Origin of the sequence: Paenibacillus sp. FSL R7-0333 (genome assembly GCF_038000365.1) — a bacterium.
Classification (GTDB): Bacteria; Bacillota; Bacilli; order Paenibacillales; family Paenibacillaceae; genus Paenibacillus_AQ; species Paenibacillus_AQ silagei.
Map to the genome: position 1 here is coordinate 1,614,800 of NZ_JBBOBZ010000001.1, position 461,373 is coordinate 2,076,172.

Here is a 461,373-nt window from a genome sequence, read left to right on the forward strand (position 1 = left end):
TGATTTTGATTCTGATCTCCGCCCATGCTTCGATCTTCTTCATTCTGTTCAGCTTCATGAAGGGGATTCCCCGCGAGCTGGACGAGGCGGCGCTGATCGACGGCTGCTCCCCGGGCCGGACCTTCTGGCGGATCATTCTGCCACTGCTCGGACCCGGACTTGGCGTAGGTGCCCTGTTCACCTTCCGCGGCGCGTGGAATGAATATCTGCTGCCGCTCGTGTTCACGATGACGAAGCCGGAGCTGCAGACGCTGACTGTCGGGCTGGCGAACCTGAAATACGGGATTTCGGCCGCTTCCCAGACCCATTACATGATGGCGGGAGCCTGCTTATCCATTCTGCCGATTCTCGTCGCCTATCTGTTCGCCAACAAATCCTTCATGCAGATGACGGCCGGTTCCCTGAAGGGGTAGCTGTCCTGCACTGCACAGACTATATACAACATGAAACACTCAACATTCAACATTTAAGGAGGTACATCCCATGACACTACACATTCCGGCGATTCTGCAATCCGCCCCGTTCATCCGGCGGTATCCGGGCAATCCGGTGCTGGATGCTGCAAAGGTTCCTTACCCCACCGCACTGGTATTCAATGCCGGTGTAACGAAATTTAACGGCAAATATGTGATGATCTTCCGCAATGATTACGGCTCACTGGCCGATCAGACGCTTGCGCCGCACCATACTACGGATCTCGGCATTGCTTACAGCGATGACGGGCTGAGCTGGACCGCCGGCCCGAAGCCGGTGTTCAAAATGTATGACGAGGAAATTATCCGCGCCTATGACCCGCGCCTGACCGTGCTCGGCGGCCGCTGTTATATGTGTTTTGCTGTGGATACGCGCCATGGCATCCGCGGCGGGATTGCCGTCACCGATGATCTGGAACACTTCGAGGTGCTCAGCTTGTCCACACCGGACCTGCGCAATATGGTGCTGTTTCCCGAGTTAATCGGCGGTAAATATGTCCGGCTGGAGCGCCCCTTCACGGTGTACAGCCGCGGCGGCCGGGACCGCTTCGATGCCTGGATCTCCGAGTCGCCGGACCTTGTGCACTGGGGCAACTCCAGCCTGCTGCTCGCCGTCGAGCAGGTGCCGTTTGCCAATGACAAGGTCGGTCCAGCTGCGCCTCCCGTCCGGACGGACATGGGCTGGCTGACCACCTTCCATGCGGTGGATGTGGATCCGGCCCGGGGCAAGCACGGATGGGAAGACACCTGGAAGAAGCGCTATACTGCCGGAATTATGCTGCTGGATCTGGAGGACCCCCGCAAGGTGCTCGGCATGAGCAAGCAGCCGCTGCTGGCACCGGAGACAGATTATGAGATTGGTGGGGGCTTCCGCAATCATGTGATTTTTCCCGGCGGGATGATTCTGGAGGATGACGGCGAGGTCAAGATCTATTACGGTGCGGCTGATACGGTTGAATGTCTGGCGACTGCCCATGTGGACGATCTGCTCCGGCTCTGTCTGGAGCCATAAATAAGATTGGAAGCTAGCTGAAGGTGGGAATGGGGAGTAACAGTGGGGGGGGCTGGCTCAATAGCAGCGCTCCTGGGCAGATTGTGCACAAAATGCAACAATGTTACCTCAATAGCAGCTACCGTGGGGAGATTATGCCTAAAGTGCAACAATGTAGTTCAATAGGAGCGGTCAGCGTGGAAATCCTGCAAAAATTGCAACAATACAGCTCAAATTAGCACCGGAACGCCGAAATTCCTGCAAAAGGTGCAACAATGCCGGAACCCAGCCAAACCCGCTAACTGAAAGCGGGCATTGGTGCGGGACTGAGGTGTAAAAGTACACTTGAATTATCCGAAAGCGGGCGCAGGGCGGAAATGAGGTGTATAAATACACCAGATCCAGCCGGAAGTGGGCGCAGGGCGGAAATGAGGTGTATAAATACACCAGATTCAGCCGAAAGCGGGCGCAGGGCGGAAATGAGGTGTATAAATACACCACAGCGGGAGCGGCTGGCATCCGGTCAGCCCGTCAACTGCTGGAGCAACATGTGCAGCACCCTCAGCTCGTCAACTGGTGCAGCACCAGTGCACATGCGCCTGTTGCAACTGCACGCTCGCCCAGGCTGCTCCGGGTGAAGCGGACATTGTACTGTCCGCGGTAGTAGGTCCGCTCCAGGGCGATCCGCGTGGCGGTCTCGTAGAAATCTGCGGCGAGGAACAGCGGGCCGCCCAGGATGACCTCCTCCGGGTGGAGGATGTTAATCAGGTTCGCCAGCCCGATGCCGCAGGCCACCGCCATCTCATCGAATAACCTGACCATCACTGGATCGCGCTCCCGGAGCGCTTCCAGCAGATGGACGAATTCTAAAGCCTCCGCATGCTCTGCCAGAGCACGGAGGCTTGTGCTGCTGCCCATCCGCCAGGCCTCTCGGGCCTGCCCCTCCAGCGTCCGGACCGACACATAGCTCTCCCAGGCCCCGGCGTTGCCGCCGGGAAGCTGCGGCGGTACTCCCGCGCGGTCAATGATCATCTGCCCAACCGCTCCCTCGGTATCAATTATGCCGTAGAGCAGCCGCCCATCGTTCATAATAGCGGAGCGCAGGCCGATTCCGGCATGGAGATAGAGAAGGTGCTGCTGCATCCGGTTGCTGCCGGCCCAGTATTCGCCGAGCAGTGCCGTATTGGCTCCATTATCCAGATAGACAGGCACCCCCAGGCGCTGCTCCAGCTGTTCCTTGATATGTACTTGTGACCAGCCCTCTGCAGGAAAATGGGCCGGATTCAGGATAACTCCGGCTGTGCGGTCCAGCGGACCAACCGCGCCGATGCCCAGACCGGCGACCCGGCTAAGCTGGACAGAGGCTGCGTCAAGCATCTGTAAGCCTTGTCTGTGGAGCGACTTCATGAGAAGCTCGGGGGTAAGCCCTGCATCCATGCTCCAGGTATGCTCGCCCAGCAAGCGCAGATGAAAGTCCGTCAGCACAAGCTTGGCATGGGTCCGGGAGATCTCCAGTCCGAGCAGATAAGCGTAAGATGGATTCGTCTCATAAAGGGTAGGGCGGCGTCCTCCGGTGGATTCGCCGAAGCCGACCTCAACCAGAAGCTCCTGGGACAACAGTTCATCCAGGATGCGTGTTAACGTGCTTATGGTCAGTCCGCTTTCGTCCAGCAGGGTCTGCTTGGAGACGGTACCGTGTTTTCTGACCGTGAAATAGATCTCTTTGGCTTTGGGGTTGGCGATGACTTCATGAATAGGCAGCACAGATGGTTCTCTCCTTATGAAAAGACTATACCTGACGAATGGACTACATCTGCTTCAACAATGACATAAAAAGCAGGGTGTCGCAACTATCACAAGGAGAGCGTAAGCGCTCTTTCGAACTTGTAGCCGCTGCCGGGGAGAGACGCTGGACGGTCAGGCAGCACATGAGGATAAGTAGGCGCTAGTGGAGGGGATTGTTCATCCTAGAGCAGCGCCTTGAAGGAATGGCGGATCACATCGCCGCGGCTGATGATGCCGACCAGCACATGGTTCCGTTCAACAGGAACCTTTTTGATCTGCTTTTTGCCGAGGATGGTGGCGATGGCTTCAATATCTTCTTCGGCATGCACAGTGATGACCTTCTTCTTGGCGATAGCCATTACGTTCAGATCCAGCAGCTTCTGCGCCCGTTCCTCGAACAGATCATTATCCCCGACGAACACATTAATCTGGAAAAAAGAATCCACAATCAGATCCTCATGCCTGCCGATATAGCGCATAATATCCCCGTCGCTGAGGTAGGCGACAATCTCATTCCGGTCATTCACGACAGGCATACCGCTGATCCGGTGGGCAATACATTTCTCAATAAAAGTCCGTACGGTATCTTCCTGCTTCACCTTGTACACCTGACGGACCATGAATTCATGGGCTTTCATACCGGTTCCCCCTGAAAATTAGCTTTTGCAGAAATAAGTTGTATCATGAAAGTATATACTTGTATTATACAAGTGGAAAGAGTAAAGTCAATGAATAAAAGAGAAGAGGGGCAACCGGCATGGACAAACATTCAATTGAGACAATAGAGCTGGAAATGGCGGTTCTGTTCCGCCGTCTCACTTCAATTACCACGTTCAAAAAAATCGGCAATCTGGATCGTGCGGCCTACCTGCTGCTGCATCACATTGCCTCTCGTGAAGGAACTGCCGGGATCAAGGCAATCTCCGATGAGTTTCAGCTGGATATTTCTACGGTCAGCCGGCAGGCTGCCTCACTGGAGAGTAAGGGGTACATCACCCGGGTACCGGACCCTGTGGACGGGCGGGCTTATTCGCTGCAGATTACGGAGACGGGCCAAGCGAGTCTGGAGGAGAACCGGCAGGTCCGGCAGGAGATGATCGAACAACTGCTAAAGGGCTGGTCGGAGGAGGAGGGACAGCTGTTCGGGGAGCTGCTGCGGAAGTTCAATGCAACTTTTCTGGAAGAGGGCTGATGGGTCCCGGAAGTCTCTGGAAGCCCACTGCAGACATCACAGCAAAAGGGCCGTCCGCAGCGTTACTTCACGCTGCGGACGGCCCTTTGCATAGTATTCAGGGAAGCGGAACAGGTCTCAAGCAAAGCCTGCATTCCCGCTCATCCCCACCCACAGCGGGGATTGCTCCAGACAAGCGGCGAGCTGGAGCAGCAGGTCCTCGCGCCCTTTGGAGGCCATGACCTGGACGCCGATCGGCATTCCTTCGGCCGTAAGATGCACCGGCACGCTCATGGCGGGCTGGCCGGTCAGGTTGGCGAGCTGGGTGAAGGGCGTGTAGGTCAGGCTCGGCTCGAACATTTCATAGATCATCCGCCGCTGCGCATCCTTCGGCAGTCCGCTGATCTGCATCAGCTCCTCTGTCTCCGCCGTGGTCTGGGTCAGCTCTCCGACCTTCGGGGCGGAGTCTGCATTAGCCGGAGTAATATACAGATCGAAGCGGTCCATCAGCGCGGCCATTTGCGCAGCGGCTACATCCCATTCGTGCAGACTGTGCACGAATTCTGCCGCCGAGACCTGCTTCCCGGCTTCGGCCAGCACCCAGGTGACAATATCCACTTCCTCTGCCTTAATTGCACGGCCCATGGCGCTCTCCAGCGAGAGGAACATGGCGGATACTTCTCCGGCGTTCATCGTATAGTAGTTGTCCATCAGCCGCACCCCGTTGACCGGGCTCAGCTTCTCTTCCACCTCATAGCCCTCGGACTCCAGCCACTTGACCGTCTTCAGCACGGCCTCTACCGCCTCAGCGGATACCGGTGTTCCCACCGGCGAAGCGGTGGTGAAGGCGATCCGCAGCTTCCGCTGCGCAGGCTTCAGCAGATCGTCCAGGTAGACGCCCGGATACAGCGGCGTCTGAAAAGCCGCTTCCGGCTGCACCACCTGCAGCAGATCCAGCATCGCGGCGCTGTCCCGCACCGAGCGCGTCAGCGCAAAATCAATCGACGCGCCCTGCCACTGGCGGCCGATCCCCGGGCCGACCGGCGTACGCCCGCGCGTCGGCTTCAGCCCGAACAGGCCGGTGAACGAGGCCGGTATGCGGATGGAGCCGCCGCCGTCACTGGCTCCGGCGGCCGGGACGATCCCGGCGGCAACCGCCGCCGCCGCACCGCCACTGGAGCCGCCAGGTGAACAGGCAGGGCTCCAGGGATTGCGGGCCGGGCCGTGGAGCAGGGGCTCGGTGATATTTTTGAGTCCGAATTCCGGCGTATTCGTATGGCCCAGCGGAATGAAGCCGCCGCGCCGGATACGGGCCACATAGTTAGAGTCCCGCTTCGCGACATTGTCCTTCATCAGCAGAGCGCCCGAGGTCAGCGGTTCGCCGCCAATCGCCTGGGAGATATCCTTCAGCAGGAAGGGGACGCCGGCGAACGGACGGGGGGGATCCCCGGAATCAAGGGGCATCTCCGTAGCCTCCTTCAGCGCAGCCTCCCGGCGGGTGCGCACCACCGCATTCAGCAGCGGATTCACCTCATCCATCCGGGCATAGGCGGCTTCCACAAGCTCACGCGCCGAGACCTCACGTGCCTTAACTAGGGCGGCAAGCCCCAGCGCATCATAACCGGAATAAGCAGACAACGACATAGCTATAACCTCTTTCTGGCAGGAACAGGCAGGCTACTTAGCGGTCAGGCTATAGCTGCAGTCTCGCGCATAGTATATTGCGTTATAAGGAGGGCAGAGACTTTTCAAGTGCGCTCATCTGTAAGATATTGTTTCACTGGAGGCGGCGTGTACTCTGCGAACTGCTGCAGAATGCCCTCCGGCGTGGTAGCGTTCAGCATGATGGAATGATGCTTCTCCTGCATGAATTGTTCCCGGGCCATGTTGCTGAACAGGGCAATCAGCGGATCATAATAATGATTCACATTAAGCAGTCCGCAGGGCTTCTGATGCAGGCCGAGCTGAGCCCAGGTGAAGATCTCGAAATACTCCTCCATCGTGCCCGGGCCGCCCGGCATAGCAATGAATCCGTCCGCCAGCTCAGACATCTTAAGCTTCCGTTCGTGCATAGAGTCTACCATGATCAGCTCCGTCAGACGGGTGTGCTCGATCTCCCTTTGCTTCAGAAAATGCGGCAGCACCCCGATCACCTGACCTCCGGCCTGCATCACACTATCTGCAATAGCGCCCATCAAGCCTACAGTAGCTCCGCCATAGATCAGCGTAATGTTACGTGCGGCAAGCTCCTTGCCGAGTAGAATAGCGGATTCCTTGTATACGGGCGAAGTCCCTTCACTGGAACCGCAGAACACTGCGATACTCTTCATAAGCTGCTGACTCTCCTTTATCTTAGTATCTAAAAATGCTTGGTGTATGTGTGTCTACAACAAAGATACCATACGATGTTGTGCGTTAGAAGGATATGCTTAATGTTTAACTCTGGATTACATTCATTTTACAAAGGGGTCTATGTACAAGAGGAGCCAACAGAAGTTGTTGGCCCCTTGCAGATGCTCTTAATGGACAGGGGTTAATTCGGCGACTAATTGTAGGGCTTTGGCGGCATCGATGCGCCCATAGCCATACCGGTCATGCCAACTGCCCGACATGGGTCTTGCGGATTTGCGGAGAATCTCGTGAATTTCCTCACTGGATAAAGAAATGCCGTGGGCCAACGCCTCTGCGAGCATCAGGGCAACAATACCGGTTACAGCGGGAGCTGCCATGCTGGTGCCCATCATAGGAGTAACCTTATCTATTGATCCTGATTTAGCGGCCATAACCATGAATTGTTCACGTTCATTTTGCGTAGCATTTCCTCCAGGAGCACTAATCTCCGGCTTTTGTCTTCCGTCACGTGTCGGACCGGCGCTGGAGAAGAAGGAAAGTGGTGTGCCTGCTTCTTTGGCGCTGTATGAACCGACAACGACTGTTTTTTTGCCGCAGCAGATTGAACCAAGGGTGTAAGTGTTATCCAGCGGTTCCTCGAAATGGGATTGACCAATATCATCCCGCTCAATCCAGGCATGATATTTACCGGAACGGATATTCACTCCGCGCAGTCTAAGTGTCCATGCACCGGCCGGTAAACCTCTCTCCATGAAGATATTGATGACGTTGTCACCGTTGTTCGGATCTTGTTTACGGTGGGAGATGAAGATCAGGATTTCATTCCGGTTCCCGACTGCCTGGTGATTCGTGCCGAGCTTAACCTCACCGAGGTTATCCCCATCCGGAGTGATGAACTGGCAGGATAATTCATCTGCTGCATCGTACCAAAGCTCGATTTCGTTAGAGGTACGGTCTGATTGTTCCACGATCCAGCGGAGATCCTTCACCTCATTCTGGCGAATGATACCACTGGCGTGTATGCCGTCGGTATAAGAGTTGCTGGCGGCCAATACGATGGCCCGATTGTTAGCAGCGGTTAGGAGTGTATCGAATCCTACCTCAACCAGAGAAGTGCCGTCATGGGGGCCGCCGTTGGTACCCAGACTTATATTGGTAACACACGGCCGGTCTCCGGCGAGTTTATAGATGTATTGCAGAGCCTCCAGCAGATGCACTGAACCCCCGAAATCTCCTTTGACCGCGTCCGGTCCCGACCATGGAACATCATCGGCATTCAATTGTACAAAAATGATATCTGCCTGAGGAGCAGTACCGGGAACATTAGTTCCGTTACCGTTGCCCGCAGCAGTATCCATAACGTGTGTTCCGTGCCAGGGCTCATCTTCATGTTTGGGATCAGAAAGATGTAATGCCGCGAACGGATCATCTGTTTTCAGAGCACGGTTTAATTCGCCCTGTGAAAAGACTTTGCCGTAACCAAACTCGGTATCACTGGAATTAGGAACCGTCTGATCCCAATAGCTAAGTATCCGGCTTGTCCCGTCTGAATGGATAAAGTTCTTATGGGTAAAGTCACATCCATAATCTACAATCCCTACGACCACCCCTCTTCCGCCGTGGCTGTTGGTATTTTGATTCAGCAAGTCCGCCCGGGCCTTGGTTTCTTCAATGGTCTTAAAGAGCTGGGGCTTCAATAATTGTGATGACTTCATGCTCATTACCGCCGGTGAATTGCGGATCTGTTCAATCTGATCAGCGTCAATCCGGGCGGTAACGAGCCGTACATTCTCCTGCTCCTCAGGCACGCTGCCCAAGTCGGCAATTTGCCGGACTCCGGACAGATTTTTCCACGCCTCCATATCCTTCACCTTGGCGATAACCGCGATTTCGCGGGTATCCGCTGTCCCCGTTGATTCTGCGTTGAACAAATGCGGATGAGCATCCTTATGTTCACTTTGATTAAAGGCAATGACCCGCTGCAGTCTTGGATCAAGCTTAGTGGGGATCTCATTCGTTGTTTCTTTGAGTTTCATTTCATGTCTCCTTTAGCTGGTTAGTGTACTGGAAAATACAACGTCCATATACTTTCACTAATTTGAATTTTTATAAAAACCATTTTATTCAAACCGATACATCCTATGGGATATGAACAATGCAGCAAGAAAATTATGGTCATTCATACACGGGCATTCTTATTAAATGCATAAATGCATGTCGTCAAATAAACAATTATGTAAAAAAAAGTAAGTATCATCAAGTTAATGATTTCACATAATACCTGCGTTCTTTATTGGGAGGTACCCAAAAAAATAAATTGTAAGGGGTGAACAACGAATGTTCATATCCAACGAATCTGGAAGAAAGACGTATTCACTGGTCGGAAAACGTTATGCAGCTGCGGACAATACCCCTTTGACACCGGATGATTACCGCGATCTGGTGAAACGCCGTGCGGTTTCCATTCTGCATATTACTCCTGATGAGCAGGAGTGGCAGGGGAACGAAGAGCTCAGAAGAGAAACCGAGCAACTGATTATGGAGAAAATTCACCGTGACAGCAATCTGCTGCCCATTGATTTTTTGAGCAAGGGAGTTGAACGCGCCAAAGCGGTCTGCCGGATTGTAACACCTGCGGGACTTGGAACCGGATTCTTGATTGGCCGTGGGCTGGTGATGACTAACCATCATGTGCTGGCAAGCGTCGAGGAAGCAACTGGCAGCCAGGTTGAATTCGGATATGAAGAGAATGGGAGGATCGTCAAGCTTGCACTGAAGCCTGAGGAATTTTTCATCACTTCACCTTTTGAAGAATTGGACTTCTCGATCGTAGCCTGTGAGACTGCCGGGATTGAGGATGTGATTCCTGTGAAGCTGATGCGGAGTCCGACAACGATTACCCGTGGAGAATATGCGAATATTATCCAGCATCCCAAGGGCAGGCAGAAAGAGATTGCTCTGCAGGACAACACAGTCAGCTATGTCTATGAAAAAGTGATTCATTATACGACCGATACGGAGCCGGGCTCCTCGGGTGCAGCAGTGTTTAACAACCAGTGGCAGCTTGTTGCCTTGCATCATGCGGGCTGGTATACAGACAATGATCAGCAGCAGGCAGTGAATGAAGGCATAAGGATCTCCGCAATCGTTGCCAAACTTGTAGCTCTTGCCCAAACTGGTGATTCTGCTGCTCTGCAGCTGACACAGAAGCTTGAAGGCACTTCGCCGTATCTGGGATTCTACGATGTTGAGGGGCTGGTGGATAACCGCAGAGAGCTTGCTGAAATCGAAATCCCCTCCTTCAAAGGAGATAAACGGTTCGCGGATATCGGATTCTGGAATATTGAAAACTTCAACAATAGCGTAAGTGAACAGCGGATTAAGGATGTTGCCCATTTAGTGGCGGATATGTCGATGGATACGCTTGGCCTTGTTGAGGTAGAGCGGGGGGCGCTGGACCGGCTGAGACAAGAGCTGAAGAATCGCGGAGCTGCTATGGACTACGTGTACCTTGATGCAGATGGGGGGCAGGATCTTGCGGTGCTGTACGATACGACCACGGCTAATGTTGAGCTCAGAACTGACATTAACCTGAAGTACGGCCGGCTGCTGCGTTCAGAAATCAACGGTAAAACTGCTTTTCCGAGAGAGCCTCTATTCGCAAAATGTACAGTTAGAGAAGATGGCCAGAATGTTGAATTCCTGAAGATTGTGGTGCATCTGAAAGCCATGCGTGATGCGGTAAGCACCGAAAGACGAACGCTTGCCGCCCAGACATTGTCAGTCATCATTGAGGATCTGAAGCGTACAGAAGAGTTCAAGGAGCTGCCTATTCTACTGGGTGGAGACTTGAATGATGATGCAGGAAGTGTGTCACTGAGTCCGGTGATGAACATGCCCTCGGTGCTTACGCTAACCCTTGACGATGCACAGGCAGGTCATATCTCTTACATTGGTGATCATAAGTCGCTGATCGATCACATCATTATTACCAAGGATACCAGGGCAGGAGTTATCAGCTTCGACGGGAAGCAGGATGATGCCGGAATCGTCAGATTTGACAAAAGCATGCCTGATTATGCATCGAGAATCTCAGATCATGTTCCAGTCGTGCTGCGGATCATCTATAAAGACAGCAGCACCGAGCAGGATAACCTGAGGATTCCTTCAGTACCGAGTGTGGTTTGGGCGCAGGGAAATACGATGGAGCATGCGCTGCTCAAGCTTCAGCTGAACCGCTTCAGACTCGAAGAGGAGCGGGGATATTACGATGCCGAGAAGGATAAATTCGATATCGTGAACTACTATCGCAGTGTGGATCTCCAGTCCGGGGGAAGCCAGGTGTTCCGTCAGCTGCATCAGCTGATGCTTGAGACCCATAACAGCATTTTCTCCTACCCGGCAAGCCGGACGCAGCTGTATGCCGGAGTCGATATCCGCGAGGATGGCAGTCTGCACAGCCTGTATTCAGGAGAGAAGCTTGATGCAGAAGAACTGATCCGGGAGGATCACCGTACCGAACGGCTGCGGAAGGAGTTCATGGAGAGCCTTGCCCTTCACGGCCAGGAGGAGGAGGAAGGGTTCCAGGAGCTGATCGATGAGAAATTCGGGTTCAATGTCGAGCATGTTGTTCCCCAGTCCTGGTTCAGCAAAAGCTCGCCTATGCGGGGTGATCTGCACCACTTATTCATCTGTGAGAAGGAATGCAACAGCTATAGAAGCAACATTCCATACTATGATTTTGCTGACTATAATCCGGAAGCCTACCGGGAAACCGTCCGGAATGCCTGCGGGAAACGCGGCGGGATGATCCGCTTTGAGCCGGAGAGCGGCAAGGGGGAGGCAGCGAGAGCGGTTTTGTACTTCCTGGTACGGTATCCGGGAAAAATCGAACGGCAAAATGAGCGGATTGACATTAAGCTGCTGCTGGGCTGGCATAAGGAGCATCCGGTGAGCCTGCATGAGAAGCACCGCAATCAGCTGATCTTTGAATTGCAGGGCAATCGCAATCCCTTCATTGATCTGCCTGAAATTGCAGATCAAATAGAGTTTTAACCAAGAGAAATAAGGAGGCGGCAACGTAATGAACATGACTGGTACCGGAATTAATCAACCGCCTGCAGAAATGGTAAACCAGCTTCAGCAAGGCGGTTATGTGCTATATTTCCGCCATGCCCAGCCGGCTGAGACTTTTGGTGATCCGGGCTTAAGCTCGGAGGGGCAGGAAAAGGCGGCATTACTAGGCAACTGGATGAGGGAACAGAATATTAAGCTAAGTCTGCCTGTGTTAACCAGTCCTACGCATCGGACACAGGAGACAGGGAAGGCGGCTTTTCAGAGTATCCGTGTTGAAGAAGCTCTGGCTCATATGGATACATTGTTTATGGAGAATCCGGCCGGTGAAGCACTTGAGATGAAGACGCGCCTTGTGACTCTGTTGGAATCCATCCCCTCAGAGAGCACTAATACAGTGCTGGTGGCGCATAGTTTTTCCTTTAATAATCAGATCGAAGCCAGACCTTACCTCGGATTGATTCTGCTCAAGCCTAAGGGTGAAGCGCAAGGTTATGAGATTGCCGGTGCTTTTAATTTCTAATTAATAAGGAGACGATCATTATGCCACTGAATCCATATGGAGTGCTAAAAGGAAAAATCATCAAAGGAATACCTGCACCTCCCACAGGCGACAGCACCCCGCATTATCATGCTGTGGTCAAGGCTGCCGGCAAAGAATACAAATTAGCCATCAATGTTCAATCCACCGAGGCCCCTTCAGAGCTGCTTTATCTGGTCGGAGATAAATTTAATTCTGAACAGATTACCCACCTGCAGAGTTTAAAGGACGGGATCACTAAAATTGGTAAATCCAACCGTGATGAAATTGCCTTGGACTACATCCGCGGCGGACTGTTTGATCCCTCGAAGATGATCGCACTTCCATACAATGAAGACGGTCCCGATAATGACCTGAATGAGAAGGTTGATGCCTATTTGCAACGTGCAATTAAAGATGAAACAGCTAAAATTTATGTATACGGTGAGCCTTTCCCGGGCGGTATCCACAATATCCACATGAATCAAGGGAATGTTCAAAAATACAAAGCGGACGACGGCATTTGGCAGGATGGCGGAATTGTGATTCATTTTGAGCAGGAAGACAAATGGCTCGGCCTGTTCCTCGCCTTCCAGTCGCAATCCTGGTGCACCGATGACCAGGGTCATATGGAACGTCCGGTTAGTGAATGTAATCATCTGACTCAAAAGTCTGCACAGCTGTCTAATTAGAGCGAAAGGAGCATCATGATGAGCGGACATATTGAACATGAAGAAGGATTTATCCCCAAGTTTTTACTTGAGGAATTGGCGGAAAAAGGGAATGAGGATGCGAAACGCACACTTGCTGGTATGGCGGAGTTAGCCAAGAAAGAGAAGCAGGTAAAAAAAACGGAAGGCCAGGCGGTAAATAACGACTTCGAAGCCAGCCATAACCCGAAATGTGTAGTATATGACAGTCAGGGCACAGGAGAGCTCCGGTATAAATTAAGCCGCAAAGAAGGAGATGCTCTGCATAACGATCAGGCTGTAAACCTTACCTTCGATTACTCCAGCAAAACGCTGGAGTACTTCAAACACAAGCTTAACCGGAATTCCATCGACGATGAGGGGATGGATGTTATATGCAATGTTCACTTTAAGAAAAATTATAATAACGCCGTGTGGTTACCCAACCAGAATCAGCTTGCTATCGGTGACGGAGACGGAAAATGGTTCATCAATCTTAGCAAGAGCCTTGATGTTGTCGCTCATGAAATGGCTCATGGTGTCACCCAGTATGTCAATCATCTTGATTACATGAGACAATCCGGAGCACTTAACGAGCATTTCTCGGATGTCATCGGAACTGCTGTGCAGCAGTATGTAAAAGGGCAAACCGCACGAACGGCCGACTGGCTCATTGGCGATGAGATTGTGGGTTCAGAATTTCCCGGCAAAGCGCTCAGATCCATGAAGGAGCCGGGGACAGCCTATATTGGAGACAGGCAAGTGTCTCACTTCAGCAAGTATATGGAAATCCCCCTAGGTGATGATGGCGGAGGCGTACACTATTACAGCGGAATACCGAATAGGGCTTTCTATCTTGCGGCGATGGAACTGGGCACTGACCCGGCTGCATACTTATGGTACACTGCTTTGCAGGACCGTGAGACGATTAAGCATAATGCCAAGTTCACGGATCTGTTGCAGGCTCTTCTTATTGCAGGAGAGAAGCTGGTCCGGCAGGGCAAACTGCCGCAATCCGCAGTCGCAGTGATCACGAAAGTATTCAGTGATGTGGGGATTCTCCTGCCCGTTCATGCCTGAGGGAGGAGCGAAAAGAATTCCATGCATCAGCCGCATTGACAACCATTTTAGAAGCGGCTATACTTTCTGTAATCTTATAGTTGGTATACGTTGAACGAGCCAGTAGCAGCCTTGTCCCTGTTCCCAGAGAGCCGGGGGTCGATGGAACCCGGTACACACAAGCGGACTGCGAATTACGCCTCGGGAGTATCTTGGGTAATGCCAAGCGGAGCTAAGCGAACGATAACTCGCCTGAGAGTGGTATGGACCTGCGTGCAGCACTAGGTCTGTGCAATTTGGGTGGTAACACGGTTAATGATAATCGTCCCTGTGTCTGAATAGACAAGGGGCGATTTTTTGTTGTCTGTGCGAATTTGCTGGCTGGGTGCGTGGCGGGCTTAAGCTTCTGAGGCTGCTGCGGTAGGGCTGCTGTTTTTTTGACGGATACCAAGGGATATAGAACAATCACTTACACAAAAGGGGCTGTACATGTTGAACATTATCGACGAGCTATTGTGGCGCGATGCCATTAACCAGCAGACAGATGCGGACGGACTGCGTGAATTGACGGAGAGTAAGGCGGTGTCGCTATATTGCGGCGTTGACCCGACGGGCAACAGTATGCATATCGGCCACCTGATTCCATTCATGATGCTGCGGCGCTTCCAGCTGGCCGGTCACCGTCCGGTGATTCTGATCGGGGGAGCTACGGGAACGATCGGCGATCCGAGCGGACGCCAGAGTGAGCGCTCTTTGCAGACGATGGAGCAAGTGCAGGAGAATGTGGAGGCGCTGAGCGCCCAGATGAAGAAGCTGTTCATTACCGATGGCGACAATCAGGTGCGGATGGTGAACAACTACGACTGGACCAAGGATATGAACGTCATTGATTTCCTGCGTGATTTCGGCAAAAACTTCAGCATCAACACGATGCTCGCCAAGGATGTAGTCGCCAGCCGCCTGGACAGCGGCATCTCGTTCACGGAGTTCGCTTACCAGATTCTGCAGTCCATTGACTACCTGCATCTGTACCAGAATGAGGATGTGCAGCTCCAGATCGGCGGCTCGGACCAATGGGGGAATATTACGAGTGGCCTCGATCTGATCCGTAAAAAAGAAGGCAACGAAGCCAAAGCCTTCGGCCTGACCATTCCGCTCATGCTGAAGGCTGACGGTACGAAGTTCGGCAAAACCGCCGGTGGCGCCATTTGGCTCGATCCGAAGCAGACCACCCCTTATGAGTTCTACCAGTTCTGGGCGAACACCGATGACCGTGATGTGGTTAAATACCTGAAGTACTTCACCTTCCTGAGCAAAGAGGAGATTGAAGCGCTGGAAGAGAAGGTAGCGACCGAGCCGCATAAACGTGAGGCGCAAAAAGCGCTGGCTGAGGAAATGACCCGCTTCGTGCACAGCGAGGAGCTGCTAGAGCAGGCTAAACGCATCAGCGCGGCACTGTTCAGCGGCGATATCCGCTCCCTGACTGCGGACGAAATCGAGGAAGGCTTCAAGGAAATGCCGACCTTCACAGCGGGCACGGAGACCAAGAACATTGTAGACTGGCTCGTGGACCTGGGAGTGGAGCCGTCCAAACGCCAGGCGCGTGAGGATATTACCAAAGGCGCAATCTCGATCAACGGGGAGCGTGTGAATGAGCTGGAGACGGAGATTACAGCTGCAGATGCCATCGGCGGCAAGTTCATCATCGTCCGCAAGGGCAAGAAGAATTACAGCCTGGTGAAGCTGGTCTAAGCGCAAGCTGCCGGGTGATGGTTTGCGGAAGGCGAGTAGCGCGGGCCGGATGTTGAGCCGGATCTTGAGCGTTGTTAGGCTGGAACGAGGCTGAGGGTGAACTGGAACGAGGTTGATGGTGGCTAGGGTGAGGTAGATGAGTGAGGTTGAGCTAGGTGAGCTAGGTGAGCTAGAATGAGGCAGCTGAGTGAGAATGAGCAAGGTGAGCTAGAATGAGGTAGATGAGTGAGGTTAGGTTAGATGAGCTAGGATGAGCCAGAAGAGTTGGATTTGGCTAGATGAGGTAGAGTGAGATAGATGAGTTAGGTTGAGCTAGAGAGAGAATGGTGTGAAGTAACTGAGTGATTTGGCTATCCCGCTGTCAGCAGTGACGGGGATAGCCTTTTTTGGTGGTCGCGGAAGGTGAGACGGTCTCCCGCCTTCCTCCCCTGATCACCGTAGGCCGGAAGCGTGGCTGCGTCGTGAAATCACAGGGATAAATCCCTCTGATTTTGCTGGATGTAAGCTAAATGAGGAAATCAAGTGTATAAATCCCTCTAATCTTGCTGGAAGTAGGCTGAGTGAGGAAATCAAGTGTATAAATCCCTCTAATCTTGCTGGAAGTGGGCTGAATGAGGAAATCAAGTGTATAAATCCCTCTAATAGCTGCCGGGTGGGAAGAGGAGGCCGATGAGGAGCACAAGTGCACCTGAATTCAGCGCAAACGGTCGAAATGAGCAAATCAGGAGCATTAGTGCACTTGAATTCAGCGCAAACGGCCGAAATGAGCAAATCAGGTGCATTAGTGCCCTTGATTTCGCCGAAAGTGGGCTAGAGTAAGGGAATCAGGGGCACAAGTGCACCCGAATTCAGCCGAAGAGGCCGAAACGAGCAAATGAGGTGCATTAGTGCACCTCACCCGTCCAGCCCGCCATCAGGCGGGCGAGTCAGGCTTCAAAACAAATAGAAAACAATGCCTTTACCAGCAGCGACAGTCTGGCTGTAGAACCGCTGGATCCCGGTGAAGAACTGGAGCAGGTAGGCAAAGAACGCATCCGCGTCATCGTCAGATACCGTATCAGGGTCCAGCGGGTAGACCTCCTCCTCGGCCATGGTCCGGAAATCATACCGCAGGCGCAGCTGCGCTTCATCTAGTCCGGAGATGGCGTCAAGCGCTTCGGCCACTTGTCCGGCACGCAGGCAGAATGCCCCGTATGACCCGAACTCAATACCTTGGTCGGAATGCAGCGGGACCACATATCCGAGCGGCGCTGGCCCATCCGATATATCACCGCAGAGCAGGTAGTGAATCGCCTCCCAGGTACGGTCGATATCCAGCCCCGGGTACTTGTCTATGTTCAAGCTCGCCAGCGGGGTGCTGCCTGCGGCAATTTGCTGCACCAGTTCATCTTCCATTGCAAAGTAATATCCGCGTATCGCCATTGTATCAGCCTTCCTTCCATCGTTGGGATAGAGTAGTTGTACTTAATCCTCAAGCAGCGCAAGCTTGTCTTCGAGTTCAGCAATCTTAAGCCGGATAGCTTCTGCCCGGGGCTCGTCCTGTGCTTTCACCGCTACTGCCAATTCATCGGTAGCTATGCCGATCTGATATTCCAGATACGTGTAGTCGGATGCGGCGGCAGGGTGGGTGGAGCGTTGGGAATAGGTCATATGCCGAAGCCTCTTTTCTGTGATCTGTGATATATTCATGATACAGGGTTTGCAGGAAGGGCTCAACCTCGTTCCAGGGAAACCCGGTACAGGCTGCGACATTGTTCACAGACAATGAACCCGGTTCTGGTTTTACAGAAGTTAATCGCGAAAGCCCACTCCTTTAGGGGGGGATGAATCGTCTTTGTTTAAGGGACATCCTTATGTTGTAAAAATTGTACTAAATGAGCGCGTGTTCTTGTAGTAGTTAAATTGTTTAAATGCTACAATCGAGGTATGAGACAAGCCTTCAGAAATACCAAAACAACCGTATCCTTCATTAACTATCATTTTGTTTTTTTGCCCTAGATACAGACGTAAAGTGCTAGTCGATCAAGTGGTGATTCAGTTTAAGCAAATCGTTATAGAGATATGTGCCGAACAGGATTGGCAGCTACTCGCAATGGAAGTAAAGCCTGATCATGTGCATATTTTTCTAAACGTACTGCTCACCGATTCTCCCGCAGAACTTATGGCGAAACTGAAAAGAATCACTTCACTTCCCGGTGCCTCCGTGAACAATTTAAGCACTTGAACCACTTGCCTTCCCTCTGGACTCGTTCCTACTTGGTCAGTACCGCAGGGAACGTTTCAAGCAAAACGATCAAACAATATGGTGAAGAACAAAAAAAGAGGGGGTGAAACCCTGCAAACCGTAACGATTCAAATCCGCATTTTTCCGACCCGTCCGTCTGTACTAGTGGATATGGGCAACGAATACATTCGAACCGTCAACGAATTAACGGAGCAAGCCGAACGGTCTGGAACGTTTCCCAAACTAACTTCAAAAACCATTCATGCCAATCTACCCTCTGCCGTAAAGAATCAAGTGATTCGAGATGCCAAAAGCCTATTTCAGCGGTTCAAGAAAACGAAAAAGCGGCCTCTTCTCCAAAAGAGGGTGTACTACGTGAACAATCAAAATTATACGATTTGGGGCAACCACATTTCTTTCCCCGTGATCCTGGATGGAAAAGTACAACGGTTTGTTGTTCCTGTGCTTCTGCCGGATCGGGAGCGAGACATGCTTTCAAATGGGAAGCCTGGACTTCTGCGCGTGGTTCAAAAGTCAGCGAAATGGTTTGTTCAAATTTCAATCGAACGCCCTACTGAGCCAGCCGAGGGTCATGAAGTGATGGGGATTGATTTAGGCTTGAAAGTGCCTGCTGTTGTCGTGACTTCTAGTGGCAAGACAAAATTTTGCGGAAATGGACGTAAAAACAAATTTGTTCGCCGTAAGTACAGTACCTATCGCCGCAAATTAGGAAAGCTTAAAAAGCTATCCGCAATCCGTAAACAGAATGACAAGGAAAGTCGTTATATGAAAGATCAGAATCACAAAATCAGCCGCCAGATCGTGAATATGGCGATTCAAGAACAGGTGTCTGTCATCAAGCTGGAGAAGCTGACGGATATTCGTAAGACGACAAGAACAAGTCGTAAAAACGCTAAAAACCTGCATCATTGGTCGTTCTATCAGTTGCAAATGTTCATCGGATATAAGGCGACACTCGCTGGAATCCAAGTGGTTGAAGTGAATCCGGCATACACTTCGCAAACCTGTCCCTCTTGTGGAGAGCGGAACAAAGCAAAGGATCGAACGTATCAGTGCGACTGCGGTTATACAGCGCATCGGGATCGGGTCGGTGCCATCAACATCATGCGTCAACCTGTGGCAGATGGTAACAGTCTGCCAGCCTAGATAGCTATACGCTCTGATCTAGGATGGGCGAATGAACTCGCCCTTAACTTAGCAGTAGGGCAAAGCGGAAACGTATGCGCCCGCTAACTAGCTAAGAATCCCACCCTTTTAAGGGTGTGGAAGTTCAACATGAGTAGTATTGAAAATTATAACTTAATTTTTCAGTAACAGTATGCGGGAGAAATTTCCGCAAAGGAAGGTTTGGTATACATAATGATAGCTGTATCTTTTAACACCTTGGATGAGGCCAGGAACTATCTGGAGGAGCTGGATGTGAACCGTGGGCTGGTGCTGTTCGCTGCGGCTGCGGCTGTCCGGGAATTATCCCGTCATGCGCCTTCGCGGGCAGTATTGTGCTCAACCAAGGGGGAATATACTCCGCAGGGCTACCGCAGTGGCGTAATTACTGGTTTTGAATACGAAGCCGGTGTAGCAGATATTGTGGGCATTCTGCACCCTCCCGTGCTTAGCGCAAGTACGCTGGAGATTGCTTACCGCAAGGTCTGCGGCAATCCGAATGCTTTTCTGATGCTGCTCTGTGACGGCACAGGCGGGATGGAAGAGATGCTGCTCTCCTCGCTGTATTTTATGGACCCGCAATTCAAGGTGATTGGCGGCAGTGCGGCTGACGATGAGCGCGGCGAGACTTACCTCTATATAGGAACCCGCCGGGTGCGGAACCTGGGGATTTATTTCAATATGCCTGCCCGCACAGCCCTGGTCAAAGAGAATATATATGTCCCGGCCGGGAAGACGCTGCTGGTGACAGAAGCCGATGTGTTCGGCAGAAGGGTGTATTCCTTCAACGGGCGGCCTGCGGCCGGGGAATACGCGCGCGTCCTGGGTGTGCCGGAGAAGGAGCTGGCAGAGCATTTTCTGAGCAGCCCGCTGGGCAAAAGATACGAGGATGATCTGATCATAGCCTCCCCGAAGGCGGTTCATCCGGACGGCTCTGTCACCTTTTACAGCCAGATGATGTCTAGTACTTATGTGGAGCTGCTGAGTTCAGCCGATCCGCTGGCAGTGCTGGAGGAGACGCTGGGCGGCAGTCCGTTCAAGCCTTCGTTTGTCCTCAATATTAACTGTACGCTGCGGGACCAGCTGTTTACACGGGACGGTCTTTGGGGAGCTTTTGACGAGAGGATGCTTGGGTTCTGCGGCAACACTACAGGCTTCATCAGCTATGGAGAGCAATATTATACTAAGCATGCCAATCAGACTATGATTCTGCTGCTGGTTGAATAAGGGAGAGTTGAAATCGGATGGAGTGGTTAAGCAAACTGCGCACAGCTTGGGGGAGAACCCCCTCTGCTGAAGGCGTTCAAAGTCACAGTAATACAAGCGGGTTAGCGGAGAGAGCCATGGCAGAGCGTGTGATCGCAGCTAAGGATACGGTCGCATTAACAGAAACGGTTATAGCAGAGGGAAAAGCCGCAGTAGAGGAAGCAGGCACTAACGCACATGTACCTCACAGCGGTAACGATAGCGTAGAACCGTCTGCACATGCTTCAGGCACGGTGTCTTATGGGGAACATGCATATGCCCTGGCGGAGCAGATCCGCCTTGAGACTGGAGCTATCCTGAAGGAAGAGGCCCAACTGGTGGAGGACTTCGAGGCCTTGCGGGCAGGCGGCGGGGAGATGATCGGCCAAATCGCCGGGACTCAGCAGCTCCTGGAGCATTTGAAGACCAACAACGGACAGACTGAAGATCTGATTAATGAAATGTATGGCAGCTTGTCCTACTCATCCAACAAAATCGAATTTGCCAAGGAAGCCAATATCCAGATCTCTGCGGAAATGCAGAAGGCCTCGGAGGTATTTACTGAGTTCGTTGCTTTGAATGAGGATCTGCGGGAGCATTTCCACAGCATTGAGCAGCTGGCCAAGATCATCACGGATATTGCCGAGCAGACGAATCTGCTCTCGCTGAATGCGGCGATTGAGGCGGCGCGGGCTGGTGAGCATGGACGCGGCTTCGCCGTTGTCTCCACGGAGATCCGCAAGCTTGCTGACAGCACCCGCAGCCATGTGAAGGAGATTATGGGTTCACTCTCAGGAATGACCCGTGTCATGGAGCAGATTCACAGCAAGTCCGGGGATGGAACGCTCGCGATGAACGAGACCACGGCGAAGATCGGTGAGTCCACCGTATATATGAATGAAATCGTAGTCGCGGAGGAGCAGGTCTTCGAGCATCTGGAGGCAATCCAGGAGTCCCAGGAGAGCAGCATGGAGGATGTGGAGCAGATCAACAGCGACTTGCTGCGTATTCTGGAGAAATCGGGCCAGGACACAGACCAGTTCCGTAAGCTGGTTCTTACCGTCCAGAAGAAGGCCGACCATTACCAGCAGCTGCTGAATCATCTGCATCAGATCGGGCTGCTCCAGCAGGCGGAAGAAGCAGAGAAGACTGGCGCATAAGCAGATATGGTAAAAGGGAAAACCACCCGGCAGCGGGAGTGAAGCTGCCGGGTGGTTTTGTGTTGTGTCCGGCATGGGCACAGGTAACACTCCTCTTGCTGGTGAAACACCGCTAAGGGGGAGGGGCCCAGCCAGCGTAAGCTTCACGCGCCTTATGACTAGACAACTCGCGTATGATGCGGGAGGGAAAGAGTTGGATAAACTCCACCTGCTGACCGGCAACCGTCCTATGCCAATACAGCAATTGGATAAACAGCACTTAAATGAACCCGTTTCCCCGAAACTGGCCTAAACGACCATAATTAGTTGTTGTTTATCCACTTACTTCCGGAAATTCCTTGGAAACCAGCATAGCAAGCTGCGTTTTTCCACTTGTTTGCTGAGAGGCAGCGTTCTCCGCCATCGGCAGGAGGATATTCCACTACTACAGCGAGATCAGCCTGTATTCATAAGCGCCAATGGGCAGCGGACCGGCGGGCACAGGATTGCCAGTCAACACATCCTGCCCGCTGTGCGGCAGGGTGACGCTGCCGCCAAGCCCGTCCATGTTGACGAGCGTCCACAACTCTCCGTCAGCGCCCCTTCTTGGGCAGAGAATGGTGCCCGGGGTGACATCACTGCGCCGGGTGACCCCGGCGCGGGAGGCGTAATGCTCAATCAGCGCGCACAGCTGCTTGTCGCCCTCGCCGCCTGAGGGCAGCGAGCCAAGCATGACGATGGCTCCCCGGCCATAGGGCTGCTCGGTCAGGTAGGCCAGGCCCGGCGTCCGGCCTTCCGTGATCATGCCGATCACGATGGCTCCGCCCGGCAGCGGCTCGAAGACGGCGCTCCATAGCGACAGCGGTGCGGAGCATCCCAAGGCCTCCCCGACGCTGCCCGTCCCCTCCATCGGGTAGACGAAGGTAGTGTTCACACCTGCGAAGCGCTCCAGTTCTCCCAGCGCAGCATCCGTATGCAGCGTATGCTCGGCGGTGCGCCCTCCGCTAAGCGGGCCACAGATCCAGATGCCGCCAGCCGCGGTGAAGGCGAGCGCCCGCGCCATGTATTCCGGCGACAGATAATGGATAAAAGGCGTGAACAGCAGCTTATAGCCGCTTAAATCGCCGCCTTCCGGCAGCAGGTCACGGTGAATCCCCAGATCGAGAATCCGTCTGTAAAAGTCCCCCAGCAGGGAACGGTAGTTCAGCTGCCGGTGCGGCTCCGTGGCCAGGAACGCCTTGGCCCGGTCCGAATAAGTAATCGCCACCTCGGCCTTGAGCGGCCGGGTATTCAGCATGTGCGGCTCGATCCGCAGCCTGGCGGCGGAAGCTGCGCGCACATTGTCATACCCGAGCGCAGGCTGACCCCAGGCGCTGATAATCGAGCTGTGCGTCTGCTCGCTGCCCGTGCGCTGCTGCCGCCACAGCCAGTAGCAGAAGGCGCCTGCCCCTAGCGCGTAGGCGGCCACGGCTTCAGCGGTGAGATAGCCGTCCGGGTGCGGCTCGCCGTAGCTTGTAAGCGAAGCGGCATAGGCCGGGCCGGTCTCCATCAGCCAGAAATCCCGCCCGGGCTTGAAGCCGCGCCACAGATCACAGTTCAGCAGATAAGCGTGTCTGTTGGCCTGGGAGGCATAGGTGTCGAACGAAGCGAAATCAAGCTCCCGGAACAGCTGCTCATTGTCCAGATGAAAAGGGACATTGCTGTTGTGCGTGATCGGAGCCGCCGAATAGCGGCGGATGATCGCCGCCTGTTCCCCTGCGAATTCCGCAACCTTCTCCATCTGGAACAACCGGTACTGGGTGACGAGCGATGAATTATGCAGAAAAGGCGTAGCCACCGGCTGCGGCACCTGATCGAACCGCTGGTAGGTCTGGCTCCACACGCCGGTTCCCCAGGCATCATTGAGCTCCCCAATACTGCCGTAGCGGTGCTCCAGCCACTCCTGCCACAGAGAGCGGCAGGACCCGCACATGCATTCGGCCACATGTGCCTTCAGCTCATTGTCGAGCTGCCAGGCGGCAAGGCCCGGGAGCTGTCCCAGCACCCGGGCCAGCTCTTCCGTAATTACCGCAGCCCGCTGCCGGAAATAAGGGTTATTTGTGCAAACATGCTGTCGTGACCCGTGACTCATCACTGCGCCGTCTGCCCGGATGTGCAGCCGCTCCGGGTGCCCGTGGGTCAGCCAGACCGGCGGGGTCGCGGTCGGCGTACACATGACCGTATCGATGCCGTGATCGTGCAGCTGCCGGATATGCTCGGCGAACGGCCGGACGTCGATAGAATCCTCCTCCGGCTCCAGCAGCGACCAGATGAACTCGCCCATACGTACCAGATTAATGCCTGTCTCCTGCATGAGCCGAAGATCCTGCTGCCGCTCAGCCTCCCCCCATAGCTCGGGGTACCACGCGGCACCGTAAAATAGCTTTTGCTTCATTCTTTTAACCTCCTTGAAAAAGCTCCGCACGGGCTCTGTATGATCTTATCTTTCTATTCCCCATCCCTAAGCTACATAGTTTGAACTTGAAAACATAAATTTTGGGAAAAGTGGCGGAGGGGAATTTTGGAGCTGTAGGAGCGGTAGCGTACGCCTGAAAGCTTTCCGCAGGAAAGCTCGCATCGTAAGCATCAGCTGTCTGCGGATTTCTACCGCGAACAGCGGTCTAATCAAAGAAATCTGCAGAAGGGCAGCGGCCGAAAGCCCAAAACTTCTCTGAAGTCACGGCTATCCCATACTGAGTACTTACAAGGTTCAATTTATATAGTGTCTGCCCCCCACATGCAATAGTAAAGTTTTGCCGGTTTTGGACTTTATTGCGGAAGCGGCGCTGAAGCCATACCGGGCGCTGTCCAAAAAGTCCGATTGCCGGAAAAACACCCGCCAACCATAATAGAAAGCGCAGCCACGGCAATGTAGTGAAGTGTAGTAGCGAGGCTGCTTATCCATACGGAGGTGAATGTAAATGAAGCAAGGAGCAGCAATGGGGGCAGCAGAGATCAGCGCGGGTACAAGCTTCCGCCGCAGCAGGCGCGAGCAGCGCTTCAGACGTCTGAAGCGGGACAAATGGCTCTACATACTGCTCAGCCCCGGACTCCTGTATTTCCTGCTGTTCAAATATGTGCCGATGTGGGGCGTGCTGCTCGCCTTTAAGGATTACCAGCCATTTCTGGGCTTCTGGAAGAGCGGCTGGGTCGGCTTGGAGCATTTCCGTACCTTTTTCCAGAATCCTGATTTCTTCATGCTGCTGCGCAATACGCTGGTGCTGTCGCTGTATAATCTGGTGTTCTTTTTCCCGGCACCGATTATCCTGGCACTACTGCTGAATGAGATCCGGCTCTCCTTCTACAAAAGGACGATTCAGACGCTGATCTATGTGCCCCACTTCATCTCCATGGTCATCGTCGCCAGTATCTCCTACGTGTTCCTTACGACACAGGGCGGCGCGGTCAACGAATTCCTGTTCACGTTCACCGGGCGCAAAATTGATTTCCTCGCCAATCCCGACTGGTTCCGCCCGATGATTATTCTGCAGACCATCTGGAAGGAGTGCGGCTGGGGGACGATTATCTTTCTCGCTGCCCTGGCCGGTGTCGATGTGGAGCAATATGAAGCAGCCGTGGTGGACGGAGCCAGCCGCTGGCGCCAGACCTGGCATATTACACTGCCCGCGATCCGCAGCACGATTGTCATTCTGCTGATTCTGCGGATGGGCACGATTCTGGATAACGGCTTCGAGCAGATCTATCTGATGATGAATGCGCTGAACCGTGAGGTGGCGGAGGTCTTCGATACTTATGTGTATGCGCTGGGGATTACCCAGGGAGCGTTCAGCTACAGCACAGCAGTCGGCTTGTTCAAATCGGTCATCGGGGTCGTGCTGGTGCTCGGCACCAACTGGCTCGCCAAGAAGTCGGGCGAATCCGGATTATATTGAAAAGGAGGCATTATGTGTGGCTAAACGTTACCGCAGCGCCGGAGAGATCACCTTTGACGTCTTTAATTACGTGGTGCTGGGCATCATCGGGATCGCAGCCATCCTGCCGTTCCTGTTTGTAGTCGCCGGTTCCTTCGCCACCGAGGCGGAAATTACGAAGCGCGCTGTCTTTTTGATTCCGACGACGATCTCACTGGACGCTTACCGGTTTATTTTCTCCACAGATACCATTGTCCGCAGCATCGGGGTCTCACTGTACGTGACGGTGATCGGTACGGCAGTTAATTTGTTCTTCACGGTTACCATGGCCTACCCGATGGCGAAGCGGTACCTGATGGGCCGCAATCTGATCCTCAATCTGGTCATCTTCACCATGCTGTTCGGGGGCGGGATGATTCCCACCTATCTGGTGATCCGCGAGCTGCATCTGCTCGATACGCTGAATGCCTTGATTCTTCCGGGGGCGATCAGCGCCTTCAACCTGATTATCGTGAAGAACTTCTTCCAGGAGCTTCCCGCCGAGATGGAGGAGGCGGCCCGCATCGACGGCTGTACGGAGCTGGGGCTGCTGTGGAGGATTGTGCTCCCGCTGTCGAAGCCTGTGCTGGCGACGTTCACGCTCTTTTATGCGGTCGGACACTGGAATAACTTCTTCTCGGCGCTGCTCTACATTAATGATCCATCCAAGTGGCCGCTGCAGGTGATGCTGCGCCAGATCGTCATGCTGTCCCAGTCGGCAGCGGGGGATCTCAGCTCCATGGACCCGAATTTCGTGCAGCCGCCGGAGCAGTCAATCAAAATGGCCGTCATCGTGGTCGGCACCCTGCCGATTATGTGCGTCTATCCGTTTCTGCAGAAGCATTTTGCCAAAGGGGTGATGCTGGGTTCAGTCAAAGGGTAACCGGTTAGTCAACATATAAAGGGAGGCCAAGTGATGATGAAGATGAAGCGGAGCAGAGGTTCACGGTCTGCGAAAAAAGGGTTGTTCATGCTGCTGGCTATGATTATGATTCTAAGTGTATTGTCCGGCTGCGGCGGGAATGGGGAGAATGCGGGAGCGGGACAGAAGGAGCCTGCCGGGGATAGCGGGAAGGCGGACGGCACAGCCAAGGCTGAGGAGCCGCTTGCGCTGACATTGATGCTGCCGATTTTCAAAACCAATTATCCGAAGGACGGCAGTCCGGTCGCCGCCAAGCTGGAGGAGCTGACGAACACCAAGATTCATTTCGAATGGGTGCCTAATGCGTCATATGCCGACAAATTCAACATTACGCTGGCTTCCGGCAAGCTGCCTGATATTATGTATGTAGGTGATGTGAAGGCCTCCAGCTTCGTGAATGCAGCGAGATCCGGCGCGTTCTGGGAGGTGGGTCCGTATCTCAAGGATTATCCGAATCTCAGCGGGGCGAAGGAGGTCATTCTGAATAACTCGGCCATCGACGGCAAGAATTACGGAATCTACAGAGGGCGGGCGCTGGGACGTAACGGCGTGGTGTTCCGCAAGGACTGGATGGAGAAGCTTGGGCTCGCGGAACCGAAGACCGTTGATGATTTCTATTCGATGCTAAAAGCGTTCAAGGAGCAGGACCCGGACGGCAACGGCCAGGCGGATACGTACGGCATGGTGCTGGTCAAGTGGACCGGCCAGTGGGCCAGCGGCTTCGATACGATGAAGCTGTGGTTCGGAGCTCCGAACAAGTGGGGCGTGCAGGAGGGGAAGCTGGTGCCTGAGCATGAATACCCCGAGTATTTGGAAGCGCTTAAATTTATGAAAAAGCTGTATGACGAGCAGTTGATCAACGCCGACTTCGCGGTAATGGACAGCTCCAAATGGAATGATCCGGTCGTCAACAACAAGGCCGGCGTCATTGTCGATGTGGTCGATAACGCGGCCCGGCTGGATGACAAGATTCATGCCGCTCTCCAAAAAGAAGGCAAAGACGAGCCGGAACGCCATTATATGGATGTCATCGGCGGTGTGACTGGAGCAGACGGCGCGCTGCATACCCTCCCGACCTCGGGCTTCTCCGGCATGCTGGCCATTCCGAAGTCTTCGGTCAAAACCGAGGAGGAGCTGAAGCAGGTCCTGGCCTTCCTGGACCGGCTGAATGATGAGGATCTGCAGACGATGCTGAACTATGGTATTGAAGGCGTGCATTACAAGCTGGTGGACGGATATATCGAACGCTCCAGCGATACGGTTCTGCTGGAATCGGAAGTGGAAGGGTTGAACCAGATGCTGCCGTTCATTCCTGAGGACAAGGCGAAGCAGGTGAAGCAGACGCCGCTGCGGCTGAAGCAGACTGAGGTACAAAAGACGAATGAAGCGACGATTGTGACCAATCCCGCCGAAGCGCTGATCTCGGCAGTCTATACGCAAAAGGGTTCGCAGCTCGATAATGTAATCAACGATGCGCGCATCAAATTTATTGTCGGCCAGATCGATGAGGCCGGGTTGAAGTCCGCTTTTGAGGTATGGCGGAAGACTGGCGGAGATGAGCTGGTGAAGGAAATGAATGAATTGTACGCCTCAGGCGGCAAGTAAAGTCCGGTCCTGCTCCAGTCTCCGGCCGGTCTGTCCCCGCTGCGGCTGCATGGCGGCAACTCTAAACTAAGGATTCGGCTGGTGAAACGAATGGAGAATGAAGCGGCAGGAGCACGGAACAGGTATACCGGAGGCCGGGCGGGACGCAAGGGCCGTTATTACCGCAATAATCTCATTATTGTGCTGATCGTCTCGTCCATTCCCGGGCTGATCATTGGACTGCTGGTTTACTTTATGGCCGGGGGAAGTTTGGAAAAGGAGCTGCTCCGGATGCATAACCGGCAGATTGAGCAGCGGGCGGACAACATTAATGATCAATTGTCCAATCTGGAGCTGATGCTGGCCCATTGGGCGTTCGATCCGAAGTTCGACTACGGACTGAGCAACATGGATTTCACCCGGAATCATGAACGGGCCTGGGATATTACGAAGACGCTGGTAGTCATGCAGGGTTCCAATTCCATGGTTCGGCAGGTTGAGCTGTATTTGGCCGGTAATCAGCCGGTACGCTTCGGCACGGAGTACGGGACGTTGTCTGCGGAGGAGGAAGTGCTGTACGGGAAGCTGCTGAAGCAGGAGCGGAGCACGTACTGGACGGAATGGGCTTTTGATCCGGTGAACCCGGAGCAGAAGGAGCTGACGCTGGTGCACCATATCCCCGGCGGCAGCCGGGAGCCCTTCGGGGCGCTGCTGCTGCGCATGGATACAGAGAAGGTATCCGCGATGCTGCGGACCATGACACCGTACAACACGGGGGAGGTGTTCATGGAGCAGAAATCCGGCGGACTGTTCATCTCGGGGGGCGGAATGGATGCGCCCACGCCGCTGGTTACGGCGCTGCGGACGGCGATTACAGCCAAAGGCAGCCTGGATAGCGGATCCTTTTTGTATGACTGGAATGGGGTTACTTATGCGGTGACCTATGGTGATTTCTCGCGGATTGCCAGTGAATGGCGGTATGTGTCGGCTTCTCCGATCTCCAGCGTAACCTCTCCAGTGGTCTGGCTGTCCCGGATGATTATCCTGGTCAGCTTGTGCGCCTTGCTGCTGGCGGCGGTCCTGTCCTGGATTGCTTCCCGCAGAATCTATTCGCCGGTCCGCCGCCTGCTTCAGACGCTGCTCCCTGAACATGCGGCCTCCGGGGACCGGGTGGATGAGCTGACGCTGATCGAGCGGCACTGGCAGAACCTGCACGGACAGCAGCATGCCCTCCAGTACACGCTCTCGGAGCAGCTTCCACATGTGCAGCAGAGCTTCCTGCACCAGTTGTTCCAGGGGTATCTGTATGCCTATTCCGAACAGGATCTCCAGAGCCGGATGAAGCAGTATAAGTGGGAAGTGGAGAACTGTACGTTCGTGGTGCTGTACATCCAGCTGACCGGCATCTCCAGCCTGGAGGCCAAATTCCGCAGCGGCGACGAGAGTCTGGTGTCGTTCGCGGCCGTCAATATTACCTTGGAGCTTGCCCGTGAGCATTTCGGCCGGGCGGAGACGGTCAATCTGCATGACCTTACCTCCGGGATGCTGCTGATGGAACCGGGAAGCGGCCCCGATCCGGCCCGTGTGGGCGCCTTCGGTGAAGAGCTGGCGGCTACCTTGAGCCGGATGCTTAAGCTTCAGGCCACGGTGGCGTACAGTGCAAGGATCGGGAGCATCTCCGCGATTCCGCGGGCGTTCGAGGCGGCGAAGCAGGCGGCCAGCCACAGCAGGTACGGAGGCGGGAACCAGATCATCAGCCTGGAGCAGCTGGAGCGGGAGGGGCAGGGCGCCCCATTGCCGCAGTATTCCTTCGCGCTGGAGCGCGGGCTGATTCAGGCGCTGCGGACCGGAGAAGCAGAGGAGGCGGACCGGCTGCTGGAGGAATTCCTGGAGACGCTCTCCGCAGGCGGCGCGAAGGTGATCGACGTACAGCAGGGGATGCTGCATCTGCTCGGTGCGATTCTTCATGCGGTGCTGGAGGCCGGGATGGCCCAGAGCCAGCTACTGCGCGGCAGGAATCTGTATGCCAGCCTCTCGCAGATCCATGAGCCGGGCCTGATTCTCTCCTGGTTCCGCACGCAGGTAATTGCTCCCTTCCTGAAGGAGCTGTGCGAACGATCTGACGCCGGAATAAGACGGACGATTGATCAGGCGATGCTGTACATTCAGCAGCATTATATGGACAATATCTCGCTGGATAGCTGTGCAGATGTTACAGGTACCAGCCCTTTTCTGCTCAGCAAGTCGTTCAAGCGGGTCACCGGGCAGAATTTCATCGATTATCTGACGGAGCTTCGGCTCGCCAAGGCGAAGGAGCTGCTGCGGGACACGGATCTGAAGATGAACGATGTCGCCTTGCAGGTCGGCTATCAGCAGAGCTATTTCAACCGGATTTTCAAAAAACAGGAGGACATCACGCCGACACGTTACCGTGAGCTGAGCCGACAGGAGGGGGAGAAGGAGAACGGGACCCGGTAATCAGGGACCGGCTCCAGAATGACTGCGGCTCACTTCCTGTGATCCCGGCGTCCACAAGCCTCCTGCTCCGGGAACGGTTCATTCGTCCGGGTGATGTCCCATCTAGGAGATGACAGAAGATGACCTCTTTATCCTCAGCCCTGCCAGTCCAGCTACGGTGGCTGAACCCGCCTGCTGCGGCTGCGGGAGTGACCTGGGGTGTACCCTGGTCCAAGGGCGATCTGAAGCGCGGAGAATTGGCTGCGCTATGTCTTAAAGGGGCGGCAGAAGATTTCAGTCTGCCGCTGCAGAGCCGCCCGGCTGCGTATTGGCCGGACGGAAGCATCAAATGGTCTTTGCATTCTGCCGTATGCCCTGAAGGGAGTACGGCAGGATACACGCTGGTACGGTCTGCCGGGCAGAGCGCTGTGCCCGCAGCCTTCCAGGTATCCGTGGAAGAGACGGAGGAGGCGTATATTGTCGATACAGGCAGCATCTTGTGCACCGTGGTCAAGCATGGCCCGGGCATGATCTCGCGGATCATCCGCCGGGACACGGCGGAATCCGGGGGACCGGACGAGGATCCCGGATATTATGGAGCTGTCGAGGCGGGGTTAGGATCAGGTGCACGTGAGAGTGAAGGCATGAGTATGAGAACGGCGGCGGGTGAGAGTGCAGGCGTGAGTGTGAGAACGGTGGCGGGTGAGAGTGCAGGCGCTGATGTCAGTGCAGGGGCGAGTGCTGATGTGAGTGCAGGGGCGAGTGCTGATGTGAGTGCAGGTGCAAGTGCAAGTGCAGGTGCAAGTGCGGCTATTAGTGCAGCTTCAGATGGTGCAGCTGCTGACATAGCGCCGCAGTCCAGCCCTGTAGAGCAGCTGGTGTGCAGCGGTAGCGAATTGGTCTGTCTCCGCGAGCAGCGGGACCTCCTCAGCGGGGAGCTGACGCTGCGGCAGGAGCGGTTCACCGGAGTAACGCTGAAGTCCAGCCTGGAAGAGCGGGGACCGGTGCGTGCCGTGATCCGGCTGGACGGTAGGCACAGAAGCACAAGGGGAGCCAGGGAATGGCTTCCTTATACTTTGCGGCTCTATTTCTATGCCGGGCTTGAGTCCATCCGGCTGGTGCATACCTTCCATTATGACGGCAACCCGCAGCAGGATTTCATCAAGGGGCTGGGCCTGCTGTTCAAGGTGCCGCTCAGCGGTCCGCTGTACAACCGTCATGTCCGGCTGGCGGGCAGCGGGGGAATCTTCAGCGAATCCCCCAAGACGCTCCAGACCCGCAGAACCCGGGGCAAATATGCCGATAGGTTCGCCGGGCAGCTCGAAGGGCAGAGCCAGCACTTCGATCCCGTGGAGGATGCCTATTTCACCAGCCTGCTTCAGGATTCTGCGGTATGGGATGACTTCCGGCTGGTGCAGTCTTCCTCCGAGCATTATGCCGTCCATAAGCGGACGGGGCCGGAATGCACCTGGATTAAGGGCGCTGAAGGGCGGAGGGCCGGAGGACTGGGCTATATCGGCTGTGACGGCGGGGGGCTGGCTGCTGGAGTGAAGGATTTCTGGCGCAAGCACCCGTTCGGGCTGGAGATCAGCGGCACCTCCGGCGCGGAAGCGGCGTTAAACGTCTGGTTCTGGACGCCGGAGGCTCCGGCCATGGACCTTCGCCATTATGATACGAAGACGCATGTCGAATCCTCCTATGAAGGCGCGGAGGAGTTGCGGGCAACCCCTTATGGCATCGCCAATACGAACGAGCTGACCTTGTGGTGTACCTTGCGGACGCCGGATTCCGGGGAACTCCAGCAGATGCAGCGGCAGGCGGATGAACCGCCGCTGCTGGTCTGTGAACCCGAATATTTTCACCGCAGCCGGGCGTTTGGACTCTGGAGCCTGCCGGACCGGAGCACCCCGGCCAAGGCGTACCTGGAGGACCAGCTGGATGGGATTATCAGCTTTTACCAGAAGGAAATTGAGCAGCGGAAGTGGTACGGCCTGTGGGATTATGGCGACTTCATGCACAGCTATGATCCGGTCCGCCATGTCTGGAATTATGATCTGGGCGGCTGTGCGTGGCAGAACGCCGAGCTGGTGCCGAATATGTGGCTGTGGGTGAGCTTCCTGCGGACCGGGCGCGCGGATATTTACCGGATGGCTGAAGCGATGACCCGGCACACGAGCGAGGTGGATGTGTATCATTTCGGGGAATATGCGGGTCTTGGCTCCCGGCATAATGTCGTGCATTGGGGCTGCGGCTGCAAGGAAGCGCGGATTGCAATGGCGGGTCTGCACCGCTACTACTATTATCTGACCGGCGATGAGCGCACCGGCGACATCATGGACAGTGTAAGGGATGCGGATTATTCCACGGTGAATCTGGACCCGATGCGGGCTTATTTTGCAAAAGACGAATTCAAAACCCATGTGCGGGTGGGGCCGGACTGGGCGGCGTTCAGCTCCAATTGGATGACCCGCTGGGAGCGTTATGAGGATACCTTCTACCGCGACAAAATCCTCACAGGCATCGACTGCATCAAAGCAGCCAATCTGCGGCTGATCTCCGGGCCAACCTACGGATATGATCCCGCCACGGGAATTCTCAGTCCTATGGGCGATGACAACTGGGGACGGCATCTGGCGATCTGCATGGGTGGTCCGCAGGTGTGGTTCGAGCTGGCGATGATGCTGGAGGACCCGGAGTGGGAGGACATGCTTGCTGAGTTCGGTGTCTTCTATAACTTGTCCGAGGAAGAGCAGCTGCTTAGATCCGGTGGTGCGATTACAGGAAAGCAGCGCTTCGAGCATCCGGTGCTGAGCGTGGCTATTGCCGCCTACGGTGCATGGGTCAAGGATGACCGGGCTACGGCGGAACGCTGCTGGAGCATTCTGCTTGAGAACCCGTTCGGCATCGTCAATCTTCAAGCGGAGCAGAAGCAGGTGACTTATACGGAAGCGCTGGATGAAGTGGATTGGATGAATACGAATGAAGCCTCACAATGGTCGCTGAATACGATCATTGCGCTGGAGCTGATTGCCGAAGCCCTGCCTGCGCGGGAGGCAGGAACGGGTGGGGGAGCTGGTGATGGTGCTAGTGGAGAAGCGGGGGTTAGTGTGAGGTCTGGTGCCGGAGCTAGTGATACAACTAGTGCGGAAGCTGAGGGGATTATAGAGACTGGAGCTGGTGCTGGAACTGATTTTGAGGCTGGTGCAGAAGCTGGGATAAGCGCGAGGTCCGGTGCCGGAGTTGACAATAATGCCGGTGCCGGGAAAGGAGATGTGGTTCAATGATTACGCAGCAGGCTGATGCAGGAATTCCTGAGGGCTGGCGGGAGATCTACCGCAATACGCTGGAGGGCTCCACACAGGTGGAAGGCTTCCGTATGGAAGGCGACGGAGCAGTTACTTTTCCACAGGGACGGCTGCGGCTGGAGAGCACCCGGGGGGCTGAGGAAGGGCAGAAGGCGAATGTGGTTTTCTGGTGCCCTAAGGTTTTTCCGGCAGAGCTTGCCGTATCCTGGAGGTTCCGCCCGCTGCGGGAGCCGGGGCTGGCCATTCTGTTCTTCGCGGCTGCCGGTGCCGGTGGCAAGGATCTGTTTGATCCGTCCCTGCCGGTCCGCACGGGCGAATATGACCAGTACCATCATGGGGAGATGGATGCCTATCATATCTCGTATTTTCGCCGGATGTGGGAGGAGGAACGGGCTTTTCACACCTGTAATCTGCGCAAAAGCTACGGCTTCCACCTTGTTGCCCAAGGGGCTGATCCGCTGCCGGATACCGCCGATATGACTGAGGCCTACCGGATGCTGGTGGTGAAGCGGGAGGCTGCTGTGACTTTTGCAATCAATGAATTGCCGGTGCTGCACTGGGTGGATGATGGTTCGTCCTTCGGACCGCTGCTGGGCGGAGGCCGGATCGGCTTCCGGCAAATGGCACCGCTGATAGCGGAATATAGCGATCTGGTTGTCTATGCTCCTTGAAGCTTGGATCGCTGGATGAGCGGATGAACATACGCGTCCACTCCAAACATTCTCTGGAGTCACGGCTATCCCATAACAAAAAATATACAAGTTCAATTTATATAGGGACTGACGATTATGAAGGAGGCTTAACTGCAATGCCGGGAGTCTATTACTGCTACCCGCAAGGCCGTCATAAGGCGCTGACCATGAGCTATGATGACGGGCGGCGCGCGGATGAACGTCTGGTCAGCCTGTTCAACCAGCATGGAATCAAGGGCAGCTTTCATTTGAATTCGGGGCTGCTTGGCGAAGGGGACCGTATCAGGGCAGATGAGGTTGCGGCTCTCTATCACGGACATGAGGTCAGCGTACATACGCGGAGTCATCCGACGCTGGCGCGCTGCCCGCAGGAGCTGGTCGTGGAGGAGATTATGGAGGACCGCAGGGTGCTGGAAGGGCTGATCCGCCAGCCTGTTCGCGGCATGTCTTACCCGAACGGCTCCTATACGCAGGAGATCAAGGCGCTGCTGCCGCACCTGGGCATTGAGTATGCCCGCACAGTGCAGTCTACCGGCGGGTTCGCCCTCTCGGAGGACTGGCTGGAGTGGCAGGCGACCTGTCATCATAACCGGGAGCTGCTGGCTCACGGGGAGACTTTTGTGGGGCTGCATAAGCGGCAGTATCTGTACCTGATGTATGTGTGGGGACATAGCTACGAGTTCGACAATGACAACAACTGGGAGCTGATGGAGCGCTTCTGTACCATGGCGGGCGGGCGCGCGGACATCTGGTATGCGACTAATCTGGAGCTGGTGCATTACATGAAGGCCTGCCGGGGGCTGATATTCTCGGCGGCAAGGGACTTTGTCTATAATCCGGGAGCGGCTGCTGTCTGGCTGGAGGCTGGCGGTGCGGTAGTCGAGGTGCCCGGGGGACAGACTGTGGATCTGGGCTGATACAGAACAGGGATAGAGTGAAGGAGGATGTATGGTGAATCATATGGATCATAGTCAAAAGCTGCACCGGCTGGCCGGGCTGGATATCTCTGCCGCCGGTCCAAGATGTAAAATGCTGCTCGGCGATCTGGACGGGGACGGCCGGGCTGAACTGCTGCTGGTGCAGCCGGATAACCGCCAGGATGTCCGTTATATTCCGCATCAGGTGCAGTGCCTGACGGCTTATAATCTCGATGGCCGTCTGCTGTGGCAGACGGGAGAGCCGGATGCGAACGCAGGCAGCCAAGGCTCCGATTATCCGGCCCAGATTGCCGATATCGATGGGGACGGGGCGCTGGAGGTGCTGTGTGTGATGAAGGACCAGCTGCATATTCTGGAGGGGGCGACAGGCAAGGTCAAAGCGATTCACCGGCTGCCGGCGAAGGAGGCTCATGACTGCATCATTATTGCCAACCTGTCAGGCGGGGATTATCCTTCCGACATCATTCTCAAAGACCGCTACCAACAGCTGTGGGCGCTGGACCGGGACTTTCGGCTGCTCTGGACCCATCAGGGCAATGTGGGGCACTATCCTTGGGTGTACGATCTCGACGGCGACGGGCGCGATGAGGTCATGGCCGGATATGATCTGCTGGATGCGGACGGAAATAAGCTGTGGAGCTGCCATGATCTGGACGATCATGCCGATTGCCTGTGGGTCGGCGATGTGAACGGGGACGGGGTGCAGGAGCTGGTCATCGGCGGCAGTGTGACGGTAATGTACGATCGTAACGGGCGCGAGCTATGGCGGTACGAAGGCTCTGTCGAGTCGCAGCATTTGGCGCTCGGGCGATTCCGCCCCGATCTGCCCGGTCTGCAGATTGCAGGTCTTGACCGTATGGTCCGGGAAGATGACGGCAAGGGACTGCGGGGCAAGGACGCTATGTTCCTGCTGGACCAGTCCGGCCGGGAGCTGTGGAAGGAAGAACGTACCACTGACGGCTGGCTGACCATTGTCGAAGCCGTCAGCCGGTTCTGGCCGGATGCACCCGACTATATTCTGGCGTACCGCCGTGGGGAAGCCGTGCTTCCCGCACTGTATGACGGCTATATGAATATCGTAGCCGAGTTCGCCGAGCAGGGCTACGCCGTGCACGGCGATCTGCTGGGCAGCGGAACCGAGCAGGTCATTATTTATACGGATGAGCTGGCCGCTGTCTATGCCGGTGAAGCTCTTCCGCTGCAAGCGGTCTATCCCGGGCAGCAACTGCCCCAGCCCAAACGGCTGTACAGCTCCACCCTGTACCCCGGCGGTGAGGTGGCGTTGTGATGGGCGGCAGGGACGAGAATGCAGCGGTGAGTGCAGAGGAAGGACATGACATGAAGGGTGATGCCGAGCAGGCCAATGTTCCCGCCTACTTTCATCCGCGTCATTCCATCGTCCGCACAGCCGGAGAGCATACGGAAGCGATGCTTGCTATCATAGCGAACCGCTATATTGGTGCAAATCCGCCGCAGCCTCCGGTCTACCGCGTTCATCTGGAGAACAGTTTCCCGCGCCTGTCGGATTGCCGGTATGAGATGAACCTGAAAGAACGGCTGCCTGAGCTGCGGGACGGGGAATTTGTCTATGCCTGGGGGAAGCTGTGGAGCGATACGGACAGCGATATTCCGCTCGCTCTCAGTTGCTTCGGTCCGGTGACGGTTTACGTCAACGGCGTTGCCGTGTTCGCGTCCAATCTGAACGATGATGTGTTCCCGGACCGCAAGGCATTCTTTCGTACCGGGCTGAAGGCAGGCTGGAATCAGTTCCTGCTGGAATGTACCGCCGTCGGCACCGGCTGCGGCGGGATTTTTGGCACCGGGAGCGTGAAGGGAGCTCCGCTTCATTTTCTGGCCCCGACTGCGGAGCGCAGCGGCTGTGAGGGCTGGATCTACAGCGCGCCGCAGCAGAGCAGATGGACGCTGCAGCCGGAAGGCGGCGGCGCTTCTGAGGGAGAGGCTGCGGCGCACCGCGCTGAGTCTTCGCAGCGCGTCCGCTGCGGCGAAGCCGCGGAGGCCGCCGAAGCTGCGCTGGCGGCCCGCTGTGCCTGGTATCCGGCGGCCGGATGGCCGGATACCAAGGCACAGGGCGGGAACCTCGCGCGCGTGCTCGGCGCGGTGCCCGGCGCGAAGGCGCTGGCCTGGAGCCGGCTGGCGGTGAGTGCGCCGGGCGGAATGAACGTCCGGCTGGTCCTCCGCAGCCGGGATGTAGCGGCACTCAAGGTCTATGTAGATGGCAGGCTTGCCGCCATCCAGCCCGAAGCGAGTGCCGGCCTTGAGTGTGTGCTGCCGCTGGACTTCGGCAGCCATGACCTGCTGGTCGAGGCCGTGTGCGGCGGCCCCGGCTGGGGCTTCCGCCTGGAAGCGGCAGAGGCTGGGAACACATCAGAGGTACAGGTGGAAGCGGAGTGTAGCGCGGCTCTTGCGGAAGCTTCACCCTGCTGCTCTCCGCAGGGAACCTTGAATAAGGGAGCCGGTGCCAGTGGAGTCCACAGCACCGTGAAGCTGGTGGGTCCCTATCCGGTGGAAGGGCAGACCGGTCCATGGCTGTACCTTGGTCCGTTTCTGCAATCGGCGGCACCGCTGCCTGCGGAAGCGGCTTCTATGGATGCTCCCTTCGGTGAAGGGGCGGAGGAATGCTTTTGGCGGGTGGACCGTCCTGGCGGGGCAGTCAGGCCATATCTGGAGAGTACGCTGTACGGCCGCTGGAATTATCCGCTCGGGGTAACCCTATATGGTCTGCTGCGTACCGGTCAGCCTCTGGCTGATCCTCATTATTCCGCTTATGTCAGAGGACATATTGAGCAGTGTACCCGGCTTCATGCGTATTCGCTCTGGGACCGCAGCCGCTACGGTGCTCCGGGGATCAACCAGCAGCTGGCGCTTATGGATTCGCTGGATGACTGCGGCTCCTTCGGTGCTACGATGCTGGCGGCCCATGCAGAACAGCCGCTGCATGGAGCGCCCGAAACAGCGGCGTATATCGCCCGGTATATTCAAAATACGCAGTCCCGCGATGAGGATGGGGCGCTCTACCGTACACGGGGCACCACCGACTTCATGCAGGGAACGATGTGGTGCGATGATCTGTATATGAGCACTCCGTTCCTGAGCCGGTATTATCTGTTGACGGGAGATACCGATTATCTGGATGATGCAGTGTCACAGTTTCTTCATTACCGTAATCGGCTGTTCCAGCCGGAGCTTGGCATAATGCATCATGTGTATGACTACAAATTCGGCAAGCCGAATGGAGTAGCCTGGGGCAGAGGCAACGGCTGGGTGCTGTTCTCGCTGACTGAGCTGCTGGAGGTACTGCCGGAGCGGCATCCGCAGCGGGAAGAACTGCTGGCCTTTTACCGGACGCTGTGCGAAGGATATATACGGCTGCAGGACGCCGCAGGATTATGGCATCAGGTTCTGACCGATCCCGAATCTTATGCGGAGGCATCGTGTTCTTCGATGTTCGTATATGCCTTTGCGCGCGGTGTGCGCAGAGGTTGGCTGACAGAGCCGTATCCATATGCCGATGCAGCGCTGCGCGGCTGGATGGCGCTGGCCGAATACTGCATCGATCATCAGGGGAATGTCTATGGCGTCTGCCGGGGATCGGGGTATTCCTTCAACAAACTATATTACAAAGAACAGCTCACCTGGCAGCTCAACGATACTCACGGAATCGGCATTGTGCTGCTGGCCGGTATTGAAGCGCTTGAGCTTAGGCGGGAGCTGGAGGCGCAGCGTGTATAAGAGTTGTATTGTGGAATTGCTGCCGAAAAGAGTAATTTGTCAATCAGAGGCTATTCCTACTCATGCAGAGTTATCTTCATCTGCTTAAGTTCGATAGCCTCTTCTTCATGTAGCCGTACAGCCGCAGAACCCGGGAATCGCGCGTATACAGAATACAGGATCGTTGATCGATATAGTGAGAAAAGTAAATTTGATTCTTGCTGGGAGCGAAAGTAACGGGAAAGCGGGCCGTGTGTAGGGTGCTAGGCCGAAATGAAAGGGATAAATCCCATTAATGCGGCTAAAAGTGGATGATCAGTCAAAATGAAAGGGATAAATCCCATTGATTCGGCTGAAAATGGGCGGTGAGCGAAAATGAGAGGGATAAATCCCTCTGAGCCGTCAGAATGAAGAGCAGAAGTGCACCTGAATTTGCAGAAAACGGGCGGACAGCGTAAATGAAGAGCACAAGTGCCCCTGAATACGCCCAAAGCGGGCGGACAGCGTAAATGAAGAGCACAAGTGCCCCTGAATTCGCCGAAAGCGGGCGGACAGCGTAAATGAAGAGCACAAGTGCCCCTGAATTCGCCCAAAGCGGGCGGACAGCGTAAATGAAGAGCACAAGTGCCCCTGAATACGCCCAAAGCGGGCGGACAGCGTAAATGAGGAGCACAAATGCCCCTGAATCCCCCATAGGCGCGCAAAAAAACCGCAGGCGGAAATTCGCTTCCTGCGGTTTTTTTGCGCGGAGTGCCTTACGGGTATGTAGCACAGGCAGGCTGTGCGGTTAATCCTTATCGATCAGCTCCAGCTTTTCAAGGATCTTAAGGGTGGTAACGGCGGACAATTGCACAGCTAATTGAATGCTGGCTTGGCTGTTTCCGCTCTGCTCCAAGGCAGCTTGGTTCTCGGATAACACTTCTTCCGTCACCTGCTGGATCAGACTTTTAACGATCTCATTGTTCATAATAGGCTCCTCCTTCCGAATGTAAATACTCTCATTCTATATTTCGGCCGGACCCAGGATTTTACTTAGGGAGCAGGGAATGTTATCCGGTAATCTGAACGAATTCCACTCTTATCACAGACTTGAAGCGGAATCTGTAGTAAACTGGAAGGAATGTATAGTACGCCTGCAATTATTCTACAGAAAAGAATGTGATCAATGTATGCAGCTTCAAGCTCCTCAACCGGCCAAGAAATGGCTGGAAAAATATCTGTCCGGAGACAGCATGGATTACCGGCAAATTATCGCCTTGTTTCTGCCTATTCTCATTGACCAGGCCTTCATTATCGGGCTGAATCTGGTCAACACTGCGATGATCAGCTCGTCGGGTATGGCGGCAGTCAGTGCGGTGAATATGGTGGATTCCCTGAATATTTTTCTGATCAATGTATTTGTGGCGATTGCGACCGGGGGGACGGTGGTGGTTGCGCAGTATAAAGGAAGCGGGAATGACCGCATGGTCTCCCAGGCCACGGCCGGATCGGTTACCTCGGTCTCGCTGCTTGCGGTGGGAATCGGTCTGCTGCTGATGTCCTTCCATACGCCAATTCTGAATTTGCTGTTCGGGACGGCCTCCGCCGATGTGCTGGACAATGCCCGGGTCTATATGATCGGCAGCAGCATTTCGTATCTGGGGATTGCCGTGGTTCAGGCTGTATGCGGTGCGCTGCGGGGCGTGGGCCGGACGCGGGCTTCGCTGATGCTGTCGCTGATTATGAACGTGTTGTATGTTATCCTCAACGTTGTCTTCATTAACCTGCTGGACATGGGTGTGCTGGGCATGACACTTGCGGTCAATATTGCTCGTTATGTGGGGATGGCCTGTGCCTTGATCTATCTGTTCAAGTTCGATTCGGTGCTGCGTGTGCAGTTCCGCGACCTGTTCCATGTTCCGCTTATGATGCTGCGCAAAATCATGTTCATCGGCGTACCGTTCGCCGCAGAGCAGATGTTCTTCAACGGCGGCAAGCTGCTGACGCAGATCTTCATTGTCAGTCTGGGCACGTATGCCATCGCCACCAATGCGATTGCCGGATCGCTGGCGATGGTCTTTCAGATTCCGGCCAGTGCACTGTCGCTGACGATTGTAACCGTGGTCGGCCAGTGTATCGGACGGGGGGATGTAGCGGATGCCCGGAAGTTCATCAAGTCCTTCCTGTGGATCGGTTCCGCCTCTTACGCCCTGGTGGCCTTGATCCTGATGCCGCTGTTCCATCCGCTGGTGTCGATCTTCTCTCCGCCTGCGGAGATCATCGATGATCTGTTTGTGGTACTGCTGGTGAATGCGATTGCCCAGATTCCGCTGTGGGCCTTCAGCTTCATTCTGCCGTCTGCGCTGCGGGCAGCGGGAGACTCCCGCTTCACCTCAATTGCTTCCATGCTAACCATGTGGCTGTTCCGGGTGGTCTTCGGCTATATTCTCGGGATCGTTCTGGGCTACGGGGTGCTGGGGGTATGGCTGGCGATGAACTGCGAGTGGGCGGTCCGCGGAGCTGTATTCCTGTGGCGCTTCCGGGGCAAGAAGTGGTATGCGCACAAGCTGATATAGATACTGCCGGTTAGAAGACTCCTAATTCAGGGGTCTTCTTTGCTATGCAGTCAGCCGGAATCATCTATAAAAAGCACGGTACAACCTTTAGTTTCAGGTAAGACGCACTTTGGTCCGTATGCTACGATTTGGGGGGTGAAGGGGGAGGCTTCCACATTAGCTGTAAGCGCTTAACTCATTGAAACCCAAATTCATACAGAGGAGTGCAACGCATGAAGAGAATAATCAAGCAAGTCTCTCTGGTGCTGCTGGCAGCCCTTCTGCTTCTTCCGGCAGGCGGATATCTTCCGGCTGCTCAGGCAGCCGAGGCACAGACCACGGTATATCACGAAACGTTTGCGAATGGCGCAGGTAAGGCAGTTCAGTCGGGAGACGCCAAGCTGGAGGCGGTTAAGGGCGTTGTTTTTGACGGAAATAGTGATGGGGCAGCGCTGTATGTCAGCAACCGGAAGGATAGCTGGGATGCGGCTGATTTCAACCTCTCGGATATGGGCATGAAGAAGGGCAGCACCTATACCGTAACAGCGGTGGTCTATGTGGATGGCAGCGTAACTGTGCCGAAGGACGCACAGGCAGTGATGCTGACACTGGACGGTTATGGCAATTACGCCGGTGGCGAATATCATGCGGGCCAAGCCGTGACCTTGACCAAGACCTTTACGGTGGACGCGGAGCAGAAGCTGCGCATCCAGTCAGACGATAAGGGAGCCACAGTACCCTTCTACCTTGGCGATCTTCTGATAACGACAGAGTCCACTCCGGGCGGCGGGGAAGAGCCTGTGCGTGAACCGGCTTTGCCGTTCAGTACAGTGACTTTTGAAGATCAGCAAGAGGGCGGCTTCACCGGCAGAGCCGGAACCGAGACGCTGACCGTAACGAATGAAGCGAATCATACCGAGGGCGGTTCATATTCCCTGAAGGTCGAGGGCAGAAGCAATACCTGGCACGGGCCTTCCCTCCGTGTGGAGAAGTACGTGGACAAGGGCAGCGAATATACCCTTTCTGCCTGGGTGAAGCTGATCGAACCGGCGAGCGCACAGCTCCAGCTGTCTACACAAGTAGGCACAGACAGCAGTGCAAGTTATGTGACCCTGTCTCCCAAGACGATCAGTACGGCTGACGGCTGGGTGAAATATGAGGGCAGCTACCGCTATAACAGCGTGGGCGGCGAATACCTGACCCTATATATTGAAAGTTCCAATAATGCAACCGCTTCCTTCTATATCGATGATATTAATTTCGAGCATACAGGTACCGCTCCGGTGGATATTCAGAGAGATCTGATTCCGCTAAAAACAGCCTATCAAAATGACTTCCTGATCGGCAACGCGCTATCCGCCGAGGATCTGGAAGGCGTACGGCTGGACCTGCTGAAGATGCATCACAACGTTGCTACCGCAGGTAATGCCATGAAGCCGGATGCGCTGCAGCCGACCAAAGGCAATTTCACTTTTACAGCAGCGGATGCGATGGTGAACAAGGTGCTGGCTGAAGGGATGAAGATGCATGGGCATGTACTGGTATGGTATCAGCAATCGCCTGACTGGATGAACTTGACGACGGATGCAGCAGGCCTTAGCGTTCCGCTGGGGCGTGACGAAGCACTCGCTAACCTTAGAGCGCACATCAAGGGAGTTATGGAGCATTTCGGAGACCGGGTCATCTCCTGGGATGTGGTCAACGAGGCAATGAATGATAACCCGTCCAATCCTTCGGACTGGCAAGCGGCGCTGCGTAAGGCTCCGTGGTATGATGCCATCGGTCCGGATTATCTGGAGCAGGCATTCCTGGCGGCCAGAGAAGTGCTGGACCAGCATCCGGAATGGGATATCAAGCTGTATTACAATGATTACAATGACGATAACCAGAACAAGGCCCAGGCCATCTACAGTATGGTCAAGGAACTGAATGACAAGTACGCGCTGACTCATCCCGGCAAGCTGTTGATTGATGGTGTAGGGATGCAGGCGCACTACAATATCAATACGAATCCAGATAACGTCAAGCTGTCGCTGGAGAGGTTTATCTCCCTTGGCGTAGAGGTCAGCATTACCGAACTGGATATTCAGGCCGGCAGCCAGAATACGCAGACAGAGAAGGAACGGATTGCCCAAGGCTATCTGTATGCGAGGCTGATGGATCTCTACAAGGCCCATGCCGACCATATTGCGCGGGTAACCTTCTGGGGCATGGATGACCGCACAAGCTGGAGAGCGGAGTCAAGCCCGCTGCTGTTCGACAGGGATTTGCAGGCGAAGCCGGCTTACTACGCGGTCATTGATCCGGCCAAATTCATGGCTGAGCATGAGCCGAATACGGCAGAAGCCAACGTGTCAGAGGCAGTCTACGGCACGCCGGTTATTGACGGAACAGCGGATGGAATCTGGGCCTCTGCGCCTGAGATGGCTGTGAACCGTTATCAGATGGCCTGGCAGGGCGCAAGCGGAACCGCACGTACCCTATGGGATGACCAGAATCTGTATGTGCTGGTTCAGGTCAGTGACGCCCAGTTGGACAAGAGTAATGTGAATGCATGGGAGCAGGACTCTGTCGAGATTTTCGTGGATGAGAATTTCGGCCGCACGACCTTCTATGAGAGTGATGACGGACAATACCGGGTCAATTACGACAATGAAGCCTCTTTCAGTCCCGCAGCCATCAGTGCAGGCTTCGAGTCGGTAACCAAGGTTAACGGAACCAACTATACGCTCGAAATGAAGATTCCGTTCAAAACAATCATGCCAGCCGGCGGCACCAAGGTTGGCTTCGACACTCAGATCAACGATGCCAAGAACGGCGTCCGGCAAAGTGTGGCCGCCTGGAATGATACCACCGGCAACGGTTATCAGGACACCTCCGTCTTCGGCGTGCTGACGCTTAAGGCCAAAGACGGCGGCGAGCCGTCAACGGAGCCGACGCCAACGCCGACTCCGGAACCAACACCTGCGCCAACGCCAACATCGGCACCGGATTCCGGCGGCACCAGCTATACCAGCAGCACACCTGCGCCTAAGCCTGCACAGTTTGATGTCAAGGACGGCGTAGTGACGATCAGACCTGAGGTGAAGACCGAAGGCACAGCGGCCAAAGCCACTGTGACGGGCGAGCTGTGGCAGCAAGCCTTGAAGCAGGCGGCCCCGGCAGCAGACGGGCGGAAGCAGATCGTCATCGATCTGGCGAACCAGACAGGTGTGGACTCCTATGAAGCGCAGTTGCCGCTTCAAGGCCTGAAGACGCAGGAGAAGTTCCTGCTTGTCCTCCAGAACGGCCTTGCTACGCTGTCCATTCCAAGTGAGCAGCTCGCAGGGATTACAGCAACCACTGAACATGTTAGCATCCGGGTCAAGCATTCCACAGCCGAAGGCCTGGATGCCACTGCTCTCCAGCAGACCGGCAGCCGTCCGGTGGTGGAGCTGAGTCTGCTTGCAGGCGGGCAGAAGGTAGCCTTGTCTGGTAGCAGTGCGATGACCGTCTCTATTCCTTACAAAGCATCAGCGGAAGAGCAGGGTGAACTTGAATCCCTTCTGGTCCGTTCGCTCACTGGCAACGGCGCATGGTCTGCTGTGGTGAACAGCCGTTATGATGCAGTGAAGGAAGCGCTGGTGTTCCGTACTACAGAGCTCGGCACATTTGCCGCAGCCTTCGCTCCGCCGACCTTTACAGATCTCGGCAGCCTGTCATGGGCGAAGCAGGCAGCCGCTGCAATGGCTGCGCGCGTTATCCTTCCGGGCGGCAACAGCTTCATGCCTGCCGCTCCTATGAACAGAGCAGACTTCACAGCCTCGCTGGTGAAGGTGCTGGAGCTTAAGGCTGCTGCTGAAGCAGTTGCAGGCTTCAGCGATGTCCAGAACAACGCGGCATACAGCAAGGAGCTTGCGGCCGCGAAGCAGCTCGGTATCGTCACAGGCTATGCGGACAATACCTTCAAGCCAGCGGGCGTCATCACCCGCCAGGAGATGATGGTAATTGCGGCGCGTGCCCTGAAGGCGGCCGGAATCATCGCTGAAGGCAGCGGATCGATTGCATCTTACACCGATGCCGGTCACATCTCCGCCTATGCCAAGGACAGCGTGTCCACCCTGCTGAAATACGGCGTAGTGAACGGTAAGAACAATAAGCTTGCTCCGGGGGATACCCTCTCCCGTGCAGAAGCAGCGGTGATTCTGTACCGGATCTGGAAGCTGTAAAGTTACTTCTAATAAGGTAGAAAGACAGCCAGCCGCCGGGCAGATTGCCGGTGGCTGGCTGTTTGTGGTTGCAGCCGGATTATATTGCTGCTGCTCCAACTCCAACTTATAATTACGATTCAAAATCCTGCTTAAACTACAACATTCACTCACATTACATCAACCGCTACTCGTATTGTTGTACAAAAAGCAGGAATATCCCGTCTTGAAGCGCCTTAACGAAGATAATCCTGCAATTCCTGCAACAATCTCCCGGGGAATCCCCATATCCTAGATGCCGAGTTGCAATACATGCAACATTAGCCCCACAGCAAAGAAATTAAGGGCCAATGACTTAAGCCGTGAAGCTGAGAGCCGGGGACGAAGAATTAACGCTTCAAGACCAGCGGAAGATACACCTCGTCCACAATATTGGCGATCGTCTCCTCCGACATAGGTGCGTTATACAGCATCAGCTCATGGCGGGCCAGATCGGACGGCAAAGTGAGCATTCGGGGAGTCACGGCTTCGGCAGATACTTCTCCCCGCTCAACAGCCCGCTCTAGCAAAATCGACATGGTCCTGTTTTGACGCCCATGGGGGAAAATATAGGAGGCAAGCGGCATATCGCCCATTTCTGCTACAAGCCCGTAGAAAGCATTCAACATGACTTGAATATTATTCTGGTTCATGGCCCGCAGCACTCCGCATACATCGTCCCTCAAATTCCCGTAATCAGGCACTTCCTCCAGCGGCAGGGGCACACGTTCCCGGATGGCGCCAAGGACAAGCTCAGCGCGGTTCGCCCACCGGCGGTAGAGTACGGCTTTGCTGGTTCCCGCCCGCTCGGCCACACTGTCCATCGTAAGATTGGAATACCCCCGCTCTGTCAACTCTTCCCGTACGGCCTGGAGTATAGCGGCTTCGAGCTCCTTGCCTCTGCGTCTGTTCTTCAATTTATCCTGTTCTTGAGAAGTGGACATACCGGTCTCAACCACCTTTGGAGAATTTCGTTGCGTTTCTTATGAGGATAGTATATCATAGGCTCAAATAAGAAACTTTAAGTTTCTTATTTGGCAACCAAAGGGAGATGATCAACTTGCAAATGCAAGCTAAACCAGCACTTGAACCGGCTGAACAGCAGGCAGCAGCCAAGAATTTGATGTGGATTCTTATGCTTGGTATTCTGGCCCCGATATTCGATACGACGATAACCAATGTGGCGATTGATACGCTGGTCCGGGAATTTAACACCCTGGTGTCCACTGTTCAGTGGGTGATGACCGGCTATTTGCTGTCATTTGCGATGGTTATTCCGCTAACCGGCTGGGCTGTGGAACGGTTTGGGGGAAGGAAGATGTGGCTATTTTCGCTGAGTCTGTTTTTGCTCGGCTCTGTGCTGTGCAGCATGGCGTGGAACGTAGAGAGCCTGATTATTTTCCGTACCCTTCAGGGGATCGGCGGGGGCTTGCTGATGCCGATCATGCAGACCTTGGCCGTACGTGCCTATGGAGGTCAGAATATGGGCAAAAGAATGGCGACCATAGCTCTGCCAGCGCTGCTTGGGCCCATTCTGGGACCGGTGCTGGGAGGAGTAATCGTCAATCATCTGAGCTGGCGATGGATCTTCTGGGTCAATATTCCGCTCTGCCTGGCTGCCATAATTGTTGCGTGGAAGGGGCTCCCCAACGAAGAGCACCATGCCCGGACGCTGCGGCTAGATGTGCCTGGACTGTTATTGCTGTCTCCGGCTATCGTGCTTACCCTGTACGGCCTTGGAGAAGTCAGCTCCCACCACGGGTTTGGTCATCCTGCGGTCCTTGTTCCCGTTATAGCAGGTGTGGCGCTTTTGACAGTATTCGTGATCCATGCCTTCCGCAAGGGAGACGAAGCGTTGATTGATGTCACGCTGTTCCGGGTACGCTCTTTAACCGTGTCCTCATCGCTGCTGTTTCTATCCGGCTTGACCACCTATGGGGCAATGCTGCTGCTGCCGCTCTATCTCCAGCAAGTCCGCGGTGAATCTGTGCTTATGTCCGGCCTGCTGCTCGTTCCCCAAGGCATCGGGATGCTGCTGACCAGATCACTGGCCGGCAAACTGACAGATCAGATCGGATCGAGACCCGTGGTTCTTGTAGGAACGGTCCTTACCATCCTTGGCACTTGGCCGCTGACGCAGCTTGGCGCAGATACGAGTTACTATTTTCTGAGTGCGGTTCTTATCGTGAGAGGTGCTGGATTAGGGGCTGTTTTTCTGCCGGTTATGGCTTCTGCCTATATCGGTCTGTCCTCGAAGCAGATCCCGCACGCTAGCAGCACCACCCGTATTATGCAGCAGATTGGCGGTGCTTTCGGTGTATCAGTTATCGCAATTATTTTACAAAATGAGCTGAATTCCGTCCTGACTCGTGACCCGGCCGCAGTGGCCGTTGCCTTCGATCATACGTTTATGTGGACGATTGCCTTCTCGGCTTTGGCGTTAATTCCGGCTGCATTCCTGCCAAGAATACGGAAATAGCGCGGCTGGTTGCGAAGGGTAGAGTGATCGGGTACGATCTGTAGTTATAATCCAAAACAACAGGGGTGCATTTCTGCTGCGGTTCAATGGCAGGCCCTGAAGGAGGAAGACTAAATGGACTACGAAGACGGCTGTGGGCGGGGCGGAGGTAGCCGTCTGATTAGAATAGGCGTTTTGAAACGCCAAAAAATCGCGGCCCTAAAGCCGCGAATCTTAATTAGATCGTGTTAGATATGGTCGAGACGACAGGATTCGAACCTGCGGCCTCTTACTCCCGAAGCAAGCGCTCTACCAAGCTGAGCTACGTCTCGACATTCTGACAGTATAGATTATACGCCTGTATGTAAGCGCTGTAAATATCCTTTTGAAGGGGATATGAGTGGCCTTACCGGTGCTGCAAAGGAGCGGTACACCAAAATGGACAAGTGTCCATTCTGGTGTACCCCTTCGCACTCGCAGCAAGTTAGTTTGAATCCAACTCCTCGTCCGAATCCGGCTTCGGATGAGAGAGCACCTCCTTGGCAGCTGCCACGCCTTCTAGATCGAAGGCCTCCAATTCGCCCAGATAGGCTTCGTAGAGCTTGTCCAATTCCGGTGGGAGTGAAGCGCTGCCGGTTTGTGCGGTATAAGCAGCTCTTGCCACAAGAATCAGATCGGGCTGTTTGTTTATGATTTTTACTAATTTTTTCATGAATTTTTCTTCATTTTTATTTACTAAAGCTCTAGCAAGACATTCTACGGCATCTTTCAATTCATTAAAATACTCATGGATAAGGGATTTATTCCAGAGTGAACCAGTCCAGAGTGAACCAGTATCTTTGGGTTCAAGCTCCAATGAAAGATTATAATCATCCATCGACTTTCTATATAAGACTTCTTTATTAGCTTCATTTTCTTCCGATTCAGCTTGTCCCTGAAGACAATAGGCTCTTTTAAAATATAGTTGCTTATCGTTTTTAAGAGATCTGCGTTTCCGTTCCTCGATCGCCTCACTTAATGAATGGATGGCTTTATCCAATATGGCATGAAAGTAAGTTATGCTATTGTTGTCCTTTCTTAAGATCGGAAATAAATAAGAGCAAGAATTACCTAAGTTGCTATTATAAATATGATTCCAGTTCTCACTGGAGAGTGAATTTTCAATCGCCTTCTCATACATCGCGATAGCTTTCTCATACAACTTAATAATATCCTGTTCAACATCTGATTCTACCTTTTGAAGGACTGCCTTATTATGATAACAATTACCTATTGAATTATATTGGGAGGCAGTAATAAATTCTGATTTTGCTTGAGTCTCAGCATGACTGACAAATTGAATTGCCCTATCATACATTTCTTTATCCAAGCAAGCTTTCCCAACCTTAAACAACCACTCACTATCGACAATGCTGGATTCCAGCAGCAGTTTCCCTTTGGCCTCCAGCTTGTCCAGATCCGGCGGGTCCACATTAATGAGATCAATCATCTCTTCGGCAGTGGCCAGCAGCAGATCTTCATTCTCATTCTCGGGAATCAGATTAACCATGCCGTCTTCGGAAATGATCGCAATGACACATTTCTGGTCACCGCTATCCTTAAGCTTATGCAGATAGCGATGGGCCGAGTTGAATCGGGCGCCGCGGCTGGGATCGCCGATGTCCGGTTTGGCATTGCCGTCCAGAATCACTCCAAGCGCGTGGCACCGGGCTTGGGTATCGAAATAAATCGCGCCGTCAATCGCTGTAAGAAATTTAACGTGATCCGGATGAATCGCTTTTTCCTCAATGGGCGTGGATTGTTTACTTAAAGTGGTAAGCTCCTGCTTGGCCGTATCGGGACTCGTAATAACGACCATAGTTCCGTGTTTCTGTTCCCTGGCTTTTCGGACAATCAGGTCCAGAGCTTCAATGCTGGATTGGTGGGCAGCAGTGGATTGATCCTTCCAGAAGGTATTCTCCAGCAGCTTCATGAACCGTTCAGAGCTGTAGCCTTCTTCGCCCAGTCTGGGATTCTTGGAGCTTAAGGAAATCAGCGGCTGCTCCACCATGGCAAGATCTGAGCGGTAGTAGCGCTTGTCATTCTCTACAATGAGTTCTCCGCCTTTGGACAATTCAGCTTTGGTGTGAACCAGGACCAGCTTTAATTTGGACAAACCGTTGAAATCCAGACGAACGGCAAGGGTACTATGCTGCAGGTTCCAATTCACTTCTCCCAGTCCGTAAATATGCCTATGATCGGCAATGAGATACAGATCCTTGTCCTCATTGGTAAGCTCCAGCAGCTTACGGATACGTTTGGCATCGTCCAGCAGAATCCGGCCCGTCTCCTTGAACCGGATGCTGAAGCGGATCAATCCCTGCAGGTCGATGGCCTTGCTGTGCAGAAACAGTATGGAGCCGAACGGGCTTGCATTCTCATAGGGGAGGCTGGAGATTTCGTCCATCTGTTCCATTAGGCTATGTATAGAATAATCAAACTTTAAGTCATTGTTGAATTCAGGAACGTCAGCAGACTTATTGCTAAGGATGTGCTCCTGCATTTTGCCAAAAAATAAACGTGACATTCTTCGGTTGAACAGCAGGGGGTCCTCATCGAAGCGGCTCTGGATCTTGTTGTCTTGCAGCTTGATTTCTCCCTTGGAATTCACCGAGAAATAGTTACCGAAGAAATAGTCCAGCGACATCCGGAGGAACGAGAACTGAGGCCTGGAGAAGAATAGCTCCCGCGACACCGCATCCACATTCCTTATTTCCAATAGGTAAGAAAGCGTAATATGTGTATTCTTGGCCCCAAGGTACTGAAAATGATTAGCATAGAGTAGCCGTGTATCTTCACTCTCTGGCTGCGCCTTGATCTCGCTTTCCTCTGGTTTGTCCTCGGCACTCTTCTGTTTGTAATCCGCCGTGGACTTGTAGCATTGTTGATCCAGAAAGCCCTTTAAGGCCTCAATTGTAGCGGGCAGATCGCCTTCATCGGCTGGAAGAATACGCAGCTCGTCAAACACCGTCTGCAAGTCCACCTCCGGGAATATATCCTGGGCAACGCCAGGCTCACCTTTGGAAGCGGGTACTGTTTTTTTGACACGAACGATTTTGGTGAGCTTTTCATTGTTGTCATACACCAGCGCATATAGCTTGAGGTGAATGCGTTTGTTCAGCTTCTTGAGCCATAGGTCCATATTCTTATAAATAATCTCATTGACCGTTGACAGTTCTTTTTTACTGATTTCCAAGGAAGCTCCCCCAGTTGCAGATGGAATGAATTGCTAAATAATAATTTGATTATATTCGGACTTGGAAGAGCTGTAAATCTCTTGATGAAGATTGACAGAACCCCACCCGCTGGCTATACTTGAAATGTTAAAAAGCAAATCGGACAAAGCGTTGATGAAAACAAGTACGCCGGAGAATGCTTCATCAGAGAACAGGTTCCTTTGCGGATGGTCCGCATCGGGTGTGAGAACCTGGGAGACAGACCGGCCGAAAGCTGATTTCGGAGTGCGGGGACAATCCCGCCGGGGGCACCCGTTAACAGCCGCACAAGGCGATCGTCTGCAGTTGTCCGTGTACACGGATTAAGGCGATAACCAGGGTGGTACCGCGATAATCATCGTCCCTGAATTTCATTCAGGGGCGTTTTTTGTTTTTGATTTTTCGTGTAACGGTTACGGCAAGAATGTGTTTTCCGGCCAGCGTGCCGCATTTTAATGAAGAGACGGGAGCTGTACATGATGAAAGCAAGTGAAATCCGTTCCAAATGGCTGCAGTTTTTTGAGAGCAAGAACCACCGTATTGAGCCGAGCGCCTCGCTCGTGCCCCACAATGACCCTTCGCTGCTGTGGATTAACGCAGGTATGGCGCCGCTGAAGGCCTACTTCGACGGCCGGGAGATTCCGGAGAATCCCCGCCTGACGAACTCGCAGAAATGTATCCGCACCAATGATATTGAGAATGTGGGCAAGACGCGCCGCCACCATACATTCTTTGAGATGCTGGGTAACTTCTCCATCGGCGATTATTTCAAGGAAGAGGCTATCACCTGGGCTTGGGAATTCCTGACCGGCAAGGAGTGGATCGGCTTCGACGGCGACCGGATCTCCGTGACCGTGTATGCTGAGGACGAAGAAGCGTTCAAGCTGTGGAATGAGAAGGTCGGCCTGCCCGCAGAACGCATCATCAAGCTGGGCGACGAGAACTTCTGGGATATTGGCGAAGGCCCGTGCGGCCCGTGCTCGGAGATTTTCTATGACCGCGGTGAAGCGTACGGAAGTGATATGAGTGATCCGGAGATGTATCCGGGCGGTGAGAATGAGCGCTGGCTGGAGGTCTGGAACCTCGTATTCTCGCAATTCAACCATAACAAGGACGGCAGCTATACGCCGCTTCCGAACAAGAATATTGATACCGGCGCAGGCCTGGAGCGGTTTGCTTCCATTCTCCAGGATGTGGATTCCAACTTCGATACCGATCTGTTCCAGCCGATTATCCAGAAGACCGCCGGGCTTGCCGGGGTAACCTACAAGGATAATGTTGAACAGGATATCGCGCTAAAAGTCATTGCCGACCATGTGCGTACCGTTACCTTTGCGGTGGGTGACGGCGTGCTTCCTTCCAATGAAGGACGCGGCTATATTATCCGCCGTCTGCTCCGCCGCGCCGTACGCTACGGCAAGACGCTGGGACTGGACCGTCCGTTCCTGCATGAGCTGACTGAGACCGTTGGAGAGATTATGGGAGTCTACTATCCTTCCGTGGTCGAGAACCGCGAATATATCGCCAAAATCATCCGTCTGGAAGAGGAACGCTTCCACGAGACGCTGTCCGATGGTCTGGCGATCCTCGGGGAGATCAGCGCCAAAGCCAAAGCGGACGGCCTGAGCACCATTGCCGGTGCCGATGCATTCAAGCTCTATGACACGTATGGCTTCCCGTTTGACCTGACCGAGGACTTCGCGTCCGAGCAGGGGCTTGCCGTAGACCGCGCCGGCTTCGATGCCGCAATGCAGGAGCAGCGTGACCGGGCGAGAGCTGCCCGTCAGGACAGCGCCAGCATGAAGATTCAGGGCGGTGCCCTGGCCGAGCTGACGGTTAAAAGTGAATTTGTTGGATATAATGACACGGTAACAGAGTCCAAGGTGCTGGCAATTGTGGTAGACGGTGCGCTTCAGGATACAGTAAGCGAAGGCGCCGAGTGCCAGGTCATCCTGGAGTCAACACCGTTCTATGCTGAGAGCGGCGGCCAAGTCAGCGATACCGGCGTTCTGACCGGCGGATCGGTGACCGCTAAGGTGAACGGCCTCTTCAAAGCACCGCACGGCCAGCATGTCCATCTGGTTACGGTGGAAGCAGGTGATCTGAAGGTTGGCGATACCGTCCGTGCCGAAGTGAACCGGGCGGAGCGCGAGGATATCGTGAAGAACCATACGGCTACCCACCTGCTGCACAAGGCGCTGAAGGAAGTGCTGGGCAGCCATGTGAATCAGGCAGGCTCTTTAGTAGAAGGCTCACGCCTGCGGTTCGACTTCTCGCATTTTGGAGCCATCACTCCAGAGGAACTCAGCGATATCGAGCAGCGCGTGAACGCCCAGATCTGGCGCAGCCTTCCTGTAGTCATTGAGAATAAGCCGATAGATGAAGCCAAAGCCATGGGAGCGATGGCCCTCTTCGGAGAGAAATACGGCAATGTTGTCCGTGTCGTTCAAGTCGGCGACTACAGCCTGGAGCTGTGCGGCGGATGCCATGTGTCTAATACAGCGCAGATCGGAATCTTCAAGCTGCTCAGCGAGAGCGGCATCGGTTCCGGGGTGCGCCGGATTGAAGCTGTGACTGGCCGTTATGCCTATCAGTTCACGGAGAGTCAGCTGGACCTGCTGAAGCAATCGGCAGCCCTGCTGAAATCGTCGCTGACCGATGTGCCGAAGCGGATCGAGGCGCTGCATGCCCAGGTACGCGAGCTGGGCCGTGAGAATGAATCGCTTCAGTCCAAGCTGAGCGCAACCTTCGCAGCAGAGCTGACCAGCAGTGTAGTCACAGTAGGCGGAGGAACGCAGCTTCTTGCGGTCTCTGTGCAAGCCGGCAATATCGATGCTTTGCGCTCGACAGCGGACGAACTGAAGTCCAAGCTCCCGGAGGCCATATTGGTGCTCGGTGCTGCAATGGAGGACAAGGTGAACTTCGTGGTCGCCGTGCCTCAGGAGCTGGTGAAGAAGGGCTTCCACGCCGGCAAGCTGGTGAAAGAGATCGCTGCCGTCTGCGGCGGCGGCGGCGGCGGACGTCCGGATATGGCGCAGGCCGGAGGCAAGGACGCTTCCAAGCTGGGCGAAGCCCTGAAGAAGGCAGAGGAACTGGTAGCTGCACAGGCTTAAGCAGTATGCAGTGATTCTTGTCTGTAAGAAACTGTGGATTTCTATCAAGGGTTGGGAAGCAGCGGTACTGAGGGCATTTCCTCGGTGCCGCTGCTTTATTCACACAATGTATATTTTTGAGGTTATTCATTATTGACCCAGGGCTTGCAATAGCTTAAAACCCAAAAAAACATCTGGTTTTGTAGACAAAATGCCAAAAAAAGCGCTTTAACCATGGCAGGATTTCCTCGTTGGGGCATGAATATGTTATGATGAGGGCAGCAAGTGAGCTGTACAGCAGCAACTTTGCGAAGCCGCCCGAATCAGGGTGATTTTGCAGAAGGAAGGTGTCACCACATGGACTCCATGGACAAAACGGTCAAATTCAATGTGAAGGGCGACGAAAAGGAAGCCTCTCCCCAGGAAATACTGCTCGCCGTGTACGACGCGCTGGTGGAGAAAGAATATCATCCGATCAATCAGATCGTAGGATATCTTCTTTCAGGAGATCCGGCTTACATTCCACGCCACAACAATGCGAGAAGTTTGGTCCGGAGGAAAGAGCGTGATGAGCTGATCGAAGAACTGGTCCGTTTCTATCTGGCCAATCATCGGGTGGACCAGCCCAAATGATGAAGAAGCTGGGACTGGATTACGGCGACCGCAGAATCGGTGTCGCCACAAGCGATATTTTCGGATGGACAGCACAATCTCTGGAGACTATTGAGCGGCGCGGAAACGGCAATGAATTCGAACGTATCCGTGAACTGGTCAAGGAGTACGAAATCGGCGAGATTGTTGTCGGGCTGCCGAAGAACATGAACGGCTCCGTAGGACCCCGTGGTGAAATTTGCATCGAATTCGCAGATAAGCTGCGGGAGCAACTCGATTTACCCGTACACCTTTGGGATGAGCGTCTGACGACGGTATCTGCTGAGCGGGTGCTGATAGACGGGGACGTCAGCCGGAAGAAACGCAAGGGGCTGGTGGACAAAATGGCCGCAGCGCTGATTTTGCAAAATTTTTTGGATGCTAACAGTAAAAGGTGAGGGGTGTGCGGATATGACAAACGAACAGATCGGCCAAGAAGAGGAACCGGAAATTATCTATATTCCCGATGAGGAAGGTAATGAAGAGGAATTCGAGGTCATCATGAAGTTTGAAGTGGACGGATCGGATGCCAAGTATATGATGGTGGTTCCGCTTGATTCCGAGGATGAGGAGACAGATGAGGTCTACGCGTTCCGTTACGAGGAAGACGGCGACGATCTGCAGCTCTTCATGATTGAGAACGACGAGGAGTGGGCCATCGTAGAGGAGACCTTCAATACCTTGGTTGACGAGCTTGATGGAGGAGCAGAGAATGACTGAGTTTTCCGCTGATCAGGCGGTATGGACTTCTAAGCTCAAGGAAGTATATGGAGAAACAGTAGAACTGGAGGATGAGCAGGGCAAGTCTTCCGTTTACGATATTATTGCAGAATTTGCTGTGGGTGACCGTGCTTATGCCGTTCTGGCCGGATCGGGAAGAGCTGCGGAGCAGGAAATTCTGCGCATCGTAGTTTCTCCGGACGGACTTCCGGAACTGGAGAGCATTATGGACGATGAAGAGTGGGAGGATATTTCCGAGCTGTACGATGAGCTCACCTTCCCTGCGGATAGCGAGTAGGCGTCTGTAGCAACTTCATGTATGGCAGATACGGAAGAGGGCGGAATTTTTCCGCGCTCTTTTTGCTTATGAGGAGCGAAAGGATCTTTCCGTTTGCCTGAAAAAAGCTTATGCTATAAAAATAGGTTGAATTTTGGACAATAGAATTTTATACTTTATAGTCGGAAAGTGAGGCGTAACATTTGAAAGCCGTGATCCGCACTGTGCTTATCTTAATTCTGGTCCTGGCAGCAGCTGCAGGAGGAGGAGCATGGTACATCTGGAATGGAATGCAGCCGGTCAAGCCCGCAGGGCCGGCCGTAACGGTTACGATAGAGAAGGGTATGGGAAGCTCGCAAATCGCCGACCTGCTTGAGCAAGAGGGCATTATTAAGCACAGCCTGTTCTTCAAAGGCTATCTGAAATGGGTCCAGGAAGGCTCCAGCTTCAAGGCCGGCACGTATCAGGTAAGCCCCGGCGACTCCTACGATACGCTGATCAGCCGGTTGAATGCCGGAGATGTTGTGAAGGAAGCTACCGTTACTTTTACAATTCCTGAAGGGTATACTGCGGTCCAGGTGGCAGAGAAGCTGGCCGCTGCATGGAATCAGAAGCCGGAGGTCTTCCTTGCGCTGATTGATTCCGGTAAGGGCATGGAAGCCGTAAGCAAGCTGGAGATTCCGGACAATCCGCTGCTGCGCCACCGGCTGGAGGGGTACCTTTTCCCGGAGACCTATGAACTGGCTAAGGACAGCACCCCGCAGGAAGTCATCGGGGCGATGCTGGAGCAGCTGGTGAAGAAGCTGGATACGATTCCTGAGTGGAAGGCCAAGCTGGCGAACCGCGGGCTCTCCCTGCATGAGCTGCTGACCGTAGCTTCACTGGTGGAGCGTGAGGTGGTAGTAGACAAGGAACGTCCGTTGGTGGCCGGTATTATCTATAATAGACTGAATAAAGGGCAGAAGCTGGAGATCGACGCTACCGTCCAGTACTTGCTGGACAAGCAGAAAGAGCGGTTGTATGAGAAGGATCTGAAGGTAGATAGTCCCTATAATACGTATAAGCAGGCAGGCTTGCCGCCTGGACCGATCAGCAGCCCCGGGCTGGCGTCGATTGAAGCAGCTATGACGCCGGAGGTCTCAGATTATTTCTTCTATGTCACTAAGAAGGACGGCTCACAGGGGCATTTATTTGCCAGAACCTACAAGGAACATTTAGCCAATATTCAAAAAAGCAAACAAAATCCGTAAGAACCCGCTACAATAGTAAGGATGAGCAATGCACAGGAGGTAACACGATGAATAACACACCGGAGCTGCTGGCGACAGCGGCTTCTCTGGAAGAAGCAGCAGCGCTGCTGGATGCAGGAGCGAGTGCGCTGCTGGTTGGCGATGACCGCTTTGGGATGCGTCTTGCCGGACATTTTACACTTGAAGATACGGCCGCAGTAGTTAAGCTGGCACATGCCCGGGGCGGTAAGGTATATGTAAGCATCAATGGATTGATACCCAATACCATGCTGGAGGAGCTTCCGGCTTATGTGAAGGCGATCGGCGAGCTGGGTGTGGATGGGGTAGAGTTCGGTGATCCCGCCGTACTGGCGGCCGTCAAAGCCGAAGCGCCGGGAATGAAGCTGCACTGGAATGCGGAAATGACCTCGACCAACTATGCTACAGCCAATTACTGGGGCCGCAAGGGAGCCACGCGGGTCGTTCTGGCACGCGAGCTGAATATGGATGAGATGACCGAAATGGTCCCCCATCTGGAAGTGGAAGCCCAGGTTCAGGTACATGGCATGACGAATATCTATCATTCCAAGCGCAAGCTGGTTGCAAGCTATATGTCCCACCAGGGCCGTCCAAGCGATGGCGGAAGCCTGGGCAAGGAGCGCGGGCTGTTCCTGATTGAAGCGGAGCGTCCGAATGAGAAGTTCCCGATCTATGAAGACGAGAACGGCACGCATATTATGAGCTCGGATGATATTTGCATTCTGGAGGATCTCCATTTCTTGTTAAAAGCTGGCGTACACAGCCTGAAGATCGAGGGTCTGCTGAAGCCGGTGGCTTATAATGTGGCTGTCGTCAAGGCTTACCGTCATGCTATGGACGTCTACGCCGCTGATCCCGCTGAATATGCATTCGAGGAGTCTTGGCTGGAGGAGGTCCGGGCTTTGCAGGACCCTGAGCGTGAACTGTCGTTCGGCTTCTTCTATAAAGAGCAGGTATATTAATATATAAATAAAAGGTATTGTCTCAGCTCTTGTAAGGTTTATCCCATCATCATTGGGTTCAGCGGCGGAGGGGAATTTGGAACTGTAGGAGCGGGTAGCGTCCGCCTTTAGGTTTGGATTTCAACTGCGGACCGCAGCTTAAATGAAGAAATCCAAACCTAACAGCGGCCGAAAGTCCAAATTCACCGCAGCAGCGTGTACCACCCGATGTATGCTTTAAAATCTTGCAGAAGATGAGACAACGAAAGGAGAACAGGAATGGGAACCATGACCAAGCCCCAGTTCAAGGGCAAGCGTTACCGTCTGGACAGACCGGAGCTCCTGGCTCCGGCAGGAAACTTAGAGAAATTGAAATTCGCCGTGCATTATGGCGCGGATGCAGTCTATATCGGAGGACAAAAATACGGCCTGCGCTCAGGCGCAGATAACTTTACCTTCGAGGAAATGCGCGAGGGCGTTGAATTTGCCAAGAAATATGGTGCCAAAGTATTCGTAGCCACCAATATCTATGCTCACAATGAAGATGTCGCGGGGATTGAAGAATACCTGCGTAATTTATATGAGGCCGGAATTGCAGCGATTATCGTAGCCGATCCGGTGATTGTCGATACTGCCCTGCGCCTGGTGCCGGGTCTTGAGGTGCACCTAAGCACCCAGCAGTCCACGCTCAACTGGCAGGCAGTGTCCTATTGGAAGGAGGAAGGTCTGCCGCGCGTAGTATTGGGCCGGGAGACCAGCCTGGAGGAGATCGCCGAGATCAAGCAGCATGTGGATATTGAGATCGAGAGCTTCATCCATGGTGCGATGTGTTCCTCGTACTCCGGACGTTGTGTGTTATCCAACCACTTCACCGACCGTGACTCCAACCGCGGGGGCTGCTGCCAATCCTGCCGCTGGAAGTATGATCTGTTCGAAGATGCCCGTCCCGAAGGGAACTGGGTATCCGAAGAGGAGCAAGCTGAGGCGCCTCAGGCCTTGCAGCCCGGAATTACCCAGCTGCCGCTGCATCAGCCCGAGGACAACCCGTTCACTATGGGATCGAAAGACCTGTGTATGCTGGAGAGTATTCCCGACCTGATTGAAGCCGGGATCGACAGCTTCAAGATTGAAGGCCGGATGAAATCGATTCACTATGTGGCGACCGTAGTGAATGCCTACCGCAAAGCCATAGATGCTTACATGGCCGACCCGGAAGGGTATGTACTGAAGCCCGAATGGCTGGAGGAGCTGCAGAAGGCGGCTAACCGTCCGCTGAATACTGGCTTCTTCTACGACACACCGGACCATGAGGATCACATCTATGAACCGGAAGAGAAGGCGGCTCCGTATGATTTCGCGGGACTGGTGCTGGAGTATGACGCAGAGAGCGGGATGGCGCTCGTTCAGCAGCGCAATAACTTCAAGCCGGGACAGGAAGTTGAATTCTTCGGCCCGGATGACACCTTCTTCAAGCAGACTGTTGGAGAGCTGTGGGATGAGGCCGGCAATCCGCTGGATGTGGCCCGTCACCCGCTTCAGCGTGTGCGGATGAAGGTAGATCAGCCTGTTGCTTATTTTGATATGATGCGCAAGCGAAAATAATGGCTTTACAAACTAAGGGATGCCCGTTTACACAAGGGCATTCCTTTTTTTGCATGCTAAAAAAGGAGGTGTTTTGGGGCCCCCGCAAAGTACCTGAGTAAACATCGATGCTAAAGCTCCACTTTGTGGGGGAATTATATGCCAAAATGCTTATGCAATTCGACAAAAATATATGAGTATTGAAGCAATTTGCAAATAATGCTAAGAAAAATGAGACTTTGTGCCGATATATAGGGCAGGTAACGCTTACATACGTCTTCCAATCTAAGGGATGGGTAGGTGATGGTTATGGGGGCTCCCAATCCGGATAATAAGACAAATAAACCGAAGGAGAGTAGGATAAAAGTGGCGAAAAACAGTAAAAAGCCAAAGAGCACACAAAAGGCTAAGGCCCAGAAGACAGAAGCTTCACAGATAACAAGCAACACGGCAGAGAAGAGAAATTACAAGACAGTATTGAACGGCTCGCTACGCCAGGTGAAAAGGGTGAACCCGACCAAATCCGTAGGGGTGAAGCTGTTCCTGATCTTCTTATCTTCTATCGTGGTGGTGGTCCTGTTCTTAGGACTTCTGTCTTACAACAAAGCGAAGAATACAATTAAAGATAATGTGTCTGAAGCGAACCGGCAGACGATTATTCAGACCTCAGAGAAGCTGGACATTACCTTGAAGCAGTATGAGAGTCTCGCACTTCAGTTATATTTTGATACACAGATGCAGGCGAATCTGACAGAGCTGTCTTCGGCGAAGAGCAGCTACGATAAGTTCGTGGCTACGGATGCAATCAGCAAGAAGCTGTCCAGCCAGACTACAACAGATGCCAATATCGTCGCAATATCACTCATTCCGGAGGACCCTGAGATGGGGATCGTCTCCAGCGGAAGCACCGGTCTCGCGGGTGATGATGTGAGAGCACAGGAATGGTACAAGACCGTGGTCAAGAATTCAAGCTCTTATGAGCCTTATTATACGGCAGAAGCCAAATCCGCCCAGAACTACTGGTTCCCTACAGCCATTGAAGGCAGCGGCGGTAAGAATCTGGCCATGGTCAGAACGCTTAAGAATCTGGGCTCCAATGCCTCATATGTAGTCATGCTGGAGCTGAAGAGCACCCTCCTGGAAGAAGCGTTCAAGAGCGTAGAGCTTGGCGATGGCTCGCGGATTCAACTCGTTGCCCCGGATGGAACGGTAGTAGCTTCCTCGCAGCCTGAAGAGGACGGCAAAGCCACCGCACTGAATTTCATCAAGGACAGCAAGGTGAACAATGAAAGCACGGAAGCGAAGGATGAGAACGGCCAGGATATCCTTGCTGTATACAACCCGATGCAGAAGGCAGACTGGAAGCTTGCCGGTGTAGTTCCTACCGGAGAACTGGTTCAAGCTGCCACGCCGATTCTGTTTACCACCTTCCTTGCTGCCGGAGCGGCAGCCCTGCTTGCTATGATTGTCGGCTTCTGGATGGTCCAGATGATCGCCAAGCCGCTGGCACGCCTCAAGGACCTGATGCTGGAGGGAGCCGAAGGCAACCTGAGTGTCCGCACGCAGTATGTCTCGAAGGATGAGATCGGCCAGCTGTCGGCCTCCTTCAATATGATGATGGGTAAGATTACGGAGCTGGTAGCCCAGACTACAGATACAGCCCGCGAAGTCCTTGAGACTGCGGGTGAGCTGGGGGATGCCTCGCGCAAGACGGCGATCTCCGCCAAGGAGATTGCTGCGGCCACGGAAGAGATTGCCGGTGGTGCGGGAAGTCTGGCCCAGGAAGCCGAGCGCGGCAATGAGCTGACTGACCTGATTGCTACGCAGATGCAGAGTGTTATTGCAGCCAACTCTGAGATGGATCAGGCAGCCCGTGGAGTTGGGGAAGCCAGCGGACAGGGTGCTGTACAGCTGGAAGAGCTGCTGGATCAGACCGGACGCACAGGTGAAATGACCTCTGCTCTGGTGGATAGAGTCAATAACCTCAAGGAAACGGTATATTCCGTAATCAAGGTGCTGGATGTAATGAAGAATATTACCCAGCAGACGAACATTCTGTCTCTGAATGCAACGATTGAAGCAGCGAGAGCAGGCGAAGCCGGCCGTGGCTTCATGGTAGTCGCAGGGGAGGTCCGGCAGCTTGCCGACCAATCCAAGCAATCCATTGCTCTGGTCGCCGGAATTACAGATAAGATCGTAGCTGAGATGGATGAGACGGTTGCTGTCCTGTCTGAAGTGGCTCCGCTGTTCAAGCAGCAGATGGTGTCCGTGAAGAGTACCAGTGAGATCTTCGTATCCGTGAAGGGTCAGATGGAAGACTTCATTATGAGTCTGGAGTCTGTAACAGGGGCCATCGACAGTCTGAACCATTCACAGGGTGTGCTGTCCGATGCTATGGGGAATGTGAGTGCGGTAGCGCAGCAATCCTCGGCAACCTCGGAAGAGGTAGCATCCCTCAGCAGTGAGCAGCAGAATGTCAGTGACCATCTGGTAGCCTTGTCGAACAAGCTGCAAGGGGCTTCCACCCAGTTGGAGAGCAAGCTGTCGCTGTTTACGATCAAATAAACATCAGAACCGTTCCGGATCTGAAGCAAGGGCGTCACGCAAGCCGATATTTGGCTGCGTGACGCCCTTTTCAACAGATAAGAATTTATATGTTTTGGGGTCCCCGCAAAGTTTTTGAGTCATCACCTACGCTAAAGCCCCACTTTGTGGGGTTATTTTGGCATAGTTGACCTTGTGAGGTTATAGGTCCTTGTACATCCTTAAGCGAATGCGTATAATGGTTTTGTTAGGGTTTTGTTATTGTTGTTTGCTGGATTAGTTATGTAATTTGAACCAGGGAGAAGGCCGAATGAGAGCAGCACGCAATCACAACTGGTGGTCTTATATCGAGGACATGTCCATGGAGCGCAAGCTGTTCCTGGTATTTCTGGTCATTATTACGCTCCCGCTGTCCTTCATCAGTGTGATCAGCTTCAAGAGTTATTCCGAATCCATCCAGGCGAACACGATCGCCTATTCCGAGAAGCTGATTGATCAAATGATGGATTCCATCGATGATTACATAGAAGATATGAAACGGATTTCATCCATGCCCGCCTACGTCAATGAGATTAAGCAGAACCTGATCCGCTCGAACCGCTATTATGAGCAAAAGCAGATGATGGAAGGCAAGCAGGACACGGCTCAGGTGGCTCCCGGTGATTTGGATCTCCTGCTGTCCATTCAGCGCGGCATCGAAGAGAATATATCATTTATTAACAATATTAAGCGGGGAACCAATTCGGTCTATATTTTTGATGCCTACGGGAATGGTTATTATTCTGCCAAGGATGGGGGAGTCCGGCTGGATCTTCAGCAGAGCTACAGGTTCTGGAGCGAGCAGGTAAAGGGCTCCGGCGGAGAAGCGACCCTGCTGGGAACACAGGCATATACAAGCAATTTGCAGAGTACCCGATATGCCTTTACGGTGGTGCGTCCCATTCTGGACGGGCTATGGAAGCCAGCCGGCCTGATCGCAGTGGAGGCTAACTTCAGTAATCTGGAGAATCAGGTGGCGGAGCTGGACAAGGTGACCCGGGGGAAATCTATCCTTGTGGATCAAGCGGGCAAAGTCATCTATGACAGTGAGCAGAAGCTGCTGACTGCGGATATTTCCCGGTCCTCCTTATTCCGTGCTGCGGAAGGGAGCTCCGGGAGCTTTTATGACACCGTATCCGGCAAAGACCGGCTTAATATTTATTCAAGCTCAACCAAGACGAATTGGAAGGTGATTATTTCCATACCGGTGGACGAATTGACCCGTGGAGTGAAGCTGACCCGCAATGCAACTATAGGTGCTACTCTAATCATCATTGTGCTGGCCCTGATCATTTCGCTCATTCTGTCGTTTGCCCTGACCAAGCCGCTAACCCAGATGATCCAGCTTATGAAAAAGGTACAGAACGGCGACCTTGATGTGACCTTCCGCATTAAACGCCGTGACGAGATTGGTCTCCTGGGGCATCAATTCAACCGGATGCTGGCCCGTATTCGTCAATTGATTCAGGATATTTATCAGATTGAGGAGCAGAAGAAGGAGGCGGAGCTGCAGGCGCTTCAGAGCCAGATCAATCCGCATTTTATCTATAACACGCTTGAAACCATCCGGATGACCGCAGAGATTAATGATGATGTGGAAGCCGCTGACATGATCTCCATTCTGGGGAAGCTTTTGCGCTACAGCACTAGTGACTTGAGCGGCTGGGCGACGATGAAGCAGGAGATGCTGTATGTGCGTAACTACGTGGAGCTGCTGGGCAGCCGGTATCCTGGCAGATTTGAGCTGACGATTGATGTTCCAGAGGCGCTTGACAGCTATTCCATGATTAAGCTGGTGTTTCAGCCGATTATTGAGAATGCTGCGTATCACGGGCTGGATGATACCAAGTCCCGGATGCAGCTGAGCATCAAGTGTGAGTATACAGAGCAGAAGCTTCTGTTCCATATCCGTGATAACGGCTGCGGAATGGATCAGGTTACACTAGATAAGCTAAGGGAGCGGCTCCGGCACGAGCTCCCCCCGAAGAAGAGCATTAATGGAGGGATTGGCATGGCCAATGTACACCAGCGCCTTCAGCTTCATTACGGTCCGGCCTATGGGATTGAGGTGTTCAGCAAGCCGGGCGAGGGTACGGATGTAATCTTGTCATTACCGCTGCCGGGGCTTGCCGCCGGGAATGGAAGGGAAGATCCTTTTAAGGAGGAATGAGCTTGAGATCGAGGATTATACGCTTTCCGGTGTATGCTGTACTGCTGCTAATGCTGCTCCTGCTGGCAAGCGGCTGCAGCAGCTGGAGCAGTAGAGGGCCGGCATCGGTCCCGGCGGCTTCTGCCGGAGAGGAAGCGGCTTCCGGGCTGTCCGGGACCATCGTGATGCTGACGAACCGGATTGACCTGATTGAGAATGGGACCTTCAGGGACTACGCGGATGAATTCAGGAAGCGGTATCCTGAGGCGCATGTGGAATTCGAGGGGCTGTCTAACTATGCCACGGATATCCTGGTCCGCTTGTCCACCAAGGATACAGGGGATGTGCTGTTGCTGCCGGTCAATCTGCCTGCGAAGGAGCTGGAGCTTTTCTTCGAGCCTTTGAGCGGGGAGCTGGCGGCGCAGGAGCGATTCACGACCTTTGCAACCTTTGGCGGCAAGCGATACGGCCTGTCTACAGGTACGACTACGAGCGGAATCGTCTACAACAAGAAGGCTTTTGAGCAGGCGGGAATTGAGCAGGTACCGCAGACGCTGGATGAGTTCTACGCGGCCTGTGCCAAGCTGAAGCAGGCGGGCATTATCCCGCTGTATATGAATTACGGGGCAGTCTGGCCGCTGCGGGAGTGGGGTAATAACCTGGTTAATTATATGACGGGGAACCCTGATTATTTGAATGATATGGTCCATGAGGACAGCCCTTGGCAGATCGGTAACGAATGGGGGCAGGCTCTGGGAATTGCCAGGACGATGCTGGCCAAGGGCTATGTCGAGGAACAGCTATTCTCCAACAGCTGGGAGATCTCCAAAGCCAGGCTGGCCAAAGGAGAAGCGGGCATGTATCTCCAGGGGAACTGGACCATCCGGCAGATTATGGATGCAGGTGCTTCACCAGAGGATATCGGCTTCTTTCCTTTTCCCTATGATAATCACCAGGTCCACTATGCTGCGCTGAATCCCGACTGGTTCATGGGGGTTAGCAGGTACAGCCGCAATAAAGAGTTTGCGATGGCTTGGCTGGAGTATTTCACTACAGAAACGTCGTATGCGAGAGATTGGGGATTTCTTCCGGCGAAGGGTTCGGACGAACCCGCTTTACAGCAATACAGCGAGTTCCTCTCCTATCACCCAAAGCTGGTTGAGGCTACGGTGCAGACGGATGCTTTCATTGATCTGGCGAACCGGACGAAGCTGAGCTTCTGGTCGGGCGATTATATTCAGGATGTGCTCGCGGCACCGGATCTGCAGAAGTCCTTTGACCAGTTGAATGCGAAATGGAAGGAAGCGCGCATGAGTCAGCAGTCTGTCCCGTAACCGCCGGGGTCTGCGCAGTAAGCAAGATCAAATTCTGGAGGTAGTGTTGTGGCCAAAAAAGTAACGATGCAAAAAATAGCCGATCATCTTGGGGTCTCCAAGTTCGTCGTATCCAAATCGCTCTCCGGCAAGGAGGGGGTCAATGAAACCACTCGTGAGCGGGTGATTCAAGCCGCCTCTCAGCTTGGATATTTTACCCAAAAAAACGCCTATGTGCAAAGTCCCAAGCGCCGTTCTCTGTCTGGAGAGCAAGACCGCAATAAGCAGTCCGTGCTGGTGCTGATGCCCAATATCCGCTCTCAGACCCAGGATTCACTATATTGGGGCAAAATCGTAGATGGCATTGCGCTGGCGCTGGATCAGGAGGGGCTGGGCATGGTGATCATCTCAGAGCACCGGGCCGATAATTTCGTAAATGTCCTTAATCCGGACGGCCTGCTCGGTCTGATCGGAGTTGGGCAGATCTCCACCTCACTGCTGCTAGAAGTGCATCGGATCGGGCTTCCGCTGGTCATGATCGACCATGAGGATGCTTTAATTCCGTGTGATACTGTATTTGCGAATAACATCGATTCGATGACCCGGCTCGTCAATCATCTGATTGGCACCGGACATACGTTATTTCACTTTGTCGGCAATATCCGTTACTCCCGCAGCTTCCGTGACCGCTGGATCGGGTTCCGCAGCGCGCTGGAGGAGAGTCAGCTGAAGACCCCGGCTATCGATGATGAGCTGCTGCTGGAAGGGATGTATGACGAAGCGCTCCGTGAAGAATTCAGACGCTGGGTCGCCGCACGACAAGAGTCGGATACCTTGCCCACTGCGCTCGTATGCGCGAACGACTTCACCGCTCTTGCTGTTAGCGAAGTGTTGCGGGAAGCCGGGCTTGCTATTCCCGCTGATATTTCGGTCACAGGCTTTGACAATATCGAGGATTCCCTGCGGGGGGTTACTCCGCTTACAACCGTGCATGTTCCTAAGGAGGCTATGGGCCGGGCAGCTGTAGAGAAGCTGCTGAACCGTATCCAGAATCCCGCTGTACCGCTGGAGAAAATTCTGATCTCCGCAGATATCGTCCACCGCGACTCTGTGGGGAATCCCCGGGCTTGAAGCAGCAAAATAACCCCACAAAGTGGAGCTTTAGCTTAAATATAAGAATTTATATGTTGCACACGATAACTTATCCTTCTATTTCTCGCTAAAACGGTACCGTCCTCTAAAAGGACGGTACCGTTTCCGCTTGTTTGCGTTATTTCAATTGCAGGTTCCGTTCGATCAAAGCGATACGCTGCTGTACGCAAGCATAGGAACGAAGCGGATCTTCAGGAGTATTCACGACATAATCCAGCAGTTGATCTATGGTAGTGGTGGCTACATGGATACGGGTATCGGAGGAGGCGTAATAGATGAAGACCTCGCCGTTATCACGGGCGATTATACCGTTGCAGAAGACAACGTTAGATACGTCACCGACGCGTTCTTCGCCGTCCGGAGCAATGAAATGCCCGCCTGGGGCATGAGTTACGCGGTTAGGCTCCGCAAGATCAGACAAGAAGGCATACAGCACATAGCGCAGTCCGGCAGCGGTGCCCCGGACACCATGGGCGATGTGCAGCCATCCGAGTGGAGTTCTGACCGGGGCCGGGCCTTGGCCGTTCTTCACTTCTTTGATGGTATGGTAGTAGCGCTGGTCTATAATCGTCTCGCGGGTGATAACAGCGTTCTCAATCTGCTCCGATAAGCCCCAGCCGATGCCGCCGCCAGAACCGGCGTCAATGAACCCGTCCTGCGGGCGCGTGTAGAAGGCATACTTGCCGTCAACGAACTCTGGATGCAGGACCACGTTGCGCTGCTGGGCGGAGCCGGTCTTAAGATCGGCGAGACGCTCCCAGGTCTTGAGATCCTTGGTGCGGGCAATCCCGCACTGGGCAATTGCGCTGGACAAATCACCAGGGGGAGCGTCCGGGTCCTTGCGTTCGCTGCAGAACAGGCCGTAGATCCAGCCGTCTTCATGCTGCACAAGGCGCATATCGTAGACGTTAATATCCGGGTCTGCGGTCTCGGGAAGCACTACCGGGTGATCCCAGAAGCGGAAGCCGTCCACCCCGCTGCTGCTCTCGGCAACAGCGAAGAAGGATTTGCGGTCATGGCCTTCCACACGGGCAATGATGTAGAATTTGCCGTTCAGCTCAATGGCGCCGGGATTGAATACGCCGTTCACTCCGATTCTCTCTGCGAAATAAGGGTTACTCTCTTCATTGAAGTCGTAACGCCAGATCAGGGGGGCGTGCTCCGCAGTGAGCAGGGGATACTTGTAGCGGTCATATATACCGTTGCCGTAAGGCAGCTTCTGATTGGTGCGGCCGATGAGAGCTTCATAGCGCTGCGTCAACGCCTGCTTCCGTTGTTCAAAGATTGTGCTCATTAAATAATCTCCTCTACATGTAATGGTTCGCCAAGCCGTCTAATCATCTCGAAGCAGGCCCGGCTGTTATGATAGGGACATTTCCAGGCGCTCACCTTGGGAGTATGAGCCAGCGGCTGCAGGGATTCATCTACACCCCAGTGCCATTCGCCCAGCTTATGATCAATAATATATTTCTCTGTGAAGCTCCATGAGTTCTCAGCGGCTTCCAGGAACCGCGAATCTCCGGTTAACTGATACGCATTGTAGAATCCTACCATGGCTTCAGCCTGCGGCCACCAGTCTCTGGACTCATGGGCTTTATCGATGAAGCCGCTACGATCGGCCTCATTCCAGATTCCGCCATCCACTTCAATCCCCTCTGCCAGCGCGGCTTCGGCCATCGACAGGGATGCCTTGCGCACACGCCCAAGCAGCTCCTCGTCCCCAAGGGTCTCCGCAGCTTCATAGAGCAGCCAGCTTCCTTCTATGTCGTGGCCGAAGGAGATAAGCCCTGACTTCACCCGCCACTCTTCATCCATGAACAGATGGAAGTGCTTGCCGTCCGAATCCAGGATATGCTCCAGCATGGTTTCGATCAGCTCAGCGAGCTTGTGCCCCAGCACTTCTGACTTCCACACCCGGTACAAGCCGGTGTACCCTTCCAGCACATGCAGATGTGTATTCATGGATTTCTTCTCATTCATATCCTTCGCGCTGAGACTTAGGGAGTCGGTCATCTCCCACTCCCGTGACAAGGCTTCGATATACCCTGTGTGAAGAGGGTCATAACCGTACTTCTCAATCAAATGGAACAATTGGGTTGCTTGTCGCAGGACGTCTTCCCGGCCGGTGGCATGATGGTACTCAGCCAAGGCATAGATGACAAAAGCGAGTCCGTAGATTTGCTTCTTAGGCTGGGAAGCAGCGCCGTGTTCATCCACCATCCAGAAGAATCCGCCAAATTCGGGATCTGTGAAATACTGAATGAGATAATCATAGGCGCGTTCCGCCATAGTCAAATATTCTGCCGTTCCATAGATTCTGTAAGCACTTGCAAATGTCCAGAGAATCCGTGCATTCAGTACAAGGCTTTTGTCTGCACCGGGTATCACCTGCAGCTGGTTGTTCATCTCACCGATAAAGCCGCCATGAGTTTCGTCGATGGTCTGCTTCATCCAGAAGCCGAGAATGTTGTCTAACAGCTCAGCTTCCAGCCGGGTGCGCCACACTTCGGTTGCATTGTTCATCCTGTTCTGTTCACTCCTTAATATTGCTTGCTGGTATGGGAGTTGTCTTTTTTATAATTGTTATTATTATGTTAGTGTATAATAATAACTATATATAACCATGTTATAACCCTTTTCGGGCTGGAATTCAAGCGGGAAATGGATGAAGTAAATTGAAGACTATAAAAGTGGATATGGACACATTTTCTATTGGATCTGTAAAGTTTATAATTATTGATAACGCTATCATAGCGGATCAAATGACGGGGGCGATAAGGTGGTAATCCGGATCATGATTGCGGATGATGAGGAAGTGATCCGCCGCGGGCTTGAGAAGATTGCTTCCAGAATGGATGTGGAAGTTAGGGTAATCGGCTCATACGGCAACGGGCTTGAGGCCTGGAACCATCTGCAGGAGCTAAGCCTGGAAGAGATCGATCTTCTTATTACAGATATCAAGATGCCAAGAATGGATGGATTCAAGCTGATTGAAGAGGCGAGAGCGCATCTCAAGCAGTTGCCAATAGCTGTACTGAGCGGCTTCAGTGAATTCGACTACGCCCGTAAGGCGATGCGCTTCGGTGTGCTTGATTATCTGCTGAAGCCCATTGATAAGGCCCAATTATATGATCTGCTCAAAAGCGTAGAAGCGACTAAGCAGACGCCTGCGGCTGCTCTCCCGGAAGAAGTACCGCATCAGCCTTCTGAAGGCGGGGAGCATTATGTGGTAGAGCAGATGAAGAGTATTCTTCAACTGGAATACGGGCTTAATTTCGAGCTTGAGCGGCTGGCTGAGGCCGTGGGAATGAATGCGAGTTATATCAGCAGGCTGTTCAGGCATAAGACAGGGCAGACCATTACGGACTACCTGATCAGCATCCGCATTGTGGAGGCCAAGAAGATGCTGCTCCATCATCCGGACCTGAAGAATTATGAGATTGCTGACAAAGTCGGCTACAGTGATCCGGTCTATTTCAATAAGCTGTTCAAAAAGATGTGCGGCATGACGCCCAAGGAGTATAAAGGCCGGTACAGATCATAAGCTTGCGTCGCACTTTACAGGAAAAGAGACCATTGGCACTACCATTTCACTTCTTCAGGGAGTGACAGGGTAGTGTTTTTTATTAATTAGGAAATAAGATTTTCGTCCGATGGGGATAGGATGTGCGGTCATGTTGGCCGAATGTAATCGAAAAACCGATCACAATTGGACCGGACGGATGGCGTAAAGTAAGTTGTGTACCAAGATTTGGAGCCTAGTCAGGCACCAAAAAAGTAGGGTATCCTCGGGATTGCGAAACCACCAAGGAGGAACCCTACCAATGAATATTTTACCCGAAAGTTCTCTGAATAATCTATTTGAAAAACTTGTTAAAGATTTTGTGAAAGACAACATGGAACGCCTGTTGCGCGCCGAAATCCAGGGGTTTATGGAGAGTGAAGAAGCCGGCGCCAGCAATAGTCGCAATGGCTACTATACGCGAGACTTACACACGAAATATGGCCATATCGAGGATCTTCAGGTGCCCCGGGACCGCCAAAGCCTTTTCCAGACGCAGATGTTTGAGCCGTACCAGCGGCGGGACGGATGGTTAGAAGAGGCCGTCATCCAAATGTATAAATCGGGCATGGGTACGCGGGATGTGGCCCGGTTCATTGAAAGTATGTTTGGCAGCCACTACTCCCCCACCACGGTCAGCAATATTACGGCTACAGTGCTGGACGATATCCACCAGTGGCAAAAGCGGCCACTGAGCAAACGGTACTCTGTGATCTATTTAGATGGGCTGTACGTGAAGCTGAAACGGGGCACGGTTCGTGGTGAAGTGGTCTACTTTGCGATGGGAATTGACGAGGAGGGACAGCGTCAAATTCTCGGGTTCTACGTGGGTGGCCAAGAGAGTTCGAATGGCTGGCGGGAGGTACTCAAAGACCTGTACGACCGCGGAGCGCAGGAAGTCCTGCTGGGTGTGTTTGACGGACTGCCGGGGCTGGATGCGGCGTTTAAAGAGACCTATCCTCAGGCGGATGTACAGCATTGCGTAGTGCACAAAGTGCGGGCCACGTTCCATAAAATCCGGATGGAGCACAAAACCGATGTCATGGAGGCGTTGAAAACCATATATACGGCACCGGATGAAGTGGTAGCCCGGGCTAACTTTGATACGGTCAAAGCGAAGTGGAACAAGCTGTATCCGAAGGAAATGAGGTCCTGGGAGGAACAGTTATCCACACTCCTGACGTTCTACAACTATCCGCTGTCGATCCGTAAAGCGATCTACACGTCGAACCCCATCGAGCGGATGAACAAGGAAATCCGCAAGCGTCTGAAACCGATGAACAGTCTGACAAACATGGATGCCGCAGAGAAAATCGTGTACCTGGAGATGCTGGAATACAATGAACGTCATGCAGGGCGGGTCGCCCAAGGCTTTGGAGTGGATGCCGTTAAAAAGAAGCTAAAAGTGCTATTCGAAACACGCTACCCCTCTTTGCCCACACCGGAAGAGGCGTAACAGAGAAATCCAGTTTCTGGGGGTCGGGGTTCCCCCTTCCCCCAGAAACACTACATCCCAACCCGTAACCCGGGGGAGGCACTTCTACTCTTTTACACAAACTTCTTGACGCTACCACCGGACGTGCTGCGTCGGCCGAATGTAATCGAAAAACCGATCACAATTGGACCGGACGCGCAGCGTCGGCGGGATGTGGTCGAAAAACCGATCACAATTGAACTGGACGCGCAGCATCGGCCGAATGTAATCGAAAAACCGATCACAATTGAACTGGACGTGCTGCGTCGGCCGAATGTAATCGAAAAACCGATCACAATTGAACTGGACGCGCAGCGTCGGCCGAATGCAATCGAAAAACCAATCACAATTGGGCCGGACGTGCTGCGTCGGCGGGTTGTAATCGAAAAACCGATCACAATTGGACCGGACGCGCAGCGTCGGCGGGATGTGATCGAAAAAACCGACTACATTTGGCGATGTGCAGACGTTTTGTTTTTGCTTTCAAAATATTTTATATAACAAAAATAACAAATAGAAGACCAGAAAAAGCAATTTAAACCATCGTTTAAAGCCAAAGCAAAGTCTATAATGGCAGTGTAAGCGATAACAACATGCAATTTAAGTGTATTTTGGAATGGTTAGGGTTCTATTTGTTAGGTGGATCATTATGTTGTTATTGTTTTGTTATTAATCTATTTCGTTCTAAATGAAGAGAGGGGTCAGAAATATGATGAAAAAAACCAAAGCAGTTACCGGGTTGGCAGCGCTGACACTGATGGCCGGGCTGTTCTCCGGCTGTGCATCTGACAACAATAACGCCACTAATGCGGCAGCAACCAATGCAGGCAGCAACACAGGTACCACTGCGGAGGCAACAGCCGCTCCAGAGGGAGGTGCCGCCAAGGATCTCAAGGGTGATATTACGGTGATTACGCAGCGGACGGATATCGTGGATACCGTGTTCAAAGACTACGCCGCCAAGTTCAATGAGAAATATCCGAATATCAAAGTGAATTTCGAAGCCTTATCCAACTATGAGGATCAGATCAAAATCCGCATGAGCACCAGTGATTACGGGGATGTTCTGCTGCTGCCTACCAGCGTAGCGATCAAGGATCTGCCGGACTTCTTCGAGCCGCTGGGTAAAAAGTCTGACCTGGAGCAGCAATATACAGGCCTGGAAGAGCGGACAGTAGACGGGATTTCCTACGGCATTCCGATTACGGTTAATTTCTCCGGCGTGATCTACAACAAGCAGGTCTTCAAGGATGCCGGAGTGACCGAGGTTCCAAGAACCTTTGACCAGTTCTCCGCCGCACTGAAGAGCATCAAGGAGAAGACGGATGCCGTCCCTCTCTACACGAACTATGCTGCGGGCTGGACGCTGACCCAGTGGGAAGCGGATCTGGCTACCGTTGCCGGAGACCGTGAATATGTCAACATCGGCCAGGTGGCCTCCGACGATAACTTCGTTCCAGGCCAGCCGCACTACGAGCTGTACAAGGTAATGTACGATGCGGCCAAAGACGGTCTGATTGAAGAGGACCCTACTACAACAGACTGGGAATCCTCCAAGGCAGATCTGGCGAACGGTAAAATCGGTACCATGATGCTTGGCTCCTGGGCGATCGGTCAGATCAAAGGGCTCGCTGCCAGCCCGGATGATATAGGCTTCATGCCATTCCCTACCAACGCCGACAAGATCCTGGTGCCTCTGTCTGACGACTATAATCTGGGGGTTAGCATTCACAGTAAAAACAAAGAGGCCGCCAGAGCCTGGGTAGACTGGTTCATCAATGAATCCGGTTATCCGACAGTGGAAGGCGGGGGCATGAGTCCGGTAAAAGGAGCCGAATTGCCTGGAATTCTCAAGCAATTTGCAGGCACTGACATTACTTTTGACACGCTTGCTCCAGCCAAAGCCGGTGAAGAGGGCTGGGTGGATGCCATTGATAAAGAAGCTGAAATCGGTCTCTGGCAGCCTGACTTCAAGAAAGTAATTATCGAGGCGGCGATTGGCAACCGCAAGCAATCCTATGATGACATTATGAAAGAACTGAATGATAAATGGAAAGCAGCCAGAGCCAAAATTGTGACTGCCAAGTAAATTAAAGAACAAAAGAAAGGGGAGATGCCGGTAACGGCATAATCCCCTTCACTTTTGCAGGGATGGAAGCGGACTTAAGAGCAGTAAGTTTTCTGGAGGTGTGGAGAGTGCCCAAATTGTCTAACATGAGCTATAAAAATCAACGGATTTTGATCATCTTTTTATTTTCACTAGTACCCGTAGTTCTGCTGCTGACGTTCTCCTATTTACCTGTGCTCAAAATGTTTCAGTACAGCTTCACCAGCTGGAACGGGCTAAGCAAAAATATGGAGTATATCGGCTTCGACAACTACAAGACGATCTTTACCAAGCCGGAGTACTTCGCCGTATTCAAGGTCAGCTTGTATTACTTTTTTGCCACCTTTGTCCAGATGGGACTGGCGCTTTATTTTGCCACGATTCTGAGCTTCAATGTCCAGATGAAGAACTGGTTCAAGGGGATTCTGTTCTTTCCGACCTTGCTGAACGGTGTGGCGATCGGGTTCATCTTCCTGTTCTTCTTCAAGCCGGAAGGCACTCTTAATACCATTCTTGATCTGCTTGGACTCGGGGCGCTGCAACAGAAATGGCTGCTGAATCCGCAGCTCATTAACATCTCTCTCGCTTTTGCCTCGGTATGGAGGTATATGGGGATGAACTTTATTATCTTCCTTGGCGCAATTTCCTCGATCGGCAGCGATATCTATGAAGCCTCGGAGATAGACGGCGCTAACCGCTGGCATCAGTTCCGGCATATTATCATCCCAAGCATCAAGCGTATCCTCCAGCTCAATCTGATCCTCGCGGTCAGCGGGGCCATCGGGGTGTTTGAGATTCCGTACGTTATGACCGGCGGCTCCAACGGCAGCGGCACTTTTGTCATCCAGACCGTCGATGTGGCCTTCAAATACAGCAAGCTGGGGCTGGCTTCTGCAATGGCTGTGGTACTGCTGGGTATCGTTGTTCTGGTTACCATTCTGCAGCGCATTCTGATCAAGGAGGAGAAATAGAGCGATGCATACCTTGAAATACAACCTGGCGGGCTTCTTCAAATATCTCTCCCTGGTGCTGGGTGCGCTGATGGCGCTGATCCCGATTGTCGTTGTCTTCTTCGCCTCCTTGAAGACCAATGCTGAGTACGCTTCAACCGGTCCGCTGACCCTGCCCGAGAACTGGCTGAATTTCGCCAACTACACCAAAGCCTTCGTAGACGGGAACATGCTGCTCGGCTTCATGAACACGATCATTATCGTCCTTATTTCCATTGCGGGCGCTACGCTTACCGGCTCGATGATGGCTTATATTCTGGCCCGCTTCAAATTCAGAGGCAGCAAGGCGCTGATGGGGGCTTTTCTGCTGGCTACGCTGATTCCCGGAGTAACTACACAAGTAGCAACTTTTCAGATTATCAATGCTCTGGATTTGTTCAATACCCGCTGGGCGCCGATTCTGATGTATCTGGGGACCGATATTATCGCTGTCTATATCTTCATGCAGTTCCTGGACTCGATCTCTGAATCGCTGGATGAATCCGCAATGCTGGATGGTGCCTCCTACTGGACGATCTACTGGAGAATCATTCTTCCGCTGCTGAGTCCGGCCATTGTGACGGTGATCATCGTGAAGGGTGTTAATATCTACAATGACTTCTATACCCCGTTCCTGTATATGCCAAAAAGCAGCCTGCAGGTCGTATCTACCGCACTGTTCAAATTCAAAGGACCCTACGGCTCCCAGTGGGAGGTTATCTGCGCCGCGATTATGATCGCCATCATTCCGACGCTGATCGCGTTCGTAGCGCTGCAAAAATACATTTATAACGGCTTCGCCCAAGGGTCGGTCAAATAAAGCGGCAAGCCGGGGAGCAACACACCACCGCAGCGGCTGCTGCAACTATCATTGGAGGGATTCTATTATGAGAGAAGTTAAACTGACGGCCAACCAGAGTCTGCCGAATATGCCTTGGCAGGACAGACCTGCCGGGAATGACAATCCGGTCTGGAGGCATAGCGATAACCCGGTGATCAAGCGCAATCCGGCGAAGGGGGTCGCCCGCATCTTCAACAGCGCCGTGATCGCTTACGAGGGCAGCTTCCTGGGAGTCTTCCGTGTGGAGGATCACACGACCCGCCCCCATCTGCGGATGGGCCGCAGCGCGGACGGCCTGGATTGGGTCATAGATGAGCAGCCGATCCAATTCACAGACGAGGCAGGTAACCCTTACATGCCGCGTTACGCGTACGATCCCCGTCTGGTGAAGGTGGAGGATACGTATTACATCATCTGGTGCACAGACTTCTATGGAGCAGCCATCGGCGTAGCGAAGACACAGGATTTCAAGCATTTCATCAGTCTGGAGAATCCGTTCCTGCCGTTCAACCGCAACGGCGTGCTATTTCCAAAGAAAATAGGCGGCAATTTCGTCATGCTCTCCCGTCCAAGCGATAGCGGACATACGCCGTTCGGTGATGTCTTCCTGAGCGAGAGTCCTGACTTCGTATACTGGGGCAAACACCGTCATGTCATGACCAAGGGCGGACAAGGCTGGTGGCAGAGCACCAAGATCGGCGGCGGACCTGCGCCCATTGAGACCTCGGAAGGCTGGCTGATGTTCTACCATGGGGTTACCGGGACCTGCAACGGTCTCGTCTACAGCATGGGCGCTGTGATTCTGGATGCAGATGAGCCTTCGAGAGTGAAATACCGCTCCCGGAACTTCGTGCTGACCCCGGAAGAATGGTATGAGGAAAGAGGCTTCGTCAACAATGTACTCTTCCCTTGTGCTGCGCTGAGCGATGCGGATACCGGCCGGATTGCCATCTATTACGGGGCTGCGGACACTTATGTCGGCGTTGCCTACACCACTGTCCAGGAAATCGTCAATTACGTTATCGAGACGCATGAAGAGATTGGCGATGATGCCGGCCCTGGTAAGATCTAGACCTGTCCGCCACCCGACGTAATTTGCTGCATACAACAAAATCACAGCCACCAAGGAGCTGATGGTATATCATGAATAGGGTCATGAATACCAAGAATACATAGAATCTGGCGGTGGTTTTTTGAGCAGGTCAACAGTTCGGAGTACCTCTATTCTTTCTCGGCTGCATCCCTCCAAGTCGCTGGGGATGCGGCTCTTTCTGGTTTTTTTCATCGCGACCATGGGAATTGTGCTGTCTCTGGGTTATATTTCTTACGCTGTGGCCAGACATACGATTGAGAACAATGCATTGTCTGCTAATCAGCAGACTGTGGAGCAGACGGCTGAGAAGCTGGATGTCGTCCTGCTGCGCTATGAAGATAATCTGGGTCAGCTGTTCTACAATGAGGATATTCAGCAGGCGGTCGCACTGGCAGGCCCTGCTGCAGCAGATCCTGCGAAGCGTACAGAGCTGTCCACGACGATTAACGGGGAGCTCGATCAATGGCTCTCGGCTGTACCCGGCGTGCAGGCAGTGTATCTGGTTCCGCTGGATGAAGCGTTGCCCGCAGCCGGAGCTGGTGAAGTGGATAATGATTTCCTGGCGGCTATCCGTGATGCAGCATGGTACAAGCAGCTGCAGGAGAAGCCGCAGAGCCGGTGGATTACCGAAGCGCTGAAGCAGGGAGAGGCTGAAGGAGTGGTGCGTTTCGCTAAGTCTGTGGCGGCGGAAGCGGGTCACACCGGTTATCTGGCGGTCTGCGATATTAAGAGTACAGAGCTTGACAGCCAGCTGAAAATGGTTGATCTGGGTCAGGGTTCCTATATCCAGTTGCTGACTGCCACAGATGAGCTGATTGCCTCTTCCCAGCAAGAGGAGACGGACACCTATCTGCGCCTGGGGGGAACCCTGTTCAAGGGATTAAGCGACACCTCCGGCTCCCTGCCGACCAAGGATGAGAAGGGCAGATCCATTCTTGCGGTCTACGGTACGCTGCATACCTCCGGCTGGAGACTGCTCGGTGTGGTGCCTTCCGGCAATCTGACCAAGGATGCGGGACGGATCCTTAACACGACCTACATAGCGGTGGCCGCCGCTGCTGCCGTTGCCGTACTGATAGGACTCTGGATGGTACGGATGGTCTCACGTCCGCTCTCACGTCTGCGGGATCTGATGGTCAAGGGGGCAGACGGGGATCTGCGCGTACGTACTGATGTCGTCACCCGTGATGAGATAGGCCAGCTGTCCGGCTCCTTCAACCTGATGATGGAGCAGATTACAGAGCTGGTCGCCCACACCAATGAGACCGCGCGTGAGGTTACGGAAGCAGCGGAAGCCCTTGGCAATGCCTCGCGGGACACAGCGGTGGCAGCGAAGGATATTGCCGCAGCCACGGAAGAGATTGCCGGCGGTGCCGGCAGCCTCTCACTGGAGGCGGACCGGGGGAATGAGATGACGGCTCAGATCTCGGAGAAGATGGAAGCTGTCATTGCAGTAGCCCATGAGATTGGCGGAACTGCGCATAGCGTGGAGCAAGCCAGTGCGGAAGGGGTAGTCAAGCTGCAGGAGCTGCTGGGCAGAACGCAAGAGACTGGCGACAGGACAGGCAAGCTGGTCCTTAAAGTGAATGAGCTTAAGGATACCGCCTCATCGGTCATTCAGGTGCTGGAGGTCATGCAGAGCATCACCCAGCAGACCAATATCCTGTCGCTGAACGCTACTATTGAAGCGGCTCGGGCAGGCGAAGCGGGCAAGGGCTTCACGGTTGTCGCTGATGAAATCCGCCAGCTGGCGGAGCAGTCCAAGCGTTCCATTGCCGTGGTGGGCGAGATTACGGACCGGATCATGCGGGATATGCATGAGACGGTAGACGCCTTGTCCGAGGTTGCGCCGCTGTTCGGGGAGCAGATGGATTATGTTCAGAACACCAGTGAGATCTTCATTAGTGTACAGGGGCAGATGCATCAGCTGATTACCAGGCTGGATTCGGTATCTTCTTCGATTGACGGCCTGAACCACTCGCAGCAGATCTTGTCAGAGACGATAGGCAATGTCAGCTCGTTCGCCGAAGAATCCTCGGCCGCCTCTGAAGAGGTAGCCTCCCTTACCGGAGAACAGGAGAATGTAAGCGAATATCTGGTTACCCTCTCCAGTAAGCTGGAGAATGCCTCCTCAAGACTGCGGGAGCGATTATCCAAGTTCAACGTGTGATCCGTTCATAAGCCCCGCCTTTCCCTAGAGGGAAGGCGGGGCTTATATGTTTTGGGGCCCCCGCAAAGTACTTGAGTTATCATCGAAGCTAATGCCCCACTTTGTGAGGTTATTTTGATTCATGAGGTGGGTATAATATTAGCCATGGTTCTGCAGCCCACTGGATGGAGGAATAGCAATTGCACAAGCTGATTCATAGACGTATCTTTTGGGGATGCCTGATCCTGTGTATGCTGCTGGCAGGCCTGATGATCAGGCTGGCCTGGGTACAGCTGCTGCTGAAGGATAGTGTAGTAAGCGGCACCCGTTACACAGTAGCTCAGATGGCAGAGCTGCAAAGTGAGCGGGAGACGGTGTTGGACAGCGGAAGAGGACGGCTGTATGACAAACATGGAAGGGCGCTGGCTGGAGAGACGGTCTGGACCGCTGCGCTGTTCCCGCCGGAGGAAGAGCTTCACCGGCATCATGGTGCCGGTGAATATAACGATGACCAGCAGCTTCACCGTCTGGCGGAGATTCTTGGCGTCAGCTACAGCCAGCTGCAGGCAAGACGGCTGGGATTGAAGGAGCCGTTGCTCTGGCCTTCCGGCCAAGGCACGGGGCCGCTGGCCCTGACCCTGCCGCAGGCCAGAGAAGTGGAGGCACTTGCGATTGAAGGTGTCCGGGCGCTGCCTTTTGCCCGCAGATATAACGGGTCTGCATCCGGCCGACAGTGGCTCGGTTATCTGTCTGAAGCTTCAGGAGAAGCTGTCACTCAATCCCCTACAGGGCTGAGAATTCCAAGAACCGGCACAGACGGGCTGGAGAAGACGCTGGAGCCGCTGCTGCAGGGCGTGGGGCACACGGAGGCCGTTGCCCAGGTTGATGCGCGCGGCAAACGGGTTCCGGGAAGCCCGATCACAGTCAAGGCGCCGGGTAACCCCTATTATCCGCTGTCACTATATACCACAATTGATCTGAAGCTTCAGGAGAGCATTGAGCAGCTGGCGGCGGAAGCCGGGGTGAAGGAAGGGGCGATTGTGGTAATGGACAGCCGGAGCGGTGATATCGCAGCGATGGTCTCCTTGCCGTTCTACAATCCGCAGCAGGTCTCACCGCAAGGGGGAGAATGGAACAACCGTGCTCTTCAAGCGGCCGCCCCGGGCTCTATCTTCAAAATTGTTACGGCCGCTGCCGCACTTGAAGCCGGGCTGACCACACCGGAGGAGCCTTTCTTCTGTGCAGGGGCATATGGGAAATACGGATTGTCATGTCCCCACGGCAAAGGACACGGCGTCCTTACGCTTAAGCAAGGGTTCGCCGTGTCCTGTAATACTGTATTTGCTACGCTGGCCGAGCGGCTAAGCGGTGTGAAGCTTCAAGCTACCGCCCTTGCCCTTGGACTGGGCCGGAGCATTGGGTGGCAGGCGGAGAATACGCTCGGTCTGCCGTTGCTCCGGCCGCTGGCCGGGGAGCAGCCGGGAACCATCTTCACCACGCTCCTGCCGGATGACGGCGGGGCGAGAGTCCAGACGGCGATCGGCCAGCGCGATGTGCGAATCACTCCGCTGCAGGCGGCGAATCTGGTCGTCACACTGCTGCATGGCGGTGAGGTGAGAGCGCCGCGGATTCTGCAGCGGGTTGCTTTTGCCAATGGACAGACGCTTAAGGAGCTTCCGGGACATCTGGCGCCAGCGCCGGAGGGCCGGATCGCTCCGGCCACTGCCCGTGTGCTGCTGGGCATGATGCGCAGCGTAGTCTCAGAGGGCACAGGCCGGATGCTGAAGCCTTCCGCTTGGCCGCTCGCCGGCAAATCAGGCACGGCCCAGACGCTGGAGCATGGCACGCCGCGCAACAATCAATGGTTCATCGGCTATGGTCCGGTTGACCATCCGAAATATGCGGTGTCTGTGGCGATAGAGAATGTGGCTCCAGACAGTCCGCAGGCCGCCACCCGCCTGTTCGGTCAGGTGTTCGAGCTGTTGTCGGGGCTGGAAGGCGGATCAACCGGGGCCTGAGGGCCTGGACCGGCCGGACTGCCGCTTATGGGAGCGCCTGCCGTAGAGGTTCCCGAGGCCGCGAAGGGCGAGACGACGAACTCCTCCTGCGGCAGATAGATCCACTGCTGGAGATATCCCTGCTGGAGCAGCTCCTTGAGCAGAATCAGCAGAATCGGCGACAGAATGAGTCCTGCTATCCCGAACAGGGAGGAGGACAGAATCACGAAGGAGAGCATCAGGAAGGCAGAGGAGACACCGATCGAATTCCCTGTGATTTTGGGCTCCAGCAGCTGTCTAACTACCATTACTACAGCCAGCAGAACGATGAGCCCGATAGCAAGCGAAGTATTTCCGACAATGAACAGATAGATGATCCAAGGGATCAGCACCGCAGGTACTCCAAGCAGCGGCAGCAGATCGACCACGGCGCAGACCAGCGCGATGGTGAGTACATTGCCCGTCCGAAGAATCAGCAGGCCAGCCAGAATAATGACGAAGGTGATGCTGATCAGGATCATCTGTGCTTTGATATAAGAACCGATAGCCTTGAACACATTGCCCTGCAGGAAGGCATAGGCGGTCTTGAACGTCTTCGGCAGCTTCTCATGGGCAATTCGGCGCCAGTCCTTAATCTCCATGCTGAGGAAGAAGGCGAGAATGATCGCAATCCCGAAATTAGCCATAAAGGAAGAGAAGGAGCCAAGCACTCCGACCATATACTTGAAGAAGGCGACCATCCACTTCGAGAGAATATTGGTGGCATCTGTGAAATAACCGTTCAGCTTATCCGTCACATCGGATGGAAGCGAATCGATTTTGTGCTGAAGATAGGTCGTAGTCTCTGCGAAATGCTGCTGGACCACGTATGTATATTTGGGCAGATTATTCTGAAGGTGAATCGCCTGGGTCGTAATCAGCAGTCCGGCACCGAACAGGACGCCCAGCAGAATGACCAGGAAGAGCACCACGGAGATCGCGGAGGCGAAGGGCTTGGCCATCCCCTTGCGGTTCAGGAAGCGGGCCAGCGGCTCAATCAGCAGAAATACAAAAAAGGACAGGAACACCGGCGCAGCCAGCTCGTACAATTTACTGAAGCCGAGCATCACTAAATATACGGTTAGAACAAGCAGCCCAATGTCGAAAAAGGTGCGCCAATATTTTCTGTACAGCGGCAGCATAGATTTAAACGACCCCTTTGTGAAGATGAATTTGTAACCTGCACTTCAACTCATTGTACACGATTTTAATAAAAAACGTCTATTTCTTTGGCAGCTGTGTTAAACTAGGAGGTGATGTTTTTTAAAGCTGTCGCTTCTACTTACTCTACTTGGCCGTATCACATCTATCTCCTAACAGACGTAAGGCGAGCCAAAGTCAACTCTGGAAAAGCGGTGATTGTACATGCAGACTTTGCTGCTCTGGCTATTTTATATCTCTACCTTTTATGCTTTTATTCCCGGTATGATCAGCCGTTTATTTGGTTATCGTGTCTTCCGCAAAGGAATTGGGCGTACGGATTACGGCCTGACCTTTGACGACGGGCCAGACCCGCATTATACACCGCTGCTGCTCGATCTGCTTAAACGCTACGATGCGAAGGCGACCTTTTTTGTCGTTGGCTCGCACGCGGAGCAGCACCCCGAGATCATCAAGCGAATGCATGACGAAGGGCATTTGATCGGAATTCATAATTATGTGCACAAGACGAACTGGCTGATGCGTCCCGCCACGGTGAGGAAGCAGATTGACCGGACGGACGAGATCATCTTCTCCATTACCGGCGAGCGCAGCACTTATTACCGTCCTCCTTGGGGAATCGTGAACCTGTTCGACTTCTCCAAACGCCGTCAGGTGCAGATTGTGCTGTGGTCGGCGATGTTCGGCGACTGGAAGGAGAAGCTTGGAGCGGAGAAGCTGACCGAGAAGCTCATTGCAAAGCTCGGCCCGGGGGAGGTGCTGCTGCTGCATGACTGCGGTACGACGATCGGCGCTGATCCGAATGCACCGGAGCATATGCTGATTGCGCTGGAGCGGATGCTGGCCGAGGCCGATCGGCGCGGACTGCACAGCGTCCGGATTGACGAGATGATCAAGGCGGTGCAGCGCTCCCCGATTACGCATTTGTCCTTCGGCAAGCGGCTGCTTGTCGGTTTATGGCTGGGCTGGGAGAAGCTCTTTCAGCTGCTGTTCCAGATCAAGACAATCTCGCAGGAAGACCCGTTCCTGCATTACCGGCTGCGCAAGTACCAGGGCAGAACGGTCCACATGGATAATGGCGAGACCTTAAGCAAGGGCGACAAGGTGATCGAGCTGCATTTCGATAACAGGCAGCTATTCGAGCTGGGAGTTCATTCCCGTTCCACTGCCCAGCTTGCGATCCGCCTGATCCGCCGGATGGAGAAGGATCTGCCGGTGCTGGCCAAGCGGATTTGCGGTGATGTGGAGCTAGCTGAAGCCAAAGCGCTCTACGGAGTCAGCATGATCAACCGCGGGCCGGAGAAGTTCGGCTTCATCGTACTGGATCTGCCCAGCGGACTGTTCGCCAGCAGCACCAAGTTCTACCTTAGTATTCTCATGAGTGTGATTCATCCGTCAGGCGGCTCAAGACTTAAGGAACGCAGTGACCAACTGGTGCCCAAGATGATACTGATGCCGGTATCGCAGCTTCTGGACCAGATGAACCGTCAGCTTCCGCACAAGCATGTGGAGCGGGTACACGAAGAGGAACGGACGCTTGAAGCTGAGCTTCCCGGAGCAACGGTAGTTCATTGAAGACGAAGCATACACAGTTTAATGCACTTATATTGATTACAATCTCCGCTGGCCTATCAGGGCTGGCGGTTTTTTAGTTCCTGCACATGATGCAACATTCTTCTCCTCAAAGCTTCAATTCCTGCAACAAAAAGAGCAGCTCCGGCCGCATTCGCGGTTGGAGCTGCTCATATCATCATTACATTTGCTTAAGGCCGCGGCTCTAACGATTAGATCTTCAGCACGCCGCCCTTGCTTGCATTGGTAACCAGCTTGGAGTAACGGGCCAGATAACCGGTCTTCACCTTCGGCTCGAATTCTTTCCAGCCCTGGCGGCGGACCGCCAGCACTTCCTCGTCAACCAGCAGCTCGATCTTGCGGTTATTGAGGTCCAGCTCAATAATATCGCCATCCTCTACAAAAGCGATCGGGCCGCCCTCAGCCGCTTCCGGCGAGATGTGGCCGATGCTGATCCCGCGGGAGGCACCGGAGAACCGTCCGTCCGTGATCAGGCCGACCTTGGCGCCCAGGCCCATACCGACGATCTGCGAAGTCGGCGCCAGCATTTCCGGCATGCCCGGTCCGCCCTTCGGACCTTCATAACGGATAACGACCACATGGCCTTCTTTGACCTTGCCGTTCGCGATACCTTCCAGTGCTTCTTCCTGAGAGTCGAAGCAGATGGCAGGTCCTTTGTGATAGCCGCCAACAGAAGCATCCACGGCACCCACCTTGATGATGGAGCCTTCCGGCGCCAGGTTGCCGTAGAGTACAGCCAATCCGCCAACTTGGGAATAGGGGTTGTCGATGGTATGGATAACAGATGTATCCTGGATCTCATGGCCGGTTACATTCTCGGCCAGTGTCTTGCCGGTAACCGTCATGCAATCCCCGAAGATTGCGCCCGGCTTCTTCAGTAATTCGTTCAGCACGGCGCTTACACCGCCCGCCCGGTCCACATCTTCGATGAAGATATCGGAGGCCGGAGCCAGCTTGGCCAGGTAAGGAACCCGGTTGGCTACTTCGTTGATGCGTTCCAGCGGATAATCGATTTCGGCTTCCTGAGCAAGTGCCAGGGTATGCAATACGGTGTTGGTCGAGCCGCCCATTGCCATATCCAGCGCGAAGGCATTGTCCAGCGATTCCTGGGTTACGATATCACGCGGCTTCAGGTCCAGCTTGATCAGCTCCATGAGCTGGGTTGCTGACTTGCGGACGAAGTCTCTGCGTTCTTCGGCTACGGCCAGGATGGTGCCGTTGCCCGGAAGCGCAAGGCCCATAGCTTCAGCCAGACAGTTCATGGAGTTGGCAGTGAACATGCCGGAGCATGATCCGCAGGTAGGACAGCCGTATTGTTCGAGTTCGAGCAGCTCAGCATCGTTGATCTTGCCGACCTGATGCGCGCCAACGCCTTCAAATACAGAAGTGAGGGAGAGCTTCTTGCCTTTGCTGTCTACGCCGGCCTTCATCGGCCCGCCGCTGACGAAGATTGTCGGGATGTTGACGCGCAGTGCGCCCATCATCATGCCCGGGGTGATTTTATCACAGTTGGGAATGCACACCATACCGTCGAACCAGTGCGCGGATACTACCGTTTCCAGAGAGTCGGCAATGATCTCGCGGCTTGGCAGCGAATAACGCATACCGATATGACCCATGGCAATCCCGTCGTCAACGCCGATCGTGTTGAATTCGAATGGAACCCCGCCGGCTTCACGGATGGCTTCCTTCACGATTTTGCCGAATTCCTGCAGATGCACATGACCCGGAACAATATCGATATAGGAATTGCAGACCGCGATGAACGGTTTGCCGAAATCCTCTTCTTTAACGCCTGCTGCCCGCAAAAGGCTGCGGTGAGGAGCGCGGTCGAAGCCTTTTTTGATCATATCTGATCGCATTTTCTTGTTTGCCATGATGACTTTTCCCCCTAACAATATTGGTAAAGCGAATATAGTGCCGCATTAACGCATTGCAATCCCGAAATATACGTATCTGCGGTGATTGGTTACGAACGTTAATAGAGAGTCTATCACAAAAATCCTGTTTTTTCTACCGGGCAGTGTGAAGTTTGTCGGGGGGTCACGCATGTAAAGTCTGGGCTAATATACAGAAAGAAGCCTATTCCGTATAGGATAGACTTCGGCAAATTGATATAGAATGCCAGCTTCATTCTATAGAGAGCGCCGGATGGCGGCACGCTGCAGGGAGATCATCCACTCTACGGACGGCTCCACGAGCGGGTTCAGCAGCCGTCTGACCGCAGGCTGGGCGAGCAGCACCGTACATCCTACTGCACCAGCGAGCAGCAGCGCTGCTCCGGCCGGGTTGCCGATATAGGTATACAATCCGGAAATCACCGCCGTGCGGACCACAAAGCCATGCAGCAGAAAAACATAGAGGGTCCGGCGTCCCAGGCCGGTCATGCGGCTTAACCCGTAAGGCACCAGACCCAAAAATGCCAGGGAAGCGATGAATTGCAGGCCATAGACCGCGAGCCGGAACAGCCCCGCGTACCATTCATGGGCGCCAAGCTGCATATAAGTCATACTGCCGTATAGCCAGCCTATGGGGAGATTACCGTCAAGCAGGCTGAGAGCAAGGAGCAGCAGGAGCGAAGCGGTGGCGGCAATGCTTTTGACATACCGCTGATACAGCTTCACGAATGCCCCGAAGGAGAAATGGTATCCGATCACAAAAAAGGGCAGATACACAAAGGTGCGGCTGATGCTGAACCAGATCCCGTCTAGTTGCAAATAACCTACGGCGACCCCTGCGGTAACAGCGAAGGCCAGCTGGGCGCTGCGGGTCCAGCGGCTCATGCCCAGCATCAGCAGGCGCCAGCAGATGTGGCTGGCCAGGAACCAGAGCAGCAGATAAGGAGCGAAGAAGGAATGCTGTATATTATTGACATGAAACAGGGAGGCGTCAAGTAGGGAGTAAAGGCTCTGAAAAATAACATATTGCAGGGCAATCTGCAGCAGCACCTTGCGCCCAGGTGCTCCATGCAAGCTTGAACGGGCAAAGTATCCGGTTACCAGCACAAACAGCGGCATATGAAAACTGAAGATCCATTGGTAAAGCGTGTGAAGTCCGCTCATTTCCTGAATCAGGGGTTCGATCGCATTGGCCACGAAGACAGTTACAATAAGCATGAAGCGCAGATTAAGAAAAAAGGTCTCTCCGCGCGCGTCCAGCGGGCTTTCCCGGGGCATGACGTAACCTCCAATGAAATTAGGGTTTGCGTAGGGTTTAATACTTTAATTTTAAAATACATGATTTCCGGACAATAAATTGTGAAATACATCACAACGGTAAGCGCTATCATTGGAAATGGATAGGGCCAGATGTGGCGAAGTCTTGAAGGTTGTTTGAATTCACCGATTCCCTTATAATTTTCAGTATGCAGGAATCGGGAGTGAACACTAATGAAAAAGAATATAATCAGACGCCGTGTGCTTATCGGAGTGGTGTTGGTTCTGTTGACGGCGGGGGTGTTTATATGGAGATATCTGACTCCGTATAAACCGGAGGCACGGGCTGAAACGGCTCTGATCTCTGCCGGGGGAGTCACTGTAGAGCAGAATGACAACTGGATCTCGTTCGAGCCCTCAGTGGTGCTCGGCACCGCCGTAATCTTTTATCCGGGAGCACTGGTCAAGGCAGAAGCATATGCGCCGCTGGCCCGTAAAGTTGCCGCTGCCGGTCACCCGTTCTACATTGCCAGAATGCCGCTTAATCTGGCTGTAATCAAAGGGGATGCCGCCGAAGAGATTATCCGCGTGCATCCGAAGCAGTCCTTCGTCCTGGGCGGGCATTCGCTCGGCGGCGTAATGGCTTCACGCTTCGCTGCGGATCATGCCGGCCAGCTGGAAGGCGTTTTTTTTCTGGCCTCGTATCCCGATGAGAAAGGCAGCCTGAAGGACACCACGCTATCCGTCTTGTCTGTGCTTGGCACGCAGGATGAGGTCGTAGACCAGAAGAGCTATAACAAAGGGCGTTCCTATTTGCCGGGCAATACCGTATATGTGTCGGTTGACGGCGGTAACCATGCCCAATTCGGCAGCTATGGCGCGCAAAAGGGTGACGGGACCGCTACGATTACCGAAGATGAACAGCAGACACGGACCGTCCGGGCGATGCTGGACTGGCTGGGGAATCTGCGCCAGAGCAAATGAACAACGAATACCTGAAGTAATATAACTTATGCGGAAGGAGCGCTGGAATGCCTGTATTGCACATCAATGAACTCTCCGTTCCCGTAAGCGGCATCCTGTTCGATAAGGACGGCACGCTGCTTGATCTCCTGGCCACCTGGGGCAGCTGGGCCGAACTGGTGCTTGAGGGGCTGGGCAGCCAGCTGACTTTAATGGGCAGCAGACCTGTAAGGGGAGCAGATTTGGCCCCGGTGCTGGGGACGACGCATGATGCTTCCGGACGAATTACCGGTTATGATCCCGCCGGTCCGCTCTCCATGGCAACGGCTGAGGAATCCACCGGAATTCTGGCCTGGCAGCTCTATACAGCGGGTGTCCCCTGGAATGAAGCGGTGACGCGAGTGAATGCCATCTCCAAGGAGGCCATGAATGAGCTTCGCCGCCGCCGTACGGCTGTACCCATGCCGGGAGTATTGCCATTCCTGGAGCAGTGTGCCGTCGCTTCATTGAAGCTTGGCGTTGTGACCTCTGACAATCTGTCCACCACCCGCGAGCATCTGGAATGGCTTGGCATCTCCGGGTACTTCGGGGCGGTGGTTACCCGCGACCGGGTAAAGTACGGCAAGCCTGCACCGGAGATGGCCGAGAAGGCCTGCCGGGAGCTGGAGCTGCGTCCCGAAGACACAGTGATTATCGGTGACAGCAATGCGGATATGCAGCTGGGCCGTGGGGCGGGACTGCGCCTTGCGGTCGGAATCTCACCGGACGGAAGGACAGACCATCTGCTGGATGCGGATATTGTGGTATCCGGCTATAACGCGCTCCGCTTAACAATCTGAATGCATTACGAATGAGGTACAGAGAGGACAGGTGTAGATCATGGAACAATTACAGCTACTGGCTTCCTGGATTCAAAAAAGCAATAATATCGTCTTTTTCGGCGGTGCCGGAACATCGACGGAGAGCGGCATCCCGGACTTCCGTTCGGCAGCCGGTCTGTACCAGACACAGCACAACTCCCCCTATCCGCCTGAGGTGATGCTCAGCCGCAGCTTTTTTATGTCCTCGCCGGACATTTTTTTTGATTTCTACCGCAGCAAGATGATTCATCCCGGAGCGAAGCCGAACGGGGCCCACCGGCTGCTCGCGGAGCTGGAGGAGAGCGGCAGGCTGAAGGCGGTCATTACGCAAAATATCGACGGCCTCCATCAGATTGCCGGCAGCCGCCGGGTTCTGGAGCTGCACGGCTCTATCCACCGCAATCACTGCATGGGGTGCCAGCGCTATTACGGCCTGGAGGAATGGCTGGAGCAGGAAGGCTCTGTGCCGCGCTGTGAGGACTGCGGGGGCATCATCAAGCCGGATGTGGTGCTCTATGAAGAAGCGCTCGATCATGAAGTGCTGGTTGAAGCCGTGGATGCCATTGCAGCGGCGGATCTGCTGATCATCGGCGGTACCTCGCTTACCGTTCAGCCTGCTGCAAGCCTGGTCACTTACTTCAGGGGACAGCATACAGTACTGCTTAACGGCGAGCCTACCCCGTATGACGATCAGGCAGACCTGATTATTACAGAGCGTATCGGAGATGTGCTGGGTAGAGTGCAGGGACTGCTGGGCTAACGCCCAGTCAGTCTTTTTTTATAGAACAAGATTACTTATGAGGCCGTGTGTTTAAAGAAGGGTATTCACAAAAGAGATACGAGAGGCAGGGATATAACATGGTATATGTGGCTAGTGATGAACGGTATGAAGGAATGCGTTACAACCGCACCGGCAGGTCAGGTCTCAAGCTTCCGGCCATCTCACTGGGCCTGTGGCATAATTTCGGCGGCATTGATGCCTTTGAGAATGGCCGCAGGATGATTACCCGTGCCTTTGATCTTGGAATCACCCACTTCGACCTGGCGAATAACTACGGGCCTCCGGCCGGATCGGCGGAGGAGCTGTTCGGCAAGGTGCTGGCCCGGGATCTCGCGCCGTACCGTGACGAGCTGGTGATCTCGACCAAGGCGGGATATACGATGTGGCCCGGCCCTTACGGGGACTGGGGTTCACGTAAATATATCCTGTCTAGTCTGGACCAGAGCCTGAAGCGGCTGGGACTGGACTATGTGGATATCTTCTATTCCCACCGTCCGGACCCGGACACCCCCATGGAAGAAACGATGGGAGCGCTGGATCATGCTGTACGCTCAGGCAAAGCGTTGTACATCGGCTTGTCCAACTATACGGCGGAGCAGACGCAGCAGGCTATTGCGATCCTGAAGGAGCTGGGCACCCCGCTGCTGATTCATCAGCCGAGGTATTCCATGCTGGACCGCTGGATTGAAGGCGGGCTTCAGGATGTGCTGGAGGAGCATGGGGTGGGCAGTATTGCCTTCACTCCGCTGGCGCAAGGTCTGCTGACGAATAAATATCTGAACGGCATTCCCGGAGATTCCCGGGCAGCCGGACCTTCGGCAGCGCTGAATGAGAGCCGGATTACGCCGGAGGTGCTGCGCAGAATCCACGCGCTGAACCAGATGGCCGTAACGCGCGGCCAGAGTCTGGCCCAGTTCGCCCTGCTCTGGACGCTGCGCGGCGGCCGGATCACCTCGGCGCTGATCGGCGCCAGCCGGGTCAGCCAGATCGAAGAGAATATCGCCGCGCTGTCCCACAGTGACTTCACGCAGGAGGAGCTGGACCGGATCGAAACGATCCTTAAGACAGAGGAGTGAAGCTTAAGGCGCTCAGCCTAAGAGCTGCCATAAGGTCCGGCTTCCATAGATAACCATGCAAGCAGCCCGCTTCCTGTTCAGGAGACGGGCTGTTGCTCTAGGCGATATAGCTATTTCTCTCCAGGGTTCACTGTGGCCTGGCGGTAAGCGGTGGGGGACTGGCGGTAGAAACGCTTGAATTGCCGGGAGAAATACAGGGCATCAGTCAGTCCGACCGATGCCGCTACCTGCTCCACGGACAGCTCGGGACGTTCACGCAGCAGCTGGCGCGATTTCTCCACCCGCAGCTTCAGCAGGTAAGTGACCGGAGAGAGCCCCGTCTCCTGCTTGAAGATGCGGGAGAGGTAAGCGCGGTTATACCCCAGAGAGCCGCACATCTGTTCAATCGAGACCGGATGGGCATACTGAGAAGCCATGTAGTGAATCATCTGCTTCACCGTCCGCTTGATCTGTGATTCCGCACCCGGCAGCCGGGTGAAGGAGACCAGCAGCTCCGCCGCTTCGCCGGCGATAAGGTACAGATACCCCAGAGAGGTCAGGGCGGCACTCTCCTTATTGGCATAGAAGGCGGACATCATCCCGGCAAGCGCTCCGGGTATTACACTGCCGCCTGCGGTAGACAGCACCGGGGCGAGCGGCGCGAAGCCCGCCTGCTCCGCAAGCTGTCCGGCATCGGCGCCGGTGAAGGCAGCCCAGCGGTAGCGCCAGGGCTCCTGCTGATCCGAGATGTAGCTGACCAGCTGGCCCGGGTGGATTAGGAAGCAGTCTCCGGCTCCCAGCTCGTACGTATGCTCCTCTGTCCGGAAGACCCCGGAGCCTGATTCAATATAATGGAGCAGATAGTAATCGTAGATCTTGGGACCTGCCTGATGCAGCGGGAGGGTCTGGCTCTCTCCTGCAAAGAGTACATGCAGCAGCTGCTTATCGTAATAGACAGGATTTGATCCTACTGAATAGGTATGTTGCACTGCAAGCCGCCTTTCCTGAGCAGAACGCTTCCATAGCTAAGTGTATAGGGAGCGCCCGTTCACTTTTCCTCATACCGAGTATAGTCTCTTCAGAGACGGAAGTCACATTTGTCCATATATTGCACACATGATTGCATTATCAGGGCAAGTCTGATTTTATTATAATGTAAGCATGAAGGACGTAAGTTGAATTCCAAAGCGCAAGCAGCGAAAGGGTGGAGTGGCAATGTTGAGCACACAGGAACTGAACAGCAAATTTATTGAGAAATATGGGGAAAGCAAGGAAGAAGCAAGGGTATTCTACGCTCCGGGCCGCGTGAATCTGATCGGAGAGCATCTGGACTACAACGGAGGTTACGTCTTCCCGGCCGCGCTGGACTTCGGCACCACGCTGATCGTGCGCCCGCGTGTAGACGGCAAGGTTCAATTCGCATCGACGAATTTACCTTACGAAGCTTCTATTGACTATAGCGAGATCGGCAAAGCCAAGACCGGCGAATGGATTGACTATCCGGTGGGTGTGCTGGTAGAACTGGCCAAGAAGGATCTTCCGCTATCCGGCGGCTATGACCTCCTGTTCCACGGTGAAATTCCTAACGGCTCTGGTCTGTCCTCTTCCGCTTCGATCGAGGTAGTCACAGGCTTCGCCTTCCTGACGCTGCTTGGCGGAGAGATAGATACGGTGGAGCTGGCCCTGCTGTCCCAGCGTGTGGAGAACCAGTATGTCGGCGTGAACTCCGGTATTATGGACCAGTTCGCTGTAGCCAACGGCAAGCGCGACCATGCCATCCTGCTGATGTGCGATACGCTGGAATACAGCCTCGTACCTTTTGTGACAGGCAGCTATAAGCTGGTCATCGGCAACACGAACAAGAAGCGCGGTCTGGTGGACTCCAAGTACAATGAGCGCCGGAGCCAGTGTGACGAGGCTCTGGCTATTCTTAAGCAAGAGGTGCCGGGCCTGTCTTATCTGGCTGAGCTGAAACCTGAACAATTCGAGCTTCATCAGGATAAAATTACAGACGAAACCGTCAGACGCCGCGCCCGCCATGTGGTGGAGGAGAATCAGCGTGTGCTTGACTCGGTGGAGGTGCTGAAGAACAATGATCTGAAGCAGTTCGGCCTGTACATGAATGACTCCCATGTCTCCCTCCGCGACCTGTATGAAGTCAGCTGCGAGGAGCTGGATGTGATGGTGGAAGAAGCGCAGCGCATTCCTGGCACACTGGGATCACGGATGACGGGGGCCGGATTCGGGGGATGTACGGTATCTCTGGTGCATGAGGATGATGTGCAGCGGTTCATCGCTGAAGTAGGTGAAGCTTACAAGAACAGAACCGGCCTGACCGGCGAATTCTATGTATGTGGCATCGGCAACGGCGTGGAAGAATTGAAAGGAGTGAAATAAGATGGCGATTCTGGTAACGGGCGGCGCAGGATACATCGGTTCACACACAGTAGCAGAGCTGCTGGACCGCGGTGAAGAGGTTGTGGTGATTGACAATCTGCTGACAGGGCACCGCGAGGCGCTGCTGGGCGGCAAGCTGTACGAGGGCGACCTGCGCGACAAGGCGCTGCTGGCGAAGCTGTTCTCCGAGAATGAGATCGAAGCGGTGATTCACTTCGCAGCCAGCTCCCTGGTGGGTGAGAGTATGAAGGACCCGGTTAAATACTACGACAACAATGTCTATGGAACGCAGTGTCTTCTCGAAGCCATGCAGCATGCCGGTGTGGATAAAATCGTCTTCTCCTCCACTGCCGCCACCTACGGCGAACCGGAAAAGGTACCTATCGAAGAGACTGACCGCACCGAGCCTGCGAATGTCTACGGCGAGACCAAGCTGACCATGGAACGCATGATGGCCTGGTTCGACAAAGTGCTCGGCATCAAATATGTGGCGCTGCGCTACTTCAATGCCGCAGGCGCACATGCCAGCGGCAAGATCGGCGAAGACCACCGTCCGGAGAGCCATCTAATTCCGCTGGTGCTCCAGGCTGCGCTGAAGCAGCGCGAGAATATTGCAGTGTTCGGGGAAGACTATCCGACAGAAGACGGAACCTGCGTACGCGACTACATCCATGTCAGCGACCTGGCGGATGCGCATGTCCGTGCAGTCACTTATCTGCGCAGCGGCAGTGCAAGCAATATCTTCAACCTTGGCAACGGCCTGGGCTTCTCTGTGAAGCAGGTCATTGAGACTGCGAAGAAGGTTACCGGCCTGGACATTCCGGTTGTGGTTCAGGACCGCCGCGCCGGAGATCCGGCAGTACTCGTCGCTTCCTCTGACAAAGCCCGCAAGGTTCTGGGCTGGGACCCGCAGCATGCCGATCTGGAAGGCATTATTCAGAGCGCCTGGAGCTGGCACTCTGCCAATCCGCAAGGGTACGGGGAGTAAGAAGCAATTCTGCTTGTTGCCCGAAGGTGAAATAGACAGAATGCAAAGCGCCGCATAAGGCACCATAGAAGGAGAAATGAAATGCAGAACGATAATAGTACGGCTGCTGCCGCTGAGAAGGCGCTGTATGCGATTGAACAGCTGGTTCTGTTTGCCGGACATACGGGACTTATCCAGCCAGCAGATGTGGATTACAGCCGCAATGAACTCCTGGACCAGTTCGGCTTCAGCGAGCCGTATCCCGGCGAGTTCACTGAAGGTCCGCTGGACAGCCCGCAGGCCCCGCTGGACCAGCTGATTGATTACGGGTTCAGTCTCGGGCTGATCCCGGAGAATACGGATACGTACCGCGACCTGCTGGATGCGAAGATTATGGGCCTTCTGATGGCCCGCCCGTCTGAGGTGAATGCGGAGTTCGCCGCGATCGAGGCGGAGCAGGGCATTCAGGCGGCAACGGACCGTTTTTATAAGCTGAGCATTGATTCCAACTATATCCGTATGGACCGTGTAGCGAAGAATGTGTATTGGCTTCAGGAGTCGCCGTACGGGGATATTGAGATGACGATCAACCTCTCCAAGCCGGAGAAAAGTCCGAAGGAAATCGCCATGGCCCGGTTGCTTCCGCCTCCGGTCTATCCGAAGTGCCAGCTATGCCGCGAGAACGTCGGTTATGCCGGCCGGGTCAATCACCCGCCGCGTCAGAACCTGCGCGTGATCCCGCTCCCGATGAACAACGAGAAGTGGTTCTTCCAGTACTCGCCGTATGTCTACTATAACGAGCATTGCATTGTGTTCCACCACGATCATGTGCCGATGAAGCTGACGAAGGATACGCTGAAGCGTCTGCTTAGCTTCGTGGAGGCCTTCCCGCATTATTTCATCGGCTCGAATGCCGATCTGCCGATTGTCGGCGGCTCGATTCTGACGCATGACCACTTCCAGGGCGGACGGCATACGTTCCCGATCCAGAAGGCGCCCAAAGAGGAAACCTTCACCCATGCCTCTTATCCCGGCGTCAGCTTAAGCACTGTGAAGTGGCCGATGTCCGTGCTGCGGATGCATGCGGAAGATCCGGCAGTGCTGCTGGAGGCGGGCAACCATATCTACGAGTCCTGGAAGACGTATAGCGATCCGGCCGCCGAAGTGCTGGCGTTCAGTGAAGAGGACGGCGAGAGCGTGCCGCATAATACCGTTACCCCTATCGTGCGCCGGGCAGAGGACGGCGGCTACGAGATGGATCTGGTGCTGCGCAACAACCGGACCAGCGAAGAATATCCCGAAGGGATTTTCCACCCGCACCGGGAGATGCACCATATCAAGAAGGAGAACATCGGCCTGATTGAGGTCATGGGCCTGGCGATTCTGCCGGGGCGGCTCAAGGAAGAGCTTGACGCCATCGCTGGCATATTGGCGGGCGACACTGCGCTTCTCGGAGATGTCCAGAGCCAAGGCCAGGAGCATCCGCTGGCGCTACACACTTCATGGATTACCGAACTGGTAAGCCGCTTCGGTACCTCTCTGAACCGAGAAGAAGCGGTGAAGACCATCCAGAATGAGGTGGGTACGAAGTTCACTCACATTCTGGAGCATGCCGGAGTCTACAAACGCACGCCGGAAGGGCAGGCGGCCTTCCGCCGGTTCCTGAACAGCAGCGGTTTTAACTAAGTCTGGATAGAATGAATGTACAAAGAAATCGCTCCTTTGGGAATGGCTGGGTGGTCCCTCCATTTCATCAAATGAGCGATTTTTTTTGTTGTTTTTTAAGGAAGGCGTCCACCCAAGTGCTCACGTTGATTCTAATCCAAAATAGAGAGCTGTGCGATTTGAATGCGCTAAGCTGGAGGACTATAATAGACAGGTGCTTCACATTCACATACTCATGGAGGTTTACCCATATGCGCAAGTTTGAATTTTATAACCCGACCAAGCTTATTTTCGGACAGGGAACATTGCAGGCACTCCGTACCGAGGTGCCGAAATACGGTAAGAATGTACTGCTGATGTACGGCGGCGGCAGCATCAAGCGCAGCGGCTTGTACGATAACGTCATTGCCGAGCTGGCTGCGGTTGGTGCCGTAGTTACCGAGCTTGCCGGAGTGGAGCCGAATCCTCGTCTCTCAACGGTACATAAAGGTGTAGCGTTGTGCCGTGAGAATCAGATTGACCTGATTCTTGCCGTCGGCGGCGGCAGTGTGCTCGATTGTGCCAAGGCGGTGGCCGTCGGAGCGAAATATGAAGGGGATATGTGGGACTTCGTAGAACGCAAGGCCGCACCTCAAGGTGCGCTTCCGCTGGGAACCGTGCTGACAATGGCAGCCACCGGCTCCGAAATGAACAACGGCTCGGTCATCACCAACGAAGTGACCCAGGAGAAAATGGGCTGGGGCAGCATCCATGCCTATCCGGCCTTCTCGATCCTTGACCCGGAGAACACCTTCTCCCTGCCGCGCGACCAGACGGTGTACGGTATGGTGGACATCATGTCCCATACGCTGGAGCATTATTTCCATACAGACAGCAATACGCCTTTACAGGACGGCTTCTTGGAGACTCTGCTTCGTACCGTGATTGAGACGGCTCCTAAGCTGATTGAGGATCTGAACAACTACGAGCTTCGCGAGACTATTATGTACTGCGGGACGATGGCGCTGAACGGAATGGTCAGCATGGGCTTTGCTGGTGACTGGGCTACGCACAACATTGAGCATGCTGTATCCGCTGTGTATGATATTCCCCACGGCGGCGGCCTGGCAATTCTCTTCCCGCAGTGGATGAGATATAACCTCAGCACGAATCCTGCCCGCTTCCGCCAGCTGGCTGTGAATGTGTTCGGCATTGACCCTTCCGGCAAAACCGATGAACAGACCGGCCTCGAAGGCATTGAAGCGCTCCGCCGCTTCTGGGATTCCATTGGCGCTCCGAAGACGCTTGGCGATTACGATATCGACGACAGCGAAATCGGCAGCATGGCCGACAAGGCGGTCCGCTTCGGTCCGTTCGGCAACTTCCGCAAGCTGGAGCGTCAGGACGTAGTTGAAATTTATAAGCTGGCTTTGTAAGTCAGCCATCGACAGTATAGCCGCTTCCCGTCTAAGGGGGCGGCTTCTTTGGTCTGTTAATTTTCCCGCTTCCGGCATACATTAATGAGAGCAATACCCAACTTTGTGAAACCAAGGGCATGACAGTTGCGTTTATACTAGTATGACAGTCCGGAAGTATCGACGGGAGGAGACTATAATGCAAACGCTGTATTTGGGCTGTTTGGCGCTGGGTATTTTATTTGCCTTAGTGAGTGTAGTGTTGGGCGACCTGATCGGGAGCGCTCTGGACGGGATTTTTGACATCGTATCCTTTGATTTCCTGAATCCTACCCTATTGGCAGGAGGGATCACTGTATTCGGTGGAGCAGGCATGCTGCTGGGCCGCTACAGCGGACTGGAAGATGGCGTGATTCTTGCCTTGTCCCTGCTGATAGCGGCATTCATGGGCGTATTGATGCATTTGGTGGTAGTGAAGCCAATGAGGAACAGCGAAATGTCGAACGGCTTCTCCATGAGTGAACTGCCGGGGAGAATCGGTGAGGTTACCGTCCCGGTTCCCGGCACAGGCTACGGTGAGATTATGGTGAAGTTCGGTGCAGGCAACAGCCTGCATACGGCGGCCAGCTTCGAGCAGCATGCACTGCCGGCCGGAATCAAGGTTGTAGTAGTTGAGGTACGTGAGGGTGTAGCACTTGTGTCTGAATTCGAAGAGAGAAAAGGAGTGGACTTATGATGCTAGAAAATATTCCAGAATCCCTATTTATACCTGCGATAGTAATCGCTGTACTGCTTGTCCTCGGACTCGCCTTCTGGGCGCGTTACAAGACGGTTGGCCCGGATGAAGGCATGATCGTCACCGGTTCCTTCCTGGGCAACAATCATATATCAGATGATGGCTCCGGCCGCAAAATCAAAATCGTCCGCGGCGGCGGTGCGTTCATTCTGCCTGTCTTCCAGAAAGCGGAGTTCATGTCTCTGCTCTCCCATAAGCTCGATGTGACGACCCCGGAGGTCTATACGGAGCAAGGCGTGCCGGTCATTGCCGACGGGGTCGCCATCATCAAGGTAGGCAGCTCCACGGAAGATGTGGCAACGGCAGCCGAGCAGTTCATGGGCAAGCCGATTGAATCCCTGAAGAGTGAAGCGCAGGAAGTGCTGGAAGGACATCTGCGGGCGATTCTTGGTACGATGACCGTAGAAGAGGTCTACCGCAACCGGGACCGCTTCGCCCAGGAGGTTCAGGGGGTTGCCGCCCGTGACCTCAAGAAGATGGGACTCCAGATTGTCTCATTTACCATCAAGGACGTACGCGATAAGCACGGATACCTGGAAGCGCTGGGTAAACCGCGGATTGCCGCAGTGAAGCGGGATGCTGAGATTGCGGAAGCGGAAGCTGTCCGTGACGCGCGGATTCAGAAGGCCAATGCCGAGGAGCAGGGGCAGAAGGCGGAGCTGCTGCGGGATACCAACATCGCCGAAGCATCGAAGGAGAACCAGCTCAAGGTCGCAGCGTTCAAACGCGATCAGGATACTGCCAAGGCGGAAGCCGACCAGGCGTACCACATTCAGGAGGCGCGTGCCAAGCAGACCGTGGTGGAAGAGCAGATGAAGGTCGAGCTGGTCCGCAAGGAACGCGAGATTGATATCCAGGCGAAGGAAATTCAGGTGCGTGAGAAGCAGTATGATGCTGAAGTGAAGAAGAAAGCGGAAGCAGACCGTTATGCGGTAGAGCAGGCGGCGGAAGCCGACAAGGCCAAGCGCATGCGTGAAGCCGACGCCCTGCAGTATAGTATCGAGAAGCAGGCTCAGGCTACGTCCGAGCAGAAGCGGCTGGAAGGTCAGGCGATCGCGGATGCAGAGCTGGCCAAAGGTAAAGCAGAGTCCGAAGTTATCCGTCTGCGCGGTCTGGCCGAAGCGGAAGCCAAGGAGAAGCTGGCAGAAGCCTTCCAGAAATTCGGCGAAGCGGCGGTTCTCGATATTATCGTCAAAATGCTGCCTGAGCTGGCCGGGAAGATTGCCGAGCCGCTGGCGTCTATCGACAAGCTGACTGTGGTGGATACCGGCAACGGTGAAGGAGCTGCGCGGGTCAGTAATTATGTGACCCAACTGATGTCCACAGCCCCTGAGATGCTCAAAAGCGTGTCCGGTATTGACGTCGAGGCGCTGATCAAAGGGCTGACCAAGGGCAAGACGGAGCCTAAGGACATGGTGAGACATACAGCTGCGCCAATCACCTCTGTCGTCACCAGACCGGCCCCGGCTGCTCCGGTCACTCCGGCACAACCGGTGGAACCTTCAGAACACCCTGAAGGATAAGAGCAGAGCAAGCCACCAAGGTATGGCAGGCAGTAGTAACGCCAGCCATACCTTTTTTGTAAGTGATCCGCGAAACAGAGATTCCTTATCTTTCACGCTGAAACGGAGGCAGAGGCATGGAGCTTATACTGGATAATATACGCAAGAGCTTTGACGGCAGAGAGGTGCTGAAGGGAATTGACTTCACCTTCGAGCAAGGCAAGATATACGGTCTGCTGGGCCGCAACGGGGCCGGCAAAACCTCGCTATTCAACTGCCTGAGCGGGGAGATCCAAATGGATAGCGGCGGGGCTTTTCTGCGGAGAGATGAGGTGAGTCTTCCGCTGCTTGAGGAGGAGATCGGCTACGTCTTCTCCTTGCCGATTCTGCCTGACTTCCTGACCGGTTATGAGTTTGTGAAGTTCTACATGGACATCAATAAGGGGAAGATACAAGCGGACCGGACCATCGAGGAATATTTCGATATCATCCGTTTCGAGGAGGCGGACAGGCACCGTCTAATCAAGGGCTATTCCCACGGGATGAAGAACAAAATTCAGATGCTGTGCTTTATCATCTCCCGTCCGCCGCTGATCCTGCTGGATGAGCCGTTAACCTCGTTCGATGTGGTAGTGGCACTGGAGATCAAGAAGCTGTTGCGGGAGATGAAGCAGGATCATATCATTATTTTCTCCACTCATATTCTGCAGCTGGCCGCCGATCTCTGCGATGAGCTGGTTATTCTGAATAACGGTACACTGCGGGAGATTCCGGCGGAGACCCTGCACAGTCCGGAATTTGAAGAGCAGATTATTGCCCTGCTGAAGGATGAGGATCATGATTAGGACGCTGAAGGCGATTCTGGAAGTGCGGGGGATGTCCGGCGCTAACCGGCTGATGTTCTATGCCCGTAAGCTCCCTGTGCTGGGCAAGCTGATCCCGGCCTCGGTCTACTCGGAAACCACGCTGAAGCGGATCTTATCTGTTATCGTGCATATCCTCAAGGTACTTATGGCCTTTGTGACGAAGTTCGCTTATCTTGGGATCATGATCTATCTGCCGTTGAAGTTCATCGGTAATGATATCACCTTATCCCTTTCTGTTCAGTACCAGCTTTATTTGCAGATGCTGCTATGTATAAGCTTCCTTACGGCCGGGGTTTCCAGCGCGGTTATTCTGGAGCCGAAGCGGGATAAATACATATTCGTGAAGCTGATGAGGCTGCCGGCAGAGCGGTATATGCGGACCACACTGACTCTGCGAGGGATCAGCTTTCTGGTTACTTTTATTCCGGCGATGCTGGTCTTCGGGAATCTCCTCGGTGCTCCGCTGTGGCATGGGGCGGTTCTTACGCTGCTGCTGACGTTCTGGCGTACGGCTTGCGAGGCGCTGCATCTGTGGGTGTATGACCGCTACGGCATCGTTATTGTCAAAAAAACAAGCTGGATCTGGACCGCCATCGGCGCTGGCTATCTGCTGGCCTATCTTCCGTTGCTCCCCGGATTTGCGGTAGTAGAGAGCGGAATGCTGTTCAATCTGCCTGTGGTGCTTGGCGTGCTGGTGCTGGGAACCTTAAGTGCGGTCTATATCGCCCGTTATAAGGACTATACGAATGCCGTCGATGCCGTCACCAAAATCGATGATCCGCTGCTCGACATGGGACGGATGATGAAAGAAGCACGGGTGAAGGATGTGGCCACCCAAGATCAGCACTACTCGGCGGAACAACAGAATCAAGAGAAGTTCGAGGGGAAAAGCGGGTACGCTTACCTGAATGCAATCTTTTTCTCACGTCACCGGCGGCTGATCACCAGTCCGATTCAACGGCGGCTGGTTATTATTGGATCGCTCTTTGCCGCTGCTTTGCTGACGATGCTGTTGTCACAATCCGCTTTTACCAAACTGACTCATTATCTGATTACCGCGTTGCCGACCTTCCTGATCATTATGAACTACACGTCCATTGGCGAACGCCTCTGCAAGGCGATGTTCTATAACTGTGATCTCAGCCTGCTGCGCTACGGATTCTACCGTGAACAATCGGCGATTCTAAGCAACTTCCGTATCCGGCTGCTGCGTATCAGCGTGCTTAATCTGATCCCGGCTGCCGCGATCTGCCTGGCGGTGAACCTGCTATTGGTGCTGTCAGCGGAGAGTTGGGGCGCGGGGGATGCCGTACTCTTTTGCGTGACGATTGTGGCGCTGTCCCTGTTCTTCTCGGTGCATCATCTGTTCATGTACTACATCTTCCAGCCTTACAGCACGGAGCTGAATGTGAAGAATCCGTTCTTTACGATTGTGAACAGTGTGGTGCTGGGGGTCGGATTCATCGCGATGCAGTTCAAGAGTGAGCCTGGAATGTTTGCCGTGATCGTAGTGCTTTCTGCTGTGGTGTATATGCTGGCTGCGCTTATCATGGTATACAGGTTCTCAGGCCGGACGTTTCGGGTGAAATGAATGGAGCCCGCGGGCGGTTTGCGGCACCCTTCTAATTTGGGATTCTTGATGTTATGATAGGAGCTTAAGGGAACGAATCACACGTTGAAACATGTATCGTGCTGCTGGAATAGATCAGGATTCAGAAGTAAAAGAGGTGTCGCAAGTGAGCAGCATTACCGTGGGCAAGGTGCTTAATAATAACGTTATCATTGCCGAGCATCCCCAATATGCCGAGGTTGTGGTGATTGGCAAGGGGATCGGCTTCAACCGTAAAACGAGGGACCGGATCAATCTGTCCTCCGTAGAGAAGATGTTCATTCTGCGCAGCCAGGAGGAGCAGGAGCAATACAAGCAGCTGGTGCCGCAGGTAGATGAGAAGCTGATTGAGGTGGTCCAGGAGATTGTGCTGCATATTATGCAGAGCAGCCGCCAGACGCTGAATGAGCATATCCATATTGCCCTTACCGACCATATTTCCTTTGCGATCCGCAGAAGCGAGCAGCATATGGCTATTCATAATCCGTTTCTATACGAGACCCGGGAGATTTATCCGGAGGAATACAGTCTGGCGGAATATGCGGTGGAGCGGATCAATGAGGCGATGAAAGTGACGCTGCCGCCGGATGAGATCGGCTTCGTGGCCTTGCATATTGTCAGTGCGCTTAGCAACCGCCATATCTCTGAGGTGAAGCAGCATTCCGAGCTCATCGGGGACATGGTGGGACTGGTGGAGGATAGCCTGGAATACCGCATTCCGCGGGATTCTCTGGACTATTCAAGGCTGGTGACCCATTTGCGGTTCGTTCTGGAACGTCTGCGCCGGGGAGAGACTGTGCGCGAGACCTCGTCCCTGGATGGACTAATGAAGCGGGAGTATCCCGAGATGTACATGCTTGCCTGGAAGCTGACGAAGGTGATTGAGCAGCGGGTGCGCATTCCGGTATATCCGGCCGAGGTCAGCTATCTGACGATTCATCTGCAGCGTATTGCCCAGAAGAAGGAAGATGAGCCGGAGCTGGAGGAGTAGACCGGCTTTAGGCGATTTTGGGGCTTGCAACTTCAAATCAATGGTGCTACAATGATCCCTGTTATGAAACAGAAGCAGAATACCAACGTGTAACTGATACGATCAGGCATGAGTGATTTACAGTATTATGGTTGTCCTGCCCCAACTTGGGGTACGCTAACGTTAGCGTTAGTGTGGCAATCCATGTGCTGTATTGCTCATGCCTTTTTTGGCTTCTGTTGACAGAAATTAAGGATTAGGAAGTGACCTTGAATGTTTAAAAAATTATTTGGCGTTCTGCAGAGAGTCGGTAAAGCGCTAATGCTTCCTGTTGCCATTCTGCCTGCAGCGGGCCTGCTGCTTGGAATCGGGAACATGCTGGTGAATCCGGACTTCCTGCAATACGTGCCTGCCCTGGAGAATAATATCGTACAGGCCATTGCCACGGTACTAATGAACTCCGGGCAAATCGTATTCGATAACCTGTCCCTGCTCTTTGCAGTCGGCGTAGCTATCGGGCTGGCCGGAGGTGAAGGCGTGGCCGGGCTGGCAGCGATTATCGGCTTCCTGGTGATGAACGTAACCATGGGTACGGTAGTCGGTGTCAATGCTTACGTGCTGACCTGGAAGGATTTCTCGTATTCCAGTGTGCTGGGGATTCCCACCTTGCAAACCGGGGTCTTCGGTGGTATCCTGGTCGGGATATTGGCCGCATCCATGTACAAAAGGTTCTTCCGTATAGAATTGCCGTCATATCTGGGCTTCTTCGCGGGTAAACGTTTCGTACCGATTATGACGGCAGTGACCTCCCTGATGCTCGGTCTTGCGCTCACGATTGTGTGGCCGCCGATCCAGCACGGTCTGAACTATGTGTCACAGAGTATGATTAATACCAACCTGACGCTGTCGGCCTTTATCTTCGGGGTCATCGAGCGCTCCCTAATTCCGTTCGGCCTGCACCATATCTTCTATTCACCGTTCTGGTATGAATTCGGAAGCTATATTGACAAGGCCGGCGATCTGGTCCGAGGTGACCAGCGGATCTTCATGCAGCAGCTTCGTGACGGTGTGGAGTTCACAGCGGGTACATTTACAACCGGTAAATATCCGTTCATGATGTTCGGTCTTCCGGCAGCGGCACTTGCGATCTACCATGAGTCGAAGCCTGAGAACAGACGGATTGTCGGAAGCTTGATGATTTCGGCTGCGCTGACTTCGTTCCTGACAGGGATTACGGAGCCGCTGGAATTCTCATTCCTGTTCGTAGCTCCGCTGCTGTTCGCCGTCCATGCTGTATTCGCAGGCTTGTCCTTCATGACCATGCACCTCTTGGATGTCAAAATCGGCATGACCTTCTCCGGCGGGTTCATCGACTATGTGCTGTTCGGCGTCATTCCGAACCGTACCGCCTGGTGGCTGGTTATCCCGGTAGGTCTGGTATTGGCCGTGATCTATTACTTCGGGTTCCGCTTCGTCATCCGTAAGTTCAACCTGAAGACTCCCGGCCGTGAGGATGCCTCCGAGGATGAGGATGAGGTAAGCTTGGAGAGTGTGTCCAAGACAGGCGACGATCTGCCGCGCAACATTCTGTCCGCCTTGGGCGGCAAAGAGAACATCACCCACCTGGATGCCTGTATCACGCGTCTGCGGGTCGAAGTGAAGGACAAAGCGGGCGTAGACAAGAACCGTCTTAAGAAGCTTGGTGCTTCTGGTGTTCTTGAAGTGGGCAACAACGTACAAGCGATCTTCGGCACACGTTCGGACACGATCAAGTCACAGATTCAGGATGTGATGAACGGCCGAACACCGGTTGCAGCCCCTGCTGCTCCGAAGCCGGAGCTTGAACAACAGGCCGGCGAGCAGGGCGATGCTATTATCCCTGAGGATATCGTGTCTCCGGTAAACGGCCAGCTGATGGATATTACAGAGGTTCCTGATGCGGTCTTCTCGCAGAAAATGACCGGTGACGGCTTCGCCTTCCTGTCGGAAGACGGCAAGATTGCTTCGCCGGTATACGGCAAGGTATTCAACGTGTTCCCTAGTAAGCACGCCATTGGCATCATGTCAGACGGCGGCAAGGAAGTCCTTGTGCATATCGGGGTCAACACCGTTAAGCTTAAGGGCCAGGGCTTCACGGTTCTGGTGGAGGAAGGCGATCTGGTAGCTGCCGGACAGCCGATTATGGAAGTGGATATGGAGTATGTGAAGGCGAATGCACCTTCTGTCATCTCTCCGGTCATCTTCTCCAACCTGCCGGAAGGCTCCTCCGTTACCTTGAAGAAACCGGGCAGAGTAGCCATCGGTGACAAGGATATCATCACCATTCAGTAAAATGTGCAATGGCGAAGCGCTTCCATTATAATGAAGGGGAGCGCAAGCCTTCACTATAATTCACCATCCCAAATTAACAGAAAGCGAGTTGGATTATATTATGCAAACAACTTTCAGAATTATTGACGAAGACGGAATTCACGCACGCCCGGCAACAGCGCTGGTAAATACAGCTACAAAATTCAAAGGCACTGAAGCTTTTGCAGAAGCTAAAGGCAAAAAAGTTACCCTTAAATCCATCCTGGGCGTTCTCTCCCTGGGCCTTGAAGCAGGAGATACCCTGACTCTTATTACTGAAGGCAGTGAAGAAGCAGAAGCACTGAACGCGTTGCAGGAGGTTATGGTTAAAGAAGGGCTGGGAGAAGTTCATGAATAAAATTTCAGGAATCGCGGCTTCCGCAGGTATTGCAGTAGCCCGTGCCTTTATCCTGGAACACCCGGACTATACCATTACCAAAACAGCGGTCACGGATGTGGACGCTGAGCTTGCGAAGCTGAAGGACGCCCTGGACAAATCCAGAGGCGAACTTCAGACCATCAAAGAGCGTACCCTGGCTGAGCTTGGCGAGAAGAAGGCGGAGATTTTCGAATCACATCTGCTGATCCTTGATGATCCTGAGCTCATTACCCCTGTAATGGACAAAATCCGTGAGGAATCGGTAAATGCGGACTACGCACTGAATGAAGTAGCTAATCAATTCGTGGAAATGTTCCAGAACATGAAGAGCGCTTACCTGCAGGAACGTGCAGCAGATATGCGTGACGTAACCAAACGTGTGCTGAACCATCTGCTTGGCATTCACTATGTGAGCCCGGCTGAGATCAGTGAAGAGGTTATTGTTATTGCCCTGGATCTGACGCCATCGGATACAGCACAGCTTAACCGCAACTTCGTCAAAGGCTTCACCACCAATATCGGCGGACGGACTTCCCATTCGGCCATTATGGCCCGTTCCCTGGAGATTCCGGCGGTTGTGGGCACGAAGAACGTGATGTCCCTGGTCAAAGCAGGCGATCTGGTTATCGTGGATGGTCTGAGCGGCGATGTGCTGATTAACCCTTCCGAAGCTGAGGTAGCCGAGTATACAGCGAAGCAGGAAGCTTACAATCTTCAGATTGCTGAATGGAAAAAGCTCCGCGACGAGCCAACGGTATCTGCCGACGGCAAGCATGTAGAGCTGGCAGCCAACATCGGGACACCGAATGATGTGACTGGCGTTATTGAGAACGGCGGCGAAGGTGTAGGTCTGTACCGCACCGAGTTCCTCTATATGGGCCGCGACAAGCTGCCTTCCGAAGAGATCCAGTATAATGCCTACAAGACCGTGCTTGAGAATATGCAAGGCAAGCCGGTTGTAGTGCGTACGCTGGATATCGGCGGAGACAAGGAGCTGCCTTATCTGGAGCTGCCGAAGGAAATGAACCCGTTCCTCGGCTACCGTGCGATCCGTCTCTGTCTGGACCGTCAGGATATCTTCCGCACCCAGCTGCGTGCCTTGCTCAGAGCAAGTGCCCACGGCGACCTGCGCATTATGTTCCCGATGATCGCTACCCTTGGTGAATTCCGTGCAGCCCGTGATCTGCTGCTGGAAGAGAAGGCCAAGCTGCGTGAAGAAGGCAAAGAAGTGTCCGACAGCATCCAGCTGGGCATCATGGTAGAGATTCCTTCGACGGCTGTACTGGCGGATCAGTTCGCCAAGGAAGTGGATTTCTTCAGTATCGGAACCAACGATCTTATCCAATATACAATGGCTGCGGACCGTATGAATGAACAGGTAGCCTACCTGTATCAGCCATACAACCCGGCAATTCTGCGACTGGTCAAAATCGTCATTGATGCTGCACACGCCGAAGGCAAGTGGACCGGGATGTGCGGAGAAATGGCGGGGGATGCCACAGCTATTCCTCTGCTGCTCGGTCTTGGCCTCGATGAATTCAGCATGAGCGCTACCTCCATCCTGCCAGCACGCAGCCAGATCTCGAAGCTGTCTGCGGCCGACATGAAGGAAATGGCTGCCCAGGCTCTGCAGCTCGGCACGGCCGAGGAAGTAGCCGCACTGGTGCAGTCCCGCGTGAATTAATTCTTTACTCAAGCATTGGTTAATAACTCCAACTACTTTCCGGCCCCCTTTACAGGGGGCTTTTTTTTGCGGTTATTTGAATTTCAGCAAATCTGGAACCGCCCGCCCGGGCGTTATTTTATATAATGTGTCCATTACTTTCGGAGGGTGGAACCATTTTGCAGAGATTCAGTGCTTCACAGATTTATTTGATCCATGTGTTTATGTTGTCGCTTGCCGCCAGTACGATATTCACAACCTACAGTATTTATTATGTAGTTGACCTTAAGCTGAATCCGCTTCAGCTTGTGCTGATTGGAACGGTGCTGGAGATAACGGTGCTTGTGTTCGAGGGAATCACCGGAGTGGTCGCTGATACCTATAGCCGCAGACTGTCCGTCATTATTGCCGTGTTCGTTCTGGGAAGTGCCTTTGTCCTCGAAGGGAGTATTGTCTGGATCATGCATCCGGCTTCCCTGTTGCCTGCCTTCGGCTGGCTGCTGATCTCCCAGATGCTGTACGGGATCGGCTGGACCTTCCTGAGCGGAGCGGATACCGCATGGATCATGGATGAGCTTGAGGAGGAGCAGGCTGGAAGAATCTTTATGCGCTCCAAAATCTTCTCTTTAAGCGCCTCTCTGCTAGGCATTGCGGTCAGCGTAGGATTATCCCTGGTTGCGTCTAATCTCCCTTTTCTGGCGGGTGGAGTCATCTATTTCGTCCTGGGGTTCATATTGATCCGGCACATGAAGGAGACGGGGTTCATACGCCGGGAGCGTGCGCCGCATTCCTCCGCTATCCGTGAGCTGGGCAAGACCTGGGTCAGCGGCATCTCTATCCTGAGGCATCATCCGCTGCTCCTGCTGCTGACGGTTGTAACTTTATTCAGCGGTGCTGCGTCTGAAGGATATGATCGCCTATGGCCAGTCTTTCTTATGAACGAAGTCGGGTTCCCGGAGATTGGAGTCTCGATGGCGGCCGGCTTCGGGCTGATCAGTGCGGCGACGACTCTGCTGGGTGTGCTGGCTGTCTATATGGCCGGGACAATCATTGATTTGCAAAAGGAACGTCAAGTAGCGGCCGCCTTGTTCCTCCTGACCTCCGTCCGTGCTGGCTGCATTATACTGGTGGCGCTTGCGCCTAATTTCTACTGGGCGATCGGGGCGGTACTGCTCCTGGGGGTGGTTGCTTCGGTCAGCGACCCGATCTATACCACCTGGCTGAACACGAAGCTGCCATCCCAGAACCGGGCTACGCTCTTGTCGATGATCAGCCAGTCCGATGCCCTGGGCCAGAGCGCAGGCGGTCCGGTTGTAGGTTATATCGGCAGCCGGATCTCTATCAGAGCTTCGCTGCTGTCGGCGGGCTTCCTGCTGGTACCTGTGATTGCGTTATATGGCAGGGTGCTGCGGAAGCGGTCATGATGTTTTGGAACTTCATTAGCTTAATTCCCCGGCGATCCATGCCGATATAGGATATATCCGGTGACACAATTCAACCCTTAACCCAGACCTGTGAACATAGTGTTACATATTATATAATGAACCCTATGTAGCAATTCTGGCGTCATCCGCTTGCAGAGCTGTGCAAGTACAAAGTATTAGTTAAGGAGAATGTGGACATAGCTTAATAGTAATAGAATGATAGTTCTCCGGGAGTATTACGGATGAGCGTAGGGATGGTGAATAGCAATGAGCAGCAATTATATACAAGCAGAACAAGAAATCGATACCTATCAAGGCAATGACCTCGGCTTGACCTACACAGCGGAATACTGTGTATTCAAAGTCTGGGCGCCAACAGCCTTCACAGTGTCGCTCGTATTATATGCAACAGGCGGAAACGGGCTGACCCCGCAGACCGCAGATTACAAGGACAGCGGCAAAATTCTTAGTATGGAGCGCGCTGAGGGCGGAGTATGGACGATCCAGGTTTCCGGTAACCTCAAGGGGAAATATTATATGTACCGCGCCGTATTTGCGGACGGGTCGATTAATGAAGCAGCCGATCCTTACGCTACGGCTGTATCGGCCAATGGAACACGCACAGCCATTGTGGATTTGTCCGAGACAGACCCGGACGGCTGGGAGAGCGATGCTTCTCCGGTGCTGCCGCATCCGGCAGATGCAGTAATCTATGAGCTGCATGTCCGCGATTTCTCGTCAGACCCTGGCTCCGGTCTGACGTATAAGGGGAAATTCAAGGCCTTCACCGAGACCGGCCTGCGGGATGAGGCGGGTCATCTGCTGGGCATTGATCATCTGGCTGAGCTGGGCATCACGCATGTTCATCTGCTGCCAGTGTTCGATTATCAGACGGTGGATGAGCTGGGCAAGCCAGGGGAAGAACCGGCATCCTCCATCTTCACAGACTATAACTGGGGCTACGACCCCCAGCACTATAATGTGCCGGAAGGCTCCTACAGCACAGACCCGGCTAACCCGCTAGCCCGTATCCGGGAATTCAAGGAGCTGGTCCAGGCGCTGCACAGCCGCGGCATCTCGGTGATTATGGATGTGGTCTACAATCATACCTATGGCTTCCAGAAGGGACCCTTCCAGCCGCTGGTGCCAGACTATTACTACCGTCATGATCAGAGCGGCCGGCTCTCTAACGGCTCGGGCGTCGGCAATGAGCTGGCTACAGAACGGCCGATGGTCCGCAAGTATATCAAGGATTCCCTGTCCTACTGGGCTAAGGAGTACCATATCGACGGGTTCCGCTTCGATCTGATGGGGCTGATGGACAGCGTGACCATGCGCGAGATTACCGAGGAGCTGCGGCTGGAGATTAATCCGGGGCTGCTGATCTATGGTGAACCGTGGACTGGCGGCGACTCGCCGCTTGCCTCCAAGACGCTGAAGGGCGTGCAGCGCGGCAAAGGCTACGCCGTCTTCAACGACAACTTCCGCGCAGCCATCAAGGGAGACAGCGACGGCTGGGGCAAAGGCTTCGTGACCGGGGAATACGGCAAGGAAGGTGCGATCGCGTCCGGAGTGAGCGGGGCGATTCATGAATTCACCGATGCGCCTACAGAGACTGTGAACTATGTAACCGCACATGATAATCTCAACCTGTGGGACAAAATTCTAGCTACCCGGGGACTTCGCGGGGAAGCTGGACTGCCGGAGCTTGAGGGCGGCAAGCTGCGGGGCGGCGGGGATCTCAAGGCCGCACTAGAGCAGGCGAATCCGTATGTGGGAGTAGATCCCGAGAATGTGCTGGATAATGAGACAGTACGCCGTTCGTTGCTGGCTAATGGAATCATTCTGACCTCGCAGGGAATTCCGTTCCTTCATGCAGGGGATGAGCTGCTGCGCAGCAAATACGGAGATCATAACAGCTACCGCAGCCCGGACTGTATCAATGCGATCCGCTGGGAGAACAAAAGCAAATTCATTGCAGTATTTCAATATTACAAAGGTCTGATTGAGCTGCGCCGGACACATCCGGCCTTCCGCCTGCACGGACGCCAGGAGATTGAACGCAGTCTGGAGTTCCTGCGCTGTGACAGCGGAATCGTTGCCTACAGACTGAAGGATCACGCCGGCGGAGATCCATGGAATAATATCGTGGTGATCTATAATGCCAATATGGAGCCGGTCACCCAGTGCCTCCCGGAGACCTCCGGCTGCTGGAACATCGTAGTCGATCATACCCATGCCGGACCGGAGGCCTTCCGGCAGACGGAGAACGGCAGTGTTGAGGTTGACGGACTGTCGATGATGGTACTCTATGATAAATACGGAGAGCCTGAGCCGAGATCGAAGATTGTGGAAGTTCATTATGACCGCCCGGACGGCGATTACCGGGGCTGGAATCTCTGGGTGTGGGGTACAGGCATTCAGGATGGGCAACGGGACTTCCAGCACATGGAGGAAGGTCATGCCGTAGCACGGATTGAAGTGCTGCCGGGGACCTCCACGATAGGCTACATCCTCCGGCTGAACGATTGGGAAGAGAAAGACGGCACCGCTGACCGCTTCATCGACTGCTCGGGCAGCGGGGAGCAGGTTATCAAGGTGACGGTTCGGGAGCGTAGTCCGGAGCATAGGACAGAGCTGGCTGATCCGCTGCCGCAGACCAGCTAGAACATAAGAAGAGCTGATTAGTTCCTCCCCCTGGGGATGGAACCAATCAGCTCTTTTTGGCTAAGAGTTATTAAAGAAGGCTTAGTACAGGAGTGAGCTTCCGCTGGTGCTAGTTCCGCTGATCGCTGTACTTCTTATCCACATGCTCGCTGTACAGATTAGCCTCATTGCCGCCATGGTTCTTGGAGCGGTACATCGCAAGATCGGCGGCACGAAGCAGCTCGTTGATGCTGCTGCCGTGCTGCGGGTACAGAGCCACGCCAATGCTGGCAGAGGTGTGAAAGCTGGAGCCCTGGTTGATAGACCAGGATTTGTTGAACAACTGGAGCAGACGGTTCAGCAGCTCGTCCAGCATTTGCGGGCTGGTGAACCGGTGCAGCACCACCGCGAATTCATCTCCGCCGATCCGGAAGGCCTGGCCGGAGCCCTTCACGGTCTGCTGCAGCTCCCGGGAGAGCAGCTGCAGGAATTCATCTCCGGCCAGATGGCCGAGCGTATCGTTCAGCTGCTTGAATCGGTCGCAGTCCAGCAGCGCCACGGCGATCTCCTGCCGGCGCTCCTCGGGCTGGTTGATCAGGTTCTCCATGTACATTTTGAAATGGGCACGGTTGGGAATCGCGGTCAGATGATCATAGAAGGCCAGCTTGTGCAGGCGCTCCTCATATTGCTTGCGCTGGGTAATCTCACGCGAGACCAGCATGAACTGTGCCGGGAAATTGCGGCTGCCCGCAATAGGGGTAACCTTGGTCTCCAGCCACACCCAGTGCCCTTCGGCCGAACGCATGCGCAGCTCGGATATTCTCGGTGAAGACTGCACCACACTCTTGAGCTTGGCCCAGGAGATTTCGGCTTCACGGATATAGTTGGAGAGCGGTGCCCCTTTGCTAGGCACATAGCCCAGTGCAGTTGCATGGGAAGGCGAGGCATACAGGATCAGACCGTTCGGATCTGTCAGCACAATGAAGTCGGACATCGTCTCACCGATCAGCTGGTAGAGCGATTGCTCGTCCTGCATTTCGTTCTGCAGGGAGATCAGTCTGCGGCTGAGATAGATGATGACCATAACAAGCAGGAACAGAAATACAGAGTAGACGGCGAACAGGGAGCTTTTGAGATTATTGAACTCTGTCATCACTTGGCTTGCATAGGTGTCAATCTTGTCCTCTGCCTGATTCAAGCTTTCCCGTACCTCATTCAGCTCCGTATGTATGGTGAGGGCAGAATAAGAGGCGGGATTCCAGCTCTTCTGAACCCGCTGTGAGATCAGCTCCCGGCCGTTATCCCTCCACGCGGTAAGCGTGGTTCCGAAGTGATCCAGCTCGTTCCTCAGCTCGTCCAGCAGCAGCTCGCTCTGCTTCATTCCATTGAACGGGCTCTTCACAGCATCCAGATTGTAGCGGGCGGTATTGACCCGCTGCAGCGCCTGGGCATTATTGTCCTCGAATTCCTGTGACAGCGTACTGCGCTGCGCGCTGGTCAGCGCCCCGCCGACTGTAGTCTGAAGCGCAAGGGCTGCCTGATAGAGATCGCGGTCGGCGTTCAGAATGAGCTCGGAATTCTGGTAGACGTCACTGTACAGGGAATCGGATAATTTGTTCATCGTATGATTCAGAAACAGCAGGGAGGCCACACTGATCCCAACCAGAAGAACGGTGATGGATGTGAATAATATAATCAGTCTGCGTGTACTTTTGTTTTCCGAAAAAACTGCCACTGTCATCCTCTCCCCGCACAGAACTTTTGCAAATCTCATGGGTGTAGCTTTGGTGCATGCGAAACTTATCCTTATGCGGAATATGGCTTCTTGCAGGCATGTAAGAGAGTATACGTTAGCGAGTCCTAGAAAGCAGGGGAAGAAGGAGGCAATAGAAAGAATAACTTCCGGTTAGATCGCGGTTTCTTTTCACCAGTATATAGGACACCCCTTAAGCAGAGCAATTGCTGAAAAAATAATAAGCCCCGTCAGCTTCCGCTGCGGATGACAGGCCGTGAAGCACACCCTGGAGCCGGAGTGGAAACAGTGGAGACATATCCGTTACAGCCGATACAAAGAACTATTATGTATACCCTACTACTATGTACAAGGTATTCTGACCTTTGAGTCCTATTACCCACTTTTGCTGCAAACGATACCCCTTTGGTATCAATTGTGCATTAAAAATAAAACAGGAAAATCCGCCAGCCCAGGGATCTGAGACTGGCGGATTGAAAAGCTGATGATAACGCAGCGTCTAGGATGGCGCTACTCGTTGCGCAGCGCATAGATCGGGCGCATTCTTGCAGCCTTGCTTGCAGGAATCATTCCGAATACGACACCGATGATCAAGGAGAATGAAAAGGAGATCAGGACCATATTCCAGGAAGGCGCCACATTCAAGGTGGTATAGTTACCGACAGCCCAGCTGGCGCCAAGTCCCAGTGCGACTCCGATCAGGCCTCCGGTGCCGCTTAAGACCACGGACTCGATCATGAACTGCATCATAATGTTCTTTTTCTTGGCCCCGATGGCCTTGCGGATGCCAATCTCTCTGGTTCGCTCATTGACCGAGACAATCATAATGTTCATAATCCCTATCCCGCCTACAAATAAGGAGATACCGGCGATACCGCCAAGGGCCAAGGACAGGGTGGCGCTGGTTTCATTTACCGTTTCCAGCATCTCCCGGGAATCAAAAACAGAGTAGGCATTCTCGGCTGCACTGAATTTGGCAGTAAGGCTGGCTTCCAGCTTGGTTTTGACATCATCCACATTGTCATTTGAAGTGGTTGTGAGGGTAATGGAGCGGACTCCCTTGCTCTGCAGGAACCGTTCGGCTGTAGAGATGGGGATCAGCAGCTTCTCGTCGCTTGAGCCGACGCTGGTGGAGCCTTTACTCTCCAGCAGTCCGACGATCTTGAAGCTGCTTCCGTTGATCTGTACCTTTTGACCTACAGGATTATCTGTACCGAACAGATCCTCCGCCGTATCTGATCCGATTAACGCAACCTTCTGCCGGTATTCTGTATCCATCTCAAGCAGGAATCTTCCGGATTGCACATGGAAATCCTGAACCTCTTCGTAGGCAGGTGTAATGCCTTCTACGGATACGGAAACGTTCTCGGTACCGTGCTTGGCGGTAACGTTCCCGGAGATTACCGGGGATACATTGTCCACCCCTTCAATCTCACCCAGAGCCAGGGCCTCCTCGTAGGTTAGCGAAGTGGTGGCTCCGCGGCCCATAATGTTGACGGTCAGCTGGTTGGTGCCCAGGGAGCTTAGGGACTCTGTAATCTGCGAGGTGGTGCCCTGGCCCACAGCGACAAGTGCAATGACGGAGGAGACCCCGATAATAATGCCCAGCATGGTAAGAAAGGCTCTTATTTTACTGCTAAGGATACTTTTGAAGGCCATTTTCATACTCTGGTACAGCATCATGAGGGCACCACCTTCCGATCCTCTACAAGATCCCCATCCTGAATCCGGATCACCCGTTTGGCCTGCTCGGCAATCTCCAGGTCATGCGTGATCAGAATAATGGTATGCCCTTGTACGTTAAGCTCCTTAATCATCTCCAGAACTTCCTTGCCTGTCTTGGAGTCCAGCGCTCCGGTTGGCTCATCGGCAAGCAAAATCGGGGGGGTTCCGGCAAGGGCGCGGGCAATAGCCACACGCTGCTGCTGGCCTCCGGACAGCTCGGAGGGACGGTGATTCATTCTGCTCGCAAGGCCTACCCGGACCAGGGCATTACGGGCAATTTCTCTGCGCTCCCTGTGGGACATTCCACGATAGATCAAGGGCAGCTCCACATTCTCTACCGCTGATAACTTCGGCAATAGATTAAAGTTTTGAAATATAAAGCCAATCTTTTCGTTGCGGATCTGGGCCAGCCTGTTGTCAGACAGCCTGCGGATCTCCTGGCCGTCCAGGAAATAATCGCCTTCATTGGCGACATCGAGGCAGCCCAGCATGTTCATCAGGGTGGACTTGCCTGAACCTGACGGGCCGATGATCGCAACGAATTCACCGTGATTAATGTTGAAGCTCAGGCTTCTCAGAACCGTCATCGATTCTCCGGCCATCGTGTAGCTGTGCTGCATCTTCTCAACCCGGATCAGCGGCTCTGGTGAGGTCATCGTCCGCCACCGCCTCCGCCGAAGCCTCCGCTGCTGCCCCCGCCGCCGAAGCCGCCGCCCCCGCCGGGAAAGCCACCGCTCCCGCCGGTCATTCCTCCGCCGCTGAAGCCGCCCATACCACCCATACCGCCTTGCTGCGGGGAGGTGGCATTGCCTGAGGAGATCACGGTCGGGAGGATTACTTCATCCCCTTCACTTAAGCCGCTGACGATTTCGATGCTGCTCTCATTGTGGATACCAACCTCTACAGCTATCCGTTTCATGCCTGAGGCGAAACCGGCTGCACCTTTGCTTCCGGCTGCTCTGCCGGGGAACTCCGCACCAGCAGGGAACTCTCCAGACGGAAGTTCACCGCCCTGGAATTCTCTGCCGCCGCGGGCGCCTGTGCCTCGGGTCCCCGCTTCACTACCGGAGGGTTCACCGTCCGCTGCAGCGCCAGCAGGGGGCTTGGAGTCAGCAGCATCTCTGTCTGTTGTGTTAGCTTGCTCATCCCCGGTTCCCGGCACATTGACGAAGGATTTCCCGTTTATCTTCGTTACAGCTTCGATGGGGACGGTCAGAATATCCTTTTTCTCTTCGATCGTAACCGCCACCTCCGCAGACATGCCGATAAGCACACCCTCCGAGTTATTTAATCCTACAGTGACGTTGAACAGGGAGACGCCATTAGAGGAGGTCCCTTCTTTGGCGATATCTATAACTTTACCGGTAAAAGATTTGTCCTCAAGGGCATCCAGTGTAATGGTAGAGGCTTGATTCAGCTTGATTTTGGGGATGTCCAGCTCGTCTACCTGCACGGTTACGCTTAGATTCACGTAGTCGGTCATGGTGAACAGCTCTGTACCATTCTGGGCCTGCTCACCGTCCGTAATATTCACGGCAGTGATCGTTCCATCGATCGGAGCGGTCAGCGGATCAGGCGGAGCCATATCTTCATGGATGGCAGCGATGGATTCCTGCCCGTCCACGATATCGCTATTGGCTTTATCAATGGCTTTTTTTGCCGATTCCAGCTCTTCCTCTGTCGCGTTATTCATAGCCAGCGTCTTGTAGCTCTCCTGTTTATTCTCCAGCTCCGTCTTGAGATTCTCCAGTGACTTGGTGGCTTCCTTCAGCTTATCGTCCAGATCGCCCGCAACAAATGTGATCAGCACAGCACCTTTTTTAACAACATCGCCTTTCTTAACCATGACCGTATCGACCTTCCCGGCTTCTTTGGTACGGATGCTCTCACTGTTGATCGCCGATACTGCACCTGAACCTGAGACACCCACCAGGATATCCCCCTTACTGGCAACTGCCGTATTCAGCGGAGCGGCATTGATCTGCCGGTTCTGATCCGGCCAGAGCTTATAGCCCGCAATCCCTGCAATAGCAACGAGGACTATCGCTGAAGCGATAATGATGATCTTCTTCTTATTCATTGTGCAGCTCCTTCGGGGGAAGAGGTGGTTGCTTTGGCGGTAACCTCAAGGGAATAGGCCTGGCTGGCGAGCTCTGTCCGTACTCCCTGGAATTCATCGTAGAATTTAAGGGCGTAGGTGCCGGAGCTCAGATTTTTGAACAGGGCGCTGGTAAGGGTCGTAGAATAAGAGCTGTTTGTTCCCAGGGTCAAGTCGGTGCCAAGTGTCAGTGCTTTCTCGTGAGACTGTCCATAAGGATCGATAACCTGAAGGATGAGCTTATGCTGGTAAGCGCCTGCCTGATAGGTGGTATCCTGGTTGAGATTGTAATTGAACGTCACAGCAATGCTGCTTGCGCCCTTGGTGAGTTCTCCTGTAGAGCTGGTAACTGCCAGTGTATAAGGGAAAAGTGGAACGGAAGCCAGATTGGTCAGAGGCGTAACCTCTGACGGTGTCAGTGTCAGCGTTGCCGTATTGACGTATCCCGTCGCAGCCGTTCCTGCGGCAGTCAGCTTGCCATCCGCAATCGACTGGCTGATATACAGCTCAAGACCTGTGGTGTCCAGGGTGGCCGGGACTTTCGCCCAGAAGGTAACCAGTGTTTTGCCCCCAGGGCTGGTCGACAGCTCGGACTGGTTGGCAGTTGCTTCAAAATATTGTCCGTCAGCAGTCCTGAACTGTGCATATAGACGGGCCAGATCTGCCTGCCGGATTTCATCGCTGTTCATTTCCACTTCGCTGTACACCAGGTTCGAGCCGGTTCCTGTATACAGGAGGGTGGAGCGCTCCTTCACGGTGGCTTTTTTGCCGGTGGCGGTGATCTTGAAGGCTTCCCCTGCAGCCACCGGAGCTACACTCTTAACGGTGCTGTCGCTTGTGCTGAGAGTGAGGAACTGCGACACCTCTGTACCCTTGGTCTCCTGGAGGATGAGCTTGATTTGTCTGACATCCAGGGTGTATGGAATATGGCCTTGAACCGTGATCTGAGTGCTGGCACCCGGGGCAAGGACCGAAGAGCTGTTGTCCGTATAAGTCTGGGAAGAGGAACTGAGATCCTTCTGATCCGCCAGGAGTACGCCGGTAAGAGCAGGTAAGGTAATGGATTTGGACGTTGCATTGCGTATCGTTAGTACAGCCTGTACCAGATCCTCGCTGCCCCAAGGCAGACGCAGCAGCGAGTCCAGAGAGACAGCGAAGGTGCCATAGGTATTGGTTACGCTGGTCTCAGAGGCGAGATGAATCTGTCTCTCAGGCGTATAAGGGATGCGGAAATAGGCCACAGGCAGCGTTACTTTATCCGTGCTGGCTGCAGGAGCGATCATTCGCAGCTCCAGCGAATTCTGAGCCAGCTCCAGCGGAACACTGGCGCTCAGCTCAATCAGCTTTTCTTCCAGCGGCTTCAGGGTCAGGCTGTTAAAGGCAGTGGCCGTCACCGGGAAGCTATAGCCTTCCGCCGACTTGACGTTAAGCTCATAAGCAGGCAAAGTAACGGCTGTGCTGCCGGTATTCTTCACCCGGAGCTGATAGCTCCAGACACCATTCCCGTTATCCGCATGCACACTTGCCTTCAGCAACTGCAAGTCCACCAGATTGCTGTCGATGGAGACCTTTTTGGTATAGCCCGCTGCTACAGTGAAATCTGCATTTACTGCAGCCGGAAGTGCGTAGGAAGAGACAGGCAGGTACAGCTTGAGTCCTTCATCCAGCTTGGCAATCTGCAGCGTCATCTTGCTGAGATTCATGTAGGAGGGGATCTCGGTCATATAATAGAGCGTCTTCTTCTCCTGAGGCTGAAGCTTGAATTCGGAGCTGCTGTCATCCAGCGTAAGCGTGAAGACAGAGCCGCCCGAGGATTTCAGGTACAAGGTATAACCCGGATCTGTAAGCACTTTGGTACCCAGATTGGTTAGGCTAAGCCCGACCTTGGCATAGACTTTGCTGTTATATTTGTAGATTTGCACGGATTCGGCTTTGGTGCCGGCAGTAATGCCGCCGAGTTCAACCTTTCGGGTCTCCCCTGTAAGCGAGGACAGAGAATAATTGAAAGGAATCGTGAACGTGCCTATACGCTGTTCATAATTAGCGGCGCTGAAATTCCAGCCGTAGATGTTGATTTTGAGTCCTTTGACTGAGGCGGCGGTTCCAATATTCGCATAGTATGTAAGACTGGTGCTTTGTTTAGCAGGGATTTTCTTGACCGCACTGTCTGCGCTGACCGGAATTCCCTTAATGATGCTGCCGCCCGCAGTTATAATTTTGGAGAAATAGTCTGCCAGATTGACGCTGCTGCCGGCGGTGTTGGTATAGGTAAGCGTGTAGGTGAGAATATTACCGCCGGTTTGGCTCTGAATCCCTACATGGCTCAGCTTCACCTGAAGCGCGGTGCCGAGCTTGAGCGCACTTAGACCGTTAAGTGTGGAGACTTCCGTGACCGCGCTTGCTGCTGTGGCAGCCGTTGAACCGGATGAAGCGGCATAGGCCGCGGTTCCCGGGCTTCCTGCGGTTTGACTTGCGGCAAATGTGCTGAGCAGCAGCAGAACAAATGCTTTTTTTCGTGTAAGCATGTAATTTCCTCCTTGTGTGATCTCTTAAGGGAAAATATCAACATTGACTGAATGTCCGCTGAAAAAAAAGCCGTCAAACCGTGCTGAAGCTTAAAGGGAGCTTAAAAAAAGATAAAAAATAAGCGGAATTTATGCGGCTTGTCAAACTGGCTGTTTTTGCATATAATAGATGGGCATATCTTCCCAAGTGGAGGATCGAAGTGCAGAGGTTATAATCCGCATACATGCAATGATGGAGAAGAGTACGCAGTGCCTGGCTTACAGGGAGGAAGCGCCGCAGATTGAGAGCGTTTCTAAGAGAGCAGAGCTGCCGAAGTTCACTCCGGAGCAGTTCCCTGAATGTGCTTGAAGAGCGCTAGTAGGGGGGACCGGCCGCAGACCGTTATTTCTGTATAAAGTGAGACAGGTCTTTGCCGCACCGAAAGAGGGAATAGTGCTCTTAAGGGAAGCGTACGGCCGTCTAACAAGGGTGGTACCACGGTCTTTTCGTCCCTTTACCGGGAGGAAAGGCCTTTTTTTGTTGAACAATACGAGATTTGAGGGGGCAGTACAAGCCATGAAAGACAAATTGGAAGCACTGAAGGCTGAGGCGCTGACGAAGCTGCAGGCGGTAAACGATCCGCAGATTCTGAATGACCTGCGCGTCAAATACCTTGGCAAAAAAGGCGAGCTGACAGAGGTTCTGCGCGGTATGGGCGGATTAAGCGCGGAGGAGCGTCCGGTGATCGGCCAGGTGGCCAATCTGGTGCGCAGCGCCATTGAAGAGGTGATCAGCGCCAAGCAGGAGCTGTTCCAGCAGCAGGAGACAGAGAGCCGCCTGAATGCGGAGAAGGTCGATGTAACCCTGCCGGGCCGCGGCCTGCCGCAGGGCGGGATTCATCCGCTGAGCCGGGTGCTCCAGGAGATCGAGGATATCTTCATCGGCATGGGCTTCCGGATCGCTGAAGGACCGGAGGTGGAGACGGACTACTACAACTTTGAGGCGCTGAACCTGCCGAAGAACCATCCGGCCCGGGACATGCAGGATTCCTTCTATATCACGGATGATATTCTGATGCGTACCCAGACCTCGCCGGTACAGGTGCGTACCATGCAGGCGGCGAACGGGGAGTCTCCGGTCAAAATCATCTGTCCCGGCAAAGTCTTCCGCCGCGACGATGACGATGCGACCCACTCCTTCCAGTTCCATCAGATTGAAGGCCTGGTCATCGGCCGCAATATCCGCATGAGCGACCTGAAGGGTACCCTGCAGCAGTTCACCAAGGAGATGTTCGGCCCTAGCGCGGGTATCCGTCTGCGCCCCAGCTTCTTCCCGTTCACCGAGCCTAGCGTTGAGGTGGATGTAAGCTGCTTCAAATGCGGCGGCGATGGCTGCCGTCTCTGCAAGCAGAGCGGCTGGCTGGAGATTCTCGGTGCCGGTATGGTGCACCCGAATGTGCTGCGGATGGGCGGATACGATCCGGAAGTTTACAGCGGCTTCGCGTTCGGCATGGGCGCTGAGCGGATCGCGATGCTGAAATACGGTATCGATGACATCCGCTACTTCTACACGAATGATATGGGATTTGTGAAGCAGTTCAAGGGTATTTAGGGATTTGGCGGGTGTGCGCGGGAGCGTGTTGGACGGATATTGTTAAGCCGGAGGGATGACGGCAGTGCTAATTAAATGACTGCGATTGAAGGACCGGAGGGGAATTTTGGAACTGTAGGAGCGGTAGCGTCCGCCTTTGTGTTTGGATTTCTACCGCGAGAAGCGGTTCTAATCAGGAAATCCAAACACAACAGCGGCCGGAAGTCCAAATATTCTCTGTAGGAACACTGCAATGCAGAATTTTTTTGCGCGAAGTTGACGTGGGCTTGTTTATATCCGCTTCCGCGCCCCGGCGCAGGCCGGCATGGAGATCAATACATCTGAAACAAAAAGGAAGTGTGCGATTATGAAAGTATCAACCGCCTGGCTGGCCGATTATATATCGCTGGAAGGGGTGACCGCAGATGACTTGGCGGACAAAATCACCACCGCCGGCATTGAGATTGACGGAGTAGAACGCCGCAACAAAGGGATCTCCGGGATTGTGACCGGCTACGTGAAATCCAAAGAAAAGCACCCGGACGCCGATAAGCTGAATATCTGTATTGTCGATGCCGGGCAGGGCGAGGATCTGCAGATCGTCTGCGGAGCGAAGAATGTCGCAGCGGGCCAGAAGGTTCCGGTCGCGCTGGTAGGTGCCAAGCTGCCGGGCCTGGAGATCAAAAAAGCCAAGCTGCGCGGCGTGCTGTCGCAGGGGATGATCTGCTCGGCCAAAGAGCTGGGCCTGAACGACAAGCTGCTGCCCAAAGAGCTGCAGGAGGGCATTCTCGTGCTGCCGGAACAGACCGAGGTGGGCCAGGATATTCTCAAGGTGCTTGGACTGAATGACGAAATTCTTGATTTCGATCTAACGCCGAACCGTTCCGACTGCCTGAGCATGATCGGTGCCGCTTATGAGGTAAGTGCGGTACTGGGCCGTGAGCTGAAGCTGGCTGATCCGGCGGCAGAGCTTGTGGAAACGGGCGGGAAGGCAGCGGACTCCATCACGGTTACGATTGAGGATGAGGCATTCTGCAGCCATTATGCCGTGCGTTATATTGCCGGAGTGAAGACCGCGCCGTCCCCGCTGTGGATTCAGAACCGCCTGATGGCGGCCGGGGTACGTCCGATTAACAATATCGTAGACATCACCAACTATGTGATGCTGGAATACGGACAGCCGCTGCATGCATTTGACGGCGGGCAGCTCCAGGGCGGAACCATCGGTGTACGGTTTGCCCGTGAAGGGGAAGGACTGGTTACCCTTGACGGACAAGAGCGCAAGCTTGCACCGCAGATGCTGGTCATTGCCGACGGCTCAGGCGCAATTGGCCTGGCCGGAGTGATAGGCGGACTGTCTACAGAGGTTACCGCAGACACCGTTAATATCGTACTGGAATCAGCCAAATTCGATGGTGGAACGGTACGCAAGACCTCGCGTCAGCTCGGTCTGCGCTCGGAAGCGTCCCAGCGGTTCGAGAAGGAAGTCGACCCGAATGCGGTCATCCCTGCGCTTAACCGCGCGGCTGCACTGATTGCCCGGTATGCCGGAGGAACGGTGCATGAAGGGATTGTCCAAGCCGGCAGCGCCGCTGCTCAGGAGAAGGTGCTGAACTTATCGCTGGAGAAGCTGAACCGCTATCTCGGGACAGATCTGTCATTGCTGGAAGTGAAAACCCTGTTCGGACGCCTGCACTTCAAGTGCGGTGATGCGGCTCAGGGAATCGTCGAGGTCGAGGTGCCGACACGGCGCGGAGACATTACGCAGGATGTGGATCTGATTGAAGAGATCGCCCGCTTGTACGGCTACGACAACATCCCGACCACCCTGATCGAAGGCACAACAACACCGGGCGCGCTTACCAGACAGCAATCTCTGCGCCGCGAGCTGCGCCGCATGCTCTCGCTGGGCGGATATCAGGAGGTTATGGGCTATTCCTTCATCCAGCCGGAGCAGAGCACGCTCTTCCCTATGCTGGCGGAAGGCAAACAGTCAGTGAAGCTGGCGATGCCGATGAGCGAGGAGCGCAGCGTGCTGCGTACCAGCCTGCTGCCGCAGCTGCTGGAGATTGCCCTCTACAATACGAACCGCCGCCAAGGCGATCTGGCGTTATTCGAAATCGGCAACGTCTTCTTCACGGAGGAAGAAGTCCTTACCCGCCAGCCGAGTGAGCTGCCGGTGCTGGGGCTGCTGCTGAGCGGAACGCGTGCAGCCAAGCAGTGGAACGTGACTGCCGAGCCGGTGGATTTCTTCGACCTTAAGGGTGCGCTGGAGACTGTATTTGCGCATCTGGGCCTTACGGATCGCGTAGTCTATGAAGGGGATGCGCCTGAAGGCTATCATCCGGGACGCTCCGCTTCCATCTATCTGCTTCAGGCAGAGGGCCGTGTGAAGATCGGTTCGATGGGGCAGATTCATCCCGAGCTGCAACGCCGGATGGATCTGGAGGATACCTATGTATCCGAAGTCCTGCTGCAGCCGCTCTATGATGCGGCACGCGCCGGGCTGCAGTACAGCGAGCTTCACCGCTTCCCGGGCATGGAGCGGGACATTGCGGTGGTAGTCGATGATACGGTTCCGGCAGGTGACCTGATCGCGGCGATCCGTGAGCACGGTGGCACTCTGCTGCAAAATGTGCAGGTATTCGATATCTACACAGGAGGCAAGATGGAGGCAGGCAAGAAGAGTGTTGCCCTGTCGCTCCTGTACCGCCATACCGAGCATACGCTGACTGACGAAGAGGTTGTGGAAGTGCATGACAAAGTGGTCTCTGCCCTTGAACAAACTTTTGGTGCAGAATTAAGAAAATAGCAGGAATTGTGCAAAGCCGCAGCGAATCCATTTAGAAACAGAGATTCCCTGCGGCTTTTCTGTACCCTTGTGAAGTGCGGAGGAACATGCAAATAAATGCAATGGACGCGTGCTTTTGCCAAAGGTCAGGAAATCACGCTACAATAGGAGCAAGAGCAAAGAAACCAACTTAGAATCCGCACACATACAAAGGAGGGCACAACTGTGGCTATGGACCGGACCCGTGTCGCCGTGGAGATATACGGAACTTCCTACAAGCTTGTAGGAAGCAGCACAGAATATATGAAACAAGTCGCCCGTCATGTCGATGAGCATATGCGTGCAATATCGAAATCACATTCCAGACTGGATACGCCGCGGATTGCGGTGCTTACAGCTGTACATATGGCAGAGCAGGCAATCCAGGTTCAGGATTTCAAGAATGAGCTGAATATGCTGACCGGTGAACGTACCGAGCTTCGAGTGGAGGTGTCACGCCTTCAGGAAGCGCAGCGTGAACAGCAGGAAGAATATGAGAAGCTGGAAGCGGCTGCGAAGGAAGAGGCGGCGCGGCTGATTGCCGCTGCCGAAGAAGAACGCTCCAGGCATCTGGAGCAGCAGGAGCAGGAGAGGCAGCTGCATGCCCAGCTGCTGGAGGAAGAGAAGCAGGCTGCGGCCGCCGGCCGCGAGCAGCTGGTGCAGGAGCTGAAGGCACGCGAGGATGAGCTTAAGGCGCTGCGCGAGGGCCATGAAGCAGAGCAGGCTGCAGGCCGCGAGGCAGTGCGTCAGGAGCTGGAAGCCGCAGAAGCCATGCGGCTGCAGCAGCTGGAAGAGATGAAGGCTGCCCATCAGCAGGAATTGGAGCAGCTGCGCGAGACACTGATCCGCGAGAAGACAGAGACGTTGTCTGCCCTGGAGCAGGAGCTGCATGAGACCCGGGAGTCGATGGGCAGCGAGATCGTGGAGATCCGCTCCACGTTAAGCAAGGAGCTGGCTGATACCAAGGCTGCGCTCACAAGTGAGCTTACCGGGGAGCGGGAAGCGCTTGAGAAGGAGCTGGCCAAGAACAAGGAGCTGCGGCAGTCCCAGGGGACGCAGGAGCACCGGCACAAGCAGCAGCTTCAGGAGCTGGAGAAGCAGCTTGGCGAGCTGCGCGGCGGAACCGGGCAGCTCCAGTCCCGGCTGCGTGCGGCGGAAGCCGGGCTTAAGGGTGAACGCGATGCGCGGCTGACGCTGCTGGCGCAGTACGAAGCTGTGCTGAAGCGGGAGGAGCAGCTTGGCGAAGAGCTGAAGCTTGCCGCTGAGCAAGGAGAGCAGCAGAATGCGGCGCTGGAGGAAGTGCGCAAGCAGGCTGCGGCTTCGCAGAGCGAGGCGGAAGCGCTCCGGAGCGGGCTGCGGGAAGCAGAGGACAAGCTAAGCGCTGCGCTGGAAGAGCTGAGCACGGCGAACGAGCTGGGCACCCTGCTGAACGAAGAGCTGGAAGGGCTGCGCCAGCAGGTTGCAGCTGCGCAAAGCGAGGCCGAAACGCTCCGCAGCGAACTGCGGGACGCAGAGGGCAAGCTAAGCGCTGCGTTGGAGGAACTGCACACGGCGAGCGAGCTCGGCACCCTGTTGAACGAAGAACTGGATGAGCTGCGTAATCAGGTTGCGGCTACACAGAGCGAGGCGGTGGATATCCGCAGCGAACTTCGGGATGTAGAGGGCAAGCTAAGTGAAGCGCAGGAGGAGCTGCATACTACTAAGGAGCTTGGCAATCTGCTGAACGATGAACTGGAAGGGCTGCGCCAGCGTTATGAGCTGACGCAGGAAGAAGCGGCAGCACTGCGCACATCGCTGCGGGAGACCGCAGATCAGCTCAGCCGGACACAGGTCGAATTCGACCGTACGGCAGAGGAAGCGGCATCCTGGCAGGAACGTGCGAACAAGCATATGGAGGATATCAGCGAACTGGAGATGAACCTTCTGGAAGAAGGGGAGAAGTCGGCAGCCTTGCAGCGCGAAGTGGAGACTCTTCGCGGACAGGCAGACGGAATGGTTCAGCAGCTTGATCAGGAGGCGCGTCTGCGTGCCGAAGCGGAGCAGGAGCTTGCTGTTCAGCAGGAGGCGGCAGAAGCAGCCCGCAAGGAACTGGCTGCGCTGCGCGGCCGTTACGAGGAACTTATCGCCCAGTACGATGAGATTCTGCAGGACGGGGAGCAGTTAAAGGAACGCTGCGAGCTGCTGGAAGCTGAAGGCGAGGAAGCTGCGCGGCGAATGGAAGAGCTATACGAGGCAGGCCGTGAAGCTGCCGCTGCGTCGGCGGAGCAGCAGGAAGCACTCCGTGAGACCCGGGAGTACGAAGCTACCTGGAAGCAGAAAGTTGAGGAGCTTCAACAGCGCGAGCAGCAGTGGAATGAGCAGGAAGCACAGCTGCGTGAGGAGATTGAGATCTGGCAGCAGGAGGCCGGGGAAGCCGAGGCTCAGGCGGAAGCAGTCAGCCGCTCACGTACTGAGGCGGCGCAGCAGCTGGATGAGATCGGCGAGAGCTATGAGATGGTCCAAGGCCAGCTGCGGCTGGTTCAGGCCCAGTTCGAGCTGCAGCAGGGAGAGCTGGAGAAGCTGTCCCAGGAGCATCGCAGCTTGCAGGCGGAATATTCCAAGCTACAGAGTGAATATAATGAATGGATTCAACTGATCGAACAGGACAGTTGAATGGCGGATGCATCACAGGAAGAGCTGTTGTAAGCAGGAATGCTTAGAACGGCTTTTTCTGCTGTGCAGGGATGGGGGAAGGATTCCTCCTTAGGGGGACTGCAAGGGGGGCTGCTGCTCTAAAGTTGGCTGAAGTGAAGTATTGCACCAATCCTGCACTAAATACAACATTCGTACCTCTGAGGCAGCAAATTATGGGAAATACTGCCTAGAATGCAACATATTTCAGCCAATGACCGCTCCACTGGTAACATTCCTGCAAAAAATGCAACATTAGGTGTTCTCAAGCTGCAATCCGGTAGGAATCCTGCAAAAAATGCAACATTTGGCGAGCCCAGGCTGCAATGAAGAGCACAAGTGCCCTTGAATCCACCAGAAGTTAGCCAAATGAGCAAATGAAGAGCATTAGTGCCCCTGAATTCACCAGAAGTTAGTCAAATGAGCAAATGAAGAGCACAAGTGCTACTGAATCCACCAGAAGTTAGCTAAATGAGTAAATGAAGAGCACAAGTGCCCTTGAATCCACCAAATGTGAGCTAAATGAGTTCGAACACATCTACGAAGAAAGCATTAGTCTGACGCTCCCGGCTACATAATGAACCCTTAACACAATTACTATTGCAACCGGTTACAACCAGGGGTAGGATGTTGGTTGAGGTGAACGGGATGGATAAGAAATGGGTCAGCGGCGTTGGGGTTATTGTGCTTTTTATACTGTTGTCATATTTGTTTATAGGCTTCGCGCATCATTCTGCCCGGATGGGCAATATCGTTAAGGAATTAAGCGGCCAGCCCAGTCAGGACAAGCCCGGATATCATATTGTGCTGATCGAGCAGGAGCGGTATCACCCGTACTGGGAAATGGTCGAGAAGGGGGCCGCAGAGGCCGCAGCGAAATACGGGATAGAGATCGAATTCACGGGACCGGTGCGCAATAACATGGAGGAGCAGATCAGCCTGCTGGAAAAAGCGATTGCCGCTAAAGCGGATGCCATCATCGTCCAGGGGCTCAACGACGAGAAGTTCACGCCGGTGATTGATAAGGCCGTGAACCGGGGGATTCCGGTGATCACGATTGACACGGATGCTCCGGCCAGCCGGAGACTGGCCTATGTGGGCACTGACAATGTAGCTGCCGGTGAGGCGCTGGGGCGCATGGTAGTGAAGACGACCGGTGGAAAAGGCAAAATAGGCGTAATCATCGGCAGCGAGCTGGCCAAGAACCAGCTTCAGCGTCTGGACGGGCTGAAGAACATCGTAAAGGACTACGGCGGCATGGAGATTGTCGATGTCCGCAGCTCCAACATCTCGCATATGGAGGCGATCCAGCAGGCGGCAGATATGCTGCGCTATCATCCGGAGATCGATGTCATGGTCGGCACCAGTTCAACGGATGCGTTGGGAGTCTTGCAGGCATCGAGGAGCCTGAAGCGCGGTCCGCTGACCATTATCGGCTTCGATAATCAGGCGGAGACGCTGGATGCCATCAGCCGGGGAGCGATCACGGCGACTGTTGCACAGCAGCCCTACCTGATGGGGAATATGGCGGTCCGGCTGCTCCATGAGTATTTCAATGGTGCTGAGTTACAGCCCCGGTATTATACCGGAGTGAAGGTACTGGATAAGACTAATGTGCAGGAGGGAGAGAGCCTATGAGTATCCGCCTGAAGCTGCTGATCTGTATTCCGCTGCTGGTGCTGCTGATGAGCTCGGTCTCCTTCGTACTGTTCCAGAGCGGGAAGAATGTGCAGGAGAGCTACCACCTGATGATGAACCGGATCATGCTGTATAAGGAGGTATCCTATGAGGTCGGCGAGAATATGCGCTCCTTGAACCGCTTCATTATGCAGGTGGATACCGACAGCTTCCCGGAGGTGGAGAAGCATCTGGGCGCGGTACTGGAGCTGCGCAGCAGGCTGGACGGGATGAATACCATCGGGGGCAGCGGCCTTCCGCTGATGAACTACAGCCACCTTATTGATACTTTTGTCGAGCAGGCGGGCCAGATGATCACGGAGATTGACGGACAGGATGCGAATTCGCTGGCAGGTGCCTATATCGAGGCGGAGCAGACGCAGCGGTTCATCCGTGAGGAGGCCCAGGAGCTGGTCGATTTGGAGCTGGACCAATATAAGCCGATCTACGCCGAGATTATGTCCACGACAGCGAAGCTGAACCGGATGGGTAGTCTGCTGGTGATCACCGCGGCGCTGCTTAGCATCTGTATGGCGGTCTGGCTGTCCAGCAGCATTACCGGACCGATCCGCCGCCTGGTGGCAACGGCCAAGCAAATCTCGAAGGGACGGATGGATACCAAGGCGCCGGAGAGCGCGGATAACGATGAGATCAGCATACTGTGCCGCGCTTTTAACGGAATGATCGATAATATCCAGGAGCTGATGAAGGAGAACATCAAGAGTGCGGAGAAGGACCGGCTGGTCAAGGAGCTGGAGCTGAAAATGCTGCAGAGCCAGATCAATCCGCATTTCCTGTTCAACACACTGAATTCCATCGCCAAGCTTGCGTATCTGGAAGGGGCGGCGAGAACCAGCGATCTGACCGTGTCCGTCTCGCGTCTGCTCCGCTATAATCTGCAAAAGCTGGACCAGGCCGTTCCGCTGCGCGAGGAGGTCGAGCATGTGAACGAGTATATCAACATCCAGCGGGCCCGCTTCCGGGACCGGATTGCTTTTGAGATGGAGATTGATGAGCAGGCGATGGACGGGATGGTGCCCTGTCTGACGCTGCAGCCGATCTTCGAGAATGCCTTCGTTCACGGTCTGGAGCAGATGGAGGAGGGGGCTATACTTACGCTGTCCATCCGTTACCGCAGCGGGCAGGTGGAGATTGTGATCAGCGATAACGGAGCGGGTATGAACCGCGAGACGGTAGCCCGGCTGATGGGATCGATTCAGCAGGAGGCGCCGCATTCCAGCGGCAAGGGCCAGTCCACCGGGCTTGGGACACATAATGTTTTTAAAAGACTGCATTTATTCTTCGACGGCCAGCAGCTCATCGAGATCAACAGCAGTGAAGGGCAGGGGACGGCGGTGCTGTTCCGGCTGCCCTTCCGGACCTCGGCCTAGAGGCACTCACCTGAAGTGAAGGAGGAAGCGATAACGATGTACAAGCTGCTGATCGCAGATGATGAAGCACTGGAGCGGGAGGGGCTGGAGCTGATGATCCGGCATCTGATCCCGGACAAATTCGAATTCCTGCATGCGGGGAACGGGCGGAAGGCGATTCAGCTGGCAGAGGAGCACCGGCCGGATATGATTTTCATGGATATTAAGATGCCCGGGATTCAGGGGCTGGAGGCGGTGCGGCAGATTCGGGAGAAGCTTCCGTCGGCGCAGATTGTGATGATTACGGCCCATGACTACTTCGCGTATGCCAAGGAGGGGCTGCTGCTGGGTGTCCGCGACTATCTGCTGAAGCCGGCCCGGCGGGAAGAGGTGGCGGAGGTGCTGAGGAAGCTGATGGCGGTCATCGGGGAGGAGCGGCGGCGCAGGAATGAACAGCTGGAGCTGCAGGAAAAGCTGGCCCATCTGCTGCCGCTGGCCGAGAATGAGCTGACCCTGATGCTCATGCTGGAGCATGTGCAGGATCTGGAGCCGGAGCAGCTGGCCGGGCTGCTGGAGCTGCATTTCAGCAAGGGCTACGCGATGGTCCTGTCGTTCCCCCGGCACGGGGAGAGCGGCTGGGAGACGTTCCGGCAGTCCAAGCGGGAGATCTATGAGGCGGTCAAGCAGTTTGCCAAAACAGGACTGGGCTGCCTCGCCGGACCGCTGGCCGGGCATCAGCTGGCGCTGTTCATTCCTTTGCCGCCGGGGAGGACCGGATATTCCCAGCGCGTCAGCTCGCTGGACTGGGGAGAGCGGCTCCGCACCTATACCAGGGAGCGCTTCGGCCTGCCCCTTGGCATCGGGATCGGCTCGATCCGTGAAGGCTGGGACGGGCTTAGCCGTTCCTACCGCGAAGCCGTCCGGGTATGTGCGGACCACCAGCATTCATTCGGTGTGCATCATTATGATGATATGATCCAGAGCTCGGGGCAGACGGCGGTCTCTCTGGATGAAGAGAAGAAGCTGCTTACCGCCCTGCTCCAGCGCAGCAAGCAGGAGGCCGCCCAGCGCTTCAGCCTGCTGTATGACTCCTTCAAGCAAGGGGGGGACCAGCCGCTGTCCGCCGTGCGTGGGGAGGTAACCGGCCTGCTGCTGTTCCTGGCCAGAGGCGTTCACTCCACGGCCGGTGCTGAGCTGCTGGCTTCGCTGAACGCAGCGGAAGATCCGCGTGCTCTGCGGCTAAGCGCGGAGTCCTGGCTGGAGCGGCTGATCGATGGCCTGGAGGAGGAGCAGGAGCATCACCGGTCCCATGTGCATCAGCGGGCGCTGCTCTATATCAGCCAGAAATATAAAGAGGATATCTCCATGGAGCAGACGGCTGAATATGTGAACCTGAGCCCGCACTATTTCAGCAAATTATTCCGGCAGCATGAAGGAGAGACCTTCATCGACTATGTCACACGGCTACGGATGAATGAAGCAAAACGCCTGATCGCTGAGGATCAGCTGAACCTGAAGGAAATCTGCTATGAAGTAGGCTATAAGGACCCGAATTATTTCAGCCGGGTCTTCAAGAAGGCTGCGGGGATGACGCCAAGCGAATTCCGCCAGCAGCAGGAGAAGCCGGGTCCTTGCTGAGCGCAGCAAGGACTTTTTTGTGCTGTTGCCCCGGTTTATCCTATGAAAGCCGGGGCGGAGAATTACATTACAGCAGGCAAGACCAAGAATGCGGGTGGAGGGCAAATAAGTGCAGGGAATCGCTGCTCCCGGGGCGGTTTTTCCATGCTACACTTTTTTTGTAAGCGCAATCAAATATAGGGCTGACGAAAAGGGGCGTAGCAATCGTGAGAAAATACGGAAGAATAGTTTCCCTCGGGCTGGCGGCGATGGTGCTGGCTGCATCGATGGCGGGCTGCGGTGTGGTCTCAAGCGGTGACAACGAGAAGAAGGAGTCTGCGGGAGCGGCCAAGGACGGGGACAAAATTGTCATCGGCATGTCTATGGATACCTTGAAGGAGGAGCGCTGGCAGAAGGACCGGGATATTTTCACAGCAAAAGTACAGGAGCTTGGCGGTGAAGTGAAGGTGCTGGCCGCGAACGGGGATGATGCTACCCAGCTAAGCCAGGCGGAGCAACTGATCTCCCAGGGTGTGGATGTGCTCGTGGTCATTGCCCATAATGCGGAGGCTACAGCTCCCATCGTGGATAAGGCGCATAAGGAAGGTATCAAGGTCATTGCCTATGACCGGCTGATCAACAATTCCGAGGTGGATTATTACATCTCCTTCGATAATGTGCGTGTCGGTGAATTCCAGGCTCAGGCGGTTATCGACAAGGCTCCTAAGGGCAATATCGTCTACATCGGCGGCGCAGATACCGATAACAATGCCCACATGTTCAAGGAAGGCGCGATGAATATTCTGAAGCCGCTGGAAGAGAAGGGCGATATCAAAATCGTCTACGACCAGTTCTCCAAGGACTGGAAGCCGGAAGAAGCGCTGAAAAATATGGAGAATGCGCTGACCGCGAACAATAACGATGTACAAGGCGTGGTAGCTGCGAATGACGGGACAGCAGGCGGCTCCATCCAGGCGCTTACGGCGCAGGGCATGGCGGGCAAAATTCCGGTATCCGGCCAGGATGCTGACCTCGCCGCTGTACAGCGTATCGCGGAAGGCACACAGCTGATGACGGTCTACAAGCCGATCAACGCGATTGCCACGAAGGCGGCGGAAATGGCGGTGGCAGCTGCCAAGGGTGAGACCATTTCAACAGATAAGACTGTTAACAACGGTAAAATTGATGTTCCATCCGTGCTGCTTGATCCGCTTGCCGTCAACAAGGATAACCTGGATGTGCTGATCAAGGACGGCTTCCACAAGCTGGAGGATGTGTATAAGAACGTTCCGAAGGACCAGTGGCCGAAACAATAAGGGCAGCCTGTACGGCAAGCAGATGCGGCGCCAGTGGCGAACCCGCATCTGCTTGCTGCTTGAGGGCGGGAAGGAGGAACGGCAGGCATGGATGTACTTGAAATGGTAGAGATCAGCAAGAGCTTCCCCGGCGTGAAGGCGCTGGACCATGTGAACTTCAAGGTGAAGCAAGGAGAGATTCACGCCTTGTGCGGGGAGAACGGCGCAGGCAAATCCACGCTGATGAAGGTGCTGAGCGGACTGTACCCTGCGGGGACCTATGAAGGCGAAATCCGCATCGGCGGGGAGAAGAAGTCATTCCATCAAATTACCGATGCCGAGCAGGCCGGTATTGCGATTATCCATCAGGAGCTGGCGCTCGTGAAGGAGATGACGGTCGGCGAGAATATTTTCCTGGGGGCAGAGCCGGTGAAGCGCGGGGCCATCCAGTGGAATGAGCTGTACCATCAGGCTTCGCTGTGGCTGAAGAAGGTAGGGCTGAACCTGTCGCCGGATACGAAGATCGGCAATCTGGGCATCGGCCAGCAGCAGCTCGTAGAGATCGCCAAGGCGCTCTCCAAGCATACCCGGATTCTCATTCTGGATGAACCGACAGCGGCGCTGACCGAGAGTGAGGTGTCCATCCTGATGGGCATCCTGAACCAGCTGCGGCGTGAAGGGGTTACCTGTGTCTATATCTCCCACAAAATGCCCGAGGTGTTCGCACTGGCCGATTCGATTACCGTGCTGCGCGACGGGCGGACGGTGGCAACGCTGGAGCGCCAGGCGACGAACGACGACCAGGTGGTATCGCTGATGGTCGGCCGTGAGCTGACCGAGCGCTATCCGCGCGTCCCGCATTCCCCCGGAGACAAGGTGCTTGAGGTCGCAGACTATAATGTCTGGCACCCGGAGAAGCGTCAACAGAAGGTGCTTCGGGATATTGGATTTACGCTCCGTCAAGGCGAAATTCTGGGCATTGCCGGGCTGATGGGGGCCGGACGGACAGAACTGGTCAGCAGCCTGTTCGGTGCGTATGGCGGAAGAAGCGAAGGTACGGTTCTGATCGAAGGCAAGGCCGTTAAGATCCGTTCGATTGCCGAAGCGATCAAGGCCGGGATTGCCCTGGTCACGGAAGACCGCAAGCGCCAGGGGCTGGTCATGGGGATGGATGTCAAGCGCAATACGACGCTGGCCACACTCGGTAAGGTCTCAAGGCTCGGAGTGATCAATGAGAATGAGGAGATCAAGTGGTCTGAGCAGTACGTGAAAGATCTGAAGACGAAGACAGCTTCGCTGGAGACGCTGGTAGGCACACTCTCCGGGGGGAACCAGCAGAAGGTGGTTATCGGCAAATGGCTGATGAGTGACCCCAAGATTCTGATTATGGACGAACCCACCCGGGGCATCGATGTAGGGGCTAAGTACGAAATCTATAATCTGATGAACAAGCTGGTGGAGCAGGGCGTAGCTATTATAATGATCTCCTCCGAGCTTCCCGAGGTGCTGGGGATGAGCGACCGGATTCTGGTGATGTGCGAAGGACAACTGGTACGGGAATATGACTGGCGCGAAGCAACGCAGGAGAATATTATGCTGGCCGCCACAGGAGGCAGATAGAGATGCAGCTGCAAAAAGAGCTTAAGGAACCTGAAGCGGTTCCGGCCGCCGGAGGATCGCGCTTGCGTACCCTGTTCGGCAAAATGGATATGCGTGCCTATACGATGATTGGCGCATTGATTCTGATCTGGGTCCTGTTCGGCGTGCTGAATCCGACCTTTCTGACCTCGCGGAACCTGTCCAATCTGTTCACGCAGATGTCAGTGACCTCTATACTCGCCATTGGCATGGTGCTGGTTATCGTGGCGGGCCATATCGATCTGTCCGTCGGCTCTATTGTCGGATTGACCGGCGGGATGGCGGCGATTCTGAGCAACTGGCTGGAGCTGCCCGCTATCGTGGTCATTCTTGGTACCGTGGCCGCAGGTGCGGTGCTGGGTCTGGTGCAGGGCTGGCTGGTCGCCTATAAAATGATTCCCGCCTTCATCGTTACCCTCGGCGGGATGATGGTGTTCCGCGGGGTGCTGATGGGCGTGACTCAATCCATGACCATTCCGGTATCGGATCCGGTGCTGGCGCTGCTCGGCAATGCCTATTTTGCCTCAGGCTTCGGAATCATTCTGGGCGTGCTCGCGGTGGCTCTGCTGCTGTATAGCGCGTTCACGAAGCGGCGCTCCCGCAAGAAATACGGGTTCACCGTCGCCCCGCTCGGCATGGATATCGCGAAGGTAACAGGACTGTCCCTGCTCGTGGTAGTCTTCGTGGCCTTGATGAACAATTACAAAGGGATTCCGTTCCCGATCATCTTCGTCATAGTGCTGGCGGCCATCTTCTACTTCCTGTCCACCAAGACGACCTTCGGCCGCCATATCTACGCCATCGGCGGTAATATTGAGGCTGCGCGGCTCTCCGGGATCAACATCAAGCGCAAGACGATGCTGGTCTTCATCCTCAGCGGCCTGCTCGGCTCCATTGCCGCCATCGTACTGACCTCCCGCCTGGCCTCGGCGACCATTACCGCAGGCAATATGGCCGAGATGGACGCCATTGCCGCCTGTGTCATCGGCGGCACCTCCCTGATGGGCGGAGCCGGAACGGTCATCGGCGCTCTGATCGGTGCGCTGGTTATGACCTCGCTCGATAACGGCATGTCGCTGATGGGACTGGAGTCGTTCTGGCAGTATGTGGTCAAAGGCTCGATCCTGGTCATCGCCGTCTGGCTGGACATTTCTGGCCGCAGCAAGGGTGTGAAGTAAGAGCAGTGGCTGTAGCAGCCGCTCTTGTATGAAGAGTAAATAAGCCGGCAGGGAGAATATCCCGGCCGGCTTATTTGTGTTGTATATGAAACTAAAAGATGCGGCTGCGAAAAACCGAACACAATGTACTGGCGCGGAGGTGCGGGGCCGAATGTATGCGAAAACCCGAACACAATGTACTGGCGCAGAGGTGAAAGGGCCGGGTGCAGACCAAACGAGCCAATGAGGTGCACTAGTGCCCCTGAATTTCTCGAATGAGGGTCAAACGAGCCAATGAGGTGCACTAGTGGCCCTGAATCCCTCGGATGAGGGCCAAACGAGCCAATGAGGTGCACAAGTGCCAATGTCATTAAGTTAAGATATAGAGCCAAAAACAAGAAAAAGGCAGGTTATCGAAAAGATAGCCTGCTCTTTTTTTGCACAAAAAAATCTTGACAATCCGTAGAAAACGTGTGGCGAAGCCCCTTGAAAAAACGAGGAGGTTACGCCAATGAATGCTTATGCAAATTCGCTGAAAGACAGACTGACATCTCTCATCCGTGAGATGGCGGCTGCCCCCGCGCCTTACGTCAGAAACCCGGGAAAGGATTTTACCCGAACGAAAAAACTACCCTTTGAAATGGTTATGCAAACCCTGATCTTTATGGGCGGCAACAGCCTCTATAAGGAACTGTTGGAATCGCAGGGCTATGACGTTAACACCGCAACTTCTTCTGCTTTTGTTCAGCAAAGAAATAAAATTTTGCCGTCTGCGGTCGAATCTTTGTTTCACACCTTTACCGCGTCCCATACGGAATTCAAGGATTATCGAGGCTATCGATTATTGGCCATTGACGGTTCCGATCTGCATATTGCAACAGATCCTGCGGACCCGTTGACCTATTCTCAAAGTCAGCCCCACTCGAAAGGCTTTAACCTTCTGCACTTGAACGCTGCTTATGACCTCTGTAACCGGCTTTACGTGGACGCCATCCTTCAACCTCGAAAGCTGCGCAACGAAGGAAGGGCGCTGTCCACGATGGTGGATCGGTCCCCTATTCAGGGGAACGTCATTGTGTTGGCGGATCGAGGATTGGAAAGCTACAATACGTTCGCGCATCTGGAACGGAAAGGATGGAAGTACGTCATACGGGTCAAGGATTTGCATTCGAATGGCATTCTTTCGGGCTTGCACTTGACCTTTGAAGGGGCGTTTGATCAGGAGATTCACCTGACGCTGACTAAAAAACGAACGAAAGCGTTCAGGGATCACCCCGAAATCTATAAAATTCTTCCGGCCACCTCTAGCTTTGATTTTCTGGACATGCAAAAGAACCTGTTTTACCCGATTTCCTTTCGGGTGGTTCGTTTCCTCCTGCCCAGTGGCGATTATGAAACCGTCATTACCAATCTACCGGCTGCTGAATTCTCACCGGATGAACTCCGGGAACTGTATCACCTGCGATGGGGGATTGAGACCTCTTTCCGGGCCTTAAAATACACCATCGGTCTGACCCATTTTCACGCAAAGAAGCAAGAGTCCATTACCCAAGAGATATTCGCAAGAATGATCCTCTACAATTTCGCTGAAATGATTACCTCGCACGTAGTCATTTCCCAAAAGGATAAACGGCACCTCTACCAAGTCAACTTCACGGTGGCCGTTCACGTCTGTAGACATTTCCTGCGCTCCAAGGGCGATGGACCCCCGCCTGATGTGGAAGCTTTGATTCGCAAAAATATTTTGCCGATTCGTCTCACCCGTCCTGGGCAAAGGAATACACGCAGAATACGTAGCAAATCCGCCATTAGCTTCGTCTACAGAGTAGCATAATTCGGTTCGCATGAACATTTTTTTAAGTGGATCTTCCATCCGCTTTGTTTGCTATGCGCTTTTTTCCTTCCTTACACCAAAAACAAACGGCATAGGACGTTTCCCCCATACCGTTTTGGATTCTCTTTATTAATTCCAAACTTATCTTTGAACTTATCTTAATGACATTGGCACTAGTGCCCCTGAATTCCTCAAATGAGGGCCGAACGAGCCAATGAGGTGCACTAGTACACCTGAATTCCTCAGATGAGGGTCAAACGAGCCAATGAGGTGCACTAGTACACCTGAATTGCTCAGATGAGGGTCAAACGAGCCAATGAGGTGCACTAGTACACCTGAATTCCTCAGATGAGGGTCAAACGAGCCAATGAGGTGCACTAGTGCACCTGAATTGCTCAGATGAGGGCCAGACGAGCCAATGAGGTGCACTAGTGCTGCACAATTGCCCATGAGGCCCTGGAAAGTTGGCTAAACGAGCGAATGAAGGAAATGAAAGGGATAAATCCCTCTGAATTCGCCGAAAGTGGTCGGACGGAGGAAATGAAAGGGATAAATCCCTCTGATTCCGCCGATTGCGGGTGGACGGATCAAATGAAAGGGATAAATCCTTCAGAGCCCGCCGGAAGCTGGGTTATTCCACTCTGCTAATCCCCCCTTTATTCCACAATAATCTTGGCGGTCATTGCGCTGTGGCCGGAGCCGCACATGATGGCACAGGTCATCTCGAAGGTTCCGGCTTCCTCGGGCAGGACAACCTGCGAGGCGTTCTTGGCATCCAACCGCAGCTTCATCTCCGGGATTAGTATGCCGTGATTGCCGCTCTCATTTTCGAAGATGATTTTGACAGGGACGCCCTTCTTCAAATGGTATTCCGGCTGGTCAAAGCTATAATTGGTGGCCGTAATTACGAGTTCTTCCTCCGCCGTCAGATTGCTCCCGGCAGCTGCGTTGTTTGCGCTATCAGAATTGCTGCTGTTCCCTCCGCAGGCCGTTAGCAGAAGCACAAATATAATAGAACAAAGAATAGCCGACTTCCTGATCATATACATCCTCCTCATCTACTTGGTCAGTTGACCTTAGCATAGCCTAAATCGGTCAAGTTGTCTTGATCAATCTATGAAAAACACTCTATCCACCGCTATTCACCGCAGCTGCAAACTTTGTCGAATTTTGCAAAAATATGATGCAAAAGAGTTTAAAATTAATTATAATTAAGCCTAATATAATTAAAGCTTCATATTATTCGGCTAGAAGCAGGGGAGTCAGATCATTATAGATTACGCGTTGCAAAGTGCAGAGAGATGGCACCGGAGAATATTGTATGGCTACTGGATCATCGTACTCTGTCTGCTGCTCGCCCAGTTCCTGTATATGCTGTACTCCCGTTCTGCTGAGATGCAGACGATTTTTAGTCCCGGCAAAGGCCATATGTTCATAGTCTGCAACCTGATGATTGTCCTGACTATGGCTTCTGCCGAGGTCTGGCTGCGGCGCTCGCTCCGTTATCATAAGCAGGCGGTTGTGGTCTGCAGCTTCATGGTTTCCTATCTGATGTATTGTGTGCTTGAGCCTTATGTAGACGGTGCCCAGATGACGCTGATGATGCCCCTTATGCTGGCCCTCATCTATTTCGACCAGCGGCTGCTGTACTCGCTTGGAGTATTTAGCATTGTATTCTACGCGGGGGTATACTTTGGGCTTGAACGGCCGCTGCTTGGCAAGCCGCTGCTGGAGTTTGTGCTGGTGGAGTGTGTGTATGTTGTTTTTGCCCTGATGGCGCAGGCGGTGATCCTCCGTGGCCGCGAGACACGCGAATATCTGGAGCAGCTCGCCAAGTCGGAGCAGGAGCTAATGGTAGAGCGGGCGATATCGGACAAGCTGCTGAAGATGGATGCGTTAACCGGCCTGTATAATCACAAGACGTTCCATGAATATCTGGATTCGCTGCTGGAGCAGTGTGAGAGCAACGGACTGAGGCTGCAGCTTGCGCTGCTGGACATCGACAATTTCAAGCAGGTCAATGACAGATACGGACACTGGGTGGGCGATCTTGTGCTGAAAGAGGTGGCTGCCAAGATGGGCAGCCTGATCGGGTTGAATGACTTTGCGGCAAGGTATGGCGGGGAAGAATTCGCAGTGATTTTTACGGATAAAAGCTTCCAGGAAGCCTACGCTGCTGTCGAACAAATGCGTATCAGCATTGCTGCCATGTGCCATCCGTATGCCGGGAACAAGCCCATTACGGTCAGCATCGGACTGTGTCACTACCATCTTGGAGACGGCAAGGAGCTGCTGTTCCGCAAGACAGACGATTCGCTATATACGGCCAAGCGCGGCGGGAAAAATGCTGTGGTGACCTCCGCGGTCACTTCCGGTGAAGTGCATAAACTTACAGAAAACCCCCAAATTCCGATATAGACCGGGAGCTGGGGGTTTCATTGTCTGCATGTGCCTTGCGCCGTTATTTGCCTGCTTCAAACGGAGTGGATACCGGCAGGAACAGATCAATGATCCCGATGACCAGTGCGGCAAGCAGGGCACCAAGCACCGAGACACTGACACCGCTGACGACAAACTGGGCAATCCAGATGACCAGGGCGCTGACCAGGAAGCCGACGATACCGCGGCCGAAGGGCGTGGTTTTTTTGCCGAAAATGCCTTCAACGACCCAGCCGAGCAGAGCGATCACCAGAGCAAGCATGAATGCGCTCCAGAACCCCCCGACTGTGAACTGCGGAACAATCCATCCGACCACCATCAGCACGATTGCAGCGACTATGAACCGTACTACATGAGCTAAGAATCTCAATGAACTAACCTCCTTTGGCGTTCGCTTAAGGATATGTGCGTTGTTATTGTGGCCCGAAGCCGGTTTTCTATGCCCAGAAATCATACCCAAATAGCGAAAATGGGCTAAATTAGGTATAATGGTTCCATCTATGAAGGGAGCTGTGACAGTAATTGGACGACAAAATTTTGCATACGCTTGAATATCGCAAGATTTTAAATAAATTGATGCAGTATACGCAGACGCCGATGGGACGGCTGACCGCCGAGCTCCTGAAGCCTTCCGGTGATTTCGAAGGGGTGAAGAAGCTCCTGCAGGCTACGGATGAGGCGGTAAATGTGGACCGGTTGAAGGGAATTCCTTCTTTCGGCGGCGTGACCGATATCCGTCCTGCGCTGAAGCGTGCATCAATTGGCGGAATGCTGGGCACAGCAGAACTGCTTGCGGTAGGTAACACAATTGGCGGGGCCCGCCGGGTCAAGCGGTTCCTGAATGCCATGCATGACGATGAGAGCATTCCTGCCCTCTTCGCGCAGAGTGATCTGCTGTCGGAGCAGAAGCATGTAGAGGATGCCATCCGCATGTGTATTGACGAGAACGCCGATGTAATGGATTCGGCGAGCACGGAGCTTGCCGCCATCCGCCGCGAGCTGCGCGGGGGAGAGACGCGCATCCGTGAGAAGCTGGATTCGATGATCCGCTCGTCTTCGGTCTCGAAGATGCTGCAGGATCAGCTCGTGACGATCCGTGGTGACCGGTTCGTTATTCCGGTCAAGGCGGAGTACCGCGCCCACTTCGGCGGTATTGTGCACGACCAGTCGGGCTCAGGAGCCACGCTGTTCATCGAGCCGGAATCCATTGTGGCGATGAACAACAAGCTGCGGGAGACGCGGCTGCGCGAAGAACGCGAGATCGAGATCATCCTGCACCGGCTGACTGCGCTGGTAGGCGATATTGCCGAGGAGATGGCTTATGATATCGACATTCTCGGCGAGCTGGACTTCATCTTCGCCAAGGCGCGGCTCGCACGCGACCTGAAGGCTACCCAGCCGCGGATGAATGACCGCGGATACCTGCGCCTGCGCAAGGGCCGCCATCCGCTCATTCCCGCCGAGCAGGTTGTGCCGCTGGATGTGGAACTGGGCAATGATTACCGCTCCATCATCGTGACTGGACCGAATACGGGCGGAAAGACTGTGACCCTGAAGACGATCGGCCTGCTCAGCCTGATGGCCATGTCCGGTCTCTTCATTCCGGCCGAGGAAGGCAGCCAGCTGTGCGTCTTCGATGCGATCTACGCTGACATCGGCGATGAGCAGAGCATTGAGCAGAGCCTCAGTACCTTCTCCAGCCATATGACGAATATTATATCCATTCTGAAGAGGATGACACCGAAGAGTCTGATTCTGCTCGATGAGGTCGGGGCAGGAACAGATCCGGCTGAAGGCTCTGCGCTCGCGATAGCGATTCTGGAGAATATTCACCGGACGGAATCCCGGATGGTTGCTACTACACATTACAGTGAATTGAAGGCATACGCTTATGAACGGGCAGGCGTTATTAACGCCAGTATGGAATTCGATGTGCAGAGCCTGAGTCCTACTTACCGGCTGCTGGTCGGTGTTCCTGGACGAAGCAATGCGTTCGCTATTGCTGAACGCCTCGGGATGCCAAGTGCGATCCTTGAGCATGCGCGCGGTGAAGTGAAGGAAGAAGATATGCGCGTAGAGCATATGATTGCGTCCCTTGAGGAGAACCGCCTCACTGCGGAGAACGAACGCTTACGGGCGGAAGAGATTCGTCGCGAAGCAGAGGAATTCCGCAAGCGGCAGCAGCAGGAGCTGGAGAAGCTCGAAGGCTCACGCGACAAACGTCTGGAGAAGGCAGAGAAGGATGCCAGCGATCTTCTGGCCAAGGCGCGCAAGGAAGCTGAGGAGATTATCAGTGACCTCCGCCGCCTGGCGCTGGAGGAAGGCGCGTCCGTCAAGGAGCATAAGCTGATCGAAGCGCGCCGCCGGCTGGATGAAGCAGAGCCTGCCCCGCGTAAGAAGGCTGTGCCGCGCAGCACGGTCAAGGCGCCGCGCAAGATTCAGCAAGGGGATGAAGTTAAGGTAGCGAATGTGAATCAGAAGGGCCTTGTGGTTGAGCTGAGCGGCACCAAGGAAGCTGTTGTACAGTTCGGCATCATGAAGATGAAGGTCAATCTGAGTGATCTGGAGTTCCTGGCTTCCGCACCGGATGCTCCTCCGCCGGCTCTGCGCAGGGCGACAACGGTCAAGCGTACACGCGATGAGAATATCCGTAATGAGCTTGATTTGCGCGGAGCGAACCTGGAGGAGGCGATAATGGAGACGGACCGCTTCATCGACGAAGCTTTTCTCGGCAATTTGGGGCAGATCTCTATTATCCACGGCAAGGGGACGGGAGTCCTGCGGACAGGAATACAGGAATACCTCCGCAAGCACAAGCATGTCAAAAGCTATCGGCTCGGGAACTACAATGAAGGCGGCGCGGGTGTGACGGTAGCTGAACTGGAGTAGCGCCCATAGTCCGGCAGGGAAGAGGGAAAAGTGTGCAGGATAATATTGATCTTTTGCTGGAACATCCGCTGGGGGCGCTGCTAGGCTACTTCACTGTCGCCATATTGGGGCTGGTCGTATTCCTGTCCTTCTTCGAAATGGTGACGAAATACAACTGCTGGGAAGAGATCCGCAAGGGGAATGTGGCCGTAGCCATGGCAACCGGAGGCAAAATCTTCGGAATCTGCAACATCTTACGCTTCAGCATTGAAGCGGGGGCATCCATCTATGAGACGATGAAATGGTCGGTTGTAGGCTTTTTGCTGCTGCTGCTGGCTTACTTCCTGTTCGAGTTTTTTACTCCGGTCTTTTCAATTGATGAAGAGATTGCTGCGGATAACCGGGCCGTAGGACTGACAGCTATGCTGCTCTCCATATCCTTGTCCTATGTTATCGGCGCGGCCATATTCTGAATAGGGGGCAGGAATGATGAAGATTCTGGTTCGGATTTTGTTTATTTCCGCCCTGGCTTTTCTAGCGGCCGGCATTATATATTTAATGGTGAATTGAATTGAATGAGAGTAACGAAGGAGATTATACAGATGGAGACAACAGTTTGCCCATGGTGCCATACCGAGATTGTATGGGATGAGGAGTTTGGCCCCGAGGATACCTGTCCTCATTGCAACAACGAGCTGAGCGGCTACCGCACAGTGACGATAGGTGCAGAGGATCTGGAGGATGAAGAGCCGGATACACAGGAAGCTTCCGGGGAGGAAGAGATCAGCGACGATAATTTGTGGGATGACGACGACAAGGATAGCGTGGTGCCTGTATGGGGTACGCTGGGCCAGTTCGGCGATGACTATGATCTGAAACGTTATGAGGACAAGGTCTCCGCTATTCTGGCTGCCCAGCTGGAAGCGCCGGAATGTCCGCAATGCCATGAGCTGATGCTTCACTCCGGTACGCAGCAGGTGGACGGGTTCACCCCGGCAACGCCGGAAGCGCTAGGCGGTGCAGCTGTGCTGAAGCCTCCTTTTGCGCTGAATCTGTACGTCTGTCCTTCCTGCTTCCATGTGCAGCACAGCCTGGCGCAGGAAGACCGCATCCAGCTTGTCCGCAATCTCAGCACCTCAGCCGAATAAAGATCGGATTCATGCTTTCCCTGCCGTCTGGACATGATATTGAAAGATGAAGTGTCTAAGGACGAGCAGGGAGGGTTAAGCATGAGAGGTTCAGAACGGGGACAAGCGGCGCTGCTTCTGGCTGTAGGCGGGCTATACCTTCTGGCTACAGTGCTTGCAGGAACGTTCCTCAACGTATATCTGTGGAAAAGCCGGCAGAACTTCGCCATGATCGGCTGGTTCACCGTGGCCCAGCAGCTTGCCGTGGGTCTCAGCTTTTGGCTGGGCGGCAAGTGGGTGAAAGAGCGTAACAAAATGAATGCCCTACGGCTGGGAATTGCCGTATCGGGCTTTTTTTATTTGCTGGTGCTGTGGCTGCGGGGCGACGCGATTCATTACATTTGGCCGCTGGGCGGGGTCCTCGGGCTATCCATCGGGCTGTACTGGCTGGCGTTCAATATTGTTTTCTTCGAGATTACGGATGCCAAGAACCGCGATTACTATAACGGGTGGATGGGCCTGCTCGGTTCCCTGACGGGAATAGCCGGACCCTGGGTCTCCGGCTGGATGATCTCCCGTTGGCAAGGCGGACAAGGCTACCGCATGGTATTCATACTGTCGCTCTGTATCTATGGGGTTGCTGCTGTGCTCAGCTTCGGCCTGCGCAAGCGGCCGCTCGGCGAAGCCTATCTCTGGCTGGAGCCCTGGCGCGAGCTTACCCGCAGACGCAGCTCTTGGCGTCCAGTGGCGGCAGCGCTAGTGTTCCAGGGCATCCGGGAAGGCGTATTCTCCTTCCTCATCGGTCTGCTCGTTTATATTGCAGCACAGGAGGAGAGCAAGCTGGGACAGTTCGCCCTGCTGACCTCCGCCGTCTCCCTGATCAGCTATTATGCGGCCGGCAGATGGTTCAAGCCCCGTGCCCGGCTCGGCGGTATGCTGGCAGGCAGTCTGCTGCTCATCGCCTTCCTGCTTCCGCTGCTGTGGAAGGTGAACTTTACCACCCTACTAATCATGGGAATCGGGACCTCGCTCTGCCTGCCGCTCTATATGCTGCCGATGCTGTCCACCAGCTTCGACCTGATGGGCTTGTCCGAGGAGAGCGCCGGCAAACGTGTGGAGCTGGTAGTGCTCAGGGAGCTTAGCCTGATGAGCGGCCGCCTCCTCGGCCTGCTGATCTTCATCGCCGTACTGTCGCTGGACCAGTCCCCGCAGACGATTACTCTGCTCATGCTGCTGCTGGGTGCCGCGCCGCTGGGGAGCTGGGTGGTGGTGCGGGGGTTGCTGAATTGGAATGTTCACAAAAATAACAATATTATATGATTCAAATATAGGGTATTATTGCCAAGGTAAGTACAGATTGTAATTGAATTGAATTACACATGATTTCTCTTGAATTAACCATTAGAACTAAAAAGGCAAACCTGTACGAAAGTCAGGGACGCAAAGCCACGGGCCTTATCACAGGGAGGGGGACACCCCTCTGTGAATGGCAGCCGGGCCGCTCTTTCCGGTGGTTTTTTTGCGCCCTTTTTTAAATGATTTTTTAATTGAGCGGAGGTCTTTTATGACAAATAGGAAAAGCTTGATATGTAAGGTACTGTGTTTTATTATTCTGGCTCAATTTCTCGCCCCTTTTATGGAATTCTCAGGGATGAAAATTTCCGCACAGGACAGTATGCTCAAAATCCGGTTTCAGCCCGCTGAAACTCCCGTACAGGAAGGGGAGCTTGCAGATTCTGGAGCCGTTTTTAGCGTCAAAAACCAATACTCCTACGGCTGGAACATAGATCATACTGATGCAACCGTCTCAAGAGATACATACGACGACTCCAGCATAAGCAGCCTGACACGAATCCATCCGGATGGGAAGTGGGAAATTGCGCTAGACAATGGTACTTATGAAGTCTCAGTAACCGTAGGTGACTCTGTATACAGCAGCAACAATTCACTTGCCGTAGAGAATGTCAAATTGATGGAGGGACTGTCTCTTGAAGCAGGGCAGTATAAAACGATCAAGAAGAAGGTTGCTGTTGAAGATGGAAGACTGACTTTAAGTCAAATCAATGCTACTGGAATTGAGACTGCTCTAAATAGCATAGATATTTCATTGGTGAATACATACACTCCCACTTTGATCCCGCCTCAAATCCGCCTGCCTTTTGAACCCAATAAGGTTGCCGGAGACAAAGTTCTTCTGTCTGGAAGTATGACCAATATACATAACGCTCCGCCGTTTATCAGGGTAAATGGTCTGCAGGGAGAGATCTCCCGGCATATCCGCGAACAAATAGAATCCATCGGACAACAAATACAGCAGGTTAGCAAAAATGCAGTGGCAATAAGAAATGCTGATATTGAAACGATTCAAAGCTCTATCCGCTCAAACAGCAACAAGCCTGCAATAATAGCAGTTGGGCAGATGAATCTAGAATCGAGTGTTACGTTCGGAAGTGAAGAACAGCCTGTCATCTTAATCGCAGATGGCATCAATACGAACCGGAGTCTGAATATAACAGTTTACGGATCGTTAATCCTTCATGGAGGATTAAATGCAAATACGGAGTTGAATGTTAATGTTATCAACCCTGCGCAGGATGTGAATCTTGGTGACCTATGGGTACAGGGAACCGTGCATCTAAATAATAACTCTAATGTTCATGTAGATAATGAGCTGTTTGCCGGTTCTTTGGTTTACAACAACGGCTCTCTGGATCTATCGGCGAAACGGGTATTAGTACAGGGCAACATGAACATCAATACTCTGGTAACTATGAATGTTGATGAGGAAATGTCTGTAGGAGAAGTGGTATCCAATAACTCAAGGGCAGAACTTAATGTAGCCCAGGGAGATCTATTCGTCCGGGACAATGTCAGTATAAATAATCATTTGAATATCAACACAGGCGGATTATTTGCAGTTGGCGGTAATGTCATCTCGAATCAAAGACCTGTAATTCACACGGGGAATGAGCAAGCAGGACGTACATTATTGAAGTATGTTCTGTCAGGCCTTAAGGCTGAGTATTACAGCAATAATGATTTCACGGGCAAGAAGGCCGTGAAAGTAGATGAATCTATTTCTTTGGCTGGCCAACCTGTTCTGGGTGTGCCGGGAATAGCGGACCAGCGCTTCTCCGTTAGATGGACTGGGCAGATTCAACCTAACTATACTGACCAATATACTTTCTCGGTTAAAACGTCAGGTGGAGTCAGACTTTGGGTGAATGATCAGCTCCTGGTCGATGCCTGGACAGCGAAGCAGCATGTGGAGCAAGGCACGATCCAGCTTGAAGCCGGTAAAAAATATGACCTGAAGATGGAATACGCTAATGATATAGGGAATCCTCAGGCCAGCTTATTCTGGGAGAGCGGGCAGCAGATTCGTGAAGTGGTGCCCTCTGTATCTTTAAGACCTTTTTCTATACCTGCAGTAAATGCAAGTGCAACAGACTCAGCCATTACACTGGGCTGGCCTTCTCTGTTCAATGCGGACGGATATGAGGTGGAATTTGATAAGGAGGTTACCGTCCTCGGCAGTGAACCTGATTTTACCAAGGAGGAGCTTAGTCCGGGAACCGAACATTTCTATCGTATTCGGGCAATCAGTGGCGACATCAAAGGGGAGTGGTCAATAACTTCTTCTTATTGGACCTTACCGGCTGCACCACTGAATATTCAAATGAATGCAACAAGCCATACGATTACTCTTGAATGGGAGCCGGTAACCGGGGCCACCAGTTATGAAATAGAGGTTAATAACAGCACAAAGAATATAGGACCGGTGCTAACTTACCAGGAGAATGATCTGAATCCGAACATGCCCAAAGTATTCCGTATCCGGGCGGTGAACAGCAGCGGAGCAGGAGCATGGAGCGAAGTGGTTACGAAGACTACTCTGGTTGGAGTCCCCTCCAAGCTGCAGGGAACAGCAGACGAGCGGTCTGTTCATCTGAACTGGGATGCTGTATCAGGGGCTGCCTCGTATGATTTGGAGATAGACGGAACCCTTAGTAATAGCATCATGGATCATTCGTATATACATGACAACCTGCAATCTAACAGCGAGCACAGTTATCGTGTACGTGCTAAGAATGATGATGGAATCAGTGAATGGAGCGATCCCATTACAGTGTACACTTCGCCTGGAGTTCCCCAGAACCTTATAGCGCAAGTCGAAGGAACCTCAGTTCATGTGACCTGGGATAAAGTGGCCGGGGCCACAGGATATGACATCGAGGTAGATGGGGACGTGCTGGATAATGAAATGAAGCTTGAATTCACTCATTCACAGCTCCCGTTGAATTCAGAGCATACCTACAGAGTGCGGGCCAAGAATGAGAACAGAGTCGGAAGCTGGACCCAAACAATTGTTTATTCTACTCATGCGGGAGTTCCTAATAATATTCAGACTACAGCGAATAGCAACGAAATCACCATAACGTGGGACATAGTTGCAGGTGCCCTGAGTTACGATATTGAACTGGATGGGACAACGATTCGCAACATTTCGGATAACCTCTACATCCACAAGAAGCTGGCACCCTTCTCCACGCACAAATATAGAGTAAGAGCTGTTAATGCGGCAGGAGCAGCCGAATGGAGCGGATACGTAACTGCAACCACGACCTTCGGCAAACCATCTAATCTGAAGGCATTAGCCAAGAATACAAGTATTGAACTTACGTGGGACAAGGTAGAGAGTGCGACTGGCTATGATCTCCTGGTAGATGGCGAGGTTCTGAATAATGAAGAATCGTTATCCTATAAGCATACTGAATTGGAACCCTATTCCTGGCATAATTATCGGGTCAGAGCGAAGCAGGGAAGCTTTCTTGGAGAATGGAGCGAACCTCTGACGATTTCAACAGTGCTCGGGATTCCGGGAAATGTAAAGACGGAGACCAAGAGCAATCAAATCCGATTATCCTGGGATTCAGTTAAGGGTGCTACCGGCTACGAAATTGAAGCGGACGGTACAATTATTGACAATGGCAGCAAGATGGCTTTCACGCATACCGGTTTGTTGCCTAACACTAAGCACAATTATCGGATACGGGCCAAGAACACTCAGGCCGTCAGCGATTGGAGTGAATGGACTACCATTGTTACTGGTGTTACAGCACCAGAGGTGCCTAAGAATCTTAGAGGTGAAGTGACGGTGAATTCCGTTCAGCTTGCCTGGGATTCCGTGAATGACGCGTCCAGCTATGATTTGGAGATAGATGGACAAGTCGTTTCAAATTCCAACCAGTTGGAATACAAACACAGCGGACTTGAGCCCAATACAATGCACGCTTATCGCGTTCGGGCTAAGAATGCAGGAGCGACGAGCGACTGGTCAGAGATTTTGAAGAAAACAACGACTCCTGCAGTAACAATCAAGCCGGAAAAGGATACTCAGCTCAATTTTGTAATGATCATCCCTTATAAAAGTGACAAGTCTGAGCGCAGAGTTACGGTCACGTATAATGCCAATGATCTTGAGGTCATGGATCTGCGGGCAGAGACCCCAGACATGGAGCTTGAGACTGGCAGTATAGCAGGAACACCAGTGAATATCATCCAGTTTGAACCGGGGAAAATTGTCTTCAGCGTACAAATGAGCAATAAGGCTGCGATGAACACTATTATTTTCAATGCGAAGACGAATCAATTTACTAAAGTAACCTATACCATAGAGTAGATTTTATAGAGGTGAGAGTGGAAAACTATGAAAAATATATTCTTAAAATCTATTACTATTTTCATGGCATTAATGTTAATTATCCTTATTTCGGGATTGTTTCCAGGGAATGAAGTTGTCAAGGCTTCAAATACTGATATTGTTTCCTATGCGGATGTGCGTATTCCTGCTTGGTATGAGAAATCTGAAATTATTACATATGATGCGCATGGGTGGTTATCCGGAGATTTTCAAGAGACAGTTATAACTGATATTCAATATAATAAATTGACAAAAAAAATGTCCCTTAGAGTAGTTCCGGCTCAATACAATTTAAAAATGTCTCTCAATACCGACACCATGTATTATAACACTTCTACATTTATTAATATGTTTGCACGGATGCAATTAAAACATCCTAACCAAGACGGTTATGGGTATTTATCGTATGAACTGGTTAAAGCCTCTTATGAAACTGTCCATAGTAGTAATTATCGTACTATTGACGCAATTATTGATGCTAGCACAGGTGTTATAAATCCAATTCAAATGGAGTTAGATGAACCTCCAACAAAACTATTATGGAGTGCGTTTTTTTCGAAAACTTTTAGTGATGGATACAATTGGCAGGGAGATAAAGAATTTTATGGAAGAAGAAATTTTGAAATTGATCTTGTTCCGAATAGTGAGCCTACCCTTGATATTTTGAATTCAAGCAATCAATTTATAAGTGGAAGCTCCAATTTCATACCCTTAGTTAGAGTTGCAGACCCTAATGGGGATCAACTTGAAATAAAATACTATTTAGATTCCGACACAGAGCCTCGAGAGGTTAAAGCAGTAACGAATACAACATCAGGCCAAACTGTTTCATTCAACGTATTAAACACTTCAAATCTATACGAAGGCAGCCATACCATCCGCTTTACCGCCAGCGACGGAAAAGTCACCACCCAGAATTCGGTTACCATCGTTGTAGATAAATCACCACCTGTGATTGGAAATATCAATATTATTTCTTCAGATTCACAGGTTCAAGTATCGGGAACAGCGGCAGATGCTGTATCTGGGCTGGATAACGTACCTTATCGTTACACAGTGGGAAGTCAGTCGAGCGGCTGGACCACAAATCCAAGCTTTACGGCAACAGGATTAACCTCCAATACCGCATTGTATACGAAGATTGAAGCGAGAGATAAAGTAGGGAATATCGCAGTCCATGAGCAAAATGTCTATACGAGAGCACAGGTTCCATCACTATCTCTTCAGCAAAATGGTGAAACCTCGCTAGTAATGCAGCTTCATGATCAGAATGCCGCTTCAACCCAATATTTAATTCAGATGGGTACTGCTTATGTTAATTCATCCGGTACGCTCACCTCTTCACCTGTATGGATTACCCCGTCTGGCAAGACCGTGGTGATTAACGGATTAACAGCAAATACTTCATACTCCTTCCAGGTGAAGGCAAGGAATAATGAAGGGCTAGAGACAGCGTTCGGAGGTCCGGCAAGCGGAACTACATTAGCCGCTGCACCTGAAGGGATTACTGCGGAAGCTTCACAGCAATGGATTAAGCTAACATGGTCCCCATCAGCAGGTGCATTAGGTTATGAGGTAGAGGCAGGGGGAGCAATTATCAATAATGGAGCCTCCACTTCTTATACTCACAATGGATTATTACCGAATACTCAGCACACCTATCGAGTTAGAATTATCAATTCAGGAGGTACGAGTAGCTGGAGTCAGGCTTTTACTCAGATGACACTGCCCGAACCGCCGGCTTCTCCTGTCAATTTATTGACGGTTCCTTCGCAGAAGTTCATTTCATTGACCTGGGATTTAGTTCCTCATGCTACGCGGTATGAAGTGGAAGCCGATGGAGTTGTGACAGACAACGGCACCCTCAACTCCTTCACGCACAAAGATCTGGAAGCTTCAACGGATCATACCTATCGTGTAAGAGCAGGTAACTTAGGAGGAGTGAGTGAATGGAGCGTACCTGCCGTACAGCAGACATGGCCTAATCCGCCAGAGACTCCCACGAAGATATCAGCAGTGCAGGATATTCATACGGTAACTGTGAAGTGGGATGAGATGGAACGGGCCAGCGGCTACGAGATTGAAGTGGACGGGCTAATTATCGACAACAAACAATTGACCAGCTATACCCATGAAGGATTAGATGCACTTAGCGGTCATACCTATAGAATTCGCGCAGTTAATATAGGCGGGAAAAGTAAATGGAGCTCTCCTCTGGATGTAACCACTCATCCGGAAATACCGGATGTGCCCACGAACATAATGACGACCGCGGATGAGAGTCAGATTACTGCATCGTGGCGCACCGTTCCTCATACGGATAGTTACGATATTGAAGTGGATGGCGGAACTATAATCACTGTAAAGGATAACCTGTTCGTGCATGACCAGCTCGCTGCAGATTCCAAGCATACGTATAGAATCAGAGCCGCTAATATTAGCGGAACAAGTGAATGGTCGAAACCGATAACCATGGCTACCATGCCTGCAGGAATAAACACAGAATCCTTAACAAATGTAGTAGCGGTAGTGACAAACAAGTCGATTACCCTGTCGTGGGATACTGTTGCAGCGAATGCACGATATGAAATAGAAGTGGATGGCAAAGTATTGGATAACGGTGCGGATACCATTTACAATCATACCGGTCTGCAAGCAGAAGAGTACCATCTCTATAAAATCAGAGTGAAGCAAGGCACTGAGCGTGGAGACTGGGTGGCCGTATTGGCGCTCTCTACTCTCCCTAACCTGCCTGACTCCCCTTCCAAGATAGAGGGCTTTGCCCAAAATAATTCGATTGAATTGCGCTGGGAGAAGATGGAGGGGGCTAATGGCTATCAGCTTGAAGTAGACGGGAAGACGATCGATGTCGGCAACAATATCACCTATCTGCATAACGAGCTTGCTTCAGGAACCGCTCATACGTACCGGGTAAGAGCGAAGAATACTACAGGGGTGACTGCATGGAGCCCTTCCCTGCAGAAGAGTACCACCAGTCCGGATTACGTTCTTAAAGTGAAGAAGGATAAGGAAGCTAGTCTGACTTTGCTGGCTCAGAATGTACAGGATTTCAGTGAACTGGAGTTTGTAGTGACCTATAATCCCGATGAGCTTGAATTGATCGACTTATATGATTTCACTCCGGCCAGTGATCTCTCTAATGGCAGGATTGCCGGTTCTAACTTGACTGCAACTTATACTGCCGGGAAAATCACGTTTTCGATCGACCAGAATGTTGTCCCCGGAACCTCTTGGTCTGGAGAGATAACTACGCTCACGTTCAAGTCAAAAATAACTGGAGATAGTAACGTAAAAATTACTGTAGATTGATGATATTGAAGGAGAATGGTAATGATCCGTAAGCGAACATACAGATATATATCCATAGCAATCATAGTGGTGTTGCTGGCTGAAGCAGCCATTGTGACCTTTCCAAGGCTTAGCCGAGAGTCAGCAGTACAAGAGTCTTCGCAGCAACTAGATGAGCAGACGGCTGCAGAGCTCTCTAACCTTAGCGGAGTTGCAGCAAAACAAATTCTAGCCATGAAAAAATCAGGTTCTTCATGGAATGAAATTACGGAGACTTTAAAGCAGCAGCTTCCGGAGAACAATACTGAAGACAAGCAGGGGCGTTCAAATCTGCTGCATGAGGCGGGTCTAGGTGAGGAATTACTTAAGGAGCTTCGTCAGAAGGGCTTCCAGGATGACGAGATCATGGAAGCTAAAATGCTGACAGAGAGAACTATGCAACAGTTAAAAGAAGTTGTCAGCAGTGCAGAGTCTATGGTGGAGAAGCCGGAAGCATCCCCAGATCCATCCGGTTCGGCTGAGGAGGATTTACAGTCTGCGTATGTAACGATTAACGAGCAATTTAATGAGGGAGAGGCTGTTACTCTCCTTCTTACCTTGCAGCAGGAATTCGGTTCCATGGAAGCCGTAATGAATGAATATTTATTGTCGCTTCAGATTGGGCTGAATCTCAAGGACTATATCACTGATCCCAAAACGTATCAGGAAAATAAAGAGCAGCAAACGATCACACTCAAAGAGAGTGAGATTGTAACACTGGACGCTCTGGAGAAGCGGATGCTAGAGCAATTACAGCAGGGGAATGAAGCACCTGATCTTAAAGTTGCAGAGAAGGACTATGACCCCAGCAATATGGTAACTGAAGACAAGGAGTCACTGATTCCGGATATTAATCCGCCTACGGTGCAGGATGTAAGACCGGAGAATCCGGGTGAATCGGTCAGACAAGAGATTCAGGCGATGAACCCTAATTACAAATAGAGGAGTTAAGAGGAATGAACAAACGCAAGGTCATTCAAGCTTCAGCTTTAATCATCATTCTGGTTTTGGTGTTCCAGGCAGGAGTATTCGCCTATGCCAAGGTGGCCGTTACTCCTAAGGCGGAGACTGAAGAAAGTCCGGAAACGAATACTGGACCTGTACAGTCTGAAGTAGTTCGGAGTTCATATGATCAGTTCCTGAAAGAATTCAGTGTTCAAGAGACATACCGTAAGCAGATTGATCAACTGGTTGCTGGCGGTTATAGCCGTGCAGCTGTTTTGACCGCTTATGACTTCTTATACCACAATTTCGGTAATGTGAATGAGTGGACTGCTATGCTGGAGGCCAGAAATACAGGCAAGACCTGGGAGGCGCTTTTCACACAATACCGTGAGACACATAAAGATTTTATCCCCAGATCCTTCGAATCAGAAGAGCTTGAACTTCTAATGCAGGTGCAAGGAGCGACTTCAGACGATATTATGATTGCTGACAGACTATCTTTCGTAACCGGCAAGCTGTTTGGAGATTTACTGAATGCGAAGCTGAAAAGTGGTAAATGGAACAGTGTTTTTGAACAGGAAAAGGTATTGTACAGCGGAAATCCGTTTCCAAGAGTTCGGATAACAGAGGAAGAAGTTCGTAAGTATACTGGGGACAGCAAGCTTTCCGATCAGCAGGTTACACATGCTTTTGTATTGGCACAGAAGCTTGGAGAGTCTGCCAAAGTTGTAGTTACCAAAGTCGCGCAAGGAATTGCAGATGAAATAATCATGGCCCAAAGTTATACGGAAAAGTACGGAGAATAATTAAAAAGGCAGACGGGGGTAGCTTTGTGAAGAAAGCATGTATCCGAATATCATTGGCTTCTTTTATCTTGATGATGTTTTTCTTACCGGCAGCAAGTGCTGAGACCTTACAGGATCAACTTAACAATCTGGTAGGGCCGAAACAAAAGTATAACACTATGCTCTCACCGGCATATTTAAGAACCAATGAAACGGTTGACGAAATTAGCCCTCAGAGTGGTTCACTAACCATCACTCAGACGGACTATGTTCTGCCTGGCAAGAACGGATTGGATCTTGAATTCAAACGAATTTATAAGAATGAAACAGCGAATGTGCAAGAGATGGAAGTGAATTATGTAGACGGAGCCTGGGTAGACAGAGCCTTCTCTTATGCCAAAACCTCCTCCTTCTATGAGGATAGATATAACCTCGGCATGGGGATGCGCTTCTCCTTCCCGAATATTGAAGTGAAGGTGAATTCGGACGGCTCCAGCCATAAGTTTTTGCATACAGACAGCGGTGATGTATATCGCCTTAAGCCTGCTAATCAAGATGGAGCCTATGTATTTTTGCCGGAGGGTCAGACTGTGAAAGATGTGGTAGTCCGTGAAGCTGTCACTTATCAAAATGGACAAGCAGACGGAACCTCCAAGTACAAGATGACAGGCAAGGATGGAAAGAATACCTATTTCGCCGAAGACGGCCGGATCTTGGGCATCGTGGACCGGTATGGCAACACTATTAATTTTCAGTATGAGTCATTGAATTATTATATGGATGGTCATTCCATTAACAAGAAGCTGATCTCCAAAATTACGGATTCAGTGGGCCGTGATACAACGATTGAATACAAAGAGGATTTCAATTACTCAGTAGGCCCGATCAGCATTGATTCTCCTGTAAATGCAAACAACTATTTTAATGCATCGCAAAGCCCCAATAATACGGATTCCGGAGATCTAAAGGGTAAGTTCCAAGTGATTGTTCATCTTCCGGGTGATAAAAGTATTGTGTATGACAAGTCAGCGGCGCTCGTTAATGATTCCAAGCATGTTATACGAACCCGGCTGCAAAGGGTATATGACACGGATGCGAAACCGAAATTCATGTTCTGGTATGAGCAGCCTGATCTGGGCTTCACCTACTTCAATAAAGATAAATATTCCGCCTATTCCCGTTACGAGAATCTTGTACTTGTAGATGAAGTGAAGAGCAATAAGGCGAAGAGCTATGTGTATAACACCTACACCAAACGGCTGAATGAAGGCAGTATGCAGTACAGAAAGATTTTTGAGAGTAATGATCTGATCAAGAAAGGGTTCAATCCTGCCAAACCAAACTTTCTGGATAAATTCGTAACCGATACCTATAACAAGAAGACTTACACCTATACCAATGAAGCTGACGGGTACGGCACGGCAGACTATAAGCAGGATGATAAGACCTATCTTAAAGATACATACCGTTATTACACAACGATCACCGATGTTAACGGTAGCACTGTCAAATATACATACAACGGTAATCAGGAAATGATTCTCACCGAGAAGCTGGGCAAAAATCATAAAGAGACCATGACCAGTGAGCATGATGAGCTGAAGCTGGTCAAGAAACAGGAGACCCTTGTCTATCAAGTGAATAACGGGCAGGCTACGGGTGAACTGGTTCGTTCCATCGAGAACTACCGTTATGACGAGTACGGCAATATGACCAGTCATACCGGACCCATTGCAGAGCGTGACAGCAAGGGATATCCGGTGAACAATGAACATACCGAACTTTATACCTATGATATTAATAAGTTCCATGTTCTGACCCAGAAGACCTGGAAGCTTGACCCGAATACAACGGCTCAGACCAACTATGAGCTGGATAGTAAAGGCAATGTAATCAAAGAGAGCAAAGCCACGAATGATCCAGCGAATCCCTGGCTAATCACAGATTATGCTTATGATTCCTATGGCAATCTAATCCGCAAAACGGCACATGATAGTTCACAAGATTTCACTACTCACTATGAGTATGGTATCGACGCCAATGGCACCAATACCAAAGGGGCTTACCTGACCAAGCAATATCAGCAGGCGGATGGCAAGACTTATGCCAAAACCTACGCCTATGATATGCAGACCGGCAATATCGTCAGCGAGATCGATGCGAATGGCAACAAGACATCGTATCAATACGATGCAGTAGGCCGTGTACTCAAGAACATCAGGCCGGATAATAAGGCAATGCAGTACGAATATCAGGAAAGCCCGTATGCCAACTTCAAGATACAGTACACGGATGCGGGGAGTTACAAGTATCTGAATGAGTATGATATTGAGGGGAATTTGCTGAACTCCAAAGTTTGGAAAGATAATGAGTGGCAAACAACAGCAGTCAAGCAATATGACTCCTTTGGGAATTTAATTAAAGAGATTGATGCCAACGGGCATAGTGCACGGTTCAGCTATGACTCTAATCAGAGGGTTGTAGAGAAGGCTTATTACGCTAATGACCAGATGCTTAAGGGCAAGCTTACCTTAAGTTATCAAAATAACAATGATCCCTTGATGCCTTTAATGCTGACAGTTACAGATGAAGAGGGGTACGATAAGCGATCTTATTATGACTCTCTGGGCCAGATGGTGAAACGTGAAATCACTCCAAATCGCCAAAAGTTCTATACCTTAACTGCTTCATTTGATTATGTGGGTAACTTATTGAGCGAAACAGATCAGAAGCAAAATATCACCCGGTATACCTATGACTCACAAGGCAGGAAGATAAGCCAAACGGACGCTATGGGCAATACCACAGAATATGAATACAACATTCTTGGACAGATGGTTAGAGAGAAGGCTCCCGGAGGCAAAGTCACCGAGTGGACCTATGATAATCTGGGCAGAAATACAGCTAAGAAATTATTGCAATCAGGCTCTGCAGATTATTATTACACCAGAAATGAGTACGACGCTGTAAATAATGTTATCAAAACAACAGCGGGTACTTTCCTCAAGGGTGTTGACCAGGAATCATCTAATATTTCATACGTCTATGATTCCCTAAACAGAATCTCTGATGAATACTCTAAGTTATCGGAGTCTTCTTCATCGCACATTCATTACGATTATGATGCGAACGGAAACAAAATAAAAATAGTTGAATACGGTGATTCTGCAGGCAATCGGCTGATAATCCGTAATTTCCAGTATGATTTTGCCGGACGGCCTGTACTTGAATCTGGCGTCTCCAAAGAGAAGGCAGGGGATGGCACGATAGTTGAAAGGGGACAATTTGAAACTAAGAATACTTATGACCTTGCAGGCAACCTATTAAAGAAACAAATATTTAATGGTACAGGCTACGATACTGAAGAGAATACCTACACCTATAGAAGTTTAATTGCTACGACTAAGTCTCCTTTTAATGCTAAGGGAGCAAGACAGAAACGTTATGAGTATGATAAGGTCGGTAATTTGGTTGCTGAAACTTCTATTATTTCTGGAACCGAACGTACCACTTCTTACACCTATGACGGTATGGCTCTAAAAACAAGTGTAACAGATCCGCTTGGCAATACTGTCCGCTATCAATATGATCCGGCAGGTAATGTTGTGAAGATGGTGGATGCCAGATTCTATAACCAATCTGTGGAAGAAGCTCCGGGAATGGAGAAGGAATATGATGCACTCAACCGTCTGGTGAAAACCACTGCATACGATGGGATAACAAGAGAGGTAGTTGATTACAAGGAGTACGATGGTAGAGGCAATCTCATTAAACAAGCTGATGGTGAAGGATACAATACTGAGAATTCTGGTAAGTCTATAGGAACAGAATATCGTTATAATGTGCTGGATAAGCCGGTTCTGGTAATATCCGCACAAACAGCTTACCTAAATCAGCAACAGGGTACAAGCAAATTCACCAAAAGTCTTAGCTACGACGGCTCAGGCAATGTGTTGGTTGAAACGACTGGTTCAGGAGACACAACTCTCTTCAATTACGACCTGAGCGGAAGATTACAACAATTAACCTATCCAGACGGGTCAACGGTTAAAATGGCGTATGACTTAACCGGCAAATGGGAAGTTAGCAGTACCGACCAGTTAGGGCATGTAACTAAAACGTATAATAATATTTTTGGCAAGCCGTATTTGATCGAATATCCTGATGCTACAACAGAAATGTTCAAGTATTCGGCTAAAGGAGAGCTCTTAGAACATGTAGATAAAGAAGGCAACTCCTCATATTACAGCTATGACCTGGCAGGAAACCAGATTGCTGAGAAAAGCTTCATCAATAAACATGAAACGAATACCAACTACCGGCTAACCCGAATGGATTATGATGAGGCTTCTAATCTTCTGGTCAAAGAAAGTTTCCTGAACAAGGTGAATACTTCGAGTGGTGCTGTGAACGATACCAGCGCTAATAATCGAACAGAGCAAATCTTCGATAAAGCAGGGCGGTTAATCGCAGTAAAGGGACCATTCGGCAGAGAGAGTAAAAATGATTATGACCGCTCCGGTAATGTAGTGGCTAGCTACCAGAAAGTAAGTGATGGTAACTACGATATTACAAGATTCAGTTATGATTCCAGAGGAAGACTAATCAAGTCAACATTGCTGATAAAGACTGCTGATGTAAGCTCTGAATATCTGGCTGGCGCAGAATTCGACAATGAGTATGTGGACCGTCTAGATGCGGTTACGAGTTATTCCTACTACAAAAATGATCAAATGAAGAGTAAGAATGATCCCAGAGGCAATAAGACTCTATACGAATATGACTATGATAAGCTCATGGTTAAGAAAACAGATGCTCTGGAGGGAATATCAAAATATCAATATGACAGTAATGGTAATTTGATTGCTGAGACAAACCCCAAAGGAGTCGCTACTCTTTACGAGTATGATGCACTGAAACGCTTGCTGCGAAAGATTGCACCATCAAGTGACGGAGATAAAGCAATTACAAGATATGTATATGATTTGGCTGGAAATCTGACTAAAGAAATATCACCTAATCAATACTCCTCCGAAAAGGATAAGAACGGCCAGTTGTCTCAAATGAAAGGTTACTCGTATACCTATGATACGATGAACCGCCGGATCTCAAAGATTTCTCCTGAAGGGGCCGGACTGGAATACATCCAGTACAATCTGAATGGCCAGGTTGCCAAGTTTGTTGACGGCTTAAGGTATAAGGGAGACATGAAGTCCTCCAAAGGGACAACATATGCCTATGATGGTTTAGGAAGAATGGTAAAAGAGATCAATGCCCTGAGCGTGTCCAAGCAATATGAATATAATGTGCTGGATCATTTGGTGAAACAAACTGATGCTAGAGGAAACTCCACGCTTTATAAAGTCAATCCAGACGGCACCGTTGCTCAAGTTACCAATCCAGATGGAGGAGTGGTGAAATATGAATATGACAAACTGGGCAGAAAGATCTCGGAAACCAATCCGCTAGGAGCAACAACAGCTTACAGTTACAACGCTTTTGGCAAAGAGAAAACCATAAAAGATCCTTACGGATATTCGATTGAAAAAAAGTACGACCTTAACGGAAATCTGGTTTCTGAAAAAGACAAACGGGGGAGTCTGTCATTATTCAGTTTTGATGCCCTTGACCGGCTTACAGTGAAGAAAATCCCCTTAGAGATGGATAGTAGCAAAAACATTGTGTATTTATCTGAACAATATAGCTATGATTCACTAGGGAATCTGCTTAGTAAGACAATTACTGGATCAAAGGATGGTTCTCCTAAACGTGAAACAACCTACAGCTACTATGACAACAATCTTGTTAGAAACACTGCGGACAACAGTGGAGCGTATACATCAAGAAAATATGACAAGAACGGGAATATGATCTGGCAGGAAAGCCTGAGATCAGAAGGTCATACGGATGTGCAAGATTTTGAATTTGATTCGGAAAATAGATTGACTCAAAAAACAAACTGGCTGGATGAAGAAAGTGTAGGTGATGCCTCCAGCCTGACTAATGGAACTGCCCTAAGATCTACAGATATGCCTGGGAAAATTCGTCAGACCACTGGTTATGTCTATGATATATTAGGCAACAAAGTTCAGGAGATCAGTCCGCGTGCTTATGGTTATCTGGATATGGATACTGCTAACAGAAAACTATACACCTCCTACTATACTTATGATATCTTGAACCGTCCTGAGAAGTTCATTCGGTATAAGGGTGACACTGCGGTATATAAGCAGTATGAATATGATGAAGCAGGAAATAAAATTACAAGCAGGGATGAACGGGGCGGAGTAACCCGTTATCAATATGATGCAATTAACCGTTTAACAGTCACTACAAATACAAAAGGTAAAGAATTTACATCGGGATACGATCTGTCAGGAAATAAAATACAGGAAGAGAATGCAAAGGGCCATACTATTTCCTACACTTATGACAAGCTGAATCGTCTAATTTTAACCAAAGACCCTGATGGTACAGTGATCTCCAAAAATATCTACGATGCCAACAGTAATATTACCAAAAAAATCGATGCCAAAGGGTATGCAGCAGGCAGTACAGATAGTGCCCAATACGGAAGTATCTATCAATATGATCTGGCTAACCGGCTTGTAGCATTCATTGATCCTGAGCTTGCAGTTCTTAATGGAACTTCCAAGTTCACTACGAAATATCAATACAATATCTATGGAGATATGGTCAGTCAAACAGATGCATTAGGCAACTTCATTCAATATGAGTATGATAATGCCGGACGTCTAAGCAAGGTCATTGACGGAGAACAGGTTGAAGTTACTTATGGCTATGACAGTATAGGAAATAAGCTGTTCATGAAAGATGGGCGGGGGAAACTGACCCAATACCGTTATGGCTCCTTTGGAGTTCAGCAGGCTATTACGGATGCCTCCAATCAAACGATTAGTTATCAATATGATCTTGGACTTAACAAAGTACAGATGACTGACCAGATGATGCATGATACTACGTATACTTACGATAACTTTAATCAGTTAATTGAAACGAAGGTTGTACAGACTGGTGATAAGGTTCTCTATGGATACGATGAATCAGGTAATCGTGTTCTCATGACTGATGAGAGTGGGACGTCTAGTTATACTTATGACTCTGAGAATCTGTTATTAGAATTGTCCAAGGATGGTAAGAAACAAATTGGTTATTCTTATGATGATATTGGTAATCTTGCTAAGATAACCGATGCTCTAGGGTATGTAACAGCATATCATTATGACAAATCAAGCAGGATGGACCAGGTAACCTATGATGGTCATACCACGGTCTACACTTATGATTCGAATGGTAACCGGACAGCAGTTAAGTATGAAGATGGCGTTAGTGAAGTATATAGCTATGACCGGAACAACCGCATCCTTAACTTAATCAATAAGCGTAAGGACGGTTCTGAAGTATCCCGTTACCTTTATACCTACGATGCTGCCGGGAGACAAGAGACGAAGTCTGATAGCTACGGTACAACCACATACAAATACGATCAGGCTGGCCGTATTAAGCAGATTGAAGCTCCAGGGAAGACGACCGTCTATGCTTATGATGGAGCGGGTAACCGTAAGTCTATGCTTGAGACCTATACTTCTATGCAGCCAAACAGCTTTAAAAGTTCGAAAACTCAACAAGCTATCGAATATAAATTGAAGAAGGCAGAGTACTTATACTCTTCCAGTAATCAATTAATGAAGCTGGAAGAGCGGATGCATGGGGCAGACGGCAAAGAGATTCTGCTCAAAACCGTGGATTATCTGTATGATGCAAGGGGCAATGAGATCAGCCAGCGGACCAGTTATATTCAACCGCACTCTGCGGATCTGCACCAGTCAACCGGGGGAGAAACATACGGTGCGGGTGAACTACAGGAAAATAACCGGTTCATCGAAAAGGTGACGCGAACTTACGATGGCTTCAACCGATTGAAGAAAGCAGTAACCGTAAAATCCGGTGATCGATCTGAAATTGAGTTCACGTATAATGGAGATGGTCTCCGAACTCAAAAAACGGTACGGAGTGCAAAAACACCGGATATCGCCAAAGAGACCAATTATGTGTATGATCGGCAGCATGTCATCCTGGAGCTGGATAGCAGCGGCAAGCTAAGTACCCGCTACATCCGGGGGATCAATTATATTGCAAGAATGAACCAGGCTGAGAAATATACTTACTATCTCTACAATGGCCATGGCGATGTTGTACAGACAGTAACAGCTAGTGGAGAAGTACAGAACCAATATGATTATGATGTCTTTGGTAACCGCACATTAACGATAGAAGTCTATGCAGAATCTATTCAATATGCGGGAGAATTCTATGATGCAGAATCAGGATTATACTATCTGCGTGCTCGCTATTATGATCCCTACACGGCAAGATTCATATCCGAAGACAGCTATCGGGGCGAAGATACGAATCCATTAAGCCTGAACCTGTATACTTACGCGCACAATAATCCAATCCTGTTCCTGGACCCAACGGGCCACTGGGCAGCGGGTGATGAGAAGTTAAATGTTGAGGCGCAAGCGAAGATTATTGCGTTAACCAATGCTTATTATAAGGCTGTGACGGACGCCGAGAAGAAGGCCATCTCCGCTCAAGCCACAACAGTTAGAACAACAGCAGGGGCAAAGGATACTTCCGTAATCACTCCATTGCAATTCCAGGCAGGCAAAATTACTGATATTGTGGTGCGAGGGACATCAAAAGGCTATGCAACTGAAAAGGAATGGAGACAAGCCTTACAAAGCGTTGGGATAAGTGCCACTAATTCTGCTCGTACAACAGTTGGGGATTCATTCTCTGGCGGAGCAAGTACAATCAACTATTCCATGGTCAACACTGTAACTATTGGACGCACAAATCTGACAGTTACAGTAAAATCTTCAACCCAGACGTTCAATTCAACAAAGAAGACTACGGAGAGTGCGACTGCTTCACTTGCGATGTCGTATAAGGTTACAGCGAACGAACTGAAGTTTATAGCGAATACAGCCTCCTATATGGGAAGTCTGGAAAAATCCTTATATTTTATTGATGCAGTGAAGCTAAACCAAGGGAAAGTGACTCCTGAGATTCTTAAAGCTGCCAAACTAGAAGCAAAAGATCCCAAGCAAACAGCAACTATGCTAAATTTAACTTATGATATGGCTGAAAAAGGGATATCTGTGGGTGAAGCACTTAGAATGTATAAGGAGGAGGTCACCGATCCAAGATTGGCGGAAGCCTATGCTACCGTTACATTAAACCTCGCAGGCAGTGGTTTCAGTTTAAAGAAAATGGCACAAGGTGAGAGCAAAGTAAGTGTAACTAAAAGCCCTAGTAAGTCTAAATTGGCGGGAATTATTGAGGGTGAGGTTAAGGGGACTGGAGGTAAGCCTAAACTTAATGAGAGCAACAGGTTAAATATTGGTGCAGGGGATAATCCTCGACAAGGATACAGAAATGGAGATATTAATCCACGAGCTGAGGGTATTGAAGTAATGGACGCCAATAAATTAGTCGGAATAAAAACCGGATCACAATTAGAGGTAATTGTGCAAAATCCTCATGGTTATTCTCCACTTGAAGGTGATATTCCACGAGTGATGGCACCAGGTGGTGTATTGAAAATATCAGGAGGAGAAAAGAATCCATACTTCAATAAAATATACAAGATGAGTGCTGATGAACTTTCTAAATACGGATTTGAATTAGTGAGTAAAGGAAAGGTTTCAGATGACTTGATGTTTGGAACTCAGAAAACAACTGACGGTAACGTTTTTAGTCCTAAGGCATTGGATAAGCAAATGGAAGTCATTTTAAGGAGGTTGAAATCAAATTGAAATTAGATATTACAAGAGAAAGATTTGAGTTGGTTGATTTGATAGAGTCCACCATAATTATTGATTATTCAACCATGTCATTTGAATATTTGAAATTAAGTGTTTGGGGAATAACTCTTCCCCTTAGTGTATTTGGTTTAGAAGCGTATGGATTAACTGAACATAGTAGACCTTTTAACGACGATGTTTATGTTGCAGGCTATAGTAATCTCCATTTTTATAATGTAACTAGTGCAAATATGGAAGCTGTATTATATGATAAAAAATTCCCGCATGATTTCATAAAATGGCCAGATAACAGCATAATGGAAATCGGCAAAACATGGGGGGATTTAAATGAATTTGAGGATGGCTACAAGTATGAAATTGAAGCTACACTCGCATGGCCCTTCGGTAGGTGTGATTTGTCAGTTGTTACTAGATCAGACATATCTGTAGAATTAAACAGTAGTGATTTTATACCAACTAGAGAATATGTGCTGAACACAAAAAAATATGGATGGAATCAGGATTTATCAAATTTTAATATGTAACTGTTGATACAAGAGCGATAAATGCTTGCTTAGGACAGGTTGATTATGGTTTGAGACCATGATCAACCTGTTTTTTTACCCTATACAAAGATAATTAGTTTCGAATTCACTCTAAAATTAACAGTTCTGAAATATCCAGTTACCGTTATACCTATGATGATGCTGGCCGGCAGATTACCAAGACAGATAGTTTTGGATCAACTGCATACAGCTACGATGATGCTGGTCGTATTAAGCAGGTAGAAGCACCAGGAAAGACGATAGTCTATGCCTATGACGGGGCAGGAAACCGGCAGTCTATGCTGGAGACCTACACCTCGCTGCAGCCTAGCAGTTATATCTTCCCGGATACCAAGCAAGCACTTCAGTATAAATTGAAGAAGAGTGAGTATCTGTATTCTTCAAGTAATCAGTTGATGAAGCTTGAAGAGCGGATGAGCGATACAACAGGGAAGGAGTTGCTGCTCAAAACTGTAGATTATCTTTTTGATAAGAACGGGAATGAGCTTAGTCAACGGACAGCCTATACCCAGCCTCATACAACAGCAATGCACCAGTCTACCGGGGGAGATACTTACGAGGCACAGACTAAAGAAATTAATAGTCTTATCGAAAAAGTAACTCAAGCCTATGACGGGTTCAACCGTTTAACCAAAGCTGTCAAGGTGAAGGCGGGAGACCGAACAACTGTAGATTATGTTTATAATGGTGACGGCTTACGGGTAAAGAAAATGGTAAGCAGTGCTAAAGCAGGGAATATAACAAAGGAAACGAATTATGTATATGACCGTCAGCACGTGATTCTGGAGATGGACGGAAGCAGCAAGCTCAATGTCCGTTACATCCGTGGTATTAACTACATTGCCAGAATGAATCAAGCTAAGGCATATACCTACTATTTGTTCAATGGACACGGAGATGTTGTGCAGACTGTAACATCTGCAGGAGAAGTGCAGAACCAATATGATTATGATGTCTTTGGTAATCCTGTTTTAAGCATCGAGTCCTATTCGGAATCCATCCGTTATGCAGGAGAGTATTATGATGGGGAGACAGGGCTGTACTACCTGCGGGCACGTTACTACGATCCATACATCGGGCGTTTCCTGTCAGAAGACAGCTACTGGGGGGAAGACAATAATCCGCTCAGTCTCAATCTCTACACTTATGCTAATAATGATCCGATCCAGTATATCGATCCGACTGGCCATAAAGCAACGTCAAGCTCTATTCAAAGCCAGATTAATCGTAATGACGCTGCTGCGGACCTCCAGGAGCATCTGTACCTGGCTCAAAAGAAGGCGTCTACACCGCCTCCAAAACAAGAGCCGGCAGCACCAGCGAAGCCTGGACAGAATTCGACGAAGTCGGCTTCGTCGAAGCCAGTAAATAATAATAAGGCAACTCCACCAGCCACGGTAACAAAGCCGCCGGCAACATCAAACAGTGGCTCAACTAGTAGCTCACGTCCATCAGCAGCAGGAAGTGCAGCCGCCGCTGCAATATCAAAGCTGCAGCAGCAAAATACAGTTTTGGCAGCAGATCTGAAAAAAGTAAAGAAAGAGGAACAAGTTCTCCAGGCAACTAAAGCAGCCGTGAAGAAAGATCCTGTACCTGTTAAGTCTGCTGCAAAGAGCTCGGGCAGCGGATCTGTATTTAATTCGATTAAAAATGGAACGAAGAACTTAGTTGTAAATACGTTTAACCTAATGATAGGCGACGATGCTAAGCTTGCTTTCGGTAAGGACAAATCGTTCCTGCAAAGAAGTGCAGGTTCTGCTAACTTGCTGCTTACTGCCGCTACTTTTGGTGGGTCTGCAATTGTTAAATCTAGCGTTAAAGGTACTATCCAGTTAACGGAAAAAGTAACAGCGAAATTTTTCACTTCAGCTGTGGTAAAGGATGCAGCAGAAATAGCTGGAAGTAAAGCGATCCAGAAAGCAGCGCAGCAAACTAGTGCAGCAGTAGGGAATCAGACTGTTCAGGAGATGTTGTCGAACAGCCCGAGTGGGCTGTATAGTAAACTGAGAAAACAAGGTATTCCAACCACTCTGACGGATGATGAGGTTAAGGCGGCTAATTCAGTTAATCTTAGGATGCAGGCTGAGGGTGCGGGGAAAGCTACCCAAAATGCTGGAACAATCAGTAATAAATCTAATGTACCTTACAAGGAAAATGGTGGATTTAATTCACAACAGAATTCATTAGGTGATCATGGACAAAAACATGCATATGACCCAAATACAGCATCAACAAAAAATAAATCACAATACGGAAAAGATGTTGATATTGAGGAGATCACTCTTGATACTATGTATAATCCAGATCATGCGGTTACCAAATTGTATCCAGACGGCAGTAGAGTATCAATTTATAAAAAAGAATACAACGGAAATATAAGTACACCTGATACTCCAACGGGAAGCCACAGAGTATTTGATCATCTAACAGACCCTAGGAAAAGCACTAATTTTCCTTTTATACCAAGAGATTAAAAGAAAGGTGGGGAAATATGCAAGAATACTTCTATTTTTATATTCGTCCTAAAAATCATCCACACTATGTTTCTGAAAACGTGTATTTAAAGCAAGGGATTAGTTACGAAAAAGTTTATAATGTTAAGTCAGCATCGACACTCTGTTCAGATAAATATTTGTATGATAATAAACCAGATGGAATCCCTGACTGGGTAGTGTTTAGCAAGTCGATTCGTTGTCATCTCAATTTGCCTAAAGAAGGAAAATATCTGAAAGTTGAGAACTTTACAGATAAGCTAATGGTATTTGATTCTGATATCGCATCTTTGGTTACAGATCAGTATTATTATGATGTTTTGTTAGTGGACGAAGAGGAAAGAGATTCATTTTATACAGGGTTAACAATGAAGGAGATTTGTAAACAGTATTGGGGAACTATGATGAAATTTTCTGATTATTTACGTGAAAAGCCGTACCCTAATCCAGAAATTCTAATATTTAAAGATATTCCTAAACAGCATTTAAGTTTTGGTGAAGTGAAGTAACTTTTTATATTATTTATTTTTGGACCTTGATTGGCTCTTGCCTTTCAGGGTTTCTTTTTAGAAGGGGGCAGGCCTTCAGAAAAAAATGTTTACAGAAAAAAGAATAGGTTCTGCTAACTTACTCCTGCGAACAAACGGGTGCTGGAGTAATCCCCTTAAAGTGATATTCTTTATGGCAAATACGGTAATAGCCCTGCAAGCAATTAGGAGGTTAGGTTACATTGGATACTTCGGATAAAGTTTTTGGCGCACAATCAAAGGTGTTCATACAGTACGAAGGCTCTTTAGAGGAGTTAGGTTTAAATTTAAAGGAAGGGCTGAATATTCTAGATTTTAGGTATGACAATATAGAAGAAGAACCTTATGATTGGGTGGGTTACGCAGAGGTTCTTGGATTTGAGATGGTTTTGAAGACAATAGAAAACTGTGAGAAGTGGCCGGGTTATCAGTATATACTTGAAGTTTTCACAACCGATTCATTTCAAGAAATATTTAATGATCGAATGTATGATATTTCCCAGTGGATGGCTAGGCACATTGCGTTAGTATGTGAAGTGGCAACAATGGCTGAAATTTTAGATGAAAATACAGGGAAAACATTTATTATGAATAGAGAGAATTGGGAAATGGAATGTAGTTTGGTTGAATCGTATACTGTTATAAGGTCAGATAATTTGTAAAAACGTGATTCCGTTCCGCGGCTTATCGTAAGGAGGGAAGCTGGTAAAGTATAGTCCTATGTTACAAAAGAAAAGGAGAACCCATGAACATTAAAGTATTGATCGTAGAGGATGACCCGATGGTGGCGAAGTTCAACCGCCATTATCTGGAGCAGGTTCCGGGCTTTGAATATGTAGGCTGGGCTGCGACGGGGGATGAGGCGTTGATTCTGCTGGAGGAGCAGCAGGTGGATCTGATTCTGCTGGATATTTATATGCCGCGTGTCAGCGGGCTGCAGCTGCTCTCTGCGCTGCGGGAGCAGGGGAGCAAGGTGGATATCATAGTGATCTCCGCCGCCAGTGACAATGCCAGCATCCGCAAAGCGCTGCAGAACGGGGCCGTGGATTATTTGATCAAGCCGTTTGAGTTTGCCCGGTTTCAGGCGGCACTGTCGGCGTATCGTGAAGATTATAAGCTGATGCACAAGGAGCATCTAAGCCAGGAGCAGCTGGATAAGCTGCTGCGGCATTCGCTCGGGACGGAAGAGGAGAAGTACGCTGCCCTGCCGCTACCCAAAGGGCTTGCCGAAGGCACACTGGACAGCATCTGGAGCACGATTAGCCGGCTGGAGAGCCCGGTGTTCTCTACGGAGGATATCAGCAGCCATGCGCCCATCTCGCGGATCTCGGTCCGCAAATATCTGGCTTTTCTGACGGAGGCAGGGATTCTGGAGATGGAGCTTAGCTACGGGGCGGTAGGCAGGCCGGTGTATATGTATAAGGTGAGGCCTGAAGGGCATGAACTTATCCGTAAATATCTATAAGCAGCTAGGGCCGGAAGGAGCCGGCCGCACAATTAAAACGGAGTCACGGTTGCCTCAAGGCTGCCCCAGGCGTTCCATGACTCCATATAGCCGTCACATTAGCTGTGAAGGTTAGTAAGCTATGCCATACATAAGCGTGCGCAGAATCAATCGAAGGCCTGCTGCAGAGCCAGCGGACTGAACTCGTTAATGATTTTATAGGCTACCAGGTGCGGGTTGTTCATGTCATTGTCATAGATAATCATGTGATGCTTGCCCTTCAAAATAATGTCGAACCGCTGCTTCCGGTCGGCCTGGACAATGGTAATGTAATAGCTGTACTTGTTGTCTGTGCTCACATTGCGGGCGGATTTCATCAGGCGGACGCCGGAGAAATCATCGTAGATCTGCTTAATCGCTTCCGGCTCAGTAAGCACAACGTCCTTCTGTTCACCGGGAACAGAAGACAGGCGGGTAATTTCCAGAGCGGCGATATCTTCCAGACGGACGGTTCGGGTAACTACTCTTTTGAATGAAGTATAGCGGCTCGCGGTGTAGCTCATCAGGGAGACACCGGCTGCTGCCAGAACAGCACCGGCCAGCCAATATTTTTCGCTTTTTTCCATAGTTTCTGCTCCTCCTAGTGATACGGTTGTATAAGCTCCAATTATAAATCTATAAACACATTCAAGCAAATTCACTACCTTTATTTACTTTATCATTTCTTTAATTACTAAATATTCTTGTCAGCGCTCCTTCAGGTTATGATGATTGTGAAAATATGCACAATTACAATTGGAGGAGAACAGAATGAACAGAAAGAGATGGGGAAGCCTGCTGGGCAAGGGGCTGCTGCTGGCAAGTCTGGTGGTATTGCCTGCATGTAACAGCACCAAAGGGGAGTCTACGGACATCGTAATTATCGGCGGCGGCGGCGCGGGAATGACTGCTGCCATTGAAGCGCATAATCAGGGAGCCAAGGTGATACTAGTCGAAAAAATGCCTATGCTTGGAGGAAACACCGTCCGTGCGGAAGGCGGATTGAATGCGGCAGGAACACCTTATCAGGCAGCGGCTGGTATCAAAGACAGTCCGGAGCTGCATTTCGAAGATACCATGAAGGGCGGCAAGAATCTCAATAACCCGGATCTGGTCAGAACGCTTACGAACGGCGCGGCGGCTTCGGTGGAGTGGCTGAAGGAGAATGGAGCCGAGTTGTCTGAGGTGGGACGCGCAGGCGGGGCAAGCGTGAACCGGATTCACCGTCCGGCAGGCGGAGAAGCAGCAGGGAATTTCATCGTAGTCGCGCTGAAGAAGAAGCTGGAGGAGTACAAAATTGATGTGCGCCTGCGGACGACTGCCGATGAGATCGTCAAGAATAAGGACGGCGTGGTTACCGGAGTGAAGGTGACGGATAAGGATGGCAAGCAGTACACGATCAGTGCGAATTCCGTTATTCTGGCGGCCGGCGGTTTTGGAGCTAATATGGACATGATCAAGGGGTATCAGCCGAAGCTGGAAGGGTTCTCCACCACTAACCATCCGGGCGCAACCGGTGATGGTACAACGATGGCAGAGAAGATCGGTGCCAAGCTGGTAGACATGAAGGAGATTCAGATTCATCCGACCACCATTCCGAATCAAGGCGTGCTGATCACAGAAGGGGTACGCGGAGACGGTGCAATTCTGGTCAATAGCGAAGGCAAGCGCTTCACGAATGAACTGCTGACCCGCGATGTTGTGTCCCAGAATATTCTGGCCCAGTCCGGCAAAGTAGCTTATCTGATCTTCAATGATGAACTGCGTGCGAACCTGAAGGCAACTGAGGTTTACTTTGGAATGGATTTGGTCAAAGAAGCGGCAACACCTGAAGAATTGGCGGCACAGATTGGTGTAGATGGCAAAGCACTTGCGGATACACTGAAAACGTATAATGGCTTCGTTGCTTCCGGTAAGGATACAGAGTTTGAACGGCCGGATCTTGAGCTGTCTTTTGAAAAGGGTAAATATTATGCAATTCAGGTAACACCGGGAATCCACCATACCATGGGCGGAGTAGCGATTAACACTCAGGCTCAGGTACTGGATACCAAGGATCAGGTCATTGCCGGGCTGTATGCTGCGGGCGAAGTAACCGGCGGAGTACACGGCGCGAACCGTCTGGGCGGTAATGCACTGGCAGACATCACTACCTTCGGGCGGATTGCAGCGGATGAAGCTGTGAAGGCACTTAAGAAATAGGAACTTTCAGAAGGAGGAATTACTCATGCACAAGTGGACAAAAACCTTGCTGTTCTCTGCCCTCGCGGCTGCAACAGTATTAACGGCGGGCTGCTCTTCATCTTCCGGCAAGTATGTGGACGGGACATATGATGGTAAGGGCAAAGGGGTCAAGAGTGATATTAAAGTGGCGGTAGAGATCAAGGATGAGAAGATCGACGCTATTACCGTAGAGGAGCATAAGGAGACGCAGGCGATGATCGATGCGGCCGTGGAGAATACGATTCCTGAAATTATTGAAAAGCAAACCACAGAAGGCGTAGACGCCCTCTCAGGTGCTTCCGGCTCCAGCGGCGGAATTATTGAAGCGGTGACCCAGGCGCTGGAACAGGCCAAGAAGCAGTAAGTCATCATTCAATTGCTTATAAAAGAGTTGTGGTCATATCACCCGAGCAAGCCCAGCCCTCCTGTCTCCGGCAGAACGGCTGGGCTTGCTGCATAGTTCCATCCCCAGGAAGCGATTCCCGGGAGTAGCTTTACAAATTCAGGTTCAACTAATATAGTTCGAATGGTATAGGAACATGGGACATGAAGGGAGGTCTTCGCACCAGTGGCCAGGAAAAAAAGCTACAGTCTGCGCACAATGATTGCCGTCATGGTGTCTGCCGTTGTTCTGCTGGTATTGCTGATTTTATATTTTATTTTCCGCAATCAGATTATTCCGCAGACCCGGCAGGCACTGGAGGATAAGGCGATTACGATTGCCCGTACCATCGCCCTGATTCCGCTGGTCTCGGAGGGACTCAGTGAAGGCAACAGCAAGGAGATTCAGGACTACACCTCAAGAATCGCCCGCCGTAATGATATTATGTTCGTGGTAGTGACAGATATGAAGGGTATCCGCTATTCCCATCCGGATGCCTCGCTGGTCGGTCTGCCCTTTGCGGGAGGCGGTCAGGAGATATCGCTGCGCGGAGGGGAGAGTATCTCCGAAGGGGCCGGGCCGCTCGGCAGATCCCTGCGCGGCTTCGTGCCGGTCTATAACAACCGGGGGCATCAGGTGGGAGTGGTCATTGCCGGTCTGTCCCTGGAGCGGGTCGAGCGGCTGGTCCTGATGAATGAGTGGACGATTATTGCGATTCTGGTCTCGGGAGCTTTGCTTGGAGCGGGAGGAGCATTCATCCTGGCAGCCCGGATTAAGCGGATGGTGTTCGGGATGGAGCCGGAGGACATCTCCAAGCTGCTCCAGGAACGCAGTGCGATGCTGGAATCCACGCGCGAGGGAATTATTGCCGTAGATCAGGAGGCGCGGATCACCATCCTTAATATGGAGGCGCAGCGGCTTCTGAGGGCAGCGGGGATTGGCGGGAGCGCCATGAACCGGCAGATTGCCGAGTATTGGCCGGAGCTGGGTCTTGAGCAGGTATTGGCTGAGGGAGAGGGGATACAGGACCGGGAGCTGGAGCTGGGAGACAGCTCTCTTTTGGTGAACAGCCTGCCAGTCCGGGTGAACGGGAACATCGTTGGCGCGATTGCTACCTTCCGGGATGAAACCGAGCTGGCTGTGCTGGCGGAGAAGCTGTCGGGAGTCTCGGTCTATGCAGAAGCGCTGCGCTCCGGTGCCCATGAGTTCATGAACAAGCTGCATGTCATTATGGGTATGACCCATATGGGCCTGTATGATGAGCTGCAGCAATATATTCTGGGAACGGTAAGCAATTACCAGAAGGAGATCGGGTCGATCACGAGACAGATCAAGGACCCGGTGATGGCGGGATTTCTGCTGGGGAAGCTGAGCCGGGCACGCGAAGCGGGAATCGAGCTGCTGCTGACCGGAGACAGCTATCTGCCGGAGCCTGCCGATCCGCAGGTGATTCATGAGCTGATTACGATTGCCGGCAATCTGCTGGATAATGCTCTGGAGGCGCTGGGGGAGCTCCGCGAGCAACCCGTGAAGCGCGTGGAGCTTGCTTTTCAATATGAAGAAGGGCGGCTGCTATGCGAGGTTAGCGATAACGGTCCGGGAATTCCGGCAGGCCTGAAGGAGAAGATCTTCGTTCAGGGCTACTCCTCCAAGGGTGAACAGCGGGGAATCGGCCTATATCTGGTGAAGAAAAGTGTAGACAAACTCAAGGGTCATCTTGAGCTTGCCGCCGGCTGCGGGCCGGGAGCACATTTTATCGTGGATGTGCCTTATGAGGTGAAGGAGGAGGAGGGTGTGTGAACTGTGCCGTACCCTACCGAAGCACCCCCTCTACTAGAGCGGAAGACCCAGGAAACAGAACCGCATTATATCTACTGTACCATGTGCCAGCATGGCAGAGGTCAGATCGCGCTTGCGTTGCAGTATTGCAAAGGGCAGGCCGAACAGTAGGATATACATGAGAGTGCTGATGATGCCGGAGATGATTCCACCCTGAATGAAGCTGTCCGGCGTGTGGACCAGCACATGCGGAACGATCATCATGAACCAGACTGTGAATTTTTGGGCTCTGGTATCAGCTCTGCCGTGCGTCAGGGACAGGCACATGGCATAGAACAAGGTACGTAAGGCTAGTTCTTCATAAATGGCCGGACTGAGCGCCACTCTGAAATAGATTAGCTTCAGGCTGAATCCATCGAGGCTTTGTCCGCTCAGCATTAGATTGATGATTCCGAGCAGAATTCCAGCGGCGGCTCCCACGAATAGGCTCATGAAGATTGTTGAGGCGCTGGTTATGTTGAGGAAACGAAGCTTCCCTTCGCTATACTGGTTGAAGGTGCTTAATACAGCCAACGATGCCATTAACGTGAGCAGGCTTACCTCAATCATAGAGAAGAGAGACAGATTGATATAGGCTGCTGCTACAGCAGCGGCTAGCAGGACAGAGAGCAGAATCTGCCGCGTTGACGGCAGCTTGTGTTTTACAAGCAGCAGCACGCTGATGAAGAATACCCATACACCCAGCAGAAGCCACATTCTGGCTGTCGGGGCGGGATTGTTGCTGTGAATGCCGAAATTCAACAGAAACAGCAATACAAATACACTAAACATAATCCATACCGTTCTAAGGTTACTTTCGGTATTCAATACTTCCTTCTCCTTCCGGATACTTCAGTTATGTATGCAGACCGGGAAAGCCTATCATAAATCTGACCGGAGCGAAGTTAATTCTCTCACTCTTACGCAGTCAGCCATCCGTACAGCTATTTAGTTAATTTGGTTACTTTAGTTACAAAACTCTTTAATAATTTACGGAAGGTTCCACAAACCGCTTCTTTGACGCTATGATAATTGTGAAAATATGCACAAGGGGGCACAACTCACATGAATAAGAGATTAACAGCGGCGCTTATCCTCATTCTCTCCGTGATGCTTGTTATTGCAGGCTGCGGAAACAACAATGCGGGCAGCAGCAAGAATGAGAGCAAGGGAACAAACAGCGCGACCACAGAGCCTGCAGCAACGGCTGCACCTAAAGAGACAGCAGAAGCCGTGTCGGGAGCATCCGAAGCGAGCTATACTCCGTACGATCAATTAAAAGATAAATATGATATCGTTATCGTCGGCGCAGGCGGTGCGGGAATGTCTGCTGCGCTGGAAGCCAAAGCGGCCGGCATGAACCCGGTTATCTTAGAGAAAATGCCGGTAGCCGGCGGCAATACAACCAAATCCTCCTCAGGGATGAATGCTTCGCAGACCAAGTTCCAGAAGGAGCAGGGCATCGAAGACAGCAACGAACTGTTTTATGAAGAGACCCTTAAGGGCGGACATGATACGAACAATAAGGAGCTGCTGCACTTCTTCGTGGATCAATCCGCAGGTGCCATTGACTGGCTCGATTCCATCGGAATCCGCCTGAACAATATTACAATTACCGGCGGTATGAAGGAGAAGCGTACCCATCGTCCGGAGGACGGCTCGGCAGTGGGACAATATCTTGTAGCAGGACTTGTCCGCAATGTTCAGGAGCAGGGAATTCCGCTGTTCGTCAATGCGGATGTGAAGGAGCTTACGGTACAGGACGGTAAGGTGAACGGCGTGAAGGTGCTGTTCAACCAGGCTGATGACAAAACGATCAGCGCAGCAGCAGTTATCGTAACCACCGGGGGCTTCGGTGCCAACAAGGAACTGATTGCCAAGGTTCGCCCGGATCTGCAAGGACTGGTAACGACCAACCAGATTGGCAGCACCGGCGACGGCATTGCCATGATTGAGAAGGTCGGCGGAACTACCGTGGACCTGGATCAGATTCAGGTTCACCCGACTGTACAGCAGGAGAAATCCTACCTGATCGGTGAAGCGGTCCGGGGAGAAGGGGCTATTCTTGTATCTGCTGAGGGCAAGCGCTTCGGCAATGAGATGGATACCCGTGACAAGGTGACGGCTTCCATTAATACACTTCCTGAGAAATCCGCTTATCTCGTGTTCGACGCCGGAGTGAAATCCCGTGTCAAGGCGGTAGATCAATACATCAAGATGGGTGTAGTCAAGACCGCAGATACCATCGAGGCACTGGCGGATCAGATGAAGGTTCCGGCTGCTGCACTTAAGACCACCGTGGATACTTGGAACGGTGCGGTGAAAAGTAAGTCGGATGCCGAGTTCGGCAGAGCTACCGGTATGGATAATGATCTGTCCAGTGCTCCGTATTATGCCATCCAGATCGGCCCTGGTATTCACTATACGATGGGTGGAGTGGTGATCAACACCAACACTGAGGTCTTGAACAAAGACGGCAAGGCGATTACGGGCCTGTTCGCGGCAGGAGAAGTGGTCGGCGGGCTGCACGGCGAGAACCGCATTGGCGGGAACTCAGTAGCCGAGATTATTATCTTCGGACGTCAGGCAGGGATTAAGTCGGCTGAATTTGTAAAAGCGCAATAAGCTATTATTCTATATTGTTCTCATGTAAAAGGGATGCTCCGCAGCCATCAGGCTATGCGGGCATCCCTTTCTGTGTTGCAGCTCTAAGGCTGTATCGCCGGGGAAGGCGCAGGCTTGGCCGACCGGGTCAGCGAGAACAGCTCCAGCTCCGGACGGCTCTTGCCGGCCAGCGTATCGGCAAGCAGCTCGGCGGCAATCATGCTGTAGACCGTGCCGTTTCCGCCATAGCCTTCAATGAAGTAGCAATGCGGGAATTCCGGGTGCGGCCCCATATAAGGCAGTCCGTCACGGGTGGAGCCGAAGACCGCTCCCCAGGAATATTCGGCCTTGATTCCTTGAAGTTCCGGAAACAGGGCCGTAAGCTCCTCGACCAGACGCTCACACTGGGAGAGGACCCTTACCTCACGCCGCTCCACGCTGGTAAGCTGCTCATCCTTGCCGCCGGCGATAATCCGGCCTTCAGGAGTAGTCCGGAAATACAGATAAGGCCGGGCCGTTTCCCAGAGCAGGCTCTGCTCATGCCATTTTGGAAGATGCGGCAGAGGCTCGGTCATAATAGCATAGGTGTTGATCAGCTCTGCCCCCCGGTCCTTCTTCATCTCCTGGGTCTCATACCCCATAGCAAACACCACCTTCTTGGCGAAGATCCGGCCGTTTGCAGTATGACAGATGACTCCGTCGGCATTGTAATCATAATGAAGGGCTTCGGTCTGCTCATAGACCCGGACTCCGCCGGAGTGCGCTTTATGAATCAGGCTGTGTACGGTGCGCAGCGGATTAGTCTCCGCATCTCCTTTAGCATACAGCGCACCTGGTTTGGAGAAGGCGTAATGGGCACGGATATTCTCCTCCTCCCAGAAATCCGAATCGAAGCCGTGCTTCACCAGATTCTCATTCTCCAGCTTCAGCATAGCAACATCTTCCGGCGTACTGGCATACAGCAGACTGCTGCGCTCAATAATCTGCGGATCGATGTCCAGCTTGCCGGGCAGGTCAAGAATCGCACGCATGGCCTGCTGGCACAGCTTGTAGAACAACACGCCATTCTCTTCCCCGAAAGTATTCATGCAAGCTGTCAGCGACTTGTCGTTGGCGATCTGCAGCAGTCCCGTATTGGCGTGGGAGCTTCCGGTACCGATCGTTCTTTTATCGATAAGAACGGTATCTGCTCCACTGAGGGACATGCGGTAAGACATCATCGCTCCGCCCATCCCGCCGCCTACAATGAGACAGTCGCAGGTTATATCTTCCTCAAGCACCGGATATACCGGAGGCTCAGGCAGTGTGTGTTCCCAGGGCAGTTGCCCGCTGACGAGTTTCATAGATCTGTTCGCTCCTTTATGTCATTCAGAGTAGTATTATTTGCACTATTGAAGAGTCTCATGCGTCAAGACCTTAAGGATTATTCATCATATGTGAGCTTGCTTAATGTACCTTCGGGCACATAAACAGCCTTCCCCGGAAGCATACTAAGGAACGCTTGAACAACCAGAAGGAGGGAATACCGAACATGCAATCTAACCAAATGCAGGCACTTAGCGGAAAAGAATTGGAGTATATCGCCGATTCCATTTCCAATGAGGATTTGCTGATTAAGCAGCTCGCGGCTACAGCCGGAACCACTCAGAACTCGGCCGTGCAGGGGATCTGCATCCAGCAGATTCAGAGTCATACCCATCATATGGATATGCTGGTCCAGCTGCTCCATCAGCATCAGCAGTACGCACCATCGCAGCCGCAATAACAGGGATAACCCACAAATTCTAAAGGAGGTTTTACTGTGTACGCACAGAATGGAACGCCGTTTATGGCGGATGAAGATTTACTCTACACGATTTTGGCCGATCTGAAGCGGACAGTCCGCGAGTACACCACAGCAGCAACAGAATCGAACTGTCCCGCTGTAAGACGGGTATTCAATGATTTGACCATGGATACCCTCAGAATTCAGGGGGAATTGTACATGAAGATGTCGCAAATGAACATGTACACCGTTCCGGGCAAGGCACTGCGCCAGGATGTGGACAAGCAGATTCAGAGTGCCCAGCAGACCCAGCAGAAGCTGCAGCAGTTCGTGCGTGAGAAAACAGGCGGGGCAGGAGCCTATAACCAGGCTTCGAATGTTCAGCAGCACCAGCCGAACGTCCAGCAGCATCATAACGGTTCCTATTATATGTAACCCTGGCGATGGTCCTGTGAAGCATTAGAGCGCTTCCCCGGCCATGCAGGAGAAAATACAAAGGGAATGAAGTCATAGCCCCGCCTCGGCGGGGTTATTTTGTTTGCAGAACGGTACTTTTCATGTCATATTAATACTAAACTCTTTTTTGCAGGAGGCCCTAAGAATGAATGAATTGAAGAGGAAAGTGCTGGAACTGCTCAAGGAGGACGCGCGAAGCTCAACGGCATTAATGGCGACCCTGCTTGGTGCGGAGGAAGAAGATGTCAAGACCGTGATCGCCGAAATGGAGCAGGATCATGTCATTGTGAAATACGCGACGGTTGTCAATTGGGACAAAGTCGATGATGAACGGGTGACGGCACTGATCGAGGTGCAGATTACGCCGGAACGGGGCCGCGGCTTCGAGGGCATTGCCGAACGGATCTATCTGTATCCGCAGGTTAAATCCGTCTATCTGATGTCCGGCGCTTACGATCTGCTGGTGGAAGTGGAAGGCCGCAATCTGCGCGAGGTTGCTAACTTTGTGTCCGAGAAGCTGTCACCGATTGATGCTGTGCTCTCTACGAAGACTAATTTTACGCTCAAAAAATACAAACAGGACGGTATCATCTTTGAAGAGCATGAGGAAGACAACCGTCTGATGATATCTCCGTGAAGGATGTAATGTCATGATCATTAATAACGCACAGCACACAGGAGATAAAGGCAAGTCGATGAACTCTTATTTGGCCCCGCTGGTCCAGCAGATTCAGCCTTCGGGCATCCGCAAGTTTTTTGATCTGGCGGCAGGCAGCAAGGATATTATCTCGCTGGGTGTCGGCGAGCCTGACTTCAAGACACCCTGGCATGTCAGGGAAGCCTGCGTCTATTCGCTCGAACGAGGCTTCACCGGTTACACCTCCAATGCCGGAATGCCCGAGCTCCGCGAGGGTATTGCCGAGTATCTGGAGACCCGCTTCGCCGTGAAGTATGATCCGGCGAACCAGATTATCGCCACGGTCGGCGGCAGCGAAGCCATTGATTTGGCCCTGCGTGCCCTGATCTCTCCGGGAGACGAGATTCTGATTCCCGAGCCTTGTTATATTTCTTATTCTCCGATTACGGCCATCGGCGGCGGTATTCCGGTAGGCATTGAGACCTTCGGGAAGAATAACTTTAAGCTGACAGCCGAGGATCTGGAGGCCAAGATTACCCCGCGCTCGAAGATTCTGATTCTCTGCTATCCAAGCAATCCGACGGGCGCGATCATGAGCCGGGAGGATTGGGAGCCGATTGCCAAGGTAGTCGAGAAGCATGATCTTATCGTCATCTCGGATGAGATATATGCCGAGCTTACGTATGGAAGCAACCATGTCAGCTTCGCTTCGCTGCCGGGGATGCTTGACCGGACGATCCTGGTCAGCGGGTTCTCTAAGGCCTTCGCCATGACCGGCTGGCGGATGGGCTATGCCTGCGGTCACCCGGACCTGATCTCCGCCATGCTGAAGATTCACCAGTATACCGTCATGTGTGCGCCTTCGATGGGCCAGGTGGCTGCGCTGGAGGCCCTTACCAACGGAATGGAAGAGAAGGACCGCATGACAGACTCGTATAACCAGCGCCGCCGATTGATTGTCAAGGGGCTGCGGGAGGCGGGACTTGAGTGTCATGAGCCGCAGGGTGCCTTCTATGCATTCCCGAGTATCCAGACCACCGGCCTGACCTCCGACCAGTTCGCTCAGCGTCTGTTGCTTGAATATAAGGTCGCTGCTGTTCCGGGAAGTGTCTTCGGTCTGGGCGGGGAAGGCTATCTGCGCTGCTCCTATGCCACCTCGGTGTCCCAGTTGAATGAAGCGGTTGAGCGAATTGGGGCATTGGTCTCACAGCTGGCCCGGGAAGGGGCCTGACAAGGCTCGACAAAGAAGTAAATAGAACTATAGCCGATCACCTTCTGATATGGTATTATTTTACTCTAAGGACAAGAAACACCTGTAATACACTTACATGGACCTCTTATTCCGGGAATAAAGGCGCTTCATATCTGGTTGCATAGAACCACACAGTTCTTATCTGGATGACGCGCAATACTACATCAGGAAGGGTGATTGTGCTGAGCGCAGATTATTACTTATCCTCCTTTGGCGGGAAATGTGGCTCCGGAAGCGGGCGACCTCCTGCCAGAGAAGATGCGAATGCACGCAGGCTCTCGCTGGAAGATGAAATTCAGATGCTCCGCAGCAGAATGGAACAGCTCTTTATGCAGGAGAAGTCCTTTACCTCGGATAATGTAATAGCAGTCAGCAGCTTGCTGGATCTCAAGATTAATGAGTATATGAGAGGCCGCCACCGCAAGAGCAATTAATCCAGCACGACTATACGAAGCGGATGTCTTCCTTTGGGGAGATGTCCGTTTTTTTGCAATTCAAGCTATGAGGTTACATGCTATGGTTCTCCCTCGACATCCTCCTTTTATATTAATTTACATAAATATTCTCTCGCTGTATAATGAATGAACAGTCATTCATTTCGGAGGGAGGGTCATTGTGAGCGACAACAGCAAATGGCTGGAACGTAAATTTACGGAAGGCTTTGAACAATTAGCTCCGGATAAGACTATACGGCAAATCATTCTACATGCTGTAGAGGTATTCTCCATGAAGGGTTATGCCGGGACTAAGATCAAGGATATCGCTGCCAGTGCAGGCTTTAGCCAGGGGTACGTCTATATGTATTTCAAATCGAAGGATGAGATTTTTACCAAAATTGTTGAAATGGCCTCGGATGGCGCCGGAATGTCGGTGCAATATGCTGCGGAGCTGGAGGGAAGTCCGATGGAACGGATCACGTGGCTGACAGAGGCGTTCCTGTCCCCGGATAGTATCTCTATGCAGCATTTTCGGCTAATTCTGCTCCAGACGGCTACCTCGGAGGCGATTCCAGAGGAGGCCAAGCTTGTAGCGAAGGCGAAGATCATGCTGCCCTTTGAGCGGCTTGTTCCCTTAATTATTGCCGGGCAGCAGGCAGGGGAGATTGTACCGGGAGATCCGGTGGAGATTGCCATCGCGTATTTTTCATTCATACAGGGGCTTGGTATAGCAAGGCTGCAGGCTACCTCTGCTGCGCCTTTCCCCTCTACTGAACTGGTTTTGCGTTTCATGAAAAAAGATCGATAGCACCCATCCCAAATCGGAAAAGGTGGAATCTACTATGATCAAGGTATTTAAAAGCGAGTCCGGCAAAGAACAGGTTCTAAGGTCCTATAACGAGCTGCTTGACGCGTGGGGGACGGAATTTCAGGAGCTTGATGTGGAGACCCCTTATGGGACAACTCATTGTATAACAGCGGGAGAGCCGGAGTCACCGCCCTTGCTCCTATTACACGGGGTAGGCGATAATTCGGCCGTGATGTGGCTGCTGAATATGAAGGAGTTGTCCCGGCATTTTCGCTGCATTGCGATAGATACGCTGGGAGGACCGGGGAAGAGTGTTCCAGGTGAGCTGCTCCATAAACGGACCTTTGACCAGGTGGATTGGATTAACAAGGTCGCAGATGGACTGAAGCTTGACCAATTCTGTGTGGCAGGAGTGTCGAACGGAGCATATATGGCCTTCAATTACACGGTGAACGGGCCGGGAAGAGCGCTGAAGGCTGTCTGCATGGAGGGAGGAATAATCATTTCTCCAATTAAAAGCATGATACATACGCTGATGATGATGTTCCCGGAGATTCTTGTTCCTACGCGGAGCAATCTGCTCAGGGCAGCCCGCAAGCTCAGCTCCCCGGCCTCAGGCCTGTTCGACAAGCATCCCGAAGTCGGGGAGCATCTGGTGCTGTTAATGCAGAATCATAACCAGCAGGCGATGTTCGCCCATAAGCTTCAGCCCTACGAACAAGAGAAAGCGGTTATGTTCCGGGATCAGCTATACTTCCTGCTGGGAGATTATAAGCTGAAGCAGAAGCGGGAGCTCACTAGTACACTGGACGCTGGCGGGTTCCGCTACACGGTTATCCCGGACGCCGGTCACGGCGTGAATCATGAGCAGCCGGAGCGGGTGAACCGGGAGCTGGTGGCTTTTTTGAAGGGGAGTGAAGGGAGTGAGGGGAGTGAATCTATATAAATAACCCCCTGTGCTGGTCCGGAGACCTATCAGGGGGTTGTTAGAACTGCCTCTCTGTTAGTTTACCTTGAACGTGGCCACTGCCTGCTGCAGCCCATCGGCCATCTTCGCCAGCTCGGTAGAGGCTGCGGCTACCTCCTCCATGGAGGCGAGCTGCTCCTCAGAGGCCGCGGCAGCGCTCTGTGAACGCTCTGCGGCCTGTTTCGCCACTTCAGCCATCTCCGCCACGGAGGAGGTCAACTCCTCGGTTCCGGCCAGCAGCTGCTCGGAGGAAGCAGACATCTCATGAACCTGGGTGTTAATCTCGCCGATGCCGCCGAGAATATCCGTGAACAGACGCCCGGCCTCGCCTACCATCCGCGAGCCTTCCTGAACGGCGCCGGCATTCGCCAGCACCGCATCGGCTGCGGCACGGTTGCCCTGCTGGATCTCAAGAATCAGGGTGCTGATATGCCCGGCGGCTTCGGCCGTCTGCTCGGACAGCTTCTTCACCTCACCGGCCACCACGGAGAAGCCCCGCCCGTATTCGCCTGCTCTGGCGGCCTCAATCGCCGCGTTTAAGGCCAGCATGCCGGTCTGGTCGCTGATGCCTTTGATTAGACCAATGATGTTGCCGATCTGCTGGGACTGTGCGCTAAGAGAGGTAATCATGCTGGAAGCATCTGCGGCGGTCCGCTCCATCTCTTCCATCCGGTCCACCGCCTCCGTAATGACGGAATACCCGTTCTGTGCCTGGCCCGCCGCCCGCCCAGCCGCTGCTGCGGTGTCCATTGAGGCCTCCGCGATCCGCTGCACACCGGCGGCCATCTCCTCCATCGCTCTTGCAGACTCGCGGGTGGACTGCATCTGCTGATCCGCTCCGGCTGAGAGATCCTGAATATTCTCCACAATGGCCTCTGTGGTGTGATTGGTCTGATTGGCACTCGACATTAATTCCTCCGAGGTCGAGGCGACTTGCAGCGAGTGATCGGCAATGGTCCCCAGGAGTCTGCTCAGATTGGTAATCATCTGGTTCAAATGCCCGGCCATATTGCCGAATTCATCCTCACTGTCTACCTCCAGCTTCCCGGTGAAGTCTCCGGCAGCCATCTGCCGGGACATCTCATTGACCCGAGTCAGCTTACGGGTAATATAGCGGCTGTATAGATATACGGCTGCTACCGTCAGGATAAGACCTGCAAAGCTAACCAGCAGAATAGACCTTAGCAGCCCTTTAAGCGGCGCATACAGTTCCTGTTCCGGCATGGCAAGACCCACGGTCCAGCCGGTATCCGGCAGCTTTTCATAATACATCTGGATGGTCCCGCCGGAATCGGCATAGGTGACCATCCCCTGATTCTGCTGAAGCATTTCTGCTCCCGCTGCGGACAGACTTGCGCTTTTTTCATCTGTTATTTTCAGCTGCATATTCTTCTCGGCATCCGTTCCGGCAATGTAATTCCCCTGCTTGTCCAGCAGGAACGCCCAGCCTGTATTCCCCACCTTGGTCTGTTCGATCCTGCTCTGCAGCGTCTTGAGATCGATATCGCCGGCCATGACACCCAGCAAGGTATTCGTGGTATCCCGGAAAGGAACAGTAAACGTAGCCATCGTTGTCCCTGTAATTGTGTCGTAGAATGGATCTGTAAACGCTGCATGGTCTCTGCCGATAGTGTACCAGTTCTGCCCGTGATAATTGTAATCGGGGTCATTGTACTGCTCAGTTGTCACAATTTTGTCGCCGTCTCGGTGGGCATAGGTGGAGAAGTACTTCAGCTTGCTGTCATACCGTCCGGGTTCAAAATAAATGCCCACACCATATGTATCCGGATTGGCCTTCAGCGCACTAGACAGCATGGTACGGTATTGATCCAGTGTGAATTCCGCAGCGCGACTCTCCAGCGTCCTTGCCAGAACCTCGGGAACCTTGCTGTGCACATTTAAGTTCGCATTAATTTCGTTAGAAATATCTGATATCTGCACATTCATTTTTTGCTTAACCTCGCGCTGGATAATGCTTTTGGAATACATGTACGATAACAGAGCGACCAGCACCAGCGTGATCAGAAAGATGGGCAGGATGAATGCAAATGTTCTCATACGTATGCTTTTGAACCGGAGCCTGGAAATCCCCTTGTGAACAACATTAGCCATGTTAATCCCCCCATTAGATAGTGAAGCTATTTATACCTGTATTGAATATCATCGGCTGGAGAACTGATTTTGTTGTTACTTTTTGTCGAAAAAAATAAAATAATGTCGTAAATCCCGAGTCTAAGGGTTACGACTAGAGGCGGAGACGGCGGCAGACCCGGGACTGATGTCCGCTTCCAATTGTAGGCATATAATGAATATTCACGAACATCACAAAGTATGGGCTTGAACCGTACGGTGTCAGGAGAGGAAGATATTCATGCTGCATGATCAGCTGTTGAGAGACCCGAATACATATGAAGAGCTTAAGCTGGTTAGTACGGGGGCGGTCAATCCGGCAAATGGACGGCAGTATCCGTGGAAGCACGGGTATTTGGCTTTTATGGAGGAAGGAGATGCCGCAGGCAGTAACCGGAAGTACCTGGAGCTGTACAACCGGATTGCCCGCTTCTACCGGCTGTCTAACAAGCTGTATTTCGCGCTGAAGTTCGGCGGAGAACGCAGCTATAGAGAGCAGTTCCTGTCTGCGCTTGAGCTGCGCGGCGGTCAGCGTGTGCTGGAGACCTCGGTGGGCAGCGGCGATAATTTCCCGTACCTTAACATGAAGGCCAAGAACGTGAAAACTGGTAACGTGAACGCCGAGCTGTACGGGCTGGATATTTCCAGCGGAATGCTGAAGCAGGCGGTACGCAATCTGCGGCGGTGGAAGCTGGAGGCACAACTGTTCCAGGGGACTGCTGAGAGGCTGCCTTTTCAGGACAACAGCTTTGACTGCGTGTACCATGTCGGCGGAATCAACTGTTTCAGTGATCCGCATGCTGCGGTACTGGAGATGATCCGGGTGGCGAAGCCGGGCACAAGGCTGATGATTGCCGATGAGACGCAGAAGCTGGTGAAGGGAACGTACGGGAAGGTGCCGGTGGTTAAGGGGTATTTTGCAGAGGGAGCGGACTTGCCGGAGATGCTTGGGCTGATTCCGCCGGAGATGCTGGAGGTAGAGTACAAGGAGGTGTGCAAGGGCCTGATGTATTGCATTACTTTTCGTAAGCCATGAAGCGGGTGGAGCAAGTGACAATTAAGGCTTCCTCTTAAGGGAGTTATTTACATAGCGGAAAAGTTGATCTTTGTTTGCCACCCTACCTAAGAACGATTACACTATTACTATGCGATTTGCAACTTAGGAGGGAAGTATCATGGCGATCTATACGCGTACGGGGGATAAGGGGGAGACCTCGGTGATTGGCGGCCGGGTAGGCAAGGACGATGTCCGCGTCGAGGCTTACGGCACCATTGACGAGCTGAACTGCTTCGTTGGCCAGGCACGGAGCCTGATGGAGGACGAGCGGTTTATAGATGTCCGCGAGCAGCTGCTGGAGATTCAGCATGAGCTGTTTGACTGCGGATCGGATCTGGCATTCGTGAAGCTGAGTGAGAACCGCTATAAGGTAAAAAGCGAGATGGCCACCCGCCTGGAAGGCTGGATCGATGCGCTTCAGGCCGAGAATCCGGTGCTGGAGCGCTTCATTCTGCCCGGCGGAAGCCAGCTGTCCTCGGTGCTGCATATCTGCCGGACAGTCTGCCGCCGGGCCGAGCGCCGGGCAGTGACGCTGGGCCGCAGTGCGGAGATTAATCCTGAGGCGGTAATCTATCTGAACCGGCTGTCCGACTATTTCTTCGCTCTGGCCCGTGCCGCCAATACCCGGCTGGAGATTGCTGAAGTAGAATATCTGCGCAGCAAAAAGGTGTTCCGGAACAAATGACCAGCTATTATCCGCCCATCTCCTATACAGTGCCGCCGCTTGAAGACGGCTGGCTGCTCAAAACCATCCTGCAGAAGCGGATGGATGTCTCCCGCAAGCTGCTCTCCCGGCTCAAAATGACGGACCTCGGCATTACACTGAACGGAGAGCGTGTCTATATCAGCGTTAAGGTTAGCACCGGCGATCTAGTGCAGATCCGGATGGAGGAGGAGACCTCAGAGGATATTTTGCCGCAGCCGATTCCTTTCGAGATTCTGTATGAGGACGGGCATCTGCTTGTGGTAAGCAAGGCCGCAGGAATGATTGTCCATCCGACCCACGGCCATTATACCGAGACCCTGGCGAACGGAGTGGTTCATTACTGGGCAGAGAAGGGCGAGCGGGTCCGCTTCCGCCCCGTCCACCGTCTGGACCAGGAGACCTCCGGGGTGCTGGTGATTGCCAAGAACCCGTACAGCCACCAGCACATCTCCGAGCAGATGATCGCCGGAACGGTGGACAAGCGGTATACCGCGTTCGTGCACGGTGTTCCTGCTCTGCCAAGCGGCGATATCGACGGCCCGATCGACCGCGACCCGCTGGAGCCGCACCGGCGGATCGTGACGCCGGACGGCTATCCCTCCTTGACCCGTTATGAGGTCAAGGAGGTCTATGGCAGCGCCGCTTCACGCGTTGAGCTGAAGCTGGAGAGCGGGCGCACCCACCAGATCCGGGTGCATATGGGGTCGGTCGGCTGCCCGCTGATCGGTGACGGGATGTACCGTCACCCGCTGTATGGGCAGGCGGCTGGCGGCCGGGCGGAGGCGTCAGCGCCTGGCGAGGAGCGGCGTGCGGGCGAGCTGGCGGTGACCGCAGACGGCGCGGCGCTGCCGCCGGGCGACGCCGCCCGGCTCGCGCAGGTCGCGGAGCTGGACGCGGCCATTCCGCGCCAGGCGCTGCACGCGGTGCGGCTGGCCTTCCGGCATCCGGTGACGCATGCCGAGCTGGTCTTCGAGGCTCCGCTGCCGCCGGATATGGCGCTGCTGCAGGAGAAGCTCCGGCAGACAGCGCGGTAAGCGCTGGGCATGTCCAGACCGCAGCTGCCATCTGCAGCAGCTTGCAGCTTGGTTGTTACAGCCGGAGGAATGTGCTAAGCTGCATGCAGCATTTTACATGCTACGCCCGCTCATACAGTAACCTTCCTGACGCCGCTGGAGCACAACAGCAGGTAAATAAGTGCCAGGCTGCACTTATTTTCAGCTATATGACGGCTCCGCAGCAAGCAAGTGGAAAAAGTACAACTAAAATTGCCCTAAACTCCGCAAAGTAACAATTTTTCCCGATTTAAATGCCTGAAATCCAACTATTTCCTCCCACGATGCGAATTTGGAAGGAATAGTTGTACAATTTCCACCTACTGAGGTCGGTCGTGATGTCAATCGTATTGCCGGTCGGGAAAAGCCACCGTTATGCAGACGACCCAATCAACCATATAAGCAGCAGTGACGACCTGTAGGACTAGCATCACTGCTGCACTTTATAATAGAAGAAGGAGAAGCCGATGAGTGACTTGAAGGTGTACCAATATCCGAAATGCAGCACCTGCCGCAGCGCAGTAAAATGGCTGAAGGAAGCAGGGCATGAGCTGGAGCTGCAGCATATCGCAGAGCAGCCCCCAACCGTGGAGGAGCTGCGCGAACTGGTGAAGCACAGCGGGCTGCCGCTGAAGAAGTTTTTTAATACAAGTGGTGAGGTCTACCGGGAGCTTGGCCTGAAGGATAAGCTTGCAGACTTAAGCGAAGACGAGCAGCTTGCGCTGCTGTCCGCACATGGGATGCTGATTAAGCGTCCGGTAGTCACTGACGGCAAGAAGGTTACGGTAGGCTACAAGGAAGACCAGTACGCCGAAGCTTGGAGCAACGCCTAAATTAAGGAATACAAGGAGAGGTTACACATGAGCACAGCAACAGAAATGAAGGGCCGGGTCATGATCGTCGATGGAATGGCTCTGCTGTTCCGCGCTTTTTATGCTACCTCTTATGGTGGATATATCCGCAAGACCCGTGCCGGACTGCCGACGAATGCGGTGTATGGATTTTTGCAGTATTTTTTCGACGCGGTGAGTACGTTTGAGCCTTCACATGTGGTCTGCTGCTGGGATATGGGCAAGGGCACGTTCCGCTCGGAGAAGTATGAATGCTACAAATCGAACCGTATTGACGCTCCGCTGGAGCTGATCCCGCAGTTCGACCTCGTGAAGGAGGTTGTGGCAGAGCTGGGCGTGCCGAATATCGGGCTGGCCGGGTACGAGGCAGATGACTGCATTGGTACACTGGCTTCGTGCTACAGCGGGGAGTCGGAGGTCTACATTCTAACGGGGGACCACGACATGCTCCAGCTGGTGAATGACAGCGTCAAGGTCGTGATTATGAAAAAAGGCCGCTCTAACTATAAAGTGTATGATCCGGCTGAGCTTTTGGCAGAACGGGGCCTCACTCCTGCGCAGGTGATCGACCTGAAGGGCTTTATGGGCGACACCAGCGATAATTATCCCGGCGTGAAGGGCATAGGCGAGAAGACGGCCACCAAGCTGCTGACCGAATACGGCACGGTAGAAGGGGTCATTGAGAACCTGCATCTGCTGCCCAAGGGCGTACGCGCCAAGATTGAAGCGGATCTCGACATGCTGCATCTCTCCCGGGAGCTGGCGGAGATCCGCTGTGATGTGCCGGTAGTCTGCGAGCTGGCCGAATGTCTCTGGGAGCTGCAGCGGGATACGGCGGCACGCAAGTTCCAGGAGCTGGAGTTCGGCAGCCTGATGCATCTGATCGGCGGAATCGCCGAGGTGCGGGATGACCGGGGGATCGTGCAGATTGAGCTGGGAGATCTGGGCTGAGGCCGGAATAGACAGCAAACCAAACAAGACAGTAGATACTCACCTATCGTGAGTGTGTACTGTCTTGTTTGCGTGTGAAGAGATAGACCGCATTGTCCTCAGAGGGCGGCACAAGCAGGCGGGATAATTCCTCATTCAGCTCCATGCTGAAATGCTTAGCCTTATCATACGCGTCGAAGTCACCGGTGATCGCCGGGTCTCTTGTGCCGATTACAATATACGACTCTACAGATTCCGTATTAAAAACATGTTTCTCGTACGGGTTGCCGGGCACCGGCCAGGAACAAAGTACAACCTTAGGAGCGTATTTGCTCAGAGCGGCTTTGGCATCGGCTTTTTCCACAAAATCCGGGTAGGTGATATAATGCGCCCAGCTATAATCATCAGTTGCCCGGCAGGCTGTGCCGTTATCGTTCAGGAATCTCGTCAAGGTACCGTCACCCGCACCGATCTCCAGGCACTCCTTGTCTCCTATCAGAGCGGACAAGCGCTTGATTAACGTACGGGAATAGAAACAGTAGATCCCTTGTTTATTGACAAGCGGCATCAGCATTTTGGGGCGGATAATCAGCTTCCAGCATACCCGGAACAGAGGGAGCGATACGGGCTTCCGTACAAGCTTTTCCTTGAACAGGAGCTTCTGCAGAATATAACCGTCCCAGAGATTGAACCGGACAGGCCCGGAGACTGATTCGGTGGACACCGTGAGTTGCAGCTGTTCAATCAGATAAATGGCGAAGCGGGCTTTAATAATATTAGGAAGAAAAGCGTTAATGGTGGTTTGATTAAAGCCGCTTTTGACAATTTTGCTCTTCGCTATTTTGGCGCTGCTTGTATAGCTGGCGAGTAAATGTTGGATCAGCTTGGCGCGTTTTTGGCTCGATAGGGCATTGATCTCAAGCAGCACTTCTTCCTTGTACTCCGGATATTCTGACAAAAGCGTGCGGGTATCGGTCTCATTCCTCAGAATTTGCTCGGCGGCCGTCTTACTGAAGGTTAGCGCTCTCAGGTCCCGGCTCAAATGACAATACCCTCGCAGTGATCCACCTCATGCTGGATAACCTGCGCTGTAAATCCGGTAAAGCTATCCCGGTGCTTTTTAAAATTATAATCGAGGTATTCTACCTCAATGTAGTCGTACCGTTTCGTTGGGCGTACGCCTTCAAGCGACAGGCAGCCTTCCTCAGTGTCATAAGGACGGGTGCGCTTAACGATCACCGGATTGATCATCGAAAGGGTCAGCTGCTGCTCCACGCGGATGGCAATGATGCGTTTGTTGACGCCAATCATGTCCGCAGCCATGCCGACGCACCGGTCGGAGTTGGCGTTCAGGGTCTCCACAAGATCCATTAACACGGGCAGATCCTTTTCCGTGGCCGGCGCAGATTTCTGGCTAAGAAGCGATATATCTTTATTGATAGGTCTAATCATCATACTCTCCAATTATGCTGTATTTGTGTGTCCATAATATCATTTTTGGCGGGGAAGTGAAATGCGGGAATGCGGGAGGGGCTGCTTAAGATAAAGATTGACGAACTAGAGGAAGCTTGATTATAATGTTAATATAAGTGTTAAATGATTAACAAATATATTAATCTAAAGAGGAGCGTTAACTTCCCATGGCAGAACGCATTGTACTGAACACCGACATCCGCAAAGGTAAGATTGACCGCAACATCTACGGACATTTCGCTGAGCATCTTGGACGCTGTATCTATGAAGGCATCTGGGTGGGCGAAGATTCCCCTATTCCGAACACCAAGGGTATCCGCAACGACGTAGTGGAAGCGCTTAAGGAAATGAAAATTCCGGTACTTCGCTGGCCGGGCGGCTGCTTCGCCGATGAATACCACTGGAAGGACGGTATCGGCCCGAGCGAAGAGCGCAAGCGGATGATCAACACACACTGGGGCGGCGCGGTAGAGAACAACCATTTCGGTACACATGAATTCATGCTCCTCTGCGAGATGCTGGGCTGCGAGCCGTACATCAACGGTAACGTAGGTAGCGGAACTGTTCAAGAGATGTCCGAGTGGGTGGAATATCTGACCTTCAACGGAGTCTCGCCAATGGCTGAGCTGCGTCAGAAGAACGGCCAGGAAGAGGCCTGGAGCGTTAAGTATTTCGGCGTGGGCAACGAGAACTGGGGCTGTGGCGGTAACATGCGTCCTGAGTTCTATGCTGATCTGTACCGCCAATATCAGACGTATGTACGTAACTATGGAGACAACAAGATCCACCGGATCGCCTGCGGTGCGAATTCGGATGATTATAACTGGACGGAAGTGCTGATGCGGGAAGCTACCCGCTTCATGGATTCGATTACCCTGCACTATTACACCCTGCCTAATTCGGACTGGAATCATAAGGGCGCGGCTACAGGCTTCGGAACAGACGAATACTTCACAACGTTGAAGAAGGCACTATTCATGGATGAGCTGGTTACCCGCCATATCGCCATCATGGACAAATACGATCCGGAGAAAAGAGTCGGCCTGATCGTTGACGAGTGGGGCACCTGGTATGATGTTGAGCCGGGTACGAACCCGGGCTTCCTCTACCAGCAGAACACGATCCGCGATGCGCTGGTGGCCGGCTTGACGCTGAATATTTTCCACAAGCACAGTGACCGTGTACGGATGGCGAACATTGCCCAGACCGTGAACGTGCTGCAGGCAGTTATTCTGACCGAAGGCGAGAAAATGCTCCTGACTCCTACTTACCATGTATTCAACATGTACAAGGTGCATCAAGATGCAGAATTGCTGGAGCTGACTGTAGACAGCCCGGTATACAGCTATGAAGGCGTAGAGATTCCTGAAGTATCGGCTTCGGCTTCAGTCAATGCTGAGGGCATCATTCATGTCAGCCTGTGTAACCTGAATCACGCGTCATCGGCTGTGTTACCGCTTGCCCTGCGCGGATTGGCTGGTCAAGCATCTGTAAGCGGAACAACGCTGGCCGGAGCTTCCATCGATGCCCACAATAGCTTTGAGCAGCCGGAAGCTGTAACACCGCAGGCATTCAGCGCCTTCAAGCTTGAAGGGGATACGCTGACTGTAGAGCTGCCGCCAATGTCGGTAACGGTACTGGCCATCACTCCACAAGCCTAAGGAGAGAACCGGATGACAACCACTTCAGCCTGCAAAGGATGCCGGGAGGAGTACAAGGTCACGGAAGCACAGATTGCCCGCATTCTGGCGTCCTCCATGTTCAATCCCGGTAATTCGGCTTCCGATGAGGTCTATGCCGAGCGGCTTGCGCTTTGCGGGGCTTGCCCCAAGCTGCAGGATGGTGTGACCTGTACCGCCTGCGGCTGTATCATCCCTGTCGTGGCCCGGCTGAAGGCCCGTAGCTGTCCGCTGCCGGGCGGCGGAAAGTGGCAGCCGGTGACGGAATGACGGCCCACGCCTAACGGCAAGGAGCCAGGCGAAAAGATAGGCTAGAAGCCGCTCTTGCCATAAGAGACGGACCGATCACCGATAGCCCCTCCAACCTGCACAATGCGGCGGTTGGAGGGGCTTTTTTGCGTTGTGGAGGAGAGGGGGCTGGATGAGGAGATGAGAGGGATAAATCCCTCTAATGCAGCGGGAAGCGGGCTGGATGAGGAAAAGAGAGGGATAAATCCCTCTAATGCGGCGGGAAGCGGGCTGGAGGAGGAAAAGAGAGGGATAAATCCCTCTAATGCGGCGGGAAGTGGGCTGGGTGAGGAAAAGAGAGGGATAAATCCCTCTAATGCGGCGGGAAGTGGGCTTGAAGAAGAAATGAGATGTATAAATCCCTCTAATGCGGCGGAAAGTGGGCTGGATGAGGAAAAGAGAGGGATAAATCCCTCTAATGCGGCGGGAAGTGGGCTGGAGGAGGAAAAGAGAGGGATAAATCTCTCATATGCGGTGGAAAGTGGGCTGGAGGAGGAAATGAGAGGGATAAATCCCATTAGTGCGGTTAGAAGTTGGATGGATGTTGCGAGGGGCATTAGTGCCCCTGAATTTGCTGAAAGTGAGCGTTGAGCAGAAATGAAGAGCACTAATGCCCCTGAATTTGCTGAAAGTGAGCGTTGAGCAGAAATGAAGAGCACTAATGCCCCTGAATTTGCCGAAAGTGAGCGTTGAGCAGAAATGAAGAGCACTAATGCACCTGAATCTGCCGAAAGTGAGCGTTGAGCGGAAATGAAGAGCACTAATGCACCTGAATCGGCCGAAAGTGGGCGTTAAGCAGAAATGAGGAGTATTAGCTCTAAAAGTAGCTGAAACGAAAACTAACCTAATTAGTCTAACTAATCTAACTAATCTATCTCTCCTACCTACCTACCTACCTACCTACCTACCTACCTACCTACCTACCTACCTACCTACCTACCTACCTACCTACCTACCTACCTACCTACCTACCTACCTACCTACCTACCTACCTACCTACCTACCTTCTACACACCCTAATCTGGCTTTCATATAGAACCCGGCAAATCTGCCACACCATCCGTATAAAACAGCTCAAACACCAGATCCTCGTTGTAATTGCCGAAGCCTTTACCGAACAGGGTGAGGCCGCCGATGTGCTCGGCATCCTCCTCGACAGAGAGCCGGAAGGTCCATTGTTTGTTGCGGATGCCTACCTGATCCAGGGTGACCTCCGACAGCTTTTGCCCATCCATGAAAGTGCCCGTCTGCGTAATCCGCAGCTGCTTGAGCAGGCCGTATTGATTGGTGAGTGCAGGCCACCAGGCCGGGGTGTATTTTCCCGGATTATCTCCGTAGTCACCGGGGCTGGTCCAGAAGCCGAGCGATTGTCCGTTCAGCGTGAAGGTAATATCCGACGGCCAGTTGTTGTTGACGGACGGGGCTTCGGAGGCGATCTCCATCGTGATGGCAAGCTCCTCCGGCTGCTGGCTCGACAGCAGGAAATTCGGGATTTTATACTCGACGAACCCCTTGCCGAACCAGAGAATCCCGGCGTTCACGCGCTCCTGGTCCCAGAAATAACGGGGATCGTCAAAGTGTCCGATGACCCTCTCCGTCGTAGACAGTCCACAAGTAGGCTCGATCTGGAAGTCGGAATAATGCCCCACCGGAATGTCCTTGCGGTACCCTCTGCGCGGAGTCCGGGCCTGTCCCGGAAAAACAATTTCTGCCCCGTCGGCGGCCAGTGTGCAGATCTTCTGCAGACCGCTTTTGCCGGGAGCCATATGGCTGCGGATCAGCCCGGCGGCTTCGAGCTTGCGCACATGCATGGTCATAATCGCACTGCTGAGCTTGAGGGCTGCGGCCAGTTCCTTCACGTTCATGGGCTTCTCGGACAGCAGCCGCAGCATGTGCAGGCGCACGGTACTGGACAGTGCCTCGTACACGGGCAGGGATTGTTCGGTTAGATCAAGTTTCATCGGATGCCTCCACGTTCAGGTTATATAGTTAATAATTATATTACTCAAATAAAATTTCTACAAGCCATGATTGGCTGAAGGCAGCTTTTCCAATTTATATCACAGACACGCTGAGCCGAGTCCGCTATGATGTGAGATGAATTAGCGATGAAACAAGGTGCTCTTGCCGGAAGCGGCAAGGGATAACAGGGAATCGGGTGCAACTCCCGAGCGGTCCCGCCACTGTATGGAAGAGCTGCACTTCATGAGGTCACTCGGGAAGCCCCGGGGAAGACGAAGTCTGCGGCGCCTGTATTCCAAGCCAGGAGACCTACCTTGTCGACGCACACCACGACTCTACGCGGATAGGAGCGGTGTACGGATAGGTTAATGAGAAGAGGCGTTCTGCCCTGATGGACCGGAGGAATCTTGGAATCTTAGAGATGACACCCGGCTTACAGCTGCGGGATACAAGGGGACACGGCCCATAGTGATGGGACGATGAGAAGCACCTTGTTTCGCTTGGCAGCGGCTGCGCGCTCTATCGAACTTGCCTGCGTACATACACTCCCACCCTTTAGGGTGGGTTTTTTGGGCTTTATGATCTGTAATGGGAAATCAACAAACATGGAGGGTGACAAATGAAAAAGCACAGATGGTGGAGCTTTGCGGCACTGGTTGCCGGATTTACGGTGTACTTTATGCTGAACGAACCGGGGACGGCCCGGGCGATGCACATTATGGAAGGATTCCTGCCGGTTGGCTGGGCGGTGTTCTGGTGGGCGGCGTTTATCCCGTTCTTTGTCCTTGGAATCTTCAAGCTGAGAGCCATGACCCGGGAGAATCCGGAGCTGAAGCTGCTGCTGGGTCTGGCCGGGGCGTTTACCTTCGTACTGTCTGCGCTCAAAATGCCTTCCGTGACCGGAAGCAGCTCCCACCCCACCGGTACCGGACTAGGTGCGGTAATGCTGGGGCCGCTGCCCATGAGCGTAATCGGCTCGATTGTCCTGCTGTTTCAAGCGCTGCTGCTGGCGCACGGGGGGATTACTACGCTCGGGGCCAATGCGTTCTCGATGGCGGTGGCGGGTCCTTTTGCCGGCTATGCAGTGTATAAGCTGATGATGAAAATGCCGGACCGCGAGAAGCTGGCCTTGTTCTGTGCGGCTGCGGTGGCTGATCTGAGTACGTACGTAGTGACTTCCTTCCAACTGGCGGTGGCTTTTCCGGCGGCGGATGGCGGCGTGCTGGCATCTTTTCTCAAATTCGGGGGCATCTTTGCCGTGACGCAAATCCCGCTGGCCATCAGTGAAGGGCTGTTGACGGTACTGCTCTGGAACTGGCTGAAATCGTATAGCCCGAATGAATTGTCGCTTCTGAAACGCAAGGTGAACGGAGGAAGAGCCTAATGAGCAATAAATGGAAAAATGGGTTGATGCTGCTGGTTGTTATTCTGCTGGTCATTCTGCCGCTGCTGCTGGTTAATGGGGAATTCGGCGGGGCCGATGATGCGGCTGAAGGTGTGATTACCGAAATGAATCCTGACTATAAGCCGTGGTTCAAGCCGCTGACCGAGCTGCCGGGTGAGACGGAGAGTATGCTGTTTGCATTGCAGGCCGCGATTGGTGCCGGTGTAATCGGTTATACCCTGGGGCTGCTCAAGGGCAAGCAAGGCGGGACGAAGCAGCATAGCAGCAAGTGATCCGGCGGATTGACGTTCTCTCCTACAATAATGCTCTGCGCCAGTTGTCCCCGATGTGGAAAAGCTCGTTCGCAGCCCTGATGTTCCTGCTCTCTTACACCGTACATCCGGTACTACAGGCTGCAATTACCCTATGGATGATGTCCTGGTGTATATTGCAGGCCCGAATTCCCTTGCGTGCTTATGGCATGCTGTTCGGCACAGCGCTGCTGTTCTATGCGCTTAGCGTACCGGCGCTGCTCGTGGAATTCGGGCATCCGGCTGCGGGAGAGGCAGGGATATTCCCGCTTCCGGGACTGAACCTGCCGGTATATGTCACAGCAGCGGGACTTCAGCGGGCAGGGGAGCTGCTGGCCAGAATCTCTGCCTGCATGAGCTGTTTCTTCTTCCTGATGTTTACGACTCCGTTCAGTGAGCTTTTGCAGGTGCTGCGCAGGCTGCGGATGCCGCAGATTGTCCTGGAGCTGATGCTGATTATGTACCGCTTCTTATTCCTGCTGAGTGATGCAGCGCATGGTCTGCTACTGGCCCGCAGGCTGCGCGGAGGCCGCCGGGGCTACAAGGCCAGAATGCGGGAGACTGCGGCTATGGCAGGAGCGTTGTTCGGCAACACGATGCACCGGTATTACGGATTATCGCAGGGGCTGCTGGCCCGCGGATTCACAGATGAGATTATTCTCCCGCCTTATACGGCGCGTCCTGTGCCGCGGCGCTATACAATCCAGGCTTATGCCGGTATTGCGCTACTGCTGCTGGCTGAGGCGTACTTTATCACTAACACATGAAAGGAGTCACCCATGGATCAGGAATCTAGCTTGGCTTGTGACGGAGTGGTGTTCCATTACCCGGATACGAAGGAGCCTGCCCTGCATGAACTGACGTTCTCCATCCCCGCAGGCAGCAAGACGGCGGTGCTCGGTCATAACGGTTCGGGCAAATCGACGCTGTTCCTGCATGCCGTCGGCATTCTGCGCCCGCAGCAGGGGACGGTTGTGCAAGGAGGGAAGGCGTTATCCTACTCCAAAAAAGAGCTGGCCGCTCTGCGGCGGAAAGTGGGCCTGGTCTTCCAGGACCCCGAGCAGCAGCTGATCCTCAGCACTCCGCTGGAGGATGTGTCGTTCGGGCTGCGCGGCAGCGGCATGGCTGAACCGGCTATCGCTGCGCGCTGCCGGGAGGTCATGGAGCTGCTGAATCTATCCGGTCTGGGCGATAAACCGATTCACCAGCTTAGTCTGGGCCAGAAGAAACGCACGGCACTCGCCGGTGTACTGGCTATGGAGCCGGAGCTGATTCTATTGGATGAGCCAACCTCGTATCTGGACCCGTTATCGGAAACGCAGATGCTGAAGGGGCTTGAAGCCATACATGATAAAGGGACAACCGTAGTTATGGCTACGCATGATATGGACCTGGCCTACCGCTGGGCGGACTGGATTATTGTGCTGGAGCATGGAAGATGCCGGGCGGCGGGGACGCCGGAGGAGATTTTTGCGGGACGGGAAGAGCTATTGTCCATCGGGCTGGGACTGCCGCTGCTGGCTGACTTATGGTTCAGCCTGCCTGCCAGCTTGACCGCAGGGCAGAGCGCTCCCCGCACCGCCGGAGAATTCAAGGTGAAGCTGTATAAGCTGCTTGCGCTTAACCACAGCTATTCATGAACGGGGGAAGAAGAATGAAGAAACAAGGAAAGCTGCTGATTATCGGCTTCGGCCCCGGAGCGCTGGAGCATATTACCGGCCGCGCACTGGCTGCGCTGGATGAGAGTGAGGCGGTCATCGGCTATACCACTTATGTAGATCTGATCAGACCGCTGCTGCGGCATCAGGAGATTGTCGGCACGGGAATGACCGAGGAGGTCAGCCGGGCCCAGGAGGCCGTCCGCAGAGCAGAAGAAGGGCAGACAATTGCGGTAATCTCCAGCGGCGATGCCGGTGTCTACGGAATGGCCGGGCTGGTCTACGAGGTGCTGATCGAACGCGGCTGGAACCGCTCAGAGGGGGTACAGGTGGAGGTGATCCCGGGAATCTCGGCGATCCAGTCCTGTTCCTCGCTGCTTGGAGCGCCGATTATGCATGATTCCTGCACGATCAGCCTGAGCGATCATCTTACGCCCTGGGAGAGCATTGCTGCGCGCGTGGAAGCAGCGGGGGCGGCAGATTTCGTCATTGCGTTCTATAATCCGCGCAGCGGCAGACGGACGCGCCAGATTGAAGAAGCGCGGGGCATTCTGCTCCGTTACCGTGATCCGGCTACCCCGGTAGGCATTGTCAAAAGCGCCTATCGTGACCGCCAGCAGACGGTCATAACGACGCTGCAGGAGATGCTGGAGCATGAGATCGGCATGCTCTCAACCGTAGTGGTCGGCAACTCTGCTACCGTTGTCTATGAGGATCTTATGATTACGCCGCGCGGATATGAGCGCAAGTACAGTCTCGGGGCACAGACGCAGACGCTGAAGCCGCACGAGCGGCTGCGCACAGCCGCAGAGCCGTGGTCGCTGGCTGCGGCGGAGTCCGGGCAGGCAGAGGGGGCAGCTGGAGCTGGAGCGGCACAAGCTGTGGATGCGGGGAGAGAAGCCGCTGTTGCAGGAAGGGAAGCTGCTGTATCAGGAAGAGAAGCGGAATCAGTGAGAATGGAAGAGGCTGCTGCGCAGAGCCTGGCTGCTGCTCCGCAGGTGGAGCGGCTGCGGAGCTTGTCCGGTCGCCTGAAGGCATCAACCGATTCTTCCTTCGAGCTGGGGATTGCTCCCGTAACCGGCAGCCGCAGCTTCAGCGGCGATCAGATGAAGCTGCTGGCTGAGCTTGCAGGCAGCGATGGGCAATTGATCTATACGAAGGACGGATATTTCCTGCTGCGCGGCAGCCGGAATGAAGAGGCAGAGGCAGGAGCAAGGCTGCTGGAGGCCGGACTGAATGTAAGTACACCTGGAGATTACGTGAAGGTGAAGACCTGCGGATTCTGTGAGCTGCGCAGAAGCGGAGCGTTAAGTGCTGCTGTCCGGCTCCACACCCTGCTGCATGGAATGGCTGTGCCCAGAGAGCTGCACATCAGTGTAGCCGGCTGCGGGATGGCTTGCAGCTCCGCTGTGCTGGATGATATCGGACTGGTAATGTCGCGCGGCAGCTATGAGTTGTATCTCGGCGGCAAGAAGGCCGGGCGGGGTGCCCATGCAGGGATTTTGGTGCGTGAAGGGATGGACGAAGAGCAAGCGGTAGCCGCTGTAGCTGCCGCAGTTGAGGACTACAGGGCTCATGGCCGGGAGCAGGAGCGGTATCATGCGTTCCGGGAACGGATGGACAGCGCAACAGGGAGTGCAGCCCATACATCCGATAACGATAACAGCAAAGAAGGAGTGCAGACGATGAGAACGGTATTACTGGTGGGACACGGGAGCCGGGTTCAAGCGGGAAATGAGGAGCTGCTGGAATTCACCCGCCTGCTCGCAGCCCGTAAGCCGGAGCTGAAGGTTGAGACTTGCTTCATAGAGCTGGCCTCGCCTTCCATCGCTGGCGGAATTGCCAGATGCATTGAGGGCGGTGCGGCGGAGATATACGTAGTGCCGATTATTTTGTTCGCGGCGGGGCATTCCAAGCTCGATATTCCAATGGCCATTGATGAAGCCAAGCAGAGATATCCCGGGGTGAAGTTCATCTACGGGCGTCCGCTGGGGGTGCAGGACCGTGCCGTCGATATTCTGCTGGAGCGGATTCAGGAAGCAGAACGAGTTCCACTCCTGCAGGTGAAGGTGGCTGGCGGAATGGACCTGGACCTGCGCGGGAACGGTGCATCTACGATAGAGGATAAGGATACTATCGTGCTGCTGATGGGACGCGGGGGCAGTGACCCGGATGCCAACAGCGATCTGTATAAAATAAGCCGGCTGCTCTGGGAGAGAACAGGCTACCGCAGCGTGGAAAGCTGCTTCATTGCCATCGCCAAGCCGTCGCTGCCGGACGGGCTTGAGCGCTGTCTGGCGCTGGGTGCGCGCAGAATTATTGTTCTCCCGTACCTGTTGTTCACCGGAGTGCTAATGCAGCAGTTCGCAGAGAGAGTGGCGCAATTCGCAGCTGAGCATCCCGGGCTTGAAGTGGAGATCGGCGGCACACTGGGTGCACATCCGCTGCTGGTGGATATGCTGACAGAGCGGATCGAGGAGACGCTGGAAGGGCGTGCCTTCAGCAACTGCGATAACTGCAAATACCGCGATGCAGCCTCTTTGCACCATCACCACCATCACCATCATGGTGAGGAGGAGCACGGGGAGCATGGGCATGGACATCACGGGCATGGGCATCACAGTCATGAGGGACATGGACACGGGCGCCATGAGCATGGAGATGAAGAGCACGGACACGTACATCACTGCCATGAGAAACATGGGCATCACGAATGTGCGCATCACGGGCATGAACGTCACGATCATGAGGGGCACGGAAACGGGCACCATGAACACGAAGATGTTGGGCATGGAAACGGGCATCACTGTCATGGGAAGCATGGGCATCACGAGTGTGCGCATCACAGGCATGATGAACATGGGCACACGCATCACGCGCATGAGCATCACTGCCATGGGCAGCATGATGTAACGGAGGCGGCGGCTCCGGCAGACGATCAGGCGCTTCGTCAGCCGCGATGATCTTCATGTTATGCGGCACCAGCGACGCCAGGGAGCTGGCACAGAGTCTGATGCGCCAAGGCCTGCTGCTGCAGGCCAGCGTGGTGACGCCCAGCGGGGCAGAACGCCTTATGGCCGCAGGCATCCGCACCCGCGTCGGCAGACTGGACCGCGCGGCGATGATCGCTTTGCTGCAAGCGGGCGGGTACCGTGCCGTGGTGGACGGCAGCCATCCTTTTGCGCTGGAGGCCCATGCTAATGCAATGGAAGCTGCTGCTGCGCTGGGGTTGCCTTACTTCCGCTACGAGCGGCAGAGCCTTATCTATAACAGTCATCCCCGGCTGTTGCTTGTGCATTCCTATGAAGAGGCTGCGCGCAAGGCTAAGGAGCTGAAGGGCTCTGTGATGCTGACTACCGGCGGCAAAACGCTGGAGATTTTTGCGGAGGAGCTGCTGGGAGATCCGGATATCCGGCTGACCGTAAGGCTGCTGCCTTGTCTGGAGAATCTGGAGAAGTGCCTGGCCCTTGGGATTGAGCAGCGGAATATTATTGCGCTTCAGGGCCCTTTTAGCAGAGAGATGAATGAGGCCTTATACCGGCAGTACGGCACCCGGGTGATGATTACCAAGGAGAGCGGGGCCGAGGGCTCGGTGGATGAGAAGCTGCATGCCGCGCTGGATATGGGGTTATATGTGATTTTGATTATGCGGCCGGGACTGTCCTTCGGGGATGGCGAAACGGTGTTTGATTCTTTTGACGAGATTACGGCTGCTGTGAAGCATGCGCTGCTAATGACGAGGGAAGAGGGATGAATGTGGATTTCGGGACAGAGTTCAAGCCGGTGACCGTACAGCCGCAGGAGATAGAGGGTCTAAGCTTTCAGATGATTACGGAGGAGCTGGGTGAACATTCGTTTAGTGCACTCGAGTACCCGATTGTACAGCGGATTATTCATGCTTCGGCTGATTTTGAGCTGGGGCGCAGCCTGGTGTTCCATCCCGGGGCGATTGAGGCGGGGATTCACGCCATTCTGCAGGGCAAGCCGATTATAGCGGATGTGCGGATGGTGGACGCGGGCATTGCCAAGGAGCGGATTCAGCGGTACGGCGGCGAGGTCCGGGTACATATTTCAGATCCTGATGTAGTGGACGAGGCGAAGGCGCTGGGAACCACAAGGGCGATTATCGCAACGCGCAAGGCCTGCGCCCAGGCACCGGGGGGAATCTATGTCATCGGCAACGCGCCGACTGCCCTGCTGGAGCTAATCCGTCTGGTAAAAGCAGGTGCCGCCCAGCCAGGACTTGTCATCGGCATGCCCGTTGGCTTCGTCTCTGCGGCGGAATCCAAGGATGAGCTGCGCAAGCTGGATATTCCCTACATCACCAATATCGGCCGCAAAGGGGGCAGTACAATCGTGGTCGCCGCAGTGAACGCACTAAGTCTGCTGGCCGTCCGCCGGGCGGCGGGTGAGCTGGGGTAGCTTGATCAGAGAATCAGATAGCTGAAGCGTAGGGCTGGTGAGTTGTCCATATCCCGATTAAGGTGCAAGTGGTATGCTTAATCGCACTCTGTACAACTAAATGCTCTGATGTACGAGTGAATAGCCATTTAGCTGTAAAACGTGCAATTAAACTTTTCTATAATCGGTGTTCTCCTTGATTTGGGCAGATATAGTTGTACAGATTACAGTTAGATGAGGAAATCCTCCCTTTTTGCGGGTTTTAAATGTACAGAATACAACTATCTCAAATTATTTACTTCTTTAGTTCTAATAGTATTCTGTACAACAGAATTCGTGATTTTATAGTTGAAATCCGGTTCTACTGTAGTTCATACACTTGATTTGTGGATAATAGCTCCAAAACACCTCCCCCGCCAAATTCTAATGTACAAAATGCAGCAGAATCACTTTTTTGGCGGATTTGGGGTTTAACTAATGTACAAAGTGCAATGGATCCAGAATTTGTATAAAAATCTCCTGATTTGCTTAGAAGCATCAGTATAATCAGGTTATATAGAGAGTAAGACAGGTTACCTGCCCAGGGCGAAAGCTCAGAGGATAAGCTTCAGCGATGTGCAGATTGTTCAGATTCTGAGGATTTATTCTTAAGACCAACAGCAAAGAGGGATTGCCATGACCAAGGAAATACCCGGTCACGCCGTCAGGCAGAACCGGAGCCAAGAAAGCGGTGAGGCAGGGGCGGAGCAAGTGGGGCAAGTAGAGCAAGCGACTGGCCCCAAATTCGCAGAGGCGGCTGAACGTTTGGAGCACGCAGCCGGCTCCGAGATCGAGCAGATGGCTGGGCAGGTACAGCAGGCTATCGAACCCGGATTGCCCGGATTCGATCAGGCAACTGAGCAACCGGAGCAAGCCAGCCGCCCCGAGATCGAGCAGGAGGGTGATCGTGTACAACAGTCTGCTGGGCCTGAGTTCGCACAATCGCCCGATCCCGGATCGCCCGATCACGATTCCGAAGAAGCGCCCCCTGCTCCCCAGCTGCGCAGGGGCTACACGACAGGGGCCTGTGCCGCCGCGGCAGCCGCAGGTGCGGCCACCCTGCTCATTACAGGGGAGAGCCTGCCTGCGGTAGAGATTGATCTGCCGGCCGGGTTCCGTCATACCTTTGAGCTGACTGGCTGGCAGCGTACAGGAACACACACGGCAAGCTGTGCCACTGTTAAGGATGCCGGAGACGACCCGGATGCGACGCATCTGGCGTGGATCGAGGCGGCGGTGAGCTGGCGGGATCAGCCCGGCGTGGAGATTGACGGGGGCCGCGGTGTTGGCCGGGTGACGAAGCCGGGCCTGCCGGTGGGCGTGGGAGAGGCGGCGATTAATCCGGTGCCCCGGCGGATGATTCAAGAGGCGGTAACCGCCGTGCTGGAGGAGCACGGTGCAGCGCGGGGGGTGAGGGTAGTCATCAGCGTGCCGGAAGGCGAGAACATTGCCCTGAAGACGCTGAATCCCCGGCTGGGTATTCTGGGCGGCATTTCGATCCTGGGCACGCGGGGCGTGGTGACGCCGTTCTCCACCGAGGCCTATAAGGCGAGTGTGGTTCAGGCTATCTCGGTGGCGGCTGCGGCGGGGAACCGGCAGGTTGTGCTCACCACAGGCGGCAGCAGCGAGAAATACGCCATCGCGATGTTCGCTGAGCTTCCGGAGGAAGCTTTTATACAGATGGGGGAATATGTGGGCTTCTCGCTGGAGCATGCGAAGGCTTACGGAATTCGCAAGGTTACCTTCGTCGGGATGGCCGGCAAATTCTCCAAGGTGGCTCAGGGGGCCATGCTGATTCACTCCAAGAACGCGCCTGTCGATTTCGGATTTCTGGCAGCCGTTGCGGCGGGTGTGGGAGCGTCCCCTGAGCAGGTGCAGGAGATTGCTGCCGCCAACACAGCCTCACAGGTCGTGGATATGATGACTGAGGCGGGGAATCACACTTTTTTCGAGCAGCTGTGCAGGCATGCCTGTGAACAGAGTCTGGCGCATATGAACGGAGGCATGATTGTAGAAATGGTGCTCATTACAATGAAGGGCCGGGTGCTGGGAAGGGCGGAGGTTCATGGATAACCTGATTTATGTGATCGGGATCGGTGAGGATGGCGCCGGCGGCCTGACACCGGCTAGCTTAAGCATAGTGAACAATAGCGAGGTGCTGCTGGGCGGCGAGCGGCAATTGAATTTTTTCAGCAGGTACAGAGGGGAGAAAATCGTTCTGCAAGGCGGGCTGAAGCCTTTTACAGACAAGCTGGAGAAGGTGTGGCGTGAGCGGCGGACAGTGGTGCTGGCGTCGGGGGACCCGTTCTTTTTTGGGATTGCGGGTCATCTGGTCCGCAGGTTCGGACCGGAGCATGTGGAGGTGATCCCCCATTATAGCAGCGTGCAGCTTGCGTTTGCGCGGCTCGGGGACAGCTGGCAGGATGCTGAGCTGATCAGTCTGCACGGGCGTCCCATTCAGGGACTGGCCCAGCGTATCGACGGCAGGCACAAAATCGCCCTGCTGACAGACGAGAACAACACCCCTGCGGTCATTGCCGCTTATCTGCAGGAGTTCGGGATGGTGGAATATGAGGCGTTTGTCTGCGAGCAGCTTGGCGGCGCAGAGGAGATCTGCCGGTTCTGGACGCTGGAGGAAATGGAGACCAGGGAGTTCGCGGCGCTTAATGTCGTGATCCTGCGCCGTAAGCAGGAGGTCTCCGCTCCCGTGCGGCGCGGATTCGCCTATCCGGATGAGGAGTTCCGGCAGCGCAAGCCGGAGAAAGGCCTGATTACGAAGCGCGAGGTCCGCGCTCTGGTGCTGTCGGAGCTGAACCTGTCCGAGGATGCAGTCGTGTGGGACATCGGCTCCGGTTCGGGTGCGGTGGCTGCGGAATGCGCGCGGATCGCCAGACTCGGGAAGGTCTACGCGCTGGAGAAAAGTGCCGAAAACCTGCCGAACATGGCTGCGAACCGTCTGAAGTTCCGGGCGGATTTCCAGATCATTCAGGAGAAGGCGCCGCAGGGCCTGGCCGCTCTGCCTGACCCGGATGCCGTCTTCATCGGCGGCAGCGGGGGGGAGCTGGCGAACATTATTGCGCACAGCGCCGCCAGACTGCGCCCGGAGGGCCGGATTGTGGTTGGGGCGATCACGGTGGAGACGCTGCATGGCAGCATGGAGGCGCTTAAGGCCGCAGGGCTGGCCTGCGAGGTGACGATGCTTCAGGCGTCGCGCGGCAAGCCGATTCTCGGCATGACCCGGTTCGACGGAATGAATCCCGTCTATGTGGTCAGCGGCCGGAGGCTTCATTAATCATCTGACAATAACGAAGGAGGAACCCGCAATGAAGACCGATGTAACTGAGCCGCGTGAGCAGGCTGTGGAGGGACAGGAAATAACGTCAGGAGAAGCGGCAGGTACGCTGTGGACAGAAGCAGCGATACAGGTTGCCAGTGCGTTATTTGACCCACTGGATGCAGAAGAGCTGGAGCTGGAGGAAAGACTGACTCCCCGGGCGCTCGGAACGTTATACGGCATAGGCGTTGGCCCCGGCGACCCGGAGCTGATTACGCTTAAGGCTTGCCGTCTGCTGCGGGAATGTCCGGTGATTGCCTACCCGGCAACCAAGAAGGGCGGCAAATCCTACGCCTATGAAATCATTGAGCTGCATGTAGACCCGCTGGACAAAATCATGCTCGGACTGGTCTTTCCGATGACGAAGGACCCGGAGCTGCTGGCTGGCGGCTGGACCCGTACGGTAGAGCTGTGCTGGGGAGAGCTGAGACAGGGGCGGGATGTGGCTTTTGTGACCGAAGGCGATCCTAATCTCTACAGTACCTTCATTCATCTGGCCCGGCTGATGCAGGAGCTGCACCCCGGTGTGCCGGTCGTCTCGGTTCCGGGAATATCCTCGGTGCTGGGCGCGGCGGCTGCGCTGGAGCAGCCCCTGGCAGACGGCAATCAGCGGGTGGGGATCATCCCGGCTACGGACGACAGGGAGGCGCTTCGAGAAGCGTTGCTGCATCATGATACGGTGGTGTTCCTTAAGGTGGCCAAGGTGCTGGATGTGGTGCTGGATGTGCTGGAGGAGCTGGGCTTGTCCGGCCGCGCCTCGGTGGTAACCAAGGTCACCTCCCCCTATGAGACTGTCTGGCGCGATGCACGGGACCTGCGGGGCAAGGAAGTGGAGTACCTGAGTCTAATGGTGGTGAGCAAATGACGGAGCTTGCGTCGAAGGTATACATTGTAGGTGCCGGACCGGGTGACCCGGAGCTGATCACGGTAAAAGGCAGCCGTATCCTGCGCTCGGCAGATCTGGTGCTGTATGCGGATTCGCTGGTCAGCGAGGAGCTGATCCGCAGCGCTAAGCCCGGTGCGCAGGTGCTTCAGAGCTCGGGCATGGATCTGGAGCAGCAGGTGGAGCTGATGACGCTTGCCGTGCAGTCCGGTAAAAGCGTAGCCCGCGTCCACACCGGAGACCCCGCCATGTACGGCGCGATTCTGGAGCAGATGTCACTGCTGAAGCTACGCGGCGTCGCTTACGAGATTGTACCGGGCGTCAGCTCGGTTTTTGCCTCGGCGGCGGCGGTTGGCGCAGAGCTGACCGTGCCGGAGCTGACGCAGACGGTCATTCTGACCCGTGCGGAAGGGCGCACACCCGTGCCGGAGCGCGAGCAGCTGCGCAAGCTGGCGGAGCATCACTGCACGGTGGCGCTGTTTCTGAGTGCATCACTGGCCGGTCATGTGAGCAGTGAATTCCTGGCCGCAGGCTGGAGCCCGGAGACCCCGGTGGCGGTCGTGAAGCGGGCCACTTGGCCCGATCAGCAGATTCTGCGGACCACGGTTGAGAAGCTGGAGGCGGACCTGCAAGGTGCTGGCATCACCATGCATGCCATGATCCTGGCCGGCTGGGCGCTGGACCCCGGGCTGACGGACCGCGATCAGCACCGCTCCAAGCTGTATGACAAGACCTTCACCCACGGCTGCAGGGAAGGAATTGGCTCCGGTGAGTAAGCGGTATGCGGCTGTTGCGATTACGCGCAGCGGGATAGAGCTGGCTGTGAAGCTTGGCGGGCGGCTTGGCGGGACTGAGGTCTTTGTCTATGCCAAGTATAGCGGAGAGCTGGAGGCACGGAGCGGAGAGATCACTGTTTTTGACGGACCGGTCAGAGGGTTGCTGCCTAGGCTCTTCGGGAGCTATGAGGCGGTCATTCTGTTCTTCTCATTGGGGGCGGCAGTCCGGCTGACGGCTCCGCTGCTGCGGGATAAAAGAACCGATCCTGCCGTCATCGTCATCGATGAGCGCGGGGAGCATGTCATCAGCATGCTCTCCGGCCATCTCGGAGGAGCGAATAAGCTGACACTGGAGATTGCAGAGCTGCTGGGCAGCCATCCGGTGATCACCACGGCTTCGGATGTGCAGGGCACCTTCGCTGTTGATCTGCTGGGCCGGGAGTACGGCTGGCGTGCCGATAGCTTCACCTCCATGAAGGGGGTTAGTGCTGCGCTCGTTAACGGGGAGCCGGTAGCCTTTGTGCAGGAGAGCGGGGAACGTGACTGGCTGCCGCCGGGTGCTGAGGTGCCAGAGCATGTCTCTATGTTCGCAAGCAGGGCTGAGCTTCGGCATAGCGGACGCAGCTTCAGCGCAGCGATTGTGGTAAGCGACCGGGTGACGGAGGAACCAGAGGAGGACGCACCGGCAGATACTACTCTGGCCGAGTACACTGTAGTGTATCGCCCGCGCAGTCTGGTGCTTGGACTCGGCTGTAACCGCGGGACGTCTGCGGAAGAGCTGGAAGCCGTGGTCCTTCACACTCTGCACGAGCTTAATTTGTCGCTCCATAGTGTGCGGAATGTGGCTACAGCCGGGATCAAGGGGGATGAAGCGGGACTCTTGGCCTTGTGCGCCAAATACAGCTGGGAGCTGGTTCTGTACACCCCGGAGCAGCTCAATACAGTAGAGCTGGACCATCCGTCTGAGGTGGTATTCAGGGCAACCGGGGCTTACGGTGTCTGTGAACCTGCTGCGCTGCTGTCTTCAGGTGCGCATTCGCTCCTGCAGCCTAAGCTCAAGAGCGGCAATGTGACCATCGCCGTAGCCCGGATTGTCTATCCCGGAGAGAAGGAGTGGAAGAGCGGTGAATGAGCTGAGGAATGCAGCCGGATATGAAAAAAAGCCTGGATCAGCCCCCCGTGAGCCGCTGGCGCATCCCCGCCTGGTCATCGCAGGCACAGGCAGCGGCTCGGGCAAAACAACGGTCACGCTGGGGCTGATGCGCGCTTTTGCCCGGCGGGGCCTGAAGGTTCAGGGCTTCAAATGCGGCCCTGACTATATCGATCCCGCCTATCACACTGCGGTCACAGGCCATCCCTCGCGTAACCTGGACTCCTGGATGACTTCAAGCGACTATCTGCAGGAGTATTTCCTGCAGGCTTCGGCGGATGCTGACCTGTCCGTCATTGAGGGCGTGATGGGGTTGTATGACGGCAAGGAAGACACAGCACTGACCGGATCCACGGCGGAGATCGCCATCCTGACCGCCAGCCCTGTGCTGCTGGTGGTCGATGTCCGCAGCATGGGGCGCAGTGCCGCGGCGATAGTGCTGGGCTTCCGGCAGCTGGAGCCGCAGGTGCAGATTGCCGCCGTTCTGGTGAACCGCTGCGGCAGCGAGGGTCACTACCGGTTAGTTAAGGCTGCCATTGAAGCAGCCTGCGGGATTCCCGTGATTGGCTGGCTCCCCCGCGACAGCGGGCTGGACATCCCGGAGCGGCATTTGGGCCTGCTGCCCGCTGTGGAGCGCGGGGAGCTTGCGCCTTTGTTCGAGCGTGCCGCCGATAGGCTGGAGGAAGGCACGGATCTGGAGCGGCTGCTGGAGCTTGCCGCGGCCGCTCCTGCTATGAGGGCACAGCTTATGGCGGCGGAGCAAGAAGCTGTGCCTGCCTGCGAGCAGACGCCGGACCAGCAAGTTCGCCCAGTTCCATATGAGGCTGAACTTTGTAAATCCGCTGCGCCGATGATACATAAGACACAGGCAGGCCCGGCGGAGCCTGCCCCGGTCATTGCTGTAGCCCGGGACGCGGCGTTCAATTTCTACTACGCCGATAATCTGGAGCTGCTTGCACGTGAAGGTGCGAGGCTGGTGTATTTCAGTCCGCTCAGCGGTGAAGGCATTCCGCCGGAAGCGGACGGCATCTATATCGGCGGCGGATTCCCGGAAGAATTCGCGGCGGAGATTGCCGCGAACCAGCTATTCCTCGGCGGCCTGAGATCTGCTGCAGACGCTGGAATGCCGCTGTATGCGGAGTGCGGCGGCTATATGGTGCTGGCCCGCAGTCTGACCGACCGCACCGGCACGGTGCATGAGATGGCCGGAATCATTCCGGCGCATACCGTGATGCAGGAACGCCGGGCGGCACTCGGGTATCGTGAAGTTACGGCACTTCACGACTGTCTGCTGCTGAAGCAGGGCGAGCGTCTGCGCGGCCATGAATTTCATTACTCCATCATGAGCTATCCTGAGGGGGCAGCCCGGACCTATGCCTACGAGAGTAAGGGCAGAGGGGGCAGCCAGCCGGAAGGCTACATCAGAGGAAGCATCATGGCTGCTTATGCGCATATCCATCTGGCCTCCCATCTTCCGGCAGCAGCCCGGCTTGTAGCAGCCTGCCGGACCTATCGTGGCCGCAAACAGGCTGTGCAGCAGCATGTTCCCGGCTCCCGCAACCAACAAGTGGAATAACGTATCTTAAATTATTAATTCTAACGAAATGTGTGGCGATAAGTGGAAAAACAACATCAATTCATGTTGCTTTTAGCTACTTGGGCTAAAATGGGCAACATTAAGTGTTGTTTTTCCAACTGTTGTTCTAGCATCGGCTATTCGTTCATTAGCAAGTGTAGAAAATCCAACTATCCCCCGTTCCGTTCAATCCAGCCTAAGCCACATCAGCAAACCACTTCTTTATACTATATGTCAACCGCTTGTCATACTTTTAAGAGCCACGTATAATAGGACAAGAGAACGCTTCATTAATGCGCTCGGACTGGTCAACCGGCTAGTTCCAGCGCAGGAAACTATCATTGTATTTATCGTATCTCAGGAGTCTATCGAAATTATCAGAAGTAACAGCATATGGATGCATCAGGAGAAGGGGGAACGCTGCAGTGAAATTGTTGGGAGCGATTGAAGCAGGGGGAACGAAGTTTGTATGTGGGATCGGGAATGAGGACGGGACGATTATCGACCGGGTGAGCTTTCCGACAGCCACTCCTCAGGAGACTATGGGCCAGGTAATGGATTATTTCAGCGGAAAATCAGTGGAGGCTATCGGGATCGGTTCCTTCGGACCGATTGATCCTGTTATCGGCAGCCCCACCTATGGATATATTACAACCACACCTAAGCCGCATTGGGGCGGGTATAATCTGGTGGGAGCCGTGGAGGAGCAATTCCAGGTTCCTATCGGCTTTGATACCGATGTGAACGGTGCAGCGCTGGGCGAGTACACCTGGGGAGCAGCGCAAGGGCTGGACAGTTGTCTCTATATCACGGTGGGCACCGGGATTGGTGCCGGTGCTGTGGTAGGCGGGAAGCTTGTTCACGGGCTGTCCCACCCGGAGATGGGCCATATTCTGGTCCGTCGTCATCCCGAGGACCACTACGAAGGTTTCTGCCCTTATCACGGCGATTGCCTGGAGGGTCTGGCAGCAGGTCCGGCCATCGGCAAGCGCTGGGGTAAGCCGGCGGGCGAGCTGCCTGCGGATCATCCGGCCTGGGCAATGGAGGCCCATTATCTGGCCCATGCTCTTATGAACTATGTGCTGATCCTCTCGCCGCAGAAGATCGTAATGGGCGGCGGTGTGATGAAGCAGAGCCAGCTCTTCCCGCTGATCCATGCCAAGCTGCAGGAGTTGCTCGGCGGATATGTGCAGCATCCGGCGCTCAATGAAGAGATTGGCAGCTACATTGTGCCTCCGCAGCTTGGAGATAATGCCGGTCTGTCGGGCGCACTGGGTCTGGCCAAGCTGGCTTTGGACCGCAAGTAGGCTATCCTGTCAAAAAGGCATTGACTGTTACGTAATATATGGTATTCTAGTTTCTAACAGTATAGCATTTAAGAGGAAGCACCTCTTTCACGAATGTCGTGGGAGAGGTGCTTTTTTGCGTTCAAATATGTCATGCGTACTGTAAGACGACGAAAGAAGGGATTCATATGCAGATCGTATTTATGAACCGTTTGTGCAAAAAATCAGGAATGGACGAAGAGATTTTTGCTCAGCTATGGATTGGAGAAGAAGAGGGGCAGTGGCGTCTGGGTTGGCGCGATTTCTCCGGGGAACAGGAGACGGACGACAGCCTGTGGTATGAAGGCGGATCATGGAATGAGATGCTGTGTGTATACCGGCACGAGCTTGCCGTGAAGATGGGGGAAGGCTACCGCCCGCTGATTGACGGGGTATTTCATGACGAGGATAACCTCAGCAGCCGCAGCCAGGAGCAACTTAAGCTGCAGTATTTCAGTGAGCAATACGGGAATGAAGCCATCTTCGAGGAGCTGTGCTCCTGGCGCAGGGGGAAGGCTTCCAGTGAACGGAAGGCACCTTATATCCTGGCCAGCAACCGTCTGCTGCGCATGATCAGCGCGTTTCTTCCCCGGACAGAGGAGGAGCTGCTGCAGCTTCCGGGTGTGGGAGAAGGTAAAGTTTCACAGTATGGTGCAGACTGGCTTAGCATCACCGCGGCGGCTCCGCGCGAGCATGATTTTCCCCTAAGTTGGGTGAATCATGCAATAGACGAAGAGAGCTTCGTGTCCTGGCACTATAAGCAGAAGGAGCTTAAGTACAAGAAGCAGCTGGAGCGGCTGAGACTGCGGCGCGTTCTGTTACAGGGGATCGAAGAGGGGCAAGGGATGGAGCAGCTCAGGGCACTTAGCGGAGTTTCCCGCCGTGAAGTGCTTGAAGTATTGGAAGAGCTGGAGAAGGACGGCTACTCGGCAGAGAAGCTCATTGCCCTGGAGCTGAGCGAAGTGAGTCCCGAAGAACAGAACAATATTTGGACAGCCTATGAACTGATCGGCGACAACTTCCTGAAGCCTGTCCTCTACAAAGCCTACGGTGACAACTTCGTACCTGCTGACGGACTTGATCTGTATTACGAACGCCTGCGGCTAATCCGCATCCGCTTCCGGCGGGAGCATCCGGCGGCGCTTGGAATGGCTGCCCCTTTGTAAGAGGGAGACTGACGGTCTGCATCAGTCCCAATCTGCGGTCCTCGTAACCGGAGCTCCTGATCGGCGCAGACGCATTACATACTGGTGAAATACCAAAAAGACGAAGGCTCTCCGAGTCCCGGTAGCCGGGTATAGGGTGCCTTCGTCCTTCGTATTCGTCCGCTCTGCTTCATAGCCACTCCTTTTTACGGAAGATAATTAGCATTCCGCAGCCTAGCGTCACCATAACGGCAATGACGCCATAGTAGCCGTACTCGGTGTGGATCTCCGGGATATTGTCAAAGTTCATGCCGTAGATCCCGGTAATCACGGTCAGCGGCATGAATATAGTGGTAATTGCCGTAAATACACGCATGATTTCATTGGCGCGGTTCGCAATACTGGACTGATAAGCTTCGCGCAAGTTGCCCATGAGATCACGGTATGTTTCGAAGGTCTCAGAGATCTTGACCGCATTCTCATAGATATCGCTGAAATACTTCTGCAGCTGATCGTCGATCAGGCGAAGATCCTTTTTGTTGAGCGTGTTGATAACTTCCTTCTGCGGGCCGAGCATCTTCTTCAGCCAGAGAATCTCACTGCGCAGACCGATGATCTCGCTCAGATGCGATTTCTTGGTATGCATGAGGATGTCTTCCTCGAGCTTCTCGATCCGCGCTTCAATCCGGTCACCGACCGAGAAGAAGTTGTCGACAACGAGGTCGATCAGCAGATACAGGAAGCGGTCAGGCGTACTGACCTCCTGCTCCCACAGTACGGGCTTCAGGACACGCAGCTCATGGATCTTCTGCTTCGTAACGGTAATAATATAATGTCTGCCAAGGAATACGTTGAGCGCACGGAGGAAGATTTCCTCATCATCGAACCGGATGCTGTTCACCACGATGAAATAATGACTCTCATAAATCTCCAGCTTCGGACGCTGATCCTCTTCACTCAGACAGTCTTCCACAGCCAGATCATGCAGGCCGTATATAGGCTGAAGCTCTACAAGGTCCTCCACATCCGCATCAATCCAGTAGAACCCCTCGGCAGGGGCGGTTAAAGTTTCTTCAATATTGTCAATAGGCGTAAAAACCCCTGCATTCACCAGCCGGATTTTCATCTGATTCACTCCTTATGTCCCTGGTCTTCTCCAGGGGTATGCTAATTTCAGCACACGGAAAAAATCAGCTTGGCCGGTGGTACAATCATGGATGAAGGCCAAAAGACGGTCCGAGAGCATGAAGAAAAAGGGCTCCCGCCGCCGGCAAGCTGATGTTAATCCTGTGTGGTTGTTCATTCTGCACGCTTATTCGCGAGCCCGGGTCGCCTTCCATTGTTCTCTCACCTCTTCTTTTCGCCGTTTTTGGGTTTGAAACACTTGTCTAGTATAACGCCGGGATATGGCTCTTACAAGAGAAATTGTTTTCTGTCATAAGGCCCCTTCAGCATTGTATGGACTTGACGAAAAGGAGGTTCATGATTTAAAGTGAAATTTAAGAAAAAGCATCGTTCAGATGCTTAAGGTTATTCAACTGAATACAGCTAAATCTTATCAAGAGCAGGTGGAGGGACTAGCCCGATGAAACCCGGCAACCGGCGTGTGAACGCACGGTGCTAATTCTTGCGGAAGCTTTGCAGGGCGTTATTCGTCCGGCGGAAGTTCTCTGGCAGATGAGAGAGGCGCATATGACTGCATGATATGACCTTTCTCGCCCGGGAAAGGTCTTTTTTCGCTACCCTGCCTCAGGTTGAACCACCAAGTGGAACCCCATTTCAGTTAAGGAGTGAACAGCAATGCCTATCAAAATTCCCGACAGCCTGCCGGCCAAAGAAGTGTTATCCGGTGAGAATATTTTTGTAATGGATGAAAGCCAGGCCTTCCATCAGGATATCCGTCCTCTGCGGATCGCCATCCTGAATCTGATGCCTACCAAAGAAACGACAGAGACCCAGCTGCTGCGCCTTATCGGGAATTCCCCGCTTCAGGTGGATGTTGTTCTGCTGCACCCCAGCTCTCATACGTCGAAGAATACTTCGGCTGAGCATTTGAAGAGCTTTTACAAAACCTTTGATGAGATCAGCCACCGTCGGTTCGACGGCTTGATTGTAACAGGCGCTCCCGTAGAACAGCTGGAGTTCGAGGATGTGAACTACTGGGAGGAGCTGAAAGTGATTTTTGAGTGGAGCAAGCAGAATGTAACCTCGACCATGCACATCTGTTGGGCGGCACAGGCAGGACTGTACCATCACTTCGGCGTGCGCAAGGTGAGTCTGCCGGACAAATGCTTCGGAGTGTTTCCGCATACAATGAGCTATAATAATGTCAAGCTGCTGCGCGGCTTCGATGAAGTGTTCCATGTTCCGCATTCCCGCCATACCGACGTCTCCCGTGAAGATATTGAGCAGAACCCGGAGCTGCAGATTCTGGCAGAATCCGAGGAAGCCGGGGTGTATCTGGTGGCTACGCATGACGGGAAACAGATTTTTGTCACCGGACATTCGGAGTATGATCCCTTCTCCTTGAAATGGGAGTATGACCGGGATATCGCCAAGGGGCTGGAGGTTGCCCTGCCGAAGCACTATTATCCCAAGGATGATCCGACACGCACACCGCCGGCAGTCTGGCGCGCCCATGCTAACTTATTATTCGCTAATTGGCTCAATTACTATGTATACCAGGAGACTCCTTACGATATCGGGGCATTTATCTAAGAGGTTGGCTTATTTTTAATAGAAGTAATTAATCAGGAGGCAATGGAGATGGATGAGAAACTGAGAATTGAGAGCAGACTGGCACAGATTGGTTCAATGGAGGACCCCGCCACCGGGGCCATTAATTACCCGATTTATCATGCGACGGCCTTCCGTCATCCGCGGCTTGGACAGAGCACTGGCTTTGACTACATTCGCACCAAAAATCCTACCCGCTCTGTCCTAGAAGAAGCGGCAGCGGCCCTGGAATCAGGGGATGCCGGCTTCGCCTGTGCCTCCGGTATGGCGGCACTGACTACAGTGTTCACCTTGTTTGGACAAGGGGACCATCTCATTGTATCGCTCGACCTGTACGGCGGTACTTACCGGCTGCTGGAACGGATTCTCTCCAAATACGGCATCAGCGCCTCCTATGTAGATACGAATGATCTGGATGGACTGGAAGCGGCCCGTCAGCCGGGCACGAAGGCTGTATTCATTGAGACGCCGACCAATCCGCTGATGATGATTACGGATGTCGAAGCCGTATGTACCTGGGCCCGCCGTCACGGGCTACTCACGATTGTGGACAATACGCTGTTGACCCCGTTCTTCCAGCGCCCGCTGGAGCTTGGAGCAGATATCGTGGTTCACAGTGCGACTAAGTACCTGGGCGGGCATAACGATGTGCTGGCGGGTCTGATCGTGACCAAGGGCGCAGAATTGTCGGCTGAAATGGCCGTCCTGCATAACTCTCTGGGAGCGGTTCTCGCGCCGAATGACAGCTACCAGCTGATGAAGGGTATGAAGACCCTCGCGCTGCGCATGGAGCGGCATGAGAGCAACGCTCTGGCTATTGCCCGTTATCTGCAGGAGCATCCGGCGATTGCCGAGGTCTTCCACCCGGGCCTGCCGGATCATCCGGGCTATGCCATCCAGAACCGCCAGTCCTCCGGCAACACCGGAATCTTCTCCTTCAAGGTAAAAGAGGCGGGCTATGTGGAGCCGCTGCTCCGCCATATCCGGCTGATCGCCTTCGCCGAGAGTCTGGGCGGTGTTGAATCGCTGATGACCTATCCGGCGATACAGACCCACGCCGATATTCCGGCTGAAATCCGCGATGCTGTAGGCGTGGATGACCGGCTGCTGCGCTTCTCTGTCGGCATAGAGCATGTAGATGATCTGATCGCTGATCTGGGACAGGCTCTGGAGGCCGCCCGGAGCGAGCTGGAATAAGGCGATGCGCCGCCGGACCTGCCTGGCATGCGAGATTCGCAGAACGTACAAGCAGCAGTGCCTTCGGGCACTGCTGTTTAATTTGCCTGGGACAAGTGCATTTATTCCGTCCTGTGCAGCGAAACATTTTTCAAGAACAGCCGATTGTGATACGATGGGAGAACGGACTATTTTTATTTCAAATTGTATTTATCTCATAGACTTCATAGATGAAGAGGAGGCCGTCAACAGTGAGTGCAGTCGATCTTATACTGGATAAGGCACTGAAGGGTGAACGTCTTCAGTTGGAAGATACGGTCACATTATTCGAGAGCAATGAAATTGAGAAAATGGGCGCTGCCGCAGATATTATTATGAAGCGCTGGCACCCGGAGCCAGTGACGACATTCGTCATCGGCCGCAACATTAACTACACCAATGTATGTGATGTATATTGCCGATTCTGCGCCTTCTACCGCAGACCCGGTTCGGAGGAAGGCTATGTGCTTCCCGATGAGACGATCTACCAGAAGATTGCCGAGACCATGAGCGTAAACGGAACCGAGATTCTGATGCAGGGCGGTACGAATCCCAATCTGCCGTTCAGCTATTATACGGATATTCTGCGCGGCATCAAGCAGCGGTTCCCGGAGATTACCATGCATTCCTTCTCACCGGCGGAGATTATGAAGATGGTTGAGGTCTCCGGCCTGCCGCTGGAACAGGTCATGCGTGAGATTCATGCTGCGGGCCTCGATTCCTTGCCCGGCGGTGGCGCAGAGATTCTCGATGACCGTACCCGCCGCAAGATCAGCCGGCTCAAGGGCTCCTGGCGCGAGTGGATGGATGTCATGCAGACCGCACACCGGATCGGCATGAATACAACGGCTACGATGGTGATTGGTCTGGGCGAGAGTATGGAAGAACGGGCGCTGCATCTGCTGCGTGTCCGTGAAGCGCAGGATGAATGCATTGCGAACAAATATGATTCCGAAGGCTTCCTGGCGTTCATCTCCTGGACCTTCCAGCCGGATAATACGAACCTGAAGCTGGACCGCCAGACCCCTGAGGAATACTTGAAGACCGTAGCCATCAGCCGCCTGGTGCTGGACAATATCAAGAATTTCCAGTCCTCCTGGGTAACGATGGGTCCTGAAGTAGGCAAGCTCTCCCTGCAATACGGCTGCAATGACTTCGGCAGCACGATGATTGAGGAGAACGTAGTCTCCTCGGCGGGTGCGACCTACAAGGTCAACATCGAGTCGATCACCCAGCTCATCCGCGAAGCGGGCAAGATCCCGGCTCAGCGCAACACGCGCTATGACATTCTGCGCACGTTCGAGGATGCGAATGCCAAGATTGATAATGATTTTGTGATGCAGAACTAGAATATAGCTATACACCAACAGATCAATAACGGGGCTGTGCTACATATAAGTAGCGCAGCCCCGTTATGTTTTTTGGAAACTATTATTTCCTCTTTGAATGATTCGTACAGTGACTTGGTTGCTGAATGTGGCTGAAGGATCGCCGGGAGGCGCAGGAGTGTTTTGATTTTACGAGTTAAAAGGCTAAAACTACGCGAAAACCGAATAGCAATCGTTACAGCGTCATGTAGCCAATGTATATGAAAAACAGCATACATTGTGTTCACTCGCAGGCATATGGCCGAATGTATGTGGAAAACAACATATATTGTGCTCGCTCACAGGTATATTACCCGAATGTATACGAAAAACAGCATACATTGTGCTCGCACGCAGGCGCTTAACCCGAATGTATGTGAAAAACAGCATATATTGTGTTGGCGTTCCAGGTAATTCCAATGTATTGGATTTTAGTTTTCTTTGTCATAGAGTTGTAAAAATTAATCGTTATATTTTACAAAAAACGCTGAAATAATGTGAGATTTTACACAACAATTTATAAGAGTTAATGGAATTTGATAGATTCATAGGGAAGGCTATGATACAATTTTTCGGACAGTGGTAGAATAATCTAGCAATCACAGGGAGGAAATTAGATTTATGGGAGAGAGAAGATGGAACAAGCCGATAGCTTCTTTATTGGCTACCACAGTTCTGGCAGCACAGATGCTAGGCGGAGTATTCAATGTTCCTGTGCTGGCGGCAGGAAAGGCGGAGGCTTCTCCGGTGATTAATCCGGGAACCATTAATTTACGCTTGATGAGCACGACTGATGTTCATACGAACGTATATGGATGGGACTATTTCAAGGGTGCCGCCTCCGCGACTGTAGGTCTGGACCGTACTTCAACCTTAGTAAAGGCTGCACGCAATGACGCAGAGGGGAAATACAACCTTTTGCTGGATAATGGCGATTTAATTCAAGGAACACCGCTGGGAACGTATATGGCCCAAGTGTCTGATTTCAGGACTAGCGAAGACCAGATTCATCCGATCATCGCAGCTATGAACCTCATGGGTTATGATGCAGCAACCTTCGGCAATCATGAATTCAATTATGGTTTGGATTATCTAGACCGGACAGTTAAAGGCAATGTAAGCAGCGCAACTTATAAGGAGTCTACGGGAGCGAAGTTCCCTTATGTGAATGCAAATATTTATAATGTATCCGATAATGATAATACATTTGAACCTTATAAAATCATCGATAAAGAGGTAAAGGACAGCAACGGCAACACCGTTACCATTAAAGTCGGCCTCCTGGGTCTGGTTACTCCGCAGATCATGGAGTGGGACAAGGTGAACCTGGAGAAAAAGGTTATTGCCAAAGATATTGTGGAAACGGCGAAGAAGTTTGTTCCTGAAATGAAGACAGCTGGTGCGGACGTTATCGTCGCCATGACTCATTCCGGGTTCGACGCCGCTGCCGCAGAAGGAACCGGAGCAGAGAATGTCATTAACCTGCTGAGCAAGGTTCCCGGTATTGATGCCATTACCTTCTCGCATACCCACAAGGTATTCCCGACGAACGGGGATGACAGCAAGCTGGATGCTTCCTTCAAAGATCCATCCACCAAGCTCCCTTACAATAATGATGTAGCCAAGGTAGACAACCTCAACGGCCATATTAATGGCACTCCGGCAGTACAAGCGGGCTATGGCGGAGGTTACCTGGGCCTTATCGATCTGAAAATCGCCCAGAACAGCAGCGGCAAATGGGCAGTAGACAAAGCAGCTTCTAAGGCTTCTACGCGCTCTATTGCTGGCGCTGCCATTGACACCGCTATCGATGATCTTGCCGGAGCGGCACATCAAGCTACAATTGATTACGTGAATCAACCGCTTGGTGTAACATCTGCGCCGATGAACAGCTATTTTGCTATGGTGCAGGATGATCCGACAGTCCAGCTCGTCACCTATGCCCAGCAGCAGTATGTATCCAATCTGATTCATACGAACGAGAACCTGGCCGGTTATAGAAACTTGCCGATCCTGAGCGTCGGCGCACCGTTCAAGGCTGGGCGCAACGGCCCTGAAGAGTATACCGATATCAAGAAGGGCGACCTTACAATAGCCAGTGCAAGCGATCTGTATCTGTATGACAATACGCTTAAGGCGATTGTAGTGAGAGGTTCGACCGTTAAAGAATGGGTAGAGATGAGTGCAGGGGCGTTTAACCGCATTAAGCCGTCCATCTCCACACCTCAGCCGCTTTTGAATTCAGCATTTGCTGTGTTCAATTTCGATGTGATTGACGGCATCCAATATACATTTGATGTCACCCGCAATGCGAAGTACAAGCCCGATGGAAGTATCAACGATAAGTCCTCCAGCCGGGTAACTTCCATCACTTATGGTGGCGAGCCGCTGGACCTGGATCAGGAATTCGTGGTCGTTACTAACAATTACCGTGCAAGCGGCGGAGGAAACTTCCCGGGTGTCAAAGGCGCTAACATGATCATTGATTCCCAGATGGAGAACCGCCAGGTGCTGATGGATTACATCAAGGAAGCGGGAACAGTTGATCCAACAGCTGACAACAACTGGTCGATTGCTCCTATCGAAGGGAATGTCACCGTAACGTTCCCGTCTTCACCTAAAGCAGAAGCAGTCGCTCCTGCTAACATTAAAGCTACGAAAATTGAAGATGTAAATAATTTCAAAATCTACACTCTGGACCTCAAAAAAAATGTTCCAACCCCAACGGGAGATGTTGAAGTTCATCTGCTGGGCATTAATGACTTCCACGGCCAACTGGACACTACCTCGGTGGTGAACGGGGAAGCTGTAGGCACAGCGGCTACACTTGCTGCTTATTTGAAGGAAGCCCGTGCCAAATATGAGTATTCACTGTTATTCCACAACGGCGACTCTGTGGGCGCCTCCGCTCCGGTATCTTCGCTGGAACGCGACAAGCCTACGATGGAATGGATGAACCTCATGAAGTTCGACGTCGGCACCCTGGGGAACCATGAGTTTGACCAAGGTGTTGAGGCTATGAAGGCTCAAATCTATGGCGGTAAGGATCCTAAGAATGATAAAGTCGACCATAATGGCGCAGATTTCGATTATATCAATGCCAACGCAGTAGACAGCACTACTGGCAAACCTATTATTACCCCTTATGTTGTAAAAGAAGTTGGCGGCGTGAAAATCGGCTTCATCGGAGTTGTGACCAAAGCAACGCCAAGCAAAGTATCGCCAGCCGGTACAGCCGGTGTGAAATTCCTGAGTGCCGAGGAAGAAGTCGCGGCGATTGAGAAATATGCGGCCGAGCTGAATGCTCAAGGCGTCAAGACGATCGTGGTCCTTGCTCATGATCCGGCAACAACGAAGACTGATCCGGTGACCAAAAAGAATGTATCCACCGGCGAAGCTGTAGATCTGGCTAATGCGCTTCCTGCCAATTCCCCGGTTGATGTGATCGTAGCCGGAGACAACCATGGCTATGCCAATGATACGGTGAACGGTAAGCTGATCGTTCAGGCTTACTCTTACGGAACGGCTTTTGAAGACATCAAGCTGGTGATTGACGGAGCTACAGGTACAGTGAAGAGTAAAACAGCTACTGTAACGAACACGGTCCAGAGTAAAATCGCACCGGATGCCGAAACCAAGGCGTTGGTGGACTACTATCTGAGTCGGCACCCTGAACTAACCAAGCCTGTAGGAACTACTGACGGTACCATCACCCGTACAGATGCCTACACTAAGGAATCAGCATTGGGTAACCTGATTGCAGATGCGATGCGTCATGCTATCTTCAAAGAGGGCGAGAAAGATCCTGCTGATTTCGCCTTCATGAACCCGGGCGGTATCCGTGCGGATCTTCCGAAAGGCAATGTAGCGTTCGGAGATCTGGCGAAGATCCAGCCGTTCGGCAACACGCTGGTGAAGCTGACCCTGACTGGTCAACAGATCAAGACCCTGCTGCAGCAGCAATGGGCGGTTAAGGCTGACGGCACCGCAGACACGAAGACCCTGCAAATCTCAGGTCTGAAATATACAGCGAACATGTATCTGCCGGTTGCAGAGCGTGTGGCTAACCTGACTAAGGCTGACGGAACACCTATTGAAATGTCGAAGAGCTACACGGCTGTAGTCAATAACTTCATGGCTGCGGGCGGCGACAACTATAAGGTATTAACTGAGGCAAGCTCCTCGCTGGCCGGACCGATTGACCTGGATGTATTCTATGAATACATTAGGGACACATTCAACGGCGGGGCGATCACTGCTGCCATTGAAGGCCGGATCACTAATGTGGAGAAAGACCCTGGAACTGCTACTCCAAGTCCTAGCTCTAATCCTGGTACTGGATATAACCCTGGACCGGTTGTAACAGCAACGCCTAAGCCGACAGCTGCGCCATCGGCTACGCCGGCAGCTTCTGCTACACCAGCTCCTGTGGCTACACCGGCACCTACAGCAACTCCTGCTGTAGCCTTCAAGGATCTGGGCAAGGTAGCCTGGGCCGCAGATGCCATTAATGCACTGGCAGCCAAAGGCATTATCAAAGGGATGGACAGCACGAACTTTGCGCCTACCAAAAGTGTGACCCGTGCAGAATTCGTAACCATGCTGGTTCGTTCACTTGATTTGAGCAATTCGGCTTCACCTAAGACATTCAGCGATGTGAAGCAGGGAGTCTGGTACTCCGATACGATTGCTGCAGCTGTCAATGCAGGTCTTGTAAAAGGCTCCGGCAACGGTAAATTCGAGCCGGGCCGTGAGATTACCCGTGAGGAAATGGCGATTATGATCGCGAATGCCCTCAAGGGTCAGCTGCAGCCGGTAGACGCTGCAACGTTGAACAAATTCACGGATAAGGCAAAGATTGCCCCTTACGCCCAGCAGGCAGTGGCACAGCTGACTCAGATTGGTATCGTCAACGGTGTGGATGCTAAACAGTTCGCACCGAAGAGTATGGCTAACCGTGCCCAGGCTGCGGTGATCATCTTCCGTATGCTGGAGAACAAAGCTTCATAAGTTGAAGTTTCATCATCATGTGATCATGAAAAGATAATCAATTAGAGGAAGGCCCGTGCTGAAATAGCATGGGCCCTTTTCTGGCCTGAGGACGGGCAGCCGTTTTGCGCTTGACGGAAGATAAGCTGAGATTTATAATTGCCTTAATTCATGTTATCAGCGTTGACGAAGATATGAACCACTTGCTTTGGACCGTTTCAGAGAGAGGAAGCCTCAGGCTGCAACTTCCTCCGGTACCGGCTGTCGGTTTACCCCTTTGTAGCTGCGGTTATGAACTCCTGACGGCTTCCGTACTCCGGAACCTTAACGGATAGTAAGAACCGCCGGTTCATGGCCGTTATCCCCATGCTAACGAAGGATTATATTCTGCAGTGAAGCATAGGCAGCTGCTGCAAGGATAGATCGAATTTGGGTGGAATCACGGGTGCAATCACTCGTCCCTTTGCGGGACGGGTGTTTTTTGTGTGAAGAGTTCAGGGAAGTATAGCCCAACAAACCTTAGGAGGAAGTAATTATGTCAGTAAATATTAAGCTTCCGGACGGATCGGTCCGGGAATACGCAGACGGCAGCAGCATTGATGATGTAGCCGCCTCTATCAGCAGCGGACTGCGCAAGAACGCTGCAGCAGGCAAGCTCAACGGGATTGTCGCAGACCTGTCAACACCGCTGCAGGAAGGCGATCTGGTAGAGATCGTAACCCTTGATTCGCCGGAAGGTCTCGAAGTGATGCGCCACAGTACAGCTCACCTGATGGCGCAGGCAGTTAGACGCCTGTTCGGCACCAAGGAAGTGAAGCTTGGAGTAGGTCCTGTGATCGAAGACGGCTTCTATTATGATATGGACCTGGAGCATCCGCTCAATCCCGAGGATCTGCTGAAGATCGAGAAGGAAATGGACCGCATCGTCTCGGAGAATCTGCCGATTGTCCGCCATGAGGTCAGCCGGGGGGAAGCACTGGAGCGCTTCGGCGAGCTGGGTGATCCTTACAAGCTGGAGCTGATTGAAGCTCTGCCGGAAGACAGTGTCATCACGATCTATGAGCAGGGCGAATTCTTCGACCTCTGCCGTGGCCCGCATTTGCCGTCTACGGCCAAGATCAAGGTATTCAAGCTGATGAATGTGGCCGGGGCTTACTGGCGCGGGGACAGCAAGAATAAGATGCTGCAGCGTGTCTACGGCACAGCCTGGATCAAGAAGGCACAGCTGGATGAGCATCTGCGCCTGCTGGAGGAAGCGAAGAAGCGCGACCACCGGAAGCTGGGTAAGGAGCTGGAGATTTTCACCTTCAACCAGTTAGTTGGACAAGGCCTGCCGATCTGGCTGCCTAAGGGCGCGAAGCTGCGCAGTATTCTGGAGCGTTATATTGTTGATCTGGAAGCAAGCCTTGGATACCAGCATGTCTACACTCCTGTACTGGGGAACGTAGAGCTGTACAAGACTTCCGGGCACTGGGAGCACTATCAGGAAGATATGTTCCCTAAGATGACTATCGATAATGAAGAGTTCGTGCTGCGCCCGATGAACTGCCCGCACCATATGATGATCTACAAGAGCTCGATGCACAGCTACCGCGATCTGCCGATCCGTATTGCCGAGCTTGGAATTCAGCACCGTTATGAAATGTCGGGAGCCTTGACAGGTCTGCACCGCGTGCGTTCTATGACGCTGAATGACTCACATATCTTCTGCCGTCTGGACCAGATCAAGGGCGAGTTCATCCGCGTGCTGGAATTGATTAAGCAGGTATACAGCGACTTCGGGATTGAAGATTACCGGTTCCGCCTGTCCTATCGTGATCCTAAGGATACTGAGAAATATTATGCCAACGACGAGATGTGGGAGACTGCACAGCGTATGCTGCGTGAGGTAGTCGAAGAAGCCGGTCTGCCGTTCTACGAAGCCGAAGGCGAAGCGGCCTTTTATGGTCCGAAGCTTGATGTGCAGATTAAGACTGTACTCGGCAAAGAAGAGACACTCTCGACCGTACAGATTGACTTCCTGCTGCCGGAACGCTTTGAGCTGGAATATGTAGGCGACGACGGCCAGAAGCACCGCCCGGTTGTCCTGCACCGCGGAATTCTGGGAACGATGGAACGGTTCGTAGCCTTCCTGCTGGAGAACTTTGCCGGTTCACTGCCGCTCTGGCTGTCTCCGCAGCAGGTGAAGATTATTCCGGTATCGTCAGCCTTCGACGACTATGCGAAGGAAGTGGAAGCGAAGCTGCTGAAGAGCGGCATCCGTGCGGAAGTGGATTTACGCAATGAGAAGATGGGCTACAAGATCCGTGAAGCTCAGCTCGAGAAGCTGCCGTACATGTTCGTGGTCGGCGAGAACGAGATGAATGCGGGCAGCGTAGCGATCCGTAAACGCGGCGAAGGGGATATCGGTGCCCAACCGCTGCAGGAAGCTATTAATTCGCTTGCACAGGAAATTGCCGGACGTGTAATCTAATTCAGTCTAATTACTGAACCTCTGTTATAAGCCTCATGAGACCGCTATGGTGCGGTGTCATGTATAAAGTTTTGTGAATCGGGAAACCCTCGTACTATGGGGAGGGTTTAACTAATGAACAAAATGGGCTTATACCAGAGGTTTTGGTGTCTTTTCGTCACGATCGTCCTTATGCTGACCGCTGCCGGGATATTCCCGGATTACGCGCGCAAGTCAGCCCAGGCGAGAGGGATGGAGGACACTGCAGGGCAGCATGGAAGCAGCATACAGAAGCAGTCACCCGTTGATCGTCAGCAGGCAGGCTCAGCATCCCGTCTTGGAGGCTCTTCAAGAGCCGTACAGCCGGATGCTGCAGACAAAGCTGCTAAGCCAGAGGTACAGGCAGCTAAGCCTAAGAATGCTGTCAAAGCACCCGGCTCGGTACCGGTAGCCGCTCCAGCTCCAGAGCAGATTATCACTTCTCTGAAAGTAATGGCGACCGGCTATACAGCCGGATACGAATCCACCGGCAAGACCGCTAAGCATCCGGAGTACGGGATTACGTATTCAGGAGTGAAGGTACGGCGGGACAAGAATGCGGTATCCACGATTGCAGCGGACCCGAAGGTGCTGCCGCTGGGAAGTATTTTATATATACCGGGTTATGGATATGGAATTGTGGCCGATACCGGATCGGCAATCAAAGGGCGCAAGATCGATCTCTACTTCAGCACAACCAAGCAGGTCTACAAGGAATGGGGCAAGAAGTCGGTTGTGGTTCAAGTGATCAAACGCGGCGACGGCAAATGCACGGAAAGTATGCTGAAGAGCCTTGGCCATGCCATACAGACTTATAATGCAGTTCCGCAATATTTGCTGGAAGAAGCTATTTAACGGATGCTTTCGCTGGACAAATCCGGGAGTTTGAATTTATTTTCACGTGAGCATGCATAATACAGCGGGCTGCTTCCCATAATATCGACTGGGGCAAATACTTGCTTCTTCCGATACAATAGGGAGGTGATTCTCGTGGCTAATTCCAAGAAACCAAAGGTACAAGAAAACTTCAAAACACCAAATGAAAAATACAATGCAGAGTTCGCTGTTGAAAATGACGGTGCAACTAAGCAAAGCAGCTCTTCTATGACCAAACCGGCTCAGAAACCGCAGCAGTAATGCTGGGTTCCCGGTAAGCTCCTGAAGCAACAAGCTGTCCTGCCATGTCCGAATTACGGGCTGGGGGGCAGCTTTTTTATGCGTTTATAATTTAACTTATTATTCCAGCTATCTCGGTCTGGAGACTGAGATACGGTTCCTTCTTACGCCGCTGTTCTCTGCTGCATTCTTCCTGTAGACTAAGGTTATAAGTGTTCAAGAGGAAGAGTTGTACTTACGACAAGGAGGATGACATTATGAAACGAAGGTTCACCAGCCAGGTACTCGGAGGCCTGCTCCTCATCGGTCTTGGAGGAATGTTCCTGCTCCGGCAGATGGGCTATACGGATTTCAGTCTGGGTTCACTGATCTCCACCTATTGGCCGGTTATTCTGATCGTGATGGGCGTACAACGGTTTTTGGCCTCGGATGAGGAGCGTTCAAGATTCTCTGCAACACTCGGCGGATTTATATATCTGGCGATCGGTGTGTTTTTCCTGGGACGGAATTTAGACTGGTTCTACTATTCGGCAAGCGACTTCTTCAAAATGCTGATTCCGGTCATGCTGATCGGCGGCGGATTATCCGTCATTTTCAGACCGCGGCGCAACACTCCGCCTATACCTCCGGCACCGCCTTCACCGCCCGGCTACTACCCGCCTGGACCCGGTAAGAGTCCGCTGGATACAGCGCCGCCCGCTCCGCTCGAATCTACGCTCGATCAGCAGTTCGAGCAGAAATTCGGCAAGCCGGCAGGAAGCGTGGACCGGAACTGGAATGATTATCTGCATAAGAATGAGGAAGACGCAGACGGTAACCCGCTGCATGCCTCGGCAGATACCCGCTGGCAGGAGAAGCAGGAGCGTCAGGAGCGCAGACGCCAGGAGCGTCAGGAACGGCATGCCCGCCGTCATGGCGAATGGCATGAGGAGTTCCAGGATTCCGGGAATGATAAGGATGCGACGAACCGCTCGGCTTTTATCGGTGATGTGCATATGGGCAAGGAGCATTTTCAACTGAAGCGGACCAATATTTCCCAGTTTATCGGGGATACGGTGCTGGACCTGACCAATGCGCAGATTCCTTACGGCGAGACCAAGATTAATATCTCTGCTTTTGTCGGCGACATTAAGGTATACATTCCAGACGATATGGATCTCGGGGTGTCTGTGAATGGCAGCTCGTTCATCGGTGATATGCAGGTGCTTGAGCAGTCGCGTAGCGGGTTCATGAGCAATGTGCAGTGCAAGACGCCGTATTACAAGGAATCGGGCAAGAAGGTCCGTATCAACGTTAGCTGCTTCATCGGTGACGTTAAAGTTAAAACGGTGGGTTAAATGGGGATCTTCAGTAATACCAAGTGGATGCTGCTGGTGTATTTCCTGCTTAGCGGCGGGGTGAGCGCGGGGCTGATGTATGCGGGGACATGCCTGGGCTATATTCAGGTGGTGGATACCCGGATGTGGATCTATCTGTGTCTGGGCATTGTATTGTTCACAGTCATCATCGGCTACATCGCCGGTCAGCGGATTCAGCGGCGGATCGATCATCTGGATCTGAATATGCTGCAGGTGGCTAAGGGCAATATGTCGGTGAGGATGCCGGAGAGCGAGGACCAGTCTTTCGCACGTGTCTACCATGAGTTCAACATCATGATGGATACGGTCGAGAAGAAGATGAAGCGGCTTCAGCAGCTCGGAGAACAGGAAGTTATTGAGAAGGAAAAGGCAGCGGAGAGTGCGGTACTGGAAGAGCGCAGGCGTATGGCCCGGGATCTGCATGATACGGTGAGCCAGCAGCTGTTCGCTATTCACATGTCCGCCTCCTCGCTGCCTAAAGTGCTTGAACGCAGCGCTGAGCACGGCAGGACGGTGATGGATCAGCTGATCAGCATGTCCCAGATGGCGCAGAAGCAGATGAGGGCGCTGATCGCACAGCTGCGTCCGGTGGAGCTGGAGGGGCGCAATCTGTTCGAGGCACTGGAGAAGTGGTTCCCGGATTACTGCCGCCAGAACGGGCTCAAAGGGGTGAAGGAGCTCGAGCTTCAGGGTGAGCTGTCCGAAGCCATTGAGCATCAGCTGTTCCTGATTATTCAGGAATCAATGGCGAATATCGTGAAGCATGCCGGTGCACGGGTGGTCAGTCTGTCCCTGCGGGAGGTGCCGCGCCAGGTGGTGCTGAGCATCAGCGATGACGGTCAGGGCTTCGAGCACGTGCAGCACAAGCAAGGCTCCTACGGGCTCACGACTATGCGTGAGCGTGCTGAGAAGCTCGGCGGTCAGGTCGAGATTATCAGCCGCAGGGGAGCGGGAACGACGATCCGCGTACATATTCCAAAGTTTGTCCAAGGCCGCGCGGAGACCGCTGCTGACGGGATTGAGGCCGATTCTGAAGAGGCTTGATGGGCTCGGCGGTGATGAAGCCGGGGCTGAATCATGCTTACACAATGTTAGGGGGAGTACAGAATGAGTCTCGTAAAAGTACTGCTTGTAGATGATCACGATATGGTGAGAATGGGCCTCAAAACCTATCTGATGCTGGACCCGATGTTTGAAGTGATCGGAGAAGCGGCCAACGGTCATGAAGCGCTGGCGATGCTGCGCGAGCTGGGACAGGAGTCGCTGCCGGATCTGGTGCTGATGGATCTGATGATGCCGGTGATGAACGGGGCTGAGACCACCCGCGCGGTCCTGGCTGAATTCCCCGGGCTCAAGATCGTCATCCTTACCAGCTTCCTGGAGGACGATCTGGTGGTCGATGCGATTGAAGCCGGGGCTGTCAGCTATGTGCTGAAGACCGTCTCGGCAGAAGAGCTGATCTACGCGCTCCAAGGCGCCTATCGCGGCATGCCGGTGATGACCGGCGATGTGTCGCAGGCGCTGACCCGCGGCATCCGCCAGCGCACGGTCCAGGGCGACACCTCCGGCTTAACCGAGCGGGAGAAGGAAGTGCTGCTGCTGATCGCCGAGGGCAAGACGAATAAGGATATCGGCGAGGAGCTGCATATCAGCATCAAGACCGTGAAGACCCATGTCAGCAATCTGCTGATGAAATGCGAGCTGGATGACCGCACCCAGCTGGCGATTTACGCCCACCGCAAGGGCTGGGCGCAGGGGTAGCAGCTGCGGGTTTTTTGACTAAAACTTCTCTGGAGTCACGGCTAATTCCAAAACATAAAAACATTAGTTCAATTTATATAGTGAACCGATAAGGAGGCTATCCGAATAGCAAACGCTAATCTGATGAAGGAAATTAACCTGAATAATGTGCGCCAGGTGATGAAACGGATGGAGACGGCTACAAAACCCCAGCTAGCTGCACTGACCAAGCTAAGCGTAGTAACTGTGAACTCATTAGTTAAGGAGCTGTCCGAGTTAGGGGAGTTGTTTGAAGACTTGGTGGTGCCTTCCAACGGGGGCAGACCCGCACAGACCTATCGCTTTAATTACGATTTCAGTCTCGCGTTGGTGATGTACGTGACAGAAAAAGCGGGAAAAGTACTGATCTCCGCCGCAGTTATCAATTTGAAGGACGATATTCTGATGAAGGATGAGCATATCATCCCGGTTTTCGAAAGAGATTTTTGCTATACAATTATTGAACATGCCCTGAATCAGTATCCTTCCATCAAGGTCATTGGCATAGGTATTCCGGGACAGGCGGTAAACGGTGAAATTAAGGTTAGCAGTCTCCGGGAGCTGACGGGCACCCGGTTAATAGAAGAGATGGAGTCCCGGTTTGGGCTGCCTATTCTGGTGGAGAATGATGTGAATGCCGCGATCAGCGGATATTGCATGAAGCATAGCGAAGGCGAAGAGCAATATTTACTGGGTCTCTACTTTCCGAACGGTTACCCGCCGGGTATGGGGATATACCTGCACGGCAGCCTTCTAAAAGGAAATCAGGGGATGTCAGGAGAGGTAAAGTTCCTTCCCGATATGCCTGAGTGGAGCCTGGAGATGACCCCGGACACATTCATATCTGCAACCTGCAGGATCTTACAGACGGTGAATGCTGTTCTGGCCCCGGATAGAATTGTCATCTATCAGGACAGAGTGGAGGATGCCGTCTGGACATCGGCCTGGACAGCCTATCAGCTTCAGCACCCCATGCCTGTTTATCCGGAAGTCGTCTTACAGCACACCTTTCAGGAAGATTTCGAGCACGGTCTGCGCAGGCTGACCCTGAAGGAGTTAGAGCCGGAGCCCGTTTAGACCTAACGTACTAAGAACCCTTGTTAACTACAGGGGTTTTTTGTTGTTTTCTGGATAAGTAAAACAGCATCTTGACAAAAAATAAGAGAGAGAACATACTTAATATATATACTTTATAAAGTTTATTTATTAAGTGACTTTAGGAGGAGAATCTTTGTCTACGTATTTTTTGATTATTATTTATCTGGCTTTTATTAGTCTGGGACTTCCCGATTCTTTACTTGGCTCTGCGTGGCCTGTGATCTGGCCAGAGATGGGTTCATCGCTGGGGTCGGCGGGAATCATCTCGATGATTATTGCCGGAGGGACCATCGTGTCCAGTCTGTTCAGCAACACAATCGTGAAGCGCCTGGGGACAGGACGAATTACCTTTGTCAGTTGCCTCTTAACCGCCGCCTCATTGTTCGGATTCTCCCTGTCTCCATCCGTGTTGTGGTTCATTGTAATGGCCGTTCCGCTGGGTCTTGGGGCAGGTGCAGTGGACGCGGCACTGAATCATTATGTGGCTGAACATTACAAGGCTCATCATATGAGCTGGCTGCACTGCTTCTGGGGCGTAGGCGCGACCCTGGGACCCATGATTATGGCAGTCAATCTCGTACACGCCCAGTCCTGGAGAGGGGGATATGCGGTTGTGGCCATCATTCAGTTCGGATTCGCAATGCTTCTGTTAGTGACACTTCCGTTATGGAAAAAGGTTGCTGCCACGCGCGAGCCTCAGCTTCCCGCAGCGCTTAGCGGCAATCTTCCAGATGAAGCAGCTGTGAACCTTAAGCCGCAGGCGAACACCCTCCGCTTGCAGGGCGTTAAGCCTACTCTGTTGACGTTCTTGTTGTACTGCGGGATAGAAGCAATGGTTGGACTGTGGGGCGCCAGTTATCTGGTAGGCGCAAGGGGAGTTGCGCCAGATACAGCAGCGGCTTGGATCTCCGTATACTACGCGGGTATTACAGTTGGCAGGCTGATTACCGGCTTCATCACTTTAAAAGTCCATAACCGCCTGCTTATCCGTTACGGTCAATTGGTGACCATTATAGGCGGAGCTATTCTTGTAATCCCGCTCCAACCGGCCCTCTCGCTTGCAGGCCTGATATTGATTGGTCTTGGCCTCGCACCGGTTTATCCGGGTCTCCTGCATGAGACGCCGGCCCGGTTCGGCAAGGAGAATTCAGCCCGCTTAATCGGGTATCAGATGGCGGTAGCCTATACGGGGACAACGTTAATTCCGCCGTTATTCGGACTTTTATCCGTGCGCACCAGCATTGCCGTATTCCCCTTTGCTGTACTTACGTTACTGATCTTCATGTTCGGCAGTACAGAGCGGGTGAACCGGCTATTGGGCCAATCCACTTTAGGGAGGGAATAAACGGATGGCTTATATTCTTATATGCGCAATCATCTGGCTGGCCGCCTACTTTCATATGGCCGCATTCAAAGAACCTATGGAGGTGAAGCCTATCCGTAGTGTAGAAGATCTGTTTGATTAATCAACGATCCATCATCGTCTGGGTATCTTTTATCTCCGCTTAAATTGTTTTTAATGTGACCTTAAGGTTTACAGTACAAAATAAGGACATCAAAACAAATAACACTTTGCCTGACACGGCAAGGCGCGGGAGGAAAGTAAACATGGACGATAACAAAAACAACTTCAATCGTGAGAACAACTACAATCGTGATCATGAACCGGGACCGGATCGTGAATGGGACAATAATCATAATGATACTGATAACAGCACTAATTCATCCGCAGAAGGCGGCTCCTACTACTATTCTTACGGACCTTTCAAATCGTTGAACAATGATGAGATGAACGGCAATGACCCGCAGCATTATAACCGCCGCGATCCCGAGCGGGTAGAGGTTACACCGCCACAGCCGGTGAAGTCCTTACCGTATAACACATCGCTTCGCACTACCGGCAATGACGGGAACGGCGGACGCGGCGGCAATCCTCCTGAGGGGGGCAACGGCTGGCAGTACAACCGTAAGCCGAAGAAGCCGGTGAAGGCGGTACTGGTATCTTTTCTCGCCGGAATGGTAGTCTTATCAGGCTCCATGTTCATGGCAGACCGGGGGAACTGGTTCACCGGAGGCCAGGAGGCAGCCACGGTTGCAACGAATCCGGCAGGGAAGACGGCAAGCGGCAATGCCAACATTACACCTTCCACTTCCGCAGCGGCGCTGGTCACCGGCTCGGGAGATGTATCCGGCGTAGTTGAGGGGGTAGGGCCGGCAGTCGTCAAGATTGAGACGCTGGTGAAATCCAACAACTCGCGGAACAGAAGCAGCAGTCCGAATATGAGCGATCCGTTCTCACAGTTCTTCTTCGGTGATCAATTCGGCGGCGGAGGTTCCGGTTCGAATAATTCGGAATCCCAGCCGGGCTCGAATAATTCTTCTCCGCAGCTTACACCTTACGGTATTGGCACAGGCTTCATCTATAATTCGAACGGTTATATCCTGACCAATCAGCACGTGGTAGATGGCGCCGATGTCATCCAGGTTACCGTTGACGGCACCTCCAAGACTTACGAAGCGAAGCTGCTGGGCTCCAGCAAGGATCTCGATCTCGCCGTACTGAAGATTGAAGGCTCGGACTTCCCTTCTGTAGCGCTTGGCGATTCCGACAGCATCAAGGTAGGCTCTGAGGTCGTGGCGATCGGTAACCCGCAGGGCTTCGACCATACAGTGACAACCGGGGTGCTCAGTGCCAGAGGCCGCAGCATCGATATTGCCGAAGAAGACGGCAGTGGTACAAAAACCTATAAAAACCTGCTGCAGACTGACGCCTCCATTAACCCGGGGAACTCCGGCGGACCGCTGCTCAACATGAACGGCCAGGTCATTGGTATGAACGTTGCAGTAAGCAGAGACGCTCAGGGTATCGGTTTTGCCATTCCGGTAAATACCATTAAAGGCGTAGTAGATAAGCTTGAAGCCAATCAGGAAATTCCGAAGGAACCGGTACCATTCATTGGGGCTACCTTGATGACGATTACCGATGAAGTTGCCAAGCAAATGGGGACAACGATTAAAGAAGGCTCTGTAGTAGCTGAAATTGTCTTTAAATCTCCTGCTTATACAGCGGATCTGCGTCCTTACGATATCATTACAGGAATTGACGGAAAGAGCTACGCTACCAGCCAGGATCTGATCACTTACATCCAGACGCTTAAGGTAGGCGATAAGGCGACTCTGAATGTGGTCCGTGACGGCAAGAAGCTGGATCTGCCGGTAACGATCGGCAACAAGAATGATTTCGAGACCACGCAGACTCAGAAGCAATAAGCACATCATGCGGTGGGCGTTAGAGCGGAAGGGGCAACCCTTCCGCTCTGTGCTGTTCGTGTACGGATGCGGAGAGACTGGTGCATCTGATACAATAGAGATATATGAATGAGACAATGGGGGCTGCCGGATGCGACCGAATATACTAATAATTGATGATGATGAGAAAATAACCTCTATGCTCCGCCGCGGGCTGGCCTTTGAGGGCTATGATGTCAAGACGGCATCCAATGGGGCTGACGGGCTGCGTGCCGTTCTGAACAGTGATCCCGATGTGGTCATTCTGGATGTTATGATGCCCCAGGTGGACGGGTTCGAGGTATGCCGCCGTCTGCGGGAGGGCGGGAGCAGCGTTCCTGTGCTGATGCTGACGGCAAAGGATGAAATCGAGCACCGGGTGAAGGGGCTGGACCTCGGCGCGGATGATTATCTGGTGAAGCCGTTTGCCCTGGAGGAGCTGCTGGCCCGGGTCCGGGCGCTGCTCCGGCGCAAAAGCGAGCAGGGCGGAAGCCCGGATCAATCGGTCTCCTATGAGGATATTACGCTGGATGTGGATTCCCGGGAAGTGACCCGCGCCGGGCGGCGTCTGGAGCTGACGGCGAAGGAATTCGAGCTGCTGCATCTGTTCATGCAGAATCCGAAGCGGGTGCTCTCCCGCGATCTCATTATGGATAAGATCTGGGGCTACGATTACAGCGGGGAATCGAATGTCCTGGAGGTATATATTGCAATGCTGCGTCAGAAGACGGAGGAGCATGGTGGCAAACGACTGATTCAGACGATCCGGGGAGCCGGTTACATCCTAAGAGGTGACTAATATGTCCATACGTTTGCGGCTTACTGCCTGGTATTCGGGAATTCTGGCTGTTATGCTGCTGGTTTTGTCCGGCGTGATCTATGCGTTCGTCTATATTAATACGTACGGCGATTTGAAGGACCGGCTCCAGAATCTGTCGCAACAGGTAGAATTGAAGGCTGGCCTGACTCAGGACGGAACCCTTCAGCCGATGCTTGGGGGACCGGCGGGTCAGAGCCTGTTTGCCCAAATGTACATTTATGATCTGGACCGGCTGATTCCAAGCCCAAATATGACCGAAATTAAACTGAAATTCCAGGTTCCCGCCAAGGAGGACCTGCATAGCCAGGAGGGATTCCTGCAAGCCAGGTATGGCGGCAACCCCTTCCTGATCTATCAGCGGGCGGTTGATGTAACGCTCAACAACAGTCTGCCTGCGCCTGCTGTCCTTCAGGTTGCCGTATATACGGGTGAGCAGGTCACCCTGTTGAACCGTCTGAAGAATATTCTGCTGGCCGGCTCCTTCGCTACCCTGCTCGCAGCCTTCACCTTCGGCCTCTTCCTGGCCCGTAAGGCGATGAGTCCGATTGGCAAGGTCATTGAAGCTGCGAATGGAATACAGACGGGAACTGACCTTAGCTCGCGGATCGTATATGACGGTCCGCAGGATGAGATCGGGCGGCTGATTGAGACGGTGAACAGTATGCTCGGGCGTATGGAGGGCTTCTATACCGGGCTGGAGGAGGCCTATGCCACGCAGCGCCGCTTCGTCTCGGATGCTTCGCATGAGCTGCGGACACCGCTTACAACCATCCGCGGGAATATTGATCTATTGCAAAAGGTCTGGGAGATGGACCCGCAGGACAGCCGGATGACCGAGGCGGACATCCGCCAGCTCTCTATTGAATCTGTGAAGGATATTGCTGATGAGTCTAAGCGCATGAGCCGTCTGGTGGCTGATATGCTGTCCCTGGCCCGGGCGGATACCGGACGGACCTTCGAGATCGAGCCCGTAGCATTGGAGCCGATGATGACTGAAGTGGCCCGCCGGGCGTCCTTCCTGCCGCGTGAGGCAGAGTGGTCTGTAGGGGAGCTGGGGCATTTGAACGGCAAATATATTCTCGGAAACAAGGATTATCTGCAGCAGATGATGTTCATCTTCATTGACAATGCGTTCAAATATACCCCGGCCGGTGAGGTTACACTGGATGCGTTGCTGTATCAGAATCAGGTGGGAATCCGCATTGCCGATACGGGAATCGGGATGGACAAAGATGAGGTGCCGCATATCTTCGACCGCTTCTACCGCGCAGATGAATCCAGAGGAATTACGGAAGGTATCGGGCTCGGACTGTCCATTGCCAAATGGATTATTGAGGAGCATGGAGGTTCTGTTGAGGTGGTCACCCGTCAGGGGGAAGGGACGACCTTTGTGATCTGGCTGCCGCTGCTCTTTGCCCCGCCGCTGGAATAGGGTATAATTGAGTGGCTCCTATTACAGCAGTCATTGACAGCAGAAAGCGGTGAATTCATGGAAGTCATCAAAATCTCTCCCCGGGGTTATTGCTATGGCGTAGTCGATGCTATGGTGATGGCACGGCAGGCTGCGCAGAATCTTGATTTGCCCCGGCCGATTTATATACTGGGCATGATTGTGCACAACAGCCATGTCACGAACTCCTTCGAGGATGACGGAATCATTACGCTGGACGGGCATAACCGTCTGGATATTCTAGATAAAGTAGATAAGGGAACAGTCATCTTCACAGCGCACGGGGTCTCTCCCGAGGTCCGTAAGATGGCACGCGCCAAAGGGCTGACCACGGTGGATGCCACTTGCCCTGATGTGACCAAGACGCATGACCTCATCAAGGAGAAGGTTGATGAGGGCTGCGAGATTATCTATATTGGCAAGAAAGGCCACCCGGAGCCGGAAGGTGCGGTGGGAATTGCGCCGGAGCATGTCCATCTGATCGAGAAGGAAGAGGACATTGCCGGCCTCTCTATCCCTTCCTCACGGATTGTCATTACGAACCAGACCACAATGAGCCAGTGGGATATCAAGCATATTATGCGCAAGTTGCTGGAGACCTTCCCTGGTGCCGAAGTTCATAATGAGATTTGTATGGCTACGCAAGTGCGGCAGGAGGCTGTCGCTGAGCAGGCGGGCCAGTGCGAGCTGGTTATTGTGGTCGGTGATCCGCGCAGCAATAACTCCAACCGCTTGGCGCAGGTATCAGAGGAGATCGCGGGGGTTACGGCTTACCGGATCGCTGACGTCTCCGAGTTGAATACGGAGTGGCTGAAGGGAATTACCAAGGTAGGTGTGACTTCCGGCGCTTCTACGCCGACGCCGATCACCAAGGAAGTCATTAATTATCTGGAGCAGTATGACGAAGCGAAGCCGGAGACCTGGGAGATCAAGCGTACGGTCAATATGGCGAAGCTTCTGCCGCCGGTGAAGAATAAGACGGCCAGCACCAGCTGACAGGTCTGCATAACAATAACGATGAACTCATAGCGGATAACCGGCAGTGCGGCCTGAGAGGGCTGTGCTGCTTTTTTCGTTTTTGCCACATAGAATTCACACGGAACGGGGGAATAGTGGTTGACTGAAAGGGGAATATGCGATAAAATCACTTTAGTGCTTAAAAGCGTACACGCGTCGTAGCGAAATAGTAAATCAAAGAATTAGCAGTGTGCCGGTCTATCCAACAACACTAATACGGGTCCAAAAGGGGAGCTATAATATGATCGTTATTACATCCAACCAAACACCTCAGGAACAGGTGAATGAGATTATTGCCGTGATTGAGAAGGAAGGCTTGCAGGTCCATCTCTCTGTAGGGGCTGACCATACCGTAATCGGACTGGTAGGGGGCGTCACTCCGAAGCTTGCCGAGCATCTTCGCCAGATGAAGGGCGTGGAGAATGTAGTTAAGATTACCAAATCCTATAAGCTGGCGAGCCGAGACTTCCATCCGGAGGATACGGTTATCGATATCCGCGGAGTTAAGATCGGCGGAGAGAATATGGTCGTTATGGGCGGTCCATGTGCCGTGGAATCTCCGGAGCAGATCGATGAGATTGCCCGGCTGGTCAAGGCTTCCGGTGGCCAGGTACTGCGCGGAGGTGCCTTCAAGCCGCGTACTGGACCTTACAGCTTCCAAGGGGTTGGTGTGGAAGGGCTGACAATGATGGCTGAAGCCGGCAAACGTCACGGCCTGCTGACCATTACTGAGGTCATGACGCCGGAATACGTGGATATCTGTGCTGAGCATGCGGATATTCTGCAGGTAGGTACACGCAACATGCAGAACTTTGACCTGCTGCGCAAGCTGGGGACCTGCGGCCGTCCTGTGCTGCTGAAGCGCGGGTTCAGTGCGACCTATGATGAGCTGCTGAATGCGGCAGAATACATTCTCGCGGGAGGCAACCGGGATGTCATGCTGTGCGAGCGCGGCATCCGTACCTTCGAGACTTACACGCGTAACACGCTGGATCTGTCGGCCATTCCTGTGCTGCAGAATCTCAGCCATCTGCCTGTGATCTCTGACCCGAGCCACGGTACCGGACGCCGTGAATTGGTAGCCCCTATGGCCAAGGCCTCGGTTGCTGCAGGCGCCAACGGTCTGATTATCGAGATGCATACCGACCCCGATAACTCCATGACCGGAGACGGCGTTCAGTCTCTGTTCCCTGAGCAATTCGACAGCCTGCTGCGGGATCTGGAGAAGCTGGCACCGCTGGTGGGCCGCAAGTTCTCTCCGTCTCTGGAGGCTGCGCCTGTAGTATGATTGTCAACGAATAATGACTATTGAACAGCTCTCTTCTCCCGCTTCAGGCTGGAGGATGAGAGCTGTTTTTGCTGCATATTGGACAAAGGTGACATGGAATCCGGATGAAATTGGTATTTTCACCAAAGCGTCAGAATATCTCACATTGTCGCAAGAAATACCTGACATAAGCATTGACGATGTTAGGTATGCGATTTATAATGACGACAGCAAAAAAATAAAAACAAGAACATTTGATACGATGAGCGGCCTAATGTTCGGAATCTGGGGAGGAATTAAGCATGTCGGTTGAAAAAGTATTGCAGACGATCAAGGAAAACAATATCGAGTGGGTGGATTTCCGGTTTGTAGATTTGGGTGGACGTGCTCACCACATCTCTTTGCCAGCATCCGCAGTTGAAGAAGAAACCTTTGTAAATGGAGTAGCATTCGATGGTTCTTCCATTACAGGCTTCCGGGGGATTGAAGAGTCGGATATGGTAATGATGCCTGATCCAAGCACCACTTACATTGACCCGTTCACTGCTCACCCGACACTGAACATTATGTGCGACATTTTCACGCCTGATGGCGAACGTTATGAGCGCGACCCGCGCGGTATCGCAGTGAAGGCTGAAGAATTCCTGCAATCCAGCGGTGTAGGTACAGCAGCATTCTTCGCACCTGAATCCGAGTTCTTCATCTTCGACGATGTCCGTTACGAGAGCGGAATGAACACTTCCTCCTTCTATGTGGATTCCGAAGAAGCAGCATGGAACACTGGCCGCAAGGAAGAAGGCGGCAACATGGCATTCAAGGTTGGCGTGAAGGGCGGATACGTGCCTGTAGCTCCAGTGGATTCCCAGCAGGATATCCGCAGTGAAATGTGCCGTTTGCTTGGTGAAGCCGGCCTCGAAATCGAGCGTCATCATCACGAAGTAGCAACAGCAGGCCAGGCGGAAATCAACTTCCGTTTCGACACCTTGAAGAAGACAGCTGATAATCTCCTCACTTACAAATACATTGTGCAGAACACTGCACGTCAATACGGCAAGGTAGCCACCTTCATGCCAAAACCGCTGTTCGGCGATAACGGTAGCGGAATGCACGTTCACCAATCGATCTTCAACGGCAGCGAGCCTTTGTTCTATGAAAAAGGTGCTTATGCCAACCTGAGTGAAATGGCGCTGCACTACATCGGCGGTATCCTGTATCATGCTCCTGCATTGATCGCGCTGACGAACCCAAGCACCAACTCGTTCAAGCGTCTGGTTCCTGGCTATGAAGCACCGGTCAACCTGGTGTATTCCAAGGGGAACCGTTCCGCTGCTGTCCGTATCCCGGTAGCTGCTGTGACACCTAAGGGCTGTCGTATCGAATTCCGTACACCGGACTCTACGGCTAACCCATACCTGGCCTTCTCCGCTATGCTGATGGCTGGTCTGGACGGAATTAAGAAGAAGATCAACCCTGAAGAAATGGGCTACGGTCCGCTGGACAAGAACATCTACGAATTGTCTGATGCAGACAAAGAGAAGATTCGCAGCGTTCCGGGTACCCTGGACGAAGCTCTGGATGCACTGGAGGCTGACTTCGAATTCCTGACAGAGGGCGGCGTATTCACCAAGGACTTCATCGATAACTATATCGCCCTGAAGCGTTCTGAAGCTCAAGCCGTTGCCATCCGCGTTCATCCGCATGAATACTCCCTGTACTTCGACGTATAAGCTTATAAGATAAGCTAGTGTAAAACTAGCTGGATAGAGAGGCCTCTGGAATCTTTTGATTCCGGGGGCTTTTTGTGTTTTTTTCGTGTAAACAAACTTTCAGGGGTGGCAGTTCGTGCTGGAGGGAGAGGCGAGAGGTGGAAGTAGAAAGGTGAAAGGTGAAAGGGATAACCCCACTGTTGCTGCTGCTGATTAAACTGAGGGAGAGTAAATATGAGGAGCATAAGTGCACCTGAATCCGGCAAAAGTGGGCAAATGAGCTAAATAAAGAGCAGTAGTGCACCTGAATTCGGCAAAAGTCGGCAAACGAGCTAAATAAAGAGCACAAGTGCACCTGAATTCGGAAAAAGTGGGCAAATGAGTTAAATGAGGAGCACAAGTGCACCTGAATCCGGCAAAAGTAGGCAAATGAGTTAAATGAGGAGCACAAGTGCACCTGAATTCGGCCAAAGTGGGCAAATGAGCTAAATAAGGAGCATTAGTGCACCTGAATTCGAGGAATGTGTGCTAGTTGAGCAAATGTGGAACCCCGTTCGTACTTGTTACAAATAGCTCAATATTGTGTTTTCGTAAATTTTCGTTACTAAAATAGTATTAATGTAATAAAAGTACAATTATATGTGATTATCTGAGCTTTAGAGTATTAATTTTGCACATTAATCTCTGCTCATAAGTCACAAATAACGCTTTACAAAGGAAAATAACGGTGTAATAATGAAACCGAAACCGATTTCGGAAAGCGGTACCGGGCTTTGCGATTATGTGGTCATACGCAATCAAGAATACGTCTGCTGTTAGGAAAAGGGAGGATGAATGTATTGAAGGAGCAATCAAAGGTGTCAAGATCAGGCTGGAGCTTCACCGGGAATAACGGGGACTTTCGGCTGGAGCAGCCGGACCGGAGCAGCTTTTTATATTTTCCGCTGGTGAATGAAGGGGGCATGATGTCCTCGGTCAGTCCTAAGCTGCATGGTCAGGCCGCTTCGGGCCATAATACCTTTCTGACACCGCCCATCTCGGTGGAGGATCTGCATAACTCCCGCGCCTCGCGCAATTTCTGGGTGTACATTGAAGGCAAGGGCGCCTGGTCGGCTGCCGGCAATTCTGCACGGCAGAATGCGGCGTTCTATGGCGAAGCAGCAGATGAATCCTTGCTGGAGGCAGGACTTCTGTGGCATCGGGTGACGCGGGAGAGTAAGGAGCTGGGGCTGAGAGCGGAGATCACGAGCTTCGTACCCTGCGGCAACGACAAGGTTGAGCTGATGAAGGTGGTACTTACGAACAGCGGTACAGAGGCGCTTACGCTGACATCTACAGCGGCTATTCCGTTGTATGCGCGTTCTGCGGATGATCTGCGCGATCACCGGCATGTCACCTCGCTGCTGAACCGGATCTATACTTCGGCGTATGGTGTAGAGGTGCAGCCTGCGTTGTCCTTCGACGAACGCGGCCACCGGGTGAATCATACTTCGTACGGGGTATTCGGGGCTGGTGAGGGCGGAGCGCTGCCAACCGGATTATTCCCGGTGCAGGAGGAATTCATCGGCGAGGGCGGAAGTCTGGACTGGCCGGAAGCGGTCGTGAACAATCTGGCGCCGCCGATTGGGGAAAATGGCGGAGTGCCTTGGGAAGGATATGAGGCGCTGGGTGGTTTGCGGTTCGCCGCAATCACTTTGGAGCCGGGTCAGAGTCATTCTTATGTCGTAGTCATGGCGATTGACAATGATAGAATCGATGTGCAGGCGCTGATGGCCAAATATGGCTCTCCTGCGGCTTTTGACGCGTTGCTTGAAGAGAATAAGCGCTTCTGGGCGGATAAAGTCAATACGGTAGAATTCCATACTGGAGATCATGCCGCTGACGAATGGATGAAATGGGTCACGCTGCAGCCGGTGCTGCGCAGGCTATACGGCAACTCGTTCCTGCCTTACCACGATTATGGCAGAGGGGGACGCGGCTGGCGCGATCTATGGCAGGATTGCCTGGCTCTGTTGATTATGGAGCCTGCGGATGTGCGCAGCCTGCTGCTGAACAACTATGCCGGAGTTCGAATTGACGGCAGCAATGCGACGATCATCGGACAGCAGCCGGGCGAATTCATTGCCGACCGCAACAATATACCCCGGGTCTGGATGGACCATGGAGCGTGGCCGTTCCTGACCACCATGCTATACCTGGATCAGAGCGGGGATCTGGACTTCCTGCTGCAGGAACAGACCTACTTCCGCGATACCTTCATGAACCGCTGTAAGGACCGCGATGCCTCCTGGGAGCCGGGTGCAGGAAGCAGTCTGCGGACGAATGCGGGCGAAGTCTATACAGGTACTATTCTGGAGCATATCCTGCTGCAGAATCTGGTTCCTTTCTTCAATGTGGGTGAGCATAACAACATCCTGCTGGAAGGAGCGGACTGGAACGATGGCCTCGATATGGCAGCGCAGCGGGGCGAAAGTGTCACCTTCACAGCCTTCTATGCCAGCAACCTGCTGGATCTGTCCAAGCTGCTGATTACCCTGAAGGAACGCACTGGCGGAGATACACTGGAGCTGGCAGAAGAGATGGTGTTGCTGCTTGACTCGCTCGGCCAAGCTGTCGATTATGAATCGGTGACGGCCAAGCATGAGCTCCTCAGCCGCTTCTATGCTGCCACACCGAATAAGGTAAGCGGGGTAAGAGCCGTTCTGAAGCTTGAAGAGGTTGCAGCAGATCTTGCCCGTAAGGCGGAATGGATATTCGATCATCTGCGCCGCAATGAATGGGTAGAGAGCGGACACGGCGACGGCTGGTTCAACGGCTATTATAATAATGACGGTGAGCGCGTAGAAGGGGAATGGGCTGAGAGTACACGGATGACGCTTACCGGTCAGGTCTTCCCGCTCCTCGGCCACGCTGCTGCTCCAGAGCAGATTCCTGCGATCATCTCTGCGGTAGAGCGCAATCTGTACGATGAGAAAATCGGCTACCGTCTGAACAGCAACTTCGGCGGCATTCAGCAGAATCTGGGCCGGGCATTCGGCTTCGCCTTCGGACACAAGGAGAACGGAGCCATGTTCAGCCACATGACCGTTATGTACGGCAATGCGCTGTATAAGCGCGGATACGTCAAAGAAGGCCGCAAGGTGCTGGATTCACTGTATAACCTGAGTGCGAACTTCGAGGTGAGCCGGATGTATCCCGGAATTCCGGAATATATCAATGAGCAGGGCAGAGGAATGTATACGTATCTGACAGGCTCGGCAAGCTGGCTGCTGCTGACGATGGTAACTGAGGTATTTGGCGTCAAAGGCAAGCTCGGCGACCTGCTGCTGCAGCCGAAGCTGGTGAGTGAACAGTTTGACGGCGATAAGAGCGCCTCGATTAAGACTATCTTTGCCGGACGCGAGCTGAAAGTCGTCTATATGGCCTCTGGAAGCACGGAATACGGAGAGTATCAAATACACACAGCCCGCTTGAACGGGGCTGAGGTAACGCTTCAGCGCGTCTCAGAGGGTGCTGTGATTCCACGCAGCCTGTTGACAGACCTGCCTGAAGGAGAAATTCATCTGCTGGAGGTAGAGCTGGCCTAAAGCCGGAGCTGCTGAATTCTATCGCCTGCTCTGCCGGTCCTTGCGGAGCAGGCATTTTAATATCCAAATATCCCGTATAGAATGGGCCTGGAAATGCTATGATAGGATGTGCTGCGTCCAACCAGGACAGAAAGGAAAGAGATCAATGACACGTATACTATCCAATGGAGTACTGACCGTAGAGATTGCTGATGTGGGAGCCTATGGAGGCACCCGTTTTGACTGGACAGGATTTATTACAGGCGTGAAGCTGGACGAGGGCGGGCATACCTTTTGTGTTCCGGAAAGTCTGGTGCTTGGGCAGGGTACTGGAGGGATAGGCCTCTGCAATGAGTTTGGCATTTCCCGGGCAATTGGCTATGAAGATGCTGCTCCTGGGGAATGGTTCCCCAAGCCCGGCATCGGGCTGCTGCAGAAGCAAAGTGATGAGCCTTATTCATTCGTCGGGGAGTATCCGCTTAAGCGATTCCCGATCACAGAAGAGTGGAGCGGAAACTCGGTTACATACACTGTGCAGCCGCTGGAATGCCGGGGCTACAGCATGCGGTTGGTCAAGACATTGAAGCTTGAAGATAACCGGCTGGATATTTCCTATAGGGTAGAGAATACAGGGACCGAAGCGCTGCGGATTGAAGAGTATATTCATAATTTTGTCGGCATTGATGGGGCGCTCGTAGGGTCGGATTATGAGCTTAGGCTGCCGGGAACGCCGCAGATCGTGGCCCCGGAATCGGCGTATACGGAGAACTTGCTCAGTGTAGACGGGAATAGCCTGACATGGGCCGGGGAACCGGACCGCCAATTCTATTGCAGACTCAAAGGCTGGGAACAGGCGGAGGCGGACTATTACTGGGAGCTGATCCATAAGCCTACTGGGGCCTGCATCAGAGAGAGCGGAGATTTCGCTGCTGAGCGGATTGCGCTGTGGGGAGACAAGCATGTAATTTCACCCGAGGTTTTTGCAGACATCACTATTTTACCGCGTCACAGCAAGGGTTGGAGCCGCAGCTACCTGTTTTCAGCCTCCTGATTGCGGCCTAGCTTACCTCATATGTGAATAATTATACTTGCTGGTGTTTATCGTTATCTGCTATCATAGCGATATCCATATTCATAGGAGAGAAAGGGTGGGAGTTATTTTGAGCAAGAGAGCATACAATTTTAATGCCGGTCCGGCCGCATTGCCGCTGGCAGTATTGGAACGTGCACAGGCGGAGTTCGTTGAATTCCGGGAGAGCGGAATGTCCATTATGGAGATGTCGCACCGCGGGGCGATATACGAATCCGTGCATAATGAAGCTCAGGAACGCCTGCTTTCGCTCCTCGGCAATCCGCAGGGCTACAAGGTATTGTTCATCCAGGGCGGAGCAAGCACACAGTTCGCCATGGTTCCGATGAACCTTATCGCTGAAGGCCAGGTCGGCAGCTATGTCATGACAGGAAGCTGGGCGGACAAAGCCCTGAAGGAAGCCAAGCTGACAGGCGGCGGTCATGTAGCCGCATCCTCCGCAGACAAGAAATTCCTGGCTATTCCTGAGCTTAGCAGCATCAAGGCTGCGGACAATGCCGCTTACCTGCATATCACCTCGAATGAGACGATTGAAGGCACGCAGTATGCACAGTATCCTGATGCCGGTAACATTCCGCTGGTTGCCGATATGTCCAGTGATATTCTGAGCCGCGACTTCGATGTGAACCAATTCGGTCTGATCTATGCCGGTGCACAGAAGAATCTCGGACCGTCGGGCGTTACCGTAGTGATTGCCAAGGAAGAGCTGATCGCAAGTTCTCCGGCGAATATTCCGACGATTCTGCGGTATGATACTCATTACAAGAACAACTCTCTCTACAATACGCCGCCATCCTTCTCTGTATATATGGTTAACGAAGTGTTAAAATGGATTGAGGAACAGGGCGGGCTTGCCGGCACTGAAGCCAAGAACCGTGACAAAGCAGGTCTCCTATATGATTATATCGACGGCAGCGACGGCTTCTACCGCGGAGTTGCGGAAGAAGGCAGCCGTTCCATCATGAATGTAACGTTCCGGATGCAATCGGAGGAGCTGGAGAAGCAGTTCATCAAAGCTTCCGAAGCGGAAGGCTTTGTCGGCCTCAAGGGACACCGCAGCGTAGGCGGCTTACGGGCTTCGATCTACAACGCAGTCCCACATGAGAGCGTTAAGGCGCTGGCTGATTTCATGAAGCATTTCCGGCAAACTCAAGGGTAATGAAAGAACGTTCCTGACCTTCCGCCTTGCAGCGGAAGGTTTCTTCTTGCCCGCAGCCAGGATCATAGAGCCCGGCCTGTGTCCGGCCTGTACCTGCAAGCAGCATCAAGAATACATCACAGGGCCATGGAGGACACGGCGGATACTTACTCCGCCGCACTCCTTAAGACCCTACAGAGAGGAAGCATTCGTATTATGGCATTACACATTGTGCTGGTGGAACCGGAAATACCGGCGAATACCGGCAATATCGCCCGTACTTGTGCGGCCACAGGAACCCATCTCCATCTCGTGCACCCGCTGGGCTTCCGCACAGACGATGCTACACTGAAGCGTGCCGGACTCGATTATTGGCATGCAGTGAATATTGAATATCATAATTCCTTCAGTGAAGTATTGGAGAAGTATCAGGAAGGGCGGTTCTTCTATGCGACCACCAAGGCCAAGAAGCGCTATAGCGATTTCGCCTTCCGGGATGGAGACTTCTTCGTGTTCGGGAAAGAAACCAAGGGGTTGCCGGCAGAGATCCTGGAGGCTGGTCAGGAAACGGCGATGCGGATGCCGATGAGCGAGGCGGTCAGATCGCTTAATTTGTCTAATTCGGCAGCGATTGTGGTCTATGAAGCGCTCCGGCAGCTTGATTTCCCACAACTTTTCTAAAAGTTGACATCATTTTTTATTTTTTTCAGCAGGATTCGACATTTTAGTAACGAAATAGTTGATTAGTGCCGAAGAAAGTAATAGGGTACGTGAACTTGGATGTCAGAAATGGCACTACTAATCATAAGTTGAACAGGAGAGTGTAAGTTAGATATGAAACCTGCTGGCGTTGTACGTAAAGTAGATCAGCTGGGTAGAATTGTTCTGCCTAAGTCTCTGCGTAAAAGGTATCAAATGAATGAAGGTGATCCTGTAGAAATTCTTGTTCAGGGCGACCACATTATTCTGGAGCGTTACCGTCCGAAGTGTGTCTTCTGCGGATCTATGGAAGGCGTAAGCGAATATAAAGACCGTTACATTTGTTCAAGCTGTCTTACCGAGATGACCCAACTGCCAAAACACGCGTAAGCGTAGAGCGCATCAATTATCTACATAGGGTAAAACGCGTAAGCGCGTCTTATAACATGGATGCTGGTCGGACTCGGCTTCAGTGAATAGTGAAGAACACAAAAAGAGCGCCGCACACATCAGTGCGGTGCTCCTTTTTGTGGTATACGTCCATCAGATTGTTCGCGGAGGGCGGGTCACAGCCCCTTAGTCTTGTCGTCGTTGTAGGAAGAAGTAAGAATACCAGCCAGAAACAGTACAAATACCAGGGTCACGATCCAAAAAGTCAGGGAGAACGACATGCAGGCACCTCCATTATTGACGATCTTCGTTACCCTGAGTATACCCTTTTAATCTGTAAAAATAAATGAAAATGTGATATTTAGCATTGACGGTTATACTCGGAATTACTTGAAGAACAAGAAGTTGGTTGGGACGCGGCGCAAATTGCCGTCGGAAGGCTTGTTAATGACCTTGCCGCGGAAAATCATGGACGATGAGCCGCCGCCGTCCAGGTTATAAGCATCGATGACGCCGAGATTGTACAGCTTATCCTGCAGCTCAGCCAGTGTGGCTCCCGAGTCACCGTTCTCGTTATATCCGTCAGCGACCAGAATCAGCAGCTGATTATCCTTGTAGTTACCGATGATAGTCCGCGGTGCCCGCTTCGGGGCCAGCTGCCATTTCAGCGGAATGGCTGTCTTGCTCTGATTCTTCAGCAGCACAGGGACGAAGGTTGCTCCGAATACCGGCTCCAGCTGATCAAGCTGGTCACGACTGGTGAATTTGCCGCCGATCAACTGGCCGGATTTGTTCAGGCCGACGAAGCTGAGATCCTTGTAGCTGGGCTCGAAGCCGTACAGATATTCTCCGCCGACGATGGTGGTCGAGAGCGGATAACGCTTGCCGTTCTGATCAGCGAAGCCGCCGGCATTAATACCGGCCGAGGCACCGTAGCGGTTCACGGCCTGCAGTGTGGTCTCGGAAGCGCCCGTGCCGTCACCGGCCAGGCTCATCTTCATGGCTGAGGTATCCTTCAGCTTAATCTTCATTGCATATGCTGTATAGTTGCCGGGGTTCAGCCGGTATAATTCAATGGTAATCCGGTCGCTGCTGATCACATCGGCAGGAATGCCGAGCCGGGAACTAATCCGGCGGTTGTAGATCCGCTCAGGACGGGAGGTCTGGGCCGTTGCTGTGCTGACCAGTGCGTTCATAGCGTTCGTGGTCTGCTTGTAGAGCTGTGCGCTGGTGCCGATAGAGTCTATGGTGTAAGCGGCATAGCTCTTGGCCACAGCCAGGTCCTGCTTCAATTGTGCGGTTTCATTCACGGGTCCGGGGTCAGCTGCGAAGGGGGCGGTATTCAGCTTAAGCTCAAGCGGAGGCTGGTACAGCCACAGACAGAGCAGCAGTCCGAACAATGGAGCGGTCAGGAGCATGAAGAACCGGTTCACTCTTTTGACAGGAGTCATCATTTCAGCAGATCCATCTCTTTCTTGAGCGTATCAAGCTGTTTCTTGACCTCGCTTAATTGCGTGTACAGCTTGTTGCTGTTGTCCGTCTTGTTACTGGCATTATCCTTGGTGAAGGTCAGCAGCTCGTTGAATGTCTGCACGGTGCTCTGAAGCTCCTTCACTTGTTCTGACAGGACGGCGATCTTCGACTCGTAGTCGGTCTTCAAAACGGTAAGCTGCTGCTGGCTTTGAGATCCAAGCTCGCTCAGCACCTGATCCTTCAGATGATTGGTGTAGCTGTACACGGCATATACGCCGGCTGTGATCATCAGAATCCAGAACAGTAGAAACCATTTGACGGACGAGCCGCTTCTCTCTGCACTCCGGCGAGAGTGTACCCGGGTCGATTCCGCTAGCGGTTGCATTTCATCACCTCAAGCCATATTTTTTCAAGTTCTCATTTTATCAGACTTTCAGGTTTTTCGCAAAAGTGAAAGAGCCGCGCAGAAACGACAAAAAGTAATTGCATCCTGTTAAACTACTGCGATACAATTTCTATAGATTGGAATATCTGATGGACGTATTCAAGGTAAAAGTAGGAAGAATAGACTTATGACAGCATAGATCCTTGCTTGCGTGTTGACAGGAAACGCTTACAGCGCTTTCCATTCTGGAAAATTATATAGATAGCAGGAGGTCTGGGCATTAATGACGAAGGTCTGGCAGGTGGTCATCGTGGGATGTCATCCCACAAGTATGCTGGGAACAAAATTAATTCTGGAAGATGAGGAGGGACTGACGGTAGACGGCATGTTCGCTACCTGGGAAGAATGTCTCGCGGGCATGGAGGAATTAAGGCCTGATCTGGTGCTGAGTGATTATCAGATGCATGACGGAACCGTAGAGCAGGTGCTGCCGGACATGAAAAAAAGCTCACCGTGCTCCCACATTATTATCATGACGGAGGAGAACGATAAGGAGATATTCCTGCCCCTGATTGAACTGGGAGCGAGCGGGGTATTGTCGAAGGGAGCTACTCCGGATCAGCTTCTGCAGATGATCCGCGGCATCCGCGAAGGGTTCCTCTCCATTCCGCTGGAATGGATCGAAAAGGGCTTCCGTCCGGTAGCCTCCTCCAGAGGGCTGGAAGGTGTCTTGCAGCTGACACAGACGGAGATGTTCATCATGGAACGCATTGTGCAAGGAATTACATACGACAAAATCGCACTTGAAATTGAAGTCAGCCGCCGTTCGATCGATAACTACCTGCGCAAGATTTATGTGAAGCTGGAAGTATCGACAAGAGCGCAGGCGATTGAGAAGTTCGCGCTTTTCTCAAGACAGAACAAGCAAATCTACGCATAATCCCTGTATTACGACATAATGGCGTCAGGACTGGAATATTCTTAAACCAGATAAAGGGGGGAAGCGTATGAAGTATGAGTTTTCTTCGCGCGCACATACATTGTTATCTTCACCGCTGCTGAGTATCCGTAAGGAGACACGCCGGGGTACGCTGATCTCGCTGGCAGAGGAGCTCCCGGCAGAAGAATTATTTCCGCTGTCACTGCTGTCTGAGGCGGCATCTACCGTTATCTCCACAGATGCAAGTGCGCTGCAGTACGGGGAGCCTGAAGGGTATGGCCCGCTCCGCGAATGGCTGACCGGAGATTGGCTCCGCAGCAAAGGGGTGGCGGTAACCGAAGGCGGAGTGCTGCTGACAACGGGCAGCCAGCAGGCCATCGATCTGCTGTCCAGGGTGTACATCGATCCCGGGGATCATGTGCTGGTTGAGAATCCGACTTCTCCCGGTATTCTGCAGGCGCTGCGGATGCAGGGAGCCGTCATTATTCCGGTCCAGGGGGATGGGGACGGTCTGCTGCCGGATCATCTGCGGCGAACGATCCGCAGTTATAGGCCCAAAATGCTGTTCGCTGCGCCAAGCTTCACCAACCCCAGCGGAGTGCTCTGGAGCCTTGCCCGGCGGCAAGAGATTCTGGAGCTGTGTATCTCACATAATGTGCTGATCGTAGAGGATGATTCCTATGGCGATCTGCACTTCCAGCGGAGTGAGGGCCACCCCTCCAAGAAATATCCTACTCTATATGCGCTGGAGAATGTCAGCGAGGGCGGGCATGTGCTGTACATCGGCTCCTTCAGCAAGACGGTCGCGCCGGCGCTGCGGACGGGCTGGGCGGCGGGAAGCCGCGAGCTGATCGGCATGATGGCTGCCGCCAAGCAGATGGCGGACTGGCAGTCCAGCTCGCTGAACCAGCGCCTGCTGCATCATCTGCTCAGTGTGTCGGCCTTTGATCTGCGGGAGCATATCGCGCTGCTGAACCGCGAATACAATACCCGCCTGAAGCTGATGGCGGAGCTGCTGAAGCGTCCGGCCTGGAAGCACAGCGTGTATGACATGCCGGCCGGCGGCATGTTCCTCTGGGTATCGCTGCCTGAAGGCCTGGACGCGATGGCTCTGCTGCGGGCTTCGCTGTCCAAGGGGGTAGCCTTCCTGCCTGGTCCGCTCTGCAGTGTAAGCGGAGGCTCGGACCGCATCCGGCTCAACTTCAGCCATCCCGGCCGTGATGAGCTGCTGCTGGGAATGAACCTGATGAGTGAAGCGGTGACCGAGTTCACGGCGCGCAGCTAGGGGAGAAGGAACGGGCGCAAATATGAGCTTCACAGAAATTGAGCGGATTTTCATTTGAATTTTGCTGGATGCTATGTTAGGCTGGAGTCAATTAAATCTTCCATAAACACATCGTTTACTGGATTGTTACTGGCCGTGCCAGGCAAAACCTAAACTGATGGTGACTGATTTGAACCCGTTCGCCGGGCTCGATGATCTTGCCATAGGTTTAGGTTTTTCTGTTATATAGGCCATGCAGAAAGATCATAATGAAAAGGGGTAAGGACTATGGCTATAGTACTTAACGGATTTCCTGAGCATTTCTTATGGGGCGGGGCAACCGCTGCCAATCAGCTGGAGGGCGCTTTTGATCAGGGGGGCAAAGGGCTGTCAACCGCAGATATGATCGCCTTCGTGCCCAAGGATAAGCGCACAGGGGATCATTCCATGGAGATCTCTTCGGAGCGTATCGCCCGGATTCTCGCCGGAGAGACGGATGACTGGTTCCCGAAACGCGAAGGCGTTGACTTCTATCACCGCTACAAGGAGGACATTGCTCTATTCGCCGAAATGGGCTTCAAGGTGTTCCGGCTGTCGATTAACTGGGCACGGATCTTCCCGAACGGCGATGATGCCGAGCCTAACGAGCAGGGTCTGCAATTCTACGACGATGTATTCGATGAACTGTTGAAATACGGCATTGAGCCGCTGGTTACTCTCTCGCACTATGAGACTCCGCTCGGTCTTACACAGAAGTATAACGGCTGGGCCAGCCGTGAAGTGGTCGGCTTCTATGTGAAGTATGCGGAGACTGTATTTACACGTTACCGGAAAAAAGTGAAGTACTGGCTGACCTTCAACGAGATCAATGTCATGCTGTTCAGCCCGTATACCGGAGGCGGTATTCTTACAGACCGCGTGGAGAACAAGCTGCAAGCGGTCTTTCAGGGGCTGCACCATCAGTTCGTAGCAAGCGCCCTGGTTACCAGACTCGGACATGAGATTATTCCAGGCTCGCAGATTGGCTGTATGCTGGCCCGTATGGAGAGCTACGCGCATACCTGTAATCCGGCGGATGTACGTAAGAGACAGCAGGAGGACCAGCTGAATCTGTTCTTCACGGATGTACATGCGCGCGGCAAGTACCCGCGTTATATGAACCGTTATTTTGCCGAGAACCAGATTGAGATTGTCCGTGAGCCGGGGGATGATGAGCTTCTTGCGGCGAATACAGTAGATTTCATCTCGTTCAGCTATTATATGACGCTTACGGTGTCCGCAGGTCCGGAGGGTGAGGCGACTGAAGGAAATCTGCTGGGCGGTATCAAGAACCCGTATCTGAAGGCCTCCGACTGGGGCTGGCAGATTGATCCTGTGGGTCTGCGTATTACCCTGAATAACCTGTACGACCGTTACCAGAAGCCGTTGTTCATCGTAGAGAACGGGCTGGGCGCCTATGACAAGGTGGAGGAAGACGGATCGATCCATGACAATTACCGGATTGATTATTTGCGGGAACACATCAAGGAGATGAAGGAAGCGGTTAAGGACGGCGTGGAGCTGATGGGCTATACGGCCTGGGGCCCGATTGACCTGGTGAGCATGTCGACCTCGGAAATGTCCAAGCGCTACGGCTTCATCTACGTAGACCTGGACGACACGGGAAGCGGCACGCTGAACCGCAGCAAGAAGGATTCGTTTGAGTGGTACAAGCAGGTGATTTCGTCGAACGGTGAAATATTGTAGGTGAAATGGGGCAAGCTTAAGAAGCACAGGCCTTAATAAACCGTTTTCATAAAAGTGTTGTCATATTAACAATGATATGCTAAGATGCTGCTACAGGTAGAATAACTGGATTGTTACTGTTCATTCAGGCAAAACCAGAAACGGGCACTCTTTTGATGCCGTTTTGGTTTTGCCTTTTTTAACACAATAATGTTGTATCCCCGCGCCTGCGGGGGATTTTATTACTCTGACGGTGTAAGGTGATGGAATGAAAATTGCTAAGGTGCTCAACAACAATGTGGTCACCGTACTCGATGCCAGCGGGAAGGAACGGGTCGTAATGGGCCGCGGTATCGCCTTCAAGAAGCAGGCCGGGGATGATGTTGAGGATGCTCAGGTCGAGAAGGTATTCGCCCTGGAGAATAAAGAAGGTTCACAGAAGCTGATGTCGCTTCTCTCGGAGATCCCGCTGGAATATGTGGAATGCACCGATGAAGTGATCCGTTATGCCGAGACGGTGCTCGGGGAGAAGCTGCATGACAGCATCTATATCTCACTGACGGACCATATCCATTTCGCCATCGACCGCCACCGTCAGGGGCTTCAAATCAAGAATGCACTGCTGTGGGAAATCAAGCGGATGTACCGTAAGGAGTTCTCCATTGGACTCAAGGCGCTGCAAATTATCGAGGAACGGCTTGGGGCTTTGCTGCCGGAGGACGAGTGCGCATTCATCGCGATGCATCTGGTTAATGCGCAGATGAACGGTGAGATGCGGGAGACGGTAAGTATCACGAATATCGTGAAGGACATCTTGAATATTGTCCGGCGGAGCTTCCTGATTGAGCTGGATGAAGAATCACTCGGGTATTACCGCTTCCTGACCCATCTGAAGTTCTTTGCGCAGCGGGTGGTTCAGGGCACTCCGATGGAGGAGCGGGACCAGGATCATGCGCTGCATGATCTGGTCATGAAGCAGTACCCGGCTGCCCATGCGGTTGCGGTGAAGATAGCGGACTATTCCCGCAAGATATACAAACGGGTCTTGTCCAAGGAAGAAATATTGTATCTGACCATTCATATTGAACGGATTATCCGTAATGAGGATATAACAGAATAATGTGGTGCAGGATTGCTACTCGGAACAGAGGCAAAACCTAAACCCGGACAGTGCTGGAGGCAGAAGACTGCCTTTCCCCGCTGATCGGCGTTTAGGTTTTTTTAAATATAAAAATTTATATGTTTCACGCTATGAATTATCCTTCTATTTCTCGCTGAAACGGTACCGTCCTTTAAAAGGACGGCGAAGCCGTTTCTGCTTGTGCGGAAAACATACTACATCTAAGGAGCAACATCTTATGAATACAAAAGAGCTGTCCAAAGAAATATTGAAGCTTGTTGGCGGAGAAGACAATATCGATCAGGTAACCCACTGTATGACCCGTCTGCGCTTCAACCTGAATGACAACAACCGTGCGGACAAAGCGGCGCTGCAGAAGACGGACGGGGTAATGGGCGTGATGATTAACGGCGGGCAATTCCAGGTTATTATCGGCAATGATGTGCCGGTGGTCTACAATGAGCTGATTGGCAATATGTCCGTTTCTCCTGAGATGAAGGCTTCCGGTGACAAGGTGGAGAAAACGAAGCAGAATCCGCTCAGCAAGCTGTTTGACTTCATCTCGGGAATCTTCACACCGATCCTGCCGGCCATTACCGGTGCGGGGATGATCAAAGGGATTGTCGCCCTGCTGGTGGCGGTGGGCTGGATGGGGACAGAGAACTCCACGTATATCATTCTCTCGGCGATCGGAGACGGTGCCTTTTACTTCCTGCCGATTGTTCTGGCCATCAGCGCTGCCCGTAAGCTGGGAAGCAATATGTACATCGCTGCTGCGATAGGGGCGGCCATTCTGCATCCGACCGTCACCACGCTGCTGGGGTCCGGGGAGCCCGTTACCTTCGCTTCACTGCCGGTGGTAGCTGCAACCTATGCTTCGTCCGTCATTCCGATTGTGATTGCAGTATGGCTGGCCTCCTATGTGGAAAAAGCCGTTGATAAAGTAACCCATGCTTCCCTTAAGCTGATTATCGTTCCGACGGTTACGCTGCTGGTCATTGTGCCGCTTACCCTGATTGCCGTAGGCCCGCTGGGAGTAATTATCGGGGATGGCCTGACTGGAGGGATCAGCTGGCTGTTCGAGAATACGGGATTGTTCGCAGGCCTGCTGCTGGGCGGAACCATGTCGCTGCTGATCATTACCGGGATGCACTATGCTCTGATTCCAATCATGATCGCATCCATTGCACAGCTTGGCTATGACTATATGATTCCGATTATGATGGTAGCGAACTTTGCCCAGGCGGGCAGTGCGCTGGGTGTCTCACTGAGAACGAAGAACAGCAAGCTGAAGTCCCTCTCCCTGTCCACAAGTATTACGGCTTTCATGGGGATTACAGAACCGGCTATGTACGGTGTGAATATGCGGCTTAAGAAACCGTTCATCGCTGCCCTGATCGGCGGAGCCGCCGGTGGTGCGTTCCTAAGCTTGTTCAAGGTAAAAGCGTATGTCATCGGCGGACTCGCCGGACTCTCCGGCATTCCGATGGTTCTCGGTGCGACCTTTGTCTATTCGGTCATCGGCTTCGCTATCGGTGCGGTAGTTGCTGCGATTGTCACTTACATTATCGGCTTTGAGGATGAGCCGGAAGCTGCTGCTGCGCCTGCGGTGACTCCTGCCGAGTCTGTAAACGCATCTGCCGCTATTACTACTGTAATCGGCGCTGCTGCTGAGTCTACGATGGTGAATCAAGAGGTATTCAGTCCGATTGCCGGAGCGGTGAAGCCGCTCAGCGAAGTGAGCGACCCGGCCTTCTCGGAGGAGATTATGGGGAAAGGGTATGCCATTCAGCCGTCCGAAGGCCGCGTAGTCTCGCCGGTCCAGGGAACGGTGTTCTCGCTCTCGAAGAGCGGACATGCCATTGGTCTGGTCAGCGACAGCGGAGCGGAAATGCTGATCCATATCGGCATCGACACGGTGAAGCTGAAAGGCCTGCATTTCTCGCCCAAGGTAACCGCCGGAACCCGGGTGGCTGTCGGCGATCTCCTGATGGAATTCGATCTGGCCGAGATCGAGAAGGCTGGCTATAGCACGATTACGCCGGTTATTATTACGAACATCCAGCAGTACCAGTCCATCCAGTCTGCTGGCGCCACCTCGGTTAAGGAGAAGGAGCTGCTGTATACGGTGCTTGCTTAGGGCGAGCTAGGAGCGAATAAGCGAAGGGCTGGGGCTTGGAGTGAATGAGCGAAGAGCTGGGGGCTTGGAGTGAATGAGCGAAGAGCATGGTATAAACCAGTAGGATATTCTAGAGTATAGATCAGGTAAGTGGATAGAGAAGGTACAAAGGAGTTGTCGCTCGCAGCGTGCGGACAACTCCTTTTTGGCTTGTATAATTGCCGGAAGGGAAGGGAAGTAGGCCGGATGGGTGTGGAAAACTGTGTACAATGTGCTGGGGCGAAGGGGCGAAGGTAAGCGGACCAAATGTGTGTAAAAACCGAATACATGTATTGGCACTTATCCAGTAACTTTATTCTGTGGAGATAAGTGGAAAAAGAGCATCTAATTTGACTGGATTCCTCGAATTTGGGACTTTAGTTGGAAAAAGTACATTTATTCAGCTGAAATGTGCTACTTGAGACAAAATGGTGGAAAATAAGTGTTGTTTATCCAACTAATCTTTTGCGCTGGGAAAAACTCAACTATTTAAGTGTTGATTTTCCAACTATTGGTTGGGCAGTCGAGCGTGAACGCCTCATGATTGCGTGAATGCCTATGTAAGGCAGGCGCGGCTTACTGGGTCCAGCTGGTGGAGTAGTGAGCGGATGGGTCGGCGCGCGGCCCGGGGCCAGCAGATGGAAGTAGTGAGCGGATGGGTAGGCGCGCGGCCCAGGTCCGGCAGGTGGAGTAGTGAGCGGATGCGTAGGCGCGCGGCCCAGGTCCGGCAGGTGGAGTAGTGAGCGGATGCGTAGGCGCGCGGCCCAGGTCCGGCAGATGGAGCAGTGAGCGGATGAGTCGGCGCGCGGCCCAGGTCCGGCAGATGGAGCAGTGATCGGACAGATGGGCAGACACGGCGGCCTGGGTCCGGCTGTTGGGGCTGCGAACGGATGGACAAGCGCGGGCGGGCCGGGTTCAGCTGATGAAGCTGCGGCCAGAATCCGCTGAGATCCGCTACCTGCCGGGCGCGGGCCTACAGCTTGCCTGCGCTGACCTCCGCGATCCGGGCATACTCGATCAGCGCGGCTTGTCCGGCGGCCGTGAGCGTGTAGCGGCCGCGCTGCACCCGGAAGAACCACGCATAGTAGTTCTTCTGCAGGATCGCAGCGGCGCCGGGCACGCCGCTGCGCTTCCGCAACGCGGCGGGCGTGACGCCGACGCCGCGCGCGCCCTCCGCCCGGCTGTGCGCAGCCGCCGGGCCCGCACCCGCAGCGGCATCACCCGCCGCCGCTGCTGCCGTACCCGCGGCCGCCGGCTCCCCGGCGGCTTCGGCCTCCAGGGCCTGCAGCGAGGCGGCCACGCGCAGCGCCTTCTCGCGGTAGGCAGTCACGAGCTTGACGCGCGTGCTGCCGCCGGTGTTGTAGTCCCCGCTGCGCTCGCGGAACTCATAGAGCAAGCGCTCGCGGCGGCGCACCGCGCTGCGGGCCTGCGGCGGCGCGTCGCCCGGCTCCGCGAGCACCTCGACGAGCGGGGCCTTCGTCTTGTAGAAGACGACGGTGATCAGCCCGAGGCCGAGCCGGCGGCACAGCCCGGTGAGCTCGCCCCAGCGCTGGTTGACCGCGCCCTTCTTCTCCCTGACGCGTTCTACCGCGAGGTAGACGTTAGGGCTGAGCCGCAGCCGTTCAATCCCCTGCAGCAGCAGGGCGAGATTGAACGATTTTTTCATCTCCACAATGAGTGGCTGCGCCTCGTCCTCCCGGATGCCCACCAGATCACAGGTCCGCACCTCACCCTTGATGTCATAGCCTTGCCGTTCAAAAAAACTCTTCAAAGGAGCATACAGCTCCGTCTCCTGCTTGATTGCCATTCGTATTCACTCCTGCCCTGAATTGCAGCGTAATTATAATAGAGAATTTATGATTCTCTATTATAGCACAGCAAAAAAGAGGTCAACTATTCCGGGCTCGCCGCATAGGTATGTAATACACTTTCTAAGCTTGGTGGAGCAAGTAGGAGCGCAAGAGGAGGCAGCGAGCCATGGATATTTTTGAGCGTATAGCAACGCATCGGGCTGAGAACGACCGTTTGGCGTGGAGCGGCACTTTCAAGGACTATATAGAACTGCTTAGAGTAGACCCCTCTCCCGCCAAAACGGCTCATTCCCGCGTATATGACATGATCAAGTCACACGGCGTCGAGGACATTAACGGACGTAAACGGTATAAGTTTTTTGAACAGGAGATCTTTGGACTGGATCGTGCGGTGGAAAAGCTGGTGGAGGAATACTTCCATTCCGCAGCCCGAAGGCTGGATGTGCGCAAACGGATTCTGCTGCTGATGGGACCGGTCAGTGGAGGAAAGTCCACCTTGGTCACGCTGCTGAAGCGCGGCCTGGAGCAATATTCGCGCACGGATGCGGGTGCGGTGTATGCCATTGAGGGCTGCCCGATGCATGAGGACCCGCTGCATCTGATTCCGCTGGAGCTGCGGCCTGAGATCGAACGCGAGCTGGATGTACGGATTGAAGGTAATCTCTGCCCGTCCTGCCAGATGCGGCTGAAGAATGACTACCACGGGGATATTGAACGTGTGGCGGTTACCCGGGTGCTGTTGTCGGAAGAGGAGCGGGTAGGGATTGGTACATTCAGCCCTTCCGATCCGAAGTCGCAGGATATCGCGGATCTGACCGGCAGTATCGACTTCTCCACCATTACCGAATTCGGCTCGGAATCCGATCCGCGGGCCTACCGCTTCGACGGGGAGCTGAACAAGGCCAACCGCGGGATCATGGAATTCCAGGAGATGCTGAAATGTGACGAGAAGTTCCTGTGGAATCTGCTGTCGCTGACTCAGGAAGGCAATTTCAAGGCCGGGCGGTTTGCGTTAATTTCGGCGGATGAGATGATTATTGCCCACACGAATGAGACCGAATATAAATCCTTCATCTCCAATAAAAAGAACGAAGCACTCCAGTCCCGCATGATCGTCATGCCGGTTCCCTATAATCTGCGCGTCTCTGAAGAGGAGAAAATCTACGCCAAGCTGATCGGCCAGAGCGATATGAAGCATGTGCATATTGCCCCTCACGCGCTGCGCGCGGCGGCGATCTTCTCCATCCTGACCCGGCTCAAGGAGAGCAAGAAGCAGGGGATGGATCTGATCAAGAAGCTGCGCATGTACGACGGCGAAGAGGTCGAGGGCTACAAGGAAGCGGATCTGAAGGAGATGCAGACCGAATACTTAGATGAAGGCATGTCCGGCATCGACCCGCGTTATGTCATTAACCGCATCTCCAGCGCCCTGATCAAAGGCGATCTGCAGTGCATGAACGCGCTGGATGTGCTGCGGGCAATCAAGGACGGTCTGGATCAGCATCCTTCGATTACGAAGGAGGAGCGCGAGCGTTATCTGAACTTTATTTCCATTGCCCGCAAGGAATACGATATTCTTGCCAAAAGCGAAGTGCAGAAGGCGTTCGTTTACTCTTTTGAAGAATCCGCCAAAACGCTGTTCGAGAATTATCTCGACAATATCGAAGCCTTCTGCAACTGGTCCAAAATCCGCGACCCGCTTACCGATGAGGAGATGGAGCCGGATGAGCGGCTGATGCGCTCCATTGAAGAGCAGATCGGCATCTCGGAGAATGCGAAGAAGGCCTTCCGGGAGGAGATCCTGATCCGTATTTCGTCCTACTCCCGCAAGGGCAAGAAGTTCGAGTACAACAATCACGACCGGCTGCGGGAAGCCATCGAGAAGAAGCTGTTCACGGACCTCAAGGATATCGTCAAAATCACCACTTCCTCCAAGACACCGGATGAAAGCCAGCTCAAACGGATCAACGAGGTCAGCCGCCGCCTGATCGACGAGCACAACTACTGCCCGATCTGTGCCAATGAGCTGCTGAAATATGTCGGAAGCCTTCTGAACCGCTGACGGAGGCGGCTTCACGGATACTGGGGACCGGGGACTGCCATCAGGCAGTCCTCTTGTCTGTCCCGGAGCTAATTAAGACTTGTACGCTCAGCCAAAAGGGAATATCCCAGGCCATGGTGATGGCTTAGGGATATTCCCTTTAGTCTAGCGAAGCGCCTGATCGGCGAATCCGTGCGGACTGGATAACTAATTCTCCTAATCCTCCTGAGATTCCTTAGGCTCCTGATGCTTGCCGCCAATCTTGAAGCTTAATTGGCCGTTATATTTGCCGAGCTGTCCGCCCACGCCGATGCCTGCGCCTTCGCCGCCGCCGAACTGGGCTTTGGCCTCAGCCCCGATGCCCTTGTTGCCGCCGAGCTGAACATGAGAGTCAAAGCCTGCACCTTGACTAAGCCCCAGATGAGCACCCGCATCTGCATTCAGCCCGTGATCGCCCCCGGCCTGTGCGCCTAACTTGACATCTGCGCCTTGCCCGCCGCCGAGCTGGGCCTTGCCTTGTGCAGCCACCCCGTATTTGCCGAAGGCCTGGGCTTCGGCGTTCACTCCGAGGCCTTGCCCGTTGCCCACATGGGTATCGCCTTGCGCTTCGATCCCGTAGGAGCTGCTGCCGATATGGCCGTCTGCCTGCATGCTTGCGCCGCTGTACGCCAGGTTTCCTCCGGCATTCATGCCGATGCCGTGTTTACCCCCTAACTCGCCTCCTACATCGACATGAATTCCCTTTCCGCCGGCCTGACTTGCCCCGGGATGGCCGTCCACCGGCTTGTTCGCGGCAGCCGGATGTCCGCTTTCGAGGACCGTCTGCGGCTTGCTGGCATTCTGAATCTGCTGCCAGCCGTCCATGTTGTCCTCCGCATGGTCATTCTCGAGCTTATGTGGAGCGGCCGGAGGTTCGGAGGCCCTGACAGTCTGCGTATTCCCGGCAGTTGCGGAATTCTTAGCAATCCTCGGAGCGGTCTCCTCAGTGGACTCCGAACGTACCAGGTAGTGGTAATGCGAATAAGGGTAGGGCTGCGGCAGATGCCGATAGCCTGACGGATGAGCTGAGCTGTTCGAATCTTCGTTCCTGTAATTCATGCGGGAACCCTCCATTCTTGAAGTCATTACAATAGCCTATTCACCGAAATGGGAAGTGATTCGTGTCAGATGAATATAAAAGTACATTGTAATGGCTGCATGGCTGTGCTACATTGTGTGAATGAATTTAAAAATATTCACTCAAGCGTGGAGGGCTTATTGATGGAAGATAAGAAGGCAGAGATTTTCAGATGCGGTACAGAGCTGTTCAGCTCCAAGGGTTTCAAGGACACGAATGTGTCAGACATCACCAAGATGTGCGGATATGCCGTAGGCACGTTCTATAATTATTACGCCTCCAAAGAGAAGCTGTTCATAGAGATCTACCTGCGGGAGAATGAGGAGCTGAAGCGGAGCATGATGGCTAAGGTCGATGTGGATGATGAGCCAGCCAAGGTGCTTAAGCAGATGATGGAGCTTAATTACAGCGGGATGAATGAGCACCCTATCCTGAAGGAATGGTACAATAAAGCACTATTCAGCAAGCTGGAGAAGGAATTCTATGCCCATGGCGGGATAGAGGGTATTCATGAGATGATGAATAGCGGCATGCTGGAGCTAATCCGGCACTGGAAGTCCAAGGGGAAAATCAGAACAGATCTGGAGGACGGGATGATTCTCGCTTTGTTCAACTCTATTCCGTATATCGACATTCACAAGGAAGAGATCGGGGCAAGCCATTTTCCGCAGCTTCTGGATTATATAGTGGAATTCATCATGAAAGGCTTGACGGATACGCAGCGCTGATTATATAGCAAGACTGGATCAGTCCCGGAGGCCGCCATCTGCTATAATGTATGCACCTATGTATACTGAAAGGCCGGTGGAGTCACTGAATTACAGCAGAGAGATCGGGCGGAGTATTGATTATATTGAGGAGCATCTCATGGACCCGCTGACAGCGGAGCAGATTGCGGCGTATGCGGGATATTCGCTGTATCATTTTTGCCGGATGTTCAGCCAGTCTCAGGACATGCCGGTCATGGAATATGTGCGCACCCGGAGATTGTCGCGGGCTGCTGTTGAATTATTCAACGGGCGGAGAATTACGGAGATTGCGCTGGAGTATGGGTTCGAGACTCCCGGGGGCTTCGCCAAAGCCTTCCGCAAGACCTACGGCTACAGTCCCTCCCAGTATGCGGCGCGGATGAGCGGGTATCTCCGGGACAGGTTGGAGTATGAGATTAAGGCGTATATGGCAGAGCCAGTGAGGGTGGAGCGGCCTGCTTTTAACGTAGCGGGTTACGGGATTGAGACGAATGTGGAGGCGGGGAATGCTACGCAGGATGTCGCTTCTTTCTGGTATAACTATGAGGGCGATAATCTGGAGGATCAGATGTACGCAAAGCTGAATCCGCCGAAGCACGGGGAGGTCGGCTTATGTATACCGTCAGACGCTGGCGGTAATGCTGTGTATCTGCTGGGGGTTATAGTGGAGGACTTCAGTAAGGCCACTCCTGACATGCTTACGGCTGTTGTGCCTGCGGCGCAGTATGCGGTATTTACGACACCACCGGTAGACGCTACCGATGAGGCGGGAGCGGAGACTTTTGCCGAGGTGGTCAAGAGTACCTGGAGATATATCTTCGAGGACTGGTTCCCGGGAAGCGGCTATGTGCACGACGAGGACAAGCTGAACTTTGAGTTCTACGACGAGCGCTGTCACGCCCGGGTGGATTCGGTGATGGAGATTTATGTTCCGGTGCGTGAGCGCGGGTTTCATGAAACCGTTAAATAGGTTATAGTAATATGTGGAAAAATAGTATGAAGGAGCTAACCATGGTCAAACAACGCAAGATTCTACTAACAGTAACCGTATTGTACACGCTGCTTGTGCTTTATTTTATGTTCTTTGCTTTCGGAAGAGGAGAGGCTTCGGATCATACCGTTTACACCTTTATTTTCATGCCTGAAAACTTCATTTTGATGCCGTCTCCGTCTGATCTTTTTCCTCCCACCCTGATGGATTTGGTGGGCTTCGGGAACACACTTGCGTTTGTTCCTTTCGGTATATTGATTCCATGGCTGTACCGGGTCAGCTTCGTCCGGTTCATCACCTTATTCTTCATCGCGATTCTTGTCCTGGAAACGATCCAGGCTCTTACCTTCCTGGGCAGCTTCGATATCAATGATGCTCTTCAGAATTCGGTTGGTGCAGCCCTTGGTTTCGGGGCGTACAAGCTTGGCTTCCGTTACCGGAGCCTCGGGCGCAATCTGGCGGCAACGGCTATAGCGGGGTTGGTCCTTTTTATAGCTTTATGGGGACTAGGCGCAGCGGTAAACAAAATAATAACTAAAGTAGAGGGGCCGTTCACGGCGATCACGGAATGGACGGACACCTCGGGCAATTCATCCGCAGACAAACCGGACAGCATTCAAATCAACGGACAGAAGATACCGCTCCGCTATAACCTGTATGGCGCTGAAGGCGGAGATTCCAGAACATTCACGTACAAGTCTGAGGGTCAGACGACTTTCTGCTTCACTTTCGGAAACCCCGAACCCACAGATTATTCCGGTGAGATCAGTATTACCCGGGATGGCCAGGAATTCTTGAATTATACTGGAGATTTTCAGCGTACTAATCCTGAACAGTACCCTGTAGTATACGAGATGCCAGTTGAGCCGGGGCAAGAGCTGAAGATCACGATTAAGGGCGAATTGAAAATATGGGATGTCGGGTATAAAAAGATGCAGTATATTTGGAACTGAGTGCTTAATCTTTCATTAGGAGAGGATAGGTGACAGTAATGAGAATGGCGTTTGTTCTGTTTGACGGCATGACCAGTATGGATTTTGTCGGGTTCTATGAAGCAGTGAGCTGGGTAGCGATCCTGAAGGCGAAGGAGAACGTATCCTGGACCTTCTGCGCGAGCAAGGCGGAGGTGACGGATGACCGGGGGCTGACGATGAAAGCCAATGAGGTATTGCCTGATCTGGGGACATTCGATCTGGTCTTCCTCCCGGGCGGCCATGTGACCCGGACGCTCCGCTACGATGAGGAGTTCATAAGCTGGATACGGACGGCAGAAGGCGCACGCTATAAGGTCTCGGTCTGCACAGGTGCATTGTTGTTAGGTGCGGCAGGATTCTTAGAGGGGAAAAAAGCGACCACGAACTCATCGGCCTACGATCTGCTTGCCCCTTACTGCGGGGAAGTCATTAAGGCCCGGGCCGTCCGGGACGGCGACACCTTCACCGGAGGCGGAGTAACGTCCTCGATCGATCTTGGTCTGTACCTGATTGAGTGCTTAGTGGATACAGACACTGCACGTCTGGTGCAAAAAAGACTGGAGTACCCTTACTACCAGGCAGGTAATCTGAGTGATGTCTATTATCCGTATGAAGAGGAATAGACAGAGGGTCGCCGGCAATTTAGAATGTAAGAAAAGGCAAGCCCCTGCTGCGGGGCTTGCCTTTTGTCCGTTTATTATTGCCCGGCTGCAGCGTCCAATTGAACCGCAACGTAGCTTCCCAGCTCAACCATGCCTGCACTATCCAGCTTGGTGGCATCGTATTGCTTGATGACCTCGGCGGTTTTCTGCATGAGCTCCGAGCTGTCGGTATTGCCCAGAACGCGTAGGACTACCAGCGTCTCGCCTTTCTTCAGCTGTTCGGCCAGCTTGGTCTTGTAGGCTTCCAGGGAATCTACTTCCAGTCCTTGCGTCACGTAATAATCGTAGGCATTGCTGGTGGACTTGAACAGAGGCAGCTCATGGTCCAGCCAGTAGCCCTTGTCCATCACATACTCTACATCGGAGGCTGTAGCGTCATTGGAGTTATAGAGCAGATAAGGAAGTCCGGTATTGGTGGCGTTATTGGTCGGGTCAACGTTGACCCATTCGTCGCCGATCTTCACCTTGTTCCAGGCGTGATTCACGCCGCTCATGGTTCCTGTGACGACCATCGAAGGGACCTGGACGAGATCAGAGAGCAGCTGGAAGGTATGGGCATAGCTCATGCATACGCCGACTTTTTTAACCAGAATGCCATAGGTATTGAAAGAATCGTTATACTTCGCATCTACTGTCTTGAACTCCTGCTCCATTGCATTCTCCAGTGCAGCATCGTCATAGGCGGTGTTATCATTCAGATAATCGTAGATCGCCATCTGTTTCTCATCCGCGCTCATGCCTTCCTTGATCACAGCAGCGATTACTTTATCTGCCTCGGCAAGGATCTCCTTCTGCTTGGAGCGGATGATCTCGGCAGAATCATCGTACTTCACATTCAGCGTCAGCTTCTCATAATCGTAGCCATAGCCGCGGAAGCCGAGAATGAGCGGGTTCTGGTAGACCACCTTCTCAATTACATCCACCAGGGTACGGGCATTCTGCGCCTCCGGGAAGGCTTGCAGCGAGATTTCGGTGTCGCCGTTCATCAGGGTCAATGCGAGATATTCCTCCAGCGCAGAGTCGGCATGAATCAGGTCTGCCCGGATCGTGGTGCCCGGTACCGCCTGTTTGTTGCCTTCCTCTACCTTGCTCTTGGTATTTTCTTTTTGCTGGTCGATGACATTATCTCCAGGTTCACTTGTGTTTCCGTTATCGTTGTCGTCAATGATGGTCGGTACATCCGGTGCAGGCACATAATCCGTGTCATTCTGCGGCTCCACATACCCGGGATTCGCCTTGTTGCTCTGGGCGGCTGCAAGACTAGTAATATCCGCTTCCGTCAATTGCGTAACCTGAACATATCCCTTGAGCGCAGTACCTTGAAGCGTGTACGGGACATCGGTTGGGCCGGAAGCCTTAAGAGTTACAGCTCCGGTGTCGTACATCACTGTTACTGAGGCTTTGGAGCCGTCAATGAACTGGACCGGAACGGTCTTGGGCAGCTCTTTGGCATTCTTGTACAATTTCAGGTTGATGTTATCCTCAGGAGCCACAGTGCGCGGCAGACGTTTGGATAACGCTACGGTATCTGCCGAACGGCTGAACCGGGATTCTTTGTCCCCCTGAACGGCAGTGACGTAATATTCCCCCTGGACATTGTTATTCTGTACGCTCGTAATCATCTCATCTACTACACCGAGCGCACCGCGTCCGTCCTTCATGAAATCGTTATACGAAGTGCCCTTCACGGTTGCAATCAGCAGCGGACGCTGATCCGCATAGCCCTGCTCGGCGCCGCTGAGCGGCTCATTGATATTCTCCATTGTAATATGGGAGGCGCTGTAAATATTGTAGCTCTCCGCGCCCGGAACTTCATTCCACACCAGAGTCAATCTTCCGTCAGGACTGATGTCGGCTTGCAGCGTCGGCGTGGGCAGATCCGATTTCACCGTGAACGGAATGATCACCGGCTGCTTCAGCAGAGTAGGCGACTTGGCATCCAGGTCATAGTTAAGCCGGATGTAGTAGACAGGCGCGTTTCCCCAGGAGCTGGCTCCGGTAGCGCGCAGGGAATCGGAGGGAAGGACGCCGAAGCCGAGCGGCTTGATGGAGTATACGCTTTTGCCGTCAACAAGCTGTGAATCCTCAAGGGTTGCGACCTTGCTCTCCGGCAGCGCCTCGATATCGGTATGTACGGATAACGTCTTGCCAATGGCTTCTGAGCCAAGATCGGTATTGAATCTGAAGATGAATTCCATATCCTGCTCCACATTATACATAGGCATGATGCCCGGACTTTGATCTGCTTCATCTGAATCATACTTCTGCTTCAGATCGTACACGGTCTGTGAAGCCTCCGGCGGAGGGTTCCCCGAAGTGTTCTTCGTCTCGGCAGTTGCCGTGGCGGCCGGGCTGGATGAAGGCGCTGGACTTCCTTCTTTGCTGCCCCCCATGCAGCCTGTCAGAATCACACACATGATGAGCAGCAGTATTGCCATTTGTTTCACTTTCACTTACGTCCTCTCCCGTCTGGTTTCTGTATGAGGGTAATTATAGACCATCCAGAATTACCCATTATAAATCACAGGAGATATTTAACCCATACAGATACTATTAAAACAAAATTGGGATAATTTATATTTAAGTATTTTTTGCAGCAGGGGATATGGGGGCGATGGGAAGCGGGGATTTATTATTTTCTGGGCAACACGCTTGTCATACTTTTCGACATTTCTTTAGTATTTGTTTAAGCCGTTTACGCTTTCCTGACAAGCTCTTGGAGCTGGTCATTAACGTTACCCTTACATAATCCTCCGTGATAACAAATAACCGATGTAATGTCGAAGTCTAAATATTTTTCTAGGGAACGGAAAGCTGTGTTCATATCCGGTGTGGAATGCGGGTGGGGTCCCCTCAAGATGCCTTCCACACTGAACATTGCATCACCAACAACAAGGGTTTTGCTTTGTTTCAAATAAAGACTAATATGTCCAGGCGTATGCCCAGGTGTAAAGATAACTTGAATTCCCCCGCAATACGGAAGCTCTTGTCTGTCAGCTAAGGTTCTGTCAACTTTGGCCTTAGGAGAGTTCTCTAATAAGTAGGCTACTACTTTCAAACGTTCGTCTTCCGGAAGGAATTCTAATTGCCAAGCCATACTTTCGAGATTCACTTTCATAAGGGGGAATTGGCCTTCAATATATGGTTTATCCAGCTCATGAGCGTATACTTTAATATCTCCATCAAGTTCCTGCAGGATTTCAGGAAGACTGCCGATATGGTCAATATCTTGATGAGTTAAAATGATTGCTTTCAACTTATCCATGGAGACTCCACACTCTTTCATGGCTGAACGTATTTGCTCGAATTGACCGGGTGTGCCGGTATCAATTAAAACAGCAGCTTCATCGTCCCAAATCAGGGTAGGATTCAATTCTTGACGACTGCCGAATACTTCAACCTGCAATTCCAGCATTTCTACTCCATTCGAAATTTTCATCTTTTCTTCTCTCCTATTATATGAATTAGTACTCTTTATTATATAAACGAATTGGAGCCATCTAAAGATACGGGGGCACTGAGTATTCGCAGCCATTCATGTTTTAATTCAGTTACACTCCACTCTGTCTGTAGTCTGTTCGAAGAATCAGATTTCCAAGAACGGCTGCCACGGCGCACCTAATCTGATTATCGAAGTGTTATCTCCGTCAACGGCACTCAAGGACTTTAATGAGAAGTTCAATCTGTACCAGAAGTATGGCGTACAGGAATATTGGATCGTCGATCCCGGCAATCGTACGGTTCATGTATATACGCTTCTGGATGGCGTATATCAGGTACGGGACTTATATTCGGAGCAGGATAGCGTGCGGTCGAATGTGTTTAGAGATTTTCAGATACCGCTTGGCAAGCTGTTTGACTTGGAAGTCTAATACTACAAGTAGAAACGGATTCGCCGTCTTATATTTTCAAATAAGCCGCAGTTGAATTGCATTTCGCAATCCGCCTGCGGCCTATTAGACGAGCATATACATATTACCTACATAAACTTCCGCTGCACCTTCTTACCGTCATAGGTAAAAAGGGCTTTTTTGTCTTCGACAACAGTCTGCAGATGCACGGTCCGGCCCCAGAGGGCGTAGATATGCGGGAGCGTGCGCTCCAGATATTTCAGATCCAGCTCGATGCTCTCATAGCGGTGGGCAATCAAGAGTTCGCCGTTCCGCTCATAATCGGCATCCTGGACGACGAGGTACGGGGAGCCACCGTTGACCCGGGCCAGCACCAGCTGGTCGCGCACATTCTCCCAGGCTTTATCGGTGATTTTCCATTCCGGGCCTTTTTTCTCGAAAACATAGAGGTCGAGGTCATTCACCAGCTCCTTCGACAGATAACTGCGGATGAAGGAGAGGTCGGAATCCAGTTCGCGCACCTCGAACATTTTGTCCCGGTCCCAGCGGCGCTCGATATCCTCGAAAATCTTCAGCCCCAGGTAGTACGGATTCAGGCTCTGGCGGGAGGGCTGCACCACCGATGAATTCAGCTTGGCGTATTCGACCGTCTCTTCGGCGGTAAGGTCCAGCTCGCGCATAATCCGCTGATGCCAGTAGGAGGCCCAGCCTTCGTTCATGATCTTGGTCTCCATCTGCGGCCAGAAATAGAGCATCTCGTCATGCAGCATCGTCATGATGTCGCGCTGCCAGTCCTCCAGGGCGGTGGAGTATTGCTGAATGAACCAGACGATGTCCTTTTCCGGCTCCGGGGGGAAGGTGCGTTTGCCAGCGGTTTCCGGCACTGGCGGGACGTCATCATTCTTTTCCAGATCCCACAGCTCACTGTAAGCATTAGCCGGTCCAGGCCCGCCGGGAGGGGAGTCCTTGCGCTCCTTCATCTTGGCTTCGAGCAGATGGGTCTTGCCCAGCTTGCGCGGCTGGATCAGGCTGGGATCGATATGCTCTTGGATCGCCAGTACCGAATCTATGAAGCCCTCCACCGTATCAGTGCCGTAGGTGACTGAATAATCATTGATCCGGTCGGCAGTGGCTGCCATGCTCTCGACCATATCCCGGTTGGACATGGAGAAGCGCATATTGTTCTTGAAGAAATCGCAGTGCGCCAGAACATGCGCGACAATCAGCTTGTTCTGCACCAGGGAGTTGCCGTCAAGCAGAAAGGCATAACAGGGGTTAGAGTTAATGACCAGCTCATAAATTTTGCTCAGGCCGAAATCGTATTGAGCCTTCATTTTATGAAAAGTCTTGCCAAAGCTCCAGTGCCCGAACCGGGTAGGCATCCCGTACGCACCGAAGGTGTAAATAATATCCGCCGGACATATCTCATAACGCATCGGATAAAAGTCGAGCCCGAACCCGGAAGCAATCTCCGTAATCTCGGCAATCGACCGCTCCAGCGCTTTAATCTCATCATCACCGGGCATGCATCCATCTCTCCTTCCAGCTTGTGAACCGTTCTTCCTATATATATGGGGGGAGGGGTGGGAGTATGATGGGCATGCGTGCTGCATGAGGGGATAGAAAAGTTATTGTACAAAAAATAGCCTAACCTACAGCGAATATGCTGAGAGGTTAGGATACCCGAGCGTAAGTGGTCCAGAGAACCTTGTAATGGTCAGATCTCATTCTGTTTCTCTTTCAGTAATTGTGCAAACTCATTTTCGCTGTCACTGTATGTGGAAATTCCATTGTCACGGTCATTTTTGGACTTACAAAGCTGGGAAAGGACATCTTCATCTTTAAAAATTACTGAAGTCATTCGCTTCTTTTGTTCATCTGTAAATGTAGGCTATTCATCTTTTCTTTGCAGCGTAACGTTGAATCCAAAGTTTTCTTCGATCAGTTGGACCAAATCTTTAAGGTCTACGTAAGATTTCCCCTGAAAGCTCTGTTCCAGTTGTTCCTTGGAAATGGACATTCTGCTCACCTTCCTTTCGCTCACTATATCATAAACCAATAGCAATCTTATTGTGTTAAGATTACATTTATTAACACTTGAAAAACGGGTTTTGTAGATCAATAGGGGGTCAATCTATATGAGCCAACAATGTTGTATTTTGCATGAGATCGTTAATAAAATGATTCGATATCACTTTCCCTTTGAGGACAACATCATCCCCAGAAATGGGGTCTATTTGCTCTTTGAAACAGGGGAATACGGGCATGACGCAGATCGGATTGTTCGAATTGGTACCCACACAGGCCCTAATCAACTCAGGTCGCGTTTGAAGCAGCATTTTGTTCAGGAGAATAAGGATAGAAGTATTTTTCGTAAGAACATAGGCAGGTGCTTGCTGAATCAAGACAAAGATCCATACGCAAGTGTATGGGAACTCGATTTTACAACTAGGGAAGCTAAGCTTAATAATGGTCATTTAATAGATTCAGCATATCAGTCAACTATAGAGGGCAGGGTTAGTGACTATATTCAGAAGCATTTCTCATTTTGTGTGCTGGCTGTAGAGAATAAACCAGAGCGCTTATCCTTGAAATCCAGGCTGATATCTACGATATCATTATGTGATGAGTGTGCTCCTTCTGTTGAATGGCTTGGAATGTCATCACCCCATGAGAAAATAAGAAGAAGTGGACTTTGGCAAGTGAACGAGTTGTATAAAGAACCATTGAATAACCAAGATTTTGATAAAATAGAGGTGCTCGCCAGTGAATCAAGATAAATCGCTTTGTATTATTCCTTGCGGTGCCGCGAAGATATGGGATAAGCAGCCTTCAATTGGACCTGTAGAAGCGCAAAACGTTTATACAGGTGTTTTTGCGGTGGCCTGTCAAAGATATGCTAAAACCTTCTTCGATCATTGGGTAATTCTGTCTGCAAAATATGGTTTTCTATATCCTGAGGATGTTATTCCAGAAGACTATAACGTGTCTTTCATTAATACTTCCAGTGAGACTATTCAAATCGCTCAGTTGAAAGAGCAGACTGAAAGAAAGGGATTATTCAAATATAAGGAGATCACAGTGCTGGGCGGCAAGCATTATGCAGATCGAGTTAAGGCTGTATTTAATCAAGGACAGGAATTGTTCTTTCCTCTAAGCGATTGTACGGGGATCGGCTATATGCTGCAAAGGTTGACCCGAGCGCTGGAAGGACAGGAGGCGTTGTCTGTTGATTCACTGGAGTCACCGCCTGAAGTTATTGTACGGCCTACTTTGAAAAAATATAGAAATCAGCCAATGAATCTTACGGAGAATAATGTTGGGAAATATGTTTCACTTTATCAATATTTATTGAGTGTCGAAGGCAAGCAAGTGATCATGAGTATAGACCAAATCGAAATGGTACTAGGCTTTTCGCTTCCTGTATCTGCCTGTAAATATCGTCCGTGGTGGGCTAATACGTTGACGAATACACAGGCTAAATCTTGGCTATACGCTGGATGGGGAGTGGATTCAGTTACGCTTGGAGAAAAGACTTTATTCAGAAAAATAGGTGATGAGGTGTAGCTCTGTTGAAAATAGAAATCGGAGAATCCTTGATGCTCTCATGGCTGAGACATGCAAAGAATTGTCAGCTTGTTCAGTTGAACTGGAAGCCATCGGTGAAGTCGTGGGAAATTCATAATGAAGCAGTCGTCGAAAGTATGATGAAAGATGCAGACCTATATTTTAAAGAGAAATATAGCCTTGATTTGTTTAAGCAGAACAGTTCATTCTCCCAACTACTCCAACAGGCGGAGATTGATGCTCTGGGCTTAGAAGTAGGAGGGGAGAAAGGTGTTCAAAACATATATGGTATTGATGTAGCTTTTCATGAGAATGGCTTGAATTACGGCTTCAAGGAAGAAACGATATCCAGAGTACTGAAGAAAATGATTCGCACTGCTATGGCGATCCATGGCTACTTCAATTTGAATGTTGGAAATATTATATTTGCTGCTCCAAAAATATATGGTGCAATATGTGAGCCGCTGCAACTCTACATAGCCGAACTCCAGGATCTGTTCCATGCAAAAGGTCTAGATTTTCGTTTTGAGCTTCTGTGCAATGAAGACTTCAAGGAGAAAATCTTCAATGTGGTTACAGCCTTATCCAATTCTGTGTCTGATACTTCGGAGCTGTTTATGCGAAGTATACAAATGTATAATCTTTTTGCAGATGATAAGCAGCCAGTAGGCCTACCGAAATCGCCAGTAAAAGTAAAGAAATTACCTGCTGATTTTAAAGGATCTGAGGAAATAAAAATTGGTGCTTTGGTCAGATCCAGTTTTGAGCGACTGATTGCAGATGATCTATTAACAGAGCGCGAAGTTGAGCGGTTGCAGCGACTGGACTACGCCAAGAGGACATTTAATATCACTTATCCTGTATTGAAAAAAGTCGACCCTACCCTTTCTTTAATCGAACAACGAAATATTAACGGACGGCCGAGATTTTACAGTGATCCATATTCGATCTATGGTTATGATTATCTATTATGTAATCATTGGGTGGAGAACCTCAGCAGAAGTTATTTCGATGCTTGGCTAAGACGTATAGATGAAACAAATGTAGGGGACTCAATTTGAGTCCTCATTTTTTTATACTCCCATTGTATATAGACATGCTATTATGAACTTAGGAATATTTTCCTATGAATCATTTTACATTTTACGAATAAAGCATCCAGAGGTGAATGGAGTAAGGAAGATGTTACTCAAGATATATATTTAAGAAGGGATCACTGAAGAATAAAGGGATTTTTTAGTCTGGATATGCAACAAGTCCATAAATTCAAACTGGATTGTCGTAGTGATCATTGTGAACCATTTACGATAGTTAGTAATATACATAACCACTTTTAATAAGAACTTCATAATATTCATCCAGGTGAAATCAGAGGGAAAGGATTGAGCACATGGCAAAGAGAGATTTATCTGAAGAAGATATCAAAGCCAGATATATCACACCAGCAATTACTAACGCAGGATGGGAATTAAAAAAACAAATTCGAATGGAATATCCTTTTACGGACGGAAGAATCATTCTGCGTGGAAATATCACTACCAGAGGCAAGCGGAAACGGGCAGATTATGTTCTGTTCTATAAGAACAACTTTCCTCTGGCGGTCATTGAAGCAAAAGATAATAATCATCCAGTTGGTGCGGGGCTGCAGCAGGCCATTAGCTATGCAAAAGCACTTGACATCTATTATGTTTATGCTTCCAACGGGGATGGATTTGTTGAACAAAATTTAATCACTGGTGAAGTAAGTGAACTAAGGCTTGAGGAGTTCCCCTCGCCAGAGGATTTATATAGAAGATACCTAAAGGATAAGAATGTAACTGATGCAGAAGAAAAAGTGCTTCTTGAACCTTATTATTATGTGCCGAATTACAAGACCCCTAGATATTATCAGCGTGTAGCTATTAATCGAACTGTGGATGCAGTAGCAAAGGGACAAGATCGAGTATTATTGGTATGTGCCACTGGAACAGGTAAAACCTTCATGTCATTTCAAATTATATACAGACTTTGGAAAGCTGGCTTAAAGAAAAAGATATTATTTTTAGCGGACCGAAATGTATTGGTTGACCAAACGATATCTGGTGATTTCAAGCCATTTGGCGGTAAGATGACAAAGGTTGAAAACAGAACTCTAGACAGTTCTTATGAGATTTATCTTGCCTTATACCAGCAGCTTTCAGGGGATGACGGACAAGAAGCCTACCTGCAATTCCAACCGAATTTCTTCGATCTGATTGTTATAGACGAGTGTCATAGAGGCAGCGCGAAAGAGGATTCTGCATGGAGAAAAATCCTGGATTACTTTTCATCAGCCACACATGTAGGGTGTACTGCCACTCCTGTTGAAACGAAGGTAGCCTCAAGCCAAACTTACTTTGGTGAGCCTATTTATGAGTATTCTTTAAAGCAGGGGATTGATGATGGCTTCTTAGCACCATATAAAGTGATAAGAATTGGCCTTGATAAAGACCTTGAAGGCTATCGGCCAGAGATTGGAAAAGTCGATAAACATGGATATGAAATCGAGGATAGAGAATATAATGTCAAGGATTACGACAGAACCTTGGTTATTGACGACAGGACGAGGGTGATTGCAGCCAAGATTACTGAGTTTTTAAAGAAGACAGACAGATTTAGCAAAACTATTGTTTTCTGTGTGGATATTGAACACGCGGAGCGAATGCGACAAGCTCTGATTAATGCAAACAAGGATTTGTATGCTGCAAATAATAAATATATCATGCGTATAACAGGGGATAATGATGAAGGGAAAGCGCAACTGGAATATTTCATTGACGAAGAAAGTACATACCCTGTTATTGCAGTTACCAGCAAATTAATGACCACTGGTGTGGATGCGAAAATGTGTAAATTGATTGTGCTGGACAACAATTTTGGTGATAATGGAATGACCGAGTTTAAACAAATTATCGGAAGAGGAACAAGGCTTCTCGAAGAATACGGGAAGACCTATTTCACGATCATGGATTTTCGTAATGCCAGCAGATTATTTGCTGATCCATCATTTGATGGGAAGCCAGAAGTCGTATTGGAGATTAATGGCGATGAGCCAGTAATCGAGCCAATTGAAGAATTTTTTTATGAAACAGATAGTTACAATAATGCAGGTGGCGTCATTGAAACAGAAGGGGATTACAACACAGACGGTTTTGATGATAAATACAAACCTAAAAAGTATTATATTGGTGATGTTGTCGTAAAGGTCCTTTCAGAAAGGGTTCAATATCTGGATAAGGATGGTAAGCTTATTACCGAGAGTCTTATAGATTATACTAAGAAAAATATCCTGCAACAATACGCAAGGCTAGATGATTTTCTTAGAAAATGGACAGAAGCGCAAAAAAAACAAGCTATCATTGACGAATTAAAAGATGAAGGCGTTTTGCTGGATGCGGTAAGAGAAGAATTGGGCAAAACAGAACTGGATGATTTCGATTTGATTTGTCATCTAGCCTATGATAAACCACCTCTAACCAAAGCTGAAAGAGCAAACAACGTAAAAAAACGTCATTATCTTTATAAGTATTCTGAATTAGCACAGCAAGTATTAGAAACATTGCTTGATAAGTATGCCGATGAAGGCATCAAGGAAATTGAAGAAACCAAAGTGCTCCAACTCAAGGAATTCTCCAAATTCGGAAGTCCTATGAAGATAGTCAAGGCCTTCGGTGGAAAAGATGCGTACCAGAAGGCGGTTCAGGAATTAGAGAATGAGATTTATTACGCATAACACCATAAACCAACACGACGAGGCAGGTAAACAAGAATGGCAGTAACTAATTTTGTTAAAAGAATTCAAGACGTTATGAGAAATGATGCAGGGATTAATGGCGATGCTCAACGGATTGAACAAATCGTCTGGATTCTATTTCTAAAAATTTTTGATGCAAAAGAAGAGGCATGGGAACTGTACGATGATAATTACAAATCAATCATTCCCGAGGGCTTAAAGTGGAGAGATTGGGCTGTAGATGAGAAAGATGGTCAAGCACTTACTGGCGATTCTTTATTAACCTTTGTTAACAACACGCTCTTCCCGACCCTTAAAAATCTTGAAATTGATGATGAAACACCTATGAACCAGGTCATTGTGAAATATGCATTTGAAGATGCCAACAACTATCAAAAGGATGGCGTGTTGCTGCGGCAAGTTATAAATATCATTGGTGAGATTGATTTTACAGAATACGAAGAACGCCATACTTTTGGTACGATTTACGAATCTTTCTTAAAAGATTTGCAAAGTGCAGGTAACGCAGGGGAGTTCTATACTCCAAGAGCGGTAACCGATTTTATGGTAGAAGTGATTAAGCCGATTCTAGGCGAAAGAATTGGGGACTTTGCTTGTGGTACAGGTGGATTCTTAGTTTCTGCTCTAAATGACCTAGAGAAGCAGGTTGGCAACTCCCTTGAAAACAGGGAGATTTACAATAACTCTGTTTATGGAGTGGAGAAGAAAGCACTACCGCACATTCTATGTGTTACCAACATGCTGCTGCATGATATTGACAACCCAAACATCATTCATGGCAATACGTTAGAAACGGATTACAAGGAATATAGGAAGATGGAGCAGTTTGATGTAGTCCTTATGAATCCGCCTTATGGTGGCAATGAAAAGGATAGCGTAAAAGTCAATTTCCCATCAGACCTTAGAAGCTCTGAGACTGCCGACTTATTCATCAACATCATCATGTACAGGCTTAAGAAAAACGGAAGATGTGCCATCATTCTTCCAGACGGATTCCTGTTTGGAACGGATAATGCCAAAATCAATATTAAAAAGAAATTAATTGGGGAGTTCAATCTCCACACTGTTGTGAGGTTACCTCATAGTGTATTTGCTCCCTATACGTCGATCACAACGAATATTTTGTTCTTCGACAACACGCATCCAACAAAAGAGACTTGGTTTTATCGCCTGGATATGCCAGAAGGTTATAAGAACTTCTCGAAGACAAAACCGATGAAGCTGGAGCATTTTGAACCAGCCTTATCTTGGTGGGTCGCACGAGAAGAAATCCAAGTTGATGGGTTCCCAAAGGCTAAGAAATATACAGTTAATGAGATAGCCGCCTTAAACTATAACATTGACTTGTGCGGATTTCCCCATGAGGAAGAAATTATTTTAGAGCCAATGGATTTGATCCATCAGTATCAAGAAAAAAGAGCTTCACTCAATGCTGAAATCGATCATGTGCTAGAGCAGATTACTTTTATGCTTGGAGGTAATTAGGATGAATGCACAGGATTTGAAAAATAGTATTCTCCAATTGGCGATTCAAGGAAAGCTTGTTGAGCAAAGAGAAGAAGAGGGAACTGCGAAAGAACTGCTAAAACAGATTAATGCAGAAAAAGAGCAGTTGATAAAAAGGGGAAAGCCAATACCAGGAATCACAGAGAATGACATACCGTTTGACATTCCTGAAAGTTGGGAATGGGTGAGGTTAGGGGAAGTTATATTATTAACATCAGGTCAAGATATGACACCAAATAAATATAAGGATACAAAAGTGGGTGTTCCATATTTGACAGGGGCTAGTAACATAGTTGATGGTAGACTAGTTATTAATAGATGGACAAATGAACCAAAGTCTATTGCATTGAAAGGTGACTTATTATTAACATGTAAAGGAACTGTTGGGACTACAACAATTTTACAAGAAGAAGAAGTTCATATCGCCAGACAGATCATGTCTTTAAGAACATTTATTATGGATATTGAATATATACATATATTCATTAAAAGTTATGTAAATACGTTAAAGGCTAAAGCTAAAAGTATGATACCTGGAATCGAAAGAAAAAATGTGCTTGAGGCTGTGATTCCTATTCCCCCACTAGAAGAACAAAAGCGAATCGTTGCCAAGATTGAAGCATTAATGCCTTATGTTGAAAAATACGGTGAAGCCCATTCAAAATTAGAGGTGTTTAATAAGAAGTTTCCAGAGGATATGCAGAAATCCATTTTGCAATATGCTATCCAGGGGAAATTGGTTGAACAACGAGAAGAAGAGGGTACTGCCGAAGCATTGTATCAGCATATTCAAGAAGAAAAAGTTAAGCTGATTAAGGAAAACAAGATTAAGAAGGAAAAGCCACTGCCAGTAATAACAGAGGATGAGATACCTTTCGAAATTCCAGAGAGTTGGAAGTGGGTGAGATTACAACAAATTGGAGAATTGAGCCGAGGAAAATCAAAACACAGACCTAGGAACGATGTTAAGATATTTGAAAATGGTACATTCCCTATGATACAAACTGGAGATGTTGCTAGAGCCGATGAAATTATTACTCAGTACACTACTATGTATAACGAATTAGGTGTTGCACAGAGTAGGGTATGGCAAAAAGGAACAGTTTGTTTGACGATTGCAGCTAATATTGGCGATGTTGCAATTTTGGGATTTGATGCATGTTTTCCTGATAGTGTTGTAGGGTTTAATGCATACCACCCTATTGACACGAATATGTATTTCTTATACGTGTTAATGTGTTATAAAGATATACTTGATAAAATGTCACGTTCAACGGCGCAAAAAAATATTAATATTGAAATTCTTTCAAAGGTAGCATTCCCATTACCGCCACTTGCTGAACAGAAAAGGATAGTTGAAAAAATTAAAGAAATGATGCCATATTGTAAGCAAGTTAATAAATAGTTTGCTTGATATTCGATTTTCCAAAGCTCCAATGATGACTTGATAAACAGACGCCAATCATCAGGCCTCTGTTTATTTCTTTAGGACTCAATACAGATCAGATTCATAAGGATTTTCAACATAACTTTTATATTCTTGATTACATCGAATGTATTCTTATTACAAGAAAGAACTTCATAAAATACATCAAATCCTTTGAAGTCCTTTTTTAAGTATAGAATACATGAGTTCTATCACTGTACCCAAATAAGGTTTATCTTCATTCAGTATTAATTTACACTAAGAGTAAATCAGTTGCTCAGAGCCGAAAGTTTACACATTTAGGAATAAAACTGGAGGTACAAGGAAGTGGATAAACGGGATTATTTAGTTAAAACTTTATCGCGAACTAAGAGAAAGGATTATGAAAACTACATTATCAATGCGATTTGGCATAAGCTTGATAATATGGAGTTGAAACCTGTAAGTCAACAATATGTAAAGCGTAAAGATGGTGGACATGCTCTAATGGATATCTACTTTCCACAACTCCAGGTAGCGATAGAAGTGGATGAATCGTATCACAAAAATAATCAAGAGGCAGACAAATTACGTATGGATGACATAATTGCCGCAGTTAATGAAAATGAAAATACTGATTTTATCTGCTTAAGAATCGATGCATCGCAGCCAATAGAAGCGATTAATAAACGAATTATTGAAGTCGTTTCAATTATTAAAAACAAAGCGTCAAAGATACAATTAAAGTGGTTGACATATGAAGAAGAACTGAGCCAAATCAAACAGCAAGAGTACTTATCTGTTTATGATAATGTGTCGTTTAAACAAATAACAGATATAGCCAACAATGTTTTTGATAAAGGTTATATAGGGTTTCAAAGAAGTGGTTTCCGAGTGTCCAATACACTATGGGTTTGGTGTCCAAAGCTATCTGTTATTGTTGATGAAGATGCTAAGTCCGCTGCAAGAGGATGGTTAAATTTTTTATCTGATGATTGGACTTATATTGATGAGTCACATGAAAATCAAACTGAAGACGAAAGAATGGCTCTCATTAAAGATGACTTCAGGTTAAATAAGGAAAGGGCAGTTTTTGCAAATTATAGAGATAGTTTAGGTATAAAACGTTACAGATTTGTCGGGATATTCAAATGTTCAGGCTTGTCACCTGATAACAAAAATTATATAAGATATAGCCGTATCGACGATAAAACTAAAGTCTTTAGGGCAGGAGCATTACGTGAAGAACATGGCACAAATTAACCAAATGATTAACTAGTTCAGAGCTTGTCCCTTATAAATCAAGGTCAGGGACGTTTGCAGCAACCCATCCACATATTCAATTTTCATGCTGCACGACTCTCCGCAACCCACGAAGAGTACGAATCTCAACCTTCAGTTGTTGTTTGCGGTATGCGACACAATCAACCATCCTTAGACTGCAGCAATTCTTTTGTCGCTTCTTTCGGGTCCTGAAGAGCACGAATCAGTGCGACTTCATCAACACACTTGGTGTTACCTCCGTTATGTGAGGCAAGGATTTGCAGCTTTACGTATTGATCGAGATAGATCTGCCGAACTTCTTCCCATTACATTACTGGTACCTAAAATCGGGCTTGTCCTTTTATTGTATCAGATTATTTGCCATTAAAAAGCTCTCCAAAACGATGAATATCGTTCACGGAGAGCCTTTTTTCGTAAGCACCTTGGAGATACGAGGCCCAGCCTTCGTTCATGATCTTCGTCTCCATCTGCGGCCAGAAATACAGCATCTCGTCATGCAGCATCGTCATGATGTCGCGCTGCCAGTCCTCCAGAGCGGTGGAGTATTGCTGGATGAACCAGACGATATCTTTTTCCGGCTCCGGGGGAAAAGCACGCTTACCAGCGGCCTCCGGCGCAGGGTCCTCAGTTTCCTTTTTCTCCAAATCCCACAGCTCGCTGTAGGCACTAGTCGGTGATGAATTGCCAGGATGGGCGTCCTTGCGTTCCTTCATTTTGGCTTCAAGCAGATGGGTCTTGCCCAGCTTGCGCGGCTGGATCAGGCTGGGATCGATATGCTCCTGGATCGCCAGCACGGAATCAATGAAGCTCTCAACGGTGTCTGTGCCATAGGTGACGGAGTAATCATTGATGCGGTCGGCGGTGGCTGACATACTCTCAACCATATCACGGTTGGACATGGAGAAGCGCATATTGTTCTTGAAGAAGTCGCAGTGCGCCAGCACATGCGCAACAATCAGCTTGTTCTGCACCAGAGAGTTGCCGTCAAGCAGAAAGGCGTAGCACGGATTAGAGTTGATGACCAGCTCATAAATTTTGCTCAGGCCGAAATCGTATTGAGCCTTCATTTTATGAAAAGTCTTGCCAAAGCTCCAGTGCCCGAACCGGGTGGGCATCCCGTACACACCGAAGGTATAAATAATATCCGCCGGACATATCTCATAACGCATCGGATAGAAATCGAGCCCAAACCCGGAAGCAATCTCCGTGATCTCGGCAATCGACCGCTCCAGCGCTTTAATCTCATCATCACCGGGCATGCATCCATCTCTCCTTCCAGCTTGTGAACCGTTCTTCCTATGTATATGGGGGGAGGGGAGGGAGTATGATGGGCATGCGCGCTGCATGAGGGGATAGAAGTGTTATTGTACAAAAAATAGCCTAACCACAGCGAAGATGCTCGGAGATTAAGCTATTTATTCATTTTGGGTCTTGTAGAGTAGTTGGGCAAACTCTTCTTCGCTATTACTGTAAGTCGAAATTCCAACTCTGCGATCCTTCTCAGCTTGTTGAAGTTGGTAGAGAACAGCTTCATCTTTGAATATGACCGAGGCCATTTGCTTCTTTTGTTCGTCTGTAAGTGTTCTAGTCATTCGAGCTGCTCTAGGTCTTTTAAAGGCACGAATCTCAACCTTCAAATCTTCATTTGCGGTATGCGACGCAAGGATTTGCAACTTAGCATATTGATTAGGATAAATCTTACGTACCTCTTCCCATTGCATGGCTGGCACCTCTCCAGTTGGGTTTGTTCTTTTATTGTATCCGATTAGAACATAAACTGATGTTCACATTTGTTCAATAGTTTAGTGAATATAATATTTTATTGCAGGAAATAATTATTGGTATAGAAAGGGAGGGATAATATGTTTAACAAAATATACTTAATAGCCTTTGCAGTAACTATAATTTCAGGAGTGGAATTAATATCGAGTTTAAAAGCAGACACCTATCCAGAAATGTTTGCCGTGAATAAGACAGATCAAAACCTTGTTAACAGTAATTTTTCAACAAATAACGTGAAATCTGTAGAATCCGAAGAACCAGTAAAAAACGTAGAATCCGTAGAATCAAAAATCGCAAAAGGGTATTCTAGTCAATTCTATACACCTCATGGCATGTTCGTGCGAGCAGAGGAACAAAGTATCTTTAAGGAATCGGAGATAGCAAGAAAAATAGATGAAATCGGGCCTAATACGAATCAACTGATTTTTGAAGACGCGTTTTTTCTAAAAGTAGATGAAGCAGAATTTCATAAAAATTATCCCAATTCGTTGCTCTTAGGTAAAACCTTAAATGATGAAAACCCGACTGATACTGATGTTCCATCAAGTTCATCAAAATAGTAATTTCATTTCATAAAGAAGGAGCCATTGTTTTTCGACAAAGGCTCTTTCTTCGCGTTCAGGTTTACTTTAATCATTGACATATCCGTAAGGCTATGACATTCGCGAAAATAACCGTAGTGTCTTTTTTTGATCTATAAAAAACGGGGCGTTGACAATCGACTATAAGTCAATTATTATTGACTCGCAGTCATTGACTTTTAGTCAATTACAGTTGATAGACTTATTTTATATTTGAGGGAGGTTTTTACTATGAGCAGAAAGGTTATTCTAATCACCGGCGCTTCATCGGGAATCGGCAAAGAAACGGCCAGGAAGCTTCTATCTGAAGGTTACATTGTCTATGCTGCGGCAAGACGGGTGGAACACATGCAGGAGCTCAAGGATTTAGGGGCAATAACGGTGAAAATGGACATTTCAGAGGAGAAAGATATTAAGGCATGTGTCGATACCATCATTAAGGAACAGGGCAGAATTGATGTACTCTTCAATAACGCCGGATATGCTCTTTACGGAAGCGTGGAGGAGGTCAGTCTGAGCGATGCGCGGTATCAGTTTGAGGTGAATCTCTTTGGTCTTTCTTGTGTAACACAGCTTGTTCTGCCTTACATGAGGAAGCAAGGAAGCGGGAAAATTATCAGTACCTCCTCTGTTGCCGGTAAAATTCACGCTCCGCTCGGCGCATGGTATCATGCAAGCAAACACGCGCTGGAAGGGTGGTCGGACTGCCTGCGGCTCGAAGTGAAGAAATTCGGCATAGACGTTGTTCTTATTGAACCGGGGTCGATCGAAACGGAATTCGCCCAGGTGTCGGGAGCGCCGATGCTGAAGAACTCCGGAAACGGACCCTACAAAGAGCTGGCAATGGCGGTTGCGAAGGTGCATCACAATTCATATAAACCGGGGGCAGCGTTGTCCCCTTCAGTTGTGGCAGAGAAGGTACTGCAGGCGATTCAAGCCCAAAAACCTAAAACAAGAATTGCCCTTGGGAAAATGGCCAAGCCCGCGATCATAATGAGCAGAGTGCTCAGTGACAGAGCGATGGACAGTATGGTCATGAGTATGATGAAGTAGACATTAGACCTTTACAATATACGTGTAAAGCCATACCATTGACTTGGAGTCAATCCGGGTATTTGAAGATCGGGGGTGATGGTATGAAAAGAGCAATGACGGACAGTGCCAAGGCTGAGAAGGCCAAACTAATTCTGGATGCAGCTTATGAAATCTATAAGATGAATCCGTTCGAAAAAATCAAAATGACCGATATCGCTAAAGCGGCAAAGGTGTCAAATGGAACCCTTTTCTATTACTACAGCACCAAAGAAACTCTGTTTATGGAAATAGTGTTCAGGGAATACGAGCAGCGATTTAAGAAGTTTGAAGACCTGCTGCTACCCATAGAAATGATGACCTATAGTGAGTTTAAAGTGCTGTTCTTGAAAGAGATGGAGAGTATTCTGGATCAGGATTCCGTCTTTATCCGCTTGATTGCCATTAAGAGTACCATCCTGGAGAAAAATGTGGATTATGATACGACCATCAAGGGTAGTCTGGGTCTGTTCCATTTATTGGATGACATCGTCCGGTTATTGAGCGAAAGATTGGAGCTTATCACAGCGGAATCTTATTATGAATTGCTGCAGGCGCAAAATGCAATAATTATCGGTTATGCGAATGCAGCCAGTTTTCCCGCGGCCATGCTCCAGGTTCTCGCCGAACATAAGCTAGACGGCTTCAAGATGGATTTCAAAAGGGATGCCCTCAAGGCTATGGAATATTATTTAGATGGTGTATATGAACGTGAGCGTCTGAAGCGCACCGCCGAATAGGTGAAACGAACAGCTGTAACTCTCCGGTAACAAAAAGCTCTCCAAAACGATCCCGCATCGTTCCTGGAGAGCCTTTTTACGTGCGCATTGTTGGTGAGTCGAAGCCCAGCCCCCAAACTTCCCTTTATTCCGCCTCCGTATAGAACAGTTTAAGCAGAATATTCTGCGGATAATTTCCAAAGTGCTCCCCGAAGATGGTAAGTCCGCCTTTGTTAGTAGAATGCTCATCAATACCAATCTTCAGCTTGATGAAGGGGGAGTCTTCGATCTTTAGATGGGCGAGTGTGACTGATGATATTTTCTGACCGTCTATTCCAGTATCCTTCTTGGTGACTCTTAAATGCTTCAAAAGGCCGTACTGGCTTAGTTCGTTATCCCACCAGTTTGGTGTTAATTTCCCGCGCACATCTGAAAAATTACCCGGAGCTGTCCAGGTGCCTAAAAAAACATCGTTGATATAAAAGGCGATATCACTTGGCCAATTATTGTTGGACCCAGGAAACTCTGAAGATAGCTCCAAGGATAACTCTAATAATTCTGCAGTAAAATTTCGGTTGAAATCATTCGGAATCATATATTCAACGAAGCCCTCCGCAAACCAAACTAAAGAAGCATTGATCCGGTCATTGGAGACGAAGGTCCGTTGATCATCTAGCTTGCCGATAATTTTAGCCTGGCTGGCTAATCCGCAGGTAGGGGTGACCGAAAAATTAGAATAGTATCCCAGCTTGATTTCATTCGTAATTACTTTAAATGGAAGATGGAGCTTTTGCGGTAAATTGAGTGCAATATGATCTACCGCAACAATGAAATTCTTCTTTCGGCTGTCGGCAGCCTCCAGGTTGTCCTGGAGCTTGATGATCTTGGCATCCTCCAGTAACCGGATATGGCGTGAGACGATCGCTTTGCTTAAGTTAAGCTTTGTGGCGAGCTCACTGACCGTAAGCGGTGTATGTAACAATAGTCTGAGAATCGAAGCTCTGGTGTCAGATGCCAGTGCCTTCAGAACAGAAATACCATGATCATCGAGTTCTAAGAACATATGGACCTCCAATTGTTAACTTTTTGGTTTACAATAAACGATCTGGTTAAGCGCTGATTTTATTTAGTATACCACAAAGTTGAAAATCAGGAATAACGCTGATATAGCCTTGAAAGAACGCTTTCATCATGATAGTATTTGCTTGCTTGCGGGGGAGATTTATTGCGATAACCACAAAGAAGTTAACTTTTATTGTTGTGGACTACTAAGATAGGAGCTGAAGCTAGATGACACACAGGATGGAATATCCGCGTCCGCAGTTCGTCAGAGACGCATGGCTTAACTTAAATGGAACCTGGCAATTTGAATTTGATGACAGCAATGAGGGAGCAACGCAGCGATGGTTTGATCCAGGTGAGAGCTTCAGTCAGACCATTGAAGTTCCCTTTGCGTTTCAGACCCCTGCCAGCGGAATACACGATACCACTTTTCATGACTATGTTTGGTATAAGCGCAATTTCACCCTCAATTCGGACTGGTATCAGAAGCGTGTGATATTACATTTTGGAGCGGTAGATTATCGGGCATGGGTGTATGTGAATGGTCATTATATCGGCGTGCATGAGGGTGGACACACTTCATTTTCTTTTGATATTACGCATGCCTTAACCGGTCAGGAGGAGCAGGTCACTGTTCATGTGGAGGACCCTTCAACGGATGAGACTATCCCTCGGGGCAAACAGTTCTGGCTTGAGAAGCCCGAAAGCATCTGGTATACCCGCACAACAGGGATTTGGCAGACCGTGTGGCTGGAGGCAGTCAACCCTGTGCATATTCAGCAGGTGAAGTTTACGCCCGATCTGGATCAAGGTAGCATTGGAATAGAAGTGAAATCGGAGGGACATGGATCAGAAGAATTAGATTTGGAACTTCGTATTTCTTTTGGCGGAGAACTGGTTATTCAGGACCGGGTACGATTGTTACAGCCTATAACACGCAGAATGGTAGATCTGTTTGGTCTGAAAATATTCCGCACAAACTTTCACCGCGCCGGCTGGACATGGAGCCCGGAAGCTCCTAATTTGTTCGATGTGGAAATGAAGCTGTACGATCACGGGGTTGAGGTGGACTCTATAGAGTCGTATTTCGGCATGCGGAAGGTTCATACAGAGGATGGTATGGTCTATCTGAATAACAAACCGTATTATCAAAAGCTTGTACTGGATCAGGGGTATTGGCAGGAAGGATTACTTACGGCGCCAACGGACGACCATCTGAAGAAGGATATTGAATTAGCCAAAGAATTAGGGTTCAACGGTTGCCGTAAGCATCAGAAGGTCGAGGACCCCCGGTTTTTATACTGGGCTGACCGGATAGGGTTCCTTGTATGGGGAGAATGTGCGGCGAACGCCTCTTACAATAATGATGCTGTAGCCCGGTTAACCAAAGAATGGATTGAGATTATTGACCGTGACTTCAATCATCCCTCGATTGTGGCCTGGGTCCCGCTTAACGAGAGCTGGGGAATTCCGCTGGTGAAATCGGATAAGCAGCAGCAGTATCACAGCTTAGCCATGTATAGTCTGATTCATTCCTTGGATAATACCCGGTTAGTGATATCGAATGACGGATGGGAAATGACGTTGACTGACATCTGTGCGGTACACAATTATCAGCATGGTAGAGCAGATGAGCCCGATAAGTATGAAGAGTTCAAGCGGATTCTTTCTACCAAAGATACCATGCTTGCTTCCAAGCCATCAGCCCGAAGTGTATATGCAGACGGATATGAGCATCAGGGCGAGCCCATCTTGTTAACTGAATTCGGTGGTATTAGCTATAAAGCTGGCGCGGACGATGGCTGGGGATATACCAGTGCACAATCTGCAGAGGATCTTGTTCTGGAATACGGAAGAATTATGAAAGCGGTATACGCGTCGAAGATTATTTACGGATATTGTTATACACAGTTAACAGATGTGGAGCAGGAGATTAACGGCCTGGTAGCCTATGACCGGACACCCAAATGCGACCTGTCGTTAATTAAAGAAATTAACGATCAATGGCATCTGCGGGCTATTTAACCGGGCTTATTTAATAATAAGGAGCTGATGGAATGATGACAAATGAACTATTGCTTCAAAAGATCGGTCTGGTCGTAGACAGGCTTATGAACCTGGGCGGCAGCGACTATGAAAAGGATAAAACCGTGGTTCAGGCCGATACCAGAGTAGGGATTGTGCAACGGGATTTCGGCATTGAAGAATGGGATTGGCCTCAGGGCGTAGGTCTTTATGGTCTTTATAAGCTGCAGAACTATTACGGCGATACGCGCTATATGGAATTCTTTCAGAGTTGGTATTCCCGTAACCTGGAGGCAGGCCTGCCTTCCAAAAACATTAATACAACAGCTCCCTATTTGCCTCTGGTGCTGCTCCTGGATCAGCTTGAGCCTTCCGGCGAACTGGAAGAGCTATGCCGGGAGCATGCGGATTGGCTCATTCATGAGCTGCCCAAGACCAAAGAAGGCGGCTTTCAGCATACGGTCACTGCCATCGGCAACCGGGATGGAATTCACCTGCACAATGGACAGCTGTGGATTGATACGCTCTTTATGGCGGTGCTGTTCCTGAACCAGGCGGGGCGTAAGTTCAACCGTCCGGAGTGGGCGCATGAGGCTGAACACCAGATTCTGCTCCATATCAAATATTTGTTCGACAAACATACCGGCCTGTTCTTCCACGGCTGGAGCTTCGAACGCAATGATAATTTCGGCAGCATCTTCTGGTGCCGCGGCAATTCCTGGTTCACGTATGGGATCGTTGATTATCTGGAAGCCTGCCAGGATTCGATTAGTCCGGGGTTCCGCCGGTTTCTGGTTGATACGTATACTGCTCAGGTCAATGCCCTGGTATCGCTCCAGGCCGCTTCCGGTCTGTGGCATACCGTCCTGCAGGACCCATCCAGCTATGAAGAGGTATCGGGGTCGGCAGCAATCGCCGCAGGGATTATCAAAGGCATCAAGGCCGGTATTCTGGATGCCTCCTATCAGGCTGCGGCAGACAAGGCTATTGAGTCGGTATGTCAAAATATAAGCGTAGATGGAACTGTGCTGAATGTGTCGGCCGGAACCGGTATGGGGATGGATAAGGAGCATTACAAGAACATTGCCCTCAGACCTATGGCCTACGGCCAGTCCTTGGCTCTTATTGCATTATATGAAGCGTTAAACTAAAGGGCAGAAAGCCTAATCCTTAAGCATTTATGCCAAAGGATTAGGCTTTTTTTCACAATAAACTATGTTAAGATTACGTTAATTAACACTTGGATATCGACGAACGGGAGGGATAAGTAATGACTGATTTTACAGCGATTCGGAACCTGTTCCACATTACGGAACCGTGCGGATTCGATAATGAATCGTTAACCCCGTGGCTGGAACGCTACGGGCATATTCCGCAGGTGTTGCGGGCGTATTATACGGAGCTTGGGGCCCACTCTGCATTGAACGCAACTCAGGATTTTCTGGTTCCGCCTCACAAATTTCCGCGTTATATGGAAGAAGATTACTGCATTTTTTATACCGAAAATCAAGAAGCCTGCGTGTGGGGAATCCGTGCAGCGGATATGAAGCTTGATAATCCTCCCGTCTATGTGCGCAGCGGAGCCGAATGGGAGCGCCTGCGTTCGTCTGTTAAGGAATTTTTGCTGGCCATGGCCCATTTGCAGGCAGTGCTGGCGATGGAGTATAGCAGCGAAGAATATTGGGATATCGATGAGGTTGTTGCGGAGCGAATTGAGCAGAACTTTCCATCCCGCCAAGCGGATTCAGATTTATACACGGGGGTTCGTTTTTTTGGCCGGCCGGGTGAATTGATTATGATTATGAACAACAACGGTGGCCATCTGCTAATGTTCGCGGCCGAAGACGAGGAACGCCTTGATGAATTGTACAACCTCTTTGAGCAGTGGACGGAGCAATAATCCCCGCCCCCAGCAAAAGTCCCATATACGCCAAACAAGGGCCTGACCGCAGTCAGGCCCCGCTCAACATACATCAAACAGTTTCCATCCCATTTGAACTGGAACAAAATTAAATTTGCAACTGTGGTGGAATCTGACTTCACAAAAGTAACATATACCGTATGGGTTCCTACCGCTGTTCCGGAATTGATCGGGATATTCTTAACTGACCATGTTTGCTATCCATACTTATTTTAGCTGTACTACCGAAGTCTACATTTTAAATGCTGTAGCCTTCCGCTTCAAATTTCAATGTGTTAAATTTAGTCCGCTCCCTTAACCATATACCCGCACCTCAATAATCTCCGCATACTGGCTTCCGTTAGTCGACTCAATCACAACGCGCAGGCGGCCAGTTGTCACAGCTTCGTTCAGCGTGTGTACCCGCTTGCGCTTGTGGTTGTCACGTTCCCCGGCAACTGAGGTCCATTTGCCGTCCAGGTAAGCTTCAATACGATACTCCTTAACGAGTGTTGGCAGGATTTCGTAAGGTGTAATATGATGATGCAGGTTGATCAGGTCCTCGTTGACATCGTCGTTGAAGGTAACGTGAACCTCGCGCAGAGTTACCGGCTCGTTCCAGGCCAGCTCTAGCCACTCCGGCTGACCGGAGGCCATCCGGTCAGAGGACCACATATGCGGACCGCCGTACGGGCGGAGGTAGCCGTCGATAACTTTATCCGCAGCGAAGGCACTCGTTATCCCGGACAGACGGAGGCACGGGGCTTTGTGATCGAATTTCTTTTTGTCCCACTGCACTACGGGCTGTGCAGGCGGATTCTCACCGAAATCCCGCGAGGCTGCGGGGGTTTCATTATGCCCGTAGGCGAGCATACCCGAAGCTGGCTCATCCGCCATATGCAGCGACAGTGCAGGATGGGCCTTCAAGATCAGGAACGCGTTGCGCGGTGACTCCGGCTGCCACTGAACCGGGAGCTTCACCCACTGGGCGGCTCCGGCCTGAACGGGAGCTGACGCGGACTGAATCAGCGTATGGGGAACATAGTTCTCGGGACGTCCGGTCTCCCATAGCTCGACCGTCAGCTCTGCGGCTTCGGCCGCATCGATCAGCAGCTCAATTCCGTCCAGCCCCGGATCGGCCGCAACGGTGATGCCGATGTTCGCTGTGAGCGGGACGCTGAACGCGGATTGCTCCACGCCGAACCGGGTCCGCTCGCTGGAAGCGCTGAGCGCAGCCTTCAGCGACAGATCGGCATCATCCTCGTTGCGTAGCCCGAGGACGGAAGCATCCTGGCGCAGCATCGTCTGCTGCAGCTCGTTCAGGTGGGTCGCATGCAGTTCGCGCGGCGATATTCCCTTGGCGGCGCAGAGTGCCGCGCCGATACCGGCGGCTTCGCCGATGACCGCGCAGGTAGCCATGACGCGAGTCGTGCCGAACGCTACATGCGAGGCGCTGATGTCGCGGCCGGCCATCAGCAGATTGCTGACGTTCACCGAATACAACGAACGGAACGGGATGTGATAGCTGCCGTCCGAATACATATGCTTCGAGCCTGACTCTGTAGCGTACACTCCCTGCGGCGGATGCAGGTCAATGGACCAGCCGCCGAACGCCACACGGTCCGGGAATTCGCGCTGGGCCAGGATATCGTTCTGATTCAGGACATAATCGCCAATGAACCGGCGGTACTCCCGCTTGCCCGGAGTCGAACCGACCCATTCCAGTGTCATGTTGTCAGCGTCGAATTTGCCGGAGTTCTTAATATAGTCCCAGATCCCGTAGATCACAGACCACAGCTCGTCGCGGATGGCCTCATTGTCATGAACAGTGTCCTGCTCGCCGCCGAATTCGATCCACCAGTAGGCGCAGCCGTTGTCGCCGCTGCGGATGATGCGGCGCTCGGCAATAGAGGTTTGTGTAATATCCTTTGCCATGGCTGGAGCGATATATTTGACCGGATGACCTGCGTCCTTGGTATAGAAGAGCAGTGTGCTGCCGAGCGTAATATCATCTGCGATTAACGGTGCCCATTCCTCATTATATTCTTCGCGTGCTTCACGGCCCAGCCGGTACTCTGCCCCTGCCAGGAAGCCTACCAGGCCATCCCCTGTACAGTCCAGAAAGACCGCGCTTTCAAAAGTAATTCTCCGCTCCGACCCCATCATCCACCCGGTCACGGACCGGATGCTCCGCTGGCCGCTGCCATCCTCGGAAGTATCGACCTCATGAACATCCGTGTTCAGAAACAGCTGAATGTTCGGCTCGGCCTTAACCGCTTCAAGCACAACCATATCCCAGAGATACGGATTGCCGTCTTTGTTGCGGTACTGGTTCTCCACAAACAGCTCGCCCATAATCCCCGTCTCACGGGCATACCGGTGAATGCCGTGCGAGGTTGCGCCGCATACCCATACCCGCACCTCACTGCTGGAGTTACCGCCGAGCACCGGACGGTTATTAATCAGCGCTACACGCTGGCCCAGCCGGGCTGCCGCAATCGCCGCGCATACCCCTGCCAGTCCGCCGCCTACCACAGTTACCTCCGTGTTGACCGTTTCACTACGCATTGTTGAACCTCTCCTTTGATGTATGTTAATATATCCGTAGTTTCATGATAGAATAATCAATAATCAAATGACATGCATATAATTTCTTGATTTATACACTTTATTTCATTGAATAATGCATCTAAGGAGCGTCAGACATGCGCATGAATTGGTCGGTTCGTCCGGCAGTCTATCTGTATTGGGAGCAGAAAAATCAGTTCCTGCTGGAGCACGACACCTACCCCGTGTGGACCTTATTTGCGGTGGAGCAGGGACAATTCGCTTACCGCTTCGGAGACCACGAAGGGGAAGGCGGGTCCGGGGATATCATTGTATGTCCGCCGGGGACAACCTTTTACCGGAGAACACTTAGTCCGTTGACCTTTCATTTCATACAATTCGAATGGGAGGAAGAGGAGGGACCGGAGGACGCCGCAACGCTTGGAGGCAGATGGACTGTCCGGGATGTGGAGCGCCTGATGTCTACCTGCCGCTATATGCGGAGTATCGGAAGAGGGATTCAGGAGGAGCCGGGCTATAGCCGGATGAAGCATATGCTGGAGGATTTGTGGAGGCTGCTTGAAATTGAGCGCAGCAGTGCATCCGAGGAACTGCGCTCTGGAGAGACAAGCCCGGGCCCGCTGATGCAACAGGCTAAGCAATGGCTGCTGGAGCATGCCTGTACACCTATGACCCTGCAGGAGCTGGCGGCTACCCTTGCTATTACACCGGTACAATTAACGCGGCGTTTCCGTGCAGCCTATGGGACGGCCCCTTCAGACTTCGTAACCGGACTCCGGCTCAGACGGGCCTGCCAGCTCTTAGAGGATTCAAGGTTGCCCATTGAGCTGATCGCCCAGCAGTGCGGTTACGAGAACGGCTTCTATCTGAGCCGGGTGTTCACGGCGAAGCTGGGATTAACACCATCCCGGTACCGTAAGCTGCACCGCGTATAATAATAACAATTGTATGAATCAACGAATTATATTATCATGTAATTAGCTGTTTATCTAATTTGTTGTAAACCATACTGTTTTCTCTAGAAAGGAACGTTTTGAAATGATCGAGAACGAAGCTTCTGCCATCGCCGCAAGAAATATAATGGATGCTGATCAAGATAACACTTTTCCCACATTTGCGTATTCGGTATTAGACCGTTACATTGACGGGGACATCATCATCGATAAGTCTTCGGCGCTGATCGGTACTTCTTCAGGCATTTATGCAGTGATGGGGGATGAGACTAATGATGATTTTGCACTCATGCTTATGCACGAATTCAAGCGCAGAGAGAAGCTTAATCAGAGGTTTACGTTATTTTCATCCTCTGAACGATGGGATCGAAGAATTAATGAGCTTTTAGGGGCGAAGCTGCAGCGGATGCAGAGGTATTCTTTTACATTCAATGGGCATCGTTTCATGCAATCGGGAAGAGCGGGTATACCGGATGGCTTCCGGCTGAACAGGACAAATGAGGAATCGCTTGAGGGACATAGAGAGTTCGATGCAGCGTACATCCGGAAATACTGGGGATCGGTGGAGCGTTTTGCGGACAAGGGCTTCGGTTTCTTTGTTACGGAACACGATGTATTTGCTGGGGAATGTGTCTCTATATTCTCGTCCGAACAGTACGCTGAAATTGATATAGTGACGAATCCTTTGTATAGGGGAAAGGGCGTGGCTCAATGTGTTGCCGAAGCTTTTATCCTGGAGTGCTTAGAACGTCAGATCACGCCAAGATGGGACTGTGGCCTTCACAATATTGCCTCTATCCGATTAGCGCAGAAACTACATTTTGCCGCTCCAGAGACCTATTCGCTCTATGTGAGGAAGTAGGGGTCCCAGTCCATGTGTTAATAAATGGGTATATAGATAGCTTAGGAAGGAGGCGATAACATGCTTAATCATTGGCATAGACTGTTTTTGCTGGTCTCAGTATTCTTATTGATTGCTGGCTGCGGCCCTACGAAAGCAGATGTCATTGATCAGCTGGTGTCCAAGGAAGAGAACGTACTTCACATGCATATATTCTCCAATTCACGGGATTGGGATAATGAAGTAAATGAGGTACATAATTCCGAGCCTGCGCTCGTGGAGCATATCCCGCATGTGACTGTGCATACAGAGGAGAAGAAGCTGAAGTGGCTGGAGGTACTGGGCCTGGAAGCGAAAAGGCCCGTAATTGTGATTTTTGATCATGAACAAATGGTCTATCACACAAGTGAGCCTGAACAATTAAGAGAGTATGCTAAGACGCTTGATTAAAATAATCTGATTCACTCATTTCAGCGGGCTACTACGAGAGTGAATTCTACACTTCCATAGTGCAGCGACAGTAAGGGATGTTATCCGTCCTCTGCTGTCGCTGTTTCTGTTTGCAGGACAAGAAAGTATAAAAAACAAGAAAAAGAACATAGAAAGCGCAAGAAAATTAAACTTATACGAACTATAATGGGTTATGCTTTCCTATCGTTGATTGAGTGTTTGTACATAATGCCCGTGTGAAGGAGGACTTCCGAATTTGAGAACATTCCGTAATCCGGTGCTGCCGGGCTTCTATCCAGATCCTTCGGCCATCCGTGTAGGAGAGGACTATTATCTGGTCACTTCAAGCTTTGAATTCTACCCCGGGGTTCCGATTTTCCACAGCAGGGATCTTGTCCACTGGCGCCAGCTGGGCCATGTGCTGGACCGTCCGTCCCAGCTCAATCTGGACGGAATTCTCCCGTCGAGGGGGATTTGGGCGCCGACCCTCCGGTATCATCAAGGTCTCTTTTATATGATCACAACGTTCGTAGATAATCACAAGGACCCGCATAATTTTTATGTCACATCCGCCGATCCGGCGGGAGACTGGTCAGATCCGGTCTGGCTGGAGGATGCGCCCGGCATTGATCCCTCGCTGTTCTTCGATAAGGACGGCAAGGTCTACTACACCGGTAACCGGGTGCCTCCCGGGGGCCAGGATTATCCGAAGCATATGGACATCTGGCTGCAGGAGATTGATCTGGCGCAGGGCAGGCTTACCGGCCCGAAGCACAGTCTCTGGCAAGGTGCGCTGAAGACAGCGCATGCCCAGGAAGGGCCGCATCTGTATTCCATTGGAGAATGGTATTATCTGCTGATCGCTGAGGGCGGCACCGGCCATACCCATGCGGTAACGGTTGCCAGAAGCCGGAACGTGACGGGGCCTTATGAGGGGCACCGGGCCAACCCGATCCTGACCCACCGCCATCTCGGCAGGGAGTACCCCATAGTGAATACGGGGCACGGGGAACTTGTCGAGACGCAGCATGGGGAGTGGTGGATGCTCTGCCTGGCCTCCCGGACCTGCGGGGGATATTACCGCAACCTGGGCCGGGAGACCTTCCTGGCTCCGGTCAAGTGGGAGGACGAATGGCCGGTAGTGAATCCCGGCAAGGGCGTACTTGGGCTTGAGGGGCCAGCGCCGGATCTGCCGGTGACGCAGTGGCCGCTGCTGCCGGTGCGTGATGATTTTGCTGACGGGGAGCTTAGCCCCGTCTGGAACTTCCTGCGCACGCCGCGCGGTGAATTCTGGAGCCTCAGCGAGCATCCGGGACATCTGCGGCTGCGGCTGAAGCCGGAGGTGCTTGCAGAGACCGGCAATCCGGCTTATATCGGAAGACGGCAGCAGCATCTCAGCTTCAGAACCGCAGCGGAGATGCGCTTCCAGCCGGAGGCCGCAGGCGAGAGCGCCGGACTGGCCCTGATCCAGAATGCGGATAACCACTTCCGCTATGAACGGGCGCTGGAGGATGGCAGGCAGCTGCTGAAGCTGACCGTGCGCAGCAGAGGAGCTGAGCAATTGCTGGCCTCTGCGCCTTATCCGCTGGATACCGTACAGCTTAAGGTAGAAGCTAGGGGGCAGGATTACAGCTTTTATTATAGAGCTTCAGGATCAGACACCTGGACCGCACTGCATGAAAAGGCTGACGGCCGGGTGCTGAGCACGGATTGGGCCGGAGGTTTTACAGGGGCCTATATCGGAATGTATGCCAGTGCGGGCGGAGCACAGAGCAGCAATGTTGCGGATTACGGCTGGTTCAGCTATGAAGAGCTTGAATAGATCTTGATTAGACAGAGATGGAGGAATACGATGAATAATAAATATGATTCCGAAGTTTATCCAATCCCGGAGCTGCCGCAGATTCCGCAGCGGACCTTCCGTATTACAGACTATGGGGCAGAAGCTGAAGGGCTGCTCTGTACATCTGCTATACAGGATACCCTGGATGCCTGCGCAGCTGCGGGAGGAGGAACGGTGATCATCCCGCCTGGAATCTGGCGTACCGGGCCGCTGACGCTGCACAGCCGGATCAATCTGTGTGCCGAGCGGGGGGCACTGGTATGCTTTGAACCCGACTATTCGCGGTATCCCCTGCTGTTCTCCCATTACGAAGGGACTGCCGGCTGGCGGTGCCAGGCTCCGCTGGACGGAGAGGATCTGAGCGATCTAGCCATTACCGGTGAAGGCATCTTCGATGGCAGCGGTGAGGCCTGGCGTCCGGTAAAGCGCTTCAAGCGGACGGAACTGGAGTGGAATAGCCTGCTTGCCTCCGGGGGGGCCTTGGATGAACAGGGCGAGATCTGGTGGCCTTCCAAGGAAGCGCTTGCGGGAGAAGCCTGTTATCTGAGCCTGAAGAAAAAAGGCGAGACAGCAATGAAAGCCTACCTCCCTGCCCGTGCGTATCTGCGTCCAGCGCTGCTGAGCCTGCGGAATTGCCGTAGAGTGCTGCTGGAGGGGCCGACCTTTCAGAATTCTCCTGCCTGGTGTCTGCACCCCATGGGCTGTGAGCAGGTTACGATCAGACATATTCAAGTGCGCAATCCGTGGTACTCCCAGAACGGGGACGGGCTGGATCTGGAGTCCTGTACACATGCGCTGGTCGAGCACTGCGGGTTCGATGTAGGCGACGATGCCATCTGTCTGAAATCGGGCAAGGATGAGGAGGGCCGCCGGGCAGGAAGAGCTTGCCGATACATTACGATCCGCCATTGTACGGTCTATCACGGGCATGGCGGGGTAGTGATCGGCAGTGAAATGTCGGGCGGTGTACATGCCGTCCGGGTGAACGACTGCGTGTTCATGGGTACGGACATCGGGCTGCGCTTCAAGAGTACCCGGGGAAGAGGCGGCGTAGTAGAGGATATCCGGGTAGAAAATATACAGATGTCAGGCATCGTCCATGAAGCGGTCTCCTTCCACCTGTTCTATGCCGGGGTTGAGGGATCTGAGGGCTATGATGAGCAGGAGTTCCCGGTCACGGAGGAGACTCCGCAGTTCCGTAACATTACGCTGCGGAATATGGCCTGCCACGGGGCGGCAACCGCGCTGCTGGTGAACGGGCTGCCGGAAATGCCGCTTGCTGCGCTTACGGTGGAGAATTTCAGCGCCATAAGCAAGCGGGGAATCATCCTGCGCCATGCCGCAGGTCTGAAGCTGGACCGGATCAGGCTGCAGACGCAGGAGGAGCCGCAGGTACAGATGCATAAGTGCAGTGATGTTGAGCTTGTCCGTTCAGGAGAGCTGGCCATCACAGAGCATTAAGCAGAGGTACGGGGCGGAACGGATACTACCCTCCAGACTCCGGTGCAGGCAGTGCCCCCGCTTCCTTGCGGTACTGGAGCGGGGTCAGGCCGGTTGATTTCTTGAAAGTTTTATTGAAATGGGACAGATGCTCGAAGCCGACTGCCCCTGCAATCTCCTGGATTCTGGCGGGGGTACCGGCCAGCAGGCGCTGGGCCTCGCGGACCCGGATATGGACGATATATTCCCGGAAATGAAAGCCGGTCAGGCGATGAAATACCCGGCTCAAATAGGACGGACTGATGAAAAAGTCCTTGGCGGTCTCTTCCAGCGTAAGCGCTTCCCGGTAATGGGCACGGATATAGGTGGCGACATCGGTTACCAGATGGTGCAGCGGATGGCGGGTCCCGCCGGACTGGGCCGTGCTCTCCGAACGCTGGAGCAGAATCATCAGCTCAGTCAATAGCGCGGTGACACAGGCTTCGTACAAGGGCCGCCGGAGGCGGGATTCCTCCAGCATGCGGTTCAGCAGGGACTCCGCTTCATTCTGCTCGCGCAGGGTCAGCCTGAACAAGCGGTAGCGGCGGCTCTGGAACCACTGCTGCTCGTCCCTCAGCACCGGGGGCAGCAGCAGCGGGTCATAGTTGATCAGAATCCGCTCGAACTCAGCCTTCTCAGAGCTAGCCGTGGAATGGAGCTCGCGGCCGGGAATCAGAATCAGCTCGCCTTTGTGAACCGTAACCACCCGGTCGTCCACGAAATATACACGCTCCCCGTCCGTCAGATAATACAGCTCCGTCCATTCATGGCTGTGGGGGCGCGGCATGGCAGTGATGCCTTTGCGCTTCATATGCTGGATGCTGAAGCGTCCGTCTTCAAGATAATATTTGGGATTAGGGCCAGATACGCTGTTCATACATCTCCTCTTCTCCTGGAAGCTGTTACGGTTATTATAGAATACATTCAGGTTGCTGTGAAAGGAGCCGTTCAATGTTAATGATAGTCTCGAAGAATGCCGGAGAAGGATTCAGCAGTTTGCAGGAGGCGCTGGATTCCATTCCGCCGGGGGAGTTGCAAGCCGTAACCATACGGATTAAGCCCGGGATCTATGAGGAAAAGGTTAAGATCGCCCGCGAAGCCCCGCCCATCCTGCTGCTGGGAGAGGATCAGCATTCCACCATTATCTCGTGGAATGATAATGCCCATACGCTCGGCGCGGACGGTGAACCGCTGCGTACCTTCCGCACCGGGACGCTGAACGTGTTCGCAGAAGGCTTCACTGCCGAGAATCTGACCATCCGCAACACTTCCGGCCCGGGAACAGGACAGGCGGTCGCGGCGTTCGTGGATGCCGGGCAGGCTGTGTTCCGGCGTGTACGTCTGTTAGGGGACCAGGATACTCTATATACCGGGCCGGGGCGGCAATATTATGATGATTGCTACATTGAGGGGGATGTGGATTATATTTTTGGACCGGCCACCGCGTTGTTTGACCGCTGCCATCTCCATAACAAGCGCTCCAGAGGGTATATCACAGCTGCTTCAACGCCGGAGGGAGCCGCCTTCGGTTATGTGTTCCTGGATTGCCGGATTACCGGCGGCGAAGGGGTAAGTGAGGTCTATCTCGGACGCCCTTGGCGCCCTTACGCGCATGTCGCCTTCATCCGCACGGTGATGGACGGATCGGTGACCGGAGAAGGCTGGCATAACTGGGGGCAGCCGGACCGGGAGCAGTCCAGCCGCTATGAAGAGTACGGCAGCAGCGGCCCGGGCGCTTGCCCCGAAGGCCGGGTGGCGTGGTCTCGCCAGTTAACTGCGGAGGAAGCTGCACAGTACCGGATCCTGTCTGTGCTGGACGGCTGGCATCCCGAGGGCTATTAATCACTTGGACCGTGGTACACCCGGACCCAGGCATTCAGGATTGGAGGATTTCCCTGATGGAATCACTTGAACAATATATCAATCAACTGACGGCGTCTGCACCGCGCAGCTCTGCCTTCAGCGCAGACCTTCCATTCGGACAATGGAGGGCATCCCTTACCGCGAGGTTCATAGAGCGGCTGGGCGGATTCCCTGCTCAGAGGGCGGCACTTGAACCGGTACGGCTGGAGCGTACAGTCTGCAGCGGATATATCCGTGAACGTATAGAGATCACCACCTATGAAGGACTTAGAATGGCCCTGTATCTCCTGATCCCGGAAGAGCCGGTAGGCTCTCCCTGCCCGGCTGTGCTGGCTATTCACGGGCATGGCTACGGCAGCCGCGAGATTACCGGCTTGAACCCGGACGGGTCGGAGCGGACGGGGGACCCGGGACTGCATAAGGATTTTGCCATCTCTCTGGTGAAGCGGGGCTTCGTCGTTGCGGCTCCTGAGGTACTCGGATTCGGAGACAGGCGTCTGGCTGAGGATCTTGCCAGCGGCGAGCCCGGACGTAATTCCTGCTTCCGCCTGTCCGCGGCGCTGCTGATGACAGGGCAGACGATGGCAGGCTTCCGCATCTATGAGACGATGCGGGCGCTAGATTATCTGCAGCAGCGGGATGAGGTGGACGGTGAGCGGATCGGCATTATGGGCATCTCCGGCGGCGGGCTGGTGGCAGGCTTCACGGCTGCACTGGATGAACGGATCAGCAGTGCGGTGGTCAGCGGCTACGCCAATACGTTCCAAGACAGCATTCTCACCCGGCATCATTGTCTGGACAATTACATTCCGGGCATTCTGCTGGAAGCGGAGATGCCGGATCTGCTGGGACTGATTGCTCCGCGCGGGCTGTTCCTGGAGGCGGGGGACGCTGACCATCTGTTTGGTCCCGCCGCCGCGAGGCAAGCCTTGGACCGGCTGGAGCTGATTTATGCGGCAGAAGGCCATGACGGGCGGCTTGCGGCGGATTTTTTTACAGGGGGTCATGAGATTCATGGGGAACCGGCGTATGCGTGGCTGCTTAAGCAGCTTGCCGGTCCGCAGGAGTAGGGTAACAGGTAGCGCAAACGACAGGAGGAATAGAGATGTCTATATCAGAAGCAGTAAGCACAGGCTTATCCCGCAGAATTGCGGATACTTTCATCGGTCAATGCAATGAACAAGGGGAGCACGAGTATGTAATGGAGCGCTGGGCATATGTTCCCGGTATGCTGCTGATGTCAGTGGCCCGGGCCGGGATGCAGCATAGCGAGCCTGAGTACCTCTCGTTCATGCAGCGGCATATGGACAGCTTCATCGGGGAGGACGGGGCCATCCGCTCCTATTCGCTGGAGGAATATAACCTGGATCAGATCAATCAGGGTAAGAATCTGTTCTGGCTGTACCGTCAGACGGGCGAGCAGCGCTACGCGGAAGCCGCCCATCTGCTGGCAGCGCAGCTCATCGGACAGCCCCGGACCTCTGAAGGCGGCTTCTGGCATAAGAAAATATATCCCTTTCAGATGTGGTTGGACGGATTATATATGGCTTCGCCGTTCCTGGCCGAATACGGGGCGGTCTTTGGGCGTCCGGAGCTGATCGATGAAGCCGCCCGTCAGCTGCTGCTGATTGAACGCAGAACCCGTGATCCGCGTACCGGCCTGTTCTATCACGGCTGGGATGAATCCGGGGAGCAGGAGTGGGCGGACTCGTCCACCGGATTGTCCGCTCATTTCTGGAGCCGGGCGATGGGCTGGTATGCGATGGCTGCCGTGGACTGCCTGGAGCACTTCCCGTTGACCCATCCGCAGCGGGGAACGGTGATGGGGATTTTTCAGCGGATGTGCGGTGCGCTGGTTGAGGTGCAGGATAAGGAGAGCGGCCTCTGGTATCAGGTGCTGGATCAGGCGGGACGTAAGGGCAACTACCTCGAAGCGACAGGCTCCTGCATGTTCGTCTATGCGATGGCCAAAGCCCTGCGTCTGCGTTATCTGGAGCCTTCCTTCAAGGCAGCGATGCTTCGGGGCTACGAGGGAATCCTTAAGCATCTGGTTACCGAAGACGAACAAGGTGTTCATCTGCACCAGATCTGCCACGGGGCAGGCCTCAGCAATGACCGCAACGGCTCCTACGATTACTACATTTCCGAAGCCGTTGTATCAGATGTACCTATGGGGGTAGCGCCGCTGCTGCTGGCTTCTCTTGAAGTGGAGAGGTATGTTGCCGGGCAATAGGCTGTATGACCTCAAAGTATACCTGCACACGGATGGGGAAACCGAGCTGAGGCGCAGGGGGATCCGGGATGTGGCTGAGCGAGGCACGGATATCGGATACTTAATGAAGTCCCATGAACAGCGCAGAATTCAGTATGAATTATTCATGCATCCGTATCATGAGAATTTCGATATTGTGATCAGGAATCAGGAAGCTTAGTTTCTGTCCACAAGTAGGTTAAAAAGCTGCGGCCCCATCTATCCAGATTTCAGTGGACAGACGGGGCCGCAGTTTTATGATTTAGGGACCGCAACTGATGCTGCATACTTGTCTATCTGCTTCATGTGATGCTTGTCGTGGGAGATGAAATCTCTCAGATACCTGCGGATGTTGAATTTCTTGCCGTCCCCATCAGGATGATTCTGTTCCAGCGCCGCATCGCTGAAAGAGGCCGCTAGCCCGGTAATCTTGGTCCGGTACAGGACGAATTGCCGGATGGCTTCCTGCCGGGTCACAGTTCTGGCGTATAGAACCGCATTGGCATTGAATGTATTGAAGTCGAGATGTGCGGCTGTCAGCGGCAGGCCTTCTTGAATTTTGACCAGGGCCTCCTCATAAAAGTATTTGTCCCACAGCATGATGTGGCAGAGGACATCCTTCAGGGACCATTTCCCGGCCTCCAGCGGAGCCTCCCAGTCTGCATCTTCCAAGCGGTCCAGCGATTGAATATAGGTGATGAACGATTCAAATTCAAGAATGAGCTGCTTATTGGTTTTGGCTGCCATGATCATTCCGCCTTTTCTGTCAGATTGAATACGAGATTCTATAACTCATTATAATATGAGAAACTGGACGACAGCCTGTCAGGTTCATAGAATCCATAGACTGGATGATAAATCAGTCATTAGGAGGTTTTTTTCACTTTCCTGGTTAGAAAATAAAATCCGGAAATATACCAATCTTTTACTAGAATCATGATATAATTTTAACGGATTAATAGGGCTTAAGGATTAGATAGAGCAAGGAAATTTATAATTTGTATGCTTTTATAACTACATTGTCGGGGGAATCAGTTTGTTTATTAAAAGAAGTGCAAGAAAAAAAGTAATCGCTGGAGCACTCGCCATATGTCTTGCGATATTGCCGGCAGGCGCAGCTTTTGCGGGTAATGCGCCGGATCTGGCAGGAAACTGGGCGAAGGATCAAATCAGCAGGTGGATGGATCAAGGTCTGATCTCCGGCTACCCGGATGGTGAATTTAAGCCGAATAACCTGGTGACTCGGGCCGAATTAACGGTTTTGATTAATAGGGCTTTTGGATTCACTGAAACGAAAAAAGCTAATTTTAGCGATATCTCCAGCAGTAAATGGTATTATTCAAGTATTTTGCAGGCTAATGCAGCAGGTTACATTCAAGGCTACGAGGATGGGACCTTTAAGCCTGATCAGAAGATCAACCGTCAGGAACTGGCTGTTATCATTAGCAAGTTGCTCAAGCTGACAGCACCGGCTGCGGCTCCTGAGTTCGGTGATATGACTAAGAGTGCGGATTGGAGCAAAGGTGCTATCGGGGCTGTAAGCGAACAAGGTATCATGACGGGTTCCGGTGATGGGAACTTTCGGCCCCTCGCTTATGCAACCCGGGCAGAGACCGTAGTCATTTTGGATAGGGCTCTATCGGTGCTAAATGCAGATTCCGATGAATATGTAATCATCTATGAAACACCAGGTATATATGGTCCGTTGTCAGGAATGTCGGAAGTAGACAGTGATGTAGTGGTCAGCGTGCCGGGTATCACACTCCGTAATATGAATATCACTGGAGATCTGCTGCTGGGAGAAGGCATAGCTGAAGGCGATGTGCGGCTCCAGAATGTAACAGTAAGAGGCAGTACCGCAATTGAAGGCGGCGGGCCTAACAGTATTCATCTTGCGGATTCCACACTGGGTTCTGTGCGTGTTGACAAGGAAGATGGCAGTGTAAGAGTAGTAGCTGAAGGAAAGACCCGAATCCAGAATCTTCAGATTCAGTCCGCTGCTGCCGTTGAATCCCTCGCCGGAGCTGAGATCAGCACTCTCACGTTATCTCCTGAAATTCCAGCGGATGCCCGCATTCTGTTGACCGGCAGCTTCAAGGCTGTAAATATTCTTGCATCACGCCTTAACATCGAACTCAGCGGGGGCACTGTGGAGGCAGTCAATCTTGATAAAACAGCGGGCAGTAATAAATTGTCCAATAGCAGCAATATCAAGTCCATGACAATGAACGCCGGTATACAAATATCAGGTAAAGGCAACATCGGGAATGCGGTTGTCAACGCTTCGGGCATTACAATGGAGAATGCTCCAGGTAAACTTACGATCGGCACAGATGTTCCGGCAGATGTGAAAATAAATATAGCCGGTTCTGATCTAACGGTTGCTGCGTCTTCGGCGGCCCCAACAGCGGCCGTACTAGTTGGCGGCGGGGGAGGAGCTGGTGGAGGCGGCAGTACGGCAGAAACTCCGGCGCCAACGGCGACGCCGACACCAATAGCAACGCCAGAACCGACGGCAACGCCGACACCAATAGCAACGCCAGAACCGACGGCAACGCCGACACCAATAGCAACACCAATACCAACGGCAACGCCAACACCAGTAGCAACGCCAATACCAACAGCTACAGTAGTACCCACAGCGGTGAATTCACCGTCGCCATCCCCATCCCCATCCTCGTGGCCGGTAGTAACACCCATAGTAACACCTGGGTCAACGGTTGCACCTACACCGCCCATTGTAAATCATGGGGTTGTAAAAGGTTTCATTGAGCGTGCAGACGGGAAGGCTGCTGATTCAGGTATCTTGTACTTAGAACGGGATAGCGATCATATGATTTACACCGCTGCACTGACGAACGGGGAATTCTCAATAGATTTGCCGGATGGGCCGTACAAGATTTACTCGCTGCGTTCCACAACTACACAAGAGATCATTTCACTCTACTATATGTTTTACGTTATGAATGGCAAGGCAGATAGAGAAGTGCATATTCTCATTCCTGAGCAGCAGTCAGGTACGATACAGTATTCGGACGGGACTGTAGTTGAGAATGGAGAAATAATTGTACAGCGCCTGGACAGCGGGCCGCTTGGCTGGTATAGTGCCGAAATCCAAGCAGGCAACTTTAATTTTTATTTACCGGACGGTCATTATAACGTAGAAATGTTAATCTATGGTGAAACCAACAATCAATTAAGAATTAATTATTTATTTGAGGTCATTGACGGCAAGAGCAATCTGGATATAAAATTGCCTCCAAAAATTGAAGGAAACATTAGCTTCGTGGATGGCTCCCCGATTGACGACGGATGGCTGGAAATTAGAGAAATGAATGCTCAGAATTACGGGATTTACAGGGTCCCTGTGGTTGCAGGTAAGTTTGATCTTTATTTACCGGATGGCGATTATAACATTGGGGCGTTAAACACTGACGAGGCAAGAACTATAGATTTGCGTACGCAGATAAAAATTGTTAACGGTGAACCTGCCGCCGGGCCGATTGATATTAAAGTACCTTTAGCAATATCAGGCAAGATATATAATGAGGACGGAACTCCATACGCTGGTGGAGTATTAATAATCGAAGAGGTGGGTACTGCTTCACCGCTTCTATATTCGGCCACTATTAAGAAGGGTATGTTTGATTTCTATCTGCCGGATGGCGCATACCGTGTACGTCTTTTAGCAGAAGAAATGTACTCCAGCTACAATGCCAAATTCCCGTATTACAGGTTTTCGGTGCTGGATGGACAGTCAGATCCGCGTGAGCTTGTAATTCATTTGCCGGCGAATAATGTCACCGGTACTTTGAAATATGAAGATGGGACCGCGCTGCCGGACGGCTATATTGAATTAGGCAGTGGTCTTGACGGTATGGATTATATCAAAACGGTTGAGTTGAAAAACGGGGTTTTCGGTGCTGATTTTCCGGATGGGGAATACGATGTATTCATCTATTGGGACGCCAAGCATCAGAAGAGGATCGAAATCAATTGTAAATTTAAAGTTAAAGAGGGCTTGCTTGTTGATCCCCTCGATATTATTTTGACTAAGGAATAATAAACGAATACAGCAGATGATCTGGAAAAACAAAGCAGCGCTTCTCCCGTTACAAGAGAGCCGCTGCTTTGTTGCATGCAGTACTGGGTCACTGTTGTAACGCCAGTCCTCCGATAGCTCTCTTTTTAGTAGAATCGCGTCCGCAGCATTGGTATACTTTAACAAAGCTCCATCCAATCATGAATTCTAAGGTGAATCAGTCACTTGTAAAAGATATGTTGAACGGTATTGCCATCGAAATCAGCGATTTTGGCTCGTAGCAGATTTATATAATCGGGCTTGTAGAGGCCGGTGTTAGTTTTTTAGTGCTGCCTGCTGCTACAGGCGGCGTCAAATAGGAGTACGGGAGGTTCATTATGCAACAGAGGGTGCTGCTGATCGAGGATGATGAAGCGATCAGCGAAATGGTCCATTCTTATCTGACCAAAGAGGGCTATGAGGTGGAGATCGCATATGACGGGGACATGGCAGTGAGCAAGTTCCTGGGCGGCCTTACTTACGATCTGGTATTGCTGGATTTGATGCTGCCCAAGCGCAGCGGGACGGATGTGTTGCAGATGATTCGCAGCGGCAGCCTTGTGCCGGTGCTGATTATGTCGGCGAAGGACAGCGATGTGGACAAGGCGCTGGGGCTGGGCTTCGGCGCGGATGATTATATTACCAAGCCGTTCTCGATGATTGAACTGGCGGCCCGGGTGAAGGCGGCGATCCGCCGGGCGGGGTATGCTGCATCTGGAAGCCAGGCTGCTGCCGCGAGCGGGGTGCAGGATGGCGGAGAGACACAGCCGGAGAAGCCGAAGGGAATCGAGCTGCGCGGGCTGAGTGTGGACCTGGATAATTTCTCGGTGCGGAAGAACGGGCAAGAGCTGAAGCTGACCGCCAAGGAGTTCCACATCCTGAAGCTGTTCGTGAGCAGTCCGGGCCGGGTATTCACCAAGGCGCAGATCTACAGCCAAGTCTGGGAAGAGGATTATTATGGCGATGAGAATGTAATTAATGTACATATGCGCAGATTGCGCGAGAAAATTGAGGATGATCCCTCCCATCCGGAGTATATCAAAACGCTGTGGGGGATCGGCTACAAGCTGGGGGATGTGCTGCTGTGATCATTCTGTTGCTGGTTCTGCTTGTACTGTTGCTTGTGGTCACTACGTTACAGTTCTTGAAATCACGGCAGCATGCCCGCCAGTTGGACTACATTCACTATAAGCTGGAGAGCATTATAGAAGGCGGATCGCATGAGCGGCTGCTGCTGATGAGCAGCAGTCCGCAGGTGCAGCAGCTGCTGACCGACCTGAACCGGCTGCTGGATGTCAATCATCAGGGAGCGGCTAAGCGGAGTAAGCTGGAGCAATCCATGCGCGGAATGCTGGCGAATGTGTCGCATGATCTGAAGACGCCCCTGACGGTGGTGCTGGGCTATATTGAGACGCTGCTGCATGATGAGGCGATATCCAAGGAAGAGCAGGAACGGATGCTGCGGACGATTCATACCAAGGCAGGTGAGGTCATTGTGCTGATGAACCGGTTCTTTGATCTGGCGAAGCTGGAGTCGGGGGACCGGGATATCCCGCTCTCGCGGGTAGAGCTGGGCGAGATCTGCCGCCGGAATATTCTCTCCTTCTATGATCTGCTTAGTGAGAGCGGCACGGAAGTGCAGATCGAGATCCCGGAAGAGCCGCTTCATATCATGGGCAACGATGAGGCACTGGACCGGATTCTGACGAATCTGCTCTCCAACGCGATTACCTACGGTAATGCAGGGGGAGTGCTGGGGCTGAAGCTGTATCCGGACGCCGGACGAGTCTGCATAGAAGTGTGGGACCGGGGCAAGGGCATCGCCGAAGGCCACGAGGATAAGGTGTTCGAGCGGCTGTACACCCTGGAGGATTCGCGTAACCGCGACTATCAGGGCAGCGGCCTGGGACTGACGATTACGAAGCGGCTGACCGAGCAGATGAACGGGACTATTTCCCTGAGCAGCCAGCCGAATGTGCGTACGGCATTTACGCTCTCTTTTCCCAGACAGTCCTTCTGAAGCTTCTTAAGAATTAAGTAAGATTTCAGTAAGAAAAAAGCAAATTCCGCCCTGTAGAATAAATACCAGGAAGAACAAGACGATGCTAAAGGGGATAACGGAAAATGACAACGATACTCCGGACATGGGATCTGACCAAGGTCTATGAGGATAAGGAAATTGTTAGCAGTGTGAATATGGAGATTAAGCAGGGTGAAATTTACGGGTTCCTGGGACCGAACGGCGCCGGCAAAACAACGGTGATGAAAATGATCACGAATCTGGTGAAGCCGACGGCGGGCGAGATTGAATTTGCCGGGGAGAAGATGACCCACCGCTCTTACGATATGCTTAAGCGCATGGGCAGCATTATTGAATACCCGGTGTTCTACGACAAGCTGAGTGCCCGCGAGAATCTGGCGCTGCATGGAGAATATATGGGCTTTTATGATGCCAATGCGATAGAGGAAGCGCTCGAATTAGTGAAGCTGAGAGCCGTGGACAGCAAACCGGTGAAGAATTTCTCCCTGGGGATGAAGCAGCGGCTGGGCATTGCCAGAGCGGTCATGACCAAGCCGGAGCTGCTGATCCTCGATGAACCGATTAACGGGCTGGACCCGCTTGGAATCAAGGAGCTGCGCGAGGTGTTCCGTATGCTGAGCCGTGATTATGGCATGACCCTACTGATCTCCAGCCACATTCTGGGTGAAATCGAACAGATTGCCGACACGATCGGCGTAATCCGTGAAGGAGTGCTGGTGGAGCAGGTGGCAATGGATACGATCCGGAGCCAGCAAACCCAGTATATCGAGCTGGTGACCAGCGAGTGCACGAAGGCCGTCTTCGTCCTGGAGGGGAAGCTGGGTCTCCGCAATTACAAGGTGCTTGACCCGCGGACCATTCGTGTCTATGAAGACATCCCGCAGCTAGAGCTGAGCCGGGCCCTGTCCGCAGCAGAGGTGGAGCTGGAGAGTATGAGCAAGAAGCATCATTCGCTGGAGGATCATTTTGTGGAACTGATGGGGGGCGTCAACCATGTTTAAGTTAATCCGGCTGGAGCTGCGCAAGAGTAAATTCACTTTTCTTAAGGGCGTGCTGATTGCGGATCTGGCCATTCTTACTGCTATGATCTTGCTGATTTTTACAGGGATGGATGATGGGGAATTCGATACTTATGGCGAGATTTTTCAAGGAGTATTCATATTTGTAAAAGCGACTTATATCGTCTTCGCCTCTGTGTTGCTTAGCAAGCTGGTCATCGACGAATACAAAAACAATACGATTACTGTGTTGTTCACGTACCCGGTACCGCGCAAAATGCTCATGGCCGCCAAGTTGATCATTGTCTTTTTGTTTACCTTCTTCGGCATTTTGCTGTCGGATATTGCCATCAGCAGCCTTCTAGCAGGAAGCTTGTATGTGTTCCCGAATGTTATTCAGGAGACATTGACCCGGGAGCTGATTACTACTCACCTGCTCAGCGCGGGGACGGATGCGCTATACGCGGCAGGCATCGGGCTGATTCCGTTATACTTCGGGATGCGCCGCAAATCTGTATCCGCCACGATTGTGTCCGCCGTGTTGATCGTCTCGCTGATATCCTCCGGCAACAGCTTCGGCGGCTTCCGCATGGGGGATGTGTTCGGGATTTCGATCACGCTTGCCTTGGCCGGTATGGCGATTGCCTACCTCTCCATCCGCAAGATCGAGCATCAGGATATAAGCTGAGGCTGCCGGAATCGAAGCCGGTCCACTCTTAGAAATGCAGCAGACAGTGCGGTCCTCCTGAAGGATTTGCACTGTTTTTGTTGTTGTACAGCCTGGTTAGTGCTATGTTTTTCTGGCGACCGCTAACGTTTTTTTTGCTATAATAGGAACTAATTCAGAGAATTCTACATAATCAGAGCGTTTCTGCAGTCTTCGGACGCTAACGATAGCAGGGTTGAAGGAGCAGCGGAGGAGGTGGGCTATGCTTAAGGACTGGGCTTCTATTTTGGACAACGCGCTATCTGGTGAAAGTGCTTATAGGGCGTTGTTCGATCATCATCCGGACTTCATCATTGTGCTGGACAGGCAGGGAAGGTACAGGGACAGCAACCGGATGTTAAGTGCCGAGGAGGCAGGCAGACTGAACGATTGCCGGATGCATCCGCCCGGTGAGGCTCATTTCGCAGCTGCCCTGGCCGGGATTACATCGAGCTTCGAGCTGGCCGTGGAAGCCTCGGAAGGACATGAAGATACGGGGAGAGGGACCGGCGGTGCTGAGTCTGGGGGGAATTATGGTGCTGGAAGTGCGGGAAGTACCAGTGCTGGAAATGTGGTAAGTGCTGGTGCTGGAAGTACTGAGAGTGCTGAGAGTTCTGGGAGTTCTGGAAGTGCCAAGGGAACGGGAAGTGCTTGCGGTTCAGGGGTTACGGTACGCTATGTGCCGCTTCACACAGACGAAGGCATTGCCGGTGTATTCGCTATCCTCCATGATCCGGGGAACCAGCCCCTGTCCAGTCTGCTGCATAGCTGGGTGAGCATGAGCAGCAGCCTTGCGGCAGGTGCTGAGCGGAATGTGCAGGCAGGAGACGAGCATTTTGCGTATGCGGATGAAGTGGCCGCCGCGAAGGATGACGAGGAGCTGCCGCAGGCCGAATTCGTGTTCGAGATGGCCGAGGACAAACGGCTTAGCCTCATTCTGAACTCCGTCTCTGCCGGAATCTTCGGCCTGGACAACCTCGGCCGGACCATCTTCATTAACCGTGAAGGGGCAGAGATGCTGGGCTACGAGCCGTCAGAGCTGACCGGGCTGCCGATGATGGAGATAATCCATTACATGCATGGAGGCGCGCCCCTCCATTCTCTGCTGGAGTGTCCCATCACGCTTACCCTGCAAGACGGAGTTACCCGCAGCAAGGCGGATGAAGTGTTCTGGCGCAAGGATGGGACCAGCTTCTTCGTGAATTACCGGATCGCTCCGCTGCTGGACAGAGGGATGATCTGCGGTGTGGTTATTTCCTTCAGCGATATTACGAACGAGCGGGAGATTCTCCGCGCCAAGGAATCGGCAGAGCGGGCCGCACAGGCCAAGTCGGATTTCCTGGCAATGATGAGCCATGAGATCCGTACGCCGATGAACGGAATGATCGGTATGGCCGACCTGCTGCTGGAGACCGAGCTTGGGGAGGAGCAGCGCAGCTATGCCGAGATTCTGCGCAGCAGCAGCTACAGCCTGCTGCAGATTCTCAATGACATCCTTGATTTCAGCAAGATGGAGGCGGGCAAGATGCCGCTGCAATCCGAACGCTTCGATCTGCGGGAGATGCTGGAGGGCATTATTGATCTGTTCACTCCAAAGGCGGAGGAGAAGAAGCTCTCTTTGCGCTGGTGGGCAGATACCAGTGTGCCGGACATCGTCACGACCGATCCGAGCCGGCTGCGCCAGATTATCGTCAATCTGGTCGGCAACGCGCTGAAATTCACCGATCGGGGCAGTGTCACCTTGTCAGTCAAGAACATCCCGCTGCCTGCCTCACCGGAATATCTGCTGGAGTTCTCGGTCCGTGATACCGGTGTAGGCATTGCCGACAGCAAGCTGAATCTGCTCTTCCAGTCCTTCTCCCAGCTGCATCCGTCCATTAACCGCAAATACGGCGGAACCGGACTGGGACTTGCCATCTGTAAGCAGCTCGTGGAGCTGATGGGCGGAACGATCTTCGTGGAGAGCGAGGAGGACCGGGGATCGATCTTCCGGTTCATGCTGCCTTTTATGAAGGAAGAGGCGGAGCTGGAGCCGGAGTTACTCTCCTGAGGGTTAACCGGAGCCGGGGGCTGACGCTCACTTGTGTTCTCGTATATCGAGGACAATCACCTGTATTCTCAACTATCAAGCCAGACAACCCGTTCCCCAAGATACAGTGGGGCGGGTTATTTCTGTTCGTTATATCGACTTTAACGCATGGGTAGCGCAAACCATTGGATTTCTGCTTGTTGCATTATAAGCGGATTATAGTAAAATCAGAAAGTGCCATTTCCAAATTCTTCTTACAAGGGGGAGTAACATGCAGGAACAGATGTCGCGTGCGAATAAGGCGGCTTGGGAGACGAAAGCATATCAGGCTTGGACACAGCATCATGGTTCACCTGAGGAGCTTGCAGTGCAGCTGCAGCAGGATCCCGCACATACGCTGCGGTATTGGCTCAAGTACACAGGCGATCCGTCAGGCTTGAAGGTGCTGAATCTGCTCGGCTCTCACGGCAGGAAGGCTATTTGCTTCGCTCTTCTGGGGGCTGAAGCCACGGTTGTAGACATTTCGGAAGAGAACCGCTTATATGCCTGCGAGGTAGCGGAAGCAGCGGGGGTGAAGCTGGATTACATCTGTGCAGACGTCATGAATATCCCCGAAGAAGATGCTTTGGGAACGTTTGACGTGGTGCTGATGGAGTTTGGGATTTTGCATTATTTCACTGATTTGAATGCGGTGTTTGCCTTGGTCCGCAGACGGCTGAAGGCAGACGGACGACTCCTGCTAACCGACTTCCACCCGTTCGCCAGGGCATGGCTGACCACGAAGACGCTTCAGCATCCCACCGGCAATTATTTTGACGATACGCTTAGAGAAAGTGAAGTTGCGTTCGCCAAGCTGCTTCCTGAAGAGGAGCGTTCCGGCTTAGGACAAGTGGTGGTGCGGAGCTGGACGCTGGGGGATATCCTCACCTCTGTCGCTTCGCAAGGGTTATATATCCGTACTTTCGAAGAAATCAAGAGTGCCGAGCACCCGGGATTCCCTCAATTCTACACGCTGGTTGCCGATGCTGTTGAGGGGCCGCTGATCCCGTTATATCCCGGTACAACAACTTAATTCAATCGCATACACAAGAAAAACAGCAGGTCCCCTCGAAGGGCCTGCTGTTTCTTGTTGGCAGAATGTAATCGAAAAACCGACCACAATGGGTGGCACGCAGGCGCGTAGTCCAAATGTAATCGAAAAACCGACCACAATAGGGGGTACGGTGGTGCGTGGGCCAAATGTAATCGAAAAACCGATCACATTACGCAATCGTGAGGCGAGTGGGCCAAATGTAATCGAAAACACTACCTGACCTGATGCCAGCTGCGGGGCCCACCCGCTCTAGCGCATATACATCAGACCTACCGTAGCAGGTCCGCAGTGACTCCCGATGACGCAGCCGGCATGAATGACGGCGATTTCCTCAACATCAGTCTGCGCGCGCAGCGCGGTCTCCAGCATCTTGGCATCCTCTTCTGCCAGCGTATGGGCAATAATGAGCAGCTCCTTGTCCATATCGGCGGCATTCGCCAGCGCATGGTGGAGCATCTGTTCCACGGCCTTCTCCTTCTTGCCGCGGATGCGGGCAACGGGGACAATGGCTCCGTCCACCAGCCGGAGAACCGGACGGATCTTCAGCAGGCTGCCGATAAAGTTCTGCATCCCAGAACAGCGGCCACCCATGTATAAGTAGTCCAGCGTATCGACAACGAATTCTGATTCTACCCGGTTACGGGCTTCGGTAATCATTGCTGCGATGTTGGCAGCGCTCTCGCCTGCGGCTGCGGCACGTGCAGCCTTCATGACCAGCAGCGCGATTCCGCCGCATAAGGTCTCAGAATCTACGACATGCACTCGGCCCTCCGGGAATTCACCCGCTGCCAGCAGTGCATTCTGATATGTAGAAGATAGAGCAGAGGATAGACTGATATAGACAATATCATGGCCGCTGCTGATCACCGGCTGGAACGCGGCGATGAAATCAGCAGGGGAAGGCGCAGCAGTCTTAGGCAGGGCACCGCCCGCAGCAACGCGGCGGTAGACCTCTTCAGGGGTGATTTCGACCCCGTCCTTGAAGGTACCATCTCCAAAAACAACATATAACGGCACAATGCCGATATCATATGTGTCCTTCCAGCCTTGCGGCAAATCGGAAGTGCTGTCTGAAAAGATTTTTACAATAGACATGAATATCTCCTTCACCGATCTCGGATGAGAATACACTAGATTAAGAAAACTATAATCTGTTTATTATACCAAGCTTGGGAAGAATCTCAAAACAAAAAAAACAGCTCCACCGCCCATGCAGACAGCGAAGCTGTTCCAGGATACTACATCCAGCCTTGATTCTTATTTTTTCATCACCGGAATCCATACTTCACACACATAATCCTCAGCTGACGTATCGCCGGGCGGGTATAGCTCAATCTCAGGTCCGCCGGTATGCTCATAGCCGGTTCCCGGGAACCATTCCTGGTAGATCCGCTGCCAGACCGTCTGAATCGCGCCCGGCAGCGCCCCCTCAGAGCGGAAGACGGCCCAACTGGCGGCCGGAACGACAGTGGTCTCATACCCTTGAGCATCTGCCTGCGGAGTACCTTCGACACCGATCCAGTAGGTAAGCTGTTCCTTTTTCATATCCATATCCGTGCAGATGCCAAGCCATTCGCGGGAGGCACTAAGCTCAATCAGCTTGTCGGAAGTGCCGTCCTCATTGCATTCGTCCCAGAACTGCGGGATTCTGCGGAAATTCTCCCCGTCACGGGTAGTTACCTCCATTGATTTGCCGATGACGGTAAAAGCTGGTTTATCCACGATTTTGTAGTCCATGTCCTGATCTCCCTTCAATGATAGGTGGAACGAGATTCGGGGAAAGGCTTTGAGCTGGACGCCAGACTTACGCGCTGCTGAAGGGGGAATCCCATGGGCTTTGCGGAACGCCTTGGCGAAGGACTCCGGCGAGTCATATCCGTATTTCAGCGCCACATCCAGTACACGGATCTTGGATACGGCCAGCTCCTGGGCGGCCAGCGTCAGTCTGCGCTTGCGGATATAGTCGGCTACGGAGAAGCCGGTCAGCATGCTGAACATGCGCTGGAAGTGGAACGGTGAGACATAAGCTACCTCAGCCACTTCCTCGATACGCAAAGTTTCAGTCATGTTCAGCTCCATATAGTCCAGTGCATGCTTCATTCGGATCAGCCATTCCAAGCTCCCCATCTCCTTCTGATATCATCCTATCATAACACCGAACAGATGTTCCTGTTATTCTCTGCTCATTAATGACAGGGTTCCGCCTGCGTCCTATCCACCTATAATGTCATATTTGAAGGGGTTTGTCAGCATTCGTTAGACTACCCGATCCGGCAGGCTCTAGGATTAGCCACTTTTCACCTTCCAGGGTGCGGGTATAGGCATAGATATATTCATGCTCCGGCAACAGCAGCTCATAATCGGCATAGACCATAATGGGATGCTGCTTACGCAGACGAATCAATTCCTGATAATAATAAAATACCGAGTCCGGATCAGCCAGCCTGCTGCATATTAATCTCGGTGTAGCGCGGGCAGATCTGGTAGACTACGGCTTCTTTCCAAAAGGTTCTTTTCGCAAATGTAGCTCCATTACCATGGTATATTAGGTTTATAGGTTGCAAGGGAATGGAGGGATTGGATTGACAATTCAAGCGGTTCTTTTTGATTTGGATGGAACATTGCTAGACCGGGATACATCCCTGTTAAAGTTCGTACAAGATCAATACAGGCGTTACCCGGAGCTTCAGACCATTAATCACGATCTGTTTATTCATCGTTTCATTGAACTTGATAATCACGGCTACCTGTGGAAGGACAAAGTATATCAACAGATCTTACAAGAGTTCTCTATCTCGAAGCTGGACTGGAACTTGCTATTGGATGATTACTTATACAACTTCCAGCAACACTGTACAGGTTTCCCGAATTTATTAAGTATGCTTACTGAACTGAAGAATCATGATCTGAAGATTGCGTTAATCTCGAACGGTTATGGTCAATTTCAATACGATAATTTCAAGGCCTTGAACATCGGGCATTTATTCGATGAGGTGCTTATCTCCGAATGGGAGGGACTCCGTAAACCAGATCCGGCCATCTTTCATCGTGCATTAACAAGATTAGGTGTAGACGCGGGCAATGCTCTTTTTGTTGGCGATCATCCGGATAACGATATTCGGGCAAGCCGCGAAGCGGGAATGAAGGCCGTCTGGAAATGGAATCAACAGTTTGTCACAGTGGCCGAAGCGGATGCAGTCATTGATGATTTGGCAGAATTAGTGGAGCTCTTATTAAAAAAAGTCCCGAAGAAGCCATGCATCTTCGGGGCTGATAAGCTTACACCGTGACAGAAGCGCCCCCGGCACTGACAGTGCCTAGTCCGTTCACCGTATACTCCTTGCCGTGAATGGTGAGGGAGGCTGGAACCTCGGTTTCGTTGCTGACGGTAACCTGTGCATCGGTTACCGTCACTTTTAGCCGGGAGCCGCGGAACATGATTTTGAACGAATAAGAGGTCCAGTGTCCCGGGTTAGACGGGTTCAGAACCAGCCGGTCGTTCAGCACGCGAAGTCCGCCGAAGCCATGAACAACGGACATCCATGTACCCGCCATGCTGGTTGTATGGCAGCCGTCCTCCGTATCGTTATTGTAATTGTCGAGATCCAGGCGTGAGGTCCGCAGGTACATCTCATACGCCTTCTCCTTGTAGCCCAGCTCACTGGCCAGAATGGAATGGATGCAAGGGGAGAGGGAGGACTCATGCACGGTGATCGGCTCGTAAAAGTCGAAGTTGCGCTTCTTGGTGTCCAGATCATAGCGGTCGCCGAGGAAGTAAAGTCCCTGAAGCACATCTGCCTGCTTGATGAAGCACGAGCGCAGAATCCGGTCCCATGACCATTTCTGGTTCAGCGGCAGGTTCTCCGGCAGCACATCCTTGACCTGAATGATCTCCTTGTCAAGGAAGCCGTCCTGCTGGAGGAAGATGCCGCGTTCCTCGTCAGTCGGATAGTACATTTTGGCGATAATCTCACTCCACTTGGCCGTTTCGCTCTCCAGCAGCTCCAGCTTGTCGGCCAGCTCAGCGTAACGCGAACCCTCATTCTCCTGCACATAGGCCAGAGCCTCAAGCGTGTATTCCATCGTCCAGGCGGCCATCCGGTTCGTGTACCAGTTGTTATTGACGTTATTCTCGTATTCATTCGGGCCGGTGACGCCAAGCATCACGTATTTGTCCTTATGCGCCACATAGTTCACACGCTCCTCCCAGAAGCGCGCAATTTCCACCAGCACCTCCAGGCCGTATTGACCCAGATAAGCCTTGTCGCCGGTATAATTCACATAGTTATAGATGGCATAGGCAATCGCGCCGTTGCGGTGAATCTCCTCGAATGTAATCTCCCACTCGTTGTGGCACTCCTCACCGTTCATCGTAACCATCGGGTAGAGCGCGCCTTTGCGGTAGCCGAGCTTACGGGCGTTCTCCTTAGCCTTCTCCAGGTGCTTGTAGCGGTAGATCAGCAGATTGCGGGCAATCGCGGAGTCGGCGGTACTGAGATAGAACGGCACACAATAAGCTTCCGTATCCCAGTAGGTGCTGCCGCCGTATTTTTCCCCGGTGAAGCCCTTCGGTCCGATGTTGAGCCGGTCATCCTCGCCCGTATACGTCTGATTCAGCTGGAAAATATTGAACCGGATCGCCTGCTGCGCCGACACATCACCCTCGATAATAATGTCGCTCTCTTTCCACTTGTCGCCCCAAGCCGCAGCCTGTTCTGTCAAAAGCGCCACAAACCCCGCCTCCCGCGCACTCTGAAGTGCAGCCGATGCGGCATCCACGAGCTGTCCCAGCCCGTAATTGCGAGAGGTCACATTCGCAGCATACTTATAAATAACCAGCTGATCGCCGGATTGTACCGGAACATTCACTGTACTGCCCACATATTTGTCCTGCTCCAGCACCTCTGCTTCGGCCGCAACCGGCTCCCCATTCAGCAGAATGTCGAAGACGAAGGCGGAGGTGACATGGAAATCAAGCTTTTTGGTCTTCAGGGTCAAATGTCCGCCTTCTGGTCCTGCCTTCTTCTCCACTTCGTTCCAGAACTTCTCGTCATAGTTGGAGTCCTTGTTCTTGATATCGCCGTCCAGGTAGGGGGTTACGGTAATATTCCCTGCAAAATTGAGCGGAGTGAGCGAATAGCGGATCGCCCCGATCTCCTGACGGACCATGCTGACGATGCGGATGCTCTCTACCTTAACGATTTTGCCATCCTGGGTGGTTGCGGTGAAGCTGCGTGAGAGCGTGCCTTCCTTCATATTGAGTACGCGGCGGAACTCTGTAACTGTGCAGGTAGCCAGATCCAGCGGGGTTCCGTCCAGCTCGATGTTAATTCCGATCCAGTTGGTGCTGTTCAGCACTTTGGCAAAATACTCCGGGTACCCGTTCTTCCACCAGCCGACCCGTGTCTTGTCAGGGTAATAGACGCCGGCCATATAGCTGCCTTGCAGGCTGGGTCCGCTGTACTGCTCCTCGAAGTTGGCTCTCCCGCCCATGTATCCGTTCCCGATACTAAATACGCTTTCGGATATTTCCTGGGTCTGCGAATCAAAGGACTCTTCGATAATGGACCATTCGTTGATTGTTAAGTATTGTTTCATGATTTTGGCTCCTTTAAGGGGGGATGGGAAATGAACTGAACCTCGTAATAAAATTATGGGGACTACATCGCCGCTGCGCGAAAGGTTTGGGCTTCCGGCCGCTGTTATAATCAGATTTCTTTATTGAAGTGGTTCTCAGCGGATGAAATCTGATTCAAGCATATGCTTCCGATGCGAGCTTTCCTACGGAAAGCTTTCAGGTGGTCGCTAACGCTCCTACAGCTCCAAACTTTCACTCCGCAGCTTCATCCCCATGAGTTTAATAACTACCTTCAGTTCTTTTCCTGAGGGTAGGGTAGAAGATGCAAGTGCAGCATCCGATCTGACTGATGATCTGCTGATGATTGGCAATATAGTTGTACAAAGTACAGTTAGGCTGTCCGGCGGACTAGAGATGCCGCTGGAGCGGAAGGGCTCACGGCTAGGCTCAGGCTCTGTTACTATTCGTCATACAGTGGCAAAAGATTCCTTCAGCGTGGCAACAGTGAGCTGCCGCAGGGAAGGGACAACTAGTGTGGCTCCGCCTAGCGTCTCGGGTGAGCCTATGCCCACGCTGCGCATACCGGCACGGGAAGCGGCCAGGATACCGGCAGCGGCATCCTCGAAGACGACGCATTGAGCGGGAGCGGTGTCCAGAGCCTTCGCGCCCAGCAGGAAGACCTCCGGGTCCGGCTTGGCCGCGCTGGTATGCGTGCCGTCGATGATGGCATCGAAGTATGGGGTCAGGCCGGTATTGTTCAGGATGGTCATGGCGTTCTTGCTGGCGGAGCCGAGGGCTACCTTGATGCCGGCGGTCCGGCATTCCTGCAGAAAGTCCAGGGCGCCGGGCAGAATCTCCGAGCTGTCCATCTTGGCGATATACTCGACATAGCGGTTATTCTTCTGCTCGGCCAGCCGGGCTTTCTCGTCTTCACCAAGTGTGATGCCGCCGATCTCCAGCAGAATATTCAGCGAAGCGGCCCGGCTGACCCCCTTGAGCCGCTCATTATCCTGCTCTGTGAAGACAAATCCAAGCTCTTCGGCCAGCTCCCTCCAGGCAATATAGTGATACCGGGCAGTGTCCACGAGAACACCGTCCAGATCGAACAGGCAGGCTTTGATATCTGACATGTTGAACCTCCTAATATGATTAATTAACACCACTGCATACATTAGCGCAAACGTTTGTACAAAGTTCCAAAAAATAAATGAAGCGTAACTCTGCTTCATTCATTTTCTTGTACATGCCTTAATTTCCCGGAGCATGCATAGAGGACTCCCGTACGATTAGACGGTGGGGAATGACAAAACGATTCGTATATCCGTCCTGATTATCCGGCTTCTGAATGTTCTGAATCAGTACCTGAGAGGCCGTATAGCCAAGATGATAAATCCCGATATCAATACTGCTGATCGGAGGGCTGGACAGCTCGGAGAGCGGGATATTGTTGAAGCTGACAATCGCCAGATCCTCAGGGACCTTGTACTTCAGCTCGTTCAATCCGCGGAGTACGCCGAAGGAGACCATATCATCCACCGCGACAAGCGCTGTCGGACGGTTCGGAAGATTCATGAAGAAGGACATCGCCCTATAGCCGCTGTCCTGCAGGAATTCGCCTTCAACGATCCATTCATCCTTCATTTCCAGACCCTTGCCCTGCATGGCCTTGCGGTAACCCTCCAGCCGGTCGCGCGAGACGATGAGGTTCGGCGGCCCGCTGACGAAGCCAATGCGTTCATGCCCCATGGAGATGAGATGATTCGTCGCATCATAGGCGGCCATGATATTATCATTGTCCACTGACAGAATATCCTCGTAGCGGTCGCTCCGTCCCACCAGGACAAAGGGATAACCGCCCGACTGCAGGAAATCGATCACCGCATCGTCTTTACGGGAATACAGCAGAATAACGCCGTCAACGCGGCGTCCCTTGAGCAGACGGGAGACAGCTTCAAGCTCCTCCTTCTCGTTCGCTCCGGAGCTGATCAGCACATCATAGCCGGAACGGCTGGACTGAGTGACGATCCCGCGGATTAATTCCATAAAAAACAAATTGGAGAACAGCTCTTCAGCCGGTTTCGGAAGAATGATGCAGATGCTGTTAGTGGTCTTGGATACCAGACTTTTGGCCATCATATTCGGGGTGTAGCCCATTTCTTCCATAATCACTTTGACCTTACGGGAAGTTTCTAAGCTGATTCTGGGATGGCCTGACAACACCCGGGACACCGTGGAGGGTGAGACCCCCGCTTTCTTGGCAACGTCCTTAATGGTAACTGTCATAGAAACCTCCTAATGGAACCGTTTGCTTTACACAGTAATATTAATCGAAGCGGGGATGATTGTAAATAGTGAAACCTTGCATAGGGAGTAATCCCCGTGGCTTCTACGTTCTGAGCACTACACAGCGATACGGCTTAAGCTATTGTGAATCTGGAAGTGGAGCAGAGGGGTATGCAAATCTGTGCAATGAACAAGGGGATTTTGTGCAAAATTAGTGCAAATAGAGTAGAGTTTGTCTTATCAATCTCTAAAAAGTAAGCAGTTGAACATTACTTCTCCGGAAGATTAGCTGGTTCGAAAATTTCAGCAGACACCTATAAATACTCATTATATAGAGGACACAACAGAATGATTCTATTGTGTCCTGTACTAAGTAGTAGCTCTATTTCATTCTACAAACGTTTGCGCTAAAATGTTCTGAATCAGCCCATAAAGAAACCGATCAGAGTTTAGGTCATATTGGCCTGAAGTACGGCGAAGCCGTATGCCGGCAGCCTCAATGACAGCTTGCCGCGTTCGGCATGGATCGCTTCGCCGGTCCACAGGTTCTCCCAATTGCGTTCCTGAACGTCCAGCCGGAAGGTCTGCACCGTCTCCTCCGTATTAATCAGTACGATAATCAGATCATCACCCAGACTGCGCTCGTAGGCCAGCTTGCTGCCCCCGGCTGAGGCTTCAAGGAAGGTGAAGCGTCCGGTGCGCAGCGCCGGATGGCTGCCGCGGATCTCAATCAGCTTACGGTAAAAGTTGAATAAATCGCGGTCCTGCCGCTCCGGGTCCCACTCCATACATTTACGGCAGTCCGGGTCGCCTCCGCCATCCATTCCGATCTCGTCCCCGTAGTAAATGCAGGGCGTGCCCATGAAGGTGAACTGGAACAGTGCAGCCAGCTTCATGACGTTCTTATCGCCCTCGGCTACAGTCAGCAGACGCGCAGTATCATGGCTGTCCAGCAGATTGAAGGCGACCTCACTGGCCTGGAGCGGATACCGGGACAGCTGTCTGCCGATCGAATGGGCGAAGCCTTCCGCATCCAGCGTTCCGTAGACGAAGAAGTCAAGCACCGCGTCTGTGAACGGGTAGTTCATGACGGCATCGAATTTGTCGCCTTCCAGCCAAGGGGCTGATTCATGCCAGATCTCGCCCAGAATATAAGCCTCGGGATTGGCACGCTTCACGACTTTGCGGAAATCGCGCCAGAATTCGTGATCCACCTCGTTGGCTACATCCAGACGCCAGCCGTCGATGCCGACCTCCTTGATCCAATATTCGGCGACCTTCAGCAGATACTCCTTCACCTCAGGATGCTCCGTGTTCAGCTTCGGCATCAGCGGCTCGAAGGCGAAGGCATCGTAAGTCGGGATATTGTTCACGACCTGGAGCGGATATTCCCGGATATGGAACCAGTTCTTATATTCCGAATCCTCGCCCTTCTCCAGCACATCCACGAACGGGGCGAAGGTACGGCCCGCATGGTTGAAGACCGCGTCCAGCAGCACACGGATGCCGCGCTCATGACAAGCATCGACCAATCTTTTCAGCGTGTCCACATCACCGAAATGCGGATCGACCTGCATATAGTCCTCCGTGTCATATTTGTGATTGGTGGTGGCAGTGAAGACCGGTGTGAAATAAATGCCCGTAATGCCCAGCTCCGTCAGATGGTCGAGATGATCTATGACACCCTGCAGATCTCCGCCGAAGAAATTATCCGGCCGGGGGGTTCCGCCCCAAGGCTCCACATTAGCAGGGCTTATGCCGGGATTGCCGTTAGCGAACCGTTCCGGGAAAATCTGATAAAACACCGCATCCTTGACCCAAGCCGGAGGCGTGAAGACATCACCGCGGCTTATGTAGGGGAATTCAAACAGTCGGTTGGGGTTCGCGGGACGCTCCTTCTGGAAATCACTCTCTGTCATCCAGATGCGCTCTTTGCCCTGCTGCAGCAGGAAGCCGTATTTCAGCCTGCGGTAGAGCGGAACCGATTCGCATTCCCAGTAATCGAACATCGCATCGGAAGTGAACAGGGTCATCGGGATCAATTCCTTGGTGGTGTCCCAGGCATATTTATCGCCCGCCCAGGCGAAGACCTCAGTCAGATCCCCCTTCTTGGCACGCAGCCGCAGGTGGATAGTGTTGTGATCATAGGCATACGACCAGTTCAGACGGGGACGGTGATACACGGCTTCTAGTAACATAATAATTCCTCCTAAATTTAGTTTGGCTATATAGATTGAACTTAGAAATTTAAGTTAAGGGAAAAGTGGCGGAGGGGAATTTTGGAACTGGAGGAGCGGTAGCGTCCGCCTTTGTATTTTGATTTCTACCGCGTAGAGCGGTTCTAATCAGGATATCCAAATACAACAGCGGCCGGAAGTCCAAAACTTCTCTGGAGTCACGGCTAATCCCAAAACATAAAACCAGTAGTTCAATTTATATAGATTACGCACCCGATTCTGCACATGGCAAATAGGCACACCCCCGGATAAATTACGCCGAGGTTGTACCCGAGAAGGGACAGTGCCTTTAGATTGGTGAAGAATGAGGTGTTTCATGATGGTTTGGATTATAGCACGGAACAAAATGAGGTTCAAGAGGTTTGTACAAACAGTTGCACAAAGTTTTAGGAGGGGGAAACCGATTTCCAAAGTCTGTAAATTGATAATATTTAGCAATTATACAACAATATTCGTCTAAATACGACAAAAAATGCAGAAAATAATTTTTAAACCGAAGTATATCCAAGTTATTTAAAGAAATCATGCGATAAAAAGAGTAAAGGTAACATTATCCATAATAAACGGCAGAATTCTATTGAATTTACTATGTGCAAACGTTTTTACAACTGCGAGTTAGCTGATGTATTATGGATTCAGGAATGAAGCGCTTTCTAAACCGGGTATAACGTATTCGGAAGAGGCAATTGGAGAAAGTAGAATTTTTTTTGAATCCTCTGAAATCGTTTGCGCAAAGTAGGGAGCATCATCGTTAAGTCAAAGAAGCATCATCGTTAAGTCAAAGAAGCATCATCTCAAATCAAGTGATATACACACACAGGAGGGGTTAAAAGGAATGAATCTCAAAAAACTTATGGTTCTCACCGCAGCGTGCTCGATGGCAATGTCAATTACGGCGTGCGGCTCAAACAACAATGCCGGAGGAAATGCGGCAGCGACTAATGCTCCTGCGGATAATGCAGCAGCTACCGATAATGCGGGGGCAGGCAGCGACAACGCACCGGCAGCAGGTGAGATCGTCCCGGAAGAGGGCGCTTCACTTGTGATCTGGGAGAGTAAGGAAGAAAGACAGTTCGCTGAAGAAGTTGCGAAGCAGTTCACTGCCAAGTATAACGTTCCGGTCAAAATTGAAGAGGTAGCCCCGCCGGATCAGGTTGGCAAGCTCACCCAGGACGGCCCTTCCGGTCTGGCTGCAGACGTCATCATCATTCCTCATGATAATCTCGGCAAGGCGGCAAGCGCCAGTCTGCTGCTCCCTAATGATATTTTTGCAGAACAGACCAAGGCGGAGAACACTGAGGCTTCCATCGTGGGTTCTTCCTATGACGGCGAGCTGTACGGCTATCCGAGAGCGGCGGAGACCTATGCGCTGTTCTACAACAAGTCTCTGGTCAAAGAAGCTCCGAAATCCTTCGATGACGTTATTGCCTTCAGCAAAACGTTCACGGATAAAGCCAAGAACCGTTACGGCATTATGTGGGAAGTCGGCAACATGTACTTCAACTATCCGTTCATCGCCACTACCGGAGGTTACCTGTTCGGCAAAGACGGTACCGACAAGGACGATATCGGCCTGAACAATGAAGGTGCGATCAAAGGCCTGACTGAATTTGCCAAGCTGAAGGAAGTCCTGCCGATCAAGAGCGGTGACATCAACCCGGACATCAAGCGCAGCCTGTTCAACAGCGGGGATGTCGCCATGGATATTACAGGACCTTGGGAGCTTGCCGGATATAAAGAAGCGCTGGGCGACAACCTCGGAATTGCTCCGGTTCCTACTATTGACGGCAAAACCGCCATTACCTTCTCCGGGATCAAAATTTTCACCGTCAACGCCTACACTCAGTATCCGAATGCGGCTAAACTCTATGCACACTTTGCTTCCGGCAAAGATTCGCAGCTGACACTTAACAAGCTGGTCGGCTCCGTGCCGACGAACCTCGAAGCGCTGAAAGATCCGCAGATTACGGGTGACGAGTTCGTATCCGCGTTCGCAGAACAGGCGAAGAACTCCCAGCCGATGCCTTCGATTCCTGAGATGGGGAACGTCTGGAGCCCGGTGAATGCTGCACTTCCGGCCATCTGGGATAACAATACTGATCCGAAGGCAGCCATGGACAAAGCCGTAGAGCAGATTAAAGACCTGAACAACGGGGCTTCTGCCCAGTAACTACACAATCAACAGCTTACCGTGGAATTAGAGTTGCCCGCCGCATAGCCTGCGGCGGGCAGTTTCCTTGAATTCCGCACGGAGAGGAGAACGGAAGGGAAATGCAGCGACACAAAGCGAGAGCTGGAATACTGTCGGCCATTTTTATGGGACTCGGGCAAATATATAACCGCCAATTCATCAAAGGGCTCATGTTCATAGCTGTAGAAGCTGTGGCACTTATCTATTTCATTAGCAATCTGGGAAGAGCCTTCTGGGGGATTACTACGCTCGGGGAATCTCCAAGCCGTCTGGAAAAGGTAAAGGGGATTGCCAAAATGGTTCCCGGGGACCATTCCATCGTCATTCTGATTGAAAGCCTGATCACCCTGCTGTTCTTTGTGTTATTCCTGATCGTCTGGTATATGAATATTAGGGATGCCTATAAAATCGGAGCAGAACGCGAAAACGGCCGTCCGTCCAATACATTTAAACAATCTGTACGTTATATCCTCGATTATAAATTCGCCCAGAGCTTCCTGCTGCTCCCGGGTATGGGCATTCTGTTCTTCACCATTATGCCGATCATCTTTATGATCATGCTGGCCTTTACCAACTATGCTGCACCGAACCACATTCCTCCGGCGAAGCTTGTAGACTGGGTAGGGTTCGAGACCTTCCGCAATCTGCTGGTGCTGAAATCCTGGAGCCATACCTTTTACGGTGTACTTACCTGGACCATTATTTGGGCGGTTCTTTCGACTGTAACTACTTATTTCGGCGGGATGCTGGTTGCCCTGCTGATCAGCCAAAAAGGCATACGCTTCAAAGGCATGTGGAGAATGCTCCTGATTATTCCTTACGCCATTCCGCAGATGATCTCGCTCCTGTTGATGCGCAACCTGTTCAACGGGCAGTTCGGCCCGATCAATCAGTATCTCGGCTTTTTCGGGCTGGATGGATTGCCTTGGCTGACTGATCCGTTCTGGGCGAAAGTTACGGTAATCGTCGTGAACATGTGGGTAGGTATTCCGGTGTCCATGCTGCTGATTATGGGGGTGCTGACCACGATTCCCCGCGATATGTATGAGGCTGCTGAAGTCGACGGCGCGACAAATTACCAGAAATTCCGGATTGTCACTCTGCCGATGATCCTGTTCTCTACCGCACCTACGCTGATTATGCAGTTCGCGGGTAACATCAACAACTTCAATGCGATCTTCCTGCTGACGGGAGGGAACCCGGTGAACGGGAACTACCAGTACGCCGGCTCGACGGACCTGCTCGTTACCTGGCTGTATAAGCTGACGCTGGATCAGAACAAGAATAATATGGCGTCTGCGATCGGCATTATCCTGTTCGTCATTGTTGCCGGGTTCTCCCTGTACAATTACCGCCGGACCAAATCGTTCCAAGAGGAGGACATGATTCAATGATCATCGGACGCAAAGCTGTCAACTTTATTCGTCTGGGCTTAAGCTACATTGTTCTGGTCGCACTGGCGATTGCTGCAATCTATCCGGCACTCTGGATCCTGCTTGCCTCCTTCCGTCCGGGTAAATCCCTGTACAGCAAGACGCTGATTCCCGAGACATTCACCCTCGCCCACTATAAGGAGCTGTTCACCTCACCGGTCTATATGTTTGGAACCTGGTATGGGAATACGCTTAAGATTGCGGTGTTCTCGATGCTGATCGGGGTGGTGCTGACACTGTTGACCAGCTATGCCTTATCCCGGTTCCGGTTCAAAAGCCGTAAGACCACCATGTCCACACTGCTGATTCTCGGGATGTTCCCGGGCTTCATGAGCATGATTGCCATCTATCTGCTGCTGAAGGAGTTCAATCTGCTGGATACTCATCTGGCGCTCATTATCGTCTATGCAGCCGGAGCACCGCTCGGAGGGACGCTGATCGCCAAGGGCTTCCTGGACACGATTCCGCGTTCGCTGGATGAAGCCGCGCGGATTGACGGGGCGAGCAACTTCGGGATTTTTACCCGGATTATTCTGCCTTTATCCCGTCCGATGATCACTTATATCGCGCTGACCCTGTTTGTCGGCCCGTGGGTCGATTTCATCTTCGCCAAGCTGATTCTGCGGACCAAGGAGAACTGGACGGTCGCCGTGGGGATGTGGGATATGGTCAATACGATGCAGAATTCCAACTTCACGCTGTTCGCGGCGGGCGCCGTGCTGATCTCTGTACCCATAATGATTCTCTTCGCCTTCCTGCAGCGTCTGCTGGTTGACGGCCTGACGGCGGGGGCAAGCAAGGGATAGGAAATAGTAATTAGACAATGTATGTACGAATAACGGGTGCGGCCTTGAAGCAGTTCTGAGGGGCTGATGAGATAAAAGGATGAAGGGGGAGCGGGTGTGGAAGTGTATTGCGGGAACCTGCGCTTTTCTATAAGATGGATGAGGTTAGATGCAGGATATCCTGAATACTGAAGGTGATGTCATGGACAAACATTTATTTCTGAACGGCGGAGGTCCGCCGTTTACCCGTGGTCTGGCACGAAGGTTCGTAAGCGTGATGGCAGCAGGACCAGTCGCTGTATTATTTGAAGAAGGCGAAGACTGGCCGGACTATATGGCTGCTTGCATGCAGCCACTGGTTGACGCGGGGATATCCGAGATCCGTTATTTGCCGCTGAAATCCACAGCGGTGGAGACAGCTATGGAGAGTCTGCGGGCTTGCGGCGGGATCTTTATCGGAGGCGGGGATACGGATCTGTATGCCGACCTCATTGTGGATACCGCTATCGGTGAGGTGATCCGGCAGCGGTATGAGTCCGGTGTGCCGGTTACCGGCTTCTCGGCAGGAGCCTTGATTAGCCCGGAGCGCTGTGTAATTTCCGCCAAGGATAATGAGAGCAGACAATTCAAACACCGCAAGGGCCTCAATCTGATTCCTGATCTGCTGCTATCCGTCCATTTCACCCAGTGGGATGAGGAGGAGCATTTACGGACAGCGGTCCGTACCCTCGGTGAGCTGCCGAATTACGGAATTGACGAAGAGACCGGCATTTACCTGCTGAATGGACAGCCCGAAGAGATAGAGGGCGGCGGGGTGTACAGTCTGGTGGATGGAATATTGACAAAGATTCATTGAAGATGATGAACGGGAGCAGAGGGCGCGGGCCTTCTGCTCTTTTTTTGCGCCGGGGAACCTGGGCCGAATGTAATCGGAAAACCGATCACAATGTGTTGGGAGGAGGCATCCGGGCCGGAGGGGTTAACCCGCTGCTTGTCCTGCCTGCGCTCAAGCGATACACTTGTGCTATCGATACTGGCAGAGGGGAGGCGGGCGGTGTGGCGGAGATGAACGGGAGTCTTTTTGAGCAGGGATTGCTGGAGCGGGATTATAGCCCGCACTTTCTGGCTTACTATTATAAGCAATGGAGCAATTATACGATGGCTTACCATCATCACAACTCCACGGAGATCATGTATCTTATCTCGGGCAGCTGTGTAGTGGAGGTGCGGGATGAAGCGGGCGGCGATACGCCCTTCCGGCTGAAGCGGGGAGAGATGATTCTGCTGGATGCGGAGGTGCCGCACCGGCTGATTGTGGAAGAGGGCTCCTCCTGCCGGATGCTAAATGTGGAATTTGCTTTTACCGAATATGGGGGCGTAGTTCCGTCCATTGGCAGCTTGGCCCGGGAGGAGGAGGTGTTGGCAGAGCTGCTGCGGCATCCGTTCGATAGTCTGGTGTTGTCCGATCAGGAGGAGGTCTTCCATGTGTTGAAGGCGCTGGTGCTGGAGCTGGATCAGCGCGGGCGGAAGGGGAGCAGCATGGTGCATCTGCTCTTTGCGGAGCTGCTGCTGCGTCTGGCCCGGCTGCGCATGGAGTCGCTCCCGTCCAGCCAGCAGCCCTCACAGCTCTATGTGCGGCGGGCCATCGAGTTCCTGCATCAGAATTATGACCGGAGCATTCAGGTTAAGGAGGTTGCGCTCTCCGTGAATGTTCACCCGGGTTATCTGCACCGCATCTTCCGGACGCACACAGGGCAGACCCTGACGGACTACCTGAACCAGCTGCGTATGGAGAAGGCCCGGATGCTGCTGGGTCAGGGGGAGATTCCGGTAGCGGAGATTGCCGACTATGTGGGGATCAGCAGCAGGCAGTATTTTCATCTGCTATTCAAGAAGTATTCAGGCTGTACTCCTATCGAATACCGCAACTCTATCGAACGCCACTACTGGAGTGAAGGATAGTTTCGTGTTCAACCAGGGATGGGTATGGTATGCAGAGAGTTAGGATTGTTGACAGGTTACCCGCAAAATGGTCATGATATTGGTTACGCTTCCGGCAGTCCCCTTGTTACAATGGTCAGGAGTCAATAATTCATTGCCGGAGGATGATTATTATGTCTTTTAAAGTAACCTTTATCGGGGCAGGCAGTATCGGATTCACCCGCGGACTGCTGCGTGACCTGCTGACTGTGCCGGAATTCCGTAATATCGAAGTTTCGTTCATGGATATAAACAGCCATAACCTGGACATGGTCACTGAGCTGTGCCAGCGGGATATTAAGGAGAATGGTCTGGATATCACCATCTCTTCCACTACGGACCGCAGGGAAGCGCTCAAGGGGGCCAAGTACGTATTTTGTACTATTCGTATGGGGGGGCTTGAGGCCTTCGCTACCGATGTGGATATTCCGCTGAAGTATGGCGTGGATCAGTGTGTAGGAGATACGCTGTGCGCAGGCGGGATTATGTACGGGCAGCGCGGGATTGCGGAGATGCTGGAGATCTGCCGTGATATCCGTGAGACAGCTGCGCCGGATGTATTGCTGTTGAACTACTCGAATCCGATGGCTATGCTGACCTGGGCCTGTAATAAATACGGCGGTGTACGGACGATCGGGCTTTGCCATGGCGTACAGCATGGACATCAGCAAATCGCTCAGGTGTACGGCCTGGAGAAGTCGCAGGTGGATATTATCTGCGCCGGAATCAATCACCAGACCTGGTACATCTCTGCGAAGCATGAAGGCAAGGATCTGACGGCAGGTCTGCTCGAGGCTTTCGAGAAGCACCCTGAGTACAGCCGTACCGAGAAGGTACGGATTGATATACTCCGCCGCTTCGGCTATTACAGCACGGAATCGAACGGTCACCTGAGCGAATATGTACCCTGGTACCGCAAGCGCCCGAGTGAAATCATGGACTGGATCGATCTGGGCGTATGGATTAACGGAGAGACAGGTGGTTACCTGCGGGTATGCACGGAAGGCCGCAACTGGTTCGAGACGGACTTCCCGAACTGGATGAAAGACCCGGCGCTGGAGTACATCCCGGAGAAGCGCGGCGAGGAGCACGGCTCGTATATCATCGAAGGGCTGGAGACCGGGCGCGTGTACAGAGGCCACTTCAACATGGTGAATAACGGCGTCATCTCCAATCTGCCGGATGATGCTATTATTGAAGCGCCGGGCTACGTGGACCGCAATGGCATCTCGATGCCGCTGGTCGGTGACCTGCCGCTTGGACCGGCGGCGGTCTGCAACGTCAGCATCTCCGTGCAGCGACTGGCGGTAGAAGCGGCTGTGCATGGGGACGACAAGCTGCTGCGCCAGGCATTCATGATGGACCCGCTGGTCGGCGCCGTCTGCAACCCGAAGGAAATCTGGCAGATGGTCGATGAGATGCTGGTGGCCGGAGAACAGTGGCTGCCGCAGTACAGCGCAGCTATTGCAGAAGCGAAGGAACGCCTCGCCTCCGGTGATCTGATCCCGACGAATGCCGGCAACGAAGGCGCCGCCCGGCTCAAGGTGAAGTCAGTAGACGAGATGATGCAGGACCGCGAGGCCGCGAATAAGAACGCCGGGGAATCCGACAAGGGCAAGGACCGCGAGAAGGTGCAGTAAGCGGGCGTTAGCCTGATGCGAAGCGAGTGAATCATTGTAACAAGCCTCTCCCAATTCCGGGAGAGGCTTGTTTTTGCGATAGAGTATGAGCTTAGTCTGGTGGGGGAAAGGGAGGTGACAGACAGCCGCTTCGGCTTTGTTGATGAGGGAATAGTTGGAATTTAGGCACTTGCTAATCAAACGTTGGGCAATTCTGCGGCAAGAGTTGGATAAACAACACTTAAATCTTCGAATATTCGCCAATAGTGTGGATTCCGGCATTAGCAGATGCTGTTTTTCCAATTGTTTCTCTATAACCGTTAGGAACTGAAGAATTAAGCCGCATTATTCCACTTGTTGCTACTGTGGTTGCGTTTATTCCCCATAGGATGATGTTGTTATGTGATAGATTGCAAATAAAGGGAATACAATGGAACGGAGCGAAATATAAACTTGGGAAATACAAACTATATCTATCGAAGGGGAATAAGGAAATTGAAGAAAAAAATACATATGGCTAATGTGTTGTTACTCCTGCTGATTACTCTGCTTGGGGTTGCAACGACTGCGAATACAGTATCCGCTGCAACAGCGGCGCAGACTGCAAAGGGAATGCGTGTATATGTGCAAAATAAGGAAATTCATCCGCGTGCGGCTACGGTGGTTCAAGGAGGAAGTGTGTATGTCGAATTCCGCAGTGTGGTGCAGGCTTTGGGCTTTAAGTTCAAGTATGATGCTGACAGCAAGCAAATTACAGCTACCTCAGAGGATGCTTCTTTTAAAGTTGATCTCAAAACGAAAAAAACATTCGTAAACGGTTCTCTGTACACCCATAATTCGAACATTCCGATGGTCATTGGTTCGGGTGCGGATGCCCTGGTTACGCTCTCTTTGTTCGAGGAGACTAACTATATCAATGCTGACTATGATAAGACGAATAAATTAGTTAAAGTATACGAGGATCTGCAAGGCAAGCCTAAAAAGGCGGATCTGAAAAAAATACAGGCACTAATTAAAGCCCATTATCAGACTTTGGATGGCTTTAAGTCGATCGACAAATTTGAAATGAAATCGTGGGGAGAGTATACAGTAATGCTTGCTGATGTCTCCTTTCGTAAGACAGAAACTGAGCTCCTGGACCGGGTTGACCATGTAACCTTAGAAATGGAGCATAAGCCCGATGCCAGTTGGATGATACATAATATAGAAATCAATGATACAGACTATCTAAACTATACTTCATTGATTAATAAAGAGGTAAGTGTTTCGGCCGCAGATAAAATGGCCATTCGCGAGTTGCTCGCTGCGTATAGTAAAGCTATAAATGACAAAGATGTAGAGGCGGAACTGGCGCTGCAGGACCCTGCCAACAAGACTACTGACTACGAACAGGAGATCAGAGAGCTCCGGGAATGGTCGAATCGAAAATATGATATAGAATATACGCAAGAACAGGTGGTCATTGTCTCTTTTTCGGCAAAGAAAGCAGTTGTCTATTCAATCTATACACTTCAAGCTAACAACGATCCATCGAAGTTTAAGGAGCGGTTCTACTCACTTACCTCTGTAGTTAAAAGTAAGGATAAATGGTATATTGATTCAAATGAAGGAGTTGCGCTTGGCAGAGAGGTTGTCAAGTAGCGTCTGAATCATTAAGAGGAGACCTTGCAGGAGCTATTACATGACCTGCGGGTCTCCCTTTGTATATTTATTCCTCGCTCCCGCCTCACTCCCGAATCAGCTTCTCCTGCTGCAGCCGCGCGATCTTGCGGCGGATAGGCAGGCTGAGCCAGATGAAGAACAGGCCCAGAATGATAACGGACACTCCCACGACGAGGTTGATTTTGTAGATGTTAGAAGGAGTATTAAGCATAATCAGCATGAGATTTAAAGAGCCGATGATCAGCTCCATGAACGCGAGGGACAGATAGACTTTATAGATTCTCTGATAGTGCTTGATCTTGGAATCTGCATCGGTATAGATCTGGAAGGGGCCTTCCGAGGCCTTCCTTCTGAAGAACACCCAGCGTTGGTTCATGAAGGCACGATTGGCCTTGGTAGGGGTCCCGGACGGCACCCGCTCGGCTCCGGTCTCCTCCATGAATTGCAAGTAGCCTGCCGCCTCCTTCGGGTCCTTCTCCAGCAGCTCAATCCGGTAAATATACTCCCCCTTAGCGCTCTCTTCGAACACATAACGGGCCCAAGAATGCTCCACCAGGGCCAATCCCTTGGCCGACATTTCATTCAGCCACGCTTCTTCCTTCTCGAAATCCATGAAAAATTTGCGCACCACCTGACTCATTACACTTCGCCTCCCATTAGTTTTCTTCCATTAGTGAGCAACTCGTCAAGCCTTGTCATTTCACTCTGGACGATCGATTTGCCTAGCTCCGTAATCTGATACTCCTTCTTGCGGGAATCTTCTCCGCCAGCCAGCAGCTTGATCCAGCCTCGTTCCACAAGTGTGCTTAACGCCCCGTATAACGTGCCTGCACCCAGCTCCACACGCTGATTGCTCAGCAGCTTCACGTTCTGCATAATCCCGTAGCCGTGCATCGGGGTGAGCAGTGACAAGAGGATATAATAGACGCCTTCGGTTAGCGCCCCGTATTCATTGTTGCCGGACAATGCAATCACCTTCCTTATCGCGTATCTTTGAGTCTCATTTCACAGACCGGGAATTTCCTTTGTATCATTCGGCGTTATAGCATCTGACGTTATACCATCTATCGTTATATCGTCAACCGATACATTTATTATATCGGCTGCCGATATAATAGTCAACAGGGTTATGCGGTGCAAGTTCGACAGCACAAAAAAACCCGCACACCGCAATAAGCGGCAGGGCGGGGCGGGAACTCACAACAAGAATGCGCATAGCCCGGGGTAGCTTGGGCTGACAAGTCTAATGTCAGGCTGCTTAAGCTTCAGTAACCTTTTTGCCGAAAAAAGCCTTCAGCGCCAGATACACTTCCTTCTTATCCTTAATCACATAATGCATGAACTGCTCCTGCTTCAGGTGGCGGTAGGCGGACATCAGGGTGCTGCTGCGGTTGTACTGGTTCACCTCGCCGTAGCCGAACATGTTGCTGCGCTTCAGCAGCTCGCCGATCAGCTTGACGCAGCGCTCATTGTCGGAGGTCAGATTGTCGCCATCCGAGAAATGGAAGGGATAGATGTTGTATTTGGCAGGCGGATAGCGGCTGTCGATAATCTCCAGTGCTTTCTGATACGCCGAGGAGCAGATCGTCCCCCCGCTCTCCCCCCGGGTGAAGAAGTCATGCTCGCTGACCTCTTTGGCTTCCGTATGATGGGCCAGGAACACAATATCCACCTTCTCATACTGGCGGCGCAGGAAGCGGGTCATCCAGAAGAAGAAGCTGCGGGCGCAGTATTTTTCAAAAGTGCCCATACTGCCTGAGGTGTCCATCATGGCGATAATCACGGCATTCGAGTGAGGGACCGTGATGTCATCCCAGGTTTTGTAACGCAGATCATCAGGGCTGATGCTGTGTATTCCGGGATTGCCGCTGCTGGCATTGCGCCGCAGATTCTCAAGAAGTGTACGCTTTTTATCGATGTTCGACATCATGCCTTTTTTGCGGATATCGTTGAAGACAATCGATTTGACCTCAATCTCTTCCTTATCCTTCGGCTTCAGATGGGGCAGCTCCATATCCTGGAACAGAATATCCTCCAGATCCTCCAGATCGACCTCAGCTTCAACGGTATCCGCCCCAGGCTGATCTCCCGCCTTATCCCCTTTGCCCGGCTGGGCCGACTGGGAATCGCGGCCAAGTACATCCCCCACCTGGCTGTCCCCGTCTCCCTGTCCGACATGCTTCTGCTTGCGGAAATTATAGATAATCCGGTATTCATCCAGACTGCGGATCGGCACCTTCACAATCTGCTTGCCGCCTGACAAAATAATATTCTCCTCGGTAACCAGATCGGGCAGATTGCCCTTGATGGCTTCTCTGACCTTTTGCTGGTGACGCTCCTGATCCTGATGGCCTTTGCGGTGAAGGGACCAGTCTTCTTTGGATACGACAAATGCGTATGGACCGGACGGCTGGGACAAGGATGACCACCTCCCATGGACTGTGTTATTCGGTAATGTCACTACGGAGACTAAGACGAAGCAGCAGGTTGTAACTAAAGTATATTCAGGGAGATGGGGGATATGTGAGCTGTATTATTCACTGATTTCTTCCATGAGCAGCCTGTAGGTGTTAGAACGGGCTTCGCCGGAGTACCGGCGTCCGTCGATAGTGAACAGATACAGGGCAGCCGTGGAGCCTTGAAGATCCTTGCCCATATAATCCGCATTTATTGTGACAAAGTAAGTGAGTGTGACGGTCTGCCCCGCTTCCAGCGTTCCCAGAGCAACTGTTCCGCTATATGGCGTACCGGGCACGGCGATAGCGCTTATGGTAACGATATCGGGATTAATGACGGTACCCTGCGGTACAATTCGGATCACCGAGACCTCTGCCGGATAATTCCCGCTATTGGACACGTAAATGTTGAATTCCGCGATACCTCCAGGCTCGACGATGGGGGGCTCGCCCTCAATCTGAATGGAAATGATGGGCGTGAACAGCAACGTGGTCACCGCATTGGAGCGGGAGAGCTGCCCGACATTGCGCCCGTCCGGCAGGGAGAACGTATACTGGACCACTCCCTGATTCTGAATGGCCGGCGTCTGGCGGATATCGGTGGCACCTGGAATAGATACGAGAAAATCTACCGCCATAACAGCGCCTGCCCGTAAGGTGCCCAGCGGAATTCCGTCCCCGGGGCGGACGCCCCTCTGGGGAACCCCGTCAATACGGACACTGTCCCAGATGAATAGTACGCTTGGCGGAATGGCGTCCGTCAGCAGTGCGTTCACCGCCATATTACCGCTATTCTGTACAGTGAACTCGTACCGCAAGTTGTCACCGGGCGCCGCGCTGTAGAGATCAACCTTCAGCTTTACCGATAATCCGGGCTGGATGACTGTAATCTGAACCGTGTTGCTTGTGGTGGAGGTTCTGTTGTCGTTGACCTCATAAGAGATCTGCGCGTTCGCCATAATCGCCGATCCTGGAGGGTTCGAGGCCACCCTAGCGCGGTAGGAGACCTCGGCGGCTGCGCCTGCAGGGAGCGAGCCCAGCCCGATGCCTGAAGCTGGGTCGGCCTCAGGCTGATAAATCCTGCCAGCGATAACACTTCCGGGAAGGATAGAGGTGCCTTCCGGAACGGGAAGCGTGGCCATGACTCCGGTCAGCGGCCGGGTGCCTTCGTTCCTGAGTTGAAGGGTATAGGTGACGACATCCCCAATGAAGGTAGTGGGAGTGCTGGCCGAGAGCAGTGAGGACAACTGGTAGGACAGCAGGGAGACACTGACCGGATTGGAGCGGATCTCCCCGTTCACCGTTCTTCCTTCAGGTGTAGTGAAGGAATACGTGCCAACCGCCCTGTTATGCAGCGCGAGTGAAGGTGGAAGCGAGATAACAATGACCTGGAAGGCGATACTGACTCCCGAATGGGCGGCGAGTAGGCCAAGGGGAATGCCGGAAGACGGAGTGACCCCCGGAAGGGGGACTCCGTCTCTAAGCACACTATTGGCAATAAACGAGACGCCTGGGGGAAGCACATCCGTGATGGTGACAACCGCCCCGGTATTGCCGCTATTCCTGGCGGTCACAGTATAGACGAGCGTCTCCCCCAGGGAGGCGCTCAGGCGGTCTGCTTGCTTTTGCAGTAATAATACCGGGCCCACCACAAGCGTATTGACGGTATTGGAATAGGTAACCGATTCAGTGCCCTCTGCCGAGCTGTACAGAACCATGGACTGATTACTTACGACAGGCTGGAGCTGTGAGCCGTCTGTCATATGACGATGACCTGAACCTGGAAGGTTACCGTTGTGGTCGCTCCCGGGGCGATCGTTCCGATCACGATACCGGTGCCCGGATTTGAACCGGGACGCGGAGTGCCATCCACAGTTACGCTGCCTGCAACGAACTGGCTGCCGGCCGGGATCGGGTCAACAAGGACCACATTGTTGACGGGAACAATGCCGTTGTTGGTTACGGCAATAGTATAGGTGATGATATCGCCGACTACAGCATCGACAGCCGGAGTGCTCTTGACTGCCGTTACGTCCGGTGAAGAGACTGGAATGACGAGTGTATTCGATAGTGTAGAGCCTGAGAGCAGACGTCCATCAGGCGGCGTGAAGGTGAAGGTTGCCGCCGCCTGGTTCACCAGCTGCTGCGGTGAAGGCAGGGAAGCTACCGTTACCTGCAGGGTGACTGTCATGGTGACGGTAGCTCCGGCTGCAACGGTGCCAAGATTGATGCCGGTAGTCGGATCTGCACCCGGAACAGGTTGGCCGTTGATCAGGACGCTGTTCGGAATGAATACAGCGCCCGCAGGGATAGAGTCGGTTAAGGTGACGATTGCCGCAAGATTACCTGTATTGGTGACGCTTAGTGCATAAGTGACGGTATCTCCAACCGTGGCATTAGTGGTATCCGCAGATTTCAGGACACCAATAATCGGCTGGAATACCGGGGTAATTAGATTGTTGGAATAAGAGGCGCCGGAGAATGCCCCGGAGGTGAAGCTGACCGAAGCCTGATTGTTCAGTGTGGCCGGATTAGGAAGACTGTTGACGAGAATATTGAAGGTGACCTGGACCACTGCACCAGGGGCGATAGTGCCGAGCGAGATCCCGTTCGCAGGGTTGCCTCCCGGCAGCGGAGTGCCGTCCACGACCACGCTGCCGGCTACAAAGGAAGAATCGGCCGGAATCGGATCGCTCAGCACTGCATTGTTAACCGGTGCAATTCCGTTATTGGTGACTGCGATGCTGTACGTAACGGTATCCCCCGGGACTGCATCGACTACAGTAGTACTCTTTGCAACCAGGACATCCGGCGACGATACCGGAATCAGATTGATGTTCGAGCTGGCCGACTGATTGAAGACGCGTCCGTCAGGCAGCGTATAGTTGAAGGCGATAATGGCCTGATTGCTGAGCTGCTGGCTGGCTGGCAGCGTGTCGATCACTACAGAGAATACTACGGTCAGTGATGCACCAGCTGCAACACTGCCCAGAGGGATTCCGGTAGCGGGATCTGCACCCGGAGCAGGGAAGCCGTTAATCAGTACACTGTTCGGAACCAGAGTTGTACCTGCGGGAATAGTATCAGTCAGCGTGGCCGATGCCGCATAGTTCCCTGAATTGCTGACATTGACGGTGTAGACAATGGTATCGCCTACCGTGGCATTCTGAGAGCTCGAGCTCTTGGCAGCAGCGATAACCGGCTGGAAGACCGGAGTGGTCACAATGTTCGAGAAGGCTACACTGGACAGGGCGCCGGAAGTGAAGCTGACGGATGACTGATTGTTCAGTACACCTGAAGCCGGCAGAGACGTAACCGTTACGTTAAAGGCCACCGTTACAGAAGCGCCCGGAGCGATGCTGCCTATGGTCACCCCGGTAGCCGGTGAAGAAGCAGGGCGGGACACGCCGTCTACGAGCACACTGCCCGGAACAAAGGCGGTACCGGCAGGCAGGGCATCTGTGAATACGACATTATTAACCGTAGCAATACCGTTATTGGTTAGGGTCACGGAATAAGTGATGGTGTCGCCCACATTGGTTGCGGTGGTTACAGTGGTTTTGACGACAGCCAGATTCGGGTTCGAGACAGGGATGGTCAGGGTGTTGGTGAGCACCGACCCTCCCAGGATTCTTCCGTCAGGCAAGGTGAAGCTGGAAGCAACGGTTCCCTGATTCACCAGCAGCTGCGGCGATGGCAGTGAAGTGATCACCACCGAGAACGAGACGGCTACAGTCGCCCCCGGAGCGATAGTTCCGGCAGCAATTCCTGTGGAGGGATTAGCCTGCGGCAGAGGCAGCCCGCCAATCAGCACGCTATTGTCTACAAAGGTGGTGCCGGCTGGAATGTTGTCCGTTACTGTAAGGCTTGCTCCGTAGTTGCCGGTATTGCTGACCGTTATCGTGTAGGTTACTGTATCACCGACTGTTGCATTGGCGGTATTGGCTGTTTTGACCGCAGCGATATTGGGCTGGAAGACAGGCACCGCCACAGGATTGGAAAAGGTTGATCCGCTAAATACACCGGAGGTGTAAGTGACCGTCGCCTGATTATCAATGGAGGTATCTGCGGGTACAGAGGTGACAGTGACACTGTACGAGACGACGGCACTAGCCCCGGAGGCAAGCGTACTGATAGTAATCCCTGAGGCCGGATTGGCATTCGGAAAAGGCACCCCGTTCACCGATACGCTGCCCGGCACAAAGGTAGCCCCGCCCGGTGTTGGATCACTGAGCACGACATTGTTGACAGGGTCCATCCCGTTATTGGTGATGTTCACGGAATAGGAAATGGTATCCCCAAGGGCAACGGAGGTGGAGGTTGTGCTCTTGACCACCGCCAGATTGGGGGCGGAGACTGCGATGGTCACGGTATTGGAGACGGCACTTCCGCTGAGCAGCCGCCCGTCAGGCGGAGTGAAGGTATAGGTGGCGTTTGCCTGATTGACAAGCTGCTGCGGTGAAGGCAGAGACACGATGAAGACCGTGAAGCTGACAGATACACTGGCACCGGGAGCCACAGTTCCAACAGTAATTCCGCTATCCGGTGCAGCCCCCGGCTGAGGGAATCCGCCGACAATGACGCTGTTGGGGTCAAATGTAGTACCCGCCGGGATGTTGTCGGTTAACGTAACATTGGCTGCAAGGTTACCGCTATTGCTGACTACAATGGTATAGATGACTGTATCGCCTACTGTGGCGTTCAGGTCACTGGCGCTTTTGACAAGGGAGATCTGCGGTTGTGTGACCGGTGTGGTGGTGACGTTGGACGATGAAGAGCCGGAGAAGACCCCGGAGGTGAAACTGACGGTGGACTGGTTATTCACCTGTGAAGGAATCGGCATGGTTATTCTCACCTCGAATGTGACGGCAACGGAGGCTCCAGGCCCCAGGCTGCCGATTGGGATGCCGGCCGACGGAACTGACAACGGCTGGGAGACGCCGCCGACAATTACGGTTCCGGGAAGGAACGCTGCATTCTCTGGCAAGGGATCGCTGAGAATGATATTGCTGACAGAGGTAATGCTGTTATTCGTCAGCACGGAGGTGAATGTAAGGATGTCGCCGGTCACGGCATCAATGGCATTGACGCTTTTGACAACACTGACATTCGGTGCCGAGACGGGAACCGTAAGTGTGTTCGACACGGTGTTACCGCCAAGCTGACGCCCATCCGGCAGGGTGAAAGTATAGGATGCTGCTGCCGAGTTAGGCAGCTGCTGGTTTGGAGGAAGTGAAGTAACCGTAACAAGGAAGCTGACTACGACGCTGTCTCCGGGAGCAAGCGGCCCCACCGGAATGCCTGTTAATGGGCTATACCCAGGTAACGGGGTCCCGCCTATACTTACGCTGTTGGTCTCGAATACCGTCTGCGGCGGCAGGGAATCGGTCAAATTCAGCATTGCCGCGATATTGCCAGTGTTGCTGGCCAGGATGGAGAAGGAGAGCAGACTGCCGACAGAGGCCTGCGCAGGGCTTGAGCTTTTGACCAGTCCAATGACTGGAATGAAGACTGGGGTAGACACTGTATTGGACAGGGCTGCTCCGCTGAATGAGCTGGCCGTAAAGGATGCGCTGGCCCGGTTGCTCAGTTGAGGCGGGCTTGGAATAGAGTTGGCATTCACCTGGAAGACAACGATGCTTGTGGCACCCGCAGCAAGTGTTCCGAGAGCAATCCCGGCATTTGGATTGGCAGAGGGTACGGCCGTCCCGTTCACCGTGACAGTTCCTGCTACAAAGGCACTGCCTGCCGGAGCCGGATCAGACAGCACTACATTGTTAACAGCTACGCCGCTGGGGTTGGATACAGAGACGGTGTAGGTAAGATATTCGCCTACAGCCACTGAGGTGAGATTGGCATTTTTGAGAATCGTGATGTTGGGGGCAGAGACTGGAATAGTCACCGTATTGGATACACTTCCGCCGGACAGAGAGCGTCCGCTGGGCAACTGATAGGTATAGCTGCTGCTGCCCTGGTCCGTCAAGGTTGCCGGAGACGGCAGGGATTGGACAGTGGTCAGGAAGGTTACGGTCAAGGCAGCTCCCGGTGCTACGGACCCGAGCGGGACTCCGCTTACCGGAGAATCTGACGGACGGACCACACCGTTTACTGTGACGCTTCCGGCGACGAAGGCAGACCCGGCAGGGATCGTGTCAGTTAGGATCACATTCGCTGCGAGATTACCGGTGTTCTGCACCTGCAGCGTGTATTGTACATTTCCTCCAACCGTGGCGCTGCTTGGACTGGAGCTTTTAACGATACCGATTATTGGCTGGTACACAGGAGTGAGGATTGTATTGGACTGTGTGATGGCGTTAAATGTCCCCGAGCTGTAAGAGGCCGATGACTGGTTGGCGAGCTGGCCGTTTCCCGGCACAGAGGTGACACTTACCTGGAAGGTTACCGTTACGCTGGCTCCCGGGGCAAGGGTGCCCACGGATATCCCCGAAGCCGGATCAGCGGCAGGCCGTGCGGTTCCCGCTACCACCACGCTTCCAGGCACCAGAGTGCTGCCGGCGGGTATCGGATCAGAGAGCACAACATTCGTGATGGCTACGATTCCGTTATTAGTAACCACAGACGTATACTGCAGGGTATCGCCTACGGCGACATCCGGGAAGCTGGCGCTTTTGACAAGGGCAACATTCGGCAGTCTGACCGGTATGGTGAGCGTATTGGAGGCAGCCGTACCGCTCACGGTCCGCCCGTCAGGAACCTGGAAGGTATAGGCGGCTGTAGCCTGGTCCACCAGCTGCGGGGGAGAAGGCAGACTGTTCACCAGTACACGGAACTGGACTGTAGAGCTTCCTCCCGCCGCGATGGTGCCGATGGCGATTCCGGCGGCGGGATTACCCGCCACAGGCGTGCCGTTTACCGTGAAGCTTCCCGGAATATAGGAGCTGCCGGCAGGAATGTTATCTGTGAGCGTAGTAGTGGCGCCGATATTGCCGGTGTTGAAGATTTGCAGGGTGTAGAGAATCTGGTCTCCGACGGTTGCGTTGGTAGTATTGGCGCTTTTGACAATGCCGAGAACGGGAGAATATACCGGCAGCGATTGTGTATTGGATGGAATGACTCCGCTGACAATCGGGCCTCCGGCTACACTCTGGAAGGTGAAGGCAGCGTTAGCCGTGTTGGGCACAAATTGCGGATTCGGCAGGGAAGTCACCCTGGCTTGATAAGTCACCGTTATGGAAGTGCCCAGAGTAAGTGAACCCAGCGGGATGCCGGAGGTTATATCATAAGTCGGCCTGGCAACACCGGCTACCACCACGCTTCCTGTGACAAAAGTAAGACCTGCCGGTAAGATGTCTGACAATACAACACTGGCTGCGCTTGCGGTACCGGTATTGTTAACCGTTACAGTGTAGGTGACCAGATCACCAACGATGGTGCCGGCGACATTTGCACTTTTGGTCAAAGAGATCTTAGGTGCATTGATATCGATTTGCAGCCCGTTGGCGTTAACGACATACGCATCGCCCGAAGTAGTTAAGGTCAGGAGTGCGGAGGACTGGTTATTGACCAGGCGCGCAGAGACATCCACATTCGTGATATCCCAGCCCTGCCGCCCGCCGACAATGTTAGAGCCTGGACTGCCGTTGGTCTGGTTGCGGGTGCCGAACGTACCGGTCGTATTCAGATTGCCGGTATCATTGTTAATCTGCGAAGCGAAGAAGTTATTGGCAAAATTGTTAGGCCCGGAGAGGGCGACCTGAGTGGTGGAGGTAGGGCCGAAAAGCGCCTGGTCTCCCGAGCGGTTGGCATCTCCTTCCTGGGCGCTGAACTGGATACGTCCGCCCAGCGCGCCGGTAACAGGTGTGGCGAAGCCTGTAATGGTGGTGACCACCGGGGCCGAGGAGGCTTGGACAAGGACAGCGCCTGCGCGCAGGGACATGTTGCGGAAGGGCAGCGACGGATTCTGGTAGATGACAGCAAGTGTCCAGCCGGCATGGTTGGCAGTGGAATCTCCGGGAATTACAATAGTTCCGACTACACCGCCAGTGACATAGGTTCCGGCACCGGAGGCTTGAATGGTGCTGGTGACATTTGCGGAACGGACATATGCGAGTGCACCCCCGCCCAGATCCACCGAATTGGCTGTGGCTGAATCGGGGGTTACACTGACCGTGTTCCCTAGCGGTGTAGTGAAGGATACAGGATTGTTGATTGCCGCAGTGAGATTGACGGTACCGTTAACATAGGAACCGCCCCAGATCAGCTCGGCATACAGAACTGTGCTTCCGGCAGGGAGAACCAGAATGGCTGCTGAACTGTTGCTCTGATATAGACTGGTAGTGCCAGCAGGATAGGTGCCGTATACAGAAGCTGTATTAATCGTAGAGAAGCCTCCGATACTGTCCTGTGTACCCGGTACACCGGCAGTTTCAGAGCGGCTTAGTCCCAGCGTGTTGCCAGTGAAAGTGATGGCGCCTGTTGCATTAACCGTAGACCGAACGACTAGAGGAATAATTTTCACCTCCTTTTGAATAGAAGCTCTGACAGCAAGTGGAAACGGCTTTGCCGTCCTTTTAAAGGACGGTACCGTTTCAGCGAGAAATAGAAGGATAAGTTATCATGTGAAACAAATAAATTCTTCTATTTTCAAAAAAAAAGCAGACCGGCTCCTGTGTGAGCCGATATGCCATCCTGCTTGTGTTGTATTAACCTATGTTCCGTTTTGGGCAATCTTGTATGTCCATCCCGAATTTTATAACATATATTTCCTGTCCTGCAGCCGAAGCCGGCGCTCTAGCAGTGCCTGTGGTTCAGGCAGCACCTTCCGGCTCATCGCCTCCAGTTCCTCATCGGTAATCTCCCGCTTAATGACGGCGAAGTGGTACATAATTTCGTGAATGACATTGGACTGCAGCGTCTTTAGAACCTCAAGCTCTTCCGCATCATACAGATTGTCGTCATACGGATATTGATAGAACAGCTCCATCCGCAGCAGTCTGAAGTCAAACGGCGGCAGCGGCACGGGATAATCCGGGATCTCCGGGCACAGTGGGCTCTGATAGGGCTGGAAGAAGTGGCCGGTGAAATACCGTGGGGTATACTCATCGAACTTTTGCTTAAACATAGGGTTGGAGGCATGCGGGAAGCTATGGGCATAGGGTGAGAGAATACACACAACCGCTTGGTGTGTGCTTATTCTATAAATCTCTGACATCGCTGCAAACAGATCGTTCACATAAGGCATCACCCGGCTGGCCATAACGAATTCAGCCGTATTGTCGGGCAGGGGGATTTCTTCGCAAATATCGCAGACGATATCCACTCCGGGGTACTGTGTGCGGTCGATTCCCAGATACCCGGACTCTTTGCCGGGGCCGCAGCCGATATCGATTCTCAAGGGATACCACTCCTTCAAATGCTGAATAAGGCTCTTCATCTATTGTATTAGTCCGGCGCTTCTGTGCGTACGGCTGATGCCCAGCCCGTAACGGCAAGTTTACACTACCCGGCTTATGGGGTAATCCATAGGTAAGGTAAGCAGCACACAACCAACAGAGGAGGTACACATCATGAGATTAGAGCGTACGCTACCCGCTATGACAGCAATCGCTGTATTGATGCTCACCCTGACGGCTTGCGGCGGGAACAGCCCTGCGGAAGCCCCCGGAGAATCGTCCTCAGCAGGCTCATCGGGAATCCCTGTACAGACAGCGGCGGTACCTCTCGCCAGTCCGGTGCTGAAGCCTGGTCCTTCCGCAGCCGCAGAGTCAGAGAAGATCCAGGGCTCAGGCACTTATGTCGGGCAGATGGATACCCATTCCGTGGAGATTGTGACAGAAGAAGGGCCGACGGCCTTTGAACTCGGTGCAGGCACAGCGGATGCGCCGGAAGGGCTTGAGATGGATGATCCTGTAGTATTTACTTATGTGGAAAAAATAGTCGGAAAAGATCCTGTCGTGATTCAGCGGGTATTGTCCAGTCTGGCCAAAGCGGACTGATTCGGCAGAGTGCCCTGAACCCGAACCCGGGCTGCAATGGCGGAATATCCCATGGGTATCCGCCTGTTGCAGTTCTTTTTGCCGCCTTTGGAATCGGCTCCAAAGGTTATTTTTTTGTAACCGGTTCAGAGAGAAACTTTTTCCGCCCGGCTAGCGTCAAAGAGATAGAAATTGAGATTGGTTTCCTATCCGGGAGGGTGAGCTTGTGAAAAAGTTATGGATTTCTATTGTAGCAGGATTATTGGTGTTCCCGATGTTGTTTCAGGCTCCGGCCCAGGCAGCAGCAAAACCCATCAGAGTTATTATTGATGGAGTGACCTTGTCCACAGACCAGCCGCCGGTAATGGTGAACGGACGGACTATGGTTCCCCTGCGGGCGATCTTTGAAGCCTTCAATGCCGACATCAAGTGGAATCAGAAGACACAGACAGTAACAGCTTCCCAGAACGATACAACGATTGTACTGAAGATCGGCTCCAAGATCGCAACCATCAACAACAAGGCAGTCAGCCTGGATGTGCCGGGCCAGAATCTGAAGGGCCGCACAATGGTGCCTACCCGCTTCGTAAGTGAAGCGCTCGGCCGCGAGGTCGGCTGGAATCCGGCTGCGCAGATTGTCACGATCACCACTCCGGTTCCGGTAGGCGGGAATGCGGCTCCGGTATCGGGAGTAACCGCTCAGGATATCAGCGATTATGGAGACGGCCGGGATCTGCAGGTCAGCTTCAACCGTGCGGCCGACGAATCGCTGGTGGATCAATACCGAGTGCTTGTCGCCAAGACCGGTACTTCACTGAACCTGTCGTCTGCACTGGCAGTAGGTGCCAATAACTACTCCGTTGCTCTGGTAACAGGAGCCAATCCTGTTGTGAAGCTGAACGCTGCCGCCAGAACGATCGACGGTGACCTGATTAAGAATAATCAGGGATATAGCGTATATGTAGTGACAGTCGGCAAAGGCAATAATACCAGTGCCCTCTCCAGTGCAGCTGCCGTTATTACATTGCAGAACAAGGCAGTTCCGGCACTGGGCACCGTCCAGGCAACGGATACCAGTGATTACGGGGATGGCCGGGATCTCTCCGTCAGCTTCAACAAGCTGGCCGATGAGAGTAAGATAAGCTCTTACCGGATCTTCGTAGTCAAAGCGTCCAATTCCACAGTGTTTGACCTGGGCAGAGCTAATGCGGTCTCCAGCAGCAATTACACGCAGATCAACAAGACGGGGAATAACATCAGTATGAACCTCTCCTCCGGCTCCAGAGATACAGATGGAGCGCTGATCAAGACGGGTGTGAGCTACCGGGTATACGTACTGGCGGTTGACAGCAGCAATGCTGCGAATAATGTGCTGTCACCTGCTTCAACGGCCCTTACACTGGCCAATGCAGGGGTATCCAACCTGAACGTGACCGATGTGAATGATTATAATGACGGGCGGGATTTGAAGGTTACCTTCAACCATGCCACAGACGAGACCAATATTAGCCAATACCGCATTCTGGTGGTGCCTGTGAATTATTACAGCAGCTTCAGCTTAAATGATGCGAATAATGTATCCAGTGCGAATTATACGGCGGTAAACACATCAGGAACCTATACCGAACAGATCCTGAATTCTTCCAGCAGAGATGTTCGCGGTTCCCTGATCAGGAACGGAACCAGCTACAAAGTGTATGTGCTCGCGGCAGGCAACTGGAACAATTCGGGCTCGAATGTGTTATCCGCTGCTTCTCCGGCGATCACGCTGGTGAATACCTCCGGCCTCAGTGCCATATCGAATCTGAGTGTGAGTGATGTGAACGATTATGGAGATGGGCGTGATCTGAGAGTATCGTTCAATCATGCGGGAGACGAATCCTACATCAGCCATTACCGGATTCTGGTGGTGCCTATGAATTATTACAACAGCTTCAGCTTGTCGGATGCGAATAATGCGGGGAATTATACAACCGCAGGTACATCCGGGGACAGCACCAATCAGGTGCTCGATAGCTCAGCCAAAGACGTACGCGGCGCAGCCATCAAGCCGGGAATCAGCTACCGGGTATATGTATTGACTGTCAGAAACGGCAGCTACCAGGGAGCTAATGTATTGTCGGAGGGATCGGCAGCCATTACTTTATCGGCTAAGCTTCCCGTCACCTCCGTGACAAATGTGACTTACGGCATGGATAACGGCAAACTTGTGGTTAACTTCACCAAGTCTGCCCGTGAGTCGAATATTTCCGAATACCGGGTATTCGTAGTCCCTTCCAAGCAGAGCTTCGGCACTGCAGAAGCTCTTAACGTGCAATCGTCTTACTACAGATCAGCAGTCCCTAACGGAAGCAATCTCTCTATTGCGGCTACAGCCAGAGATATTAACGGTAACCCGATTGTCAAAGGCACCAAGTATAAGGTATACGTGCTTGCGGTAGCCAACAGCTCTGGAGTGCAGAACGGCGGACTGTCCGATTCAAGCGAAGAGTTCGAGATCTAAGCGTCCAGCTCTGTATATAAGGCTCCACAACAAAACACAGCATGTCCCGGTTCAAGGGGATATGCTGTGTTTGCGTACACGAGTTATCATGATGCTCCGGCATTCACCAGAACAACGGATAGCAGAAGCATGAACAAAAGGAGGAAGCCGGCGTTGATGATGGTGCCGATAATAGCAAAAACCTTGCGCCGTCTGCGCAGGGTCACGCCGATAATACCGGTAACCGCCCCGATGATATTCACTGCGACCAGGATCAGCATCGTCAGGCCCAAATACATAATCGTTTCTGCCGAATCGGCAATCAGTTTATTATGCTCATTCATCAGAGAAGACGCTTGCGCTCCTACATACACGAAGGTAATGGCATAGCAGACCAGTGTAAGTAGAGCTATTACGAACGAGGCGATACCGGGGCCGGAGTGCTTATAGTCGCGTTTGTTCTCCTGGTATACATAATCCGCGTTCATGTCTTGTTCTGAAGAGCCCCATCTCGCAGGCTCGGTTGCGGCGGTGTCCGATTTGGGAGGTGTATGATAGTCCATTTGGCTGCACTCCTTGGGGTGTAATAGGTTATTACTACCACTTCATCATAACAGCGCTCTAAATGCAAGTCCTCAGGAATACAAGCTACAGAATGATGCGGCTGGCAAAAGGCGAAGCTGATTGTTAAGATAGGAGAAGTTCAACTCAGGGAAGGAGCTGTATATCCATGCAACGAAGATTGGTGGGCTGGGGAGCCTTGCTGGGTATGCTGTCTGTTGCCATCGGCGCGTTCGGATCGCATATCCTGAAGCCTGTAATCAGCGAGCACTATCTGCAGGTGTACGAGACGGGCGTCCAGTATCATATGTTCCATGCGCTGGCCCTGATACTTATCGGGCTTACCGCTGGGCAGTGGGGCGAAAGTGTCCGTCTGCGCTGGGCAGGGCGGCTGATGGTTGCCGGGGTTGTCCTGTTCTCGGGCAGCTTGTACATCCTCAGTATTTCCGGTGTCAAGGTTCTCGGAGCAATCACTCCGCTGGGAGGCGTATGCTTCATTGCGGGCTGGATCTGCCTGGCCTTGGAGGCCTTCTCGCGCAAGAAGTGAAGTGCGGCAAGAGCTGCATATTCGCCAAAATAATCGTAAGAGAAAGAAGCACCCGCCCCGGAACCCGGAGCGGGTGCTTCTTTCTCTTACAGAAATTCATCGATTTCATTAAGCTTGAACGTGTAGACCTGCTTCTCGTCTACATGGTATACACTCAGCGAATTCTCCGTTTCGTCTAAGTTCAGAATACGGCAGGGCATGGATACCTGTTTGCCATGCCGGTTCGCACGCAGCCGGACGAGCTGGTTATTCTGAATGTACTGTCTGATTTTGCCGAATACATCTGCTGGAGTTTCTGCCGGAGCTGCTGCAGGCTTCTTGGCTGCTGGCTTCTCCGCAGGCTTGGCTACCTGAGGGTCTGCCGGCTTCTCCGGCAATTTCACTGGCACCGGAGCAGGTGTGAAGCTGTCATTCTTCAGAGCCATTTTTGCAGAATTCAGCAGATGATCAATGGCTCTTCCAAGCTCCAGCCCGGAGTTGATGTTGAAATCAGTGACTTTGTCGCTTGAATTCAACATTTCAAGCAGGAACTGCAGCGCAAGCGGGTTGGTGCGGGCATTAATCAGGATGTCGACATTGAAAAGATAATTGCCGTCGGTGTGTTGTAGTTTCTTATCCATTAATCCCCCAGCTTAATCGTTAATCACGATTTCTTTAATTTAAATTAGTGTATAAACTATACCATTAAATAAGCGGAAATTATATACCCTCCTGTATAGAAATAAGGACTTCTGACCCTCCGATTTCTCCATGAACTAGGACAATCGTCCACACGTGGCCTGAACCGTACGCATAACCTACAACGTGAATGTGAAAGGAGGAGGTGCTGCAGATGGTAACAATAGAGCCCATGCATGTGGGCGATCATGTCCTGGTGGGGGTTGAGGTGAAGCTGCCCAAAACGACGTTGCTCAGCATCAGCACAGACAAGGGATATATTATGTGCGGGGCGCTGGACATAGGACTGCTGAACGAGGTGCTGAGCGACCGGCAGATTATTGCGGCAAGGGCTGTCGGGGTGCGCACGCTTCAACAGCTGCTGGCCGCGCCGCTGGAGTCTGTAACTATAGAAGCAGAGAAGCTGGGAATCGTTCCGGGCATGTCCGGTGCAGAGGCCCTGCTGCTAATGATGTAAGGCACATAGCAATGTGTAGTCAGCCAAGGAGCTTCCCGGCCCCTTGGCTGACTTTATTCTGTCTTGAACCGCATCAATTAGCATAACCGGCGCTTGCTTGGTTCATCCTACGGGTGAAGACACAAGCATGCAGCCAGCGGCGGGGAAGAGGGCTTGTCCGGGGTCAGGCTTGTTTCGCCCTCCAGGCAAAAGGGTAAATGGAGAATAGACAACTGCAAGGCCGGACAATGGACAAGCAGCCGGCTAAATTTAATGGATAAGGAAGGGATCATATCATGGCTAAAGCATCAAACAAAGTGAACACCGCTTCATTGGAACAGGTACTGAACCGTCAGGTTGCCAACCTGAACGTATTGTATGTGAAGGTGCATAACTATCACTGGTATGTGAAGGGGGAGCAGTTCTTCGCCCTGCATGTGAAGTTCGAAGAGCTGTACGATGATATTACACTCAAAATGGACGAGGTAGCTGAGCGCTTGCTGAGCATCAAAGGCAGCCCTGCAGCAACTATGAAAGAATATCTGGAACTGGCTACCATTCAGGAAGCCACAGGCAAAGAAGATGCCCGCGGTATGGTTCAGGCGCTGATCGAAGATTTCGCTACAGTAGCGGAAGAACTGACAGAGGGCATCGAGCTGGCGGAAGAAATCAGCGACCAGCCTACGGCAGACCTGTTCATCAAGATCCGCACGGATCTGGAGAAGAACCAGTGGATGCTGCGCGCTTTCCTGGGCTGATTGCGGGATAAGTAGCACAATGATTTGAATATAGGAATAAAGTCTCCCCTGAAGGGAGGCTTTATTTATTTTTCAAAATATAAGGATTCATGTGCTTCGCATGATCCCCTTTAAAAGGGCAGCGTAGCCCTTTCTACTCGAATTCACTAAGATTCAGGGGGAGCATTCTATTCTCATCAATCATCATTTGAATGAATTTCAGTGAAGCCTGCAGCTCCGGTTCCGAGAATTCACCCATTTTCTCAATGAATTTCTCCTCCAGGTTCTTGTGCATCCGGGCGTGGAGTTCAAAGAGCTGTCTGCCTTTAGGAGTAAGGCTGAAGTAGATTTCTTTCTTGTTGTCATTCATCCGGCTCCGCTTAATGCAGCCATCCTGGAGAAGCTTGGTGCTGATCTTAGTGATGCTCGCCTTGGACAATTTCAAGCTCTCCGCGATGGTAGTGCTGTTGACAGGCTCGTGATTGCCAATGCAGTCGATGACATGAATACTGGTCAAGCTGGTTGAAGTGAGAGTAATCCCGTACTTCCGTGTGAGATCCGTAAATACATCCATTTCGGTTACGAAAGTCTCTTCAACTAAATGGGAGAGGTGGAGAAAACGGTCATACAGCAGCCGCTTAAGTCCTTCAGAGGAATGCATAGGGCTTAGCATCTCCTTTCTGCAAAGTACCTTTATTCTAACTTAAAATTATTAACGTGTAAACTAAATATTTAGACGAGTTATTTATAATAAATTACTGATATTAAATTTAATAATACAGATTGACATCGTGTTTCTTTCAAAATATAGTTAACTGGTAAACAATATTAATTATTGATTGCCAAACGATATTTTGGGGGGGATGAAGATGAAGGATGTGTCCACAACGGTTAGGGAACGGCGGACCATTCGGAGATTCAGCGCTGCACCGGTTGAACAAGAACGGATTATTTCCTTGGTAAAAGAGGCGGCTGGCTTATACGAGTCCGAAGATACGCCGCACTGGCGCTGTCTTTACTTCGGCACTCCCGAGTCCCGTGAAGAGCTGGCTGAATCCATGATGGCGAAGGTGACGGGCGGCCGGCTCGGGAAGCTCCTTCCTGCCCGCATGACAGATCTTCTAAGAAGGCAAATCACGGGTACTCCCGCTCATGTAATCTTCATCGCCGAGTCCGCCGGCACGGAGCGGGAGCGGGATGAGAATTACGCGGCGGTCTGCAGCATCATGCAAACGGTTCAGCTTCTGGGCTGGGAACAGGGGCTGGGGATGCTGTGGTACACAGATCCCTTGATTCTGAGCGAATCGTTCTATAAGCTCATCGGCTGGCGTGAAGGAGAGCGGTTTGCGGGGATACTGGAAATCGGCTCCTTCGACAAAGCGCCGCGAGGACGAAAAAGAACACCGGCAGAACGGAAATGGACAATTATCGGGGAAGACAGCCGCCAGCTTGAGGATGCCGCCCCTTTCTCTGCATACAATGTCCTTAGGCTGCTGAACGAGGCGGTCTGGGCGCCGAATGACGGCATGCGGGAGCCTTGGCGGTTCATCTATGTGACGGGTGATAAGACAGAGGCACCAGGCAAACTGCAGTTCTCTGAAGAGGCACCTTCACCGCCGTTTCTGCTGGTCGTAGCCAGAGAAGAGACGGACCCGCACAAGCAGGACGAGGATTATGCCGCGGTGTGCAGCCTGATACAGAATTTTCAACTGCTGGCCCGGTCTGAAGGGTGGCAGTTGCGCCGCAGGATTCCGGAATGGGTCTATGACCGGAAGCAGTGTGAGTCCTTCGGGCTTCGTCCGCTGGAACGGATCGTCGCAGTACTTGAAGCGGGGGAACATAAGCGGTATTCAAATTCCGTTTTTCCTATTCCCGCAGTGAAGATAACCATTAATTAATTTGATAAAAAAGGGCCGATGTAATAAAATTAGTGAGAATCATTGATAATCATCCTGATTCACTTTATAATAATTATAATGTGATATAAAATCTAATTGCTTGTAATCAGGGTTAACCTGTGACAATACAACTTTCTGATTTCGCAAATCGATCAATGGAGGGAATAATAATTATGGCAGCAGAATTTGTCATTGAGGGACTGAAAGCGACGATTGAAGGAAAAGAAATTCTGAAGGGGATTAACCTTCAGATGAAGGGCGGAGAAATTCACGCCGTGATGGGACCGAATGGTACTGGTAAAAGTACGCTGGCCTCAGCTCTGATGGGTCATCCCAAGTATGTGGTTACAGAAGGTACGGCCTTGCTCGAAGGTGAAGATCTGCTGGAGATGGCAGTGGATGAGCGCGCCCGCGCCGGGTTGTTCCTCGGGATGCAATATCCAAGTGAAATCAGCGGAGTGACGAACTCCGACTTCCTGCGCAGTGCGATTAACTCGCGCCGTGAAGAGGGCAGTGAGATCTCACTGATCCGCTTCATCCGACAGATGGAAGCCAAGATGAAAGAACTGGATATGAACCCTGAATTCCTGCACCGTTATCTGAATGAAGGCTTCTCCGGCGGGGAGAAGAAGCGTAACGAGATTCTGCAAATGATGATGCTGGACCCTAAGATCGTCATTCTTGACGAAATTGACTCCGGCCTTGATATTGACGCACTCAAAATTGTTGCCGATGGTGTGAACACCATGCGCAGCCCGGAACGCGGATTCCTGATTATTACCCACTACCAGCGTTTGCTTAATTACATCAAGCCCGACTATGTGCATGTCATGATGCAGGGACGGATTGTGAAATCCGGCGGCCCTGAGCTGGCCCACAGACTGGAAGCTGATGGTTATGAATGGATTAAGGAAGAACTCGGCATCGAAGACGAAACTGTAGGACAAGAAGCTTAGAAACGCTGGAAGGAGGAAACCACTTATGACGACGCAAACCATTCTTCCCGTGGATGCACAGCAGCTCGGCGCACAATCGCAGAGCTGCGGCGAACCGGGCTGGCTGAAGGACAGCCGTTTGAAGGCTTTGGAGCTTGCCGCAGGGCTTGACCTGCCGAAGCTGGAGAAGACACGGATTGACCGCTGGAATATCAACAACTACGGGGAATACAAGCCAAGCCAGGCGCTGGCGGCACTTCAAGATGCACCGGCTTCCATTGCCGGACTAATCGAGGGGCAAGAAGAAGGCAGCCTGATCATTCAACGGAATTCAGGGGCTGTATATGCCCGCCTGGCTCCGGAGCTGGCTGCGCAAGGTGTTATTTTCACCGATTTGCAGACTGCAGTCAGAGAGCATGGAGACCTTGTTCAGCGTTATCTGCATAAGGCAGTATTGCCGGAAGAGCACTCCATCGCCGCACTGCATGCAGCACTATGGAACGGCGGGGTATTCCTCTATGTTCCGAAGAATGTTGTCATCGAGACTCCGCTGCAGGCGGTTCTGCTCACGGATGACGCTGAAGCTGCCTTTGTACCGCATATTCTGATTGTTGCCGATACTAACAGTTCGTTGACCTACGTGGATAACTACGTATCCGATAAGACTGAAGCGGGTCTGCATAATGGAGCCGTTGAAGTATTCGTAGGTGCAGGTGCCACTGTGAGATACGCTACCGTACATCAGCTGGGGCAGGATACAACGGATGTGACGTACCGCCGCGCCGTTGTGGAGAATGACGGCACCATTGAATGGATCATCGGTGAGATGAACTATGGAGATACAGCCAGCGATACCAAATCGGTGCTTAAAGGCAACGGCTCAAGCTCAGATGCGAAGGTCATTGCTGTAGGCTCCGGTTCGCAGAAGCTGAGCTATACTACACAAGCCCAGCACTTCGGCAGAAATACACCAAGTGACATGATCACGCGTGCTGTTATGCGGGATTCAGCAACCTCGATTATTAACGGAATTACGAAGATTGAGAAGGGCGCTACCAGAGCTGACGGACAGCAGACAGAGAAGGTTCTGATGCTAAGCCCCAAAGCGCGCGGAGACGCCAACCCGATCCTCCTTATAGATGAAGATGATGTAACCGCAGGCCATGCCGCTTCCGTAGGACAGGTCAATTACGAGCAAGTCTATTACCTGATGTCCCGGGGATTATCGCGGCATGACGCAGAAACACTGATCATATACGGCTTCCTTGCACCTGTTGTATCGCAAATTCCACTGGAGGGACTGCGCAATCAGCTCCAATCTCTTGTGGAAAGGAAGTTAGGCCAATGATTAGCAGTCAGATCCGGGAGCAGTTTCCCATCCTGAACCAGAAGATCAACGGCCATCCGCTGGTCTACCTGGACAGTGCGGCCACTTCACAGAAGCCGCGCCAGGTCATTGAGGCGGTCAAGTCTTACTACGAGTGGGATAATGCCAACGTACACCGCGGGGTGCATACCTTGGGGAGCCGGGCAACCGATGCGTATGAAGGCGCCCGCGAGAAGCTGAAGAACTTCATTAATGCCCGCAGTGTGAAGGAAATTATCTTCACACGCGGGACAACGACCGCGCTCAATATTGTAGCTTCCTCTTACGGTCCTTCCGTCTTGAAGGAAGGGGATGAGATCGTGATTACCCAGATGGAGCATCACAGCAATTTCATTCCCTGGCAGCAACTGGCCAAGAACACCGGGGCTACCCTGAAATTCCTGCCGCTGCAAAAGGACGGTACGATCACGCTGGAGGATGCCGAGCAGACGATTACTGCCCGGACCAAGATTGTAGCCATTGCGTATGTATCCAATGTCATGGGCGTTACTCATCCTATCAAAGAGCTTGCAGCGATTGCCCACCGGAACGGTGCAGTAATCGTGGTGGACGGTGCACAGAGCACACCGCATCTGAAGGTGGATGTGCAGGATCTGGATTGCGATTTCTACGCCTTGTCTGGGCACAAGATGCTTGCGCCTACTGGTATCGGTGCTCTCTACGGCAAGAAGGCGCTGCTGGAAGCTATGGAGCCGGTTGAATTCGGCGGCGAGATGATCGATGATGTCGGGCTGTATGAGTCTACCTGGAAGGAGCTGCCGTGGAAGTTCGAAGGCGGAACACCGATTATTGCAGGTGCCGTCGGCTTAGGAGCAGCGATTGATTTCCTGCAGGAGGTCGGGATGGATGAGATTCACCGCCACGAAATGCAGCTTGCAGCATATGCGGAGCAGCGGCTGTCGGAGGTTAGTGATCTGACGATCTATGGTCCCCGCAACCGTCAGGTGGGGGTAGTCACCTTCAACCTGGGTGATGTTCATCCGCATGATGTGGCCACCGTGCTGGATGCGGAAGGCGTGGCTGTCCGCGCGGGGCATCATTGCTGCCAGCCGCTCATGCGCTGGCTGGAGGTCAGCTCCACTGCCCGGGCGAGCTTCTACCTGTACAACACTGAACAGGATGTAGATGCGTTGGTTCAAGCCTTACTTAAGGCAAAGGAGTATTTCAGCTATGAACTTGGATGACTTATATAGACGCGTAATTATGGATCATTACAAAAATCCCCGGAATCGCGGCTCATTTGAAGATGACGCACTTAAGATTGAGCTCAATAACCCTACCTGCGGCGACCGCATTACGCTTCAGCTTAAGGTGGAGGATGGCGTCGTCCAGGACGCCCGTTTCAGCGGCGAAGGCTGTTCAATCAGCATGTCGTCGGCTTCGATGATGACGGAAGCGGTCAAGGGCCAATCGATAGCGCATGCGCTTGAGATGGCCGACAGCTTCTCCTCTCTAATGAAGGGTGAGGAAGCAGATTTCGGTGACTACGAAGATATTGAAGCCCTGTCCGGTGTTAATAAATTTCCGGCGCGGATCAAATGTGCCACTCTGGCCTGGAACGCGCTTCGCAAAGGCATAGATACGCAAAGAAGCTTATAAAATAATATTACACACAAGGAGGCTGACACCATGGCTAAGAAAGCGCCTGATATGGAGGAATACCAGTACGGATTCCGTGACGAGCACAAGTCGATATTTCAGTCTGGTAAAGGACTCACGGAAGAAATCGTCCGGGAAATCTCCGCAATCAAAAACGAGCCGGAATGGATGCTGGAATTCCGGCTGAAATCCCTGGAGCAGTTCCGTAAGATGCCAATGCCGAAGTGGGGCGGCAATCTGGATGATCTGGATTTCGAGGATATCCAATATTATGTTAGACCTTCCGAGAAGCAGGGCAAGACTTGGGAGGAGGTACCTTCCGAGATCAAAGAGACCTTCGACAAGCTGGGAATTCCGGAAGCGGAGCAGAAGTTCCTTGCCGGTGTCTCTGCACAGTATGAATCTGAGGTAGTCTATCACAGCATGCAGCAGAACCTGGAGGATCAGGGTGTGATCTTCACAGATACGGATTCCGCACTGCGTGATCATCCTGAGCTGTTCAAGAAGTTCTTCGGCACAATCATTCCGCCTGCAGACAACAAGTTCGCCGCACTTAACAGTGCCGTTTGGTCAGGAGGCAGCTTCATCTATGTTCCGAAGGGTGTGAAGTGTGAAGTTCCTTTGCAGGCCTACTTCCGCATCAACTCCGAGAATATGGGACAATTCGAGCGTACTCTGATTCTGGCAGACGAAGACAGCTTCGTGCATTACGTTGAAGGCTGTACTGCCCCAATCTACAGCACGAACTCTCTGCATAGTGCAGTGGTTGAAATTCTCTGCATGAAGAACGCCCGTGTCCGTTATACCACCATTCAGAACTGGGCACCGAACATCTACAACCTCGTTACCAAACGTGCGGTTGCCGAAGAGAACGCTACGATGGAATGGGTAGATGGCAACATCGGCTCCAAGCTGACTATGAAATATCCTGCGGTTGTTCTTAAAGGCCGTGGAGCCAAGGGGTCTGTATTGTCCATCGCGGTAGCGGGCAAGAATCAGCATCAGGATGCAGGCGCCAAAATGATCCACTTGGCACCGGATACCACCTCAACCATTGTATCCAAGTCGATCAGCAAGCACGGCGGCAAGGTCACTTACCGTGGACTCGCTTCCTTCGGCCGCAAGGCAGAAGGCGCGAAATCCAATATTAAATGCGATACGCTCATTCTGGATAACGAGTCCACCTCGGACACGATTCCTTACAATGAGATCATGAACGATAACATTGTGCTTGAGCACGAAGCGACGGTCTCCAAGGTATCTGAGGAGCAGCTATTCTATCTCATGAGCCGCGGTCTCTCCGAAGCTGATGCCACGCAGATGATTATTATGGGCTTCATCGAGCCGTTCACCAAAGAGCTGCCAATGGAATATGCGGTCGAGATGAACAGATTGATCAAGTTCGAAATGGAAGGCAGTATAGGGTAAACTAGCTGCCTCCTTCAATAACCAGGCGATATACAGTGAGTGTCCACAGAACTTTGATGCAGGTTGGTCAAAGCTCTGTGGGCACTTTTGTATTTTATAGGAACATAAAATACCTTTTATTAGGCTTCAAAAAAGCTGCTTTGCATTGTTGAATCTTGCTATATCTTAATTGAGCAGTATTTGCGAGGAAATAGCAGCATTTAAAACGACGGGCGTCCTTTAGCCCCTGCTTAAGCCCGGTTTATTCCGGAAAAAGAGGGAAAACGGTGGTTTCTCCCCTTTGCCGCATTAAATTAGGGATGATAAACTGCTTAAAGTCACTAAATTGGAAGCGCTAAAAAAGCTAGCTTACGGTGCGATATTTAGAGACCAAGTTTATGCTTACGGAGCAGGTTACTTCGTAAAGCTAAGTTTATGCTTACGGAGCCAGCTTTACTTCGTAAAGCTTTAAGGAGGAGAGATATGGATGTTCTCAGGCAACTGCGGGGCTTTTATCGGGAGAAGCTGCACTATCTGATTCTGTCGATTGTATGTTTGGCGGCCGCAACTGCAGTGGGGCTTATTACCCCCAATTTGTTAAGGAGATTGATCGATGATGTTATTGTTCCCCTAAAGTTTACTGAGGTGCCCGTACTCGCTCTCAGTGTGCTTGCTGTCATTATTGTCAAGGCGTGCCTGCAGTTTGCTCATGGATTTTTCGGCGGACGGCTGGGGAATTTCCTGGCCTACCGGCTGCGCAATGCCTGCTATGAGAAGCTGCAATTTCTGTCCTTCCGTTATTATGATACGGCGAAGACAGGTGACCTGATGTCCCGGCTGACCGGGGATTTGGAAGCGATCCGGATGTTCATCGGCTTCGGATTTGCCCAACTGCTGAATGTATTTTTCATGGTTTTGTTCGGCTCCATTATGATGTTTACCATCAATTGGCAGCTGACGCTGGTTACTCTGATCACTATGCCGTTTCTGGCTGGAGTAGCGCTCAGATTTGAATCCAAGATTCATCCGGCCTTTCAGGAGATGCGCCTGGCATTAAGCTCCCTGACAACGGCTGTACAGGAGAATGTCACCGGGGTGAGAACGGTCAAATCGTTTGCGAGAGAAGCATACGAAGTTGAGAAATTCTCACACCGTAATGAACGTTATAAAGATAATCAGATTTTTGCGGCTGAGCTGTGGAGTAAATTCTTCCCGTTCATGGAGCTGCTGGCTTCGGTCAGTGTAGCGATCCTGCTGGGTGTCGGCGGTACGCTGGTTATCAACGGGAAGATGTCGCTGGGTGAGCTGGTTGCGTTCTTCAGCCTGATCTGGTACATCATCGGCCCGGTATGGGGACTCGGGTTCCACATCAACAACTATACCCAGTCCAAGGCCTCTGGCGAACGTGTGCTGGAAGTGCTGAATCAGCAGATTGATGTAAAAGATAAAGAGAATGCCCGCGAGCTTGCAGCGGCAGAAGTGAAGGGTGAGGTGGAGTTCGATCATGTCACCTTCGCTTACGGCAACAAAATGCCGGCAGTCAAGGATATTCATTTCCATGCGGAGCCTGGTGCGGTCATTGGATTCCTTGGCGGAACGGGATCCGGTAAATCCACGATTACCCAGCTCATGATGCGTGCTTATGATGTGAATCAGGGCAGTATCAAGCTCGATGGCGTGGATATCCGCGAGTTCCAGGTCCGTAGTCTGCGCTCGCAAATATCGACGGTATTCCAGGAGACCTTCCTGTTCTCCTCATCGATCCGCAATAATATCTCTTATGGACTGAAGAATGTCAGCATGGATGAGATCATCCGTGCCGCCGAGCTGGCGAAGGCGCATGACTTCATTATGGAGATGCCGGAAGGCTACGATACGGTAGTCGGTGAGCGGGGAATGGGTCTCTCGGGCGGCCAAAAGCAGCGGATTGCCATCGCGCGCGCACTGCTCAAGAATCCGCGGATTCTTATCCTGGATGATGCCACCAGTGCGGTGGACATGGAGACGGAGCATGAGATTCAGGCCGGGTTCCAGGAGGTTATGCGCGGACGGACCACCTTGATTATTGCCCACCGGATCTCCTCCCTGCGTCATGCCGATCAGATCATTGTCATGAATGAAGGGAGAATGGTCCAGCAGGGCACCCATCAGGAATTGATCGCGGTCCCGGGACCTTACCAGGATGTGTACCGGATTCAGTATGCCGATTATTTAGCCAGGGATATGAAGCGAGAGGCGGGTGATCCGGCATGAGTCTTGAGACCTCCAAGCAGACCGCTGACGGCGTATTAAATACCGACAACAGTAAGGTTGAAGAACAGACGCTTGAAGAACGTTTTATCTACAAAGACGATGATGTGATCGACAAGGCTTTTGACTGGAAGCAGTTCACCCGCTTATTCAGTTATATGAAGCCATATGCGAGGCAGATGCTGCCGCTGGTCTCGATCATGATGATTCTGGGGACGATTACCAAGCTGACAGTTCCATTCCTGACCAGTATGGCGATTGATAAAGCGATTGCTCCAAAAGACGGAAACACCAGCTTGACGCTGCTCTACACGCTCACAGCCAGTGTAATCATTCTGTATCTGATTCAATGGATTGCGGGCGTATACCGGATCAAATATACGAATGTGATCGGCCAGCGGGTGATCTATGATTTGCGCTCGGACCTGTTCCGGCATATCCAGAAGCTGTCCTTCAACTTCTTTGATAAACGTCCGGCCGGATCAGTCCTGGTCCGGGTGACCAATGATATTAACTCGCTGCAGGATTTGTTCACCAACGGGGTCGTCAATCTAATGATTGACTGTGTGCAACTGTTCGGCATTATGATAATTCTGCTGCTGATCAACTGGAAGCTGGGGCTGGCCGTGATGATTACGGTGCCCATTATGTTCCTGATCTCGACCAAGCTGCGGCAGAGAATCCGTATTGCCTGGCAGGATGTGCGGATGAAGAACTCGCGGATCAACTCCCATCTGAATGAATCGATTCAGGGGATTCGCGTCACCCAGGCCTACACGCAGGAAGAAGAGAACATGCATTATTTCGATGCCATGAATATGGACAGCCGGAAGTCGTGGAACAAGGCCTCAGCCATGAACCAGGCCTTCGGTCCAATCATTGAAGTCACCGGCGGCTTCGGGACGATGATTCTCTTCTGGTTCGGGGCTTACCTGATTCAGTCGGGAGAGCTTACGGTTGGCTTTCTGGTCGCCTTCAGCAGTTATGTCAGCAACTTCTGGGACCCGATCAACCGGCTGGGACAGATGTACAATCAGCTGCTGGTGGCGATGGCCTCCTCCGAGCGGATCTTCGAATATCTCGACGAACAGCCTGCGGTTCAGGATAAGCCGGGAGCAACTCCGCTGTCCAAGATTAAGGGAGATATTCACTTCGATAATGTTGTGTTTGAATATGAGAAGGGCCGTGCAGCACTCAAGGGCATTAACCTGGATGTCCAGGCAGGCCAATCCATTGCACTCGTAGGACATACCGGCTCCGGCAAAAGCACGATCATCAACCTGATCGGCCGGTTCTATGATATCAAGAGCGGCGGCATCACCATTGATGGACGGGATATCCGCGAGGTTACTCTCCAGAGTCTGCGCGAACAGATCGGGATTGTCTTGCAGGATACCTTCATCTTCTCGGGAACGATCCGCGACAACATCCGCTTCGGGCGGCTGGATGCCACAGATGAAGAGATTGAAGCGGCTGCGAAGGCCGTAGACGCCCATGATTTCATCGTCAAGCTGCCTGCCGGCTATGATACCGAGGTAGAGGAGCGGGGAAGCGCACTGTCCATGGGACAGCGCCAGCTACTGTCCTTCGCCCGGGCGCTGCTGGCCGATCCGCGGATTCTGATTCTGGATGAAGCGACCGCCAGCATTGATACGGAGACGGAGATCAAGATTCAGGAAGCGCTGAAGCTGCTGCTTCAGGGCCGGACGTCCTTCATCGTCGCCCACCGCCTCTCGACCATCCGCCATGCGGATAAGATCGTGGTGCTGGATCACGGCGAGATCAAGGAAGAAGGCAACCATGCCGAGCTGACCAAGCACGACGGTATTTATAACGGATTAATAGAAGCACAGTTCCGCTTCTTATAGAAGCACATGCAGCAGCCTGGCCCCGATGTGGGGGAGGGGCTGCTGTTTTTTTTGCGTCTGGAATGATACGGGGAAGCGTAGAGTTCCTTCCCGTTAAGGCCGTTTTCCCGGCTTCCCGCTTACCCGGACCTCCAGCAGCTGTGTGCTGATCTCCTGCTGCCACCCGGTATCTTGAGTACTCTCTGCTAACAGAGCTTCGATATGGAGGCGGGCCATTTCCCAGCAGTAGACGGTGTTGACATGCAGGCAGTGCTGAAGCTCGTCTTGCTCCGCCGGAGCCAGCGGACGCTTCTGACTAAGGGTATATAGCTCGGCAAGGCGCTGATGAACCGCAAGCATCCTATCTCCTCCTTGTATTACTGTCTTCTATTAGCGTGACCCTGGAGATACGGTTTCAAACCGGAATGAAGCCTAATATGAATATTCAGATCTTTAGAATAAAAAAAGTTCTTGAAATCGCTTTTATTTATGCTACAATAACAGTAATACAGGATTGTGACCGGTAACGCGGGCAATGCCTAAGCTGATGCGAGTATCATTTTATGAATGATATTGGGATCAACTTAGGCTTTTTTTGTACAAACTATGCGTCAGGAGGTGAAATTGAGATGATTATCGAGAAGGTGCTGAACAATAATGTGCTCCTGACCAAGAACCAGAAGGGCAAGGAGGTTATTGTAATGGGCAGAGGAATTTCCTTCAATAAGGTGGCGGGTGATTATGTGGATCCTGCCAAGGTGGATAAGATTTTTCTGCTGAATGAGAATGAATTCACTGCCCGGCTGACTGAACTGCTGAATGATATTCCGGTAGCTCACCTGGAGCTGGCCAGCGGCATCGTCACCTACGCCAATGAAGTGCTGCACACAGAGCTGAACGATAATCTCTATCTGACGCTGACGGATCATATTCATTTCGCGCTGGAGCGTTTTGAGAAGGGGATTCAACTGAAGAATGCGATGCTGTTTGAGATCAAGCGCTTTTACCAGAAGGAATTCGGGATCGGGCTGGATGCCCTGAAGATGATTGAACAGACCACCGGCCTCTCGCTGGGTGAGGATGAAGCCGGCTTCATTGCCCTTCACCTGGTCAACGCCAGAATGGATGGCACGGAGGTAAGATCGACGATCAAGATGACGGAGATCGTTCAGAATATCCTGAACATTGTTACCTATCATTATAAGGTTGTGCTGGATGAGACCTCGCTTAACTATTCGCGGTTCCTGACCCATTTGCAGTATTTTTCCATGCGGGTGCTGAAGAAGGAGACCAACAACAGCGGGGAAGAGTTCCTGTACAATCAGGTGAGGCTAACTTATGTCAAGGCTTTTGAATGCGTAGGCAAGATTAATGAATATCTGGAGAAATCCCATGGCCAGAGCCTCAGCAAGGATGAATATGTCTATTTGACGATTCACATTCAGCGTGTAACTGAACGCAATAACCTGGAGTAACCCGTAACATACGTAAGACTACAATATTTATTTCATATATTTTCATATCATCTGTCAGGGTGTAACTGGTCATGCAGGCAAAACCTGAGCTGATGGCAAAATAGCGTGTGTGTTCTACGCCTTTTTTGCCTTGAGTTCAGGTTTTTCTTGTTTGCAGAGGGGAAAGATAGAAGGGCTGGCACAACTCGCCTCTGCAGCGATGCTTATATTACAGATCTCAAAAGGAGCAAACCCAAATGAGCAATAAAGACTTATCCAAACAAATTATCACACTCGTTGGCGGAGAAGGGAATGTGAATTCCGTTTTCCATTGTGCCACACGCTTAAGATTCAAGCTGAAGGATAACAGCAAAGCCAATAAAGCAGCGCTGGAGAAGACTCCGGGAGTCATTACAGTAGTTGAGAACAGCGGGCAATTCCAGGTGGTCATCGGCAACAATGTCAGCCAGGTATTCGAGCAGATTATGAAGGAAACCTCGCTTCAGGATGCGGAGAAAAGCGGCAGTGACGAAAGCTCGGAAAGCACCGGAGTTCTGGGTAAAGCGGTGGACATCATTTCGAGTATTTTCTCGCCGATTCTGGGTGCACTGGCTGGGGCGGGGATTCTCAAGGGCTTGCTGGCCCTGATTCTGTCACTGGACTGGATTAGTGCTGCCAGCGGCACTTACATGATCCTCAATGCGGCTGCCGACAGCGTGTTCTATTTCCTGCCTGTCTTCCTGGCGGTTACGGCAGCGCGCAAATTCAAGGCGAATCAATTCGTGTCCATTGCCATAGCCGGAGCCTTGATCTATCCCGCAGTCATTGCGGCTGTAGGCTCACCTGACCCGCTGCACTTCCTGGGGATCAAGATCGTACTGATCAACTATTCCTCCAGTGTAATCCCGATTATTCTGGCGGTATGGGTGCAGTCGTATGTGGAACGCTGGTTCCGTTCCTTCATTCATGAGTCCGTGCGGAATATTCTTGTTCCCATGTTCGCGCTGCTCATTGTTATTCCGCTTACGTTCCTGGCCTTCGGACCTGTCGGCTCCCTGATCAGTGACGGCTTGGCCTCTGGCTATACCTGGCTCTACAATCTAAGTCCGCTTGTGGCCGGAGCCATAGCCGGGGCGTTCTGGCAAGTGTTCGTAATCTTCGGTGTACACTGGGGCTTCGTACCGATCATGCTCAGCAATATTGCTACACTGGGACAGGATACCATGCTGCCTATTCTCAGTGCGGCCGTTCTGTCGCAGGCCGGGGCTGTATTCGGTGTATTCCTGAAATCGCGGAACCCGCAGCTTAAGGCACTCGCCGGTTCTTCTACACTATCTGCGGTCTTCGGGATTACTGAACCAACCATTTATGGAGTCACCCTGAAGCTCAAAAAACCATTCATCTATGCATGTATCTCCGGCGCTATCGGCGGTGCAATTATTGCAACAGGCGGCGCAAGAGCATTATCCTTCTCGCTGCCGGGTCTGCTGGCTCTGCCGACCTATTTCGGCACCGGGTTTGTCTGGGTAGTCATTGGTATACTGGTAGCATTTGTACTGGCCGCCGTACTGGTGCTGGTGTTTGGCTACGAGGAGCCTGAGACAGATGCTGCGGCATCGGTTAACTTAAGTGCAACCTCGGGTACGACTACACCGACGCTGATTGATAAAGAACTGGTTGTAAGCCCGCTGGCAGGAACGCTGCAGCCGCTTGACACCCTGCCTGACGAAGCTTTTGCCTCCGGCGCCATGGGCAAGGGCATTGTAATCGAGCCTTCTTCCGGCATCTTAACCAGCCCTGTGAACGGAACGGTAACTACTGTATTCCCGACAGGACATGCCATCGGCATCACTTCGGAGGGCGGTGCGGAGCTGCTGATTCATGTCGGTGTCAATACCGTGAAGCTTAAGGGTCAGCATTTTACCAAAAAAGTGAAGGAAGGCGACAAGGTGGTCAAGGGTCAGCTATTGCTTGAATTTGACCTCGAAGCCATCCGTGCAGCCGGATTTGTAACCGCGACACCGGTGATTGTCACCAACTCGGCACAATACCTTGATGTGCTTAAGAGCACAGGGACAGAAGTGCCTAGCGGCGAGATACTGTTTACACTCATTCGATAAAAGGATAGCCTCCCCCGGCCGGGGGAGGCTTCTGTTGGTATTCAGCTTCAAGCAGCACTTCTGCGGTAACGCAGGAGGGGCTGCTTGATTTATTTTGCGTAGAGGAAATCTCTCTACTCCATGTAAATCTCAACGACGGCAATTTTGCGTTCGCGGGACAGGTCAAGGAACTTGCCTTCGCTCTGTACAAGCGGACGGAAGACATCCAGCGGGTTGTTCATCACGATAACACCCATATCACCGGTGCTCAGCAGAACGCGCTTGCCGATGAAGTTAGGCATCAGGTGATTGATGAAGGCCTGGACCGGTTTGCCGTTCAGCTTCCCGAAGCTGAGGGAGTTGATCTCACGCAGAACGGAAATCAGCTCCTGCTTGGACTGATAGACCCGGTGAGTGGTCATGGCACTGTAAATATCCGCAACGGCTGCGATCTGGGCGTAAGGATGAATATCTGTCTTGGTCAGCTGCTTGGGATAACCGGAGCCGTCCTCGCGTTCATGATGCTGCAGGGCAACCAGAGCAGTGAAAGGATCGTTCATGGAGTTCTGTATGATTTCGTACCCGTAAATCGTATGTAATTTGATCTCTTCGTATTCTTCAGGGGTTAACTTGCCGGGCTTATTCAGAATTGCGGGGGAGATGCGGCATTTGCCGATATCAATCAGGTATCCCGCACGCCCGATCTCGTAGCACTCTGTCTTGGAATATCCGAGCCACGAGGCAAGATAATACGAGAGCATGCCTACCTGCAGGGAATGATTGTAGGTATAGTTATCTTCCCGGTCCAGCAGCAGCAGGAGTGTCACTACGTCCTTATGTTTGTCCAGCGTGGACAAGGTCGGCTGCAGAATATCATCCACTACGGACTGATTGAAGCTGCCTTTGCTGAGCGCTTCCATATATAGAGATTCAAAACCGTCAATCGTGGTATCAAAGCTGCTGGCTGCGGCCTGAATGATTGACGTCCGGCTGGAAGGGGCGGGCTCTTCCTGTACCGTTTCAATGTCTACATAATCCACGCCGTGCTGTATCAGCTTGGCGATTTCCTCCATTTGCAGCCGTGATCCCTTAGGGAGTACATGCAGCCCGCGGGAGCTGAAGGTATCCATCCGCAGATGATCACCCGGTTTAAGATCCATCACGTGTACTCTCAATGAATAGGCCACCTTACTATAGCAATTTTTTACAGCATAGCAACAAAGTCTGCAATATTCAATGGTGTAAGAGTACTGATTGTAGCTTGCAGATTGTGCAACCTTCTGGTCCTACCCTGTTATGTATCTATGCAGATTCGCGGAAGGGGAACGGTCCGGTTAACCGCCGGACACGGGCGGAATGAAGGCCACCTCTGAGCCTTCGGTAATATCCGTATCATCAGGCGCATATTCCTGATCAACGGCTACCAGGGATACACCGATCTGCGGCGCGGCGTCAGGATAGGAGGCGGAGAGGAGTTCCTTCAGCCGGCCTGCTGTCACAGGGGACTCATGGGCGTGGAAGACCAGAGTGGAGGAGCCGATGATTTCGGCCAGACCGGCGAACAGCCGGATGGAGATATGCATGCTTTCTTCACCCTTTCTGGACTTAAGCTTAGGACAGCTTATAATGATTACAATATACCATATTGAGTCTGAAAATGTTATGCTAACTCTAGAACTGAACAAGCCTGCCGCTTACTTTATAAACGGCTGTACAAGTGGGAGGGAAGCCAGCTTATGATGCCTGGACCGCAAAGATTAACCATTATTCATACCAATGATATACATAGCCACTTTGAAATGATGAGTCCGCTCGCGGCAGTGATATCCGCGATGAAGGCAGAGGCGGGCGGGGAGCCGGTGCTGCTGCTTGATATCGGCGATCATATGGACCGCGCTGCTGTAGAGACGGAAGGCACGATGGGTCAGGCCAACATCGACATTATGAATCTGACCGGATACGATGCGGTTACCATCGGCAACAACGAGGGTCTCACCTTCTCCAAGGAGATGCTCTCAGCCACATTTACAGGTATCCAGTGTCCTGTGGTATGCTGCAATTTCCTGGAGTCCGCCACCGGTGAGCCGCCGCACTGGATGCAGCGCCACGCGGTTCTGGAGAAGGATGGCATCAAGATTGGACTGACCGGTGCTACGGCGGCATTCACCTCCTTCTATTCCTTGCTCGGCTGGGATGTGCTGGACCCGGAAGAGGCGCTGCGCGAGCAGGTTCAACTGCTTGCCCCGCAGGTGGATATCGTGATCATTCTGTCTCATCTGGGGCTGCCCGCAGACCAGAGGCTGGCAGAGAAGCTGGAAGGCGTGCATGCCATTCTGGGAGGACATACCCACCATATGCTGGAGCAGCCGCAGATGATTAACGGGACAGCCGTATGCGGTGCCGGCAAATTCGGCCGGTACGCAGGACGGCTGGTCTTCGAGCGGGAGCAGCCGGACGGAGTATTTCACTTGGCCGAAGGAGGCTGCACGGAAGCTGATCCTGCCTTGACAGAGGAGCTTATTGCTCCGGCGGCAGCGATCCATCTGCAGCGCGGCCAGGAGGCCCTGCAGGAGACGGTTGCCATCAGCGACCGCATGCTGCCGCTGGATCTGCAGGGGGAGTCTCCTTTTGGCAACCTGCTGGCACAGGCGGTCCGCCAGTTCACAGGCAGCCCCATCTCGCTCGTTAATACAGGCCAGCTGCTCGGCCCGCTGCCGGAGGGCAACATTACCGCAGGCATGCTGCATGCCTTATGTCCTTCTCCGATTAATCCTTGTATTGTACAGCTGACAGGCAAGGATATCCGCACCGCACTTGAACAAAGTCTGATGGCAGAGTTCCGGAATAAAGTCATCTACGGATATGGCTTCCGGGGAGAGGTGCTGGGCACCCTGGCCGTGGACGGATTAAAAATCTTGTACGATCCAAGGGTCATGCCTTATGATAACGGTATTGCGATTTTTGCCGGCGGGGAGCAGCTGGAGGATACCAAGGTATATAGTGTCGGCACGCTGGATATGTTTACGTTCCGTACAGGCTATGAGAGTATAGCCAATGGCCGGGAGGCGGTATATTTGCTGCCTCATTTCCTGCGCGATCTGCTGCGGATGGAGCTGCAGCGGCCGGGGAGTCTGGATGAGTGTGAAGCGGTTCGCTGGGAGAGGCAATCCACCTGATGATCCACACCATGTTTTATTAAATTGATAGTTAACACAGTACCAGGTTTCATTGACTAGATCAGGAGGAGTAATATGGATACAATTACAGCCATTATTCTGGCAATTGTGGAAGGAATCACGGAGTTCATTCCGGTTTCTTCGACGGGACACATGATTCTAACGACTAAGCTTCTGGGATTTAACGAGCAGGATTCGATTATGAAGACGTATGAAATTGTGATTCAGCTGGGGGCTATACTGGCGATTGCGCTGGTCTACCGCCAGCGGATTGTAGATCTGCTCGGATTCGGCCGCAGAGACAGAGGGGGCGTAATGCCGGCAGCCCGCCTGAACCTGATTCATGTGCTGCTGGGCATTGTGCCTGCGCTCGCTGTAGCTTTTTTTGCCCGGGACTTCATCAAAAGCCTCTTCGGGGCATCCACCGTCCTCTGGGCGCTGGTCGCAGGCGGTATTCTGATGATTATTGCCGAATGGGTTAACAAACGCAAGATCCGCGTGACGGCGCATGATCTGGATGATCTGTCCTACGGGCAGGCACTCTCGATCGGACTGTTCCAGATTATTTCCGTCCTCTGGCCCGGGTTCTCCCGCTCCGGCTCGACGATTTCCGGGGGGATGCTGAGCGGGGTGAGCTACAAGGCCTCGGCCGACTTCTCCTTCCTCATCGCGATTCCGATTATGTGTGCGGCCTCGGGGTATGAGCTGCTGGATTCCTACAAGAATTTCACGAGTGAGACGATCGGATATTTTGTCATCGGCTTCATTATTTCCTTCATCGTGGCTTATGCGGTGGTGGTTCTGTTCATGAGAATGATCCAGAAGATCAGACCAACGCATTTTGCCATCTACCGCTTTATCCTTGCAGCCGCCTTCTGGCTGTTTATTATGCGTTGATTCTCAGCTTGGCATCACAGCAAAGCAATTTTACCGTTAAAGGCAGGAGTGAGCCAAGGTGCGTCTAGTATCCGTTAACCGGCTTCAGGCGGGAATGAAGCTGGGTAAAAAAATATATAATGATGAAGGGCTGGTTCTGCTCGCGGACGGAGTGGAGCTTACCGATTCCCTGATCAAGCGGCTCGCCAGAATCGATATCGGCTATATCTATATTGAGGATTCGCTCACGGAGGATATAGTGATCCCCGGAATGCTGCAGGATGAGACGCGCAATCAGGCGCTCAAGGTCATCCGGAACCAGTTCCAGCAGATGTCCGGCGCCTCGGGAATTACCAAGGGCTTTTATCATCTGGATAAAAAGTTCTCCAAGGTGATGGATTCCATCCTTGATGACATGTCCCTGCAGGAGGACCCGATGATCATGCTGCTTGACATGCACACCGCTGACAATTACCTGTACGTCCATTCCCTGAACGTATGCCTGTATACGCTGGTGCTGGGCATTGCCCATGGCTACAGCAAAGAAGAGCTGCGGGTCATCGGGCTTGGTGCGCTGCTGCATGATATCGGCAAGACGCAAATTCCTGTCAAAATTGTACAAAAGCCCGGTATGCTCAGCGAGGAGGAGTTCCGCCATATGCAGGCGCATACGGAGATCGGATACCGCATTCTCAAGGAAGAGCCGAATATTCCTCTGCTGGCGGCCCACTGTGCCCTGCAGCATCATGAACGGATTGACGGCTCCGGCTATCCGCGCGGCCTGACGGGTCCGCAGATCCATGAATATGCGAAATGGCTGGGGGTCGCCGATTCCTATGATGCGATGACCTCCAACCGGATCTACAAAAAAGCCATGCTGCCCCATCAGGCGGTAGAAGCGCTGTATGTCGGCTCGGGAACTTTGTATGAGCAGAAGCAACTGGAGTTATTCAGAGACCGCGTGGCCATCTATCCGCTGGGACTTACGGTGAAGCTCAGCTCCGGCGAGAGCGGTGTGGTGGTCAAGATAGATCCCAGCACACCACATCGGCCTGTTGTCCGGGTGCTGAATGGACCCGAAGGCGAAACGGTTACCCCCTATGAGCGTGATCTCAGCAAAGCCCTCTCTGTAGTCATTGTGGATGTGACAGACGGGGGAGAACCTGTAGTGAAAAGTACCGGATAGGTGTTCTGCGCAGCGAGGAGAGAATAGGGTATCTGCAGGAATTGCGGAGCTGTATTCTCCGCCTTGCTGTTTTTTTGAGTAGTCGTGGTATGATATAGCTTAAGTTATCGTTCTTTTTCTTTTGTTTTGGGTTAATAATAAGGAATAAGCATTAAAGGAGCATTAATAAATGAGTATATTAGAGCCATCATCTATAATCCCTGTAAAAGAGCTGTCGCCGGAGTATGATCCGTGGGATCCGATTACTTCACTCCGTGAATACGGGCAGCATGTGCTGACCAGTGTAGAGATGACGGTCACGAATCTATGCAATATGCGCTGCGAGCATTGCGCCGTCGGCGACAGTCTTACGATGAAAGAGGGAGAGCTGTTGCCTTTAACCAAGATGCTGAAGCGTCTGGACGAGGTAGAGCACCTGCAGACTATCAGCATTACGGGCGGGGAGCCGATGTTCCGTGCCGGGACGGTGGAGAATACCATCGTACCGCTGCTGAAATATGCGCGGGAGCGGGGCATCCGTTCGCAGATCAACTCCAATCTGACCATGCCGTATTCCCGTTATGAGCAGCTGCTCCCTTACCTGGATGTCATGCATATCTCGTTCAATTATGTGAACGGCGATGACTTCCACGAGGTGGGCTTCGCGAACAGCGGGCACCCGGTCTCGAAGGAGGCCGCCTACCGGCTGTATGATACGATGCTGGAGAATTCCCGCCGGCTGAGCAGCGACGGAATGCTGATCTCTGCCGAGTCGATGATCAACTATCGTACACACACCAAGCTTCCCGAGATTCACCGGCTGATCGGGGACATGGGGGCAAGACGGCATGAGGTACATCCGATGTACGCATCCAGCTTCGCCTCGAAGCTGCCTGTGCTGTCGCTCCGGGAGATGAATACTGCTATTCATTCCCTCCTTGACCATCGTGACCCGGAGATGTGGATGCTGTTCGGCACGCTGCCGTTCTTCGCCTGCAGCTTCCTGGAGGAAGACCAGCAGCTGCTGAGCAGACTGCGCAGCGAGAAGAATGTAACGCTGCGCAATGATCCGGACGGAAGAAACCGGGTCAATGTCAACCTGTTCACGGGCGATGTCTTTGTAACAGACTTCGCCGACATATCCGCCTTTGGCAATATCAGCGACGCGAAGCTGGATGACATTTTCACCGAGTGGCAGACTAAGCATCCCTTGAATCAGCAAGTGAATTGTTACTGCGATGCGGCAGGCTGCTGCGGGCCTAACCTGCTCGTGGCCGATATGTATTATCCCGGGGTCGATTTCAAAACCAGAAAAGCGATCACCTTGTAGAAATGGGGCGTTATTATAGTGCATACGGAATTTGAAATAGGAAGATTAGTGCTTAATCTTTTGCTCGTTCTGGTGCTCGTATTATTAAATGGTGTATTTGTTGCGGCGGAATTCTCGCTGGTCAAGGTCAGACAGTCCCGTCTGACCCAGCTGGTCAGCGAAGGGAACAAAATGGCGGGATATGCGCTAAAGGTCAACAAGCGGCTGGATTCGTATCTGTCGGCCACCCAGTTCGGGATCACACTCGCTTCCCTTGGACTCGGCTGGGTCGGGGAACCGGCGATCTCGGAGCTGCTGGTGGAGCCTCTGATGTACCAGATCGGTGTTACTGACCAGACGCTAATCTCAACGGTATCTGTGATTATCGGCTTCTCGATTATTACCTTTTTACATATTGTGCTGGGGGAACTGGCACCGAAATCTCTGGCTATTCAAAAAACGGAAGGGTCAGCACTGCTGTTGTCCGCTCCGCTGATGTTCTTCTATAATCTGTTTCTGCCCTTCATCTGGGTGCTGAATGCGTCAGCGAACGCTCTGCTGAGATTGTTCGGCGTGGAGCCGGCCAGTGAAGCCGAGGCTGCCCATTCGGAGGAGGAAATCCGTATTCTGATGAATCAGAGCGCGAAGAGCGGGGTGATCGATCAGGATGAGATGAAGCTGATGGATAACATCTTCGAATTTTCGGACCTGCTGGCCCGTGAGGTCATGCTGCCGCGTACCGATATGGATGTACTGTACAGCAATCTTCCGCTCGAGGAGAATATGCGGATTATCACGGAAACGAAGCATTCGCGTTATCCGGTGGCCTTCGAGGATAAGGACCGGATTATCGGCTTCATCCATATTACGGATCTGCTGTTCGCCCCGCCGGAGCAGCAGAATGATCTGGCTTCCCTGGTCCGGCCGATTCTGAACGTGCCGGAATCGATGGAGATTAGCCATGCGCTGCGGCTGATGCAGAAGAACAAGGCCCAGCTGACTCTGGTCGTTGACGAGTACGGCGGAACGGCGGGGCTGCTGACCGCTGAAGAGATTCTGGAGGAGATCGTCGGCGATCTGCATGACGAGTTCGAGGATGAACGCCCCAGCGTAGAGCGTAACGGCGATTACATCTCCGTAGAGGGCCGGATGCTGATTGAAGACGTCAACGATCTCACAGGCGTCGTGATTGAGGATGACGAGGTGGATTCCATCGGCGGCTGGCTGTTCAAGGAGCTGGAGGGCAATCCGTCCAAGGGCAAGAAAGTTGTGGTAGGCGATGTCACCTTCGAGGTGGAGGAGTCCACCCGGCTGCGGATCACCCGGATCAACATCCACCGCGAGCCGCCGCCAGAGTCCGAAGAGGATGCGGAAGCTGTGGAAGAGGAGAAGGAGTAAGCAGAAGTGTAACTCGTATTTTTAAATAGAGCAGGGTACTTCAGAAGCCGGTTTGCAGGGCTTTTGGGGTCCCTGTTTTTTTGTTGCTTGGGGCGATTTTATTGGGCAGTTGTTCTTTTCCACCCTTGGACTGTCATAAGTTAGTTACGAAGGTAACGATCAGAGATCTGGACATCCATCAGGCAATGCCGTCAAAACCTTACGAGGAGGAATGATCATTGAACTCCCAGGATCGCGTATGGACACCGTACAGGGGACCGTTTGATCCTTGTCCGCCGGTGCCGTTCAAGACGTATGTTGTGCCGCCGAATCAATTCGTCACGTTTCAGCCCCCGAATCTGCCGCAGTTCTCCCTGCCGGAGGCGCTCAAGCATGGAACGTTATGGCCATCGCTATACAGCCCTTATGAATCCAAGTTCAAAGGAGGGAAGTAGGCTATGGAAGCTAATCCTTGCGAGCCCCGTTATTACGAGATGCTGGAGCAGCTGCAGGTACTTGATTTTGCACTCGTAGAGCTGAATCTGTACCTGGACACTCATCCGCAGGATGTGAAGGCGATTGAGCAGTTCAATCAGCTGACGTATGAGCGAACCAAGCTGGCGAACCAGTTCCAGGAGCTATACGGACCGCTGCAGAATTTCGGCCGCGCCTATTCCAAGGCTCCATGGCAATGGAGTGAGAGTCCCTGGCCTTGGCAAGTCTGAGGCATGAAGCCGGGAATGAAATAGCCTTAAGGAGGGGGAAGTTCACGAATGTGGATCTATGAGAAAAAGCTGCAATACCCGGTGCGTGTCGGCAAATGTGATGTGCGAATGGCCCGGTATCTGATGGAGCAATACGGCGGTGCGGACGGCGAGCTGGCTGCGGCGCTGCGCTATATGAACCAGCGGTATGCAATACCCGACAAGGTAATTGGTGTTTTGACTGATATTTCCACTGAAGAATTTGCACACCTCGAAATGATTGCCACCATGATCTACAAGCTGACCAAGGACGCCTCGGTGCAGGAGCTGGAAGCCGCAGGCTTAGGCCCGAACTATGCGCAGCGGGATCATGCGTTGTTCTATAACAACTCTGCGGGTGTTCCGTTCACAGCTGCCTACATCGCTGCGAAGGGAGATCCAATCGCGGATCTGTATGAGGATATCGCCGCCGAGGAGAAGGCCCGGGCTACATACCAGTGGCTGATTGACATGACCGACGATGTGGATCTGCAGGACAGCCTCAAGTTCCTGCGCGAGCGGGAGATCATTCATGCGATTCGGTTCAAGGAATCGGTGCAGATTTTGATTGAGGAGAAGGATAAGAAGCGGGTGTTCTGACAATAATGAATACACAAACAAATAACGGAACAATATGCTAAGAGAGCTGCAAAAAACGCCTCCAGACCCAAGTAAGGGCCGGAGGCGTTTTAAATATGAACTCTTTTGGTATGTTTTCATGCGTTTTTCTGAAATAACCATTAATAACCAGAATATCAAAGGAAATGATAGCATGACCTCGTTGGGGGAGTGTACAAGGGCCTAGAGGTATTCGTATGTAAAATTATGTATATTTTTGAGTGTTGAGGAAACCGAAGTTTAGGCTTACACTGAATATGTAAATAAATACCAAATATTCAAATGGAGGAAGGCGATCAAGGCGGCATAGCGGATCAAGCTAATCAAGCTGATTAAGCCGATCTAAGCCGTAACGCATACTCTCTCATACATCGTGATCATACCCGCACGTAAGTCCACTACAATCAGAAAGGAATGTGAGATTTTGTGAACAGAGTTGCATTGGTTAGTCCATTACGGACAGCAGTTGGTTCATTTAACAACGGACTTTCGACACTAAGTGCTACAGAATTAGGAGCAAAGGTGATGATGGCCTGCCTTCAGCAAAGCCATGTAGAGCCTGCGTTAGTGGAGCAAATCTATCTGGGCAATGTTCTACAGGCGGGCGAGGGTCAGAATCCTGCCAGACAGGCGGCGCTACAAGCCGGTATCCCTATTGAAGTGCCTGCAACAACCATTAACACCGTTTGCGGTTCAGGGCTTCATGCTGTCGCTTTAGCGTACGACTCTATTCGGGCTGAACAAGGGAGTGTCCTCCTGGCCGGGGGGATGGAGAGTATGTCGAACGCCCCTTATGTGCTGAGGAATGCAAGAAACGGCTACAAGCTTGGGAACAGCGAGCTGATTGATACCGTGGTGGCTGACGGCCTGACCTGTCCGATCAATAAATATCATATGGGCATTACTGCCGAGAACATTGCTGAGAAATATCATATTTCGCGATTGGAGCAGGATGAGTTTGCCTATGACAGCCAGATCAAGGCCGCCGAAGCTAAACGGAAGCAGGTGTTTGCAGAGCAGATTGTGCCCGTAATGACCACCGGCAAAAAGGAAACTGTATGGTTCGCGGAGGACGAGCATGTAAGAGGAGAGGTCAGCAAAGAGAAGCTTGCTCATCTGAAGCCTGCTTTTAAAGAAAACGGATCGGTGACTGCCGGAAATGCCTCGGGCATCAATGATGGAGCGGCGGCTGTGCTGGTCATGTCGGAGGACAAATGCAAGGAGCATGAGGTCGAGCCTTTAGCCTATATTAAGGGGTATTCACTGGTTGGCGTAGATCCTGCCTACATGGGAATGGGTCCGGTAAGAGCTATAAAGTCGCTGCTTAAGTACCAGGACATCCCTCTAGAAGCTATCGATCTGTTCGAGATTAATGAAGCCTTCGCAGCACAGGCCATAGCAGTATTGCATGAGCTGGAGATTAACCCGGAGAAGGTGAATGTCAACGGCGGCGCGATTGCGATTGGACATCCTGTCGGGGCCAGCGGAGCCAGGGTGTTAGTTACACTGGTACATGAAATGGTACGGAGATCGTCGCATTATGGTATAGCCAGCTTGTGCATCGGAACGGGGATGGGCATTGCCATGCTGGTAGAGAACGCACGTTATTAACACAACTCTGACAGAAAGGGAGTTGAAGATCATTATGAATGCAAAAGAGGTTCTTACGCTGCAATCCATGCCTGCGGCCAGTCCGGGTTACGGGCGTCCGCCTTACCGCTTCATTGACCGTGAATTTATGGTTATTACTTACGAATCCGATCCTGCGGCGATCAGACAGGCGGTCCCGGAACCCTTACAGCCGGATGGAAGTAACACCGTGTCTTATGAATGGATCAAGATGCCCGATTCGTCGGGTCTGGGAAGCTATGAGGAGAGCGGGATCGTGATTCCGTGTACCTTTCAGGGGGAGCCCTGCAATTTTGTCGCCCAGATGTATCTGGATAATGCGCCTGCCATTCTGGGAGGACGGGAGATCTGGGGGTTCCCCAAAAAGTGGGCCTCTCCCCGCCTGACCGTCGCAGGCACAGAGACGCTGACCGGTACGCTGCATTACAACGATGTCCTGGTGACCGTGGGAACGATGCCTTACAAGCATAACCTGCTGGATACAGAGGACACGGCTAGAGCTATCGCCAAAACCCAAGTGAATCTGAAGCTCATTCCTGATGTAGATGGGACCCCTAAGATTGCGCAACTGGTTGCCTACACTCTTGAAGATGTTCATATAAAAGGTGCCTGGACCGGGCCGGCCCGCTTAAGCCTGATTCCCCATGTGAATGCCCCGGTTGCCGATTTGCCGGTGAAGACGTACCGCGGGGGCAAGCATTTCATTGCCGATCTAACGCTGCCCTATGGCAGAGTCATTCATGACTATATCCGGTAACCAGCTTTTCTCCAAATAATAAACAAGGAGCCTGAAATCTATGATAAACAAACTAATCTCCGCCGAAGACGCCGTGAAGAGAGTGAAGGATGGGGACACCGTGATGGTTGGCGGTTTTCTGGCTGGTGGCCATCCCGAAGAGCTGGTGCGTGCGCTTGTCGAGACGCAGTCAGCCGGTCAGCTCACGCTTATTTCCAATGATACGGGCACCCCGGAATTATCTATCTATAAGCTTGTGCGAAGCGGCCGGGTCAATCGGATCTACGCCTCCTACATCGGCTCCAACCCGGAAACCGGAAGGCTGCTGATGACTAAGGAAGCGGAGGTGAATCTCTATCCGCAGGGCACGTTAGCTGAGAAAATCCGTGCCGGAGGAGCGGGACTGGGCGGTGTGTTAACCCCTGTAGGAGTAGGGACGATTGTGGAGGAAGGCAAAAGGAAGCTCGATATTGAAGGAAGGGAATACCTGCTCGAGCTGCCTCTCCATGCAGATGTGGCCCTGATCCGGGCCCATAAGGCGGACGAGGCCGGGAATCTGGTGATCGACGGCTCCTCCCGGAACTTCAATTTCGTAATGGCGATGGCGGCGGATTATGTAATCGCTGAGGTAGATGACTATGTGAAGCTCGGGGAGATTCATCCCAATCATGTCAACGTCCCGGGAATTTTGATCGATGCCATTGTAAAGGTGGGGAATACGCATGAGTAACCGGGAATTCATTGTGAGAAGAGTGGCCCAGGAGTTCAAAGACGGCGATGTAGTGAATCTGGGAATCGGCATGCCTACACTTGCGGTCGATTATATTCCGGATGATGTCCAAATTATGCTGCAGGCGGAGAATGGAATTCTCGGTGTCGGTCCCAAGGCGGCAAAGTCAGAGGAGAACATCGACTGCATCGATTCTGGCGGCAGCTTCGTGACCACGATGGCCGGAGCCTGCTATTTTGACAGCGCGGTCTCCTTCTCGATCATCCGTGGCGGGCATGTGGACATCACTGTGCTGGGTGCACTTGAAGTCGATGAGCAGGGCAATCTTGCAAGCTGGATGATTCCGGGGAAAAAAGTACCGGGCATGGGCGGAGCTATGGATCTGGTAGTCGGGGCCAAGCGGGTCATTATCGCCATGGATCATGTGAACAAGGATGGGCAGCCGAAAATAGTGAAAGACTGCAAGCTCCCCCTGACGGCCGTACATGTCGTAAACACGATTGTCACTGAAATGGGGGTCATCGAGGTGATCCCGGGCCAAGGTCTGATGCTGATGGAAATCGCACCGGGTCTGACGGTAGAAGAGATTCAGAAGGCGACAGGGGCCGAGCTATGGATCTCACCGGACCTTAAGGCGATTGCTGTTTAATTAAAATAAAATTTAATATGCTTACATTGTGATGATTCTACGAACATATTACGCCGTTATGCTGTCTACTAGAACAGACAACAAGGAGCGTGAAAGTTCGTGAGTAATTATCCATTTGTAAAGAAAGTATGGAGCGGAATCTTGGCTGTGACGATTCTGCTTCCCGCCCTTACCTCTGCTGTATCTCCGTTACCGACTGCCTTTGGGGATGCAGGGGAACCCAGCGGTATCGTGAAGGTAGAGGATTTTGAACAGGTGAGCTTAACGGACCTAACCTTTGACAGTGCCCGTATTCATAGCGGCAGTCTGGCGCTGGAGACGAATCCGAAATACGTACATAGCGGAGCGAAGTCCCTGCGGATTGATTATGACTTCATTGGCATAACCGATAACCCGTCTCAGGTTGCCGTTGGCCCGGCGACTCAGCTGCCGCTCTCTAACCGAACGCCTAAGAGAATCGGAATGTGGGTATATGCCAATCAGGAAGGTCATGGCCTCACCTCCAAGTTCTACGTGTCTTCCACCGGCAAATCCAAAACGTATGAAATCAGGAGTGAAGAGACCGGGATCGACTGGAGCGGCTGGAAGTATGTTGAGGCGGATATAGGGTCAGATCTGACCATGCCGGGTACACTGGCCTTCTACTTCCAGATGAAAGAAAGACAAATGAGCAAAAAGAATAAAGGCTCGATCTGGATTGATGACGTCAGGCTGATCTATGATGAGCCGGTTAATGAGGATATGGATGTGCCTGTGTTAAGTCAAGCGGCACCGGCTCCTAATCAAACCTTGAGCGCCCCTGTCTCAGACATTATTCTGTCAGCGGAGGATGCCAAGTCGGGCATTGACCCGGATTCAATCCGGCTAACGGTGGATGGTCAGCTTGCGGCACCGTCAACTTATGGCTATGATCTGAATCTTAAGCAGATTACCTATCACCCGGAGCTTCCGCTGGCCGGAGGTTATCATCAAGTTCTGGCAGAAGTGAAGGATAAGGCCGGCAATCCGGCAGCGGCAGAATATGCTTTTCAGATTGAGCATGGAGCCAGATTTACCTTGGAAGCCCCTGAGGAGGCTGTCAGTAATGAGACCTACCGGCTGAAGTTGAAGGCAACGGATGTAGGCGAGGCTAAGAGCTTCCATGCCAGAATCAAGTTCGATCCAGAGACATTGCAGGCCAATGTAATTAATGCACGCTCCGGCCTCAGCCATGTGCAGACAGTCCTCGATAATACAGGCGGCTATGTTGAAGTCAGTGCCGAGGGATTGCAAGGGGAACAGGCGGATGCGCTGGCAAGTATTGATTTTGAGGTGAACCGCTCTGCGAAAATGGAACGCGGCGAGACGGCTAAGCAGATGGCTATGGTGGAAGGCAGTTTCGGGTATGAAAGCGGGACGAGAGTTCCTTCCTTAGCCTCCCCGCTTAGGTATAAGATCGGATTTCCTTACAAGCTCAGCATCAAGGGATCAGCGCTGCACACTCAGAGTATTATCACGGTTACCTCCCGCGCAGGAGCGCCGGTGGAAGGAGCCGGGATTGATTTTAGCGATACCAGCGGTCCTCAGACTTATGTGCGTGTAACCGCCGATGGGTCCAAAGTATATGCCAAAGCCGATCCATCGTCCGCATTGTTGCTTGCTGTAGAGAAAGACGCGCGGATGTTCGCCACAGCAGGCAGTGCTTCCGGATTCATCAAGGTGTATTTGCCGGATGGCAGCAAGGCAGGGTACATCTCATCCGCAGATGTGGAGCAGAGTGATCTTACCTCAGGAATAGGCTTGACGGATGCCAAGGGAGAGATCTATACGTCCCTGACTAACCTTGCCATTGGCACTTGGAGCGTTCAGGCTGTCAAGGATGGCGGTACCAGTGAGAGTATCAGTATGAATGTTGTAGCTCCGTTTGGCGGGGCAGATCCGCAATATGTGCAGACCTTTGTAACCGAAGATATGAAGACGATGATGAGTGTAGGGTGGCAGAGCGCGCCAAGTGTTCAAGAAGCTTACATCCAGTACATGAAAGATAGTGATTGGGTGGACAGTGACTTGACGAATGCTCCGGCAAAAGCAGCCATGCAGCGTGCGCTCTCCGAGGTGGAGGTTATTCCTGAGGTTGCAGGGGGACCTATGGGCGAAATCAAGCTTCATAACGCATTAGTCACGGGTCTTGAGCCAGGTACGGGCTATCATTACAGAGTTGGCTACGAAGGCCATTGGAGTGATTGGTCCAATTATAAGACGGTGGAGGCTGCGCCGGACAAGCCTGTTTCCTTTGTATTTGTAACTGATTCGCATACCAAAGGGGACAATGGGCTGGAGACTTATCAGCAATTGATCCAGAATGCGTTCACGAATTATCCCGATACCCAGTTCGTTATGCATGGCGGTGATATGGTCGATGATGGGGCGGTTTTAAATGAATGGAACCAGTTCTGGCAAGCCTCGTCGATCTATACCTCCTCTGTTCCTTCAGCGTATGCCATGGGGAATCATGATGTAAAAGGGGGAGGGAAGTACATTTTCGCCAAAGGCTTGGGGCTTCCTGTAAATGGGCCTGAGGTTCAGAAGGAGTATGCCTATTCGTTCGATTCAGGCGAGGTGCATTTCGTGGTGCTGAACTCTGAAGCAGACGAAGTCACAATGGGCAAGCAAGCGGAGTGGCTGCGGGAGGATCTTTTAACTAGTAATAAAAAATGGAAGATTGTCATGTTCCACAAACCTGCCTACCATACCGAAGATGGACGCGGCAATCTGATTGAATACACCCAGACTTATTTTGCCCCTATTCTCGAAGAATTGAAGGTCGATCTGGTGCTGGAAGGCCATGACCATGTATATGCGCGCACCTATCCGATGAGCAAAGGCAAGCCGCTGCCAAGCGGAGAGCAAGGAACAGTCTATCTGGACGGCGGGGCGTCGGGCTGGAAGTTCTACGATGGAAGCAAATACGAGTATCTTGATTTCATGTTTGACGAGGATGTTCCCGTCTATTCTGCCATTCAGGTAAGCCATGATAAGATGATTATCCAAGCCCGCACTACGCAGAGTGCAGAATTAATTGACAACTATACGATTGTGAAAAAGGATGAGCGGACAGTAACTTCCGTGGCCGTAGCCCCTGCTGAATTGAAGCTGAATGTCGGCGACACGCACGCGACGGTGCTTACGGCTACCTATAGCGATAACTCCACTGCCGATGTCACGAATCAAGCGGTATGGACATCTTCTAATGAGCGGGCAGCTACGGTAGACACCCAGGGTATCATTCATGCCGTTGAAGTGGGAGAAGCTACCATCCAGGCGAACTACGGTAACATGCCGCCGGTGAAGCTATCGGTAACGGTTCAGACAGAAGGTACGGTGCCTAAGCTGCTGAAGCTGACCGCCGAGCCTGGCACACACACCTTACAGGTGAACAAGCAAGCGGCTTCCGTGATTACAGCGGTATATGACAATGGAGCAAATATAGTGGTTACGGATCAGGTTCGTTGGACAACTTCAGATCCTGCGGTCGCCTCGGTATCGGACAAGGGGATCATTACGGGTATTGCAGCGGGGGACGGGGTAACGATTACTGCTTCCTTCGGCGGCTTAACCATTGCGATTCCCATCGTGGTTGAGGGCGGAACGGTACCGGTGGCAACGCCGACGCCGACACCAACGCCAACGCCAACGCCACAATCGGGAGGAACACCGGCAGTAACGCCAGCACCAAAGCCGGCGGTAACACCGACAGCAACACCGTCACCAACAGCAACGACGACACCGGCACCAACACCAGCTATAACTGCCGGTCCCGCAAAGCCAACGGTAACCAGGCCTGTCCTGAAAGACACCTTGGACTTAGATGCGCTTAAATCTATCGTTGCAAAAAGCCGGACGGCTGCAGTTGTCAAGTTCCAGGATGTACCTGCCGTTCTGTGGAGTGCATCATTCATTGATCGTGCAACCCGGATGGGGATGATAACGGGTTACGCGGATGGTTCATTCCATCCTGAAGCCAAAGTAACACGCGCTGAGTTTGCTGTAATGCTCACAAAAGCTTTTGGCCTCACGGGTGCGCAGGGGACCGGATTCTCGGATACGCATGGGCATTGGGCTTCTATGGCACTTGCGGTGCTTCAAGAGCATGGTGTGATTCAGGGCTACGCCGATGGTTCCTTCCAACCCAAGCAGGAGATCACCCGCGCGGAAGCTGTGACTATGCTGGCGCGTCTTACGAGCTATGTTCCCGGCACACCGGCACCATTCTCTGACCTCCCGGCAAGCTGGGCTGCAGAGCCAATTAATGCTTTCGCTAATGCAGGGATTGTCACAGGGAAAGGCAATGGCGCCTTCAAACCGAAGGATTCTGCTTCCCGCGCTGAAGCCGTAGTGATGATCGTCCGGCTCATGGATAAGCTTGTTGAAGCGGGTGAGGAGTAGGATAAGTAGACAAAGCTAAAGCTTCTGAGCAGACAAGGGCAGCCCCATTTAATCGGGGCTGCTCTTTTTTTAGCAAGGTAAAGCGGAGGGTAAGGCAGTTTTCTACGATCGAAATGCGAACACATGTGCTTTTTGTTATATTATATTCCATTTAAATGGAATATAATCACAAGAAACAAGCAGGATATAACAGGAGGCGACTAAAATACCTTTACCACATGATGAGGCTTTTAAGAAGCTGCTGGAGACGTTTTTTCAGGAATTTATTGAGTTGTTTTTTCCTGAGCTTGATTCTATGCTGGACTATAGTGAAACCCGGTTCCTCATGCAGGAATTGCTGGTGGATATTGTTGGTGAGGAAGCGCGGGAACTGGATCTCCTGCTGGAAATCCGCTACAAAGAACTGGACGGTTATATTTTGATTCACCTGGAGCCGCAGTCGTATCGGGATTCACAGTTTCACGAACGGATGTTTATTTATTTCAGCCGTCTGTTTGAGCGCTACCGCAAAGAGCATAAGCTGATTATTCCGATTGCCATCTTCACTTCAGATGAGATCAGGGAGGAGCAGGACACCTTGGAGATGGTTATTCCTGAGCATCAGATCCTGCGCTTTCAGTTTCTCAAGGTAGAATTGCGTAAGCAGAACTGGCGAAGATTTATTGATTCAGACAATGCAGTAGCTGCTGCGTTACTAGCCAAGATGGGGTATACTACAAGAGAAGCAAGAGATGTGCGCCGGGAGTTCCTGCGCATGTTCATGAAGCTGAAGACACGGCTCGATCAAGGACGGCTGGCACTTGTGATGTCAGTGGCGGATTTATATTTCAAGCCGGACCGGGCCCAGGATGAAGAGATCATAAAAGAATTAATGATACAATACCCGGAGGAGGGTGAAGCGATTATGGAACTCATGCCAGCCTGGAAGCGTTGGGGATATGAAGAGGGCATAGCTGAAGGAATAGAACAGGGAATTGAGAAAGGCATAGAACAAGGAATAGAACGAGGGATTGAACAAGGAATTGAACAAGGAGTAGAAAAAGGCCAGGCGGAGATTATCCGCAAGTTACTGCTTCACGGATTCACTCCGGAAGAGGTCTCCAAAGCGGTGGAGTTACCGGTAGAGAAGATTAAGAAGCTGATGTAAGCGGAGTTCTATCATATTATGCGTACGCCCAAACAGACCGTCTACCCCAAGACGGTCTCTTCGGCGCGTTTTGATTCAAATCTTTTATTCAATGTAGCCTTTCGTCGCCTCATACATTTGCGCTGCATATTCGTCAATCTGGTCCCGTGACATGCGCAGACGGTCCACAGAGGTGCCGTATCCGATCTCCTGGAGTCCCTCAGCGAATCCCTGAAAAATTCCATCCGTGAACGCATCTAACGGCTCGCCATGTACATGCAGCCCTGATCCGCCGAGATCTGTATTTACGGCCGGAGGGGCCACCTCGATGACCTCAACGCGGGTCCCGGAGAGCTGGAGTCTCAGACTCATGGTGAACGAATGAAGGGCCGCTTTTCTTGCTGAATAGATGGGTGCGATGGCAAACGGAGTAAAGGCCAGACCTGAGGTCACGTTAATGATCGTTGCGGCCTCACTTTTTAGATTGAAGTATAGATGAAACGTAAATCCGACAAAATCCTTATATCTAAATTCGTTTCGACAAAAAAATATGACTAAGGAACTATAACTTTCTCCTCTGTTAACTTTAATAGAGTAAAGATAAAAATGCCCATAAGGGATCAATGAACTATTTTAGCAGAAAATGTTATGTAAAATATAAACTATTCACTTGCTGATCCGATAAAAAATAAAGCACATCCCAATTTAATGAAAATATACAATAATTGTTTAAAAATTAAATTATCTTCTTCGTAATCCAAAATTCCTATTCAGTGGTGATGAAAAAAATGAACATTCAAGAAATGACAACTAATCAGGTACAAAGAACCCCCCGGATTAAACCAAACTACCCGGTAGGAGTGCTGGAGCTGGAAGATCCCGCCAGGCCTTCGGAGAAACCGTCCTTCTCCTGGTTAACGATTATCGTTCCGCCGCTAGGAATGCTGATCATATCCATATTTATGTCAACCCTGACCAGGTCCTATATTATGCTTGTCTCCACGATGGGTATGACGGCGCTCACGGTTATGGTCTCGATCATGAATTATAGAGCCAGTGTGAACAAGCATCAGGAGCACAACAAAAAATTAGAAAAGAAATATCTCAATTACTTATTTCAGGTTCGCAATGATCTGCAAGGAGCTGCCAGTATGCAGCGTGAGGCCCACACATATATTCATCCAAGCATTCAAAGCTGTACAGAAATTGCCCGTAGCCGGAGTAAACAGCTCTGGGAGAGAACAGCTATTGAGGATGATTTTTTACATATACGGATTGGGGTCGGGGTTCAGCCGATCTCTCTCGTACCTACATACACCCCGACCACCAAGGCTATTGATGATGAGAATCCGCTTGAAGAGATTGCCAGTAAGATCTGCGAGGAGATGTATTACGTAAAAGATATCCCGGTCTATATCCCGCTAAGCAGTATCAGTACGCTCGGCTTATACGGTAAACGGCCGGAGGTTTGCAATTTCCTGAATGCTGCAATCGTCCATCTCACCACACACCAGGGATACGATGATGTAAGGATCGTGTGTGTCATGCAGCAGGAAGATCTGGAGCACTGGGAGTGGCTGAAATGGCTGCCGCATACCTGGAATAAGGATCGGAGTCAAAGAACTCTGGCCACGACAGCCTACGAGGCTGCTGCGATTTCCGATGAACTGCTTGCGGACCTCAGGAAGAGAGAAGAGGGTAACAAAGGAAGCTATGGCTTGCAGAATTTGCAGACACCGCACTATGTTTTTTTGGTTTTTGCTCCTGAACTGTGGGACAGTACGGAAATGATGAAATACCTGCTCTCAGGTGATTCGAAGCTTGGAATGACAAGTATTTTTGTATCGGAGAAAATCGACGTTGCTTTGCCGCTGAATTGCCAGGTCATTCTAGAGATTAGGGATGGTCAAGGACTTGTCCGCAAGGATACTCATGATCTGCTGGGTCATTTGGCTGATTTTTTCACAACAGATGCTATGGATAACACTCAAGCAGAGTTTTTCGCCCGTTCTTTGGCACCGCTCCGCATTAAGGCCGGACAGAATAACAGCTACATTCCGCCGATGGTTACTTTTCTGGAGAGCTTTGAGGCCCAGCAGGTCGAGGAGCTGAAGGTACTGGAACGCTGGTCCCGAAACCAGGCCAACCGTACGCTGTCTACTCCCCTTGGGCTGGGTGCAGGCGGAAAGTCTCTTGTCTTCGATATGCATGAGAAAAGCTATGGTCCCCATGGACTGGTAGCGGGTACAACCGGATCAGGGAAAAGTGAGCTGCTTCAATCTCTGCTGCTTGGTCTGGCGGTGAATTATCATCCGCATGAAATTGCGTTTGTGCTGATTGACTATAAGGGTGGCGGGATGGCCAATGCCTTCACGGGACTTCCGCATCTGGTGGGAACGATCACCAACCTGGGCGGCAATCAGATTAACCGGGCGCTGGCCTCCATCAAAAGCGAGCTGATGCGCAGGCAAAGACTCTTCAGTGAAGCTGGTGTGACCAGTATTGACAGTTATATTGTTCTTTACCGCAATAAGGAGGTACCGCTCCCTCTGCCGCATTTAATTATCGTGGTAGATGAGTTTGCAGAGCTGAAATCGGATCAGCCGGAGTTCATGAAGGAGCTGGTCAGTGCGGCGCGGGTCGGAAGAAGCTTGGGTATTCATTTAATACTGGCAACTCAGAAGCCATCCGGAGTGGTGGACGATCAAATCTGGAGTAACTCCAGATTCAAGCTGTGCCTGAAGGTGCAAACTCCCTCTGACAGTAATGAGATGCTGAAACGTCCGGAGGCTGCCGAGATCAAAGAAAAGGGCCGCGGCTATCTGCAGGTGGGCAATAATGAGCTGTTCACCTTGTTCCAGTCTTCCTGGAGCGGGGCGCCTTACCATTCAGGTGAAGCTGAAGGTGAGGGGATGCCTAAGCTGGACATCGTTTCATTAAGCGGGGAGCGCAGAGCGCTGCTTCCGAAGCAGCAACAGGACGACAACAACTTGGCGTTAAGTGAACTGCAGGCTGTAGTTCAACACATTGCCGAACTTTCAGCAAAGGAATCCATTGGAGAGGCCTTCCAGCTGTGGCTTCCTCCGCTTCCGGAGACGCTGGCGCTGTCGGAGGTGCTTGATCAAGAACGGATATGGAATGGGCAGCGGTGGCAGGAGCCAAGGGATCAGCTGGTGGCAAGCGTTGGGCGGGTAGACAACCCTTCAGATCAGGAGCAATACAATCTGGAGATTAATTTTAATCTTAATGGACATTTGCTGGTCTATGGAGCGCCAAGCAGCGGGAAGACCACTCTACTGAAGACAATGATCATGTCGCTTGCCATGAAATATGATCCGGAATATGTGAATTTTTATATTCTGGATTTCGGTACAAGAACTTTGGGCGTCTATCATGACCTTCCGCATTTGGGGGATGTCATTTATCCGGAGGACGAACAAAAGCTCGGGAAGCTGATTAGCTGGCTGCTCGCCCAACTAAATGAGCGTAAACGTAAATTTTCTCAGCTTGGCATCAGCAATCTGGTCTCTTACTGTAACGCAACCGGAGAAAAAGTCCCTTATATCGTTATTATGCTGGATAATTTCACAGGCTTCGCAGAGGCGTACGACGACTATGTTATGGATCTGGCTAAGCTTGTGCGCGAAGGGGGAGGCTACGGAATTTACTTTGTGTTTACGGCCAATACAGTCAGCTCCTATCCTTACCGGATTAGCCAGAATATTAAGCAGTCGCTAGTATTTCAAATGTCTGACAGGCTGGATTACTCCAGCGTTCTGGGCAGGACAGATGGAATGGAGCCAACCCATACCGTGGGCCGTGGATTGCTAAAAGAAAACGGGATTCTGGAATTCCATATTGCGCAGCCGGCCGAAGGCGGCTCGGATGATCAAATCGCGGCCTCCATACGCCGGATCAGCTCAGAGATGAGGGCGGTAGCAGGAGACACAAGTCCTGCCGAGATTTCTGTAATACCGGATAAGCTTTCACTTGCAGAGCTTCTGGAGCGTGCAGTCAAGAACCGGCCGGAAGGAACCGGGGGAACGCTGGTGCCGCTTGGACTGGAACAGGCCACGACGCTGCCGGTAGAGCTCAATCTGAAGGAAATCAGCAGCTTTGTAGTCTCTTATACCGGGCAGCAGGATGCAGAGTTAACTTTAACTTCGATCCTGAAGGCGTTTGAAGCCTCGGCGGATTCCATAACCAAGGAGCTGTATGTATTCGACAGCAACACTTCTAAATGGGCAGACTTGAAATCCGTTTCCGCTCTTACGGTTATGGATACAGCAGAAGAGTTTTTACAACTCACTCATACCTTCATAGAGCAATTGCAGCTTAGAAAAAATGATGCCCGTCAAGCTTTGGCTGACAGCTCCGCACCTGGGGAATTTGATGAAACGGATTATATTTTGTCCAAGTATCCGCTTCTTGTCTTGGTAATGCCGCATTTCAAGTCGGCCTTTGACCGGATGGAGAATGATTCACTGGATCACCTGGAGCGGATTGCCCGCTTTGGCGGCGGACTTGGCGTGCTGTTGATGGTGGGCAGTGACGTGCATGAGCTTAATCAGCTGCAGCTTATCACGAACCTGGCCGGTGAGATGATTAATAGCGGCAACGCGCTGCTGACCGGCGGAAGGTTGAACGATCATATGGCTTACGCTCATTTACTGGAGAGCATGGAGTATAACGAGCTTAATCAAATAATGGAGCCAGCTGAGGCTATGCTGCTTATTGCAGGCTCCAGGAAGCAAATTAGAATGGCAACAGAATGATAGATGGCAGGTGAATGAAGCGATGGAACCGGCACGTGAGAGTTTTGAATTACAGGCTCTCGAGATTATATATTTAGCTGCATTAACCGGGGAGAGTGGTTTTCCGGGGTTAGCCGTAGATTTGGAAGCAGAAACGGAGAGCAGGCAGCGTGCGTTAATGAATGCCCAGATGAGAACGCTTGAAGCGAAGGGGTATCTGGAGATTGACTTCATGGGACTTGCCAAAGTTAATGAAGTGCTTCATGAGTGTATCGCCGCAGGTGCCAATAGTACTTCTTACCTCTGTCAGGTTGTACAGAACGGAGATAAGCCTTCTAGAATCTATTATTTTCATCAGGGGGACACACGGTTTCAACTGGAGCATCTGCCTGAGACCAATACATATATATTGCAGGAACTCTATGCACAGCATGAAATGATGTTCCAGGTTATAGAGCGGATTCCACTGCTCCAGAGTCTTGAAGGTAAAGGAGATTCTGAACAAGATCTCTTCGAAGAACCGGACTTGGAGCGCTGGGCAGAGGAACTTCTTCACGCCGGAGCATCGCTATACGCACTGGCAGAAATCAGGTGCATCGGCAAGGAAGCTCAGGTCATCCGTGAACTGAACCTAGTGATTCATAAGAATCTGATGTGGATGCTGCAGCGTGAGCCGGAAGAGGAAGTCACTCGGGACAGAGTAACATTGTCAACGGCTATTGAGGAGTTATGCCTATGGCTGCAAGCCGTGTAACGATCAGGGGGATCAGAAAATGTCAACAGCGGTTACCACAATAATATTTAATGGAGCGCACAAGAAAACAATGGATTTGGATATCACCCTCTCAATGACCGCAGGGCAATGTCTTGAATGGCTGAAGCAGGCGGGCTGGCTCCCCGGTGACTGGGAATTCAAATGTGAGGTTAGCTGCACGGGAGAAGAGTGGACAGAGCTTGGCCAGCAAGTGGTATTGGCGGATATGATTCAGGGGGACGGGGCGCTTATCCGGATTTGGCCCTATTGAACGGGAGGATTATAGAGGAGGTTACATATGAAAAGCGTACATCTGGTCTGTTCACCTGATCTCATCATGCTTTTGTCACGGTCGCTGGAGCATGAAGGGTATGTGATCTCAGGCAAACATTCTACACTTCACAGCTTTATACGCGGCTTCTCCAGTAAAGAGGTAGATCCATCTTCCATAGTCATTATAGAAGGCGGAGCAGGTCTTAGCACACCTGTGAAGTCAGCCGAAATTGCCTCGCTCATGACACTGATCCGGAAGTATCTCAAAGCTACCCGGCTGATTGTTCAATTAGATCCGGCACTGAAAACAGATATTGAGTTCATCCGGACGATGGTCAATATGAATATTCACGATCTGCAGTTCACCACGGAATTCCGGGGTGAGGAGCTATTGAATTGGATCAGGGAGAAGAAAACGACAAGAGATTATTATAGCATCCTTGGAAAAAAGAAGCGCCTGTTCTCATTTAAAGGCTCAAACGCAGCCCCTGCTCCTGTTCAGCCTATGGAAGAATCTGAACAGGCTGCTGCCAGAACTGTGGATTCGCTTGCCCGTCCACAGCCGGCTGCAAGTCCAAGAACAGGAGCGGCACCGGCTGGTGTCAGGCAGGCTCCTTCCTCAGGCTCTGGTGGAGGGGGAGCTGCTCCCCGGCCGAGGCCAACAGCCCGGATAGAAGCTCCGGCAACTGATGCCGGAACGCTGGAGAGTCTGGAACGATCTATACCGGTAGAAAGCCAGCAACAGCCTTCCTTAGCAGGAACTGCGAGATTACTAGGCAGCCATGTGCCGCTGGTGATTGGCATCTGCGGTGCCGGGGGAGAAGAGGATGTAGGTGCTGCGGCTTTTTTGCTGGCTGCAGGTCTGGCAGATCTGGGCTGGAAGCCGCTGGTATGCGGAGATAACCGGCCGGAGATCAGTTCGCTGGAGCAGATTGTATTTGAGGGCGAGCAAGAGGATTCCACTTCGACCATGTTTGAATATGAAGGGGTCACTTTCTATCGCAGGGGTTATGCGTGGGATATCTCAGAGCTCTTGGCCAGTGAGTTCACTCATATTATTCTATGGCTGGATATTCATCAGGAGCGTAAGGGAATTAGCGGATTGGAGCTGTGGTGGAATTCGCAAATTCCTATCCTGATTGGCAATGGAGCCATGTGGAAATACGAGCTGCTCAAAGAGAAGCTAAACACGCTTAATCCGTATGAACGAAAGCGCTGCAGACTGCTGCTGGAGAATGGGCATCAGGAGGTGCTGCACATGCTGAAGAAGGACTTCCCGGAGATACAGGCGATGCTGATGCCTGCCCATCAAGATCCGCTATATCCGGATAAGGCGGCAGTGGAATGGGTGATGAAGCTGCTGAGTGTTCAGAAAAAACTCATTCGCAAGCAAACACTGCTCTGGGCCATTGCAGGCACCGTTCTGTTTGTGACTTTACTATTAATAGGCATTGGATTTTCGTTTGTTCCGCAGAGCCGATAGGCTTGAAACAGTAGGATACCTTACCAATGATTAAGGAGGCTGAATATGGATTCAGGTACGGTTAGAGGGCTCGCATTCAATTGTCATCGGCTGCTGTCTCCTGCCCAGGAATGCAAGGATAAAATGACCGCTGCTATAACCGGACTTCCGGGTTATTGGGTGGATCTGGGCGGGGAAGAGTTCAAGAATCACTGCACAGATTGGATCCGGAAGATGGAGACCTTCAAGCAGGCGATTAGCAGCCTTGAGACGGATATGCTGAGATATGCTGATACCCTACAGGCAGAAGAGAAGGCCGCTGCTGACCGGGCTAAAGCAGCTGCAACAAAGATGACGGGGAAAATTAAATAGCCTGAGAAAAGAGGTCATGAAGTGGCAGTACGCAAGCGCAAAAAAATTCTACGATACACGATTATTTCAGGTTCTTTGGTTGCCGTTATTACTTCGGGTGTATGGTTTGCAACCTACCGCCACTATAATGCCAAGCTGATTGACGAACGGGCCGCTTATGAGCAGCAGCTGCTGGATAAGGATCAGGTCTTGCAGCGCTACATGGATCAGTCCCAGACCGCTTATGTGCTGATGACCCCTAAGCTGGCGGGTGAAGCTATTGCTGAGGAGGATGTCATCCAGGAGAAGCTCCCGAAGTTCTCCTCGCCCGATAATCTGATCGGCGAGTCCAAAGCGATTGTCGGTAAATATCTGAAGATTGATGTTATGCCGGGCACAGCAGTAACGACGGAGATGGTTCGTGACGAGGCGAGACTTGACCCCTCAGAGCGTAAAGAAGAGACGGAATATATTAAGCTTCCGCTCCGCCTGACGAAGAAAGATGTCGTTGATATCCGGATTGTATTTCCTAACGGTGAAGATTACATAGTAGTGGGCAAGAAATCGCTGAAGGACGTTGATTTGGCGAATCAGTACACCTTCTTCAATGATAATGAAGAAGAGGCGCAATTGCTTACTTCGGCTCTGGTAGATGCTTATATTAACAATGCAGAGCTGTATATGAAGCAGTATGTGGAGCCGGAGCTGCAGCCAGAACCCGTGATTAACTATGTGCCTAATCTGGATGTACTGGGCGTGATCAAGAGCAATCCGTCCATTATTGAACAGGCCAAGTGGGGGCTTGCCGAGAAGCTTCGTACAGAGCTGGATAAACGCCTTAAGGCTATTGACGATGGCAACAAAATCCGCATAGGAGCACAGGAACCAAGCGGAAGCGGAGTCAGCAAGCGTAAGACTCAACAGGGAGCGGCACTGGAACAGACTGCCCCGGTAGATAATTCGCAATCGGTGAACGGAATTATAGATCAGACCCATCAGGCGCCTATCGACTCAAGTACAGATCAGAATTCAGCGGGCTTAACGGAGGATGCACCGGCAACTGAGAATCAACTGCTCGAAGGAGAGTGACAGCTGTGAATATCGTTGTGGCAGGAGATTGCGAGAAGCATGATTTCATACTTGCAGCAGCAATGCTGCTGAAGAATTATTTTAACAATGAGGTTATGGTCATCACGGATAACAACAGGCATTATCAGTATTTAGATGGAGAGGCGTCCGGTATAACGATCACAGATTCCTCTGTTACCGAGAAGCCGGATATTGTGCTGTATGACTGGCATCAGGGTTACCCGGAAGGACTGGTGGATGAGGTTCCTGTCTTTGCCACCACCTATGAACGTCACGCTATGGAGAACGTAGATACGCTGCTTAATCAGAAGCATATCCCGGTTGTATTGCTGGTTATCGAAGAAGAATGCGGGCTTGGCCTGAAGTATATAGATCATTATTATCCGGTGATTACTTCAAAGATTAGCTACATTAGCAGCCCAGGCCGAAGAATTGACTGGATTCATGATGGAAGAGTGAACCTGAAGGTTGATAAGGATTTCGCTGAGGCTGTAAATGACTTCTTGATTGAAGTTTGTAATATCCCAAAGCATGAGATTAAGAAGCTGTGGCAGTATGCACGGAAACGGGGGTAGTTCATTGTGCTTGTAGCTTTCTGGGGACCTGCCCAAGGGCAGGGGAGAACGACCTCGAATATGGCCGCTGTTGCGGCAACCATCGCGCTGGATCATCATATCCGGGTGCTGATGACCCATACAGATTCCGGACAAGGCATGCTGGAGTATGTCTTCTCACAGACAAGGTCCCTTGGCCAGACTGTAAGCAGCTCGGGCGGGCTGGATGCGATTCAGCGGCTGGTGCAGTGCGGGATGCTTACTCCTGAAGGAATACGGGATCATGCAGAATCTATTCTTAAGAACCGCCTGGAGCTATTAAGAGGGTCGGTGATTACGGAGAAGCATGAGCCGGAGCTGTTGCTGCCGCATATTTTTAAAGACTATAGACGCTTTTATGATTTGCTGTTTGTAGAGATTGCTACCGGTGAAGACCCGGAGGTGGCTCAGATGGTTATGAAGCAGGCAGATTTAATTGTAGTGAATCTGAATCAGAGCCAGTCCAGTCTGAATGCCTACTTCACGCAGAAGGGCAAAGCTCCAGTGCCAGACAACAAACCGGTTCTGTATTGTCTGGGTTCTTATGAACGTAAAGCCAGATTTAATAAAGAAAAAATTATGAAGCAATACGGACTGCATAAAAATGAAGTCGGCTTCATTCCACATCATATCAATTACATGGATGCTCTGAACGAACAACGCATCATTCAGTTCCTGCTCAAGACACGGGAAGCCAGGAAGCGGTTCCTGGACTTCAACGAGGATGTCTACTTCAATGATGCGACACGCCAAATGGGGAAGCTGATCCTGCAGACCCTGGAGATTTTCCCTGTAATGGAATTGGACGCTGCGAATGATTAATATCATCCTGATCATTGTTGTGCTGGCTGCTATTGGAGTATTCCTGTACTTATGGGTAGGCAAAAGCAAGAAATCAGCGCCGCCTGCCGTTCAATTGAAGTACGATATGAACGAAATTGTGCAGTTTCTGAGGAGAGCCTTCGAGGAGATTATTGCGTCTTCACTATATGAAGGAAGCCCCAGCGAGGAAGAATACAACCGCCGCAAGGCACGGCGCAGAGAACTGCAGAAGGCGCTGCGCTCTTGCATGCACGGCGATTTATCAGCTAAGAGATATGTGAAGCTCTATATGAAGGATCTGCTGCTGCAGACCTATGGGCTGGATGAGGGGAATGCAGATAAGGTGATCCCCTTCGGTCATGCTAACCGGCTGACTTCCCAGGACTGTTTCGACATCCTGCTCTATACCTTCAAGAAAGACTATGGGCAGAATGCCTTCAATGAAATGGTTAGCAAATACAATTTGGATACGCTGCATAGATTGCCTGATGGTTCTAAGGGCTACAAGGTTACCGAAGAGCAAATTCGCAGCATCTACAGCGCAGAGCATCCGGGATTGTCCTTTCAGGACAAGGTTGAGGTGATTGTACAGAGAGCGTACCAAATCTATAAAGGTCTGGGTGTGATCGATGAGCTGCGGGACCAGAATATTGACGGTGTCAACGGGGGAACAAGTGGGATGCCGCCGGATGTTGTCCAGACCACAGATTTTCTGGAGTATACGAAGCAGCAGCATTTCCTTCCGCAATCCTATGACGCTGTTTGGACCTTCTACCGCGGAAAGTCACTCCATCTGGAATTCTTAAGCTTCGGTTCGGAGAAGGAGCTCAAACGGGTCTGTCAGAATATTTACGGCTTCGGAAATCCGGGACAGCTGAACGAATCCAAGGGTTACATTATTAATGACATGGCGGATGGAAGCAGAGTGGTGGTGGTCCGGCCAAAAATGGCGGAGAGCTGGGCTTTTTTTGTCCGCAAATTCAATGATTCCCTGGTAGAACTGGAGCAGCAGATTACAGATGAAGGGGCGCCGCTGGCTATAGAAATGCTGGAATTTCTGATTCTGGGTCATCAGGTTACTGCAATTACCGGCCGGCAGGGCTCCGGGAAAACCACCTTGCTGAAGGCGCTGATCAAGTACATTGATGCGAAGAACATCCGGATTCAGGAGACGTCCTTTGAGATCTGGGCGAGAAAAATGTATCCGGGCAAAAATATTCTGTCCTTCCGGGAGACTCCTTCTGTCAGCGGACAGGACGGGCTGGATGTGCAGAAGAAAACCGATGGTGCGGTGAATATCGTTGGTGAAGCGGCCACGCACAGCGTTGTCAGTTATGTCATTCAGGCAGCCCAGGTGGCTTCCGAATATACGCTCTTTACGCATCACGGCAAAACATTACCCAATCTGATCAGCGCTTTGCGTAACAGTCTTGTCGCTTCGGGAGCCTTCAGCAATGAGAAGATTGCCGAGGTTCAGGTCGTTGAGGCGCTTGGCTTCAATGTTCATTTGGTATTGCGTGCCGGCAAACGTTATATCGAGCGCATTACCGAGATCATTCCGGCGGATTCACAGTATGAGTATCCTCAGGAATATAAGAACCAGGAGACTTCCATGGAGAAGCTGGATGCATTCATGGATACCATTTCCGAATATTTCGGACGGATGACGGACCGGCGTGCTTACAGCTATACAGATATCATCGTGTGGGAAGCCGGGGAGTACGTAGCGAAGCAACCGATCAGCAGCCGGAAAATGGAAGAGATGCTGAAGAATATGGATAAAGATGAGGCCGGGCGTTTTGAAGCCTTTATCGAACGATATTGGGGGCAGTCCGCATGAATCTGCAAACGGTAATGTTGATTGTCCTGATCTCCCTGGGCCTTCTGCTGGCTATTCTGCTCATTCTGCTCAGTATAGTGCAGCGCAAATTAAAAGGAACACAGTATCAGGAGCAAAAACGCCTGAAGGCATTGCTGCCGACACGAACCAAGGAGAAAAAATGGCTCGAGCAAGCACATAAAGCCTACCCGGTATTGGATGAGCTGCCGGTGGTGAAGAAGCTTCTTCACCGTATCCGTTCACGCCTGACGATCATCCATGCCGGTAATGAGATCATGGTCAGAAGCCGTTCGGCTGCGCTGACGGTCATGATTCTTGCCTGTATTCTGCTAATCTCGCTGCTGTCCTTCTTCTGGACCACCTCATGGGTTAGCCGGGTAACCATTATGCTGGTCTCCGTCTATATGGGAGGCATCCTGAGTGATCTCTTCATCGGACGGTTAGTGAAGCAGATGCTGTATGACCAGTCCTCCATGATTCTCGACATCCGGCATGAATATCATCAGACGCATATGGTACAAGTCAGCCTGGAGAATTCAGCGGAGCGTTCTAAGCCGATGGTTGCTGTACACGCCCGGCAGATTGCCGGAATTCTTGCGGCAGTAGACCCGGAGGATGAGCTGCAGAAATATTATGAAGTGGCGCCGAACCGGTACATGAAGCAATTGGCCGGAGTCAGTTACAAGATAGGCGAATACGGCGATGCGGATATTCATAAAGGCGAACGTTCCATTTACTTATCCATGCTCGGTAACATCAGAGAAGAGATCCATATGGATATTAACCGCCGGGAGCGGATTGACCGGCTGCTGTATGGCATCGTTTTTGTGGCCATTTCACCAGTCTTCATGCTGGACCCGATCCGTAACTGGGCGGAGAATATGTTTCCGGTTGTATCTAATTACTATAATTCCGCTTGGGGGCTGTACTCATTAATCCTGCTGTATATCACTTTTATTGTATCTTTTATTGCGCTGCGGATTCTCAAGGGTGTGGATGAAGATACCCAGGCGATCAAGGATGAAGGGAAATGGCTGAACCGGCTGCTGAAGCGGAAATGGGTCTTCCGGGCAGCAGACCGCATTACTCCGGCAGAGCATGAGCCAGTTCATTTCAAGGTTGCCCGGCGATTGAAGGATGCCAACTCGGGGTTGTCCCAGCATGCGTATTATCTGCAGAAAAGCTTAACGGCAGCAGCGATTTTCCTGCTGGTTCTGGTGCTTCAATTCTCTATCCATGGGAGCATCAGGCATAACCTTCTGCACCCCAATGTGCAGATTACGACAGGCGGCAATCAGACCGAATCGCAAAGGATGCTCAGCGAGGAACGATACGCTTTTGAACAATCTTTAATGGGCGAACTGATAGCAAAGGATATTACACCGGATGAGATGCTGATCTATATTCAGGAGAAAGCGGACAACAAGCATTTTTTGCAGTTCAATACGGATCAGAAGGCGTATGCGCAGCAATTGATTCATCAGGTGGACCAATATCATCAGGAATATTTCAAATGGTATGAGCTTGTGCTGGCTTTTACGCTGGCCTGTGCCGGCTTCTACGTGCCCGATCTGTTCCTGCTCATCCGCACACAGCTTCGGAAATGGGAAATGCAAAATGAGGTGGACGGCTTCAATACTCTCTCCATGATGTTATCCCAATTTCCCAATATCAGCGTGTATGAAATGATAGAGTGGCTGCACCGGTACAGCTATATATTTGAACGGCAGCTGCTGCGGTGCATGCTAGATTATGAGGCTGGTGGCTGGGATGCGATAGACCGGCTGAAGGAGGATGCGCGGTTCGTACCCCTCGAACGTCTGGCGGACCGCTTGCAGGTTGCTGCAGATCTGATTCCAGTGAAGAAGGCGTTCGATGACATGGATGCAGAGCGGGCGTTCGCCATGGATCAGCGCAAGGAGCACTATGAGAAGGTAATCAGCAGGAAGAACACACTGGGTAAAATGTTCGGGTTCTTGCCGATGCAGGCAACGTTCACCTTATATTTACTGCTTCCCTTCGTCTATATGGCCTTCCAGCAGCTGGGTGACCTGACTGTTGTAACTGGCAAAATGTGAAGGAGATACAGGCATGGAGAATATAGCAAGCTTCTTGAAGACCACCATATCCATTCTGATTACACTAGCCATCATCTCAGCGGGGCTGTTCCTCTGGGGGAAGACACAGCCTGTAGTCGAGCTGGCCAACAGCCAGGCGGCCGCACAGGCCAGGGAGCTCTCGGAGCAGCAATATGCCGCCTTCGATAATCAGCTGGTCAGCGGATCCCAGATTCTGACCGCTTACCGGCGGTATGAATCGGAGCAGAACTTCTGTCTATATGTGGAGCGGCCTTATGTCTATGGTCAGCCTGATTCTAATAGATACATTAGTATGAATCCAAGCGGAGACGGCTATTGCCGTGCCTTTGATTATTACGGGGAAGCTTTTAAAGAAGGAACGGGGACTGATTCTAACACAGTGAATGACAAGGCGATTTCGGATGCTTCTAGCCAATACTATATCAGCCCCCAATCCAGGTTCAGGGCGACGCTGATCAAAGACCATAATGAGCGCATTGCCGCTATCTACTTCAGGGCTAATTAAAGGGAGGGCACTATGGAAAATATCTCAACAGGACTCAAATGGGTCATCGGCATCATCGTTACCATTCTGATTATCGCAGCCGGAGTCAGTATCTATCTGGTCATTAACAACTACTTCATCCGTGCCCAGGAGCAGACGCTGGCCCAGACCCAGATGATTAACCAGGCGGAGTTCAACAGCTACGATAACAAGGATGTCTCCGGCCAGGATGTAATTAATGCGGCGATGCGTTATAAGGGGCGCCCGCAATTCGCGATAAAGATATATACAGGGGAGAACCAGACAAAAGGATTTTATGCGGAGAATACGTATGGTGCTAAATATAAAGATCTGGATTCTGGAGTGGTAGAGTTGGATCAAGAGGGAGAGGGAGACGTCAGAAGTGTTTCTGCAATGCTGGATATAAAAAATAATGATTGTAACGTGAACACACTGGGACGCTTCCACGCTCAAGTTTACAGAGATAAGAACCAAGAAGTCAGGCTCATTGTATTTAAACAGCCCTAAAATTACGGGAAAGGAGAGCCAACCATGGAGAATATATCGACCGGACTTAAATGGGTGATCGGAATTATAGTAACCATTCTAATCGTAGCGGCGGGTGTCAGTATCTATCTGGTAATTAACAATTATTTCATCCGCGCCCAGGAGCAGACGCTGGCCCAGACCCAGATGATTAATCAGGCAGAGTTCAATAGCTATGATAATAAGGTGGTTTCCGGCCAGGATGTAATTAATGCGGCTATGAAGTTTAGAGGACGTCCCCAATTCTCCATTCTAATTAAAACCGGAGTGAATTTGTCGGGCTTCTACGCGGAAAATACTTATGAAACTTATTATGGTATTCCCGCAGTGTCAGAAGATAACCCCACTGCTAGTTTTAAGGAAAATTCTTCGGCAAAACCTCACAGTGTCTCAGAAATGCTGGATCAGAGTATAAAATTGGGGGATTCAGATAACTACAATGTAAATACACTTTCACTATTTAAAGCCACCGTATTTAGAGATAAGAATGATGAGGTCAGATTAATCGAATTTGATCAAAATGAAGTTAAATGAAAAACGGGATCCAGTTCCTCCTAACCCTCTTTGCCTGGATTTTGTTCGCTGTGGGCGGCTTTACGTTTCTGCGGCTGGAAGGGGAGAACTCTGCTGTTGAACTCCGGCAGCCGGAGCAGCGAACAGTTGCATCCGCGCTTTACACAGGGACAGGTGATTTGAAGCGGATAAACGGAGAGCAAGTGCTGGGCATGATCCCTGCGGCGCTCGAGGGGGACTATATTTTATATATCGACGGCATGGTTATTAATGAAGCTACAGATCTCACAGCCATCGATTTACGTGAAGTGCCGGGTACGGCTTATCGGTTAGAGGTTACCCGGACGGATGAGATGATCAAGCAAATCTCTGCCACCCGTTGAGAAAGGAGAGCCTGTATGGCAGATGCACTGAAAGGTGTGATTATCGTAATTCTACTGGCCTTCGTGTTCGGGGTGTATCCGGCATTCCGCCAATCTGAAGTTGTCGAGAGGAATACTAAGCTTGCAGCCAATGCAGCGGTGGTGGAATTCGTCGATACAGTTCGCAGTAAGGGGTATGTGGACGTAGGCGATTATGAGCTGTTCCTTCATTCGCTGGATGCCTCCTACGGTGTATTTGACGTCAAGCTGGAATATTACAAAAAGAATCTGCAGCCCTTATACGGTAATCCGGATGATTACTCCACATTCCAGAATAGCTTCAGTGTACGGTTCGATGGCTATTTCAACAAAGATATACTGAATGTCTTGTATCCGGCTTCAAGCGTTTCCATTCCAGCGGATAATCCCCAGAGAAGATTCACTATGCATGTGGGCGACTTATTCAATGTCCGGCTGGAATCCGCAGGCACAACGCTGGCCTCACGGATGCGCTCTCTGCTGTTTCATAGTGAACTGATTCCGGTCAATCTGAAGTACGGGGGGATGGTACGTAGTGAAGCCCCTTAGTGTGGTGCTTATTTTTCTGATTCTGATCATCCCGCTGGTGCTTATGAATGACACGCGAGCGGAGCTTCAGTTATCCAATCAGGAGATGTATAAACGCTACTCGGATGACTTTCAGTCTGCGGTGGATGATGCGGGCGGCTATCTGGCACGGCTGGAGAAGCAGCCAACCACCACAGCGGTGCATTACGGGAGGGAACTGCAGCTGCAGATGGATCAGGATGTGCTTAGTGTATTTTACAGTAATCTGGCCATGAAGTTTGGACTGGAGAACAATCAGAGCGCAATCAATAATCTGAAAATACATATACCTGCACTGGTGATGTTCGGTTATAACGGATACACCTTGGTGACTCTGGACGACACAGCCAGCTACAGCGGAGATAAAGAGCTTACACCCGTCAGTTGGCCTGAGCGGCCCTATTACTATAAGCTCAGGAACGGTAATTTGCTCTATTTTACTTTGGATGATCACGCACGGGTGTATAATACCGGGTCTAATGAATTCTATGAGGGGGAGTATGCAGCACTGACTGCGGAGACCAATCTTGACCCGCTTACTTCGATCGATAAATTTCGTGAGGTGAGGCAGAGTACGATCACTTCACTGGTGGAAAAGGATCTGGCCACAGCCATTAACAGGCATCTGGAATTGGTGAGACGGATGGGATTATCCGTGCAGTTCACCCTCCCGCGCGGCTTGCAGGAGCAGTCCATACAGGACACCGGTATTATGGCGTTTATCCAGGGATATCCGCTTCCGGGCGGAGAGCTGCTGGATGCTTACTCCTTAGGCAGCGGGGCGGTCATGCAGCGGAAGGGTCTGGTCGGAACCCAGAATGCCGCCGGCAGGCATATCGCTTACGGAGAAAGCTGTCTACCAGCTGGAGCTACTGTGATAGAAAGCCTATTCGACCCTGAGGAGGCTGTGCGGAAAGGGTATTTTATAGAGGATTGTTCGGTTTATATCCATTAGCAGAGGAGAATTGAAATGAAATTATTCAGCATCAGTAAAAGTTTAATCATAGGAATGAGCGTAATGGTGAGTATGGCATTGACCATGAATACTGCGGGAGCTGAAGGAGCATCATCCCAGGCGGTTAGCGTTATTTTTGACGGGATCAAATCTCCGTTAGCGGCAGGATATCCCTATGCAGAGAATGGAATAACAATGATTCCGTTCCGCATCATCTCCGGCAAGCTGGGGACACAATCGAGCTGGAATGCAGCTGCGAAGGCGCTAACCCTTAAGCAGAAGGAGAATAATATTATTCTTACTGTAGGTTCTTCCTATGCCAAAGTAAACGGAGTGCCTACAGCACTCGGAGCCAAGGTAGTACAGAAAGACGGGATGACAATGATTCCCCTGACGGTTGTTAGCGATCTTCTGGGTGCAGAAGTCGAAGTAGATGAATTGATTCAAAGTGTACATATTCATACACCTGGTAAAGAGCTTGGCAAGCTGGACGATTTCGGCAGAAAAATTCGTACGACAAACCTGCCGAAGAATTATAAGGACTACCCTTATATTCTGGAAGACATCCCAAATGAGATGTATGAAATGAAAAATACCATAAATTATATTGTCAAGAGAGCTGATACTGGGGCGAATTTGTATGCCATTAAAAGGGTGACAAGCGAAGGTATAGCAAAGGTCATTAACCGGATGAATATAGGATATAATCTGCGATTAAATGTGGATTACAAGACGATCAATCCGGTGGAATTTGCGAGGGAAGTCTTTAAGTATGAGAATCAGTCCGTATCCGTTCGTGAGAATTATATAAGAGAATATGCTGAATGGGTGAAGAAGAACAGAATTCAGATTGAAGGGTCAATCGATCCGGAGCCTTCAGTTATATATGCTCCGGGAACCGGGGATTTTCGTGTCCGGTCCAAGTTCCGGTTCAGAATTAATAGTTTTACAGAGTATAAAGATTTGATGCTTGATGAGTATTTTTCGACCACACACTATAAGAACAATGAGAGATTAAAAAAGGGAGTCTGGTATGAAGGGTATGCGGATATAGCCGTGTCTACAAATTACTATAACGGAGACCCATTCAATCATATGACAGTAGATGCACTATCCAGTTTGTTTGAAAATTCAATTATGTATGAAGTGAAGTGATGGGAGATGTGGCGTAAGAGCGGCTATAGTTTAATACTTATTCTATTAATTTCTTTGTTACTTTCTTCATTCTCAGATATTGCTGGGGCTGCTTTTATAGCTAGGTTTGAGAATGGGGCATTTAGCTATACAACCATTTCTAATGAAGCCACTTCAAGCATCCGCTTTCAAACGGTGGGCTGGTACATTCATACACAGCCAACATGTAGTGGTTCCGGAAGTGGGGAGCAATGTGACCCAACGTCATTACCGGCTAACAAACGGTTTAAATTGCAGGATTCCGGCGGAGGACATATAGAATCGGAAACTATCGCTAATGGGAAGGTGACTACAAACTTTGTCTGGACCAAAGCCGAGGTTCTGGACGCTATCGGTAAAGCGAAAGCGGAACAAGTCATCTCTGAAGGGACTCCGTTATACGCCAGCGCCATTATGCGCGTAGTCACAGGCCCAAGGTCGAACCCAACCCAGGTATCAGGTCCCTACCATACGTTATACGATATCACGCATGCAGAATCTTGGGCCAATCCCGGAGATTTAAGACAATATTTTGATGTCACTGTACCCTTTCAAGGGGAGGATTATCCCGTTACTATGATTCTTAAGCTGTCCAACGGGACGGTCGTAAGTAAACAATTAATCGGTAATTATAAGGCGGGCTTTACTATAACCAAATCTTTCCCGCTAACCGTTGAATCTGGAGGACAGTCCTATGCGATTGACCAATCTTGGCTTTCACCGGTTCTGAGATCAGGCGAACAGCTATATATTCAGCGCAAATCTGCAAATGATCCGGGTTTGGTTCAGCGTAACTTTAAGGTGTATGTAGGCGGAGTGAATATGGTAGCCAGTTATAAAAAAGTAAATACCCCTCCTGATCCGGGTGGAGGAGAAGGGGCCGGTGAATGCACATTTACCATTGAACCGCCTAGCACCGCCGACTCTCCGCAAATATCCTTTATGGAGCCGGGTGCGAATGGAGTCATTAAGGGTGACGATTCAGCGAACGGAATTCATTTTGAAGCACCACTAGGCATTCCTACTTCAGAGAGCTTATATGCTAATGTCTGGGGCAGAAATTATTTGTTTGACCATACCTTTGCCAATATGAAAGGTCAAGTTCGCTACTCCTGCAAAGTAGAAGTCACTTACCCTACGAAGTGGGAGGAAGCGCAGCCGGATCTTCCGGGGCCTGATAATACAACGATTCCCCAGTTGCCGCTGCCTAAAAGTTCATCCTTCAAAAAAACGTACACCTTTGAGCTGACTCCAAGGGAATATGCCTACTGGCAAGTAGACAAGTTATCCGTCTACCAAATCGATCAGGCCCGAATGGCAAACTATGCACTGCCTGGAGGGGAAGTGACTCTATACCCTAACAATTATGAAGCGCCCGTAGTTGAACTTGCCAATAGCACAGAGGTTGAGGACCATGTTGTTCCTAAAGAGACGGGGAGTCTATCCTTTACACCGGATGTAGTGGATGGAGGCGATCACGAGCCAACTGAAAATGATGTTGATGATACAGCAACACTCAAAGAGCTGGCAGAAAGCCAAACCGAAGATCCTGAGGTTCAGAATGACCGCCTAGTCTTTAACGGGGAGACGATTATGGATGATAGTGTGGCTACAGGAACCGGACCCACTCCGGGAAGGATTCCAGATCCACCCATGATTGAAGACGAAGTGCTCTATGAAGGCGGGCTGATGATTAACAGATACTTGCTTAACCGTGCAGATACTATCAGTACGGGGACAATCTATTACACCATGCTGCCCGAAAATGTGGATGGGAACGGGGATCAAGAGTATCCCATTTCCCCGATTAACTCTGTAACAGTCCATACCCCAGTCGTCAATTACTCCCAGCTTCCTGATGATAACCGGCCGTTCGACCAGCGGATGGAGCCGGACATGACACGGACGGTGCTGATTCTGGACCGGCCCTTCACTGTATATTTTACGGAGAGCGGTCAGCATCTGGGGATTCCGGGGTATGGAAACCGGGACTACAGTAAATATACGAAGGACAAACGCATTCAATTTCCGTTCGGGGTGTTTCAGGGCAGTCAATACTATCCGGACAATACCTGGATATCCATCCCGGTGGGCACTCCAGCTATGACTTTTACTCTACCTACCTGGGTGAATGAAGGGGACTATACGGTGCGTACTCAGTCCTGGGCGATTAATGCCCCGTCAGACGGTGAATATCTGTGTCAACAGAACCTGAATGGAGATCTTGTCAATTACTGTGCAGCGGAAAACTTCAATGTGGGTGTGGTGGGCCGGCTGTTTGATTTTAGAATCTGGGATATTGGAGATTTCCGGTTTGAAAAGGTATTTCGCACCGGAACAGGCACTCTTGCGCATAGTACTGCAATGTACTACACCGGCGGCAATGATGAGAACGGAATTCCCACAGCTTTGAGCGGACAGCCACAATGGCAACTGCCGATCCGCAAGGGCTCTCATCCCACGGAGCAATTGACGGTGCCGCATAACGGGTATTCCTTTCTGTTTGATTTTCGGACCATCGGAAATCTGTGGCAGCCGGGCGAGGGCATACGGATTGAACCCAGCTTCTACTTCATCCCGAAGAGCGGAGGTGCTGCGGCCCCTGTAGATCTGTACTATGACATTTCCGGCTCGCAGAATAAGCTGATTGGGGTGGGCTCTTCCAAGGACAAGCTTAGCTATAGCCGTACTTACCGCCTGGCAGATGGCTTGCGGAATATTGCGGATGGTGAGCTATCCACTTCAGCCAGCTACGAGTATAACTATATACTCACCCAAGAAGAGCGAGAGAAGAAGCCTTGGATCAAATTCTACCCGCAATATCTGAAGCGCAAAACCAACATTGGAGCAGGCTATAATCTCGAAGTGTTGTCCTACAAATCCCGTACCCTGGTGGGTCCAACGGACATCCCGGCAGTCGTAGATCCAATCACGGCTGTCCGCAGTGTTCAGCATTGGTATGGCGAGTATAACCTGCCCATTGCCCCATATATCCTTCCGAAAGGAACGAATCTGCTCAATCTTGCGAATCAATATGGGGGTTCACTGGACGGACATGAGCCAGAATTCATTACCGGCGGCTATATTCTTGTGAAGTTTGAAATCTACACCCTCAAGAACGGAGATGCGGATACGCGGATTCTGGGCTACAAGGCGCCGATTGCGAATATGTGGGCGATCGAGGGACAGATGACAGGCGCAACAGATGAACGGGGACAGACCTTTTTCTTTTCTTCCGGGGATATCATGCTCTTCGAATCGGATTTCTCGGTGCGTAATGACTATCTGGGGCAGGGTAGATAAGATATTGAATTAAATTCCTTAGAAGTTAAAAATAATATTTATAGGGATTATATATAAGATTATTGAGTCCATTGACCGATAATAATGGAAGAGCACACTGATGCTATATTAATGAATTTGGAATTTCTCATAGAGTTACAGGACTTTTCAAATTCATTTTTATATAAAAAAATTTAATCAAAGGAGCGGTTAATGATGGCAAGCCCTAAAGTTACATTGGACTATGAAGGATTGAAGAAGCAGGCAAGTGTGATCCTGAAACAAAAGGCGGATTTCGACACCTTAATTAAAAACGTAAAAACTACGACTCAGAACCTTAATCAGGTGTGGGATGATGCTGCTGCCAAGAATTTCACGGAAAAAGTGAATGCTATGGACAAAACGTTCAAGCAATTCTCCGAGGCACTGAAGGGTTTGGGAGATCACATGAACAATGTATCCGATAAATACAAAGAGCTGTCGCAGGCAGTCATTAAGGCACAATCCGGCTTCTAAAATGATTCGTTAATACCCATACTCCAGGAGCTTTATTACATAAGAAGGCAATTAGCTATGCAGAACGCTGCATAGCTAATTTTATGAGCTGCAAGCGGGGAGGAAGCATATGGCTTCAGCAAAGCTTATATTTGATACAGAGCAAGTCCGGCGGCTGCAGACGAAAATAGGACAGGTGAGCCAGGATACGAACCGGCTGTATCTGCAGATGAAAGGCCAGTCTAGCGGCTGGAGCGGTATTCCAGTGGGAGACCACCTGATGAAAGTCCAGGTGCTGATAAACGAATTAACCGTAGAAGCAGAGAAGCTGGAGGATATTATCCGAACTGCCCTTAGGGGTGTCGAAGGACTTCAGGAGGAGAATACACGGAATGCGGCCCAGTTGACCCAGCAGTTTAGTTTATTTGCAGGGATGCTTGGAAGGGATGGAGCACAAGAGGTGGGGGGACGGAGTTCAATCCCGCCTGCTGCGCAAAATGCGGCTACGAATCTAATCCGTTCGTTCGCTGTTCTGCCAGGACGGGATGAGCTGGATAGCGATCCTGCGGTGAGACAGCTCCGGTTGACCATCCAAGCCTCAGGGCCGGGAAGCCTTGGAGCTATTGCTGCTGAGAGTAAGCTAAAGGATATCTTCACAGCGCGGGATCAGATTGCGCAGGCACAAATGGCTTTTAAAGTCTACGAGAGCTTTGGAAACAAGAGTCAGATGAATGCGGTGCATCTGAAGGCAAATGAAGCGCGCCAGACACTGGCTTCGCTCGGGATAGATGAGGTTCACTATACAGCGGGTAAAGACCTGAGTATGTACTTCAAGCAACCGGCGCTTCAGGCATGTGACTATGATCCATCCGTCTTAACAAGGAATGTACCGCTGCCGAAGAATGAATCTTATCTGCTGCTGCTGCGGATGGCCATGGAGCCTGGAGATAAAGGCGGGTGGGCGAAAGGCCAGTTGCAGGCTATACATGCAGGAGGTATCATACCAGATTTGGCGGATTGGGAGAGCCAGCCGGCCAAAAAGGATTTTATCGATAAATATCTGGTGGACCCGCTCATTGAACTAGTCACAGGAGAGAAACCGCAGCCTAAGACGCAACTGGAGCAAGTGCTCTCCGCCCAATTCTATGGTATGCAAATCGAGCAGCAATTCGTACTCAGTGATCTATCCAGCGAGTTCGAGTCCGTCTTGCGTGGAGCAGCGAGTGCAGACCGGATTAGCGAAGTCTTCGGGACGGGGACCGTTAACGTGAGGACCGGAACGCAAAAGAACAGACAAATAGAGCCTGACGCTGGAATAACTGGAAGCTCTTTTGGTAAGATGAAAGCGTTGGATGAGGTTGAAGGTATGGGCCCCGCGAAACCTTTGCTGGAGGATTTCGATCCTGCGGTTAGAGGGGGTGGTGGAACAATTCAAGGCAAGAGATTTACTGGTTCTGGAATAAAGGATTATGATAGTGCAGCAGAAGCTGAGTATGCAGCAATAAGAAATATGAAAATGAAGGACATTGAGAATTTGGCACAAAATACAGGACTAAGTATTGCGGAAATAAAAACTATGAAAAAGCATTTGTTTTTTGGCAAACATCAAATTCCTCAACCAGGTGGAATAGAGTTTAGACTTGAACGATTCGCTGCCGATGATGAGATTGCCTTTGCTTGGAGAATAGCTCAACAAGGGGATTTATCTGCTAAACAAAAAGAATGGTTCCAGCAATTAGCAGCGCACGAGCTCACAGAACGAAATTATATGGCAGCAGGTCAAAAGTATCGAACGCTTGAATCATGGAACGAACTAAAGGGGAGATTTGACGGGTATCCACCCGGTGCGCATGAGAATGCCCCCTCTCAACCAAACTGGACTTTTCCTGGATATGAAGAATACTATTTTAAAAATTTGTTTAAATGAGCGAGGTGACGTTAGGTGGGGGAACTACTCAATAATGCTGTAAACAGTATATCCTTAATCGATTTTGAAAAGGCAGGAAATAAATTTTGTGAATCGCATCACGTATTAATTAGTGAATATTTTAGAAGGATTAATGTAGTGCTGGATACATTATCTATTAGTACTGATAACTACCCATTAATTCGTATTGCTAGCATTCTTCAAAAAAGCATTCATATCGATATAATGAAAGCTTGTCCAATTCTCGAAGACATTAATAATTTGTACATAAAAGCAATATGTTATTACCATTTAGAGATTTGTTCATTAGTAGATGAGGGTGTTGAGGAAGCGAACGAATATAGGGATTTGTACGAGCCGATGATAAAACTGCTGGAACGAGGGGGGAGTTTTTATATCCGACAAGGTGAAATGCTGGTTGGTACCTCGGCTTATCCTCTAAATTATTGGCGTGGGTTACAAGTTACTAAGCAAGATATTAGTGAAGCTAATTTGGACAGAGTGGATGGGGAGATAGGGAGGGTATAATTAACGAATGTACAAAAGGTGCTTATGAACTTTGCATAGTATGCGGCAATCATTTTCGGTTTCCTGTGAAATATCCGAGCAACAAAAGGCGCGTAGGGCTTTCGGTTGACCAAAGGCATATTTCGGCCAACAGAGTAAGACCACGGCGTTCTCTATTCCATTCAGCGCCCCTTCGTAGCGATACATCCAGTATGACGAACCGTTGACGGTAACGAGGCGAACGTCTTCTTTGCGGATGTGCTTTGCGAAGTCTTGCACCGAAGTTCGGATACCTTGGGGATATAGAATCCGGTTGGTTTTCAGGGCTCCAATGAAGGGGTAGCCTGCGGCAGCGTAAGCATTGATCACGCGAGGGCAGGTAAACCAAGAATCGACCAAAGCGTTTTCGCCAAATCACACACCCCGTCAATTTTCGTAACGACTTTACCGTCCTGATTCTTCTGTGTCTTGTCGTACAGGTCGATCGAATGAATTAAGGATACGTCCGAACAAGCCACAACGGTGGCCTGGAGCTGATAGCCAAATACAAATTTACCCAGCAGGTGCGAGTGATGGAAGCCGATACGTTCGATGGTACGCTCAGAGATCTCCCTGACCTGAGCCAAAGCCTCTACGTTAACCCGATGTTGTAGCACGCTTTCGTCCCGCTTGCCTTCGGTCAGAAAATGACCAAGGGAAGTACGATGACAACGACTATACTCGGCAAGGTCAACGATCTTTCCCCGAAAAACTTTCGCTGTCGCAGTCACCATCTATTCTTTTTGATTTACAGTTTACTGGAAGTGAATTTGCTCATTTATATTTATAAATAAATTGGAGGCATCAAAATATACAAAGAACTAGATAACCTTTTATCTGCTGATACAACAGTAGATTCTTGGTACGATGCTGGCTGTGTCATTGCAAGCGAGATACTCTCGGATTTTGATCCACGGGATTGGGATGAATTGTCTAATCAAGTGCTTAGTAAACCAATAGATTGGCAGAGGAAATTAGCATACTGTTTGGATAATGAATGCAATGTATATGAACTTAATATTCTAATGTCATTGCTCGGTATAAATGATGAGGAATTATTCGAGATATGCATTGATACACTGCGGAGTTATACAGATCAAGACAGTAAAAAAATGATATTGGATAACCAAGAGATATTTAAACGGGTGAACGATTTATTACTCACTGCTAGCGTACCCGTAAAAAAATCCTCCAAGATTTTCTTGCGAAAATTAATTTGTGATTTTATGCTAATCTACCTATTTTTGTTGTATTTTCAATAATCGCCTCTATTTCCTCCACAACATTAAAGGAAGAATTAGAAGCAGAGGTTGTTAAAAAAGTTTTGCAGGATATTGAAAAATATAAGCAAAAATTGATGAAGGGGGATTATACTTTTGAGATCTATTTGTATTTTTGATATATTATGAGAATGCGTTTACAATTCATAAGAATTATCCATTAATAGGAGGACTACCAAATGACCAAGACTGATTTTGCAGCGTACCAATGGATGAATGAGGGGAACATCAGGTTTGAGGAGGACAGTATTATAATAGAGGCCACTGCTAACAGTGATTTTTTCTGCAATAACGGGGCGGTTGCGGAAGAAGGGCTGACGCCTGAGAGTCTGACCAACGCGCCTTTCTTCTATACTGAAGTATCCGGGGATTTCGTGCTGCGGGTGAAGGTGAGTCATGACTTCCGGGACACGTACGATTCTTCTTCCATTATGATTATGCAGGACCTGTCGGTCTGGGCGAAGGCTTGCTTCGAGCTGACAGATTTTGATACCCATGCGGTGGTCAGCGTAGTTACGAACCAGACCTCGGATGATGCGAACGGCTGTAACATTGACGGCAATGAGGTATGGCTGCAGGCCGCCAGATCCGGAAATGCCTTTGCTTTTCATTATTCGACCGACGGCGTACGGTTTGACATGATGCGTTTCTTTAACCTTCCGGTGGGAGACACAGTCAAGGTTGGGTTATTGGCGCAGGCTCCTACTGGCGATGGCGGGGATAGAATCTACAAGCATTTCTCACTGGAACAGCGGACGGTGAAAAATATAAGAGCCGGCATATAAGCCGGCTTTTTTCCGATGAACCAGTCGCTCCTGCCGGAGCTTAGCTCGAACCTTTGGCCTGTCTGGGCCAGATGAAATAGGTAACAGTGATGATCAGGTCAATGCCGACCACGACAGACCATACAGTCAGGATACTTAACAGCGCCTCCGTACGGGCAGCATCGTCGATCCACAATATCAATCCATACAGAATACCGGCAGCGAGCACAAAAGAGAGCAAGTGCTTCACCCAGCCCTTGAAATAATGCTTGGCATGGTCCATGCCGTAACGCTTGGCCGGCTTCGTCCCTTGCTTGGTAACATAGTAGCGGAAGCGTTCGTCGGCCCAAGCGATCATGCTTTTACCGAATACAAGAGACACAGAAATATACACAGCCGCAAGCGCATGTGCTGTCGTAGCGGTAGCGCCCCGTGCCAAATCCACGCCGGAGATCAGTAACAGTAGGATATCGAGGACCGGAGTCATCGCCAGGAAAATTAGCCCCAGTGTAGGCCGCTTGAAGATATAACGTGCTGTAAAGCCTGCAAGAATGACCACCCAGAACAAGACCTCACAGGTCACAATCGCCCATGCCACCAGATTCATATAGCACCCCTTGTTATTGTTGATAGTAGTTATAGCCTAGTCGAAGTATAACAGCGGATTTTAAATAATACAATCGTATTATTTAAATTGTGCTTATCATTTCGGGTATGCTACAATATGGGCATGCCAAAAATTGTAGATCATTCCGAACGAAAATCGAATATTGCCGAAGCCACCTGGCGGGTCATTATCCGGCAGGGAATCAAAGGGGCTACGGTGCGTAATATTGCTGCCGAGGCGGGTGTTTCTTTGGGCGCGCTGCGCCATTATTTCTCCACTCAGCATGAATTGCTGGAGTTTGCTATGAATCTGGTGAAGGAGCGCGTAACAGCGAGGATTGTGGACATTATGCAGTCGGAGCTTCCTCCGCGGGAGCAGATTTTGAAGGTGCTGCTGGAGCTGCTCCCTACAGACGACAGCAGCATGGCTGAGATGGAGGTATGGTTCGCATTTACCTTCCATCTCAAGACTGGCGGGGAGAAGCCTGTTGAGCTTAATGATGCGATCTATCCGCTGATTGTGCAGATTATTGACTACCTGGATCAGCACGCACTCTTTAAGCAGGGGCTGGATAAGGGGGATGAAGCTGAACGGCTGTATGCTCTGATTGACGGCCTGGCCCTTCATGCCATGCTGGAGCCTGACAGGATGAATAAACAACGTGTGATCCGGGTGCTAAATATTCACCTGGAATCTATCTGTACTCCAAGTGCGACATAATAGTCTGTTTCTGTATAATGTTCTATCCCTGTCTCAGAATCACTAATTTCCCCCGAACCTTCCGGGTCTCATAATGATTATGCGCACCTACTATCCCCTGCATTGTAAACGGGAAAATCTCCTCCACATGCACCTTAAGCTTATGCTCGCGGACTTGCTGGATAATGGAAGCCAGATCCTTTGGGTTCGGCTCGATATAGGCAAACTGGGCCTCGATTCCGCGAACCTTGGGGTGGGTGGTGATCATCGGGTCTACCAGGGAGATTAGCCTGCCGTTGTCCCGCAGAATCTGAAGGTTCTTCTGTTCGGTTGCTCCTATTCCAGTGTCCGCATCAATGGAAGTCTCTCTCACCATATCCAGTACAATATCTACTGTTCCGGTTGCTTCTGCGAAATCAGTGGTCGTGTAGTCAATAACCTCATCTGCTCCAAGCTGCCGCACAAATTCATGATTATACTCCCGTGCTGTGGCCAGGACATAGGCGCCGTGCTGCTTGGCCATTTGCACCGCAAGATGTCCTACACCTCCAGCGCCTGCGTGAATAAGAATCCGTTGGCCCGGGTGCAGCTTGCCGTACTGGAATAAGGACTGCCAGGCTGACAAGGCTGCAGCGGGCAGGGCGGCAGCTTCCTGAAAGGAAAGCTCAAGCGGAATAACAACCGCTGAGTTCTCTTCCAGAGCTAAGAAGTCTGCGTAACCGCCGCCGGACCTGGAGAGCCCCATGACGCGGTCGCCCACCTTCAGCCGTGACACATTTTTCCCAATCGCCCTCACTATTCCGGCTACTTCTACTCCCAGCACATGGGGGAACTGCAGCTGCATCAACTCCTCGACTGCGCCTGAGCGCACCAGTTGGTCAGCGGAACTGACAGTTGTGGCGTACATTTCAATGAGCACCTGAGTCTCGGTGATAGCGGGAGTAGGGAGTACCTCTTCTGTGAATACTTCGGGATTACCATAATGCTGAATAGCAATTGCATGCATAGCTAAATCCTCCGATCCGTGTATTTTGAACCTCTGTTGATTTACGAGTAGACGTTCACTATAATGATCCTACCAGTGTGGTATGGCTGCATCAATTGCTAGATTTTCGGAATGTGTTCAGTATTGTACAGAATCTGTTGAAGTGTTCAAATCAAGGCGAACGGGGCGAAGAAGGGGTTATTTATGGATAGAAGGATACGTAAATCGCAGGAGGCTATTATTGAAGCCTTTATCCAGCTGATTGCAGAGAAGAACTTCGAACAAATTACGATAAACGAAATAGCCGAGCGGGCCAATGTAAGCCGGGGCACCGTTTATTCGCATTATACCGACAAATACGATCTGCTGCACCAGTGCATCAGGACACATTTTGTCAAGCTGATTGACAGCTGTCTGCCGTGTGGCGAGCAGGCGCTGTTTCCCACTGAGGCGGCTCTGCACTATACGTTCCGTTACCTCGATGAGCATGCTTCCTTCTATGCAGCGGCGCTGGCTAACCAAGGGGTTCCCGCGTTCCGAAATCGTCTGCAGGCGGTATTGATACGGGGATTCGACAAACAGATGGATATGAGCGGCATTAACAAGATGATGGACAAGGGAATCCTGGTGCAATTTCTGGCTGTGGCAATGACCGGCATGATCGAACAGCTGGTTACGCGTGCAACGCCTTATTCAGCAACAGAGCTATCCGGGCAATTGTGGGCACTCATGGAGCGTAACCAGATGGTCCCGCCGTCCGCTCCGCTTTCTATTTCTACCAAATTGTTCTAGAATGAGTAGGTGCATATAGCAACCGGTTGGCGGGAACTGCCGGATTCAGAGAGGAGCAGAGGATTAATGAAATACCGCAGATTAGGTGGGACCGGACTTAAGGTCAGTGAGATTAGCCTGGGAAGCTGGTTGACCTACGGAGGATATGTGGAGCAGGACAATGCCGTTAAGGCCATTGAAACCGCTTACTCCCTGGGCATTAATTTTTTTGATACCGCGAATGTCTATGAGAAGGGGGCGGCGGAACAGGTGCTTGGAGCTACCCTAAGCAGCTATCCGCGCGAATCCTACGTGCTGGCGACCAAGGTGTTCGGGGTCATGGGCGACGGTCCCAATGACCGCGGCCTGTCCCGGAAGCATATTACCGAGCAATGCCATGCCAGCCTGAAGCGGCTGGGCGCTGAATACGTGGATCTGCTCTATTGTCACCGGTATGATCCGGAGACCCCGATCGAGGAGACGCTGCGGGCGCTGGATGATCTGGTCCGCCAGGGCAAGGTGCTCTATGTGGGGGTCAGTGAATGGACAGCGGCACAGATGACCGAAGCCCTTGCGGTTGCCGACCGGTATCTGCTGGATCATATCGTGGTCAATCAGCCGGTCTATAATATGTTTGAACGTTATATCGAGAAGGAGATTATCCCGCTTGGCCAGCGCAAGGGAATCGGACAAGTCGTGTTCTCTCCGCTCGCACAAGGCCTGCTGACCGGCAAATACAGCTCGGTCTCCGAGATTCCGGCAGACAGCCGGGCAGCCCGGCTCGACTGGATGCGCAAAGGAATTACGGAAGAGAAGCTTGCGAAGGTTCAGGAACTGGGCAAGGTTGCTGCTGAACTGGATATCTCTGTAGGCAATCTGGCGCTGGCCTGGATTCTGCGCCAGCCTAATGTAGCAAGTGCCCTGGTCGGCGCGAGCCGCCCTGAGCAGGTGGAGGAGAATGTAAAGGCTTCCGGTATTGAGCTGAATGAGGATATACTGGCCCGAATTGAAGAGATTATCGGTTAAGAGAGAGGGAGGATACAGATGAAGGTTCTATTTATCGGAGGTACGGGACTTATCAGTCAGGCGGTTTCCCGGCTGGCAGTGGAACGGGGAATAGAACTGTATCTGTTCAACCGTGGAGAGCGCAGCGGCTTCGTGCCTCAGGGCGCTCAGGTGATTCAGGGCGATATCCGTGACAAAGAGAAGGCAGCCGAGGCGCTGAAGGGGCATGACTTCGATGTTGTTGTGGACTGGATTGCCTTTACGCCGGAGCATGTGCAGACAGATATTGATCTGTTCACAGGCAAGACGCAGCAGTATATCTATATCAGCTCGGCTTCCGCTTACCAGAAGCCCCAGCGTAATTATCTGATTACCGAAGAGACTCCGCTGGTGAACCCTTATTGGCAGTATTCCCGGGATAAGATTGCCTCCGAGCAGCTGCTTCTGGAAGCGTATCAGAGCAGCGGCTTCCCGGTGACCATTGTCCGTCCATCCCATACGTACGGAGATACAGCTATTCCGGCGTCGCTGACCAGCTGGAGCCATCCATGGTCTCTGGTGGAACGCATCCGCAAGGGCCAGCCGCTCGTCATCCATGGCGATGGTACCTCTCTATGGACATTGACGCATAATACGGATTTTGCCAAAGGCTTCGTTGGATTGCTGGGACTTCAGGAGGCGATTGGAGAAGCGGTTCATATTACCTCGGATGAGGTGCTGAACTGGAATCAGATCTATGCGGCCATCGGGGAGTCAGCAGGCCGTGAGCCGAAGGTTGTACACATGTCTACGGATTTCATCGCTGCGAATACCCCGCCGGGAACAGCGGACGGGCTGATCGGGGATCAGGCGGTCAGCAGTGTGTTCGACAACAGCAAGATCAAGCGTCTCGTTCCTGACTTCGCCGCTACTGTGCCGTTCGCTGAAGGGGTGAAACGGTCAGTAGCCTGGTTCGAGGCTCATCCTGAATTGTGCACAGTTGACCAGGATTGGTCCAAAATGCTGGACGGATTGATTGCAAGGCATGGCGTTGATGCGAAGCTTTTGACCTATTACGTGTAAAGAGAACTAATAGTATCTATCAGAATATTTCTTCATACCGGAACAGGTGCTGTCCATAGAGGATGGTGCCTGTTTGTGTATAAGCAGTGTCAGGTTATAACCCAGGTATAGCATGAAACCCGGATTCGTGAATATACTCTGACTACCGAAATCCCCACGAGTAAAGGAGTCCTGGTCATGCCGACACATCCTTACGTCTCCCGTTTTTTTGTGAATACCGATGCACGCCGTGACAAGCTGATTTATGATTTGCCGGAAGCCTGGTGGAGCCGTCCTTATGAATATGAATGGTGTACCCATTTCATATCACCGCATGATGTGGTGCTGGATGCCGCCTGCGGGATCTCTCATCCGCTCAAATTCTATCTTGCCGAGCATAGCGCTGAGGTCTATGCCTGTGATAAGGATGCCCGGATTCTGTCGCATGAAGCGATTATGCAGAATATCACCGAGGATGTCGGAGCAGCTGCAGCCCGTCAGGTGGAGGCCGGACCTGTGAACAGGCTGCACTTAGCCCAGGCTGATCTGACCTCACTGCCTTATGAGGATGAGAGCTTTGATACGGTTTTTTGTATCTCGGTGCTGGAGCATCTGTCTGTGCAGGAAGCGGTCCTGGCCGTCCGTGAGTTTCATAGAACGCTTAATGGAGAAGGACTGCTGGTGCTGACCTTTGATCATCCGACCGTCAACCTGCCGCGGATGAATGAGATTCTGCTCCAGGCCGGATTTCAGTATTGGGGCGAGACGGATTTCAATCTTCCGGCAGATGCCGTGCGTACAGACCAGTGGGGCGGCCTGAGCTGCTTCCGGGCAGTGCTTAAAAAAGCGCAAATCTAGCAAAATTCACCTATCATTTGGTTGTTTCCTTCCATTGTAGTAGAATAGCTTCAAGGGCAGAAGAAAGAAGGAGACAATCTCATGGGGATGATCGGCAATTACCTGGCTGTACATGCTGAATTGCTTCAGCTCTGGAGGGAATAGAAGAAGCCTGGCTGAGGGAATACTACCCTTTCCGGCAGATGATGGAGGAAGGAATCTACCCCCTTATGGAGGATGATGAGGCGGAAGAATTCTTTGATTATATCTATACGTATTTCAAGGCCATCCGGGAGTTCTACCAGCAGGCAAGCGCGAGTGCATCCTGCGTTATGTTCTATATTTCCTAGTCACAGTCATTATTATATTACATTAGAAAAAGGAGCTAGAGAACGTTGCGCAGATATGCTGTTATATTCATGATTCTGCTTCTGCTGGTCCCCGCTGCGGGGATAAGCGCCCAAGGGACTGCTCCGCAAGAGGAGATCCGCCTTACGTTTGCCGGGGATATTCTGCTGGACGGCTTTGTCGGCGACCAGATTGCCAAGTATGGCGTGGATTTCCCGTTCGCCAAGGTAGCACCTGTGCTGCAGAAGGCCGATCTTGCTTTTGCCAATCTGGAGACTCCAGTCTCCGTGCGCGGGGCTGCGGCCAGCAAGACGTTCGCCTTCCGTTCCAAGCCGGCTGCACTTGCGGGATTAAGCAAAGCGGGGATCGACGGCGTGAGCGTAGCCAATAATCATATTCTGGATTACGGCCGGATCGCGATGCTGGACACGCTGATTCATCTGGATAAGAACAATATTGGACACACCGGTGCGGGTGCTAATATGGATGAAGCCTTCAAACCGTATGTCAAGACCGTCAAGGGCAAGCGGATCGCCGTTCTGGGTACAAGCCGTGTGCTGTCTGACCCTTCCTGGTATGCAGGCAAGAACAGCCCGGGAGCAGCCTCAGCCTATACGGCAGAGCCGCTGCTAAGTGCGATTAAGAAGTCTGCCAAGGATAATGACTATACGGTTGTCTATATTCACTGGAATCAGGAATTCAAGGATTACCCGGAAGCGTATGCGCGGAAGCTGGCCAAGCAGATGATCGACAGCGGGGCAGATATCATCCTTGGCGCGCACAGTCATTGTCTGATGGGTATTGAATATTACAAGCATAAGCCGATCTATTATTCACTGGGCAACTTTGTGTTCAACCGTTCTACACGGGGCGGAGACAAGACCTTGCATTCCATGCTGGTTAACTTCACCATTAACCCGTCAGGGGTAACCAGCAGCATTACACCGGTCAAAATCATTGGCGGCCAGCCGAATTTCATGGGGGATGCCTACAATAAAGAAACCATCAAGAAGCTGAACCAGCTCTCCTTCAATGCGAAGATTGCAGCGAACGGGGCAGTCGGTGAGAAGCTGTGAGATAAGCCGGCGTAACAGTTCTTATCCATGAATCTGTATGATCCATCTCTTATAGCCCGGGGAGCCGCTTCCTAATCCTCCCTGGGCTGTTTTGCGTTTTCCCGGTATTCTTCATTTTGTGCTATTCATTCTTAGCATTGTGCTAACAGCGCGGAGTGAATCTGCTCTACAATATGAATATTAGTTCTACCAAGGGGGATAACGCAGAAGTGGTGCTGCGGTCCGTTTCGGAATAGAATAGCTGTAACGAATTCCATGCAGAGGATGTCCAGTGAATGATGCCCAAGCTTAAGAAGTACATGCCTTTCACCTATAAAATGATGATTCCTTATCTGCTGCTGGTTCTCCTCACGGATGTGTTCATCGGCTATATCTCCTATTCCATGCTGACGGATTCCAGGACAGAGATGGCCGAGTCCAACATCCGCACAGGTATGGAGCAGTCGAGGAACAATATCCGCTATCAGATGGATGAAATACAGCGGATGTCGGACAACCTGTTCGGCAGCCAGCCGTTCCAGCGTGCGCTTGAGCTGAAGGGGACACCCTTCGAGATCTATCTGACGATGCTTGACGAGATTATCCCCCAGATTACCGCGCCGCTGCAGCTGTTCGGGAACAAGATCCGCTTCATGCTCTACACCCCGAACCCAGATCTGAACATTGTGTCCGGTGATAATCTGGATGAGCCGATCATTACCAGCGATTACTATATTCTGCCGCTGGACGATATTACAGGCAGTCCATGGTATCGCTCGCTGAAGGATTCCAAGCGTGATAATTTGTGGCTGCAGATTGATACGGACCAGAAGCTGGGCAACCTCTCGCATGTACGCAGACTCGTCAACTTCAGTGATTACAAGTCGCTGATCGGTTATGTGCGGATTACGGTATCGCTGGAGGACCTGTTCGGCGGCTTCGACACCTTCCCGCTGGAGGAAGGAATTACGCTGCGGCTGGTAGAAGAGACCACCGGGGACGTTCTGTTCCAGCGGGGTCCCGCCAATAATAGCAGCGGGGAGGGAAGCTTCCTCAGGCTGCAGGAGCAGATTCCGGGCAGTAACTTCATGATTGAAGCGATGGTTCCGCATAAATATCTCACTCAGGATGCCGGACGCCTGCGCCGTGTGATTATCGCAGTCTGCAGTCTGAGCTTCCTGGTTATGACCCTGATCGGGTATGTGGTGGCACGGATATCGGGACGTAAAATGAGCCGGATCGTAGGCCTGGTGCGCTCCTTCCAGGACGGGAACTTCCAGAAGCGCATCCGCTTCTCCGGCAATGATGAATTCGTGCAGATCGCAGATTCCTTCAATGATATGGCCTCCAACATCCAGGGGCTGATCAACAGCGTCTATGTGCAGGGAATTCAGAAGAAGCAGGCGGAGCTGGAAGCCCTGCAGGCACAGATCAATCCGCATTTTCTATATAATACACTCTCTACCATCAGCAGCTTGGCCAATCTGGGTGAGATCGGCAAGGTCACGGAGATGGTCCAGGGGTTGTCCCGGTTCTACCGGCTGACGCTCAATCAAGGCAATGTCTATATTGAACTGGAGAAGGAGCTGGACCAGGTGGCTACTTACTTGGAGATCCAGCGGGTCAAATATGCGGATACCTTCACGCTGCACGTGGATGTGGACGAGGAGATTCTGCACATGCAGGTGATTAAGCTGCTGCTTCAGCCTTTTGTCGAGAATATATTCAAGCACGCCTGGTTCGGTGAGACCATCGCCATCCGGCTGACCGGCAAGCGGGTGGGGGACAATATTGAGCTCAAGGTAATCGATAACGGGATTGGCATGCGTCCTGAAGTGGTTAAGCGTATGATGCAGGGGCCGAGCCAGTCAGGCGGTTACGGTGTGAAAAATGTGGATGAGCGGATCAAGCTCAGATACGGCGATGCTTACGGGGTGAGCATTGCCAGCTTCTACGGAGGCGGGACAACCGTGCGGCTGCTGCTCCCTGCCGGGCTTCAGGGTGATGAGGAGCTGTAAGACTTAGGGTCAGTTACACATACAGGAGGACAAGATTGCGATGAGTATCAATGTATTGCTGGTTGACGATGAAGCGATTGATCTGGAATGGCTGCGGCGCAGAGTACTGGCCAGCCCGCTGGATCTTGCAGTGGTAGGAACGGCGAACAGCGGCTTCAATGCGCTTAAGATTATGGAGCAGGAGCGGGTGGATATCATCCTGTCCGATATACGGATGCCCATTATGACGGGGACAGAATTCGCGCGCCGGGCGAAGGTGATCCATCCAAAGGTCAAAATTGTCTTCATCAGCGGCCATGAGGATTTCAGCTATGCCAAGGAAGCGATTGAGATCAATGCCTCCGGTTATTTATTGAAGCCTGTGGAAGACAAGGATCTCTACGACATGCTCGAATCCCTGTCTGCCGCTCTGGAGCAGGAACGGGAGAAGAACCGTTCATTTACCGAGGCGCTGTCCCTGGTGAACAAGGAGCTGATTCTGCGCTGGTTCGAGGATGCATCGCCTGAGCCGGCGGAGCAGCATCTGCGCAGTGCCCTGAATCCGCTGCTCATGAAGGGGGCGGCTGCAGCGATTATTGAGATTGATGATCTGGAATGGAAAATGCGCGACCTGTCCGAGGAGGATGCGCGGGTCAAGACGCGGCAGATGGCCGGACTGATCAGAGCGTTCGTAGAGAGCACCCAGCTGGGAACGCTGATTCCTGTACATCATCACCGGTTCGTCATTCTGTGCAGCCTTCCGCAGGACAGCTTCCTCAGTCTGCTGGACGAGCTGATTAAGCAGATGGCCGGGAGCTCACCCTGCACCTTAACCATCGGGGTCGGGCGTTACGCTCAGGATGAGGCGGGGCTGCATGAATCCTATCAGCAGGCAACGGCTGCACTCAGTGCGAAGTGGCTGCTGGGCAAGAACCGGCTGATCCGCGATAATCTGGAGTCCTCCCCGCGCGGGACGCCGGGGGCAAGGATTGAACAGACTGTTGTGCAGCTGCTGGAGGCTATCATCCAGTACGATCTGGTGGCGATTGACGATCATCTGCTGGAGCTGTTCACGAATGCGGGCAAGAAGGATGTCTATGAGCTGATTATCCGGATCACCTCCAAGCTGCATGCGGACCTGCAGCAGCAGAATGAGAATCTGTATGAGCTGCTCCAGTGGGAGTCTCATCAGCCGGACATCCTGTTCCAGTTCGAGACGATTCACGATATCCTGTCGTGGATGAGACGGAGATTCTTCGAGCTGTCGGAGCTGCTGTATGTGAAGCGGCAGCGGCAGAAGCGCAAGCTGATCGACGAGATTATGAATTATGTGGAGGAGAATCTTGAGAAGAAGATCACGCTGAAGGAGGTAGCCGCCCACTTCGACTTCACCCCGAATTATCTGGGCTTCCTGTTCAAGGAGGAGTATGGGGTTCCCTTCAGCGAGTATGTTAACGAACGCAAGACAGGCAGAGTGTTCGAGCTACTCAGTGATCCGACGCTTAAGATCTATGAGATAGCCGAACGGATGGGCTATAAGAATATTATCTATTTCAACCGGCAGTTCAAGCAGATCACCGGCATGACGCCGGGGGAATACCGCAAGAAGCAGAAAATCTAAGCTGATGATTACCAAACGTTGCCAGTCCTGATTTCCAAATCAGAGGCAACGTTTTTTGTTTTTTTGGAAAGTATATATTTAAACGGATCGTTGAAAAAGTATTACTTTTAGTTGATAGCCCTAATCCACACCGGAAGGACGCTTATTTATAATAAGGCTATAGAGAAATGGGAATGGGAAAGGGGATTCAAGATGAAACAGAAACAACACGGATTCTGGGATGACGTCAAGAAATACAGATCCTTGCTTCTTATGCTGACACCGGCAGTATTGTTCTTTCTGCTATTTGCTTATCTGCCCATGTCGGGCATAGTGCTGGCATTCAAGCAATTTGATTATACTGGCGGGGTATTCGGCAGTCCGTGGAACGGACTGGATAACTTCAAATTCTTCATTGATTCCGGTGACGCCTGGCGCGTAACCCGAAATACAGCGTTATATAACATCGCATTCATCGTTGTGAACAACGGGCTTCAGATCTTCGCAGCGATCCTGCTGTTCGAGGTAGCGGGCAAATGGTTCCGCAAGCTGACCCAAACGGTATTGTTCCTGCCTTATTTCATTTCCTGGGTTGTAGTTGGAGCCATTGCGTACAACCTGTTCAACTTCGATGTAGGTACCGTTAACGTATTGCTGAAGGGACTCGGTATGCAGCCGGTGGATATCTATAATACGGCAGCCTACTGGCCGTTTATCCTGGTCATTGTCTCCGCCTGGAAGACACTGGGCTACGGAACGATCATGTATCTGGCCGCCATCACCAGCATAGATACCGAGATGTACGAAGCCGCCGAAATTGACGGCGCGAATATTTTCCAGCGGATTATGAAAATTACAATTCCGAACCTGATGCCGACTGTCATCATTCTGGTGCTGCTGGCGATCGGTAATATCTTCCGCGGAGACTTCGGGATGTTCTACAATATGGTCGGCAACAACGGCCTGCTGTTCTCATCCACAGACGTAATCGACACCTTCGTCTTCCGCTCGCTGACCACATCCAATGAAATCGGGATGTCTGCGGCAGCCGGCTTCTACCAATCCCTGCTCGGCTTCGCAACCATCATGCTGGCCAACTATGCAGTACGCCGATACGACAAGGATCGCGCTCTATTCTAGGACAAGGAGGTAATGCCCAATGAGTTCAACCACTGCAAATATTCAATCACCGGAAGTACGCAGAAAGCCTGCTAACCGGGACAAGATGGTGCTATCCATCATCGGATACGTAACCCTAACGGTACTGGCCATATTCTGTATCTTCCCATTCATTCTGGTCATCTCTTCCTCTCTGAGTGAAGAGAGCGCGATTATCGAGAAAGGGTTCCAGATCTTCCCGACCGCCTTCTCGACAGAGGCGTACAGCCTGCTGTTCAAGTATCCGGCTGAGATGCTCAGAGCGTATGGCGTGACGATCTCCGTTACAGCTATCGGTACTATTGTCGGATTGTTCCTGACGTCAATGACAGCCTACGTGCTGTCCCGGAGAGATTTCAAATGGCGCAGCCGCTTCTCTTTCTTCTTCTTCTTCACTACATTGTTCAGCGGCGGTCTGGTTCCATGGTATCTGATGATCATTAACTATCTGCATCTGAAGGATACGCTTCTGGTACTGATTCTGCCGATGATGATGAACGTCTTCTATATTATTGTCATGAAGTCCTTCATGAGCAGCATCCCGGATGCGATTACAGAATCCGCCAAAATTGACGGAGCCGGCGATTTCCGGATCTTCATGCAGCTGATCGTGCCGTTGTCCAAGCCCGCCCTGGCGACCATTGGCCTTTTCATTGCCTTGGCCTACTGGAATGACTGGTATAACGCATTGCTCTTCATCTCCAAGTCGGAGCTGATGCCGCTGCAGTATTATCTCTACAAAATGTTAGGCAATATGGATGGAATGCGTAAGGCGATGATGGCTTCCGGTGCGGTGGTCAACACAGACCTGCCAACCGAAAGTCTGAAGATGGCCATGACGATTGTGGCTACAGGACCGATCCTGCTGGCGTATCCGTTCATCCAGAAGTATTTTGTAACAGGACTTACGATTGGCGCAGTCAAAGGATGATTACAGGGCAACCTGGTTATCAATATAAGACTTAAAGCAACTATTATTTAAGGGGGAAATACAGGTCATGATGAACAAGAAAAAGAAACTGACAGTTACGCTTGCAACGATGATGGCGCTTGGAACAGTCCTCAGTGCCTGCGGCGGCAATAATAATGGTAATACAGGAGCGGAGGCTACGAAGGCTCCGGCAGCATCCGAGGGAACGAATTCCGGCGCTGTGGACACCTCCAAAGAAGTGAAGCTCAAAATGATTCTGCTCGGGCCACAGCCCGGGGATTATGACAAGGTCTTCGGAGAGCTGAACACCAAGCTCAAGGAAAAAATCAATGCTACCGTAGAAACCGAATTCCTCGACTGGTCTGACTGGACCCAGAAATACCCGCTGAAATTCGCAGCGAATGAAGACTTCGATCTCGTATATACAGCGAACTGGGCCTTCTATAACGATCAGGCGCTGAAAGGCGGATTCCTGGAGCTAACGGATGATATGCTGACCAAATACATGCCACAGACCTGGGAAGCGATGCCGAAAGTGAACTGGCAGCAAGCCAAGGTGGACGGCAAGCTCTATATGGTTCCTAACAACAATGTTGAAGTAACCGACAAAGTGGTGCTGTACCGTGAGGATCTGCGCAAAAAGCATAACCTGCCGGAAATCAACAGTCCTGAATCGTACGCGACTTACCTGAAGGCGATTGCCAAGGACGAAAAGGGCATTACTGCTTATGGAGCTAAGCCGGCGGACGGCTGGAAATTCCATGAGCTGGATCAGACGCTGCTGGAGCAGAACAACAACTTCAACCTGGTAGATGCCAGCCTGCTGCCGCTAGCCTACAAGCTGGACGATGCTTCCGGTAAAGTCTTCAATATCTATGACACACCGGAATTCACTTCCCTGCTTCAATATTACAAAGACCTGGCCGATAATGGCGCGTGGTCCAAGAACGTAGTCAGCAACAAAAACGATGTATGGCAGGATGTGAAAGCAGGCAAAGTATCCTCTTATGCGCACAATCTGGGTACTGTAGCTGCTAACCTGGCTGAAATGCGCCGTGACAAACCGGATGTGGAGCTGGGTATTGCTGACCTTACCCCGGACAAAAAGAAAATTGCTGCGATCTCAACGCAGAACGGGATGTCCGTGCATGCAACCTCCAAGAATCCTGAGCGCGCACTGATGCTGCTGGATTTACTGCAGAATGACAAGGAAATTCACGATTTGACTATGTACGGTATCGCCGGAAGCAACTACAATCCGGAAGGCGACAAGAAGTTCACCGCCGGTCCTGCTGCCGCTAACTACACTGGCTTCTCGAACTGGGGCTGGAATTCTCCGCTGAACCGTCAGGATGCAGCGTATCCTAAGGAAGCGGACGATATGTTCAACACTTGGCAGTCCAGCATCTATCACTTCCCGCTGGAAACCTTCGTCTTCGACACTACGCCAGTGAAGAACGAAGTGGCTAACATCGGCAACGTGATGCTGCGTTATGCGATTCCGCTGGAGTATGGCTTGATCGAAGATCTGGCGAAAGGCCAGGCAGACCTGATCAAGCAGCTGAAATCAGCTGGTCTGGATAAGGTGCAGACTGAAATGCAGAAACAAATCGATGCATTCCTTGCAGCGCAGAAATAACAGAATAAGCTTACGGGCTGCTCCAAAGCAATAGCTTTGGGGCAGTTTTTGTGAAATTATAAGTATAGGTTATATACGGATCATACATTATGGCAAAGGAGCAATTTCAATGAAATATACGATTCAGGCCCTAAGGGCCGCCAAAGAGATCTACCCGTCCACACTGCGGCTGGGCGGGAGCAATCCCCAAGGGGATGAGATCCGCTTCACGAATTATTATATGGAGCTGAATGGCAAGCCTTATTTCGCCATCTGCGGTGAATTCCATTATTCACGGTATCCCGAAGCGGATTGGGGGAGTGAAATTGCCAAGATGAAGCTGTCCGGCATCAATGTGGTGGCGACCTATATCTTCTGGAATCATCATGAAGAGGTGGAAGGAGCGTTCGAATGGGCAGGCAACCGCAATCTCCGGAGATTCGTGGAGCTGTGCCGGGATAATGGCCTATACGTCATCCTGCGTGTCGGTCCGTTCTGTCATGGCGAGGTCCGTAACGGCGGACTGCCGGACTGGCTGTTCGGCCGGGAATTCGATGTACGCTCCAATGACGAGGGCTACCTGAAGTATGTGAACCGCCTGTTCAAGGAGATCGGCAATCAGGCCGATGGGCTGATGTTCAAGGATGGCGGACCGGTGATCGGGATTCAGCTGGAGAATGAGCTGAATGCTGCGGCCGCTCTCTGGGAAGAGACCGCCAAGCAGGGTGACGAATATCTCAGCGGCGGAGCGAGCGGTGAAGCGGGATCTGAGCATATGCGTCTGCTTAAGCAGTATGCAGTGGATTCCGGTCTGATCGCTCCGATCTATACCAGCACCGGCTGGGGCGAGGCGCCGTTCCTGGAGGATGAGGTGCTTCCGCTCTACGGAGGGTATGCCTATACTCCGTGGAGCATCAGTGACCCGAATCAGGTTCAGAAGCCGACACCGGAATACGTATTCGTGAATTTCCATGATGACAAGGCGCCGGGCGGCGAATTCAATCCGCCGTATGCGCGGACGAAATACCCGTTCGCTTGCTGTGAGATGGGCGGCGGGATGCAGACCTGGTATCTGTCCCGGTTCCAGGTGGAGCCGGAAAGTGTCATCGCCATGACCTTAATGAAGCTTGCCGGAGGCTGCAACTTCATCGGGTATTATATGTTCCATGGCGGAACCAATCCGGTGGGAAGAACGGGATACCTGAATGAGAGCACTACGCCGAAGCTGACCTATGACTTCCAGGCGCCAATTGGTGAATTCGGCCAGATCCGTGAGTCGAATCACCTGCTTCGTCCGCTTCATTATTTCCTGCGCCGGTTCGCTGACCGGCTTGCACCGATGGCAACTGTGCTTCCTGAAGGGGCAGAAGCAGTTACGCCGGAGGATGCGCATACGCTGCGTTATGCAGTCCGCACGGATGGCAAGTCCGGCTTCCTGTTCGTCAATAATTATCAGGACCATGTGGAGATGGATACGCACGAGGAGGTTGTGTTTGCGGTAGAACTGGGAGAGGAGACGCTAAGCTTCCCGCAGCGGAGCAAGCTGACGGTTCAGCCCAAGGCTTCCTTCCTGCTGCCGTTCAACTTCGCGTTGGATGGTCTTAATCTTAAGGCTGCCACGGCCCAGCCTGTTACGGCTATTGAAACGGAGGAAGCAGCCACCTACTTCTTCTCTATGCCGGAGGGCATCGACGCTGAGTTCCAGATTGACGCGGATGCCGGTATTCTGGAGGTGAGCGCGGAGACCGGGGACGTAGCAGAGAATAGCGGCTACAATATACTGATTCCGCACGGCCAATCTTCCATGATTGTGATCCGGCGGGACGGAGCCAGAGAAGTCCGTATCTATGCCATGAGCGCTCGTGAAGCTGCGGCTCTGTGGGAGCTTGAGGAGGACGGCCGCAGCCGCATCATCTTCTCACCGGTTCCTCCGGTTCAGACCGCAGGCGGAATTGAATTCATCAGCCAGGGACATCATGCATTCACCTTCCGTGAATACACAGGCGGAGCAGAGACGGCAACGCAGTGGAATACGGCACAGGCTGATGCAACGGTCAGCGGACGTAAAGAGGACTGGTTCCAGGCTTATGAGGTACAGGTTCCGCAGAAGGAAGTTGCGGTTACGATGCGCCGGATTCAGGACCACAAGGTTGTCCTCCAGTTACCTGAGGATGTCCTCGAGAGCTCGGAAGAAGTGCTGCTGAGCATTGATTATACCGGGAATGTGGGCTATGCCTTCGCGGCAGGACAGCTGTTCCACGACCATTTCTATAACGGCTTGCCGTGGGAAATCGGCCTGTCCCGGTTCCGTGATGTGCTGCGCCGGGGCGAGATCGTTCTGGAAACGACACCTCGCCGGACAGGTGCTGTTAAGCTGGCCGACGATGCTGCCATGGCTGTAGAGAAGGTATTCGAGGGCGAAGCCGTTGCCGTGTTCCATAGTGTGACCGCTACGAAGGTGTACCGGATCAGACTAACAAGATAATGCAAGAAGGAAGCACTGTCCAGGAAGCTCCGCTGGATGGTGCTTTTTTCTATTTGAGTATTTTGTGAGATTTTTATAAGTGCATTAAGTTAGAATGAGAACATCGATGATTTGAACTGGAGGCTGTTTGTGAGAAAGGTAAATATCCGCAGACTTGCGGGAATCGGCATATTCTTCTGTATTATCTTTTCTTTGATCTTCATGATCTTCTCACTGACCCGGCCTCCTCAAAATGAGGTAAGCGTGGAGAAGGGAGTACTCGATCTGTCCTCATGGAATCTTGAGCAGCAGGGAGTCGTGAATTTGGATGGTGAGTGGGAGTTTTACCAGGATGAGCTGCTGGGCCCTGAGGATTTCCGGCAAGGCCGGTATGATTCTCCGCCAGCCTATTTGGAGGTTCCCGGCACCTGGCGCGGCAAGAATCCCGCTGGCGGGATGAGCAGCAGGGGTTCAGGCACCTACCGTCTGCAGGTATTATTGAAGGATACCGATGAAATACTCGGCTTGAAAATAAGAAGCATCCGCATGGCCCACCGTTTGTTTATTGGTGGACAGGAGGAGGGGGCCAGCGGGCTTCCTTCCACAGACAAAGGCGCGTTTCAACCCGGAAACACACCGTATTCAGTATTTTTTCATCCGGATGCCCGCAAGCTCGAGATTGTGATCCAAGTCTCTAACTATAATTTTGTCACCGGAGGAATTGTGAACTCCCTCACGCTTGGAGCACAAGAGGACATCACCCGGCGCAATATGATACAGATCGGTTCGGATATCGGAATCATTTTGATCTTGGCCATGTTCGGTGCCTATCATCTCAGCTTCTATTTTGTTGGTCGCCAAGAGAAGGAGTATTTGTTTAGCGGATTTTTCTTATTGTTTCTGGCCTTGCAGAACTCCTTGTACGGGGAAAAGATGTTTCAGCGTCTCCTGCCGTCTGTCCCCTTTGATTTTTCGTATAAGCTGCTGGATGTCAGCCACTTTCTTAGCGCGATACTGATTATTGTGTTCTTTTGTACCGTAGAGTCGCACCTGATGTCGCTGCGCAGGCTGAAGCTGATTCTTACCCCGTTTATGGCCTATCTTGTTATGGTTGTGCTTTTGCCGTACGCGGTGCATATTCGTGTGAAATATTTCTTTATACTCTATCTCTGGATCGTTATGCTCGGCATTGTAGCGAGAATGGTCTATTTGTATATCCGCAGGCAGAGTCAGGTGGCAGACCGTGCGGAGCTGATGCTGTTCATTGGCGGAGCCATTGCGCTGATGATCTATCTGATGAATGACGGCCTCTATTCCGAGAATATTGTGCAGAGTAATTTTACAGGAAGATGCGGAGTTATTGCATTTATTGTGCTCATTAATATCCTGCTGGCTGTAAGGTTCTCGAATGCGTATGCCAAAACAGAGGTTCTATCCCGTAAGCTATGGACAGCGAACCAGCTTAAGGACGAATTCCTGATGAATACCTCTCATGAGATTAAGACACCGCTCCACGGAATAATGAATATGACCTCTTTTTTACTGGAGAATCAGGAAGAGAATCTGCATGCAGGCCAGAAGCAGAATCTGTGGCTGATTAAGGATACGTCCACGAAGCTGTCGATGCTGATCCAGGATCTGATCGATGTCAGCCGGTTGAGGCACGGAGAGCTGCGATTGCACCAGACCGCTGTTGATCTAAGAGTGGCTGTCCAAATTGTATATGATATTCTCCGGTTCGAGCTGGCGGGCAAAGAGGTGCAGCTGCTCAATCAAGTGGAAGCCGATACATGGGTACTCGCGGATGAGAGCAGACTGCGGCAGGTGATGTATAACCTGGTTCATAACGCGATTAAGCATACCAGTCAAGGATCGATTCAGATTACAGCAAGAGTAGCCGGGAGTGAGGTCTTCATTGAAGTGGAGGACACCGGAACGGGGATATCGGAAGAGAACCATGCGGCGATCTTTGAATATTTCGAGCAGGTGGACAGGCTGCTGCCGCAGGACGGATATACCGGAATGGGAGTAGGGCTGTATATCAGCAGGAAGCTGGTGGAGCGTATGGGCGGGGTGATTCGGGTGGATTGGTCGGAGAAGGGCAAGGGGACCCGCATGGTATTTACGCTGCCCGTAGTGGACCCTATTCCAGAATATCAGCAGGCTGCCTTATCCGAACCTTACGCGCTGCATGCCGATGTTGATTATACGGTGCTTGATGTACTGGAGCGGGAAGGGCAGACCATTCTGATTGTAGACGATGAGGCCTCCAACATCCATACACTGCTGAATATTCTCCGTCGTCATGATTATAATGTGCTGGTAGCCTTCTCCGCCAAGGAGGCATTGACCAAACTGCAGGAATATCAGCAAGTGGATCTTGTCATTCTGGATATCATGATGCCGGGTACATCGGGGATAGAATTATGCCAATCACTGCGCAGCCGTTATTCTATACTTGATCTGCCGATTCTGTTCGCCACAGTCAAGGATGCGCCATCCGATATCGCGCTGGGCTTCCGGGCCGGGGCGAATGATTTTGTGACCAAGCCCTTTGAGAGCGAGACGCTGATGGCCCGGATTCATAACCTGCTGGCCATGAAATCGTCGATCCAGGAAGCGATCCGGCATGAGCATGCGTTCCATCAAGCCCAGATCAAACCGCATTTCTTGTATAATGCGATGAGCAGTATCATCTCATTCTGTTATACCGATGGCGTCAAGGCAGCTTATCTGTTAACCATGCTCAGCCAATATATGCGCTTTATTCTCGATATGGATCGCTCCACACTCGTCATTCCGTTGTACCGGGAGCTGGAGCTGATTCAAGCCTATGTGGAAATTGAACAAGCCCGCTTCGGGGAGAGGTTCGACTATAGCAGCCAGGTGGATGATTCCCTGAAGGCAGTGAATATCCCATCCCTCTGTATCCAGCCGTTTATTGAGAATGCCATCCGTCATGGACTGTTCGAGAAGGAGGGGCAAGGCAAGGTTGCCTTAAGGATTCAGGCTGGTGACGGATACATGAAGATCTTAGTCGAAGATGACGGTGTCGGCATTCCCGCTGATCTGTTATATACATTGAACAGTCAAGGAGAGCTGCAAGGAAGCATTGGTATTCAGAATATCCGCAAGCGTCTGGATACGATTCCGGGAGCCAGCTTAAGCATTCATTCTGAAGCAGACAGCGGTACGAAGGTAACGATCTATCTGCCGCTCAGCGGCGGCGGCTCCGGGCAAGGGGCTTCTGAGGAGTAGGAGTAAATATGATTCTGCGTGAAGGAGGGGTCTTCCATGTTTCGGACGATGATTGTTGAGGATGAACGGCCAATCCTGGATTTAATGAAGGTGCTGGTTGGCCAAAATAGCAATTACAGCATTGTAGGAGCTTTTACGAATCCGGTAGAGGCCTTGGCCAATCTGCAGGAGCTGCAGCCGGATATCGTGTTCATTGATGTGGAGATGCCGAGGATGAACGGGCTGCAGCTTGCAGTGCACATCCATGAACAGCTGGGTCAGGCAGAGATAGTGTTCACTACGGCTTATAAGGATTATGCGCTTGAAGCATTCGAAGTAAGTGCACTTGATTATATTCTCAAGCCTGTCACGCCGCAAGCGATTCAGCGGGTCACCGGGCGGCTGTTCAAGCACCGGACAACCCATATTCCCGCAGAGACCGTCAAGTCTAGCTTCTCCGTCCGCTGCTTCGGTGAATTTGAAGTCCTTAATCCGGAGGGACTCCCGGTCCACTTCCGAACCCGCCGGACCGAGGAATTGTTCGCTTATCTTCTCTGCCACCCTGGACGGTATATCAGCAAGTGGAAGCTCATTGATTTGTTGTGGCAGGATGCGAAGGGAGAGCGGGGATTATCCAATCTGCATAATACCCTGTACCTGTTAAAAAAGGTCCTGAAAGAGAACGGAATTCCGATGAGCATACAGAAGCTTAATGACGGTTACAGGCTGGATACGGCAAATAAACAATATGATCTCCTGCAGTATCATCAACTGCAGCAGGTTCACAGTGAGGGCAGACTGACCACAGAGCAAGCCGAAGAGCTCTGTTCGCTGTATCAGGGGCCGCTGCTGGAGGGCAAGAATTACTTATGGAAGATCCCGTTAGAGGAAGCCTTCTTCAAGCAATATACAGCAATGGTCCGGGAATTGGCGGTGGCTGAGCTTACGGCTGGAAATGGAGCAGCAGCGGAATTACGTCTTGAGCAATACTTGTCGCTGTATCCGTTGGAGGAGGAAATGAACCGCCTCCTGATTAGCATGTATAGAGGACGCGGCGCATTAGAGAATATCAATAGACGGTATGAGCAGTTTGAAGCGGCTTGTAAAAATGAGCTGGGGCTTGAGCTGCCGCCGGAAATCAAGAATGAATGGCTGCAGGCTCATTAGTATATCCCGCGACAAAAAGAAAAGGCGTCCCATGTAGCCGTTACACGGCTTATGGGGACGCCTCTTTGCATTGTGAGAACAGGATCAGCCCTTAACCGCCCCCGCGACAACGCCCTTCACAATGTATTTCTGCAGGAAGATGAAGACCACGATCGATGGAAGCACCGCCATTACCATAGCGGTCATGGCATACTGCCAGTCCGAGGTATACTGGCCCACGAAGGTGTAAGCCGCCAGCGTTAACGTCTTCGTCTCCGGTGAACCGTTGACCATCAGCAGCGGGAGCAGGAAGTCATTCCAGATCCACATGACATCGATGATGACGATGGTCGTGGTGACCGATTTCAGCAACGGGAAGATCACGCTGAAGAACAGGCGGAAGCCGGAAGCGCCGTCAATCGTCGCACTCTCGTCAATCTCTGTTGGGATACCCTTCACGAAGCCGTGATAGATGAACACCGCCAGCGGAGCGCCGAAGCCCCAATATAGGAGACCCAGTCCCCAGGTGCTCTCCGACAGGTTGAGGTTCTTGGCGGTCTGGAGGACCGTCAGCATGATCGACTGGAACGGGATCAGCATCGGCATAATGCACAGGAAGTACAGGACACCGCTCCATCTGGTCTTGGTCCGGGCCAGCTTATAGGCGGCGATGGAGGAGATGAATACGATACCGAGCAGGCCGACACCCGTAATGATGAAGTTATTCAGGAACAGACGCGGATAGTTGATGAACTCCCAGACATAGGCGTAGTTGCTGAAGGTCAGCTTTTGCGGGAGGGCGATGACATCGGTCATGACCTCGCCGAAGCTTTTTAACGAGTTAATGATCGTCAGGAACAGTGGATACAGGAACAGCAGAGACAAGAGGACCAGAATAACCTCCAGGATGATCTTGCCTGCCTTGTTGTGTTTGGTTGTCATTAGGCCTCTACCTCTCTCCGTTTGAAGACGGTCAGCTGGATGATCGTCACGACAAGCACAGCCAGGAACAGGATAAGCGCTTTCGCCGTGCCGTAGCCGTACAGATTGTTCTGGAACGTATCCCTGTAGATATCATAAGCGATACTATACGTAGTTCCGCCGGGGCCGCCGCCGGTCAGCGACAGGATGACATCGAATACCTTGATTGAATTGGTGAGCGCCATGAACACAGAGATCGTGATCGATGGGGCAAGCAGCGGCAGCGTAATGCTGAAGAATCGTCTCAGCGGTCCGGCACCGTCTACTGTAGCGGCTTCCTTGAGATCCTCAGGCACAGATTGCAGACCGGCGATGTAGATAACCAGATAGAACCCGATGGACTGCCAGATGGATACGCCCAGGATGGAGATGAAGGCCAGTCCCGGTGTCCCGAGCCAGCTTAGATCGAAGATCGCCCAGCCGGTGCTCTCGCCCAGCGAGTTGAAGCCCTGCATGAAGATGAATTTCCAGATGAAGCCGACAATAACCAGACTGAGGATATAAGGGATGAAGAAGGCCGCTCTCAGCCAGGAGGTGCTTCTCAGCTTCATGTCCAGCAGCACGGCCAGCAGAATGGCCAGCACGTTGACTATGATAATGTAGAGCACCGCGTATTTAATCGTGAACCAGGCAGCATCCGAGAAGTTGGTATCGCCGGAGAAGATCTGCTTGAAATTATCCAGCCCGACGAACTTGGGGTGCTTGGAGATCCCGTTCCACTTGGTCATCGAATAGCGGATGGTCATGGCGAACGGAATATAGAAGGCTACAGCGATACAGATCAGAACCGGGAGAGTGAAGATTCCGAATTCGAATTTCTCGCGCCATCTTTTGCCGAGTGTTTTTAACATGGATGCACCTCTTCTTGAGTTATAGGGTGGGAGTAGTAGGCCTGGCTTGCCACACTTAACCATTCCGGTTAGTCTATATTGTGTATTATAGAGTAGACCCGTATCGTCAAAAATGGATTTAAGAGTACAGTTAAGGGTAAAAAGGTGAACGGACTGCGGAGGCCGGAAAAGTCCCCAAAACCGGCAGCGGGGAGAGCGGAGAGCATCATGAGAAAAGTGTGGGTTAAGCTGATCGAGCCTTTACTGGCGCGGGTGTCCCGCCGCCTGGCTAACAAGCTGATTCTGTTGTTTACGATTATCATCATCCTGGTGGTCAGTTCACTCACCTACATATCCTATAGCATGCTGCAGCGGGAATCGGTCGATAACAGCATTGCCAGTACTAGCAACAACCTGCTCCTGGTCGGACGGAATCTGGAGAGTTATCTGAGCGGGATTGAGCAATTGTCTCTGCCGCAAATCTCCTACGATGAGTTCAATTATGCGCTTTTGCATGAATCGGAAGACTACAGCTCCCGGATGTATGTGGAGGATTATCTGCGGAATCTGTATTTTTCGCGCAATGATCTGGAGGCTGCCTATCTCTATGTAATCAAGGAGCAGAAGTATTATTATGTCACTAAGGAGAACTATAACATCACCGTCCGGGTATCCGAGCACCCGCCTATTGATGACTTGCCGTGGTATAAGCGGGCGCTTAAGAGTCCGTATAACCGTTCCTATCAGTCGTTCGTGGAGGAGCAGCCGGCCAGCGTGAACAGCGCCGATTACCCCGTCAACCGGGGCAAGGTGTTCATGGGCTATCACCGGCTGATCCGCTCCATTGTCTCACGCGAACCGCAGGCGGTATTATCGCTATATTTGAACTCTTCCGTGACCGATGAGATTATGCGTGATATCCCGTTCAGCACCGGAGAGCATCTCATGTATATCAGCCCGGACGGGGAGCCCTTCAAGGTGGATGACAAGGAATTCTACCGGGAGAGCAAGGAGGCGGGACTGGCGAAGCTGCTGACACCGGAACAGAAGGGGCGCGTAACCTGGTCTGATAAGGGGCAGAAGTACCTGGTAATCTATGATATCAGCCAAAAGGAAGGCTGGAAGCTCGTTAAGCCGATTCCCTACACGCAAATCTATGAAGCAGCTACAACGACGCGTACGTTAAGTGTGGCGATTGGCCTGCTGTTCCTGATCGTCTCTGTGGTGCTGGTCAGCTTCACCTCGAACCGGATTACCCATCCGCTGAAGAATCTGTCGCTCCAGATGCAGCGGTTCAGTACCGGGAGCTTCGATGCGCAGGCTGCGGTTGCAGGCAAGGATGAGATCGCCTACCTGTCGCGCCATTTCAACAAGATGGTCGAGAAGACGAATGAGCTGATCAATGAACGCTATAAAATGAAAATCGTTGAAAAGAACGCTGTCCTTAAAGCCCTGGAGGCTGAAATTAATCCCCATTTCCTGTACAATGCGCTCCAGGCGATCTCTACCAAGGCACTCAAGAACAACAACGACGATATTGTCGAGATGGTGGACAACCTGGCCCTGACCCTGCGATACTGCATTAGCGGCAAGGATGTCGTGCAGGCAAGGGAGGAGCTGCGGCATATTGAGCGGTATCTGGCGCTGCAGAAGGCGCGGTTCGGGAACCGGATGCAGGTGGTGTACGCCTGGGATGAGAGCCTGATGGAGCTGCGAATTCCCAAGCTGTCGATCCAGACCCTGGTGGAGAACTGCATCAAGCATGCGCTGGAAAAGGTATCAAGTACGGTTACCATCACCATTGAGGCGCGTATCACCGGCACACACAGCGTCATCTCTGTGCTGGACGATGGGCCGGGCATCAGCGGAGAACGGCTGGAGCAGGTGCTCAGCTCCCTTCAGATGCAGTGGGAGGAGCGCGTAGCGGACACGGCCGAAGAGGACGGTATGGAGAGTATCGGGCTGAAGAATCTGAATACCCGGCTGAAGCTTTTGTATGGAGAGGAGTCGGGTCTGGTCATTCATAGCACGGAGCAGGGAACACGAATGGATATGCGGTTGCCGCGGGGAGGAGTAGGACAACATGTATAGAGTGCTGATTATTGATGATGAGGAGCCGCTGCGCGAAGCGATTCATATCCTGGGGGATTGGGAGGGTCTCGGTGTCAGCGAGGTGCGGGAGGCGACAGACGGGAAAGCGGGACTTGAGCTGCTGCGCCGTGAGCGGTTCGATCTGGTGCTGGTGGATATGAAAATGCCGGAGCTGAGCGGAGCCGAGCTGCTGCAGATTGCCGAGCAGGAATTCCCGGACCTGCTGCTGATTGTGATCAGCGGCTATAATGATTTCGAGTATACGCGCCAGGCCATCCGCTCGAAGGTGGTGGATTACCTGCTGAAGCCGGTGAACCGCACAGATCTTAACCATGCACTGCGCAAGGCGGTGGGGGTGCTGGAGGCCAAGCGGAAGCGGGAGAGCGAGTTCATAAGCCGCAACATTACGCTCAATATGTCGTTGCCGAAGCTGAAGGAGAAGATGTATCTGTCCATCATTGACCGGAGCTTCAAGACCCAGTCCAATGAGGCTTTTCTCCCGCTGATCGGGGCGGACGGGGCGGCCAGTTACTTCGCTGTCGGCCTTCTGCGGATGCTTAATCTGGAGCAGGTGCGTAAGGAAAGATTCCATGGGGACCGGGATCTGCTGCATTTTGCCGTAACGAATGTGATGAACGAGAACACGGACGGGCAGTTCGAGTCGTTCAGCTTCGCCAGCCCCAAGGGGGAGCGCGAGTTCATTGCCATCTTCACCATGAAGGGCGGTTATGAAGCGGATGCAGCCTTCCTGTCGCTGCACCATATGAAAAAAGCAGCCTCTACCCTGAAGGAGCTGTTCGGGATCATCTGTGCAGGCGGAATCGGGGAGCCTTGCAGTGATTCGCTCAGCATTGCCGCTTCTTATGAGCAGGCCAAAGCATCACTAGATACGATTGACCTGCTCAGCCTGAGGGGCTGTCTGATTGTGCAGGGCATCGTGATGAATCCCGTAGTGAAGGATATTCCCTCCCTGACCGGGCGGATGCCGCAGATTCGCAGCGCGCTGGAGGGCGGGAATGTGAACCATGCCCGCAGCATCCTCAGCGAATTCATCCGTAAATGCCAGGAGACGGAAGGTTTCACGCTCGGGGAAGCGGACCGGACCCTGCAGGGCTTTCTCTTGCTGCTGGGCGAGATTGCTGCCCAGCTGAATGCCATGCCGCCGCAGATCCGCAGCGGGAAGGACAGCAGCCTGGCAGCTCTGGGCATCCTCAGTGACTTCTCCTCCTTTGAGCAGTTTGCGGGCGTGCTTAACGATATCTTCGACCGTTATGCGGGCGAGATCAGCCGGACAGTGGCCGGAGACCGCAGCAGCGTGCTGGAGAATATCAAGGCGTATATTGATAACCATTATTTCGAGGATATTAAAATATCGATGTTCACGGAACAATATTTCCTGAGCAGAGAGTATCTGATGAAGCTGTTCAAGGGACAATACGGCTACGGCATTCACGAGTATGTGCAAAAGGTAAGGATGGACAAGGCCAAAGCGCTGCTACGCGACCCTGCCCTCAAAATTCAGGATATCTCTGAAATGCTGGGATACAAGGACAAGAACTATTTCAGCAAGGCGTTCCGCAATTACTATGATTGCTCCCCCTCTGAATTCCGGCTGCAGCTGCCAGGGGTAGAAAAGTGAAACGGTTACATGGACACTTTTTTACCCTCAGAAGATCACTTATGTACATTCTTATCCTTTTTCTTTTTATTTAGAATGATGAGCAAGACCACAAGATGCATAAGGAAAAAGGGGGCAACATCATGTTAAAACGATTCATGGCATTATCTGCGAGTCTGCTGCTGGTGGGCGGACTGCTGGCCGGCTGCGGCGGAAATAACACCAATAATGCCGCTAACAACACGGGTGGAGCAGCTGGTTCAGGCAATACACCAACGGATTCCGCTAAGCCCGTCACGATTAATATGTTCACCGCCTCTCCCGAATACACGGATGCCTTCAATGCTTATATTGCGGAATACAAGAAGGTTAAGCCGAATGTTACGATCAATCTGGAAATCATGCAGGCAGACTACAATACGGTGCTGAAGTCCAAAATTGCCGCCGGCAGCACACCGGATGTGTTCCAGACCACGGCGGGCGGGGATATCGATACTTTTGCCGAATACAGTGCCGATCTTACCAATGAACCGCTGGCCGCAGCGATGACGGACGCCGTCCGCTCCAACATGAGCTCTACCGATGGCAAAGTCCTCGGACTGCCGGTGAAAGGCAACCTGTTCGTCCTGATGTACAATAAGAAGCTGCTGGCCGATGCCGGCATCACTGAAGTGCCTAAGACAACTGCTGAAATGGACGATGCGATTACCAAGCTTGAAGCCAAGGGCATCACACCCTTCGCCAACGCCTACAAAGAGTGGTGGGTATGGAAGCATATCTTCCAGCACTTCGTAGACGCCGCAGCGACCGATGCCGGAACCGATGCCAAGACGCTCGTAGCGGACTTCATCGCCGGGAAGACGACCTTCAAGGATCATCCGGTGCTGAGCGACAACTTCTTCAGCTTCATTGACACAACCGTTAAGCATGGCACAGACAAGCCGCTTGAACGCGACAGCAATGCTGAGGTCAGTGATTTTGCTCTGGGCAAAACAGCCTTCATGACCGGTAAAGGCGCGTGGGATGAAGAAGCGATTAAGAAAATCACCCCTGACTTTGACCTCGGCATCGCCGGGTATCCTGTCAGTGACAAACCTGAGCAGTCCCAGATTATCACCGGTGCCGATCAGGCACTGCGGATCAACAAGGATTCTGCAGTAGCGGCAGAGACGATTGAATTCTTCAACTGGCTGTATACTTCCGACTACGGGAAGAGCTGGTTCTCTAACGTAGCCAAGGTTATTCCTCCAATCAAGGATGCGCCGATGCCTGACCTGCAAATGCCTAAGGAAATGGAAGAAATCCTGAAGACGGAGAAATCCGGCGACCTGTCGGTGAATTACTCCCTGGATACCTTCCATCAGAAATTCGGTGAGCTGATGCAGGCTTATATCGGCGGCAGCAAGACGAAGGATCAGGCGATGGATGAAATTCAGAAGGCCTGGATTCAATTCGGGTCTGCGGAATAAAATTAGGATTAAGGATGGCCTCTGAGGATTGCTGAGAGGCCATCTTTCTATGTAATGCGGATTGTTAGGCGGGGGAGGGGGTGTAAGTGGTTGGACGTAACTGCGTGAGCTTTGGATTTCCGGCCGCTGTTGTCTCCAGATTTCCTGATTATACCGCTCGTAGCGGTTGAAATCCGGAGACAAAGGCGGGCGCTGTCGCTCCTCCAATTCCAAACCTCCCTCCGTTACTTCGCCACTTACACGAGCACCGCAGGAAAATTAGGAGTTACGAATAGAAGAGATGGCCTCCTAATCAGGGGAGGCAGAAAAAGAGGGAATCAAGGACAACATCCTTTATAAGGAGGGTAAATCAGATATGCAGAGCAGGCTCATAGAGATAGCCGAGAACGGGCTTTATCTTACAATAGAAATTACAGCGGAGCAGGATGTGCGGCTGCTGCATTTCGGCGCAGCGCCGCTGGAAGCAGGGAGCATAGAAGAGAAGCATAAGGCAAGCTTCCGGCTGCTGGAGCTGCAGCTGTCGGGGGAAGACCGAGCGGAATATCACGGGCGGACGCACCGTGCTTCTTATCCGGGATTGCGCATGGTGTATGACGGGCATAGGGACACGGTGAATCCGCTGGGACGGAAGCTGGAGCTTACACTGGCTGACCCGCTGACGGGTGTAAAGGCAGTACAGCATTATCAGTTCTATACCGGTGTGCAGATTGTCCGTTCCTGGACAGTGGTTCGAAATGAAGGCAGTGCGGAAGCGGCTGTGGAGTATATCTCTTCATTCGCACTCACTGGAGTGGACAAAGAGGGCAGCGGAGACCGCAATGACAAGATCGAAGTGAGTATTGCTCACAGCGGGTGGCAGAGTGAGCTGCAATGGAAAAGCTACAGCCTGCCCGAGCTGGGCATGTCCCATCTCGCCGATCGTGGATCGAAGCGGGTTGCCGCCAGCAATACCGGCTCCTGGTCGGCGGCTGAGCTGTTGCCAATGGCCGTGCTGCGCAACAAGGAGAGCAGAAGCAGCCTGTTCTGGCAGATTGAACATAACGGCTCCTGGCACTGGGAGCTGACAGATCAGGCAGATCAGCTTACGCTGCTGGTCAGCGGGCCTACGGAGCATGACAATCACTGGTGGCTGAGGCTCGCCCCCGGCGAAGCATTCACCTCCGTGCCGGTGGCCGCAGGTGTAGTAGAGGGCGGGTTCGGAGAGGCGGCAGAGCAGCTTACCGCATACCGGCGGCTGATCCGCAGACCGAATGAGGATAATGAGCTGCTGCGGGTGATTTTCAATGACTACATGAACTGTCTGTGGGGAAGCCCGACAACGGAGAAGCTGCTGCCGCTGATTGATGCCGCTGCCGAGGTCGGCTGTGAATACTTCTGTATCGACGCGGGCTGGTATGCTCCCGGCGAGTGGTGGGACGGGGTCGGCGAGTGGGAGCCTTCGGCTGAGCGCTTCCCGGAAGGCATCAAGTATGTGCTGGATGTGATCCGCAGCAAGGGGATGATTCCCGGCCTCTGGCTGGAGCTGGAGGTGATGGGCATCAACAGCCCGAAGCTTGCGGAGACCGACGACAGCTGGTTCTTCATGCGCCATGGCAAGCGGGTCAAGGACCGCAGCCGCTATCAGCTCGATTACCGTAATCCTGCGGTCATTAAGCATGCCGACAGCGTGATTGCCCGGCTGGTCGGGGAGTACGGCGTGGGGTACATCAAGATGGACTATAATATCAATGCAGGCATTGGTACGGAGACGGGGGCGGACAGCTTCGGGGACGGTCTATTGCAGCATAACCGCGCTTATCTGGCCTGGCTGGACAGCATCTTCGCCCGTTATCCGCAGCTCGTCATCGAGAACTGCTCCAGCGGCGGGATGCGGATGGATTACGCCATGCTCAGCCGCCACAGCATCCAGTCCACCAGTGATCAGGAGGATTATGTGAAGTATGCTGCCATTGCCGCAGGCTCTCCGGCTGCACTGACTCCCGAGCAATCGGCGGTCTGGTCGTATCCGCTGCGCGAAGGCGACGATGAAGAGGTCATTTTCAATATGGTTAACTCGCTGCTGCTTCGCGTTCATCAGAGCGGCCATCTGGCCGAGCTAACGCCAAGACGCCGGGCGCTGGTGAAGGAGGCGCTGGATTATTACAAGTCTATCCGCGCCTGCATTCCGCAAGCCTTCGCCTTCTGGCCGCTCGGTCTGCCTGACAGTGGAGGGGAATGGGTCAGCTTCGGACTCCGTCATGGAGACATCCGCTATATTGCTGTATGGCGGATTGCCGGAGAAGCGGCTGCGGTCACTCTGCCCATACCTGAGCTAAGGGGCCGCGGGGCGGAGGCCCGGTGTGCGTATCCTGATGCGCACGGGTCACAGTGGAGCTGGGACGCTGTGAAAGGCAGCTTGACCGTTACGCTGCCCGCAGGCAAGATTGCCAGGCTCTTTGAGCTTCGTTCATAGGGACAGCTTCGCACATCTGGAAGAGGCTGAACAGCTGATACGGAGTGATTCGCATACAAACAGGGGTATTTCTGCACCGGAGAATGGCTGCTGAAATACCCCTTTTTTGCTACTTGTTTAGGAAATTATGATTTTCTTCTGATGTGGATAAGTGGCACATAGGCGCATGGCCCGAATGTATGCGAAAAACAGCATACATTTGCTGGCACGCAGGCGCATGGCCCGAATGTATGTGAAAAACAGCATACATTTGCTGGCGCGCAGGCTTGTGGCCCGAATGTATGCGAAAAACAGCATACATTTGCTGACGCGCAGGCTTGTGGCCCGAATGTATGCGAAAAACAGCATACATTTGCTGGTACGCAGGCATGTGGCCCGAATGTATGCGAAAAACAGCATACATTTGCTGGCGCGCAAGTAATCTCATTCACCCGTAAGGGAGATTTGCTACTTGATGAAGCTTAGGCTTAACAGCAGCAAACGGCGGGTGTAGTAAAAGGACAAGAGCAGGAGGAACGCTAGAACTAGGCTGAAGGGCAAGCTGAGAAAGACCGGGACGGAATAGGATGGGGTCAGCCCCATCCCTATGGCACTGACTCCGAAGGTCCGCAGCAAGCCGGCTATCGGAGCGATGATGGCACAGATGAGGCTCCCGGCCACCCAGACGCCCAGTACGGGCAATGCAAAGAGGATGACGAATCCTTTTGCCAGATAGTTCAGCAGTATAGGCATTGCACCAGAAGAAGAAGATTTCATGTTGTGTACCTCCATCGTTATGTATTCATCTGAATAATCTTGCCTATCCGGGAATGTGGATGAATCGTCAGCGTCTCCCGGTAACGGATCTCCCGGATGGAGCAACCCGGCCCGAGCGTAACATTCTGTCCGCACACAAGGTCTGCCTGCGTCCGGTATAGGGTGAGGTCAGCCCCTTCAATGATCCCGCAGCGCAGCTTGCGGAAAGGACTCAGCGGAATAGGGAGCAGCTTGGAGGAGGGCGACACGATAATATCACCTGCCGAGGTCATGTGCCTGATCTTGCACAAGGCCCCCAGCTTGATGCGGATGGTTCCCATGCAGGACAAGCGGTCTATACGTACGCAGCCCTCGGCTATGAATTCTTCTGCGGCAACCTCACCGGTAACAGACAGGTATCCATTGGCCGTGATGCTCACGCCCCTGAGTTCAGGAACGCGCAGACTGCCGAAGCTGCTCAGCTCCTGCGTATTGCAAGATAACCCTATGGAGCATTCTCCTCTAAGCCTCAGGCGTGCTGTGGTCAAGCTCCCGCTGACATGCAGGTGGCCAAGCACCTCCACATGGGAGGCATCCATATCCCCCCGGCAGATCCCGGAGCCGTTGATTTTAAGAGGTTTATTGGCCGCAGGTGTCGGGTTCAGTGCAGGCATAGGTTCAATCACCACCGTTATATATTATTTAAGTAACTATAATATATATTAAATGAAATGTTTAATCAATATATGTTCTTTAACAAAAAAACTGCACTCCCCGATGGGAAATGCAGTCTGTGCTTAAAGGATAGCCGTTGATGCTACTGTAATATTCCGCCCATCAGCTCATCGATCCTCTGCAGGGCTGCCGATATTTTGTCAAGGTCAGTCAATGCAAAGGTGTCGAAGAGAGAAAGGATGTGCTGCTTGCCTGATCCAGTGAGAACAATATTGACGACTCTGCGGTCTTCCTTCGTGCGCACTCTCTCGATGAATCCCAGATCCTCCAGCTTATCGCACATGAACGAAGCGGCTCCCGGCGTAATGACTAGCCGCTCTGAGATATCCGTAATATTAAGAGAGCCGGTGAGCTGCAGCAGGAACATCAGCATGATCTGGTTCTGCGAGAGTACCCCTTTTTTCGTAATCCGGTCTATGAACGCCTGTGACTTTTGCTGCACGCTGGCCATATGCTCCATGACGGTATAGACGGCTTGCTCTTTCTCAGCTTCTTTGCTCATGGAAACACTCCAATATAGTATATTACGTAAAATATATAGATTGTATATCTTTCTTGTCAAGTAAAGGAAGAGCATAGTTCCTAAGGAGCAGCCGTAAGCTAAGGGGAAAACCGCTTCAGCCATACCCCTACAGCATTACGGGCAAAAATTGAATGAAAAGAATAAAATGGATATAAAACGGTTTCGATTATAAATTTGTCGAAAAAACTCTAAACTTTGTCGAATTTTTTGTCGATAAATATCAAAAGATGTAGAAATAAAATTGACAGGAAAGAAATAGCACTTTACAATGCTATTATAGAGTAATCATTTCTACTTATTAGAAGCTTTGATAGCTTTTAACACCGAATGATGATCCAAGTGTTATTTCAAGGGAGGATGCATAATGATGAAAGCAACTGGCATAGTAAGAAAAGTAGATGAACTGGGACGTATTGTGATTCCGATTGAGCTGCGCAGAACAATGGGAATTGACATAAAGGATCCGCTCGAAATTTTTGTGGACGGCGAAAAGATCATTCTCAGAAAATATGAACCTACTTGCATCTTCTCCGGAAGTTCCGAGAACCTGATCAACTTCAAGGGTAAAATGGTCAGCAAAGATGTTCTTGATGAACTGATCTCAAGCTTCGACAACGTATAAGTTAAGATTCTGAGGCAGCAGGCAGTATGAACAGAAGGGATCGCAGTGTAAGCACTCCATGTGTTTGCACTGCGGTCCCTTTCTGTAATTAGGGGTTCGTAGACAACATCTGCTGCTTCCTATATCATTAGGGCGTGTGACCGAAGAACAATTGGAAGGGATGATTCACCTCATGAGCAACGAAGAACAGACACAGGCGGGGAACAGACCGCTGCCGAAATTAAACCAGCCGGAAGCCATCGTATTTGATATGGATGGTACGCTGTTCCAGACAGAAAGCCTGTTATTGCCCGCCTATCATAAAATGTTTGATATTCTGCGGGAAGAAGGCCTGCATTCCGGCCCGACTCCGCCGGAGGAGCGCATCCTGGGCAGTCTAGGCATGCTGCTTGCGGATATCTGGAAGAACGTAATGCCGGAAGCGGATGAGGCGGTACACCGCCGGGCGGATGAACTGCTCCTGCAGCTTGAGATTGAGGGGCTGGAGGCCGGAGGGACGGTACTGTACCCTAAGGTAGTCGAGACGCTGCGTGCGCTTCACGCACGCGGAGTGAAGCTGTTCGTCGCCAGCAACGGGCTGGAGGATTATATCCATAGCATCGTAGTCGTACACGAGCTGAAAGACCTGTTCGAGGGGCTGTACAGCGCGGGCGGCTCGGGCACGGCAACGAAGACCGAGCTGCTCGGCCTTCTGCTGGACAATCACAAGATCGGCAGTGCCTGGATGGTCGGGGACCGTTCCTCCGATGTACAGGCGGGCAAGGGCAACGGACAGACCGTTATCGGCTGCGCCTATGCCGGCTTCGGGCGGCAGGATGAGCTGAAGGGCTCGGATGTCATTATCTCATCATTCGATGAATTGATTGCGCTGTATGATAACAGCACAGCGCAAAGCCTGTAATCAGCCAGGCCAGAAGCGGGCTGTGTATATACAAGCAAACAGAACCGGATGTCATTTCCGCCGTACTACAGGCGTGAAGGGCATCCGGTTTCATATCTTGCGGAGCGGACGCGGATACATCTCGAAATTTCATACCTTTTCTCGAATGAGGACCGTTTCATTGCAGGTGCTCAAATTTTATACTGGTACTGTAAGCGTTTCACCAGGAATGAGCCTCAGAAGCTTGGCGAAGCGCAGAGGCGGCCAGATACTGTATTTGGAGGGATAGGGTTGCACAAGCTGTTTCTGGTTGAGGATGAAGCCCTGATCCGTACGGGCCTCAAGCATTTGATTGAGGAGGTCATCGGCGGCTTTCAGGTGGTGGGTGAGGCAGAGAACGGAAGACTTGCACTGGAGGCACTCAAGAGTGTGAAGCCTGATGTCCTGATCTCGGATATACGGATGAATGAAATGAACGGGCTGGAGATGATCCGGCGGGTCCGTGACCAGTACCCTGAATTGTATATCCTGATTCTGAGCGGGTATGCCGATTTCGAATATGCAAAGCAGGCCATCAAATACGGCATCAGCGATTATCTCCTGAAGCCGGTTGACCGCACGGAGCTGGCCCAGGCCTTAGGGGAGTTCAAGCGCAAGCATGGAGCCCGGAATGCTCTGCCGGGCCAGCCGGAAGAGGGGGAGACCGACCAGAAGGGCAGGCAACTGATCCGCAAAGTGAAAGAACTGGTTGCCCAGCGGCTGGATCAGGAAATTTCGCTGCAATATATGGCGGAGCAGGTGCATCTGAATCATCAGTACCTGTCGGTGCTGTTCAAGACGGAGACCGGACAGAACTTCACGGATTATGTCTCCCGGTGCCGGATGAACCGGGCCAAGCAGCTGCTGAAGGAGACGAATCTCAAAATCTATGAGGTTGCCAAATTATCCGGCTACCTAAGTTCGAAGCATTTCATGGCGGTATTCAAGGACTATACCGGCTGCACCCCAACGCAATACAGGGAGCAGCAGTAATGTAACCGTTCACTTTAGAAGAAGAAGGAGGAGCAAGGATGCGGAAATATGAAGTGGTTGTGGCGGGAGGCGGGGTGTCCGGCTCCATCGCGGCTATCGCAGCAGCAAGAGCAGGCGCCCGGACGCTGATTATCGAGGCGGGGGGGTTCCTGGGCGGAACCCTGACTGCTGCGGGCGTAGGACCGATGATGACTTTTCACGCGGGGGATAAGCAGGCTATCCAGGGAATCACCGATGAGCTGATTCAGCGGCTCCGGGCGCTCGGCAAATCGCCGGGGCATATCCCGGATGCGACGAATTACACCTATTCGGTGACACCATTCGATGCCGAAGCGATGAAATACGAGCTGGATCTGATGCTGCAGGAGAGCGGAGGCGAGGTGCTGTATCATACGATGCTGGCCGGTGCTGAAGTATCCGGCAGACGCATTACATCGCTTACCTTGTGCAACAAAGGCGGGCTTAGCAGGATCTCGGCGGATGTGTTCATCGATGCTACGGGGGATGGCGATCTGGCGGCCTGGTCCGGCGTCCCGTTCACCAAAGGGCGCGAATCCGACGAGCAGTCGCAGCCGATGACACTGAAGATGAAGATGAGGGGAGTGGACACGGAGAAAATCAAGGCGTATATCCGCGGGCACCGTGACGACTTTCCGCGCATGAATCTGGATATTACGGTGATGGACTCGGCGGCCAGACTCTCTGTCGTCGGCTTCGACAAGCAATTCCGTGAAGCGAAGGCGCGCGGTGAGATCAGTATTCCGAGAGAGGATGTGCTATTCTTCGAGACGAGCAATCCCGGTGAGATTATCATGAACACGACGCGCATTCTCGGCAAGGACAGCACAGACCCGTGGAGCCTCAGCGAGGCCGAGATTGAGGGCCGCAAGCAGTGCCGGGAGCTGGAGCTTTTTCTGAAAAAGTATATTCCCGGGTTCGAAGATTCAGTGGTTGTCTCCACAGGCCCGTCTATCGGCGTACGCGGCTCCCGCCAGATCAAAGGTGTGTACACACTGACCGCAGAGGATATCCTGTCGGTGAAGCCCTTCGAGGATGTGATAGCCCACTCCGGGTATCCGATTGATATTCACAGCCCGGATGGCGAGGGAACGGCAACAGATCATCTGGAGTGGGGCGCGATGTACGGCATCCCTTACCGCTGCCTGATCACCAGCGAGATCGACAATCTGATTGTTGTGGGGAGATGCCTCTCGGCTACCTTTGAAGCCCAGGCGGCTGTGCGGACAACGCCAACGGTAGGGGCCATCGGGCAGGCGGGCGGTACGGCGGCAGCACTGGCTGTCAAAGAGGGAGTTCCTGTGCAGCAGGTGGATTATAAGAGCTTGCAGGAGATGCTTGTGGCGCATGGCGCTTATCTGGAAGTGTGACGCGCGGCGTCATAACTGTAATATGTACAACTAAAGTGGCCAGTTATTAAGCTGTGTGTAGTTTAATTGTAGAAATACATCTAACTGTTGTTAGCATCTACCATTGGCTGCAATTAAATGCTTGTACCTCATCAAAGTTCTAATAGATTTAATAATAATTCTTATAACAACGTGTATTCAACAAAACTTTAGGGGGAATAGGTTTGGAAACCGTGCAAATTATCGGGATTTTACTTGTTTTCATTGTGTTTGTGGGTCTGATGATGACCCGCAAGCTGACCACACTGCTTGCATTGCCAATGATGGCAATTCTGCTGGCGGCGATTGCCGGCATCCCGCTCCTGTCTGATAACCCGGACACCTTCACCATCACGAAGGGTGTGCTTGCAGGCGGAGCCATGAAGCTGTCCACCGCCATCGCGGGACTGATCTTCGGCGCCTGGTTCGGCCAGATTCTCAGTAAGGTGGGTATCACGAAGACCATTATCCGCAAGGCAGCGGAGCTGGCGGGAGATAAGCCGCTGGCGATAGCCATTATCTTTTTCCTCGCCGCCTCTGTGATCTTCTCGGCCGCGAACGGACTGGGTATGGTTATTCTGGTCGGGACCATCGCTATCCCTATTATGCTGACAGCCGGACTTAAGCCCTTTGTAAGCGGTCTGGTAGTACTACTGGCCAATGCGGTCGGTGTGGTGTTCAACGTCTCTACCTGGGCGATCTATACCGATGTGCTTAAGGTACCAACGAACACGATTGCTTCTTATTCGCTCGTCTGTGCCGTCCCGCTGATTGTGATTGCCCTGATTATGATCGTCTATTACACCCGCAAAGACGGCAAGGTCCGCCGCGCCTGGGCAATGCCGCTCAAGCCGGAATTTCAGGCTCAGGACAACAAGAATGTAAGAGCGATTGCGCTCATCAGTCCGCTTGTTCCGGTGCTGCTCGTGTTTTTCCTGAAGGTGGATATTGTCTCGGCGGTCTTCATGGGGGCTCTGGTCACCCTGCTGCTGGCCACCCCTAAGCGTCCATTCCATGTGTTGTCTAGTGCGCTGGTTGAAGGCATTCAGGATGTGGCCGGTGCGCTGGGTCTGATGATCGGCATCGGGATGCTGCTCAGTGCGGTAACCGCACCTCAAGTGGCTTCATTGATTCAGCCGCTGATCGAGGTCATTATTCCGACGAGTCCGCTAATGTATATTCTCGTCTTCACCCTGCTCTCTCCGCTGGCAATCTACCGGGGGCCGCTCAATGTATGGGGGCTCGGCAGCGGAATTGCGGCACTGATTGTGGCTGGTGGTATGGCCCCTGTGGCAGCGATGCTCGCCCTGCGTATTGTGAGCAATCTGCAGGCCGTCAGTGATCCGACCAACTCGCATAATGTCTGGATCGCCGATTACACGAAGACGGATATTATTGAAACGCTGCGCAAGACGCTGCCCTGGATGTTCGTTGCGGTGATGATCTCGATGATTATCGCGGGTATGATTGCCTTTTAGAGACTCTTAGAGAACTAAGCTTCATGGAGAGGAGAACCTGCTATGAGCAATAAACAGATCAGAATAGGCATCGATGTCGGAGGAACCTTCACGGATGCCGTGGCGATAGATAATGAGACCTTTGAGGTGCTGTCTAAGGTCAAAATGCCCACCACGCACCACGATAAACGCGGAGTCGCCAGCGGGATTGTCCAGATTATCCAGCGGATCATGAGCGAGAACGGCATCCTTCCCGGCGATATCAAGTTCATCGCCCACGGGACGACGCAGGCCACCAATGCGCTGCTCGAAGGCGATGTTGCCCGTGTCGGCATCGTAGGGATGGGGACGGGGCTGGATGCCCGCAGTGCCCGCTCGGAGACCAATGTGGCGGATATCGAATTGGCTGCGGGCAAGTATCTTACTACGTATCACAAGTTCATTGACTCCCGGGAACTTACAGCGGAAGCCATTGACGATGCGATTGACCAGCTGCTGGCCCAGGGGGCAGAGGTTATTGTAGCCTCGGAGGCTTACAGCGTCGATGATCCGGCCAATGAGCTGAGAGTGATGGAAGCGGCGCGCAGCCGGGGAGTGTACGCCACCGGCGGACATGAAATCTCCCAGCTCTACGGGCTGAAGACCCGGACCCGCACAGCGGTCGTCAATGCGAGCCTGATCCCCAAGATGATGGAGACGGCCAATATGACCGAGCAGGCGGTCAAAGAAGCGGGAATTACCTCCCAGCTGATGATCATGCGCTGTGACGGCGGGGTCATGAGCATCGACGAGGTGCGCAAGCGTCCGATCCTGACCATGCTGTCGGGGCTGGCGGCCGGCGTGGCCGGTGCCCTGATGTATGAGAAGATCTCGGACGGCATTTTCTTCGAGGTCGGCGGCACCAGCGTAGATATTTCCGTGATCAAGAACGGTAAGGTCATGATTGAGAACGCCCAGGTTGGCGGACACAAGACCTATCTGCGCTCGCTGGATGTGCGGACGCTGGCCGTTGCCGGAGGCAGCATGATCCAGATCGGCGGGGGCAAGATCACGGATGTCGGCCCGCGCAGTGCGCATATTGCCGGTCTGGAATACGAATGCTTCACCAGCAAGGAGAATCTGGAGCAGCCTGCGATCGGTCTCATTAGCCCGCGTGACGGCGATCCGGATTACGTTACGTTACGCAGTGCGGGCGGGCATGAATACGCACTCACTCTGGCGGGAGCGGCGAATCTGCTGAATCATGTGCCGGAGACCGATTATGCCCGGGGCAATCTGGAGAGCACCCGGATCGCCTGGCAGGCACTGGGTTCCCATCTGGGGATGTCTGCGGAGGAGGCGGCCAGGGCAGCGATGGATATTGCCATCCGTAAGGTGATGGCGGTGGTGAATCAGATGATCAGCGATTATGAGCTGGACACCGGATTCATTACGCTGGTAGGCGGCGGAGGCAGCGGTGCGGTTCTGGTCCCGGCCATGGCGGCGAAGGAGGGCTTCAAGCACCAGATTGCGAATAACGCACCGTATATCTCCACGATTGGCGTCGGAATGGCCATGGTCCGCGAGCAGATCGAGAAGACCGTCGTGGGTGCCACCGAGCATGACATCAAGCTGATCCGGGCGGAGATTATGGAGAAAATCGTCCAGTCCGGGGCGAATGAAGCCACGGTCGATGTCACGATCGAGATTGACTCCCAGCGCAATATTCTGCGGGCGATCGCCACCGGCTCCACCGAGCTGCGCTCGAAGGATCTGGCCAGCCGCGAGGTGCCGGTGAACGAGCTGATGCAGACGGCAGCGGAGGCGCTGGGACAGCCCGCGGACAAGACGGAGCTGAAGGCGGCCTCCGGCAGATGGTATCTGTTCGAATCCAGCGAGATTAAGAAGTCGATGTTCGGGCTGGTGAAGAAGAAGCTCAGCCATGTCGGTGTGCTGGACCGCGAGGGTGTGGTGCGCTTCAAGAAGAGCAATGCGTATCATCTGGCTTTTTTGAAGAAGAATATGGCCGACCGGTTCGCCTCCTTCCTGGAGGAAAATACGATCTATTCGGACGCCAATGCCACGATCCCCAAGACCTTCATCTTCTATAAGGAAAAAATGCTCGATCTGACCGGGATGCAGACCAAGGAGCAGCTGTTCTCCATTCTTGAAGTGGAGACGCAATTGCTTGAGGACAACAGCGAAATGCTCGCCGTCGTCTATCAGTAGGAGGTGGACAGGAGAATGAAGACGGCTGTAAAGACAGTGCCCGGCGATCATGTACTGGGGTATGCCGAGCTGAAGAACGACCTGTTATTTCACAGAATACCGCACAGCAAACGGCGTTATTATGTGGAGCAGCCGCTTGCCATTGGCAGGGAGCAGGCACTGGCCTTCAAGGCCCGTTATGGCACGGATGTCGGAGCCATCTGCAGGGACAGGGGCATCCAGGTGAACCTCAATGAACGGCAGGGCACCATCGGGCAGATCCGCTTCCGCGCCCAGATTGAGCTGTCGGCCAAGGAACGCGTCATTACGCTGTACCGGTCCTCCATGGAGGAGCTTCGGCAATGTGCCGGTGTACTGCTTCCCGGCCGTTCCTTCAGCCTCAGGGAGGTTACCGACATTCATCTCGCCCATGAGCTGTTCCATGATCTGGAGTTCACGGAGCTGGGATACACCAACAAGCGGCTGGATGACATCAGCAGCCTCTCCCTGGGGCCGCTGCGTATCCGGGCGGGCGTAACGAAGACCTCGGAGATCGCTGCGCATGCGTTCAGCCGCTATCTGCTGGACCTGCCCTGCTTGCCGAATCTGCTGGATTACGCGTATATGATTCACAGCGGGACACTGACAGCCGCTGAATTCTGGAGGCAGACGGAGGTCTGGTCAAGCGAGCTTGAGAATAGCTGAGCCGGAATCTCTGAGCCTGGGCAGGGCATGGCGGATAGCTCTGACTTCCATCCCGGATTATGCTATGTTGATGTAGAACCAGAGTTCGGGGAGGCTGTCCGCATGTTACGCATGTTATCCGGTAAAAGATTCAACCGATCCGCTTATGTACCGCTGCGCACGAAGTTTATCATTTTATTCTGCTTGCTGATCACCATTCCGTTCCTGGTCATAGGCACCATCAGCTATAAGAAATATATTGCCGGAGTAGAACGCAACACGGTAGAACTGTCCAATCAGGTCGTCAGCCAGATTAATATTAATCTGGAGCATTATATTAAGGAGCTGGACCGTCTGACGCTTGCGCCGCTGTATGATGAGGATATGATGCAGATTCTCCGCAAGCACAGGGGGCCGGGTTCGGGCGGCACCTATCTGAGCACGGATGAGACGCTGAAGATGAACCTGTTTATCTCTTCGCTGGCTTTTGACCGGGGGGAAATCGAGAGCATTCTGGTATTCACCAATGACGGCGGAATCTTCAGTAATCTGGACCAGAGTGTGAGGAAGCGGTGGGACCGCAGCTCGGCAGAGTGGATGGAGACCGTAGAGCAGGCGGACGGTGGCCTTGCCATTCTTCCGCCGCACAGCGCAGCTTACTACACAGAGGCGAAGCAGGGGATCATCTCCGTGGCCAGAGTCATCCGTGAACCGTACACCCATGCCATGCTGGGGATTGTCAAGGTAGATCTGATGCCCCGGGGCTTCGGATCAATTGTCTCGACGGTACGCTCAAGCGGGAGCGGCCTGCTGCAGATTACAGGCAAGGATCAGGTGGTTCTGTACTCCGGGGCCGGCAAGCTTCCCGATTCACGCGAATCTTATATTACTGCCTCTGCGGAATCACCGTACACAGGACTTAAGGTCACCTCGCTGATGCCTCGGGCGCAGCTTCGGGAGGATGCCCGTGAGCTGACAAACTCTACACTGATTGTCTCCATAGTGGCCCTTATGGCGGCTTACGTAGCAGCCATCCTGCTGTCGAGCCGCCTGATTAAGCCCATTGCCCATCTTCAGTCGAAGATGAGGCAGGTGAAGCGGGGACTGTTCCTCGAACGTGCTACGGTCACCACCAGCGATGAAATCGGGCAGCTGACCGAAGGATTCAACACAATGATCGGCGAGATTGACCGTCTGGTTAAGGAGGTCTATGAGACCCGGCTGAAGGAGCGGGAGGCAGAGCTGCTGGCGCTGCAGAGCCAGATTCATCCGCATTTTCTGTACAACACGTTGGAGATGGTGAACATGCTGGCACTTCAGGGCAATACCCGGGAGCTCTCAGGTGTGGTAACCAGTCTCGGCAAACTGCTGCGTTATACCGTAGGCCACCGGGAACAGATGGTGTATGTGCTGGATGAGGTGAAATTCGTGGAAGCCTATCTGCGCATTCAAGGCATGCGTCTGGGAGACAAGCTGGAGGCCGTGATCCATATTGATTCTTCCTTTGATTCCTGTGTGGTGCCGAAGCTGATTCTGCAGCCGCTGATCGAGAATGTCATTGAGCATGCCATGGGACCGGACAAGCTGTGCCTTACCTTGACCGCCTCTGTAGAAGAAGAGGATCTGATTCTGTCGGTTAGGGATAATGGCCTCGGCATCACCCGCGCACGGATGCTGGAGCTTGAAGAACAGCTATATGGCCGTCAACCCCGGGCCGCAGCCGATGCGGAGCAAGGAGGCTTTGGCCGGATACTCAAGGGGTTCGCGCTGCGAAATGTCCATCAGCGGCTGCGGCTTCTCTACGGGGAGCCTTACGGCCTGACACTGGATAATACGGCAGAGCAGGGCGTAACGGTCTCGCTGCGCCTGCCGATGAACTGGGAGGCGATGAATGATGCCGGACCCGCAGAGGACAGGCAAGGAGGAGAGGAATAATGCGGATTAGGCTGTTAGCGCTTATCGCTGCGGTATTGCTGGCTGGGGGCTGTTCTTCGGGTGCCGGAAAAGGGGCGCCCGGCGGGTTAGCCGGGGAGGGAGAAGTGGAGAGCGGGACGGCTGCTGTGCTGGCACCCGTGAAGCTGAAGTTCAGTATCTGGGGCAATGATGCGCAGAAGGCGATGGTGGAGGAGCTTATAGCTGAATTTGAACAGCTTCATTCCGGGATCGAGGTCGAGATTATGATGATTCCCTTTGCGGATTATCAGCAGAAGCTGTCAATCATGCTGGCCTCCCGCACCGCGCCGGATGCCGGCTGGCTGGCGGAGCGGATGATCCCGCAACTGCTTGAATCAGGCCAACTGGCTGATATTTCCGCAGCGGTTCAGGATGACTCTGACTACCGGTATGCGGATATTTATCCGTCTACCCTTGATATTTTTAAGCGGGGAGACCAGTTATATGGCATCCCGTTCTCCACGCCCCCGGTGCTGATTTATTACAATAAGGATCTGTTCCAGGCCCGTGGACTGAAGACGCCAACGGAGCTGTATGAGGAAGGACAGTGGAACTACGATGAATTCCTCAAGGCGGCGCGAAGCCTTACCGACCCGCAGCGAGGCATCTACGGCGTGAAGCTGGTCCGCGATTGGAACAACTGGTCGGACGCACTGCTGCCGCTGTTCTGGTCGCATGGAGCGGAGCTGTTCGACAGCGGCGGAGCATCATTTGCACTCAATTCTCCCGCAGGGAAGGAAGCGCTCCAGCTCTACAGTGACATGATGTTCAAGAGCAAAGTGCACCCGCTGCCCGGGGATGAGATTGCCTTCGACAGCGGCCGGCTTGGAATGTATACGGACCGTTACAGCTATACTTCCAAGGCCCGCGCGGTTACCGATTTTGCCTGGGACATCGCTCCGATGCCGTCAGGCATTAAGGGGACAGGGACCTCCCTCGGTTATGCGGGAGTGTCTGTTTTCGAGACCAGTCATCCGGCAGAGGCTGCAGAATTCCTCAAGTTCATAACCAATGCAGAATCGATGAGCATCACCGCGCAATATTTCGTCCCGTCACGCAAGTCTGTTCTGGAATCCGATGTCTTCCTGCGGGCAGCTTCCGAGCCTTCACCGGAGAGCATTCAGCGGGCGGTGCTCGATCAGATCGCCACGGCGCGGATCGCGCCCGGGCATAAGAACTGGCAGCAGATAGATACGAAGATCCAGCTGTTAATGGACGGTCTCTACACGCAAACGTCCACCGTTGACGAGTTGCTCGGGCAAATGGAGCTTGAAGTTACCCCGCTTATGAAATAAGCGGGGTGTTGTGTGTGCTTGTGTTCACCTGCTGAGTTATTTTGCTGACCTATACATTGAGCCATCCCCTGAGCCATCCCCTACTGATTTGGAAGTGGAGGCGGCAGCGCAATTACAATTCCTGCACATAATGCAACATTGCCTCTCATTAAGGGGCCATAATCAGAAAATGTTGCACAAAAAGCAGGAATACTCCGCATTTAAGTAACTTCACGTTAAGATTCCTGCATTTCCTGCAACAATTCTCCCGCATACCCCAGTATCTAGATAGCTAAGTTGCAATATCTGCAACATTATTAAGGCTGCTAGCCTGTCAAACCGCTACAATCCCCGCCAAATTGCATACTGTAGATTTACTCATGAAGCTTACCTATGCTCAGGGCGGTTCACCCAAGACTAGTCATCAGCACTTACTGATACAAATCAGGCAATCCCTGCACAGGCTCATAATAACAAATGTATCTGTTTTGTATGACCGGGCGCAGCAGTCCTTTATGGACCAGCTCCTGAAGCTGTTTGCGTGCTGTCCTAAAGCTCATATTGTACTGGAGCATCAGGTCTTTGGGCCGTAACCCCTTTTTTTGACTCAAGGAGAGTCTGACAATCTCTCTTTCCCGCGGTGAAAGTGAGGGTCCTGTCGGAACACGGAGCAAAGAAGGGGAAATGACCATTTGCAGCAGCATGCGGCAGATTTCCGGACGATTCTGCACATCATCGAAGGAGAAATGTATAATCCTCCAGCCCAGTCCGTTCAGATAATTCTCCCGATTCAGCGAGTAGCTGAACCTTTCGCGGTCCATATCCTTCACATGGCTCTGGTAACCGTCACATTCCAGGCCGAATTTTCCGTACGACGGAAGAAAAGCAACATCCAGAAATTGCGATTTACGGTTCCAGTCGTAGACCTCATACTCCGGATGCAGATCATCCAGATTGCCAAACAGCGGCCACCAGACATTACGCAGCAGCAGCTTCTCTGCATACTGATGCCCCCGTGACAGCCGGCCTCTGCGCTCTCCTGTTCTGATCGACAAATGATGGTCTAAGAGCAGCTGATGCGCTTTTTCAAAATCCATTTCCATTCCCTCCATCTCTCCTTTACGCAAAAAAAGAACGCCCCTCTGCCAGCGATGGCTTGGGACGTTCTTCGTCTGAGCTAATTATACGCCAGCACACGGGCGAGCGGCAATAAATGGTTTATCGATGTCCGTACATTAACCATCTGTATGAAATCTATAGCAGCCGCCAAGAGGATATTTCCTCCCAGATCGTTTATACTGAGTTTAAATACATAACGTAATTTAGTATCTGCACATACAAGTGCAGAGATGGAGGTTTGCACGATTGGAATTATTTGAGTATATTTTGTTGATGCTGGCAGCCGTGTCGCTGTCAAATCTGGTGAACCGGTTCATCCCCTCGCTCTCCGTGCCGATCATTCAGATTGCACTGGGTATGGCCTTGACCTGGCTGCCCCTGCATTTCGAGCTGGAGCTGAACCCGGAGCTGTTCCTGTTATTATTCATTGCCCCCTTGCTGTTCAATGACGGCAGGCTTGCGGATAAAGTGGCCTTATGGAAGCTGAAAAAGCCGATATTGCTGCTGGCGCTGGGGCTGGTTTTTCTAACGGTAGGGGTGCTGGGATATTTCCTGCACTGGCTTTTGCCGGTATTGCCCCTGGCGGCTGCGTTTGCGCTGGCTGCGGCACTGGCCCCTACGGATGCGATTGCTGTAGGCGCTTTGGAACAAAAAGTAAAAATCCCCCATCAGACAATGCAAATTCTCGAAGGAGAATCTTTGATTAACGACGCGTCGGGTCTGGTGTCCTTTCAATTTGCAGTCGCAGCTATGGTTACAGGCGCCTTCTCTTTCAAAACGGCCAGTCTGAGCTTTATTGGCATCTCGCTAGGCGGTGTGGTGCTGGGCCTTGTGCTCACGCTCATTAAATATGGGATCGTCCGGTGGCTGCGCAGGCTCGGGATGGAGAATGTCACGCTACATATGCTGATTGAGATTCTGACACCCTTTGCAATTTTCATGGCCGCTGAGGAGCTGGGAGTCAATGGCATTCTGGCAGTGGTCAGTGCAGGGATCGCCCATTCCCTCGGGTACAAGCAGATGAATCCTGAAGTAGCCAAGCTGAGTATCGTGTCCAAAAGCACCTGGTCCGTCATTATCTTCGTCCTGAACGGCCTGGTCTTCCTGCTGCTGGGTACCCAACTGCCGGAGATTATTCAGACCGTCTGGAACAACCCGGATATAGGGAATGTCCAGGTTATCCTGTATACCCTGCTATTAACCGCTGCTGTCCTCGGTCTGAGGCTGATCTGGATGCTGGTCATGGATATTCCCGAAGGGGAGGAGCCGCGCGGACCCTGGAAGCTGGAATTCAAAAAGGCGCTCATTCTCACACTGTCGGGGGTTCGAGGTACGATTACCCTGGCGAGTACGATGTCACTGCCGTTTTTCCTGGATGACGGCTCCTACTTTCCGGCGAGAGACCTGATTATTTTCCTGGCGGCGGGTGTCATTCTGTGGACCCTGCTGGCGTCTAACTTTCTGCTGCCGCTGCTGCTTGGCTCAGATCATGAAGCAGAGCACAATGCCGAGGAGGCCGAGGCCAAAATCGAAATTCTGCGCAGTGTGGTTGCGGGCTTAAATGAGCAGGCTACAGATCAGTCCCGCCTCGCCTTAAATCATCTAACCGGGATCTATAACGCAAGAATCCGCCTGCTGAAGAAGAATGAAGACGCTGAGGAAATGGAACGGAAGCTTGGGGTGACAGCACTCAAGTGGCAGCGGGAATACACTATGCTTGCGCTCAAGCAGCACGAAGTGAACCCGTATACGGCATACCGCTATCTGAACCGCCTGAACCGGCAGCTGTTCATATACACCCGTGATCCGCAGTACAAGAATGATCTGATTCCGTTCAAAAGCTGGGAAGAAATCACAGGTGTCATTCAGCAGGTCCGCTTAAGCGCGCAGGAGCGGCGTGAGGAATCAAACCGGCTGCAGGCCGGGATTTTCGCTTATGTTCTTGAGCGGCTGAGAGAGCTGCAGACTACGGGAGAGATGGAGCCTGAAGTAATTAGCGCCCTGATTCTGCGCTATGAGCGGGGAAGAATGCGGTTAACCCGTCCAGAGTCCATCTCCTCCACGAAACGGGAGTTCGAAGAATCGCTGCAGGAATTGTCGAGAGCAGGCATTCAGCTCGAACGTGACCACATTCAGCTGATGTTCGAGGCCGGACGGATCTCCAGAGCTAGCATGAAGGAAATGAAACGTGATATTCTGTTCATGGAGCATGATCTGCGGGAAGAAATGGGCTGAATGCCATCTACAAGGAGCTGAATCTTAACATGAACAATAAAGTAGTAGCGGGTACGTGCGCGGTTATTGCAGCGCTGGGAATCTACCTGTACGCGGGAAGCGGGGAAAAGAAGACAACAGAGGTTGCTACAACTCCGGGAAGCAGTCAGGCTGCCAGTCAGGACATCAAGCAAATGGTGGCTGACTTCAGCTCACGCATCTTGACGGCGGAGTCCGCTTCGATTACCTCGACCCAACTGATCGTGGACAGCGGCGGTTCTAACGAAGCAGTCTATGGGCTACCTGAGGATGAGTTCTTCCTGTCGGTTGCCCCATATGTGCAGAATACACATCCCTGTGCCACCCACAGCCTGACCGGCTGCCAGGGGGAGATGGCCGGCCAATCCTTCGGGGTAACAATCGAAGATGCGGACGGTAAGGAGATCATGAACGAGACCGTCAAGTCCCAGCCGAACGGCTTCATCGACCTATGGCTGCCGCGTGATCAGAACTATAAGATGACCATTACTCATGAAGGTAAGCAGGCCCAGTCTGAGATTTCCACTTTTGAGAGTGATGATACCTGCCTGACTACTATGCAATTAAGTTAGAGGATAGCAATCATGACTCTGCCTAAGCTGTCTCCTCTGTCAGATGAATAATATAGAGATTGAATGAGTTGGGGCCGTATCTGTATACGGCTCCTTTTTTGCCGTTCTTTGATATACATAAATCAAGAGGAGAATCCGATATTCGGTGTAAAAGGAAAATATATATAATCTTGGGGGAGATAAGTTGAGTGAGCGGATGATTATTAGGATTAAAGGACTAGCGCAGGTTGCAGTGGTGGGTATAATTCATTTGCTGATTATTAGCTTTTTGAATTTAAAAAAGGGTGCGTGGGAGGAAGTAGGGGGTCTGCAAATTGCATTGACATATTGCGCTCCGGTTTTTTTGTTGTATGCAACTTGTATGAGGTCGTTGAAAACGAAGAAGATCAGGTATAATCTGGTTTGGCTATTGACCAGTCTGCTTCCCAGTATTGTTATTCTCTTTAAATTAAAGGAGGCTGCAGGTGCGGAGCCGAGCGAACCCGTATTTATTGAATTGCATTTTGAACAGGGGTATTTGGAATTGATGTTTTTCTTCCCCATTATCTATTCAGTTATCCAGTTACTCCTTTGGGCCTCAATATGGTTTATGATATTATCCATAGAATAATCATTTTGCCTCATACAATGTTAGCAAGGAGAAAAGAGAATGGGGAAATTCATAAAGCCAATATACCAAGCCGTTCTTTATATGTTAGCAGCAATTGCAGTACATCTGATTTTAATCTATTTTCTTGAGATAAGAATTGAGGGATGGGGAACAGGAATAATAATATTACTTTGCAAAACCTACTTCCTGCCCTTCTGCATGTGTTTTATTAATTCTTTATTGTTTATTAGGGCTAATAGGAGAGGCGACCAAATCACCTGGTTTTTATTTACGGTCATTCCAAGCAGTTTACTTTTGTTTCTTTTCGTGGAGTTACAAGGTGTTGAACCTAGAGGATATGCTGTAGTATCTTTTGAGCTTTTCCAAAAATATCAGGCTGAAATGCTCTATGTACTTCCGCTGGGTATTTTAGTAATTCAATCCCTTATGACTTTATATTATTTAATCAGTGTAAGGGTATGGAAAAGAAATTAATCGTTACATAACGATTAGAGTTTTTTTTATGAGGAGAATATTACTGTATTCATTCGATCAATGAATATTCTCGTGTAATAAACCTGCTCTTGGAGCATTTATAGTTCTGTTAACGTTCCATTCACACTACTCTGATAATCTCTAGAAGTGTTAGGGAGATTGACCCTAACCTTAAATATAGAAGATGATGCGGAGGGTAATAATGTTGATATTTATGAAAAAAAGGCTGATCGCTGCTCTAGCTATATTGGCTGTGATGGGATTAAGTGCGAGCCTTATATTTCCCGGGAAACATGCCAGTGCGGAGACAGGGCAAGCCGCTTCACCGGATTCCCGGATTGAATCTCCTGCCAAGCTTGAGGATACGGCGAGTCTGACAGCCTTCGTGGATGGAATGATGGAAGAGTATATGAACCGGCTGCAAATTCCCGGCGCGGTGGTCTCTATCGTCAAGGACGGCAAGATTATTCTGGGCAAGGGGTATGGCAGCTCGAATCTGGAGCAAGCGGCTCCGGTTGACCCTGCAACCAGCATGTTCCGAATCGCTTCAACGACCAAGCTGTTCACCTGGACAGCAGTGATGCAGCTGGTGGAACAGGGCAAGATTGATCTGGACACGGACATTAATACCTACCTGAAATCCGTGAAGATTCCTGCTACTTATCCTGAACCCATCACCATGCGTCATTTGATGACCCATACCGCAGGATTTGAAGAGGGCGGAGTCGGTTATCAGATCGTCACTGATCCTGCCGGATTGCCCGGTTCCATCTCGGAGACACTCAATAAACATATGCTGGCACGGATCAGACCGCCAGGTGAGATGAGTGCCTATTCTAATTATGGAGCAACGCTTGCAGGTATGATCGTGGAGGATGTCAGCGGTATTCCTTATAATGATTATATTCAGAAGTATATCTTCGATCCGCTGGACATGAAGCATTCAACGGTTGTGGAGCCTTTGCCGGAGTCATTCTTCCCTTACCAGG

The 461,373-nt window shown here is 52.1% G+C and carries 347 protein-coding genes, 1 tRNA gene, 7 pseudogenes, 3 riboswitches and 1 other annotated feature (2 of these 359 only partly in view); of the genes and pseudogenes, 280 read left to right on the forward strand and 75 right to left on the reverse strand.

Translation table 11 applies throughout. The features are described 5' to 3' along the window. Together MKY86_RS06720 and MKY86_RS06725 are read left to right on the forward strand one after the other, a co-directional pair. Positions 1-413, forward strand: partial view of a carbohydrate ABC transporter permease gene (locus MKY86_RS06720; RefSeq protein WP_076079688.1) — the 3' portion only. It extends 424 nt beyond the left edge of the window; the window shows 413 of its 837 coding nt (coding positions 425-837); the start codon falls outside the window, past its left edge; its stop codon occupies positions 411-413. A gap of 70 nt (positions 414-483) precedes the next feature. Next, a complete protein-coding gene (locus MKY86_RS06725; protein ID WP_076079687.1) occupies positions 484-1,485 on the forward strand; it encodes a glycoside hydrolase family 130 protein in 1,002 nt (333 codons plus the stop codon). 540 nt (positions 1,486-2,025) lie between these two features. On the opposite strand, the gene MKY86_RS06730 is transcribed toward MKY86_RS06725, so the two are convergent. Beyond that, positions 2,026-3,228, reverse strand: a complete 1,203-nt coding sequence (locus tag MKY86_RS06730) for an ROK family protein (protein ID WP_076079686.1) — start codon at positions 3,226-3,228, stop codon at positions 2,026-2,028. Between the two features lie 203 nt (positions 3,229-3,431). Next, entirely contained in the window at positions 3,432-3,887 is a 456-nt protein-coding gene (locus MKY86_RS06735; protein WP_076079685.1) for a CBS domain-containing protein, read from the reverse strand. Positions 3,888-4,006: 119 nt separating this feature from the next. On the opposite strand from MKY86_RS06735, the gene MKY86_RS06740 reads away from it, so the two are divergent. Next, positions 4,007-4,441, forward strand: a complete 435-nt coding sequence (locus tag MKY86_RS06740; protein ID WP_076079684.1) for a MarR family winged helix-turn-helix transcriptional regulator — start codon at positions 4,007-4,009, stop codon at positions 4,439-4,441. A 117-nt stretch (positions 4,442-4,558) separates the two neighbouring features. Here the strand turns inward: MKY86_RS06740 and MKY86_RS06745 are convergent, their stop codons facing one another. The 3 genes from MKY86_RS06745 to MKY86_RS06755 form a co-directional block, all read right to left on the reverse strand. Then, positions 4,559-6,064, reverse strand: a complete 1,506-nt coding sequence (locus tag MKY86_RS06745) for an amidase (RefSeq protein ID WP_076079683.1) — start codon at positions 6,062-6,064, stop codon at positions 4,559-4,561. Between the two features lie 104 nt (positions 6,065-6,168). Further along, positions 6,169-6,750: an LOG family protein gene (locus tag MKY86_RS06750; RefSeq protein WP_076079682.1), complete on the reverse strand. Its 582-nt coding sequence runs from the start codon at positions 6,748-6,750 to the stop codon at positions 6,169-6,171. 189 nt (positions 6,751-6,939) lie between these two features. Then, positions 6,940-8,808 carry a S8 family peptidase gene (locus MKY86_RS06755; protein ID WP_076079681.1) on the reverse strand — a complete coding sequence of 623 codons (1,869 nt, stop codon included), beginning with the start codon at positions 8,806-8,808 and terminating at the stop codon, positions 6,940-6,942. Positions 8,809-9,109: 301 nt separating this feature from the next. Between MKY86_RS06755 and MKY86_RS06760 the strand changes: the two genes are divergently transcribed. The 5 genes from MKY86_RS06760 (at position 9,110) to tyrS (ending at position 15,865) form a co-directional block, all read left to right on the forward strand. Beyond that, entirely contained in the window at positions 9,110-11,827 is a 2,718-nt protein-coding gene (locus MKY86_RS06760; protein WP_083685209.1) for an endonuclease, read from the forward strand. A 28-nt stretch (positions 11,828-11,855) separates the two neighbouring features. Then, positions 11,856-12,368 (forward strand): histidine phosphatase family protein, encoded by a 513-nt coding sequence (locus MKY86_RS06765; RefSeq protein ID WP_076079680.1) that lies wholly within the window; start codon positions 11,856-11,858, stop codon positions 12,366-12,368. 20 nt (positions 12,369-12,388) lie between these two features. Then, positions 12,389-13,057, forward strand: coding sequence for a YukJ family protein (locus MKY86_RS06770; protein ID WP_076079679.1), 669 nt, complete (start codon positions 12,389-12,391; stop codon positions 13,055-13,057). A gap of 18 nt (positions 13,058-13,075) precedes the next feature. Then, on the forward strand, positions 13,076-14,134 hold the full coding sequence (locus MKY86_RS06775) for a M4 family metallopeptidase (protein ID WP_076079678.1): 1,059 nt from the start codon (positions 13,076-13,078) through the stop codon (positions 14,132-14,134). 471 nt (positions 14,135-14,605) lie between these two features. Next, the gene (gene tyrS, locus MKY86_RS06780) at positions 14,606-15,865 is read left to right on the forward strand and encodes a tyrosine--tRNA ligase (protein ID WP_076079745.1); all 1,260 of its coding nucleotides are present in this window, start codon (positions 14,606-14,608) and stop codon (positions 15,863-15,865) included. A 933-nt stretch (positions 15,866-16,798) separates the two neighbouring features. On the opposite strand, the gene MKY86_RS06785 is transcribed toward tyrS, so the two are convergent. Both MKY86_RS06785 and MKY86_RS06790 read right to left on the reverse strand, forming a co-directional pair. Next, the gene (locus tag MKY86_RS06785; protein ID WP_076079677.1) at positions 16,799-17,287 is read right to left on the reverse strand and encodes a YfbM family protein; all 489 of its coding nucleotides are present in this window, start codon (positions 17,285-17,287) and stop codon (positions 16,799-16,801) included. A gap of 42 nt (positions 17,288-17,329) precedes the next feature. After that, the gene (locus MKY86_RS06790; protein ID WP_076079676.1) at positions 17,330-17,515 is read right to left on the reverse strand and encodes a hypothetical protein; all 186 of its coding nucleotides are present in this window, start codon (positions 17,513-17,515) and stop codon (positions 17,330-17,332) included. Positions 17,516-17,791: 276 nt separating this feature from the next. On the opposite strand from MKY86_RS06790, the pseudogene tnpA reads away from it, so the two are divergent. The 4 genes and pseudogenes from tnpA to MKY86_RS06810 all read left to right on the forward strand — a co-directional run bounded on the left by tnpA (position 17,792) and on the right by MKY86_RS06810 (position 21,679). After that, positions 17,792-18,196, forward strand: a pseudogene (gene tnpA, locus MKY86_RS06795) (IS200/IS605 family transposase). Continuing rightward, complete coding sequence (locus MKY86_RS06800) at positions 18,168-19,256, forward strand: RNA-guided endonuclease InsQ/TnpB family protein (protein WP_076079675.1); 1,089 nt, start codon at positions 18,168-18,170, stop codon at positions 19,254-19,256. Before tnpA ends, MKY86_RS06800 begins: the two are co-directional and overlap by 29 nt. 213 nt (positions 19,257-19,469) lie before the next feature. Continuing rightward, positions 19,470-20,501 carry an FIST signal transduction protein gene (locus tag MKY86_RS06805; protein WP_076079674.1) on the forward strand — a complete coding sequence of 344 codons (1,032 nt, stop codon included), beginning with the start codon at positions 19,470-19,472 and terminating at the stop codon, positions 20,499-20,501. A 116-nt stretch (positions 20,502-20,617) separates the two neighbouring features. Continuing rightward, positions 20,618-21,679, forward strand: coding sequence for a methyl-accepting chemotaxis protein (locus MKY86_RS06810; protein ID WP_340826662.1), 1,062 nt, complete (start codon positions 20,618-20,620; stop codon positions 21,677-21,679). A 424-nt stretch (positions 21,680-22,103) separates the two neighbouring features. Here MKY86_RS06810 and MKY86_RS06815 read toward each other — a convergent pair whose 3' ends face one another. Continuing rightward, a complete protein-coding gene (locus MKY86_RS06815) occupies positions 22,104-24,092 on the reverse strand; it encodes a beta-galactosidase (protein WP_076079673.1) in 1,989 nt (662 codons plus the stop codon). A gap of 526 nt (positions 24,093-24,618) precedes the next feature. Here MKY86_RS06815 and MKY86_RS06820 point away from each other — a divergent pair. The 9 genes from MKY86_RS06820 to MKY86_RS06860 all read left to right on the forward strand — a co-directional run bounded on the left by MKY86_RS06820 (position 24,619) and on the right by MKY86_RS06860 (position 39,256). Beyond that, positions 24,619-25,590, forward strand: a complete 972-nt coding sequence (locus tag MKY86_RS06820; protein WP_076079672.1) for an ABC transporter permease — start codon at positions 24,619-24,621, stop codon at positions 25,588-25,590. Positions 25,591-25,606: 16 nt separating this feature from the next. Continuing rightward, positions 25,607-26,491, forward strand: a complete 885-nt coding sequence (locus MKY86_RS06825; protein WP_036722627.1) for a carbohydrate ABC transporter permease — start codon at positions 25,607-25,609, stop codon at positions 26,489-26,491. Between the two features lie 36 nt (positions 26,492-26,527). Next, positions 26,528-28,135, forward strand: coding sequence for an extracellular solute-binding protein (locus tag MKY86_RS06830; protein ID WP_076079743.1), 1,608 nt, complete (start codon positions 26,528-26,530; stop codon positions 28,133-28,135). 90 nt (positions 28,136-28,225) lie between these two features. Next, positions 28,226-30,592 carry a helix-turn-helix domain-containing protein gene (locus MKY86_RS06835; protein WP_076079671.1) on the forward strand — a complete coding sequence of 789 codons (2,367 nt, stop codon included), beginning with the start codon at positions 28,226-28,228 and terminating at the stop codon, positions 30,590-30,592. Positions 30,593-30,711: 119 nt separating this feature from the next. Next, on the forward strand, positions 30,712-33,855 hold the full coding sequence (locus MKY86_RS06840; protein WP_340826663.1) for an exo-rhamnogalacturonan lyase family protein: 3,144 nt from the start codon (positions 30,712-30,714) through the stop codon (positions 33,853-33,855). Next, complete coding sequence (locus MKY86_RS06845) at positions 33,852-34,547, forward strand: DUF1961 family protein (protein WP_076079670.1); 696 nt, start codon at positions 33,852-33,854, stop codon at positions 34,545-34,547. Before MKY86_RS06840 ends, MKY86_RS06845 begins: the two co-directional genes overlap by 4 nt. A gap of 137 nt (positions 34,548-34,684) precedes the next feature. After that, complete coding sequence (locus MKY86_RS06850) at positions 34,685-35,485, forward strand: polysaccharide deacetylase family protein (RefSeq protein ID WP_076079669.1); 801 nt, start codon at positions 34,685-34,687, stop codon at positions 35,483-35,485. Between the two features lie 31 nt (positions 35,486-35,516). Then, a complete protein-coding gene (locus tag MKY86_RS06855) occupies positions 35,517-36,794 on the forward strand; it encodes a hypothetical protein (RefSeq protein ID WP_340826664.1) in 1,278 nt (425 codons plus the stop codon). After that, positions 36,794-39,256 (forward strand): glycoside hydrolase family 88/105 protein, encoded by a 2,463-nt coding sequence (locus tag MKY86_RS06860; protein WP_076079668.1) that lies wholly within the window; start codon positions 36,794-36,796, stop codon positions 39,254-39,256. The genes MKY86_RS06855 and MKY86_RS06860 overlap by 1 nt, the downstream gene beginning before the upstream one ends. A gap of 766 nt (positions 39,257-40,022) precedes the next feature. Here the strand turns inward: MKY86_RS06860 and MKY86_RS06865 are convergent. Continuing rightward, on the reverse strand, positions 40,023-40,202 hold the full coding sequence (locus MKY86_RS06865; RefSeq protein WP_036722620.1) for a hypothetical protein: 180 nt from the start codon (positions 40,200-40,202) through the stop codon (positions 40,023-40,025). A gap of 202 nt (positions 40,203-40,404) precedes the next feature. Here MKY86_RS06865 and MKY86_RS06870 point away from each other — a divergent pair, with 202 nt between their 5' ends. Together MKY86_RS06870 and MKY86_RS06875 are read left to right on the forward strand one after the other, a co-directional pair. Beyond that, positions 40,405-41,790: an MATE family efflux transporter gene (locus tag MKY86_RS06870; protein ID WP_036722618.1), complete on the forward strand. Its 1,386-nt coding sequence runs from the start codon at positions 40,405-40,407 to the stop codon at positions 41,788-41,790. A 212-nt stretch (positions 41,791-42,002) separates the two neighbouring features. Continuing rightward, positions 42,003-45,977 carry an endo-1,4-beta-xylanase gene (locus MKY86_RS06875; protein ID WP_076079666.1) on the forward strand — a complete coding sequence of 1,325 codons (3,975 nt, stop codon included), beginning with the start codon at positions 42,003-42,005 and terminating at the stop codon, positions 45,975-45,977. Between the two features lie 368 nt (positions 45,978-46,345). On the opposite strand, the gene MKY86_RS06880 is transcribed toward MKY86_RS06875, so the two are convergent. After that, positions 46,346-46,939: a TetR/AcrR family transcriptional regulator gene (locus tag MKY86_RS06880; RefSeq protein ID WP_076079665.1), complete on the reverse strand. Its 594-nt coding sequence runs from the start codon at positions 46,937-46,939 to the stop codon at positions 46,346-46,348. A 122-nt stretch (positions 46,940-47,061) separates the two neighbouring features. On the opposite strand from MKY86_RS06880, the gene MKY86_RS06885 reads away from it, so the two are divergent. Beyond that, positions 47,062-48,474 (forward strand): DHA2 family efflux MFS transporter permease subunit, encoded by a 1,413-nt coding sequence (locus tag MKY86_RS06885; RefSeq protein ID WP_083685204.1) that lies wholly within the window; start codon positions 47,062-47,064, stop codon positions 48,472-48,474. Positions 48,475-48,708: 234 nt separating this feature from the next. Here MKY86_RS06885 and MKY86_RS06890 read toward each other — a convergent pair. Beyond that, a tRNA-Pro gene (locus MKY86_RS06890) sits at positions 48,709-48,785 on the reverse strand. A 152-nt stretch (positions 48,786-48,937) separates the two neighbouring features. Next, complete coding sequence (locus tag MKY86_RS06895; RefSeq protein WP_076079663.1) at positions 48,938-51,688, reverse strand: diadenylate cyclase; 2,751 nt, start codon at positions 51,686-51,688, stop codon at positions 48,938-48,940. A gap of 498 nt (positions 51,689-52,186) precedes the next feature. Between MKY86_RS06895 and alaS the strand changes: the two genes are divergently transcribed. The 12 genes from alaS (at position 52,187) to MKY86_RS06955 (ending at position 67,413) form a co-directional block, all read left to right on the forward strand. Beyond that, on the forward strand, positions 52,187-54,820 hold the full coding sequence (alaS, locus tag MKY86_RS06900; protein WP_076079662.1) for an alanine--tRNA ligase: 2,634 nt from the start codon (positions 52,187-52,189) through the stop codon (positions 54,818-54,820). 336 nt (positions 54,821-55,156) lie between these two features. Next, a complete protein-coding gene (locus MKY86_RS06905; RefSeq protein WP_036696603.1) occupies positions 55,157-55,432 on the forward strand; it encodes an IreB family regulatory phosphoprotein in 276 nt (91 codons plus the stop codon). Then, positions 55,432-55,848: a Holliday junction resolvase RuvX gene (gene ruvX / locus MKY86_RS06910; RefSeq protein WP_200869510.1), complete on the forward strand. Its 417-nt coding sequence runs from the start codon at positions 55,432-55,434 to the stop codon at positions 55,846-55,848. The genes MKY86_RS06905 and ruvX overlap by 1 nt, the downstream gene beginning before the upstream one ends. 13 nt (positions 55,849-55,861) lie before the next feature. Further along, positions 55,862-56,170, forward strand: coding sequence for a DUF1292 domain-containing protein (locus tag MKY86_RS06915; RefSeq protein WP_036696606.1), 309 nt, complete (start codon positions 55,862-55,864; stop codon positions 56,168-56,170). Next, positions 56,163-56,468, forward strand: a complete 306-nt coding sequence (locus tag MKY86_RS06920) for a DUF1292 domain-containing protein (protein ID WP_036722601.1) — start codon at positions 56,163-56,165, stop codon at positions 56,466-56,468. The genes MKY86_RS06915 and MKY86_RS06920 overlap by 8 nt, the downstream gene beginning before the upstream one ends. Positions 56,469-56,650: 182 nt before the next feature. Further along, complete coding sequence (gene mltG, locus MKY86_RS06925; RefSeq protein WP_340826665.1) at positions 56,651-57,697, forward strand: endolytic transglycosylase MltG; 1,047 nt, start codon at positions 56,651-56,653, stop codon at positions 57,695-57,697. Between the two features lie 47 nt (positions 57,698-57,744). After that, positions 57,745-58,677: a peptidase U32 family protein gene (locus tag MKY86_RS06930; RefSeq protein ID WP_076079661.1), complete on the forward strand. Its 933-nt coding sequence runs from the start codon at positions 57,745-57,747 to the stop codon at positions 58,675-58,677. A gap of 258 nt (positions 58,678-58,935) precedes the next feature. Continuing rightward, positions 58,936-60,258, forward strand: coding sequence for a peptidase U32 family protein (locus MKY86_RS06935; protein WP_036722597.1), 1,323 nt, complete (start codon positions 58,936-58,938; stop codon positions 60,256-60,258). A gap of 345 nt (positions 60,259-60,603) precedes the next feature. After that, positions 60,604-62,802: a methyl-accepting chemotaxis protein gene (locus MKY86_RS06940; RefSeq protein ID WP_340826666.1), complete on the forward strand. Its 2,199-nt coding sequence runs from the start codon at positions 60,604-60,606 to the stop codon at positions 62,800-62,802. 289 nt (positions 62,803-63,091) lie between these two features. Continuing rightward, a complete protein-coding gene (locus MKY86_RS06945) occupies positions 63,092-64,990 on the forward strand; it encodes a cache domain-containing sensor histidine kinase (protein ID WP_076079660.1) in 1,899 nt (632 codons plus the stop codon). Positions 64,991-64,992: 2 nt separating this feature from the next. Continuing rightward, entirely contained in the window at positions 64,993-66,303 is a 1,311-nt protein-coding gene (locus MKY86_RS06950) for an extracellular solute-binding protein (protein WP_083685201.1), read from the forward strand. Positions 66,304-66,351: 48 nt separating this feature from the next. After that, a complete protein-coding gene (locus MKY86_RS06955; RefSeq protein ID WP_076079658.1) occupies positions 66,352-67,413 on the forward strand; it encodes a LacI family DNA-binding transcriptional regulator in 1,062 nt (353 codons plus the stop codon). Between the two features lie 139 nt (positions 67,414-67,552). Here MKY86_RS06955 and MKY86_RS06960 read toward each other — a convergent pair whose 3' ends face one another. Both MKY86_RS06960 and MKY86_RS06965 read right to left on the reverse strand, forming a co-directional pair. After that, a complete protein-coding gene (locus MKY86_RS06960) occupies positions 67,553-68,728 on the reverse strand; it encodes a glycoside hydrolase family 130 protein (protein ID WP_076079657.1) in 1,176 nt (391 codons plus the stop codon). Then, a complete protein-coding gene (locus tag MKY86_RS06965; protein ID WP_076079656.1) occupies positions 68,728-69,957 on the reverse strand; it encodes an AGE family epimerase/isomerase in 1,230 nt (409 codons plus the stop codon). Before MKY86_RS06965 ends, MKY86_RS06960 begins: the two co-directional genes overlap by 1 nt. A gap of 271 nt (positions 69,958-70,228) precedes the next feature. Between MKY86_RS06965 and MKY86_RS06970 the strand changes: the two genes are divergently transcribed. The 9 genes from MKY86_RS06970 (at position 70,229) to MKY86_RS07010 (ending at position 81,667) form a co-directional block, all read left to right on the forward strand. After that, positions 70,229-70,978, forward strand: a complete 750-nt coding sequence (locus MKY86_RS06970) for a response regulator (RefSeq protein ID WP_076079739.1) — start codon at positions 70,229-70,231, stop codon at positions 70,976-70,978. Between the two features lie 280 nt (positions 70,979-71,258). Beyond that, positions 71,259-72,452: an IS256 family transposase gene (locus MKY86_RS06975; RefSeq protein WP_340826667.1), complete on the forward strand. Its 1,194-nt coding sequence runs from the start codon at positions 71,259-71,261 to the stop codon at positions 72,450-72,452. Between the two features lie 123 nt (positions 72,453-72,575). After that, the gene (locus tag MKY86_RS06980; RefSeq protein ID WP_340826668.1) at positions 72,576-72,971 is read left to right on the forward strand and encodes a hypothetical protein; all 396 of its coding nucleotides are present in this window, start codon (positions 72,576-72,578) and stop codon (positions 72,969-72,971) included. Between the two features lie 211 nt (positions 72,972-73,182). Beyond that, positions 73,183-74,559, forward strand: a complete 1,377-nt coding sequence (locus MKY86_RS06985; RefSeq protein WP_076082728.1) for an ABC transporter substrate-binding protein — start codon at positions 73,183-73,185, stop codon at positions 74,557-74,559. 107 nt (positions 74,560-74,666) lie between these two features. Next, positions 74,667-75,548, forward strand: a complete 882-nt coding sequence (locus tag MKY86_RS06990; RefSeq protein ID WP_076082627.1) for a carbohydrate ABC transporter permease — start codon at positions 74,667-74,669, stop codon at positions 75,546-75,548. A 4-nt stretch (positions 75,549-75,552) separates the two neighbouring features. Then, entirely contained in the window at positions 75,553-76,386 is an 834-nt protein-coding gene (locus tag MKY86_RS06995; RefSeq protein WP_076082629.1) for a carbohydrate ABC transporter permease, read from the forward strand. 67 nt (positions 76,387-76,453) lie between these two features. Beyond that, a complete protein-coding gene (locus MKY86_RS07000) occupies positions 76,454-77,479 on the forward strand; it encodes a glycoside hydrolase family 130 protein (protein WP_076082631.1) in 1,026 nt (341 codons plus the stop codon). 121 nt (positions 77,480-77,600) lie between these two features. Then, a complete protein-coding gene (locus tag MKY86_RS07005; RefSeq protein ID WP_143803844.1) occupies positions 77,601-79,670 on the forward strand; it encodes a methyl-accepting chemotaxis protein in 2,070 nt (689 codons plus the stop codon). A 179-nt stretch (positions 79,671-79,849) separates the two neighbouring features. Further along, entirely contained in the window at positions 79,850-81,667 is a 1,818-nt protein-coding gene (locus MKY86_RS07010) for a penicillin-binding transpeptidase domain-containing protein (protein WP_143803845.1), read from the forward strand. Here the strand turns inward: MKY86_RS07010 and MKY86_RS07015 are convergent. After that, complete coding sequence (locus tag MKY86_RS07015) at positions 81,616-82,827, reverse strand: AI-2E family transporter (protein ID WP_076082636.1); 1,212 nt, start codon at positions 82,825-82,827, stop codon at positions 81,616-81,618. The genes MKY86_RS07010 and MKY86_RS07015 overlap by 52 nt on opposite strands. A gap of 223 nt (positions 82,828-83,050) precedes the next feature. Here MKY86_RS07015 and MKY86_RS07020 point away from each other — a divergent pair, with 223 nt between their 5' ends. Beyond that, the gene (locus MKY86_RS07020; RefSeq protein ID WP_076082638.1) at positions 83,051-84,421 is read left to right on the forward strand and encodes a polysaccharide deacetylase family protein; all 1,371 of its coding nucleotides are present in this window, start codon (positions 83,051-83,053) and stop codon (positions 84,419-84,421) included. A gap of 209 nt (positions 84,422-84,630) precedes the next feature. Here the strand turns inward: MKY86_RS07020 and ilvD are convergent, their stop codons facing one another. Both ilvD and MKY86_RS07030 read right to left on the reverse strand, forming a co-directional pair. Next, complete coding sequence (ilvD, locus tag MKY86_RS07025; RefSeq protein ID WP_036722581.1) at positions 84,631-86,316, reverse strand: dihydroxy-acid dehydratase; 1,686 nt, start codon at positions 86,314-86,316, stop codon at positions 84,631-84,633. A gap of 258 nt (positions 86,317-86,574) precedes the next feature. Continuing rightward, entirely contained in the window at positions 86,575-87,615 is a 1,041-nt protein-coding gene (locus tag MKY86_RS07030; RefSeq protein ID WP_076082640.1) for an acyltransferase family protein, read from the reverse strand. Positions 87,616-87,828: 213 nt separating this feature from the next. Between MKY86_RS07030 and MKY86_RS07035 the strand changes: the two genes are divergently transcribed. The 4 genes from MKY86_RS07035 to mgrA all read left to right on the forward strand — a co-directional run bounded on the left by MKY86_RS07035 (position 87,829) and on the right by mgrA (position 91,274). Beyond that, a complete protein-coding gene (locus tag MKY86_RS07035; protein WP_076082642.1) occupies positions 87,829-88,578 on the forward strand; it encodes an alpha/beta hydrolase in 750 nt (249 codons plus the stop codon). Positions 88,579-88,625: 47 nt separating this feature from the next. After that, a complete protein-coding gene (locus MKY86_RS07040; RefSeq protein WP_076082644.1) occupies positions 88,626-89,396 on the forward strand; it encodes an HAD family hydrolase in 771 nt (256 codons plus the stop codon). Positions 89,397-89,436: 40 nt separating this feature from the next. Next, the gene (locus MKY86_RS07045; RefSeq protein ID WP_076082661.1) at positions 89,437-90,177 is read left to right on the forward strand and encodes an NAD-dependent protein deacylase; all 741 of its coding nucleotides are present in this window, start codon (positions 89,437-89,439) and stop codon (positions 90,175-90,177) included. Positions 90,178-90,275: 98 nt separating this feature from the next. Next, on the forward strand, positions 90,276-91,274 hold the full coding sequence (gene mgrA / locus MKY86_RS07050; protein WP_076082664.1) for an L-glyceraldehyde 3-phosphate reductase: 999 nt from the start codon (positions 90,276-90,278) through the stop codon (positions 91,272-91,274). Positions 91,275-91,384: 110 nt separating this feature from the next. Here mgrA and MKY86_RS07055 read toward each other — a convergent pair whose 3' ends face one another. Next, positions 91,385-92,242: an AraC family transcriptional regulator gene (locus MKY86_RS07055; RefSeq protein WP_076082667.1), complete on the reverse strand. Its 858-nt coding sequence runs from the start codon at positions 92,240-92,242 to the stop codon at positions 91,385-91,387. 226 nt (positions 92,243-92,468) lie between these two features. Here MKY86_RS07055 and MKY86_RS07060 point away from each other — a divergent pair, with 226 nt between their 5' ends. The 14 genes from MKY86_RS07060 to pulA all read left to right on the forward strand — a co-directional run bounded on the left by MKY86_RS07060 (position 92,469) and on the right by pulA (position 111,901). After that, entirely contained in the window at positions 92,469-93,650 is a 1,182-nt protein-coding gene (locus tag MKY86_RS07060; protein WP_445669894.1) for a galactokinase, read from the forward strand. Position 93,651: 1 nt separating this feature from the next. Further along, positions 93,652-94,638: a UDP-glucose 4-epimerase GalE gene (gene galE / locus MKY86_RS07065; RefSeq protein WP_036696662.1), complete on the forward strand. Its 987-nt coding sequence runs from the start codon at positions 93,652-93,654 to the stop codon at positions 94,636-94,638. Between the two features lie 81 nt (positions 94,639-94,719). Next, positions 94,720-96,303: a UDP-glucose--hexose-1-phosphate uridylyltransferase gene (locus MKY86_RS07070; RefSeq protein ID WP_076082670.1), complete on the forward strand. Its 1,584-nt coding sequence runs from the start codon at positions 94,720-94,722 to the stop codon at positions 96,301-96,303. 230 nt (positions 96,304-96,533) lie between these two features. Next, on the forward strand, positions 96,534-97,697 hold the full coding sequence (locus MKY86_RS07075; protein ID WP_036722565.1) for an iron-containing alcohol dehydrogenase: 1,164 nt from the start codon (positions 96,534-96,536) through the stop codon (positions 97,695-97,697). Between the two features lie 178 nt (positions 97,698-97,875). Next, a complete protein-coding gene (locus tag MKY86_RS07080; protein ID WP_076082679.1) occupies positions 97,876-98,412 on the forward strand; it encodes a protease in 537 nt (178 codons plus the stop codon). Next, positions 98,412-99,995 carry a flotillin family protein gene (locus tag MKY86_RS07085; protein WP_076082737.1) on the forward strand — a complete coding sequence of 528 codons (1,584 nt, stop codon included), beginning with the start codon at positions 98,412-98,414 and terminating at the stop codon, positions 99,993-99,995. Before MKY86_RS07080 ends, MKY86_RS07085 begins: the two co-directional genes overlap by 1 nt. Positions 99,996-100,111: 116 nt before the next feature. After that, positions 100,112-100,819, forward strand: coding sequence for an ABC transporter ATP-binding protein (locus MKY86_RS07090; RefSeq protein WP_076082681.1), 708 nt, complete (start codon positions 100,112-100,114; stop codon positions 100,817-100,819). Then, positions 100,812-102,431, forward strand: coding sequence for a hypothetical protein (locus tag MKY86_RS07095; RefSeq protein WP_076082683.1), 1,620 nt, complete (start codon positions 100,812-100,814; stop codon positions 102,429-102,431). Before MKY86_RS07090 ends, MKY86_RS07095 begins: the two co-directional genes overlap by 8 nt. A gap of 145 nt (positions 102,432-102,576) precedes the next feature. Continuing rightward, positions 102,577-103,440: a glucose PTS transporter transcription antiterminator GlcT gene (gene glcT / locus MKY86_RS07100; RefSeq protein ID WP_036722556.1), complete on the forward strand. Its 864-nt coding sequence runs from the start codon at positions 102,577-102,579 to the stop codon at positions 103,438-103,440. Positions 103,441-103,692: 252 nt separating this feature from the next. Continuing rightward, positions 103,693-105,750: a glucose-specific PTS transporter subunit IIBC gene (gene ptsG, locus MKY86_RS07105; RefSeq protein ID WP_076082685.1), complete on the forward strand. Its 2,058-nt coding sequence runs from the start codon at positions 103,693-103,695 to the stop codon at positions 105,748-105,750. Positions 105,751-105,850: 100 nt separating this feature from the next. Beyond that, positions 105,851-106,126: an HPr family phosphocarrier protein gene (locus tag MKY86_RS07110; RefSeq protein WP_036696683.1), complete on the forward strand. Its 276-nt coding sequence runs from the start codon at positions 105,851-105,853 to the stop codon at positions 106,124-106,126. Then, positions 106,119-107,831, forward strand: a complete 1,713-nt coding sequence (gene ptsP, locus MKY86_RS07115) for a phosphoenolpyruvate--protein phosphotransferase (RefSeq protein ID WP_076082687.1) — start codon at positions 106,119-106,121, stop codon at positions 107,829-107,831. The genes MKY86_RS07110 and ptsP overlap by 8 nt, the downstream gene beginning before the upstream one ends. Before the next feature lie 158 nt (positions 107,832-107,989). Beyond that, positions 107,990-109,234, forward strand: coding sequence for an MFS transporter (locus tag MKY86_RS07120; RefSeq protein ID WP_340826670.1), 1,245 nt, complete (start codon positions 107,990-107,992; stop codon positions 109,232-109,234). A gap of 267 nt (positions 109,235-109,501) precedes the next feature. Then, complete coding sequence (gene pulA / locus MKY86_RS07125) at positions 109,502-111,901, forward strand: type I pullulanase (protein WP_076082691.1); 2,400 nt, start codon at positions 109,502-109,504, stop codon at positions 111,899-111,901. A 109-nt stretch (positions 111,902-112,010) separates the two neighbouring features. Here pulA and MKY86_RS07130 read toward each other — a convergent pair whose 3' ends face one another. The 5 genes from MKY86_RS07130 to MKY86_RS07150 form a co-directional block, all read right to left on the reverse strand. Then, a complete protein-coding gene (locus MKY86_RS07130; RefSeq protein WP_076082693.1) occupies positions 112,011-113,615 on the reverse strand; it encodes a sensor domain-containing diguanylate cyclase in 1,605 nt (534 codons plus the stop codon). A gap of 528 nt (positions 113,616-114,143) precedes the next feature. Next, the gene (locus tag MKY86_RS07135; protein ID WP_076082696.1) at positions 114,144-115,316 is read right to left on the reverse strand and encodes an ABC transporter permease; all 1,173 of its coding nucleotides are present in this window, start codon (positions 115,314-115,316) and stop codon (positions 114,144-114,146) included. Continuing rightward, positions 115,313-116,014, reverse strand: coding sequence for an ABC transporter ATP-binding protein (locus MKY86_RS07140; RefSeq protein WP_076082699.1), 702 nt, complete (start codon positions 116,012-116,014; stop codon positions 115,313-115,315). Before MKY86_RS07140 ends, MKY86_RS07135 begins: the two co-directional genes overlap by 4 nt. Continuing rightward, positions 116,011-117,438, reverse strand: coding sequence for an efflux RND transporter periplasmic adaptor subunit (locus tag MKY86_RS07145; protein WP_076082702.1), 1,428 nt, complete (start codon positions 117,436-117,438; stop codon positions 116,011-116,013). The genes MKY86_RS07140 and MKY86_RS07145 overlap by 4 nt, the downstream gene beginning before the upstream one ends. Further along, complete coding sequence (locus MKY86_RS07150) at positions 117,435-119,981, reverse strand: hypothetical protein (protein ID WP_076082707.1); 2,547 nt, start codon at positions 119,979-119,981, stop codon at positions 117,435-117,437. The genes MKY86_RS07145 and MKY86_RS07150 overlap by 4 nt, the downstream gene beginning before the upstream one ends. A gap of 220 nt (positions 119,982-120,201) precedes the next feature. Further along, positions 120,202-120,478: a binding site (T-box leader), on the forward strand. Positions 120,479-120,537: 59 nt separating this feature from the next. Here MKY86_RS07150 and pheS point away from each other — a divergent pair. From pheS to MKY86_RS07200, 10 genes are all read left to right on the forward strand, one after another. After that, positions 120,538-121,572, forward strand: coding sequence for a phenylalanine--tRNA ligase subunit alpha (pheS, locus tag MKY86_RS07155; RefSeq protein ID WP_036722546.1), 1,035 nt, complete (start codon positions 120,538-120,540; stop codon positions 121,570-121,572). A 346-nt stretch (positions 121,573-121,918) separates the two neighbouring features. After that, positions 121,919-124,363: a phenylalanine--tRNA ligase subunit beta gene (gene pheT, locus MKY86_RS07160; protein WP_076082710.1), complete on the forward strand. Its 2,445-nt coding sequence runs from the start codon at positions 121,919-121,921 to the stop codon at positions 124,361-124,363. Between the two features lie 204 nt (positions 124,364-124,567). Beyond that, positions 124,568-127,033 (forward strand): hypothetical protein, encoded by a 2,466-nt coding sequence (locus tag MKY86_RS07165; RefSeq protein ID WP_076082713.1) that lies wholly within the window; start codon positions 124,568-124,570, stop codon positions 127,031-127,033. Positions 127,034-127,699: 666 nt separating this feature from the next. Continuing rightward, the gene (locus MKY86_RS07170; protein ID WP_076082740.1) at positions 127,700-128,689 is read left to right on the forward strand and encodes a sugar-binding protein; all 990 of its coding nucleotides are present in this window, start codon (positions 127,700-127,702) and stop codon (positions 128,687-128,689) included. Further along, a complete protein-coding gene (locus tag MKY86_RS07175; protein WP_076082716.1) occupies positions 128,686-130,119 on the forward strand; it encodes a sensor histidine kinase in 1,434 nt (477 codons plus the stop codon). Before MKY86_RS07170 ends, MKY86_RS07175 begins: the two co-directional genes overlap by 4 nt. A gap of 36 nt (positions 130,120-130,155) precedes the next feature. After that, complete coding sequence (locus MKY86_RS07180) at positions 130,156-131,736, forward strand: helix-turn-helix domain-containing protein (protein ID WP_076082719.1); 1,581 nt, start codon at positions 130,156-130,158, stop codon at positions 131,734-131,736. A gap of 248 nt (positions 131,737-131,984) precedes the next feature. Further along, positions 131,985-133,031 (forward strand): D-xylose ABC transporter substrate-binding protein, encoded by a 1,047-nt coding sequence (xylF, locus tag MKY86_RS07185; protein WP_076082745.1) that lies wholly within the window; start codon positions 131,985-131,987, stop codon positions 133,029-133,031. Between the two features lie 87 nt (positions 133,032-133,118). Next, complete coding sequence (locus tag MKY86_RS07190; protein ID WP_076082722.1) at positions 133,119-134,630, forward strand: xylose ABC transporter ATP-binding protein; 1,512 nt, start codon at positions 133,119-133,121, stop codon at positions 134,628-134,630. A gap of 2 nt (positions 134,631-134,632) precedes the next feature. Then, entirely contained in the window at positions 134,633-135,826 is a 1,194-nt protein-coding gene (locus MKY86_RS07195; protein ID WP_076082725.1) for a sugar ABC transporter permease, read from the forward strand. A gap of 490 nt (positions 135,827-136,316) precedes the next feature. Beyond that, on the forward strand, positions 136,317-137,639 hold the full coding sequence (locus tag MKY86_RS07200; RefSeq protein ID WP_076086935.1) for an IS4 family transposase: 1,323 nt from the start codon (positions 136,317-136,319) through the stop codon (positions 137,637-137,639). A gap of 656 nt (positions 137,640-138,295) precedes the next feature. Here the strand turns inward: MKY86_RS07200 and MKY86_RS07205 are convergent. Continuing rightward, entirely contained in the window at positions 138,296-138,682 is a 387-nt protein-coding gene (locus MKY86_RS07205; RefSeq protein ID WP_076083644.1) for a cupredoxin domain-containing protein, read from the reverse strand. 274 nt (positions 138,683-138,956) lie between these two features. On the opposite strand from MKY86_RS07205, the gene MKY86_RS07210 reads away from it, so the two are divergent. After that, the gene (locus MKY86_RS07210; protein ID WP_076083647.1) at positions 138,957-140,057 is read left to right on the forward strand and encodes a GGDEF domain-containing protein; all 1,101 of its coding nucleotides are present in this window, start codon (positions 138,957-138,959) and stop codon (positions 140,055-140,057) included. A 43-nt stretch (positions 140,058-140,100) separates the two neighbouring features. On the opposite strand, the gene MKY86_RS07215 is transcribed toward MKY86_RS07210, so the two are convergent. After that, the gene (locus tag MKY86_RS07215) at positions 140,101-140,448 is read right to left on the reverse strand and encodes a phage holin family protein (RefSeq protein WP_076083650.1); all 348 of its coding nucleotides are present in this window, start codon (positions 140,446-140,448) and stop codon (positions 140,101-140,103) included. A 152-nt stretch (positions 140,449-140,600) separates the two neighbouring features. Between MKY86_RS07215 and MKY86_RS07220 the strand changes: the two genes are divergently transcribed. The 14 genes from MKY86_RS07220 to MKY86_RS07285 all read left to right on the forward strand — a co-directional run bounded on the left by MKY86_RS07220 (position 140,601) and on the right by MKY86_RS07285 (position 169,735). Then, positions 140,601-142,967, forward strand: coding sequence for an endonuclease MutS2 (locus MKY86_RS07220; protein ID WP_076083653.1), 2,367 nt, complete (start codon positions 140,601-140,603; stop codon positions 142,965-142,967). 32 nt (positions 142,968-142,999) lie between these two features. Beyond that, a complete protein-coding gene (locus MKY86_RS07225) occupies positions 143,000-143,419 on the forward strand; it encodes a DUF350 domain-containing protein (RefSeq protein WP_036696710.1) in 420 nt (139 codons plus the stop codon). A 129-nt stretch (positions 143,420-143,548) separates the two neighbouring features. After that, positions 143,549-144,094 (forward strand): hypothetical protein, encoded by a 546-nt coding sequence (locus tag MKY86_RS07230; RefSeq protein ID WP_076083656.1) that lies wholly within the window; start codon positions 143,549-143,551, stop codon positions 144,092-144,094. 81 nt (positions 144,095-144,175) lie between these two features. Further along, positions 144,176-145,393: an MFS transporter gene (locus tag MKY86_RS07235; RefSeq protein ID WP_076083659.1), complete on the forward strand. Its 1,218-nt coding sequence runs from the start codon at positions 144,176-144,178 to the stop codon at positions 145,391-145,393. Positions 145,394-145,477: 84 nt separating this feature from the next. After that, a riboswitch (cyclic di-GMP riboswitch) is annotated at positions 145,478-145,579 on the forward strand. After that, positions 145,560-149,756 (forward strand): fibronectin type III domain-containing protein, encoded by a 4,197-nt coding sequence (locus tag MKY86_RS07240; RefSeq protein WP_340826672.1) that lies wholly within the window; start codon positions 145,560-145,562, stop codon positions 149,754-149,756. It overlaps the preceding riboswitch by 20 nt. Before the next feature lie 27 nt (positions 149,757-149,783). Beyond that, positions 149,784-153,107, forward strand: a complete 3,324-nt coding sequence (locus MKY86_RS07245) for a fibronectin type III domain-containing protein (protein WP_076083665.1) — start codon at positions 149,784-149,786, stop codon at positions 153,105-153,107. A gap of 21 nt (positions 153,108-153,128) precedes the next feature. After that, on the forward strand, positions 153,129-154,067 hold the full coding sequence (locus MKY86_RS07250) for a hypothetical protein (protein ID WP_076083668.1): 939 nt from the start codon (positions 153,129-153,131) through the stop codon (positions 154,065-154,067). A gap of 14 nt (positions 154,068-154,081) precedes the next feature. Beyond that, on the forward strand, positions 154,082-154,876 hold the full coding sequence (locus tag MKY86_RS07255; protein WP_076083671.1) for a hypothetical protein: 795 nt from the start codon (positions 154,082-154,084) through the stop codon (positions 154,874-154,876). 26 nt (positions 154,877-154,902) lie between these two features. Continuing rightward, a complete protein-coding gene (locus tag MKY86_RS07260; RefSeq protein WP_143803859.1) occupies positions 154,903-164,697 on the forward strand; it encodes an RHS repeat-associated core domain-containing protein in 9,795 nt (3,264 codons plus the stop codon). Further along, complete coding sequence (locus tag MKY86_RS07265; RefSeq protein WP_076083677.1) at positions 164,694-165,230, forward strand: hypothetical protein; 537 nt, start codon at positions 164,694-164,696, stop codon at positions 165,228-165,230. Before MKY86_RS07260 ends, MKY86_RS07265 begins: the two co-directional genes overlap by 4 nt. Positions 165,231-165,529: 299 nt before the next feature. Further along, positions 165,530-167,725, forward strand: coding sequence for an RHS repeat-associated core domain-containing protein (locus MKY86_RS07270; RefSeq protein WP_076083680.1), 2,196 nt, complete (start codon positions 165,530-165,532; stop codon positions 167,723-167,725). Between the two features lie 17 nt (positions 167,726-167,742). After that, positions 167,743-168,252 carry a hypothetical protein gene (locus tag MKY86_RS07275; protein WP_083685632.1) on the forward strand — a complete coding sequence of 170 codons (510 nt, stop codon included), beginning with the start codon at positions 167,743-167,745 and terminating at the stop codon, positions 168,250-168,252. 221 nt (positions 168,253-168,473) lie between these two features. Further along, positions 168,474-168,932 (forward strand): hypothetical protein, encoded by a 459-nt coding sequence (locus MKY86_RS07280; RefSeq protein WP_076083683.1) that lies wholly within the window; start codon positions 168,474-168,476, stop codon positions 168,930-168,932. 83 nt (positions 168,933-169,015) lie between these two features. Continuing rightward, on the forward strand, positions 169,016-169,735 hold the full coding sequence (locus MKY86_RS07285) for a response regulator (RefSeq protein ID WP_076083686.1): 720 nt from the start codon (positions 169,016-169,018) through the stop codon (positions 169,733-169,735). A 146-nt stretch (positions 169,736-169,881) separates the two neighbouring features. Here the strand turns inward: MKY86_RS07285 and MKY86_RS07290 are convergent, their stop codons facing one another. Then, on the reverse strand, positions 169,882-170,340 hold the full coding sequence (locus tag MKY86_RS07290) for a hypothetical protein (protein WP_076083689.1): 459 nt from the start codon (positions 170,338-170,340) through the stop codon (positions 169,882-169,884). 184 nt (positions 170,341-170,524) lie between these two features. Here MKY86_RS07290 and MKY86_RS07295 point away from each other — a divergent pair, with 184 nt between their 5' ends. From MKY86_RS07295 to dcuS, 3 genes are all read left to right on the forward strand, one after another. After that, a complete protein-coding gene (locus MKY86_RS07295) occupies positions 170,525-171,955 on the forward strand; it encodes a flavocytochrome c (protein ID WP_076083692.1) in 1,431 nt (476 codons plus the stop codon). 25 nt (positions 171,956-171,980) lie between these two features. Then, complete coding sequence (locus tag MKY86_RS07300) at positions 171,981-172,340, forward strand: FMN-binding protein (protein WP_076083695.1); 360 nt, start codon at positions 171,981-171,983, stop codon at positions 172,338-172,340. A 204-nt stretch (positions 172,341-172,544) separates the two neighbouring features. After that, positions 172,545-174,158 carry a DcuS/MalK family sensor histidine kinase gene (gene dcuS, locus MKY86_RS07305; protein ID WP_076083698.1) on the forward strand — a complete coding sequence of 538 codons (1,614 nt, stop codon included), beginning with the start codon at positions 172,545-172,547 and terminating at the stop codon, positions 174,156-174,158. Positions 174,159-174,191: 33 nt separating this feature from the next. On the opposite strand, the gene MKY86_RS07310 is transcribed toward dcuS, so the two are convergent. Then, positions 174,192-175,004 carry a CPBP family glutamic-type intramembrane protease gene (locus MKY86_RS07310; RefSeq protein ID WP_076083701.1) on the reverse strand — a complete coding sequence of 271 codons (813 nt, stop codon included), beginning with the start codon at positions 175,002-175,004 and terminating at the stop codon, positions 174,192-174,194. 237 nt (positions 175,005-175,241) lie between these two features. Between MKY86_RS07310 and MKY86_RS07315 the strand changes: the two genes are divergently transcribed. After that, a complete protein-coding gene (locus MKY86_RS07315) occupies positions 175,242-176,801 on the forward strand; it encodes a flavocytochrome c (RefSeq protein WP_076083704.1) in 1,560 nt (519 codons plus the stop codon). Positions 176,802-176,884: 83 nt separating this feature from the next. On the opposite strand, the gene MKY86_RS07320 is transcribed toward MKY86_RS07315, so the two are convergent. Then, positions 176,885-178,123, reverse strand: coding sequence for an NAD(P)/FAD-dependent oxidoreductase (locus MKY86_RS07320; RefSeq protein ID WP_076083707.1), 1,239 nt, complete (start codon positions 178,121-178,123; stop codon positions 176,885-176,887). 188 nt (positions 178,124-178,311) lie between these two features. Here MKY86_RS07320 and MKY86_RS07325 point away from each other — a divergent pair, with 188 nt between their 5' ends. From MKY86_RS07325 to MKY86_RS07355, 7 genes are all read left to right on the forward strand, one after another. Continuing rightward, the gene (locus MKY86_RS07325) at positions 178,312-178,545 is read left to right on the forward strand and encodes a hypothetical protein (protein ID WP_036696741.1); all 234 of its coding nucleotides are present in this window, start codon (positions 178,312-178,314) and stop codon (positions 178,543-178,545) included. Between the two features lie 36 nt (positions 178,546-178,581). After that, entirely contained in the window at positions 178,582-178,980 is a 399-nt protein-coding gene (locus MKY86_RS07330) for a spore coat protein (protein ID WP_076083710.1), read from the forward strand. Between the two features lie 166 nt (positions 178,981-179,146). Beyond that, a complete protein-coding gene (locus MKY86_RS07335) occupies positions 179,147-179,638 on the forward strand; it encodes an Lrp/AsnC family transcriptional regulator (RefSeq protein ID WP_036696743.1) in 492 nt (163 codons plus the stop codon). 13 nt (positions 179,639-179,651) lie between these two features. Beyond that, the gene (locus tag MKY86_RS07340; protein WP_076083713.1) at positions 179,652-180,869 is read left to right on the forward strand and encodes an aminotransferase class I/II-fold pyridoxal phosphate-dependent enzyme; all 1,218 of its coding nucleotides are present in this window, start codon (positions 179,652-179,654) and stop codon (positions 180,867-180,869) included. 200 nt (positions 180,870-181,069) lie between these two features. Then, positions 181,070-181,324: an aspartyl-phosphate phosphatase Spo0E family protein gene (locus MKY86_RS07345; protein ID WP_340826675.1), complete on the forward strand. Its 255-nt coding sequence runs from the start codon at positions 181,070-181,072 to the stop codon at positions 181,322-181,324. A gap of 181 nt (positions 181,325-181,505) precedes the next feature. Further along, positions 181,506-182,135 carry a TetR family transcriptional regulator gene (locus MKY86_RS07350; RefSeq protein WP_083685634.1) on the forward strand — a complete coding sequence of 210 codons (630 nt, stop codon included), beginning with the start codon at positions 181,506-181,508 and terminating at the stop codon, positions 182,133-182,135. 34 nt (positions 182,136-182,169) lie between these two features. Further along, the gene (locus tag MKY86_RS07355) at positions 182,170-183,081 is read left to right on the forward strand and encodes an alpha/beta fold hydrolase (protein ID WP_076083719.1); all 912 of its coding nucleotides are present in this window, start codon (positions 182,170-182,172) and stop codon (positions 183,079-183,081) included. Between the two features lie 57 nt (positions 183,082-183,138). Here the strand turns inward: MKY86_RS07355 and MKY86_RS07360 are convergent, their stop codons facing one another. Next, the gene (locus MKY86_RS07360) at positions 183,139-185,214 is read right to left on the reverse strand and encodes a methyl-accepting chemotaxis protein (protein WP_076083722.1); all 2,076 of its coding nucleotides are present in this window, start codon (positions 185,212-185,214) and stop codon (positions 183,139-183,141) included. Between the two features lie 259 nt (positions 185,215-185,473). Here MKY86_RS07360 and MKY86_RS07365 point away from each other — a divergent pair, with 259 nt between their 5' ends. The 5 genes from MKY86_RS07365 to MKY86_RS07385 all read left to right on the forward strand — a co-directional run bounded on the left by MKY86_RS07365 (position 185,474) and on the right by MKY86_RS07385 (position 189,849). After that, positions 185,474-186,268, forward strand: a complete 795-nt coding sequence (locus tag MKY86_RS07365) for a methyltransferase domain-containing protein (RefSeq protein WP_083685636.1) — start codon at positions 185,474-185,476, stop codon at positions 186,266-186,268. Between the two features lie 139 nt (positions 186,269-186,407). Next, positions 186,408-186,974, forward strand: a complete 567-nt coding sequence (locus MKY86_RS07370; protein WP_076083725.1) for a cob(I)yrinic acid a,c-diamide adenosyltransferase — start codon at positions 186,408-186,410, stop codon at positions 186,972-186,974. Continuing rightward, on the forward strand, positions 186,971-188,029 hold the full coding sequence (locus MKY86_RS07375) for an RluA family pseudouridine synthase (protein ID WP_076083728.1): 1,059 nt from the start codon (positions 186,971-186,973) through the stop codon (positions 188,027-188,029). The genes MKY86_RS07370 and MKY86_RS07375 overlap by 4 nt, the downstream gene beginning before the upstream one ends. A gap of 485 nt (positions 188,030-188,514) precedes the next feature. Further along, positions 188,515-188,880, forward strand: a complete 366-nt coding sequence (locus tag MKY86_RS07380) for an arsenate reductase family protein (RefSeq protein ID WP_076083731.1) — start codon at positions 188,515-188,517, stop codon at positions 188,878-188,880. 27 nt (positions 188,881-188,907) lie between these two features. Continuing rightward, complete coding sequence (locus MKY86_RS07385; RefSeq protein ID WP_076083734.1) at positions 188,908-189,849, forward strand: 5'-3' exonuclease; 942 nt, start codon at positions 188,908-188,910, stop codon at positions 189,847-189,849. Positions 189,850-189,892: 43 nt separating this feature from the next. Here MKY86_RS07385 and MKY86_RS07390 read toward each other — a convergent pair whose 3' ends face one another. Together MKY86_RS07390 and MKY86_RS07395 are read right to left on the reverse strand one after the other, a co-directional pair. Further along, positions 189,893-190,870 (reverse strand): hypothetical protein, encoded by a 978-nt coding sequence (locus tag MKY86_RS07390; RefSeq protein ID WP_340826676.1) that lies wholly within the window; start codon positions 190,868-190,870, stop codon positions 189,893-189,895. Then, complete coding sequence (locus tag MKY86_RS07395) at positions 190,867-191,283, reverse strand: peptide deformylase (RefSeq protein ID WP_340826677.1); 417 nt, start codon at positions 191,281-191,283, stop codon at positions 190,867-190,869. The genes MKY86_RS07390 and MKY86_RS07395 overlap by 4 nt, the downstream gene beginning before the upstream one ends. A gap of 185 nt (positions 191,284-191,468) precedes the next feature. Here MKY86_RS07395 and MKY86_RS07400 point away from each other — a divergent pair, with 185 nt between their 5' ends. The 3 genes from MKY86_RS07400 to MKY86_RS07410 all read left to right on the forward strand — a co-directional run bounded on the left by MKY86_RS07400 (position 191,469) and on the right by MKY86_RS07410 (position 193,859). Further along, positions 191,469-192,962, forward strand: a complete 1,494-nt coding sequence (locus MKY86_RS07400) for an alpha-N-arabinofuranosidase (protein ID WP_076083740.1) — start codon at positions 191,469-191,471, stop codon at positions 192,960-192,962. A gap of 12 nt (positions 192,963-192,974) precedes the next feature. Next, positions 192,975-193,250, forward strand: coding sequence for a DUF6171 family protein (locus MKY86_RS07405; protein WP_076083743.1), 276 nt, complete (start codon positions 192,975-192,977; stop codon positions 193,248-193,250). Positions 193,251-193,382: 132 nt separating this feature from the next. Then, positions 193,383-193,859, forward strand: a complete 477-nt coding sequence (locus MKY86_RS07410) for a hypothetical protein (RefSeq protein WP_340826678.1) — start codon at positions 193,383-193,385, stop codon at positions 193,857-193,859. A 437-nt stretch (positions 193,860-194,296) separates the two neighbouring features. Here the strand turns inward: MKY86_RS07410 and MKY86_RS07415 are convergent, their stop codons facing one another. Next, positions 194,297-195,229: an ArsR/SmtB family transcription factor gene (locus tag MKY86_RS07415; RefSeq protein ID WP_076079751.1), complete on the reverse strand. Its 933-nt coding sequence runs from the start codon at positions 195,227-195,229 to the stop codon at positions 194,297-194,299. 138 nt (positions 195,230-195,367) lie between these two features. Next, positions 195,368-195,561, forward strand: a riboswitch (cobalamin riboswitch). Positions 195,562-195,849: 288 nt separating this feature from the next. On the opposite strand from MKY86_RS07415, the gene MKY86_RS07420 reads away from it, so the two are divergent. The 16 genes and pseudogenes from MKY86_RS07420 (at position 195,850) to MKY86_RS07490 (ending at position 213,233) form a co-directional block, all read left to right on the forward strand. After that, positions 195,850-196,614, forward strand: coding sequence for an energy-coupling factor ABC transporter permease (locus MKY86_RS07420; protein WP_036722468.1), 765 nt, complete (start codon positions 195,850-195,852; stop codon positions 196,612-196,614). Further along, entirely contained in the window at positions 196,614-196,907 is a 294-nt protein-coding gene (locus tag MKY86_RS07425) for an energy-coupling factor ABC transporter substrate-binding protein (RefSeq protein WP_036722466.1), read from the forward strand. The genes MKY86_RS07420 and MKY86_RS07425 overlap by 1 nt, the downstream gene beginning before the upstream one ends. Then, the gene (gene cbiQ / locus MKY86_RS07430; protein WP_076079752.1) at positions 196,904-197,692 is read left to right on the forward strand and encodes a cobalt ECF transporter T component CbiQ; all 789 of its coding nucleotides are present in this window, start codon (positions 196,904-196,906) and stop codon (positions 197,690-197,692) included. The genes MKY86_RS07425 and cbiQ overlap by 4 nt, the downstream gene beginning before the upstream one ends. A 12-nt stretch (positions 197,693-197,704) precedes the next feature. Continuing rightward, a complete protein-coding gene (locus MKY86_RS07435) occupies positions 197,705-198,565 on the forward strand; it encodes an energy-coupling factor ABC transporter ATP-binding protein (protein ID WP_076079753.1) in 861 nt (286 codons plus the stop codon). Positions 198,566-198,579: 14 nt separating this feature from the next. Beyond that, positions 198,580-200,217 (forward strand): annotated as a pseudogene (gene cobJ, locus MKY86_RS34135) (precorrin-3B C(17)-methyltransferase); the annotation flags it as partial. A gap of 87 nt (positions 200,218-200,304) precedes the next feature. Beyond that, positions 200,305-201,546: pseudogene (locus MKY86_RS34140) on the forward strand (sirohydrochlorin chelatase); the annotation flags it as partial. Then, on the forward strand, positions 201,543-202,337 hold the full coding sequence (gene cobK, locus MKY86_RS07445) for a precorrin-6A reductase (RefSeq protein ID WP_076079755.1): 795 nt from the start codon (positions 201,543-201,545) through the stop codon (positions 202,335-202,337). The pseudogene MKY86_RS34140 and the gene cobK, both read left to right, overlap by 4 nt. 2 nt (positions 202,338-202,339) lie before the next feature. Beyond that, the gene (locus tag MKY86_RS07450) at positions 202,340-203,005 is read left to right on the forward strand and encodes a precorrin-8X methylmutase (protein ID WP_076079756.1); all 666 of its coding nucleotides are present in this window, start codon (positions 202,340-202,342) and stop codon (positions 203,003-203,005) included. A 906-nt stretch (positions 203,006-203,911) separates the two neighbouring features. Continuing rightward, complete coding sequence (locus MKY86_RS07455) at positions 203,912-205,096, forward strand: cobalt-precorrin-5B (C(1))-methyltransferase (RefSeq protein WP_445669930.1); 1,185 nt, start codon at positions 203,912-203,914, stop codon at positions 205,094-205,096. Continuing rightward, on the forward strand, positions 205,089-206,315 hold the full coding sequence (locus tag MKY86_RS07460; protein ID WP_076079757.1) for a bifunctional cobalt-precorrin-7 (C(5))-methyltransferase/cobalt-precorrin-6B (C(15))-methyltransferase: 1,227 nt from the start codon (positions 205,089-205,091) through the stop codon (positions 206,313-206,315). The genes MKY86_RS07455 and MKY86_RS07460 overlap by 8 nt, the downstream gene beginning before the upstream one ends. Positions 206,316-206,346: 31 nt before the next feature. Next, positions 206,347-207,222 carry a precorrin-2 C(20)-methyltransferase gene (gene cobI / locus MKY86_RS07465; RefSeq protein WP_083685224.1) on the forward strand — a complete coding sequence of 292 codons (876 nt, stop codon included), beginning with the start codon at positions 206,347-206,349 and terminating at the stop codon, positions 207,220-207,222. Beyond that, on the forward strand, positions 207,219-208,016 hold the full coding sequence (cobM, locus tag MKY86_RS07470; protein ID WP_076079758.1) for a precorrin-4 C(11)-methyltransferase: 798 nt from the start codon (positions 207,219-207,221) through the stop codon (positions 208,014-208,016). Before cobI ends, cobM begins: the two co-directional genes overlap by 4 nt. Continuing rightward, positions 208,009-209,148, forward strand: a complete 1,140-nt coding sequence (locus tag MKY86_RS07475; protein WP_076079759.1) for a cobalt-precorrin 5A hydrolase — start codon at positions 208,009-208,011, stop codon at positions 209,146-209,148. Before cobM ends, MKY86_RS07475 begins: the two co-directional genes overlap by 8 nt. A 55-nt stretch (positions 209,149-209,203) precedes the next feature. Beyond that, positions 209,204-210,742, forward strand: coding sequence for a cobyrinate a,c-diamide synthase (locus tag MKY86_RS07480; protein WP_083685247.1), 1,539 nt, complete (start codon positions 209,204-209,206; stop codon positions 210,740-210,742). Positions 210,743-211,167: 425 nt separating this feature from the next. After that, complete coding sequence (locus tag MKY86_RS07485) at positions 211,168-212,049, forward strand: ROK family protein (protein ID WP_076079761.1); 882 nt, start codon at positions 211,168-211,170, stop codon at positions 212,047-212,049. Positions 212,050-212,216: 167 nt separating this feature from the next. Then, entirely contained in the window at positions 212,217-213,233 is a 1,017-nt protein-coding gene (locus tag MKY86_RS07490; protein WP_076079762.1) for an HRDC domain-containing protein, read from the forward strand. 169 nt (positions 213,234-213,402) lie between these two features. On the opposite strand, the gene corA is transcribed toward MKY86_RS07490, so the two are convergent. Further along, positions 213,403-214,338 carry a magnesium/cobalt transporter CorA gene (gene corA, locus MKY86_RS07495; protein WP_036696789.1) on the reverse strand — a complete coding sequence of 312 codons (936 nt, stop codon included), beginning with the start codon at positions 214,336-214,338 and terminating at the stop codon, positions 213,403-213,405. Positions 214,339-214,764: 426 nt separating this feature from the next. Continuing rightward, positions 214,765-214,896: riboswitch (SAM riboswitch) on the forward strand. Between the two features lie 116 nt (positions 214,897-215,012). Between corA and metA the strand changes: the two genes are divergently transcribed. The 24 genes from metA to MKY86_RS07615 all read left to right on the forward strand — a co-directional run bounded on the left by metA (position 215,013) and on the right by MKY86_RS07615 (position 247,792). Further along, entirely contained in the window at positions 215,013-215,930 is a 918-nt protein-coding gene (gene metA, locus MKY86_RS07500; RefSeq protein WP_076079763.1) for a homoserine O-acetyltransferase MetA, read from the forward strand. 48 nt (positions 215,931-215,978) lie between these two features. Next, entirely contained in the window at positions 215,979-217,145 is a 1,167-nt protein-coding gene (locus tag MKY86_RS07505; RefSeq protein WP_076079764.1) for an aminotransferase class I/II-fold pyridoxal phosphate-dependent enzyme, read from the forward strand. Positions 217,146-217,375: 230 nt separating this feature from the next. Next, on the forward strand, positions 217,376-218,512 hold the full coding sequence (gene mqnC / locus MKY86_RS07510; RefSeq protein ID WP_076079765.1) for a cyclic dehypoxanthinyl futalosine synthase: 1,137 nt from the start codon (positions 217,376-217,378) through the stop codon (positions 218,510-218,512). Positions 218,513-219,151: 639 nt separating this feature from the next. Then, entirely contained in the window at positions 219,152-223,540 is a 4,389-nt protein-coding gene (locus tag MKY86_RS07515) for a bifunctional 2',3'-cyclic-nucleotide 2'-phosphodiesterase/3'-nucleotidase (RefSeq protein ID WP_076079766.1), read from the forward strand. 514 nt (positions 223,541-224,054) lie between these two features. After that, the gene (gene thrS, locus MKY86_RS07520; RefSeq protein ID WP_076079767.1) at positions 224,055-225,992 is read left to right on the forward strand and encodes a threonine--tRNA ligase; all 1,938 of its coding nucleotides are present in this window, start codon (positions 224,055-224,057) and stop codon (positions 225,990-225,992) included. A gap of 171 nt (positions 225,993-226,163) precedes the next feature. Beyond that, complete coding sequence (locus tag MKY86_RS07525) at positions 226,164-226,865, forward strand: 3D domain-containing protein (protein ID WP_143803748.1); 702 nt, start codon at positions 226,164-226,166, stop codon at positions 226,863-226,865. A gap of 135 nt (positions 226,866-227,000) precedes the next feature. Continuing rightward, positions 227,001-227,147, forward strand: coding sequence for a hypothetical protein (locus MKY86_RS07530; RefSeq protein ID WP_200869501.1), 147 nt, complete (start codon positions 227,001-227,003; stop codon positions 227,145-227,147). A gap of 236 nt (positions 227,148-227,383) precedes the next feature. Beyond that, positions 227,384-228,463: a cell wall-active antibiotics response protein LiaF gene (gene liaF, locus MKY86_RS07535; RefSeq protein ID WP_076079768.1), complete on the forward strand. Its 1,080-nt coding sequence runs from the start codon at positions 227,384-227,386 to the stop codon at positions 228,461-228,463. Beyond that, positions 228,464-229,528, forward strand: a complete 1,065-nt coding sequence (locus MKY86_RS07540; protein WP_076079769.1) for a sensor histidine kinase — start codon at positions 228,464-228,466, stop codon at positions 229,526-229,528. Between the two features lie 63 nt (positions 229,529-229,591). Further along, positions 229,592-230,245: a response regulator gene (locus tag MKY86_RS07545; protein ID WP_036722382.1), complete on the forward strand. Its 654-nt coding sequence runs from the start codon at positions 229,592-229,594 to the stop codon at positions 230,243-230,245. A 99-nt stretch (positions 230,246-230,344) separates the two neighbouring features. Beyond that, the gene (locus MKY86_RS07550; RefSeq protein WP_083685226.1) at positions 230,345-231,340 is read left to right on the forward strand and encodes an ROK family protein; all 996 of its coding nucleotides are present in this window, start codon (positions 230,345-230,347) and stop codon (positions 231,338-231,340) included. 154 nt (positions 231,341-231,494) lie between these two features. Continuing rightward, positions 231,495-232,706: an MFS transporter gene (locus tag MKY86_RS07555; protein ID WP_076079771.1), complete on the forward strand. Its 1,212-nt coding sequence runs from the start codon at positions 231,495-231,497 to the stop codon at positions 232,704-232,706. Positions 232,707-232,969: 263 nt separating this feature from the next. Beyond that, entirely contained in the window at positions 232,970-234,631 is a 1,662-nt protein-coding gene (locus MKY86_RS07560; RefSeq protein WP_076079772.1) for a S1C family serine protease, read from the forward strand. A gap of 130 nt (positions 234,632-234,761) precedes the next feature. Then, the gene (locus MKY86_RS07565) at positions 234,762-235,448 is read left to right on the forward strand and encodes a response regulator transcription factor (protein WP_076079773.1); all 687 of its coding nucleotides are present in this window, start codon (positions 234,762-234,764) and stop codon (positions 235,446-235,448) included. 1 nt (position 235,449) lies between these two features. Beyond that, entirely contained in the window at positions 235,450-236,901 is a 1,452-nt protein-coding gene (locus MKY86_RS07570; protein ID WP_076079774.1) for a sensor histidine kinase, read from the forward strand. Between the two features lie 57 nt (positions 236,902-236,958). Then, complete coding sequence (locus tag MKY86_RS07575) at positions 236,959-237,915, forward strand: 4-hydroxy-3-methylbut-2-enyl diphosphate reductase (RefSeq protein WP_076079775.1); 957 nt, start codon at positions 236,959-236,961, stop codon at positions 237,913-237,915. Positions 237,916-238,177: 262 nt separating this feature from the next. Further along, positions 238,178-239,224 (forward strand): 3-deoxy-7-phosphoheptulonate synthase, encoded by a 1,047-nt coding sequence (gene aroF / locus MKY86_RS07580; protein WP_036722366.1) that lies wholly within the window; start codon positions 238,178-238,180, stop codon positions 239,222-239,224. Between the two features lie 13 nt (positions 239,225-239,237). Beyond that, entirely contained in the window at positions 239,238-239,516 is a 279-nt protein-coding gene (locus MKY86_RS07585; RefSeq protein WP_076079776.1) for a hypothetical protein, read from the forward strand. Continuing rightward, on the forward strand, positions 239,506-240,930 hold the full coding sequence (glnA, locus tag MKY86_RS07590; protein ID WP_036722362.1) for a type I glutamate--ammonia ligase: 1,425 nt from the start codon (positions 239,506-239,508) through the stop codon (positions 240,928-240,930). Before MKY86_RS07585 ends, glnA begins: the two co-directional genes overlap by 11 nt. Before the next feature lie 818 nt (positions 240,931-241,748). Continuing rightward, positions 241,749-244,496, forward strand: a complete 2,748-nt coding sequence (locus tag MKY86_RS07595; protein WP_076079881.1) for a GH36-type glycosyl hydrolase domain-containing protein — start codon at positions 241,749-241,751, stop codon at positions 244,494-244,496. Between the two features lie 145 nt (positions 244,497-244,641). Further along, the gene (locus MKY86_RS07600; RefSeq protein ID WP_076079777.1) at positions 244,642-245,526 is read left to right on the forward strand and encodes a hypothetical protein; all 885 of its coding nucleotides are present in this window, start codon (positions 244,642-244,644) and stop codon (positions 245,524-245,526) included. Positions 245,527-245,632: 106 nt separating this feature from the next. Beyond that, on the forward strand, positions 245,633-246,724 hold the full coding sequence (gene serC, locus MKY86_RS07605; RefSeq protein ID WP_036722639.1) for a 3-phosphoserine/phosphohydroxythreonine transaminase: 1,092 nt from the start codon (positions 245,633-245,635) through the stop codon (positions 246,722-246,724). Positions 246,725-246,919: 195 nt separating this feature from the next. Further along, positions 246,920-247,384 carry a tRNA (uridine(34)/cytosine(34)/5-carboxymethylaminomethyluridine(34)-2'-O)-methyltransferase TrmL gene (gene trmL, locus MKY86_RS07610; RefSeq protein ID WP_036697752.1) on the forward strand — a complete coding sequence of 155 codons (465 nt, stop codon included), beginning with the start codon at positions 246,920-246,922 and terminating at the stop codon, positions 247,382-247,384. Between the two features lie 153 nt (positions 247,385-247,537). Further along, positions 247,538-247,792, forward strand: coding sequence for an AbrB/MazE/SpoVT family DNA-binding domain-containing protein (locus MKY86_RS07615; protein ID WP_036697751.1), 255 nt, complete (start codon positions 247,538-247,540; stop codon positions 247,790-247,792). Between the two features lie 386 nt (positions 247,793-248,178). Here the strand turns inward: MKY86_RS07615 and MKY86_RS07620 are convergent, their stop codons facing one another. Continuing rightward, positions 248,179-249,246 (reverse strand): phosphodiester glycosidase family protein, encoded by a 1,068-nt coding sequence (locus MKY86_RS07620; RefSeq protein WP_076079778.1) that lies wholly within the window; start codon positions 249,244-249,246, stop codon positions 248,179-248,181. Then, positions 249,243-249,650, reverse strand: a complete 408-nt coding sequence (locus MKY86_RS07625; RefSeq protein WP_036722356.1) for a hypothetical protein — start codon at positions 249,648-249,650, stop codon at positions 249,243-249,245. Before MKY86_RS07625 ends, MKY86_RS07620 begins: the two co-directional genes overlap by 4 nt. A gap of 283 nt (positions 249,651-249,933) precedes the next feature. Between MKY86_RS07625 and MKY86_RS07630 the strand changes: the two genes are divergently transcribed. The 5 genes from MKY86_RS07630 (at position 249,934) to MKY86_RS07650 (ending at position 256,839) form a co-directional block, all read left to right on the forward strand. Next, entirely contained in the window at positions 249,934-250,590 is a 657-nt protein-coding gene (locus MKY86_RS07630) for a response regulator transcription factor (RefSeq protein WP_036722353.1), read from the forward strand. A 67-nt stretch (positions 250,591-250,657) separates the two neighbouring features. Next, complete coding sequence (locus MKY86_RS07635; protein ID WP_076079779.1) at positions 250,658-251,875, forward strand: aminotransferase-like domain-containing protein; 1,218 nt, start codon at positions 250,658-250,660, stop codon at positions 251,873-251,875. Positions 251,876-252,142: 267 nt separating this feature from the next. Continuing rightward, complete coding sequence (locus tag MKY86_RS07640) at positions 252,143-253,600, forward strand: glycoside hydrolase family 1 protein (RefSeq protein ID WP_076079780.1); 1,458 nt, start codon at positions 252,143-252,145, stop codon at positions 253,598-253,600. A gap of 247 nt (positions 253,601-253,847) precedes the next feature. Further along, complete coding sequence (gene licT, locus MKY86_RS07645) at positions 253,848-254,699, forward strand: BglG family transcription antiterminator LicT (protein WP_076079781.1); 852 nt, start codon at positions 253,848-253,850, stop codon at positions 254,697-254,699. A 238-nt stretch (positions 254,700-254,937) separates the two neighbouring features. Further along, a complete protein-coding gene (locus tag MKY86_RS07650; RefSeq protein WP_076079782.1) occupies positions 254,938-256,839 on the forward strand; it encodes a beta-glucoside-specific PTS transporter subunit IIABC in 1,902 nt (633 codons plus the stop codon). A 991-nt stretch (positions 256,840-257,830) separates the two neighbouring features. Here MKY86_RS07650 and MKY86_RS07655 read toward each other — a convergent pair. Further along, positions 257,831-258,664 (reverse strand): DUF2161 family putative PD-(D/E)XK-type phosphodiesterase, encoded by an 834-nt coding sequence (locus MKY86_RS07655; RefSeq protein ID WP_076079783.1) that lies wholly within the window; start codon positions 258,662-258,664, stop codon positions 257,831-257,833. A 170-nt stretch (positions 258,665-258,834) separates the two neighbouring features. On the opposite strand from MKY86_RS07655, the gene MKY86_RS07660 reads away from it, so the two are divergent. Next, positions 258,835-260,730, forward strand: coding sequence for a PrkA family serine protein kinase (locus MKY86_RS07660; RefSeq protein WP_036721316.1), 1,896 nt, complete (start codon positions 258,835-258,837; stop codon positions 260,728-260,730). 195 nt (positions 260,731-260,925) lie between these two features. On the opposite strand, the gene MKY86_RS07665 is transcribed toward MKY86_RS07660, so the two are convergent. Then, positions 260,926-261,807, reverse strand: a complete 882-nt coding sequence (locus MKY86_RS07665; protein WP_076079874.1) for a hypothetical protein — start codon at positions 261,805-261,807, stop codon at positions 260,926-260,928. A gap of 162 nt (positions 261,808-261,969) precedes the next feature. On the opposite strand from MKY86_RS07665, the gene MKY86_RS07670 reads away from it, so the two are divergent. The 4 genes from MKY86_RS07670 to MKY86_RS07685 are packed head-to-tail and all read left to right on the forward strand — an operon-like array spanning position 261,970 to position 265,163. Next, positions 261,970-262,554 (forward strand): TetR/AcrR family transcriptional regulator, encoded by a 585-nt coding sequence (locus MKY86_RS07670; RefSeq protein WP_076079875.1) that lies wholly within the window; start codon positions 261,970-261,972, stop codon positions 262,552-262,554. Between the two features lie 58 nt (positions 262,555-262,612). Beyond that, positions 262,613-263,545, forward strand: a complete 933-nt coding sequence (locus MKY86_RS07675) for an AraC family transcriptional regulator (protein WP_340826683.1) — start codon at positions 262,613-262,615, stop codon at positions 263,543-263,545. 41 nt (positions 263,546-263,586) lie between these two features. Beyond that, positions 263,587-264,519: a VanZ family protein gene (locus MKY86_RS07680; protein ID WP_076079891.1), complete on the forward strand. Its 933-nt coding sequence runs from the start codon at positions 263,587-263,589 to the stop codon at positions 264,517-264,519. A gap of 38 nt (positions 264,520-264,557) precedes the next feature. Beyond that, the gene (locus MKY86_RS07685; protein WP_076079876.1) at positions 264,558-265,163 is read left to right on the forward strand and encodes a DJ-1/PfpI family protein; all 606 of its coding nucleotides are present in this window, start codon (positions 264,558-264,560) and stop codon (positions 265,161-265,163) included. 74 nt (positions 265,164-265,237) lie between these two features. On the opposite strand, the gene MKY86_RS07690 is transcribed toward MKY86_RS07685, so the two are convergent. Both MKY86_RS07690 and MKY86_RS07695 read right to left on the reverse strand, forming a co-directional pair. After that, positions 265,238-267,655, reverse strand: a complete 2,418-nt coding sequence (locus MKY86_RS07690; protein ID WP_076079877.1) for a transglutaminase domain-containing protein — start codon at positions 267,653-267,655, stop codon at positions 265,238-265,240. Between the two features lie 242 nt (positions 267,656-267,897). Continuing rightward, positions 267,898-268,641, reverse strand: a complete 744-nt coding sequence (locus MKY86_RS07695) for an MBL fold metallo-hydrolase (RefSeq protein WP_076079878.1) — start codon at positions 268,639-268,641, stop codon at positions 267,898-267,900. 124 nt (positions 268,642-268,765) lie between these two features. On the opposite strand from MKY86_RS07695, the gene MKY86_RS07700 reads away from it, so the two are divergent. Next, positions 268,766-269,074, forward strand: coding sequence for a Uma2 family endonuclease (locus tag MKY86_RS07700; RefSeq protein WP_340827781.1), 309 nt, complete (start codon positions 268,766-268,768; stop codon positions 269,072-269,074). A 107-nt stretch (positions 269,075-269,181) separates the two neighbouring features. On the opposite strand, the gene MKY86_RS07705 is transcribed toward MKY86_RS07700, so the two are convergent. Next, positions 269,182-270,579 (reverse strand): SpoVR family protein, encoded by a 1,398-nt coding sequence (locus MKY86_RS07705; RefSeq protein WP_340826684.1) that lies wholly within the window; start codon positions 270,577-270,579, stop codon positions 269,182-269,184. A 612-nt stretch (positions 270,580-271,191) separates the two neighbouring features. Here MKY86_RS07705 and MKY86_RS07710 point away from each other — a divergent pair. From MKY86_RS07710 to MKY86_RS07740, 7 genes are all read left to right on the forward strand, one after another. Then, positions 271,192-271,833, forward strand: coding sequence for a hypothetical protein (locus MKY86_RS07710; RefSeq protein ID WP_076086658.1), 642 nt, complete (start codon positions 271,192-271,194; stop codon positions 271,831-271,833). Beyond that, positions 271,820-272,620 (forward strand): DUF6884 domain-containing protein, encoded by an 801-nt coding sequence (locus tag MKY86_RS07715; RefSeq protein WP_076086661.1) that lies wholly within the window; start codon positions 271,820-271,822, stop codon positions 272,618-272,620. The genes MKY86_RS07710 and MKY86_RS07715 overlap by 14 nt, the downstream gene beginning before the upstream one ends. 5 nt (positions 272,621-272,625) lie before the next feature. Beyond that, on the forward strand, positions 272,626-273,681 hold the full coding sequence (locus MKY86_RS07720; RefSeq protein WP_076086664.1) for a hypothetical protein: 1,056 nt from the start codon (positions 272,626-272,628) through the stop codon (positions 273,679-273,681). Positions 273,682-274,010: 329 nt separating this feature from the next. Beyond that, positions 274,011-276,371 carry an EcoAI/FtnUII family type I restriction enzme subunit R gene (gene hsdR, locus MKY86_RS07725; protein WP_076086667.1) on the forward strand — a complete coding sequence of 787 codons (2,361 nt, stop codon included), beginning with the start codon at positions 274,011-274,013 and terminating at the stop codon, positions 276,369-276,371. Positions 276,372-276,407: 36 nt separating this feature from the next. Beyond that, positions 276,408-277,877, forward strand: a complete 1,470-nt coding sequence (locus MKY86_RS07730; protein ID WP_076086670.1) for a class I SAM-dependent DNA methyltransferase — start codon at positions 276,408-276,410, stop codon at positions 277,875-277,877. Position 277,878: 1 nt separating this feature from the next. Continuing rightward, a complete protein-coding gene (locus tag MKY86_RS07735) occupies positions 277,879-279,303 on the forward strand; it encodes a restriction endonuclease subunit S (protein ID WP_076086673.1) in 1,425 nt (474 codons plus the stop codon). A 348-nt stretch (positions 279,304-279,651) separates the two neighbouring features. Next, complete coding sequence (locus tag MKY86_RS07740) at positions 279,652-280,566, forward strand: AbaSI family restriction endonuclease (RefSeq protein WP_076086676.1); 915 nt, start codon at positions 279,652-279,654, stop codon at positions 280,564-280,566. A 449-nt stretch (positions 280,567-281,015) separates the two neighbouring features. Here MKY86_RS07740 and MKY86_RS07745 read toward each other — a convergent pair. Further along, positions 281,016-281,846: pseudogene (locus MKY86_RS07745) on the reverse strand (SpoVR family protein); the annotation flags it as partial. Between the two features lie 156 nt (positions 281,847-282,002). Further along, positions 282,003-282,308, reverse strand: coding sequence for a hypothetical protein (locus tag MKY86_RS07750; protein WP_076079128.1), 306 nt, complete (start codon positions 282,306-282,308; stop codon positions 282,003-282,005). Between the two features lie 141 nt (positions 282,309-282,449). Here MKY86_RS07750 and MKY86_RS07755 point away from each other — a divergent pair, with 141 nt between their 5' ends. The 3 genes from MKY86_RS07755 to MKY86_RS07765 all read left to right on the forward strand — a co-directional run bounded on the left by MKY86_RS07755 (position 282,450) and on the right by MKY86_RS07765 (position 284,761). After that, the gene (locus tag MKY86_RS07755) at positions 282,450-282,929 is read left to right on the forward strand and encodes a hypothetical protein (RefSeq protein ID WP_076079127.1); all 480 of its coding nucleotides are present in this window, start codon (positions 282,450-282,452) and stop codon (positions 282,927-282,929) included. A gap of 252 nt (positions 282,930-283,181) precedes the next feature. Then, positions 283,182-284,003 carry an oxidoreductase gene (locus MKY86_RS07760; protein WP_076079126.1) on the forward strand — a complete coding sequence of 274 codons (822 nt, stop codon included), beginning with the start codon at positions 283,182-283,184 and terminating at the stop codon, positions 284,001-284,003. Between the two features lie 83 nt (positions 284,004-284,086). After that, on the forward strand, positions 284,087-284,761 hold the full coding sequence (locus tag MKY86_RS07765; RefSeq protein ID WP_076079125.1) for a TetR family transcriptional regulator: 675 nt from the start codon (positions 284,087-284,089) through the stop codon (positions 284,759-284,761). A gap of 124 nt (positions 284,762-284,885) precedes the next feature. Here the strand turns inward: MKY86_RS07765 and MKY86_RS07770 are convergent, their stop codons facing one another. After that, positions 284,886-285,803, reverse strand: a complete 918-nt coding sequence (locus MKY86_RS07770) for an ArsR/SmtB family transcription factor (RefSeq protein WP_076079124.1) — start codon at positions 285,801-285,803, stop codon at positions 284,886-284,888. Between the two features lie 227 nt (positions 285,804-286,030). Here MKY86_RS07770 and MKY86_RS07775 point away from each other — a divergent pair, with 227 nt between their 5' ends. From MKY86_RS07775 to MKY86_RS07785, 3 genes are all read left to right on the forward strand, one after another. Then, a complete protein-coding gene (locus MKY86_RS07775; protein ID WP_076079123.1) occupies positions 286,031-287,827 on the forward strand; it encodes a glycoside hydrolase family 2 protein in 1,797 nt (598 codons plus the stop codon). 32 nt (positions 287,828-287,859) lie between these two features. Continuing rightward, the gene (locus MKY86_RS07780) at positions 287,860-288,978 is read left to right on the forward strand and encodes a glycoside hydrolase family 88/105 protein (protein WP_076079122.1); all 1,119 of its coding nucleotides are present in this window, start codon (positions 287,860-287,862) and stop codon (positions 288,976-288,978) included. A gap of 119 nt (positions 288,979-289,097) precedes the next feature. Continuing rightward, complete coding sequence (locus MKY86_RS07785) at positions 289,098-289,727, forward strand: hypothetical protein (protein WP_076079121.1); 630 nt, start codon at positions 289,098-289,100, stop codon at positions 289,725-289,727. A gap of 315 nt (positions 289,728-290,042) precedes the next feature. Here the strand turns inward: MKY86_RS07785 and MKY86_RS07790 are convergent, their stop codons facing one another. Further along, positions 290,043-292,295 (reverse strand): FAD-dependent oxidoreductase, encoded by a 2,253-nt coding sequence (locus MKY86_RS07790; protein WP_076079120.1) that lies wholly within the window; start codon positions 292,293-292,295, stop codon positions 290,043-290,045. 137 nt (positions 292,296-292,432) lie between these two features. On the opposite strand from MKY86_RS07790, the gene MKY86_RS07795 reads away from it, so the two are divergent. From MKY86_RS07795 to MKY86_RS07815, 5 genes are all read left to right on the forward strand, one after another. Further along, complete coding sequence (locus MKY86_RS07795) at positions 292,433-293,230, forward strand: AraC family transcriptional regulator (protein WP_076079119.1); 798 nt, start codon at positions 292,433-292,435, stop codon at positions 293,228-293,230. 103 nt (positions 293,231-293,333) lie between these two features. Next, positions 293,334-294,110 carry a GNAT family N-acetyltransferase gene (locus MKY86_RS07800; RefSeq protein WP_076079118.1) on the forward strand — a complete coding sequence of 259 codons (777 nt, stop codon included), beginning with the start codon at positions 293,334-293,336 and terminating at the stop codon, positions 294,108-294,110. 60 nt (positions 294,111-294,170) lie between these two features. Beyond that, positions 294,171-294,539, forward strand: coding sequence for a hypothetical protein (locus MKY86_RS07805; RefSeq protein ID WP_076079117.1), 369 nt, complete (start codon positions 294,171-294,173; stop codon positions 294,537-294,539). Positions 294,540-294,795: 256 nt separating this feature from the next. Continuing rightward, entirely contained in the window at positions 294,796-296,361 is a 1,566-nt protein-coding gene (locus MKY86_RS07810; protein ID WP_076079116.1) for a glycoside hydrolase family 43 protein, read from the forward strand. A 30-nt stretch (positions 296,362-296,391) separates the two neighbouring features. Further along, positions 296,392-297,843: a glycoside hydrolase family 28 protein gene (locus tag MKY86_RS07815; RefSeq protein ID WP_076079115.1), complete on the forward strand. Its 1,452-nt coding sequence runs from the start codon at positions 296,392-296,394 to the stop codon at positions 297,841-297,843. 25 nt (positions 297,844-297,868) lie between these two features. On the opposite strand, the gene MKY86_RS07820 is transcribed toward MKY86_RS07815, so the two are convergent. Then, entirely contained in the window at positions 297,869-298,738 is an 870-nt protein-coding gene (locus MKY86_RS07820) for a helix-turn-helix domain-containing protein (protein ID WP_076079114.1), read from the reverse strand. Positions 298,739-298,812: 74 nt separating this feature from the next. Here MKY86_RS07820 and MKY86_RS07825 point away from each other — a divergent pair, with 74 nt between their 5' ends. The 4 genes and pseudogenes from MKY86_RS07825 to MKY86_RS07840 form a co-directional block, all read left to right on the forward strand. Continuing rightward, positions 298,813-299,703, forward strand: coding sequence for a pectinesterase family protein (locus tag MKY86_RS07825; RefSeq protein ID WP_076079113.1), 891 nt, complete (start codon positions 298,813-298,815; stop codon positions 299,701-299,703). Between the two features lie 56 nt (positions 299,704-299,759). Then, complete coding sequence (locus MKY86_RS07830) at positions 299,760-300,794, forward strand: dienelactone hydrolase family protein (RefSeq protein ID WP_076079112.1); 1,035 nt, start codon at positions 299,760-299,762, stop codon at positions 300,792-300,794. A gap of 35 nt (positions 300,795-300,829) precedes the next feature. Further along, the gene (locus tag MKY86_RS07835) at positions 300,830-301,957 is read left to right on the forward strand and encodes a glycoside hydrolase family 88/105 protein (RefSeq protein WP_076079111.1); all 1,128 of its coding nucleotides are present in this window, start codon (positions 300,830-300,832) and stop codon (positions 301,955-301,957) included. 1 nt (position 301,958) lies between these two features. Next, positions 301,959-302,156 (forward strand): annotated as a pseudogene (locus MKY86_RS07840) (phosphoribulokinase); the annotation flags it as partial. 74 nt (positions 302,157-302,230) lie between these two features. Here MKY86_RS07840 and MKY86_RS07845 read toward each other — a convergent pair. Further along, a complete protein-coding gene (locus tag MKY86_RS07845) occupies positions 302,231-302,722 on the reverse strand; it encodes a DinB family protein (RefSeq protein WP_076079110.1) in 492 nt (163 codons plus the stop codon). Positions 302,723-303,011: 289 nt separating this feature from the next. Here MKY86_RS07845 and MKY86_RS07850 point away from each other — a divergent pair, with 289 nt between their 5' ends. From MKY86_RS07850 to MKY86_RS07880, 7 genes are all read left to right on the forward strand, one after another. Next, entirely contained in the window at positions 303,012-306,038 is a 3,027-nt protein-coding gene (locus MKY86_RS07850) for an S-layer homology domain-containing protein (protein WP_076079109.1), read from the forward strand. Between the two features lie 356 nt (positions 306,039-306,394). Next, entirely contained in the window at positions 306,395-307,144 is a 750-nt protein-coding gene (locus tag MKY86_RS07855; protein WP_076079108.1) for a response regulator transcription factor, read from the forward strand. Continuing rightward, positions 307,141-308,076 (forward strand): sensor histidine kinase, encoded by a 936-nt coding sequence (locus MKY86_RS07860; RefSeq protein WP_076079107.1) that lies wholly within the window; start codon positions 307,141-307,143, stop codon positions 308,074-308,076. The genes MKY86_RS07855 and MKY86_RS07860 overlap by 4 nt, the downstream gene beginning before the upstream one ends. Positions 308,077-308,180: 104 nt before the next feature. Further along, complete coding sequence (locus tag MKY86_RS07865) at positions 308,181-309,098, forward strand: ABC transporter ATP-binding protein (protein ID WP_076079106.1); 918 nt, start codon at positions 308,181-308,183, stop codon at positions 309,096-309,098. Continuing rightward, a complete protein-coding gene (locus tag MKY86_RS07870; RefSeq protein WP_076079105.1) occupies positions 309,091-309,783 on the forward strand; it encodes an ABC transporter permease in 693 nt (230 codons plus the stop codon). The genes MKY86_RS07865 and MKY86_RS07870 overlap by 8 nt, the downstream gene beginning before the upstream one ends. A gap of 241 nt (positions 309,784-310,024) precedes the next feature. Beyond that, complete coding sequence (locus MKY86_RS07875) at positions 310,025-311,851, forward strand: PAS domain-containing sensor histidine kinase (RefSeq protein WP_076079104.1); 1,827 nt, start codon at positions 310,025-310,027, stop codon at positions 311,849-311,851. A gap of 250 nt (positions 311,852-312,101) precedes the next feature. Continuing rightward, positions 312,102-312,902, forward strand: coding sequence for a class I SAM-dependent methyltransferase (locus MKY86_RS07880; RefSeq protein ID WP_076079103.1), 801 nt, complete (start codon positions 312,102-312,104; stop codon positions 312,900-312,902). A gap of 270 nt (positions 312,903-313,172) precedes the next feature. On the opposite strand, the gene MKY86_RS07885 is transcribed toward MKY86_RS07880, so the two are convergent. From MKY86_RS07885 to MKY86_RS07895, 3 genes are all read right to left on the reverse strand, one after another. Then, complete coding sequence (locus MKY86_RS07885) at positions 313,173-314,018, reverse strand: DegV family protein (RefSeq protein ID WP_076079102.1); 846 nt, start codon at positions 314,016-314,018, stop codon at positions 313,173-313,175. A 162-nt stretch (positions 314,019-314,180) separates the two neighbouring features. Continuing rightward, complete coding sequence (locus MKY86_RS07890; RefSeq protein WP_340826686.1) at positions 314,181-315,041, reverse strand: AraC family transcriptional regulator; 861 nt, start codon at positions 315,039-315,041, stop codon at positions 314,181-314,183. A gap of 109 nt (positions 315,042-315,150) precedes the next feature. After that, positions 315,151-315,297 (reverse strand): hypothetical protein, encoded by a 147-nt coding sequence (locus MKY86_RS07895; RefSeq protein ID WP_340826687.1) that lies wholly within the window; start codon positions 315,295-315,297, stop codon positions 315,151-315,153. 208 nt (positions 315,298-315,505) lie between these two features. Between MKY86_RS07895 and MKY86_RS07900 the strand changes: the two genes are divergently transcribed. Next, the gene (locus MKY86_RS07900) at positions 315,506-316,213 is read left to right on the forward strand and encodes an HAD family hydrolase (protein ID WP_076079100.1); all 708 of its coding nucleotides are present in this window, start codon (positions 315,506-315,508) and stop codon (positions 316,211-316,213) included. Here MKY86_RS07900 and MKY86_RS07905 read toward each other — a convergent pair. From MKY86_RS07905 to MKY86_RS07920, 4 genes are all read right to left on the reverse strand, one after another. After that, entirely contained in the window at positions 316,203-318,521 is a 2,319-nt protein-coding gene (locus tag MKY86_RS07905; protein WP_076079099.1) for a glycoside hydrolase family 65 protein, read from the reverse strand. The genes MKY86_RS07900 and MKY86_RS07905 overlap by 11 nt on opposite strands. Positions 318,522-318,968: 447 nt before the next feature. After that, on the reverse strand, positions 318,969-319,631 hold the full coding sequence (gene pgmB, locus MKY86_RS07910) for a beta-phosphoglucomutase (RefSeq protein ID WP_076079098.1): 663 nt from the start codon (positions 319,629-319,631) through the stop codon (positions 318,969-318,971). Positions 319,632-319,749: 118 nt separating this feature from the next. After that, positions 319,750-320,784, reverse strand: coding sequence for a LacI family DNA-binding transcriptional regulator (locus tag MKY86_RS07915; protein WP_076079097.1), 1,035 nt, complete (start codon positions 320,782-320,784; stop codon positions 319,750-319,752). Between the two features lie 449 nt (positions 320,785-321,233). Then, entirely contained in the window at positions 321,234-322,982 is a 1,749-nt protein-coding gene (locus MKY86_RS07920) for an alpha-glycosidase (protein WP_076079096.1), read from the reverse strand. Positions 322,983-323,856: 874 nt separating this feature from the next. Between MKY86_RS07920 and MKY86_RS07925 the strand changes: the two genes are divergently transcribed. The 7 genes from MKY86_RS07925 to MKY86_RS07955 all read left to right on the forward strand — a co-directional run bounded on the left by MKY86_RS07925 (position 323,857) and on the right by MKY86_RS07955 (position 332,670). Beyond that, positions 323,857-325,191 carry a sugar ABC transporter substrate-binding protein gene (locus tag MKY86_RS07925; RefSeq protein ID WP_036721401.1) on the forward strand — a complete coding sequence of 445 codons (1,335 nt, stop codon included), beginning with the start codon at positions 323,857-323,859 and terminating at the stop codon, positions 325,189-325,191. A 101-nt stretch (positions 325,192-325,292) separates the two neighbouring features. After that, complete coding sequence (locus MKY86_RS07930) at positions 325,293-326,606, forward strand: sugar ABC transporter permease (RefSeq protein WP_076079095.1); 1,314 nt, start codon at positions 325,293-325,295, stop codon at positions 326,604-326,606. Continuing rightward, positions 326,603-327,451, forward strand: a complete 849-nt coding sequence (locus tag MKY86_RS07935; RefSeq protein ID WP_076079094.1) for a sugar ABC transporter permease — start codon at positions 326,603-326,605, stop codon at positions 327,449-327,451. The genes MKY86_RS07930 and MKY86_RS07935 overlap by 4 nt, the downstream gene beginning before the upstream one ends. A 181-nt stretch (positions 327,452-327,632) precedes the next feature. Continuing rightward, entirely contained in the window at positions 327,633-328,286 is a 654-nt protein-coding gene (locus MKY86_RS07940) for a Type 1 glutamine amidotransferase-like domain-containing protein (protein WP_076079141.1), read from the forward strand. 209 nt (positions 328,287-328,495) lie between these two features. Continuing rightward, positions 328,496-329,392, forward strand: coding sequence for an AraC family transcriptional regulator (locus MKY86_RS07945; protein WP_076079140.1), 897 nt, complete (start codon positions 328,496-328,498; stop codon positions 329,390-329,392). Positions 329,393-329,544: 152 nt separating this feature from the next. After that, positions 329,545-331,050, forward strand: coding sequence for an alpha-glucosidase/alpha-galactosidase (locus MKY86_RS07950; RefSeq protein WP_076079093.1), 1,506 nt, complete (start codon positions 329,545-329,547; stop codon positions 331,048-331,050). A gap of 474 nt (positions 331,051-331,524) precedes the next feature. Beyond that, complete coding sequence (locus MKY86_RS07955; RefSeq protein ID WP_076079092.1) at positions 331,525-332,670, forward strand: stalk domain-containing protein; 1,146 nt, start codon at positions 331,525-331,527, stop codon at positions 332,668-332,670. Between the two features lie 85 nt (positions 332,671-332,755). On the opposite strand, the gene MKY86_RS07960 is transcribed toward MKY86_RS07955, so the two are convergent. The 6 genes from MKY86_RS07960 to MKY86_RS07985 all read right to left on the reverse strand — a co-directional run bounded on the left by MKY86_RS07960 (position 332,756) and on the right by MKY86_RS07985 (position 344,502). Further along, positions 332,756-333,331 carry a DUF2812 domain-containing protein gene (locus MKY86_RS07960; RefSeq protein ID WP_076079091.1) on the reverse strand — a complete coding sequence of 192 codons (576 nt, stop codon included), beginning with the start codon at positions 333,329-333,331 and terminating at the stop codon, positions 332,756-332,758. After that, complete coding sequence (locus MKY86_RS07965) at positions 333,331-333,666, reverse strand: PadR family transcriptional regulator (protein WP_445669895.1); 336 nt, start codon at positions 333,664-333,666, stop codon at positions 333,331-333,333. The genes MKY86_RS07960 and MKY86_RS07965 overlap by 1 nt, the downstream gene beginning before the upstream one ends. A 283-nt stretch (positions 333,667-333,949) precedes the next feature. Beyond that, complete coding sequence (yhbH, locus tag MKY86_RS07970) at positions 333,950-335,110, reverse strand: sporulation protein YhbH (protein WP_036721417.1); 1,161 nt, start codon at positions 335,108-335,110, stop codon at positions 333,950-333,952. Between the two features lie 114 nt (positions 335,111-335,224). Beyond that, positions 335,225-336,910: a DUF11 domain-containing protein gene (locus MKY86_RS07975; protein ID WP_036721419.1), complete on the reverse strand. Its 1,686-nt coding sequence runs from the start codon at positions 336,908-336,910 to the stop codon at positions 335,225-335,227. Continuing rightward, the gene (locus MKY86_RS07980) at positions 336,907-343,626 is read right to left on the reverse strand and encodes a DUF7507 domain-containing protein (protein WP_083685009.1); all 6,720 of its coding nucleotides are present in this window, start codon (positions 343,624-343,626) and stop codon (positions 336,907-336,909) included. Before MKY86_RS07980 ends, MKY86_RS07975 begins: the two co-directional genes overlap by 4 nt. 231 nt (positions 343,627-343,857) lie before the next feature. Beyond that, a complete protein-coding gene (locus MKY86_RS07985) occupies positions 343,858-344,502 on the reverse strand; it encodes a methyltransferase domain-containing protein (protein ID WP_076079089.1) in 645 nt (214 codons plus the stop codon). A gap of 172 nt (positions 344,503-344,674) precedes the next feature. Here MKY86_RS07985 and MKY86_RS07990 point away from each other — a divergent pair, with 172 nt between their 5' ends. Then, positions 344,675-345,103: a hypothetical protein gene (locus MKY86_RS07990; RefSeq protein ID WP_076079088.1), complete on the forward strand. Its 429-nt coding sequence runs from the start codon at positions 344,675-344,677 to the stop codon at positions 345,101-345,103. 205 nt (positions 345,104-345,308) lie between these two features. Next, the gene (locus MKY86_RS07995; protein WP_076079087.1) at positions 345,309-347,585 is read left to right on the forward strand and encodes a copper amine oxidase N-terminal domain-containing protein; all 2,277 of its coding nucleotides are present in this window, start codon (positions 345,309-345,311) and stop codon (positions 347,583-347,585) included. An 86-nt stretch (positions 347,586-347,671) separates the two neighbouring features. Here the strand turns inward: MKY86_RS07995 and MKY86_RS08000 are convergent, their stop codons facing one another. After that, positions 347,672-348,127, reverse strand: coding sequence for a hypothetical protein (locus MKY86_RS08000; protein WP_076079086.1), 456 nt, complete (start codon positions 348,125-348,127; stop codon positions 347,672-347,674). Positions 348,128-348,294: 167 nt separating this feature from the next. Here MKY86_RS08000 and MKY86_RS08005 point away from each other — a divergent pair, with 167 nt between their 5' ends. After that, positions 348,295-348,672, forward strand: coding sequence for a DUF423 domain-containing protein (locus MKY86_RS08005; protein WP_036721421.1), 378 nt, complete (start codon positions 348,295-348,297; stop codon positions 348,670-348,672). 86 nt (positions 348,673-348,758) lie between these two features. Here the strand turns inward: MKY86_RS08005 and MKY86_RS08010 are convergent, their stop codons facing one another. Continuing rightward, positions 348,759-349,292 (reverse strand): hypothetical protein, encoded by a 534-nt coding sequence (locus MKY86_RS08010; protein ID WP_076079085.1) that lies wholly within the window; start codon positions 349,290-349,292, stop codon positions 348,759-348,761. Positions 349,293-349,504: 212 nt separating this feature from the next. On the opposite strand from MKY86_RS08010, the gene MKY86_RS08015 reads away from it, so the two are divergent. Next, a complete protein-coding gene (locus MKY86_RS08015) occupies positions 349,505-349,807 on the forward strand; it encodes a YunC family protein (protein ID WP_076079084.1) in 303 nt (100 codons plus the stop codon). 275 nt (positions 349,808-350,082) lie between these two features. Continuing rightward, complete coding sequence (locus MKY86_RS08020) at positions 350,083-350,544, forward strand: Dps family protein (RefSeq protein ID WP_036692784.1); 462 nt, start codon at positions 350,083-350,085, stop codon at positions 350,542-350,544. Between the two features lie 133 nt (positions 350,545-350,677). Here the strand turns inward: MKY86_RS08020 and MKY86_RS08025 are convergent, their stop codons facing one another. After that, positions 350,678-351,184, reverse strand: coding sequence for a MarR family transcriptional regulator (locus MKY86_RS08025; protein ID WP_076079083.1), 507 nt, complete (start codon positions 351,182-351,184; stop codon positions 350,678-350,680). A 208-nt stretch (positions 351,185-351,392) separates the two neighbouring features. Here MKY86_RS08025 and MKY86_RS08030 point away from each other — a divergent pair, with 208 nt between their 5' ends. The 8 genes from MKY86_RS08030 (at position 351,393) to MKY86_RS08065 (ending at position 361,867) form a co-directional block, all read left to right on the forward strand. Further along, a complete protein-coding gene (locus MKY86_RS08030) occupies positions 351,393-352,421 on the forward strand; it encodes a nitroreductase family protein (RefSeq protein WP_076079082.1) in 1,029 nt (342 codons plus the stop codon). A gap of 173 nt (positions 352,422-352,594) precedes the next feature. Further along, positions 352,595-353,377, forward strand: coding sequence for a Fe-S cluster assembly ATPase SufC (sufC, locus tag MKY86_RS08035; RefSeq protein ID WP_076079081.1), 783 nt, complete (start codon positions 352,595-352,597; stop codon positions 353,375-353,377). Positions 353,378-353,402: 25 nt separating this feature from the next. Then, a complete protein-coding gene (sufD, locus tag MKY86_RS08040) occupies positions 353,403-354,704 on the forward strand; it encodes a Fe-S cluster assembly protein SufD (RefSeq protein ID WP_076079080.1) in 1,302 nt (433 codons plus the stop codon). Beyond that, positions 354,701-355,927 carry a cysteine desulfurase gene (locus MKY86_RS08045; protein WP_076079079.1) on the forward strand — a complete coding sequence of 409 codons (1,227 nt, stop codon included), beginning with the start codon at positions 354,701-354,703 and terminating at the stop codon, positions 355,925-355,927. Before sufD ends, MKY86_RS08045 begins: the two co-directional genes overlap by 4 nt. Beyond that, positions 355,914-356,342 (forward strand): Fe-S cluster assembly sulfur transfer protein SufU, encoded by a 429-nt coding sequence (sufU, locus tag MKY86_RS08050; RefSeq protein WP_036721441.1) that lies wholly within the window; start codon positions 355,914-355,916, stop codon positions 356,340-356,342. Before MKY86_RS08045 ends, sufU begins: the two co-directional genes overlap by 14 nt. 30 nt (positions 356,343-356,372) lie before the next feature. Continuing rightward, positions 356,373-357,770, forward strand: a complete 1,398-nt coding sequence (gene sufB / locus MKY86_RS08055) for a Fe-S cluster assembly protein SufB (RefSeq protein ID WP_036721442.1) — start codon at positions 356,373-356,375, stop codon at positions 357,768-357,770. A gap of 462 nt (positions 357,771-358,232) precedes the next feature. Beyond that, on the forward strand, positions 358,233-360,002 hold the full coding sequence (locus MKY86_RS08060; RefSeq protein WP_076079078.1) for an ABC transporter ATP-binding protein: 1,770 nt from the start codon (positions 358,233-358,235) through the stop codon (positions 360,000-360,002). Next, positions 359,999-361,867, forward strand: a complete 1,869-nt coding sequence (locus MKY86_RS08065) for an ABC transporter ATP-binding protein (RefSeq protein WP_245368155.1) — start codon at positions 359,999-360,001, stop codon at positions 361,865-361,867. Before MKY86_RS08060 ends, MKY86_RS08065 begins: the two co-directional genes overlap by 4 nt. Positions 361,868-361,960: 93 nt before the next feature. Here MKY86_RS08065 and MKY86_RS08070 read toward each other — a convergent pair whose 3' ends face one another. Next, positions 361,961-362,206: a DUF7667 family protein gene (locus MKY86_RS08070; protein ID WP_076079077.1), complete on the reverse strand. Its 246-nt coding sequence runs from the start codon at positions 362,204-362,206 to the stop codon at positions 361,961-361,963. Between the two features lie 269 nt (positions 362,207-362,475). On the opposite strand from MKY86_RS08070, the gene licT (MKY86_RS08075) reads away from it, so the two are divergent. Beyond that, complete coding sequence (gene licT / locus MKY86_RS08075; protein WP_076079076.1) at positions 362,476-363,321, forward strand: BglG family transcription antiterminator LicT; 846 nt, start codon at positions 362,476-362,478, stop codon at positions 363,319-363,321. 236 nt (positions 363,322-363,557) lie between these two features. Next, the gene (locus tag MKY86_RS08080; protein ID WP_076079075.1) at positions 363,558-365,420 is read left to right on the forward strand and encodes a beta-glucoside-specific PTS transporter subunit IIABC; all 1,863 of its coding nucleotides are present in this window, start codon (positions 363,558-363,560) and stop codon (positions 365,418-365,420) included. A gap of 113 nt (positions 365,421-365,533) precedes the next feature. On the opposite strand, the gene MKY86_RS08085 is transcribed toward MKY86_RS08080, so the two are convergent. Next, positions 365,534-366,574 (reverse strand): HD-GYP domain-containing protein, encoded by a 1,041-nt coding sequence (locus tag MKY86_RS08085; protein WP_076079074.1) that lies wholly within the window; start codon positions 366,572-366,574, stop codon positions 365,534-365,536. Between the two features lie 159 nt (positions 366,575-366,733). Then, positions 366,734-366,982, reverse strand: a complete 249-nt coding sequence (locus MKY86_RS08090) for a MoaD/ThiS family protein (RefSeq protein WP_036692939.1) — start codon at positions 366,980-366,982, stop codon at positions 366,734-366,736. 156 nt (positions 366,983-367,138) lie between these two features. Between MKY86_RS08090 and MKY86_RS08095 the strand changes: the two genes are divergently transcribed. The 14 genes from MKY86_RS08095 (at position 367,139) to MKY86_RS08160 (ending at position 383,979) form a co-directional block, all read left to right on the forward strand. Continuing rightward, on the forward strand, positions 367,139-368,575 hold the full coding sequence (locus MKY86_RS08095; RefSeq protein WP_076079137.1) for a bifunctional metallophosphatase/5'-nucleotidase: 1,437 nt from the start codon (positions 367,139-367,141) through the stop codon (positions 368,573-368,575). A gap of 75 nt (positions 368,576-368,650) precedes the next feature. Further along, on the forward strand, positions 368,651-369,472 hold the full coding sequence (locus MKY86_RS08100; protein ID WP_076079073.1) for an undecaprenyl-diphosphate phosphatase: 822 nt from the start codon (positions 368,651-368,653) through the stop codon (positions 369,470-369,472). 58 nt (positions 369,473-369,530) lie between these two features. Further along, positions 369,531-370,637 carry an HD-GYP domain-containing protein gene (locus MKY86_RS08105; protein ID WP_036721458.1) on the forward strand — a complete coding sequence of 369 codons (1,107 nt, stop codon included), beginning with the start codon at positions 369,531-369,533 and terminating at the stop codon, positions 370,635-370,637. 169 nt (positions 370,638-370,806) lie between these two features. Then, positions 370,807-371,946: a radical SAM/CxCxxxxC motif protein YfkAB gene (gene yfkAB / locus MKY86_RS08110; RefSeq protein ID WP_076079072.1), complete on the forward strand. Its 1,140-nt coding sequence runs from the start codon at positions 370,807-370,809 to the stop codon at positions 371,944-371,946. A gap of 18 nt (positions 371,947-371,964) precedes the next feature. Continuing rightward, the gene (locus tag MKY86_RS08115; protein WP_036721461.1) at positions 371,965-373,323 is read left to right on the forward strand and encodes a hemolysin family protein; all 1,359 of its coding nucleotides are present in this window, start codon (positions 371,965-371,967) and stop codon (positions 373,321-373,323) included. Positions 373,324-373,541: 218 nt separating this feature from the next. Then, a complete protein-coding gene (locus MKY86_RS08120; RefSeq protein WP_036692819.1) occupies positions 373,542-373,757 on the forward strand; it encodes a spore coat associated protein CotJA in 216 nt (71 codons plus the stop codon). A gap of 3 nt (positions 373,758-373,760) precedes the next feature. Next, on the forward strand, positions 373,761-374,027 hold the full coding sequence (locus tag MKY86_RS08125; protein WP_036721463.1) for a spore coat protein CotJB: 267 nt from the start codon (positions 373,761-373,763) through the stop codon (positions 374,025-374,027). 48 nt (positions 374,028-374,075) lie between these two features. Beyond that, positions 374,076-374,645 (forward strand): manganese catalase family protein, encoded by a 570-nt coding sequence (locus MKY86_RS08130; RefSeq protein ID WP_036692823.1) that lies wholly within the window; start codon positions 374,076-374,078, stop codon positions 374,643-374,645. A 444-nt stretch (positions 374,646-375,089) separates the two neighbouring features. Further along, positions 375,090-376,274: an acetyl-CoA C-acetyltransferase gene (locus MKY86_RS08135; protein ID WP_076079071.1), complete on the forward strand. Its 1,185-nt coding sequence runs from the start codon at positions 375,090-375,092 to the stop codon at positions 376,272-376,274. A 34-nt stretch (positions 376,275-376,308) separates the two neighbouring features. Beyond that, on the forward strand, positions 376,309-377,049 hold the full coding sequence (locus MKY86_RS08140; protein WP_076079070.1) for an acetoacetate decarboxylase: 741 nt from the start codon (positions 376,309-376,311) through the stop codon (positions 377,047-377,049). Positions 377,050-377,089: 40 nt separating this feature from the next. Then, positions 377,090-377,758 (forward strand): CoA transferase subunit A, encoded by a 669-nt coding sequence (locus tag MKY86_RS08145; protein ID WP_076079069.1) that lies wholly within the window; start codon positions 377,090-377,092, stop codon positions 377,756-377,758. Next, entirely contained in the window at positions 377,751-378,407 is a 657-nt protein-coding gene (locus MKY86_RS08150) for a 3-oxoacid CoA-transferase subunit B (protein ID WP_076079068.1), read from the forward strand. Before MKY86_RS08145 ends, MKY86_RS08150 begins: the two co-directional genes overlap by 8 nt. A gap of 99 nt (positions 378,408-378,506) precedes the next feature. Continuing rightward, entirely contained in the window at positions 378,507-382,832 is a 4,326-nt protein-coding gene (locus tag MKY86_RS08155) for an S-layer homology domain-containing protein (RefSeq protein WP_076079067.1), read from the forward strand. 205 nt (positions 382,833-383,037) lie between these two features. Further along, positions 383,038-383,979 (forward strand): Rpn family recombination-promoting nuclease/putative transposase, encoded by a 942-nt coding sequence (locus MKY86_RS08160; RefSeq protein WP_076079066.1) that lies wholly within the window; start codon positions 383,038-383,040, stop codon positions 383,977-383,979. An 84-nt stretch (positions 383,980-384,063) separates the two neighbouring features. On the opposite strand, the pseudogene MKY86_RS08165 reads toward MKY86_RS08160, so the two are convergent. Continuing rightward, positions 384,064-384,432 (reverse strand): annotated as a pseudogene (locus MKY86_RS08165) (SDR family NAD(P)-dependent oxidoreductase); the annotation flags it as partial. Positions 384,433-384,746: 314 nt separating this feature from the next. Between MKY86_RS08165 and essC the strand changes: the two are divergent. From essC to MKY86_RS08270, 21 genes are all read left to right on the forward strand, one after another. Next, positions 384,747-388,733, forward strand: coding sequence for a type VII secretion protein EssC (gene essC, locus MKY86_RS08170; protein ID WP_076079065.1), 3,987 nt, complete (start codon positions 384,747-384,749; stop codon positions 388,731-388,733). A 22-nt stretch (positions 388,734-388,755) separates the two neighbouring features. Continuing rightward, on the forward strand, positions 388,756-389,466 hold the full coding sequence (locus MKY86_RS08175) for a hypothetical protein (protein ID WP_076079064.1): 711 nt from the start codon (positions 388,756-388,758) through the stop codon (positions 389,464-389,466). Positions 389,467-389,485: 19 nt separating this feature from the next. Continuing rightward, a complete protein-coding gene (locus tag MKY86_RS08180) occupies positions 389,486-389,737 on the forward strand; it encodes a hypothetical protein (RefSeq protein ID WP_076079063.1) in 252 nt (83 codons plus the stop codon). A 27-nt stretch (positions 389,738-389,764) separates the two neighbouring features. Beyond that, a complete protein-coding gene (locus MKY86_RS08185; protein WP_076079062.1) occupies positions 389,765-391,222 on the forward strand; it encodes a hypothetical protein in 1,458 nt (485 codons plus the stop codon). A 45-nt stretch (positions 391,223-391,267) separates the two neighbouring features. Next, positions 391,268-391,573, forward strand: a complete 306-nt coding sequence (locus MKY86_RS08190) for a hypothetical protein (RefSeq protein WP_076079061.1) — start codon at positions 391,268-391,270, stop codon at positions 391,571-391,573. 21 nt (positions 391,574-391,594) lie between these two features. Beyond that, on the forward strand, positions 391,595-392,641 hold the full coding sequence (locus MKY86_RS08195) for an SAF domain-containing protein (RefSeq protein ID WP_076079060.1): 1,047 nt from the start codon (positions 391,595-391,597) through the stop codon (positions 392,639-392,641). 5 nt (positions 392,642-392,646) lie between these two features. Beyond that, positions 392,647-393,216 (forward strand): hypothetical protein, encoded by a 570-nt coding sequence (locus MKY86_RS08200; RefSeq protein WP_076079059.1) that lies wholly within the window; start codon positions 392,647-392,649, stop codon positions 393,214-393,216. 6 nt (positions 393,217-393,222) lie between these two features. Then, entirely contained in the window at positions 393,223-394,056 is an 834-nt protein-coding gene (locus MKY86_RS08205; RefSeq protein WP_143803710.1) for a hypothetical protein, read from the forward strand. Beyond that, positions 394,049-395,896, forward strand: a complete 1,848-nt coding sequence (locus MKY86_RS08210; protein ID WP_083685000.1) for an ATPase, T2SS/T4P/T4SS family — start codon at positions 394,049-394,051, stop codon at positions 395,894-395,896. Before MKY86_RS08205 ends, MKY86_RS08210 begins: the two co-directional genes overlap by 8 nt. After that, complete coding sequence (locus MKY86_RS08215; protein ID WP_076079057.1) at positions 395,893-397,974, forward strand: hypothetical protein; 2,082 nt, start codon at positions 395,893-395,895, stop codon at positions 397,972-397,974. Before MKY86_RS08210 ends, MKY86_RS08215 begins: the two co-directional genes overlap by 4 nt. Positions 397,975-397,987: 13 nt before the next feature. Further along, on the forward strand, positions 397,988-398,500 hold the full coding sequence (locus tag MKY86_RS08220) for a hypothetical protein (protein WP_076079056.1): 513 nt from the start codon (positions 397,988-397,990) through the stop codon (positions 398,498-398,500). A gap of 12 nt (positions 398,501-398,512) precedes the next feature. Then, positions 398,513-399,007, forward strand: a complete 495-nt coding sequence (locus MKY86_RS08225) for a hypothetical protein (RefSeq protein WP_076079055.1) — start codon at positions 398,513-398,515, stop codon at positions 399,005-399,007. A 24-nt stretch (positions 399,008-399,031) separates the two neighbouring features. Continuing rightward, positions 399,032-399,559, forward strand: coding sequence for a hypothetical protein (locus tag MKY86_RS08230; RefSeq protein ID WP_076079054.1), 528 nt, complete (start codon positions 399,032-399,034; stop codon positions 399,557-399,559). Further along, entirely contained in the window at positions 399,556-399,921 is a 366-nt protein-coding gene (locus MKY86_RS08235) for a hypothetical protein (protein WP_076079053.1), read from the forward strand. Before MKY86_RS08230 ends, MKY86_RS08235 begins: the two co-directional genes overlap by 4 nt. Positions 399,922-399,936: 15 nt before the next feature. Beyond that, positions 399,937-400,488, forward strand: a complete 552-nt coding sequence (locus tag MKY86_RS08240; protein WP_076079052.1) for a hypothetical protein — start codon at positions 399,937-399,939, stop codon at positions 400,486-400,488. Continuing rightward, positions 400,475-401,461, forward strand: coding sequence for a hypothetical protein (locus MKY86_RS08245; protein WP_076079051.1), 987 nt, complete (start codon positions 400,475-400,477; stop codon positions 401,459-401,461). Before MKY86_RS08240 ends, MKY86_RS08245 begins: the two co-directional genes overlap by 14 nt. Positions 401,462-401,476: 15 nt before the next feature. Continuing rightward, positions 401,477-402,616, forward strand: a complete 1,140-nt coding sequence (locus tag MKY86_RS08250; RefSeq protein ID WP_083684997.1) for a stalk domain-containing protein — start codon at positions 401,477-401,479, stop codon at positions 402,614-402,616. Positions 402,617-402,940: 324 nt separating this feature from the next. Continuing rightward, entirely contained in the window at positions 402,941-405,937 is a 2,997-nt protein-coding gene (locus MKY86_RS08255) for a DUF5704 domain-containing protein (RefSeq protein ID WP_143803709.1), read from the forward strand. 195 nt (positions 405,938-406,132) lie between these two features. Beyond that, positions 406,133-406,432 carry a WXG100 family type VII secretion target gene (locus tag MKY86_RS08260; RefSeq protein WP_076079049.1) on the forward strand — a complete coding sequence of 100 codons (300 nt, stop codon included), beginning with the start codon at positions 406,133-406,135 and terminating at the stop codon, positions 406,430-406,432. Positions 406,433-406,541: 109 nt separating this feature from the next. Continuing rightward, positions 406,542-408,338, forward strand: a complete 1,797-nt coding sequence (locus MKY86_RS08265; RefSeq protein WP_076079048.1) for a hypothetical protein — start codon at positions 406,542-406,544, stop codon at positions 408,336-408,338. A 15-nt stretch (positions 408,339-408,353) separates the two neighbouring features. Further along, positions 408,354-408,866 (forward strand): hypothetical protein, encoded by a 513-nt coding sequence (locus MKY86_RS08270; protein ID WP_076079047.1) that lies wholly within the window; start codon positions 408,354-408,356, stop codon positions 408,864-408,866. A 29-nt stretch (positions 408,867-408,895) separates the two neighbouring features. On the opposite strand, the pseudogene MKY86_RS08275 reads toward MKY86_RS08270, so the two are convergent. Beyond that, positions 408,896-409,618, reverse strand: a pseudogene (locus MKY86_RS08275) (IS701 family transposase); the annotation flags it as partial. A gap of 725 nt (positions 409,619-410,343) precedes the next feature. Between MKY86_RS08275 and MKY86_RS08280 the strand changes: the two are divergent. Beyond that, complete coding sequence (locus tag MKY86_RS08280; protein WP_076079044.1) at positions 410,344-410,949, forward strand: DUF1349 domain-containing protein; 606 nt, start codon at positions 410,344-410,346, stop codon at positions 410,947-410,949. A gap of 40 nt (positions 410,950-410,989) precedes the next feature. On the opposite strand, the gene MKY86_RS08285 is transcribed toward MKY86_RS08280, so the two are convergent. Continuing rightward, positions 410,990-411,535, reverse strand: a complete 546-nt coding sequence (locus MKY86_RS08285) for a hypothetical protein (RefSeq protein WP_076079043.1) — start codon at positions 411,533-411,535, stop codon at positions 410,990-410,992. Positions 411,536-411,658: 123 nt separating this feature from the next. On the opposite strand from MKY86_RS08285, the gene MKY86_RS08290 reads away from it, so the two are divergent. Beyond that, entirely contained in the window at positions 411,659-412,255 is a 597-nt protein-coding gene (locus MKY86_RS08290) for a TetR/AcrR family transcriptional regulator (protein WP_076079134.1), read from the forward strand. Between the two features lie 22 nt (positions 412,256-412,277). On the opposite strand, the gene MKY86_RS08295 is transcribed toward MKY86_RS08290, so the two are convergent. Then, positions 412,278-413,240 carry an NADP-dependent oxidoreductase gene (locus MKY86_RS08295; RefSeq protein ID WP_076079042.1) on the reverse strand — a complete coding sequence of 321 codons (963 nt, stop codon included), beginning with the start codon at positions 413,238-413,240 and terminating at the stop codon, positions 412,278-412,280. A gap of 183 nt (positions 413,241-413,423) precedes the next feature. Between MKY86_RS08295 and MKY86_RS08300 the strand changes: the two genes are divergently transcribed. The 14 genes from MKY86_RS08300 to MKY86_RS08365 all read left to right on the forward strand — a co-directional run bounded on the left by MKY86_RS08300 (position 413,424) and on the right by MKY86_RS08365 (position 432,448). Continuing rightward, positions 413,424-414,011 (forward strand): TetR/AcrR family transcriptional regulator, encoded by a 588-nt coding sequence (locus MKY86_RS08300; RefSeq protein WP_076079041.1) that lies wholly within the window; start codon positions 413,424-413,426, stop codon positions 414,009-414,011. A 66-nt stretch (positions 414,012-414,077) separates the two neighbouring features. Next, positions 414,078-415,016, forward strand: a complete 939-nt coding sequence (locus MKY86_RS08305; RefSeq protein ID WP_076079040.1) for an aldo/keto reductase family protein — start codon at positions 414,078-414,080, stop codon at positions 415,014-415,016. Positions 415,017-415,034: 18 nt separating this feature from the next. After that, positions 415,035-416,057, forward strand: a complete 1,023-nt coding sequence (locus tag MKY86_RS08310) for an SDR family oxidoreductase (protein ID WP_076079039.1) — start codon at positions 415,035-415,037, stop codon at positions 416,055-416,057. Positions 416,058-416,234: 177 nt separating this feature from the next. Continuing rightward, positions 416,235-416,894, forward strand: coding sequence for a class I SAM-dependent methyltransferase (locus MKY86_RS08315; RefSeq protein ID WP_076079038.1), 660 nt, complete (start codon positions 416,235-416,237; stop codon positions 416,892-416,894). A 131-nt stretch (positions 416,895-417,025) separates the two neighbouring features. Further along, positions 417,026-417,223 (forward strand): DUF1877 family protein, encoded by a 198-nt coding sequence (locus MKY86_RS08320; protein ID WP_340827782.1) that lies wholly within the window; start codon positions 417,026-417,028, stop codon positions 417,221-417,223. A gap of 69 nt (positions 417,224-417,292) precedes the next feature. Continuing rightward, a complete protein-coding gene (locus MKY86_RS08325; RefSeq protein WP_076079133.1) occupies positions 417,293-418,297 on the forward strand; it encodes a CapA family protein in 1,005 nt (334 codons plus the stop codon). Positions 418,298-418,572: 275 nt separating this feature from the next. Further along, positions 418,573-420,294 (forward strand): sensor histidine kinase, encoded by a 1,722-nt coding sequence (locus MKY86_RS08330; protein ID WP_076079037.1) that lies wholly within the window; start codon positions 418,573-418,575, stop codon positions 420,292-420,294. Positions 420,295-420,334: 40 nt separating this feature from the next. Beyond that, the gene (locus MKY86_RS08335; protein WP_036721496.1) at positions 420,335-421,894 is read left to right on the forward strand and encodes a response regulator; all 1,560 of its coding nucleotides are present in this window, start codon (positions 420,335-420,337) and stop codon (positions 421,892-421,894) included. Between the two features lie 192 nt (positions 421,895-422,086). Further along, complete coding sequence (locus MKY86_RS08340) at positions 422,087-423,013, forward strand: ABC transporter permease (protein ID WP_036721498.1); 927 nt, start codon at positions 422,087-422,089, stop codon at positions 423,011-423,013. Positions 423,014-423,098: 85 nt separating this feature from the next. After that, positions 423,099-423,962 carry a carbohydrate ABC transporter permease gene (locus MKY86_RS08345; RefSeq protein ID WP_425355110.1) on the forward strand — a complete coding sequence of 288 codons (864 nt, stop codon included), beginning with the start codon at positions 423,099-423,101 and terminating at the stop codon, positions 423,960-423,962. A 70-nt stretch (positions 423,963-424,032) separates the two neighbouring features. After that, the gene (locus MKY86_RS08350; protein ID WP_076079131.1) at positions 424,033-425,601 is read left to right on the forward strand and encodes a DUF3502 domain-containing protein; all 1,569 of its coding nucleotides are present in this window, start codon (positions 424,033-424,035) and stop codon (positions 425,599-425,601) included. Between the two features lie 109 nt (positions 425,602-425,710). Next, a complete protein-coding gene (locus MKY86_RS08355) occupies positions 425,711-428,065 on the forward strand; it encodes a beta-galactosidase (RefSeq protein ID WP_076079036.1) in 2,355 nt (784 codons plus the stop codon). Positions 428,066-428,194: 129 nt separating this feature from the next. After that, the gene (locus tag MKY86_RS08360; RefSeq protein ID WP_340826696.1) at positions 428,195-431,302 is read left to right on the forward strand and encodes an ATP-binding protein; all 3,108 of its coding nucleotides are present in this window, start codon (positions 428,195-428,197) and stop codon (positions 431,300-431,302) included. 36 nt (positions 431,303-431,338) lie between these two features. Next, the gene (locus MKY86_RS08365) at positions 431,339-432,448 is read left to right on the forward strand and encodes a response regulator (protein ID WP_076079034.1); all 1,110 of its coding nucleotides are present in this window, start codon (positions 431,339-431,341) and stop codon (positions 432,446-432,448) included. An 84-nt stretch (positions 432,449-432,532) separates the two neighbouring features. Here the strand turns inward: MKY86_RS08365 and MKY86_RS08370 are convergent, their stop codons facing one another. Continuing rightward, positions 432,533-433,369, reverse strand: coding sequence for a carbohydrate ABC transporter permease (locus MKY86_RS08370; protein WP_076079033.1), 837 nt, complete (start codon positions 433,367-433,369; stop codon positions 432,533-432,535). After that, positions 433,369-434,259 (reverse strand): carbohydrate ABC transporter permease, encoded by an 891-nt coding sequence (locus tag MKY86_RS08375; RefSeq protein ID WP_036721513.1) that lies wholly within the window; start codon positions 434,257-434,259, stop codon positions 433,369-433,371. Before MKY86_RS08375 ends, MKY86_RS08370 begins: the two co-directional genes overlap by 1 nt. A gap of 207 nt (positions 434,260-434,466) precedes the next feature. Here MKY86_RS08375 and MKY86_RS08380 point away from each other — a divergent pair, with 207 nt between their 5' ends. The 4 genes from MKY86_RS08380 (at position 434,467) to MKY86_RS08395 (ending at position 441,868) form a co-directional block, all read left to right on the forward strand. Continuing rightward, entirely contained in the window at positions 434,467-436,329 is a 1,863-nt protein-coding gene (locus tag MKY86_RS08380; RefSeq protein WP_076079032.1) for a cache domain-containing sensor histidine kinase, read from the forward strand. Further along, positions 436,322-437,968: a response regulator transcription factor gene (locus tag MKY86_RS08385; protein WP_076079031.1), complete on the forward strand. Its 1,647-nt coding sequence runs from the start codon at positions 436,322-436,324 to the stop codon at positions 437,966-437,968. The genes MKY86_RS08380 and MKY86_RS08385 overlap by 8 nt, the downstream gene beginning before the upstream one ends. Before the next feature lie 122 nt (positions 437,969-438,090). After that, positions 438,091-439,416: an ABC transporter substrate-binding protein gene (locus MKY86_RS08390; protein ID WP_076079030.1), complete on the forward strand. Its 1,326-nt coding sequence runs from the start codon at positions 438,091-438,093 to the stop codon at positions 439,414-439,416. Positions 439,417-439,771: 355 nt separating this feature from the next. Continuing rightward, on the forward strand, positions 439,772-441,868 hold the full coding sequence (locus MKY86_RS08395; RefSeq protein WP_076079029.1) for a glycoside hydrolase family 36 protein: 2,097 nt from the start codon (positions 439,772-439,774) through the stop codon (positions 441,866-441,868). 447 nt (positions 441,869-442,315) lie between these two features. Here MKY86_RS08395 and MKY86_RS08400 read toward each other — a convergent pair whose 3' ends face one another. The 3 genes from MKY86_RS08400 to MKY86_RS08410 form a co-directional block, all read right to left on the reverse strand. Continuing rightward, a complete protein-coding gene (locus MKY86_RS08400; protein ID WP_036721527.1) occupies positions 442,316-442,624 on the reverse strand; it encodes a hypothetical protein in 309 nt (102 codons plus the stop codon). Between the two features lie 17 nt (positions 442,625-442,641). Continuing rightward, a complete protein-coding gene (locus MKY86_RS08405) occupies positions 442,642-443,277 on the reverse strand; it encodes a hypothetical protein (protein WP_076079027.1) in 636 nt (211 codons plus the stop codon). Positions 443,278-443,420: 143 nt separating this feature from the next. Then, positions 443,421-443,840 (reverse strand): MarR family winged helix-turn-helix transcriptional regulator, encoded by a 420-nt coding sequence (locus MKY86_RS08410; RefSeq protein WP_076079026.1) that lies wholly within the window; start codon positions 443,838-443,840, stop codon positions 443,421-443,423. 385 nt (positions 443,841-444,225) lie between these two features. Here MKY86_RS08410 and MKY86_RS08415 point away from each other — a divergent pair, with 385 nt between their 5' ends. From MKY86_RS08415 to MKY86_RS08455, 9 genes are all read left to right on the forward strand, one after another. Further along, positions 444,226-444,483 (forward strand): AbrB/MazE/SpoVT family DNA-binding domain-containing protein, encoded by a 258-nt coding sequence (locus tag MKY86_RS08415; protein WP_036721536.1) that lies wholly within the window; start codon positions 444,226-444,228, stop codon positions 444,481-444,483. 172 nt (positions 444,484-444,655) lie between these two features. Beyond that, on the forward strand, positions 444,656-445,384 hold the full coding sequence (locus MKY86_RS08420) for an HAD family hydrolase (protein ID WP_051477738.1): 729 nt from the start codon (positions 444,656-444,658) through the stop codon (positions 445,382-445,384). Between the two features lie 270 nt (positions 445,385-445,654). After that, a complete protein-coding gene (locus tag MKY86_RS08425) occupies positions 445,655-446,395 on the forward strand; it encodes a response regulator transcription factor (protein ID WP_076079025.1) in 741 nt (246 codons plus the stop codon). A gap of 38 nt (positions 446,396-446,433) precedes the next feature. Next, positions 446,434-447,783, forward strand: a complete 1,350-nt coding sequence (locus tag MKY86_RS08430; RefSeq protein ID WP_076079024.1) for an FAD-dependent oxidoreductase — start codon at positions 446,434-446,436, stop codon at positions 447,781-447,783. A 212-nt stretch (positions 447,784-447,995) separates the two neighbouring features. Continuing rightward, entirely contained in the window at positions 447,996-449,279 is a 1,284-nt protein-coding gene (locus MKY86_RS08435) for a citrate transporter (RefSeq protein ID WP_235191726.1), read from the forward strand. Positions 449,280-449,321: 42 nt separating this feature from the next. Then, a complete protein-coding gene (locus MKY86_RS08440) occupies positions 449,322-451,466 on the forward strand; it encodes a hydantoinase/oxoprolinase family protein (RefSeq protein ID WP_076079023.1) in 2,145 nt (714 codons plus the stop codon). A gap of 15 nt (positions 451,467-451,481) precedes the next feature. Next, on the forward strand, positions 451,482-452,150 hold the full coding sequence (locus MKY86_RS08445) for a hypothetical protein (RefSeq protein WP_076079022.1): 669 nt from the start codon (positions 451,482-451,484) through the stop codon (positions 452,148-452,150). A 102-nt stretch (positions 452,151-452,252) separates the two neighbouring features. Continuing rightward, on the forward strand, positions 452,253-454,064 hold the full coding sequence (locus MKY86_RS08450) for a sensor histidine kinase (protein WP_076079021.1): 1,812 nt from the start codon (positions 452,253-452,255) through the stop codon (positions 454,062-454,064). Then, positions 454,064-455,377, forward strand: a complete 1,314-nt coding sequence (locus tag MKY86_RS08455) for an ABC transporter substrate-binding protein (protein ID WP_076079020.1) — start codon at positions 454,064-454,066, stop codon at positions 455,375-455,377. Before MKY86_RS08450 ends, MKY86_RS08455 begins: the two co-directional genes overlap by 1 nt. Before the next feature lie 410 nt (positions 455,378-455,787). Here the strand turns inward: MKY86_RS08455 and MKY86_RS08460 are convergent, their stop codons facing one another. Next, positions 455,788-456,453 (reverse strand): hypothetical protein, encoded by a 666-nt coding sequence (locus MKY86_RS08460; protein WP_076079130.1) that lies wholly within the window; start codon positions 456,451-456,453, stop codon positions 455,788-455,790. A 268-nt stretch (positions 456,454-456,721) separates the two neighbouring features. On the opposite strand from MKY86_RS08460, the gene MKY86_RS08465 reads away from it, so the two are divergent. From MKY86_RS08465 to MKY86_RS08485, 5 genes are all read left to right on the forward strand, one after another. After that, a complete protein-coding gene (locus MKY86_RS08465) occupies positions 456,722-458,710 on the forward strand; it encodes a Na+/H+ antiporter (RefSeq protein ID WP_076079019.1) in 1,989 nt (662 codons plus the stop codon). 29 nt (positions 458,711-458,739) lie between these two features. Then, positions 458,740-459,300 carry a CueP family metal-binding protein gene (locus MKY86_RS08470; protein WP_076079018.1) on the forward strand — a complete coding sequence of 187 codons (561 nt, stop codon included), beginning with the start codon at positions 458,740-458,742 and terminating at the stop codon, positions 459,298-459,300. 184 nt (positions 459,301-459,484) lie between these two features. After that, the gene (locus MKY86_RS08475; RefSeq protein ID WP_076079017.1) at positions 459,485-459,910 is read left to right on the forward strand and encodes a hypothetical protein; all 426 of its coding nucleotides are present in this window, start codon (positions 459,485-459,487) and stop codon (positions 459,908-459,910) included. A 39-nt stretch (positions 459,911-459,949) separates the two neighbouring features. Next, positions 459,950-460,384, forward strand: a complete 435-nt coding sequence (locus MKY86_RS08480) for a hypothetical protein (protein WP_076079016.1) — start codon at positions 459,950-459,952, stop codon at positions 460,382-460,384. Between the two features lie 202 nt (positions 460,385-460,586). Further along, positions 460,587-461,373, forward strand: the 5' portion of a protein-coding gene (locus tag MKY86_RS08485; RefSeq protein WP_340826701.1) for a serine hydrolase domain-containing protein. The gene runs 1,175 nt beyond the window's last position; the window shows 787 of its 1,962 coding nt (coding positions 1-787); its start codon is at positions 460,587-460,589; the stop codon falls past the right edge of the window.

Excerpts from the sequence above, each read along its gene's own strand:
- MKY86_RS07290 (WP_076083689.1), bottom strand. The coding sequence starts at position 170,340 with ATGGAAAAAAGCGAAAAATATTGGCTGGCCGGTGCTGTTCTGGCAGCA.
- MKY86_RS06875 (WP_076079666.1), top strand. The coding sequence starts at position 42,003 with ATGAAGAGAATAATCAAGCAAGTCTCTCTGGTGCTGCTGGCAGCCCTT.
- ilvD (WP_036722581.1), bottom strand. The coding sequence starts at position 86,316 with ATGGCAAACAAGAAAATGCGATCAGATATGATCAAAAAAGGCTTCGAC.
- MKY86_RS08150 (WP_076079068.1), top strand. The coding sequence starts at position 377,751 with ATGAGTAACCGGGAATTCATTGTGAGAAGAGTGGCCCAGGAGTTCAAA.
- MKY86_RS07600 (WP_076079777.1), top strand. The coding sequence starts at position 244,642 with ATGACACGTATACTATCCAATGGAGTACTGACCGTAGAGATTGCTGAT.
- MKY86_RS07315 (WP_076083704.1), top strand. The coding sequence starts at position 175,242 with ATGAATAAGAGATTAACAGCGGCGCTTATCCTCATTCTCTCCGTGATG.
- MKY86_RS06755 (WP_076079681.1), bottom strand. The coding sequence starts at position 8,808 with ATGAAACTCAAAGAAACAACGAATGAGATCCCCACTAAGCTTGATCCA.
- MKY86_RS06960 (WP_076079657.1), bottom strand. The coding sequence starts at position 68,728 with ATGAGCACAATCTTTGAACAACGGAAGCAGGCGTTGACGCAGCGCTAT.
- MKY86_RS08325 (WP_076079133.1), top strand. The coding sequence starts at position 417,293 with ATGATTCTGCTTCTGCTGGTCCCCGCTGCGGGGATAAGCGCCCAAGGG.
- MKY86_RS07800 (WP_076079118.1), top strand. The coding sequence starts at position 293,334 with ATGATCGAGAACGAAGCTTCTGCCATCGCCGCAAGAAATATAATGGAT.
- MKY86_RS08180 (WP_076079063.1), top strand. The coding sequence starts at position 389,486 with ATGTCAACAGCGGTTACCACAATAATATTTAATGGAGCGCACAAGAAA.
- MKY86_RS07930 (WP_076079095.1), top strand. The coding sequence starts at position 325,293 with ATGCAGCGACACAAAGCGAGAGCTGGAATACTGTCGGCCATTTTTATG.
- MKY86_RS07935 (WP_076079094.1), top strand. The coding sequence starts at position 326,603 with ATGATCATCGGACGCAAAGCTGTCAACTTTATTCGTCTGGGCTTAAGC.
- MKY86_RS07230 (WP_076083656.1), top strand. The coding sequence starts at position 143,549 with ATGGAGACAACAGTTTGCCCATGGTGCCATACCGAGATTGTATGGGAT.
- MKY86_RS07650 (WP_076079782.1), top strand. The coding sequence starts at position 254,938 with ATGAATACAAAAGAGCTGTCCAAAGAAATATTGAAGCTTGTTGGCGGA.
- MKY86_RS08080 (WP_076079075.1), top strand. The coding sequence starts at position 363,558 with ATGAGCAATAAAGACTTATCCAAACAAATTATCACACTCGTTGGCGGA.
- MKY86_RS08440 (WP_076079023.1), top strand. The coding sequence starts at position 449,322 with ATGAGCAATAAACAGATCAGAATAGGCATCGATGTCGGAGGAACCTTC.
- MKY86_RS08300 (WP_076079041.1), top strand. The coding sequence starts at position 413,424 with ATGGATAGAAGGATACGTAAATCGCAGGAGGCTATTATTGAAGCCTTT.
- MKY86_RS08480 (WP_076079016.1), top strand. The coding sequence starts at position 459,950 with ATGGGGAAATTCATAAAGCCAATATACCAAGCCGTTCTTTATATGTTA.
- MKY86_RS08015 (WP_076079084.1), top strand. The coding sequence starts at position 349,505 with ATGGTAACAATAGAGCCCATGCATGTGGGCGATCATGTCCTGGTGGGG.
- MKY86_RS07680 (WP_076079891.1), top strand. The coding sequence starts at position 263,587 with ATGGTCAAACAACGCAAGATTCTACTAACAGTAACCGTATTGTACACG.
- MKY86_RS06845 (WP_076079670.1), top strand. The coding sequence starts at position 33,852 with ATGATTACGCAGCAGGCTGATGCAGGAATTCCTGAGGGCTGGCGGGAG.
- MKY86_RS06975 (WP_340826667.1), top strand. The coding sequence starts at position 71,259 with ATGAATATTTTACCCGAAAGTTCTCTGAATAATCTATTTGAAAAACTT.
- MKY86_RS08345 (WP_425355110.1), top strand. The coding sequence starts at position 423,099 with ATGGTGCTATCCATCATCGGATACGTAACCCTAACGGTACTGGCCATA.
- MKY86_RS07110 (WP_036696683.1), top strand. The coding sequence starts at position 105,851 with ATGCAAACAACTTTCAGAATTATTGACGAAGACGGAATTCACGCACGC.
- MKY86_RS07320 (WP_076083707.1), bottom strand. The coding sequence starts at position 178,123 with ATGAAACTCGTCAGCGGGCAACTGCCCTGGGAACACACACTGCCTGAG.
- MKY86_RS06765 (WP_076079680.1), top strand. The coding sequence starts at position 11,856 with ATGAACATGACTGGTACCGGAATTAATCAACCGCCTGCAGAAATGGTA.
- MKY86_RS08215 (WP_076079057.1), top strand. The coding sequence starts at position 395,893 with ATGAATCTGCAAACGGTAATGTTGATTGTCCTGATCTCCCTGGGCCTT.
- MKY86_RS07080 (WP_076082679.1), top strand. The coding sequence starts at position 97,876 with ATGCAAACGCTGTATTTGGGCTGTTTGGCGCTGGGTATTTTATTTGCC.
- MKY86_RS06725 (WP_076079687.1), top strand. The coding sequence starts at position 484 with ATGACACTACACATTCCGGCGATTCTGCAATCCGCCCCGTTCATCCGG.
- sufC (WP_076079081.1), top strand. The coding sequence starts at position 352,595 with ATGGCAGCAGAATTTGTCATTGAGGGACTGAAAGCGACGATTGAAGGA.
- MKY86_RS08370 (WP_076079033.1), bottom strand. The coding sequence starts at position 433,369 with ATGACAACCAAACACAACAAGGCAGGCAAGATCATCCTGGAGGTTATT.
- MKY86_RS08130 (WP_036692823.1), top strand. The coding sequence starts at position 374,076 with ATGTGGATCTATGAGAAAAAGCTGCAATACCCGGTGCGTGTCGGCAAA.
- MKY86_RS08045 (WP_076079079.1), top strand. The coding sequence starts at position 354,701 with ATGATTAGCAGTCAGATCCGGGAGCAGTTTCCCATCCTGAACCAGAAG.
- cobK (WP_076079755.1), top strand. The coding sequence starts at position 201,543 with ATGATCTTCATGTTATGCGGCACCAGCGACGCCAGGGAGCTGGCACAG.
- MKY86_RS06935 (WP_036722597.1), top strand. The coding sequence starts at position 58,936 with ATGGGAACCATGACCAAGCCCCAGTTCAAGGGCAAGCGTTACCGTCTG.
- MKY86_RS08235 (WP_076079053.1), top strand. The coding sequence starts at position 399,556 with ATGAAAAACGGGATCCAGTTCCTCCTAACCCTCTTTGCCTGGATTTTG.
- MKY86_RS08125 (WP_036721463.1), top strand. The coding sequence starts at position 373,761 with ATGGAAGCTAATCCTTGCGAGCCCCGTTATTACGAGATGCTGGAGCAG.
- MKY86_RS08305 (WP_076079040.1), top strand. The coding sequence starts at position 414,078 with ATGAAATACCGCAGATTAGGTGGGACCGGACTTAAGGTCAGTGAGATT.
- MKY86_RS06915 (WP_036696606.1), top strand. The coding sequence starts at position 55,862 with ATGACAAACGAACAGATCGGCCAAGAAGAGGAACCGGAAATTATCTAT.
- glnA (WP_036722362.1), top strand. The coding sequence starts at position 239,506 with ATGTCGGTTGAAAAAGTATTGCAGACGATCAAGGAAAACAATATCGAG.
- MKY86_RS07175 (WP_076082716.1), top strand. The coding sequence starts at position 128,686 with ATGAGTATCCGCCTGAAGCTGCTGATCTGTATTCCGCTGCTGGTGCTG.
- MKY86_RS07655 (WP_076079783.1), bottom strand. The coding sequence starts at position 258,664 with ATGGCAATCAAGCAGGAGACGGAGCTGTATGCTCCTTTGAAGAGTTTT.
- MKY86_RS07325 (WP_036696741.1), top strand. The coding sequence starts at position 178,312 with ATGCAATCTAACCAAATGCAGGCACTTAGCGGAAAAGAATTGGAGTAT.
- MKY86_RS08140 (WP_076079070.1), top strand. The coding sequence starts at position 376,309 with ATGAATGCAAAAGAGGTTCTTACGCTGCAATCCATGCCTGCGGCCAGT.
- MKY86_RS07240 (WP_340826672.1), top strand. The coding sequence starts at position 145,560 with ATGGCAGCCGGGCCGCTCTTTCCGGTGGTTTTTTTGCGCCCTTTTTTA.
- sufB (WP_036721442.1), top strand. The coding sequence starts at position 356,373 with ATGGCTAAGAAAGCGCCTGATATGGAGGAATACCAGTACGGATTCCGT.
- MKY86_RS07040 (WP_076082644.1), top strand. The coding sequence starts at position 88,626 with ATGCCTGTATTGCACATCAATGAACTCTCCGTTCCCGTAAGCGGCATC.
- MKY86_RS08210 (WP_083685000.1), top strand. The coding sequence starts at position 394,049 with ATGATTAATATCATCCTGATCATTGTTGTGCTGGCTGCTATTGGAGTA.
- metA (WP_076079763.1), top strand. The coding sequence starts at position 215,013 with ATGCCTATCAAAATTCCCGACAGCCTGCCGGCCAAAGAAGTGTTATCC.
- mgrA (WP_076082664.1), top strand. The coding sequence starts at position 90,276 with ATGGTATATGTGGCTAGTGATGAACGGTATGAAGGAATGCGTTACAAC.
- alaS (WP_076079662.1), top strand. The coding sequence starts at position 52,187 with ATGAAAGCAAGTGAAATCCGTTCCAAATGGCTGCAGTTTTTTGAGAGC.
- MKY86_RS06905 (WP_036696603.1), top strand. The coding sequence starts at position 55,157 with ATGGACTCCATGGACAAAACGGTCAAATTCAATGTGAAGGGCGACGAA.
- MKY86_RS08365 (WP_076079034.1), top strand. The coding sequence starts at position 431,339 with ATGTTTCGGACGATGATTGTTGAGGATGAACGGCCAATCCTGGATTTA.
- MKY86_RS06840 (WP_340826663.1), top strand. The coding sequence starts at position 30,712 with ATGACCTCTTTATCCTCAGCCCTGCCAGTCCAGCTACGGTGGCTGAAC.
- MKY86_RS07945 (WP_076079140.1), top strand. The coding sequence starts at position 328,496 with ATGAACGGGAGTCTTTTTGAGCAGGGATTGCTGGAGCGGGATTATAGC.
- MKY86_RS07200 (WP_076086935.1), top strand. The coding sequence starts at position 136,317 with ATGAATGCTTATGCAAATTCGCTGAAAGACAGACTGACATCTCTCATC.
- MKY86_RS07640 (WP_076079780.1), top strand. The coding sequence starts at position 252,143 with ATGGCTATAGTACTTAACGGATTTCCTGAGCATTTCTTATGGGGCGGG.
- MKY86_RS06810 (WP_340826662.1), top strand. The coding sequence starts at position 20,618 with ATGGCAGAGCGTGTGATCGCAGCTAAGGATACGGTCGCATTAACAGAA.
- MKY86_RS06860 (WP_076079668.1), top strand. The coding sequence starts at position 36,794 with ATGGGCGGCAGGGACGAGAATGCAGCGGTGAGTGCAGAGGAAGGACAT.
- MKY86_RS08340 (WP_036721498.1), top strand. The coding sequence starts at position 422,087 with ATGAAACAGAAACAACACGGATTCTGGGATGACGTCAAGAAATACAGA.
- MKY86_RS07615 (WP_036697751.1), top strand. The coding sequence starts at position 247,538 with ATGAAACCTGCTGGCGTTGTACGTAAAGTAGATCAGCTGGGTAGAATT.
- MKY86_RS08310 (WP_076079039.1), top strand. The coding sequence starts at position 415,035 with ATGAAGGTTCTATTTATCGGAGGTACGGGACTTATCAGTCAGGCGGTT.
- MKY86_RS08175 (WP_076079064.1), top strand. The coding sequence starts at position 388,756 with ATGGAACCGGCACGTGAGAGTTTTGAATTACAGGCTCTCGAGATTATA.
- MKY86_RS07920 (WP_076079096.1), bottom strand. The coding sequence starts at position 322,982 with ATGTTACTAGAAGCCGTGTATCACCGTCCCCGTCTGAACTGGTCGTAT.
- MKY86_RS07030 (WP_076082640.1), bottom strand. The coding sequence starts at position 87,615 with ATGCCCCGGGAAAGCCCGCTGGACGCGCGCGGAGAGACCTTTTTTCTT.
- MKY86_RS07370 (WP_076083725.1), top strand. The coding sequence starts at position 186,408 with ATGGCGATCTATACGCGTACGGGGGATAAGGGGGAGACCTCGGTGATT.
- MKY86_RS06850 (WP_076079669.1), top strand. The coding sequence starts at position 34,685 with ATGCCGGGAGTCTATTACTGCTACCCGCAAGGCCGTCATAAGGCGCTG.
- thrS (WP_076079767.1), top strand. The coding sequence starts at position 224,055 with ATGTCAGTAAATATTAAGCTTCCGGACGGATCGGTCCGGGAATACGCA.
- MKY86_RS07760 (WP_076079126.1), top strand. The coding sequence starts at position 283,182 with ATGAGCAGAAAGGTTATTCTAATCACCGGCGCTTCATCGGGAATCGGC.
- MKY86_RS07135 (WP_076082696.1), bottom strand. The coding sequence starts at position 115,316 with ATGATGCTGTACCAGAGTATGAAAATGGCCTTCAAAAGTATCCTTAGC.
- MKY86_RS08470 (WP_076079018.1), top strand. The coding sequence starts at position 458,740 with ATGAACAATAAAGTAGTAGCGGGTACGTGCGCGGTTATTGCAGCGCTG.
- MKY86_RS08445 (WP_076079022.1), top strand. The coding sequence starts at position 451,482 with ATGAAGACGGCTGTAAAGACAGTGCCCGGCGATCATGTACTGGGGTAT.
- MKY86_RS07730 (WP_076086670.1), top strand. The coding sequence starts at position 276,408 with ATGGCAGTAACTAATTTTGTTAAAAGAATTCAAGACGTTATGAGAAAT.
- MKY86_RS08000 (WP_076079086.1), bottom strand. The coding sequence starts at position 348,127 with ATGGACTATCATACACCTCCCAAATCGGACACCGCCGCAACCGAGCCT.
- MKY86_RS07875 (WP_076079104.1), top strand. The coding sequence starts at position 310,025 with ATGCTTAAGGACTGGGCTTCTATTTTGGACAACGCGCTATCTGGTGAA.
- MKY86_RS08410 (WP_076079026.1), bottom strand. The coding sequence starts at position 443,840 with ATGAGCAAAGAAGCTGAGAAAGAGCAAGCCGTCTATACCGTCATGGAG.
- MKY86_RS07285 (WP_076083686.1), top strand. The coding sequence starts at position 169,016 with ATGAACATTAAAGTATTGATCGTAGAGGATGACCCGATGGTGGCGAAG.
- MKY86_RS08400 (WP_036721527.1), bottom strand. The coding sequence starts at position 442,624 with ATGAAATCTTCTTCTTCTGGTGCAATGCCTATACTGCTGAACTATCTG.
- MKY86_RS07660 (WP_036721316.1), top strand. The coding sequence starts at position 258,835 with ATGGATATTTTTGAGCGTATAGCAACGCATCGGGCTGAGAACGACCGT.
- MKY86_RS07425 (WP_036722466.1), top strand. The coding sequence starts at position 196,614 with ATGAGCAATAAATGGAAAAATGGGTTGATGCTGCTGGTTGTTATTCTG.
- essC (WP_076079065.1), top strand. The coding sequence starts at position 384,747 with ATGAACATTCAAGAAATGACAACTAATCAGGTACAAAGAACCCCCCGG.
- MKY86_RS07235 (WP_076083659.1), top strand. The coding sequence starts at position 144,176 with ATGAGAGGTTCAGAACGGGGACAAGCGGCGCTGCTTCTGGCTGTAGGC.
- MKY86_RS08185 (WP_076079062.1), top strand. The coding sequence starts at position 389,765 with ATGAAAAGCGTACATCTGGTCTGTTCACCTGATCTCATCATGCTTTTG.
- MKY86_RS08250 (WP_083684997.1), top strand. The coding sequence starts at position 401,477 with ATGAAATTATTCAGCATCAGTAAAAGTTTAATCATAGGAATGAGCGTA.
- MKY86_RS07585 (WP_076079776.1), top strand. The coding sequence starts at position 239,238 with ATGACTATTGAACAGCTCTCTTCTCCCGCTTCAGGCTGGAGGATGAGA.
- MKY86_RS07570 (WP_076079774.1), top strand. The coding sequence starts at position 235,450 with ATGTCCATACGTTTGCGGCTTACTGCCTGGTATTCGGGAATTCTGGCT.
- MKY86_RS06745 (WP_076079683.1), bottom strand. The coding sequence starts at position 6,064 with ATGTCGTTGTCTGCTTATTCCGGTTATGATGCGCTGGGGCTTGCCGCC.
- MKY86_RS08265 (WP_076079048.1), top strand. The coding sequence starts at position 406,542 with ATGGCTTCAGCAAAGCTTATATTTGATACAGAGCAAGTCCGGCGGCTG.
- MKY86_RS06770 (WP_076079679.1), top strand. The coding sequence starts at position 12,389 with ATGCCACTGAATCCATATGGAGTGCTAAAAGGAAAAATCATCAAAGGA.
- MKY86_RS07335 (WP_036696743.1), top strand. The coding sequence starts at position 179,147 with ATGAATGAATTGAAGAGGAAAGTGCTGGAACTGCTCAAGGAGGACGCG.
- MKY86_RS07960 (WP_076079091.1), bottom strand. The coding sequence starts at position 333,331 with ATGAGTCAGGTGGTGCGCAAATTTTTCATGGATTTCGAGAAGGAAGAA.
- MKY86_RS07195 (WP_076082725.1), top strand. The coding sequence starts at position 134,633 with ATGCAGCTGCAAAAAGAGCTTAAGGAACCTGAAGCGGTTCCGGCCGCC.
- MKY86_RS07865 (WP_076079106.1), top strand. The coding sequence starts at position 308,181 with ATGACAACGATACTCCGGACATGGGATCTGACCAAGGTCTATGAGGAT.
- MKY86_RS06750 (WP_076079682.1), bottom strand. The coding sequence starts at position 6,750 with ATGAAGAGTATCGCAGTGTTCTGCGGTTCCAGTGAAGGGACTTCGCCC.
- corA (WP_036696789.1), bottom strand. The coding sequence starts at position 214,338 with ATGAAAATCCGGCTGGTGAATGCAGGGGTTTTTACGCCTATTGACAAT.
- MKY86_RS07765 (WP_076079125.1), top strand. The coding sequence starts at position 284,087 with ATGAAAAGAGCAATGACGGACAGTGCCAAGGCTGAGAAGGCCAAACTA.
- MKY86_RS07830 (WP_076079112.1), top strand. The coding sequence starts at position 299,760 with ATGGAATCACTTGAACAATATATCAATCAACTGACGGCGTCTGCACCG.
- MKY86_RS08285 (WP_076079043.1), bottom strand. The coding sequence starts at position 411,535 with ATGAATCTGGTGGCATGGGCGATTGTGACCTGTGAGGTCTTGTTCTGG.
- MKY86_RS07405 (WP_076083743.1), top strand. The coding sequence starts at position 192,975 with ATGACAACCACTTCAGCCTGCAAAGGATGCCGGGAGGAGTACAAGGTC.
- MKY86_RS07625 (WP_036722356.1), bottom strand. The coding sequence starts at position 249,650 with ATGCAACCGCTAGCGGAATCGACCCGGGTACACTCTCGCCGGAGTGCA.
- pulA (WP_076082691.1), top strand. The coding sequence starts at position 109,502 with ATGAGCAGCAATTATATACAAGCAGAACAAGAAATCGATACCTATCAA.
- MKY86_RS08460 (WP_076079130.1), bottom strand. The coding sequence starts at position 456,453 with ATGGATTTTGAAAAAGCGCATCAGCTGCTCTTAGACCATCATTTGTCG.
- MKY86_RS07815 (WP_076079115.1), top strand. The coding sequence starts at position 296,392 with ATGAATAATAAATATGATTCCGAAGTTTATCCAATCCCGGAGCTGCCG.
- MKY86_RS07695 (WP_076079878.1), bottom strand. The coding sequence starts at position 268,641 with ATGAAAATTTCGAATGGAGTAGAAATGCTGGAATTGCAGGTTGAAGTA.
- MKY86_RS07085 (WP_076082737.1), top strand. The coding sequence starts at position 98,412 with ATGCTAGAAAATATTCCAGAATCCCTATTTATACCTGCGATAGTAATC.
- MKY86_RS08220 (WP_076079056.1), top strand. The coding sequence starts at position 397,988 with ATGGAGAATATAGCAAGCTTCTTGAAGACCACCATATCCATTCTGATT.
- MKY86_RS07015 (WP_076082636.1), bottom strand. The coding sequence starts at position 82,827 with ATGCTGCCGCTGTACAGAAAATATTGGCGCACCTTTTTCGACATTGGG.
- MKY86_RS07805 (WP_076079117.1), top strand. The coding sequence starts at position 294,171 with ATGCTTAATCATTGGCATAGACTGTTTTTGCTGGTCTCAGTATTCTTA.
- MKY86_RS07895 (WP_340826687.1), bottom strand. The coding sequence starts at position 315,297 with ATGGTCTATGCCGATTATGAGCTGCTGTTGCCGGAGCATGAATATATC.
- MKY86_RS07525 (WP_143803748.1), top strand. The coding sequence starts at position 226,164 with ATGCTGACCGCTGCCGGGATATTCCCGGATTACGCGCGCAAGTCAGCC.
- MKY86_RS08100 (WP_076079073.1), top strand. The coding sequence starts at position 368,651 with ATGGATACAATTACAGCCATTATTCTGGCAATTGTGGAAGGAATCACG.
- MKY86_RS08010 (WP_076079085.1), bottom strand. The coding sequence starts at position 349,292 with ATGGATAAGAAACTACAACACACCGACGGCAATTATCTTTTCAATGTC.
- MKY86_RS07250 (WP_076083668.1), top strand. The coding sequence starts at position 153,129 with ATGATCCGTAAGCGAACATACAGATATATATCCATAGCAATCATAGTG.
- MKY86_RS06775 (WP_076079678.1), top strand. The coding sequence starts at position 13,076 with ATGAGCGGACATATTGAACATGAAGAAGGATTTATCCCCAAGTTTTTA.
- MKY86_RS07565 (WP_076079773.1), top strand. The coding sequence starts at position 234,762 with ATGCGACCGAATATACTAATAATTGATGATGATGAGAAAATAACCTCT.
- MKY86_RS06785 (WP_076079677.1), bottom strand. The coding sequence starts at position 17,287 with ATGGCGATACGCGGATATTACTTTGCAATGGAAGATGAACTGGTGCAG.
- MKY86_RS07915 (WP_076079097.1), bottom strand. The coding sequence starts at position 320,784 with ATGACAGTTACCATTAAGGACGTTGCCAAGAAAGCGGGGGTCTCACCC.
- liaF (WP_076079768.1), top strand. The coding sequence starts at position 227,384 with ATGAAACGAAGGTTCACCAGCCAGGTACTCGGAGGCCTGCTCCTCATC.
- MKY86_RS07925 (WP_036721401.1), top strand. The coding sequence starts at position 323,857 with ATGAATCTCAAAAAACTTATGGTTCTCACCGCAGCGTGCTCGATGGCA.
- MKY86_RS07975 (WP_036721419.1), bottom strand. The coding sequence starts at position 336,910 with ATGACAGACGGCTCACAGCTCCAGCCTGTCGTAAGTAATCAGTCCATG.
- MKY86_RS06760 (WP_083685209.1), top strand. The coding sequence starts at position 9,110 with ATGTTCATATCCAACGAATCTGGAAGAAAGACGTATTCACTGGTCGGA.
- pheT (WP_076082710.1), top strand. The coding sequence starts at position 121,919 with ATGAAAGTATCAACCGCCTGGCTGGCCGATTATATATCGCTGGAAGGG.
- MKY86_RS06970 (WP_076079739.1), top strand. The coding sequence starts at position 70,229 with ATGATTGCGGATGATGAGGAAGTGATCCGCCGCGGGCTTGAGAAGATT.
- MKY86_RS07395 (WP_340826677.1), bottom strand. The coding sequence starts at position 191,283 with ATGATGATTAGACCTATCAATAAAGATATATCGCTTCTTAGCCAGAAA.
- MKY86_RS07095 (WP_076082683.1), top strand. The coding sequence starts at position 100,812 with ATGATTAGGACGCTGAAGGCGATTCTGGAAGTGCGGGGGATGTCCGGC.
- MKY86_RS08290 (WP_076079134.1), top strand. The coding sequence starts at position 411,659 with ATGCCAAAAATTGTAGATCATTCCGAACGAAAATCGAATATTGCCGAA.
- MKY86_RS07270 (WP_076083680.1), top strand. The coding sequence starts at position 165,530 with ATGCTGGAGACCTACACCTCGCTGCAGCCTAGCAGTTATATCTTCCCG.
- MKY86_RS07190 (WP_076082722.1), top strand. The coding sequence starts at position 133,119 with ATGGATGTACTTGAAATGGTAGAGATCAGCAAGAGCTTCCCCGGCGTG.
- MKY86_RS07705 (WP_340826684.1), bottom strand. The coding sequence starts at position 270,579 with ATGCCCGGTGATGATGAGATTAAAGCGCTGGAGCGGTCGATTGCCGAG.
- MKY86_RS07820 (WP_076079114.1), bottom strand. The coding sequence starts at position 298,738 with ATGAACAGCGTATCTGGCCCTAATCCCAAATATTATCTTGAAGACGGA.
- MKY86_RS07560 (WP_076079772.1), top strand. The coding sequence starts at position 232,970 with ATGGACGATAACAAAAACAACTTCAATCGTGAGAACAACTACAATCGT.
- MKY86_RS06805 (WP_076079674.1), top strand. The coding sequence starts at position 19,470 with ATGATAGCTGTATCTTTTAACACCTTGGATGAGGCCAGGAACTATCTG.
- MKY86_RS07150 (WP_076082707.1), bottom strand. The coding sequence starts at position 119,981 with ATGCTTACACGAAAAAAAGCATTTGTTCTGCTGCTGCTCAGCACATTT.
- MKY86_RS08070 (WP_076079077.1), bottom strand. The coding sequence starts at position 362,206 with ATGCTTGCGGTTCATCAGCGCCTTGCCGAGCTATATACCCTTAGTCAG.
- sufD (WP_076079080.1), top strand. The coding sequence starts at position 353,403 with ATGACGACGCAAACCATTCTTCCCGTGGATGCACAGCAGCTCGGCGCA.
- MKY86_RS08190 (WP_076079061.1), top strand. The coding sequence starts at position 391,268 with ATGGATTCAGGTACGGTTAGAGGGCTCGCATTCAATTGTCATCGGCTG.
- MKY86_RS07905 (WP_076079099.1), bottom strand. The coding sequence starts at position 318,521 with ATGAAACAATACTTAACAATCAACGAATGGTCCATTATCGAAGAGTCC.
- MKY86_RS07780 (WP_076079122.1), top strand. The coding sequence starts at position 287,860 with ATGATGACAAATGAACTATTGCTTCAAAAGATCGGTCTGGTCGTAGAC.
- MKY86_RS08455 (WP_076079020.1), top strand. The coding sequence starts at position 454,064 with ATGCGGATTAGGCTGTTAGCGCTTATCGCTGCGGTATTGCTGGCTGGG.
- MKY86_RS07710 (WP_076086658.1), top strand. The coding sequence starts at position 271,192 with ATGAGCCAACAATGTTGTATTTTGCATGAGATCGTTAATAAAATGATT.
- MKY86_RS06870 (WP_036722618.1), top strand. The coding sequence starts at position 40,405 with ATGCAGCTTCAAGCTCCTCAACCGGCCAAGAAATGGCTGGAAAAATAT.
- galE (WP_036696662.1), top strand. The coding sequence starts at position 93,652 with ATGGCGATTCTGGTAACGGGCGGCGCAGGATACATCGGTTCACACACA.
- MKY86_RS08380 (WP_076079032.1), top strand. The coding sequence starts at position 434,467 with ATGAGAAAAGTGTGGGTTAAGCTGATCGAGCCTTTACTGGCGCGGGTG.
- MKY86_RS07435 (WP_076079753.1), top strand. The coding sequence starts at position 197,705 with ATGGATCAGGAATCTAGCTTGGCTTGTGACGGAGTGGTGTTCCATTAC.
- MKY86_RS08240 (WP_076079052.1), top strand. The coding sequence starts at position 399,937 with ATGGCAGATGCACTGAAAGGTGTGATTATCGTAATTCTACTGGCCTTC.
- pheS (WP_036722546.1), top strand. The coding sequence starts at position 120,538 with ATGAAAGACAAATTGGAAGCACTGAAGGCTGAGGCGCTGACGAAGCTG.
- MKY86_RS07140 (WP_076082699.1), bottom strand. The coding sequence starts at position 116,014 with ATGACCTCACCAGAGCCGCTGATCCGGGTTGAGAAGATGCAGCACAGC.
- MKY86_RS07755 (WP_076079127.1), top strand. The coding sequence starts at position 282,450 with ATGTTTAACAAAATATACTTAATAGCCTTTGCAGTAACTATAATTTCA.
- MKY86_RS07750 (WP_076079128.1), bottom strand. The coding sequence starts at position 282,308 with ATGCAATGGGAAGAGGTACGTAAGATTTATCCTAATCAATATGCTAAG.
- MKY86_RS07855 (WP_076079108.1), top strand. The coding sequence starts at position 306,395 with ATGCAACAGAGGGTGCTGCTGATCGAGGATGATGAAGCGATCAGCGAA.
- MKY86_RS07360 (WP_076083722.1), bottom strand. The coding sequence starts at position 185,214 with ATGGCTAATGTTGTTCACAAGGGGATTTCCAGGCTCCGGTTCAAAAGC.
- MKY86_RS07825 (WP_076079113.1), top strand. The coding sequence starts at position 298,813 with ATGTTAATGATAGTCTCGAAGAATGCCGGAGAAGGATTCAGCAGTTTG.
- MKY86_RS08355 (WP_076079036.1), top strand. The coding sequence starts at position 425,711 with ATGAAATATACGATTCAGGCCCTAAGGGCCGCCAAAGAGATCTACCCG.
- MKY86_RS08330 (WP_076079037.1), top strand. The coding sequence starts at position 418,573 with ATGATGCCCAAGCTTAAGAAGTACATGCCTTTCACCTATAAAATGATG.
- MKY86_RS07415 (WP_076079751.1), bottom strand. The coding sequence starts at position 195,229 with ATGAAACTTGATCTAACCGAACAATCCCTGCCCGTGTACGAGGCACTG.
- MKY86_RS07355 (WP_076083719.1), top strand. The coding sequence starts at position 182,170 with ATGATCAAGGTATTTAAAAGCGAGTCCGGCAAAGAACAGGTTCTAAGG.
- MKY86_RS07940 (WP_076079141.1), top strand. The coding sequence starts at position 327,633 with ATGGACAAACATTTATTTCTGAACGGCGGAGGTCCGCCGTTTACCCGT.
- MKY86_RS08450 (WP_076079021.1), top strand. The coding sequence starts at position 452,253 with ATGTTACGCATGTTATCCGGTAAAAGATTCAACCGATCCGCTTATGTA.
- MKY86_RS07735 (WP_076086673.1), top strand. The coding sequence starts at position 277,879 with ATGAATGCACAGGATTTGAAAAATAGTATTCTCCAATTGGCGATTCAA.
- MKY86_RS08230 (WP_076079054.1), top strand. The coding sequence starts at position 399,032 with ATGGAGAATATATCGACCGGACTTAAATGGGTGATCGGAATTATAGTA.
- MKY86_RS07045 (WP_076082661.1), top strand. The coding sequence starts at position 89,437 with ATGGAACAATTACAGCTACTGGCTTCCTGGATTCAAAAAAGCAATAAT.
- MKY86_RS07180 (WP_076082719.1), top strand. The coding sequence starts at position 130,156 with ATGTACAAGCTGCTGATCGCAGATGATGAAGCACTGGAGCGGGAGGGG.
- MKY86_RS07375 (WP_076083728.1), top strand. The coding sequence starts at position 186,971 with ATGACCAGCTATTATCCGCCCATCTCCTATACAGTGCCGCCGCTTGAA.
- yfkAB (WP_076079072.1), top strand. The coding sequence starts at position 370,807 with ATGAGTATATTAGAGCCATCATCTATAATCCCTGTAAAAGAGCTGTCG.
- MKY86_RS08415 (WP_036721536.1), top strand. The coding sequence starts at position 444,226 with ATGATGAAAGCAACTGGCATAGTAAGAAAAGTAGATGAACTGGGACGT.
- MKY86_RS07950 (WP_076079093.1), top strand. The coding sequence starts at position 329,545 with ATGTCTTTTAAAGTAACCTTTATCGGGGCAGGCAGTATCGGATTCACC.
- ptsP (WP_076082687.1), top strand. The coding sequence starts at position 106,119 with ATGAATAAAATTTCAGGAATCGCGGCTTCCGCAGGTATTGCAGTAGCC.
- MKY86_RS07400 (WP_076083740.1), top strand. The coding sequence starts at position 191,469 with ATGGCAGAACGCATTGTACTGAACACCGACATCCGCAAAGGTAAGATT.
- MKY86_RS07205 (WP_076083644.1), bottom strand. The coding sequence starts at position 138,682 with ATGATCAGGAAGTCGGCTATTCTTTGTTCTATTATATTTGTGCTTCTG.
- MKY86_RS07575 (WP_076079775.1), top strand. The coding sequence starts at position 236,959 with ATGGAAGTCATCAAAATCTCTCCCCGGGGTTATTGCTATGGCGTAGTC.
- MKY86_RS07635 (WP_076079779.1), top strand. The coding sequence starts at position 250,658 with ATGAAGTATGAGTTTTCTTCGCGCGCACATACATTGTTATCTTCACCG.
- MKY86_RS06880 (WP_076079665.1), bottom strand. The coding sequence starts at position 46,939 with ATGTCCACTTCTCAAGAACAGGATAAATTGAAGAACAGACGCAGAGGC.
- MKY86_RS07515 (WP_076079766.1), top strand. The coding sequence starts at position 219,152 with ATGGGAGAGAGAAGATGGAACAAGCCGATAGCTTCTTTATTGGCTACC.
- MKY86_RS08005 (WP_036721421.1), top strand. The coding sequence starts at position 348,295 with ATGCAACGAAGATTGGTGGGCTGGGGAGCCTTGCTGGGTATGCTGTCT.
- MKY86_RS06985 (WP_076082728.1), top strand. The coding sequence starts at position 73,183 with ATGAAAAAAACCAAAGCAGTTACCGGGTTGGCAGCGCTGACACTGATG.
- MKY86_RS07070 (WP_076082670.1), top strand. The coding sequence starts at position 94,720 with ATGCAGAACGATAATAGTACGGCTGCTGCCGCTGAGAAGGCGCTGTAT.
- MKY86_RS07990 (WP_076079088.1), top strand. The coding sequence starts at position 344,675 with ATGAGATTAGAGCGTACGCTACCCGCTATGACAGCAATCGCTGTATTG.
- MKY86_RS08280 (WP_076079044.1), top strand. The coding sequence starts at position 410,344 with ATGACCAAGACTGATTTTGCAGCGTACCAATGGATGAATGAGGGGAAC.
- MKY86_RS07490 (WP_076079762.1), top strand. The coding sequence starts at position 212,217 with ATGCAGATCGTATTTATGAACCGTTTGTGCAAAAAATCAGGAATGGAC.
- MKY86_RS07790 (WP_076079120.1), bottom strand. The coding sequence starts at position 292,295 with ATGCGTAGTGAAACGGTCAACACGGAGGTAACTGTGGTAGGCGGCGGA.
- MKY86_RS07460 (WP_076079757.1), top strand. The coding sequence starts at position 205,089 with ATGGATAACCTGATTTATGTGATCGGGATCGGTGAGGATGGCGCCGGC.
- MKY86_RS07245 (WP_076083665.1), top strand. The coding sequence starts at position 149,784 with ATGAAAAATATATTCTTAAAATCTATTACTATTTTCATGGCATTAATG.
- MKY86_RS06820 (WP_076079672.1), top strand. The coding sequence starts at position 24,619 with ATGAAGCAAGGAGCAGCAATGGGGGCAGCAGAGATCAGCGCGGGTACA.
- MKY86_RS08295 (WP_076079042.1), bottom strand. The coding sequence starts at position 413,240 with ATGCATGCAATTGCTATTCAGCATTATGGTAATCCCGAAGTATTCACA.
- MKY86_RS06835 (WP_076079671.1), top strand. The coding sequence starts at position 28,226 with ATGGAGAATGAAGCGGCAGGAGCACGGAACAGGTATACCGGAGGCCGG.
- MKY86_RS07770 (WP_076079124.1), bottom strand. The coding sequence starts at position 285,803 with ATGTTCTTAGAACTCGATGATCATGGTATTTCTGTTCTGAAGGCACTG.
- MKY86_RS06735 (WP_076079685.1), bottom strand. The coding sequence starts at position 3,887 with ATGAAAGCCCATGAATTCATGGTCCGTCAGGTGTACAAGGTGAAGCAG.
- MKY86_RS07365 (WP_083685636.1), top strand. The coding sequence starts at position 185,474 with ATGCTGCATGATCAGCTGTTGAGAGACCCGAATACATATGAAGAGCTT.
- MKY86_RS08375 (WP_036721513.1), bottom strand. The coding sequence starts at position 434,259 with ATGTTAAAAACACTCGGCAAAAGATGGCGCGAGAAATTCGAATTCGGA.
- MKY86_RS07870 (WP_076079105.1), top strand. The coding sequence starts at position 309,091 with ATGTTTAAGTTAATCCGGCTGGAGCTGCGCAAGAGTAAATTCACTTTT.
- MKY86_RS07145 (WP_076082702.1), bottom strand. The coding sequence starts at position 117,438 with ATGAATAAGAAGAAGATCATCATTATCGCTTCAGCGATAGTCCTCGTT.
- MKY86_RS07255 (WP_076083671.1), top strand. The coding sequence starts at position 154,082 with ATGAACAAACGCAAGGTCATTCAAGCTTCAGCTTTAATCATCATTCTG.
- hsdR (WP_076086667.1), top strand. The coding sequence starts at position 274,011 with ATGGCAAAGAGAGATTTATCTGAAGAAGATATCAAAGCCAGATATATC.
- MKY86_RS07675 (WP_340826683.1), top strand. The coding sequence starts at position 262,613 with ATGTATACTGAAAGGCCGGTGGAGTCACTGAATTACAGCAGAGAGATC.
- MKY86_RS07075 (WP_036722565.1), top strand. The coding sequence starts at position 96,534 with ATGCGCAAGTTTGAATTTTATAACCCGACCAAGCTTATTTTCGGACAG.
- MKY86_RS07060 (WP_445669894.1), top strand. The coding sequence starts at position 92,469 with ATGTTGAGCACACAGGAACTGAACAGCAAATTTATTGAGAAATATGGG.
- MKY86_RS08385 (WP_076079031.1), top strand. The coding sequence starts at position 436,322 with ATGTATAGAGTGCTGATTATTGATGATGAGGAGCCGCTGCGCGAAGCG.
- MKY86_RS07670 (WP_076079875.1), top strand. The coding sequence starts at position 261,970 with ATGGAAGATAAGAAGGCAGAGATTTTCAGATGCGGTACAGAGCTGTTC.
- MKY86_RS08145 (WP_076079069.1), top strand. The coding sequence starts at position 377,090 with ATGATAAACAAACTAATCTCCGCCGAAGACGCCGTGAAGAGAGTGAAG.
- MKY86_RS06885 (WP_083685204.1), top strand. The coding sequence starts at position 47,062 with ATGCAAGCTAAACCAGCACTTGAACCGGCTGAACAGCAGGCAGCAGCC.
- MKY86_RS07340 (WP_076083713.1), top strand. The coding sequence starts at position 179,652 with ATGATCATTAATAACGCACAGCACACAGGAGATAAAGGCAAGTCGATG.
- MKY86_RS06965 (WP_076079656.1), bottom strand. The coding sequence starts at position 69,957 with ATGAACAATGCAACCGAAGTGTGGCGCACCCGGCTGGAAGCTGAGCTG.
- MKY86_RS07380 (WP_076083731.1), top strand. The coding sequence starts at position 188,515 with ATGAGTGACTTGAAGGTGTACCAATATCCGAAATGCAGCACCTGCCGC.
- MKY86_RS07035 (WP_076082642.1), top strand. The coding sequence starts at position 87,829 with ATGAAAAAGAATATAATCAGACGCCGTGTGCTTATCGGAGTGGTGTTG.
- MKY86_RS07795 (WP_076079119.1), top strand. The coding sequence starts at position 292,433 with ATGCGCATGAATTGGTCGGTTCGTCCGGCAGTCTATCTGTATTGGGAG.
- MKY86_RS08225 (WP_076079055.1), top strand. The coding sequence starts at position 398,513 with ATGGAAAATATCTCAACAGGACTCAAATGGGTCATCGGCATCATCGTT.
- MKY86_RS08095 (WP_076079137.1), top strand. The coding sequence starts at position 367,139 with ATGCCTGGACCGCAAAGATTAACCATTATTCATACCAATGATATACAT.
- MKY86_RS06790 (WP_076079676.1), bottom strand. The coding sequence starts at position 17,515 with ATGACCTATTCCCAACGCTCCACCCACCCTGCCGCCGCATCCGACTAC.
- MKY86_RS07275 (WP_083685632.1), top strand. The coding sequence starts at position 167,743 with ATGCAAGAATACTTCTATTTTTATATTCGTCCTAAAAATCATCCACAC.
- MKY86_RS08025 (WP_076079083.1), bottom strand. The coding sequence starts at position 351,184 with ATGCATTCCTCTGAAGGACTTAAGCGGCTGCTGTATGACCGTTTTCTC.
- MKY86_RS07630 (WP_036722353.1), top strand. The coding sequence starts at position 249,934 with ATGACGAAGGTCTGGCAGGTGGTCATCGTGGGATGTCATCCCACAAGT.
- MKY86_RS07420 (WP_036722468.1), top strand. The coding sequence starts at position 195,850 with ATGAAAAAGCACAGATGGTGGAGCTTTGCGGCACTGGTTGCCGGATTT.
- MKY86_RS08430 (WP_076079024.1), top strand. The coding sequence starts at position 446,434 with ATGCGGAAATATGAAGTGGTTGTGGCGGGAGGCGGGGTGTCCGGCTCC.
- licT (WP_076079076.1), top strand. The coding sequence starts at position 362,476 with ATGATTATCGAGAAGGTGCTGAACAATAATGTGCTCCTGACCAAGAAC.
- MKY86_RS08395 (WP_076079029.1), top strand. The coding sequence starts at position 439,772 with ATGCAGAGCAGGCTCATAGAGATAGCCGAGAACGGGCTTTATCTTACA.
- MKY86_RS08090 (WP_036692939.1), bottom strand. The coding sequence starts at position 366,982 with ATGCATATCTCCATCCGGCTGTTCGCCGGTCTGGCCGAAATCATCGGC.
- MKY86_RS07300 (WP_076083695.1), top strand. The coding sequence starts at position 171,981 with ATGCACAAGTGGACAAAAACCTTGCTGTTCTCTGCCCTCGCGGCTGCA.
- MKY86_RS06800 (WP_076079675.1), top strand. The coding sequence starts at position 18,168 with ATGGTGAAGAACAAAAAAAGAGGGGGTGAAACCCTGCAAACCGTAACG.
- MKY86_RS06920 (WP_036722601.1), top strand. The coding sequence starts at position 56,163 with ATGACTGAGTTTTCCGCTGATCAGGCGGTATGGACTTCTAAGCTCAAG.
- MKY86_RS07385 (WP_076083734.1), top strand. The coding sequence starts at position 188,908 with ATGAGCACAGCAACAGAAATGAAGGGCCGGGTCATGATCGTCGATGGA.
- pgmB (WP_076079098.1), bottom strand. The coding sequence starts at position 319,631 with ATGTCAGATATCAAAGCCTGCCTGTTCGATCTGGACGGTGTTCTCGTG.
- licT (WP_076079781.1), top strand. The coding sequence starts at position 253,848 with ATGAAAATTGCTAAGGTGCTCAACAACAATGTGGTCACCGTACTCGAT.
- cobM (WP_076079758.1), top strand. The coding sequence starts at position 207,219 with ATGACGGAGCTTGCGTCGAAGGTATACATTGTAGGTGCCGGACCGGGT.
- MKY86_RS06930 (WP_076079661.1), top strand. The coding sequence starts at position 57,745 with ATGAATAACACACCGGAGCTGCTGGCGACAGCGGCTTCTCTGGAAGAA.
- MKY86_RS08350 (WP_076079131.1), top strand. The coding sequence starts at position 424,033 with ATGAACAAGAAAAAGAAACTGACAGTTACGCTTGCAACGATGATGGCG.
- MKY86_RS07020 (WP_076082638.1), top strand. The coding sequence starts at position 83,051 with ATGCAGACTTTGCTGCTCTGGCTATTTTATATCTCTACCTTTTATGCT.
- xylF (WP_076082745.1), top strand. The coding sequence starts at position 131,985 with ATGGTGCTGGCTGCATCGATGGCGGGCTGCGGTGTGGTCTCAAGCGGT.
- MKY86_RS08260 (WP_076079049.1), top strand. The coding sequence starts at position 406,133 with ATGGCAAGCCCTAAAGTTACATTGGACTATGAAGGATTGAAGAAGCAG.
- MKY86_RS07505 (WP_076079764.1), top strand. The coding sequence starts at position 215,979 with ATGGATGAGAAACTGAGAATTGAGAGCAGACTGGCACAGATTGGTTCA.
- MKY86_RS06855 (WP_340826664.1), top strand. The coding sequence starts at position 35,517 with ATGGTGAATCATATGGATCATAGTCAAAAGCTGCACCGGCTGGCCGGG.
- MKY86_RS08315 (WP_076079038.1), top strand. The coding sequence starts at position 416,235 with ATGCCGACACATCCTTACGTCTCCCGTTTTTTTGTGAATACCGATGCA.
- MKY86_RS06945 (WP_076079660.1), top strand. The coding sequence starts at position 63,092 with ATGAGAGCAGCACGCAATCACAACTGGTGGTCTTATATCGAGGACATG.
- MKY86_RS07885 (WP_076079102.1), bottom strand. The coding sequence starts at position 314,018 with ATGTCTATTGTAAAAATCTTTTCAGACAGCACTTCCGATTTGCCGCAA.
- MKY86_RS07295 (WP_076083692.1), top strand. The coding sequence starts at position 170,525 with ATGAACAGAAAGAGATGGGGAAGCCTGCTGGGCAAGGGGCTGCTGCTG.
- MKY86_RS06830 (WP_076079743.1), top strand. The coding sequence starts at position 26,528 with ATGAAGATGAAGCGGAGCAGAGGTTCACGGTCTGCGAAAAAAGGGTTG.
- MKY86_RS08060 (WP_076079078.1), top strand. The coding sequence starts at position 358,233 with ATGGATGTTCTCAGGCAACTGCGGGGCTTTTATCGGGAGAAGCTGCAC.
- MKY86_RS07835 (WP_076079111.1), top strand. The coding sequence starts at position 300,830 with ATGTCTATATCAGAAGCAGTAAGCACAGGCTTATCCCGCAGAATTGCG.
- MKY86_RS07000 (WP_076082631.1), top strand. The coding sequence starts at position 76,454 with ATGAGAGAAGTTAAACTGACGGCCAACCAGAGTCTGCCGAATATGCCT.
- MKY86_RS07845 (WP_076079110.1), bottom strand. The coding sequence starts at position 302,722 with ATGGCAGCCAAAACCAATAAGCAGCTCATTCTTGAATTTGAATCGTTC.
- MKY86_RS08030 (WP_076079082.1), top strand. The coding sequence starts at position 351,393 with ATGAAGGATGTGTCCACAACGGTTAGGGAACGGCGGACCATTCGGAGA.
- MKY86_RS07090 (WP_076082681.1), top strand. The coding sequence starts at position 100,112 with ATGGAGCTTATACTGGATAATATACGCAAGAGCTTTGACGGCAGAGAG.
- MKY86_RS07775 (WP_076079123.1), top strand. The coding sequence starts at position 286,031 with ATGACACACAGGATGGAATATCCGCGTCCGCAGTTCGTCAGAGACGCA.
- MKY86_RS07620 (WP_076079778.1), bottom strand. The coding sequence starts at position 249,246 with ATGATGACTCCTGTCAAAAGAGTGAACCGGTTCTTCATGCTCCTGACC.
- MKY86_RS08405 (WP_076079027.1), bottom strand. The coding sequence starts at position 443,277 with ATGCCTGCACTGAACCCGACACCTGCGGCCAATAAACCTCTTAAAATC.
- MKY86_RS08420 (WP_051477738.1), top strand. The coding sequence starts at position 444,656 with ATGAGCAACGAAGAACAGACACAGGCGGGGAACAGACCGCTGCCGAAA.
- MKY86_RS08390 (WP_076079030.1), top strand. The coding sequence starts at position 438,091 with ATGTTAAAACGATTCATGGCATTATCTGCGAGTCTGCTGCTGGTGGGC.
- MKY86_RS06740 (WP_076079684.1), top strand. The coding sequence starts at position 4,007 with ATGGACAAACATTCAATTGAGACAATAGAGCTGGAAATGGCGGTTCTG.
- cobI (WP_083685224.1), top strand. The coding sequence starts at position 206,347 with ATGAAGACCGATGTAACTGAGCCGCGTGAGCAGGCTGTGGAGGGACAG.
- MKY86_RS07880 (WP_076079103.1), top strand. The coding sequence starts at position 312,102 with ATGCAGGAACAGATGTCGCGTGCGAATAAGGCGGCTTGGGAGACGAAA.
- MKY86_RS07665 (WP_076079874.1), bottom strand. The coding sequence starts at position 261,807 with ATGAATTACAGGAACGAAGATTCGAACAGCTCAGCTCATCCGTCAGGC.
- MKY86_RS06815 (WP_076079673.1), bottom strand. The coding sequence starts at position 24,092 with ATGAAGCAAAAGCTATTTTACGGTGCCGCGTGGTACCCCGAGCTATGG.
- MKY86_RS07545 (WP_036722382.1), top strand. The coding sequence starts at position 229,592 with ATGAGTCTCGTAAAAGTACTGCTTGTAGATGATCACGATATGGTGAGA.
- MKY86_RS07785 (WP_076079121.1), top strand. The coding sequence starts at position 289,098 with ATGACTGATTTTACAGCGATTCGGAACCTGTTCCACATTACGGAACCG.
- ruvX (WP_200869510.1), top strand. The coding sequence starts at position 55,432 with ATGAAGAAGCTGGGACTGGATTACGGCGACCGCAGAATCGGTGTCGCC.
- trmL (WP_036697752.1), top strand. The coding sequence starts at position 246,920 with ATGGCATTACACATTGTGCTGGTGGAACCGGAAATACCGGCGAATACC.
- MKY86_RS07685 (WP_076079876.1), top strand. The coding sequence starts at position 264,558 with ATGAGAATGGCGTTTGTTCTGTTTGACGGCATGACCAGTATGGATTTT.
- MKY86_RS08335 (WP_036721496.1), top strand. The coding sequence starts at position 420,335 with ATGAGTATCAATGTATTGCTGGTTGACGATGAAGCGATTGATCTGGAA.
- aroF (WP_036722366.1), top strand. The coding sequence starts at position 238,178 with ATGATCGTTATTACATCCAACCAAACACCTCAGGAACAGGTGAATGAG.
- MKY86_RS08020 (WP_036692784.1), top strand. The coding sequence starts at position 350,083 with ATGGCTAAAGCATCAAACAAAGTGAACACCGCTTCATTGGAACAGGTA.
- MKY86_RS08065 (WP_245368155.1), top strand. The coding sequence starts at position 359,999 with ATGAGTCTTGAGACCTCCAAGCAGACCGCTGACGGCGTATTAAATACC.
- sufU (WP_036721441.1), top strand. The coding sequence starts at position 355,914 with ATGAACTTGGATGACTTATATAGACGCGTAATTATGGATCATTACAAA.
- ptsG (WP_076082685.1), top strand. The coding sequence starts at position 103,693 with ATGTTTAAAAAATTATTTGGCGTTCTGCAGAGAGTCGGTAAAGCGCTA.
- MKY86_RS06995 (WP_076082629.1), top strand. The coding sequence starts at position 75,553 with ATGCATACCTTGAAATACAACCTGGCGGGCTTCTTCAAATATCTCTCC.
- MKY86_RS07540 (WP_076079769.1), top strand. The coding sequence starts at position 228,464 with ATGGGGATCTTCAGTAATACCAAGTGGATGCTGCTGGTGTATTTCCTG.
- MKY86_RS06865 (WP_036722620.1), bottom strand. The coding sequence starts at position 40,202 with ATGAACAATGAGATCGTTAAAAGTCTGATCCAGCAGGTGACGGAAGAA.
- MKY86_RS07170 (WP_076082740.1), top strand. The coding sequence starts at position 127,700 with ATGGATAAGAAATGGGTCAGCGGCGTTGGGGTTATTGTGCTTTTTATA.